Raw genomic sequence first — 371,771 nt, 5'->3', positions numbered from 1 at the left:
ATCGAAAACCCTGCTCTGCCCATCGAAGCATGATCACCGCAAAAACCCTGGTCACCACACCGACAGACCGGTCAGTGTCCGTGAGGTCCTGAAACATCAACTGTCCGACATGTCCTGAACTCAGACAGGTCGCTAGAACGACACTTATCACTCACGACCCACTCGATCGGCCCCGAATCATGTCACGTTCGGCTCACCCCTCAAGAGAACCGAAACGCCACTCGCGCCTACACGCCCGCGGGTGAAGCAGCCTGCGCGACCAGCTCGCGGGCCGCCCCGCTCCCGTCCGCCGGGACCGCCCAGATCGCCGAGTCCACGCCGTACGCCACGGTCCGGTCGTCGAGCCAGGTCGCCTGGTCGTCCACGCTGCGCGTCTCGGCCAGCATGGTCTCCTTCCCGGACGCCAGATCGAGGACGGCGAGCCGCCACGGCGCCGCGAGATCGGCGGAAACCTTCTTCTTGAAGGCGATCCGCTTCCCGTCCGGCGAGAGCGACGGGCATTCGACGTTCTCCCGGATCATCCTCGCGACGAGCTTCACGTAGTCCGCCTCGACCAGGTACGTCTTTCCCTTCGTCCCCACGGTCGCGTAGAACCGCTTGCCGTCGGGGGTGAAAGTGATGCCCCAGTAGTTCACGTCGGACGAGTAGTACGGCTTGCCGTCGAGCAGGAGCCCCATCTCCTCGATGCTCTTCATCAGCTTTCCGGTCTTCAGGTCGAAGATCCCCGCCCTGGTCGAAAACCCGGTCTCCGCATAGGAATCCCCGTTGACGAACAGCGTCCAGTAGGCGAGTTTCCCGTCCGGCGAGACCCGGCCGCGGCTGGGGGTGCCGGGCAGTTCGATCCGGCGGATCTCGGTGAGGTCCTCGGCCAGCACGATGACGTCGGTCATCGGCGGCAGCACCCCTGGCTGGGCGGCCAGGCACAGCGCGGTCCCCGCCGAGGCGGCGAAGCGGTCGCAGCTGAGGCCGGACACCTTCCTCGGCTCGCCGGGCCGGTCGGCCGGGACGGTCGCGAGATGGCCGAAGTCGGGGCCTTCGGCGGTGTTGCGGAACAGCAGCTGTCCCTTGGCCTGCACCGAAACCGGTTGCCCGGACACGACGGCGACGGAGTTGACGTCCGGCCCTCGGTCCCGGGAGACGACACCGTAGCCGACGGCCGCCGCGATCAGGACGACGACCGCCGCCACCACGCCGAGGATCCGCGTCCTCATGCGGAGGTCCGCAAAGGACGGAGGAAGGCCGCGGCGACGACCACCACGGCCAGCGCGCCCGCGGCGACCAGTACCGCGGCGTGCAGGTCCCACGTGGTCCAGGCGAGTCCGAAAAGGACGGACGCGAGCATCCGAGTGGTCGCCTGCCCGGTCTGCACCAGCGCCAGCCCGCTCGCCCGCTGGTGCTCGGGCAGCAGCGGTCCGGCGGCGGCCATCAGCACCCCGTCGGTGGCCGCGTAGAAGACACCGTGCAGCACGAGCGCCAGCACCGCGAGGATGCCGCCGTCCACCGGTCCGAGCAGTGCCAGCAGCGCGACGACCAGTGCGACGTGCCCGCCGAGGAACACCTTCCAGCGGCCGATCCGGTCCGAAAGCCTGCCGAACGGGACGGCCAGCAGCAGGTACACGCCGGCGGTTCCCAACGGCAGCAAGGGAAAGAAGACCGCGCCGAGTTCCCAGCGACGCTGCAGCACGAGGTAGAGGAACGAGTCGCTGAGGGTGACCAGGCCCAGCAGCGCCGCCCAGACGCAGATCCGGCGGAACGACGCCTGCCGGATCAGGCCCGCGGTCTCCCGCAAGGAGACCTTGGGGCGTTCGGCTCGCGGTTCGGGCTGGTGGTCCTTGACCAGCACCACCAGGATGATCACGCCGATCGCGGCGATACAGAAGCTCGTGAAGAACACCGAGTCGTAGCTGCCGAGGCTGAGCCACAGCACGGCCATCGCGACCAGCGGGCCGAGGAACGCGCCGAAGGTGTCCATCGCGCGGTGCACACCGAACGCGCGGCCGAGGTGTTCCGGTTCGCTGCTCAAGGTGATCAGCGCGTCTCGCGGCGCGGTCCGGACGCCTTTGCCGGTGCGGTCGGCCGCGAGTACCGCCCCGATCGCGACGGTGGACGAACCCGCCATCATCAGGCCGATCTTGCCCAGCGCCGAGAGGCCGTAGCCGAAGCAGGCGACCGCCTTGAGCCGCTGCCACCGGTCCGCGAGATGGCCGCCGACGAGCCGGACGACGGCGGTGACACCGGAGTAGAGGCCGTCGAGCACGCCGAACTGCAGCGGGCTGAGGCCGAGACCGAGGACCAGGTAGAGCGGCAGGACCGCGGTCACCATCTCCGACGAGATGTCGGTGACCAGGCTGACCAGGCCGAGCGCGACGACATTCCCGGTGACGGCCCGTTTCACGCCGCTGCTTTTGGGCACGTCTACAGCCGCCCTGCTGGTGGCTATGTACATGGGGACCTCCAGCGCCGGGTCGCGCGCGCACGGCCGCGACCCGGCACCCGAATCGCGAGGATCAGTGGCAGGTGTAGGTGGGAGAGGAGTCGATGGTCTTGCCGTCCAGGCCGATCAGCTGGGTCGAGAAGGCGTTGTCCGACATGTTCAGCTTGAGCACGCCGTAGGTCGAGATCGCCTTCGCCGTGGCCGGGTGCTCGGTCTTGACCGGGTACAGGCTCGCCCCGCCACCGCCGCCGATGATCTGCACCGGACCCGCGGGGTCCTTGTCGCCGTCGGCGTTCTGCGGATGGAACCGCTCGTAATGGTGGTCGTGCCCGTTGAGCACCAGGTCGACCTTGTTCTGGACCAGGGTCTCCCAGAGGGTGGCCATCTTGCTGTTGTCGCCGTGGTCACCCGAGGTGTAGCGCGGGTGGTGGTAGTACGCGGCGACGCAGGGTTTGGTGTTGTTCTTCAGGTCCTGCTTGATCCAGTTCAGCTGCTCGTCGCTGATCGCGTTCGCGGCCAGGCCGGGCGAGAACTCCGTGCTGTCGATGGCGACGAAGTGCCAGTTGCCCATTTCCCAGCTGTAGTAGGTCTTCCCGTTCGGCGTCGCGATCTTGCCGAAGTACTGCTTGTAGGCACCCAGCGGGGTGTGGTCGTAGGTCTCGTGGTTGCCGGGGACCGGGTGCATGATGTTCTTGTACTTGCCCCAGGTCTTGTCGAAGTACTTCGTGAAGTCCTCGATATGGGCGTCGTCGTACTGGTTGTCGCCCATGGTGATGACCGCGGCCGGGTTCATCTGGCCGACCAGCGCGGCCGTCTTCGGGTGGATGCACGAAGACGACGAGGCGGTGCACTGTTCGGCGATGTCACCGGAGGCGGCGAGGACGAACGAAGAACCGCCCGCCTGCGTGGTCGCCTGGATCTGATTGCTGGCCGCCGAGGTGTTGCCGGCGGCGTCCTTCGCGCGGACGGTATACGTGTACGCGGTCGAGGCACTCAGCCCGCTGTCGGTGTAGGAAGCGCTTTCACTGGTGCCGACGACCTGGCCGTTCCGCAGCACCTCGTAGCCGCTGACGCCGACATTGTCCGTCGAGCCGGTCCACGTCAGGTCCACAGTGGACGCGGTGACCGAACCGGCCTTGAGGTTCGTCGGCGCGGTGGGCGCCTGCGTGTCGCCGGAGGAGTCCGACGTCCCGTAAACCTGCATCTCCCAAAGGGAGTAGCCGTAGCCGGTGGCGCGTTTCGTGCCGACGAGGCGCAGGTACCGGCCGCGCGCGGCCAGCCCGGTGAGGTCGTCGGTCCCGCCGTTGCCGTTGGTGACAAACTTGATCGAGGTCCACGCCGAGCCGTCGTTGGAGACTTCCAGCCGGTACGCGCTGGCGTACGCCGCTTCCCAGTTCAGCTTGACCCGATTGATGGCCGAGGGGCCGCCGAGGTCGACGCGGATGAACTGCGGGTCGACGCCTTCCGTGCTCGCCCAGCGGGTGGTGCTCTTGCCGTCGACGGCGAGCGGACCGCCGTAGGAGGAGGACTCCACCGAGGAGACCAGGACGGCCTTGCCTTGGGACAAAAGGACATCAGCGGCTTGAGCATTACCGCTGAGCAGCGTCGGCAACAGGATGACGGCCGCGCCTAGTGGCAGTAGTCGGGTTCGGGCCTTCACATCGATCTCCCCGGGAATCCGTGGCGGCGGGTTGAGAGGGACGGGTGCGCGGCGTTCACTTCGAGTACACGTGTTCGTTTGGTAAGTTTCCTAACGAATGCGTACGGTAATCCGTACCACTCAGTGAGTCAAGACGTAGACTCGTCCCATGACCGGCGCATTGATCTTCGACTTCGACGGGACGCTGGTCGACACCGAGGCGGCCGTCCTCGTGGCCTGGCAGGAGACCTTCCGCGCTCGCGGCGGCGAACTCCCCCTCGACGTCTGGCACACCGTGATCGGCACGCAGAACACCGCCGTCGCGATGTTCGAACTGCTGGAGAAGAACGACGAGCACCTGGACCGGGTCGCGGTCCGCACCGGCGTCCGCGCCAGGGTCACCGAGCTGCTGGAATCGGTGGGGCCGCGTCCCGGCGTCCGGGAATACCTCGAAGACGCGAAGGAGCACGGCCTGCGGCTGGCCATCGCGTCCAGTTCGACCGGCGACTGGGTCACCACGCATCTGAACCGGCTCGGCCTCGCGGACGCGTTCGAGGCCGTCCTCACCGGCGACCTCCACGAGGCGAAGCCGAGCCCGGACCTCTATCTGGCCGCGCTCGCCGCGCTCGACCTGCCCGCGGCCGAGGCGATCGCCTTCGAGGACTCGCCGCACGGCGTCACCGCGGCGAAGGCCGCCGGGCTCGAGTGCGTCGCCGTGCCGAACGCGATCACGGCGGTGCTGAACTTCGACCACGCCGATCTCGTGCTCGGCTCGCTGGCCGACAAACCACTCGGCGAGCTACTCAGCCGTTGAGAGCGCCGGAGGCTCCGTGTCACCGGGGCCTTCGCGGCGCGGTTCCAGGTTGCCCCCAGGAGTGCCGCCGCTGACGTTGCGAAAGCACTTTCGCAACGTTGAAGGTTGCGAAAGTGGCTTTCGCAACACCACCGCGCCTTCCCCACCTCGGCCCCGAGCTACTCAGCCGTTGAGCAGTTCGCCCAGCCGGGCAAGGAACGGGCGCTGGCCTTTGAGCAACTTCTCCCCCGCTTCGGCCAGCGTGAACCAGGCGGCCCGGTCGACCTCCGGGAACTCCTGCGTCCGGCCCGACCGCGGCGGCCACTCCATCTCGAAGGTGCCCGGCACCACCTGAGCCGGGTCGAGGTCGCCCTCCACCGCCCAGACCGTCACGACCTTGCCGCCCGACTGCTTCACCACGCCGAGCGGGAAGTACTCCCCCTCCGGCGCCGGCAACCCCAGTTCCTCCAGGAACTCGCGCCGCGCCGCGGCCTCCGGAGCCTCGTCCGGCTCGTACTCGCCCTTGGGCACCGACCAGCCGCCCGCGTCCTTCTTCGCCCAGAACGGCCCGCCCATATGCCCGAGCAGCACCTCGGTCACCTCGCCCGACCTGCGGAAGAGCAAAATCCCGGCACTCGTCTTACCCGCCATGCCGTCCAGTCTGGCCTTGCGCCGATCGGGTGATGTGACCGGCCCGCGAAAAAAGTTCCGCCCGGATGTCGATCGGCGTCGTGCCCGTCCGACGCGTTGTCAGAAGCCGCCCGACAGACACTCCCGGAAGGACCGGAACCATGACGCAGACCACCGCCCCCGCCCAGACCACCACCACCCCGCGTGCCGCCAAGGCGCAGGGCGCGATCCAGTCCGCCGTCCGGATCGTCGTCTCGTTCCTCTTCCTCTGCCACGGTTTGCAGGGATTCGGATTCTTCGGTGGCGTCGACGGCGCGGGCGGCTCGGTCGAACTCGGTTCCTGGCCCGGCTGGTACGGCAGCGTGATCGAACTCGTCGGCGCCGCGTTCGTACTGGTCGGCCTGTTCACCCGGCCGGTCGCGGTGCTCCTCTCCGGCGTCATGGCCTACGCCTACTTCACCGTGCACGCGCCGGAAGGCCTGCTGCCGCTGCAGAACATGGGCGAACTGTCGACCCTCTACTGCTGGATCTTCCTGCTGATCGCCGCGATCGGCCCCGGCACCTTCGCCCTCGACACCCTGCGCCGCCGCCGCTGACCGAAAACGCGAGGCCCCTTTCCTGGAACCATTCCAGGGAAGGGGCCTTTTTATCGCGACCCTGTCGATTCGCTGTCAATAAACGAGGGCATACCATCGAATTACCCCCCGAAAGAAAGTTCCCTGCCGATGGGGGTGTCCGGCATCCTCTATCACATCAATGGTTTAGACCACCTTGAGCCGGAAGGATGCGTCATGACCCAGACAGCCGCCGCCACGACCACGGAGGTCGGCCCGGCCGCTCCCAAGTGGCAGGGACTGGCCCTCTCCCTCGTCCGCGTTGTGGTCTCGTTCCTCTTCCTCTGCCACGGTCTGCAGAAGATGGGCCTCTTCGACAAACCCGCCGTACCGTTCGCCACCTGGCCGGGCTGGTACGCCGGGGTGATCGAAACGGTCGGCTCGCTGCTGATCCTGGCGGGCCTGTTCACCCGCCCGGTCGCGGTGCTGCTCTCGGGCACGATGGCGTACGCGTACTTCGTCGTTCACCAGCCCGACGCGCTGCTGCCACTGCAGAACAAGGGCGAGACGGCCGCCCTGTACTCCTGGATCTTCCTGCTGTTCGCGGTGGTCGGCCCGGGCACCTACGCGCTCGACACCCTGCGCCGCCGTCGCAAGTCCTGAAGCTCCCTGGCGCCGCAAGTCCCCGACGCTATGAAGGACGCTTTCATTGCGAATTTTGCAATGAAAGCGTCCTTCATAGCGTTCGGGAGAGGCGTCAGCGGCCCTGTGGCAACCCAGCGGCCAGGTCCGACAGCGCCAGCACGTGCTCCATCAGCACGGTCAGCACCTGCTTCGTCGAGTCGCGTTCCCGCGCGTCGCACAGCAGCAGCGGGACGTCCATGCTGACGTCGAGTGCCTGCCGGACCTCCTCGGTGCCGTAGCGGTAGGCGTTGTCGAAGCAGTTGACGGCGACGACGAACGGCAGTCCGCGACGCTCGAAGAAGTCCACGGCCGCGAAACAGCTGTCGAGCCGCCGGGTGTCGGCCAGCACGACGGCGCCCAGCGCGCCTTCGGCCAGCTCGTCCCACATGAACCAGAACCGGTCCTGCCCGGGCGTGCCGAACAGGTACAGGATCAGCTCGGGGTTGATGGTGATGCGGCCGAAGTCCAGCGCCACCGTGGTGGTCGTCTTCTTCTCGACACCGGTGAGGTCGTCGACGCCCTCGGACGCCGCGGTGATGACCTCCTCGGTGCGCAGCGGGGGAACCTCGCTGACCGAACCGACCATCGTGGTCTTACCGACCCCGAACCCGCCGGCGATGAGGACCTTGACCGCGTTCGCGGTCAGGGATCGCCGGGGCTCAGAGTTTCCGGATGCCATCAAGAACCGCCTGGAGTACGTGTTTGTTGGGGGTGTCGGTGACCGGGGTCGCGGTGCGGAACAGCACGAGGTTCTGTTCGATGAGGTCGCTCAGCAGCACCTTCACCACCGGCAGCGGCAGGTCTATGCGCGCGGCGACCTCCGCGACGGAAGTCGGTCTCTGGCACAGGTTCAGGATCCGCCCGTACTCCGGCTCGAAACCTGCCACCTCCTGCGAGGAGCGCATGGCGACGACCAGGGTGATCAGGTCGAGGCCGAGCGTGTCCGAGCGGGTGCGCCCGCCCGTGACGGCGTACGACCGGACCAGCGGCCCGGCCTCCTCCTCGAACCACGACTCGTGCCGCCCGCTCATGGCGACGTGGGAGTCGCGGCGCGGGGCGCCGAAGTGAGTACCGCGCCGACCCGCTTGACCATCAGGTTCATCTCGTAGGCCACGAGGCCCATGTCCGCGTCCTCCTTCGCCAGCAGGGCGAGGCACGCACCGCGGCCCGCCGCGGTGACGAACAGGAAGGCGTGGTCCATCTCGACCATGGTCTGGCGGACGTTGCCGCCGCCGAAGTGCCGTCCCGTGCCCCGCGCGAGGCTCTGGAACGCCGACGCGACCGCGGACAGGTGCTCGCCATCCTGCTCCGACAGGTTCCCGGACCGTCCGATGAGCAGGCCGTCGGCGGACAGGACTACCGCCCTGTCGGCACCGCTGACGCGCTTGACCAGGTCATCCAGCAACCAGTCGAGTTCACTGACTCCCGCGTTGGCCATCTAGTCACGATCTCCGTACATGTCGAGGTCGGTGTAATCGTCGGTGGGTTCGGTGTCCCGCCCGCGGCGTGTGCCCTGCTGGAACGCGGCGAGCCGGTTCCTCGCCAGCTCGGGGGTGTCCTCGCGGACGTCCTCGCGCTGGGCGGCGGGCCGGTCCTCCATCAGCTGGGGAACCAGGTTCGCCTGACGGCGGCGCTGCGGCAGCGGTGGCCTGCCGGGCGCCTCGGGGCCGGGCCGCCGGGTCTGCGGCGGACGGCCGTCCTGCGGCCGGGTGTCGGCGGGCGGCCACGCCGGCGGCTGCACCGGCTGCGGGCGGCTTTCGGCGCGCGACGGCTCCGGACGGATCGGCTCGGGCCGCGGTGTCTCCGGGCGGGGCACCCGAGGCGGGCGCGGGGGCAACGGCGGCAACGCGGATCCGGGCTGTTCCGGGGCCTGCTGCTGGGGCGCGACCGGCATCGGCACGGGCAGTTCGGGCCGCTCCGCGGGGATCTCGGTGCGGTGGCGGGCACGACGGCCCGGAAGCAGCGGCGCGGCTTCCGGCACCTCGGTGCTCTCGGGGTCCACCTCGTCCTCCGGCTGATCAGACGGGACCGGCGCGAGCAGGTCGGTGCGGACGAGCACGATGGCCCTGGTGCCGCCGTACGCGGATTCGCGCAGGTGCACGGAGATCCCGTGCCGCGCGGCGAGGCGCGCGACCACGAACAGGCCCAGCCGTGGCTCGGCTGACAGGGCCATGATGCCGAAGTCCGGCGGATCGGCCAACATCGCGTTGAGCTCGGCGGCCTGTTCGGGCTCGATACCGAGGCCCTGGTCCTCGACCTCGATCACGACGCCCTTGCCGACCACGTTGCCCCGCAGCTCGACGCGCGATTGCGGCGGCGAGAACGACGTCGCGTTGTCGATCAGCTCGGCGAGCAGGTGCACGAGGTCGCCGACGACCGGGCCCTGCACCGCCATCGCGGGCATCTTCGCCGTCTTCACCCTGGCGAAGTCCTCGGTCTCGGCCGAGGCGCCGCGGGTCAGCTCGGCCAGCGTCACCGGCTTGCGCCACTGACGACCGGGCTGTCCGCCACCGAGGATGATCAGGTTCTCCGCGTTGCGGCGGGCGCGGGTGGAGAGGTGGTCCAGCTGGAAGAGCGTGTCCAGCTGCTCCGGGTCCTCCTGCTTGCGCTCGGCCTGGTCGAGCACCTTGAGCTGACGGTGCACGATGACCTGGCTGCGGTGCGCGATGTTGAGGAACACCGTCTTGGTGCCCTCACGGGTCCTGGCCTCTTCGACGGCGGCCGCGATGGCGGTCTGCTGCGCCTTGTTGAACGCCTCGGCGACCTGGCCGATCTCGTCGTCGCCGTGGTCGAGGAAGTGACCCTTGTCGTCGAGGTCCACGGGTTCACCCGCCCGCACGCGGTCCACCAGTTCGGGCAGCCGGATCTCGGCGACGTCGAGGGTGTCCTCGCGCAGCCGGGCCAGCCTGCCGATGAGCCGGTTGGACAGCCGCAGGGCGATGATGAACACGCCGATCGCCACCAGCAGCGCGATCGCCGCGGCGATGGCCGAGGTGATCAGCGTCCGGTCGGCGTCGTCGACCGCCTGCGTCGTGGCCGTGCCACTCTGCTCGACGAAGCCGCGCATCATCGCGTCGCTGACGCCGCGCGCGGCCTGCAGCCACGTCTGCTCGGGGATGGGGAGCGTGGCCTTGCTATTCTGCAGGAAGGTGTTCTCGACCGTGGTGACGGCCTTCCACGGATCACTCGCGACGAGCTGGTCGAACTTCGCCTTGACGTCCGGGATCATCCGCGAGACCGACGACTCCAGCTGCGAACGGTAGGAACCGACTTCGGTCACGTAGGCGCGATAGGCCTCGTCGGTGAAGCCGCCGCCCGCGACGGCCGCGGCGGCGAGGGCGTTCGCGCGCTGCATCTGGTCGATGGCGGTGAACAACGGGACCGCGGTGATCCGCTGGTAGGCGTTCTCGGCGCTCGGCGCGTCCTGGGCCAGCCCGGTGAGGCCCTCGACGAACTGGTCGAGGATCTGGTTGTAGAAGGTGAAGGCGTCCAGCAGCGGAAGCTGGCCGGAGTCGGCCGACTGCCGGATCTGCGGCGTCTTCTGGAGGAGCCCGTTCAGCGTGGCGATGTTGCGCTGCACGCTGTCGGGCGAGTCGCCGACGAACTTCTGCAGATGCGCGGCGACGCCCTGGGCGGCGGCGTCGGTCTTGGCGCGCTGCTCGACGAGCGCGGCGTGCTGCGACCGGTCGCCGGCGAGCTCGCGCAGCGTCAGGCGCCGCTCTTCCTGCACCTGGACGAAGAAGGGGAGAGCGGGGGCTTCCGAGTCACGGATTCGCTGCGCGTAGTCACGGCCGTTGACCGCGTCGAAGATCAGGTACCCGCCGATCGCCAGACCGACCAGCATCAGCGCGATGCTCGGAATGAGCGCGATCGTCAGAACGCGCGAACGAATCGAAGAGCCGCGGCCTCGTCGAAGGGAAATCTGCTTCACCGTGGTCCGTTTTCCTTCCGGCAGTTTTTGGTGTCGGGTCGCCGGGGATTCATACCCGCGGGATCCGATAGCCGGATCAACACAGCGTGGTCCGCTCCGCCCGCGAAGACGCTAGGAGACCCAAACGGGTGAGTCAAGTCCGGACGCGAAGGGTAGTCGCATATGGCCGTGACCAGCTGACGAGAGGCCGGTGGACCTCGAAAGTCCACCACGTGGACCAGCGGACCCCGCCAAGTGACTCACCAGTAGATCACCTGGTGATTTACCGCAGTCAGCGGCTTGATCGGCACACTTCGGACTCGATCAAGTCACCCCTCGGCGCGTTCGTGTCCGGGCCGAAAAGTCCACGAAAACTACGCGCCGTGACCTCGCTCACGCTTTCGGACCGGCGCTCCACATACCGTTCGGTTTGCGAACGACATCACCGCGGAGGAACGCCGTCGTCACGCCCTTCGCTCCCCGAAATGGAGAATTTCCGCCGCTATTCGCGGTCGATTCGGCGAAATGATCTTCGTCGAACCGGCCGAGCTCGTCGTCGAAGAGGGCCTCGACCCTCCCGGAGGCGTCGCGAAGGATCCGGCCGCCCGCCCAGCACAAGGTCGCCACCCCGCAGATCAGGATCACGACGAGAGCGGTCTCGACGGGATATCGGGCGCCGAATTCGTTGAGCAGAAAACCGGAGGCGGCGCCCGACACGGCGACGGCGACATAGGTGAACGACATGATCCCTCCTTGTCCCGGCGCCGTGGCCCGCGCCTCGCCGGTAAGCCGGGCGACGCGGGTTTCCTTACGCCACAGGGGAAGGATCTACGTCACACGCGCGGCGAGCGAACGTCGAGATTAACAGCGGATTCGCGAAAGATCGCGCGTTCTCCCCCACCGGGGCGAGGTGATCACCTATTTGCCATCGATTCCCGAATAACGTTCACCCTTTTCGCCACCTCGGTATCACTCCGGTGCTCAGCCCCGGAGGTCTCCAAGAGTCGTCACGGCGCGAAGCACCTCGCCGTAGGTCGTGTAGAGCGGCGCCAACCCGAACCTCAGCACGTTGGGCGGACGGAAGTCGCCGATCACGCCGCGCTCGATCAAGGCCGCCATCGTCTTGGCCGCGTCGTCGTCGACGACCGAGATCTGGTGGCCACGGTCCACACCGCGCGGGGTCCGGATCGTCGCGCCGTCGAGGAGTTCGTCCGCGCACCGGAAGAAGAACTCGCCGAGCGCGAGACCCTTCTCCCTGAGCAGCCCGCGGTCCACGCCGTCCCAGACGTCGAGGGCCGCGTCCAGTGCCAGCAGCGACAGGATGTCGGGCGTGCCCGCGCGGCCTCGCGCGATACCCGCGTCGGCCTCGTACGCGCCGCGCATCGCGAACGGGTCGCGGTCGCCGGTCCAGCCCGCCAGCGGCTGCTCGAACCGGTTCAGCCACTTCGTTGCCACGTAAAGAAAAGCGGGTGAGCCGGGACCGCCGTTGAGGAATTTGTAGGTGCAGCCGACCGCGAGATCCACCCCCGCCGCGTCGAGCTCGACCGGCAGCGCGCCGACGCTGTGGCAGAGGTCCCAGAGCGCCAATGCCCCGGCGCGGTGCAGCGCCTCGGTCAGCGAGGCCATGTCGTGGGCGCGTCCGGTGATGTAGTCGACGTGGTTGATCAGCGCGACGGCCGTCCGTGCACCGGCCTGGGACGGCATGTCCTCGGCGACCACCCGGCGCACCGTGCGCCCGGTCAGGCGGGCGACCTCGTCGGCGATGTAGCCGTCGGTCGGGAAGGTGTCCGCGTCGACGAGGATCTCGTCGCGGCCGGGGTTGAGGCGGGTCGCGGCGACCAGCGCCTTGAACAGGTTCACACTCGTCGAATCCGCCACGACGAGCTGCCCCGGCGCGGCGCCCACCAGCGGGGCGATCCGTTCGCCGACCCGCACCGGAGCCTCCCACCAGCCCTCCGACCAGGATCGGATGAGCCGCCCGCCCCACTGCTCGCGGACGACCGCGGCGACGCGTTCGGCCACGTGCTTCGGCGGGGCCCCCAGCGAGTTGCCGTCGAAATAGGCGACGTTCGCGTCGAGGTCGAATTCGTTTCGCTTGTGCGCCAAGGGATCGGCCGCGTCCAGTGCGACGGCTTCGGCAACGAGGTCAGTCACGGCGACCATCGTCGGCGCGAGCGTTCGAGAAGTCCACGCCTGACGCGATGAAACCGGAAAAGGTGGACATTTCGCGGCGCACGACCGTGGCCGCGATTCTCTATCCAGCACCGCCGACAGCCCTTACAGTGGGCCTGATCAGGCAGCATCGAGGAGGCCAGCGTTGACCACCCAGCCGACCGTCGCCGAGCAGATCGAAGGCCAGACCATCCCCGCCCTGCTTCACCGCAACGCTCAGGAGTTCGGTGAGCTGCCGGCGGTCACGTCACTCGACATCGAGGGCAAGCCGACCCTGAACTGGGCCGAGTTCCGCACCGCCGTCGCTGAGGTTTCCCGAGGACTCGCCGGACTCGGGCTCGGCGTCCGCGACCGGATGCTGATCATGGCGCCGAGCAGTCCGGACCACCTGATCGCCGATCTCGCCGCGGCCCACCTCGGCGCGATCCCCTGCACCGCGTACGCGACGCTCAGCCCGGAGCAGATCGGGTTCGTCGCCCGGCACAGCGCCGCCGGCGTCGTCGTCCTCGCCGGCTCCGACGAACTCGGCCGCTGGTCGCAGGTCCTCGACGACCTGCCCGCGCTGCGGCACATCGTCCTGCTCGACGCGTCCGTGGTCCCACCGGACGACAAGCGTTTCCTGTCGTTCGCCGCACTGCGCGCGGCGGGCGCGGAGGCACACGCGGCCGACTCACAGGCGTTCGAGACCGCATGGTCCTCGATCACCCCCGACGACCCGCTGTCGATGATCTACACCTCCGGCACCACCGGCGACCCCAAGGGTGTCGTGCTGTCGCACCGCAACGCGATCTACCAGGCCGTCGCCGTCCAGAAGCTGCACGACTCCCCGATGCACGCCACGAACATCGCGTACCTGCCGCTCGCGCATATCGCCGAACGCGAACTGTCGATCTACATGCCGATCGTGTGGGCCGGGCACGTGCACACCGTCGCCGACCCGACCGGCGTCGTCGGCGCTCTCGGCCAGGTGCACCCGAAGAGCTTCTTCGGGGTCCCGCGGGTGTGGGAAAAGATGGTGGCCGGCCTCAAGAACCTGCTCGGCTCACTGCCGGAGGAGAAGCGGAACGGCCTGATCGGCGCGAACGAACTGCTGCAGCAGGGCTACAAACTGCGCAGTGACGGCAAGGAAGTGCCGCCGGAGCTCGCGGAGAAGATCGCGCGGACCGACGCCGCCGCGCTCGCGCCGGTGCGGGCGATGCTGGGCCTCGACCAGATCGAGGTCGCCTCCAGCGGTGCCGCCGCGCTGCCGGTGGAGATCCTGTACTTCATCGCCGGGCTCGGTGTCGAAATCCAGGAGGTCTGGGGGCTGTCCGAGACCACCGGCGCGGTCACCGCGAACACGTCGTCGGCGTTCAAGGCCGGTTCGGTCGGACGCCCGCTGGAGGGCATCGAGGTGAAGGTCGCCGAAGACGGCGAACTCCTCGTCCGCGGCGCGATCGTGTTCCTCGGCTACCTGCAGGCGGACGGCACGATCGAACCCGACGTCGACGCCGACGGCTGGCTCGCCACCGGCGACATCGGGACCATCGACGAACGCGGTTTCGTCACGATCACCGACCGCAAGAAGGAACTGATCATCACTTCGAGCGGCAAGAACATCGCCCCGACGAAGATCGAAGGCCTCCTCAAGGAACACCCGCTGATCGGGCAGGCCGTCGCGATCGGCGAGAAACGGCCGTACGTCACGGCGCTGATCGTCGTCGACGACGAGATCGCGCCGGGCTGGGCGGCCGCGAACGGCATCCAGCTCGCGGAAGGCGAATCGCTCGCCGACAACGCGGAGGTCCGCGCGGAGATCGACAGGGCCGTCGAGGCGGCGAACGCTCGGCTGGCCAGGATCGAGCAGATCAAGCGGTACCACGTGATCCCCAAGGCGTGGACGCCGGAAAGCGGCGAGGTGACCCCGACCTTGAAGCTGAAGCGGCGGATCATCAACGACCGCTACGCGCCGACGATCGCGGATCTGTACGCGGCGGCTCCGGAACCCGCCCCCGCCGCCGGTTCCTGAGCCGTAACACTCGTGATCGGAGGCGTAACTCGCGAGTTACGCCTCCGATCACGCAAGTTACGCCTCCAATCACGCGAGTTACGTCTTCGAGCACGGGACGAAAGGAGTCGCGGCCGGTGAGCGACCGCTGCTAACTTGCCGCCGTGGATCTCTTCTCCCGCTCTTGGGCGGCGCTCCTCGCCGCCGTCGCCGAAACCCCCGACGAAGACTTCGCCAAGCCGTCCGGCTGCACCGGCTGGCTGGTTCGGGACCTGGTGTGTCACCTGGTGATCGACGCCCAGGACGTCCTGATCACCCTCGCCACTCCCGCCGAGACGGAACCGACGCGCGACGCGATCACCTACTGGGAGGTCGCCGAGAAGCCGCCGACCGGCGAGGACGACCTCGACGCGCTGATCGTGCGCCTCGCCGCCGCCTACCAGGAGCCGCGGCTGCTCAAGTTCCACCTCGACGACGTCGGCTCCGCCGCGGGCCGGGCCGCCGTCCTCGCCGACCCGGCGACGCGGGTCGCCACCCGCGACATCGTCCTGACCGCGGGCGACTTCCTCTCCGCGTACGTCCTGGAGTGGACGCTGCACCATCTCGACCTGGTCGCGCATCTCCCGCACCTCGACGGACCCGCCGCCGACAGCCTCGCCAGGACGCGGCAGATCGTGGAGCAGCGCACCGGGGAAACGTTCCCGGCCTCGTTCTCCGACACGGACGCGCTGCTGGTCGGTACCGGTCGCCGTCAACCGACGGACGCCGAGAAGACCGAACTCGGCGACTTGGCCGCGAAGCTGCCGTTCGTGATCGGCTAAGCCGGCCGACACGCGTGTCGTCCGTCTGATCACGCGTGTCGTCCACCTGATCACGCGTGTCGTCCGTCTGATCACACGCGGTCAAGCGGTCCGGGTCGACTCCGTCCACTTGCGCAGCCGGGGCGGGACCCGCTTTTCGAGGCCGTAGTTCTCCAAGTGCGCGCTGAAGACCTCGTCGAAGGCGCGCTGCACGGTCTCGGTGTCCCACACCGGCCGCTCGAGGATGGGCTGCTTCAGGTACGGCTGTCCCATGACGTGCAGCTGCGGCCCGTTGCAGCGGATCATCTGCCCGGTGATCCCGTCGGATCCGGAGCCGAGCAGGAACAGCACGACCGGCGCGATCCGCGACGGCGTCCGGTCCGGCGGGCAGGCCCGCAGTGACCGTTCGGACTTCCACACCATGCGGGTGTGCGCGAGCGGGCAGACCGCGTTCACCCGGATCCCGCTCTCCTCCAGGTCGAGCGCCCACGAATAGGTCAGCGAAGCGACCGCGCCCTTGCTGGCGGCGTACACGCCGAGCTTGCGCTGCCCGAGCGACGCTCCCGACGAGATGTTGACGATCGACCCCGGCTTGCCCCCCGCCACCATCGCCTTGATGGCGGCGAGCCCGGTGTACATGACGCCGAGGACGTTCACTTCGACCAGTTCGCGGGCCTGTTCGACGTCGTCCTCCCACGGCAGCGCCTCGTAGTTCAGGCCCGCGTTGTTGACCAGCCCGTCGATGGCGCCGAACTCGGCGAGGCACAGGTCGACGATCTCCTGTGCCTGCTTCGGATCCGCGACGCTGTGTCCGCTGGCGACCGCCCTGCCCCCGAACCGGCGGATGTTCTCCGTCGTCCGTTCGGCCAGTTCGGCGTCGATGTCGTTGACCACGACGGCCCCGCCCGCCCTCGCGACGTGCACCGCGAACGCCTCGCCGAGGCCTCGTCCCGCCCCGGTCACGACGACGGCCCTGTCGTCGAGCAAACCGTTCATCGCCTTCACCCCTTTGACCCAGCCGGCCTCCACCTCCAGGCCGGTCTCTACTCAGTGTTGGCCCATTCGGCCCAACCGGGGCCGCGGCGGCGGCGAACGGCGTCCCGGCTGCGCCGAGCGAGGGCGGGGCGATCGGCGCGCGGATACCCGCGCGCGAGTCAGGTCGACGTCACCCACCGGACAGACGGCGTAGCCCGATCAGCTCAACAGGGGAAGGTTTCATCCATCTTCTGTTCGTCTCCCTGTAGCCGGAGGCATACTGAACGTCGTCCGGCGGGACGGCAACTGTGACTCCCTCGTCGACCGCGTAACACGGCAGGCAAGAATGCGAGGGACGGAAGTTCACCCGATCGGGGGGAGGTGGTCACGCAGTGAAGACGAACGCGGCGCCGCGGATGACCGCCGCCCTGGCGAACCGCGAGTTCCGCGCACTCTGGCTCGCCGAGGTGCAGTCCCTCATCGGGGACCAGCTCACCATCGTCGCGCTGGCGATCCTCGTCTATGACCGGACAGGTTCCGCGTTGCTTTCCGCGGTGGTCTATTCCCTGACCTTCCTACCCGCGCTGGCGGGCGGGCTCGGCCTCTCCCAGCTGGCCGACCGGTACCCGAGGCGCACCGTCCTCGTCGTCTCCTCCCTGATCCAAGGCGTGCTGATCGCGATCATGGCGATCCCCGGCACCCCGCTCGCCCTGCTGTGCGGGCTGGTGGTGCTGGCCCGGCTCGTGAACGCTCCCGGCAACGCGGCACAGAACGCGCTGACCCGCGAGGTGTTCACCGACGACGACCTCTACCTCAAGAGCCAGGACATCAGGGGTATCTCGACCAACACCGCCATGCTGCTCGGCCTGGCGGGCGGCGGCCTGCTGGTGTCGCAGGTCGGGGTGAGCTGGGCGCTGGCACTGGACGCCGCGACGTTCCTGCTGAGCGCGGCCGTGGTCCGCTTCTCGGTCTCCCGGCGGGCGGCGGCGTCCGACGGGAACGGCAGCTGGTTCGGCGCGGTGAAAAAGGTTTTCGGCAACCGTCACCTGCGGGTGCTGGTCTGGTTCTCGTGGCTGGTGGGCCTGGCCGTCGTCCCCGAGGGGCTCGCCGCGCCGCTCGCCGCGGAGATGGGCGTGGGGAAACAGGCCGTCGGCTGGCTGCTGGCCGCCGATCCGCTGGGCTTCGTCATCGGGGCGTTCCTGCTGTCCCGCTTCGTCTCGGCGGAACAACGAAGGAAGCTGCTCGGCGTGCTGGCGGCACTACCGATGGTCGCCCTGATCGCCTTCGTGCTCGAACCCGGGCTCATCCCGGCGTTGCTCCTGCTGGCGGCGGCGGGTGCCGCGGGGGCGTACCTGATCACGGTGAGCGCCACGTTCATCACGTGGGTCCCGAACGAACTCAGGGGTGGTGCGGGTGGGGTGTACCGCACCGGGTTGCGGGTGGCTCAAGGAGTAGGGGCGGGACTCGGCGGGCTCGCCGCCGATCGGCTCGGAGCGGCGACCTCGGCCATCGCGCTGGCCGGCGTGGTCGGCCTGCTGCTGGCCGTACTGGTCGCACTCAGCTGGGGACAGCTCAACGGATCCAGCCCGGAACCGCTGCCGTCGTGAGGAATCCACACTGGACGGCCCCTGGGGCGGCACGGCCGCCCGGCGGGTTCGTACGCGGAAATCTCGACACGACACTGCTTCGGCACCTCAGTGAAAAGAAACGGCTTCGGATCAGAAGTCACGGCTCGACACGGTCACACACCTCCCGGCCACCTCGTTGCTGCGAACTAATACCTTGCCCGGGCTCAGAAGTCACGACTGGACACTATCCGTCACCCCTTCCGCGTCACGTCTCGAGAAACATTCAGTCACCAAGATCAGAAATCACGGGACACGATTGGCACCTCCGGTCCGTGTTCGCGGGCACCCTTGCCAGTGTCGGACAACCGATGCGATGGGATGATACCGGCCGTGGAATACGAACGGTGTATCAGTCGGTACCGGTGAGATTACTCAGCCGTGCCGTCCGCGCGGAAAAGAGGTAGCAATTGCCAGCCGAGACCGGCGACCGCCGCCAGCACGGTGACGGCACCGGCGACCTTGACGACGCGACGGCCACACCCGCCGTCCAGAGCGATGTACCGGTGACCGAACGCGGGCAGGCGAGCCCGGAAGGTGACCAGGCCGGACCGCCGGAACGCCATCCCTACGATCCCCGGGCGTGGGCGCTGTGGCAGCGGCCGAAGCGATTCATCGCGTTCCTTTTCGCGATGGAGGCCGTCGGAATCGCGATCATGGTCGTCGCGACGATGAATTCCACGAATCCGGGAAGGACGGACTGGGTTCGTTTCGCCATTCTCGCGGTCGGCGCAACGGCGCATATTCAGCTCACCCAGCGGCAAGAGGAAAGGCGGCGCGATCGAAGCCATACCGTCCTCATCGACCTCACCGCGGTATGGACATTTCCCGCCGCGGTGATCCTGCCGCTTTCGCTCACGCTTTCCATTATCGCGATCGTCCGGATCCAGCATTGGTTCATCGCTCGCCGTCCCGCGCACAACTTCGTGTTCTCGTCGGTCACCCACGGCGTTTCGGTGACCCTCGCGTCGCTCACCTTCGCCGCGTTCGGGCCGCATGAATGGGGACGGATCTCCGGCTGGGACACGCTCGGTGAGTTCGGTGTCCTGATCGTCGCCGGAATGGTCTTCGAAGCGGTGCAGATCGCCTACATCGGCGGCATCCTCGCGCTCGGCTCGCCCAAGCGGCCGTCGATCTCCACCGTGCTCGGCAATGCGGCGGACAACCTGCTGGAGGCCATCACGATCGGCCTCGGCGCGGTCACCGCGGTGCTCCTGTTGATCATGCCACCGATGGTGATCGTGATGGCCGTGGTGACGGTGGTGTTCAATCGCCTCGCCGAGATCGACCAACTGCAAAACGACGCGCGGACGGACCCGAAAACCGGTGTTCTCAACATGCGCGGATGGTCGGAGTCGGCCGATCGGGCGCTCGGCAGGACTGCCCGATCGGACGACGGCCTGGCCCTTCTGATGATTGATCTCGACCACTTCAAGTGGATTAACGACACATATGGACATCCGGCGGGCGACGACGTCCTCCGCGACGTGGCACGGAAATTGGACGAGGTCACCCGGCCCGCCGACGTCATCGGCCGGTTCGGCGGCGAGGAATTCCTCGTACTCCTGCCGGATATCGACGAAACGGCGGCCAAACTGGCCGCCGAGCGAGTGCGCACCGCTATCGCCGAACTGCATATAGTGACTACCGACAAAAGGGGCAGCCGGGTGACCATCTCGGGCCGCACCACCTCGATCGGGGCCGCATTGTTCCCTCGTCACGGTGATTCACTGGAGGAACTCCTGCACGCCTCCGACGCCGCCGTCTACGTGGCCAAGGAGAACGGCCGGAACCAGGTGCGCTTCGCCCAGGACGTGGACCGGCCTCCGCCCGCCGCCGACTCGCATTCAGCGGACTGAACGCGTCACACCATCAGGGGACGCCCACGGAAACCCCGGGGGTTATCCGGATGTCGGCCTTGATCGGCGGATGGCACCCTGGACGCCATGCCAGCGACAGCCGAAGCCGCCGCTCGTCCCGCCCGGATCCGGCGGCCGTGGTCGACTTCGGGCTGGTTACTGCTGGTCACGCTGCTGGTGTTCGGGTTCGGGCTGATCGCGTCACGGCCGGCCTCGCCGCCGGACCAGGGGCCACCGACGGGTGACCTCCTCGCCGCGCAGAACGCGGTCGACGCGCTGGTGCGACCGGGCCCGGTCGAGAACGCGATCGCCGCGCTGCCCGCCGACTTCACCGCGGTCAGCGGGATCACCCCTGGGGTGATGACGGCACGGGACGGCACCGTGCGCGCCGTCCACACCGACGGCGGCTGCTCGGCGCCCTGGGGCGACGACAACACCAAGTGGGACTACGCGGTCCCCTGCAAGGCGCACGACCTGGGTTACGACATCCTCCGCTACGCCGAACGCAAGGGGCACCCGCTCGGCCAGGAAGCCAGGGCCGCGCTCGACGACCGGCTCTCGGCCGACATGCACAACGCCTGCGTCCTCAATCCGATGGACTCACGCGGCACCTGCGACGTCGTCGCCTCCCTCTATACCGCCGGTCTCGTGCTCAACTCCTGGCATCAACGCTGGGGGCCACCGGTCGGCGACCCGCTCGGCCCGATGATCGTCGGCGTGCTGGTGATCGGCGCGCTGCTGGTGTTCCGGCTGCGCGGCTGGGCCCGCAACCGCCGGACCGCCGTCACACTCCCCCGCGAGCCGCGGTCCGTCGTCCCGGTCGGCCGGTGGGCGTTGCTCGGGGTCGCCGGTGTCGTCCTCATGCTGCTCGGTGAATCCGTCGTCGCGCTCGCGCACTGGGCAGGTGCCCCGGAGCGGTCGTTGTGGCCGCTCACCTGGCTCGCCCAGCTCTGCCCGCTCATCTTCTTCGCGGTCGGGCGGATCAACGAGGCGGGCTGGCGATCGATCCGCGCGACCGGCGGCCGCTACCCGCAGTACCTCGCCGACCGCGCGAGCCCGTTACTCCGCCCGGCGCTGATCTTCGCCGTCGTCGCGCTGGTCGTCCCCCTCGCGCTGGAGGTACTGGGGATCCCGACGGGCACGAACGCCACCGTCATGCGGATAGCGCTGCATCCGCTCTGGCTGCTCGGCGTCTTCCTGCTGACCGTCGTGCTCGCGCCGGCGCTGCTGACGCTGTATCGCCGGACGCGGACGGCTTCCGTCACCGGGCTGCTGGCCTTGACCCTGGCGAGCGAGGTCGCCGCGCAGTGGTCCGGATCGGCCGTCCCGCGCTACGCCGAGACGCTGTTCCTCGCCCTGTTCGTCCAGCAACTGGCGTTCGCCCACGCCGACGGCGTCCGCCTGCGGCGCGGCGCACTCGTGGCTACGGCGGTCACCGGCGTCACCGGGCTGGGTTTGGCGGTCGCCGTCCTCGGCGAAGGACCGATGCTGCTCGGCGGCCCCGGCGCCCCGGCCGCGCTCTCGGGTCCGCCGTGGGGCGTGCTCCTGCTCGGCCTGGTGCAGCTCGCGCTCCTCGGCCTGCTCACGCGGCCGCTGGCCCGGCTCGGCGAGCGTCCCGCGGTCGCCGCCGCCGCGCGCCTCGTCCTGCGCGCCCCGATGAGCCTGTACCTCGGCTTCCTGTCCGCGATGCTGCTGCTCGTGGCCGTCGTCTACCTGCCAGGGCCGTTCGTCGACGGGCTCAGCTGGCTGGCGCGCCCGAGGGTCCTGCTCGCGATGGCGCTGCTGGCCGTGCCCGCCGTCCTCGTCTTCTGGTGGTTCGAGCGGCACTGGAACACTCAACTGCGTGGACCGCAACAGCGGACGGCCGACGAGCCGGGCCTGCGGGCCATGGTCTTCTGCCGCGCGGCGGCGACGGTCGGCATGGCGTACGCGATGCTCGGCGTGTTCGGATTCGCCCTGACCCGCTTCGGCGGCGCGTCCGCCGACGCAGACCTCCTCGGTATCCGGGTCGGACCGGTCCAGAGCCTGGTCAACCTGCTGCTCGGGGTGTACCTGCTGCAGACGGTGCGGAACGGCACCAGCCGGATGACCGGGACCTGGCTCGTGTGTGCGGTCGCGTGCGCGCCGCCACTGATGACCGCCCTCGACGGCGAGCAGGTGAGCGTCGCGTCCGTCGCGCTGCCGGTCGCGACGATCGTCGTCGCGATGCTCGCGGCGGCCGCCACGCTGGTCCCGGCCCGCGCCGCCCGCCGTGTCCTGCCCTGACCCACACGGTGCTGACCAGGCATTATCCGTACCATTACGAAGAAACCGGTGGTGCGTGCCACATCTTCGGGGGGATGTGTAATCCTGCGACAACCCGCAACAGGCACCATGCGTCCCTTGAAGAGACCGTCGAACCGGTAACGACCAGAAGGAGCAGACCGCGTGGAGTACCCGCCTCGGAATGGGTATGGGGATCGACGTCCCGCCCGGCCTAGGCAGGACGCGCCCGGACGCGTTCCTTCCCGACCGGCCCCGCCCCGTGGAGACCGTCCGGCGCCCGCCCGCCAGGCCGCCGGCCTGCCGCCCCGGCGCCCGGCCCCGAGACGACGGTCGTTCCGCGGCCCCAAGATCGCTCTCGGCCTGGTCTCGCTGCTGGTGATGGGCCTGACCGGATACGCGTGGGCCGCGATGGACGGCCTGACCTTCGCGAACGTCGGCATCGGCGCGGACGAAGGCGAGAAGCCCGCCGACGGCGCCCGCGACATCCTGCTCGTCGGCCTCGACAGCCGCACGGACGCGCAGGGCAACCCGCTGTCGAAGGAAGTGCTGGCCCAGCTGCGCGCCGGGCAGGCGGACGGCGAGCTGAACACCGACTCGCTGATCTTCGTGCACATCCCGAACGACGGCTCCAAGGCCGTCGCGATCTCGCTGCCGCGCGACTCCTACGTCGACATCCCCGGCGGCTACGGGAAGCACAAGATCAACTCGGCCTACGCCCGCGCGATGCTCGACGAGCGCAAGAAGCAGCAGGAGAACGGCGTCTCCGACCCGAAGGAACTCGACCAGAAGGCCAACGAGGCCGGGGCGAAGACCCTGATCAAGACGGTCGAGCAGCTGACCGGCTCGACCATCGACAACTACGCCGCCATCAACCTGCTGGGCTTCAGCGAGATCACGCAGGCCATCGGCGGGGTCGACGTCTGCCTCAACGACGACGTCAACGACCAGTTCTCCGGCGCGAAGTTCACCAAGGGCCCGCACACCATCTCCGGTGTCGAGGCACTCGGCTTCGTCCGGCAGCGGCACGGGCTGCCGCGCGGCGACCTCGACCGCGTCGTCCGGCAGCAGGTGTTCATGGCCGGGATGGCACGGAAGGTGCTGTCCGCGGGCACGCTCGCGAACCCGGGCAAACTCAACGACCTGATCACGGCCATCAAGAAGTCGGTCGTGCTCAACCAGAACTGGGACGTCTTCGGTTTCGCGCAGCAGATGAAGAGCCTGACCGGCGGCCAGCTCGAGTTCCGGACGATCCCGATCGTCAACATCGAGTACAAGACCCCGAACGACGGCGTCGCCATCCAGGTCGACCCGAAGCAGGTGAAGAACTTCGTCCAGGGGCTTGCGGGCCCGCAGCCGGGCGAACAGCAGCAGGCGCCGCCCGCCGAGTCGCCCAACAAGGCGACCACGGTCGACGTCCGCAACTCGACGACCCGGGACGGGCTGGCCTCGTCGGTGCTGAAGCAGCTCGTCGACGAGGGCTTCACCGCGGGCGACACGGCCACCGCGAGCGCGCGCAAGAAGACGGTCATCTGGGTCGCCAAGGGCGAGAAGGCGAAGGGCCAGGCGGTCGCCGAAGCACTCGGCGGCAACCCGACCGTCCAAGAGGACAAGAGCGTCGAGGCCGGGCACGTGATGGTCTTCCTCGGCTCGGACTTCAAGGCGCCGAGCAGTGCCGAAGGCTCCGGCTCGTCGCAGAACGCCGCCGGCTCGTCGGCCGCCGCGCCCCCGCCCGAGCAGTCCGACGAGAAGCCGATCACCGCCGAAGGCGTGCCCTGCGTCAACTGACGCCGCGCCGCTCCTCCGGGCAGCCAGGCCCAGGTGTTGCGAAAGCCACTTTCCCAACGTTGAAGGTTGCGAAAGTGGCTTTCGCAACAGCCGGATGAGCCCGGACGGCCACCGAAACGGCCCCTGAGCCCACCTTTCCTTCACCCATTCGGCCCAGCAGGCCAAAATCGATGGCAAAAGCACCCCCGAAACCGCGTAAGAGCGGCGTCCCTGCCGACTTTCATACACGTGAGCGCGCTCGTCCCCGGTTTTGTCACACGGGGCGGGCGGTGGAGAAGGTTGGCAAGGCAGGGGATGGGGAGTGCTGATCGACGCTGAGAGCTATCAGCGGATACTCGGAGACGAGCTCCGCAAGCTCCGCCGTAAACGTGGCTGGACACGCAAGGAACTGAACCAGCATCTGCAGAGCGAGATCTCGCTCCAGACGCTGGCGACCTACGAGCTGGGCACCCGGCACTGTTCCGTGGTGCGACTGGTCGAACTATGCGTCGCGATGGACGAGCTGCCACAGGATCTGCTGGCCAAGGTGCATCGCCGGGTGTTCGTGGACGAACCGGGCCGGGTCAGGGTCGACCTGCGCCAGGTGATCAAGGACGAGCAGGAGGAACTGCTCCCCCTGCGGCGGTGGGCCGACGATCGGCTCAGACGGTCGAGTGACAACGGCTCCGCCGAGGTCCACCTCGATCTCGCGGCGCTGGAGCGGATGGCCGAACTCTGCGGCATCCCCACCGTCGATCTCATCGGAAGGCTTCGCCGGCTCAACCCCTCATGAGCGCGGCGTTCCCCGGTCCGTGAAGGCCATGCCCCCCCATCTTGGCTTTCACGGACCTCCCCCTCTTTCGCGTGATGGCCCCCTTCCCTCGGCTCAGCCGAGGGAAGGGGGCCATCACGCGCAATCTGGCTCAGCCGAGGAGTTCGTAGTCCTCGCGGCGCACCTTGCGGGTGTCGAGCCAGTACCGCCAGGTGAAGCCCGGCCAGATCGTGCGGTTGACGCCCTTCGCGTCGAGATACCAGCTCTTGCAGCCGCCCTGGGTCCAGATGCCCTTGGCGAGTTTGCGCTGGATCTCGCCGTTGAAGCGCTCCTGCGCCTCCGGCCGCGGGTCGAGCGCCTTGCCGCGGGCGAGGCGCAGCGCCTGCGCGACGTAGGAGATCTGCGCTTCGATCATGAACACCACGGAGTTGTGCCCCAGCCCGGTGTTCGGGCCGAGCAGGAAGAACAGGTTCGGGAACCCGGACACGGTGATGCCCTGGTACGTCCGCATCCCCTCGGTCGCCCACTCCTTGCCGAGGTTGCGCCCGTCCCGGCCGATGATCTCCAGGTCGTCGAAGGCGTCGGTGACGTGGAATCCGGTGCCGTAGATGATCGCGTCGACCTCGTGCTCGACGCCGGCGCCGTCGACGACGCTGTGCTCGCGGACCTCTTTCACGCCGTCGGTGACGACGTCGACGTTGTCCCGCGCGAGCGCCGGGTAATAGTCGTTGGAGACCAGGACCCGCTTGCAGCCCATGGTGTAGTCCGGCGTCAGCTTCCGGCGCAGTTCCGGGTCCTTGACACCCTTATGGATGTTGCGCTTCGCGATGCGCTGGCCGATCTTCATCACCCACGGCTGCCCGTTGAAGCCGATCGCGCGGGCTTCGAGACCCCAGTAGAGGGCGTTGCGGAAGGCACGCTGCAGCAGCGGCGCCGAGCTGAACGTCTTCCGGAGCGCTTCCGGCATCTCACGGTCCGGCTTCGGCATGATCCATGGCGGCGTCCGCTGGAAGAGCGTCAGTTCGGCGACGTCCTTCGCGATCCGCGGCACGAACTGGATCGCGCTCGCACCGGTGCCGACCACGGCGACGCGTTTGCCGGTGAGGTCGTAGTCGTGCTCCCACTGCGCCGAGTGGAACGCGCGGCCCTTGAAGCGCTCGATGCCGGGCAGCTTCGGGATCTGCGGCAGATGCAGCGCGCCGACCCCGGCGACCAGCGCGGGCGCGACGAACTCGTCACCCGACTTCGACGCGACATGCCAGCGGTTCTCGTCCGCGTCCCAGCGGGCGCCGGTCATCTCCTGGCCGAAGCGGATGAAGCGGTGCAGGTCGTACTTCGCGGCGACGTCGCGCATGTACTGCCAGATCTCCGGCTGCGGCGAGTACGCGCGGGACCAGCCGGGGTTCTGCTCGAACGAGAACGAGTACATATGCGAGGGGATGTCGCAGGCGCAGCCGGGGTAGGTGTTGTCCCGCCACGTGCCGCCCACGTCGTCGGCCTTCTCCAGGATGACGAAGTCCTCGCGGCCCTCTTTGCGCAGCTGAATGGCCATGCCCAGCCCGGAGAAGCCGGTTCCGACGATGACGACACCCGTCTCGGTGCGGTTGCCCATGACCCCGACCTCTCGTTCGTTTTACCTGTTACCGAGAGTTCACCTTACTCGAAGTAGGTTACCTTCGGTAGAGTGTTGTGGTGACGACGGCGAAGCGCAAACGCATGCCACGAGCAGAGCGGATGCGGCAGATGATCGAGATCGCTGAGGAAGTCTTCGCCGAACGCGGCTACAGCGCGGCGTCGATGGACGACATCGCGGAACGCGTCGGGGTCTCCAAGCCGATGCTGTACGAGTACTTCAACTCGAAAGAGGGACTGCTGCTGGCCTGCATCCAGCAGTCGAGGGCGGCGCTGCGCGAGGTCACCGAACGGGCGACCGTCGGCGCGACGTCCGCCGAGGACGCGCTACGGCGCGGACTGCTCGCCTTCTTCGTCTTCATCCGGGAACGGCGGCAGGCCTGGTCACTGCTCCGCCACGAGATGGCACTGATCGGGACCGGCGCCGCCGACGAGATCGAGCAGACCCGCCGCCAGCAGACCGACCTGATCGCCGCGCTGATGGGTGACTACTTCGACGCGGGGGACGATCTCCGCGCCGAGGCGTCCGCGGAGTTCGTCGTCGGCGCGTGCGAACGGCTCGCGATCTGGTGCGAACGACACGAGGGCGTCAGCCCCGAAACGGCGACCGGATACGCCATGGATGTCCTCTGGTCAGGCCTGTCCGCGCGGGCCCACTGAAACGACTGTGAAGATGCTCGTGCATTAGGCCATTCGGTCGTCACTCAGAGCACATTGCCACCAGTGTCTTGTGACACAGAGTTGTCCTACTGTATCGATGACACTGTAGAAAGTCTGATGGACAGTCGCGGCCTCCGTCAGGAGGGGGCGCCACCACCCGAAAGTGGCGTCATGACGGCGGCGTGACGAAGTCCATCAAGAGTGTCCGTTGAGTGACGCTTGCTCGCGAGGAGAGGGGTGAGGCGGATGACCGAACCGATCACCGCGTCGTACGTCCAGGAGGACGACGACTGGAAGATAACGGTCAGCGGCTCCGGCAAGGAACTGACCGGTCGCGCGCCGGGCATCATCGCGGCACGGGACCGCGCCGACCAGCTGGTCGAGAAACTGTCCCCGCCGGAACATTCGACGGTGGTACACCTGCTCAACGGCAGCGCCCTCGAGTTCACCGCCGCCTACATGACGGCGAGGCTCACGCTTCCGGAGATCGAACCGCTCGAGGTTCCTCCGCCGTCGAACGGCAAGGCCAAGGAGAAGCCCGGCGCCAAGCCCCCGGTACCCCAGGGCAAGGAGCTCCCGAAGGTCGTCGACGAGGCGAAGTCCAAGGAGAAGCCCGAGCCTGCCAAGACACCCGCCAAGGCGGCCCAGACCTCCTGAGACCTACTTCAGGAGTTTGCGGATCAGCAGCACGCCGATCAGCACCGCCCCGCCGATGAGCGGGTACTTCACCTTGGGCTCGTCCAGCTTCGCGCGCAGACCGGTCTTCGCGGAATCCACCAGCTTCGCGGGGTTCGCCTTCGTGCCCAGCTGGTCGAGCGTGGCGACCAGCGCGTTCCTGGCCTGCTCGATCTCACGCTCGATGGTCTCGGGATCGCGAGCCACGTGTCCTCCTCGCCGCGACGGACTTGCTGGAGGCCCACGTTAGAGGACGCCACCCCTCGCGGTGGCACCGGCCACGCCGAGAAACGCCGATCGTGTCGCACGCTACGATTTCGGGGCAGTACTGGGGGCCCGTAGCCCAATTGGCAGAGGCACACGGTTTAGGTCCGTGCCAGTGAGAGTTCGAGTCTCTCCGGGCCCACCCTGGTTCGCTGACCTGCGGCGGCGCATCCACCCCGGGTGCGCCGGCCTGAGGCTTTCGGCCAGCAGGCCGATCCCCAGTCAGCCCTTTCCCATCCGCAGATGACCGGCCAGCCAGGTGTGACTCCCCGCCACGGTCAGCCCGTCTCTTGCCACATCGCGCAAAACGGCTTCGTCGTACGCACGGGCGGCGAGTTCGGCCTCGGTGAATTCCACGGGGCGGGTGTCGTTGCCGACCCAGCGGGTCATCTCGACCATCAGCTCATCGACTTGCGCTTCCCACCGGCCGCCGTCGGCGTCGTCGGGCCGGATCAGCAGGAGGCCCACCTCGCTGCCCTCCGTCGTCCCGCCTCGCGCCGCCGCCTCGAACACCGCGGCATAGATCGGAGGGATCTCCCAGGACTCCAGCCGATGCTCGATACGTTCCAGAAGCACCTTCCTCAGCCGAGCAAGGCCGATGATGTGCCCCGCCGCGAGATGGTCACGGTTGAGCCGGTACGCGAAAGCGTTCCCGACCCGATCGGACAGCACGACTCCCTGCTTCGTCAGGCGCCGCAGCACCTTACGGATCCCTTCCTCCGAGTGCCTCGCCAAGAGGCGATGCAGCTGTCCGGTCGTGAAGATGCCGTCATGGTTGGCGAGCACGGTGAGGACGTCACCGTCGAGCGTGGGGGTGACCGTCATCAGCGGCCGGTTCAAGTCCACTTCCACGTCCTCCAGAATCCGCCCGTCGGAGCCGACGATCGGCAACTTTGATGAAGGTAGAGAATGGTACTCTGGTACCCGAGAGTTGATCAGACTACCGAAGGAGGGACTGCCATGGCCGCGGCTACCGCGCCCATCAAAATCGACGCCGCGACCGATGAACTCGTGTCCCACGTGGCTCACTTCATGTCGCGCTCGAAGAAGGACATCGTCGATGCCGCCGTACGTGAGTACATCGACGCACACCGCGACGAAATCAACGCCGGGATCAAAGCCGCCCTCGGACAGCTCAACGGCTCTGACTCTGCCGCCATCTCCCTGATGACCGGATTGAGCGGGGACGAACTCGATGAACTCGGCGGTATGCCGAAGTAGCTTGGGCCCATCGGCCGATCTCCACACAAGGCCGTTCACTAGTATTTGATCATGACCCAGGTCACAATCGGCGTCCGTCCGACCAAGAGATGCCTTGCCGATCTCAGTCTTTCCTTGCCAGATCTCGGCCATCCGCTCAATGAGATGGACGATTCGATCGTCGTCGCCGCCCAGACGGTCCCGGCGCTCCGGAACGCCGGTGGTGCCCAGCGGATCTTGTCCCTGAACGACCGCGTGTGGTTCAAGGTCAAGACCAGGGATCGCCGCGCGGTCGTAACCCGATTGCAGGACGATGACCTGCCGGACGAACTCCCGAGCGAGGTCGGAGGCTGGTGGATCGGCGCGGCCGGCCACCGCCAAGCCGACAGTCCGCAACGCGACTTCTACGAATCGATCAGGCGCGAGTGCACTGACGGCAAGACCGTTTCGACCACGCGTCTCCTCCCCGTCGAGTGGGACTGGAAGCGCCTCAGTGCGGAGCAAGCGGTCGCCTGGCGACGTGAGATGAAGCGGTTGGTGGTCCATCTCATCGCCATGTCACTCACCAGTGGAAAGCTCGCGGTGGCAGAGTTCCAGAACCATCGCATCAAGGCACTCGTCCGCGTCGATGACGCCCACGAGGCCTACTTGGCGATCATCGCCGAGGGAATCCCGGATCCCAAGATCTTCGCCCTGCTGCTCGACTGCGTTCCCGGCGTCACCAAGGACGATTGGCAACCTGAACCGTCCGATCTGGCGGCGATGGAACCGGCGCCCGGTGAGATCGTCTGGTCGACACTGTTCCCGTCAGAAGTCGCGAGCGCGATCCTCGAACTCGACACAGCTCAGCGCACCCGGTCGTAGACCAGCGCCATCTCCCCCAGTTCCCCGGCCTCCTGATACGCCAGCGCCCATTTCGACGCGGGCAGGCCGTCGGCGAACAGCCGTTGCCCGCCGCCGGTGATCTCGGGGCAGATCATCAGGTACAGCCGGTCGATCAGGTCGTCGGCGAGCAGGGCCTTGATGACGCTCGCGCTGCTGTTGACCAGGATGTCGCCTTCCCCGTTCGCCTTCAGGCCGGCGATGACGTCGGCGGCGGGCGCGTTCACGACGCGGGCGCGGCCCCATGGCACTTTGGCCAGGGTCGTGGAGAAGACGACTTTTTCGGCGTCCACCAGCCACTTCGCGTAGGCGCGATCGCGCGGGTCTGCGTTCTCGTCGGCGGCGACGGTGGGCCAGAAGCCCAGGAAGCCCTCGGCGTTCAGTCTGCCGAGCACCGCGGTGGTCGCCTTTTCGTGGATGCGGGCGAGGTGGGCGCGGGCGACGTCGGTGGTGGCGTACGAGACGATCGCGCCCATGTCGCCGGGTCCGCCGGGGCCGCTGTAGTGACCGTCGAGGGTGAGGCCGATGTTCGCGGTGACGCGGCGGCCGGTCGGGTTCGTCATGTCGTTCAGTCCTTTGCCTGGGTGAGCTGAGCTGCGAGGTTGTCGAGCACCTGACCCCAGCCGGTTTCGATGCCGGCGATGAAGGGGACCGCCTCGACGGTCGTTTCGGTGATGCGCAGGTCGAGCCGCAGCCGGGTCCCGCCCGGCGCCTCGGTGAACTTCAGGTCGTAGTGCCCGGTGAAGAAGGTGTCCCCCTTGGCATCCAGCACCGAGAGGTCGAATTCGAGATGTTCGGGTTCGGTCGCGGCACGAACCTCTCCCGCGGAGCGGTACCGCCCTTCCGCGGCGCGGTAATCGAGTACGGCTCGTCCCCCGGCCCACGGCTCGATGACGGAGTCGGTGACGGCCATCGAAGGCGGCGCCCACCAGGACGCGAGCAGCGCGGGCTCGGTCCAATGCCGCCAGACGTCGGCCGGGGACGCGGCGAGCAGACGGTCGAACGAGAACGCCCGCCCGTCCGCCCACCGGTCCCGGTTCGCCGATGCGGTGTCCGCCGAGATCGCGGCCTGATAGCGAGTGAGGACATCTCGCTCGCCCTCGTTCGCCTCGATGGTCGCGATGAGCGCCCGCAGCCGCCCTTCGAAGTCCTTCAGCGGGCCCGCTTCGACCGCGTAGACGCGGCGCTGCCCCAGCGGGAAGACCGTCACGAGACCGGCGCGGGCGAGGGTCTGCAGGTGCTTGGTGGTCTGCGGCTGCCGCAGGCCGGTCAGCTCGGCGAGCTCACCGACGGACCGGGGCCGCTCGGCGAGAAGCTCGACGATGCGCCGCCTCGCTCCGTCTCCCAGTGCCGCTGCGATCTGCTCCATGCCCGAAAGTATTCACTCACTAGAATATTCCTGTCAAGGAATATCTTTACGGTGGAACTCCAGGAGGCTTCGCTCCTCGGTCAGCGTGGTGACCGAGTCGAAGACCAGACCATGTGCGGCGGCGAGGTCACGGAGTTCGTCGAGGCGCCGCTCGCGGCCGCCGTAGAGCACGAGCATCACCAGGTCCCATTCGGTCTGCGCCCCGAGTCCGCCGACCGCCTCGATGACGAGGACCCGGTCGCCGGGCTCGGTCGCCTCGGCGCAGCGGGCCAGGATGCGATGCGCGTGCTCGTCGTCCCAGTCGTGGAGGATGTCGGAGAGCAGGTAGGCGTCCGCCCCGGCCGGGAGCGGGTCGAAGAAGCTGCCCGCGGTGACCTCGACGCGCTCTTCGAGGCCCTGCGCGCGTAGTTCCTGTTCGGCGGCCGCAGCAGTCGGCGCAAGGTCGACGAGACGGCCGCGCATCGCAGGGTTGGCCTTCAGGATCGCGGAGAGCAGGCTGCCGTGACCCCCGCCGACGTCGACGAGCGTGCCGAAGCGGGACCAGTCGAACCCGGAGACGAGCCGCGGCACCTGCGTCAGGAACCGTTGGGTCATTTGCCGGTCGAACGTCTCCCGGAGCCGGGGCTGTTCGGCGAGATCGGTCCAGAAGTCCTTGCCATAGCGGCGGACGTACCCCGCCTGGCCGGTGGCGACGCTGTGCGCGAGTTCGACGAACGCCAGCTCACCCCGCCCGCCGGCGGCGTTCATGTCCAGGAGCCCGGCCAGACCGTTTCCGGCGTCGGCACGCAGGTTCGCACCGTAGCCGGTGGTGCGGTAGCCGGTCGATGTCCGTTCGAGGACGCCGAGGGTGGTCAGATGCCCCAGCAGCAGATCGAGCGCGAGCGGCGATTGGCCGAGTTCCGCCGCCAAGGCACCGGCGGCCGCGCCATCGCCGGACAGCCGGTCCGGCAATCCGAGGGTGACGGCGACCCGCAGTGCCATCGGAGTCGCCAGCCCGGCCAGCCGGAGGAGATCGTTTCTGTCGTCTTGGTTCGTCACGAAAATCCACTGTGGCAGCGAGGTCAAGCGACTTACGGCGCCAGCGTGCGCCCGGTGAGGTCCGCGGTCTCCACGGCCTCGACGTAGCAACGCGCGACGTCGGCCGCCGGGGTGCCGCCTTCCGGTTCGCCGAGCGCCACGAGCGTCTCGCTCACCCAACCGGGGCTGACCGCGTTGACCCGGAGCCCGCGCGGCAGTTCGCGGGCCGCCGCGGCGACGAACGCTTCGAGACCCGCGTTGGTCAGGACACCGAAAGCGCTGCCGTGCAACGACTCCGGGATCCGGCCGGCGGTCAGGGTGACCGAGCCGCCGTCCGGCAGCTGCGGGATCGCGTGCCGCAGCAGGAACACCTGCCCGAGCAGTTTCCCTTGCAGGCCCTGGATGAACTCTTCGTCGGTACCGCCGTCGACCGGCACCAGCGAGCCACTGCCCGCGCAGCACACGACGTGCTCGATCCCCGGCTCGGCAGCGAAGAGCGCGTCGAACGTGGCGGGCTGCTCGACGTCTACTTTGAGTTCGCCGGAGCGGGACGCGGGCAGCACGGCGTGCCCGCGTGCGGTGAGCGCCTCGGAGACCGCGGTCCCGATCGTCCCGGTGGCCCCGATCACGAGGATCTTCATCGGTGTCTTCCCTTCAAGGTCGTGTGAGAAGTTCGGTTTCGTAAGCCTGGTGCAGCGCCGCGACGAACGACGGCGCGTCAGGCAGCGACGCCGGACCGATCCGGCGCACCGCGATCCCCGGCGTCCACGAATTCATGACCACCGCGCCGTCAAGCCCCGGCAGGTCGGCGAGCGTGACCTCCTGGACCCGTTGCGGCACACCGATCCCCTCAAGACGCCGCTGGACGATGCCCATCGTCGTCCCCCGCAGCAGACCGGCGTCGGGCCACACCACCGTATCGCGCTCCCAGAAGGCGAGGTTCCAGATCGTCGCCTCGCTCAGCCTGCCCCGGCGGTCGACGAACGCCGCGTCGTCGGCCCCTTCCCCGACGGCCTGTCGCCGGAAGTACGTCTTCGCCATCTCGCCGGTGTGCTTGACGGCCGGAAGGACCCGCTCGTGTTCCACGGCCGTCAGCGCCAGCGGCCCCGCCGGGCCGGACGACGGTGGCCGGGTGCGCACCAGGACTTCGAGGTCCCCCGGCAGGTGGATCGTCACGGTGAGGGAGACGTCGGCGGGACTGGCCTTCAGTGCCTCGCGCACGTACGAACGGATCCGGTCGTCGGGTAAGGCATCGCCGAACAGCTCCACCGAGGCGGTGCGGAGCCGGTCCAGATGCAGGTCGAGACCGCGCACGCGGCCGTCACGCACCTGCATCGCCGTGAAATGCGCGAAACCGGCGAAGGCGAGCGGCGCCAGCTCTTCGGCGGTCGCCGTCCGGCCGTTCAGCTGCGCGACATGAAGACTCATGCCCGCACCGTAATCCGGTTGCGGCCGCGCTGTTCCGGAGGAACGATCCCGCGGGTGTCCGCATCGCGTACCGAGCTGTCGCGCTGGCAGTTCGATCTGACCTGGTCGTTGTTCGACTACCACCTCGCCGACCTCGAACCGGCGGATTTCCGTTGGGAGCCGTCGGCTCTTTGCTGGACGATCCGGCCGGACGGCACACCCGACTGGGCCGACACCGAACCCGACCCCGTCCCGGTCCCCACGATCGCCTGGCTCACCTGGCATATCGGCTGGTGGTGGAGTGTCGCGCTGGATCACGCGAACGGGCGGGCTCCCCGCGAGCGAGAGGCGATCACCTGGCCCGGCGAAGAATCCGCCATCGAGTGGCTTCGTGGTCTTCGCGAGGAATGGCTGGCGGTGCTGGACCGGTTGACCGACGCCGCCCTGGACGCGCCCTCCGCCTATCCGTGGGGCGAGGACGCCGGGCTGACCTTCGCCCACACAGTCGCCTGGGTGAACTCCGAGCTGATGAAGAACGTGTCGGAGATCGGGCAGCTCAGGTTGTTGCGACGCAGCTCGGTGTGATGCCGGGGATGGACTTCAGCTCGCCGAGGAGCATCGAACTGACGGCGACCGGATAGTCGTTTTCAGTTCGAGGACCGCGTCCTCGGTCAGCCGCTCGGCGGTCGCGTGCAGGGTCAGCGGCTCGCCGTCGCCCGCCGTGGAAGATCGTGTAGCCGGCGAACGGCGGGATCGCGTCCCAGAGGGCCTGCACTGCCGCGTGTGAGAAGCCGTTGGCCGGTGGAAACGGGACTCCGGCGCGAGGTAGGCCTCGATGCCGATCATCGCGCCGTCGAGCATCGAGTACGCGGTATGAACGTGCAAGTGCACGAAGGAGTCCACCGGCCACTCCCCACGGTTGTACGATTTCGGTCTGATACGACGATTGGACCGTTGGCATGGCGTCGTTGTCCAACAAGCGACACGCGACCATCGACAACCACCAGTTGTAGGGAGTGCACAATGGAGCTGGACCTGGGCGCGGTGCGCGCGTTCGTCGCGGTGGCCGACGACCGGTACTTCAGCGAGGCGGCGATCCGGCTGGAGATCAGTCAGCAGGCGATCTCCAAACGCGTCGCGAAGCTCGAGTCGGACCTCGGGGTACGGCTGCTGTCGCGAACACGCGGTGGGGCTGAGCCGACCGAAGACGGCGAGGAGTTCCTCAGCCACGCTCGTGCGCTGATCAGCCTCGCGGACCAGGCCGTCGAACGCCTCCACGGCAGGCGACGGGCGCTGCGCGTCGACGTCCTCGGCACGCGACTGGCGACCATGGAGGTCATCCGGGCGTTCCACGCCGGACACGACGACGAACTGGAGCTCGTCACGCCCGGACTGGGCGCGGTACGCCGGCCCATGCTGCCCGAGTCCGTCGATGCCGCCTTCGCCAGGGTCAGCACCGTGCCGGATCCCGGGATCGGCCGCACGCCCGCCTATCTGGAACCGGCGAACCTGCTGGTCGGACGGCGGCATCCGCTCGCACGGCGGCGCCGGGTCGCGATGGCGGAGCTCGCCGGCCTGACGGCGTGGATGCCCTACAACGCGCGGGCCGGCGAATGGGCGGAGTTCTGGCAGGAACTGTGCCCGGAGTTCGGCATCCTGGTCGACACCGACGGCCCGAACTTCGGGCTCGAACACCACATCGAGGTGCTGAGCGAGTCGAAGGACAGGCTGGGTTTCGTCGGCGCGAAGATGCACGTGCCCTGGCATCCGGACGTCGTCCAGATCCCGCTCGTCGACCCGACGCCGGTGTACCCGTTCTCCCTGCTGTGGCGGCACGAGAACCGGCACCCCACCCTGCGGCTGCTGATCGAGCACGTCCGGTCCGCCTACCGGCCCTTCGATCCGGAACGGCAGTGGCTCCCGGTATCGGACCGCGAGGCCATGACCCATGTGCACGATGCGCGAAGGGCCGCCGATACGGAAAAGTGAGGCCATGGGCGAGGGGCTGATCGGCGCGAGGGTGAACCGGCAGGAGGACGTCCGCCTGCTCACCGGACGGGCGCGGTACATCGACGACATCCACTCACCCGGGATGCTGGAGGCCGCCATCCTCCGCAGTCCCCTGCCGCACGCGCGGATCGTGCGTGTCGACACCACGGCCGCGGAAGCCCATCCCGGCGTGTTCGCCGTGGTCACCGGCGAAGAGGTGCGGGCGGTCACGAAGACGCCGCAGCCGGTGGTCTGGTCGAACCTGCCGGACATGCGAACGCCCGAGGCCCACGCGCTGGCCATCGGCAAGGTGCGCTACCCCGGCCAAGGCGTCGCAGCGGTCGCGGCGAAGGACCGGGCGACCGCCGAGGACGCGCTGGAACTGATCGAAGTCGAGTACGAGGAGCTCCCGGCCGCCTGCACCCTCGAACAGGCGCTGGCCGATGACGCGCCGAAGCTCTACGAAGACTGGCCGGACAACGTCGTCGGCACCGGGACCATCCCGATGGGTGACGTGGCCACCGCGTTCGCCGAGGCCGACGTCGTGCTCACCGAGTCGTTCCGCTTCGCGCGCCAGATGGGCACGCCGATCGAAACGCGCGGTGTGGTGGCGGACTGGGATCCGTTCACCGACCGGCTCGACGTCTGGCTCGCGACGCAGGCGCCCAATCTCGCGCGCGAACTGTTCGGCGAGGTCTTCGGGCTCTCGATGGACCGGATCCGCGTGCGCACCCCCGACGTCGGCGGCGGCTTCGGGAACAAGTTCGATTTCTACGCCGAGGAGGTCGTCGCGGCGGTCCTCTCGCGGCGCACCGGGAAACCGGTCAAGCTCATCGAGGACCGGGCGGAGAGCTTCGTCGCCAACGCGCACTCGCGCGAGCAGAAGATCGACGTCGAACTCGCGGCCAAGGCCGACGGCACGATCACCGGTCTGCGCGCCACCGTGTACGGCGTCCTCGGCGGAGTACTCGGAACCGTCGGCGCCAGCCCGTGCTGGACGACGACCGCGCTGCTGACCGGGCCGTACGCCATCCCGAACGTGGAACTGAGCCTCGTCGCCGTGATGACGAACCGGTCGCCGTACGGCTCGTTCCGCGGTTACGGGCTGCCGAAGGCGAACTTCGTCCACGAACATCTGGTGGAGCAGCTGGCGAAACGTCTCGGCATGGACGCGCACGCGGTGCGGCGCAAGAACTTCATCCCGCCGGAGGCATTTCCTTACCAGGGTCCGGTGTTCGTCTACGACAGCGGCCGCTACGAGGACTGCCTCGACCTTTGCCTCAAGGCCGTCGAGGAAGCGGGCTGGGCCGAGCGCCGCGAAAACGGCGCCGGAATCGGATACGCGTTCCACAACGAACTGACCGGGTTCGGGCCGAGCCGGATCATCAACCTGGCGGGCCTGGGGCATTCCGGTTTCGACGAGGAGATCGTGCGGGTCGACTCGACCGGGCACGTGACCGTCCACACCGGACTGTCCGCGATCGGGCAGGGCATCCACACGACACTGGCGCAGGTGGCCGCGCACACGCTCGGTGTCCCGCTCGACCACGTCACCGTGCTTTCCGGCGACACCGACAGCTGCCCGTATACCGGCTACGGCACCGCGGCGAGCCGCGGGGCGGCCGTCGGCGGCGCGGCCGTGCTGAACGCGTCGACCCGGCTGCGGGCGAAGATCCTCAGGGTGGCCGGGCACATTCTGGAGGCGTCGCCCGACGATCTGTCCCTTGAGGACGGTGTCGTCTCGGTGAAAGGCGTACCGGGCAAGCAGGTCACCCTCGCCGCGATCGGCGACGCCGCGTACCGGCGGCTGAACGGCGTCTGGCCCGAGGACGAGACGCCGACGCTGGAGGAACGCGAGGTCTACGATCCGGTCAACGTCGCGACCTCCTTCGGCTGCACCGCCGTCCTCGCCGAGGTCGACAAGGAGACCGGCGTGGTGACACTGCTGGACTACCTGATCGCGCACGACTGCGGCACCGTCATCAATCCGACGATCGTGGACGGGCAGCTGCACGGCGGTGCGGCGCAGGCGATCGGGGGCGCGTTGTACGAAGAGCTGGTCTACGGCGCCGACGGGCGGATGGAGACCACGTCGTTCACCGGGTACCTGCTGCCGACCGCGACCGAGATCCCACCGTTCTCCGTGTCGCATATGACGACACCCGCCGAACACGTTCCCGGTGGCTTCAAGGGGATGGGGGAAGCGGGCGTGATCGGCGGTGGCGCGGCCATCGCGCACGCCGTCGAGGACGCGCTGCGCGAATACGACGTGGACATCACCTCACTGCCGATCACGCCGCCGCGGCTGCTGGCCGCGCTCAAGCGGGGAGCGTCCCGGTGAAGGCCGCGCCGTTCGACTACTTCCGGGCATCGTCGCTCGACGAGGCCATCGAAGCGCTGAGCACGCCGGACTCGCGGGTGCTGGCGGGCGGGCAGAGCCTGGTGCCGTTGCTGAACCTGCGTCAAGCACGGCCCGCACTGGTGGTCGACATCAATCGTCTCGACGAGCTTTCCTTCCTGCGCAAGGAGAACGGGCGGCTGGAGATCGGCGCGCTCACCCGGCACCGCTCGGTCGAGACGTCCGCCGTCGTCCGGTCCGAAGTCCCGCTGCTCGCCGACGCGCTCGGCTACGTCGGACACGTGGCAATCCGGAACCGGGGCACGATCGGCGGCAGTCTCGCGCACGCCGATCCGGCCGCGGAACTGCCCGCGGTGATGGTCGCGCTCGACGCCGACCTCGCCGTCCACGGGCCGGACGGCGAGCGGATCGTCGCCGCCCGGGACTTCTTTCTCGGCCCGCACCGGACGGCGCTGGGACCCGGCGAACTGCTGACGCGGATTTCGGTGCCGTCGCACCGAGGCGGCTGGGCGGTCGAGGAACTGAGCAGGCGGAGCCGCGATCTCGCCATCGTCGCCGTGTTCGCGGCCGTGACGATGTCCGGTGGCGTCTGCGAATCCGCGCGGATCGCCCTCGCGGGCGCGGGCCCGACGCCGATCCGGGCCGTCGCCGCCGAGGAGTCACTCACCGGCGACACCTTGACGGCCGACGCGATCGCACTCGCCGCGGAACTCGCCGCCGGGGCGACGGATCCAGCGGACGACCTCCACGCCCCCGCCGGCTACCGGCGCGAGATGGCCGCCGTCCTCACCCGGCGGGCACTCGCGCGAGCGAAGGATGGCGCATGATCACAGTCACCCTGACGGTGAACGGACGGACCTACCGCGCCGACTGCGAACCGCGACGCACGCTGGCCGACTTCCTGCGCCACGACCTGGGTTTCACCGGGGTGCACGTCGGCTGCGAGCACGGCGTCTGCGGCTCGTGCACGATCACCCTCGACGGCGCGAGCGCGCGATCGTGCTGCCTGCTGGCGGCGCAGGTGGACGGGTCGGAGATCGTCACGATCGAGGGGCTGGCCTCGGACGGCGAACTGCATCCGCTGCAGGAGTCGTTCCGGAAACACCACGGGCTGCAGTGCGGTTTCTGCACGCCCGGGATGCTGGCGACGGCGATGGAGTTGCTGAAGGAGAACCCGGATCCGACGGACGCCGAGATCCGGCAGGGGATCTCGGGGAACCTGTGCCGCTGCACGGGGTACCAGTTCATCGTGGACGCCATCCGGGACGCCGCTCCGTGAAGGCCTCGTTCTTCCCTGCCCCGAAGGTCAGTGCTCCGGCAAAGTCGTCTATCCGCTGGCCAGGGGGTGGCGGTGGGGCTCGTCACGGTGGCCAGACCTACGCGACCGTTGCCGGGACACTTTCGGGGCGACTGTGTCCGATTTAGGCGTTTTGCAAAGGGGTCGTGAGTGATAAAGAGCGTTAGAACGACCCTTACCACTCACGACCCCGACTCTAAACCGTACAGATAAGCATCAAACGGACATCAATCCGCCTTCTGGTGTCCTTTATGGACATTGTCCGTTCGGGCCCCTCTGGCATCTGCCCTGTCGGAGGTCCAGTTCGAATCATCAAGAGTGGCCCCGCCAGCGGATAGACGACTTTGCCGGGCCCCTGACCCTCAAAGGTGGTGAAGGAGGCTTCACGGACTTCCGGGCTCAGCCGACGACGTCGATCTCGAAGTCCACGGCCGAGCTGTACTCATAGTCGGCCCACACCGCGCCGGGCAGACGGTAACGCCGGTGCGAAACCGTCCTGGAGACGAACCCGGGCTGCTCCATGGGGTTGTAGCCAATGCCGACTTTGTCGCTTCCCCAAGCGTAGATGTTCCCCTGGAAGACGGGCGAGTCGGTGACACCGTCGCCGTCGATACGCGGCCGCACGATGATCGCGGCCGTCTCGCTGCCCGAAAGCAGCAGCCGCACCGACGTGGTGTCCATGCTGGCCGGAATGGTCCTGCGTTCCATGAGTTCTGTCGTCGCCTTCCGTTTCGGGGCGGCGCCGCCGCCGGTCAAGTGGGCGTTCGTATAGGACTCGTTGAGGTCGACGCTGCTCGCCCGGATACCGGGGATCTGGCCGGCGTCCGAGTATTGGTGCACGTCGTAGCGGCCCGCCGCGGCGTCGGGTCTGGCGCCGTAGCGCGCGATCCAGACGACGAGGTCCCGTACGCCGAACTGGTCGGGGCGCAGCATCTTGGCGAGTGAGTTGTTCATGTAGATACCGGGGCGGAACCCGTGTCCCGCCACGCGGTCGCAGAACCTGATCGAAAAGTCCCGCTTGCGCCCGTCGGGGATGTTCGGCGCTCCCGATCCCGGCGGGTTGTCCTCGAGGTCGAGCATCGGGACGCAGCCGGTCGCCGCGAGCCGCCGGACCTCCGCGATGAGCACGTCGGCCTGCGCCTCGGGCGAGGGGCTCGCTTGAGCGAAGTGATAGCCGCCCACCGGGATTCCCACGGATCTCGCGCCCGCCACCAGCGCGTCGCCTGTGTTGCGCCCGCCGTTCGGCAGGCCACCTCCGTCGGTGAGCTTGACGAAGACGAAGGTCACGCCGTGATCCTTGACGGCCTGCCAATTGGTAACGGATTGAAAGCGACTGTAGATATCTATTCCCAGCGCCATCTTCACAGCCTGACGGGTGAACCCGGTTGGACAAAAGGGCCTAGTGGGCGATAGCTGTTTCGTCCGATTCGCCCTTTTGGGCGGCCCCTCCGTGGCTGACGCGGCTCATCCGTACCCGTACTGTGACGACATGGCGTCTCGAAGCCCCTTTCGCTGGCTGACCCGATGGGCCGACTGGTTCGAAGAGCGTGGCGTCTATGTCCCGGGAGAGGAAAGCCGGGCGGTCGATCCGATGCGCGATTTCGGCTGGCTGATCGTGGCCTGGGTGTCCGGTTTGGCGATCTTCATCCTGTTCTTCGCCTTCGCCGTCTGACCCTCGCCGCTGTGTCACCGAGGTGACGACTGTCACTAGTCGTGTCCTTCCGATCACGGATCGGCCACGGCTGTACACCAGGTGCGCCTCAACCCGGCCTCGCGGCTCCTCTCGGCTGCGGAAGACCGTCAGTCTGGACTCTTCGGCACTAATACCTACCTCGAACGGCCCACCCGTACCGCCGACTGGAGTAACCCCACATGGCGCTTCCGCGCACCCCGAAGCTCTTGGTCGCCGCCTGCTCGTTGCTGCTGGCGGCCGCGTGCGGGGTTCCGGCACCGGAAAAAGGGGCCGCCGTGCTCGGCGCGGACGCTCCGGCGCAGGGCCTGGCCGCGACGCACGCGGAAGGCGACCTCGCCTTCGGCGCCCCGCACCGGTTCGCGACCGGGGTCACGATCTCGGTGTCCGCGCCGAAAGCGTTCCGCCCCAGCGCGTCGGCGTACCCGCAGAGCCCGCGCGCGGTGGCCTTCGGCATCGAGGTGACGAACGCGGGCGAGGGCACCTACCGGCTCTCCGGTCTGTCCGTGACGGGCGAGGTCGACGGAGAGACCTCCGCGGTCAAACAGGTCGTCGACCCGGTCCAGGGCTACAACGGCGTCGCGGACGCGGGCAAGGACGTGGCGCCCGGCCGCTCGGTCCAGCTGAACCTCGCCTTCGCCGTTCCGGACAGGCCGGTGCGGCTTCGCCTCCAGGTGCGGCCGAGCCCTTCGGAGCCTGTCGCCGCGAAGTACTGCGGAAAGGTCTGACGCCGCCGATTTCGCTACCGTGTGCGTCATGACCGAGCAGCGACTTTCCCCCGGCGACAAAGCGCCCGACTTCACCCTCCCCGACAGTGAGGGCAACGACGTCAAGCTCAGCGACTTCCGCGGCAAGTCGGTCGTCGTCTACTTCTACCCGAACGCCGGCACGCCGGGCTGCACGAAGCAGGCCTGCGACTTCCGGGACAGTCTCGCGCAGCTCAACGACGCCGGTTACCAGGTGCTCGGCGTCTCGCCCGACAAGCCCGCGAAGCTCGCGAAGTTCGTCGAGGCGGAAGGGCTGACCTTCCCGCTACTGTCCGACACGGAGAAGACCGTCCTCAAGGCGTACAGCGCCTTCGGCGAGAAGAAGAACTACGGCAAGGTCTACGAAGGCGTCATCCGCTCGACGTTCGTCGTCGACCCCGAAGGCAAGATCACCGTGGCGCAGTACAACGTGCGCGCCACCGGCCACGTCGCGAAGCTGTTGCGGGACCTCGCCATTTAGAGATGTCGTGAGTGTTTTGGGTCGTTGGAACGACCCAAAACACTCACGACCACCTCAACCGGCCAGCTTCCGCAGTTCCTCCACCAACGCCCGCAACGCCTTCCCCCGGTGCGAAGCTTCGTCCTTTTCGGACGGTTCCAGCTCGGCGGAAGTCCGCGTCCCACCTTCGGGCACGAAGATCGGGTCGTACCCGAATCCGTTGGCACCACGGCGTTCCCGGATCAGCGAACCGCGCCATTCCCCGCGCACCACGGTCTCGTCGCCACCGGGGACGACCAGCGCGGCCGCGCAGACGAAGGCGGCGCCCATCCGCTCGTCGGGGGTGTCCGACAGCTGCGCCAGCACGAGATCCAGGTTCGCCTCGTCGTCTCCGTGCCTTCCCGACCAGCGTGCCGAGAGCACGCCCGGCATACCGTTGAGCGCGTCGACGGCGATGCCGGAGTCGTCGGCGATGGCCGGGAGACCGGTCGCGGCGGCCGCGTCCTGGGCCTTCGCGAGCGCGTTGCCTTCGAAGTCCGGAGCGGTTTCGGGCGCTTCGGGGAACTCGGGAACGTCGGCGAGGCCGATCACCTCGACGCCCTCGATCCCTTCGGCGACCAGGATGCGCCGGAGCTCGCCGAGCTTCTTCGCGTTACGGGTGGCGAGGAGCAGCTTGGTCACTTCGCGCCCTTCTTCTTGTCCGGACGCGGCTCGGGCAGTTCGCCGGGATACGGCAACGCGAGCGCCTCGGTCTGCAACCGGGTCAGCTCCTCGCAGCCGGCGAGCGCCATGTCCAGCATGGTGTCCAAAGTGGACCGTGCGAAGGTGGCGCCCTCGCCGGTGCCCTGCACCTCGATCAGGGTGCCCGTGTCGGTGGCGACGACGTTCATGTCGACCTCCGCGCGCGAGTCCTCCTCGTAGGGCAGGTCGAGGCGCACCCGGCCGTCGACGACGCCGACGCTCACCGCGGCCACCGAAGACGAAAGCGGCTGCGGGTCGGCGAGGCGGCCCGCCGCGCCGAGCCAGGTGACGGCGTCGGCGAGCGCGACATAACCGCCGGTCACCGCGGCCGTGCGGGTGCCGCCGTCGGCCTGGATGACGTCACAGTCGATGACGATCGTGTTCTCCCCCAGCGCCGCCAGGTCGATGCAGGCGCGCAGGGACCGGCCGATCAGCCGGGAGATCTCGTGGGTGCGGCCGCCGACGCGGCCCTTGATGGATTCGCGGTCGCTGCGGGTGTTGGTCGCCGACGGCAGCATCGCGTACTCGGCGGTGACCCAGCCGAGGCCGGAACCGGCCCGCCAGCGGGGGACGCCTTCGGTGACGCTCGCCGCGCACAGCACCCGGGTGTCGCCGAACTCGATCAACACCGAGCCCGCGGGCCACCGCTGGAAGCCGCGGGTGATCTTGATGTCGCGAAGCTGGTCGTCGTTCCTGCCGTCTTTTCTCGCCACGGCCGCCACTCTAGAACCCCGCGTCAGAGGTCGTAGACGGCGCCCTGCTCGACCAGCTCGGCCGCGGGGAACGCGGCGGCCGCCTCGGCGAGGACCGCGTCGCGGTCGGTCCAGGGCGCGACGTGGGTGAGCAGCAGCCGCCCGACCCCGGCCTTGCGGCCCAGCTCCCCCGCTTCCTTGCCGGACAGGTGGACGCCGGCGGGCCGGTCGGGCGAGTCGGTCCACGACGCTTCGGACAGCAGGACGTCGACGCCGCCCGCGAGGTCGGTCAGGGTGTCGCAGACGCCGGTGTCCCCGGTGTAGGCGAGGGTCTTGCCGCCGTGCGCGAACCGCAGGCCGAACGCCGGGGTCGGATGGTCGACCGGGACCGCGGTGACCTCGAACGGCCCGATCTTCATGGGCTCGCACCGGAGGACTTCGAAGACGAAGACGTCCGTGAGATCGGTGGTCGCCCGCTCGTCCTCGTTGGCCGCGTACGCGTAGGTGAGCCGCTCCCGCACGTCCGACGGCCCGTAGACCGGAAGCCGCCGCGGCCTCGCCGGGTACGGCAGCGCGGGGTGATAGCGCCGCAGCACGGTGAGCGCGCTGACGTCGGCGCAGTGATCGGGGTGCAGGTGCGAAAGGATCAGCGCGTCCAGGTCGAACGGATCGCGCAGCGCCTGAAGCCTGGCGAGCGTCCCGTTGCCGAGTTCGAGCCCCAGGACGAACCCGTCCGCCTCGATCAGGTAGCCGGACGCGGCGGCGTTGGGCCCGGGGATGCTGCCGGAGCAGCCGAGGATCGTGAGACGCACTGTGACACCTTAAGCACGGAATCGGCGATTTTAGGCGCTGGTGGGAGCCAGCACACCCGGAGCGAAGCCCATGAACCGCTGAGCGAGTCTGGTGAACGGCTCGGCGGATCCGGTGGCGACGAACTCGTGCCGCGGCGGGGTGTCGCGCTCGGCGAGGAGGTCGGCCTCGGTGAGGACGCGCACGAGGTCACGCGCGGTCTCCTCGGCGCTGGACACCAGCGTGACGTCCTGGCCCATGACGATCTGCAGCACCCCGGACAGCAACGGGTAGTGCGTGCAGCCCATGACCAGCGTGTCGACCTGCGCGTCCAGCAGTGGTTCGAGATAGCCCTGTGCGAGCCCGAGCACCTGGCGCCCGGTGGTGATCCCGCGTTCGACGAAGTCCACGAACCGCGGGCACGCGACACTGGTGATCCGGACGTCCTGCGCGGCGTTGAAGGCGTCGTCGTAGGCGCGCGACCGCACGGTGCCTTCGGTGCCGATCACGCCGATACGCCCGGATCGCGTGGCGGAAACGGCCCGGCGCGCGGCCGGGAGGACGACCTCGATCACGGGGACGTCGTAGCGCTCCCTCGCGTCGCGAAGGCAGGCGGCGGAGGCGGTGTTGCAGGCGATGACCAGCGCCTTCACCCCGCCTTCGACGATGTCGTCCAGCGCTTCCAGCGCGTACTGCCGCGCGGTGGCGATGGGGAGGGGACCGTACGGGTTGCGGGCGGTGTCGCCGACGTAGCGCAACTGCTCACCGGGCAGCTGTTCCAGGATCGCCCTGGCGACGGTGAGCCCGCCCACTCCGGAATCGAAGACGCCGATGGGGGCGTCGGCGCTCGGCTTGGTCACACGGCGAGGCTACCGGGACCGGTCGCCTTCCTGGCCTGAGACCTGTCGGCGCGCGCCATCAGCCAGGCCGCGAAGACCCCGGACAGCGCGCCGAACAGGTGACCCTGCCACGAGACGTTCGGATCACCGGGCAGCAGACCCCAGAGCATCCCGCTCCAGATGCCCAGCAGCACCACGGCCACCAGGATCTGCCCGACAGCCCGGTTGAAAATGCCTCGGACCAGCAGGAACGCGAGCCAGCCGAAGGCGACGCCGGACGCTCCGACGGTCACCGTGCCGCCCGGCGCGATCAGCCAGACACCGACGCCGGAGAGCACCCAGATGATCGCGGTGACCAGCACCCACCGGCCGATACCCGCGGACATCGCGAGGAAGGCGAACACCAGCACCGGGACAGTGTTGGAGAACAGATGTCCCCAGCCCGCGTGCAGCAGCGGCGCCCAGAGCACACCGTCGAGATCGGAAAGCTCGCGAGCGACGATGCCACCGCTCTGATCGAGGTCGGCGGGCAATACGACGTCGACCAGCTCGACCAGGTAGAGCAGCGCGGTGAAGGCCAGCGCGACGATCGCGGCGGCCCTCGGGTTCGGCGGCAGGACGCGTTTGGCCGGATCGCTGCCGGGCTCGCTCGCCGGGACCGGCTGGGAAGGCAAAGTGGTCACCTCCACAGGCTACGGCGGCGAACGGCGAGATCGCCTCCGTGAGAACCCTGAATTGTCGGTGGGTGCCGCTACGGTCGAGCGCATGGGGTTCTCTTCTTCCGAGCACTCGGCCCACATCGACGTGCCCGCCTACCTCGCGCGACTCGGCCTCGAGCACGAGCCGCCGAGCCTCGACGCGCTCACCCGGCTGCACCAGGCCCATGTGGAGCGGGTGCCGTACGAGGATTTCGAAGTCCAGCTGGGCCGGGTGACCTCGCTGGACCCGGCGGTGTCGTTCGGCCGGATCGCCGCCGGCCGCGGTGGCTACTGCTATCACCTCAACGGCGCGTTCTCGGCACTTCTGCGGGCGCTCGGTTACCAGGTCACCCGGCATCCGAGCGGGGCACAGATGCCGGGCGGGCCGTCCGGGATCCACCTGAATCACCTGGCCCTGACCGTGTCCGGGCTGCCGGAGGAACCCGACGCCGGCTGGCTGGTCGACGTCGGGCTCGGGGACGGCCTCCACGAGCCGCTCCCGCTGCGTGAAGGCGAGTACAAGCAGGGGCCGCTGGTGTTCCGCATGCGGCGTTCCGAGGTCACGCCGGGCGGCTGGCGATTCGACCACGATCCGCAGGGCAGTTTCGTCGGAATGGATTTCGCGCCGGAGGCGGCCGTGATGGCCGACTTCGCCGAGAAGCACGCCGAGCTGTCGACGTCCGAGGATTCCGGCTTCGTCCGCACGCTGGTGGTGCAGCGGCGTGACGCTGAGGGAGTGGATTCGCTGCGCGCGCTGACGTTGAGCGGTCTGCCGGGCGGCAAGACAGTGCTGGAATCACCGGCCGAGTGGTGGACGGCGATCGAGGACGTCTTCGGCGTGGCTCGCGGCGGATTCACCGGTGAAGAACAGGACAGGCTGTGGCGGCAGGCCGTCGCCCAGCACGAACGTCACACCGCGGGAGGGAGTGAGGCCTTGCCCAGCGCGTAGTCCACGGCCGCTTCGGCGTGCAGCCTCGTCGTGGGGAAGGTCGGCACCTTGCTGTCCCCAGGGCCGACGAGCAGTTCGATCTCCGTGCACCCGTAGATGACGCCCTCCGCGCCCGCCTCGACGAGCCTCGCGATGACCTCGCGGTACCGGTCACGGGAGTCCTCGGTGACGACGCCGTGGACGAGCTCGTCGTAGATGACCCCGTGCACCGTCTCGCGGTCCTTCTCGTCCGGCACGAGCACGTCGAGGCCGTGCGCGGCGAGGCGTTCGCGGTAGAACGGCTGGGCCATGGTGAAACCGGTGCCCAGCAGGCCGACCCTGGTGATTTCGCGGGCCTTGATCGCGGCCGCCGTGGTGTCTGCGAGGTGCAGGAGCGGCACGCCGAGGCCGTCGGTGAGCTGATCGGCGACCTTGTGCATCGTGTTGGTGCAGAGGACGACGAAGTCCGCTCCGGCGGCTTCGAGAGCGAGGGCGGCACGGTTCAGTTCCCGCCCGGCGTCGTCCCAGCGTCCTTCGGCCTGCATCGCTTCGATTTCGGCGAAGTCCACGGAGTACAGCACGGTGCGCGCGGAGTGATACCCGCCGCGCAGCTCGCGGACGCGCTCATTGACCAGCCGGTAGTACTCGGCCGACGATTCCCAGCTCATCCCGCCCAGCAGGCCGATGGTCTTCATGTCGCCATCGTGCCAGCGCGAGCCATCCACCTGGGCGGCGCTCGATCCCAAGCCAGTCCGTGAAGGCCTCCTTGAGGGACTCTAGGTCCCTCAAGGAGGCCTTCACGGACTCGATGATCACCTGCACCAGCAGTCCCCAGCGGCTGCGCGTGAAGGACCCCTTCCTTGCGCCTGGCGCAAGGAAGGGGTCCTTCATGTACTTCAGGCAGGTCCAAGACACTGGAACCGAGCCCGTCAAGTCTCGTGAGTGTTCAGGCCCAGAGCTGCCCGTCGAGCCTTTCGGCCGCTTCGTCGAGCGAGCCGGAGTACGCACCCGTCGAGAGGTACTTCCACCCCGCGTCAGCGACCACGAAGGCCACATCGGCGGGCTTCCCCGCCGCGGCGGCCTTCTCGGCGACAGCCAGCGCCGCGTGCAGAACGGCACCTGTCGAGATCCCCGCGAAGATGCCTTCGTGCTCCAGCAGCTCGCGCGTCCGGCGAAGCGCGTCGTACGCGCCGACGGAGTACCGGCCGTTGAGCACGCTCGCGTCGTAGAGCTCCGGGACGAAGCCCTCGTCGAGGTTCCGCAGGCCGTACACCAGCTCGCCGTAGCGTGGTTCGGCCGCGATGATCTGCACGTCCGGCTTCGCCTCGTGCAGGTAGCGCCCGACACCGACCAGGGTGCCGGTGGTGCCGAGGCCGCCGACGAAATGCGTCAGGGTCGGCAGGTCCTTGAGCAGTTCGGGCCCGGTGCCGCGGTAGTGCGCGTCGGCGTTGGCCGGGTTGCCGTACTGGTAGAGCATCACCCATTCCGGGTTGGCCTCGGCCAGTTCCTTCGCCCGGCGGACGGCCTCGTTGGACCCGCCGGCGGCCGGGGAGAAGACGATCCGCGCGCCGTACGCCTGCAGCAGCTGCTTGCGCTCGGTCGAGGTGTTCTCCGGCATCACGCACACCAGGCCGTAGCCCTTGAGCTTCGCGGCCATGGCGAGCGAGATCCCGGTGTTGCCCGACGTCGGCTCCAGGATCGTGGAGCCACGCCGGAGGATGCCTTCACGCTCGGCGGCCTCGATCATCGCCAGTGCGGGGCGATCCTTGATCGAACCGGTCGGGTTGCGGTCCTCCAGTTTCGCCCACAACCGCACGTCATGGGTGGGCGAAAGCCGCGGAAGGCCGACCAGCGGCGTGCCGCCGAGCGCGTCGAGCAGCGACTCGAAGCGAGCCATCGATCAGCCACCGGCCACGGCGGGCAGGATGGTCAGGGTGTCGCCGTCCTTGACCTCGGCCTCGAGACCACCGGAGAAACGGACGTCCTCGTCGTTGACGTAGACGTTGACGAAGCGGTGCAGCTTCTCTTCCTTGACCAGGCGGGCCTTGAGGCCGCCGTGGCGGGACTCGATGTCGTCGATCACCTCGAGTACGGTCTTGCCGGTCGCCTCGACGGACTTCTCGCCGCCGGTGTGCGTACGCAGGATGGTCGGGATGGACACGGTCACGGCCATGGTTTTCTACCTCCGGTGGGTTCTCTGCTACGCAGACGTTCTGGTCGGGCCGGGTTATTCCCGGGGCCGGGTTCAGCCGATGATCTCGACGGGCTCCTCGGTGATCTCCCCGTCCACGATCCGGTACGACCGGAACTGGTGCGAATCGGGGTCCTTGGTGGAAACGAGCACGTAATGCGCGTCGGGTTCCGAGGCGTACGAGACATCGGTGCGGGACGGATAGGCGTCGGTCGCGGTGTGCGAGTGGTAGATGACCACCGGGACCTCGTCGTTGGCGTCCATCTCGCGGTAGAGCTTGAGCAGATCGCCCGAGTCGAATTCGTAGAACGTCGGCGAGCGCGCCGCGTTCAACATGGGGATGTACCGCTCGGGGCGGTCCGATCCCTCGGGACCGGCGATCACCCCGCACGCCTCATCGGGATGGTCACGACGGGCATGGGCGACGATCTCGTCGACGAGTTCACGGCGGATCCGGAGCACGTCGCCCATCTTAGGTGCTGGAAAGGGTCGGTCCACACTCTGAGATCGCCGCCACTCCGACCCGCATTCAGTCCTCTCGATGCGGTCCTTGCGCGTGCAACTACCGCATTCAGAGGACGAAACGCAGGGTCAGGAAAACGCTTCGGGCCAGACGTCGCGGTACGCGCGCATGTCCCCCGCCGACGTGGCCGAAAGCACACCGTGCACCATCGCCCGCCCGAAGACCCGCGCGGCCGCCGAGCACAGCGTGTCCAGCACCATCGCGCGCCGCGCCGCCGCGACGGGACCCGCGCCGCCGGGCAGTTCCCGGTCGCCGGTCGCCAGCGCGAACACCGTGTCGCCGTCGAACATCGTGTGCGCGGGCCGCACGGCCCTGGCGAGACCGTCTTGCGCGGCCACCGCGAGCCGCCGCGCCTCCGCCTTGGACAGCGCCGCGTCGACCGCGACCACACCGATGGTCGTGTTGAGGCCCGCCGCCTTCGCCTCGACGTCGCCCGGCCGATCGGGCCAGCGGACGCCGAACTCGCCGTCGACCTCGTGATCCGCCGCGAACGCGCGACCGGTCGAGAGATCCACGGCCTCGCCGGCGGCATTCACAGCGGCGACGACGCCGACCGTGAACTCCCCGACCTTCTCCGAGGCCGTCCCGATCCCGCCTTTGAGTGATCCCGCCTTCGCCCCGGCTCCCGCACCGACGGTCCCGAGCGCGACCGGACCCCCGACAGCCGCTTCGCAGGCCGCATAACCGAAGGCGGCGTCCGGACGGTTTCCCCACTCGCTGCGCGGCAGGTCGTACAACACCGCGGCGGGAACGATCGGCACCACCTCGTGCGGTTCGGTGCCGACCGGAATGCCCAGATTCCGCTCGGCGAGCCAGCGCATGACACCGTCCGCGGCGGCCAGGCCGTACGCGCTCCCGCCGGACAGGCAGATCGCGTTGACGTGCTGGACCAGGTTCTCCGGCTCCAGCAGGTTGGTCTCGCGCGTTCCGGGCGCACCACCACGCTGGTCGACGGCCCCGACCGCGCCGCCGGGGACCAGTACGACCGTCGTCCCGGTCGCCCAGCCGTCGCCGACCCGCTCGTGGTGCCCGACCAGTACCCCGGGGACGTCGGTGATCATGACGTCAGCGACTGGATGAGGGTCTCCTGCACCCAGGTCAGCCAGTGGTAGACGCCGAGATGCGGCGCGCGGGGATCGTCTTCGGGCAGCTCGTCGGGCATGTCCTCGGTGACGTCGAGCGCGGTGCCCAGCGCCAGCCGGACGTCGTTGAGCGCGCCGAGCCACGCGTCGGCCTGCTCGAAGGTCAGCCGCACGTTCCCGCCGTCACGCGGCAGGGTGTCCAGCACGATCTTCGCGACGCCGACCTTCTTGTCCAGCAGCTCGGGCTCGTGGATCGACCGCATCGCGGCGGCCGAGTCGATGTCCTCGCGGGTCGGGTTGTCCGGGTCCAGCTTGTGGAAGTCCGGCAGCAACCGCGAAAGCACCGGGTCGTCCGGCGATTCGGTCGGGCCCATCCGGATCCCGGTCAGCTCCGCCAGCTCGTCCTGAGGCGCCTCCTCGGCGCGCGCGGTGAGCATGTCCTCCAGCTGGCTGACCAGGCCGCGCAGGACCGCGGCCTCCTGCTGCTCGAATCCCGCGACGATGGTGTCGCCCTTGCGGCGCCATCCGTTCATGAAGGCTGCTCCATCGTCGCCCAGAGACCGGCGGCGTGGAGTTTCGCGACGTCGGCCTCCACCTTCTCCTTGGAACCGGAGGACACGATCGCCTTGCCCTTCTGGTGTACGTCGAGCATCAGCTTCGTCGCGTGGTCCCGGCTGTAGCCGAACAGCTTCTGGAACACGTACGTCACATACGACATGAGGTTCACCGGATCGTTCCAGACGACCGTCCGCCAGGGTTTGTCCTCAGAGACGACCTCTACTCCCTGTGGATCAACCTGCGTCTGCTCGGATGCGACAGGCGTGGACATGCACTCCATGGTGTCACGGGCCGGTTCCGGTATGGGCTGGCAGGTCCGGCCATGTGGGTGAATAGGCTGGTGCCATGGGTTTCCCCGAGGCGGCCACTGGCGCCAGCACCGCGCTGCTCACCGACCACTACGAGCTGACCATGCTGGCCAGCGCCCTGTCCGACGGGACGGCGGACCGGCCGTGCGTCTTCGAGGTCTTCGCACGTCGTCTGCCCGACGGCCGCCGCTACGGCGTCGTCGCGGGCACCGGGCGGGTCCTCGACGCGATCGCGGACTTCCGGTTCACCGACGCCGAGCTGAGCCAGCTGGAAGCGACGGCCGTCGTCGACGACGCCACCCTTTCGTGGCTCGCGGACTACTCCTTCTCGGGGAGCATCGACGGTTACGCCGAGGGCGAGCTCTACTTCCCCGGCTCCCCGATCCTGACCGTCACCGGCTCCTTCGGCGAGGCCGTCGTGCTGGAGACGCTGATTCTCTCGATCCTCAACCACGACAGCGCGATCGCGTCCGCCGCGGCGCGGATGTCGGGCGCCGCGCACGGCAGGCCGATCATCGAGATGGGCGGCCGCCGCACGCACGAGTACGCCGCCGTCTCCGCCGCGCGGGCCGCGTACCTCGCCGGGTTCGCCACGACCTCCAACCTCGAAGCCGGCCGCCGCTACGGCATCCCGACGCGGGGCACCGTCGCGCACGCGTTCATGTTGCTGCACGACAGCGAAGAGGCGGCGTTCCGCGCGCAAGTGGACAAGATGGGCACCGACACCACCCTCCTGGTGGACACCTACGACATCACCAAGGGCATCGAGACGGCCGTCCGGGTGGCCGGGACCGAACTCGGCGCGATCCGCATCGACTCCGGCGACGTGGGCCCGCTGGCGCGCAAGGCCCGCGAGCAACTGGACGCCCTCGGCGCCAAGGACACCCGCATCGTGGTGTCGGGAGACCTCGACGAGCACGCCATCGCGGCGTTGCGGGCGGAACCCGTCGACGCGTACGGCGTCGGGACCTCGGTCGTCACCGGTTCCGGCGCGCCGACCGCCGGGATGGTCTACAAACTCGTCGAGGTCGACGGCAGGCCGGTCGCCAAGCGCAGCGCGCACAAGGAATCGCGCGGCGGCAGGAAATCCGTGCTGCGGCGGCACCGGGAGACCGGCACCGCCGTCGAAGAGGTGATCTGGACCGCCGACTCAGCGGTACCGGAACGGGAACCGAACGACCACGAATTGCAGATTCCGCTGGTCCGGGACGGCCGGACGGTGGATGATCTGCCCACGCTGGACGACGCGCGCCAGCGGCTTCGGCGTGCGCTGGTGACCCTTCCGTGGGAAGGCCTCAAGCTCTCGCACGGGGAGCCCGCAATCCCGACCGTATTCGTCTGAAGAGAACTCAGGAGCAACACATGGGGACCGCCTTGATCGTGGTCGATGTGCAGAACGACTTCTGCGAAGGCGGGTCGCTCGGCCTGCCCGGTGGCGCCGCCGCCGCCGAAGCGATCTCCGAACGGGCCGTGGAAGGCGGCTACACGCACGTCGTCGCCACCCGTGACTACCACATCGACCCGGGCGATCACTTCAGCGAGACGCCGGACTTCAAGGACAGCTGGCCGCGTCACTGCGTCGCGGGCACTTCCGGGGCGTCGTTCCACCCCGCGCTCGACGTGGTCCCGATCCGCGAGGTCTTCTCCAAGGGCGAGTACACCGCCGCGTACTCCGGCTTCGAAGGCAACGCGCGCGACGGCAAGACGCTCGACGCGTGGCTGAAGGAGCACGACGTCACCGAGGTCGACGTCGTCGGCATCGCGACCGACTTCTGCGTCCGTGCGACGGCGCTCGACGCGGCGAAGGCGGGCTTCAAGGTCCGGGTGCTGCTGGACCTCACGGTCGGCGGCTCGCAGCCGACGGTCGACGCCGCGCTCAAGGATTTCGACGAGGCGGGTGTGACCTACACCGGGAAGGCGCCGGTCCCGACCGCATGATCCAGCACGACCTCCAGGACACCCTGATCGAAAACCGGCTCGTCGCGATCCTGCGGGCCGCGGACGCGAGCCGGTTCGCCGACGCCGCCACGGTGCTGCACGCGGCGGGCGTACGAGTGCTCGAAGCGGCGTTGACCACGCCGGGCGCCACGGACGCCATCTCGACCATCCGCAAGAAGCTCGGCGACGACGCGCACGTCGGCGCCGGGAGCGTGCGCGAGGTGTCCGATGTGGACATCTCGGCCGACGCGGGCGCGACGTTCCTGGTCACGCCGACGGTGAACCCGCTGGTCATGGAGCGCGCGCACGAACGCGGGCTGCCGGTGGTCTGCGGCGCGCTGACGCCGACCGAGATCGACCAGGCGTGGCGGCTCGGCGCGGCGGCGGTGAAGGTCTTCCCGATCGCGGCCGTCGGCGGGATCGCCTACCTGCGGGCGGTCCGGGCGCCGATGCCGGACATCCCGCTCGTCCCGACGGGCGGCGTCCATCTCGCCGACGTCGCGAAGTACCTCAAGTCGGGCTCGATCGCCGTCGCGGCCGCCACGCCGCTGCTCGGTGACGCGCTCACCTCCGGTGGTTCGCTGGCGGACCTCGCGACCCGCGCGAGTGAGTTCGTCGCCGCGGCCGCGAAGTATGTCTCGCGCACCTGACGCATTTCGCGGAACAGGATCAGGGCTTTTTCTTGCCGTACGGGTCGCAGCGCGCGGTCCCGAGGTAGATGTCGCCCTTCGCCGGTCCGCCGCCCTGCGGGAACAGCTTGATGTGCAGCATGTGCGTCACGAGGCTCCCGTCGGGCGGTGTCGGCGTGACGGTCTCGTTGACCGTGAGCAACGCCAGTGCCGTCCCGCCCTTGCCGCCCGCGATGGTCAGCCGGTAGTTCTGCGGGATGGTCTCCGGCAGCGTGAACCCGGTGACGTCGCCGAACTCGATGTAGCCGAGGCTGCCGTCCTTGGTGGTGCTGCATTTCGCCATGTACGTGCGGACCTTGATCACGGGCCCGCCGAAGCGTTTGAGCAGGGTGGTCTCGAATCGCCGCCCGGCCGCCTCGCCGATGGCCACGTCACCGTTCCGGCCGCAGCGCGACTCGCCCCCGCCGAAACGGGCGAAGTCACCGGTGACGCCGCCCTGGGTCTTCGCGGTCAAGTGACCGTCGACGTCGCACGGCGCGAGCTCGCCGGTGACGACGTGCTCGTCGCCGATCTCCACGTCGAGCGAACCGACCGACGCGGACGCCGTCGCGGGCGCGGGACCGGCCGACGCGACCGCCGGACCTCCCGTCACCAGCGCCCCGGTCAGCATCGTCACCGACAACAGCCTCGAAACGGGTTTCCTCATGTCCGGCAGCCTCCACCAACCGCCACGCCCGTGCAGGGTCACGCCACCCGGTCGAGTGGATCGTGAGGTGGCCGACATTCGGTCCACGCCCCGTCTTCTGACGTTAACCTCGGTTCACATTCGTGTACTCATAGGAGGTCTGAGTGTCTTCGCTGTCCGTGGCCGGCCCCCGTCCGGTCCTCGCCGACCTCGTTCCCGGCGCACTGGTCCGTGACGCGGTCCTGGTCGCCGGTGGTGCCGCCCTGACCGGTGCGGCCGCGCAGATCCTGATCCCGGTGCCCGGCTCCCCGGTGCCGATGACCGGCCAGACGTTCGCCGCCCTGCTGGTCGGCGCCGCGCTCGGCTGGAAGCGCGGCGCGCTGTCGATGGTGCTGTACCTCGCCGTCGGCGCTGCCGGCTTCGGCTGGTTCCAGAACGGTTCTTCGGGTCTGTTCGGCCCCAGCGCCGGCTACATCGTCGGTTTCGTGCTCGCGGGCGCGCTGGTCGGCGCGCTCGCCGGCCGCGGCGGTGACCGCACGCCCCTGCGCATGGCGGGGACGATGGTGCTGGGCAACCTCGCCATCTACTCGATCGGCGTGCCGTGGCTGATGGCGTCGACCGGCATGGGCCTGTCGACCGCGCTCGCGAAGGGTGTCGTGCCGTTCCTGATCGGCGACGCGCTGAAGATCGCCGTCGCGGCGGCGTTGCTTCCGGCCACCTGGGCGTTGGTTTCGCGCTTCCGCGAGGAGTCGTGACCGGTCCACTCGTAGCTCCATGAGCTGCAATGAAGGGGCCTTTCATAGCAAATTTTGCTATGAAAGGCCCCTTCATTGCACGGGGCGGACGATCTTGACGGTGCCCCCGGCTATCGTCTTGTCCCGTGCCCTCCCGTGCTGACTTCCCCGGTGTCCTCGAACTCCTGACCCACGCGGTCGAGTCCGTGGGCGGTGCCGAGCGCGAGGGCCAGGTGCAGATGGCGGACGCCGTCGGCCGCGCCATCCGCACCGGCGAGCACCTGGCCGTCCAGGCGGGCACGGGCACCGGGAAGTCGTTGGCCTACCTCGTTCCCGCGATCCGCCACGCGGTCGAGAAGGAGGCCACGGTCGTGGTCTCCACGGCCACCATCGCGCTGCAGCGTCAGCTCGTCGACCGGGACCTCCCCCGGCTGGCGAAGGCACTGAAGAAGCCCCTCGGCCGCGAGCCCACCTTCGCGATCCTCAAGGGCCGCCGTAACTACCTCTGCCTTCACCGGCTCGATTCCGGCGCCCCGGACGAGCCGGAAGACCAGCAGCTGTTCGACCCGTTCGCCGTCTCCCGGCTCGGCAAGGAGGTCACGCGGCTGCGGGAATGGTCTTCCGACACCGAAACCGGCGACCGCGACGAGCTGGTCCCCGGCGTGTCGGATCAGGCGTGGCGCCAGGTGTCCGTCACCGCCAAGGAGTGTCTGGGCGCTTCACGGTGCCCCATCGGCACGGACTGCTTCGCCGAGCGGTCCCGCGCCGAGGCGGGCAAGGCCGACGTCGTGGTCACCAACCACGCGCTGCTGGCGATCGACGCGTTGCAGGGTTACCAGGTGCTCCCCGAGCACGACCTGGTGATCATCGACGAGGCGCACGACCTCGTGGACCGCGTGACGTCCGTGGCGACCGGCGAGCTGACCAGCGGCATGGTCTCCGCCGCCGCCCGCCGCTGCGGGAAACTGGTCGACGACGAGGTGGCCGACCAGTTGCTGGAGGCGAGCGACGGGCTGGCCCTGATCCTCGACGACCTGCCGTCGGGCCGGATGGACTCTCTGCCGCAGGCCCTCACCGGCGCGATCCCCGCGGTCCGTGACGCCGCGCATCGCTGCCTCACCGCGCTCGGCAAGGACCGCAAGGAGGACGTCGACGAGGCCACGGCCCGCAAGCTGGCGCGGTCGCTGCTCGAAGAGGTCCACGACACCGCGGTCCGGCTGCTCGAGGCCTTCGACGACGACAAGGCGCATCAGCGCGACGTCGTCTGGCTGACCGGGGACCGCTTCTCCACGAACCCGCGTCCGCCCGCGTTGAAGGTCGCCCCGCTCGGTGTCGCCGGTCTGCTGCGCGAGCGGGTCTTCAACCAGCACACGACCGTCCTCACCTCGGCGACGCTGACCCTGGGCGGCACGTTCGACACCATGGCCCGGCAGTGGGGTCTCCCGCCCGGCGGCGCGAGGGTGGAGAAGGCGCCTGGCGCGGCGACGGACAAGGCGGTCCCGGCCGATAGCGACGGCAGTAACGACAGCGAAGGCCCGAAGTGGACCGGCCTCGACGTCGGCTCCCCGTTCGACCACAAACGCAACGGCATCCTCTATCTGGCCAAGCATCTGCCGCCGCCGGGCCGGGACGGGCTGCAGCCCTCGACCATGGACGAGCTGGCCGAGCTGATCGAGGCCGCGGGCGGGCGCACACTCGGCCTGTTCTCCTCGATGCGCGCGGCGAAGCAGGCCACCGAGGAGATGCGGGAGCGGCTCGACCTGCCGATCCTCTGCCAGGGTGACGACGCCACCGGCCTGCTGGTGCAGAAGTTCTCCGAGGACGCGCGCACCTGCCTGTTCGGCACGCTTTCGCTCTGGCAGGGCGTCGACGTGCCCGGCCCGTCGCTCCAGCTCGTGGTGGTCGACAGGATCCCGTTCCCCCGCCCGGACGACCCGGTCTCCTCGGCCCGGCAACGCGCCGTGGAAGCCAGGGGCGGGAACGGTTTCCTCACCGTCGCGGCCACGCACGCGGCGCTGCTGCTCGCACAGGGCACCGGACGGCTGCACCGTTCGGTCAGCGATCGCGGCGTCGTGGCGATCCTGGATTCGCGGCTGGCCACCGCCCGGTACGGCGGATTCCTGCGTGCCTCGCTGCCGCCGTTCTGGCCGACCATGGATCCGAAGGTCGCCCGCGACGCGCTGCGCCGCCTCGACGCCGCCGCCCCGGCCTGAGTGGCCTGGAACACGGCCGAGTACCGTTAACGGAACGCCGAAGACAGGGAGAACCGGTTGTCCCACGAGTCGCCCAACGCACAATCCCGGACCGTCAGCGTCGATGACACCGGAGTGCGGCGCCAGCTCGCGGACGGCAGCGAGGAAGCCGTCACGTGGTCCGAGCTGTCCGCGGTGGTGGTCAGAGTGATCCCTGAAGGCCCGTGGAAGGAAGACGTCTTCTTCATGCTCGCCGGTGCCGACGGGAAGGGCACGGCGATCCCCAGCGGTGACCCGGCCGCCGACGCGCTGATCGAGCGGTTGCAGACGCTGCCCGGCTTCGACAACGAGAAGTTCATCGAGGCCATGACCACCGACGCCGACGAGGCGTACGTGGTCTGGAGCGCCGAAGGTCACCCCGCCAAACACTGAGCCAAGCGCTATGAAAGGTCCTTTCCTTGCAAAATTTGCAAGGAAAGGACCTTTCATAGCATCCGGAAGACCTACTCGACCGGGAAGCTCTCCGTGACCGGGATGCCCTTCTTCAACGTCCGGCTCACCGTGCACAGCCGCTCGATGGCGCGGTCCACCGCTCCCGCGAGCGCCTCGCGCTCCTCAGGAGCGAGTGAGGACACGTCGACGTCGAAAGCCACGTGGACGGCGTCGAGCTCCGAAGCGCCTTCGCGCTGGTCCGCGGTCACGCCGACCCGGAACTTCGAGTCCTCCCCGATCCGGCGCGTGATGAGGTTCTCGGCGGTGACGGCCGAGCAGCCCGCCGCCGCGATCTGCAGCAGTTCGGCGGGTGAGAAGGCGCCCTCGGCGCCCTTGCGGCCGATCACGACCTCGGCACCGCGTTCGTTGCGGCCGATGAAGCGGTGCTCACCGTCGCGCTGGACTTCCAAAGACACGGTTTTCCCTTTCAGTGTCCGTACGCGAACCCGCGTCCGTCATCGACGTCGGCGGGACGCGGCCTGGTCTTTCTCTCACCACGGCGAGGGGGCGGTTTCACGCAGGTGTCACCGCCTCCCTTTCAGAGCGGCGGCAGCCTGGGGGCGATCTCGCCGGCCAGCCGTTCCGCGGCCGGGCACATCTCCTGCGGCTGCTTGACCTTGTCCCCGACGTAGATCTCCACCGTCTCGATCATGGCACGCCCGTTGCCGCCGAAGGTCCGGTGCGGGATCTCGGCCTGGCAAGCCTCCCACTCGGCCGAGACCTCGATGAAGGCTTCCCGCGATCCGAGAACGACCCGCCTGTCGTCGAGATCGTCGAACGGCACCGGCTCTCGCTCGAACCGGATCGTCACCTGGGTCTCGCGATAATCCCAGTAGCACTCCCAGTTGCCGAACACCGGATCCGGCGCGGCCGGGCCGCCGACGATCGCCTGCGGCAGCTCCCCGCCCAGCGCGCAGGCGTCGAGGGTCCCGAGCGAACCGGCGGGGAAGGGAGCGGGACGCCGTTCGACCGGTTCCCGGTTCAGCACGCTCACCGCGTGCGTGGCCACCGGATCGACGTAATCGCACAGATGCGCGTGCCAGTTCTTGATGTGCCGGGCGTGCACCCACACCTGGTTGCCGTCCGGCAGCGGGATACCCCGTGCGCACTTGTCTTCGGAGTCGCTCGGGATCTCACGCACGACCAGCTGCCCTGGCCTCGGTTTGTCCAGCAACGGTGACGTCGGCGTCGTCAGTTCGAGCCGGATGTCGACGATGTCCTCCTTGTCGGCGCTCAGCCGCAGGAGGACGCCGCAGGCGTTGAAGTTGCCGGTGGCGTCGTCCAGTTCAGGGGTGCCGAGATGGTTCAGCACGGACGGGTCCACGAGCGCGCAAGGGTCCGCCGTCCGCCGGTCACCGACCGGTTCGGACGGCGGGCCCGCCGCGATCGACGCGGGTTCCTTCGCGGCGTAGAGCAGGGCCCCGGTCAGCATCAGGACGGCCGCGACCGCCGCGATCGCGATGGCGCGCTTGGTCACCCGGAAACGTCGCGGCCGCGCGGGAACGACGACGTCCGCGACCTCGGACAGCAGTTCGGCGGCGCGGACGGCGTCCGGCCGCCCGGCGGGTTTGCGCCGCAGCAGTTCCATCAGCGCGGGCGCCAGCGGTCCCGCCCGGCGGATCGGTTCCAGCGTGTACGACGTCGCCCGCCGGAGCTGGACGAACGGCCCGACGCTCGCGTCTCCCCACACCGACGTGCCCTCGACGGCGGCGAACAGTGTCGCGCCCAGCGAGAACACGTCCGCCGCGGCACCCGCCTGCCGCCCTTCGGCCATCTCCGGCGCGACATAGCCGGGAGTCCCGGCGTCGAGGCCGCCACCGGTGCGGGTCACCTCCGCCCACTGCGCGATGCCGAGGTCGGTGAGTTTGGCCGTACCGTCGTCGGCCACCAGGACGTTGCCCGGTTTGAGGTCGCGGTGGACCATGCCCTTCTCGTGCATCGCCGCGAGCGCCGCGGCGAGCTGGACACCGATCTTGGCCACCCTGCCGGGTGGCAGCGGCCCGTCGGCGTCGATGACGTCGGCGAGGCTGCGCGAAGGCAGATACTCCATGACGAGCCACCGGTCGTCACCGTCGATGACGGCATCGAAAACGGTCACCACGTTCGGGTGATGCAGACCCGCGCCGATCCGCGCCTCGCGCCGGATCTGGCCGCTGTCCCCGGCCTGCGAGCGTTTGAGGGCGACGACCCGGCCGAGATCCAGATCCGTGGCACGCCAGACCACACCCATGCCCCCGGCGCCGATCCGCTCCTCCAAGCGATAGCGCCCGGCGATCAGCCGGTCACCCATGCGGGGAGTATAGGAGGTTAAGCCCTTTGGGCTATGACCGTGACTGTTCCGGGATCGACTTCGGTGAACCCGGCGTCCCGGACCGCGACGACGCCGTCACGGCGCCACGAACCTTCGGGATCCTCGACCGGGCAAAGCGCCTTCCAGGTGGCGACCGGGGGAGTCCGCACCGAGCACCGGAACCCGGCCTCGGCCCAGACCGCCCGCTCGGCGTCGTCCAGCAGCGAAGCGAGGATCATCGTCGCGTGCCCGACCTGGGCGGCGCCCTTGCCCACGGTCATCGAGACCTCGGGGTTCAGCAGCAGCCGCGGGACACCGTCCGGCGCGGGCCCCGGCTCGTCGGCCGGGAGTTCGCTCCCGGAGATCTGCAACCGCGAGACCTCCTTCGGCGTCTCGACGACGCGGCAGGGAAGCAAGGCCCGCGCCTCGGCGCCGTCGACCTCGACCGTGATCCCCGGCAGTTCCTGGACCGCCCGCCAGTGCGCGCCGCGCGCCCGCCGGGCGACCTTGCGGATCCGGCCGTCGACCCACGCCTTGAGCGGCTCGTGCCATTCGCCCTCGGGCTCGGCACGTTCGTCGAGGCAGACCGCGACCGCGGCCGCCGCGGCGGCCTCCAGCAACGCGGTCCGCGACGGCGGTTCGGCGCGTTCCATCCGCAGGATCACCGGCATCGCTCGGACTTCGGCGGGATCCTCGTCGGAGGTGTCTTCCGTGTCTTCGGCAGGCAGTCCCAGCCAGTACGCGTAACGCGCGGCCAGCGGCTCCAGCACGCTCATGGCCGGGAAAACTCGAGACCGTCGGCCGCGTCGGCCGCCTCGATCTCGGACCTGGTGACCCCGAGCAGGAACAGCACGGCGTCGAGATACGGGTGGGAAAGCGCGGTGTCGGCGACCTCGCGCAGCGCGGGCTTCGCGTTGAAAGCGACCCCCATCCCGGCGACCGAGAGCATGTCGATGTCGTTCGCCCCGTCACCGACGGCGACGCACTGCGCCAGCGAGATCTCGTACTCCTCGGCGAACCGGCGCAGCGCCGTCGCCTTGCCCGCGCGGTCGACGATGTCCCCGACCACCCGGCCGGTCAGCTTGCCGTCGACCACTTCGAGCTCGTTCGCGGCGGCGAAGTCGAGGCCGAGATCGTCCACAAGGGACTGGATGATCTTGGTGAAACCACCCGAAACGACCCCGCAGCGGAAGCCCATCCGCTTCAGCGTGCGGATGGTCGTGCGCGCACCCGGGGTGAGCTCGATGGCCGCGGCGACCTCGTCCAGCACCGTCTCCGGGAGCCCCTCCAGCAGCGCGACCCGGCGCTCCAGCGACTCGCCGAAGTTCAGCTCGCCGCGCATCGCGGCTTCGGTGATCTCGCGGACCTGCGGTTCGACGCCGGCGTGTGCGCCGAGCATCTCGATGACCTCGCCCTGGATGAGCGTGGAGTCGACGTCGAAGACGACCAGGCGCTTGGCGCGGCGCGCGAGCCCGGCCCGCTCGACCGAGATGTCGATCCCGGCCTCGACGGCGGCGTCCGCCAGCGCGGTGCGCAGCGCGGCGTCGGCCTCCAGAGTGTCCTGGGCGAGCGAGGCGTACAGCTCCAGCCCGGTGACCGGATAGTCGGCGACACTGCGGATCGAGTCGATGTTGACGTCCAGCGCGGCGAGACGGCGCGCGACGTCGGAGAACGCCCGCGCGGTCACCGGGCGGCCGAGCATCAGCAGGACATGTGTCGAGTCCTTCTGGCCGATGGCGAACGGGTCGGCGCCGATGGCCGAGCCGATCTTCACGTCGACCTGCATCCCGACCGACGCCATCGCCTGCTCGACGTACTCCTGCAACCCCTCGGGGTCGCGGTACACGCCGGCGAGCACGCCGAGCACCAGCTGGCCGCGGATGACGACCTGCTCGACGTCGAGGATGTCGACGTCGTGGCGCGACAGCACGGCGAACAGCACCGAGGACACACCCGGCTTGTCGGGACCGGTGGTGGTGATGAGAACTGGTGTCTGCGTCACGAAAGTCAGTCTCCTTCAGCCGAACGCGGCTGTGTCGAATCAAAGCAAAAAAATGGCGCGTGCCTTGCCCCTGTGTGAGGCAAGGCACGCGCCGATTCCGCTTATCGGGTCACTTCTCGCTGGAGTTGTCCTTGGAGTGATCACCCGGCATGGCCGCCTCGGTGAGCACCTGGGACGGCGCCCGGTGGGAGTTGACCTTCTGCTTCCCGAAGAAGCCGATCTCACCCTCCTTGTGGATGCGCTCGACCATATGCGGATAGTGCAGCTCGAACGCCGGCCGCTCGGACCGGATCCGCGGCAGCTCGGTGAAGTTGTGCCGCGGCGGCGGGCAGGACGTCGCCCATTCGAGCGAGTTGCCGTAGCCCCACGGGTCGTCCACCGTGACGATCTCGCCGTACCGGTAGCTCTTGAAGACGTTCCAGATGAACGGCAGCGTCGAGGCACCGAGGATGTACGCGCCGATCGTGGAGATCGTGTTCAGCGTGGTGAAGCCGTCGGACTGCAGGTAGTCCGCGTACCGGCGCGGCATGCCTTCGGCGCCGAGCCAGTGCTGCACCAGGAACGTGGCGTGGAAGCCGATGAACGTGGTCCAGAAGTGCCACTTGCCGAGCTTCTCGTCCATCATGCGGCCGGTGATCTTCGGGAACCAGAAGTAGATCCCGGCGAACGTGGCGAACACGATCGTGCCGTAGAGCACGTAGTGGAAGTGCGCGACGACGAAGTAGCTGTCGGACACGTGGAAGTCGATCGCCGGCGCGGCCAGCATGATGCCGGTCAGACCGCCGAAGAGGAACGTGACGATGAAGCCCATCGAGAAGATCATCGGCGTCTCGAAGGACAGCTGGCCCTTCCACATCGTGCCGATCCAGTTGAAGAACTTCACGCCGGTCGGGACCGCGATCAGGAAGGTCATGAAGGAGAAGAACGGCAGCAGCACGGCGCCGGTCGCGTACATGTGGTGCGCCCACACGGCCACCGACAGCGCGGCGATCGCCAGCGTCGCCCAGACCAGGCCCTTGTAACCGAAGATCGGCTTCCGGCTGAAGACCGGGAAGATCTCCGACACGATCCCGAAGAACGGTAGCGCGACGATATAGACCTCTGGATGGCCGAAGAACCAGAACAGGTGCTGCCAGAGGATCACGCCGCCGTTCGCGGGGTCGAAAACGTGCGCCCCGAGATGCCGGTCCGCCAGCAGGCCCATCAGCGCCGCGGTCAGGATCGGGAACGCCAGCAGGATCAGGATGCTGGTGACCAGGATGTTCCAGGTGAAGATCGGCATCCGGTACATCGTCATACCGGGGGCGCGCAGGCAGATCACCGTGGTGATCATGTTGACGCCACCGAGAATGGTGCCGAGACCGGAGACGACCAGACCGGAGATCCACAGGTCGGCACCCACGCCGGGCGAGTGGATGGCGTCCGACAGCGGGGTGTAGGCGAACCAGCCGAAGTCGGCGGCGCCGCCCGGGGTCAGGAAGCCGGACATCACGATCAGGCCGCCGAAGAGGTACAGCCAGTACGAGAACGCGTTCAGCCGCGGGAAGGCGACGTCGGGCGAACCGATCTGCAGCGGCAGGATGAAGTTCGCGAAACCGAAGAGGATCGGCGTCGCGTACAGCAGCAGCATGATCGTGCCGTGCATGGTGAACAGCTGGTTGTACTGCTCCTGCGAAAGGAACTGCTGCCCGGGACGCGCCAGCTCGGAGCGGATCAGCATCGCCATCGCGCCGCCCACCATGAAGAAGGCGAACGACGTGACCAGGTACATGATGCCGATTTGCTTGTGGTCCGTCGTGCGGAACAACCGCAGCAGGTACGAACCCTTAACCGACTCGCGCGCGGGGTACGGGCGCGTGGCGATCGGCTTGGGGGCTACGGCCGTCACTCCTGCCTCCAACACTCAAACCTTGTGGTGGTCAATTTGCGGTCGCCGGGCGGGTTCTCCGACCCACTCCGGCGGCTAGTGGGGATCGTAGCCCTCACTACCGACAGTCGCGCGCACCGGCTGGCAAGATCGGGCCGTGACCGACGAACACACGCGTGCGGGAGTGGCGGCGGCGGTCGCCGTCGGTGACCGGTTCGGCCTGCCGACCGGCAGTCCCGAGGTCCTGCATTTCAAGTCGAACGTGCTGGTGAGACTGGGTCCGGTGGTGGCGCGGGTGCCCGGCACGACCCGCTTCGCGCGGTCCTTGCCCGAAGACTGGCTCAGGCGTGACGTCGAGCTGTCGAGGTACCTCACGGAACGTGGTGTGCTCGTCGTCTCACCCACCACGGATCCCCCGGCAGGCCCGCATTTCGCCCACGGCCTCCCGGTCACTCTCTGGCACTACACGCCGCACGAGCCAGGGCACACGCTGCCGCCGCGCGAGGTAGCGCTTTCGCTCGCCCGGGTGCACGCCGCGCTCGCGGACTACCCCGGTGAACTGCCCGAACTCGGGCCCGTCCGTGAGCTCCGGACGTTGCTCGACCGGCACGGTGCGCTCATGGGCGGCATGGCACCCCGGTTGTACGAAGAACTCGAGCGGGTGGCGGCGGCCTTGCCGGATGACGAGCCGCGTCCGCTGCACGGTGACGCCCATCGGGGGAACGTCGTCGCCACAGCGGCCGGGCCGTGCTGGCTCGACTTCGAGGACACGTGGCGCGGGCCGCTCGGCTGGGACCTCGGCGTGCTCTTCGCGGAGGCCGGGCACGCGACTTTGGCCGCGTACCCGGCCGATGTGGCGCCCGCGGCGCTGGAGCCGTTCATCGCGTTGCGGCGGTTGTTCGAGGTCCCTTGGCGCTTCGTGATCGCGCGGCGGTTCCCGGAGCGGCTCCCTGAGGCCGAAGCCGCCCTGGAGCGCTACTTCTCCCGCTAGACGGCGTCCAGCAGGAGTTTCGCCGCCACGTCCACGCCGTCCGTCCGCACCTCACCGCCGACCTGACGCGCCCGCGAGGCGACATCGGGGCGGAGCACCTCGCCCAGAGCGAGCGTCAGCGCTTCAGCGGAGGGCTCCCCGACGATCGACGTCCCCACCCCGAGTTCCCTGACACGCCGCGCGAAGTAGGGCTGGTCGAACATCTGCGGAACGAGCACCTGCGGCACCCCGGCCCGCGTCGCCGCCGTCGTCGTACCGGCGCCGCCGTGGTGCACGACCGCCGCGACCCGCGGGAAGAGCGCCTGCTGGTTGACGTCTTCGATGGCGATGCAGTCGGGGTCGTCGTCGATCAGCGCCAGCTCGGTCCAGCCGCGGAACACGATCGCCCGCCGCCCGTGCTCCCTCGCCGACTCGACCATCGCCTTCGCGATCTCCTCCGGGGCGCGGCTGCTCCCGAATCCGAAGTAGACCGGCGGTTCCCCGTCGTCGAGGAACGCCTCCAGCTCCGGGGACAACGGACTGTGGTCCGGCAGGATCCAGGCGCCGGTCTGGTGCACGTCGAGCGCCGACGGCCCGCGCCACGGCGCCAGCACCGGATCGGCGGCGAGCCACGGGCTTTCGGTGAAGACATGCCCGCGGACGTCGTCGACCGGTGGCAGGCCGAGCAGTTTCCGTCGCGCGTCGAGCACGCCGCCCCATTGTTCGTTCCACCGTTGGGCGTCATCGGCCCACAAGACGGGGATGGCGGCATCAGGATTCTTCGGCGCCCAGCCCGGGAAAACGGGCGGACGATGGTGCAGTGATGGCAGCGTTAGCGGGCAGTAGGCGGTGAAGAAATAGGGAATCCCTTTTCGCTCGGCCACCGAATGGGCGGCAATGTTCAAGGCCATTCCCGCGACGACGGCGTCGCAGCCGTCGGCCATTTCCGGCATCGTCTCGAACTGGTCGACGACCATGGCCTCGGCCATTTTCCGGCGCCCCTCGGGTGTGGCCATCGCCTTGGTCATGGCCGAATCCGGCTTCGCGGCCGACCGGAGCTCCGGCCCCAGCGACGCGAAAGGGATCCCGAGCCCTTCGGCCCAGTCACGGAAATCGGGCGGTGCGCAAAGCCGGACCCCCTGGCCGAGTTCCCGCAACCGCACCGCCAAGGCCACCAGCGGCTGCACCTCACCCCTCGTCCCGATGGTGGACAGGAGTACACGCATGGAAATCCCCCTTCGGCAAAAACGTGAAGGCGGGAATTGTGGACCGGGAATGGGGGCTTGCCGCAAGCCCCGGGGTCCGCTATACCTTGGAAGGGGCGAGGGAAACGTTTCTCACACCGGGTACCAGCCCAAGATCGCTTCGACGATTCCGGCAGGATCCTCCAGCGGCGTCAGATGCCCGGCGTCCGGCAGCACGACCAAGGTCGCGTCCGGCAGCGTTTCCACCAGGGTGTTCGCCTCCTCCAGCGGAGTGAGGCCGTCCTCTTCGCCGACCACGACCAACGCCGGCACGTCCGCCGAACGCAGCGTTTCGAGTGAATCGGGCCGCGCCGCCATCGCGCGTGCCGCCCACGCCACGCCGGACGGCGGCTGCGACGTGATCAGTTCGCGAAGTCGTCCGGCCACTTCCGGACGGGCCTTTTCGGCGAGCAAGCCGGGCGTGAGGGCTTCGGGCATCCAGCCGGTGCCTTCCGCGTCCACCCTGGCCGCGACGTCATGCCGGGTCCGCACGGCTTCGGGGGCGTCGGCCGTCGCCTTCGTGTCGATGAACACGAGGCCGCCCACTCGTTCCGGTGCCAGGCGCAGCACCGCCATCGTCAGGTAGCCGCCCATCGAGCAGCCACCGAGGACGACCTTGTCGAGACCGAGCCGATCGAGCAGCGCCACGACGTCGCGGGCGGCGTCGTCCAGATCCGGTTCCCGGTCCGTTTCCGGCAGCGGGCTGCGGCCGAGGCCGCGCTGGTCGGGCGTGATCAGCCGCAGGCGTTCCGAGAGCGGCGCGCGGACCGCGTCCCACATGCGAGCGTCGACGGGGAAGGCGTGCAGCAGTACCAGCGGGAGATCCTTCATGACGTAATTCTGTCGCACCCTGGGGCTACCGTCGGATCCGTGCTGACAGAGATCAAGACGGAGAGGCTGCTGCTGCGGAGGCTGCGCGAGGCGGACCGCGAGAACATCGTCGCGCTGCAGGCCGATCCGGAGACGAACAAGTTCAACGTCGTACCGCATACCGTCGAGGGCGCGCGGGAACTGTACGACGCCTGGATGAAGCAATGGGCCGAGCACGGGTTCGGCTATCTCACGGTGTCCGCTTCGGCCGATCCCGAGGTGATCGTCGGCTTCGGCGGCGTCCGCTATCACGAATGGAACGGCGAGCGCGTGCTGAACCTCGCGTACCGCTTCTGGCCGTTCGCCTGGGGCAAGGGTTACGCGACGGAGATGGCGGCCGCCGTCGTCGAATGGGCCGAGCGGGAGATCCCCGAGGTCCCGGTGATCGCCAACATCATGGTGTCCAACGTGCCGTCGGTCCGGGTCGCGGAGCGGCTCGGTTTCAAGATCCACACGGAGGAGGAATTCGAAGGAGCGCCGTCACTGCACATGCGGCGCTGAGTCACCAGCGCCCGGGACGGCGCCGGGATCGCGCGCTCCAGCACGCCTTGTGCCAATGACGGCGGTCGGCGACCCCGCCGGTGTCGTCGGCGGGCCAGGCGACCACATGCGGGGTGCCCTGCCGGATCTCGTGGTCGCAGCCTGGGCAGCGGTAATCCTTGGTGGCCTGCGCGCCGGGCACGGTGCGCACCAGCCAGTCGCCGTCGGCGGCGGATTCGGAGCGCGCCCAGCCGGTCGACGCGCCGAGGTCTGGGCGTCCACCGCGTTCGGGCCGGTTACGTCGTGGCACGCCCGAAACGGTATATGGCCGGATGCCGGGTGATGCCGCTCGCTCGGTGTTCGGTCCCGCCTGTCGAACACGCGAGTTGCGCCTCCGATCACGCGAGTTACGCCTTCGATCACGCGAGTTGCGCCTCCAATCACGCGAGTTTCGCCTCCAAACACGCGAGTTCCGCCTCCAAACACGTGTGATCCGGTGGCCGACACGTGTGATCCGTTGGCCATCACATGTGATCCGGTGGCCATCACGTGTGATCCGTTGGCCATCACGTGTGATCGGGCGGCCGTCATGCGTGATCCGGTGGCCATCACGACCGGAGGGGCGGCACGTGGTGGAACCGGGCGCGGGTATGGGTCGTCCGATCACGCGCGTCGGCCATCCGATCTCGCGTGTTGGGCGCCGCGACTCGCGTGACGGACGACGGGAACTCGCGTGACGGAAGACGGAACTCGCGTGACGGAAGGCGTAACACGCGGCTAGCCACCGAAGTAGGCGCCCGGCGTCACACCGACCGAGCGGCGGAAGGCGGCGACGAACGCGCTCGGCGAGGAGTAACCGATCCGGCGGGAGACCGCGGTCAGCGGCATGCCCTCGGCCAGTAGCGGCAAGGAAGCCCGCAGCCGGGCCTGCACCCGCCACGCGCCGAACGTCGTGCGGCACTCGGTGAGGAACAGGCGGGCGAGGGTGCGTTCGCTCGCGCCCGCGTCGTGTGCGAGGTCCGCGAGGCCGCGGCGATCCGCCGGATCGGCGATCACCGCCCGCGCGACGGTCAGCGCACGTCCGTCCGACGGCATCGGCACGGTGATCGGCACGACGGCCACCGGTTCGAGCAGGTCGAAGGCGACGGCCTCGGCCCGGCGGCGCGCGTCGTCGCCGAGGTCGGCGGCGCCGAGATGCTCGAGCAGTTCCCGCAGCAGCGGACGGACGGCGACGAGCGTCGGTTCGGGCCAGTGCACCGGGCAACGGTCGTGGGCGGCGTAGATCCCCCGCAACACGGTTTGCGCGGTGGCGCCGGTCCGGTGGACGACGCCCGCCGGGATCCAGAGCGCCCGTGTCGGCGGCAGCACCCAGTACCGGTCGCCGATGTTCACGCTCAAAATCCCCCGGGCCGCCCACGCGAGCTGGTGGCCGTCATGCTCGTGCCACGGAAGCCAGGTGCCCGCGGCCAGATCCATCTCGCCGAGCACCATCGCCGTCGACATCGGCGGCAGGAGTCCGATTTGCGACATGACTTGGCAGCCTATCGCCTACCGGTCAAGCTAGCTTCGGATTCATGCCGATGAACCTGGTGCACCGCAAACTCTGCAGTTCCGCGCTGTGGGCGAAAGCCGTCGCTCACGAGATGCCGGGCAACGTCGCCGGCTTCGACCTGGGTGACTCCGTATTGGAGATCGGCCCTGGCTTCGGCGCGACCACGCGCGCGCTCGTCGGGCGCGTTCCACGGCTCACGGCCGTCGAGATCGACGAGGCGTCGGCGGACCTCCTGAAACGGAAGTTCGACGGCCGGGTGCGGATCGTCCAGGGGGACGGAGCGGCGCTGCCCTTCGAGGACGGCGAGTTCTCGGCGGTCGTCTGTTTCACGATGCTGCACCACGTGCCGACGACGGCGTTGCAGGACTCGATCTTCGCCGAGGCGTTCCGTGTGCTCCGCCCCGGCGGTGTCCTTCGCGCGATCGACAGCCTGGAGAGCCTGCCGTTCCGGCTGCTCCACATCGGCGACACGATGAACGCCCTCGACCCGGTTTCGCTCTGGCCCCGCCTCACCGACGCCGGTTTCACCGACATCCAGGTCGACCACGTGCCCAAGCGCTCCGTGAAGTTCTCGGCCAGGAAGCCCACCTGACGCATTTCGTCCTCTGAATGCGGCAGTTGCACGCGCAAGGACCGCATTCAGAGGACGAAATGCGGGGGTCAGCCGCGCGCGAGGACCAGCGGGACGAGTTGTTCGGCCGGGGTCAGCGAGCCGTGCTGGCCCACCAGGGAGGACTCGACGGCCTCGGCCAGCTCCCGCACGAGGCCGAACCGTCCCTTCGACGCCACGACCACGTCGCCGATACGCGGGCGCACCCGGTCCGAAACCGGCCCGAACCAGCCCGCCTCGATGGCCTCGTCGCGCGGGAGGGTCCACGCCCGGTCACCGATGACCTCGCGCCAGGCGGCCAGGACGTCGGCCTCCGCGCCCGGTTCGCTGTAGACGTGCCGTGCCCGGACCTCGCCCCCGATCGCCCGGACGCCGCCGAGCAGCGCGGGGGTCTCGTCGATGTCCAGCGCGCCCTCGACCGCCACCATGCCGTGGTCGGCCACGACCGCGAGGAGCGCGCCGGGCGACAATCCGTCCACAATGGACTCCACCAGCCGGTCGACCTGCCGCAGCTGCATCCGCCACGGCGCCGAACCGGGTCCGTAGGTGTGGCCGAGCGTGTCGAGTTCGCTGTGGTAGCCCCAGCAGAACGCGGGCCGCGCTTCGAGGCAGTGCAGGACGCAGGCGGCCAGGTCACCGAGCGCGTGGACGCCCACGTAACGCGCACCGGACTGCGTCGCGCGGGTGAGCGCGGTGTCGGCGAACTTCGCCGAAGACACCACGCTCGTCGTGATCCCGGCGGCCGCCGCGCGTTCGAACGTCGTCGGCAGCGGCTGCACCTCGCGCGGCGGCAGCGCGCCGCGGAGGTCGCCGCCGTCCACATGGCTGCTCCAGCGCAGCGCATTCAGCACGCCGGCGCCCGGCACCTCGAAGCTGTAGCCGACGAGGCCGTGCTCGCCCGACGCCAGCCCGGTGCCGATCGCGCCGAGACCGGCGGCCGTCGTCGCCGGGAATCCGACCCGCAGCGGCGACTTCGCCAGCTGGGTGAGCACGGGCGCGTCGGCGGCGTGCTCGGCCAGCAGTTCCCAGCCGAGACCGTCGATGAGCAGGACACAGGCGCTGGACGCCTCCGGCAGGCTGAGCGAGTTCGCGAACCCGTCGGCGCCGAGGGCGGAGAGCACGGACGGGACGACTTGGCCGAGATGCGGCACATCCGCCGCGACAGGCAGTTCCACCGTGCCAGCTTGCCATCCCGGCGGCCGGAAGGAGATGGGATAATGCCGGACATGCCGACTTACGCCTACCGCTGCCGCGAATGCGCCGGAACCTTCGAACTGCTGCGGCCGATGAGCGAGTCCGGTGCGCCCGCGCCGTGCCCGGAGGGCCACCAGGACACCGTCAAACTGCTGACGACCGTCGCACTGACCGGGTCGGCCTCCGGTCCCGCCCCTGTTCCCGCGGGCGGAGGCGGTTGCTGCGGAGGCGGCTGCTGCAGCTGACCCCACCCGTTCGGGTGGCCTAACGTGTGATCGCCCGAATGGCGGGCACCCTCTTCCCACCAGTCTGGAAGCTCCAGTGGTGGGAAGGGAGAAAGTCCAGTGGCCACATCAGCACTGGCGGCCGTCGACTTCGGTCAGGGCGTGTCGAGCGCCTGGAGTTCGGTCGCCACCTTCGTCCCCAAACTGCTCGCGTTCCTGGTCATCCTGTTCATCGGCTGGCTGATCGCCAAGGCGCTCTCGAAGGCCGTGAGCATGGTGCTCGAGAAGGTCGGGTTCAACCGGCTACTCGATCGCGGGGGCTTCAAACAGATGCTCGCGCGCAGCCAGTTCGACGCGTCGAACATCATCAGCAAGATCGTCTACTACGCGGTCCTCCTGATCGCCCTGCAGTTCGCGTTCGGCGTGTTCGGCCCGAACCCGGTGAGCGCGCTGCTCAACGACATCGTCGCCTGGCTGCCGCGCGCCATCGTCGCGATCATCATCGTGGTGATCGCCGGCGCCATCGCCAAGGCGGTCAAGGACCTGGTCGGCAACGCCCTCGGTGGTGTCTCCTACGGCAAGGTGCTCGCCAACATAGCCTCGGTGTTCATCTGGGGCCTCGGCGCGATCGCCGCGCTGAACCAGATCGGGGTCGCCACCGCGGTCACGCTGCCGGTGCTGATCACCGTGCTCGCCACGGTCGGCGGTATCGCCGTCGTCGGTGTCGGCGGTGGCCTCATCAAGCCGATGCAGCAGCGCTGGGAGACCTGGCTCGGCCGGGCCGAGGCGGAGATCCCCGCCGCGAAGGCGCAGGCCGAGGCCTACCAGCGCGGACGTGAGGACGCGGGCCGCTCGGGTGACGTGCCGACGGAGCGGACCACGGCCCACCAGCCGGTGTCCGCCGGGCACCACGCCGCGGAACCGGACATGCCGGCCCAGCACCAGCAGTTCCCGCCCAGCCAGGGCCCGGCGTCCCAGCACCAGGATCCCGGCCAGCGGCCCCCCGGTGGAAACATGCCCCCTCCGCCGGAGTACCGCTGACCTTCCCCGGGAGCGGGTGGGGCGTCCGGCCGCCCTACCCGTTCCCGGCCGGCTGGGTCCGCCGGTCGTCCATCGAGGCGGCCAGCGAACACACGCCGACCAGCCGCGCGGTCATCCAGTCGCTGGTGGTCCAAGCGGACAGATCGGCCGGAGCACGGAACGTCCACCCCTTGGTCTTCGCCTCGTCGAGCAGCCCTCGCGTGTAGCCGGCGAGGAGGACGACCCCGGCGACCGCCGCCGAGCCTTCGACCCCCGCCGCGAGGATGTCCCGCACCGCGGCGGAGTGCTGATCGAAGACGGCCGACAGCGCGGGCACGGCCGCCGCGGCGGCCAGCCCGGCGACACCGATCTGCTGGTGCAGCCGGGAAAGCGTGCTACGAGCCGAAGATTCCACCCAGGACGAGACCAGATCTTTCACCCGACCAGGTTAACCAGGCCAGACGATTTGTCGACATCCCGGTGACGACGATCGCAGAATTCAGCACGCCTTGAGTGCCTGATCCAGGTCGTGCCACAGGTCCTCGACGTCCTCCAGTCCCACCGACATGCGGATGAGCCGGTCGGTGACCCCCGCGCCGCGCCGGTCGTCCTCGGCGACGATCCGGTGGCTGATCGAGGCGGGGTGCTGGATGAGCGAGTCCACGCTGCCGAGGCTGACGGCCGGGGTGATCAGCCGGACCGCGCCGATGAGCGCGTGCGGATCACCCTCGACCTCGAACGCGATCAGCGGGCCGCCGACGGCCGGGTAGTGCACGGCGCTCACGTTCGCGTGACCGCGAAGCCGCTCGACGAGTTCGGCGGCCGTCGCGGACGCGGCGTTGACGCGCAGCGGAAGAGTCGAAAGGCCGCGAAGCAGCATGTATCCGGCGAGCGGGTGCAGCACCCCTCCGGTGGCGAAGCGGATCTGGCGCAGCATCCCCGCGTCTTCGGTGTTGCAAGCGACGACGCCGCCCATGACGTCGCCATGACCGCCGAGGAACTTGGTCGCGCTGTGCAGGACGAACCGGGCGCCGTGGCGTCCGGGCCGCTGGAGCACGGGAGTCGCGAAAGTGTTGTCCACCAGCACCGGGACCTCGCCCGCGGCGCGCACGATCTCGGCGATGTCGACCTCGCGCAGGGTCGGGTTCGCGGGTGTTTCGAGCAGCACCAGCCCCGTGTCGGGCCGCAGCGCCGACGCGACGCCTTCCGGATCGGCCCAGGTCACCTCGGTGCCGAGCAGACCGGACGTGAGCATGTGATCGGTGCAGCCATAGACCGGGCGGACGGCGACGACGTGCCGTTTGCCCTGCGCGACGGCGGCGAGCAGTGAGGCCGACACCGCGGCCATGCCGGTGGCGAACGCGACGGCGTCGTCGAACCCTTCGAGTTCGGCCAGCGCCTTCTCGAAGCGTTCGACGGTCGGGTTGCTCAGCCGCCCGTAGACCGGGAGCCCGGACAGCGAGCCCGAGGCGGCGAATTCGTCGATGCGGCCCGCTTCTTCGAGGCTGTCCCGCGACGGGTAGGTCGTGGACAGGTCGAGCGGAGCGGCGTGGACGCCGAGGTCCGTGAGATCGTCACGGCCGGCGTGGACGGCTCGGGTGCGCAGCGTTGCGGTCATACGCCAGATGGTGCGTTTTTCTCCGGATCTGGCGCAATATCCTCGGATATCATTCGGCGATGTCGGATTCCGTCGAACTGAGCACGGTTGATCTTCACATTCTGCGGCTTCTTCAGAACGACGCCCGGATCTCGAACAAGGATCTCGCGGCCGAGATCGGCGTCGCGCCCTCGACCTGTCTCGACCGGGTCAACCGGCTGCGCGAGCTCGGCGTGATCACCGGCCAGCGCGCGGAGGTGGACGCCGCCAAACTCGGCCGACCGCTCGAAGCGCTCCTGTTCGTCCAGGTCCGCCCGCACCGGCGGGCGCTGGTCGACTCGTTCGTCGAGCATCTGCTCGCCTTGCCCGAGGTCCGCGCCGTCTACCACCTGACCGGCCCGGACGACTTCCTCGCGCATGTCGCCACCGCTTCGGCGACCGAGCTGCAACGGCTGGTCCTCGACGAACTGACCGCCCGCGACGAGGTCGCCCGGGTGCACACGAACCTCGTCTTCCAGCACTGGAGCGGGGGACCTTTGCTACCGCCTACGCGATCCGGACCTTGAAGGGATGTGTGACGTCGGTGGGGCACGTGAAGACGTTCAGCACCCTCTGGCGGTGAAAGGACCAGCCCGCCGCCTCACCCTCGGCGACTTCGCATCCGCAGCCGACCTCGTGCTCCTCCGAGGCCAGCGCGATCGTCTGCCGCAGTTCGGCGCCGCATTCCCGGCAGCCCAGCTCGTGCCGATCGGTCGCGTCCCAGGCGGTCCAGCCGCCGATCTTCGAGTACTGGTCCAGCTCCGGCCAGCCCTCCGGGTCGTCGCCCGCGCCCTCGGGAATGCCGAGCGCGGCGCGGGTCTCCGCCGGGAAGTCGCAGAGCCGGGGCAACTCGTCGATCGAGCAAGGTTCGAAAACGCAGGGATCCGGCACGTAGGCGGCCTTGGCACCGTCAGGAGCGGGAGGCGGGACAGTGATGTCCTTGATGTCCGTGATGTCCCGCACCTCGCCCGAATCACGCCAGACCAGCCGCACCGCGGGACCCTGGTGATGCGGGCTGTCGTGCTCCATCGGGCAGAACAGGATCTGCAGGACGTCGGTGCCCTCCGGGAACGGCAGCTCCGGGAAGTCGTCGCGGAAGAACTGCGCCGCGACGACCATCACCGGGACCGGCTTGTCGAGCCGATGCCCGCCCGCCCACGCGTCGTCGGACGCGTCCGGGTCGGGCGGCCAGGTCACCGGGCACTCCGGCCACGGCTCGTCCGACGGCCAGAGCAGCGGGCCGCCGAAGTGGCTTTCGTCCGGACCGGGGATTCCGGGCGCGGGATGCAGCCGGATGGCCGTCCGGACCAGGTCGTTCAGGCCGGGGATGGGCACCCCGTCGTAGGTGAGCTGACGCACTCCCGGGAGCTTAGAGGTCCGGCAGCGGATCTTCAGGTTCAGCGCCGTCCCGCAGGATCTCCGCGTCGGCGGCGTGGACGACCGAGATGTACTCGTCGTCGATCTCGTAGTCGACGCCGTTGAACTTGAACCACGGGACGGTCGACGTGTCGACCGGTCCGATCCGGTGGTTCCGCAGGCTCGTCGCGACCACCCGTTTCGGGGTCTTCCGGCTCAGGTACCCGGTGGTGAGGACCGTGATCGTCTTGCGGGTCACCGCGAAGAACACGCTGGGATTGGTACTGCCCAGGATGTCGGCGGGGAACACGTAGTGGATCTCGTCGTCCGGATCGAGGAGTTCCTTGATCCGCTTCCTGACCCCCGAGGAAACCGGCATGGCACCCAAGTTACCGGGCCGAGTAGTCCTTGAATCCCTTTCCGGTCTTCCGGCCGAGCCGCCCGGCGGTCACGAGGTGTTCCAGCAGCGGAGCGGGCGCGAAGCCCTCTTCGCGGAACTCGTTGAACAGGGTCCGCTGGATCGCCAGCGAGACGTCCAGCCCGACGACGTCGAGCAGTTCGAACGGGCCCATCGGCAGCCCGCAGCCCACCTTCATCGCGGTGTCGATGTCGTCGGCCTCCGCGTAGTGCGCTTCGAGCATCTTCACCGCGTCGTTCAGGTACGGGAACAGCAGCGCGTTGACGATGAACCCGGCCCGGTCACCGCAGTGCACGGGATGCTTGCCCACGGCCGCGCAGACGGCGTCGACGGTCGCGATCACGTCGGGCGCGGTGGCGATGGTCGAGACGACCTCGACCAGTTTCATCACCGGCGCCGGATTGAAGAAGTGCACGCCGACCACGTCCGAAGGCCGCGAAGTGGCGGCCGCGCATTCGATGACCGGCAGGGACGACGTCGTCGTGGCCAGGACCGCGCCCGGCTTCACGACGTCGTCGAGCGCGGCGAAAACCGCCTGTTTGACGGCCAGGTCTTCGGCCACCGCCTCGACCACGAGGTCGACGTCGGTCAGTTCCTCGAACTCCACCGCCGGCGAGATCCGGCCGAGCGCGGCGGCGGCGTCCTCCTCGGACAGCCTGCCCTTGACGACGGCCTTGTCCAGCGACTTCTTCACCCTCGCGACCGACGCCGCGGCCTTCTCCGCGCTCCGCGCCCGCAGGATGACCTCGTAACCGCGTTTCGCGAACACCTCGACGATGCCCGTCGCCATGGTCCCGGTCCCGACGACGCCGACCTTGCGCACCTCACGAGGCACCACTGCGTCCACTGTGTTCACGGTGTCCACAACGGACTTCGTGACCGCGTCGGTCACCGTCGGCGAATCGGGTTCGTCATAGGTGTAGAAACCCCGGCCCGTCTTCCGGCCGAGCAGCCCGGCGGTGATCATCTGCTTCAGCAGCGGTGCCGGCGCGTGCAGCCGGTTACGCGACTGGTGGTACATCGTGTCGAGGATCTCGTACGCGGTGTCCAGCCCGATGAGGTCGAGCAAAGCCAAGGGCCCCATGGGATATCCGCAACCGAACCGCATCGCCGCGTCGAGGTCCTCACGCGTGGCGTAGCGCTGCTCGTACATCCGCACGGCGTGGTTGAGGTACCCGAAGAGCAGGGCATTGGCGATGAACCCGGCGCGGTCGCCGATCACCACCGGGGTCTTGCCGAGGCGTTCGGCGAACGCGACGACGTCGGTGACCACCTCGGGTTCGGTGACGACGGTACGGACGATCTCGACCAGCTTGAGAATCGGCGCCGGGTTGAAGAAATGCATCCCGACGACCTTGCCCGGCCGCGCGGTGTGCACACCGATCTCGGTGATCGACAGCGACGAGGTGTTCGAGACGAAGATCGTGTCCGGGCCGGTGATCTTGTCCAGCTGGGCGAATACGTCGGATTTCGCTTCGAGGTTCTCCGGGATCGCCTCGATGACCAGGTCCACATCGGACAGTTCGGTCAGCGACGTGGTGTAGCGGATCCGGTCCAGCAGCGCGCTCCGGCCGTCGGCGTCGAGTTTGCCGCCGGTCACCGCCCGTTCGGTCGAATGCTCCAGATGACCCCGGCCGCGGTGGACGCCGTCGTCGTCGATCTCCACCGCCACGACGGACACGCCGCTCCGCGCGAGCACCTCGGCGATCCCGGCACCCATGGTGCCGAGACCGATGACTCCCACACTCGAGATTTCCCGCGCCACAACCGGCCTCCGGAGGTTACTCGCTGGTAGTTTCTCCGATCGTGCCATGCCGGGGCGTGGAAAGCAGCGGCTGTCACCCTCCGAATCGAGTAAGTGTCACTCACGGACGAGAGCCGAAGGACGCTTTCCCCGTATGCGAGCCTTCACCGCGGGTCCGATGCAAGGAAAGGTCCTTTCCTGGCAAATTTTGCAAGGAAAGAGCCTTTCCTTGCATCAGGCGAGGGATCAAGGGACCTTTGCTACCGCCCGGCGGCCAGGGCCAAGTACATGAAGGCCCCCATCACGGCGCTAGACGCAATGAAGGGGGCCTTCATGTACTTGGGCTGCTGCGAAAGCCGGACCTCAGCTCACTCGCCGAAGTTCCGGTCGACGAGATCCTTGACCTTGGCGAGGGCTTCCTCGGCCTGCGCGCCCTTCGCGCGGACCTCGATCCGGTCACTCTGACGGGCACCGAGCGCCATCAGCGCGAGCACGCTGTTGGCGTCCGCGGTCTCGTCGCCGAGCCGCACGGTGACCTGCGCGTCCAGCCCCGCGATGCTCCGGACCAGTACGGCGGCGGGCCGCGCGTGCAACCCGACGTCGTTCCGCAGCGTGAGTTCGACACTGCTCTCGCCGTCCTGCGAGCCTTCGTCGAACGTCAGGTCCGGCGGCGCGCCCGCCGACGCGGCCGCTCCGGCGACGGCCTCGCGGTCCGCCCCGCCCTGCGCCGCGACGGCGGCGGCGATCGCGCCCTCGACCAGCGGCGCGTCCACGACGACCGCGGCCGACGGATCGGCGAGCGATTCGACGGCCAGTTCCGCGGTCATCTGCGCGCTGCCCAGGTCGTACAGCAGGACGACGCCCGCACCCGAATCGGCGCGCTGTGTCGCGGCGACGACCTCGTCGTAGTCCGTCCCGATCCCGCCGTCGGCCAGGCCGCCCGCCGCCGAGATGGTGACGTCCGGCGCCATCTGCGCGGCGAGTTCCGCGAGTCCTTCGGCGAGTTTGGCGCTGTGGGAGACGAGCACGATTCCGACGCTCACTTGGCGGCCTCCGCGAAGGCGCGCAGCAGCAACGCCGTCGAACGGGCGCCGGGGTCCATATGCCCCTTGGCCCGCTCGCCGAGGTACGAGGCCCGGCCCTTGCGGGGCACGAGTTCCACAGTGGACTCGGCGCCCTTGTCCGCGGCGTCCGCCGCCGCGGACAGGATCTCCGCGATGCCGGATCCGGAGGCTTCCTCGGCGGCGGAGACGGCGGGGATCAGGGCGTCGACCATGGTCGCGTCTCCCCCGACGGCCTTGCCTCGCGCCTGCACTCCTTCGAGTGCCGCGCGCAGGGCCTCGACGAGCAGCGGACCGTCCACTTCGGCCGCGTCGCCCAGCTTGACCGACGCGCGCAGGAAGGCCGTGCCGTACAACGGGCCCGCCGCGCCACCGACCTTCGAGATCAACGTCGTGGCGGCGAGCTTCGCGACCGCGGCGGGGGTTTCCGGGGTGGCGGTGTCCAAAGCGGACACGATGGCACCGAATCCGCGGTCCATGTTCTCGCCGTGGTCGGCGTCGCCGATCGCGCGGTCGAGGTCGACCAGTTCGGCTCGATGCTCGGCGATCACCGCGGCCGCCGCCCGCAAGGCGGCGGCGAGTGTCTCGGCGGTGCAGGCCATCAGACTCCCCACCTCAGGGCCGGGGTGTTCACCGGCGCGTCCCACAACTCGGTCAGCTCGTCGTCCAGTTTCAGCAACGTCAGGCTCATCCCCTGCATCTCGAGGCTGGTGATGTACGGCCCCACCAGGCGCCGTTCGACCACGATCCCACGCTCGGCCAGCAGCCGCTCGGCGATCCCGTGTGCCAGGTACAGCTCGACCAACGGGGTACCGCCCATCGAGTTCGTGAACAGCAGGACCTTGTCACCCTCCGCGAAGGGCAGGTCCGTGACCACCGCTTCCACCATGCGCGCGACCAGTTCGTCCGCCGTCACCACCGCGGTCCGCTCGATACCGGGCTCGCCGTGGATGCCGATGCCGAACTCGATCTCGTCGTCGGCGAGGTCGAAACTCGGCTCGCCCGCGTGGGGCACGGTCGGCGCGGTGAGCGCGACGCCGATCGACCGGACCTGGCCGATCACCTTGCGCGCCAACGCTTCCACCGAATCGAGCGGGGCGCCTCGTTCGGCGGCGGCACCGGTGATCTTTTCCAGCAGCACCGTGCCGCCGACCCCGCGACGGCCGGCGGTGTAGGTGGAGTCCTTGACCGCGACATCGTCGTCGATCACCACGCTGCGCACGTCCAGCCCTTCGGCGGCGGCGAGTTCCGCGGCGGTCTCGAAGTTGAGGACGTCGCCGGTGTAGTTCTTCACGATCAGCAACGCGCCCGCGTCCCCGGTGGTGGCCTTGACCGCGGCCTCCACGGCGTCCGGCGGCGGCGAGGTGAACACCGCGCCCGGGACGGCGGCCGCGAGCATGCCCCGCCCGACGAACCCACCGTGCAGCGGTTCGTGCCCGGAGCCGCCGCCGGAGATCACCGCGACCTTGCCCGCCACGGGCGCGTCCACCCGCACCACGAGCGCCGGGTCGTCCTCCACACGCAGGACGTCCGCGTGCGCCGCGGCGAGTCCGCGCAAGGATTCCGCGACCACCGTCTTCGGGTCGTTGATGATCTTCTTCAAGGTGGCCTCCGGCACGTCGGCGGGTGGGGTGTCCCCTTCCTACCTCGCGCGGCCGGATGCCGCCAGCGTCAGGGCTTCGGCAGCTTGGAGATCACCGATCCGGCGACCTTGGCCGCCTTGCCGCACGACGCCGCTTCGTCCTTCTTCTCGTCGTAGTTCTTGTAGTTGACGCTGACGATCTCGACCTCGTCGTCCGCCCACGGCTTGTGCTGCCACTCGATCTTGCACTCGGCGTCGCTGCCGGTGCCGACCTTCTGGTAGACGGCGACGCCGTCGATGTCGACCTTCTTGTTCCCGTCGCGTTCCGCCGGCGGAAGGCCGCGGCGGAAGCCGATCGAGATCCGCGGATTGGAGCCCGGTGTCCAGTCGCAGGAGTGGAAGGTGGTCAGCGTGGTCGCGCCGTGCGGCACCACCTCGCTGAGGACGGCGGGGTCGGCGGCGGTGCACGGATCGACACCGGTGAGCGTGCCCGCGACGGCCGGGTATTTCGCCGGTGACGCGTGCAGGCTCTTCACGGCCTTCGCGGCCACCGCACGGCCTGTCGCACACGGGTCACCGCCGTCGTAGGTGACCGAGAAGCTGATCCCGCGCTCGGGCTTGCGCAGGGTCATGATGCCGACGTCGCAGCTCTTCCCGTCCTTGTCCTTCCGCTCGATCTGCGGCAATCCCTCGACCGCCGAAACGGTGACGCCGTTGCTCGAGAGATAGGTGGACGCACCGATTTCGACCCGGACCGTGAGTTCCTTGCCTCCGGCGTCGACGGCCTTCGTGCGGCAGGTGCCGAACGAGCTGAGGTTCGCCGTCGGCTCCTCCGGCGTGCCGAGGCTGCTCAGCACCTCCTTGCTCACCAGCCCGCACGGGTCGACCGAGCGCAGCACCGCCGGGGTGACCGCGGGATCGTTGATCTCCCCGTCGGGCACCGAGCCGGAACCGGCTTCGGCGGCGACGGTGGTCCGGGCGAAGTTGGACTTGCCGAGGTTCTGACCGCAGGCCGACAGCGCGCCGAGCGCGGCCACCAGGGCCAGCACGGACGCGATCCGGCGACGTCGAGCGTTGAACAGCACGAAGTGCACGGTAGCCGGAGCTCCTCGCCGGTGTCCGGACAACCCGGCTATTCGCCACCCTCGCCGTCGGTGCTCGGCGGCACCACGATGGGGCGCAGCTTCGCCCACAGCATGAACAGCGCCGCGAACACCAGCATGCCGATACCCGCCCACAGATTGATGTTGACGTCGGCGGCCTTGGCCAGCTCCTCGTCGGTGGTGAACCAAAGCCCCATGATCGTGAGCACCAGCCCGTAGCCGCCGATGAGCAGCGCGATGATCAGCCGGATGTCGAAGACGCCGGCCTTCTTGGGAGCTTGCGACGCAGCCATCTCCGGCCTCCTAGAAGACGATGTTGAGCACGATGGTCAGGATCAGCACGATGCCCGCGAGCAGCCCCGGCTTGCGGTACCAGCCCGCGTCGTCGCCGGTCTCGTCGTGCTTCAGCGACTCCTTCGGGGTGAGGGAGTAGACGAGGCCGACCAGCTGGGCCTCCGGCTTCGGCGCGGTGGCGAGCGAGACCCCGACGCTGACCGCGATGTCGACGACGAACGCGGTACCGGCGGCCACGAAGCTGATGCCCTGCCCGGTGAGCCCGAGGACCCCGGCCTGCGACAGCAGCCACACGGTGATCGCGGAGGCGGTACCGGACACGAGGCCGACCCAGCCCGCCGTCGGCGTCATCCGCTTCCAGAACATGCCGAGGATGAAGGTGGCGAACAGCGGCGCGTTGAAGAAGGAGAACAGGTCCTGCAGATAGGTCAGGATGTTCCCGGAGTTCGACGCGATGAACGCGGTGCCGATCGCGAGCACGGTCCCGACCGCGGTGACCAGGCGGCCGAGCCGCAGGTAGTAGCCGTCCGACTCGTTCTTCTTCACGTACGACTGCCAGATGTCGTAGGTGAACACGGTGTTGAACGAGCTCAGGTTCGCGGCCATGCCCGCCATGAACGAGGCGAGCAGACCGGCGAGCGCCACCCCGAGCATGCCGTTGGGCAGCAGGTCGCGCATCAGCAGCAGGATCGCGTTGTTCGCGGTCACGCCACTGGGCGCCTCGCCGCCGTCGAGCAGGATCTGCTTGTCCTGGACGTACTCGGAAACGGTGACCGCGGCGATCATGCCGGGGATGATGACGATGAACGGGATCAGCATCTTCGGGAAGGCACCGATGATCGGCGTCCGCCGCGCGGCCGACATGCTCTTCGACGCCATCGCGCGCTGGACCTCGACGAAGTTCGTCGTCCAGTAGCCGAAGGACAGCACGAAACCGAGACCGAAGACGAGACCGAGGACCGAAAGGAAGCTGTTGCCGAAGCCGGTGAGGTTGTCACCCGGCCAGGAGGACAGCTGCGCGTCGCCGCCGGGGCTCGCGCTGACCTTGTCGACCAGGCCCTGCCAGCCGCCGACCTTCACCAGACCGACGATGGTCAGCGGCAGCAGCGCCGCGACGATCACGAAGAACTGCAGGACCTCGTTGTAGATCGCGGCGGAGAGGCCGCCGAGCGCGGTGTAGGAGAGCACGACCGCGGCCGCGACGATGATCGACACCCACAGCGGCCAGCCGAGCAGGAGGTTCACCACGCTGGCGAGCAGGAACAGGTTCGCGCCGGCGATGAGGATCTGCGCGCTCGCGAAGCTGATGCCGTTGACCAGGTGGGCGGGTTTGCCGAACCGGCGGAGCATGAACTCCGGGACACTGCGGACCTTCGAGCCGTAGTAGAACGGCATCATCACGATGCCGAGGAACAGCATCGCCGGGATCGCGCCGATCCAGAAGTAGTGGACGGTCGGCAGACCGTAGAGCACGCCGTTGGCCGACATGCCCATGATCTCGACCGCGCCGAGGTTCGCCGAAATGAAGGCGAGACCGGTGACCCAGGCGGGCAGGGAGCGGCCGGAGAGGAAGAAGTCGAGGCTGCTCGAAACCGACCTTCGCGCCATGTACCCGATGCCGAGCACCAGCGCGAAATAGAAGGCGAGCAGGACGTAGTCGATCGGACTTGCGTCGAGCCGCAGGTTCGCATCGGCCAGCACGTGCAACCGACTCACCTCCATAGTGAAAATGTCCACGAGAAACGCCTGGATCACGTCAATCGCGGACCATACTGCATGGATTCAGGAGCGGCAGTGCGGGTGGGCGGCGACCGCCCCGACGTGTCTGTTTCGGGACAATTCTTGACAATTCCTGTCCGGTCGCCGGAGGCTTCAAGACAACTGCAGGAAGCAACGGCACCGCCCCCGGGTGGGACGACCGGGTCGCCGGTGGGCGGGCGAGTTCCGCCCAGCGCAGCCGCCGCCATCCGGGACCGGGATACCCGGCGGTCCGCCATGCTCCCGGAAAAGGGCCGCTCCGTCGCCGGAACGGCCCCTTCCCGTGACCGGCGGGGGTCTACCGGTCCGTGGGCAGGCCCACTTCGCCGTCCTCCTGGATCAACCGGGCGAGGACGTCGTCCGGCAGGTACGTGCGGTGCGGGTAGCCCGAGCCCCACGAGTTGAGGAACGGCACGGCGCCGAGTTCGTCGGCACGCGGGTTGCCCAGCACCTCGTGCACCTCGTCGACCGACGTCGCCCAGCGATAGGCATGGAGGCCGTTTTTGACGTCGGGCGTGTAGGCGGCCCGCTCGACGTGGTCGTCGTCGGTGTAGGTCTCCGACCACGGGACGTGACCCAGTTCGAGCAGGACCTCGGCCGCCGCGCGGACGGACGTGCCGTTGTTGTCACCGGGGTTGGTCTCGCCCCATTCGTCACGCAGTTTCGACTGGTCCCACAGCCACCGCGCGGCGTACAGGTCGCCGTTGAACATCGTCATGCAGCGCGACCAGCCGAAGCCGACGCAGGCGCCTTCCTTGCCCTGGTCGTAGAAGGCGTACTGGGCGTCGCCGTCGGTCGATTCACCGGGTTCGAGGCAGACACAGTGCCCGCCGCGGATCCTGGTGAGCGATTTCGCGCCGCCTTTCGCGACGAAGAATTCGCCGGACTTCTCGTCCTTCTCGGGTACGTCGAATTCCTTGTACCAGTTGACACCGATGACGACCGGCGACCGGGTGGGCCGGTCCTCGGTGGCCAGCGCGGTCAACGGATAGCGCTCGACGTGGCGCCAGTCGTCCGGGACGAACCGGCCGAGACGGCCGTCCGCCGGGTCACTGCCGATCGGGCGATAACGCATGGGATCCTCCTATCCCTCATCCCACCGGAATACCGCCGGCGAGTTCATTGCGGCACGATCTTTTCCAGAAACTTCCGTGCGGCCTCGCGCCCGCTTTCGAAGAGGCGCTTCTTCTCCTCTTCGCCGAGCCCGAAGTCGACGGCGGAAACCCCGGTCGTGTCGACGTACACCGTCCGCCGGTTCACACCTTCCTCGTGCAACCGGTAACGATTCCAGTCCGACAGCAGGGTTTCGAGCGAACCGATGGCGATCCGCAACGCGCTCTTCACCGGTTCGTCCTTGCCGCCCGCGGGTTCCCCGGACAGCTTCACGCCCCAGGTCGGCCACCGCGGCTTCTTCGCGTCGGTCCGGTCGAAGACGGTGATCGGGAAGTTCGACAGCAGGCCGCCGTCGACCCACGTGACGGTGCCCTCGGGGTGGACGTCGAACTGCACCGGCCGGAAATAGAGCGGGATCGACATCGACGCGCGAACCGCGTCGACGATCTTCTCCGCACCGGGATCGCGGCCGTACTGGGAATAATCCCAAGGCAACCGGACGAGTACGCGGCGGGTCAGGTCACTGACGTGAACCACGAGCGAATACCGTTGGTATGGAAGCAAAGTACCTTCGGGATCCTCGATGGCGAGATCAGCGAAAGTGCGCACGCCGACCTCTTCCAGCAACGGGGTGAGCCATTCGGTGAGATAGTCACCGGAGTGCATCCCGTCGTGCAGGAGCAGATCGGCGCCGTCCCCGATCGGTCCGGCGACCTTGTCGAGCAGGGACTGGTCCTGGAAACGGCGGCAGTCCAAATCGTTCATCACCGCTTCCAGACCGCCGAGATCCTTCCCCGCCTTCTGATACGCCGCGACCAGTGTCGCGACGATCGCACCCGCGCTCGTGCCGGCGATCCGGGGGAACGCGTAACCGGCTTCGTGCAACTCCAGTACCGCGCCCAGCAGCCCGATGCCTTTGACGCCGCCGCCTTCCAGCACGAGATCGACGTTCTTCCGAGAATCAGCCATGGCCCATCACCCCTGCACCCGCGACCGCCGTATGTCGGCGGTACCCCTCGCGGAAATCGAGTGTGACACAGCGCGAGACCGGCCAATCCGGCGTTCACCCGAATGGCACGGAAATAGCTGGTTCTTTTGCCGGAGAACACGAGTTCGTTAATTTCTCGCGCCCTTTAGGGCATTCTGTGGCGCGGGAAAGAATGCAGATACCCGAATGATGGACTCGATTCGATATCGGCTGTTCACCGTGCCGCAGTGCAGCGACTGCCAGGGCCCGCGGTGTCCGTGAAGGACTCCTTGAGGGACCCAGGGTCCCTCAAAGTCCCCCTCACCCGTGATGGCTCCCCAGCTGCGTGAAGCCGAAGAAACTCGACCTTCATGTACTTGAGCTGCTCAGAAGAGGCGGAACTCGTCCGACTCGATGCCGCGCAGCGCGTCGTAGTCCAGCGTGAGGCACCGGATACCCCGGTCCTCGGCCAGCACCCGCGCCTGCGGTTTGATGATCTGCGCCGCGAAGACACCCTGCACCGGCGCCAGCAGCGGGTCGCGATTGAGCAGTTCGAGGTACCGCGTGAGCTGCTCGACGCCGTCGATCTCGCCGCGCCGTTTGATCTCGACGGCGACACTGGCCCCGTCGGCGTCGCGGGCCATGATGTCGACCGGCCCGATCGCGGTCGGGAACTCGCGCCGCACCAAGGTGTAGCCGTCGCCGAGAGTCTTGATGTGCTCGGCGAGCAGTTCCTGCAGGTGCGCCTCGACGCCGTCCTTCTGCAATCCCGGTTCCGCGCCGAGTTCCTGGGCGTGATCGTGGAAGATCTCGTCGATCGTGATGACGAGCTTCTCCCCCTGCTTGTTCTCGACGATCCACAGCTTGCCGTCCTCGATCAGCCAGCACGGCGGGCTCATCCAGTTCAGCGGCTTGTAGGCGCGGTCGTCCGAGTGCACGGACACCGAGCCGTCGGCCTTCACGAGCAGCAGCCGGGTGGCCATCGGCAGATGGGCGGTCAGACGGCCGGCGTAGTCGACCTGGCAGCGAGCGATCACAAGGCGCACCACGCGAGGGTAGGACAAGCACGGCGATACTGTGCGCATGGACCCCGTACAGCGTGTCAGCTCCCGTGAGGTGTACCGGAACAACTGGATGACCCTGCGCGAGGACACCGTCCGGCGGCTCGACGGTTCCGAGGGGATCTACGCCGTCGTCGACAAACCGACCTGCGCCGTGGTGATCCCGTTCGACGGCGCCGGGTTTCACCTGGTCGAGCAGTTCCGTTATCCGGTCGGGATGCGGCGCTGGGAGTTCCCGATGGGCACCGCGCCCGAGCCGGCCGATGTCCCGCCGCTCGAACTCGCCGCCCGCGAGCTACGGGAGGAGACCGGGCTCATCGCGAGCTCGATGACCGACCTCGGCAAGACCCATGTCGCGCCCGGGTTTTCCAGCCAGCGCGGGCACGTGTTCCTCGCCACCGATCTCACGCAGGGTGAAACCCAGCGCGAGGTCGAGGAGCAGGACATGCGGACGGCGTGGTTCGAGCGCGGCGAGTTCGAGAAGATGATCGCTTCGGGCGACATCACCGACGCACAGACGCTGGCCGCCTACACGTTGCTGCTCCTGCGCGAGCGCGTTCTCTGAACTCAGTCGGGCCAGACCGGCGAACGCTTCTCCAGGAAGGCCGCCATCCCCTCACGCGCCCCGGGCAGCTGCGAAGCCGAAGCCATCACTTCCAGTGCCAGCGCGTAGGCGTCGGCCTCGGGCCGGTCCAGCTGCGCGTAGAGGGTCTGCTTGCCCATCGCCTTGCTGGCCCGGCTCCCTCGCGTCGCCCGTCCGAGCAGCGAAGCGACGGCTTCGTCCAGCGAGTCGTCCGGTACGACGCGGTTCACCAGGCCCCAGTCCAGCGCGGTCGCGGCGTCGACGACGTCGCCGGTGAGCGCCAGTTCCATCAGGCGTTTCCGCCCGATCGCGCGCGCCACCGGCACCGCGGGCGTGTGGCAGAACCAGCCGCCCTTGCCACCGGGAAGGGCGAAGCCGGCGGACTCCGCGGCGACGGCGAGGTCGCACGAGGCCACCAGCTGGCAGCCCGCCGCGGTCGCGAGCCCGTGCACCCGCGCGACGACGACCTGCGGGACGGACTGCATCGTCCCCATCAGGTCCGTGCACAGCCGCAGCAGCTCGCGCACGCCCATCAGGTCGCGCGCGGCGACGTCGCCGAAGTCGTGTCCCGCCGAGAAAACCGGCCCGGCGCCTGCCAGGACGATCCCGGTGGCGTCGGTTTCCCCGGCCTCGCGGAACGCCGCGAGCAGCTCGGCGAGGTGGTCCGCCGACAGTGAGTTGCGCCGCGCGGCGCGGTTCATGGTGATCGTGACGGTGTCACCGTCCCGTTTCACGAGGATGTGCTCGTACTCGGCCATGCTTCGACGGTAACCGACCGGAACGTCCGGCGATACGAATCGGGCCCGACACCGACGTCGGCCCGGAGCCGTCGTCGCAGGTTGGCGGCGGTGCCGAGGCCGGATCGCTGCGCGACCCGCTCGACCGGGAGTTCGGTGGTCTCCAGCAGCCGCCGCGCGAGCCGCACCCGCTGCGCGCGGAGCCACCGGCCCGGTGTCACGCCGGTGGCGGCCGCGAACTCGCGGTGGAAGGTCCGCTCGCTCAGCCCGGCGTGCCCGACGAGGTCGTCGACGCCGATGTCGTCGGCGATCCGCTCCAGCGCCCAGTCCATTGTGGACGATACACTCGGCCGCGACGGCTTGGGCGGCAACGGGTTGTCGACGTACTGCCGCTGTCCTCCTTCCCTCGCGGGCGGCATCACCAGCCGCCGTGCCAGGGCCGCGGCGACCTCGGCGCCGTGATCGCGGCGCACCAGATGCAGGCAGAGATCCAGCCCGCCCACCACTCCGGCGGAGGTCAGGACGTCACCCTCGTCGGTGAACAGCACGTCCCGCTGTACGACGGCGTCGCGAGCGGCGGCTTCGAGGTCGTCCAGCAGCCGCCAGTGCGTGGTCACGGACCGGCCGTCGAGCAATCCGGCCGCGGCGAGCGTGAAGGCCCCGGAACACAGCGACGCCACGGTGATGCCCGCCCGGTGCGCCTTGCGCAGCGCGGCGACGGCGGCCGCGGGCACCTCGGCGTGCGGATCCACCCGGCCGGGCACGAGGACGAGATCGCAGCCCGCCAGCCCGCTCAACCCGTGCGTGGCCTCGATCCGGCCGAACGGATGGACGGCGATCGAGCCGCGGCCGGCCGCGCAGAGCCGGACTTTGAAGGGACCGATACCGCTGTCGGTCCGGTCGACACCCCAGACCTCACCGATCACGCCCAGGTCGAAGGCCCGGCTGCCCGGCAGCAGGAGCACACCCACGGTTCGCATGGCAGGAAAGTACCGCATCGCGCTTCTTCTGCCACTCCCCCTTCGATGACGATGCGCGTGAAGCTCGAAGCCATGACCACTGAGAACAAGGCCCTGCTCGTGATCGACGTCCAGCGCGGCTTCGACAAACCCGTCTGGGGTCCGCGCAACAACCCCGGCGCGGAGGCCAACATCAAGGCGCTCGTCGACGCCTACCAGGAGCGCGGGCTGCCGGTCGTGCTCGTGCACCACGACTCCGTGAAACCCGGCTCGTCGCTGCGACCGGGGCAGGAGGGCAACCACTTCAAACCCGAACTCGACGGCGTGCGCGCGGATCTGGTGTTCGGCAAGAAGGTCAACTCGGCCTTCCACGGCGACATCGATCTCGACGGGTGGCTGAAGACCCGCGGCATCACGTCGTTCGTGCTCGCCGGTATCCAGACGAATTTCTGCTGCGAGACCACCGCGCGCGTCGGCGGAAACCTCGGCTACGACGTGACTTTCGCGCTCGACGCCACCTTCACCTTCGACCTCGCCGGGCCGGACGGCAGCGTCCTGACCGCCGACGAACTGTCCAAGGCGACCGCGACGAACCTGCACGGCGGCGGGTTCGCCACGGTCACCTCGACGAAGGAGATCCTGACGAGCCTTTGAGAGCGGCGGGCCGGATGGGTCACCGTCGTCGTGAGTGATAAGTGTCGTTCTAACGACACTTACCACTCACGACCACCGGTACCGACATCTCTCCGCCGCGGCTCTCCTCACGCCCGGTCGATCACCGCCTTGAGGAACCGCCGCGTCCGGTCGTGATCCGGGTCGTTGAACAGCTTCTCGGGCGTCGCGTCCTCCAGCACCTGCCCCTGGTCGAACATCATCACCCGATCCGAAACATCGCGCGCGAACTGCATTTCGTGCGTGACACAGAGGATCGTGATGTCGGTGGACGCCGCGATCTCGCGCAGCACGCGCAGGACGTCGGCGACCAGTTCCGGGTCGAGCGCCGAGGTCACCTCGTCCAGCAGCAGCACGTCCGGCCGCATCGCGAGCGCGCGGGCGATCGCGACGCGCTGCTGCTGGCCGCCGGAAAGCTGCGTGGGGTGCGCGTCCTTCTTGTCCGTGAGCCCCACCATTTCCAGCAGTTCGGCGGCCCGCGCCTCGGCCTCGTCCTTGGCGACGCCGAGCGAATGGATCGGCGCCTCGGTGATGTTGCGCAGCACGTTCATGTTGGGGAACAGGTTGAACTGCTGGAACACCATGCCGATCCGCTTGCGCGCCTCCCGCAGGTGCTTCTCGTCCGCGGGGACCAGCTTTTCGTCGCGTTTCCGATGACTCAGGTAGTCGCCGCACACCTCGATCGTGCCGCCGTCGACCTTCTCCAGTGTCATCAGCAGCCGCAGGATCGTCGTCTTCCCGGACCCGCTCGGCCCGATCAGCGAAACGAACTCCCCCGGTGCGACGGTGAAATCGAGGTCCCGCAGCACGACGTGGTCCCCGTAGGACTTGACCACCTGCGAGAACCGGATCATCGGGGAATCAACTGTGGGCGGCACGTCGCTCCAACCTTCTCACCAGAATCGAAGCCGGCAGGCTCACCAGCAGGAACAGCACCCCGGCCAGGGTGTACGGCTCGACGACGCGGAACGTGTCGGCGCCGACCTCCTTCGCCCTCGCGAGGACGTCGACGACGCCGATCGCCAGCAGCAACGGGGTCTCCTTGAACATCGAGATCGTGTAGTTGCCGAGCGCGGGCAGCACCCGCGGCACCGCTTGCGGCAGGACGACCGCCGTCCACACCCGCGACCGCGGGAGGTTCAGCGCGGTCGCGGCCTCCCACTGTCCTTTCGGGACGGCCTCGATCCCGGCACGGTAGACCTCGGCCGCGTACGTCGCGTAGTGCACGCCGAGCGCGATGACACCGGTGGCGAACGGGGACAACGTCATGCCGCCCACCGGCTGGATCACGTAGTAGAGAACGAACACCTGGATCAGCAGCGGCGTGCTGCGGACGAACTCGATGAACAACCGGATCGCCTGGGACAGCACGGGAATCCCGGTGCGGTGGAGCAACGCGAACACCAGGCCGAGCACGTATCCGACCAGCGAGGCGAGCAGGGTGATCTCGACGGTGACGAGAAGCCCTTCCAGCAGAAGGGGAATCGAATCGAAGGCCGATTTCCAGCTCCAGTCCATCACACACCTCCCGCGGTGGCCGTCATCTTGGCCGGGGCCCGGCCGAGGCGCCGCGCGGCGAGCCGTTCCAGCAGCCGCATCCCGCTCGTGACCAGCAACGCGAGCAGGAGGTAGAGCACGAGTTCGGTACCGTAGATCCAGCCGATCTCGGCACTGAACACCGGCCGCAGCAGTTCACCTTGGCGGGCCATCTCCGGGACCCCGATGAACGACAGCAGGGCGGTGCTCTTCAGCAACTGGATGAAGAGATTGTTGAACGGTGGCAGCATTTCCGCGAACGCCTGCGGGAGGATCACCCGCCGCATCCGCTGGGCCGGGCTCAGGTTGAGCGCGATAGCGCCCTCGAACTGCGCGCGCGGGACCGAGTTCACCGCACCGCGGACGATCTCCGCGCCATAGGCGCCGTGGTTGAGGCCCAGCACCAGGATCCCGGCGAACATCGGCACCAGCTGGAGGCCGACCAGCACCGGAAGCACGAAGTAGAGCCAGAACAGCTGGACGACTTCCGAGGTGCCGCGGAAGATCTCTACGTAGAACCGGGAAATCCCCCGCACCGGCCGGGACGGGGATCTCAGCGCCAGCCCGGCGGCCAGCGAGAGCACCACGGTGAGCGCGATCCCGCCGAGCGCCGCGGTGACGGTCGCGGTCAGTCCACTGAGGACGGACGTGATGATATGCGATACCGACGAGGACATGTGGTTCGCCCGTCACACCGCGCAGAGTGTCTCGGTGGCGACGCCGGGTTTCGGCAGGTTGTCCGCCGAGAACCCGAACGGCGTCACGATCCTGGTCCATTCGCCGCTGTCCTGCAACTTCTTGAGTTCGGCGTTGAACGCCTCGCGCAACGGGTTGTCGTCCTTGCGGAAGACGAAGGCACCGGCGGACACGACCGGTTTGCCGTCCTTGATCGGATCGAAGCCCGGCGTGACTTCGGCCGCCGCACCGGGACTCTTCGCCAGGACGTCCTTGAGGGAGATGTCGGTGAGCGCGGCGCAGTAGACGCGGCCGTCGGTGACCGCGCGGAGCATGTTGTCCTGCGAATCGAGGGTGACGATCTGGTCCTCGGCGACGCCGGAATCGGTGGCGTACCCCTTCTCCACGGCCGCCGAAAGCACGGCGACCTTGACCTTCTTGGCCGCGATGTCCTCGAACTTCAGCACCTGCTGCGGGTTTCCCTTGGGGACCAGCAAAGCGGTCAGCGCCGAGTAGTCGGGGATCGAGAAGGCCGCGGCGTCACACCGTTCCTTCTTGATGTTCATGCCCGCCGCGACGACGTCGTACTTCCTGGCGTTGAGTGCGGGGATCAGCTGGTCGAAGGAGACCGCTTCGGCGTCCACGTTGTCGATGCCCATGGCCTTGAAGACGGCGCGGGCGACCTCGGGCGCCTCGCCGGTGACCCGGCCGCTCTGATCCGTGAAGCCGTACGGCGCTTCGTTCGCGATACCGATCTTGATCTTCTTCGCGTCCTTGGCCGCCTGCAACGCGTCCCCGGTAGACGTCGACGTGCACGCGGACAACAGCACCGGACCGCCGAGCGTCACCGCGCCCAGAACCGCGGACCGCCGGAAGAACTCCCGCCTCGACCATTCGCCGTGCACCATCGCGGCACCTCTTTTCGATTAATCGGTTTTAATCGAAACGTAGGTGGGCACCTTGGCACGGGCAGTGTGAGCGGGTGGCGAACCACCTGCCGTTACGGGACCGAGATTTACGGTGACTTTACGTGCTCAGGCCGTGGCGCTCCCGCACCAATCCGACAATTCCGTCCATGATGTCGGTGAGTTCGTAGTCCTTCGGCGTGAACACCTTCGCGATCCCCCGTTCCAGCAGGAGTTTCTCGTCGTCGGGCGGGATGATGCCGCCGACGATGACCGGGATGTCCCCCGCGCCCGCGGCCCGCAAACCGTCCACGACCTGCGGCACGACCTCGAGATGCGAACCCGAGAGCACCGAAAGCCCGACGACGTGCACGCCCTCCTGGACGGCGGCCGCGACGATCTGCTCCGGGGTGAGCCGGATGCCCTGGTACACCACCTCGAAACCGACGTCGCGCGCCCGCACGGCCACCTGCTCGGCACCGTTCGAGTGCCCGTCGAGACCGGGTTTTCCGACCAGGATCCGCAGCCGCTCGCCGATCTCGGTGTTCGTCACCTTGATCCGTTCGCGGACCCGGCGGATCTCCTCGTTGCCCTCGCCCGCGGCCGCCGACGCGGAAACCCCGGTGGGAGCACGGTATTCGCCGAACACCTCGCGTAGCGCGCCCGACCATTCGCCGGTGGTGACTCCGGCACGGGCGCAGTTGATCGTGGCCTCGAACAGGTTCTCCGATGTCTTCGCGATGGACTTCAGCTTCTCCAGCGCCGACTCGGCGGCCGCGTTGTCGCGCTGCGTCCGCCATTCCTCGATCGCGGTGACGGCCTGCTTTTCGACGGCGGGGTCGATCGTTTCGATCGCCTTGGCGCCCTCGGCCTGCAACGGGGACGGCTCGGTGGTCTCGAACTTGTTGACCCCCACCAGGATCCGCTCACCGTTCTCCATCCCGCGCCGGTACTCCGCGAGCGAGGCGACGAGCTGGGACTTCATGTAGCCGCTCTCGACGGCCGCGACCGCGCCGCCGAGATCCTGCACGCGCGCGATCTCCTCGCGCGCGCCGGCCATGATCTCGTCGACCTTGGCCTGGATGACGTGCGAGCCGTCGAAGATGTCCTCGTACTCCAGCAAGTCGGTCTCGAACGCGAGCACCTGCTGCATCCGCAGCGCCCATTGCTGGTCCCACGGCCGGGGCAGGCCGAGCGCCTCGTTCCACGCGGGCAGCTGAATCGCGCGAGCCCTGGCGCCACGGGAAAGCGAGACCGCGAGCATCTCCAGCACGATGCGCTGGACGTTGTTCTCGGGCTGCGCCTCGGTCAGGCCCAGCGAGTTGACCTGCACGCCGTAACGCAGCCGCCGTGCCTTGGGATCCGTTACGCCGTAACGATCCCTGGTGATCTCGTCCCAGAGCGCGGTGAACGCACGCATCTTCGACATCTCTTCGACGAACCGCACGCCGGCGTTGACGAAGAACGAGATCCGCGCGACCACCTTGGCCATGTCGGCCTGTTCGACCTGTCCGGAGTCGCGGACCGCGTCGAGGACGGCGATGGCGGTGCACAACGCGTACGCGACCTCCTGCGTCGGCGTCGCGCCCGCTTCCTGCAGGTGATAGCTGCAGATGTTGATCGGGTTCCACTTCGGCACGTGGTGCACCGTCCACGCGATCATGTCGGTGATCAGGCGGAGACTCGGGCCCGGCGGGAAGATGTAGGTGCCGCGGGAGAGGTATTCCTTGATGATGTCGTTCTGCGTGGTGCCGGTGAGTTTGGCCAGGACCTCGTCCACGTCACGGCCTTCGGCTTCGGCCTGCTCGCGCGCGACGGAGACGTAGAGCGCCAGCAGCCACATGGCGGGCGCGTTGATCGTCATCGACGTGTTGGCCTCGGCGAGCGGAATGCCGTCGAAGAGGCGCCGCATGTCACCGAGATGCGAAACCGGGACGCCGACCTTGCCGACCTCGCCCTTGGACAGCTGGTGATCCGGGTCGTAGCCGGTCTGCGTCGGCAGATCGAAGGCGACCGAAAGGCCGGTCTGCCCCTTCGCGAGGTTACGGCGGTACAGCTCGTTGGACGCCGCCGCGGACGAGTGGCCCGCGTAGGTCCGCATCACCCAGGGGCGGTCCCGTTCACGGTCCGTGGGATAGGGCACGGTGCACCTCCGGGTCGGGCACAGCTGGACGACCGTCTGAGTGTACCGGCCGGTAACATCGGCCGCGCAGTTGAATGGCACACAGTCGAGTCATTCTCGGTGGCTGAATGGCACACAGTCGGGTCATTCCTCGGCGATGGAACCCTGGCGCTCTCGTGCCTCATCCACGGCTTTCGCGAGTTTCTCCCGCACTTTCGACACGTCGCTGACACCCACGAGGATGACCGGCGGCTCGCGGTCCTTCCCGGTACCCGCGCCGAAGTTCGCCGACGCCCACGCCAGCACGCCGAGCCTGCCGAAGGTGATCGTCCCGGTCTTGCCGGGCCCAGGCGTGACAACGGGATCCGCCAGTCCGGCCAGCGCCGCGGACTCCTCCTTGCGGCGGACGAGCGAACTGGTCGCGATGACCCGGCCGTCCGTCACGGCGTACGTGGTCGAGGCGAGCCTGAGGTAGCGGATCAGCGGCCTGCCGGCGAGATGGAAGACGCCCGCGGCGGTGAGCACGACCCACGCGGTCAGGTGGAACGCCGTTTCGTGGTTGGCGGCGAAGAACAGCGTGACGCCACCGAGCCAGACCAGACCGACGGGGACGTTGAACCGGTCGCCGGGATTGAAGAGGGGCCTGCGCACCGGCTGCCCGGCCCAGATGACCCGTTCGCCCGGGAGGAGGTCGATCTGCCCCTCATGCATGCCACGGCACACTACCCGTCCGGGTGACGGGCGACAGTGTCCGTTCGTCGGTGAAATTCCGGGCCGAACGGACCTATCCGAGTCGTCGGCGCGGGTGGCGTTTCGGCGTCAAGGCCAAGAGCGTCTCAGGTACCGACTGGATTTGCCTGCGGCTGATCGTGGGTCAGGTAGTGAAGGCCTCCTTGCCTACCCTGAAGGTAAGGAACTCGACCTTCACACCTTGCCAAGTACAAGAAGGCCCCCGGGACTGTGACCGAAATCCGCGAGACTCACCCCGTGCCCGGCGTCTAGCGTGGGCGACCGTGACGTGGAGTTCGTACAGCAGCTATCTGGTCATCGTCGTCCTGATCGTCCTCGCGCCAGGGCCGGACACGATGGTGATGCTCAAGAACTCGCTCTCCGGCGGCACCCGCGGCGGTTTCCTCACCACGGCCGGGATCTTCGTGGCCAACGCCGTCCAGGGCACCGCCGCCGCGCTCGGCCTCGGCGTCGTCATCGCGCAGTCGCAGCCGGTGTTCGTGACGCTCAAATGGGTCGGCGCCGCGTACCTCGTCTTCCTCGGTTTCCAGGCGTTGCGTGGTGCGTGGCGAGGTGACTACTCCGGCGTCACAGCGGTGAAGCGGCAACGGTCGAGCGGGTTCCGCCGTTTCCGTGAGGGCTTCCTTTCCAACATCACCAACCCGAAGGTGCTCGTGCTGTACCTGTCGGTGCTGCCGCAGTTCCTCGACCCCGTGACGACGTCGGCCTGGCACGCGCTGCTGCTCGCCTACACCGTCGCGGTGCTGGGCGCGGTCTGGCTGCTGACGCTGTTGTTCTTCGTGCACCGCGTGCGGGCCTGGCTGGAACGCCGCAAGGTCCGGCGCGCGCTCGACGGCGTCACGGGGACCGCGCTGGTCGGCTTCGGCGCGGCTTTGGTGCTCGAGTAACCTCTTCGGTCGTTTACGCGATACTCCGAATGTCGCAATGGCGCGACCTTAGGAGGCTTCGATGACCAAGAAGACCTACGGCGTTATCGCCGGAGCCGCCTTCTCCCTCCTTCTCCTCGGCGCGGGCCCCGCCGACGCCGGCGAGCGCGGCAACGGAGGTGCTCCTCCTGGCCATGCCAAGGACACCACCAAACCGCAGCCTCCGTCCAAAGCGGACTTCTCCGGTCACGGTGCCAACAAGCACGGGCCCTACGACTCCACCCGGGACGGTTCGCCCTCGGCCAACGGCAACGGTGGTGGCGAAGCCGCCGGAAAGCCCTGCGCCGGTTGTGTCGGCAAGGCCGACAACAAGAACCCGCCCGGACAACTGCCCGGCGGCTCGGACGCCAACGCGGGTTACGAATGCGACCGCAACCACGGCGTCGGGCGCGGCAATCCCGCGCACACCGCCTGCGCGCCGGACCGGACACCGCCCGCCACGAACCCACCGGCCGAGACCCCTCCACCCGGGGGACCGCACGGCGATGTCGTACGCCCCGCCGTCGTTCCGGCAGCGGTCCAGGCCGCAGCCGTCGCGCCTCGCGCCGACAGCGCGGTCAGCGTCGTCGCGGGCCCGCCTTCGCTGGCCAAGACCGGTTTCGAGCTCGAACCCGTGCTGCTGACCGGGCTGGGTTCGCTGGCCGCGGGTGCCGCGCTGTACGCCGGGACCCGGCGGGCGCAAGGACGCGTGACTACTTTCGGCGGCTGACTTTCCGCTTTGAATCCCGTCTCCGGAAACACGAGACGAGGAGGCCGTCCTACAACGCCCGACCCTGATCACGCGTGAAGGCCCCCTTCCCTCGGCTGAGCCGAGGGAAGGGGGCCTTCACGCGCGTTTCGTCAGGTCCGGTCGGGTTCGCCCGCCACGCGTTCGATCCTGGCACCGAGCCGGTTCAGGTTCTCCACGAAGTGCGGGTAACCGCGGTCGATGTGGAAGACGTCCCAGACCTCGGTGACGCCGTCCGCGCAGAGGCCGGCCAGCACCAGCCCCGCACCGGCGCGGATGTCGGCGGCCCACACCGGGGCGCTCGAGAGCCTCTCCACGCCACGCACGACGGCGTGGTGGCCATCGGTACGCGCGTCGCCGGAAAGCCGCATCATCTCTTCGATGAACCGGAACCGGGCCTCGTAGATGTTCTCCGTGATCATCGACGTGCCTTCGGAGACCGCGGACAGCGCCACCGCGAACGGCTGCAGGTCGGTCGCGAAACCGGGATACGGCAGCGTCACCCAGTCGACGGCCTTCGGGCGCTCGTTCTGGACGATGCGGAAACCCTCGCCGTCGAACGTCTCGACCTCGGCACCCGCCAGCCGGAGCTTGTCGAGGACCAGGTCGAGGTAGTGCGGGTTGACGCCGCGGACGGTCAGGTCGCCCCTGGTCATCGCGGCGGCGAACGCCCAGGTCGCGCCGACGATCCGGTCGCCGATCACGCGGTGCTCGGTGGGGTTCAGCTTCTCGACGCCCTCGACGGTGAGCGTCGAGGTGCCGGCGCCTTCGACCTTCGCGCCCATCTCGATCAGCATCGTGCAGATGTCGACGATCTCGGGCTCACGCGCGGCGTTGTCGATGACCGTGGTGCCCTCGGCGAGCACGGCGGCCATCAGGATGTTCTCGGTGGCGCCGACGCTCGGGAAGTCCAGCCAGATCTGCGCGCCGCGCAGCCCGTCGGCCTTCGCCACCACACAACCGTGCTCGATGGTGCTGGTGGCACCCAGTTTGCGCAGGCCGTTCTGGTGCATGTCCAGCGGACGGGAACCGATGGCGTCGCCGCCCGGCAGCGCGACGACGGCCTGCTTGAGCCGTCCGACCAGCGGACCCAGGACGCACACCGACGCGCGCAGCTTGCCCATCGCGGCCGAATCGGCCCGGTGCGACAATTCGGCCGGGGTGGTGATCTTGGCGGTGTCGCCGTCGATGACGACGTCGCAGCCGACACTGCGCAGGACGTCGCCCATCAACGGGACGTCCAGGATTTGGGGGCAGTTCGTGATGGTCGTCGTACCCTCGGCCAGCAGGGCCGCGGCCATCAATTTCAGGACGCTGTTCTTGGCCCCGACCACGTCGACCTCGCCGACCAGCCGAGCTCCGCCGTGCACGTCGAAGTGCTCGCTCATGGGCGCCAATCATGCCCTCTCGCCCGGATTTGCCTTACGCCGGGCCGGTAGAGTCGGCTTCATGGTCGTTCGCATCAACCGCGTGTACACGAAGGTCGGCGACAACGGCACCACGGCGCTCGGCGACGGCTCCCGCGTGCCGAAGACCTCGCCACGGCTGGGTGCGTACGCCGACGTCGACGAAGCCAACTCCGTCATCGGGCTCGCGCTCGCGATGGGCGGTCTTCCCGAGGAGATCACGCAGGTGCTGCGTGCGGTACAGAACGATCTCTTCGACGTCGGCGCGGATCTGTGCGCGCCGATCGTGGAGAACCCGCCGTACGAGCCGCTGAGGATCACCGAGCGGTACATCGAGCGGCTCGAAGGCTGGTGCGATGAGTTCAACGAGCGCGTGCCGAAGCTGACGTCGTTCATTCTCCCGGGCGGCACCCCGGGTGCGGCGTTCCTGCATCAGGCCCGCACGGTCGCGCGGCGGGCGGAGCGGTCCGGCTGGGCGCTTTTCGAGGCCGAGCAGGCCGCCACGAACCAGCTGGCGATCAAGTACCTGAACCGGCTTTCGGACCTGCTGTTCATCCTGTCGCGGCTGGCGAATCCGGACGGCGACATCCTGTGGCAGCCCGGCGGCGCGAGCTGAAAGGAACTTTCCTTTCGTAAGAGCGATGAAGGACGCTTTCTCCGCATCGGATGCGGGGAAAGCGTCCTTCAGCTCACAATCGGCCCTGCTCCTGCGCTGCCCAATAGCGCTCGAGGTCGACTTCGGGCGTGCCGTCCTTGCCCGGGTCGATCGCCTTCATCGTGATCGTGTCCTCCAGGGACACGGGCTCGGGAAGGTGGCTCCAGCGGTTCGCGTCCTCGCTCTGAGTCATGGACCGAGAATAGACGTGGATCACGTCCGAAGCCCGGTAGAAATGCCGCATCCAGAGGACTAAATGCGTCAAAGGCCCCAAGAAGCCCGGAGTGAGGCGAGGGCGTCATGGAAGCCCGGGAACGTCTTCTTCACGCAACCCGGGTCGTCCAGCGTGATCCCCGGCGTCCGCAGCCCCGTGACGCTGAACGCCATCGCGATCCGGTGGTCCCGCCGGCACTTCACCAGGGTCCCCGTCGGCACGCCCGGCCGGATCTCGATCCAGTCCCGCCCCGTCTCGACCGAAACGCCCATCGCGCGCAGGTTCTCCTCGCAGGCCGCGAGCCGGTCGCATTCCTTGATCCGCGTGTTGTAGACGTCCTCGATCCGCACCGGCCCGTCCGCGAACGGCGCGATGGCCGCGAGCGTCGGCACGGTGTCGGAGATGTCGCGCATGTTCACGGTGACGCCGCGCAGCCCGCCTGTTCCGGTCACGGTCACGGCGTCCGGCCCCACCTCGACGTCCGCGCCCATCTGTCGCAGGACCTCGACGAAGGCCAGATCTCCTTGCAGGGCACCGTCACCCAAGCCCGGCACGGTCACCGAGTTGCCGGTCAGCGCGGCCGCCGCGAAGAAGTAGCTGGACGTCGAAGCGTCGGGCTCGATCTCGTAGCGGCATGCCCGGTACGGCGTGGGCGGCACGACGAACGTGTCGCCGTCCCGGACGACCTCGACGCCGAAGCGCCGCATCATCGCGATGGTGATCTCGACGTAGGGCACCGAAACGAGGTCCGTCACGGTGATCCGCAGCCCCTCGGACGTCAGCGGCCCGACCAGCAGGAGCGCGGTCAGGAACTGCGAGGACAGCCCCGCGTCCAGCGTCAGCTCCCCGCCCTTGATCCCGTCGGCCCGCACGAGCAGCGGATGGTGCCCCGGCGTGCCTTCGAAGGCCAAGTCGACCCCCAGCTCCTGCAACGCGTCGGTCAGCGGCCCCAGCGGCCGGGCGCGCATCTGCTCGGAGGCGTCGAAGCGGAAGGTGCCGTGCCCGGCGGCGGCCAGCGCGGGCAGGAAACGCGCGGTGGTGGCGCCGTCGCGGCAGAAGACGTCGGCGCTGTCGACGGCGGGACCCTCGGGCCTGCCGTCGATCGTCCACTCCCCGTCAGTGCGGGAGACCTGGTAGCCGAGCTTGAGGAGACCTTCGGCGAAGCCCTCGGAGTCATCCGAACGCAGCGGCCTGCCCAGCACGGTCGTCCCGTGGGCGGCGGCCGCGAGGAACAGGCCTCGGGCGGTGATCGACTTCGAACCGGGGATGTCGACGATGGTCACGGCGTGAGCATACGGCGTGCCGGAACGGCGAACTCGCGTGATTGAAGGCGCGACTCGCGTGATCGAAGGCGTAACTCAGGAAGCGCGTGGGAGGCGGCGGCCCGGCGGGGCCGACTCCAGCCAGGAGAGGAAGCCGGTGAGGGCACCGGGACCCATCGCGATCTCGATCGCCTCCTGCGTGGCGGACTCACATCGCAGGACGATCGAGCCTTCGGGGACGGCGTACGCCTCCGTGCCGGAGGGATCGCGCCGGTCCGCGATCTCCATACTCGCCCGCTGGAAGACCCGGTCCGGGCCGGTCCGCAGGCTCCACACCCGGAACCAGACGAACTCGTCGCCCTCGTAGCGGCCCAGCCCCAGATGCCAGCTGGACCGCGCCTCGTCCGGACGCCACCGCAGGGCGACACTCACGCCACCACCGCGGCGCATCCGGACCCACCGCAACGAATACCAGGCCACGACGACGGCCAGGATGGTCAGGGCCCCGAGAACACCCACGGCGATTTCCACGGCCCGGCCCCTGTCCTTCGCCCGGTCAGACTGACTGACCGGCCGCGCGGAGCTGGGCGGTCGCCCTAGCCCGCTCTTGCTCGTCTTCGCCGGTCAGCGCCTTCTTGGCCGCATCGACGTCGATCTCGTGCGAAAGCTCAGCGCTCTCCGCGAGGATGCTCACGCCGGTCGCGGTGACCGACAGGAAGCCGCCGTGCACCGCGGCGGTCACGGTCTCGCCGTCCGTGGTCGTCACCTTGACGACGCCACCCTCGACGAGCTGACCGAGTACAGGCTCGTGACCGGCCATGACGCCGATCTCGCCCTCGGTGGTCTGCGCCACCACGAACGTGGCGGTACCGGACCAGAGACGGCGCTCGACGGCTACCAGCTCGACAGAAATCTCAGCCACGTAGCTTCCCTTCACTTCAGGTGCTGGCACCGAGTGTAATAGTCAACGATCCCGGTATGCGAACGACGGGACCAGCGTCCACAGTAGACACTGATCCCGCCGCTCATCGGAACATCACTTCTTGGTGATTTCCTTGTACTTCTTCTCGAGGTCTTCGAGGCCACCGATACCCAGGAACGCCTGCTCCGGGTAGTGGTCGAAGTCGCCCTTGGTGATGCGGTCGAAGGACTCGATGGTCTCCGACAGCGGCACGGTCGAGCCCGGGATCTGCGTGAACGCCTCGGCGACCAGCATGTTCTGCGACAGGAACCGCTCGATGCGGCGCGCGCGCTGAACGGTGAGCTTGTCCTCTTCCGAGAGCTCGTCCATACCGAGGATCGCGATGATGTCCTGCAGCTCCTTGTACTTCTGCAGGATCCGGATGACCTCGGAGGCCACGCGGTAGTGGTCCTCACCGACGATGGCCGGGTCGAGGATCGTCGACGTCGACGCCAGCGGGTCCACCGCCGGGAAGATGCCCTTCTGGAACACGCCACGCGAAAGCTCCGTGGTGGCGTCCAGGTGGGCGAACGTCGTGGCCGGGGCCGGGTCGGTGTAGTCGTCCGCGGGGACGTAGATCGCCTGCATCGAGGTGATCGAACGACCACGGGTCGAGGTGATCCGCTCCTGGAGCTGACCCATCTCGTCGGCCAGCGTCGGCTGGTAACCCACGGCCGAAGGCATCCGGCCCAGCAGGGTCGACACCTCGGAACCGGCCTGGGTGAACCGGAAGATGTTGTCGATGAAGAGCAGCACGTCCTGGTTCTGCACATCGCGGAAGTACTCCGCCATGGTCAGCGCGGACAGCGCGACCCGCATACGGGTGCCCGGCGGCTCGTCCATCTGACCGAAGACGAGGGCGGTGTCGTTGATGACGCCGTCCTCGGACATCTCCAGGAAGAGGTCGTTGCCCTCACGGGTGCGCTCGCCGACACCGGCGAACACCGAGGTACCACCGAAGTTCCGGGCGACACGGGTGATCATCTCCTTGATGAGCACCGTCTTGCCGACGCCGGCACCGCCGAACAGGCCGATCTTGCCACCCTCGACGTACGGGGTCAGCAGGTCGACGACCTTGAGGCCGGTCTCCAGCATCTTCGTCTTGCCTTCGAGCTGGTCGAAGGAAGGCGGGTTGCGGTGGATGCCCCAGCGCTCGAGGTCGTCGCCGTAGCCGGGCTCGTCCAGGCACTCGCCGAGCGCGTTGTAGACGTGGCCCTTGACCTTGTCGCCGACCGGGACCGTGATGGGGCCGCCGGTGTCGGTGACCTCGGCACCACGCACCAGGCCGTCCTGCGGCTGGAGCGAGATGGTGCGGACGAGGTTGTCACCGAGGTGGCTGGCGACCTCGAGGGTCACCGTCTTGCGCAGCTGCTCGAACTCGATTTCGACCTTGAGCGCGTTGAACTGGTCGGGAACGGAACCGCGCGGGAATTCGACGTCGACGACCGGGCCGGTCACCGAGACGATGCGCCCCTTGGCACGCGGGGTTTCAGTACTGGTCATCAGTCATCACTTCCTGCTGCGGTCAGCGCGTTCGCGCCACCGACGATTTCGGAGATCTCCTGGGTGATCTGCGCCTGGCGGGCCTGGTTCGCCTCCCGCGTCAGCGTGTTCACCAGCTCGTTCGCGTTGTCCGACGCCGCCTTCATCGCGGTGCGGCGGGCCGCGAGTTCGGACGCGGCCGACTCGAGCATCGCCGCGAAGATCCGCGTGTTGATGTACTTCGGCAGCAACGCGGAGAGCAGCTTTTCGGCGCTGGGCTCGAACTCGTAGCTCGGGAGCAGGCCTTCGGGCTTCTCCTCGCCGTCCTCGGTGTACTCGACCTCGAGCGGCGCGACGCGCTTGGCGGTCGGACGCTGGGTGAGCATCGAGACGAACTCGGTGTAGACGACGTGGATCTCGTCGACACCAAGGACGCCGTCGGCGTTGCCGGCCTCGTCGTCGGCGCCGTTCAGGAACGACTCGACGATGAGTTCACCGGCGGTCGAGGCGTTGACGTAACCGGGCTGGTCGGAGAAGCCCGTCCAGCCTTCGGTCACCTCGCGGCCGCGGAACCGGTAGTAGCTCAGGCCCTTGGCGCCGGTCACGTACAGCACCGGCTCCTTGCCCTGCTCACGCAGCAGCGTGACGAGCTCCTCGGTCGCCTTCAGCACGTTGGAGTTGTACCCACCGCACTGGCCCTTGTCGCTGGTGATCACGAGGATCGCCGCGCGCTTCGGGTTGGGGCGCTCGACCAGCAACGGGTGGTCGAGGTTGGCCGAGGCGCCCGCCAGGGCCGAGAGCACGTTCGTGATCTCGTCCGAGTAGGGCCTCGACGCCGCGACCTTCGCCCGCGCCTTGGTGATGCGCGCGGTGGCGATGAGCTCCATCGCCTTGGTGATCTTGCCGATGGACTTGGTCGCCTTGATACGCGACCGGAGTTCTCGGAGTTGTGCGGCCATGAGCTATCAGCTCACTTCTTCGGGGCGGGCTTGTTGACCTTGACGGTCTCCTGCCCGACCTTCTCGGCGTCCATCGCGTCGGAGACCTCGACGAGGCTCTTGCCCTCGGCGGTGGTGAACTCCTTCTTGAACTCGTTCACCGCGTCGACCAGCCCGGAAGCGGTCTCGTCGGAGAACTTGCCCGACTCGCGGATGTCCTTGAGGAGCTCCCCGTGCTTGCGACGCGCGGAGTCGATGAACTCGTCACGGAAGCGGCGCACGTCCTCGGTCGGGACCGAGTCGAAGTGACCGTTCGTGCCGAGGTACACCGTGACGACCTGCTCCTCGACCGGGATCGGCGAGTACTGGGCCTGCTTGAGCACCTCGTACAGGCGGACACCGCGCTCGAGCTGCGCCTTCGACGCGTCGTCGAGGTCCGAGGCGAAGGCCGCGAAGGCCTCCAGCTCGCGGTACTGCGACAGGTCGATACGAAGCGAACCCGAAACCGACTTCATCGCCTTGACCTGCGCGGCACCACCCACGCGGGAAACCGAGATACCCACGTCGATGGCCGGGCGCTGACCGGCGTTGAACAGGTCCGACTGGAAGAAGCACTGACCGTCGGTGATCGAGATGACGTTGGTCGGGATGTAGGCCGACACGTCGTTCGCCTTGGTCTCGATGATCGGGAGACCGGTCAGCGAACCGGCGCCCAGCTCGTCCGAGAGCTTCGCGCACCGCTCGAGGAGACGGGAGTGCAAGTAGAAGACGTCGCCGGGGAAGGCTTCACGGCCCGGCGGGCGACGCAGCAGCAGCGAGATCGCGCGGTACGCGTCGGCCTGCTTGGTCAGGTCGTCGAACACGATGAGGACGTGCTTGCCCTCGTACATCCAGTGCTGGCCGATGGCCGAACCGGTGTACGGCGCGATCCACTTGAAGCCGGCGGAGTCCGACGCGGGGGCCGCGACGATGGTGGTGTACTCCATCGCGCCGGCGTCCTCGAGGGACTTCTTGACCGCGGCGATCGTGGAGCCCTTCTGGCCGACCGCGACGTAGATGCAGCGAACCTGCTTCTTCGGGTCGCCGGTCTCCCAGTTGGCCTTCTGGTTGATGATCGTGTCCACCGCGACGGCCGTCTTACCGGTCTTGCGGTCACCGATGATCAGCTGACGCTGGCCACGGCCGATCGGGGTCATCGCGTCGATCGCGGTGATACCGGTCTGCAGCGGCTCCGACACCGGCTGGCGCTCGACCACCGAAGCGGCCTTGACCTCCAGCGGGCGGCGGTCGGTGGTCTCGATCTCGCCGAGGCCGTCGATCGGGGCGCCCAGCGGGTTCACGACCCGGCCGAGGTAGCCCTCGCCGACCGGAACCGAGAGGACCTGACCGGTCCGCTTGACTTCCTGGCCTTCGACGACGGTCTCGAAGTCACCGAGGATCGCGGCACCGATGGAGCGCGCGTCCAGGTTCAGCGCCACGCCGAGGACCCCGCCGGGGAACTCGAGCAGTTCGTTGGCCATCGCCGAGGGAAGACCCTCGATGTGGGCGATACCGTCACCGGCGTCGATGACGACGCCGACTTCTTCCCGGCTCACGTCCGGGGCGTAACTCGAGACGTAGTTCTCGATCGCGCTACGGATCTCATCCGAGGAGATCGTCAGCTCCGCCATTTCAATCCCGCTCTCGCTTCGTTCGTGCCAGTGTGCAAAGTCGTTGTTGTGGGTCAGCCGGCCAACCGGCGACGCAGGGCATCGATGCGCCCCGCGGTGCTGCCGTCGATGACCTCGTCGCCGACGCGGACCACGAGTCCGCCGCCCAGTGACGGGTCGACCTCGACATGCAGCGCGAGCTGCCGCCCGTACAGGGCGTTGAGCTTCTCGCTCAGCCGAGCCTGCTGCTCGTCGGACAGCGCGCTCGCGCTGGTCACCTGGGCGACCGAGCGCTGACGGCGTTCCGCGGCCAGCTGGACCAGCCGCTCGAGGGCGTTGGCGACCCCGCGGCCCTTGGCGCGCAGGACGACCTGCTCGACGAGGGTCTTGGTGACCACGTCCACCTTGTCGGCGAACAGGGTGCGGACGAGGGTCCGCTTCGCCTCGACGGGAGCGGCCAGGTCGGCAAGGGCCTGTTCGAGCTCCGGCGCACCCGCAACGATACGAGTGACCCGGAACAGCTGGTCTTCGACAGCGTCGATGTTCCCGGACTTCTCCGCACTGGTGAGCAGCGCCGAGCGGCCGAGGGCCTCGAGCCCGTCGGTCAGTTCGCGCGGGCTCGACCAGCGGCTGCCCGCCACGGAGTCGAGCACCTGCAGGGCCGGCTCGGAAACCTTGCCCGCGAGAATCCCGCGAGCGAGGCCGATCCGGGCTTCGGGCGTGGCCGAACCGTCGGCGACGGCCCGGCGCAGGCCGATCTCCCGGTCCAGCAGGGCGACGACCGAAAGCAGCTCGTCGCCGACCGAGGAAGACACAGTCGGGTCCGTGCCTGCTTCGGCCAACACCTCGCCGAGACGATTCTCGGCGAGGTCGAGCGCTTCACGGCTCGCAGCATGCAGCGTCATTCTGGTCTACTTTCCCGCTCCGAGACCGGCACCGTTGGCACCGGTGGTCTCCAATTCGGCCAGGAACCGGTCCACGGTGCCGTGACGGCGCGCGTCGTCCGCGAGCGATTCGCCGACGATGCGGCTGGCCAGCTCGACGGAGTTACGGCCGAGTTCGGCGCGCAGCTCGGCGATGATCTGCGCCTTCTGGGCCTGCAGCTGAGCCTGGCCCTGGGCGACGATGCGCTGGGACTCGGACTCCGCCTCGGCCCGCAGCTCCGCCTTGATCTGCTCGGCTTCGAGCCGCGCGTCGTCGCGGATCTTCGCGGCCTCGGAACGGGCTTCCGCCAGCTGCGCCTTGTACTGCGCAAGGTTCTCTTCGGCTTCGGCCTGCGCCTTCTCGGCCCGCTCGATGCCACCCTCGATCAGCTTGGTGCGCTCCTCGTAGGCCGCCTCGAAACGAGGGACGACGTACTTCTTCAGAACGAACAGCAGCAGAAGGAAGGCGACGAACCCGAGGATGAGCTCGGGAATGTGCGGCAGGATCGGGTTGGGCGCTTCAGCCGCCAACACCAATTCGGTCTTCAGCACAACGTCTCCTTAAAGCGAGATGAGTCGAAAGAACTCAGGCGCCGGAGGCGAGGAAGTAGATGACGATACCGATCAGCGCGAGCACCTCGGTCAGCACGAAGGTCGAGAAGGCGATGCCCTGCAGCTTGCCCTGGGCCTCCGGCTGACGGGCGGTGCCGTTGATGACCGCGGCGAAGATCAGACCCACACCGATACCGGGGCCGATCGCGCCGAGGCCGTAGCCGATGGCGGCGAGACCCGGGTTGATGTTGGAAGCGGCCTCGGCAGCCTGCGCAAGAACGATGTTGCTCACGTGCGTTTCCCTTCAAACTCGGTCCGCGCGACTCACGCGGATCGGGGGCTTTTGGTGTTTCTCAGTGCTCCGACGCCAGCGCGGCGCCGATGTACCCTGCGGACAGCAGTGCGAAGATGTACGCCTGCAGGATCTGGATGAAGGCCTCCAGGAACGTCATCGCGATGGCGAAGAGGAACGCCACCGGCGACGCGACCTTCACGATGCCTTCGCCCTCGGTCAGCAGGAAACTCCCGCCGAGCGTGAAGACCATGATGATGAGGTGCCCGGCGAACATCGCCGCGAAGACTCGGATGGCCAGCGTGGCCGGTGCGATGAAGAACTTCTGCGCGAACTCGATGGTGGAGTACAGCGGCAGAACGAATCCGGGAATACCCGCCGGCGCCAGTTCCTTCTTCAGGTAACCCTTGAAGCCGTGGCGTTTGAACCCGACGTAGTGGTACACCGGGTAAACGACGAGGAACGCGAGAGCGACCGGGAAACCGATTCGCGCCATGGTCGGGAACTGGAAGAACGGGATGATCCCGAAGAGGTTGTTCACCAGCACGAAGCTGAACAGACCCAGGACCAGCGGAATGAACGGCTTGAAGTCGGCGGAGCCGATCTGTTCCCGCGCGATGTTGTTGCGGCCGAAGTTGTAAATCGACTCGGCCATGAACTGTCCCTTGCCCGGGACGACCTTCAACCGGCGCGACGTCACCATGAAGTAGGTGACGATGATGATCAGGGAGATGACCACCAGCAACATCGGCTTGGTGAAGCTCAACCAATAGCCGGAGCCGAACAACGGCGGTAGGTTGAAGTCTTTGACGCCAGGCGGCGTGAACTCCGCACCCTCGGCTAGTACCAGCGCGCCCACTGGGCTCCTTCCGGTTCTCCCGGCCGGCGTTCACTCCGCCGGGGGAATCGTCACGATCTGGACTTAACGTACCCGACACGTATCGGGCCGTCGGAGGCGGCCACCCCACGATGTGCTGAACACGGTTTCACGTTCCGCACACGAGGATTCTCGATGCAGCGCTCCCGGGAGACAGACGCCTACCAGCGGGTAAGAGGGGACGATTCAACGCCGCCGCCACACTGCTGTTCGGGGTTCGTCATCAGGAGCCGGCAGCCGAGGCCGCCGCCCATACGCGGACCATATCAGCAGGATCCGACAGGCCGTACAGGCGTACTACATTGCCCCCGATCGGCCGAGGACCTAGGTCCCGCCCCAGGTCAGGACCTCGGTCCCGGGGTCAGCGGGAAGCGGGGATGATCGTCGGGATCTTGGTCTTGCGGAAGGCGGCGAACTCCGCGGCGGCGGACACGAGAATGGCCGCGATCATCGTGATCCCCAGCGACATCGGGTGCAGGTCGGACCATCCGCGCAGCAGGGTCAGCGCCCCGAACAGCACGAGGATCTTGAGGACGTAACCACCGAGAGCGATCACCATCACGAACATCGGGTCCATGCCCGCGCTGAAGCGCATCATGCCCAGGGTCGCGAGGGACGACAGGATGGCGAGGACGCCGCCGATCACCGAGCCGTACAGGCCCGGGAGTCCATTGAGGATGGTGAACAGCGCGACGCAGGCCAGCACGACCGGCGGTGTCGCGATCAGGGAAGCCCTCGTCATCGCGTTGGCCGCCTGCAGGACCACCTTGGCGTGGGGGTTCTCCTCCGCCTCGACGGTCTTCTCGGTCTCGCTCACAGAAAACTCCCTGGTCGTCTCAGCCAGCCAGTGTAGGCCCGCGCCGATACGGGCGTTCAGACGGTCCGGTTCCGCGATCGCAGCCGCGGCACGATCGACACCAGGGTCGCCAGCAGGAACCCGAAGCCGACGATCCAGAAGACCGCGGCGCTGTCGAACAGCGTGACCGAAACGGCGCCGAACGCGAGCAGGCCGGCCCACAAGTAGATGAGCAGCACCGCGCGGCGCTGGGAATGGCCGATCTCCAGCAGGCGGTGGTGCAGATGCATCTTGTCCGCGGCGAACGGGCTCTCGCCGCGACGGGTGCGGCGGATGACCGCCATGATCAGGTCGAGCATGGGCACGAACAGCACCGCGGCGACCACGACGAGCGGCGAGAGCAGCGCGAGCGCGTCCTTGCCGCTGAACTGCGGGTACGGCACGCGGCCCGACGCGGACGTCGTCGCCCCCGCCAGCATGAGGCCGATCATCATCGAACCCGAGTCGCCCATGAAGATCTTCGCGGGCTGGAAGTTGTACGGCAGGAAGCCGAGACAGGCCCCGGCGAGCGTGGCGGCGATGAGGGCGGGCGGGTACGCGCCGACGTCGCCACCCGAGGAGTCGAGCAGGCCGAGGGAGAAGGAGCACGTCGCGGCGGCGGCGATGAAGCCGAGGCCGCCGGCGAGCCCGTCGAGGCCGTCGACGAAGTTCATCGCGTTGACCATGACGACCACCAGCACGACGGTCAGCAGCGCGCCCTGGTTCTTGTCCAGCACCAGCACCTGGCCGAAGGACTCGCCACCGCCGCCCCACGGCACCCAGAACGACACCCACTGCACACCGAAGATCACCAGGATCCCGGCGCACATGACCTGGCCGGCCAGTTTCGTCCAGGCGTCCAGCTCGAACCGGTCGTCGAGGGCGCCGATCAGGGAGATCACCCCCGCGGCGAGCAGGACGCCCAGCGAATCGAAGGAGAAGTCGAACCCGCGGCTCAGCGCGGGCAGCTGGTGCGCGAGCCCCATCGCGGCGGCGACGCCGAGGAAGATCCCGATGCCACCCATCCGCGGGATCGGGGTGACGTGGACGTCGCGGGCCCGCGGGTTGGCGATCGCGCCGATCCGGATCGCGACCCGGCGCACGACGCCGGTGAGCAGGAAGGTCACGGCCGCCGCGGTGAGGGCGACGAGGAGGTACTCCCGGATCGGGAGGCCTTGCGTAGGAGGCATGATGCGTTACGCCGCCGAGGTCCAAGTCACTCGAACACGCTACCGCGCTGGGGGGATACGCCCGGACACGGTCCTAGGCGAGTGACTCCGCGGGCACGCCCAGTACTTCCGCGACGGCGGCCCGGCTGACCGCGCCCTCCCGCAGGATGACCGGGTCGTCGCCGGTGAGATCGACCATCGTGGACGGAACGGGCTCTCCGGACGAGCCGCCGTCGAGGTAGACCGCGACGCTGTCACCGAGCTGATCGACCGCTTCCTGCGCGGTGGTGGCGGGCGGACGCCCGGACACGTTCGCGCTGGAGACCGCCATCGGGCCGACGTCACGCAGCAGTTCCAGCGCGACCGGATGCAGCGGCATCCGCAGCATCACCGTTCCGCGTGACTGGCCCAGATCCCACTGCAGGCTCGGGGCGTGCGGAAGAATGATCGAAAGGTCACCGGGCCAGAAGGCCTCGATGAGCGCGCGGGCCTGCGGCGGCGTGCCGAGCACGAGTCCGTCCACAGTGGACCAGGAGCCGACCAGCACGCCGACCGGCATGTCCGGGCCGCGGTTCTTGGCCCGGAGCAGGGACTGGACGGCGCCGCCGTCGAAGGCGTCCGCGCCGATGCCGTAGACCGTGTCCGTCGGGAGGACGACGAGACGGCTGGAACGCACGGCGCTCGCCGCCGCCGCGAGCCCGTCGGCCCGGGATTCATGCTTGCTGCAGTCGTACACCGCGCTCATGGCCCTTGAGGGTAGCCCTGTGCCGTTCTGGGGCTCGCCAAGGTGCCCCGTCCCGGCCGGCTCCGCCGCGTGTCGTCCATCTGATCACGCGTGTCGTCCATCTGATCACGCGTGTCGGCCATCTGATCACGCACGTCGTCCGTCTGATCACGCGTGTCGTCCATCTGATCACGCACCCCGCGCCATGAACGGGCCGTTCCTTGCGAAATTCGCCAGGAACGGCCCGTTCATAGCATCCGGAGCACCTGTCAGAAGGCGAAAGCCGTACAGAACGACGTCGCCGTCTTCGCCGGATCCGCGATCGACGTCGCGGTCAGCTTGATGTGCGCGACGTGGTCACCGCCCGCGGCCCGTTTGGCGTGCGCCGTCGCCGAAGACCGCCCGCCGAACGGAACGGTGGACAGCTCGTTCGGCAGCCGCACCTCCCAGCCCTTCGCGGTGGTGGACGCGCTCAGGCGGTAGGTGTCGGTGTTGTACGGCGCCGCCGCGCCCCGCGCGTCACCGGTGTTGAGCACCGGGAACGAGCAGCTCGCGAGGCCCTGCTTGGCGAACGCCGGAACCGACGGCCACAGCGAAACACCCCTGGCCCGCGAGCCCGCGCCGTCGAGCGAAGCCACCGTGACGACGTAGGACAGCACGCCCTTGCGGTCGCGCTCGACGTCCGAGACGAGGAACTTCAGCCTGTTCGCCTCGTCGGTGTACTCGTACTTGCTCGCGGAGCCGGTGCCCGCCTTGAACGCCGCGTCGTTGAGCTGGCGGTAGTCGCCGATCGTGATCGGCACCGCGGTGCCGTCCGGCTTCTTGTAGTCGGTCATGCCGATGTCGGCCGGATTCGCGTCGACGATCCATTCGAACGGCGCGTTGTCCTGGTTCTTCGTCTTCGCGATGATGACCCCGGAATCGGGAGCGAACGAATCGCTGCCCATCCGGTCGACGACCTCGACGGTGTAATTGTGGTATCCGCCGCCGTCGCAGAACGGATCCTTGGACCGATCGCATTTCGGCGAAAGGTCCCCGCCGGTCAGCGCGATGTTGATCCCGCTGTAGGCGCCCTGTCCAGGAAGGACCGAACGCGCCGTGACCCTTGCCGAAACCGGCCCGGTCTTGGCGAGCTGGTTCCGGTCGAGTTTGAGGACGTCTTCGGGGTCGATGATGTCGAGCTTCATCTTGGTGCGCAGCATGTGGTGCGAACCCATCGAGCCGCCCTGTGTCGCCGGGATCTGCCAGCGCGTGTGCGGTCCGCCGGGGCCGTTGAAGCTGCCGCGCGACATCATCTCCCACGGTCCGGTGTAGGTCCTGGACAGCGGCGTGCCGAACGGGTTGTTGTAATTGTCGCCGATACCGAGAATGTGACTCAATTCGTGCGCGTATACCGCCTGGCCCGAGCTTTCGGCCTGGGTCGAGGACCCGGTGACCGCGTTCGGCCAGATACTCGCCGCCGATTTCCACGACGTCCACGGAACGTACCGGGTGGGCGCGGCGTTCGGCATTCCCGCGACACCGGGGCCGAATTCGTCGGGCACGTTCCCCGGCTCACCGAACTTCATCACGCCGAATTCCTGCCAGGTCGCGCTCTCGTCCTGACCGGCGGAAAGATAGAAGATGAAGTCGAACTGCTTGGAGACGTCACCGACGTCCGCCCGCCAGGCGGCGCCCGCGTCCGCGCGCAGGTCACGCTTGCAGTTCGCGCCCGGCGGGCAGGCGTCGGGCTGGAACTCCATGCCGTATTCGAAGGACTTGCCGGGCAGCCGGTACGGCCCGAACGCGGTCAGTTCGACGCCCATCCTGCCGCCGGAGTCCTCCATCCAGTACTCGTTGATGGTGTGGCCCTGGTTCAGCGCCTGCGGTTTGTTGAGGAAGTCCTGGTAGAACTTCGCGACGTTCGCGCGAGGGATGTCGCTGGCGGCGGGCCCGGGGTTGCCGAACACCGTCGAACGCGCCGGCTGCGTGACAGCGAACTCCTGGTCCGGGTAGTCCGCGAGCACCACGGCGCCCTTGAACGTCCGCTTTGTCGGCTTCAGCGCGGGATCGGCCCAGTTGGTGCCGGGCGGCTTGCGGTAGTCGTCCCACGTCATGTGGTCCTGGTTCTCCCAGGTCGACCCGTCGATCGGGGCGGGCCAGCCTTTCACCGGCACCGCGGCGGACGCGGGCTGGGCCACCAGACCTGGCAGTAGCGCGACGGTGGCGAGGACGGCGAGTGTTCTGAGTGGGGCTCGTCGGAGAGACGATCGCATCGGGGTACACCTCCCAGTCGGACCGCCGATGAGGCGGCCGTGATCGACGTTAGGAGGTGGGCTTTGCCCTGGGCACCGCCGGAAGTCGTGAGTCCCGCTAACTATCGGCCCAACGCCCCTCCGCGTTTCGTCCTCTGAATGCGGTAGTTGCGCGTGCAAGTACCGCATTCAGAGGACGAAACGCGGGAGGAAGAGTCAGGAGACCCGCAGGGCGGTGACGAACCGCGGCCGCCCGGCGAGATCGAGGTGCCCTTGGACGTCGGTGAGCACCCGGCGCGCCCGCACGAGCGCCGGGACGGCGGAACCGTGCGTGTCGTCGTGCTCGATCGCCATCCCGCCGGTGGGCCGCAGCAGACGCGCGGCCGCGGCGATCGCGTGCCGGATCACCGCCAGCCCGCTCTCCTCCGCGAACACCGCCCGCGGCGGGTCGTGCTCCGCGACCTCCGTCGGCACAGGGGTGCCGTCGGGAACGTACGGCGGGTTGCACAGGACCAGGTCGACGAGCCCGTCGAGTTCGGCGAACATCGTGCTGTCCGCGACGTCGCCGGAGTACAGGCGGATGGGCGTGTCCCCCGCGTCGGCATGGACGTCCGCGTTGTGCCGGGCCCACGCGAGCGCCTGCGCGTCGATGTCGACCGCGTAGACGACGGCGTCCGGCCGCGCGTGCTGCACGGCCAGCGCCAGCGCGCCCGATCCCGTGCAGAGGTCGACCACCACCGGATACTCGCGCCCGTGCAGCAGTTTGAGGCCCCATTCCAGGAGCAGCTCGGTCTCCGGCCGCGGGACGAACACCCCGGCGCCGACGTTGACCGTGATGTCGCCGAGCGCGGCCCAGCCGGTGAGGTACTGCAGCGGGATCCGTTTGGCCCGCTGGTTCACGAGCTGGCCGATCGCGTCGATGACGGGCGGGTCCACCAGCGGCACCATCGGCAGGCGGCCGCGTTCGACGCCGAGGACATGGGAGGCGATCAGTTCCGCGTCCGAACGCGGTGACGCCACACCGGCCTCGGTGAGGATGCGGGTCGCTTCCATGATGGCGAGGCGCAACGGCTGCCGGTTCACTGGTGTTCCTTCACAGAGTCAAGCCTGACACACGAGGCACGCGTGCCGGGGTCGATACACGCGGGCCCAGGGTATCGATTCCTTTCACCTCACCCGCCACGAGAGCGACGACAACGTCAGTGCCGCTTCGGCCACACGGCGCGCTAGGTCGGTCTGCAGGCTCTTCGTCGCCGAAGCGATCCACTCGTCCACGTTCCGTACACCGACATCGCGGTATTCGACGGCCTGAAGCAACATCTCCAGCTTGTCCGCGTCGCGCGCGTAGAGCGCCTCCGGGCTCTCGGCGGACTCGTATTCGTCGACGGCGTCGCGCACCGAGTCACGCGCCGCGTCGGGAAGCGACGAGGTCTGCGCCGCGGTGATCGCCCTCGGGTCCGGCTTCTCGACGAAACCCTTGATCGTGTGCGGAAGGTCGCCGGTCCGCGTCTCCTGCGTGTCGTGCCAGAGCGCGAGGTACGCCGCCTTCGCCGGGTCGGCACCGCCCTCGGCCGCGAGCAGACCGGCCAGCTGCGCGACCCTGGCGGTGTGCTCGGCGACCGATTCCGGATCGCGGACGCCCGCCTGCCACCATCCGGCCCGCCGGATCCGCTTGAGCACACCCAGTTCGAACCCGAATCTGGCCAGGGCTTCCACAATTCTCCTACGCGTCGGCGGTGAGATATCCGGCCAGTGTCCCGCGCCGCTGCCGGAGGGTGTCGATGCGGTCGTCCATTTCGGCCAGTTCGCGCCGGATCTCCGTGACGACCGTGGGGCAGAGGTCGAGTTCCGGCAGTTCGCCGTTCGCGCACGGCAGCACCTTCGCGATGACCTGCGTGCTCAGCCCGGCCGCGAGAAGCGCGCGGATCTGCCGCACCGTGGTGACCGCGTCCTCGTCGAAGCTGCGATAGCAATTGGAGTCGCGCCGCGAGACCAGCAGCCCCTGTTCCTCGTAGTAACGCAGCAGCCGCTGGCTCACACCGGTCCGCCGGGACAGCTCGCCGATCAGCATGTGACCCCCGTCATCCGAGTTTGACCTTCACATCGATGTCAGTACCTAACGTCGCCGGCATGACGAATCATTTCGCGCACGTCGTCCGCGGTTCCGGCCCCGGCCTGCTGCTCGCCCACGGCGGTGGCGGCAGCGTCGAAGGCAACTTCGGGAGCATCCTCGACGATCTCGCCCGCACCCACACCGTCGTCGGCCCCGACTACCCCGGCTCCGGGGCCACGCCGCGCAGCACCGAGCCGCTGGACCTCGACGCCGTCGCGGACGAACTGGTCTCCATCGCCGTCGACGCCGGCCTCGAACGCTTCGCGATCCTCGGCTACTCGCTCGGCACCGGCGTCGCCGTCCGCGCCGCGACCCGGCACCCCGATCGGGTCACCGGGCTCATCCTGACCGCCGGATTCACGAAACCGGACAACCGGCTGCTGCTGGCCGTCGACATCTGGCGCGAACTGCTGGGCGGCGACCGGAAGCTGCTGGCGAAATTCCTCACTTTCGCCGCCACCGGCGAGAAGCATCTGAACGCGCTGACGCCCTCGGAGCTCGAAGCCGCCATCGAGGGACTCGCCGGGTTCATCCCGGAGGGCAGTCCCGAACACGTGGGCCTGGTGGCGAACGTCGACCCGCGCCGAACTGGCCGGGATCTCGGTCCCCACCCTCGTCGTCGCCACGACCCTCGACGGACTCGCGCCGCCCGCCCACTCCCGCGAACTCGCGGCCGGGATCCCCGGCGCCGAACTGGTCGAGATCGAGGCCGGGCACGGTATCGGCACCGAGGCCCGCGACGAATGGCTCGGCGTGATCGAAAAGTTCCTCGACCAGGCGTAGTCTTCGCATACAGAGGGTGCCGAGTCGATCACTGTGACGTATATTTCATGGTGGCCCGGGTGAGGTATCGGGAGATCGGGCTGCCCTTCGGCGTGTTTTCCGCGGCGCTGGGCGTGCTGCTCGTCCGATTCCTTGTTCCTCGCCCGATCGGCATAGCGACAGCGGTGACGGCTGGCGCATCCTGTGCCCGGCTCGGCGCCCGCGAGGTCGACAGGCCTTCGGAAGACTTCGTCCGCTTCTCCTACGCATCCGTGAAGACAGGACCGGCCTCGCCATTGACTTACCGAAGGGGTGGTCACCTCGTTGAGAATCCCGAATATCGAATGACAGGAGGCTCGACGCATCCCTGTCCATACAGATACTCCACTGATCAAAATCAGGACCCGACATCTACTACCGGTTGCGACGGAGCAGGGTGACCTGTTCGGCGAATATGGCGGCATGAGAAGTCTTGGTGATCCGATTAGACTTATCGGCGGAGCCGAAGCGGACGCTAGCCGCGTCCTGGGTGGAACCTACAGGTCAAGCTGCCCTGAGGAGCAGTTGCAGAGATTGCTCAACGCAGGCCGGTTCGACGATGGACCGACGCCACGCTCCTGGTTGTGAGGGGTCCCGAGCCCCGGCATCGGCCGAGGTCGGCCCGTGAGCGTCTGCAGCGATTCCACTGGCCGAAGTGTCTGCCATTCGCGAAGTTCCCTACGACGCGCGGTCCGCGTAAGCTGAGCGAATCCCGCACTCGCCGAAGGGCTCACGAAATAGTCATGGATCTCCGGGAAACTACTGTCGTCACGCGGATATCCGCGAATATCGAGACCGAGGATCTCGCCGCGGCCGCCGCGCTGGGCGAGCGCCTCATCGGCGAGTTCGACGCCACCGAGCTGGAGATCTGCCGGGCGGATCCCGAGAGCGGCTGGACGGGGTATCTGGTCTCAGTCGGCTATCGCACACCTCCGGCCGACGGCGAAGATCCCGCCGAAACACTGCATCGAGCCGCGGTACCCGCGCTTTTCCACTTCGGACTGAACGCGCTATCCTTCGAAATTCACGGCACGCCGGAGACCGGGCAATATGGAAGCTATGACGCCTACGACACCCGAGCGGACGGATTCACTCTCCATTCGCTGATGGCGTCCGTCGGCGGCACCGATCCACGTGAGCCCGCGCACGTCACCAGGCACGATTTCTCGCCGCGCGCCGAAACCGATGTGATTTCGCGGGTACATCTCTACGTCCCCACCGATGACTTGCGGCTGGCCGTGGACATGTGCGGCCGTCCCGCGGCGGACCTTTCGGCGTCACTGGTCCGGATCACCACGGCCGCGGGTCCTTGCGAGGCGGTACTGTTGTCGGCTTTCCCGGCCGTAGCCGGAGAAACCGAGGAAGAGGCACTCAGCCGGGTCACGAACGAGGTGAACGCCCACCTCTCCCACGTGAACATGTCCGTCCGGGCGGTCCATACCGCACTGGAGGACGATCCGTTCTACACCGAGCCCGGTTAGCCGGCCTCAGCCCGCGTGGGCGGCCAGCCGCTCTTCGCGGTCCGCGGTGATGAGCGCGTCCAGCACGCCGTCGAGGTCGCCGTCGAGGACCTGGTCCAGGTTGTACGCCTTGTAGTTCACCCGGTGGTCGGCGATGCGGTTCTCGGCGAAGTTGTAGGTGCGGACCCGTTCGGAGCGGTCGACGGTGCGGACCTGCGAGCGGCGCGCGTCCGACGCCTTCGCGGCGGCCTCCTCCTCGGCGATCGCCTGGAGGCGGGCCTGCAGCACCTGCAGAGCGCGGGCGCGGTTCTGGATCTGCGACTTCTCGTTCTGGCACGAGACGACCACACCGGTGGGGAGGTGGGTGATCCGCACCGCCGAGTCGGTCGTGTTCACGCTCTGGCCGCCGGGGCCGGACGAGCGGTAGACGTCGATCCGCAGGTCGTTCGGGTCGATCTCGACCTCGACGTCCTCGGGTTCGGGGTAGATGAGCACGCCGGACGCGGAGGTGTGGATGCGGCCCTGCGATTCGGTGGCGGGCACGCGCTGCACGCGGTGCACCCCGCCCTCGAACTTCAGCCGCGCCCAGACGCCGTCGGCGTCGGCGGAACGGCTCTTGATGGACACGGTGACGTCCTTGAAGCCACCGAGGTCCGAGTCGACAGAGTCGAGTACCTCGGCCTTCCAGCCGTGACGCTCGGCGTAGCGCAGGTACATGCGCAGCAGGTCGCCGGCGAACAGCGCCGACTCCTCGCCGCCTTCACCCGACTTGATCTCCATGACCACATCGGAGCCGTCGTACGGGTCGCGCGGCAGGAGCAGTTCGGTGAGCTTGGCCTCGAGTACGGGAATCTTCGCGGAGATCTCTTCGGCCTCGGCCGCGAAGGTCGAGTCCTCCGAAGACAGTTCCTTCGCCGTCTCAAGGTCGTCACGGGCGGTGTCGAGCTCACGGACCGTCTTGACGACGGGGCTCAGCTCCGCGTACCGGCGGCCGAGCTTGCGAGCGCGCGCCTGGTCGGCGTGCACGGACGGGTCGGCCAGCTGCTCTTCCAGCTGGGCGTGCTCTTCGAGCAGACCCTTCAGCGAACTCGAATCCACACTCCACCTCTCAACGACCCGGACAAAAACCATGAAAAACGGCGCCTACCCGGACATGCGGGTAGGCGCCGTCGTTCAAGCTACTTGGCGTCTTCGGCCTTCTTGCGCTTGCCGTAGCGAGCCTCGAAGCGCGCGACGCGGCCGCCGGTGTCCATGAGCTTCTGCTTGCCGGTGTAGAACGGGTGGCAGTTCGAGCAGATCTCGACGTGGAGGTTGCCGGAGGTCTTGGTGCTGCGCGTGGTGAATTCGTTGCCACAGTCACAGTTCACGTGCGTGACGACGTACTCGGGGTGAATACCGCTTTTCATGGTGTCCTCTCTCGTTGGCCCCGGGTCCCCGTGCGGGGTGAACCGGTGCCGGACTTCAGCGGATGATTTTGCCAGATGTGCTGGCAGTGGCGTCAACGCACCCCACCCTCGGCATATTCCGCCACGTTGAGTCATCGACCATCGGCGTCCGGTTGTACGAAATTTGTACTTGATCACGCGAAGCTCCTCCTGTTGGTGATTCCTCAACAGGAGGTACTGATCATGCGCACCATCCTCGCCAAGGTGGCGAAGCCGGCCTCCGTCGCCGCGCTGGCCATCGCGGCACTCGCCATGGCTCCGGTCGCGGGGGCCGCTCCGGCCGCCCCCGAAGCGGTCGCCACCATCACCGCCGCCGACGTCAACCCGGCCGCGGGGACGTTCACCACCCTGTCCGACGGTGACCTGGCCATCCAGGGCGCCGGCGACGGCACGCCCGCCGGCGCCGTCCAGTGGTTCAAGAACCGCATGGGCTCCACCGCGTACCAGGGCCTCTGCGAGAAGGCCGTCGAGAACGCGTACGGGACCACCGGCGTCTGGGCCTCGGCCAACGCGCACTGGAACGGCGCGAGCCCGAAGCACACGACCGGGACGCCGCCGAAGGGCTCCTTCGTCTACTGGAACATCAGCCAGTGGGGCCACGTCGGCATCGCCGACGGCTCCGGTGGGATCTACGCCTCCAGCATCGGCGGCAAGATCGGCCACGCGTCGAGCGTGCACTACTTCAACAACTACCGCGGTTGGACTCCTGCGGCGGTTCCGCACCGCTGAGCCCTCGGGTCGCGTGGTCCGTGAAGGCCTCCTTGAGGGACTCTGGGTCCCTCAAGGAGGCCTTCACGGAACTTCGGCCGACGCAAGCCAGCGCTTCGTCGCGCGCGGCGAGGTCAGGTGCACGACCGGCACCGTGGGATCCGTGACCCAAGCGCGGATCGTGCGCCGCTTGCGTGCGAACGAGCGGAAGTGCCAGTAAATGATCGAATCGCCGGAGACCATGCCCCGCAGCGTCTCGACGTTGCCGTTGCAGATCCGGCGACGGGTGACGCACCGCACCACGGTCCGGCGCACCAGGCGGCCCAGCGAAACCCAGCGCGGATAGTCCAGCGCGACGATCAGTTCGGCGCGGGCAACGCGATGTCGCGCCATTTGGCGAACATCCCGTCGATGATCCAGTGCTCCCCTGCGACCAGCGCGCTGATCCGGCGGCGTTGCTCGTCGTCGGGGACGGGTACCCAGCCCGGCTGCCAGGCCAGATCGTCGTCGACCGAATGGCACGGCAGCCCGGTCCGCTCGGCCAGGCTTCGCGCCAGCGTCGACTTACCCGAACCGGTGACCCCGTACACGACGATGCGCCCCGGCACCGAACCCACAGCTTCCTCCAGGCCGGGTCGTGCGAAACGGGATGCGAGCGACCGGATCCAGTCAGGGGGTTGCGAAAGCCACTTTCGCAACCTTCCACGTTGCGAAAGTGGCTTTCGCAACGTCGTCGGCCCAGCCGTCGCCCAAGTACATGAAGGCCCCCTTGCTTGCGCCTGGCGCAAGCAAGGGGGCCTTCATGTACTTACAGAACGAAACTCAGTCGTCGTCGTTCGAGCCGAGGGCCGTCTTCGAGACCTGCATGAGGAACTCGATGTTGGTCTTCGTCTTGCGCAGTCGCGAGATCAGCAGGTCGATGGCCTGCTGCGAGTCCAGCGCGTGCAGCACCCGGTGCAGCTTGTGGGTGACCGCGAGTTCGTCCGGCGAAAGCAGCAGGTCTTCCTTGCGGGTACCGGACGGGTTGATGTCTACCGCGGGGAAAACGCGCCGCTCGGCGATCTTCCGGTCGAGCTTGAGGTCCGCGTTCGCGGTGCCCTTGAACTCTTCGAAGATGACCGTGTCACCGGTGGACCCGGTTTCGACCATCGTCGTGGCGAAGATCGTCAGCGAACCGCCGTTCTCGATGTTGCGCGCCGCGCCGAGGAACCGCTTCGGCGGGAACAGCGCCGTCGAGTCGACACCACCGGAGAGGATCCGGCCGGACGCCGGGGCCGCCAGGTTGTAGGCACGGCCCAGACGGGTGATCGAGTCGAGCAGCACGACGACGTCGTGGCCCATCTCGACCAGGCGCTTCGCCCGCTCGATGGCCAGCTCGGCGACCGAGGTGTGGTCGGACGGCGGGCGGTCGAAGGTCGAGGCGATGACCTCACCCTTCACCGACCGCTGCATGTCGGTGACCTCTTCCGGACGCTCGTCCACGAGCACGACCATCAGGTGGCACTCGGGGTTGTTCGTCGAGATCGCGTTCGCGATGTCCTGCATGATCGTCGTCTTGCCGGCCTTCGGCGGCGACACGATCAGGGCACGCTGCCCCTTGCCGACCGGCATCACCAGGTCGATGACGCGGGTCGTGAGCTTGTGCGGCTCGGTTTCGAGGCGCAGCCGCTCGTTCGGGTACAGCGGCGTCAGCTTGGTGAACTCGGGACGGCGCTTGGACTCGTCCGGCTCCAGGCCGTTGATCGAGTCGACGCGCACCAGCGGGTTGAACTTCTGCCGCTGCTGCTCGCCGTCACGCGGCTGGCGCACGGCACCGGTGATGGCGTCACCGCGGCGCAGGCCGTACTTGCGGACCAGCGAAAGCGAGACGTACACGTCGTTCGGCCCGGCGAGGTAACCCGAGGTACGCACGAACGCGTAGTTGTCGAGCACGTCCAGGATGCCCGCGACGGGCAGCAGGACGTCGTCCTCGCGGATCTCGGTGTCGGGCGAACCGCCCTGTTCACGGCCACCGCCGGAACCACGGCGGCGACGGTCGCGGAAGCGACGGCCGCGACGGCCGCCTTCCTCGTCGTCGTCGCCCTGCGGGCCCTGGCCCTGACGCTGGCTGTTGTCCTGGCCGCCGCCCTGCTGGTTGCGCTGGCGGTTGTCCTGGCCACGGCCGTCGCGGTTGCCCTGACGGTTGCCGCCTTCGTTGCGGTCACCCCGGTCACCACGCTCGCCACGGTCACCACGCTCGCCGCGCTCACCACGGTCACGCTGTTCACCACGGTCACGCTGGTCACCGCGCTCACGCTGCTGACCGCCCTGCTCGGGCGAACCCGCGGCACGGTTGGAGCCGCGGCGACGACGGTTGCGGCCGCCCTCTTCCTGCTGCGGCTGGCCGTCCTGCGGGGTGTTCTCCTGCTGCGCGGGCCGCTCGGCGGCCGGCGCGGAGCCGTTCTCCGAGACCTTTTCGGTCTTCTCGGCCTTCTCGGCGCGAGGAGCCTCGGCCGGCGCGGCTTCGGCCTTCGGGGCCTCCTGCTTCGGGGCCTCCGTCTTGGGCGTTTCGGCCTTGGGGGCCTTACGCGGTGCATCGATCCCCTCGAGCGGAAGCGTTTCGCTCGCCGCGGCGGGGGTCTTGCGCTTGGTCTTGCCCTGGCGCTCGCGGATGGCCGCGATCAGATCGCCCTTGCGCATACCAGTGGTTTCGCCGATGCCAAGGTCCCCAGCGATCGAGCGCAGTTCGGCGACGGTCTTGCCGGTCAATCCGCCGACCGTGCGCTTGGGAGCCACGGCGCCGTTCGACTCGGCGGCGCCACCTTCGACGTCGCTCAAAAGATCGGTGTTGCTCACAAATGTCCTTCCTGACCGATCCACGCCTCCAGGTGGATCAGCGGACCGCCGCTCGCGTCCGATTGCGAAACGGCGTAATTGGCCCCCGATACGGGCGATCAGCTCCTCGGCCGTGTTGAACACAGCTAGAAGGCCTCCAGCACAGGGATTTGCGTCCTCCAAACGGAGGAAGCGGAATTCGGCACCGCCGGAACCGGTGAACCCGCCTGTGTCAATCTGCCAGCCCCCGCTTGCCAGGCTGTGCTAGTTGCCGGACGCTCTGCGGAACTGGCGGATCAACGAAGGATGCGGGCCAAGGATGACACTGGTCACCTGGACCGGCACCGGGTGCGGAAACGCACGGTGATCGAACGCCCCCGAGGGTAGACCGCACCACGGCCCGGTGCAACAACCACCCCCCGCGTGGCGGGGCGGGGCTCCGGCATGTGACCGAGGCTTTACTGAGCCGCAACCTGAACGCCGCCCGGATCGATCGGCAGCTCGGTGACGTCGAAAGACGTAACGTCGACGTCGGCCGGGAGTATTCCCCCGGTGGTCAGCGCGAGCACGGTCGGACCGGCTCCGGAGATGGCCGCGGCCACCCCTTCGGCCCTCAGCGCGCGCACCAGTTCGCTGCTCGCCGGGTACGCGGGCGCCCGGTAGTGCTGATGGAGCCGATCTTCGGTCGCGGAGAGCAACAGGTCCGGGCGCGAGGTGAGCGCGTGGACCGCGAGCGCCGCGCGGCCGGCCGTGAACGCCGCGTCGGCGTGCGGGACCTGGGCCGGAAGCAGCCCGCGGGTGGCGTCGGTCGAGGACCGCAGCGCCGGGACGGCGACCACGGGCCGGATGTCGTGATGCGGCTGGAGCCGTTCGGCGCGGAACCGCTCGCCCTCGTTCCAGGCCACCACGAAGCCGCCCAGCAGGCTCGCCGCGGCGTTGTCGGCGTGTCCCTCGAACTCCGCGGCCAGCTGCAGCGCGTCGTCGTCCAGGGCCTTCTCAGCCAGCGCGTACGCCGCCGCGACACCGGTCACGACGGCGGACGCGGACGACCCGAGGCCGCGAGCGTGCGGGATGGCGTTGAAGCAGCGAAGGTGCAGGCCGGGCGGCCGGAGGCCGAGGTGCTCGCAACCGCGCCGGAAAGCGCGGACGACCAGGTGCGACTCGTCGGTCGGGACGTCGCCGAGACCGCCCGCGCCGACGTCGATGACCTCGATCTTGAGCCCCGCGTCGGTGATCCGGAATTCGACCCGGTCGTACAACGCCAGCGCGAGGCCGAGGGTGTCGAATCCCGGGCCGAGGTTCGCCGACGACGCCGGGACCTTGACCTCGATCAGCGTCATCGCAGGTCCAGCGCGGCGGCGACGGCGGTCGGGTCGACGGCGAGCGGCTCGACCTCGACGTTGCCCTCCAACGCCGTGGCCGGGTCCTTCAAACCGTGTCCGGTGACGGTGCACACAACGGTCGAGCCCTTCGGCAGGCGCCCGTCGGCGGCCGTGGCGAGCAGGCCCGCGACGCTGGTCGCCGAAGCGGGCTCGACGAACACGCCTTCCTTGCGGGCGAGCAGCCGGTACGCCTCGAGGATCTTCTCGTCGGTGATCGCCTCGAACAGGCCCGCGGACGCGTTCTTCGCCTTCATCGCGCCGTCCCAGGACGCGGGGCTGCCGATGCGGATCGCGGTCGCGATGGTGTCCGGATCGGCCACCGGCTCGCCGTGCACGAGAGGCGCGGCACCGGCCGCCTGGAACCCGAACATCCGCGGGGTGTTCTTCACCACACCGTCGCCCGCGTACTCGGAATACCCGGCCCAGTAGGCGGTGATGTTGCCCGCGTTGCCCACGGGCAGGCAGTGGATGTCCGGCGCCCGGCCGAGGACGTCGCAGATCTCGAACGCGGCCGACTTCTGGCCGGCGATGCGCACCGGGTTCACCGAGTTGACCAAGGTCACCGGATAGTCGATGGCGGTCTTCTGCGCCAGTTCGAGGCAGTCGTCGAAGTTGCCGTCCACCTGCAGGATCCGCGCGCCGTGCAGGACGGCCTGGGCGAGTTTGCCCATCGCGATCTTGCCCTGCGGGACGAGCACCGCGCAGGTGAGCCCGGCGCGGGCGGCGTAGGCCGCGGCCGACGCGGAGGTGTTGCCGGTGGAGGCGCAGATGACGGCCTGGAGCCCGCTGGCGAGCGCGTGCGTGATGGCCACGGTCATCCCGCGGTCCTTGAACGACCCGGTCGGGTTCGCGCCTTCGACCTTGAGGTAGACCTCGCAGCCGGTCAGTTCCGAGAGGTGCGAGGCGGGCAGCAGCGGCGTGTTGCCTTCGCCGAGCGTGATCACCTTCGCGCCGGAGGGGACCGGGATCCGGTCCGGATAAGCCTGGATGATCCCCGGCCACGGTTGGGAAATCACTGGTCTTCGCCTTCCACCCGCATCACACTGACGACCTGGTTCACCACATCGAGTTCGGCAATGTCGTCCACAGTGGACCGCAGTGCCGCGTCCGGCGCCAGGTGGGTGACCACGACCAGGCTGGCCGTGTCGTTCGCGTCGCGCTGCCGCACGGCGGCGATGCTGACACCGTGCCCGGCGAACGCCTGGGCCACCTGGGCGAGGACGCCCGCTCGATCGGCCACGTCGAGACTGACGTGGTACCGCGTCGGCGTCTGGCCCATCGGCCTGACCGGGAGCGCGGCGTGCGCGGATTCGCGCGGGCCACGGCCGCCGACGACCCGGTTTCGAGCCACCGCGACGAGGTCGCCGAGCACGGCACTCGCGGTCGGCGCGCCACCGGCGCCCTGACCGTAGAACATGAGCTCACCGGCGGCGTCCGCCTCGACGTAGACGGCGTTGTACGCGCCGCCGACCCCGGCCAGCTGGTGGTTGCGCGGGATCATCACCGGATGCACGCGCGCCGAAACGGATTCGGTGCCGTCGTCGGCGGTGACGCGCTCGCAGATGGCGAGCAGTTTCACCGTGCGGCCCAGGACGTTCGCCGCGGCGAGATCCGACGCGGTGACGTCGGCGATGCCTTCGCGGTGCACGTCGGACGCGGTCACCCGGGTGTGGAACGCGAGCGAGGCGAGGATCGCGGCCTTGGACGCCGCGTCGTAACCGTCGACGTCGGCGGTCGGGTCGGCCTCCGCGTAACCGAGCCTGCTGGCCTCTTCCAGCGTTTCCGCGTACCCGGCGCCGGTGGAGTCCATCGCGGAGAGGATGTAGTTGGTGGTGCCGTTGACGATGCCCATCACCCGGGTGATGCGGTCACCGGCCAGCGATTCGCGCAGCGGGCGCAGCAACGGGATCGCCCCGGCCACGGCCGCCTCGAAGTACAGGTCGACGCCTGCCGCGTCGGCGGCCTCGAACAGCTCCGCCGAATGCTCGGCGAGCAGCGCCTTGTTCGCCGTGACAACGGATTTCCCGGCCTTGAGCGCGTCGAGCAGCCACTCCCGCACCGGCTCGACGCCACCGACCAGCTCGACGACGACGTCGACGTCCGGGGAGGTGACGAGCTTCGTCACGTCGGAGGTGACCAGTTCCGGCGGCAGCTCGGGGTGCTTGTCGGGGCGCCGCACCGCGATGCCCGCCAGTTCCACCCTGGCGCCCGCCCTGGCCGCGAGTTCCCCGGCCTGCTCGGTGAGCAGCCGGACCACCTCGCCGCCGACCGTCCCGCAGCCCAGCAGGGCGACCCTGATCACGCGTTCGTCCACAGTAGACACTTGCTAGACCTCCAGGCGCAGCATGTCGTCCGTCGTCTCCCGCCGCAGCAGCACGCGGGCGCTGCCGTTGCGCACGGCCACCACCGCGGGCCGCGGCTGCCGGTTGTACCCGCTGGCCATCGAGTAGCAGTACGCCCCGGTGGCCGCCACGGCGAGCAGGTCGCCGGGAGCAAGGGTGTCCGGGAGCCAGCAGTCACGGACGACGATGTCGCCGGACTCACAGTGTTTTCCCACGACCCGGGACAGCGCGGCGGCGACCTGGCCGTCCCCGTCGTCGTCGGAGGTCCGGGAAACGAGACGGCAGTCGTACACCGCGTCGTAGAGCGCGGTGCGGATGTTGTCGCTCATCCCGCCGTCGACGCTGACGTAGCGACGGGAGGCCTTGTCACCGAGCGAGACGTCCTTGATGGTGCCGACCTCGTACAGCGTGATCGTGCCGGGACCGGCGATGGCGCGGCCAGGCTCGCCGGCGATCTTCGGCACCGGAAGGCCCGCGTACTCGCATTCCTTGCGGACGATCTCGCGGATCTGCGTGATCATCTGCGCGGGCGGCGGCGGGTTGTCCTTGTCGGTGTAGGCGATACCGAAACCACCGCCGAGGTCGACGATCGACAGCTGGTCGAGCAGGTCGGTGCCGTGCTCCTTGGCGAGTTCGGCCAGCAGGCCGACCACGCGGCGGGCGGCGACCTCGAACCCGTCGGCGTCGAAGATCTGCGAACCGATGTGGCTGTGCAGGCCGATCAGCTTGAGGGACGGCGCGTTGAGCACGCGGCGCACGGCCTCGGCCGCGTCACCGGAAGCCAGCGAGAAACCGAACTTCTGATCCTCGTGCGCGGTCGCGATGAACTCGTGGGTGTGCGCCTCGACGCCGACGGTCACCCGGATGAGGACGTCCTGCACGATGTCGTGCCGGGCGGCGACGTCGGCCAGCCGCGCGACCTCGTAGTAGGAGTCGACCACGACCGTGCCGACACCCGCTTCGACGGCGGCTTCCAGCTCGGGCAGCGACTTGTTGTTGCCGTGGAAGGTGATCCGCTCCGCCGGGAAGTCCGCGCGCTGCGCGACGGCGAGCTCGCCGCCACTGCACACGTCCAGGCTCAGCCCCTGCTCGGCCACCCAGCGGGCGATCTCGATGGACAGGAACGCCTTGGACGCGTAGTGCACGAGCGCCGGGTCGTCGAACGCCTCGGCGTAGTCGGCGCAGCGGGACTTGAAGTCGGCCTCGTCGACGACGAACAGCGGCGTGCCGTATTTCTCGGCGAGTTCGCGGACGTCGACCCCGGCGATGCGGACGACGCCGTCACCGCCGCGGAAAGTGTTGCGGGGCCAGACTTTCGGATACAGCCTGTCGAGTTCTTCCGGACTCGACGGCGGGAAACCGGAGGCGTCGGCGTGGGGGTAGACGTCGGCGTGGCGGGGGCCCGCGGGGTGAGCCATTTGTTACTCCGCTCGATCAAGGCCGCGCGATCGCGAACGCGTAGCCAGGGCGTCAGGTAGGTCGGAAAGGACGCGTTGTGCTTGGAGGACGCCCTGCCTCCACGTTGGCGAGCCCTTCGGGCCGAGCGCGGCCGTCCTGCTCGGTCGGGTTCTGGGGGACACCTCGGCGCCGCCTCCCATCACATCCGCTCCGGAGCAGAGACACCGAGCACGTTGAGGCCGTTCGCCAGCACCTGGCGGGCGGCCTGGCACAGCGCGAGCCGGGCGAACGTGAGGGGGGTCGCCTCCTCGTCGCCCTGGGGAAGAACACGGCCCACGGTGTAGAACTTGTGGTACGCGCCGGCGAGTTCTTCGAGGTACCGGGCGACGCGGTGCGGTTCGCGCAGCAGTGCGGCCCGGCGGAGGACGGTCGGGAATTCGCCGATCGTGCGGATCAGATCGCCCTCGGCCGGCAGCGTAAGCAGGCCGAAGTCCACTTCGCCATCGGTTTTCAAGCCGAGGTCGGAAGCGTTGCGCTGCAACGAGGCCAGCCGCGCGTGGGCGTACTGGACGTAGTAGACCGGGTTGTCGTTGGAGTGCTTGCGAAGCAGATCGAGGTCGATGTCCAAAGTGGAATCGACCGAATAGCGGATCAGCTCGTAGCGGGCCGCGTCGACGCCGACGGTGCCGACGAGGTCCTCCATCGTGATCACGGTGCCGGCGCGTTTGCTCATCCGGACGGGTTTGCCCTCGGAGACCAGGTTGACCATCTGACCGATCAGCACCTCGACCACGGCCGGGTCGTCACCGAAGGCGGCCGCGGCGGCCTTCAGGCGGGCGATGTAGCCGTGGTGGTCCGCGCCGAGCATGTAGATGCAGAGGTCGAAGCCGCGTTTGCGCTTGTCCTGGAAGTAGGCGAGGTCACCGGCGATGTAGGCCGGGTTGCCGTCCTTCTTGATGACGACGCGGTCCTTGTCGTCGCCGTGCTCCTTGGACTTGAGCCACCAGGCGCCGTCCTCGAAGAACAGGTTCCCGGAGTCCTTCAGCTGCTGGACCGAGGACGCCACGGCGCCGGACTCGTGCAGCGAGTTCTCGTGGAAGTAGACGTCGAAGTCGGTGCCGAAATCGTGCAGGCTCTGCTTGATCTCGGTGAACATCAGCTCGATGCCGACCCGGCGGAAGGTCTCGGCCCGCTCGTCGTCGGGCAGCGAGAGCGCGCTCGGCTCCTGGCGGATGACCTCGGCGGCGATGTCGTTGATGTAGCCGCCGGCGTAGCCGTCCTCGGGGGCGGGCTCGCCCTTGGCGGCGGCGACCAGGGACCGGACGAAGCGGTCGATCTGCGCGCCGTGGTCGTTGAAGTAGTACTCCCGGGTGACCTGGCCACCCTGCGCGGACAGCACGCGGCCCAGCGCGTCACCGACCGCGGCCCAGCGGGTGCCGCCGAGGTGGATGGGGCCGGTCGGGTTCGCCGAGACGAACTCGAGGTTGATCTTGACGCCCGCCAGCGCGTCACCGAGACCGTAGGTCTCCCCGGCGTCGAGCACCTGCTGGACGATCTGACCCTGCGCGTCCGCGGCGAGCCGCAGGTTGAGGAAGCCCGGCCCGGCGACCTCGGCCGAGTCGATGCCGTCGGTCGCGGCGAGGGCCGCGGACAGCGCGTCGGCGAAGTCGCGGGGCTTCATCCCGGCCTTCTTGGCCACCTGCAACGCCAGGTTGGTCGCGTAATCGCCGTGCTCGGGGTTGCGGGGACGCTCGATCGTCACCTTCTCCGGCAGCACGGAATCGTCGAGGCCGCGCGCGGTGAGAACCTGCACGGCGGAGTTACGGACCAGGTCGGCGAGAGCTGCGGGAGTCACTCGCGGAATTCTAGGTGTGACCTGGTCCGGGCTTCGCAGCGACCGCCGGAAGGTGTGAGCCAAGCCGGTGATCTTCCGGCTGTTCACGGTGATCAGACGCGCGGTCTCTACACTGGCCCGCGCAGGGACCACCCCCTTTGGAGAACGCAGGAGCCATGGCTAACGGGACAACCAGAAAAAAGGGCGCGTCGTCGAAGAACGCCATGAAGGCCGCCCGTAGTTCCGTCGTGTCCAAGAAGGGCACGCCCTGGGGCACGATCATCGCCGTCGTCGCGATCGTCGTCCTGGCGGCCTCGGTGGTCACCTATTACATGGTCGCTTCCGCGCCGAAGCGTGATCAGAAGACCCGTGAAGAGGCCGCGGCCGCCTTCGCGCCTTCGCAGCAGGACCCGGATCCCTCGAAGCGCATCCCCGGGGTCGTGACCGCCGAGTACCCAGGCCAGGCGCACGTCTCGGCCGCCGAGCGGGTCGCGTACGACAAGATCCCACCCTTCGGCGGCCCGCACGACCAGGCCTGGGCCGCGTGCAACGGCGTCGTCTACGAACGGGCCGTCCGCAACGAGAACATGGTCCACGGTCTCGAGCACGGCGCGGTCTGGATCGCCTACAACCCGCAGCAGGTCACCGGCGAGGCACTGGACCTGCTGAAGGTGCGTGTCGAGGGCAAGCCGTACATGGTGATGTCGCCGTACCCGAACCTGGACAAGCCGATCTCCGTGCAGTCCTGGGGCCACCAGTTGAAGCTGGACTCCGCCTCCGACGAGCGGATCGACCAGTTCGTCGCCGCGCTGCGCACCAACCCGTTCGGCGCGTACCCCGAGCGTGACGCCACCTGCGACGCGCAGATCGAGCCGGGCGACTTCGACCCGACCCCGCCGGGGCCGGACGCGAAGCCGATGGACTACAAGGGCTCCGCGGGCACGCAGCCGGACCAGCCCGGCACCGGCCAGAGCGGCGTGCCGTCCATGCCCGCCACCCAGCCCTCGGCGCCCGCGAGCAAGTAGTGAGCCAAGTGGACCCCGATCTCCAGCACGTCGATGACACTTCGCGGTCGGCCAAGAGCCGATGGCTGGTGATCGGGGCCGCCCTGGTCGTCATGCTGATCCTCGGCTTCGGCCTCGGCGCGCTGACGACCAGGCTGATCGACTCCGAACCGGAGCAGAAGACGCCGGGCGCGGGCTCGATCGAGGTCGGCTTCGCGCAGGACATGTCGGTGCACCACCTCCAGGCCGTCACCATGGCGGGCTGGGCGCGGGACCACACGACCGATCAGGCGATCAAGACCCTCGCGTTCGACATCGAGCGCACGCAGACCGGCCAGGTCGGCCGGATGAAGGGCTGGCTGGGCCTGTGGGGCCAGCCCGAGCAGGCGACCGGCGCCTACATGACGTGGATGACCGAGCCGATGTCCGGACACGGGGGGCACGGTGGCGGCGACATGAAGCCGTCGAACGGCGCCCCGATGCCCGGAATGGCGACTTCGGCCGAACTGGCCAAACTGCGGTCGCTGACCGGCAAGGAGATGGACGTCTTCTTCCTCCAGCTCATGCTGCGGCACCACCAGGGCGGGACCGAGATGGCGCAGTACGGCCACGATCACACGTCGATCGCGGACGTGAAGTCGCTGACCCAGAGCATGCTCGTCTCGCAGGGCGCCGAGATCACCCTGATGAAGGGGCTCCTCCAGGAGCGCGGCGCGGCCCCCTTGCCCGCCTGACGCCTTTCCCTCTCACGCATTTCGTCCTCTGAATGCGGTGGTTCGCGTTGCCGACTACCGCATTCAGAGGACGAAATGCGTGAAAGGGGGTCACCAGGAGAGTTCCCGGCAGCGTTGCGCGCATTGGGGCACTTCTATCTGCAGGGTCGCGTGCTCGATCGAGTAGCGGTTCGCCAGGAGGTTCTGCGCCTCGGTCAGCACCTCGGCCTGCTCGACGGTCGGCGCGATGGTGAGGTGCGCCGAAGCGACCTCCATACCCGAAGTCAGCGTCCAGACGTGCAGGTCGTGGACGTCCTCGACGCCCTTCAGCCCACCGAGTTCGGCCTGGATCCCCGCGACGTCGACCCCCTTCGGCGCGTGTTGGAACAGGATCCGCAGCGCGCGGCGCGCGAGGGCATAGGTGCGGGGCAGGACGAACAGGCCGATCGCGACACCGATGATCGGGTCGGCGTAACGCCAGCCGGTCAGCAGCGTGATCGCGCCGCTCAGCAGCACACCGACGGATCCGATGAGGTCGGCGAGGACTTCGAGGTACGCGCCGCGGACGTTGATGCTCTCCTCGGCGCCCTTGCGCAGGACCATGAAGGAGACGATGTTCGCGACGAGGCCCGCGGCGGCGGCCAGCAGGACGGGCAGGCCGGGCACGACCGGCGGGTCGCTGATCCGGCCGATGGCCTCGACCAGGACGTAGCCCGCCACACCGAACAGCAGGATGGCGTTGGCCAGGGCCGCGAGCACTTCGGCGCGGTAGAACCCGAACGTCCGGGTCAGCGTCGGGCCGCTGCTCCGGGCGAGCAGGATGGCCGCCAGGGCCATGCCGACGCCGAGGACATCGGTGAACATGTGCGCGGCGTCGGAGATCAGCGCGAGCGAACCGGTGGCGAACCCGACGACAAACTCCATGACCATGAAGCCGGCGCCGATGACCAGCGCGATCGTCAGGCTCTTGAGGTAGCGGCCTGACGCGCTCGACGGCGAGGCCGTTCCATGCCCGTGCCCGTGACCCATTGCTCCGCCTCTCGTGAAGTCGACAGGCCGAATATATTGTCACATGCGCATATGTGCAATACAGGTGAGCCTAAGTTCACCATGGCTTAAGCCACACATGGAAGCCATCCCCCAGGAGGGCCTTCCCGAAACCTGGACTCGCCACGCACCGCTACCGGAGCGACCGGAAGAACCCCCGCAACTGGCCGACGAAGACGTCGGGCTGCTCGAAGGCGGCGAAGTGCCCGCCCGCCGGCAGCACCTCGTACCAGCGAAGATCGGTGTAGCGCAGCTCCGCCCAGCGCCGGGACGGCCGGATGATCTCGCGCGGGAAGATCGAGATACCCGAAGGAACTTCAACGGGCGAGACGTCCCGCTCCTTGCTCTCCCAGTAGATCCGCGCCGAAGAGACCGCCGTCGCGGTGAACCAGTAGACCGAGATCGCGTCGAGCATCTGCCGCCAGGACAGCGCGCTCTCCGGCGAGCCGTCGTTGTCGGTCCACTCCCAGAACTTCTCCGCGATCCACGCCGCCTGCGCCGCGGGCGAGTCGGTGAGCCCGTAACCGAGCGTCTGCGGGCGCGTGGCCTGCTGCTGCGCGTACGCGGACCCGACCTCGCGGAACCGCGCGAGATCGCTGATCGCCGCTTTCTCCTCCGCCGTCGGTTCGCCGAGGACGGCCTCGTCGTACAGGACGCCCGCCATGTTGACGTGGACACCGATCAGCCGTTCCGGCACGAGCTTGGCGAGCATGTTCGTCACCCCGGCGCCCCAGTCACCGCCCTGCGCGACATAGCGCTCGTAGCCGAGCCGCCCCATCAGTTCATCCCAGGCCCTCGCGATGCGCTCGACGTTCCACCCCGTCGACGCCGGTTTATCGCTCCAGCCGAATCCCGGCAGTGACGGCGCCACGACGTGGAACGCGTCCGCCGGATCACCCCCGTGCGCGGCGGGATCGGTCAGCGGCCCGAGCACGTCGAGGAACTCCACGACCGATCCCGGCCAGCCGTGCGTGAGCACCAGCGGCGTCGCGTCCGGCTCCGGCGAGCGAACGTGCAGGAAGTGGATCCCGAGACCGTCCACAGTGGTCTTGAAGCCCGGGAAGGCGTTGACGCGGCCGGCCAAACCGAAGTCGTAGTCCTCCGCCCAGTACCGGCACAGCTCCCGCGCGAACTCCAGCGGAACTCCCTGGCCCCAGTCGTCCACGGTGGCCGGCTCGGGCCAGCGCGTGGCGCGCAGACGGGCGCGCAGGTCGGCGATGGCGGATTCGGGAATCCGCACCTCGAACGGCTCGATCATCGAGTCCTCCCCTGGTCGTCGGCGACACCGACGCTACGCCTTTCCGGCCGACCCGGCAGACGGCGAGCGATCGCCCGAAAAGGCCAGGTCAGCGCCACCCAGGACGCCATTCTCGAGCACCACAACGCCTAATGGCCACCACTCGGAAGAGGCCGCGGCGACATGCGCTAAGCTTTCAACGTCGCCCAGGCGGCAACGCCCTCGTAGCTCAGGGGATAGAGCACTGCCCTCCGGAGGCAGGTGTCGCAGGTTCAAATCCTGCCGAGGGCACACAAGTCCGGGAGGCCTCTCAGCGCCTCCTGCCGGTCGGCCGCGCCGACCGCCTTCACGCCGACGAGGCCGAGTGCCACGGCACGGAAATGATCTTCGCGAATTCGGCGATCTGCCTTCCGAGAAGGTGCCAGGTACTCGACATCCACGACGACGGGAATTCACCGCGGTTTCCCGAGCGCCGAGGAACGGCGAGCGACGATCACCCGAAAACAGGTGCACCAATTGTCCTATGTGGACTTATTGAGGTTCGCCACCTCGCGGTAAACGGTACGCGCGTCCTCCATTTCCGGCCGATCGTGGCCAAACCCGCCCGGAAAACGAATCGCGGGACAGGGCACAATGCTTGGGCCGACCGAAAGAAGGCCCTATGTCGCAAAGCGCGAACTCACCGACCGGAGCCGGAATCACGCTGTCGACCTCCGATCCGGCGGAGATATCCGCACTCCACACCTGGCTTCGCGGGCATTCCGATATCGAGGCGACGCTGGTGGCCGGGCAACCGCGGGCCCAGGAACTCGGCGTGCTCGACGTCGTGACGGTAGTGGCGGGTAGCGCCGGACTGGCGACCCTGATCAAGATCATTCCCGACTTCATCCGGTCGCGGCGTTCGGATGTCCGGATCGAGATGACCGTCAACGACCGAAAGGTCTTGATCGACGCGAAGAACGTCGACGAGGTGATGCCGATCGTGGAGCGGTTCCTTGAGCGATAGAGCCTCACCCTGGCGCGACTACTCACGTTCACGCGCGGTTCTGATCGGCGCCTGGGATTACGTCCATCTACCGGTGGTGACACCGGCGCGCAACAGTCTGGAACGGATGGCGCGGCTGTTGACCGGCCCGCTGTGCGGCTGGCCCGAAGATCGCGTGCAGGTCGTCGGGGGAATGCCCCGACGCAATGATCTGCCGGACCGGCTCATGGAGTGGTACGACGGCGTCGAGGACATCGCCGTGTTCTACTTCGTCGGTCATGGCCAGCTGCACAACGACGAGCTTTGCCTGGCGTTGCCGGAATCACCGGCCGGTGGCCCGCGCCGCCTGACGACCGGGCTCCCGTTCGCGGATGTGCGCGCGGCACTGCGTGAGTGCGACGCGCAGACCAAGATCGTGATCCTCGACTGCTGTTTCGCGGGCAATCACCTGCTCCCACCGCACAGCCTGGCGGCACCACAAGCGATGGTCGACGCGCTCCTGCTGGGCACCGGCGCCTTCACCATGGCCGCGACGAAGGCTTACCGCACCGCGCAATACGAAACCGGCACCACGTCGGATCTGCCGCAGACCTGCTTCACCAAGTACCTGGTCGACGTGATCGAGCGGGGAATCCCCGGCCATCCGGCGGGCCTGCCACTGGGCACGATCTTCGCGCACACGGCCGACGCCCTGGTCCGCGACAAATGGCCGGAGCCGACCCGGTCTTCCCGCCACGATGCCGACCGGTTCGTCCTGTCCCGCAATGTCCTGGCGGCCGAAGCACCGGCTACCACGGTGGTCGATGTTCCCCGGCAGGTGCTTCAGCCGCCGTCTTCGAGCTTCGCCGTCGCGATGAACCAGGCGCTGGCCCGCAGCGTCCGGCTCGGGCGTAACCGGCACCTTCCCCATGAACTACCGGCGATCTGGGTCACGCTGGGCGAACTCGACCATGCGAACGAACTGGTCGAAGACATGTCGATGTACCGGACGCTCGCCCTCATCCGGATGGTGCAGGCGGCCGGACCCGTCGTCACCGCCGACCGATACCTCGATCTCGTCGGACGGGTGAAGGCCGCGGTAGCCGCCGAGTCGTCCCGCGACTACCGGCCCGCTCTGCAGGGGTACCTGGCGATGGCGTTCGCCGTCGCCGGGGACGGCGAGCGCGCCCGCAAGACCGTGGTCGCCGCCGAGGCAGGCGCCAGGGCCTTCATGGGTCATCCTCCGGCACGCGACGCCGTCTTCGCCGACCTCGCCGAGGCCGCGGCGGTTCTCGGGCAGTTCCACGAAGCGGCCCGGCTTGCCCGCGCCATCGACCTCACCGACAACCCGGGCGGGCGGGTCAGGGCGTTGTCCACTGTGGCGGCCAAGGTCGCGGCCGCGGGCGAACGTGACCTCGCGCTGGAAATCGGCAGGGAAGCCGTGGTCGCGATCCAGGCCGACGACCCGTTCTGCCGCGAACACGACCAAGCCAAGTTGCTCCAGGCGTTGGCACCACTCGGTGACCATGAGCTCTACGGTCTCCTGATCGACGATGCCGCCACACGGGCCCGGTCAGGTGAACGCAGTATCGACCGAGGGCCCGCGTTGGCCGCCGTGGCGTTGGCGGCCGCGATGCACGGCGACCATCGCCTCGCCGCCGAACTGGTCGCGGCCGCCGAGGACGCCGCGTACGCCGTTGTCCATGACGACGCCCGCGCGAGCGTGTTCGCCGACCTGATGGTCATCGCCACCACCATCGGCGACCGTCAGCACTACACCGAGTTCGCGAGCGAGGCGGAGGCAGCGACGCGAGCCATCGCCGATCCGTCGGCGAAGGCCTCCGCTCTGCTGGAGCTGATGCGCGCGACGGACGACGCGGACCGGAACCGGTATCGCGAGCTGGTCACCGAGGCGGAGAACGCCGCGCACGCCGTTCCCGAGCCGAGCCATCGGGGCATGATCCTGTGCCGGCTCGCCGGCGCCGTGGCCGAATCCGGTGACTCGCAGCGCGCGGTCGAGATCGCGACCGCGACGGAAGCCGGCGCCTGGGCCAGTACCGGTGAGCTTCCCGGCCTCGCGCTCCCCCACGTGGTCGAGGCCATCGGTCACGTCGGCGACCACGACCGGGCGCGGCAGCTCGCCAAGAGCATCGATCACTCCGGTGATCGAGTCCGCAGCCTCGCGAAGGTCGCGCGGGCCGCGGTGGCCGCCGGCTGCCGGGACATCGCCGTCGAGCTCGTGACCGAAGCCGAGGGGTTCGCCTGCGACCTTTCCTACACCTGGCCCCTTTCCGAGCTCATCGAAGCGGCCGCCGCCCTCGGTGCCCCGGCGCGAGCGGCCGGCCTGCTGGATCAGGCCGAAAGGATCGTCGGCACGGGTTCCCGCGATCAGCGCCGGGCGGAGGACACCGCTTGGGTGGCCGCCGCGGCCGCGGTGGCCGGTGACCACGAGCGGGCGGCTCGCCTCGTGGCCGCCACCCTCGACACCATCGACGGTGCCGACGACTACGTCCGATCCCGGGCACTGGTCTCGGTCGTTCGCGCGAAGGCGACGATGAACGACACAGACGACGCCGAAGCCCTGGCGCACACTTTCGGTCACCCGCATTTCCGCGGACAGGCGCTGGTCTCGGTCGTGGACCGGCTCCTCTCGAACGGACGGTACGAGCGGGCGGAACAACTCGCGAAGAGCATCGAAGACCCGAGCACGTCCGCCGAAGCCCTCGCCAGGGTGGGAGCCGCGATCGCGGCGACGGCGAACCGGGACCACGCCATCGAAATGGCCGTCGCGGCGGAAACCACCGCGCGCCGGATCGCCTACCACGAAAGCCGCAACCGGGCTCTCGGAGAAGTGATCTCCGTGCTGAGCACCGTCGCCGACCGATCGACGGCGCTCAGCACCTTCGTGCAACGGCTGGTCACCGAGATACTGAAGACGACGGAGTGGTACCACGGTTTGCCGGCGGTGGCCCACCTCGATCCGGCGGCGGTACGCGCGCTCTGTGACACCTTGTCGGCACGTATCGCGGGCCGTTGACCACGCCTCCGTTATTGAGAGGTAAGGCAAACGTGTCGGTATCGAAAGCCATCGGCACGGCCCGGTCGTCATAAGGGTCTGACGTGGCCCGCTCTGTCCACAAGGGACTGAAGTTCCGGCATCGACGCCCGGTTTGAATACTTTGCGTACTCAGGCGCCGGGGTCGTGAGTGATAAAGAGCGTCAGAGCGACCAAACCGGACACGCGGAGAGGCCTCGGAGTCCTTTATGAACAATCGGTGTCGACGGGAGCAGCCTGTCCGACAGCGCCGGCACCACGACACGTTTGACCACCCCTCCGTTAGAACCTCTCACTCTCACCCTTGACGCCCACAGCGTATCGCTATAGGTTCTAACTATCGCGACAAGCGCTAACCAAGGAGAGTCATGTTCCACACCGCACGCCGCCGGATCACACGCGCCGCCCTGCTCACGGTCCCGCTGGCCCTCGCCGGCGTCCTCGGCCCCACGGCGCCCGCCCAAGCGACTCCCGCCCACCACCCCAAGCCGACTTCACTTACCTGCCAAGGCAAAGGCATCGACCGGTCCGCCAAGGTGCACTACCGGACCGAGACCTTCGTCAAGGCGCCGCTGCGCACCATTTGGAACCTGCAGACCGACGTGGAGGCCTGGCCGTCCTGGCAGAACCCCGCGATCCCCGTCACCATGAAACGTCTGGACCATGGCCCGCTGCGCGAGCATTCCCGCTTCCAGTGGACCATTCCCGTCCCGCCCGGCATGCCCTACCCGCCCGGTGACGTGACCATCGTTTCCACCGTCCGGCAACTCCAGCCCGGCAAGTGCATCCGCTGGACCGGCCCGCTCGACGGTCCCGGCGGCATGCACATCGACGGCGTCCACGTCTGGAATTTCGTCAAGGTCCCCGGCGGCGTCATCGTCCGCACCGAGGAGAGCCACACCGGCCCGCAGGTCGACAAGGACGTGCCCGGCTCCACCGCGATGCTCGGGCAGGGCCTCGAAATCTGGTTGAAGGACCTGAAGAAGGCGGCCGAAAGCCGGGGACAATAAGCTCTTCCCATGGAGATCATCGGGCCCGCCGACGCGCTTCCCGCACACCGGATCCGGCGGGTCGCGGTGGCGGGCCCCGCGGGAGCCGGCAAGTCGACGCTGGCGCGAACCCTGTGTGAACGCATGGGGCTTCCGTTCGTGGAGTTCGAGTCCTTCTTCCACGCGCCGGGTTGGACGGTGCGGGAGACCTGGCAGGCCGACGTCCTGGAATTCATCAGCGGCGACGAGTGGGCCATCGAATGGCAGGGCGAGGAGGTCCGGGAGCGGATGACCGAGCGGCTGGACGTCCTGGTCTGGCTCGATCATCCGCGTGCGATGACGGTGGCACGCACGGTCGTCCGGACGCTCAAACGCCGGGTGGGGCGCGGCTCGAAGATCGCCGGTGGCAACGTCGAAGGCCCGCTGCGCACGTTCTTCACCGATCGCGACCACATCGTCAAGCTCGCCTGGCGCTACCACCCGATCATCCGGGCCCGCGTGCACAAGATCATCGCCGAGAACCGGTATCCGGACCTCGTCGTCGTCCGCCTGCGTGGTCAGCGCCAGGTCGATCGCTGGCTCGACGGGCCCCTCGCCCGCAACCTCCGCTAGCGGAGATCCCGCACGCGCCGCACCACGCCGCGTTCGATGCGCTCCACCGTGAAACCTTCGCGCTCGCAGAAGGCTCCCGCGCGTTCGTTCGCCCCGAAGTGCTCGGCGTACACCCGCTCGGCGTCCGCGGGCAACTGTCCGATGAGGACACCGAGCAGCCTCGCCCCCAGCCCGCCGCCGCGATGCCGGGGATGCACGTACAGCTTGCGGATCACGTACTCGTCACCGTCGCGGCCGCGCTGCCCGACACCGGCGAGGTGCCCGCCTTCGTCGGCGACCACGACCGAACCGCGGGCCACGGCGCCGGCGATGTCCGTGTCGTTCCAGCACATCCGCACCTGTCTGGCAGCGGCTTCTTCGCCGATCAACGGCGCGTAGTGGGCTCGGACATGTTCCTCGCCGAAGCGGCAGATGGCCATGACGTCGTCTCGGTCGGCTTTCCGCACGATCATCGTCCTGCCCCGATCTGCCACTCCCGAGGACCTTTCGGGCAGTTTCCGATCACCGGGGTTGTCCGGCCACGCGCCCGGTGGTAACGATACGGGCGAATCAGCTTGTGCCCTACCGGTCCACTGCGGAACCAGGACGGCCGGTCCAACCTCCGTGCTGGAAGCCGGGGGTGTTCCGCCTCGTCGACCTCTCGATCGTGATCCCATCCCAACCAGGCCAAGGCGACGCATGCAACCCAATTTCGACGCAGGTGAGGACTTCGCACTCCTTTTGGAGCGAGAGGCCAAGAAACTCGAGGAAAAAGCCAATGCCCTGACGGCCGCGTTCACCGCATCGGCCTCCACGGTGAGTTCTCCCGACGGTTCGGTGACGGTGACGGTCGAGGCCAACGGATCGCTGAGCGCGATCGAGTTCGGCAACCGGGCCACCGCGCTGGGACCGGCCCGGCTCTCCTCCCTGGTCATGCAGACGGTGCGCCAAGCCCAGCGCAGGACCGTCGAGAAGGTCACGGAGTCCTACACCGAGATCAACGGCGAAGACGAAGCCGCGCAGCTGGTCCGCACCTTCCTCCCGAAGGTGGAGGACGAGGAAAGCGCGCCGGACGACCCGCACCAGGACAAGTGGGCTCCGGAAGCGCACACCGAGCCTCCGCGTCCGCAGGCCGGGTTCCGCCCGCCGCCGCCGCAGACAGGCCCGCCGATGCCACCGCAGCCCGGCCGTCCCGTGCGGCCGCCGAACCCCCCGGCGCCGCGAACCCGGCGGCCCGCCAGCCCCGACGACGATGAAATGAGCCCGTGGTGAACGGATTCGGTGTCAAAACGGAACTCATGAACGAATTCGCCGGTCACCTCGGCGGACTCGAGGACGCGCTGCGGAAGAGCGCCGACATGGTGGGCAGCTGCGTGGCCGACCCCGGCATCTTCGGCATCTTCGGCGGCCAGATCTACGGCGCCGGCGCGAGCATGCACTGCGGGAAGGCGCGGGACCACCTGAACAAGTACTCCGAGAACGTGCAGGAGTTCGCGGACAGGGTGCGCGAGGCGGCGAAGATGTACGCCACCAACGAGCAGGAGGCGGAGAGGCTGATCACCGAGGCCGGTAAGGGTATCGACGAGGTGAAGGTCAAGTGAGCGACGAGTACCACCGGAACGACTTCGGGAACAACAGCGGCACCAAGGCCGACGACTTCAAGGACGAGAAGAACAACTTCCTCGCGGGCAGCGGCGACACCACGGGCGCGGGCTTCTTCGATTCCGCGTTCTCGCTGAAGAAGGCCGTCGACGAAGGGGACAGCCTCAGCATCGGGCTGGCCTCGGCGGGGATGGCGATCGAGATCCTCGGCATGGTCGCCGATCCGATCGGGTCGCTGCTCACCGCCGGGATCGGCTGGCTGATCGAGCACATCGTCATCTTCCGCTGGCCGCTGGACTTCCTGCTGGGCGACCCGAAGGGCATCGAGGCGGCCAAGACGGCGATCTATAAAGAGGCCGCCGAAGTGCGGGACTGGGCGAAGGACCACGGCGCCGCCACCAACAAGTTCATGGAGAAGTGGGAAGGCGAGGCCGCCGACACCTTCCGCGCCGACATGGAGGGCGTCGCCGCCCAGATCGACGCGCTCGCCGGGTACATCGAATTCGCCGGCAAGCAGATGGGGATCGCCGGTGCCGTCATCGGCGCGGTCCGCGGCATCGTCCGCGACATCATCGCCATGACGCTGGCAGGCATCCTCAAGGCCGCGATCGTGGCGGTGGCACTGGCGCCGGTCACCTTCGGCGGTTCGATCATCGCGGCGATCACCTCCATCATGACCACGGTCGGGGTGGCGATCGCCAAGATCGCCAAGCAGATCGCCGACGTCGCCAAGAAGCTCGCCGAGATGCTCAAGATCCTGGCGAAGACGCGCGGCGCGGCCGACGACGTCGTCAAGCTGACGCTCGGCGGCGGCAAGGTCACCCTGCCCAAGCCCAAACCCGCTGGTGGTACCCCGATGCCCGGCGGCAAGAAGCCGATCGAAGGCCCGCCCCCGAAGCCGGGCGACACCACGCCGGACGCGACGCCCGACGCTCCGAAGCCCAAACCGGAGAAGCTCGGCGACATACCCCCCAGGGTGGTGCGCGAGAAGCTGGCGAAGGAGTTGGATGGGCATCCCGACGCCGACAAGATCTTGAAACGGTACGACTACTGGACCAGCTTCCCGATCGGCGACCTGAAAACGAGGTTCCCCAAAGCGGCGGACGCGCTCGACAAGCTCGAGAAGGGGCTCAAAATCCTCAGTGACCCGACCTACGGCGCGTCGGGCATGGCCGGGAAGACCATCGTCGAGCTGACGAAGGCCATCCCGCCTGCCGCCAAGGAGGAGCCGCCGGAGGACGAGGAAGAGAAGTAAGGACAGGCGGCCCCGTATTTGTGTTTCGGTGCGGGGCCGCCTTGTGCTTTTGTTCGGTCATGACTGAACGGGTGAACATCTCTTCCGGCGGGGACTACGAGCCGGTCTTCGGCTACAGCCGGGCGGTGCGCGTCGGCGAGCACATCCACGTTTCCGGGACGACGGCGCGTGAGCCGGAACGCTCGGGTGACGCCTACGAGCAAGCCGCGGCCGTGCTTTCGCTCATCGAGACCGCGCTGCGCGAGGCCGGTTCCAGCCTGTCCGCCGTGGTGCGCACGGTCACCTACGTGACCGACATCAAGGACGCCGATCTGGTGGCGCGGGCGCACCGCGAAGCCTTCGCCGACGTGCTGCCCGCGGCCACCATGGTCGAGGTGTCGGCGTTGCTCGACCCGAAGATGAAGGTCGAGATCGAGGCCTACGCCGTCGAGAAGTAGCTCAGCCGCCGTGGTCGGGGCCCGGTATCGGAAGCCGCCGTGACACACGGTCTTCGGTGCCGGGCGCGACGACGGTCACCTCCCGAAGGACCCGACCAGCGCTTCCGGCGTTTCACGCGTCGCGTAGAGCTTCCAGAAGGCGTCGGCGAAGACGTCCGGGTGGACCACCTCGGGCTCGAAGTCCAAGGGGTTCGCGGTGAGCGCCCGATGCGGCACGCTGCCCTCGATCAGCGCGCCGACGTTGACGGCCCCGGCGTAGACCCCCTTCTCCGCGAGCACGGCGTTCAGGTTGTGGAAATAGTTCCGCAGCCCGGCCTGCGCCATCCCGACGTTGCCGAGGAAGGGCGCCGGATGCAGGCCGGATTGCCCGGCGGTGAACAGGATCGCGCCGTCGCCGCGTTCGGTCATATCCGGCAGTACGGCCCGCACGAGCGCCACCGCGGACACCAGGAAGCGGTCCAGGATGAGCCGGAGGTTCTCCGGATCCACGTCGAGCACCGGCACGATGCCTTCCCCCATGGTCCCGCCGCCGGGGTTGAACGCCACCGCGTCGATCCGGCCGATGGCGGCGACGGCGGCCGCGATCTGCGCCGGTTCGTAGACGTCGGCGACGAACCCGCTCGCTTCGATGCCATCGCCGTCGAGTTCGGCGACGAGCGCGTCGAGGTTTTCGGTGGTGCGCGAGACAAGGGCGATACGGAAGCCCTCGCGGCCGAAGCGACGCGCGAGCGAAAGCCCCAGCACCGGTCCGGCGCCGAAGATCGCGAGTGTCCTGGTCATATGTCCTCCCGAGACTTAAGTTGAGGGTCTCCTCAACTTATACCCTTAACTTGAGGACACCTTCAACTTGACTACGATGGCGTCATGACCAAACCCCTGCGGAAGGACGCCCAGCGCAACCGCGACCTGCTGGTCGAGGCCGCCAGGGGGCTCTACGCGGAACGCGGCCTCGACGTCGCGCTCGAAGAGATCGCCAAGACCGCGGGCGTCAGCATCGGCACGCTCTACAACCACTTCCCCCAGCGCGCGGATCTGGTGAACGCCGTGTTCGCCGACCGGACCGAGACCGTCGCGAAGCTGGCCGAACACGCGCTTTCCCTCGACGACGCCTGGCTCGGCTTGACCTCCTTCGTCGAACGGGTCTGCGAATTGCAGGCCGCGGATCGCGGCTACAACGAACTCGCCTCGGCACGTCCGCCGCAGACCGAAGACCTCGAACGCGGCTACGAACTCATGACCCGGATCGTCGAACGCGCGAAGGAGAGCGGCGACCTGCGCGCGGACTTCACCCTGGAGGACATGGCCTTCGTGACCTGGGGGATCGCGCGTACCGTGGAGGCGACCGCGGTCGTCCGGCCGGAGGTCTGGCGCCGCCATCTCGCGCTGCTGTTCGACGGAATGCGGGCGCAGGTCGCGAATCCGCTGCCGGAGCCGCCGCTGCGACCCGGGGAACTGGCCCGGATCATGGGCGGCTGCGGCTGAGGACGCGCCCACTTCCCCGACTCGTTTGCGGCGAGGACGGTTCACTTGCGGGCAGGGCAACCGTGTCGGGGTCGTGGGTGGCGATTCGGGTTCTATTGAGGGGTCGTGAGTGATAAGGCCTGCCACAGGCTGTTTTCGATCACGACGCCAACTGTCCATAAAGGACCCTGAGGCCTCTCCGCGTGTCCGGTTGGGCGTTTTGCGCGGGGGTCGTGAGTGGTAATGGTCGTTCTAACGCTCTTAATCACTCACGACCCCGCCGCCTGAATACGCAAAGCAGTCAAATCGGGCACCGATGCCGAACTCCAGTCCCTTGTGGACAGAGTTGACCGCGTCAGGCCTTATGACGCCCGGGCCGCTCCGACGGCTTCAAGACCCGACACGTTCGCCTTACCTCTCAATAAGCCTCATTGCCACTCACGCCCCCCCCCGCACAAAATACGCAAAGTAGTCAAATCGGGCACCAAAGATCACACTTCGGTCCCTTGTGGACAGCCATCGTCGTGTCGGGTCTTTGCGACGGCCGGGCCCCCCGAATGACGTCAGGCGGGCGGGGTGAACCCGGGCGGCATGGCCATCGGCCGCCCGGTGTTCAGGCCGCCGTCGACGAGCACGGAAGTCCCGGTCAGGTAGGCGAAATCCGGTGACGCCAAAGCGAGGACGGCCGCAGCGATCTCCGCGGGTTCCCCCATCCTGCGCAAGCCGTGGACGTTCAACGGCCCCCAAGCCTTTTTGAACTCCGCCCACAGGTCGTCCGGGATACCCGGCGGCCGCACCAACCGGGTGTCGACCGTTCCCGGATCGATCGAGAACACCCGGATTCCTTTAGCGCCGTAGTCCAGCGCGGCCGCGCGCACCAGGCCTTGCACGGCGCGTTTGCTCGCGGTGTAGGCGGCGTGTCCCGGTCTGGTCTGGTCGGCCTGCGCCGACGCGGTGCAGACGATCACCCCGCCGCCGGCCTTCAGCAGATGCGGCACCTCGTGCTTGATCGAGAGGAACACGCCGCGCGTGTTGGTGCGCTGCACGTCCTCCCACTCGTCGAGGGAGATCTCGTGCAGCGGCTTGCCGAGGTGGATCCCGGCGTTGTTGAACGCGATGTCGAGCCTGCCGTACCGCCGGACGACGCCGTCCACAAAGGACTGAACCTGTTCGGGGACCCGGACGTCCGCCCGGAGGTAGGTCGCTTCCCCGCCCGCGCGCCGGATCTCCCGCTCGACCTCACGGCCGAGCTGTTCCCGCCTGCCGCAGAAACCGACCTTCGCGCCGGCCGCGGCGAAGGCGATGGCCGCCGCACGGCCGATCCCCGACGTCGCCCCCGTGACGAGGACGACCTTGCCCGCGAACCGCCGCCGGTCTTCCCCCGCCGTGGCCGTGTTCGCCGCCAGCATCGTGACGCCGGCCGCCACCGCGCCACCGAGCACCGCACGCCTGCCCACTGTTCCGCCCACGATTCCCTCCAGATGGATAGTCATACTTTCCAAAACAGAAGGTAGGGCTATCCATCTGAGAGAACCCTCAAGAATCGATCTCCGGCGTGATCCCGCCCGCCGCGGCCAGCGCGCGATGCAGCGCCAGCTCCGCCGTCGGCCCTTCGGCGAGGACGATCCCGGTGCACGACCGCTGATCCGCGAGATACCGGATCTCGTCGCCGGGGCTCGCCGTCGGATACCACTCCGGCGAGCCGGGCAGGCCGGGCAGCCTGTCGAGCCCCGACCAGCCCTTCAGCACGCCTTCCTCGGCCGGGTACGCCAGGACGAACCCGACACCCGGGCCTCCGCTGAACTCTTGGGTGAGCAAGGCGGGTTCCTCGCCCAGCGCCATGGCGATCATCGCGGAATAGACGTTTGTGCCCAACGACCGGCACAACGCCTCGCCGAGCATCGCCCCGCCGATCCGGATGTTGATCTCGACGACCTCCGGGCCATCGGCGGTGAGCACGAATTCGGTGTGCGCGAAGCCCTGGTCGTGTCCGGCGACCTTGAGCACCCTGCCGATCCAGTCCGCCAAGCCCGCGTACTCGGCCGCGGGGAAGGCCACCGGGAACGCGGCGGCCTCCTCACGCCGCACCGGCTCGGGCGACAACTGGCGGGAGAGGATCCCGAGCAGTCGGGTCCTTCCTTGCCAGGTCACGGTTTCCGCGCTGTAGAGCGGACCGGCGAAATACGGCTCGGCGATCAGATGCCCCTTGAGCGGCGTGGTCTTCGCCTCCAGTCTGGCTCGTTCGAGTTCGGCCTGGTCACGAACGAGCCACACGCCCCGTGACGACGTTCCCGAAGAATCCTTGACCACCAAAGGAAAACCGAGTTCTTCGGCGACCATGACCGGTACCGGCCTGCCGCGCGTGAGCCCGTGTTCGTACAACCGGTCGCGCACCGCGCCCTTGTCCCGCAGCACCCGCACGGCGGCCGCGTCCGGCCCGGGCAGGCCGAGCCGGGCGGTGAGTTCCGCGCCGGGCAGCGCCCACGTGTCGGTCGAGTTGATGATCCCGGCGAGGTCCGGGATGGCGCGCAACACGGTTTCACAGGCCGCGATGTCGGTGGTGTCGATGTCGACGACCTCGACCCGGTCCGGCCCGAGCGTGCCGAGTTCGTAGCGGTAGATGTCGCGATTTCCGGTGAACAGCACCAGCTTCCGCCCGGCCTCCGCGGCCGCGTCGGCGAGCCTGCCCAGGCCGAAGGTGAGCGCTTCCAACAGGACGACGGTCACGACACCCGCTCCTTCCGGTACAACGGCTGTACGGGTATCCCGAATCGGCGGCGGCTCCAGTCCATCGCCGCCCACGGCAGGGCGAGTTCGTCCAGTGAGGCGATCTCGCGCGGCGCGAGGCCGGACGGATCGACGGCTTCCCGATGCCGGGCGAAAACCCTTGTCGTGTAGCGATGTCCGGTGTCCGCGCCGATCACGACATGGGTCCGATCCGGATTCCGCGCCGCCTCCCAGCCCGCGACGAGATACGCCGCACCGGTGGAAAGCCCGGCGAACACGGCGTGCTCGCGCATCAGGCCGATGGTGGCGGCCATCGCGTGCACGAAGTCCAGCCAGTGGATCCGGTCGTACAGCGCGTGATCCACGTTGCCGAACGGGATGGCGGAACCGATACCCGCGATGATCGCGTCCGGATCGGTGAACCGTTCGCTGCCGAAGGTGACACTGCCGAACGGCTGGACCCCGGTCAGGCGGACGTCCGGATCGCGTTCGCGCAGCGACCGCGCGATCCCGCCGGTCGACGCGCCGGTGCCCACACTGCCGACGACGGTGAGCGGCCCGGACGGCAGCGCGCGGGCGACCAGATCGGCGACCTCGGCGTAGCCAAGGTAGTGCACGGGGTCGTGGTACTGGCGCATCCAGTGCATGTCCGGATGACGTTCCAGCAGTTCGTGCACGCGGGCGACGCGGCGCCGCTGGTCGAGGCGGAGGTCGTCCGACGGCGGCATCTGGTCCACCGTCGCGCCCAGGATCTCCAGCTGCGACCGCATGGTGAGGTCGACGGTGGTGGACGCGACGATATGACAGCGCAGGCCGTAACGATGACAGGCCATCGCCAGCGCGAGCGCGTAGATCCCGCTGGAGCTGTCGATCAGCGTCTGTCCTTTTCGGACGGTACCGTCGGCGAGCAGCGACCGGACCGCGCCGAGCGCCGCGTAGACCTTCAGGGTCTCGAAGCGGATCAGCACGATGTTCGGTTCGAGCCGGATCAACGCGGGCGTCTTGATCGCGTCGGTGACGTGGTCGTGGACCAGCGCGGACATCGCGGTCACCGGCCGATCGAGCGCAGATACGCGGCCAGCGACTCGGCGCCCGCCGCGTTGCGCGGGCCGCTCACGAGGTCCCCGTAAGAGATGATGTGGAACCGGTTGTCGCGCACGGCGGGCGTGTTCTTCAGCTGCGGCGCCGATTTGATGAACGCGATCTTGTCCTGCGCGGGCTGGTCGGCGTAGTCCACCACGACGATCACCTCAGGTTCGGTCTTGACCACGGCTTCCCAGCCGACGCTCCCCCAGCCGTCCGGCAGGTCGCGGAAGACGTTCGTCCCGCCCGCGGCGTCGATGATGTCGTTGGGAGCGGCGTGTTTCCCGGACGTGAACGGCTGGTCGGTACCGGAGTCGTAGACGAACACCTTGACGGGCGGTGTCTTCGGCGCTCCGGCGCGGACCTTGTCGAAGCGTCCCTTGAGTTCCGTGACCAGTTCGTCGGCCCGCTGGCGGACGCCGAAGATGTCGCCGAGATTGCGCAGGTCGGTGTAGAGCGCCTCGAGTGGCGTCACTTCCTGTTTCGCGGTGGGGTACTCCCAGCAGGTCTCGGTGTGCAGGTAGCTCCGGATGCCGACCTGTTCCAGCAGTTTCGGGGTGATCCCGCGTTCCTCGCTGAACCCGGAGTTCCAGCCCGCGATCACCCAGTCCGCCTTGGCGTTGACCAGGATTTCGCGGGTGACCCGCGAGGTGCCGAGCCGCTCGACCTTGGCGTAGTCGTCCTTCCACGGCGAACCGGCGATCGACGGGTCGCCGAGCGAATTCATCACGTAGCCGCGCATCCGGCCGGCGAGCCCGAGCGCGAACATCTTCTCGGCACCCGAAACGTCGTAGGCGACGGGACGTTGCGGTGCCGGGAAGGCGACCTGCGCGCCGCAATTGCTCACCGTGGCCTGTGCCGGCGCGGTCGGTCCGGCCTCGACCTGGGCACCGCAGGCGCTCAGGAGCAGTGCCGCGGCGAAGAGCGCGGTCACCCTGGACGGCTTCATCGTGTGATCCCCTCGGTTTCATCGGCGGGAAGGTCGTAGAGCAGTTGGAGCGCCCCGGTCACGGGGTGGGTCACCTGGGTGACCTCGACGCCGAACACGGCGCGGACCGTTCCGGGGGTGAGCACTTCGGCCGGGGTCCCGCAGGCGGCGAGCGATCCGCCGCGCAGCAACGCGATCCGGTGGCAGACGGCGGCGGCGAGGTTGAGGTCGTGCAGCGCGACGAGCACGGTGAGCCCGCAGTCACGCAGGAATTTCAGCAGTTCCACCTGGTGGCGGACGTCGAGGTGATTGGTCGGCTCGTCGAGCACCAGCACCTCCGGTTCCTGCACGAGCGCCCTCGCCACCAGCACCCGCTGCCGTTCGCCGCCGGACAGCGTCAGCACACTGCGCTGGGCGAGATGGGTGATGTCCATGCGCCGCAACGCTTCCCGGCACAGCGCGCGTTCGCGGGCCGACAGCCGGAGATTGCCGCGCTGATGCGGCGACCGCCCGAGCGCGACGACCTCCTCGACGGTGAAGTCCAGATCCGCCCGGCTGTCCTGGGTGAGCGCGGCGATCCGGCGGGCGGTGTCGCGCAACCCCTGCTCGGTGAGGTCGGTCCCGTCGAGCAGGACCGCGCCGCCGGACGGCGACAGCGCCCGGTAGACACAGCGCAACGCCGTCGATTTGCCGCTCCCGTTGGGGCCGAGAAGGCCGACGACCTCGCCCGCGCCGACGTCCAGGCACAGCTCGCGGATCAGCGCCGTCCCGGCCACCTCGACGGAGAGTTCGCGCAGTGACAGCATCAGCGACCTCCGAACGCGTAGCCGCGGCGCCGCATCACGACGAGGAACACCGGAACGCCGATGAGCGCGGTGATCACGCCGAGCGGCAGTTCCTCGGGGGCGACGAGCGTGCGGGCGAGCAGGTCGACCCACACCAGGAAGACCGCGCCCACCAGCGGCGCGAGCGCCAGCACCCGGCGATGCCCCGAGCCGGCGATCATCCGCACCACATGCGGCAGGACCAGCCCGACGAATCCGATCGACCCGCTGACCGCCACCAGCAGACCGGTGACGACCGCGGTGAGCAGGAAGAGCCAGCGGCGCAACGCGGCCGCGTCGGTGCCGAGGCTCATCGCGGTCTCGTCGCCCATGGACAGGACGTCGAGCGCGGTGCCGTAACGCAGCAGGACCACGACGGCGACGGCCACCCCGAGCGCGGCCAGCGGCAGGGACGCCCACGTCGCCGCGCCGAGGCTGCCGAGCAGCCAGAACAGCACGGTCTGCGCGGCCTGGCCGTTCGGCGACAGGTAGACGAGCACGCTCATCACGGCCTGGAAGGCGTACGTGAGCGCGACCCCGGTGAGCACGAGACGCAACGGCGTCAGGCCGAATTTGCTGCGGGCGGCGAGATAGACGATCGCCGTCGCGCCGAGGGCGCCGAGGAAGGCGGCCGTCGACAGCGCCAGCACGCCGAGCCCGGCGAACAGGCCGAACACCACGACGGCGGCGGCGCCGACCGAGGCGCCCGACGAGATCCCGAGCACGAACGGATCGGCGAGGGCGTTGCGGACCAGGGCCTGCACCGCGACGCCGACCACCGCGAGCCCCGCCCCGACCACGGCCGCCAGCAGCACCCGCGGGGTGCGGACCTGCCAGACGATCGAGTACCCGGTGACCTCGTCGCCGGTGATGATGCCGCCGGTGATCGCCTTTCCCAGGTAGCGCAGGACATCCGTGAGCGCGACCGTGGTCGGGCCGAGCGCGATGCCCGCGATCAGCGAGATCAGGAGCGCGGCCGACAGCAGGATCACCGGGCCGGTGAGCCGGAGCGGACGCGCGGTGTCGTCGTCCGGTTCCGCGAAGAGGCGGAGAGGTTCAGCCGTCACGTTCACCACGCACGATCAGGCGGCGCGCGTGGTTGTCGTACGGCGAGCCGTCGAAGTCACCGAAGCACTCGACGCCGGTGAAGCCCGCCGTCTCGAACAGCCCCTTCAGTTCCGCGGCGCTGTACAAGAAGGACAGGATCGACGCCTGCTTCGCCTCGCCGTCGCGGACCAGGGTCCAGTCGGTCCTGAGCCGCGTCCAGTCGTCGAGAATGGTGTCGCGCATGAACACCGTCCCGCCGTCGACGTCGACCGCCTTCGGACGGCCGACCCAGCCGGCCAGCACCTCCTTGCCGAGTACGTCGACCAGCAGCCTGCCGCCGGGCGCGAGACTGGCGTAGGCGTTTCGCAGCACCGTGAGGTTGTCGCCGGGCTCGGTGAAGTAGCCGAACGACGTGTACATGTTGATGATGAGGTCGTATGCGGCGGGTTCGGTGTATTCGAGCATGTCGGCCTGGATCAGCTTCGCGACGACTCCCGCGTTTTCGCAGGCTTCGCGGGCGCGTTCGAGCATCGCCGGGCTGAGGTCGACGCCGGTCACGTCGGCGCCCCTCTTCGCCAGCGGCACGACGTGGATCGCCGGGCCGCACGCCAGATCGAGCACCTTCGCGCCGTCGGCGACTTCGAGCAGCGGTGACGTGGCCGTCAGGCGGTCGGCCTCCTCGGCACGGCTGGGCGGGAACATCACGTCCGCGAAGCCGACCCACAGGTCGTCGTCCTCGTACCAGTGCATCTTTCTCCGCTCGCCGGGCCACATGATTCAGCCCCACAAGTCGTCGAAAGGTCGTCTTCGGTTCCCGGATCCGCCACCTTTCTCGTGGAGTGATCACGGGCGGCGCTTTCGGGGCGGTCCGTGAAGGCCCCCTTCCTTGCGCTAGGCGCAAGGAAGGGGGCCTTCATGTACTTGCCAAGGTGTGAAGGTCGAGTTTCCTCGGCTGAGCCGAGGGAAGGGGTCCTTCACGCGCGGACGCTGGTGCCGGGGAGAGCGGCGCCCCTGAAGGTAGTGACCCGAACGCCACTCACGACCACCCCGCTCACGGCGGCGGGATCAGATCGATGAGGAACGTCTGGTCGGGCGCTCCGGAACAACGCTCCCGCACGACCTCCGTACCCGCGACGGTGTCCAGGTCGCGCAGGCCGAGGCACTGGCTGGTGCCGACGGGCCGGATGACGAACCGTCCCGGCTCCGCCGGGCCCACCGAGGCGATGGTGAACAACTGGTCCATACCATCGTCGTCGCAGTCGTCGCGGGACTCGATCAGGTCGTGCCCCAGCCCTTCGTTCACCACCGTGAGGCAGCCGACCCCGGTCTCCGGATGGTGCCACTGGAACTGCACGGCGTTCTCCTCCCCGACGGGATCGATGAACAGGCGCGGCGCCGCGTCACCACCGCAGATCTGCTGGGCCACGACGGCACCGGAATAGAGCCTGGTCCGGTCCCTCCCCTCGGCGAGACAGAAGCCGGGAGACCGGGCGGGCCGGATCTGCGCCCAGCTGCCCACTTCCCGCACGTCCAGCCCCGGCACCACGGCCGCGGTTTCCTTGGCCTTCGAGGACGCGCCGAACGACCGCGTCAGATAGCCCAAGGTCCCGACCAGGACGATGCTCACGATCGCGGCCACGATCAGCGGCCCGCGCCACCGCCGCCGGGGTCGCGATTGCGGCTCGGGCTCCGGCGGCGGGACGACTTCCATCTTCGTCTCGTCGGCGGACCGCGGTGGAGCCCCCATCGCGATCCGTGTCCGGGCGTCGAGCCACCGCCGTATCTCTTCGTCGTTCAGTCCGCACGCGCGCGTGAACGTCTCGACGAACGATTCGCGAGGCAGTGTGGTGCGGCCGAGAGTGGTCGCGACCGTACTCGCCGGAAGTGTTCCCCCCAGTTCTTTCGCCCGTCCGGCCAACTGCCGATAAGTCAATCCGGACCATGTTCTCAATACACGCAGTGCTGCTGTGAACTCAGCCGGTGAAGCCGTCGAGTCCGGCGGATGAACCGTCGCCGGCGACTCCCCGTCGTCGCCCCCCTCATCAACGATCATCGCTCTAGATTGACTGAGCGGATCTCAGCGGCGATACCGCCATTCAGTGGCGCCGGAAACCGCTGTTCGGACCACTCGAACAATTTCGAACAAGGCCGAACTGGCCGAAGGTTGCCCCTGCGCTGGTCAGGAAGTCAGGCTGACCCCAGTCGGCCTCACCACCGGCCGAACCTGGGGAGGCCCGGGAAAACCGGGCCGAAGAAAAATGAGCGAACCAGAGGCATCCGCACGATCATCGTCAAGGGCGACGGTGAACCCGGCGGAAACTCCTGGTTCATCTCGGAAGGCATCCACTGAAATCTCTGTCCTGAAAGACCGGATGACGCCGGCATCGCCCGTATGGGGCGGTCGATGCGCTGATTCCGACGAAAGACCCTCGTGCGCCGCACATCTGAGCACACGCGAGGCGTGAACGCTGCGATTCCCGCAGTGAACCGGCGGTTCGGCGCCCGTTCGAGGGCATCACCATTCGCCATGCCCGCAAGCGGCATGGCTCGGTCCGTTCGAACCCGGTCGTCCCTGAATGACGAACATCGGATTTGTGGAGCGTTGCTGATGGATAACGGGAAAAATGCCGTCGCCGAAAGGCAGGTAGTCATCGTCGGCGCCGGTAATGCGGGCCTCTGCGCGGGAATAGCCGCACTACAGGCGGGCGCGACGGCGGTCACCGTCCTCGAAGCCGCACCGAAACAATTACGCGGCGGGAACAGTTCCCTGACCAGGACCATGCGTTTCTCCTGGCCGGGAAGCCCATTCATCGCCACCCTGTTACGGGAGGCGGACAACGGCCGGGCCGACGAGATAGTGGACGGCCGGTCCGGGTACACCGACGAGCAGTACCTTTGCGATTGGCTGGCGGTGTCCGGCGACCAGGTGGACGTCGCCCTCATCGAATCGATCATCCGCCGTTCGACGGACACGATCACCTGGATGCGCGACTTCGGCCAGCGCTGGGCCCCGAGACCGACCCCGCTGCCCGGTGACGTGCCGATCGTCCTCGACGGCGGCGGTCAGAGCCTGCAGGACCGGAACTTCGACCGGTTCGAACAGCTCGGGGGAACGGTCTTCTACGACAGCGCGGTCACCGTCTTCGAGAAGACCGCCGACGACCGGTATCTGCTCCACGGTTCCGGCCCCGCGTTCCCGATGCTCGCCGACGCGCTGGTGCTGGCGTCGGCAGGCTTCGAGGCGAACACCCGGCTGCGTGAACGCCACCTCGGCGTGGAGTGGCGGGACGTGAAGCTGCGCGGCGTTCCGTTCAACGAAGGCGCCCCGCTGGCGGCGGCCATCGGCATCGGCGCCGACACCGCGGGCAACTGGGAGAAGTGCCACACCACGCCGCAGGGCGTCAACCTGCCCGACCACATGCTGCCGGGGCAGATGCACAAATCCCATGGCCTCGCCCGCTACGCCTTTCCGCTGGGCGTCGTGGTCAACCGGGAAGGGCGACGGTTCTTCGACGAATCAGGCGGCTACAGCAACCTCACCTACGTCACGCTGGGCCAGAAGATCCAGGAACAGCCCGGAAAGATCGCCTTCCAGATCTTCGACGACAAGGTCGTCTCGGCGGGCGCGCTCCCGAAGGGCTACGTCGGTGACCCGGCGTCGGTGTCCGTCTCCTCGCTCGAAGAAGGCGCCCGGCGGCTCGGCATCGACGCGGCGAACCTGACCGCCGAAGTCCAGCGGCTGCACGCCGGCCAGGCGGAGAAACGTCTCGACACGCCTCCGTTCCTGTTCGTTCCGGTGGTCTGCGGGCTGACCTTCACCTACGGCGGGTTGTCCGTGACCCCGGACGCCGAGGTGCGCGGCGGTGGCGAACCGATCAGCGGCCTCTACGCGGCTGGCGTGATCGTGGGCGGTCTTTACGACCAGGGCTATCCGGGCGGCACCGGCCTGATGGCGGGCGCCGTGCTGGGCCGGGCGGCGGGCACGTCCGCCGCCCGGCACGCCATCCGGTCACGGGAAGGGGAAGCCCGTGTCGGCACCGTCGCTGGTTGAGAAGACCATCGTGATCGTCGGGCTCGGCAAGATCGGCTCGCTGTACGCCGCGTGTTACGGACAGGCGGGGCACCGCGTCCGCACCGTGGACCTCGGCGACGGCGCCGACTGGGAGCGGGTGGCGCAGGTGCCGGATCCCTCGGCGGTCGACGCCTGGGTGGTCGCCACCCCGACGGCGACCCATCTCGCGGTCGTCGACGAGATCCTGCGGCGGCAGCCCGATGCCCGGATCCTGCTCGAGAAGCCGGCCTGCTACCCGGACGACCTCGCCGGTCTCGGCCACACGGCCCGGCGCCACCCCCGTGCCCGGATCGTCGTCAACGACGTGTATTCGCACAGCGAAGCCGTGCGGCGCTTCGCGGCGTCGGTGCGGGAACTCGCCGTCTTCGATCCGATCAGGAAGATCACCGTCGAATTCACCAAGAACCGGGAATTCGACGTCGCGAACGGCAGGTTCGTCGACACCCGGTACGGAGAGGCCGGTTACGAGGGCTTCCACATGTTGAGCATCCTGCGCGCGATCCTCCCGTCCGCGGCGTACCGGAGGTATCTGCGCACGGTGCCGTCTTCGGTGACGGCGGAGATGCGGGTGCGGACCATGGTGCCCGGCATCCCTGAGGTCGAGCTCTACACGTCGTCGATCGGTGCCATCGCCTTCCCCGAGCTGGCCGGATTCGCCTTCCCGGAACGGGTTTCCCAGGACTTCATCGCCCCTTCGGTGATCCCGTACGGGTCCGAGTTCCGGTACCGGTTCACGGACGTCGAACTCTTCTCCGGGAAGCACGTCACCCTGGTCTTCGAACCGTTCTTCGGCGCGGATCCCGATCACAAGAACATCCACGCCGTCCACATCCGGAACGCCGCCGCCCCGGCGCGCCATTTCCTGATCGCCGTCAACCATTTCAAGGAGGCACTTCTGACCCAGCTCGACCTTTTGCAGCACCTCGACGAGGGCACCACGGTGGTCCGCCCCGCCGAGCACCGGTTCCTCGCCGCGCTTGGCTCGGCGATGTTCACCGGAACCTTCCCGCAGACAACGGAAAACGAGAAGTTCGCACGGATTGGGAGCGAAGCATGACGCGAAGCATCGAGGATCTTTCGGCCCTGTTGCGGCCGGCCAAGGACATGCTGCCCGAGGTCTCGGACCGCGAGGTGGCGCTGGCCGAGGTCACCGGCCAGGTCAAGAACGACGACACCGCCCGCGCGCTGTTCGCGAAGGTGTGCCGGTTCGAGGCACCCTACACCGCGAGCTGGATCCACGGCCCCGGTGACGAATCCCCTTACCTGTCCTTGGAACTGGCCGCGTCGTCGCTGGACGACGACCGGTATCGCGCCCTGCTCGCCGACGTCGTGCTGTCGACGTCGACCTCCATCCCTTACGACTACCGGGCTTTGGCCGCGGAAAGGCTCGTCCAGGCCGGAACGGGCGAGTACGCCGGCGCCCTCCAGGAGGTCGTGGACTCCTACGAACCGTTGCCTGCCCGAGGGCTGCAGGCGAAGATCGCCGTCCCCACCGACGGCATCGACCACCTCTTCGACATCCCCGAAACGGTGACCGGCAGGCTCAACCTCCTGATCGCGGCCAGCCGGGCGAAAACGCTGGAGAGCAGGCACATGCTCGCCGTGCGGATCCTCGCGAACGGTGTCCTGCCCTCGGAACCGGCCGGCGAGCCGGAGCGGCTGATCCTCGAAGACGTCGGGACGAGCATGGTGGCGGCGTCGGACTACCTCGTGCCGTGGGACCAGGAATTCCCCGGTGAGCACGGATCCGGCCTCACGCTCGCGGAACTGGTGCGCATCACCTTGATGTGCGGGGAATTCTCGCTTCCGGACACGACCGTGCGGCCGATCCTGGTCGACTTCTACCGCTCGGTGCTGCGCACCTGCGGCCGCTCGATCATCGGCCTGGCGGCGGGTGTGTTCCATGTGGAGCACGGCACGCTCGCCACGCCTTCGTACTACTACCAGGGCCGTGACGCGATTCTCGGCAAGGGCTGCGTGATCGACTGCGTCGGCGGGGCCGTGCTGCAGGCGGGTTCGTTCCTCGGCGGCGGTTACATGCCGATCCTGATCCACACCCACAAGCACATCCGCAAGGGCGGCCAGGCCGCAGCCTCGGAGCGGAAGCAGATCCTCCCGTGCGTCTTCGCAGCGGAGGCCGGCGCCCGCTACCCGATGGACGCCATCGGCCTGTTCGAAACGGTGGACTACCTCGGCAAGGAGACCCCGTACGAGGGGATCAGGGCCATCCCGCACGCCGAGTGACACCAGGCTTTTCCGGCTGAAGATCCGTATCTCGCGATGTCGCCGGGCGGTGCGGCTCCGTGCCGCCCGGCGACATCGAGAACTGGAGGGTAAGGGAATGGATGCAACTATGGGGGCCGAGGTCGCCGTCATCGGCGCGGGCTACGTCGGGCTGACCACGGCCGCGTGCCTCTCGTCCTTGGGACACCACGTCGTCTGCGCGGACGTCGACCAGGAGAAGGTCGATGCGCTGCGGCGCGGTGAGGCGACCATCAGGGAACCGGGGATCTGCGAGCTCGTGGTGGACGGGCTGGCGTCCGGGCGGCTGCGGTTCGTCCTCGGCGCGAGCGCGGCGGCCGCCGGGGCGGAGATCGTGATCCTCTGCGTGCCGACCCCGATGGGCGCGAGCGGCGCGGCGGATCTGTCCACTTTGGAATCCGTGGTGGCCGAGGTGCGGGATCTGCTGCCGCCCGGCTGCGTCGTGGTGAACAAGTCGACCGTTCCCGTCGGCACGGCGGCCCGCGTCGCGGACCTGATCGATCGCCCCGACGTGGCGGTGGTGTCCAATCCCGAATTCCTGCGCGAAGGGTTCGCGGTCCACGACTTCCTGAACCCCGACCGGATCGTGGTCGGTTCGGCCGATCGCGACCCGGCCCCCGCCCGCCGGGTCGCCGAGTTGTACGAAAAGCTCGACACGTCCGTACTGGTGACCGATTCCGCGAGCGCGGAGATGATCAAGTACGCGTCCAACTGCTACCTCGCGACGCGTCTGTCCTTTGTGAACACCGTCGCGGAACTGTGCGAGTACCTCGACGCGAGTATCGACGACGTGACGACCGGGATGGGTTACGACGAGCGGATCGGCAAGTCGTTCCTGCGACCGGGCCCGGGCTGGGGCGGCTCCTGCCTGCCGAAGGACACTTTCGCGCTGCTGCGCATCGCGGAATCGGCGGGCAGCGATTTCGCCCTGCTGCGAGCGGCGATCGAAACCAACGTGAAGCAGCAGGAACTCGTGGTCGACAAGGTGCGCAAGGCCGTCGGCGGCGACCTCGCCGGTGTCCGGATCGGCCTGCTCGGCTTGACGTTCAAGGCCGGGACGGACGATCTGCGGGACTCCCCGTCGCTGGCGATCGCGGCGCTGCTCGCCGCTGAGGGCGCGGAACTGACCGGTTACGACCCCAGCGTCCACGCACCGGTGGCAGGCGTGACGGACGACGTCCGGATCGCCGGGACCGCCTATCACGCGGCGAACGGGGCGGCGGCGGTCGTGCTGCTGACCGAGTGGCCGGAGTTCCGCGCCCTCGACTGGGGACGGATCGCCGACCGGCTCCACGGCCGGTCCGTCATCGACACCCGGAACCTGCTCGACCCGCACACCGTGGCGCGGACCGGCCTCTCCTACCAGGGCATCGGCCGTCCGGACAGCGTCTGGGCCCCGGTGACGGACGTCGCCGAAATGGTCACGCAAGCAGGATGACCCCGGGGCGGACGGCGAGCGGTCCTGCTCGTCGTCCACCCTTCCAGCGCCGGAACAGGAGGACCGATGGCGAAGCGGACCCGGCCCTGGCCCGCGCTTTTCGCACTGTGCCTGGGTTTCTTCATGGTCATGCTCGACATCAGCATCGTGAACATCGCGGTGCCGTCGCTGGTGCGCGAACTCGGCACCGAGCTGACCGCGGTGATCTGGGTGACCAGCGTGTACCTGCTCGCCTACGCCGTCCCGATCCTGCCCGCCGGCAGGCTGGGTGACCGGTTCGGGCCGAAACGCGTCTTCGTCGCCGGACTGGTGGTGTTCACCGCGGCGTCGCTGTGGTGCGGCCTTTCCGGCGACGTGGAGACGCTGATCGTCGCCCGCGCGGTGCAGGGTTTCGGTGCCGCGTTGATGACCCCGCAGACCACGGCCTTCATCACGCATCTGTTCCCGCCGGACGAGCGCGGCCCGGCGATGGGCGCCTGGGGAAGCGTCGCGGGCCTCGCCATGATCGCCGGCCCGGTACTGGGCGGGGTGCTCGTCGACCAGCTCGGCTGGGAATGGATCTTCTTCGCGAACGTCCCGGTCGGGCTGATCGCGCTCGCGCTCACCGTCGTCCTCGTCCCCGACTGGCGGCCGGGGAATTCGCACCGCTTCGACGTTCCCGGGATCCTGCTCTTCGGCGCGGGTCTCGTCTGCGTCGTCTTCGGTATCCAAAATGGACAGACCTACGGCTGGGGTACCGCCTTCGAGGTCATCGGGGCAGGGGTGCTGCTGCTGGCCGGTTTCGTCCTGTGGCAGCGGGTCAACCGCCGCGAACCGCTGCTGCCGTTGCGGGTCTTCCGCAACCGTGACTTCTCGCTCGGTGCCGCGTCCGCGGTGACGGTCGGTTTCACGATGACCAGCATGCTTCTGCTGTTCGTCATCTACGTCCAGTCGGTACTCGGCCTGTCCCCGGCCGAGGCAGGGCTGCTCATCGCGCCGCTCGCCCTGGTGTCCGGCGGCGTCGCGCCGTTCGCGGGCAGGCTCTCGGACCGGGTGAATCCCAAGTACCTGCTGGCGTTCGGGATGCTCTCCTTGAGCGGCGGCCTGTGCCTCGTCTCACTGGTGCTCATCCCGGCGAGCTCGCCGCAGACCCTGCTCCCCGGGCTGCTGCTCTGCGGTCTCGGGGTCGGGTTCACCTTCTCCCCGATGAACAACGTGACGCTCAACTCCGTCGAGCGTTCGCTGGTCGGCAGCGCGTCGGGCATCTTCAACACCGCGCGCCAGGTCGGCGGGGTGCTCGGCGGCGCGGCCGTCGGAGTCCTGGTGCAGGCGCGGGCCGAGGCCTCGATGACGGCACTCGCGACCGAAGCGGCGGCAGCGTTGCCCGCCGAGTTCCGGCAGCGTTTCGTCGACGGTTTCACCGGGGAGGCCGGGGCCGCGGCCGCCGCGAGCGAGTTCGGCGGCACTCCCGAAGTCCCCTTGGATCTGCCGTCCGAGATCGCGGGCCAAGCACGGGAACTGGCCACACAGGTCACCGGCGCCGCGCTCACGGACGCGATCAAGGCCGCTTTCCTGCTTCCCGTCGGCGCGCTGATTCTCGGCCTTGTGTGCTCGGTGAACCTCCGCGGCACGATCGGGCAGCGCGGATCGCCCGATCGGATGACCGCGACCCGGTGATCACCGCCGCGGACCTGGCTACCGTCGCTCCATGACTCTCGTACCGACGGTCGATCTGAGCACCTGGCACGACGGTGACCGCACGCGGCTCGCACACGCCGTCGACGAGGCCTTGAAGCGCGTCGGGTTCCTGGTCCTGGTCGGGTACACGACCGTCGACTGCGCGAGCTACGACCGCGCGACCGAGATCGCGGCCCAGCTGGCGGCCACCCCGCATCCGGAAGGCAGCGACCTCGGCCGCGACTGGTACGTCGACATCCGGCCGTGCGCCGACAGCTTCGAAGAACTGGAGCTCTAGGTGCCGGACAGCGGCGTCGAAGACCTGCTGCGCGAGCTTTCGCCGCAGGTCCTCGGCGCCGTCGTCCGCCGCTACGGTCACTTCGACCTGGCGGAGGACGCGACGCAGGAGGCGTTGCTCGCGGCCGCGACGCAGTGGCCCGTCGAAGGACGGCCCGAAAATCCGCGCGCGTGGCTCATCACGGTCGCCTCACGGAGGCTGACCGACCTCCTCCGCGCCGAGCAGGCGCGACGCCGTCGCGAGGACAGCGTCGTCCAGCGGACCTTGCCGGAGGAACATCTCGCCCCCGCCGCGGACCGGCGTGCCGCCGACTCCGACGACACGCTCGTCCTGCTCTTCCTGTGCTGCCACCCGTCCCTGTCGCCCGCGTCGCAGATCGCGCTGACGCTGCGGGCGGTCGGCGGTCTCACCACGGCGGAGATCGCCCGCGCGTTCCTGGTGCCCGAAGCGACGATGACCCGGCGGATCAGCCGCGCGAAGGCCGGTATCAAGGCCGGTGGTGTCCCGTTCGGCATGCCGCCGGAAGCGGGACGGCTCGACGTGGTGCTCCACGTGCTGTACCTGATCTTCACCGAGGGATACGCCAGCACGTCCGGCCCCGAACTGGTGCGGAGCGATCTGTCCACCGAAGCCATCCGCCTGACCAGGATCGTCCACCGGCTGCTGCCGGACGACAGCGAGGTCACCGGGCTGCTCGCGCTGATGCTGCTCACCGACGCGCGTCGTCCGGCGAGGACGGGGCCGGACGGCGCGCCGATCCCGATGTCCGAACAGGACCGGGGCCGATGGAACACCGGGTACGTCACCGAGGGCATCGCGCTGCTGTCCGAAGCGCTGCCGCACGGGCCGACCGGGCAGTACCAGATCCAGGCGGCGATCGCCGCGCTCCACGACGAGGCGCCGAGCGCCGAGGAGACCGACTGGCCGCAGATCGAGGCGCTGTACGAACTTCTGCTGCGGCTCTCCGACAATCCGGTCGTGGCGCTGAACCACGCCGTCGCCGTCGGAATGGCCCGAGGGCCACGAAAAGGGTTGGCGGCCTTGGAAGAACTCGGTGACCGGATCTCCGGCGACCATCGATTCCACGCCGCCCGCGCGCATCTGCTGGAGATGGCCGGAGACACCGCCGAAGCGATCGAGTCCTATGTGGACGCCGCGCGACGGGCCACGAGTCTGCCGCACCAGCGCTATCTGCACTCCCGCGCCGAACGCCTGCGGGGGTCGTGAGTGGTAAGTGTCGTTCTAACGACACTTACCACTCACGACCACGCCGGCCCAGGCCTTACTTGACCGCGCCCATCGACAGCCCCCGTACCAGGTGGTTCTGCGCGATCCAGCCGACGATCATCACCGGCAGCGACGCGAGCAGCGCGGCCGCCGAGAGCTGCGCCCAGTACAGGCCCTCACTGGTGATGAACCCGACCAGGAACACCGGCACCGTCCCGGCCCGCGCGGCGGTGAGGTTGACCGAATAGAAGAACTCGGTCCACGAGAAGATCACGCAGATCAGCGCGGTCGCGGCCACCCCGGGCGCGACCACCGGCATGATGATCTTCCGCAGCAGCATCGGCAGGGTCGCCCCGTCGATCCGCCCCGCCTCGATCATTTCCTGCGGCACCTCCAGGAAGAACGACCGCATCATCCAGATGGCCAGCGGCAGGTTCATCGAGGTGTACAGGATGATCAGCGCCCACACGTTGTCCAGCAGCCGGGTGTTCTGCGAGATCACGTAAAGCGGGATGATCGCCGCCACGATCGGCAGCATCTTCGTCGACAGGAAGAACCCGAGCGCGTTGCTCGTCCCCTTCACCGGCGCGAGCGAGAGCGCGTACGCCGCCGGGATTCCCAGCAGCAGTACGAAAAGCGTCGAAACGACGGTCACGAACGCCGAGTTCGACAGGTACGGCAGGAAGCCGCGTTCGAGCACGCCCGCGAACTGGTCGAGGGTCGGGGTGAAGAACAGCCGCGGCGGGTCGGTATAAGCGTCGGCCTCCTGTTTGAAGGCCGTGAGGATCATCCACAGCAGCGGGAAGACGAACAGGATCGCGATCACCCAGGTCGCGACCGTCAGCGCGCCGGGACCGAAGCGGCTTTTCATTTCGCGCCTCCCTGGACCGAGAACGTGCGGAACATCAGCCGCAGCGCGAAGGTCGCGACGATCATCGTCAGGATCACGACGATCACGCCCATCGCGGACGACTGCCCGATGTCGAAACCTTGGAACGCCCGCTGGTAGATGTAGAACGGCAGGTTCGTGCTGGCCGTCCCCGGACCTCCTTGTGTCATCAGGAAGATCGCGTCGAAACTGTTCACGATGTAGATCGCGCCCAGCAGCGTCGCCAGCTGCAGGAACCGGCTCAGATGCGGCAGCGTGATCGCGGTGAACGTCCGCCAGCGGCCGGCGCCGTCGACCGACGCGGCTTCCAGCACGTCCTTCGGCTGACTCTGCAGCCCGGCCAGGATCAGCAGCATCATGAACGGCGTCCACTGCCAGACGACCTGGGCCATCACGGCGGCCAGCGGGAACTCCGAAAGCCAGTCGACGTCGGTGCCGAACACGAAGTGCAGCAACCCGTAGGTCGGGTCGAACATCGTCGTCTTCCACAGCAGCGCGCCCGCCGCGGGCAGGATCAGGAACGGCGTGATCAGCAGGGTGCGGACCACCCCGCGGCCGAGGAACTTGCGGTCCAGCAGGATCGCCAGTCCCAGGCCGAGCAACAGCGAGAAGAACACGCACACCACCGTCAGCACCACGGTGTTCAGCAGCGCGCCGAGGAACGTCGAGTCGGCGAAGACGTCGATGTAGTTCTGCAGCCCGACGAAGTGCCGCGAGCCAGGGCGCACCAGGTTCCACGACTGGAACGAGTAGATCACCGTCAGCACGAAGGGCAGCTGCGTCACGGCGACGACGAACAGCAGAGCGGGCAGGAGCGGCAGCCGTCGTTTGAACGGCGTATCGGTGCCACGTTGGGGCGTCGCCTTCTTCGCATGGGCCGGCTCCGGACGGGCAGGAGCGGAGATCGTGGCCATCACTGCACCTCCTGATACGACTTGCCGACGGTCTGCGCGTACTCCTGTGACTGCTCGAGTGCTTCGTCCACGGTGATCTGTCCCGCGATCGCCGCCGAAAGCTGCTGGCTCACCCGGGTGCCGAGATCCTGGAACTCGGGGATGCCGACGAACTGGATCCCGGGGTAGGGCACCGGATTCACCATCGCTTTGCGCTGGTCGGCGTCCGCGATCCCGTCCAGCGTCGGCTGTGCGTAGGCCTTGGCGGCCTCGCGGTACTGCGGGATGTCGTAGGTCGATTTCCGCACACCCGGCGGGACCCGGTTCCAGTCGCCGAATTCCTTGGCGACTCGCTGCACGTAGGCCTTGTCGGTCATCCACGCCATGAATTTCCAAGCGGCGGCCGTGTCCTTGGCGTCTTTGGCGACCTTCGGGATCGCCAGCGCCCACGTGTAGAGCCAGCCGCTGGACTGCGTCTTCTCCACCGGCGCCGGAGCGTAGCCGGACTTCCCGACGACCTTGCTGGCCGACGGGTCCTCGTTCGTGCCCGCCATGACCGTGGCGTCGTACCACATCGCGGCTTGGCCCTGCGTGTAGCGCGTTCCGCATTCGGAGAAGCCCGCGCTCGACGCGCCGACCTCGCCGTGGTTCCGCACGAGGTTCACGTAGAACTCGGCGGCGGCTTTGAACTCGGGGCTGGTCAGCTTCGCGTTCCAGTCCTTGTCGAACCACTGCGCGCCGAAGGTGTTGGCGACCGTCGTGAACGGCGCGAGGCTCTCGCCCCAGCCAGGCTTGCCACGCAGGCAGATCCCGGCGATGCCTTTGGCCTTGTCGTCGAGTTTCGCGGCGTACTCGGCGATCTGCGTCCACGTCGGCTTCGCGGGCATGCTAATTCCGGCCTGCTCGAACAGATCCTTCCGGTAGGCGAGGAACGACGACTCGCCGTAGAACGGCACCGCGTAGAGGGATCCGTTGTGCGACAGGGATTCCTTGATACTGGGGATGAAGTCGTCCGCGTTGTAGGACGGGTTCGCCGCGATATGCGGGCCGAGGTTCTCGAGCCAGCCGTTCGCGGCCCACTGCGGAGCCTCGTAGTTGCTGATCATGACGACGTCGAACTCGCCGCCTTCGGTGGCCGTCGACGCGGTGATCTTCGCGCGTGCCTGGTTTTCCGGCAGCGACACGAATTTGAGGGTGACGCCGGGATTCGCCTTCTCGAACTCGCCCGAAAGCTCGATGGCGTCCTTCATCTGCGGGTTCGCGACGATCGCGACGACGAGTGTCCGGTCACCGGTCCCCAGCGCGCCCGCACCGGCGCAACCGGTGAGGGTCAGCAGAAGGACCCCGAGCAGCGCGGCTGCTTTACGCACTTTCGCCTCCCGGTATGACCTGCACCTTCAGGCCGGCGCCGCTGCGCATGAGGGCGAGAGCGTCGGGGTACTGCTCCAACGGCAAGGTGTCGGTGAGCAGCGCGGCGGTGTCGACGGCACCGTCGGCGACCAGGTCGAGCGCGGTGCCGAAGCTGTTCATGACGGCCATCGAACCGACGACGGTGATTTCGTCGTTGTAGATCCGGAATGGCGAAAGCGCGACGCGTGCTTCGGCGGGCGCGACGCCGAAGACCAGCAGGCGGCCTCCACGCTGAAGCGAGTCGAAAGCGGCTTCGATGGCGGGCGCGGCGCCGGTGCAGTCCGCGGCGGCGTCGAACTTCTCGTCGTCGAGGTCCTTCACGTCACCCGCGACCGCGGCCGCGCCGAGGTCCATCGCTCGGCCGAGCCGCGAGGTGTTGCGGTCGACCACGGTGACGTGGGCGCCCGCGCGTTGCAGCAACTGCTGCATGATCAGCCCCATCGTGCCCGCGCCGACGACGAGGAACCGCTCCCCCGCCTCGACGCCGATCCGGCGCACGCCGTGGACCGCGCAGGAAACCGGCTCGACGAGGGCGCCCTGTTCCCAGGTCATCGTGTCCGGCATGCGGTAGCAGTTCGCCGACGGGACGGCGACGTACTCGGCGAAAGCGCCGTCGACGGTGTCGCCGGTCGCGTTCCAGTTCTCGCAGAGGTTGCCGCGGCCGGACCGGCAAGGTTTGCAGTAGCCGCAGAACAGCGACGGGTCGACGGCCACCCGGTCGCCGACCTTCCAGCCGCCCGGCACGTCCGCGCCGAGTTCGACGATCTCGCCGGCGAACTCATGGCCGGGGACGATCGGATACGGCGTCGGCGGGAAATGCCCGTCGGCGATGTGGAGGTCGGTCCCGCAGATCCCGCAGGCACCCACCTTGACGACGACCTGGCGATCCCCCGGTTCGGGGTCGGGTACCTCGCCGACCCTGATCTCCCCGGGCTTGTCCACGATCGCGGCACGCATGCCAGCTCCTCTTCTCTCCGCTCAAACGAGCGGGCTGGGCCTATGCTTCGGACTGCATGTGCAGGCATGGTGAACTTTTCCCTGGTGTTACGTCAACCTTTCGCGCCGATTTTGCGTTACTATGCTCATATGAGCGGTAGGAAGCAGGCTCTCGGCCTGATGGAGTCGCTGCGCCTGGCCGCGGTGGCCCGACGGTTCTACGAACAGGGCGCCTCGAAACTCGAGATCGCCGAAGAGTTCGGGATCAGCCGGTTCAAGGTCGCGCGGATGCTGGACGCGGCCAGGGAAAGCGGCATCGTCCGGGTCGAGTTCCGGCTGCCGGCGCCGGTCGATCTCGTGCTGTCCGAGGAGATCCGCGCGGCGTACCGGCTCGACCGGGTCCTCGTGCTCGAACGAGCACCGGAACCGGAATCCCGCGAAGTGGCGCGGCGCAAGATCGGCACGCTCGCCGCCCGCCTCCTGACCGAGATCGTCACTCCCGGCGACGTCCTCGGCCTGTCGTGGGCACGTTCGGTGAACGCGATGACCGAGGCGATCGAGTCACTGCCGAAATGCCCGATCGTGCAACTGTGCGGAGTGCAGGCGGGCATGGACATGCGTGACCGGTCGGTGGAGACGGTCAGCCGCGTCGCGTCGGTGTCCGGCGGCCAGTCGTACCCGATCTTCGGCCCGCTCGTCCTCCCCGACCGCCGCACCACCGAAACGCTGCGCAGGCAACCCGGGATCGCGGAGACCTTCGGGCAGTTCAAGAATCTGACCAAGGCCGTCGTCAGCATCGGCGCGTGGAAGCCCGAGGAGTCGACGGTCTACGACGCGCTCGACGAGGCCGAGCGGAGCGCGATCGCGAAACGCGGCGCCAAGGCCGAGGTCTCCGCGCGCCTGTTCGACGCCGACGGAAACCCGATGTCCACCGGCCTGGCCCACCACGTCCTGGCCATCAGCGCCGAAGAACTCCTAGCCGTCCCTGAGGTGATCGCGCTGGGCTACACGGAACCGAAGGCCGAAGCGATCGACGCCGTCTTGCGCTCGGGCATGGTCTCGACGCTGATCACCGACGCCGCCGCGGCCGTCCCGCTGCTCAAGCTCGCCGAGGCGCGCCCGTTCGCCTAGCCTCCACCGCGAGTTACGCCTCCAATCACGCGAGTTACGCCTCCGATCACGCGAGATCGCCCTTCAATCACGCGAGTTACGCCTCCGATCACGCGAGTTCGCGCGACCGGGTCGCCTCGTCCTGCGCCGCCATCACCTCGTCGCCATACCTGAACGCCCACTCCCCGAAGGCTTCGATGGGCGCCAGCAGGGTGGCCCCGAGGTCCGTCAGCGAGTACTCGACCTTCGCCGTCCGGCCACAGTCGCGCCTGCTGACCAGGCCGTAGAACTCCAGCCGCCGGACCGTCTCCGTCAGCACCTTCGTACTGATCCCGCCGAGCCGTCGCCGCAGTTCGGCCGGCCGCAGCGGTCCTTCGCGCAGGGCCCACAACACGACCGGGTTCCAGGTGTTCGCCATCAGGTCGAAGGCCAGCCGGGCCCGGCAATCGGCGAGGAAGACGTCGTTCATCGGACCTCCGGTAACCAATCGGTACCCGCACGGCTTTCTACGGTCATGGGGTAACTCGATCTTAGGGAGCAGCACATGCGTATCGGTATCTTCGGCGCGGGCGGGATGGCGGAGGCGCTCGGCGGCCAGTGGGCCGGGGCCGGGCACGAGGTGATGGTCGCCGCCCGCGACCGGGCCAAGGCCGCCAGGATCTCTCCGCGCGTGGGGACCTGGGAGGAGACCGCCCGCGCCAGCGACGTGATCCTGCTTGCCGTACCCGCCCCGTCGGTGCCGGAAATCCTTGCCGCCGCGGGGGATCTCGCCGGAAAGGTCCTGATCGACTGCACCAACGCGGTCGGCCCCGGTGTCGTGCTCACGGTGCCCGATCAGGCGGCGCGGATCGCCGCGGCCGCACCGGAAGCGCACGTGGTCAAGGCGTTCAACCTGTGCCACGTCGACGTCTGGCGGATGACCCCGCCGGTGTTCGGCGGCCGTCCGCTGGCGGTGCCGATCTGCGGCGACAGGGTCGGTGAGGTGAGCGAACTGGTCCGCGACATCGGATGCGTTCCGCTGGTCGCGGGTGGTCTCGACCGGGCCGCGCTCATGGAGGCGACGATGGCGTTCATGGTCGGGCTCTGGTTCGACGGCCACGACGCCCAGGCCTGCTTCCCACCCCTTCCGGTGTGATTGCAGGGTCTGGTTGCACGTCGTCACTTCGGTGGGCTGGATGGGGCAGGCGCTGGCGTTGCTCACCCTCCTGGCGATCGGCCGCGCGAGCGAGGACGGCGCGATCCGCGTCGCCGCGACGTCGATGGCGCACGAGATCGACACGTACCTGCTGGCGCATGGGGGTTCTCCCGGCACTGGTGGGTGCTGGCGAAGTTCGCGATCACGCTCGTCCAGCTCTACGCCGGGATCTTCCTGCTGTCGGGCGCTTTACGGGATTCCGTGGGCAGTGAACCACCGCCGGTGGCGCTGGTCGCCGGGACCGCGCTGACGGCGAGCGCGCTCGCGTTCCAGGCGTGGCTTTCGGTGGCGAAGCCGTGGGGCAAGGTCCGCTCCGGGCGCGAAGCCGCCGACCGCGCCGACGTGGGTGTTCGTCGCCGCGGTCCTGGCGCCGCTCGCGGACATCACGGCCGGCCTGCTCCTGGGTTATCCGCTGCCCGCGCTGTCCCTGGTGGTGCTGATCGTGCAGCTGGTGCGGCGGCGGCGACTGCTGCTCGTTACCCGGCCGAAAGTCCCAGCTGGTCCACCGCCGTGATCCGGATGACCGCCGACCCCGCCTCGTCCGAAGCCGCCAGGTCGACCTCGGCGCCGATCCCCCAGTCGTGGTCGCCCGCCGGATCGTCGAAGATCTGCCGCACCCGCCAGATCTCCTTCTCCTGCTCGATGATCAGCAGCTTCGGCCCGCGCGCGTCCGGCCCGATGCCGAGCGTTTCGTACTCGTCGAAGTAGTCCTCGATCGCGTCTTCCCACGCGTCCGCGTCCCAGCCCGACGCGGCGTCCAGTTCGCCGAGCGTCCCGTAGGCACGCCGCGACGCCAGCTCCACCCGGCGGAACAGTTCGTTGCGCACGAGCACCCGGAACGCCCGCTCGTTCCGCGTGACCGCGGGCGGCTCGGACGGCGGCCGCGTCGAAACCGGGCCTTCCTCTTCGGGATGCCGCAAGGCTTCCCACTCGTCGAGGAGGCTGGAGTCGACCTGGCGCACCAGTTCGCCGAGCCATTCGATGAGGTCCTGCAACCCCTCGGTCTTGGCCTCGTCCGGAACCGTGTGCCGCAGCGAGTCGTAGGTGTCGGTGAGGTACCGCAGCACCAGCCCTTCCGAACGCGCCAGCTGGTAGAAACCGATGTACTCCACGAAGTTCATCGCGCGCTCGTACATGTCGCGCACGACCGACTTCGGCTTGAGCTCGTAGTCCTCGACCCACGGATGTCCTTGCCGGTAGCGGGAATACGCCGCCTCCAGCAGTTCCTCCAGTGGCTTCGGGTACGTGACGTTTTCGAGCAGTTCCATCCGCTCGTCGTACTCGATGCCCTCGGCCTTCATCGCCTGCACGGCCTCGCCGCGCGCCTTGAACTGCTGCTGCGACAGCACCGGGCGCGGATTGTCCACAGTAGATTCCACAATGGACACGACATCGAGCGGATAGGACGGCGACTCGACGTCGAGGAGTTCGATCGCCGCCAGCGCGAACGGCGAAAGCGGCTGGTTGAGCGCGAAGTCGAACTGCAGGTCCACCGTCAGCCGGACGATGCGCCCCTGCTCGTCCGGCTCGTCGAGCCGTTCCACGACGCCGGCCGCGAGCAGCGCGCGGTAGATCGCGATCGCGCGCAGGATCAGTTTCCGCTGGGCGGGACGGTCGGAATGGTTGTCCTCCAGCAGATGCCGCATCGAGTCGAACGCGTTGCCCGGCCGGGAGACGACGTTCAGCAGCATCGAGTGGCTGACGTGGAAACTCGACGTCAGCGGCTCCGGCTCGGCCGCGATCAGCCGGTCGAAGGTGCTCTCCGTCCAGTTGACGAACCCTTCGGGCGCCTTCTTGCGGACGATCTTCTTTTTCTTCTTGGGGTCGTCGCCCGCCTTCTCCAGCGCCTTGGCGTTTTCGACGACGTGGTCCGGCGCCTGCACGACGACGTACCCGTCGGTGTCGTACCCGGCGCGGCCTGCGCGGCCGGCGATCTGATGGAACTCGCGCGCCTTGAGATGCCGTTGCCGCACGCCGTCGTACTTCGTCAGCGCGGAGAAGACCACCGTGCGGATCGGTACGTTGATGCCGACGCCGAGCGTGTCGGTCCCGCAGATCACCTTCAGCAGCCCGGCCTGCGCGAGCTGCTCGACCAGGCGCCGGTACTTCGGCAGCATGCCGGCGTGGTGCACGCCGATCCCGTGCCGGACCAGCCGCGACAGCGTCTTCCCGAACCCGGCCGCGAAGCGGAAGTCGCCGAGCATCTCGGCGATGGCCTCCTTCTCCGCCTTCGAGGTGACGTTGATGCTCATCAGCGTCTGCGCGCGCTCGATCGCCGCGGCCTGCGAGAAGTGCACGACGTAGACCGGCGACTGCCCGCCGTGGAGCAGCTCGGACATCGTCTCGTGCAAGGGCGTCAGCGCGTAGCGGAAGGTGAGCGGCACCGGCCGCTGCGCCGAGGTGACCACCGCGGTCGGACGGCCGGTGCGGCGGGTGAGATCTTTTTCGAAGAACGAGACGTCGCCCAGCGTCGCCGACATCAGCACGAACTGTGCGCCTCCCAGCTCCAGCAGCGGTACCTGCCACGCCCAGCCACGATCCGGCTCCGAATAGAAGTGGAACTCGTCCGCGACGACCTGGCCGACCGGCGCGTCGGCACCGAACCGCAACGCCATGTTCGCCAGGATCTCCGCCGTGCAGCAGATGATCGGCGCGTCGGCGTTCACCGCCGAGTCACCGGTCATCATGCCGACGTTCTCCGGCCCGAAGATCTCGATCAGCTGGAAGAACTTCTCCGAGACGAGCGCTTTGATCGGGGCCGTGTAGTAGCTGCGGCGGCCGTGCGCGAGCGCGGTGAAGTGCGCCCCGACGGCGACCAGGCTCTTTCCCGAGCCCGTCGGCGTCGACAGGATCAGGTTCGCTCCGGAGACCACCTCGATGATGGCCTCTTCCTGCGCGGGGTACAGCTCCAACCCGCGCTCGGCCGTCCACGTGGAGAAGGCTTCGAACAGCGAGTCGGGGTCGGGATGCGCAGGCAGGAGGTCTGTAAGTGTCATCAGAAGGCCTATCGTGCCATCCGTTGGTCGCTTCTTGCCCAGGGGTGATCGCGCCCTCCGCCGGAAACCCGTAGGCTTCGCGGTACCGCGCACCTATCGGGCAGCATCATCCGGTCGCGCGCACACAGGCGGTAATCCGAGAGGGCTTAGGAATGGCACAGGACATCATCCCGATCGAACTCGGCCTGCCTCAGGGTGACGTCGTCACCCTCTGGGCGCCGCGCTGGCGGGAAGACGGCGAGGAGTGGGAAGCCTTCCTCGGCGACGAGGAAGACCTGTACGCCTTCCCGGACGCCGCGCATCTCGCCGCTTTCGTACGGACCTCCGAGCAGCACGACCTGCTCGACCACCCCGCGTGGGAGGTCGTCCCGGCGCTGAACGTGCCCGAGCTCATCCCGGACGACGACCACACCTACGACCTGGTGGGCGTCCCCGAGCTGGTCGCCGAGAAGCCGGACCAGTGGACGCTCGGCGAGCTGGCCGAGATCATCGGCATCGTGCGTTCGCTCGCGGACGTGTGCGAGCTCGAAGAGGTCCACGAAGTCCTCGACGCGCACGAGAGCTTCTCGCTGCTGGACCAGGGCACGCTGCCCTTCTCCGGCCGCGACGGCGAGCGCCTCTGGGCGGACCTGACGCAGGCGGTCTCCGAGAAGTGGGACACCGTGCTCGACGCGATCGACGGTCTCGTGACAGTTCCCGACGTCGACGAGAAGGTCCTGGAGCAGACCGCGGAGGAGCTCGCGACCTTCCTCGCGGAGTCCGCCGAAGCCGAAGCGGCAGCCGTCGACGAGGACCTCGTGGACGATGACGACGAGGACGAGGAAGACGACGAGCCGGTCGGCTTCTGGGGCGAGGTCGGCATCGACCCGATCAAGATCATCACCTCCGGCGCCGAGTACTACACGCTGCGCTGCTACCTCGACGACAAGCCGATCTTCCTCGGCAGCGAAGGCGAGATCGACGTCTTCACCTCCGAGAAGGCCCTCATCCGCGCGATCGCGGACGGCAAGGACCTGGCGGGCAACGACCTCGCCCAAGTGTCCACTTGGGACGAAGTGACCACGAAGGCCACCGCGGGCGAACTCGAGATCGAGGTCGACATCGAGAACACCTACGTGCTGAACGGGATCGCCGACGACATCGCCGAAGGTCCCGAGTCGATCGACCCGACCCAGCTGGAGCTGGCCGTCGAGCTGATCACCGACGCCGCCGAGTGGGCCGACGACGACAGCGTCGAAACCGCGCTGGCCGCCAACGAAAGCCTCGGCTGGCTGGTGTCGTTCGTGCTGCGGCCGGACCCCTCGCGCCTCGAGCCGAGCGCTCCGTTCGACGCCGAGCAGTCGGCATGGCGCAAGCTCGTCGAGACCTTCGAGAACCGGCTCACGGTCGTCTGAACCACCCCGTGAAGGGCCCTTCAGGTTCGTCCTGAGGGGCCCTTTTCGTGCCGGACGGGCACGACCGCCACGGCGAGCATCGGGAAGACCGCGGCCACGCAGAACGCCAGCGCGTACCGCGAATCACCGATCACGAGACCCAGCATCGGCGGGGTCAGGGCGGCGGCGATGTTCTGGCCGGTGTTCTGCGTGCCCATCGCCCGTCCCGCCCACGCGAGCCCGGCCATCTCCGCCGACGCGGTGAACCCGAGCCCGTTGTCGGACACGGTGATCACCGCGGCCAGGACGAGCGCGAGCAGCACCAGCCAGGGCCACGTCGCGTCGCCGAGCGCGACCAGCAGCATCACCGCCGCGCTCGCGACCGCCAGCCGCCGCATCGGCCGCAGCCTGCTGCCGGCGCGGTCGGACCAGTAGCCCGACGCGATCCTGCCCAGCGCGCCGAGGATCTGGACGGCGCCGACGAACCAGCCCGCGGACGCCGCCGTCCAGCCGTGCACCGTCACCAGGTACACGGGGGTGAACGCGGAGACCGCGAACTGCGGGACCACGAGCAGCGCGCTCGCGCCGTGGACCCGCCACAACGCCGGGCTCCGGTACGGCGATGGCGGTTTCTCCGTCTTGCCCGCTTCGGCCTCCGGGCGTGGCGGATCGACCAGGAGCCAGGCGACCAGGAGCGCGACACCGATCGCGCACAGCGCGGGCAGCAGGAGCGAGACCTGGAAACCCCAGCGGTCCGCGAGCGGCGGGAGCCCGAAGGCCGCGACGCCCACCCCGAGCGGCTGGGCCATCTGGCGGATGCCCATCGCGAGGCCGCGTTCGGCCGGGCCGAACCAGCCGAGGACGGCCCGGCCGCTCGCGGCGTTCACTGACGCGGTGCTCGCACCGGCGAGCAGGAACACCCCAAAGAGGGTCACGAGCGAGTGGTCACCAGTGGCCGCGTACACGAGGAGTAACCCCGAGACGCCGAGACCGATGGCCATTACCAAACGCTCTCCGTAACGGTCCGCCGCCGCACCCCACAAGATCAAGGTGAACAACAGGCCAAGGCTCGGCGCCGCGACCACCGTCCCCGCTTCGGCGAGCGAGAGCCCTTCCGCGCGCTGCATCGACGGCACCAGGAACGGGATCCCGTAAAGGAACGAACAGCTCGCGGTCTGCGCGGCGAGGCCGAGCGCGAGGATGAGCCAGCGTCGTTTGCCGCCGATCCCCACGTCCACGACCTGCGCCATCTTCGCCACCGTTTCACTATATGGGAAACAACTCCTACATAGTGAACAATAGTTGGCTATGCTAACGAACGCAAGGACGCATACCCCGGCTTGATGACCGTGTTGATGATGTCGAGCCGCTGGTCGAAATCGAGGAAGGCGGATTTCATCGCATTGATCGTGAACCACTCGAGATCGGCCACCCCGAAGCCGAACGCGTTGCTCAGCGCCGCGAATTCGCTGGTCATCGAGCAGCCGCTCATCAGCCGGTTGTCGGTGTTGACGGTGACCCGGAACCGCAGCCTGGTGAGCAGGCCGATGGGATGTTCGCCGATCGAGCGCGCCGCTCCCGTCTGGACATTGGACGTGGGACAGATCTCGAGCGGGATCCGCCGGTCGCGGACGTAGGCGGCCAACCGTCCCAAATGGACCGTGCCGTCGCTGTCGGTCTTGATGTCGTCGACGATGCGCACGCCGTGGCCGAGCCGCTCGGCGCCACAATGCTGAATCGCCTCCCAAATGGACGCGAGCCCGAACGCCTCACCGGCATGAATCGTGAAATGCGCATTATTCGTCCGCAGGAACTCGAATGCGTCGAGATTTCTGGTAGGCGGAAATCCGTCTTCGGGCCCGGCGATGTCGAACCCGACCACACCGGCGTCGCGGTAGCGGACGGCGAGACCGGCGATCTCGAGCGCCCTGGCGTGCTGGCGCATCGCGCAGAGCAACGTCCCGACCCGGATCCGGCCGCCGTCGGCCGCCACTCTCCGTTCACCTTCGGCGAACCCTGCCTGAATCGCCTCGACCACCGCATCGAGTGACAGTCCGCGTTCGACGAAGAGTTCGGGGGCGTAGCGCACCTCGGCGTAGACGACGCCGTCGGCCGCGAGGTCTTCCACCGCCTCGGCGGCCACTCTGACCAGCGCTTCCTCGGTCTGCATGACGCCACAGGTATGCGCGAACGTCTCAAGGTACGAGACGAGGGAGCCGGAATCGGCCGCCTCGCGGAACCAGCGGCCGAGTTCGACGGGATCGCTGGTCGGCAAGGCCCGATACCCGGTCTGTTCGGCGAGTTCGGCGACCGTGGCGGGCCGCAATCCGCCGTCCAGGTGGTCGTGGAGGAGAACCTTGGGAGCGCGGGCCAGTACCGCCTCCGGGATGCTGGGTCTGCTGCTTTCAGAGGACATACGTAACGGTAACCAGCCTGTCATTCCCCTACATGGTGGTAACTCGTACGCTCTGGTTAACCCTCGGCTTTGTCGAGCAGGGGCTGAATCGGCCATCAGGGGCAGAGCTCGGCATTGTCCGATACCCGGGGGCCATACGCAGAGCAATTTCGCAATGGATAAGCTTCACGGCACGTCCCTCCCATTTCCCCGCCCACGAAGGACACCGCAGTGACCACTGACAACCACATTGCAGCCCCGTCCTTCGACCGGATGCGCAACATGCTGGTGCGCGCGGCCGAAGTGCGTGAGAGCGAACAGCAGCAGATCTTCGACGCGCTCGACGACATCTACGCACGTCTGGCCCCCGTCGACTCGCTCGGCGCGGTGCGCAAGCGGCTCTCGGAGATGCCCGACCGCACCGAGACGAGCGTGCTCGCCGAACGCCTCGACGAGACCATGTCGCGGCTCGAAGCGCAGGACACCGCGATCGCCGCGCTGACCCGCGCCGTCGAAAGCATCGTCGACAAGCTGGCCAAGCCGTTCGCTCAGCTCGACGGCCGCCTCGACGGCATGGCCGCGCGCCTGGAAGGCGTCGGGGGCCGGATGGACGGGCTCGAGGACAAGCTCCAGAACATCCACCGCCGTCTCGACGAGCTCGGCGCGCACCTCGACAAGCAGGACGTGAAGACCGACGCGCTGCCGCAGTCGGTGATCGGCCCGATGCGCGAGCGCGTCGAGCAGGCCGAGTCCACTCTGCGGGACCGCGTCGACACCGTCGACCGCGAGCTGCGCACCCGCGTCGAGAACCTCGACAAGGCCACCAAGGAAAGCCTCACCGCGAACACCGAGGCGCTGAAGACCGCGCTGACCGAGACCGGCGAGATGATCGACGCCTCGGAGCGCCTCGACGGCCTCGGCGACCGCCTCGAAAAGGTCACCTCGCGCCTCGACGACCTGGCCGAGCGGCTCGACAAGGTCGAGGACGGCTTCACCGGGCGCCTCGGCGACCTCGACGGCTCGATCCGCTCCGGCCTGTCGAAGGTCGAGAGCACGCTGTCGAAGCAGCCGGACACCGACTCGGTCGACTCGCTGGTGCGCAAGAGCAACGACGAGTCCGTGCGCCGCATCGGCGGCCAGCTGGACGAGGCCATGGCGACCTTCGCGGAGCTGATGCTCGGCGGTGGCCCGGCCGTGCAGCAGATCTCGCCGCCGCCGCCCGCCCCGCGTCAGCCGCGCCGCAGCTCGCGCAACGGCCGGGCGCCCAAGGCGGCCGATGCCAAGGCGAAGGCCGACGGCGTCGACGAGACCACCGACTGATCGGTTTGTAGCGCGTGAAGGCCCCCGTCCCACGGCTTCGCCTGGGACGGGGGTCTTCACGCTTCTCCGGCCCGGGCCTCCCGGACCCGACCTGCGTTTAGCCCCCTAAACGCGATCCGCCCGCCCCGCGCCGCTGACCTGCGTTTAGCGGGCTAAACGCGATCCGCCTGCCTCGCCGCCGCCGACCTGCGTTTAGCGGGCTAATCGCGATCCGCAGGGCCCTGACGTTGCGAAAGCCACTTTCGCAACGTTGAAGGTTGCGAAAGTGGCTTTCGCAACACTCCGGCCAGGCACGAGGCGTCAGAAGATGCGCCGCAGCGGGATCGGCCCCCGCGACCGCTTCCGCCACTCACGCGGATACCCGAGCGAAACCTCTTCGAAGCGCACTCCGTCCGCCTCCGTGGAGCGTGGGATGTGCAGGTGCCCGTAGACGGCGACCTCCGCCCGGAAGCGCTGGTGCCAGTCCTCGGTCTCCGTCGTCCCGCACCACAACGCGAACTCCGGGAAGTACAGCGGCTCGGTCGGGTGGCGGTGCAGCGGCCAGTGCGACATGAGGATCGTCCCGTGGTCCTCGGGGATCGCCTCCAGCCGTTCCGTGCTGACCTTCACCCGGTCGGCGCACCACGCCTGCCTGCTGGGATACGGGTCCGGATGCAGGAAGAACTCGTCCGTGCAGAGCACGCCGGCCTCCCGCGCCTGCTCGATGGCCGCCAGCATCGGCAGGCCGTCGGCCGCGGGGGTGCGCCAGCTGTAGTCGTACAGCACGAACAGCGGGGCGATCGTCAGCGGCTTCTCCTGGTGTTCCCACACCGGGTACGGATCCTCCGGGGTGAGGACGCCGATCTCGCGGCAGCGCTCGACCAGGTGCTCGTAGCGCGCCTGTCCCCGTAGCTGACATTCATCCTTCTGGGTGGTCCACAGCTCGTGGTTTCCGGGCACCCAGACGACCTTCGCGAAACGTTCACGCAAGGTCCTGAGCACCCCGATCACGGATTCGGCGCGTTCGGCGACGTCACCGGCCACGAGCAGCCAGTCGTCGGGGGTCCGGGGGACGACCTCGTCGACGAGCGGGGCGTTGCCCTCGTGGGTGACGTGGAGGTCGCTGGTGGCGAAGAGATGCGGCACTCCACCACCGTAGCTTCACCCGGACCGGGGAACCGCCGGAATCGGGTCACGGCGCAGCTTGCCCGACGCCGAGACACCCAGCACGACCAACGCCGAAACGGTGTGCAGACCCGCTTGGACGTTCAGCAGGACGCCGGTGCCCAGCACGTCGAGCAGGCCGCCCGTCAGCAACGCGCCCAACGCCGTGAACCCCGCCGTCCCGGCGAAGACGGTGCTCAGCACCCGGCCGGACCGCTCACGGGACGCGGCGGTCTGGACCAGCGAGAGCAGACCGGAGCCTGCGAGCACTCCGGGGGCGCCGACCAGGCCGAACAGTCCGATGAAGACACCCAGCGACACCGTGAACGCGGGCAGATTCCAGATCACGGCCGACAACAGCCCGAGCGCCAGACCGCCCCAGCCGAGCAGAGCGGCGGGCGCGACCTTGCGGGCGACGGTGGCGACGGCGAATCCCGCGGCCAGCCCGCCGAGGGCCTGCACTCCACGCAGCAACCCGACGTCGCCTTCGGTTCCGTCGAGGATGTCGAGCACGAACACCACGAACAGCACCAGGAACATCCCCTGCGCCAAGGACGTCAGCACGACGACGACACCGGCGAGGCGCAGGCGCCCTTCGCGACCGATCTCGCGAAGCCCGTCGATCCAGGCTCGCAACACCGGTTCGTGCGGTCCGGCAGGCTTCGGCGCGGCGACACGGGGAAACGGGCGCGCCAGCAAGGCCGAGCCGATCACGAGCACGCCGAGATAAGCCACCACGACCCAGCCCAGGCCGCCGAATCCGAGCAGGAGACCGCCCGCCCAGCCACCGGCGAGGCGAGCGACGCTGCCGTTGATGCTCATCAAGCCGTTGGCGCCGATCAGCTCGCCGGGGGCGACCAGTTCGGGTACGAGCGCGTTGCGGGCGGGTTCGAACAACGAGGCCAGACCCGCCTGCGCGGCCATCACCCCGTAGATCACGAACACCGGGCCGCCGGACGCGACGAACAGCAGCGGCAGCGCCACGAACGCCTGTCCCGCGCACACCACGCACAGCACCAGCCGCCGGTTCCAGCGGTCCGCGATCACGCCGGCGACCGGGCTCAGCAGCACCGCGGGCACCAGGCCGAGGACGATGCTCAACGCCGTGGTGGCCGCCGAACCGGTCGCCTGGAAGACGAACACCGGCAGCGCGATCTGCAGCATCCACTCGGCGGTTTCGGAGAAGAAGGCGGCGATCCACAACCGCGCGAAGGCGGGTTCTCTCAACGGTTTCATCTGCTCGGCTTCCCCTCGGCGTCGATGCGGAGGAACGCTCGCAGTCCCAAGTGGACCGGAAGGGCTTCCGCGGGAGCGTCCTCACGGATCGCCCCGACGTAGGGCCGCACGAGCGCGTCGATCCCCCGGACCAGTTCGTCCAGTTCGGCCGCGGTCACCCGAAGCGAGTAGTTGTTGATCCCCGACGCGTCCCGCCATTCCTTGGCGAGCCGGTCGGCGGCGTCGAGATAACGCTCGGTCAGCTCTTTTTCGCGCGCGAGGGTGGTGCCGACGACCGCGAGTTGCGCGCCATGCAGCTGCGGGTCGTCGCCGAACTCGATGCCGACCTGGCACGCCCGCCACGGCCGCTCGCGCCCGTCCTCCCCGTCGACCCGCTCCACGAGACCGTGCTGCGCCAGCTGACGGAGATGCCAGCTGCAGTTGGAGGCCGTCGAGCCGACGGCCGCCGCGCACTCGCTCGCGGTCCGCGGACCGACCGCCATGAGGTGATCCACCAGCGCCGAACGCAGCGGATGCGCCAGCGCCCGCATCAGCTCGACGTCTTCGATCCGCTTGCGCGGCGGCAATCCGGCCATCGACCGATCCAATCTGAAGGACTTCTTTCGAAAGTTCTCTTTCAGATTCACAGGTGGCCACACGGATGTCAAGCGAGCCCCATATCCTTGCCAGAGCAGTTGCTGCACACAACAGTGACTGCACAGTGCAACTACTGAACAAGGGAAACACATGCCTGACCAGCGCGAACTCGCCACCGCGGCGGCCTTGGAGATCCCCCAGTTCGTCAGCGCGACCGTCCTGTTCCAGACGGCCATGGCGGAGCGGCTCGGGATCAGCGCCACCGAACTGCACGGGCTCCAGCTGGTCATCAGCGGCGCCGCGACCTCGCCGACGGGGCTGGCGCGAGCACTCGGCATGACCACCGGCGCGGTGACCCGGTTGCTCGACCGCATGGAGGAACGACGCCTGGTCGAACGTGTTCCCGACCCAGCCGACCGGCGCCGTCTCGCGATCCGCCCGCTACCCGACCGGCTGGCCGAGGTCGCCGACCTCTACTCCCCCATGGCCCGCTTCTTCGGCGACCGCCTCGGCAGGCTCGACCGTCGCCAGTTGACCGCGCTTCTCGGTGTCATGACCGACGGGCGCACGTTCGCCGAACAGGAGGCCGCTCGCCTGCGATCCGAGAAGGGGGGTTGACTAACGCCACAGCGGTTGCGTTAGACTGCTCGCATCATGGACAACTGACATCGCACCTCCCCCGCTCCGAGGCGGCTTCGGTCGAGCACCGCTCCCGTAAGCCATGAGGCCCGGCGGGGATCCCTCATGTCCGAGAAGCACGGTGATGTCGTATGTCTCTTTCCCTGATCGCCAAGGACCTCGTCCACTCCTACGGTGCCCGCGTCGTCCTCGACGGCGTCAACCTGACCGCTTCGGCAGGACAGCGGGTCGGACTGGTCGGCGAGAACGGCGTCGGCAAGTCCACGCTCCTGCGCTTGCTGGCCGGGGTCGAAGAGCCACGGAGCGGTGAGGTGCTGCGCGGCGACGACCTCGGATTCCTCTTGCAGGAGCTGCCTTTCCCGCTCACCGCGCGGTTCTCCGACGTCATCGACGACGCGCTCGCCGAAATCCGGCAAGCGTCGGCGAGGCTCGACGAACTGACCGCGGCGCTCACCGACCGCCCGGACGACGCCGCCGTGCTCGACGAGTACGGCACCGTCCTCGAATGGGCTCAGGCGCACGACCTGTGGGACGCCGACCGGCGGGCCGAGGTCGTGTGCGCGGGTCTCGGGCTCGCCGGGATCGACCCGGCACGCGAACTGGGCACACTGTCGGGCGGGCAGCGGTCGAGGCTCGGCCTCGCGGCACTGCTGATCCGGCGGCCGGGCACCCTCGTCCTGGACGAGCCGACGAACCATCTCGACGACGCCGCGATGGAGTTCCTGGAGCAGCATCTCGCCTCGCTGACCGGTGTCCTCGTGCTGTCGTCGCACGATCGCGTGTTCCTCGACGCGGTGTGCACCGACATCGTCGACCTCGACCCGGCTTTGGGCGGCCCCACCCGGTACGGCGGCACGTATTCCGACTACCTGGACCAGAAACGGGCCGAACGGGCGCGTTGGGAACAACGCTACGCCGAGGAACAGGACGAGCTCAAGGAACTGCGCGAATCGGTGGCCGTCACCGCGCGCAACGTCGCGCACAACCGGCCACAGCGCGACAACGCCAAGATGCTCTACGACTTCAAGACCGGGAGGGTGCAGAAACAGATCTCACGCCGGGTCCGCAACGCGCAGCTGCGGCTGGCCGAACTGGAACGCGACCAGGTGCGGAAACCGCCCGCGCCGCTACGCTTCCAGGGCGAGCTGACGGGCGAGTCAGGAGACGTCAAGACGGCGATCTCCGTACGGGACATCGAGATCGCCGGACGGTTGCGGCTGGCGACCTTGGACGTCACCACGACGTCGAGGCTTCTGATCACCGGCGGGAACGGTGCCGGGAAGTCGACGCTGCTGTCCGTCCTCGCCGGCTCGCTGACGCCCGACTCCGGCACCGTCCTTTCCGGACGCGGCGTGCGGATCGGCATGCTGGCCCAGGACGTCGCGTTCGCCGAGCCGGAGAAGACCGCGCAGCGGACCTACGCCGAAGCCCTCGGCGAGGGCGCTCCCCCGTTGCGCGGCCTGGGTTTGCTGGCTCCGCGTGATCTCGGGACCCGGGTCGGCGCGTTGTCGGTCGGTCAGCGGCGTCGGCTCGCGCTGGCGTTGCTGATCGCCGACCCGCCGGACGTGCTCCTGCTGGACGAGCCGACGAACCACATCTCGCTCACCTTGGCCGAGGAGTTGTTCACCGCGCTCGATTCCGCGCCGGGTGCCGTCGTCATCGCGTCGCATGATCGGTGGCTGCGGCGCGATTGGACGGGTGACCACCTTCGGCTGGAAGCCGGACGCGTCGCCGTGTAGGGCGTTATACACAGTGGCCGGGGCGGGGAAGTTCCCGCCCCGGCCACTGTTAGTCAGAGCTGGATACCGAGCAGCGCGTCGACGGCGTTGCGGATCAGGCCGGGGGCCGCCGGGTCGGTGCCGGAGCGGGTCAGCGCCTGTTCCGCCCAGGCGTCCACGGCCGCGAGCGCCTTGGGCGTGTCGAGGTCGTCGGTGAGGTGGTCACGCAGGCGCGCCACCGTGTCCTCCGCCGCCGGGCCGGTCGCCAGGGAGACGGCTTCGCGCCAGCGCGCGAGGCGTGCTTCGGCGTCCGCCTGCAGCTGCGCGGTCCACGGCCGGTCCTCGCGGTAGTGGCCGGCGAACAGCGCGAGCCGGATCACGCCCGGGTCGACCTTGTCGGCACGCAGTCGCGAAACGAACACGAGGTTCCCACGCGACTTGGACATCTTCTCGCCGTCGAGGCCGATCATCCCGGCGTGCACGTAGTGCCGCGCGAACGGCCTGTCCCCCGCGACCGCTTCCGCGTGCGCGGCGCTGTACTCGTGGTGGGGGAAGATCAGATCCGAGCCTCCGCCCTGGACGTCGAAGCCGAGGCCGAGCCGGTTGACCGCGATCGCGCTGCACTCGATGTGCCACCCCGGCCGCCCCGCGCCCAGTTCGGACTCCCACGACGGCTCACCCGGCCGCGCCATCCGCCACAGCAACGCGTCGAGCGGGTGCCGCTTGCCGGGACGGTCCGGGTCGCCGCCGCGTTCGGCGAAGAACTTCGCCATGGTCTCGGCGTCGTAGTTCGACTCCGAACCGAAGTGCCCGGTCGCGTTGTGCTCGAAGTAGATGTCCGGGTACTCCGCGTCGTCCGCGCGGTACGCGCTGCCGTTCGCCACCAGCTTGGCGATGACCTCGACGATCTCCGGGATGCTCTCGACCGCCCCGACGAACTGCCGCGGCGGCAGCACCCGCAACGCGGCCATGTCCTCGCGGAACAGCGCGGTCTCGCGCATGCCGAGGACGACCCAGTCGTCCTTGTCCCGCTCGGCGCGCTCCAACAGGGGCTCGTCGATGTCCGTCACGTTCTGCACGTAGTGGACGTCGTGTCCGGCATCCCGCCACAGGCGGTTCACCAGGTCGAATGTCAGGTACGTGGCGGCGTGCCCCAGATGGGTGGCGTCGTACGGCGTGATGCCGCAGACGTACATCCGGGCGGTCGACCCGGGCGCCGTGGGGCGGATCTGCCCCGTCGCCGTGTCGTGGAGCCGCAGCGGACGGGGGGTGCCGGGGATACGGGGCACGTCGACCGATGACCAAGTCTGCATACCTCGACTGTAAGCGGAGCCGCCACGCCGTTCCCGTCCGGTGGGAGCCGGACACGGCCGGAGTAATCGATTCGCTATCCGGTGACCCGTCCGGCGTTGGCGTGGACGGCGTCGCGGATGTACTCGCCGAGGCCCGGTCGCTGGTCGGGCTCACGCACCAGGAAGCCGAGCTGGACCGGCTCGGTCGCGTACAGCCTGCCGAGCTCCCGGTGCGTCGCGACGTCGCAGTCCCCCATGAAGGCCGCGAGCATCCGCCGGTGCTCCTCGGCGAGGTCCATCGCCTCACGGCCGTCGGCGGGCGCTCCGGAGTCGAAGACGGCCAGCAACCGCCGGACCCAGTCCTCCCGGGCCTTCTCCGCTTCGATCCAGTCCTGCTTGGACCGCGGGACGGCGGCCGCCCGCCATTGCGGGGTGTCACCCCACCGGCGGACGGCCTCCTCCGCGTAGCCGTCCGGCTCACGGAATTCGCCGAAGACCTCGAACCGCTCCTCCGCGGTCAGCGCGGCACCGGCCTCCTTCGCCGCGATCACCTGCTCGATGGTTTCGGCCATCCTCGTCAGCTCGCCGATCCGCTCGGCGAGCAGCACCCGCTGGCGCCGCAGGTGTTCGGTCGCGTCGACCGCCGGGTCGTCGATCATCTTCGCGATCGTCTCCAGGCCGAACCCGAGTTCGCGGTAGAACAAGACACGCTGCAGGCGGTCGAGGTCGTCGTCGCTGTAGCTCCGGTACCCCGCCGCCGTCCGCCCGCTCGGGCTCAGCAGGCCGAGCTCGTCGTAGTGATGCAGCGTGCGCACGGTGACCCCTGACAGCGCCGCGACCTTTCCGACCGAGTACCCCATCGGGCCAGCGTAAGCGAGTTCAGCGCTTCCTGGTCCGCAGGTAGTCGCCGACCACGGCGGCGCCGAGCCCGTCCAGGTCCGGAGCGACGACGCGGCCGCCCGAGCGGCGCGCGATGACGTCGACGAACTCCGTCAGGCGCGGGTCGTCCCCGAGCCGGAACACCGTCACCGACGCGCCCAGCTTCGCCATCCTGTCCACTTCGGACAGGGTTTTGAGCAGGGTCCTCGGCTGGGGCGGGTAGTCGAAGTCCGCCGTGCCGTCGGGTTCCAGATGAGCCGTCGGTTCGCCGTCGGTGACCATCAGGACCACCGGCTGCGCGTCGGGGTGCCGCCGCAGATGCCGCCCGGCCAGGAGCAGCGCGTGGTGGGCGTTGGTGCCCTGTTCCCAAGCGCCTTCGAGGCCCACCAGCTCGGCCAGCTCGACCGACGTCGCGTAACGGCCGAAGGTGATCAGCTGGAGCGCGTCGTTGCGGAACCGGGTGCTGATCAGCTGGTGCAACGCGAGCGCCGTCCGCTTCATCGGCAGCCAGCGGCCCTCCTGCACCATCGACCACGACGTGTCCACGAGCAACGCCACCGCCGCGCGCGACCGATGTTCGGTCTCGACCACCTCGACGTCGGAGACGTCCATCCGGACCGACCGCTCACCCAACGAAACCGAGCGCAGGACCGAGTTGCGGACCGTCCTGGAGACGTCCCACGGCTGCATGTCCCCGAACCGCCAGGGCCTGGTGGCACCGGTCGGCTCGCCCGCGGCTCCGGCGGACTCCGTCTCCCGCCGGCCGGTCTTGCCGCGCAACGCGTTCACGACGTCGGCGAGCGCCGTCTCGCCGAGGCGCCGCAAAGCCTTGGGTGACAACCGGAGCGTGCCGTCGGGAGCACGTTCGAAGAGACCTTGGCGCCGGAGCTCGCGTTCCAGTTCGGAAAGCCGCCGCGCGTCCACACCGGCGTCCGGTCCGAGCTGGCGCTCGAGAGCCTCGACGTCGATGTCCTCCAGCCGCGCACCGGGATAGGACTGGCCGAGCTGCTCGGCCAGCGCGTCCAGTTCGGCGAGATCGGACATCGCCCTCGCGCCTTCGCCGAGGCCCAGCGGATCGTCGCCGCGGAACCGTTCCGACGACGTCCAGTCCTCGCCCGGCCGCAGCGCCCGCAATTGGGCGTCCAAAGTGGACAGCTGCTGCGCGAGCCGGGGGTCGCCGAACGCCTGCTGCGACAGTTCGGCCAGTTCGGCCCGCTGCTCGGGCGTCATCGAGTTGAGCATCCGCTGCGCGGCCGCGGCGCGAGCGGCGAGGACGTCGATCAGCTCCTCGACGTTCTTCGGGCTCTCCGGGAAGAACTCGCCGTGCTCGCGCATGAACTCCGCGAACCGCTCCGGCACGTCCTCCCGGCCCTGTGCGTGCGCGGCCAGGAGGTCGTTGAGGTCGGCGAGCATCCGGTTGGCCTGCTCGGCCTGTTCCGGCCCGGCGTTCCGCAGTGCCTCCTTCATCCCTTCGAAGCGGGAATCCAGCAGCTCACGGCCGAGCAGCTCGCGGATCTTCTCGTAGTTCTCCCGGCCCCGTGAAGAGCGCCAGTCGTACTCGGCGAGCTCGCGCACGGCCGCCGCCGTCCCCGGCGGCAACGCGTCCAGCTGTGCCTCACGGAAGCGGGCGTCGTCGTCCGGATCGGGGAACAGCTCGCGCCGCTCGGCCTCCAGTGCCTGGTCGAGCAGCCGCTGGACCTCCTGGAGTGTGCCGTCCAGCCGGTGCCGCCGCTGGATCTCCGACCGGCGCTGCCAGAGCCGCCTGGTCAGTTCGTCCAGGCCGGCGGTGCGCGGGGTGCCACGGCGTAGCAGCTCTTCAAGTGCCGACCGGGGCGAAGCACCCGCCATGACGTCGCGGCCGATCTCGTCGAGCGCGTCCCGCAGATCCGCCGGCGGTGCCAGCGGATCCGGGCCGTCGTCCCACGGCCCGTACGAATAGCCTTCCGGGAGGACGCTCATCGGCCGTAGACGGTCGTCGAGTCGTCCGAGTCCTTGGCGAGTTTCCTCGACAGGAACAGGGATTCCAGCGCCAGTTCGACCGCGGCCGCGATCCGCCCCGCCGGTTCGTCCGGGCCGACGCCCGCACGCGCGGCGACGTCGTGGAGCACGGGCAGCTCGGGCAGTGCGGCGAGGACGTCCTTGCCGGGAACGCGTTCCCCGGTGGCGACCAGATGCCCGGATTCGACGGCGTCCGCCAGCGGCAGCAGATCCAGTCCGGCGAACCGCGAACGGGCCGTCTCCGCGACCGCGCGACGCAGCAGGTGCACGAGGTGCTCGGTCTCGCGGCCCTCCTCCCCCGGCTCGAATTCGAGCTTGCCGCGCAGGACGCCGGGGACCGCGTCGAGGTCGACCGGACGCGCCACGGCGGGTTCCTCGCCGGTCAGCGCGGACCGGCGCAGCGCCGCGGCACCGACCGTCTCCGCCGCGGCGACGGCGAACCGGGCCGAGACACCCGAACGCTGGTCGATCACCGGCGATTCGCGCAGGTTGCGCACGAACCTGGCCAGCACCTCCAGCAGCGGCTCGCCGACCTCGGCGACCAGGTGTGCCTCCTGCCGGACGACGGCGATCTCCGACTCGACGTCGAGCGGGTAGTGCGTGCGGATCTCGGCGCCGAACCGGTCCTTGAGCGGGGTGATGATGCGGCCGCGGTTGGTGTAGTCCTCCGGGTTGGCCGTCGACACCAGCAGCACGTCCAGCGGCAGGCGTAACGTGTAGCCGCGCACCTGGATGTCGCGTTCTTCCATCACGTTCAGCAGCGCGACCTGGATGCGCTCGGCGAGGTCCGGCAGCTCGTTGATCGCCACGATGCCGCGGTGGGCGCGCGGGACGAGTCCGAAGTGGATGGTCTCGGGATCGCCGAGGCTGCGGCCCTCCGCGACCTTCACCGGGTCGACGTCGCCGATCAGGTCACCGACCGATGTGTCCGGTGTGGCCAGTTTTTCCGTGTACCGCTCGTCGCGGTGGCGCCAGGTCACCGGCAGGGCGTCGCCGAGTTCGGCGGCGCGGCGCCGCGATTCCGGGGTGATCGGGTCGAGCGGGTGCTCGGCCAGCTCGGCCCCCTCGATGACGGGCGTCCATTCGTCGAGCAGCCCCGCCAGGGTGCGCAACAGCCGGGTCTTGCCCTGGCCCCGTTCGCCGAGGAGGACGACGTCGTGCCCGGCCAGCAGCGCGCGTTCCAGTTGCGGCAGCACGGTGCGCGAGAACCCGACGATCCCCGGCCAGGCGTCTTCCCCCGCGCGGAGCTTGGCGAGCAGGTTATCGTGCAGTTCTTGTTTGATCGACCGCGGCAGGTGACCCGCCGCGCGAAGGTCCCCGGCGGTGCGGGGCAGATTTGCGGGAACATCGTTCACCCGTTCGACGCTACGTCGCGAGCGTGGCCCCTGTCGACGTGAAGCAACTCCAGCTTCGGAACGTTCACCCGCGCTCCCCCTCGACAACGCGCCCATTTCCGGGTTTCGCCGGAAGCACGACTAAAATCAGTCCGGTGTGCCGTCCTAGTGCGACCCTCGCGGTCTGGTCTTCGGCGTGGCTGAACGGAGCCGCCGCCTCCGACGACGTCCTTGACGCCCTGCAGGTCTGGGGCGAAGCCCACGACTTCGTCGCCGCCGACTCGGCGGCCGCCGAAGCGTTCGACCTGCCCCTCGCGTTCAACCGGGCGGCGACCCCGGTCCAGTTGCTGCTCGCCCTGCGCGCCCAGGGCGCCAAAAGCATGCAACTGCTGCTCCCGGTACCCGGCGACGTCCGGGGTCTGGGCGGCGGTGGGCCGTTCAGCGAGGCGGCGCTGCGCACCGGGGAGGCCGTCGTGCTGCCGGACCTCGGTTACGGAGTGGTCCCCGAGGCGATCGCCGAAGGACTCATGCGGTGGACGGTGTTCTCGGTACCCATGCTGGGTGTCCTCGAGTACCGCCCGCTGGGCGAGGCCGAGCACGGCCTGACCGACGCGATCCGCGCGAGCGCGGGGGCGCTGCAGACGCTGGACGTCGCCAGTGAGCGGCCGGGCGTGCGAGCGGAACTCTCGGCCCGGCTCCGGGCCGCCACCGACGCGCCCTGGCCCGCCGGGATGCCCAACCGGGCGCTGCGGGTGCTCCAACGTTCCCAGGAGATCGCGGCGATCCTCGCCATCGCCGAAGCCGACGATCCGGGCGGCGCGCTCTCCTCGTCGGCGGCGCTCCGGCGGGCGGAGGCACTGCGGCCGCTGACCGAAGCCGTCCGCAATGCCCGCTATGCGGCGATCAACGAGGCGGTGCGAGTGTTCGCCGAACAGGCGGACAGGCACCCGTAGGCCTTCACGGCGTCACCGCGTGCGCTTTCTGGACTTTCTCGGCATAGCGGACGGACCACAGCGAAAGTCCGCCGATGACGGCGAGCAGCAGGACCACGCTGAGCGCGTTCATCACGTCGGCCGACAAGGTGTAGACCAGCGGTACCCGGATCGCGGCCTCCAGCAACAGCGCGACTCCCCACACCGCCGACATCCGGGTGAACGCCCGGCGGAAAGCGGGCACCTCGTCGGTGAGGCGGTCGATCTCCGCGCGTTTGGCCGCGCTGGAACCGGCCCGCACGGCGACGAGCACCATGGGCGTACGGCTGAAGCAGCTGAGCAGCAGGACGATCGCGGCGGTCGCGGTGGCGAAGGATTCCTTCAGCAACAGGAATTTCGCGTCCCCGGTGACCAGCGAAAGCACCAGCCCGATCCCGAGTACACCGGCCAGCAACGCGGCGAAGCCGTCGAAGGACCGGTCCCGGACGGCGACCCACACGATCCGGGCGGCCGCCACCCCCGCCCCGGCCAGCAGCGAGATCTGTTCGCTCTGCCCGGCGAGCCGGAGCCCGTAGTAGGCGGCCAGCGGGAGCGCGACGTCCCAGAGCAGCAAGGACAGCGTGGGGTTCCTGCCGCGCGCGCTCACGAGTCCGTCTCCCGTTCGGCCAGGAACTTCAGGACGCGCGCGTTGACCTCGGCCGCCTCTTCCCCGGCGATGGCGTGGGTCGCCGACGGCCACAGTTCGACCTGTCCACGCGCCAGGAACTCACGGGCGCGGGCGGCCGCGCGCTCCGGGCGGTGGATGACGCTGCGCCCGGCGATGAGGGCCAGCACGGGCATCCGCAGGGAGCGCAACTGCTCGTCGGTGAACAACCTGGGCGACGGCAGGGCGATGCGGTAGGTCCGCATCCCCTCGTCGATCACTCGCGCGACCGGATCCGTGGCGTCGACTTCCGCGCCGCCGGAGATCCAGTCGAGGAACGACGGCCGGGCCCATCGATTGATCACGGGGATCGCGGTGAGCGTCGCGCGGACGACCAGTCCCGCGGTCAGCCCGCCGAAGGTCAGCACGGGGTCGATCACGGTGAGCGATTTCAGCCGTTCCGGCGCGCGCACCGCGAGGTTGGTCGCGAGCCAGCCACCGAACGAGTACCCGATCAGGTGCACGGATGGCAGGTCGAGTTCGGCGAGCACCGTGCATAGCCACGCGGCCTGGTCCGCGCCGTCGCGGATCGGGGCGGTCTGTTCGCTGCGGCCGGCTTCGCCGATGAGGTCCACCGCGAAGACCTCACCGTGCGCGAGCAGCGCGGCGAGGTTGGGTTCCCACATCACCGCGGTCCCCGCGCGGCCGGGCAGCAGCACGATCGGCGTCGCACCCGGCTGCCCGAACCGGTACACCCGCGCCACCCCGAACGCCGTCCGGACGTCGTGGATCCCGGCCGGTGCGGGCAAAGCCGCCATACCTCGCTCATAGACGGCCTCGTACTCGGCGCGCGCCTCCGGCGAGGCGAATCCGCCCAGCTTCATTCTCACCCCTCCTTTTTACGGTACGATCGGATTGTAAACAGTTGGTGAGAAGTTTGCAATCCGATCGGACTGCGAAAAGGAGCACGGTGCCCAAACGAGTCGATCACGAGGACCGGCGGCGGCAGATCGCCGCGGCCGTTCGCCGCATCGCGGCCGACCGGGGACTCGAAGGGGTCAGCCTGAACGAGGTCGCGGCCGAAGCCGGCATCTCGAAGGGGTCCGTCCAGCACTACTTCGCGTCGAGGGACGAGATGCTGCGCTACGCGACGACCACCCTGCGGGGCGGCATCGAGGAGCGCATCGCCGCCCCGTCGGAGCCGCGCGTCCGGGACCTGCTCGTCGCCTTGCTGCCGCTGGACGAGGGGGGCCGGGACCACGCGCTCGTCGCGAACGCCTTCGTGGTGCGCGCGCTCAAGGATCCGGAGATCGCCGGCCACTTCCGGACCGGCCACGGTCAGCTCCGCGACGCGGTGGCGGCTCTGCTCGCCGCCGGCCGCGACGATCTCCTGCCCACCGTCGACCCGGCCACCGAAGCCGACCTCCTGCTCGCGCTGGTGTCAGGCCTCGGCGACGCGGTGCTGCTCGGTTATCAGTCCGGCGACGAGGCCATCGCCCTCATCGACCTGCACCTGTCTCGGATCGCCAGCGTGAGCCGTAGGGACGGTCAGGCCCCTTAGCCGGCTGCGGTTGTTGTCAGGCTCCGGTCCGTGAAGGCCTCCTTGAGGGACTCTGGGTCCCTCAAGGAGGCCTTCACGGACTTGGGCACTTACGGGCGGGCGGGCCTCTTCGCGGGCTCGCAGCATCCGATCGCGCAAGGCGCCCCGTTGATCGTGCACCCGGCCGCCGGGAACGGCGACAGTTTCCGCGCCGGCACCCCCTCGGTGTGTTCCCGGATCAGCTCCACGACGAGTTCCGCGAAGCGCGGGTCCGTGTCCGGCGTCGCGGCACGCGCGAAGCCCATGCCGTGCTCGGCGGCCCGCTCCGCGGCCTCGTTGTCGAGGTCCCAGATCACCTCGAGGTGATCGGACACGAAACCCACCGGGCAGACGACCACCGAGGTGACGCCTTCCGCGTGCAGCGCGTCGATGTGGTCGACGATGTCCGGCTCCAGCCACGGCACCTGCGGCGGGCCGGAGCGCGACTGCCAGACGACGTCGTAGGTCTCGATCCCCGCTTCGGCCGCGACGAGGCGGGCGGCCTCGGCGATCTGGCGCGAGTAGCGCCGTCCGCCTTCCGACGGCGGACCGGACGCGGTGTCGGCGGACTCGGGCACCGAGTGGGCGCAGAACACCGTGCGCGTTCCGGGCCGGTTCCCCAGTTCCGCGTGCGCGGCCCGGACGGCGTCGGCGAAGGCGGCGATGAACAGAGGGTGGTCGAAGAACTGACGCAGCTTCACCAGTTCCGGCGCGCCGTCACCGACCGCCGCGCGGGCACGCTCGATGTCCTCGTCGTACTGACGGCAGGCGGAGTAGCCGCCGTACGCGCTCGTCGGGAAGACCAGGACGCGCCGGGCGCCCGCCTCGGTGATCTCGGCGAGGGTGTCCTCGACCATCGGCCGCCAGTTGCGGTTGCCGAAATGGACGGGCAGATCGATCCCGGCGGCCGCGAGTTGCTTCTCCACCGCGGAGATCGCCTCCCGGTTGAGCCGGTTGATCGGCGAGACCCCGCCGAAGTGCTGGTAGTGCTCCGAGACCTCGAGCAGTCGTTCCCGGGGGACCCCACGGCCCCGCGTGACGTTCTCCAGGAACGGCATCACCTCGTCGGGTCCCTCGGGACCACCGAACGAAAGCCAAAGCAGCGCGTCGTAACCCACCCTGCCATCTTGCCGCTGTGGCGCCCCGCACGCTGACCCGGCCCGTTTTGAACCGACCGATCCAAAACCTGGTACGGTCACTTCCATGGCCAGGCCGAAGGAATTCGACGAGCGCGCCGCGGTCGGGCACGCCATGGACGCGTTCTGGGTACGCGGCTACGAGGGCACGTCGACACAGGCCCTCTGCGAAGCCACCGGGTTGGGCCGCAGCAGCATCTACAACACCTTCACCAGCAAGCACGAACTGTTCATTCGCGCGCTCGATCACTACGCCGAACGCGGGATCATGGCCAGGACGGCCTTGCTGGAGGAATCCGGGACCGGCGTCGAGCGGTTCGGCGCGCTGTTCTCGTACACGATCGACGAGGAGGTCGCGCACCACGGCCGGGGCTGCCTCGTGGTCAACACGGTGGCCGAGTTCGGCGGGCGCGACCCCGAGGTCAAGGCACGGATCGAGGCCGACACCCGGCGTCATCTCGCCCTTCTTTCGGCCTGCGCCAAGGAAGGGCAACTCGACGGGACGATCGACGGCGATCGCGACCCCGGGGCGATCGCCGAGTTCGCGCACAGCACCGTCGCCGGTCTCCGGCTGATGTCCCGCCGAGGCGCCGGCCGGGCGGCCATGGAATCCGTCGCCGCCATCGCACTGGACGCGATAGCCGCGAAGTAATACCCCGAACAAGCCCCGTGCGCGATGCTGCCCACATTTTGGACTGATCGATACAAAACTGGAGGAACTTCCCGTGCCTTTGGCAGTCTGCGTACTCGGACTGAGCGTGTTCGCGCTCGGCACGTCCGAGTTCATGATCACCGGCCTCCTGCCGGGGATGGCGGCCGATCTGAACGTCGGCATCCCGGAGGCCGGGCTGCTCATCTCGGCCTTCGCGATCGGCATGGTCGTCGGCGCTCCCCTGCTCGCGATCGCGACCCTGCGGGTGCCCAGGCGCGCCACCCTGATGGCCCTGCTGGTCGTGTTCGGGCTCTCGCACGTCGTCGGCGCGCTGGGCTCGGGGTACGCCCTGCTCTTCGCGACCCGAGTCGTCAGCGCGGTCGCCTGCGCCGGATTCTGGGCGGTTGCGGCGGCCACCGCCGTCGCGCTGGTCCCGGTCGAGCGCCGTGGCCGCGCGCTGGCCATCCTGGTCGGCGGACTCACCGTCGCGAACATCGCCGGTGTTCCCGCCGGGACCTTCCTCGGCCAGCACGCGGGCTGGCGGGCGGCGTTCTGGGCGGTCACGGTACTGACCGTCATCGCGCTGATCGGCGTCTTCGCGCTGGTCCCGGAGACACAGAACGGCAAAGACAAGGCGGACGTCGCGACCGAACTGCGGCTCTACCGCGGCGGCCGGTTCTGGCTGGCGCTCGGCGTGATCGCGCTCGCCCAGGCGATGATCTTCGCGACCTTCAGCTATCTCGCGCCCTTGCTGACCGAAGTCGCCGGGCTGCCGGAGAGCTGGGTGCCGGGCGTCCTGTCACTGTTCGGGCTCGGCGCGCTGATCGGCATCACCGCAGGCGGCAGGCTCGCCGACGCGAGGCCCTTCGCGACCCTTTACGGCGGCCTCGCCGTCGCCCTGCTCGCCCTGGTCCTGCTCGCGATCTCCGGCCCGGCGACCCCGGTCGCGATCCTCGCCGTGTTCCTGTTCGGCGTCGCCGGATTCGGGGTCAATCCCGCCTTGAACGTCCGCGCCTTCGCCGTGGCGGGCAACGCTCCCACACTCGTCGGCGCGAGCACGACCGCCGCGTTCAACGTCGGCAACACCCTCGGCCCCTGGCTCGGCGGCGAGTCGATCGACGCCGGTCTCGGCTACCCCAGCGTCGCGTGGGTGAGCGTCGGGCTCGGGGTCGCCACCGTCGTCGCGCTGACTTTCGCCGCCGGTGTCCAGCGCACCGATGACACCCGCCTGCTCCGTGAACCCGTTGCCCATTAAGGAGAAAACATGTCCGAACGAACCCGATCCACCCTCGACGAGTTCTTCCGTCGAATGTCCACAGGGGACCGACGGAGCCACGGAACTGTTCGCCGACAGCGTCGAATGGGACATCCCTGGCGCGACCGAGCTGGTCCCGTGGATCGGCCCGCGCCGGAATCCGGCGGAGATCCGCGAGTTCCACGACCTGCTCGACAAGGGCCTCGTCAAGGACCGGTTCGACGTCGAACGCGTCCTCGTCGACGGGCCGCAAGCGGTCGCGATCGGCCGGCTCCGCTCGACGATCCGCAGTACCGGGAAGGTGATCGAGACGGCCTTCACCATCGAGTTCGAGGTGAACGACGACGGGCTGATCACCAAGTACCTGCTGCTCGAAGACTCCTGGCAGGTGGCCAACGCCGTCCTGCCCTGATGCTCGTGAAGGCCCCCTTCCCTCGGCTCAGCCGAGGGAAGGGGGCCTTCACGCGCGTCGAGACCTAGATGCCGAGGGCGTGCACTCCGCCATCGACCATGATCATCGAGCCGGTCGTGGCGGGCAGCCAGTCCGACAGCACGGCGCAGACGGACTTCGCCGTCGGGTCCGGGTCGGAACTGTCCCAGCCGAGCGGCGCGCGGTCTCCCCAGCCCTCCTCCAGCTCGGAGAAACCGGGGATCGACTTCGCCGCCATCGTCTTCATCGGACCGGCGCTGACCAAGTTGACCCGGATGCCCTTCGGGCCGAGGTCGCGCGCCAGGTACCGGTTCACCGACTCCAGCGCCGCCTTCGCCACACCCATCCAGTTGTAGACGGGCCACGCGACGCGCGCGTCGAAGTCCATGCCGACGATCGACGAACCGTGCGAGAGCAGCGGGAGCGTCGCGACGGCGAGCGCCTTGAAGGAGAACGCCGAAACGTCGACGGCCACCTTCACGTCCTCGCTCGGGGCGTCCAGGAACGGCGCGCCGAGGCAGGACTGCGGGGCGAACCCGATCGAGTGCAGCACGCCGTCGAGCCCGTCGACGTGCTCACGCACGCGGTCGGCGAGCGAGTCGAGGTGCTCCTGGTTGGTGACGTCCAGCTCCAGCACCGGCGCCTCCTCGGGGAGACGCTTGGCGATGCGCTCGACGAGCGACAGCCTGCCGAAGCCGGTGAGCACGACCTTCGCGCCCTCCTGCTGCGCGATCTTGGCCGCGTGGAACGCGAGCGAGGCGTCGGTGATGACGCCGGTGATCAGCAGGCGCTTGCCTTCGAGCAGTCCTGGCACGGGACCTCCAGTCCGGAATGATGTGGTCGATAAAGGAAAACGGGGGACGTCAGTGGCCCATGCCGAGGCCGCCGTCGACCGGCAGCACCGCGCCGTTGACGTAACCGGCCTCTTCGGAGGCGAGGTAGCGGACGGCGGCGGCGATCTCCGACGGCTCGGCGTACCGGCCGGAGGGAACCTGGGCGAGGATCTCCTTCTTGCGGTCCTCGCCGAGCTCGTCGGTCATGTCCGTGGCGACGAAGCCCGGCGCGATGACGTTCGAGGTGATGTTGCGCGAGCCCAGCTCACGCGCGAGCGAACGGGCGAGACCGACGAGACCGGCCTTGCTCGCCGCGTAGTTGACCTGACCGGCGGACCCGGTGAGCCCGACGACGGACGAGATGAAGATGTAGCGTCCCCACTTGCCGCGCAGCATGCCGCGGGAAGCGCGTTTGGCGACCCGGTACGCGCCGGTGAGGTTGGCGTCGACCACGCGGGTGAACTGCTCCTCGCTCATGCGCATGAGGAGGGTGTCGTCGGTCATGCCGGCGTTCGCGACGAGGACCTCGACCGGGCCCTGGTGCTCCTCGACGAGCTTGAAGGCGGCGTCGATCTGCTCGGCGTCGGTGACGTCGGCCTGCACCCCGAAGAGGCCTTCGGGCGCGCCGGAACCGCGGTGCGTGATCGCGACCTTGTGTCCCTGCGCCGCGAGGTCCTTCGCGATCGCCAAACCGATGCCGCGGTTGCCGCCGGTGACCAGTACCGACCGTCCCACTTCAGCTCTCCTCGCCTCGTCTTGTCGCGCTGACGGCACTGAGGTTATCGGCTCGCCAGGTTCACGCCCGAGCCGCGCCACCCCTACCTCCGGGTAACCGCGACCGTCCTAAGCGGATGTTAGGAACCGCGCCGAAACCTTGCCCGGCCGTCACGGATTGTTCACCGTGAGCCGGAACACAGGAGGTCAAAGATGACAACCCGGATCGGCGAATCCTCGCCGCCCGTGAGCGAACGTCGAGTCGTCGGCAACGTGCTGCGCGGCTCGATCGGCAACCTGGTCGAGTGGTACGACTGGTACGCCTACGCCGCTTTCACCACGTATTTCGCCAAGTCCTTCTTCCCCACCAAGGACACGACGGCGGCGTTCCTCGGCACGGCGGCGGTGTTCGCCGTCGGCTTCCTCATGCGGCCGCTCGGCGGCTGGATGCTGGGCCGGTTCGCCGACCGCTTCGGGCGGCGAAGCGCACTCGTGCTTTCCGTCACGTTGATGGCGGCGGGGTCGCTGATGATCGCGCTGACCCCGACCTACGCCACGATCGGGATCGCCGCGCCGATCCTGCTGCTGGTGGCCCGGCTCATCCAGGGGCTCTCGGTCGGCGGCGAGTATTCGACCTCCGCGACCTATCTGTCCGAAGTGGCCACTCCGGGCAAACGCGGCTTCTACTCCAGCTTTCAGTACGTGACGCTGTACGGCGGCCAGCTGCTGGCGCTCGGCCTCCAGCTGCTGCTGCAGGCCATCCTGACCGAACAGCAGCTGACCTCGTGGGGCTGGCGGATCGCCTTCGTCGTCGGTGCGCTCGCCGCGGTCGTGGTGATGGTCCTGCGCCGCGGGATGGACGAGTCGGCCAGCTTCGAGGAGACCAAGGCCTCCGGCACCGGCAAGGACGCGGGCGACAAGGGCACGCTGCGCGCGCTGATCAAGTATCCCAAGGAGATCGCGCTCGTCGTCGGCCTCACCCTCGGCGGCACGGTGTCGTTCTACACCTTCGCCACCTACAGCCAGAAGTTCATGGAGAACACCGCGGGCATCCCGCGCCGGACGGTCACGCTGATCCTGTTCTGCGCGATCCTCGTCGCCGCGATCCTGCAGCCGTTCGCGGGCAAGCTGTCCGACCGCATCGGCCGTCGTCCGCTGCTGATGTTCTTCGGGATCGCGGGCACCCTGCTGACCGTTCCGATCATGACGCTGATGGGCGGGACGAAGGAGCCGGTCCTCGCCTTCCTGCTGATGCTGGCCGGCCTGGTGATCGTCACCGGGTACACCTCGATCAACGCGATCGTGAAGGCCGAGCTGTTCCCGACGAAGATCCGCGCGATCGGCGTCGGTCTCCCCTACGCGCTCACCGTGGCGATCTTCGGCGGCACGGCCGAGCTCATCGCGCAGGCGCTCAAGGGGGCCGGCCACGAATCGGTGTTCTTCTACTACGTCGCGGGCTGTGTCCTGGTGTCGCTCATCGTGTACGGCACAATGCGGGAAACCTCGAAGACCTCGGAGCTGGACAAGAAGAAGCGGCCCGAGCCCGAGCTCGTGTCCGGCCGCGAAGGCTAGGCGGGAAGGTGTGGCCGTGCGGGTGCTGCTCGTCGAGGACGACGCCGGTGTCGCCGACGCGCTCGCCGAGGCGCTGCAGTCGCGCGGCCACACCGTCTCCCACGCGATCCGGGGCAGCGACGCGCTGCACCGGCATCGCGCGGCCGATGTGATCCTGCTGGATCTCAACCTGCCCGACATGCACGGGCTCGACGTGCTCAGGAAGGTCCGCCAGGTCTCGCCGGTGCCGGTGCTCGTGCTCACCGCGAGCGGGGACGAACGGTCCGTCGTGCGCGGGCTGCGGCTCGGCGCCGACGACTACCTGACCAAACCCATCCGCCTGGCCGAACTGCTGGCGAGGATGGACGCGGTCGTGCGCCGCGCGGCCGTCTCCGCCGCCCCGCAGGACGGCGTCGTCCGTGTCGAGGACGTCGAGATCGACCTCGGCGCGCGGCGCGTGCTGGTCGGCGGGAACGACATCGGGCTCACCGCCAAGGAGTTCGCCGTACTGGCTGTGCTCGCCGCCCGGCCGGGCACGGCGGTGAGCCGTCAGCAGCTGATGGACGAGGTCTGGGGCGACGCGTATCTCGCCGTCTCCCGCTCGCTCGACGTGCATCTGACCCAGTTGCGCGCGAAGCTCGACAGGCCGGGACTGCTGACCACGATCCGCGGTTTCGGCTACCGGCTGGGCCGGGACTGACCGGTGCGCACCCGGCTGCTGGTCGTCCTCGTCGCGCTCGCGCTGACCGTGGTCGCCGCGTTCGCGATCCCGCTGTTCGGGTCGACCGCCGCGCAGCGGACCCAGCAGCTGGTGATCGCCCGCAACGCCGACGTCGACCGGTTCGTCGTCCTGGCGCAGCAAGCCGTCGACGCCGCCGACCCGACCGCCCTGGCGGTCGACGCCGAGCGGTATTCGTCGTTATACAGCGAGGCCGTCGTGGTGGTCGACGCACGCGGGGTGCCGCTGGTGGAGACCGGCGGGATGGCGGCCGCGGAACCCGTGGTCCGCTCGCTCGTCGAGGCCGCGCTGCGCAACCAGCCGGCCAAAGGCCCCGAACAGCTGAACCCGTGGTCCGCTGATCCGGTCTACTTCGCCCGTCCGGTGGGCACGGGCACGCGGGTGGCCGGAGTGGTGGTGCTGCGCGCGTCGGTGACCACGGCGGCGGCCGACGTCGCCGCCCGCTGGGCCGCGATCGTCGCGGGCGCGGTGCTGGTCGCGGCGGTGTTCGTGCTGCTCGCGGTCCTGCTGGCCCGCTGGATGGTGCGGCCGTTGCACGAACTGGAGACCGGCGTGCAGGCGGTGACCGAAGGGCATCGCGCTCAGGTTCCCGACCGCGCCGGGCCCCGCGAGCTGCGTTCCCTCGCGACGTCGTTCAACCGGATGTCCGACGCCGTCGTCGAGGCGTCCGAACAGCAGCGGCGGCTCGTCGCGGACGCGTCGCACCAGCTGCGTAATCCCATGGCCGCCTTGCGGTTGCGCGTGGACTCGCTGGCCGCGCAGGTCGACGGGGACGGCCAGCGGGCCTACCGCGCGACCGTCGCGGAGGTCGAACGGCTGGAGTCCCTGCTCGACGGCCTGCTCGCGCTGGCGCTCGCCGAAAGCGCCGCGACCCGGCTCGCCGCGGGCGAGTCCGGCGACGAACCCTGCGACCTTCCGGCGGTCCTGGCCGAACGGGTCGACGCGTGGCGTCCTTCGGCCGAAGACGCGGGAGTCGGCCTCTCGGCGGTGGAAGGCCATGACGAGCCGGTGCCGGTGCGGTGTGAGGAAAGTGAGCTGGCCCAGGTCCTGGATGTCCTGCTGGACAACGCGGTGCACTACTCCGGACGCGGTGCGACGATCACCACCGGCTACGAAACCGGGGACACGACGGCCACGTTCTTCGTCTCCGACAACGGACCCGGACTGTCCACAAAGGACCGTGAACGCGCGACCGAACGGTTCTGGCGTGCCGGTGGTGACGGTGCGCCGCGCGGAACGGGCCTCGGGCTGGCGATCGCGAATCAGCACGTGCTCGCCAGGGGCGGGAAACTCGAACTGCGCGAAGCGAAACCGCGGGGGCTCGAAGTCCGCGTCGAACTGCCTCTCGCGACAGGGGAAAAGCCGTGACCGTCACCAGGCGCACCGCTCTTCTCGCCGGACTCGCGACGCTCGCGGGGTGTTCGACCGCGGGCTACCGGGGCCCGGAACGCGAGGTCGTCATCGCGGCGGGCGAGAGCGGCGGCTTCTATCTCGCCTTCGCCGAACTGCTGGCCCAGCGGCTGAACCTGGCGGAACCGCGGCTGCGCGCGACGGCCGTCGCCACCGAGGCCAGCGTGGAGAACCTGCGGCGGTTGCGGGACGGCCGGGCCGATCTCGGGCTCGTCCTCGGCGACGTCGCCGAGTCCGCGTTCGCCGGTGCGGAGCCGTTCTCCGTCCCGATCGCGTTCTCGGCGATCGGCCGCGTCTACGAGAACTACCACCAGCTCGTGGTCCGGGCGGACGGCGGGGTGCGCTCGGTCGCCGAGCTGACCGGGCGACCGGTGGCGATGGGCGCGAGCGGATCCGGCGTCGCGGTGTTCAGCACCCGTCTGTTCGCCCGCGCCGAAGTCCCGGTGAAGGCGAAGAACCTGCTTTTGGGTGAAGCGATCAACGCACTGGCGGCACACGAGGTCGACGCGCTGCTCTGGTCCGGCGGGATCCCGACCCCCGCGCTCACCGAACTGAACCGGGCCACTCCGATCACCCTCCTCCCGCTGGACGCCCATCTCCCCGCCCTGCGCGCGGGCTACGGCCCGGTGTACGACCAGGTCCACGTGCCGGCGCAGGCCTATCAGGGCGTCGGCGAGCTGCGGACGGTCGGTGTCGCGAACCTGCTGCTGGCGGCTCCGTCACTGCCCGACGACGTCGCGGCGGCGGTGACCCGGGTGCTGGCCGGGCACGCCGCCGATCTCGTCCCGGCGGCCGCGGTGGGAACGCAGTTCCTCGACGTCCGGACGCTGATCGGCACCGGCAAGGTCCCGCTGCATCCCGGAGCCGCCTCGGCCTACCGTGCCCTGCACGGGTGATCCGGGCTCCATCTTGAGAGGGATGCGCGTCGCACCGGGGCGCTGCCAGGGTCGGAACCAGGCGGCCATCGGGCCGCCCCGATCCGGAAGGACTCCAGCAGTGGGCGAATTCATGCGGTCGTCACGACATGGTCTACCAAGGACAGGGTCATCGAGACACCTCAGAGTGGCGCGGGGTTCGGCGCTGATCGCGGGCCTCGCGCTCGCGGGCGGACTCGCCACGGCGGCCCCCGCCGTCGCGGCCGACCAGGTCAAGCTCACCGCGCCCGCCCTCACCGGCCAGTACGAAGTCGGCACGACCGACCTGCACCTCGTCGACCCGTCCCGCCCCGACCCGTGGAAACCGGAGCGGCGCCGGGAACTCATGGTCACCGTCACCTATCCGGCGGACCGGTTCGCCGACGGACCGCGCGCGCCGTGGCTCACCCCGGGGATGAGCGCCGTCATCGACCAAGCGTTGTCCGGCGAGGACTACCTCGGCCTCCCGGTCGGCTCCATCGACTGGGCGGCGGCGAAGCGGCGAGCCGAGATCGGCGTCCCCGCGGCGCACGGCGCCCCGAAGCCGGTGGCGCTCTTCTCCCCCGGTTTCGGTGGGCCGAGGGAGACGTACACGGCGATCGTCGACGATCTGGCGAGCCGCGGCTACGTCGTCGTCTCGCTCTCGCACACCTACGAGAGCGCCGCGGTCGAGTTCCCCGGCGGGCGGCTCGAAACGGCCCTTCCGCCGGGCGAAGGACCCGAGTTCATGAAGAAGGCGCTCGACGCCCGGGTCGCCGACAGCCGGTTCGTCCTCGACCAGCTGGCGAAGATCACCCGCGGCCAGAACCCGGACGCGGAGAACCGGCCGCTCCCCCGCGGGCTCGGCTGGTCGCTCGACCTGTCCAGGGTCGGCGCCTACGGTCACTCCTACGGCGGATTCACCGCGGGCGAGACGATGGTCCACGACCGCCGTGTCGACGCGGGGATCAACCTCGACGGCGCGATGGCGACCGCGTTCGGCTACCCGCCCGGCAGCGCCTACGAACCCGGTGAGGTCACGAAACGCGGACTCGACCGGCCTTTCCTGCTGATGGGCGCCGAGGGCGTCGACGAGAACGGCAAGCCGCTGGAGCACACGCACCGGCAGCCCGGCTTCGACCGCAGCTGGGCCGACTTCTGGGCCAACCAGCGGGGCTGGAAGCGGGACCTGCTGCTGCGCGGTGGAAGCACACACATGGCGTACAGCGATCTCCAGGTCGTGGTGCCGCAGCTCGGCTCGCGAGTGGCGCCGGAGAAGCGGGAGGCGGTCATCGGCACCATCGATCCCCGCCGATCGGTGGCCGCGCAACGGGACTACATCGGCGCGTTCTTCGATCTGCACCTGAAGGGCCGTGACCGGCACCTGTTCGACGGCGAGTCGCCGCGCCACCCGAACATCGATTTCATCGACTAGCCCGGACGCGCGTGAAGGCCCCCTTCCCTCGGCTCAGCCGCGGGAAGGGGGCCTTCACGTAGGTTGGAACCGTGACAGAGCCACGGAAACCGATCGTCGAAATGCCGCTGCGCGTGCGCTACCACGAATGCGACGGGCAGGGCATCGTGTTCAACGCCCACTACCTCGCCTACGTCGACATGGCCATGTTCGAAGTGGAGAAAGCCCTCTTCGGCTCACACCAAGAAGCGCTGGCCCACGGTGTCGACGTCGTCGTCGCCGAATCCAACCTCCGCTACCGCGCGCCTTGCCGCTACGACGACGAACTGGTCGTGGCCGTGTACCTGAACCACCTCGGCACGACGTCGCTGATCATCGACTTCGAGATCACCCGCGGCGGCGACCTGTGCACCGAAGTGAAGACCCGGTACGTTTTCGTCGACCCGGCGACCCTCACTAAGGCGGCGCCGCCCGCGACGGTGCGCGAGGCGTACGCCGCCTTCCAACCCGCTCAGGCGGACTGAACGCCGGGCCGCCGGTCTTCGACGACGTAGCTGGCGCGCGTGCTGATCGGCGCGCCGGGGGTGTTGACGAACGGCACCACCCGGAAGTCGCTCCGCCAGCGCTGCCGGTTGACGTTGACCCGGACGTACCCGCGCTGGCTGTTGAAGAACTTCATGTGCGGGTTGGCCTTCAGCAGGGTCTCGCCGCCGGGCGTCATGTCGGCGCCGTTGCCGCCACTGGTGATCGACGTCCCGACGAATTCGCTCGCCACGGTGAGTGAATCGGGGTCCGCGAAGTCGCGCTTGAGGTCCCAGGCGTAGTTCTGGTGCCTGTCGCCGGTGATGACCACCAGGTTCCGCACCCCGCGGTCCTGCGCGGCGGCGAGCACGCGGTCGCGGTCGGCGACATAGCCGTCCCACGGGTCGAGGTGGACGTTCGTCGCCTCGCCCGCGTCGGTGTCGGTCTGACCCATCGGCGCCTGGTTGCCGAGGATCTGCCACCGCGCGCGGGACCGGGAGAAGCCGTCGAGCAGCCACTTCCGCTGCTCCGAACCGAGCAGGGTGCGGTTCTCGTCGAACCGCTCCGTGCAGTTGGCCGACTGGCCGTCGCCGCACGGCTGGTCGTCGCGGTACTGGCGGGTGTCGAGCATGGTGAAGTCGGCCAGCGTGCCGTAGCTCAGCCGCCGGTGAAGACGCGCGTCCGGTCCCTTCGGCAGCTGCGCGATGCGGTACGGCAGGTGCTCGTACATCGCCTGGAACGCCTCGGCCCGCCGCTGCCGGAACACCGCGCGGTCCTGGTCCGGTTCCTTGTCGATCTGCGAGGTGTCGCCGGCCCAGTTGTTCTCCACCTCGTGGTCGTCGTTGACGTGGATCCACGGGAAGGTGGCGTGCGCGGCCATCAGCGGCGCTTCGGACTTGTAGAGCGCGTACTGGAGCCGGTAGCGGGCAAGGTCGAAGGTCTCGCCCTTGAACTGCGGCCCCACCGGCGTTCCGCGGCCGACCCCGGTGACACCGCTTTCGTAGAGGTAGTCGCCGAGGTGCACGACCAGGTCGAGATCCTCCGCCGCCATGTGGTCGTAGGCGGTGAAGTGCCCGGCCTCCCAGTTCTGGCAGGACGCGAACGCGAAGTTCAGCTCGCGCGGCGACGACCACGCGACCGGTGCCGTCCGGGTACGGCCGACCGGAGAGATCTCACCGCCCGTGCGGAAGCGGTAGAAGTACTCGTGGTCCGGCGCGAGGCCGTGGACCTCCGGGTGCACGGAGTGCCCCAGTTCGGGCGTGGCGACCACGGATCCGCGGCGGATCACCGCGCGGAACCGCTCGTCGAGCGACACCTCGTACTCGACGCGGACCGGCGTCCGTGGCATACCGCCGAAGCCGTCGGCCTCGTAGGGCTTCGGCGCGAGCCTGGTCCAGAGCACGACACCGCCGGGCAACGGGTCACCCGACGCGACACCGAGGGTGAACGGGTTACCGGCACCGCTCGCGAGCGGCATCGCACCGGCGGCGTTCCAGGCACCGGTCCCCAGCAGGACCGCGGCCGCGCCGGCGGAGCCATATCCGAGGAAGCGACGCCGCGACAGGGGGTGAGGGAGCGAAGGCATGAAGCCCTCCTGTGGTGGGATGGTCACGGGCGGGCCTCATGCTCGTCCGGCTTGATGGCCGCCCGGCCGCGCTCAGGCGAAGCGCCCGTGAACGAAAGACGATCAACCCTCGTGTTCCGCATCCTGTTCTACCGCCCGGAAATCCCGCCCAACACGGGTAACGCGATCCGCTTGACCGCCAACACCGGCTGCGAGCTCCACCTGGTGGAGCCACTCGGTTTCACGCTGGAGGACAAGCAGTTGCGGCGAGCCGGGCTCGACTACCACGACCTCGCGCGCGTCCACGTGCACGCGGACCTCGACGCGGCTTGGGCGGCCTTGCTCCCCGCCCGCGTGTACGCGTTCAGCGCTTCGGCGACGCGGCTGCACACCGACGTCGCCTACGAGCCCGGGGACGTCCTGATGTTCGGGCCGGAGTCGGCGGGGCTGCCCGCCGAGATCCAGGGGTCCCCGCAGGTGACCGACCGGGTGCGGCTGCCGATGCTGCCGTCGAGCCGATCGCTGAACCTGTCCAACACCGCGGCGATCGCCGTCTACGAGGCTTGGCGGCAGAACGGCTTCGCGACCCCCTGAGTGCCCGGTCCCGGCCTGCTATGAAAGGTCCTTTCCTTGCAAAATTTGCAAGGAAAGGACCTTTCATAGCACTCTCGGGAGCCGAATCAGGCCCCGTCGGGGTCGTACCCGCCCGCCCGCGCTCGTCCGGCAGCCGACGTAGGTTCGTGGTGCGCCCATCGCCAGGACGCGCGTTGCGAAAGCCACTTTCGCAACCTTCAAGGTTGCGAAAGTGGCTTTCGCAACGCGGCCCCCGCCCACTCTCGGCCAAAAGGGCGCTACGGCAGTCGCTGCCCCAAGAAGAGCGAGGCCGCCGCCCCGATCATCAGCACCAAAGTACCGAGGATGACCCAAGGCCTGCTCGCGTCGGCGTCCTTGAGCTCGTACCCGATCTGCTCGCCGAGGTCGTCGTACACGCGTTTCAGTTCGTCCGCGCTCGCCGCCTTGTAGAAGTCGCCGCCCGAAAGCCGGGCGATCTCCTCGAGCGATTCGTCGTCGACCTTCACGTCCTGCGGTTTGCCGTCGATGTCGACCGAACCGTGCGTGGTGCCGAACGAGATCGACGAGATCGGCACCTGAGCCTGCTTCGCCGCTTGCGCCGCCGTGTAGCCGCCGCGCGGGGCGTACAAGTCGTCCGGAACGGTCTGCTTGCCGTCACTCATCAGGACGATCCGGGCGGGCGGTGGGCCTTCCGCCCCACCGACGATCGCCGAGAAGCTCTCGATCGACTGCAACGCGGCGAAAATCCCTTCACCGGTGGCCGTCGACTGCGCCAGCTTGAGATTGTCGATCGCCTTCACCACGCCGCCGCGGTCGGTGGTCGGCGCGACCAACACGGTCGCCGTCCCGGCGAAGGAGATCAGCCCGAGGTTCACGCCAGGGGTCATGTTCTGCGCGAACGACCGCGCCGACTCCTGTGCCGCCTTCAGCCGGGTCGGGGCGACGTCGGTCGCCTCCATCGACAATGAGGTGTCGATCACCAGCATCACGGTGGCCCGGTTGCGGGGCACCTTCTGTTCGGCCGTCGGCCCGGCGAGCGCGACGGTGAGCACCAGCAGCGACAGCACGATCAGGATGGCGGGAACGTGCCGCACCCATCCCTGGCTCTTCGGCGCGACCTTCTCCAGCAGTTCCAGGTTGGCGAACCGCAGGGTGCGCTTGCGCCGCGCGCGCTGGGAAAGCACGTAACCAACGGCCACCGCGGCGACCGCCAGCAGCAGCAGGAACCACCACGGCGAGGCGAATCCGGTGAGGCTCACGCGACACCACCGGACCAGCGGCGCTTGCGAGCCACCACGAACCGGACCATGTCCGCGATCCAGTCCGAATCGGTGCGCAGCACCAGATGCGCGGCACCGGCCCGGCGCAGCGCGGCCGCGACCTCCTGCCGGTGGGCATGCGCCGCGGCGCCGAATTCCTTGCGCAGCAAGGCCGAAGCGTGCACTTCGCGCTGTTTCCCTGTCTCCGGGTCGGCCAGCACGACGGTGCCCACGTCGGGCAGGTCGATGTCGCGCGGGTCGAGGACTTCGATGGCGATGAGGTCGTGGTGCCCGCCGAGCGCGCGCAACGGACGCTGCCATTCGGTGTCACCGAGGAAGTCGGAGATCACGACGGCGAGCCCGCGCCGCCGGGGCGGACGGCGCAGTTTCTCCAGCGCCGCGGCGAGGTCCCCGCGGACACCTTCCTCGGCACGCGGGGTCTCGGCGATCTTGCGGACCAGCCCCCGCGCGTGCGGGAGCCCACCGCGCGCCGGGATCCGCGTGATGCTGCCGGCCCCGTTGGAGACGAGCGCGCCGATCCGGTTGCCGCCACCGCCGGTCAGATGGGCGACCGCGGCCGTCGCGCAGACGACCAGGTCTCGCTTCTCGCACAGCGCGGTGCCGAAGTCGAGGCTCGCGGACACGTCCGCCACCAGCCACGTCTCCAGCTCGCGGTCGGCGACGGTCTCCCGGATATGCGGGCTCGTCGTCCGCGCGGTGACCGCCCAGTCCATCCTGCGGACGTCGTCACCGGGCTGGTACGGCCGCGCCTCCCCCGGTTCCGAACCCGGCCCCGGCACCAGGCCGAGGTGGTTTCCCTGCAGCAGACCGTCGAGGCGGCGGCGCACGTCGAGTTCGAGCGTGCGCAGGCCCGCCTCCATCCGCTCCCCGCGGAGTACCGGCGGAGCCCAGGAAGGACGTTCGCCCTTCTCGTTCTTCACGCTTCCCTACCTGACCGGTGCGCCGGCCGGGACCGGGCCGCCCTGCCCGGCGCCGCCCTGCGGACGGGCCGAGACCTGCGGCAACGGCACGGTCTGCAGCACCCGCGTGATGATGTGGTCGATGGGCACGCCGTCGGCGAGCGCGTCGTAGGACAGCACGAGCCGGTGACGCAGCACGTCGGGAACGACGTCGACGACGTCCTGCGGCAGCACGTAGTCCCGGCCGCGGACCAGTGCCAGCGCGCGGGCAGCGGCGATGATGCCGAGGCTGGCCCGTGGCGAGGCGCCGTAGGACACCCAGCCCGCGACGTCGGCGAGGCCGTGGTCGTTCGGAGTACGGGTGGTGAGCACGAGCCGGACGACGTAGTCGACCAGCGCGTGGTGCACGAAGACCTGCGCGGCGACGTTCTGCAGGCGGACCAGCTCGGCCGGGCTGAGCACCTCTTGCGGGGTGGGCGGGGTGACGCCCATGCGGTAGATGATCTCCCGCTCTTCCTCGGCCGTCGGGTACTCGACGACGATCTTGAAGAGGAAGCGGTCACGCTGCGCCTCGGGCAGCGGGTACACACCCTCGTTCTCGATCGGGTTCTGCGTGGCGAGCACGAGGAACGGGTCGGGCATCGGGAAGGTCTGGCCACCGATGGACACGTGCCGCTCGGCCATCACCTCGAGCATCGCCGACTGCACCTTCGCCGGCGCGCGGTTGATCTCGTCGGCGAGCACGAAGTTCGCCACCACCGGGCCGAGTTCGACGTCGAACCGCTCGGCGCCCTGGCGGTAGATCCGGGTGCCGAGGATGTCGGCGGGGACCAGGTCCGGAGTGAACTGCACCCGCGAGAACGAACCGCCGACCACTCGCGCGAAGGTCTCGACGGCCAGGGTCTTCGCGACACCGGGAACGCCTTCGAGCAGGAGGTGCCCCCTGGCGAGCAGGCCGACCAGCATCCGCTCGACCAGCCTGTCCTGGCCGACGATGATCCGCTTGACCTCGAACACGGTCCGCTCAAGCAACTGGGCGTCCCGCGCCGGCGTTCCGGGCTGCTGCTGCGCGCCGTCGGCGTAGCCGGGCTCGGTCACTGTGCCTCCTGTGTTCCCCGCTTGCGTACATGCGTCCGGATGTGACCGTAGTGGTCGGTGACACAGCCGTTCGTGACGGTAGCCAACCCGATCAGCGGTATGACGGCTGTGAAGCTCTAGGAGAGCCGGTCCAGATCCTCGGGCGTGTCGATGTCGTCGCTTTCGCCCGGCTCCTCGGGCACCTCGACGATCTCCAGCCCACCCAGTGTCCGTCGCAGCGACGCGTTCTCGACCGTCTCCGGCAAAGCGGCGCGCAGTGCCTCCGCACGCCAGGCGCCGAGCAGCCATTGCCGCTCCCCCGAAGCGTCGACCAGCACCGCACCCGATGCCCGGCCGAGTCCGGCCAGCAATCGATCCACAGTGGACTTCCGGACGCCCGCGAGATCGCCTGCCAGCACCACGACGAATTCGGTGCGCACCAACGCGAGCCCGGCGGCCAGCGCGGCCACCGGTCCCGTTCCCGGCGAGGACTCCCTGGTCCAGACGACGTCGCCGAAACCCGGCCGTTCCGGGCCGACGACGATCACCGGATCCGCGTCCGCGAGCGCGGCCAAAGCCCTGGCGAGCAACGGTTTCCCGCCGACAGGGAGCGCGGGTTTGTCCACACCGGACAGGCGACGCGCGGCGCCGCCTGCCAGCACGATCCCCGCGTACGCCATGTCTAGCCGATCAAGCGGGTCGCGTACGGCATGATGCCGCCGTAGCGCACCGGCGCGATGCGGACCCGCAGGCCCGACTGCGGCGCCTCGACCATCTGCCCGTTCCCGAGGTACATCGCGACGTGGTGGATGCCTCGCGCGCTGCCGCCCCAGAAGAGCATGTCGCCGCGCCGCATCTGCGAGAGCGGCACCTTCCGCCCGGCGTTGTACTGGTAGCCGCTGTAATGCGGGAGCGACCTCACCCCGGCGAAGGCGTAGATCATCAGGCCCGAGCAATCGAAGCCGATCTTGTTGTAGTCGCCGTAACGGTCTGCCGTGCCACCGTCGCGGATACCGCGCGTCGGTCCGGACGTGTTGCCACCGCCCCAGGCGTAGACCACGCCGAGCTGCGCCAGTGCCCGCCGGACGACGGCTTCGACGCTCGCCCCTGCGGGAGCCGACTGGACGGGCCTGCCCGTCGGAAGGCCACCTCCGCCTTGGCTGGGGCTGGGCCGCGACGCGGCGAGAGCGGCCTGACGGGCACGTTCCTCGTCCTCGCGTGCCTTCTGCGCCTTCCAGTCCTCGTAGCGCTGCCGCTGCCCCTGGAGGCCGCTGACCTTCTGCTGCGCTTCGAAGAGCTGCTTCTCTACGTTCGCCTTGTCGGCTTCGAGCCTCTCGTTCTGGTTGGCCTGGGTGTCCTGCGCGTGCTGCGCGGCGCTCTGCGCGTTGTCGGCCTCGCGCTTGGCCGCCTCCGCCGCACGCTTGCGCTCCTGCGCGATCTCCAGCTTCTTGCGCGCGGTCGCATCCTTGTTGGACTTGTCCGTCTGCGCGCGCTTCATCGTGTCGAGCGCGTTGAGCCTGCTGCCGCCGACCGCGTCGAGCATCTGGGCGCGGCCGAGCAGTTCCTTCGGGCTGTTGGCCGTCAGATACGCCGAAACCGAGCCGACCTTGCTGCCCTGCTGGAAGCTGGCGGCGGCGAACCGGTCGAGGTCGGCGCGAGCCTTGTCGATGGCGGCCTGCGCCGCGTCGGATTCGGCGCGGGCGGCCTGCGCGTCGCGATCGGCCTGCGCGGCTTCGTCCTGCGCGGTGCCGGCGTCGACCCTCGCCTTGTTGGCCTCTTCCATCTTCAGCTCGACGTCGTCGTTGAGCTGGGCGAGCTTCGACTCGGCCTGGGCCAGCTGGTTCGTGAGCCTGCCGACGTCGCCCGCCTTGGCGTTGGCCTCGGACTTGCTGGAGTTGATCTCGGAGTCGCTGGGGTTCGGCGGGGGCGGCGGTACCGCGATGGCGGTACCCGTCACCCCGAGCAACAGGGCGATTCCCAGCGCGCCGATGGTCGTGCCACGGCGGGCACCGGCCCCAGACCCCGTTTCACCACGCACGATCCACCCACCTCCTGATCTTGAACAATGAGCTCACTGTGCCACTGCCGTCACAGCATTACCAGAAGCACCACCAGGAACTTACACACCGTAGGCACCATTTCCCCTCAACGGGGGACGAACAGACGAACGTTTCGTCACTCGAACGGCCGCAGGTCGATGAGACGTTCCCTACGCGCGTGTCGGCTTGCTTCCCAAAAAGGACGGGCGTACTGTTTGAAGAGACGAACAGAGGTGTGCCATCCCGCGTCCGGACCTACGGTGGGGGTGCGCAAGACTCGCTCCCGGCCGACCCGAACGGCCTGGAGAACTCACCGAACTGACCCGCCACTGGAGTTAGAAGTGACCGCACCCGCCAGCAAGGACAGCTTCGGCGCCAAAGACACGCTGAAGGTGGGCGACGCCTCGTACGAGGTGTTCCGCCTGAACAAGGTCGAGGGCTCCCAGCGCCTTCCCTACAGCCTGAAGATCCTGCTCGAGAACCTGCTGCGGACCGAGGACGGCGCGAACATCACCGCCGACCACATCCGCGCGCTCGGCGACTGGGACGCTAAGGCCGACCCGTCGATCGAGATCCAGTTCACGCCCGCCCGCGTGATCATGCAGGACTTCACCGGCGTGCCCTGCGTCGTCGACCTCGCCACCATGCGCGAGGCCGTCACCGACCTCGGCGGCGACCCGGACAAGGTCAATCCGCTCGCCCCCGCCGAGCTGGTCATCGACCACTCGGTGATCATCGACGTCTTCGGCCGCGCCGACGCCTTCGAGCGCAACGTCGAGATCGAGTACGAGCGCAACCGCGAGCGCTACCAGTTCCTGCGCTGGGGCCAGGGCGCCTTCGACGAGTTCAAGGTCGTCCCGCCGGGCACCGGCATCGTGCACCAGGTCAACATCGAGCACCTCGCGCGCACGGTGATGGCCCGCAACGGCCAGGCGTACCCCGACTCCTGCGTCGGCACCGACTCGCACACCACCATGGTCAACGGCCTCGGCGTGCTGGGCTGGGGCGTCGGCGGCATCGAGGCCGAGGCCGCCATGCTGGGCCAGCCCGTCTCCATGCTCATCCCGCGCGTCGTGGGCTTCAAGCTCACCGGCGAGATCCCGACCGGCGTGACCGCCACCGACGTCGTGCTCACCATCACCGAGATGCTGCGCAAGCACGGTGTGGTCAGCAAGTTCGTCGAGTTCTACGGCGAGAGCGTCGGCGCGGTGCCGCTGGCCAACCGCGCCACCATCGGCAACATGAGCCCGGAGTTCGGCTCCACCGCGGCGATCTTCCCGATCGACGAGGAGACCGTCCGCTACCTCAAGCTCACCGGCCGCTCCGAGGAGCAGGTCGCGCTCGTCGAGGCCTACGCCAAGGAGCAGGGCCTCTGGCACGACCCGTCGCACGAGCCGGAGTACTCCGAGTACATCGAGCTGGACCTGTCGACGGTCGTCCCGTCGATCGCCGGCCCGAAGCGCCCGCAGGACCGCATCGAGCTCACCGACGCGAAGAACTCCTTCCGCAAGTCGATCCACGACTACGTCGGCGGCGAAGAGGTCCCGCACACCAACGTGGACGAAGCCGTCGAGGAGTCCTTCCCGGCCAGCGACCCGGCCGCCCTCTCGTTCAAGGACGAGGGCGCGGTCGACATCCAGTCGGCGGCGAACGGCCACACCGGCCGCCCGACCAATCCGGTCAAGGTGAGCACGTCGGACCGTGGCGACTTCATCCTCGACCACGGCGCCGTGGTGATCGCCTCGATCACCTCCTGCACCAACACCTCCAACCCGTCGGTCATGCTCGGCGCGGCACTGCTCGCCAGGAACGCGGTCGACAAGGGCCTCGCGGTCAAGCCGTGGGTCAAGACCTCGATGGCGCCGGGTTCGCAGGTCGTCACCGACTACTACGACAAGGCCGGCCTTTGGCCGTACTTGGAGAAGCTGGGCTACCACCTGGTCGGCTACGGCTGCACCACCTGCATCGGCAACTCCGGCCCGCTCTCGGACGAGATCTCCGCGGCGATCCAGGAGAACGACCTCACCGCGGTTTCGGTGCTCTCGGGCAACCGGAACTTCGAAGGCCGCATCAACCCCGACGTGAAGATGAACTACCTCGCGTCGCCGCCGCTGGTCATCGCCTACGCGCTCGCCGGCACGATGGACTTCGACTTCGAGAACCAGCCGCTCGGCCAGGACTCCGACGGCAACGACGTCTTCCTGAAGGACATCTGGCCGTCGGCCAAGGAGATCCAGGAGACCATCGACTACGCGATCACGCAGGAGATGTTCACCAAGGACTACGCCGACGTCTTCGACGGTGGCGAGCGGTGGAAGTCGCTGCCCACCCCCGAGGGCAAGACCTTCGACTGGGACGCCGAATCCACCTACGTCCGGAAGCCCCCGTACTTCGAGGGCATGCAGGCGAAGCCCGCCCCGGTCACCGACATCTCCGGCGCGCGCGTGCTGGCGAAGCTGGGCGACTCGGTCACCACCGACCACATCTCCCCCGCCGGCGCGATCAAGCCGGGCACCCCGGCCGCGCAGTACCTGACCGAGCACGGCGTGGAGAAGAAGGACTTCAACTCCTACGGCTCGCGTCGCGGTAACCACGAGGTCATGATCCGCGGCACCTTCGCGAACATCCGGCTGCGCAACCAGCTGCTGGACGACGTGCAGGGCGGCTACACCCGCGACTTCACCCAGGACGACGCCCCGCAGGCGTTCATCTACGACGCGGCGCAGAACTACGCGGCGCAGGACATCCCGCTGGTCGTCCTGGGCGGCAAGGAATACGGCTCCGGTTCGTCCCGTGACTGGGCGGCCAAGGGCACGCGCCTGCTGGGCGTGCGCGCGGTGATCACCGAGTCGTTCGAGCGCATCCACCGGTCGAACCTGATCGGCATGGGCGTCATCCCGCTGCAGTTCCCGGCGGGCGAGTCGGCCTCGTCGCTCGGCCTCGACGGCACCGAGACGTTCGACATCTCGGGCATCACGAAGCTGAACGACGGCGAGACCCCGCGCACGGTCCACGTCACCGCGACGAAGACCGACGGCACCAAGGTGGAGTTCGACGCGGACGTCCGCATCGACACCCCGGGTGAGGCGGACTACTACCGCAACGGCGGCATCCTGCAGTACGTCCTGCGGAAGATGACCCAGGCGTAAGCACGGCGCACGAAGGCCCCTTTCCCCGCACTTTGGGGAAAGGGGCCTTCCGCGCTTTTCGGTACCGTGCGGTATGACCACGGGGAGAGTTCAGGTCCGAAACGGCGAAGTGGCGTACGAGGTCCGGGGCGATGGCGACCCGGTGATCCTGCTGCACGGCGGGATGCTCGACTCCCGGATGTGGGACGCGGAGATGAGGGCGCTCGCACGTCACCACACCGCCATCCGGTACGACGCACGCGGGCACGGCGACTCGTCCACACCGACAGAGCGGTTCAAGCACTACGAGGATCTCCGAGAGCTGATGACCGCGCTGGGGCTTCCCCGCGCGTCGCTGGTCGGTTTGTCCGGTGGCGGCCGGATCGCGGCCGACTTCGCGCTGACCTATCCGGATCTGGTCGAGAACCTCGTGCTCGTGGCCACCGGTCTCAGCGCGATGGTGACGAAGGACCCTTTCGTCCTGGAGCAGAACAAGAACCTCGAAGAGGCGGGTGCCCGGGGTGATCTTCCCGCCGCCATCGAGTGCGTCCTGCGTATGTGGGTGGACGGGCCGCGGCGCGCGCCCGCGGACGTCGATCAGCGAGTCCGGCGACTGTGCCAGGAGATGTACACGCAGACGATCGTGCGGCACGGGCTCTCGGGCTTCACGCTGATGGACGAACTACGGGCCGTCGAACGCATCGGCGAGCTGACCCCGCGCACCTTGACCTTGGTGGGGGATCTGGATTCCTCGGATATCGCCGCCATTGCCGACCAGATCGAAAGCGAAGCACGCGACGCCCGGAAACTCGTCGTCCCCGGGGTCGCGCACATGATCAATCTGGAGGAACCCGCCGAGTTCTCCCGGATAGTGCTGGAGTTCCTGACCTGCTCGTAAGTGGTCAAGGGCTCCTTGCCTACCCTGAGAGCAGGCGAGGAGCCCTTCACCACCCCCCGATGTGGTGCCGCTGGGAGCCCGCGCACCAGACCACGGTCCCGACGTTGCGAAAGCCACTTTCGCAACCTTCAACGTTGCGAAAGTGGCTTTCGCAACTCCCGGCCGCGCTGCCGGACCCGCCGTCAAGCGGCCTCGCGGTCTTCCTGCTCCGAGCAGTCTTCCCGGTGCTCCGGACGGCGGTCGACGACGCGGCCGAGCGGGCGCAACAGCACGTTGACCCCGACGATCACCACGGTCCCGGCGAGCGCGACGACGTAAAGTCCCGCTCCCGCAAGGGATCCGACGGCCGCCGAGCACCACAGCGTGGCCGCGGTGTTGAGCCCGCGCACGTTCAGCCCGTCCCGCAGAATAACCCCGGCGCCGAGGAAACCGATACCGGAGACGATCTGGGCGGCAACGCGCGTCGGGTCGGCGTCACCGCTGGTGTTCAGCCCGCCGAAACCGTGGGCGGACAACAGGACGAAGAGGGTCGCTCCGACGGCGACGAGGGCGTTGGTGCGGAGTCCGGCCATCCGGGCGCGGTACTGACGCTCGATGCCGATGACGGCCCCGAGGCCGACGCCGGTGCCGACCCTGAGCAGCATTTCGAAGGTGTTCATGATTCCGGCTCTTTTCTGGCGTGCGTACACAAAGCCAGACAGGGAATGGAGACCGGAGAAGGTCAGCGCACCGCGCACACGGGTGAACGGCGACCACGTCCGGTCGGTCCAGAACTGTCTTCCGGCATGTGCCGCTCACCTCGCTTTCGTACTCGATCGGTGTTGATCAACCTTCGAGACTTTACCACCGGACGCCCCGAGCGCGGCGTGGATCGTGTCACGTAGCCAGCGCTGGACCGGATCGGCGTCGAGTCGCGCGTGCCAGAGCTGGCAGACCTCGATGGGCGGGAGATCCGCGGGGATCGGGAACCAGCGGATGCCGAGCGACCGGCCGTACTGCTCGGCGAGCCGTTGGGGCGCGAGCCCGATGTAGTCGCTCGACGCGACCAGGAACGCGGCGACGGCGGTAGTGGGGACGACCGCCGCGACCCGGCGTTGGAGGCCGTCCGCCTCGAGCACGTCGTCGAGCGGTCCCCTGCCCCGGCCGCGCCGTGAAGCGGAAACGTGCGGATACCGGCAAAGCTGCCTCAGCGTCGGGCGGCGCACAGCGCCCAGCGGGCCGTCCGCCCTGACGATCGCGACCACTCGTTCGTGGTACAGCAGCGTCGACCGGATATCGGGCGCGGCGATGTCGCCCGCGCCGATGTCCAGGTCCACCGAACCGTCTCGCAGGGCCTCGGTGGTTTCGCTGCCCTCGGCGACGAAACGCAGAACGACACCCGGCGCGACCGCGGCGGTCGCCTCGGCGGCGGCCGTCACCAGTGTCGCGGCGACACCGTCGTTGATGCGGATGGTGAAGGTGCGTTCGAGGTCGCCGATCGCCAGCTCGCGGTCGGCGCTGATCAGGGCCGACGCCTCGTCGAGCAGGGACCGCACCCGCGGGGCCGTCCGGAGCGCGAACGGCGTCGGCACCATCCCGCGGCCGGCGCGCACCAGGATCGGGTCGCCCATCGCCCGCCGCAACCGGCCCAGCGCCCGGCTGGCCGCGGGGATCGACAGGTGCAGCCGTTCGGCCGCCGCCGTCACGCTGCCCTCCCGCAGCAACGCGTCGAACACCCGCAAGAGGTTGAGATCCAGCTGATCGACCATTGTTGCATCGTACGCAACTCTAGGTTGCCAAAGTTGCGTGGCGCGAAGAACGCGCTGGCCCATAACGTCGTGGACATGCCACTCCGCCTTCAACTTCGCGAAGCCCCTGAAGCCGCAGCGGACCGACGCGGCCTGTTGACCGCGATGTGCGCCTGTGTCGTGCTCGTGGTCGGGATGGTCGCCGCGATCAACCTCGCCGTGCCGATGCTGGCGGCGAGCGAACTCCACCCGTCCGCGTCGGCCTTGATCTGGATCGTCGACACCTACGTCATTTTCTTCGCCTGTCTCGTGATTCCCGGCGGAGCGGCGGGCGACCGCTTCGGCCGCAAGGGCGTTCTGCTCGCCGGGCTGGCGCTGTTCGCGCTCGGCGCACTGCTGTCGGCGCTCGCGCCCGACGTGCCTTTCCTGCTGGCGGGCCGGGCGATCACGGGGATCGGGGCCGCCGCGGTGCTGCCCAACACGCTCGCCGTCCTGCTGCACGCCGTCCCCGCCGAGCGCAAGGGCGTGACCATCGCGATCTGGGCCTCGATGACCGGAATCGGCGGTGTACTGGGGAACGTCGGTGGCGGCGCGGTACTGGCAGGCGGATCGTGGCGCTGGCTGTTCGCGGCCGCCGTCCCGCTCTCTCTGGTGCTCCTCGCGCTGACCGCCCGAATCGCGCCCGTGTCCCCGAGGCACGACCGGCCGCTCAGCCCGCTCGGCGCCGTCCTGCTCGTCGGCGCGTCGGTCGCGCTGCTGCTCGGCATCGTCGAGGGCCCGGAAGCAGGCTGGGGCAGCCCGCTCGTCCTAGCCGGTTTCGCCGGCGCGGTCGTGCTTTTCGCCTTGTGGACGTTCGTGGAACTGAGGGCCGGGCACCCGCTGCTCGATCCCCGGCTGTTCCGCGTGCCCGCGCTGCGCAGTGCCTGCCTCGGCATGACCGCGATCTTCTTCGGGATGTTCGCGCTGTTCTACGTCAACGCGTCCTTTCTCCAGTACGGCAAGGGTTTCAGTGTGCTGCTGACCGGGCTCGGGATCATCCCGCTGACCGTCCCGGTCATTCTCGGGGCGCGGCACGTCGGCGGACTCGTCCGGCGCGTCGGCGTCGACGCCACTGTCGCCATCGCCTTCGTCTTCTGCGGCTGCGGCCTCCTCGGACTGTCCACAAGCGACTCTTCGACGCCGTACCCGGTCTACGCGGCCTGGCTCGTGGTGACCGGGATCGGTGTCACGCTGGCCCTTCCGACGCTGTCCGCCGCGATCTCCGGTGCGCTGCCTCCCGCACAGGCCGGTGTCGGCGCCGGGCTGCAGGCCACCACCCGGGAATTCGGCAGCGCGCTCGGCGTCGCGGTCATCGGCACCGTCCTCACCGGACGGTTCGTGGCCGCGCTGCCGCCCGACGTCCGCGCGGACCACGATCCGCACACCGTGGCGCAGGCGCTGGCGGCCGTTCCCGGCCGATCTCCCGAAGTGATCTCCGCTTTCGTCACCGGCGCGAGCACGGCGCTGCGGGTGATCGGCGTCAGCGTGCTCGTCCTCGGGGCGCTCGTCGTCCTGCAATCAAGGCTTTCCCGTAACCCCAAGTAGAAGGAGCTTTCCCATGCAGATATTCGTCACCGGGGCGACCGGCTGGATCGGCTCGGCCGTCGTGGACGAGTTGCTCGACGCCGGTCACGAGGTCACCGGCCTCGCCCGATCGGACGCCTCCGCCGCCGCGCTCGACCGGAAGGGCGCCCGGATCCGCCGTGGCGACCTGGACGATCTCGACGGCCTCCGCGCGGGCGCCGAAGAGGCCGACGCCGTCATCCATCTGGCGAACAAGCACGACTGGGGCAACCCCGCCGAATCCGACCGGGCCGAACGGGCGGCCGTCGAAACCTTCGCCGACACTTTGACCGGGACCGGCCGGGCCTTCGTTCTCGCCGCGGGTCTCTCGACCCTGGCCAAGGGACGTCCCGCCACCGAGACCGACCTCTCCCCCGCCGTCGGCCCCGATTCCCATCGAGGCGGCGCCGAGAACCTCGCCCTCGACTACGCCGAAAAGAGGATGCGGGTGATCAGTGCCCGTTTCGCGCCGTCGGTGCATGGCGTGGGCGACCAGGGATTTCTCGCCGCCATCGTCGCGGCCGCTCGCAAGCATGGCGTCTCCGCCTACGTCGGCGACGGCGCCGCGGCCTGGGCTGCCGTGCACCGCACCGACGCCGCCCGGCTCGTCCGGCTGGGGTTGGAAGGTGCGCCCACCGGCACGCTGCTCCACGCGGTCGCCGAGGAACGCGTCACTACTCGGGAGATCGCCGAAGCCGTCGGGCGGAAGCTCGGCCTTCCGGTGGTCTCCGTGACACCGGAGAACGCCTCCGAGCATTTCGGTTTCGTCGGCCGGTTCCTCGCGCTGGACATGTCCGCTTCCAGCGCGCGCACCCGAGAACTCCTCGAGTGGACCCCATACGGACCGAGCCTGGCCGAGGACATCGAAGCCGGCGCCTACGCCTGACCGAAAGGGGAACACCATGTCCGAAGTGACTGCGTTCATGCTGGTGAAGACCACGCCGGAATGGCTCGGCCTCACCGTCGAGCAGCGGGTGAAGGCCTTCAAAACCGAGATTCTCCCGGTGATCGAGAGCAAGGTGAAAGGCGTCCGGTCCCGGTTCTTCGACACGGAGTTCTACTCCGCGCGAGTGACCGACGTGTGGGTATGGGAAGCCGAGGACCACCACGCGTACCAGTTGCTCATCGAGGCGTTGCGTGAAACGCCCTTCTGGGACCGGTACTTCGAGATCGTCGACCTCCTGGTCGGGGTCGAGAACGCGTACGCGGCGAACTACGGTCTGGACGCCTACGCGAGCGTCGACGTCTGAGGCCGGCGGGTGAGCCAGGCGCACCGGCGGCCGCGACCACGCCGAAGCCGGTGCCCTGGTTACCCACCCGGATCGCCTGGACGAGCAGTCGTCCGGCCTATCCGGCCCTCCCCGTCCGGAACCCTAGGGCCGGGCGTCGGGGACCGGTCCCCGGACGCCACGAAGGCCACCGCCGAGACGGTGGCCTTCGTGGTCGTTCGCCTGGATCAGGCAGTGGTTTCGAACGGCTGGACGTTCGGCTGGAAGACCTGGCCGTTGGCCGGGACCTTCAGGTCGATCAGGTAGTCGGCCGTCACCTTGTCCACCCCGAGCGAGTCGCCAAGGATGCAGTGCCCGAAGGCGTCGACCGAGAGCAGGCGGGCGTTGCCCAGCTGGTCGGCCATCCGCTTGGAGAACAGGTACTGGGTCGCCGGGTCGTAGTAGTTCCCGACGACCAGCACCGGGGTTTCGGTCTTGGCCCGCCACGGGCCGCGGTAGACGTCCGGCTTCTTCGCCGGCCACACCGGGCAGCCCGCGATGTCCGAGAAAGCCTGGTAGCGACCGAAAGTGGGCGATTCCTTCTCCCACTTCGCGGCGATCTCGGGGACCTTCTCCTGCTTGATCGTGATCTTCTTGTCCGAGCAGTTCACGGCGAAGTAGGAGTCGTCGCCGGTGTAGGGGCTGTCCGGGTTCGCGTCCGCGCGCCCGTTCGCCCCCGACCGCAGCACCTTCAGCTCGACGGCCCGCGCCGTCTGCGTCTGCGCCGCGGGCGGGTGGAGGATGTTGTACAGCGCCTGCAGGTCGTCGGCCAGTGGCGGGAACGACGTCGGCGAGTACAGCACCCCGGCCACCGTGCTGGTGAACGCGTTGATGTCGTAGCTGCTCCCGTCCGGCAGCTTGATCGGCTGCCGGCGCAGGTAGGCGCGGATCTCGTCGAACTTCTCGCGCGGGGCGCCCTGGCTGAAGGAGCACTTCGGCCCGACCTGCGCGCACTTGCGCAGGAAGCCGTCCAGCGCGATCTCGAATCCGCGAGCACGCTCGCGGTCGTACTGCACGCCGTCGCTGGTGCGCAGCGCCGGGTCGACGTTGCCGTCGATGACGATCGCCCGGCTCTGCTTCGGGAACATGCCCGTGTACGTCGACCCGATCAAGGTGCCGTACGAGAAGCCGACGAAGGTCAGCTTCTGGTCGCCGACGGCCGCCCGCATCTTGTCGAGGTCACGCACGACGTCCTTGGTGGACATGTGGTTCAGCAGCGCGCCGGCGTTGTTCTTGCAGAACTGACCGTAGTCGCGGTACGACGCGAGCGTGCCGGAGATCTCCTGCCGCGACAACGGCACAGGTATCTGCGCGGCGAAGACGTCGTTCGCGTCCTCCTGCGTGGTGAAGCATTTGAGCGGGTTGCTGGCCCCGACGCCGCGCGGGTCGAACCCGATCAGGTCGAACCGGTCCAGCACCTGCGGCTGGAAGTAGTTGCCCGCGCCGATCGGCATCCGGAACCCGGAGCCGCCGGGACCGCCCGGGTTGAGGAACAGCGAGCCGACCTTCTTGCCGGGCGTCTTCGCCGCCCGCTTCAGCATCGCGATGTCGATGGTGCCGAGCGCCGCGTTGTCGTGGTCGATCGGCACGCGATACCGCGCGCAGCTGTAGAACTTGGCCTGGTCGGCCGGAACACCGCGGATCTGGTCCGCCGTGCAGGAACCCCAGTTCACCGGCGCCGTCGCCCCGACCTGGGCGGCGGGCGTCCCGCCATCCTGGGCGGCGACCGCCGTCCCGGACGCTCCGGTCAACGCGGCGCCGGCCACGAGTGCCCCTACCAGTGCGAAACCGCGCACCGGCCTCCTTGTGGATCTCGGCAAAACGACTCCTCCCTCGGCTGGCGACGTGATGTGCCACGTCGCTCGGCGCGCCGTCGACGTCACGGCGCGTAACACACCAAGCGAGCCTCGCACAAGCCGGTAACCCCAGTCACCGGCCGAAAGGATGGTACGAACCTATCGGGTAGTGGTCTTCAACTCGAAAATCGGTAACACACGGCGAGCGGCTTGCTCCTCCATGGAGTACCCGGGCCAGAACTCCAGCAGCAGCTTCCACATCGCTTCGTACTCGTCTCCGCGTAGTTCCCTGGCCCTGACCGGGATCTCCCTGCCCGCCAGCGCGACGACCGCGTCGCGATTCGACCGCAGGTTGTGTGTCCACGCGGGATCGTTGGGCCTCCCCCAATTGGAGCCGACGAGCACGAAGTCCTCACGGTGCGGGAAGTAGAGAAGATTGGTACTGCGAGGCAGTCCGCTCTTGCGGCCGGTCGTGGTCAGCCGCAGGGAAGGGAGCCCGGCCAGCGCGACCAGGCTCACCTTCCCCTTGCACAGCCGGTGGAGTCTCTTGTCCACCCAGATGATCCCGCCGGCGAGCCCCATCAGCCACGGTTTCGTGCCGAGCACGCGGGCGAGCGAGGTGAGAGGGTTAGTCACGGACAGATCTTGCCAGGCTCACCCCGAACCGCGATTCCGAGTCCGTCCACCATTTCTCCACCGAGAAACCGGCGGCGGCCAGTTCCGCGGCGATTCCCTCCCGCCGGAACTTCGCGGAGATCTCGGTGCGTATGTATTCGCCCTCGGCGAACTTCACCCGCAGGTCCGCTCCCGGGATGTCGACGGTCTGCGGTTCACGGGCGCGCAGGCGCATTTCGATCCATTCGTTCTCCTCGTCCCAATACGAGACGTGGTCGAAGGCGGCCGGGTCGAAGTTCGCGCCGAGACCGTTGTTGATCACGTGGAGCATGTTGCGGTTGAACTCGGCGGTGACCCCCGCCGCGTCGTCATACGCGCGTTCCAGGGTTTCCCGGTCCTTCACCAGGTCTGTCCCGAGAAGGAGCCACTCCCCCTCGTCGAGCACTTCGCGGACCGAGCGCAGGAAGGTGGCGCGGTCGGCGGGGAGGAAATTGCCGATCGTGCCGCCGAGGAAGACCACCAGCCGCGGACGGTCGCCCGGCAACAGATCGAGGTGCCGGGTGAAGTCGCCGACCACGCCCCGGACTTCGAGGGACGGGTAGTCGGCCGTGATGGCTTCCGCGGCTTCGGCGAGCGCGGTTTCGGAGACGTCGAGCGGGACGAACTCCTTCAACGTGCCGTGGCTCGTGAGCGCGTCGAGGAGAAGCCTGGTCTTTTCGCTCGATCCGGAACCGAGTTCGACGAGGGTGTGCGCGCCCGAACTCCCGGCTATCTCGCCACCGCGCGCGGCGAGCACTTCCCGTTCGCTCCGGGTCGGGTAGTACTCGGGGAGCGCGGTGATCTTTTCGAAGAGTTCGCTGCCGCGCGCGTCGTAGAACCATTTGGGCGACAACCACTTCTGGTCCGCCTCCAGGCCGGCGCGGACGTCGGTGCGCAGCTGCTCGGTGATATCCGATTCGCTGTGGTGTACGTCGAGGTCGACTTCGGTCATCGTGCCTCAGGGCTCCGATCGGCTTCGAGGGGAAGGATTTCCACGCCCGCGCCGGTGACCCGGACGGCGTGGCGGTCGGGAACGGGAGTCCAGCCTGGATCGTCGTCGCACGGTTCCGACGCGACGAGCACACCGCCTCCGGTGTCCCGGTAGGACAGGGAATGCGTCCACGCGGTACCGATGAGCGTCCGGCCGTCGGTCAGCAGGAGATTGAGCCGCGAACCCGGCCCCGCCTCCTCGACCACTCCGGTCAGCCACGTGACGGCCGCTCGCGGGTCTTCGCCCGCCTCCAGCCGCTCGCGCAGCAACGCCCACAGCAGTACCGAATCCGTGGTGGCCTCCAGCGTCAGCAGCCGGGTGATCGGCAGTTTCGCGGCGAGTTCGGCCATCGAGTCCGGCCAGCCCCGCACCAGCCCGTTGTGGCTGAAGAGGTATCCGGCGCCGGTGAACGGCGCGTTCGCCGCCTCGACCACGGGCATCCCCGTCGTCCCGTTCCGGACCGCCGCCACGAAGGCGTGCGACCGGACCGATCCGGCCAGCGACGGCAGATCCCCGTCCGTCCACAAGGGAGCGGACCGGCGCAGCCGCAGCGGTTCGGCGCCGTCGGCGTACCAGCCGAGGCCGTACCCGTCCGCGTTGACCGAACCGCCGCCCCGCATGTCGCGGGGGGCGTAGGACTGCACGAGCAGCGAATGAGGGGCGTGAAAAAGCGTCTCGGCGGGCGAACAGGGCTCGCCGAGATACGCGAGGTGACGGCACATGCCCCTCAGGCCACCTCGCTCGGCCGCGCGTCCCGGGCACAGCGGAACCCGGAGAAGATCTGCCGCCGGATGGGGTGGTCCCAGTTGCGGAACGTGCCGCGGATGGCCGCCGCGTCCGTCCCGAACGAGCCACCGCGCAGGATCCGGTAGTCCCCGCCGAAGAACACCTCCGAATACTCCGCGTAGGGGAACGCGGCGAATCCCGGATACGCTTCGAAGCCGCTGCTGGTCCACTCCCAGACGTCGCCGATCAGCTGATGCACGCCCAGCGGCGAGGCACCCGCCGGGTACGCGCCGACCTCCGCGGGCCGCAGATGCCGCTGCCCGAGGTTCGCGTGGTCGGGAGTGGGTTCCTCGTCGCCCCAAGGGAACCGGCGCGACCGGCCGGTGGCCGGGTCGAACCGGGCGGCTTTCTCCCACTCCGGTTCCGTCGGCAGGCGACGGCCGGCCCAGGCGGCGTACGCCTCGGCCTCGTGGAAGGAAACGTGGACGACGGGTTCCGCGGCGGGCACCTTCTCGTAGACGCCGAACCGCGTCCGCCACCAGCCGTCCTGCTCCCGTTTCCAGAACCGCGGCGCCTTGATGCCGTGCTCGCTCCGGTACGCCCAGCCACGCTCGCTCCACCACTTCGGGTCTTCGTAACCCCCGGAGTCGAGGAACCGCGCGTACGCCCCGCAGGTGACCGGTGCGGTGTCGATGAAGAACGCCTCCACCGCGACCTCGTGCGCCGGACGTTCGTTGTCCAGCGCCCACGGCTCGGCGGAGGTGCCCATGGTGAAGACACCGCCGGGTACGAACACCTCCGCGGGCAGCGGCCCGGACCGCGACGGCGGCGGCGCGGGCGCGTGCAGCACCGGATCGCCCTTGCGGAGCTGATGGGTGGCCAGCATCGTCTCGTCGTGCTGCTGCTCGTGCTGGGTGATCATGCCGAAGGCGAAGGCGTCCTCGGTGAGCCGCCTGCCTTGCAGCGGAACGCTTTCCAGGATGTCGAAGGATTTCTCCCTGACCTCGCGGACGTACTTGCGCGCCTCTTCCGGGCCCAGCAGCGGCAGCGCCGGACGATCCGCGCGGGCGTGCTGGAAGGCGTCGTAGATGTCGTCGATGTCGGGCCGGAGCGCCTCGCGGCCGCCCACGTCCCGCACCAGCCAGAGCTCTTCCTGGCTGCCGATGTGCGCGAGATCCCACACCAGCGGCGACATCAGTTTTGAATGCTGGCGGACCAGGTCTTCGTCGTCGACGTCCGTCAGCGCGACACTGCGCTCGCGGGCCCTGGTGAGCGCCTCGGCCGCGTGCGCCCGCAGATCTTGCGGGCTCAGCGCGCGAAGCGGGTTGGTCTCGGTGCTTTCCACGCTCATGACTGGTGGCTCCTCGAACCGCGCACGAGGGATTGCACGCCCTCGCTGATCTCCGTGATGGTCTCCGGCGGCAGCTCGGTGGTGCCGAGTTCGGCACAGCCGAGGTCCACCACCTTGCTCGCGACGGTGGCGATCGCCGGGTCGGCCAGGCCGTGCCGGGCCGCACGCTCCCAGCCACCCGTCACCGGTTCGCACAGTTCGAGCACCTTGTCCACTGTGGACGGTCGCGCGAGCAGTGCGGCCAGCAGGGCCACCGGATGCAGCCAGGTGGCGGCGGGCTGGGTGTCCAGGTACCGGATCTCCAGATACCCCTGTGGACGGACCGGGGTGAAGAAGGTCGTCAGGTGATAGGCCAGGTCTTCTTCGGTCGGCCTGCCGAGCCCGGCGCCCTCGCCCCGTCCGTCGATCCAGTCGGCGAAGGTCAGGGAATCGGGCGCGTCCCAGCGGCCGTCACGGCCGGGAAGGACCATCAACGGGGTGTCCAGGATCCTGCGTGCCCACTCCCCCGCCGGATCCTCGCCCGGTTCCGCCGACCGGGTGCGGACCCTTTCCGTCTCCATCACGGCCAGCCAGCGCGCGGACGCGTGGCCGGTGTCGCGTCCGGCGTGGACTCGGGAGTTGGCGAAAGTGGCCAGCAGCGGCGGACCGAGCGCGTGGACGGCGGCCCAGCGGTCGGCCAGGTCGCCCGCCTCGCCGGTGTCCACGCAGACCTGGAGACCCGCCGTACTGCACATCATGGTCGCGCCCCCGGCACCCATGGGGGCGAAGCGGCGTTCCATCGCGGCATACCGCGGTGTGCCCAGTTTCCGCGCGGGGGCGCGATACCTGTCTATCCCGGATTCCCCCAGGCACAGGCCTTGGGCGGCGAGAAGGTCTTCGAGGTGGGCCAGATCGGCCGAGACGACGGCGTCCAAGTGGCGCAGCGTGGTCTGTGGCCGGGCGGAGATCTCCACTTGACATCCGGGCTCGAGGCTCAGCGGCGAGCCTGCCGGAAGCGGGAGGGCGGGGCTGTCGGGGCGCAAGGTCCGCGGGGTATGCGGGCCGAGCGCGGTGGCGAGATCGTCGGGATCGAGAGGCCGGGCGGGCTCGTCGGCGTAGTGCACGGTGAATTCCAGCTCTACGCCGAGAAGTCTCGGTGGCCCGTGCTTGAAGCACACGGAAGCCACATACGCCTCGCCCTCGGCGCGGTCCGAGAGGACCTTCGCCGTCGCGTTCGACGCGCTCCCGGACTTCTCGGGGAAATCATGAACAGTGGTCATCTTTCCGCCGTCCAGTCGGTTGTCCGATAATTGAGAAACCTTGACTTCGGACGCTACACGCGGAGTCCGACAAATTCAGGGTGGTTCTTGCGGGACAGGATCCCCCGACCATCTCTTAGGACCGGACGATTCAGGGCAAAGCGGGCTCCGTGCCCAGTCCCAGCGCGGCGGCCGCGTCGCGGACCGCCCCGATCACCAGCTGCAACGCCGGTCGCCGTGACGAGGTCGTCCGATAGGCGATCGAAACCGTCCGGAGCAACGGCGTGGTCAACGCGACGACGTCGATCCCCGGTGGCCGGAGGCCGAGCCCGAGGTCTGACACGAGGGTCACCCCGAGCCCAGCCCGCACCATCGCCATCGCCGTCGATTGCTCCTCGACCTCGTGGTTGATCTTCGGCTCGAACCCGTGGCGGTGACACGCCGTGCGCATCGCGCGGCCGAAGTGACTCTTCGGGCTGGCGAGGATCCACGGATGCTCGGCCAGTTCGAGCAACGAGGCGCTCCCCGCGGGGACGGCGCCGGCGGGCACCGCGGCGTGCAGCCGCTCGACCGCGATCACCGCGCGTTCCAGACCGGCGTCCCACGGCATCGGGGCGTCGGAGTAGTCGATCACGAACGACAGATCCAGTTCGCCGTCCCGGACGGCGTCGGCGGTGTCCTCGGGGGCGAGCTCACGGGTCCGGACCTGGATCCCCGGATGTTCACCCGCGAGCGCGGCCAGCGCGTGCGGAAGCAACCCGGAAGCGACCGACGCCCACACCCCGGCCAGGAGCCGTACCGAAACGGTCTCCTGCGCCTCTTCCAAGGCCAGTGTCGCCCGCTCGACGGACCCCAGGATCTCTTCGGCGTGCTCGGTCAGCAAGAGCCCCAGCTCGGTCAGTTGTACCCGCCTGCCGAAGCGTTCGAACAGCTTCGCGCCCACGTCCCGCTCCAGCTGCGCCAGCTGCTGCGACACCGCCGAAGCGGTGTAATGCAGCGAAGCCGCGGCCGCCGTGACGGTGCCACGCCGGCTCAGCTCGCGGAGCATCCTCAGGCGGTGCAACGAAAGCTCCATGACCCCAACGTAATCGGGCGCGGTCACGGACGCCGGATGGCGCGTTACACCAGTTTCTCTGCACGACATCGTTCAGATTCGGTAAATGGACGCCCGTGCCCGGCAGGGCGCACGCTCGGAAGTGGCGCAGGAAGAACCCCGAATCCGAAGGAGGTGGCCGCATGGCCGCGAGGAACGCCGAACCGCTGATGAGGCTGATCTGGACCGACCCCGTCACCGGTGCCACCGGCTACCTCGTAGTGCACAGCCTGGTCTCCGGCATCGCGACCGGCGGGACCCGGATGCGCGCGGGCTGCACGATGTCGGAGGTCGAGGATCTGGCGAGGGGGATGGCGAACAAGACCGCGACCTTCGGCCTGCCGGTCGGCGGGGCCAAGGGCGGCATCGACTTCGACCCGAAGGACGAACGCGCTTTCGGTGTGCTGGAACGGTTCTGCGCGTTCCTGCGGCCGTGGATCGACAACCACTGGGTGACCGCCGAAGACCTCGGCGTGCCCCAGCACCTGATCGACGAGGTGTTCGCGAAGCTCGGGCTCGAGCAGTCGTACCACGCGGCGATCCGCCGTTCGGCCGACCCGGCGCACACCCTTCGCCGCGTGCAGGCCGGATTGAGCACACCGGTCCCCGGCGGCCTCCTGCTCGGTGACGTGATCGGCGGCTACGGCGTCGCGCAGGCCTGCCTCGGTGTCGCCGACGCTTGGGAATGGGCTGCCGAGAAGACCACGGTCGCCGTCCAGGGCATCGGCACCATGGGCGGCGGCGCCGCCTGGTACCTGCACGAAGCCGGGATAAAGGTGGTCGCGGTCGCCGACGCGGCCGGCACGCTGTACCGGCCCGAAGGTCTCGACATCCCGGGGCTGCTGGAGCTACGGGACGCCTATGGCGAGATCGACCGTAGCCGGCTTCCCGCCGATGTCCGGCTGCTGCCGCGCGACGAGATCGTGGCGACGGACGCCGACATCCTCGTCCCGGCGGCGATCTCCTACGCGCTGCGCGCCGGGAACCAGGGCGCGGTCAAGGCGAAGGTCGTCATCGAAGCCGCCAACGCGGCGACCACACCCGACGCCGAAGCAGCACTGGCGGCCCGTGGCATCCCGGTGATCCCGGACTTCGTCGCGAACGCGGGCGCGGCCGCCTGGGCCTGGTGGCTCCTGCTCGGCCAGGTCGGCGCCGATCCGGCCGATTCGTTCCTGCGCCTGCGGACCGAGATGCGGGCGAAGGTGGCGCTGCTGCTGAGTTCGTGGAACCTCGACCGGATCTCCCCGCGCACCACCGGCCTGCGGCTCGCCGAAACCACCCGTTCGGACGCCGCCGCTGTACCGGAAGCCGCCCCCGTCCTGGTCATCCCCTGACGTCATGCGCGTGAAGGCCCCCTTCCCTCGGCTGAGCCGAGGGAAGGGGGCCTTCACGCGCTTCGCTAGTTCTGGAGGGCGAAGCGGTCCGTCGCGCCGATGAGGACTTCGCGCATCGGCTCGTCCTGGGTGCTGTGGCCGACCTCGTCGATGAGCACCAGCTCGCTGCCGGGCCACGCGTGGGCCAGTTCCCACGGGGTGCCGATGAGGTTGCCGAGGTCGAGACTTCCTTCGGCGAGCACGGCCGGGATGTGGGCGAGCTTCCCGGCCTCCCGCAGGACCACGCCTTCGTCCAAAAAGGACCCCTGGCTCCAGTAGTGGGTGACCAGCCTGGCGAAGGCGAGCCGGAACTTCGCCGTCTCGAAACTCTTGTACGGCGGGGAAGTCGGGATGATCGCGTCCTCCCAGGCGCACCAGTCTGCCGCGGCCTTCTCGTGCACCGCCGGATCCGGGTTCATCAGCAACTTGAGGTAGGCCGCGGCCAGATCGCCGTCGCGATCCTCTTCGGGAACACCGTCGCGGAACTTGGCCCACGCCTCGGGGAAGACACCGCCGAGGCCACGGGTGAGCAGGTCGGTCTCGCTCCGGCGGCCGGTGGCCAAGCCCATCAGAACCATCTCCGAGACCCGGTCCGGATGCCGCTGGGCGTAGACCAGCGCGAGCACCGAACCCCAGGAACCGCCGAAGAGCAGCCACTTCTCGATGCCCAGATGCTCGCGAAGCCGCTCCATGTCGGCGATCAGATGGTCGGTGGTGTTGGCGGAGAGGTCGGCCTCGGGCTCGCCCGCGTGCGGTGTGCTCCGGCCGCAGCCGCGCTGGTCGAAGAGCACGACCCGGTATTTGGCCGGGTCGAAGTACCGGCGCAGGCCGGTGCCGCACCCCGTCCCCGGGCCGCCGTGCAGCGTGACGGCGGCTTTGCCGTCGGGGTTCCCGCAGACCTCCCAGTACACGAGGTGCCCGTCGCCGACGTCGAGCATCCCGTGGTCGTACGGTTCGATTTCCGGATACAGCCGTGTCACGTTCTCGTCCTCCCAGACCCGCGCGAAGTACAACAGCGCTGTCACAATAGCCGGGAGGCGTGCTTGGGCGCGCGTGCTTTTAAGTACGTGAAGGCCTCCTTCACTGCGTCTAGCGCAGTGAAGGGGGCCTTCACGTAGTTGCCTGTGCCTACCCTGCCAGGGTCCCGGCGACGTGCCGAAGCGCGTCGGCCAGCTCCGCCGGGCCGGCGGGCCCGATATGGACCACCGCGTCGTTGCCGTGGCCGGTCGTGTAGCTGAGGTACCGGCCCCAGTCCGTGTCGGCGAAGTGGAGCGGATCCTCGACGGCGACGTGCCTGCCGATTTCGTCCCGCTTGCCGACGTAGAGCTCACCACTTCCCTCGACCGGCCGCTGCACGAGGCTCACGATGTCCGCGATCACCGGCGGCAGCGAATGCGTGTCCGGGCCACGCCGGGCCGCCTCTTCGAGCTCGTACGCGCGGACCGTGCGAAGCCTGCCGCCGCCCGCCGGGACGGGCGGCAACTGTTCGATCAGCGTTTCCGGCAGCCGCCGCCGATCGATCTCCTGAAGCCCGACCCAATCACCGGACGCCACGGCCAACACCGCCTGCAATCCGAGCGACGCGGCCAGGACGCCGTAGGTCTCGCCCCCGGCGTTCACCCACCCGTAGTACTCGATGGCCGGTTTCGTGAGCACCGGAAGCCAGTCCAGGAAATCCACCGACGCTCGGCCGCTCGGGTCCAGCAGCCCGGCTTGCGCCAACGCCGCTTCCACTCGCTTGTCCGCCTCCGCGCGGGCCGTCCTGGACAGCCAGCGCGGTTCGGGTCGCAACGTGATGTGCAGGTCGCCGACGCGTTCGCGTTCGGCGAGTACCGCCAGGGCTTCGACCGGGACGTCCACCCGGCCCGTTCTCACGGTCATCCGCTACTCGCCGATGACCGGCGGACTGGTCCGCTGGTCGGTGCCGAAGATCGCGTCGGGGTCGGCCTCGATCAGGTAGTCGGGACGCTGGTGCTCGTCGTCCTCGTCACCGTCGGCACGCCTGCCGCCCGCCCCCATCGGGCCCATCGCACCGGCGCCACCGCGGCCGGCGGCGCCACCACGCCCACCGCCCAGGTCTCCGCCACCCAGGCCGCCGAGCCCGCCCATGCCGGAGCCCCTGCCCGCGCCCAGACCGCCGGAGCCGGGCCCACCGGGACCGCCCGCGCGGCCACCGGTGCCGCCCTCTCCGCCGAGAAGCCTGCCCGCCGCGCTGTTGGGCCCGGGAACGTTGCGTCCGCTGCCGCTCCCGGGCGGGTTCTGCCCGGTGCCACCGCTGGGGTTGTAGTTCTGCCCCGGCCCGTTCGGGAGGCCGATGACGTTGTCCGAGTCACCGGGTCCGCGTCCGGGAGTCCTGCCCGGGATCTCGGTCGTCGGTCCCGGCTTGCCCTTGCCGCCGCCGGTCGGGCGCGTGGTGTCGTCGTCCCCGGTGACCGGCGGCTTGCGCGTCGGCGTCGTGATGTTGCCGTCGGGCTTGTCCCGCGGGTTCACCGGACGGTCGTCGGTCGAGCCCGGCTTGGGCTGGTTCTGGTCGCCGCCCGGCTTGTTCTGGTTCTGGTTGGTGCCGTTGTCGTCCGTGCCGCTGGTGTCGGTGCCGTCATTGTCGCCATTGTCGTCACCGCCGCCGTTCTTGCCGGGCTTCACCGGGATGTACGGCGGGATCACGACCGGGGGCGTAACGCCGGGGGTCTTGACGCTGATGTTCGCGCCGTCGTTCTTCAGCACGCCGTAATCGGTCGGCAGGCTGGAGCTCGTGCTGCTGGTGACCGAGTCGTACTGGTCCATCACACGGACGTTGTTCTGGTTCGCCGCCTCGTGCTTCGCGACGCCCTCTTGATAGTTCTTGATGTCGTTGTTGACCATGAACGGGCCGGCGATCGGGATCGCGCCCTTCAGGCCGGTGGTCCAGGGGTTGGGCTTGTCCGGCTTCGGCGGCACGGGGACGACGGTCTGCCCGGAGTCGTCGAAGCTGTCGGCCTGCGTGGTGACCGAATCCCTGGTCTGGAACAGCGGATCGGCGGTCTCCTTGAAGGCCTGCTCGAGCGGGCCCGCGCCGGCGTTCGCCGCGTCCGCGGCGGACCCGGTCCAAGAGGACGCCATCCGCGACTGCAGGGATTTGATGCCCATGCCGCGCTCGACATAAGCGTCCGAGAGTTCGGCGATGCGATCGGCCGCCGAACGCAGGTTGCGGGTGTCGCCCTGGGTGAAGTTCTCGAAAATCTGCTTGCCGTCCACCCTCATGCCCCCTTGAGTGTCTTGATCATGGCCGACACGGCCTTCTGCGCGTTCCCGCAGGAATCCTGTTCGTTGTCATAGCCCCCGGCATGCGTACTGATCGCCAGGTCGTCGGCGACGCCGACCGCCAGGTCGCAGTTGCCACGCGCGCGCCGGTCCTGCAGTCCGTAGTAAACGGTCGGATAACCGTCGACTTCGGGGCCGGGCTCGAGGAACCTCAGTTGCCCCGCTTCCTTGGCCTTGTGCAGGCCGGCCAAGCCGCCCATGCCCTTTTCGCGGTTGCCGCTGCCGAGGATGATGAGCAGACTGTCCGCCTTGCCGCGAATCTGCCAGCTGCAGCCGGGATTGCTGCCTTCGCCCTTCGATTCGCCGGGCGCGGTGAACCCCAGGTCCGCGACCGTGGAGGCCGGGATCAGTTTGCACACGTCACCGACATACGCCGAGGCGTCCAACGGATCCGCCACCTTCGGGACGTTCGGGTCCTCCGGCGCGGCAGACGACTCGGACGACGGTGAGCTTCCCGGGGTCGGCGTAGCTGTACCAGGCGTCTCCCCGGTGCAGCCGGCGACCGCGACGGAAACGAGCACGAGCGCCGCCACCGCGGCGCGATTCCTCAACACGTTCGGCATCCTCAGGTCGTGCGCATGGTGTTGGCCTGATCGGTGGCCATGGTCTTCGTCCGGGCGATCTCGAGCTTCGCGATGTAGCCCTCGATGTAGGCCTTCATCGAGTCGTTCTGCTGTTGCAGGGACAACAGGGAGTCGACCCCGGAATTCACATAGCTGGCGCTCGCCTCGTCCTGCCCGGGCGGCATCAGGTCGTCGAGAATGAAACCGATCTTGTCGCCGTCCTTTACGACCTTCTCCAGCTCGTCTTCCCACAGCCCGATGACGGTCTTCAACTCCTCGGGGCTCATCTCGAACCCGCCGCCACCACCGCCGCCACCGCCGTAAACGGTCGGCTCCTTCGGCGTGGTCAGGTCACCCCAGACGGCCTTGATCGCGCTCGCGGCGTCGCCGATGATGTTCACGCCCGCACCTTCCCCTCAGCATTCACGCACCGTGACGGACAAAGCGTAGCCAAGCGGCGGACGGCGTGTCAGCCGATCCGGCCGAGTAGTCCGACGTGTCGCGAAGCCGTCCGGTTCCCCGAACGGCCGAACATCCCGCGAACTGATCACAGTACGTACGTACGGATTGCATTAACCGGGTTCCCGGTGACAGGATTCCAGGATGCCACGGGTCAGCCAGGATCACCTCGACGCACGCCGGCGCCAGATCCTCGATGGCTCCCGCGTGTGCTTCGCACGCTATGGCTACGAGGGTGCCACTGTCCGGCGGCTGGAAGAAGCCACCGGTCTTTCCCGTGGTGCGATCTTCCACCATTTCCGGGACAAGGAGTCCCTTTTCCTGGCCTTGGCCGAGGACGACGCGGTGCGCATGGCCGACGTCGTCGCCGAGCAGGGTCTCGTCCAGGTGATGCGCGAGCTGCTGACGAACCGCAGCGAGCACCCCGCCGACTGGCTCGGCACGCGGCTGGAGGTCTCCCGGCGGCTGCGCACCGATCCGGAGTTCCGCGCCCGCTGGGCCGAGCGGTCCCACCAGCTGACCGCCGCGACCCGCCGCCGTCTGCTGCGCCAGCGCGACGCCGGGATCCTGCGTGACGACGTCGACGTCGACGTCCTGACCGCGTACCTCGAGCTTGTTCTCGAAGGTCTCGTCTCGCACCTCGCGATGGGCCAGCCGGGCGACGATCTCGGCCCCGTGCTCGACCTGGTCGAGGAGAGCGTGCGGCGGCACCGGGCCCACGCGGCCGGGGGAACGCGTTAAGATTGTCCTATCGCCGCAGTACAGCGGCGGTGTCTGTTGGTTTCCGATCGAGGAGTGACTCTTTTCGTGCGCGACGCGCAGTCACCTGGTGACAGTATCGAGCCGGGTGGCACACCCGGCTGTTCCGTGGCTCTTCCCGCCGACCCCGCCGGCAGGGAATGATGGAAATCCTGCTCGCCGTTCTCGGCATTCTCCTGTTCCTCCTGCTGACCGTCGGCACCGGCCTCGCCGTCGCCGCCGAGTTCTCCCTCACCGCGCTCGAGCGCAGCACGGTCGACGCGAACGTCCGCCAGGTCGGCGACAAGCGGGCGCACACCGTGCAGAAGGCGCACCGCACGCTCTCGTTCCAGCTCTCCGGCGCGCAGGTGGCGATCACCATCACCACCCTGATCACCGGTTACCTCGCGGAACCGGTGATCGGTGACCTGCTCCATCCGCTGTTCACCGCCGTCGGGTTCTCCGAAGGCGTGGCGGACGGCGTGTCGCTCGCGGTCGCGCTGATCCTGGCCACGTCGCTCTCGATGATCCTCGGCGAGATGATGCCGAAGAACCTCGCGATCGCCCGGCCGCTGCAGACCGCGCGCGCCGTCGCGGGGTACCACTCGCGGTTCTCGTCGCTGTTCCGCTGGCTCATCACCTTGATGAACAACAGCGCCAACTTCCTGGTCCGTAAGTTCGGCGTCGAGCCGCAGGAGGAACTGCGGTCGGCCCGGTCGCCGCAGGAGCTCGGCTCGATCGTGCGGTCCAGCGCGGAAAGCGGCACGCTCGACACGTCGACGGCCGAACTGCTGGACAAGTCGCTGCGTTTCGGCGAGCGGACGGCCGACGAGCTGATGACGCCCCGTGTCCAGCTCGAATCGCTGACCGTGGACGACACCATCTCCGACCTCATCGAGATCTCGCGCCGCACCGGCTTTTCCCGCTTCCCGGTCTACACCGAGGATCTCGACGACGTGCAGGGCGCGGTGCACATCAAGCAGGCGTTCACCGTCCCGGCCGCCCGGCGCGCCACGGTACGGATCGGTTCGGTCATGCGGCCGATCCCGACGGTGCCCGAATCGCTGCCGGGCGACTCGCTGCTCAACCGGCTGCGTGATTCCCGGTTCCAGCTCGCGATCGTCGTCGACGAGTACGGCGGCACCGCGGGGCTGGTGACGCTGGAGGACGTGGTCGAGGAAATCATCGGCGACGTCCGCGACGAGCACGACGAGCGGGAAGCCCCGTCCTCTCAGCAGGTCGGCGCCGACAACTGGCTCGTCTCCGGGCAGCTTCGCGCCGACGAGGTCACCGACGAGACCGGGTTCCGGATGCCCGACGGCGACTACGAGACCATCGCCGGGCTGATCCTCGAACAGCTCGGCCGGATCCCCTCCCCCGGCGACGCCACCGAACTCGACGCCTGGCGGCTCACGGTGACCAAAATGGACCGTCTCCGCATCGCCGAGGTCGAAGTCCGCCGGGTCAGCGAGACCGCGACCTCCGCCGAGCAGGAGCCCGCCCGATGAACGACTGGTTCAACATCTTCCTCGTCGTGGTCCTGCTGCTGGCCAACGCGTTCTTCGTCGGTGCGGAGTTCGCGCTGATCTCTTCGCGGCGCGACCGGCTGGAAGCCTTGCTGGAGCAGGGAAAGACCCGCGCCCGGATCGTCATCAACGCGAGCAAGAACGTCTCGCTGATGCTCGCCGGCGCCCAGCTCGGCATCACCATCTGCTCGCTGCTGCTGGGACGGCTCGGTGAGCCCGCCGTCGCGCACCAGCTGGCCGGGTTCTTCAAGCTGTTCGGGATTCCCGAGGTCCTGCTGCACCCGATCTCGTTCGCGATCGCGCTGGCGTTCATCACCATCCTGCACGTCCTCATCGGCGAGATGGTGCCGAAGAACCTCGCGATCGCCGAGCCGGAGCGGCTGGCGCTGTGGCTGGTCCCGGTCCACGTGGCCTGGGTGAAGCTCGCCAACCCGTTCATCTGGCTGCTGAACTTCGTGGCGAACTCGCTGCTGCGGGTGTTCAAGGTGGAGCCGAAGGACGAGCTCGAAACCGCCTACACCTCCGACGAGCTCGCCGAACTGCTCAGTGAATCGCGGCGCGAGGGGCTGCTGGAGCACTCCGAGCACCAGCGGCTGAGCAAGACGCTGTCCTCGGTGGAGAAGACGGTGGCCGACGTGCTGGTCCCGACGGCTCAGCTGACCACGTTGCCCTGCTCGCCCACGTTGGGCGACGTCGAGCGCGCGGTGTCCTCGACCGGGTTCTCCCGCTTCCCGGTGTGCACCGACGACGGGACGCTGACCGGTTACATCCACGTCAAGGACATCCTCGACCTCGTGGGCGAGGACCCGACCACCGTGGTGCCGCCGGACAAGACGCGGACGCTCACCGAACTGCACGCCGACGCGCGGCTCGACGAAGCGTTGTCGGCAATGCGCAAGGAAGGCAGTCATCTGGCGCGGGCGCTGAGCCCGGCGGGGACCGCGGTCGGCGTCGTCGCGCTGGAGGACCTCGTCGAGGAATACGTGGGGACTGTGCGCGACGGTACCCACGTCATGTCATGACCGGCCCGATCGTCCTTCCCGAGTCCGCCTGGCGGGCTCGGGAAGACGAGCACGTGACGCGGATGCGGCGCTGGACGACACCACACCAGCGCCGTCGTTCGCGGGGCGAGAAACATCCGGTGCTCGACTTCCTCTTCACCTACTACTCGCACCGGCCCGGGCATCTCGAACGCTGGCAACCGGGCCCGGGGGTCGTGCTCGAAGGCGCGTCCGCCCGGCGGTTCCTGGAGCGGAAGGGCTACCTGGAGACACCGGACGGCGTCATGCTCGATCCGGCGGGCTTCACCGAGGGCCGGGCCAAGACCGCGGAATTCGTCCACGGACTGCTTTCCGCGACCGCGTCCCGCTCTCCGAGACTCAGCTGTTTCGGGTTGCACGAATGGGCAATGGTTTACCGGGAATCGGCGGATGAGGTTCGTCACTCACAACTTCCGCTCCGGCTCGGTTCGGCCGGAACCGACGACGTGGTCGAGTCGCTGGAGATCCGGTGCGGGCACTACGACGCGTTCCGGTTCTTCACCGAGCCCGCCCGGCCTCGCAACACGTTGCGGCCGGCGCGGGAGGACCAGGTCGATTTCGAGCAGCCGGGTTGCCTGCACGCCAATATGGATCTCTTCAAGTGGGCGTACAAACTCGATCCGTTCGTGCCCGCCGAGCTGGTCGGGGACTGCTTCGAGCTGGCGGCGGACATCCGGGAACTGGACATGCGGGCCAGCCCGTACGATCTGGCGGAGTTCGGATACTCGCCCGTGCGGATCGAGAGCCCGGAAGGCCGGGCCGAGTACGCCCGCGCGCAGGCCGCTTTCGCCCACCGGGCGGCGCCGCTGCGTGAGCACCTGATAGCGCATTGCCAACGGCTCCTCGCCGGGTTAAAGAAGGTGCCCACGACACGCGGAAAACAACTGTGAGTCGTCGCATTCCCCGTAACATCCTCCCCTGTTAGAGTGATAACGGTTTGATTGCATACGCAGCGCGAGCGCGCACGTTTCGAAAGGACAACGATGGGGCGACACAGCGTGGCCGAGGAGCCGGTGCCGCATCCCCTCGACCCGCCGAAGCGGCCTCAGGGTCGCGGTGAGGCGACCGGTTCACACCGGATCGTCGGGAAGAAGGCCCCGCGGCGCCGGATCGCCAAGTGGCCGATCGCCTGCCTGGTCCTCGTGGTCCTGGTCGCGATCGGCGTCTTCGGCTGGAACTGGGCCGACGGCGAGCTCAACACCCGCGCCGAAGCCCAGGCCAAGGCGTGCAGCGCCGGTGACACCCCGATGCGGATCATCGTCACCCCCAGCATCGAGAAGCCCGTGCGAGCGGCGGCCGAGCGGTGGAACAACGCCGCGACCGTGGTCCGCGACCACTGCGTGGTCATCCAGGTCGACGCGCTGTCCTCCGCTTCCGTGCTCGACGGCCTCGTCGGCCGGACCAACCTGGACTCCATCGGCGGTCTCCCCGCCGCCTGGATCCCCGAGTCCACCTACTGGGTGACGGAGCTGAACACCGCCAAACCCGAATTGGTCGGTTCGCCCGCCCAGTCGGTCGCGACGGCGCGTTCGGCCGACTACCCGCTCGTCGGGCTTGCCGGTAAGAGCATCGACGAGGTCCAGATGCGCGCCTCGCAGACGTTCCGGCAGTACCTGCAGCAGCCCGCCCAGCAGGCCGACTTCGCCGCCGCGGGTATCAAGGCCACCTGAGTCTCCGAACCACGGGAAAGGCCCCTTCGCCGCTCGGGAAGGGGCCTTTCCCGTACCTCGAGTGTCAGGCTTCCGGGGAGCGCCCTGGCGCCCTCACAGGCGTTGCGAAAGCCACTTTCGCAACGTTGAAGGTTGCAAAAGTGGCTTTCGCAACCTCTTGCCCGGGTCCGTGAAGTCCTAGACCAGGTCGAAGGTGTCCGGGTCCGGGCCGGTGCGCGTCCCGTCGTCGAACTCGGCGAGGGCCGCGAGATCGTCTTCGGCGAGTTCGAAGTCGAAGACGTCGAAGTTCTCGCGAATCCGGGACGGCGTCACGGATTTCGGGATCGCGACCGTGCCGAGCTGCAGATGCCAGCGCAGCACCAGCTGTGCCGGGCTCTTGCCGTATTTGGCCGCGAGGGCGGTCAGCGTCGGATCCGAGAGCAGCGATCCCTGCGCGAGCGGGCTCCACGCCTCGGTGACGATGCCGTGCTCCGCGTGGAACTCCCGCAGCTCCTTCTGCTGGAGCCGCGGGTGCAGCTCGACCTGGTTGACCGCGGGCACGATCCCGGTCTCGTCGAACAGCCGCCGCAGATGCGGGACGTGGAAGTTCGACACCCCGATGGCGCGCGCCCGGCCGTCCGCGTAGAGCTTTTCCAGCGCCCGCCAGGTTTCGACGTACTTCCCGCGGGTCGGCATCGGCCAGTGGATCAGGTACAGGTCGACGCGGTCGAGGCCGAGTTCCGCGAGGCTCGCGTCGAACGCACGGAGCGCCTCGTCGTAGCCGTGGCCCGGATTCGGCAGCTTCGTGGTGATGAACAGTTCGTCGCGGGGCACGTCCGATGAGCGGATCGCCTCGCCGACGCCGGCTTCGTTCCGGTACGACGCGGCGGTGTCGATGCTGCGGTACCCGGCCTCGATGGCGGTCCGGACGACCTTGGCCGTGTCGCCCGCGGGCACCTGCCAGACGCCGAAACCGAGTCGGGGGATGGCTACCTCGTTGTTCAGGACGACGGAAGGCACGGCCATGGAAGCGGAATCCTCACTGGGGTTTGTGGCAGGGCTTCTTGTCCCGCATCATTCCACCCCGCGTGCGGCGTACGCGCGAAGATATTCGGCCGTGTCCGCGTCGGCGGGGAAGAACGACTCGATCACCAGCTCGGCGACGGTGACGTCCAGCGGTGTCCCGAAGGTCGAGACCGTGCTGAAGAAGGTGAGTTCGGCGTCCTCGTGCCGCAGTTTCAACGGGACGAAGATGTCACCCGGACCGGGGACCTCCACCTCGGGGACGGGATCCGCGCACGGATAGGCGACCAGTTCCTCCAGGAGCGCGGTCAGCGCCGGGTCGGCCGTCTGGGTCACCTGCCGCCGCAGCCTGTCGAGCAGGTGAGCGCGCCACTCCCCCAGGTTCAGCACATGCGGCGCCATGCCGTCCGGATGCAGCGTCACCCGCAGGACGTTGACCGGTGGCGTCATCAAGGCGGGCGAGACCAGGCCGGTCATGATCGAGATGCTCGCGTTGGCGTCGACCAGGTTCCACCAGCGGTCGGCGACGGCGGCCGGGTACGGCTCGTGGCTGGTCATCAGCTGCCGGACCGCCTTGCGGACCGCCGCCATTTCCGGGGCACCGAGGCCGCTTTCGGCGTACGCGGGTGCGTAACCCGCGGCCAGCAGCAGCTGATTGCGTTCCCGCAAGGGCACCTCCAGATGTTCGCCGAGCCGCAGCACCATCTCGCGGCTGGGCTTGGACCGGCCGGTCTCCACGAAGCTCAGGTGCCGGGTGGAGATATCCGCCGAGATGGCGAGATCCAGCTGGCTGATCCGGCGGCGGTCACGCCATTCGCGCAGCAGTTCGCCGACGGGGCGGCCCGCGCGGCTCGCGGTCACTGTGGTCGTCACGATCACGAACCTACGGGCCCTCGCGCGGGGCCGCCATTACCTCCCGCGTAATCGACGAGACCCACCCTCGGCCGACAGAGTTGCGGCATCGGTTACCCCACAACAGAACGAGGAGACACCATGTCGGACATCCAGCGCGTCGCCGAGCAGTACATCGCCGTGTGGAACGAGACCGACGCGGACAAGCGCCGCGCGCTCGTCGCCGAAGTGTTCACCGAGGACGCCACCTACACCGATCCGCTCGGCGCGGTCACCGGTCATGACGGTGTCGACGGCTTCATCGCCGGCGCCCAGGCCCAGTTCGCGGGCCTGAAGTTCAGCCTGCCCGCGGCTCCCGACGCACACCACGACATCGCGCGTTTCCAGTGGTATCTCGGCCCGGAGGGCGCGGAAGAGCCGCTGGCGATCGGCTTCGACGTCATCACCGTCGAGGACGGGCGGATCAAGCAGGTGCTGGGCTTTCTCGACAAGATGCCCGGCTGATCCTCAGGCGAAGGCCTCCGGTGGTGGGCAGGAGCAGACGAGGTTGCGGTCCCCCGCGGCCCCGTCGATCCGCCGCACCGGAGGCCAGATCTTCGACGCGGTGAACCCGGCCGGGAAGACCGCGATCTCCCTGCTGTACGCCCGATCCCACTCTCCCGCGAGACAGCGCGCGGTGTGCGGGGCGTTGCGCAGCGGGCTTTCGGCCACCGGCCACTCCCCCGCGGCGACCTTCTCGATCTCGCCACGGATCGCGATCATCGCGTCGCAGAACCGGTCGAGTTCGCCGAGGTCCTCGCTCTCGGTGGGCTCGACCATGAGCGTCCCCGCGACCGGGAACGACATCGTCGGCGCGTGGAGGCCGTAGTCGGCCAGCCGCTTGGCGACGTCGTCGACCGTGACGCCGGTCCGTTTGGTGATCGCGCGGAGGTCGAGGATGCATTCGTGCGCCACGAGTCCCTCGTGCCCGGAGTACAGCACCGGATAATGCGCGCCGAGACGTTTGGCGACGTAGTTGGCGTTCGCGACCGCGGTCAGCGTCGCGCGCCGCAGGCCGTCCGCGCCCATCATCCGGACGTAGGCCCAGGAGATCGGCAGGATCGACGCGCTCCCCCACGGCGCGGCACTGATCGGGCCCACGCCGGTGGCCGGGCCGGCGTCCGGTTGCAGCGGGTGGTTCGGCAGGTACGGCGCCAGATGCGCGCGGACGCCGATCGGCCCGATGCCCGGACCGCCGCCACCGTGCGGGATGCAGAAGGTCTTGTGCAGGTTGAGATGGGAGACGTCGGCGCCGAACTTCCCGTACTGCGCCACTCCGATCAGCGCGTTGAGGTTCGCGCCGTCGACGTACACCTGACCGCCCGCGTCGTGCACCAGCGCGCAGACCTCGCGAACGGTGTCCTCGTAGACACCGTGCGTCGACGGATAGGTGATCATGATCGCGGCGAGGTCGTCCGCGTGCTCGTCCACAGTGGACCTGAGGTGGCCGAGGTCGATGTTGCCCTCGTCGTCGCATTTGACGACCACCACGCGCATCCCGGCCATGACCGCGCTGGCCGCGTTCGTCCCGTGCGCGCTCGACGGGATCAGGCAGACGTCGCGCGCGGTGTTCCCGCGTTCGCGATGATAGGCGCGGATCGCCAGCAGTCCGGCGAATTCGCCCTGGCTGCCGGCGTTCGGCTGCAGGGAAACCGCGTCGTACCCGGTGATCCCGGCGAGCCACCGTTCCAGGTCCTTCACGACGGTGAGCAGACCGGCCGCGTCCTCGGCGGGCGCGAACGGGTGCAGACCGGCGAACTCGGGCCAGGTGATCGGCTCCATCTCGGCCGTGGCGTTGAGCTTCATCGTGCAGGAGCCGAGCGGGATCATGCTCCGGTCGAGCGCGACGTCCTTGTCGGACAACGACCTCAGGTACCGGAGCAGCGCCGTCTCCGAGCGGTGCGCGTGGAAGACCGGATGCGTCAGGTAGTCGCTGGTACGGCGCAGATCCGGTGGGAAGCCGTCCGCGGTGTCCGCGTCGAGCGAGTCCACATCGGACACCGCGACCCCGAACGCCTTCCACACCAGGGATAGATGCTCTCGGGTCGTCGTCTCGTCGCAGGCGACGGCGACGTGGTCGGAGTCCACGAGCCGTAGGTTGACCCCGAGTTCCCGGGCGGTGGCGACGATCCCGGTCGCGCGGCCCGGGACGGCGACCATGACGGTGTCGAAGAACTCGCAGTGCACGACGTCGACACCGCTCTCGGCGAGCCCCGCCGCGAGCACGGTGGCCATCCGGTGCGCGCGGTTCGCGATGGTGCGCAGGCCTTCGGGACCGTGGTAGACCGCGTACATCGACGCGATCACCGCCAGGAGCACCTGGGCGGTGCAGATGTTGCTCGTCGCCTTCTCCCGGCGGATGTGCTGCTCGCGGGTCTGGAGCGCGAGCCGGTACGCGGGCGCGCCGTCGGCGTCCTTCGACACCCCGACCAGCCGTCCGGGCAACTGCCGTTCGAGTCCCTGCCGGACGGCGAGGTACGCCGCGTGCGGCCCGCCGAAGCCCATCGGGACCCCGAACCGCTGCGTGGAACCGATCGCGACGTCGGCGCCGAGCTCACCGGGCGACCGCAGCAGGGTCAGCGCCAGCGGATCCGCGGCCATCACCACCGCCGCGCCCAGCGCCTTGGCCTCGGCGATGGTGTGGTCCCATTCGCGGACGACGCCCGACGCGCCCGGATACGACAGCAGCACTCCGAAGAAGTCGCCGCCGAGCCCGAGCCCGGTGATGCCCTGGGACAGATCCGCGGTCACCAGCTCGATACCGAGCGGTTCGGCGCGGGTGCGCAGGACCTCGATCGTCTGCGGAAGGGTGTCCTCGTCGACCACGAACCGGTTCGACTTCGCCTTGCCCGCCCGGCGGACCAGCGTCATCGCCTCCGCCGCGGCGGTCGCCTCGTCCAACATCGAGGCGTTGGCGATCGGCAGGCCGGTCAGATCGGAGACCATGGTCTGGAAGTTCAGCAGCGCTTCGAGCCGGCCCTGCGAGATCTCCGGCTGATACGGCGTGTACGCGGTGTACCAGGCCGGGCTCTCCAGCACGTTCCGGCGGATCACCGGCGGGGTCACGGTGTCGTGGTAACCGAGGCCGATCATCTGGACCATCGGCCGGTTGCGCGCGGCCAGCGCGCGGAGTTCGGCGAGTGCGCCGGTCTCGGTGGCGGGCGGGGGCAGATCCGGCGGTGACGCGGACTCCCGCAGCGACGCCGGGACGGCCCGCTCGGCGAGTTCGTCCAGGGAGGCGACGCCGACGACGTCGAGGATACGCGCGAGTTCTTCGGGGCCGGGGCCGATGTGCCGGTCCGCGAACGGGGTTCCGGATTCCAGAGCGGCCAGTGAAACGGGCTCCATCGGGGACCTCCCAAGACGCGGGGGTGGGGCCGGGACGATTGTCCTGGCCCTCCCCACTCTGTCCGTACCCCCGAGGGGGCGCCTGAGAGTTTCGCCCGAGTGTTGAGCCGGGCTTGCACCGTCGGCGGGGCCGCCAGGCTGTGACCTGGCGAACCACTTTCCAGAGGCGTCTCTTCCGCGCGGTCCAGGGTGCCTGAGAGGTTCCGGGGAGGACTTGCTCCTTCGGCGCCGAGCTCAACGGTTATCGGCTCGGTCTCTCCCGCGCGGATTCGTCGACCGCGGAAGTGAGCCTACCCTGTCGCCCGCGCGGCCTCATGATCAGCCGGTGCGACGGGCGTTACGGCGCTGCGTGAGCTCGTCCGGCGTGACCGTTTCGATCACGCCGCCGTCGGCCCGCTCGGCCGGGAACTCGTGGATGGTGCCACTGATCTCCTGCATCGCTCCGCTGACCGCGATCCCGAAGACACCCTGGCCGCCCTGGAGTAAATCGACGATCTCCTCGGGTGAGGTGCACTCGTAGACGGTGGTGCCGTCGGAGAACAGGGTCACCTTGGCGAGGTCACGGACGCCGCGTAGGCGCAGGTGGTCGACGGCGACGCGGATGTTCTGCAGGGAAACACCGGTGTCCAGCAGCCGCTTGACGACCTTCAGGACGAGGATGTCCTTGAACGAGTAGAGCCGCTGCGAACCGGAGCCGTGCGCCGTGCGGATACTCGGCGCGACCAGCTTCGTGCGGGCCCAGTAGTCGAGCTGCCGGTAGGTGATCCCGGCGATCTGGCAGGCGGCGGGACCGCGGTAACCGACGAGTTCGTCCGGGAGGGAAGAGTCGGGGAACAGCTCGCCCTGCTCGCCGTCAGCGACCGGAACGAGCGGCTCTTGAGGGCTACCAGCCTCGACCACGCCATGCCTCCCCTCGCCCGACCTGGCGGCCGGCGAACAAAGCCGCGCGAACCCACGTGAGTCCGCACCGGAGTTCCTCGTCAAGACGAATGCCCCAGACATCCGAATCACACCTTGGCGATTCACCTTCATTGACGGTAAGCGCGTCCGGCAAAGCGGTCAACGCGACGCGCGGTCCACCTCAAGCTCTTCTTGAGGCTTGTCGAGCTCAGTCCCCCGATCGGCGGCACGGTTGCGGGTTTTACTCAACCGTGTTATTTTTTACTCATGCAAGTAACTCCCTCTACCCAGACCGCCATGCAAGAGGTCCAGGCGGAGCTGGGACTGTCGGTCACCGAGGCGGCCCGGCGGGCCCAGATCATCGGAGCCACGATCGCGACGATCTCCGACCTCGGCTACCACAAGACGTCGTTCGCGAAGATCAAGGAGCGGGCCGGCCTGTCCAGCACCCGGATCATCTCGTACCACTTCACCAACAAGGCGGGCCTGATGCAGGCCGTGGTCACCACCGCGACCGGCATGAAGGACAAGTTCCTCGAGGAGCGGATCCAGGGCACGACCGACCGGGCCGGGCTGCTGCGCGGCTACATCGAATCGGAGATCGCGTTCCTCGGTTCGTACCCGGAACTGGTGCGGGTCATGGTCGAGATGGGTTCGAGCGGCTCGGACGCCGAAGGCTGGTTCATGTCGGCGCCGCTGGTCGAGGAGTTCCGGACCGGCCGGCTCGAACGCCAGCTGCGACAGGGACAGCAGGAAGGCGCTTTCGGCGACTTCGCGGCCGACGTGATGGCGCTGTCGATCGCGCAGGCCATCGACGGTGTCGCGGCGAAGTTCGCGGGGGATCCGAAGCTGGACCTGGAGCGGTACGGGCGGGAACTGGCGGACCTGTTCGTCAAGGCGACCGCGGCCTGAGTCGTGAGTGGTCGTTCGCACGGGTGGCGGTTTCTCCCGGGTGCGCGTTCCGTGAAGGCCTCCTTGAGGGACTCTGGGTCCCTCAAGGAGGCCTTCACGGACTCGGCCATCGGCACGTGCGCCCCACCAGCGCCAGCGGGTGCGCGTGAACGACGCGATACACAGGCAGGGGGAGGGCGCTACTCACGACCCGCCCCACGCACCAGGAGTCACAGCGGCCGTGCGCGCCCGTCGCCAAGGACAATCGCCTTCGCGCCATGGCCGAAGTACATGAAGGCCCCCTTCCTTGCGCTAGACGCAAGGAAGGGGGCCTTCATGTACTTCAAGCGCGGCCGTCGCGGACGCATTCAGAGGACTAAACGCACGTACGGCGAAGTCTCAAGATCAGGTGTCCGCGCCGCGGAAGTCCTCCGGCGAGACCGAGTCGAGGAACTCGCGGAACTTCTCGACCTCGTCCTCCTGCTCGTCGGGGATGATGAGACCCGCTTCCTCCAGCACCGCGTCCACGGCGTGGATGGGCACCCCCACGCGCAGCGCCAGCGCCACCGAATCGCTCGGTCGCGCCGAAACCCGGATGTCCCCGTCGAAGACCAGCTCCGCGAAGAACGTGCCTTCCTTCAGATCGGTGATGACGACCTGCTCCAGCTCGCGGCCCAACGCTCCGATGACCTCCTTGAGCAGGTCATGGGTGAGCGGACGGGCCGGGCGGACTCCCTGCTGCTCCAAGGCGATGGCGGTGGCCTCGACCGAGCCGATCCAGATCGGCAGGTAACGCTCGCCTTCGGTTTCCCGCAGCAACAAGATCGGCTGATTCGCGGGTAGCTCCACCCGCACGCCGACGACGCGCATCTCGCTCATCGGGCTTCGCCTCCCTCTCGTGCGCACGGGCTGCAACGCTTGTCTCGACGACCAAGCGACGGCAGTCCCGACGCTACCCGTCTTCCGAGCGCTGTGCTCGCTGTCTCCGACATTCTCGGTTCGCCCGTGGCAAACCCGACTCTCACGGTACGGCATAGGGTGCCGAACATTCAGGCATTGACAAGTGGCCGCACAACGGCTCCCGGTCGCCCGAAGCCGGTCAACCGCCCGTGACAGCCCGTATTCCCGCCTTCACCAAGAGCGTGTGCAACGCCACGGTCAAGGCGGCCAGCTCCCGGACGACCTCGTCGCCCCTCGCCTGGGCGTCCTCGTCACGATGCCGATACACCGGGGTCACGATCTGCTCCAGCAGGCCGACCTCGCGATCCGCCGCGGCCCGGAAGGCACGCAGATGTCTCGGCTCGATACCGAATTCGGTCATCGCTTTCACGGTCTTCGCCACGAGGACCGCGTCCGAGTCGAAGAACCCCGCCGCTCCCGGGCGGACGAGACCGTATTGCCGCAGCTCAGCCAGGGTGGCGGCGTCGATTCCGGCCTGGCGGAGCAGATCTTCCTCGGTCAGCCTGATCTCACGATCGGTCTCGAAGTCCCCCGGGGACGGCAGTCCGCCGTTCTCTCCGGGGGCGTCGAGTGACACGAGTTTCCGCGGCAGCCGTGGCATCGCCGCGGTGTGCTCGGCGGGCGCGGCGCCCTGATCGGCCGCGTCCAGCTGTTCCTTGATGACCTTCAGCGGAAGGTAGTGATCCCGCTGGGCGGACAGGACGAATCGCAACCGCTCCACGTCCGCCGGAGCGAACTGCCGGTACCCCGACGGGGTCCGGCCCGGCTGGACCAGACCCTCCGCCTCGAGGAACCGGATCTTGGAGATGGTGACATCGGGGAAGTCGCCGCGCAGCTGTGCCAGCACGGCCCCGATGCTCAACCCATCGCGCTGCGACGCATCCCGATCAGGCCGCCCGGCCGCCGTCACCGTGCCCCCTGGCCCCCGTGACCCGGGCCGGTCAGGAAGACCAGGCGGAACTTGCCGATCTGCACCTCGTCGCCACCGGCGAGGACGGCCTGGTCGACCGGCTCGCGGTTGACGTAGGTGCCGTTGAGGCTGCCGACGTCGATGACGACGAACTCGCCGCCCTCACGGCGGAACTCGGCGTGCCGCCGGGAGACCGTGACGTCGTCGAGGAAGATGTCGCTGTCCGGGTGCCGTCCCGCGCTGGTGGTGTCGCGGTCCAGCAGGAAGCGCGAACCCGCGTTCGGGCCCCGCTTGACGACCAGCAGGGCGGAACCCGCGGGCAGCGCGTCCACACCCTGGACGGGGGCCTCGGCAGCCGGAGGAGCCTCAGTGCCTTCGACGTCGGCCAGGAAGTCGGCCCGGAAGACAGAAGTCCGCTCCGGAGACTGCTCCGGGGGAACGCCGGGCCCGTCGTTCGTGCTCACCTGAGCTCTCCTAACGCATGTGTGTTGCCACTACTCAAGAACGTGTGGAGGTCAAACGTACCGTGCCTGATCGAATCTCCGGCCCGCGGCTCCCCCTACTCTTCCCGAAGAGCCGCGGCCTGCGGCTATTCCTTGATCAGGGCCTGGTACGCCTCGGCCTCCAGCAGGGATTCCACCGAGCTCGCGTCGTCGAGCCGGAGTTCGATCAGCCAGCCCTCGCCGTAGGGGTCGCTGTTGATCAGCTCGGGAGACTCGGTCACCGCGTCGTTGACCGCGACCACCTCGCCGTCGAGCGGGGCGAACAGCTCCGAAACGCTCTTGGTCGACTCGACCTCGCCGAACGCGTCGCCGGCGCCGACCTGCTTGCCGACCTCGGGAAGCTCGACGAACACCACGTCACCGAGCTGGTCCTGGGCGTACTCCGTGATGCCCACGCGCACGAGCCCGCCGTCGCGCACGGAAACCCACTCGTGCTCCTCGGTGTACCGCAGTTCTTCTGGAGTGGACAACGCCGCTCCCCTTTCTCAGCCCTCACTCGAAACCGACGCGCGCAGTTTCGCATCCCGCCGGGTCACGCGCCCGCCGCCTCCCGCAACTCGCCGGGTTCGGCCGTTCGCAGCGCCCGCACCGTCTGGACGACGTACAACACGCCCGAATAGACGTACAGGACCGCGCCCCACGCCGTGAAGGCGTATCCGATCGGCCGGGCGATCGCGGCGATGTCGGATCCGCCCTGGGTGAGCAGCAGGAGCGGGAAGGCGTACATCAGCACGAAGGTGGCACCCTTGCCGATGTAGGTGACCTCCGGCGGGGCGAATCCGCGATGCCGCAGCAGCAGCACGCAGACGCCGAGGACGGCCTCGCGGACGACCAGCGGTACCACCAGCCACCACGGGATGATGTCGCGGATCAGGAACGCGATGAGGGTCGCGAGGATGTAGAGCCGGTCGGCGGCGGGGTCGAGCAGCTGGCCGAGCCGGGACATCTGGTTGAGCCAGCGGGCGAGTTTGCCGTCGAGCCAGTCGGTGAGTGCGCTGAACACGAGCAGCGCGAGCGCCCAGCCGTCCTCCTTCGGGCCGAGGAGCAGCCACAGGAAGACCGGCACCCCGGCGAGCCGGAGGATCGAAAGCATGTTGGGAACGTTCAGGGCCTGCCGCAGCAAGGAGGGTTCTTCGCTGGTCACGCTCGGTTCGGGGGGCGTACTCACCCGCTCAGCCTATCCAGCGGCGGCAGATCCTCCCCCGTCAGCTGGCCCGGGTGTGGGTCCAGCCGCGGCGTTGCAGGTCCGCGCTGGTCAGCGCCACGGGCCTGCCCCGGTGGTCGGTGCCCATCCAGCGGTTGTGGCCGGCGGAGGTCTCGAGGACGTACGGGCGGCCGCCACACCAGACGACGGTGCACGGTGCCGTCGGTGGCAGCTCCGTGCTCGCCGGTGCGGTGGCCTCGGGTGACGCGGGGTCGGTCTGTTCGTCGGTCTTCATCACTCTCACGGTTTCGTGACGGGGACTGGGACACGCCGGAGCGCTACCTTTGTTTTCGGCAGAACGGGGCCCCGCGTTAACGGATCCGGCGTGGATTCGTCCGATCGGTTCGCGACGACAGGAGGGTGTTGTCGCGCTGTGAACGGCATGTTAATCGTCCACAATGGACAGTGATCGGGCGGTCCTCGCGTATCGCGGTGGCGGGGGCGCGATAGCCTCCCGCGAATCGAACGTGGCTCAATGCCACGGCATCGGGCCCGGCCGGGTCAGAATGGGCCGGCCACGACCGGCCGACGAAAGGATCGCCTTGCCCGTCTCGACGACCACGGGAACGTGGCGGCGCCTGTTCGCGGCCTGTGCCGTTACCGGGACGCTCGCCGCCTGTTCGGGCGAAGATCCGCCACCGCCTGTCACCTCGATGTCGGTCTCGCCGCCCACACACCTCACCGCGGTGTCCAGCGTGCCGGTGCCGCCGATCCCGTCGCAAACCGCGCCGAGCCCGTCCGCCGCCCCGTCTCCCGCTTCCTCGCTGAGATCCGCTGAACCGGTACAGGGTTCGTGCGGCACGGTCACCGCGGCCAGCGGGCTGACCCTGCAGGTGCTCAACGGCCCCGGGGTCTCCTGCGCGGACGCGACCGGGATCGTCGGTTCGTTCCACAAGAGGATCGCCGGACGGCAGTCCGCGGGCTCGGACGAACCGGTCAGCGAGACCGTGGACGGCTGGCTGTGCGTCTCCGGCGCTCCCGCCGCACAGGGCGGAACCAGTTGCAGCAAGGGCGAACAGAACGTGTTCGCCGCCGTAGTCCCCGTCGAATGAACCATCCTCGAGAAGAAGGGCCCATGAAAAGCCTCGCCGTGCTCCCCGCCGCGTTCGCCGTCGTCCTGCTGAGCGGTTGCGGCGCCGATCCCGCTCCCGCGGCCGCGCCCGCGCCGTCCTCTCCCGCCGCGACCTCGGCGCCCGCCGGCACACCATGCGGAGAAGTCGCCGGGCTCCAGGGCGTGAAGAACAAGGTCGTCGCGCACGGAAAAACCGACTGCGCCGAAGCGACCCAGGTGCTCACGGACTACTTCACCAAGCTGACACCCGCCGAAGCCGCTTCGCCGCAGGGCCCCGGTCCGGTGGTGATCGGCGCCTGGACATGCGGGAGCGGGCCGAATGATCCGGTGACGAGTTGCTCGACCGAGGACGAGCGGCAAATCGAAGCGACGCGTTTCTGAGGCTCGGGCGGCGAACCGCGCCGTTTCAGTCCTCGCGACGCCGCTTGCCCACGTCCAGCCGGTACAGGACGGCGCCCACGATCACCATGCCGAGGAGAAGGAGACCCAGCGCCCCGCCCGCCGAGACCTTCCACACCAACGGCGATCTCGACGCGTAGGCGAATCCGTCACCGGCGAAGACCGTGTCTCCCGCCGCGATCTCCTCGCCCAGGATCCGGCCGCCCCCGGCACGGCCGTCGGCGAAGCGCCATTTCCCGGAGCAGTAGGGGGTTTGGCCGTTCACCGCGGATCCCTCCGAGGTGCATCCCGAGATCTCGGTGACCGTGACGTCCTCGCCGGCGCTCAGTTCACCGATGCTGGAACCGAGGAAGCCCCCGACGATTCCGAGGAACACCAGAAACGGGAGAACGATCGAAAGCGTCAGGGAACGACCGCCGGATTTCCTTTCGGCGGTCATCGGAGCCTCAGCAGGACTTCGCGGTCGAGTTCGCCGACGAGAAGGTACTCGGGCCGATATCCGGGCGGGACCACGAAACAGACGAGACCCGTGGTGCCGTCGAAAGCGCCGGGAGCACCCGCGCAGTCCTTGACCCGTTCCGGCTCACCGTGTTCGTCGGCCGACAGCGCCAGTGCCGTGCCACCGAGGCGGGACGCCTCGATCCGCAAGGTGAGGACGTGGAATCCGCTCAACCACGCTTCGGCTCCTTCGGGCGGCCCGGGCCTGCTGTCGAGCACACGCACGGCCGCCTCCCCGGAGACGGCGGTCTGTCCACGGGCGAACACCGGCGGCGGTCCCCATAGGTCGCGCCGGAGTTCCCAGAAATTCGGGACCGGGCCGGCCGCCTTGCCGTAGGCCGTCCCGCCGAACCCGACCGGCGTCAGCACGACGAACGCGGCGAAGGCCAGCCCGGCAAGAAAGGGCAGCGCCTTTCGCGCGATCCCTGGTCTCGCCACTTTGACCAGCACGATGGCCGCGAGCGCCAGCAGCGCCCAGCCAAGGGACATCGCCGTGATCTTCTCCCAGGGATGGTGGGCTTCCACGACGTCGGTGGCCCCGCGCACGGACAGAACCCGGTCCGTCACCGACGAAAGCCGGGCGACCACTGGATCAGCAAGGCCGAACACGTCTCGTGTCGGCACTTCGATCGCGCGGCCGTCTTCGGCGATCGCCAAGACCTCGTAGGTGGTGTGCGGGCCGTTCTGTCCTTCGGTGGTCTTGGAGTTCCACTCGGAGATCACGGCACGTACGTCGTAAGTGCCGGACAGCCCTTCTACTGACCATCGTCCGGCGAAGGCCGCGATGGCCCCCCAGACGATCCCGATCACGAACGCGATGATCACCGCGTTCGTCCGCTGCCCGTCTTTCCGATCCAGTTCCCGGAAGACCACCAACACCCCCTGCCCGGCTCGGCCAGCCTATGGGCCGAGGCCGCCGCGCGGCACGGGATTTGTACCCACCCCTTGCGATCCGAAGTAAGAGTCGTCTAGACTCAAACTATGCTCACCAGGGAAGACGCCGTGACGATGATCGAGAACACGGTCGACGCGGCCGCTCTGTTCGCCCGCCATCGCTACCGCGAGCTGGCGGCCGTGCTCCACCCCGACCGCAACCCCGGCGACGAGCGCGCCCACCGCGCCGCCGCCACCCTCAACCGCCTCCACGACGACTGGAAACGCGCCGGACGCCAGACCGTCACCACGGCGACGTCGGCGTACACCCTCACCTCGCCGTACGCGGTGGGCAGCGTCGCGACGACCTACCGGACCACCGGGCCCTATCTGGTGAAACTCGTCCGCGACCCGGTGCTCAACCCGCTGATCCACGCCGAGTGGGCGGCCCTGCGCACGCTCGACGGCTTCACCGAACGGCACCGATGGCTGCGGCCCTATTACCCGCGGCTGCTGGACACTTCGGGTCCGGTGGCCAGGGGCGACCGCGCGTTCAGCGTCCTCGATCCGCTCGTCGACGGGTTCGTCACCCTCGCCGACATCGGGAAAGCCTTTCCCGGCGGGCTCGACGGCCGCGACTACGCGTGGATGCACCGGCGCCTCCTGCGGGCCGTGGCGGGCGCCCATCGCGCGGGTGTCGTCCACGGCCACCTCACCGCGGACAACGTGCTCGTCCATCCCGGACAGCACGGCATCGTCGTCGTCGGCTGGTCCTTCGCCGTCGAAGACGGTGCGCTCCCGCTCGCGGCGGACAAGTCCGTCGACTATCCGCCGGAAGTCCACAAAGGACTACCGATGACCGCGGGCACCGACGTCCACATGCTTCACCACATGATGCTGAACCTCCTGGCACCGAACGAAGTTCGCCAACGCGAGTTCGCGATCTGGTGCACACAGGAGGCCCCGGCACAACGACCCGACGCCGCCGATCTCCTCGACGAGTACGACGCGCTGCTCGACGACCTGTACGGCCCCCGCACCTTCCGACCCTTCACCATCCCCGAGACAGGAGCCTGACCATGGGACACGGACACTGGGACGACAACGCCTACGCCGCCGCGAAGACTTTCCGGCGGGCCAAGGGCGAGGACGACTTCGGCTACACCGCCGATCTGCGCTCCAGACCCGCGAAAGACTGGAAGGTCGCACCCGCGCTCGACCCGCTGAACGCCGTCCGGGAATGCCGGGATTCGGCCGACCACAGCGATTCGACGCCGATCGCGGTGCTGTTCGACGTCACCGGCTCGATGCGCCGGGTGCCACGGGTCATGCAGGGCAAGCTCGGCAAACTGCACGGCCTGCTGAAGCGCCGGGGCTACTTGACCGACCCGCAGGTCCTGTTCGGCGCGATCGGCGACGCCGACAGCGACCGGGTTCCGTTGCAGGTCGGGCAGTTCGAATCGGACAACCGGATGGACGAGCAGCTGCGCACGATCTTCCTCGAAGGCGGTGGCGGCGGGCAGAAGAGCGAGTCCTACGAACTGGCCGCCTACTTCATGGCCCGGCACGTCGTGACCGACGCGTGGCAGAACCGTGGCCGCAAGGGGTATCTGTTCATCATCGGCGACGAGCTGAACAAGCCGGCGCTGGAAGCTCGCCACATCCGCCGGGTGATCGGGGACGACGTGCGGGAGGACATCGACCCGGCCTCGGTCTACCGGGAGCTGGCCCGCAAATGGCACGTCTACTTCGTGCTGCCGAACCAGTCGTCGTACTACAACGACCCGGAGATCGGCGAACACTGGAGCGGTCTGTTGGGCCAGAACTTCCTGAAGCTCGACGATCCCGGCGCGGTGTGCGAACTGATCGCGGCCACCATCGGGCTGGAAGAGCGGGTCGTCGACGTCGACCGGGCGCTCGCCGATCTCGCGGACGTCGGCTCGGTCGCCGAAAGCAAGGCGGTCGGCAAGGCGCTGGCGAAGCTGGGTACCAAATCGGTCGTCACCTCGGCGGTACCGGAGCCGGGCGGGCCGAGCGACGTGGTGCTGCGATGAATCTCCTGGACGGACACGTGGTGGTGGTCGGGCTCGGCTTCGGCGACGAAGGCAAGGGCGCGGTGGTCGACGCGCTCTGCGCCGCCCGGCCCACCACCGCCGTGGTCCGCTTCAACGGGGGCGCGCAGGCCGCGCACAACGTCGTCGTGGCCGGGCGGCACCACACGTTCAGCCAGTTCGGGGCGGGCACGTTCGCCGGCGTGCCCACCCATCTCTCGCGGTTCGTGCTGGTCGAGCCGTTCGCGCTGGCCGCGGAAGCGCGGCGGCTCGAAGCGGTGGGCGTCCGGAATCCGCTCTCGTTGCTGAGCGTGGACGGCCGCGCCCTGCTCACGACCCCGTTCCACATCCACGCCAACCGGGCAAGGGAGGAAGCCCGGGGCGCGAACCGGCATGGCTCGTGCGGGAAGGGCATCGGCGAGACCGTCTGGTACTCGCTGCTGCCCGGGGCCGCGCCGGGTGACGTGGTGGAGAGCCAGGAGGTGATCGGGACGCCGGGGGAAGCGCCCACGGTCGCCGACTGCGCTCGGCCGTCGGTGCTGCGGCGCAAGCTGGACGCGCTCGCGCGGTTCTACGCCCCGCTCGCCACGCCACCGCACAGCGTGGACGAACTGGTGGCGCTGTACCGCGATTTCGCGGACGCGGTGCGGATCACCGACGGGGGCGAAACGAGACGGCTGGCGAATTCCGGGCGGCTGGTCTTCGAGGGAGCGCAGGGGGCTCTCCTCGACCAGCACCACGGATTCCACCCGCATACGACCTGGTCCACCACCACCCCGCACAACGCCCGCGCACTGCTGGGCGGACGCCCGCACGCCGTCCTGGGGGTCACGCGGACGTACCTCACCCGGCACGGCGCGGGCCCGCTGCCGACCGAGTCCGCCGCCGTACTCGCCCGTTTTCCGGAGGCGCACAACGAAACCGGCGAGTTCCAGGGCGCGTGGCGGGCGGGCCATCTCGACGCGGCCCTGCTGGAGTACGCGATCGCGGCCTGCGACGGCGTGGACGCACTCGCGGTGACCCACCTCGACGCGACCGGGCTGAAGGTCGTACCCGAGGACGGCTCCCCCGCCGTCGACCTTCCGGATCCGCTGGCGTGGTTCGGCGAGCGGCTGCCGGTGGCCGTCGCCGGGTACGGCCCGGACAGGGCCGGTTACCGGGTGACGGAGGCAAGGTCGACAATCAACGCGTGATCGAGTCGACGCCGGTGTCCGTTGACGTGCTCGTGGTGCGGTTCGCGCCCGGCACCAGGAAAGTGCTGCTGGGAACCGCGCCGCGAGCCGCCGAGCCTTTCGCGGGGGAACTCGCCTTGCCCGGCGTGCTGCTCGGCCTCGGGGAACGGCTGAGGGAGGCGGCGCACCGGGCGGTGGTCGGCAAACTCGGCCTGCCGTCCGACGCGCTCTCGGCGACGGGACAGCTCGCCACCTTCGACGAGCCGAACCGTGACCCTCGCGGTCCCACCCTCTCCATCGCCTTGTGGGCCACGGTGGATCCCGCCCTCGACGTGCCGGGGAACGTGGTGTGGGCTCCGCTGGACGAGGTCCCGCCGCTGGCGTTCGACCACGACCGGATCGTGGCGGACTGCCGCCCGATGCTGGCCGAACGGCTGTGGCGGGACGTCGCCTTCACCGCCGGGCTGCTGGGCCCGATCTTCACCACGGCCCAGGCGCTGGACGCCACCGAAGCGCTCACCGGGGACCGCCCCTATCCGGCCAACCTCGGCCGGACGATGGAGCGGATCCCCGGTCTGCGGCGCACCACCGAACACGCGGCCGCCCTCCCCAAGGGAGGACGGCCGCCGTCGTTGTGGCGCTGGGAGTGACGAGGTCAGATCCCGCAGGAGGACGCCGACCAGAACCGGGTGGACCGGTGTGCCACGTGGGTGTGATCGTCGTGCCCGGGGTAGCCCGGGCCGAGGATCTCACTGAACCCGTGGTTGCGGGCCTGCTTGGCCAGCCCGCAGAAGCCCTGCGAGCCCGCGCCGAGGTCCACCGCGTCGCCGTAGAGGTGACGGCTGTTGGTCGCCCCGCCGACGGCGTTGTTGCAGGCGACACTGCGGAAGCCGCCGTTGACGTCGATCGGCCGGTCGCCCATGGCGTGCCGCATCGCCTGCAGCTTCCACATCGAGACCAGCGCGTTGGCCTTCGCCGTCGCCGCTGAGACGTTGCCGCCCGACCAGTCGGAGTTGCACCGGTTCAGTTCGGCGTAGGTGAAGTTGACCGGCGTGCAGTCGTCGTCCTGCAACGCGTAGAGCTTGGTGAACGTGGCCGATCCGGCGATGCCGTCCGCGCCCAGCCCGTACGCCTGCTGGAACCGGGTGACCGCGGCCTTGGTGCCCGCGCCGAACTGGCCGTCGATGGCGAGTACGCCCCCGTAGCCGGGGTATCCGGCGACGCGGATCTGGAGTTGTCGGACGTCTTCACCGGATGCTCCCTCGGACAACGTGCGTCCCCAGGAGTAACAGGCGTCGGCGACGGACACTTCGCCCGCCGTCACCGGGCCCGGATCGGCGGCGGCCGGGGTGGCCACCGCGGTACCGAGCCCGGCCACCAGGGCGAGCATCGGCAGGAGGATACGAATGCGCATGACAGGAACACCTTTCAAGCAGGGAAGGTGAGACCCGTGACCCCCACGGGTTGTCAACGATTCACTGCCGAGGATGCTAACCCGGTTCTGGTTACCGCGCTGTGGGTCGTTCGACCCACACGGGCCTTGGTGGGCCCGTCGAACGGCTGGTGCGAGGTAGGGCGTTCTGGCGTGTCGCGAAAGTGGCTTTCGCGACACGGCGTCGCTGGTCAGGCCTGCACGGGATCCGGGGCCGCCCGTGCGTCACCAGGGACCACATCGGAGAGTGGTGAAGGCTTCCTTCCCTACGCTGAGGGTCAGCGACCCGGCAAGATCGAGATGGTGGCTCAGCGGTCCCGAGCACTCTCGGGCGGCTGAATGTACGGTTCCGCGGAGAAGTCGTGAGTGGTAAAGGGCGTTAGAGCGACACAAAACACTCACGACCGCCTCGCAAGGGCGCGCAAACCGCACGAATCGGGCACCGTGCCTCGATTCGAGTCCCTTATGGACAGTCGAGATCCAGATCTCTTGGCTGAGACCGCTCCTGCGAACCCCACCACGATCCGCCTCCGCGGCGCAGACCAGCAGCTATGCGACTTGCCGAGACCCTGGCGCCTAGCGCAGTGAAGAAGTCCTTCACGGACCGGTGTGCGCGGTGACCCCACGCCCCTTGCTGGACGGCCACCGGAAGTACATGATGGCCCCCTTCCTCGCGCCTGGCGCAAGGAAGGGGGCCATCATGTACTTGACCATGGCAGCGAGCGGTCAGCCCTTCAACTCCGGGAAGTCCTCCTCGCGGAACTCCCCCGCCGGCCGTCCGTCGGCCTCGTTCTCCCGTCCGCGCAGTTCGACGCGCCGGATCTTGCCGGAGATCGTCTTCGGCAGTTCGGTGAACTCCAGCCGCCGGATTCGCTTGTACGGAGCCAAATGCTCCCGGCAGAAGGCCAGGATGGACACCGCGGTGCCGGCCGTCGGCTCGTGCCCGTTCGCCAGGACGACATACGCCTTCGGCACCGCGAGCCGGATCGGGTCGGGCGCAGGGACGACGGCCGCTTCGGCGACGGCTTCGTGTTCCAGCAGGACACTTTCCAGCTCGAACGGTGAGATCCGGTAGTCCGACGCCTTGAAGACGTCGTCCGTGCGGCCCACGTAGGTGATGTAGCCGCGTTCGTCGATCGAGCCGACGTCCCCGGTGTGGTAGAAGCCGTTCGCGAAGGCCGCGGCGGAACGCTCGTCGTCGTCCGCGTACCCGGCCATCAACCCGACCGGCCGCTTGTCGAGGTCGAGGCAGATCTCGCCCTCCTGCGCCCGTTCGCCGGTGACGGGGTCCACGAGCGCCACGGTGAAGCCGGGCAGCGGGCGGCCCATCGACCCCGGCACGACGTCCTGCCCCGGCGTGTTGGCGATCTGGACACTGCTCTCCGTCTGCCCGAAACCGTCGCGAATCGTGACGCCCCAGGCCTTTTCGACCTGGTCGATCACTTCGGGATTGAGTGGTTCGCCCGCGCCGACCACCTTGCGCGGCGGCGTCTTCAGCACGGTCAGATCCGCTTGGATGAGCATCCGCCACACCGTCGGCGGCGCGCAGAAACTGGTGATGCCGCACCGGTCCATCTGCGCCATCAAGGCGACCGCGTCGAACCGCGCGTAGTTGTGGAGGAACACCGTCGCCTCGGCGTTCCACGGCGCGAAAACGTTGCTCCACGCGTGTTTCGCCCAGCCGGGCGAGGAGATGTTGAGGTGGACGTCGCCGGGCTCGAGCCCGATCCAGTACATTGTGGACAGATGACCGACCGGATACGAGACCTGCGTGTGCTGCACCAGTTTCGGCTTCGCGGTGGTCCCTGACGTGAAGTACAGCAGGAGCGGGTCTTCCGCCGCCGTTGGGCCGTCGGGCGTGAAGGTTTCCGGTTCCTCGTAGGCGTCCGCGAAGGACCGCCAACCCTCGACCGGATCACCGACGGCGATGCGCGTGTAGTCGCCCTCTACGTTCTCGAACTTGTGCGCGTCGACGGACCGGATCACCACGTGTTTCGCCGCGCCCCGCTCGACCCGGTCGGTGAGGTCCGCCGGGCCGAGCAGGGTCGAGGCCGGGATGATGACGGCGCCCAGTTTGATCGCGGCGAGGATCGTCTGCCACAGCTCGCCCTGGTTGCCCAGCATCAGGATCAACCGGTCGCCCCTGGCCACGCCGAGCGAGCGCAGCCAGTTCGCGACCTGGTCGGACCGCCGCGCCATCTCCGGATAGGTCCAGCGGTTCTCGATGCCGTCCTCTTCGACGATCCACAGCGCGTACCGGTCCTGGTTGGCCGGGTCGGCCGCGACGACGTCGAACCAGTCCAGCGCCCAGTTGAACTCGGCGGGCCGGGGCCAGGTGAAGTCGCGATAGGCGGTTTCGTAGTCCTCGCGATGGGCTAGCAGGTAGTCCCGTGCCTCGCGGAACGTGCGGTATGCCTCCGAAGCGCTCACGATCGTCCTCCTGGTCCGCTGCTAGGGCCGCCGGTTCTTTCTACTCTCCCTTGAACTCGGGCGCGCGGCGCTCGAGGAAGGCCTGCACGGCCTCGCCGAGGTCCTTGCTGGGCAGGAACGCCGCGTTCCAGGCCGAGACGTAGCGCAGGCCGTCCGCGACCTGGCGTTCGGTGTTGGCCGAGAGCACGTTCTTGGTGCCCTGCACGACCAGCGGCGGATTCGTGGCGATCTCGGCCGCCAGCTTGCGGGCTTCGGCCAGCAGGGTGTCCTGATCCGCGTAGACGTCGTTGACCAGGCCGATCTTCTCCGCGCGGGCGGCGTCGATGTCCTTGCCGGTCAGGGCCAGTTCGCGCAGGTGTCCCTCGCCGATGATCGGCGCGAGCCGCTGCAGGCTGCCGAGGTCGGCCACGATCGCGACCTTGACCTCGCGCACGCTGAACTTCGCGTCGGCGCTCGCCAGGCGGATGTCCGCGGCCGCGATCACGTCGACACCGCCCCCGATGCACCAGCCGGAAATGGCCGCGATGACCGGTTTGCGGCATTCCGCGATCGAGGACACGCTCGCCTGAAGGGTCTTGACCTCGTCGAGGAACTTCGTCCTCGGGCCCGCCAGCGCGTCGCCCCCGAGCATTTCGCCCCAGCTCGGCATCATGGCGGGCAGGTCGAGCCCGTAGGAGAAGTGCTTGCCGCTTCCGGTCAGCACGACCGCCCTGACACGGGAGTCCGCGTCAAGCGCACGGAAGACGATCGGCAGCTCACGCCAGAAATCGGGGCCCATCGCGTTGCCCTTGGACGGACCGAGCAGCGTCACTTCGGCGACGTGCCCGTCGATGTCCACCTTGAGCGAAACGAGATCGGGGAGACTGTCAGCTGTAGCGGTCATGAGGTCATCTTGACTCATGAGATTGACCGGTTGCCAACGGCCACTGTGCCACGGTGGCCGCGAGATGCTTTCCTGATACCGACGAGTACTACCGGTGAGTACCGACGATCGACGAAGGACGGTGGGACATGAGCCCGGCCAGCAGCGCCACCGCGGTCGCCGACCTGCCCGCTCCGAGCACCACGCGCGGGCGCGAACGATCCTCGCGGCCGATCGAGCTGTCGGGATCCTTCACCCATGAGGGTCACCGACTCGCCTACACCGAGTTCGGCTCCGGCGACCGGGTGGTCGTCCTCACCCACGGCATCATGCTGACGAGGCGGATGCACGCCCCGCTCGCCCGCAGGCTGGCACGGGCCGGTTTCCGCGTGGTGACCCTCGACCTGCTCGGGCACGGCGATTCGGACCGGCCCACCGATTCGTGGCTGTATTCGATGCCCGCGTTCGCCGAGCAGACCGTCGCGCTGCTCGACCACCTGGAGATCGACGCCGCCGTCATCGGCGGGACGTCACTGGGTGCCAATGTCGCGCTCGAAGTGAGCGTCGCCGCCCCCGAGCGCGCGCTGGGCCTGGTCGTCGAGATGCCCGTGCTGGACAACGCCATCGTCGCGGGGCTGATCACGTTCGCGCCGCTGCTCATGGCGGCCCGGTTCCTGCCGGTGACCGTGCAGGGGGTGGCGCTGGCGGCGAAACTCGTGCCGCACGGCAACCAGTGGGTCGACGTCGTCACCGACACGCTGTCCCAAGAGCCCGCACCGATGGCGGCGCTCCTGCACGGCGTGCTGTTCGGACGGATCGCGCCGCCCAAGTCCATCCGGCGGAAGATCGAGACCCCGGCGCTGGTCATCGGGCACGAGCGCGACCCGATCCACCCCTTCGGCGACGCCGACACGCTGGCCGCGGACATGCCCGCGGCCGAGTTCGTCCAGGCCCGCAGCCCGGTCGAGTTGCGTTTCGACCCGACCCGCCTGACCGAAGCCATCGCGGACTTCTCCGCGCGTTGTCATGACCGTTGAGCCGGTCCCGACCCGCGACGCGGAGGAACTGCGGACCGGGCGGTTGCTCCTGCGCCGCCCGGGCCCCGAAGATCTCGATGCGATCTTCGCCCTCCACACCGATCCGGAGGCCTGCGCGCACAACCCTTCGGACCTGGTGGAGACGCGTAAAGAGGCGGAGTTGCTGCTGCTCCGCTGGTCACACCAATGGAACCGGTACGGCTTCGGGTACTGGACGGTCCGGCGGCACGATTCGGCGGAACCGCTGGGATTCTGCGGGGTCAAGATCGTCGGTTTCCGGCGGCACCCGGTGCTGAACCTCTTCTACCGCTTCTTTCCCTCGTCCTGGGGTGCCGGATACGCCAGTGAGGCCGCCGCCGCGGCGGTGGACTGGGCCCGCGTCCACCGGCCGGACGACCTCGTGATCGCCCGCGTCCGGCCGGAGAACGTCGCGTCGCAGCGGGTCGCGCTGCGGGCAGGGCTGGTCCGGGCGGACGAGTTCGACTCGTCCGGCGACGACGGGACCGACTGGTTCTACGTCTCGAACCCCGCCTGCGAGGGTTGAGCCAGCCCCGCCACCGGGCCGAAGACGATCACCGCGGGCGGCCGTACCCCGGTCGTGGCGGCGTCTTCGACCACCTTGTCCAAAGTGGAGCGGAGAACCCGCTGCGTGCGCATGGTGCCGTCCTCGACGATCGCCACCGGCGTGTCGCCGGGCCGCCCCGCCTGAAGCGCCTTCGCGAACAGCGGCAGCCGCTCGACGCCCATCATCAACACGATCGTGCCGCGCATCTTCGCCAGCAGATCCCAGTCCACCAGCGACTTCTCGTCGTCCGGCGCGACATGACCGGACACCACCACGACCTCGTGGGCGACGCCGCGGTGGGTCACCGGGACGTCCGCCGCGGCGGGGACGGAGAACGCGCTCGTGATCCCGGGGACCATCGTCACCGGGATGCCCGCTTCGGCGCAGGCGAGGACTTCTTCGAAACCGCGGCCGAACAGGTAGGGGTCGCCGCCCTTGAGCCGCACGACGAACTTGCCTGCCTTGGCCCGCTCGATCAGGGTGGAGTTGATCACTTCCTGGCTGGCGGCGCGGCCGTACGGGATCTTCGCGGCGTCGACGATCTCCACGTGGGGTGCGAGTTCGTCGAGCAGTTCGCGCGGGGCCAGCCGGTCGGCGACGACGACGTCGGCCCTGGCGAGGAGACGGCGACCGCGGACGGTGATCAGTTCCGGGTCTCCGGGGCCGCCGCCCACGAGGGCGACACCCGGGAGCTCGTCGTGCGGGTCCGGGACGCGGCCGTCGGCGACGGTTCCGGCGCGAAGGCCGTCGAGGATGCTGTCCCGGACGGTGGCGGACCGCAGCGGCTCGCCGCCGGAGAGCACGCCGACCAGCAGCCCGCCGTGCCTGCCCGAGGCCGGGGTGACCGCGCTGCCGAGGTCCCCGTCGTCGGCGCGGACGCAGAACACCCGCGCGCGTTCGGCTTCGGCGCAGACGGCGGCGTTGACGTCGGGATCGTCCGTGCACGCCAGCGCGTACCAGGCGTCGGCGAGGTCGCCCTCGGCGTAGCGGCGCTCGTGCCAGACGATCTCGCCAGCGTCGGCCATGGCGCTCACCGACGGCGTGGTGTGCGGCGAGACCAGTTCGACCCGCGCGCCGGCACCGATCAACCGCGGCAGGCGGCGCTGGGCGACCGTCCCGCCACCGATCATCACGACACGACGGCCGGCCAGGTCGAGGCCGGAGAGGTAATGCGGGTCATCCATGCGGGGCAGTGTAAGGATTCAGCGCCCCGGACCGCGATCCGAGTGAGAACCGCCTCAGCTCTCCAGCAGCGCCAGCAGCTCGGTGTTGCCGAACATCCTGGCCGCGTCGATCGCCGACGGCTCCCCCGCCGTCGCGTCCGCGCCGCCCTTCAGGAGGGCCTTCACGACCTCGGGCTCGTTCTTGAACACCGCGCCTGCCAGCGGGCTCTGCCCACGATCGTTCTCGCGGTTCGGATCGGCGCCGCGGTCGATCAGCGCCGCGACGGTCTCGGCGTGACCGTGGTAGGCGGCGAGCATGACCAGCGTGTCGCCCCGATCGTTGGTCAGGTTTGCCGGAATGCCGGCGTCGACGTACGCGACGATCTCGGCCGTCGCGCCCGAGCGGGCGAAGCCGAACACCTTCGCCCATAACTCCAGCAGTTCGGGATCGAATTCCTCGGCCTGTCCGGCGTTCTCCGTCATGCGGCCGATTCTTCCACGCCGGACCGCGGTCCGGGCGGCGTCTCGCACCGCCCGGACCGGCGGCGTCAGCGCCCCGCGTTGGGGTAGGGCAGCAACGCCATCTCGCGGGCGTTCTTGATCGCCGTGGCGACCTGTTTCTGCTGCTGGGGCGTCAGCCCGGTGACCCGGCGGGCGCGGATCTTGCCGCGGTCGGAGATGAACTTCCGCAGCAGATCGACGTCCTTCCAGTCGACCTGGGTGATCTTGTTGGCGTGCAACAGGTTCGTCTTGCGCTTGACGGGGCGGTCGCGGTTCGCCTTGCCCATGGCTCTCACCAGCTCGACTTCGTGACGCCGGGCAGTTCGCCGTTGTGCGCCATCTGCCGCATCCGGACCCTCGAGAGCCCGAACTTCCGCAGGTAGCCGCGTGGGCGGCCGTCGGCGGTGTCGCGGTTGCGGATGCGGGTCGCGCTGGCGTCGCGCGGCATCGCCTGCAGGGCCGACACGGCCGCCGCCTTCTCCTCGGGCGACGCCGACGGCGAGGCGATGGTGGCCTTCAGCTCGCGCCGTCGTTCGACGTGGCGGGCGGCGATGACCTTGCGCTGCTCGTTCTTGGCGATCTTGGACTTCTTGGCCATCAGCGCTCCTCCTTGAACTCGACGTGCTTGCGCGCGACCGGGTCGTACTTGCGCAGCACCATCCGGTCCGGGTCGTTCCGGCGGTTCTTCTTCGTGACGTAGGTGTAGCCGGTGCCGGCGGTCGAGCGGAGCTTGATGATCGGCCGGATGTCGGTGCTCTTGGCCATCAGAGCTTCACCCCTTTCGCGCGGAGCTCGGCCACGACGGCCTCGATCCCGCGCTTGTCGATCGTCTTCATGCCCTTCACCGAGACCCGCAGGCGGACCCAGCGTCCTTCACTCGGCACGAAGTACCGCTTGGCCTGCAGGTTCGGCTCCCAGCGCCGGGACGTGCGCCGATGCGAGTGCGACACCTGCTTCCCGTAGCCCGGTTTGCGGCCGGTGACCTGGCACACGGCGGACATATACCCTCCCGAGTTGATATCGGTTGTCATTTTCATTTACTCTACACAACCGAACCAGAACGCCCTCGACGCCCCGGAGCTTCAGTGACCGACAACCCCCGCGTGCCCCTCGTCCTGATCAGTGGCCTCGCACCGGGACCGAACGCCGACCTCGCCGAGCGGCTGCGCCTCGCCGAACCCGGCACCGCCGTCGTGCATCACGACCTGAGGCAGATTCACTCCGGAGTGGTCCGACGGCGGATCCGGCTCGGCGACCGCGACCAGCTGACCGTCCTCGAACTCGCGCACGGTTGCGTCTCGTGCACGTTGCGTGAGGACCTGTTGCCGTTGCTGCGCAAGCTCTCGCAGCTGCCGCAGGTGCGGCGGATCGTGGTGCGGCTCGACGAGGCCATGGAGCCCGAGCCGGTCAGCTGGGCGCTTCACAACGTCCTCGTCGGCGACCGGCCGGTCATCGAGGACGTCGACCTGCGGGCCGTGCTGACCGTCGTCGACTGCGCGGGCTGGTTGGGCGACAGCACCGGCGACGACACGCTGGCCGAACGGAGCCTGCGGGCCAGCCCCGAGGACGAACGCACGGTCGCCCAGGTCGCGTTGTCCCAGGTCGAGTTCGCCGACCTGCTCGTCCTCGCCGGCGCGGCGACCGACGCGTGGTCCGCGGCGAAGGCTTCGGCCGTGCTCGACCGCGTCGCGCCGTCGATCCCGCGCGTCGAACTGTCCTCTGTGGACGGCAAGACCGTGCTCGACGCCGTCCCGTCCGACGCCCGGCGCGGCGAGGTCACCGACATGCACGGACCGCTGCTGCGCGGCCAGCCGCCGGTGCACACCGACTGCGGCATCGGGCTGCTCACCTTCACCTCGCAGCGCCCGTTCCACCCGGAACGCCTCCACGACGCCATTGACGTCCTGCTCGACGGCGTCGTCCGCACCCGGGGACGGCTCTGGGTGGCGAGCCAGCCGGACATGGCGCTGTGGATCGAATCCGCGGGCGGCGGTCTCGGCGTCGGGCACGCCGGGCCGTGGCTCGCCGCACCGGACGGCCCGGTTTGGGCCGACGTCTCCCCCGAACGCCGCACCCTCGCCTCCCTGCGCTGGGACCCGCTGTTCGGCGACCGCGCGCAGGAACTGGTCGTCGTCACCGATCAGGCCACCCCGGAGGAGGTCGAAGCCGCGCTGAACGGGGCGCTGCTGACGGATGAAGAGCTCGCCGCCGGTGAGCAGGAGTGGCTCCGTTACCCGGATCCGTTCGGCGAGTGGCACGAAGAACCGTGTGAGGACACGGAAACCGACCCCGAGAAGCACGACGTGAACGCGTCGAAGCGAAAGGACGAAACGCAGTGAAACTCCGAATCCACCCCGACTACCACCCTGTGGTGTTCAAGGACCTCTCCACCGGCGACGCCTTCCTGACGCGCTCCACCGCCACCTCGGACCAGACCATCGAGTGGAGCGACGGCAACACCTATCCGGTGGTGAACGTCGAGATCAGCTCGTGGTCGCACCCGTTCTGGACCGGCAACCAGCGGATCATGGACAGCGCCGGCCAGGTGGAGAAGTTCCACCGCCGCTACGGACGTCGCGGAGGGGCGAAGTAATGGCCGTCCCGAAGCGGAAGATGTCACGCAGCAACACCCGGTCCCGGCGTTCGCAGTGGAAGGCGGCCGTGCCGGATCTGGTGCCGATCAAGGTGAACGGCGAGCCGAAACTCGTGCCGCGCAAGCTGATGAAGCATTTCCACCAGGGCGGGGAATGACGACGCCGGTCACGGTGCTGTCCGGCTTCCTCGGAGCGGGTAAGACGACCGTGCTCAACCACGTCCTCGCCAACCGCGACGGGCTGCGGGTGGCGGTGATCGTGAACGACATGAGCGAGGTCAACATCGACGCCGCGCTGGTGCGGGACGGAAACAGCCTGTCCCGCACCGAGGAACGGCTCGTCGAGATGACCAACGGCTGTATCTGCTGCACCTTGCGCGACGACCTGCTGGAGGAGGTCTCGCGGCTGGGTGAGGACGGCAGGTTCGATTACCTGCTCATCGAATCGAGCGGGATCTCCGAGCCGATGCCCGTGGCGGTGACGTTCTCATTCCTGGACTCGGCGCGGCTCGACACGATGGTGACCGTGGTCGACGCCGTGAACTTCGAGCGGGAACTGGCGGCCGGCGACGCGCTGACCGAACGCGGGCTGGACCAGTACGACGGGGACGAGCGGACGGTCAGCGACCTGTTGATGGACCAGATCGAGTTCGCGGACGTCCTCCTGCTGAACAAGGCGGACCTGGTCCCGGCCGTTTCCCTCGACCGGTTGACGGCGGTGCTGCGGCGGCTCAATCCGGCCGCCGACGTCGTCGTCTCGACACACGGCCGGATCCCGCTCGACCGGGTGCTCGGCACCGGGCGCTACGACGTCGAGCGGGCGCAGGAGGCACCCGGCTGGGTGGCGGAACTCAACGGTGCTCACGTTCCGGAGACGGAGGAGTACGGGATCTCCAGCGTGGTCTTCCGCGCCTCGCTCCCTTTCGACGCCGAACGGCTTTGGGACTTCGTCGGGCGGCTCGATACCGGGGAGTTCGGGACGGTCCTGCGTTCGAAGGGGTTCTTCTCGCTGGCGTCGCGGCCCGGGGTGACCGGGCTGTGGTCGCAGGCGGGTTCGGTCGCCCGGTTCGAACCGCAGGGCGTCGAGGAGGCGCCGCGGCAGGAACTCGTGTTCATCGGGGTGGGGCTGGAGAAGGACGCGCTGCTGGACTCGCTCCGGTCCTGTCTGGCCGCCGGTCCGGCCGGGGCGGATCCGTTCCCGGAGTGGGAAGCGGTGCACGTCCACTGAAGTAGCGACTGGGTGCCCTGCACGGGGTCGTGAGTGATAAGGAGGGTTAGAACGCTCATGAACACTCACGACCCCCTCCTAGATCCGCGCAAAGCGACCAAATCGGGCGCATCGATCGCGAGAAATGTCCCTTGTGGACGGTTCGGCCGGTGCGCGACTGGGGTCGTGTGGGGGATGGACGACTCACGAGGGAACAACGTGCCGTCCCGTCGTCAGGTGAGGCGTCGGCCGCTGCTTTCGCGACGTCAGTGGTCGTCGTAGTGATCCCCGTGCGCGGCGTGGCGGTGGCCGTCGTGCAGGTAGTCGACGTGGTCGCCGTGCGGCACCGCGACATGGCCGCAGCCCTCGCCGTGAGCGTGGTCGTGACCCTGGTGCGGGATGTGGCCGCCGCTCTCGCACTCGTCGAAATGCCCGTCGTGAGCGCGGTGCAGATGCCCGTCGTGCACGTAGTCGACGTGGTCTCCGTGGGGTACGGCGACGTGGCCGCAGCCCTCGCCGTGAGCGTGCGTATGGCCGGCGTGTTCAGTGTGCGCGGCGGTCATCACCGGGTCCCTCCTGATCGGAAATGCCTGATCAGGCGGACCGTAGCACCGGCCTACCGGCTCAGCAGCGCTCTCACCCGACCGAGTGCCCGCACCTGATCGGCCCAGCGCGGGCCCGCCAGCCCGACGACGATATGGGCCGCTCCCGCCTCCCGGTACGCCGCCAGCCGTTCGGCGACGGCTTCGACGGAACCGGTCAGCGGCAAGGAGAGCGCCTGGTCGAGCGGCATCCCGTAGGCGTCGTTGATCCCTGTCGCCAGCTCCGCCGCTGTCGGCAGGTCCGCGCCTTCGCCCAGCGCGCCGGTGGCGCCGACCGCGATCACCGGGTTCGCGACGCCGAGATCCGTCAGCCGTCGCCGTCCGTCGGCGACGGCGTCCGGCGGCAGGAGCGACGGGAACCACCCGGTGCCGTGCTCCGCGACGCGCTGGAGCACGAGCCTGCCCCGATTACCGACCCAGATCGGCGGGACGGCCACCGCCGGCGCCAATTCGACGACGGCGTCGCCGATCCGGACTTCTTTGCCCGCCAGCAGATCCGGCAGCGAGCGGAGCGTCTGGTCCGTGCGCGGGCCGCGTTCGCCATACGGCACCCCGGCCGCGGCGAACTGGGCTTCTCCCCCGCCCGAGCCGATGCCGAGGATCAGCCGTTCGCCCGACACCTGCTGCAGCGTGGCGATCTGCTTGGCCGCCCACGCCAACGGCCGCATCGCCGGGACGAACACGCTCAGCCCGATCCGGATCCGGGTCGTGACCGCGGCGGCGACCGCCAGCCCGACCGTGCTGTCGAGCGACGGACGGCCGGTCATCAGGTGGTCGCCGAGGAACACACTGTCGAGGCCCGCGTCCTCGGCCTGCCGGGCGGAGACGCGGAGGTCGCCGGACGGGAGGATCACACCCAGTTTCATGAGCCCATCGTGCGACCTCCACTTGACTGGAGGTCAAGGGCAGCACGATTCAGGCGATATGGCGACGGTGCCCGGCCCAGAACGGCTCGCGGAGCGCCCGCTTGTCGACCTTGCCGATCGCCGTCAGCGGCAGCGCGTCGGCGAAGTCCACATCGGACGGTACGAAATGCTCCCGCCCGAAGAACTCCCTCGCCTGTGCCCGGACTTCTTCGACCGACAACGCTCCCGAGGCGACCACCACGGCGTGGACCCGCTCACCTTCGCCGCCGTCGCCCGGCACACCGAACACGGCCACGGAACGGATCAGCGGATGCCGCGCGAGCGCGTTCTCGACCACGGTCGAGTACACCTTGGTGCCGTGCTCGCCGGTGATGATCACGTCGTTCGCGCGGTCCAGCAGGTAGAGGTAGCCCTCGTCGTCGAACCGGCCGAGATCACCGGTCCGCAGCCACCCGTCCCCGATCGGCGGCGACCCGTGGTAACCGACCATCATGGACAGTCCACGCACGAGGACCTCCCCGTCGTCGATCCTGGCCTCCATACCCGGCACGATCCGGCCCACGGACTCGAGCCGCTCCGGCCTCCCGCCGAGTTCCGCCGCGGAGATGCTCGCGATCATCGGCGCCTCGGTGAGCCCGTATCCCTGCCCGACCACGGGCCCGAACACTTCGAGCGCCCGAGCCAGCCGTCTCGGCGGGAGCGGGGCGGCCCCCAGCGAAAGCTGCCGCACACTGCTGACGTCGCTCGACGTCATGGCCGGATGGTCCAGTACCTCGGCCAGACGCGCGGGCGTGAGCGACAATGTGGTGATCCGGTGTTCCGCGATCGCGTCCAGTACCGCGCCCGCGTCGAAACCGCGCAGCAGGACGACGCTCTCCCGCCGCAGGATCGCCCCCAGCACGGCGGCGTTGCCGGTCATATGCGTCATCGGCGCGATCAGCAGCGTGCGGCCCGGCCCCGCCGGATCCGGCGCGAAGATATGCGCCATGCCGTCGTAGATCCCGCGGTGCCGGATGAGTTTCGGCGCCCCGGTGGTACCTCCGGTGGGAAAGATGACGGTGACCGACTCCGGCAGCCTCGCCGGGTCGGTCCCGTCGCGGTTCCTCAGTTCGTCGAGCGTGATCACCCGAGCGTCGCCGGCCGGCCAGTCCGACGGCTGCTCGGTCACCAGGGTCGTGACCCCGGCCGCCTCGACCGCGGCGAGGCGATCCGGCGAACTCGCCGACGCGGCGACGAGCAGCACCGTCGAACCCCGCAGCTGCGCGGCGATCTGCAGGAGGACGGTTTCCGGCCGGTTGCCGGCGTCGATGGCGACGACCCCGCGCTCCGGCAGTCCCGCGTACATCCGGCGCACCAGGTCGAGCGCCTGCCCGTAGCCGGTCTCCACGCCATCCTGGACGAACAGCACCTCGTCGCCACCCGAACGCAGCGCGTCCAGCACCCGGGTCAAGAACAGACTCTCCACCGGCCGGACCCTAACCCAGGGTCAAGACCCCGAGCAGCAGCCACCGCCGGACGAAGCGGCACCCTCGTAGGCGTCGTGCCAGTCCCACCACTCGTACGGAGGAGTCCGCGGATACCCCTCGGGCGAGTCCTCCCACTCCTCTTGCCGTCCCAGCGCGGTGATGTCGAGGTAGCTCCACGTGCTCCCCATCGCCTCGTCGCCGCGATCGTTGACGAAGTACGTCCGGAACACCTGGTCGCCTTCACGGATGAAGGCGTTGGTGCCGTGCCATTCCCCGACCCCGAAGTCGACGTCGAAGTCACCGGTGATCGTGTACCAAGGCATCGTCCAGCCCATCCGCGCCTTCATCCGCGCGAGATCCGCCTGCCCACCCCGGGAGACGAAGGCCAGCGTGGTGTCGCGGGCGTTCAGATGCGCGACGTGGGCGACCTGGTCGGCCACCAGCGAGCAGCCTTTGCAGGCGTGGTCGGGGAAACCCTCCACTCCGGGATCGAAGAAGGCCCGGTAGACGATCAGCTGACGGCGTCCCTCGAACAGGTCGAGCAGGCTCACCGCGCCGGACGGCCCTTCGAACTCGTACGGCTTCTCGACCGCGAGCCACGGCATCCGGCGTCGTTCGGCCGCGAGCGCGTCGCGGGCTCGGGTCAGTTCCTTTTCCTTCACCAGCAACCGAAGGCGCGCTTCTTCCCATTCGGCCGCGGACACCGTGTTCATCGCGCCAGCTCCGCGGGCAGGACGCTTCGCCGGTTCGGTCGTCCTTCGCCGGTCGTGATCAGTTCCCGCAGGCTGGTGCCGACGTAGAACGTCCACGCTTTGTGGCAGACGTCGAAGCATTCGTACTCCGGGACCAGACCGTGATGGGTGAAGCGCGCTTCGGTCTTGCCGTCCTTCTCGGCGATCTCGAACGTGATCGTGGTGCCGATCCATTCGGTCTCGTCACGGGTGAAGTCGAAGTGGTTTTCCAGCACCAGCCAGGAGACCTTGCGACGGGGCACGGATTCGGTGATCCGGATCCGACAGCGGTGCACCTCTTCGTAGTGGTACTCGAACTCGTCGCCGGAGTGCACGACCTCTTCCGACCACCACCGGCGGACGTCGGTGAAGGCGTCGAAGACCTCTTGTGGCGTCTGATCCACGGTGAAACTCGTCGTGAAGCTCATGATGAACCCTCCAGATGGTCTTTCAGAGCCGCGAGCGGCCCGTCCCAATCCCGGGCGAGCGCGGCGAGGAATTGCTGGGCGACCTGCATCGGGGCCGAGTGCAGCCGGTAGCGGACGCGGCGCCGCTCCCCCTGCTCCGGGATCACCAGCCCCGCGTCGGTGAGCAGGGCGAGGTGCTTGGCGATGGCCTGCCGCGTGATCGGCAGCCGGTCGGCGAGGTCGGTCGCCGTGGCCGGGCCGCCCGAGGCGAGGACGGCGAGAATGCTCCGCCTGCTCGGGTCGGCCAAGGCGACGAAGACCTGTTCGGCGATCGTTTCGTGGTCAGGCGGCATCGAGGTATTCGATCAGTTCGCCCAGCTCGGCCGCCCACCCCTTCGTGTTCCCGTCGAACGCGGCCTGGTGTGCGTCGTCCGGCAGCTGGGAGAAACCGGACTCGACGACGGTGAGCCGCGTGCCGCCGCCGTTCGGGACCAGGGTGAATTCGACGTAGGTGCGTCGAGGGTCTTCGTCGGGAAGCCCGTAGATGTGCCAGGTGAAGCCGAAGACCTCCGGCTCCTCGACGCGCTCGACGCGCATGTTCGCCTGGTGCCCCTCGTCCCATTTCATCTCGGCTTCACCGCCGGGCCGCAGGTCGATGCTCGCCTGGTTGCCGAACCAGGTGCCCAGGCCCTCGGCCGTGGTCAGCGCGGCCCAGACCTTCGCGGGCGGGTGGGCGATTTCCACGGTGCGTTCGATCCGGTCGGGGAATCCCACGACAGCCTCCTCAAGTAGCAATCAGTTGGTTGCTATAACTTTGTATAGCAACCAGTCGATTGCGTCAAGGGGCGTCCGGGCGTCCACCGATGCAGCGAAAGCCACTTTCACAACGTTGAAGGTTGCGAAAGTGGCTTTCGCAACCTGCCACCTGCGCCGTATGTCTTCAGGAAGCCGTGTACAGCGCGCCGAGGAATTCGAGCAGCAACCGCTCCCGTAGTGGACCGGGTGCCGTGGCCAGCAACGCGTTGATCTCCGCCATCCGGGTGGGCAGGCCCACGCCGCCGCCGAGACCCGCGGCCGCCAGCAACCCGGCGAACTGCTCCGGCGTCAGCGTCGCCGGGTCCAGCGCCGCGACGAACTCGGCCACCTGCGGGTCGACGACGACCGGCCCGGCTTCACGAGCGGCGACGACCGACGCGGCGAGACTTCCGAGGAACTCCTGTTCAAAACCCCGGTTCGCGGCCGTCATGGTCAGATGCAGGTTCGCGGGCGACGACTCGTGGGCGAACTGCGGCTGGACGTACCAGCCGCGCTCCCGCATCTCGTCCGCGACGGTGAACAGGTCGAAGCCGGCGTCGTCCGCGACGGTGAACGCGAGCAGGGTCGACACCGGATCACCGAGGACGCGCAAGCCATCCAGCGTCTCGATCCCTGCGCGGATCTCGACGGCCGCGTCACGGGCCGCCGAAGCCAGCTTCGCGTAACCCTCGTCGCCGACATGGCGCACAACGGCCCACGCCGCGGCGAGCGGGCCACCGGATCGCGTGCTCTGCAGTGTGGTGTTCAGCATCGTGTAGCCGGGCCAGTCCGCGCTGGCGAAGTACTGCGGCCGGCGCAGGTCCGCGTTGGCGTACAAGAGAACCGACACGCCTTTCGGGCAGTAGGCGTACTTGTGCAGATCGACCGAGACGCTGGTGACGCCGGGGACGTCGAAGCCGAACGGGCCGAGCCCCAGGTATGGCAGCACCCAGCCGCCGATGCAGGCGTCGACATGGAAACGGACGCCCTTCAGCAGCGCGGCGATCTCGGGGATCGGGTCGAGGACGCCGTGGGCGTAGGATGGCGCGCTCGCGACGACGAGCACCGTGCTGTCGTCGACCGCGGCGGTCATCGCCTCGGGAACGGCGCGGAAGGTCACCGGATCGACGGGCACCGGAACCACACGGACACCGAAGAAATGCGCCGCCTTGTGAAACGCCGCGTGCGCGGTCGTGGGCAGCACGACGTTCGGCGTGGCCACGTCGGGACGCGCGTCGCGGGCGGCCAGGACGGCGAGCATGCACGACTCCGTACCGCCCGAGGTCACCGAACCGACCGTCCCCGCCGTCCCGCCCAGCAGCCGCGCGGCGGTACCGACGAGGTCGTTCTCCATCCGCAGCAGGCTCGGGAACGCCGTCGGGTCGAGGCCGTTGGCCGACGACGCCAGCGCGTGCGCCGCCGCGCCGAGTTCGTCCACTTCGGACAGACCGCTGTCGTAGACGTACGCGAGCGTCCGGCCTCCGTGCGTCGGCAAGTCTCCCGCGCGCAGCTCCCGCAGTTCCTTCAGGACGTTCTCGGCGGTCACGCGCGGCGCTCCAGCACCGACCTGCGCAGCAACGGGATGCCCAGCACGATGAGCACGGCCGGGAGGATCGACGCGCCGAGCAGGATCGCCGTGAGCGCGCTGTCCGGCTGCGCGACCTTGGCGTCGAGGCTGGACTGGTAGCCGCCGAACTGCAGCACCAGCCCCCAGAGCCCCGGCCCGAGCGCGAGCCCCAGCGTCTCCGACGCCGTCCAGACCCCCGCCGCGACCCCGGCCCTGGTCTCGCCGGTCCGCTCCTCCTCGTCGCTGATCAGATCCGGCAGGATCGCCAGCGGGAACACCGAGATCCCCGCGTAGCCGACACCGCAGAAGGCGACGAACACCATGGTGACGGCGAACGGCAACACCTGGGCACCGAGCAGCCCCAGCAGGCCGACGCCGAACGCGGCGGTGGCGATCCGGAACCCGGCCAGCTTCCCGACGCTCGCCCCCAGCCGCGGCCACAGCGGCATGGTCAGCAGTGCCGGGCCGACGAAACCGACGAACAGGACCGTCGAGTAGCCGGAGCTGCCGAGGATCCGCTCGGCGAAGAACGGGATCGCGGCCAGCACCGTGCCGATGCCGAGCGCCTGGATGAAGTAAACGCCGAGCAGCCAGCGGAACGGCCGCCACTGCGCGAGCGTCCGGAGCAGTTCGCGCGGGCTCACCGTGTTCGGCCGCAGCGCGCCGACGGGAGCGCCCTTCAGCCCGAAGTACACGCCGAGTGTCGCGAGCAGGATGACCACGGCGATGAACAGGCCCATGACCCGGTAGCCGGCGACGCCGCCGATGAGATCGGTGATCGCGGGCGCCCCGCCGCCGGAGATCAGGATGGCGACCGCGAGGAAACCGATCCGGACGCTGGTCAGTTTCGTGCGTTCTTCCGCCGAGTCGGTCAGCTCGGCGGGCAGCGCGTTGAACGGCACCTGGAAGAAGGCGTACGCGGTGGCGCACAACAGGAACACGACGACGACGTAGATCGCGTCGGGCACCGGGCCACCGAAGCCGGGATGCGCGAACAGTGCCGCGAAAAGGACCGAAACACCGATTCCGCCGTAGAGCAGGAACCGGCGGCGGCTGCCGGTGCGGACCATGTCCGCGTCCGACAGCCGTCCCGCGATCGGGTTGAAGAGCACGTCCCACGCTTTGGGAACGAACACGATCAGCCCGGCGACGCCCGCCGCGACGCCCATCGTGTCGGTGAGGTACTTCAGGAGGAGCAGGCCGGGAACCGTGCCGAAGGCGCCGGTGACGAACGAGCCGAGCGAGTAGCGGTACCTCGTCCGTGCTGGCAGCGATGCCATGATCCTCCTCGAGGCGGTTCTCCCGATGAAGGCCTCAGTATTGGATCTTGGCCACCACCGGGTAGTGGTCGGAGGGAATCGTGCCACCGTCGTGATGCACGAGCTGTACCGGGCCGACCGCGGCGAGTGGACGGCCGCCCGCGCGCACGGCGCCGACGTAGTCCAGCGAGTCGCGGTAAGTCGCCGGAACGGACTTCGCCGCGTTCGGGTTCGTGGCCGCGTCGAAGGTGTACGCGCCTTCGCCCGTCGTGCGCAGAACGCCGCCGAGGAACGCTTCGCCCTGCTGGACCTGGGTCCGGCCGAGGGAGTCCTTGCGCGCTTGCCCGGCCCAGTACTCGATGTTCAGGTCACCCGCGATGACCACCGGCTCGCTCGCGGGGGCGTATTTCGTGACCAGGTCCCGGATCTCGCCGAGCTGCGCCATCCGGATCCCGTGCGCCTTCGGCAGCGTCTCCGGTCCCTCGTCCGCCTGCATGTGCGTACCCGCGATCCACACCGGTTTCCCGTTGACGACCAGGCGGGCGAGCGCGGCGCCCTTGTTGGACAGGTAGTCCGCGGTGCCGGAGTAGGAATTGCGGAAGACCAGCTGGTGCTGCTCGGTCACCGGCGCCTTGCTGAGCACGGTGACCCCGCCGTTGACCACGACGGGGGAATTCGAACAGTTCCCGTTCACCGTGGTCCAGCCGGGCGAGGTGCCGCAATGCTGCCCGACGAGCGGGGTCTGGTGTGGCCAGACGTCCTTCAGGCGGTTCCGCAGTTCCTCCGCCTGAGCGCTGAAAGCCTCGTCCAGGACGACGACGTCGGCGTCGTTCGCGCGGATGACGTCCTCCGCCGCGCGAGCCCTGACCTGTTTGTCCGAAGTGTTCGGGCCGGCGATCCAGGGCAGCTGCCAGATGTTGAACGCCATGACCTTCACCGAGACCGCCGCCTGGGCTGGCACGGCGGTTCCGGCGAACATCGCGGCGGCGATGGCGAGTACGGCGAGCTTCCGCACGAAAGACCCTTCCGGTGTCAGGAGACGACGAATGTCCGCGAAGTCCCGCTGAACGCGGAGATCGCCCCGTTCCAGCCGTTCTTCCAGTTGCCGAAGTGGAGCACGCGATATTTGCCGATCGGGGCGTTCGCGGGGATCTTCCAGTGGACGACGGCTTTCGATTCGGCGACGAACGTCCGCGCCCAGTGGTACTTCGTGTCCCAGTCGCCGTCGTCGGCGTGCCGGATCCACTTGCCGTCGACCAGCCGCTGGATCTCCAGGAACGTGCCGCCGCGCCGCAGGTCGTTCTTCGGATGCCCGGTGACGAACTCGACCGCGACCTGCTCGCCACGCGTGTAGGTACTCTTCGCGTCGACAAGGACGTCACCGAAGTTCTTGAACGCGGGCGGGCTGTCGAAGACGACCCCTGGTTGGAAGTTGATCAGCTTGCCTCGCAGATCCCGCGGCGTCGGCCCGTGTGGCACCGCCGACCCTGCCTTCATCGCGCTCGCGAGTTTGGCGAATTCCTGCTGGTACGCCGGAAGCGTGTAGCGGCCGTACAGCGTCGACGCGCCTTCGTACTGCTGCGAGTCGTACTCCTCGGGCGTGGTGACGTACTGGCTGTAGGCGTTGGAGTAGCCCTGGATGAGCACGTTCTCCAGCGGGACACCGAGTTCCGCGGCGACGGTCCGGCGCAGCCGCAGTCCGGCGACGATGGTCAGCTCGGCGGGCACGGCCACGAGATGCAGCTGCCCGATCCGGACGAGTTGCAGCGGCAGCACCTCCGGCGTCCACGGATACGGTTTCATCGCGCCGAACGGCACCGCGATCACCTTCGGCGCGTGCGCGTCGGCGAGCGCCTGCGGGATCGGCGCGTCGATACCGCCGAGCCAGTCGATGAACGGGTTCTTCACCCCTTCGGGGAGCGGCAGGCCAGGGCCGTCCTCGCGACTGCCGGCCAGCATCGACACCCCGATCGCGGCCGTGCAGGTGCGCTGTGGCCGCCCGTTCGGGGTGTACTTCGCGTCGACGGCCACGTCGGACATGTCCACGTAGCACATCCTGTGGTCGACGCCGCCCGTCACGGCCTCGGCGGCCGCGTCGAAGGCGCTCTTCGCCGCGCGGAACTGGAGGTCGCCGATGGTGCGGGTGTTCTCGAACTCGGTTTCGAGAGTGCCGGGTTCGAGGTTCAGGTTCGGGCTCATGTCGCCGGTGTTGGTCTGCGGGAAGGCGGCGACGAACCGCGGGTTCCCGTCGAGGTAGCGCACGCCGGCGTGGTCGTGCTCCCATTCGTAGGCCGCGTAACCCTTGTTGTCGCCGCTGATCAGGTGGTTGCCGTTGCTCATCGACGTACCGTGTGTGGCGAACCAGCTTATCGCGCCGACGTCGACGCCGTTCCGGCTGAACCGCAGCACCGTGACGGCCGGGTCGATGGCCTGCGGGAAGTGGTCCTTGTCCGCCTGCGGGTTCAGGTCGAAGGCCTTGCGTGAGCGGTTGACGCTGGCCTTGGTCAGCTCGGCGCGGCCGAGCCGGATCGACCCTGGCGCGAGGTTCGAGTGCGCCCGGCCGATCGCCTCGAAGATCCCGTCGACATGCGCGTCGTACACCTGTTGCTGGAAGCCGAGGATCGCCAGATCGTAGGCGGCGTAATGGGAATCCCCGCCGCACGCGGAGTGGGTGTGCGTGGCGTTGAGGAGGACGTTCTGCTCGGTGTAGAGGTCGCCGTACGCGGCTTGGAGCTTGCGCAGCACGCCCTGGTGGACGGACTGGAACAGCGCGCCGAGGTCGGCGGTGACGAAGGCGATCCGCTTCGCGCCGTCGTCGACCACGAAGGCGCGCGCCCGGGTGCGGAGGTGGATTCCGGCGGTCTGCTGCTGCGGCATCGAGTAACCCATCATGCCGTTCTCGGCGGCCGGGCCGGTGACGTCGGAGATCCCGACGCCGACGCGGAAACCCCGTGATGGCGCCGCTTGCGCTTGCTGGGCGCCGAGCACGCTCGCCGCGACGGGCAACGCCGCCGCGCCCGCGAGAACCCGCCTCCGGCTCACCGTCATGAGTCGCACCTCCCGGCCACGAACATGAACCGACTTCATGTTCGTGGCCGGGACGCTACGTGATGGGCCTCACTGTCGCAACCCACGAACGGCGCGGAACTGACGGGGAGCTTTGCCCCGCGTCTGATGCGGGGAAAGCGCCCTTCGGCAGCCGCCGAGGCGTGGTCGACCGCGAAGGCGGCGTTGCGAAAGCCACTTTCGCAACGTTGAAGGTTGCGAAAGTGGCTTTCGCAACCCTTCAACGGCGCCCTCGTTCTCAATGCTGAAGGCGAGTCCGCCTACGAAAGCACCTCCGCGACCTTCGTGAGCGTCGCGGCATCGCCCCGCAGCAGCAACGTGGTCACCACGGTCTCGTCCCACGCGGCGAGTTCGTCACGGATCTTTTCCGCCGGCCCGATCAGCGAGGTGTCCTCGACCAGCGACGTCGGGATCGCGGCGGTCGCCTCGTCCTTGCGGCCGGCCAGATACAGCTCCTGCACCCTGTCGGCCACGTCCTCGTACCCCATCCGGGCGAAGACGTCGTGGTGGAAGTTGACCGATTTCGCGCCCATGCCACCGATGTACAGCGCGAGCGACGGTTTGATCCAGCTCGCCGCCTCCTCGACGTCGTCGTGGACGAGCACCGGCACGGACGCGGCGACCTCGAAATCGTCGAAACCGTGCCGGGCGCTGGGACGCGAGAAGCCCTCCTGCAGCGCCGACCGGTAGAAGGCGTCGCTCTTGGGCGAGAAGAACAGCGGAAGCCAGCCGTCGCAGATCTCCGCCGACAGCGCCACGTTCTTCGGCCCCTCGGCGGCGAGGAAGATCGGGATCTCCTCGCGGAACGGGTGCACTGTGGACTTGAGCGGTTTGCCGAGCCCGGTCCCGCCTCGCAGGGGCAACTGGAAGTGCTGCCCGTCGTGGGTCACCGGCGCCTCGCGCGCGACGACCTTGCGCACGATCTCGACGTACTCGCGGGTGCGGGCGAGCGGCTTCGGATAGGGCTGCCCGTACCAGCCTTCGACCACCTGAGGCCCCGACGCGCCGAGCCCGAGCACGAACCGGCCGCCGGACAGGTGGTCCAGCGTCAGCGCGTGCATGGCCGTCGCGGTCGGGGTGCGCGCCGACATCTGGACGATGTTGGTGCCGAGCTTGATCCGGCTGGTCGACGCGCCCCACCAGGCGAGCGGGGTGAACGCGTCCGAGCCGTAACCCTCGGCGGTCCACACGGAATCGAAGCCGAGTTCTTCGGCGCGCAAGACCGCGTCCAGCGCGCCCTCCGGCGGGCCGGACGACCAGTAACCGAGGTGGTAACCCAGCTTCATCGAGGCTCCTAGTCAGACGTTCGGTGAGTAGTGCTCGGGTTTGCCCCGCTCCGGAAGCGGTGGAAGGTTCCGCGCGGGAGTCTCGACCAACGGCGCGTCCGGGGCCAGTTCGCCACGCTCCCGTCGCCAGCCGGCCCTGGCTCGCGGGTGGTAGCGGCGGTCTCGCGGGACCAGCTTGAACGCCGCGTTGATCAGTTTCCCCGCCCGGCGATGGCGTCGCTCGTCGCGTTCGGTCCAGGTATAGCCGAGCCGCTCGCGGATCGGCGGGTCGTACAGGCCGACCGTCAGCCAGACGAAGTGCCGCGCCACGTGCCCGCGGACGAGGTTCCACGCGAATTCCGGCAGCCAGGGCAGGAAATGCGGTTTGGCGATGCCCTGGATCTCGAGCACGTCGCGCGTGGCCTTGTTGTCCTCCAGCACGTCCTCGCACATGCGCTTCCAGTACAGCTGGAAGTCCTCCCACGACTCCGGCACCGGGCGCATGCTCATGCCGTACATCTCGTACCACTGGACGTGCTCGTCGAACAGCTTCCGCTTCTCGGCCTCGCCGATCCCGCCGCAGAAGTTGTCGGCGATGAGGATCGCGCTGACGAAGAACGTCGAATGCGCCCAATAGAACGTGTCCGGGTTGAGCGCGTGATAACGCCGCCCGTGTTTGTCGACGCCCTTGATCCGATCGTGGTAGCCGCGCACCTCCAACGCGGTCTGCCGGGCCCGCGGACCGTCGTAGATCACTCCCCCGATCGGGTACAGCGAGCGGAACAGCCGCTGCCAGCGCTCCTCGAAGAACCGCGAGTGCTCCTCGACGCCCGCGCCCAGCTCGGGATGCATGTTCTGCATGGATCCGGCCCAGAGCGCGATGAGCAGCCCACGCCAGTCGCCGAAGTACTTCCAGGTCAGCGAATCCGGTCCGAGCGGCCGCGGTTGTGTCATCCCCGGTCTCCTCACTGAGCTGGTTAAACTGACCACAACTGTTGTCAGGTTAAGGTTGACAACAGCCGTAGTCAACAAGAGGAGCCGATCATGGCCGGCCGCAGCTGGGCAGGCACGACCCTGGACGACCGCAAGGCCGCGCGGCGGGGGCAACTCGTCGACGCGGGCCTCGACCTGCTCGGGACCCAGGGCAGCGCGGGGGTGAGCGTCCGCGCGGTGTGCCGTCACGCCAAGCTCACGGAGCGGTATTTCTACGAGAGCTTCGCCGACCGCGAGGAACTCGTCGTCGCGGTCTACGAGCACATCGGCGAACAGGCACGGCAGGCCTTGGTCGACGCGGTCAGCGACACGGCCGAACCCGCCGAACGGGCGAAGGCCGCGGTCCGTGCCTTCGTCGAGTTGATGCTCGACGATCCGCGCAAGGGCCGCGTGCTCCTGCTCGCGCCGATCACCGATCCCGCGCTGACCACCCGCGGGATCGCGCTCCTCCCCTCGTTCGCCGAGCTGGTCAGCGGGCAGTTGTCCCACGGCGACGCGGCCGAGCGGCAGATGACGTCGATCGGGCTGGTCGGCGCGCTGAGCAACGTGTTCATCGCCTACCTCGACGGCTCGCTCAAGGTGAGCCGCGAGCGCCTGATCGACCACTGCGTCCGCCTCGTACTCGGCGCCGACCGCGAACCCGGCGGCGGAGCTGAGATGCCTCCACGAAAGCGGCCCAACGCGTGAACCCGCCCCTAGCACGGTGGCAGGGCGCCTTGCCCGCCCGACGTTCACCTTCGGACACTCAGCCCTGACCGCGTTCGGCGACCAGCTGCAGGGCGATGTCGATGATCATGTCCTCCTGTCCGCCCACGTATTTCGCGGCGCCGACGCGATACAGGATTTCGTGTGCCGGGACGTCGTACCGCTCGGCGGCGCGCTCCGCGTGCAGGAGGAAACTCGAGTACACCCCGGCGAAGCCCTGCACGATCGACGACCGGTCCATCACCGGCAGCCGCGTGATGTAGGGCTTCACGACGTTTTCGGCCGCGTCCATGAGCACGTCCTTGTCGACGCCCGTGCGGATCCCGAGCCGCTCGAACGTCGCCGCGAGAACCTCGGTCGGCGAGTTGCCCGCGCCCGCGCCGAGCGCCACGAGCGAACCGTCGATCTGCCGGGCGCCCGCCCGGTAGGCGAGCACCGAGTTCGCGACACCGAAGCTCAGGTTCTGGTGTCCGTGGTACCCGACCTGCGCCTCATCGCCGAATTCCGCCACCAGCGCGGCGACGCGTTCACCGGCGTCCTCCAGGATCAGCGCACCGGCGGAATCGACGACGTACACGCATTGGCAGCCGGCGTCGACCATGATCCGGCCCTGTTTCGCCAGTGCCTCGGGCGTGGACATATGGGACAGCATCAGGAAACCGACCGTCTCCAGCCCGAGCTCCCTTGCCGCGCCGAAATGCTGGACGGACACGTCGGCCTCGGTGCAATGGGTCGCGATCCGGACCGCGCCCGCGCCGAGGTCGGCCGCCACGCGCAGGTCGCCGACCGTGCCGAGGCCCGGCAGCAGCAGTACCGCGATCTTCGCGTGCCGCGCCTCGCCGACCGCCGCCTCGATCAGCTTCCGTTCGTCCACAAGGGAAAAACCGTAGTTGAACGTCGAGCCGCCGAGACCGTCGCCGTGGCTGACCTCGATCAACGAGACCCCGGCGTCGTCCAGTGCCCGGACGGTGTCGCGCACGTTCTTCTCGGTGAACTGATGCGCCATCGCGTGACTGCCGTCGCGCAGGCTCGTGTCGACGATCCGGACCTCACGGCTCACGTCGTCCCAGCTCATGCCGCCACCTCCTGAGTGGCCAGCAGATCGCCGACGCGGGCGGCCGCGGCCGTCATGATGTCCAGGTTCCCGGCGTATTTCGGCAGGAAGTCCCCGTTCCCGGCGACCTCCAGGAACACCGCGACTCGTGCTTGTCCGCTCCACCCCGGCCGGGGTGGGTCGTATTGCGGGTCCGCTTTGAGCGTGTAACCCGGCACGTAACCCTGGACCGTTTCGACCATCCGGTGGATGGATTCGCTCACCGCGTCGAAGTCCGCGTCCGGGTCGATCGCGCAGAACACCGTGTCGCGCATGATCATCGGCGGTTCGACCGGATTGATGATGATGATCGCCTTGCCGCGGCGCGCTCCCCCGACGAGTTCGATCCCGCGCGCCGTCGTCGCGGTGAACTCGTCGATGTTCGCCCGGGTACCCGGCCCGGCCGAGCGAGACGAGACCGACGCGACGATCTCCGCGTAGGGCACCGGGGTCACCCGCGACACCGCGTGCACGATCGGGATCGTGGCCTGGCCGCCGCAGGTGATCAAGTTGACGTTCGGCACGTCCAGCCGTTCCGGCAGCCCCACGGCGGGGCAGGTGAACGGGCCGACCGCGGCCGGGGTCAGATCGATCGCGCGGATCCCGGCGGTCGCGTACCGCGGCGCGTTCGCCAGATGTGCCTTCGCCGAGGTCGCTTCGAAGACCAGGTCCGGCAGATCGTCACGCGACAGCAGCCAGTCGACGCCGCCGGCGGAGGTCTCCAGTCCCAGTTCCGCGGCCTTGGCCAGCCCGTCCGAGTCCGGGTCCACGCCGACCATGTACCGCACCTCGACGTGCTCGCTGCGCCTCAGCTTCGCGAGCAGGTCGGTGCCGATGTTCCCGGGACCGACGATCGCGGCCACCGCTTTCCGTTGCGCCATGTCAGGTGACGCTCCCCGAGCGGGTAGGGCACACTCAACCCATGCGTGCCGCTGGGCGGAACGACGACCCGGAACGAACCGGAGCGGACGGCCTCGTCGCCGCCCGGATCTCCGCGCTGCTCTCGGCCTTCCGCCCCGGCGACGACGCGCTCGGCGTCTCCGAGCTGGCCCGGCGGACCGGCCTGGCGAAGTCCACCGTCCACCGGCTCACCGGGCATCTGGTCGCGACCGGCCTGCTCGAACGCGAGGGCGCGGCGTTGCGGCTCGGGCTGAAACTGTTCGAGATCGGCCAGCTGGCGGTACGGCGCCGGGGACTCGTCGAGGCGGCGCGGCCGTATCTGGCCGATCTCCGCGAAGCGACCCGCAACACCGTGCACCTGGCGGTTCTGGAAGGCACCGAGGTCGTCTACCTCGACATCCTGCGGGGCCCCGACGCGCCGTCCTTGCCGTCCCGGATCGGCGGCCGTTTTCCCGCGCACGCCACCGGTGTCGGCAAGGCGATCCTCGCGTTCTCGCCGGAATCCGTGGTGACGCAAGTGATCGACGCCGGGTTGCCCCGCGTCAGCGTGCGGACGATCACCGCCGCGGGCCTGCTGCGCCGTCAGCTGGCCAAGATCCACGGAGAGGGAATCGCGTTCGAACGGGAGGAATCCGGCGTCGGTGTCGTCTGCGCGGCGAGCCCGCTGCTCGACGCGCAAGGTGTCGCGGTGGCGGCGTTGTCGATCTCCGGCTGGGCGAATCGCATGCACACCAACCGGGTCGCGCCCGCCGTGCGGACCGCGGCCTTGGCTCTTTCCCGCACTCTGTAGGGGTTTTACGCGACCAGCCCGCGCCGGACCAGCTCCGGGCGCACACCCTCACCGAACCAGTACGCCTCCTCCGGATGCGGGTACCCGGAGAGGACGAACTCCTCGATGCCGTGCGCGTGATATTCCTCGATGAGGTCGGCCACCTCCTGGTGACTGCCGACGAGCGCCGTGCCCGCGCCACCGCGCACGAGGCCGATCCCGGCCCAGAGATTGGGGTACACCTCCAAACCGCGGACGCCGCCGCCGGTCTTCCCGCCGTGCAGGGCGGCCATCCGCTGCTGACCCACGGATTCACTGGCGGACAACTGTTTCTGGGTGTGGGCGATCCGCTCCGGGTCGATCGCGTCCAGCAGTTTGGCCGCCTCCGCCCAGGCTTCAGCCGACGTGTCACGCGAGAGGGTGTGCAGCCGGATCCCGAAGCGGAGCTTCCGTCCCTGCTCCTCCGCGAGCTCGCGGACCTTGGCGATCTTCTCGGCGACCTGCGCGGGCGGCTCGCCCCACGTGAGGTAGACGTCGGCGTGCTTCGCCGCGATCGGGAGCGCGGCCGCGGACGAACCACCGAAGTAGATCGGCGGTACCGGATCCGGTGCCGCGCGCGTGGTCGCGCCCTCGACCTTGAGGTGCTCGCCGTCGAAGTCGAACGGCTTGCCGCTCCACACCCCGCGCACGATCTCGAGGAACTCGCCGGTGCGGGCGTACCGCTGGTCGTGATCGTGCCAGTCGCCGAACCGGCGCTGCTCGACCGCGTCGCCACCGGTGACGACGTTGAGCAGCACACGCCCCCGCGAGATCCGCTGGAACGTCCCGGCCATCTGCGCGGCCAGCGTCGGCGAGATCGTCCCTGGCCGGAACGCGACCAGGAACTTGAGGGTTCTCGTCTCGCGGATCAGCGCGGCCGTCGTCAGCCACGCGTCCTCGCACCAGGTCCCGGTCGGCGTCAGCACGCCTTCGAAACCGTTGGCCTCGGCGGCGCGGGCGACCTGGGCGAGGTAGTCGAGGCTCGGCTCGCGGGCGGCGGACGCCCCGGCCGCGCGGCTGGCGTGGAAGTGCTCCACGATCGTCCGGCCGTCGCCGGTGGTGGGCAGGAACCAATGCAGCTTGAGCGTCACGGTTCCGAGCTTCGGCGCCCGCACCGGGCTGGTCAATCAGCGAGCCTCGCGTCCCGCGATCTGGACGCGTTTAGTCCTCTGAATGCGGATACGGGGCGCGGTGGGAAGGGCGTGTCGCGACACGCTGATCGAGAGCTCAGGCGAGCGGACGACGCTAAGCCCTTCCCCGCATTTATTGAGGGAGTGTCAAATATGGCGTGGCGGTCTCCCTGATCACGGTCGCGGCTGGCCGTGAAGGCCTCCTTCACTACCCTGACGGAAGGGAAGGGCCCTTCACTACCCGCCGATGCGATCCCTGGTGACGTCGCGTCCCGCTCTGATGTCCGTGAAGGCCTCCTTGAGGGACCCAGAGTCCCTCAAGGAGGCCTTCACGGACATGAGGACGACACGACGCGTTTAGTCCTCTGAATGCGGTCAGCCGCCGAACATCAGCCGCCATTCGTCCAGCGACTTCGGCCGGAACACGAAGTTCGTGTCCTTCACCCGCGACAGGTTCGCCGACGGCTCCGCCGAGTACTGGTGACCCGGATAGACGACCGGATCGCCGTCCAGCCCGGCCAGCCACTGCAGGCTCCGGTAGATCGCTTCCGCGTCACCGCCGGGGAAATCGGTCCGGCCGCAGCCTTCGAGGAACAGCGTGTCGCCGGAGACGAGCTTCCCGTCGATCAGGAAGCACTGGCTGCCCGGAGTGTGCCCTGGCGTGTGCAGCAGCCGGATCGGCACCGCACCGACCTCGACGACGTCGTCGTGTTCGTGCGCACGCAGATCGGTTCCGGAGACACCGGTGATCCGGCGGACCCACTCGGCCTCCGCGCCGTTGACGTGGATCGGCACCTGGACGCGTTCCAGCAGTTCCGCGATCCCCGGCAGCGAGAAGCCCATCATCTCGCCGCCGACGTGGTCGGGGTGGTGATGCGTGGCGAGGACACCGGTCAGCCGCATTCCGTCGGCTTCCAGCAGGTCGAGCAGATCGCCGACGGCGTACGCCGGGTCGACGACGATGGCCTCGTTCGTCTCCCGGTCGCCGATCAGATAGGCGAAGTTGACCATCTGCGTCGCGACGGGATCCCCCACCGCGAAGTCACGGCCCGCGAGCAATTGCCGGAAGTACAGCCTGTCAGCCATGCGGACACCTTACGGCGCTACTCCCCCGTGGTTCCGTCGGCCAGCTCCCGCAGGATGTCCAGATGCCCGACGTGCCGGGCGGTCTCCTGGACGACGTGCGCGAGCACCCAGCGGACGGTGAACTTCCCCGACCTGCGCGCGCGCTCGTCCGGCGAGACCCCGGCCAGCGACGACTCCGCCAAGGTCCACTCGGCGCGGTACGCCTCCACGACCGAACGCGGGTCGTCGTCCTCGGTCAGGTCCCAGCTCGGATCCGGGGAGCCTTCCCACAGCGAAGGCAGGTCGGCGCCGCCCGCTTCGATCGAGAGCCACCAGCGCTCGACGGCGGTCAGATGCTTGAGCAGCCCCAGCGCGCTCAGCCGCGGGGACGACGGCAGCGGTGTCGCGACCGCCTGTTCCCTGGTCAGCCCGGCGACCTTGTTCACCGCCGTCGCGCGGAGGAAACGCAGGAAGTCCCACTGGAGCCCGGCTTCGTCCTCGGCGATTCCGTCGGGCCAGGCGCGCTCCACCGGCTCGACCGCACTCGAACTCGTGTTCGACATGCCAGTCACCCTACACATACGTCGAACTCGCGTGATCGAAGGCGTAACTCGCGTGATCGAAGGCGTAACTCGTGAGTTACGCGCGCAATCACGTGAGTTACGCGCCCGATCACGTGAGATCTCCGTGTGGGCACCGCAGGGCTAGGCTCGTGATTCATGTGGTGGGGTCTGGTTTGCGCGTTCTTCGCGGCCTGTGCGTACGGCGTCGCTTCGGTGATGCAGGCGATCGCCGCGAAAGCGACGTCGGGCGCGGAAGATCGCGTCGATCCCCGCCTGCTCGTGCGGGTGCTGCGGCAGTGGAAGTTCGTCGCGGGTCTCGCGCTCGACGTCATCGGGTTCGTCGCCCAGGTCGCCGCGCTGCGGGTGCTGCCGCTGTTCGTGGTCCAGGCGGCGCTGGCGGGAAGCCTCGCCGTGACGGCGGTGGCCGCGCGGACGCTCGGGGTCCGGCTGGGCCGTCGCGAGTGGACGGCGATCGCGGTCGTCTGCGCCGGGCTCGGGTTGCTCGGGATGTCGGCGGAGAGCGAGGGCTCGGCGTCGACCGGGCTGGGTTTCCGGCTCGTGCTGATCGGCGCGGTCGTGGTACTCGGCACGGCCGGGATGTTCGCCGGGCGCGCGTCGCGCCGGATCCGGACGCCGGCGCTGGGCCTGATCGCCGGCCTGTGCTTCGGCGTGGTCGCCCTCTCCGGGCGCGCGCTCACCAGCCTCGCCCCGCTGGATCTGCTGACCGACCCGGCCACGTACACGCTGGGTGTGGCGGGTGCGCTGGCGATGCTGTTCTACGCCACCGCGTTGCAACGCGGCAGTGTCACGACTTCGACCGCGATGATGGTGATCGGCGAGACCGTCTTCCCGTCCCTGATCGGGGTGCTCGTACTGGGCGACACCACGCGACCCGGGTTCGCGGCCGTGGCGGCGGTCGGGTTCGTGTTCGCGGTTTCGGCGGCGCTCGCGCTGGCCCGCTTCGGCGAGCCCGCGCCGATCGAACCGGTCAACGCGCAGCTCGGCTGACCCCGCGCCGGGACACCAGCAGCCAAGCCAGGTACAACCCGCCAATTGCCCCGGTGACGAGGCCGACGGGCAGGCCCGCCAAGAACTGCTGGGTGATCAGATCGCTGGTCACCAGCAGGAGCATGCCCATCAGCGCGGCCGCGGCGAGCCCGGGCCCCGAAGACCGCGTGAGCCGCTTCGCCAGCTGAGGCGCGGCGAGCGCCAGGAACGCGATCGGGCCGGCGGCCGCCGTCGCGATCGAGCACAGCCCGACGCTGACCCCGAGGAGCACGACCCGGCTCCGCTGCACCGGCACGCCGAGCCCCTTGGCCGAGTCGTCCCCCATCTCCAGCAGGGAAAGCCTTCGGCCGTAGACCAAGGCGGGCGGGAGCAGGGCGACGATGGCAATGGCGACCGGGACGACGTGCTCCCAGCCGCGCCCGTTGAGCCCACCGACCAGCCATGCCTGCGCCGCCAGGCCGTCCTGCCAAGACGCCCTGGTGATCAGGTAGGAGTTGAACGCGAGCAGCATCGCGTTCACGCCGATACCGACGAGGATCAGCCGGAACGTGTGCACGCCGCCTTTCAACGCGAGCAACGCGATCAAGCCCGCGGTCACGACGCCGCCGACCAGCGCGCCCAGCGAAACCTGGAGCATGCCGCCGTGCACCACGATGATCGTCAGCAGCGCCCCGGCGGCCGCGCCTTCGGTGAAGCCGATGAAGTCCGGGCTGCCCAAGGGATTCCCGGACAGGCTCTGCAGGATCGCGCCGCTGACCGCGAGCGCGCCGCCGACCAGCAGCGCGGTCAGCAGCCGGGGCAGCCGCAGGGTGGTCACGATGAACTCGGTGCTCCGGTCGCCGAAACCGAACAGCGTCTGTATGACCTCGCCGACGGACAACGGGTAGTCGCCGGTGGTCATGCTGATCGCGCCGAGGAAGAACACGGCGATGGCCAGCAACGCGACGACGATCGCGGCCCGCGGGGTGACGCGAAGGGAAAGTCCGCCGCCCGGGGTGCGCAGGACGCGGGTGCTCATCCGTGGGTACTCCTTGATCGCGGTCACAGCCGGGCCAGCTTCCTGCGGCGGCAGAGCGCGATGAACACCGGCGCGCCGAGAAACGCGACGACGATGCCCGCCTGCAGTTCCTCCGGCGGGTTCAGCACGCGGCCGACGACGTCGGCACCGATCAGCGCGATCGGCGCGAGCAGCATCGAATACGGCAGGACCCAGCGCTGATCCGGGCCGACCAGCATGCGCGCGGCGTGCGGCACGGCTAGCCCGAGGAACAGGACCGGCCCGATCGCCGCGGTACCCGCGCCGCAGAGCAGGGTCACCACGATCGCGCCCAGCACCCGGGTGCGGCCGATGTGGGCGCCGAGCGCCTTGCCGGTCTGGTCGCCGAGCGCGAGGACGTTGAGGGGCCGGGCCAGCAGCAGCGCGATGACCGCGCCGACCGCCACGAACGGCGAGATCTGCCAGAACACGTCCCATTTGCGGCCGCTGAGCGAACCGACATTCCAGAAGCGGAACTGGTTGAACGTCTCGGGCATCAGCAGCAGGATCCCCACGATGTAGGCCTGGAGCACGGCCATGACGGCCGAACCGGCGAGCACGAGCCGATCCGGTGTGGCGCTGCGGCCCGCGGAGCCGAGGACGTACACCACGACCGAGGCGATCGCCGCCCCGGCGAAGGCGAACCAGATGTAGCCGAGCACGCCCGTGACCCCGACGAACGCGATCCCCGACACGACCGCGGCCGAGGCACCGGTGTTGACCCCGAGCAGGCCTGGGTCGGCGAGCGGGTTGCGGGTGAGCGCCTGCATCACCGCGCCCGCCAGGCCGAGCGCCACGCCGACGACCACACCGAGCAGGGTCCGCGGGATACGGAGGTCGTGGATGATCACCGCCTCGGTCGAGCCGTCGTTGTGCCACAGCACCGACCAGGTGGAGGTGAACGGGATGCTCTTCGACCCCACCCAGATACTGAGCAGGAACACCAGCGCCAGCAGGGCGAGCCCGACCACCAGACCGCCGGCGCGGAACGTCCGTGCCGCCGCGCTGGGCGGGGACGCCGCGACGGGTGGGCGTTCGGTGACGACCACGGAACCTCCTTCGAGTGAGCCTGTTGCCGGAGCGCGGCTCTGCCTCACGAAGTGACCGAACACGTGAACCCGCCACGGCCGACGGCTCCGCTATCGCGGTGGCAGGGCGCCTCTGCCACCGCGGCGTGGAAGACCAGGCAGCGCCTTGCCGACGTCGATCGTGGACGCGGGTTCACCAACAGACACTGAGGCGAGGCTAACCGAACGCCGGAGTTCACCTCAACGAGCTACCTACTTAGACTAGCCTTACCTTCCCCACCACGAACGGAGGCGCCGGTGACCGCAACGGCCACCACCAGCCGGAGTGTCCTGCGGCAGGCGATTTCCGGGCAGCGACGGCAGGTCACGCTCGCGTCCGTGCTGGCAGCCGGGCACCAGGGCGGTGAAGCGCTCGTCCCGGTGATCATCGGTGTGGTGATCGATCAGGCGGTCGACGGCGGTTCGGTGGGCACGCTCGTGTTCTGGCTCGCCGTGCTCGGCGTGATTTTCGCGGGACTCTCCTACAGCTACCGGTTCGCCGCGCGCGCCGCCGAAGGGGCGTCGCTGCGCGCGGCACACGAACTCCGCATCGCGATCAGCCGCCGGGTCCTGCATCCCGGTGGTGGCGCCGACAAGGGCAAACTGGCGGGCGAGCTGGTCAACATCGGCACCAGCGACGCACAACGCGTCGGGGTGGTGAACGCGGCACTGCCGTTCGGGATCGCCGCGCTCGCCGGGGTCCTGGTCAGCGCCGTCGCTCTCCTGCGCATCTCGCTCCCGCTGGGGCTCCTCGTGCTCCTGGGCACGCCGCCGCTGCTGTATCTGGCGCATCTCATCGGCAAGCCGCTGGAGCGCCGCAGCGAAGCCGAACAGGAACGGTCCGCGCACGCCTCGGGCGTCGCCACCGACCTGGTGTCGGGCCTGCGGGTACTCAAAGGCATCGGCGCCGAACCGGCCGCGGTCGCCCGCTACCGCGACACGAGCCAGAACTCGCTCAAGGCGACCTTGCGCGCCGCGCGGGCCAAGGCGTGGCACGACGGCGCGGTGCTCGCGCTGACCGGCGTCTTCATCGCGGTCGTCGCCCTCGTCGGCGGGAACCTCGCGTCGTCGGGGTCGATCAGCGTCGGTGACCTCGTCGCCGCGGTGGGGCTGGCCCAGTTCCTGCTCACCCCGTTCCTGATCTTCTCGTGGGTCAACGGCGAACTGGCGCAGGGCCGCGCGTCGGCGTCCCGGGTCGCCGACCTGCTGACCACACCGACCGCGGTCGAAGCCGGTGATGGCGAACTCCCGTCGCCCGCCACCGGGAACGTCCGGTTCACCGAGGTCTCCTACGGCAGCCTCCGCGGCGTCGACCTCGACATCCCGGCCGGACAGCTGATCGGCGTCGTCGCCGCCGATCCGGCCGCCGCGACCGATCTGCTCGACTGTCTCGGCCGCGCGGGAGATCCGGCCGAGGGCAAGGTCCACGTCGACGGCATCGATCTGTCCACTGTGGACCCGGAACGGGTGCGGGAGGTCGTCCTGGTCGCCGCGCACGACGCGGACCTGTTCGAAGGGACGCTGGCGGAAAACGTCCACGCGGACGGCCGGTCCGCCGACGAGGCCCTGGCCGCGTCGGCCGCGGACGAGGTCGCGGCGGCCTTGCCCGACGGCACCACCACCGCGGTTACCGAACGCGGGCGTTCCCTCTCCGGCGGCCAGCGGCAGCGTGTCGCACTCGCCCGAGCGCTCGCCGCGGACGCGCCGGTGCTCGTCGTCCACGACCCGACGACGGCGGTCGACACGGTGACCGAAGCGAAGATAGCCACCGGGCTCGCCCGGCTACGACGAGGACGGACCACGATCCTGGTGACCACGAGCCCCGCCCTGCTCGCCGTGGCGGACCGCGTCGTCGTCCTTGACGGCGGCCGGATCACCGGCGAGGGCGGCCACGCCGAACTCTCCCGCGATCGCGCCGACTACCGCGCGGCGGTGCTGTCATGACCCGTGAACTCCTCCCCACCGCCGACGGCAAGCGGATCCGCGCGGTCCTCGGCGAACTGCTGCGCACCTCGAAGGCCCGCGCCGCCGGCGCGCTGGCGATGCTCGTCGGCGCGACCGCGATCGGGCTGCTCACCGCCCGGCTGCTCGGCCACATCGTCGACCTGGTCATCGAGAAGCGGCCCGCGACCGAGCTGGCCACCCCCGTGGTGGCACTGGTCCTGGTCGCCGTCTCCCAGGCCATCGCGACGGCTTTGGGTGTCTCGCTCACCGCCAAGCTCGGCGAAACACTCCTCGCGGAACTCCGCGAACGGTTCGTCGACCGAGCTCTGGGGCTGCCGCTGGAACAGGTCGAACGCGCGGGTTCCGGCGACCTCACCGCCCGCGTCACCAACGACGTCACCGTGGTCGCGAGGGCGGTCCGCGAAGCCCTGCCGGAACTCGGCCGCTCGGTGCTGACGATCGTGCTGACCCTCGGCGCGCTCGCCGTCCTCGACTGGCGGTTCCTCCTGGCGGCACTGCTCGCGACACCGATCCAGCTGCACACCGTGCGCTGGTATGTCCGCAACGCCGTGCCGTTGTACGCGAAGCAGCGGATCGCGACCGGTTCGCAGCAGCAGCAACTACTCGACACGATCGGCGGCGCGAAGACCGTCCGCGCGTTCCGGCTCGCCGACGCCCACGTGGAGCGGGTCCGGCAGCGGTCCGAGGGCGCGATGGACCTGATGCTGCGCGGTGTCCGGCTGATGACGAAGTTCTTCGCCAGGCTCAATCTTGCCGAGTTCGTCGGTCTCTCGGCCGTGCTCGCGGCCGGGTTCCTGCTGGTGGGCGCCGACGCCGTGACCGTGGGCGCGGCGACCGCCGCGGCGTTGTACTTCCACAGCCTCTTCGGTCCGATCAACAGCGCGCTGGCGCTGGTGGACGACGCGCAGGCGGCCGCCGCGAGCCTCGCCCGGCTGATCGGTGTGGCCGACCTGCCCGCGCCGCGCGAACCCGAACGGCCCGCGAAACCCGTCGACGCCTCGGTGAAGGCGGCGGGCATCTCTCATTCCTATGTGGACGGTCATCCGGTGCTGCGGGACGTCGATCTCAGCCTCTCCCCCGGCGAGCGGGTCGCGCTGGTCGGCGCGAGCGGGGCGGGCAAGACGACGCTGGCCAAGCTGATCGCCGGGATCCACACCCCGGCTTCGGGGACGATCTCCGTCGGCGGGGTCCCGCTCGACGAGCTCGGGCCCTCCGCCACGCGGCAGGCGGTCGCGCTGATCAGCCAGGAGGTGCACGTCTTCGCCGGCTCGCTGGCGGACGACCTCCGGCTCGCCCGTCCCGGCGCGTCCGACGCGGAGTTGGTGGCGGCACTGGAAAAAGTCGGCGCGCGCGGCTGGGCGGAAGCGCTGGGCGAAGGTCTCGCGACCGTGGTGGGCGAGGGCGGGCATCGGCTGACCGTCACCCAGTCCCAACAGCTGGCGCTGGCGAGGCTGGTGCTCGCCGATCCGCCGATCGCGATCCTCGACGAGGCGACCGCCGAAGCCGGGAGCGCGGGCGCAAAGACCCTCGAGGCCGCCGCGGCCGCGGCACTGGAGGGCCGCACCGGTCTCGTCGTCGCGCACCGGCTGACGCAGGCCGCGGCGTCGGACCGTGTCGTCGTGCTCGACGCGGGCGTGATCGTCGAAAGCGGGACGCACGAAGAACTCGTGGCCTCCGGCGGTCAATACGCAACGCTTTGGGCGGCCTGGTCGGACAACCGTTCACGGACGTGATCCGGGACGCGCCGTCACCGGTTGCAATCGAGCGGTCGGCGTCTTAGGTTAGCCAAACCTGATCCTCGATTAATCCGGTATTCCGCCGGACAGCCGATCACGAAGGACGGATGATGGCCCGAATCCCCACCCTCTCCGCCGTGCGCGGGCGCCTGAAGACCGCCGGCCTGCTGGCGTCCACCCTGGTGCTGGCCGCCTCGCTCACCGCGTGCGGAGGAGGCGGCGAGTCGGCCACCCCTGCCGCGCAGAACTCCGCCGGATCCGCGGTCGACGCGAACGCGTTCCCGACCACGATCGAGCACAAGTACGGCAGCACCACCGTCACGCAGGAGCCCAAACGCGTCGTCACGGTCGGCCTGACCGAGCAGGACGCGCTGCTCGCGCTCGGCGTGGTCCCGGTCGGCGTCACCGAGTGGCTCGGCAAGTTCCCCGGCACCATCGGCCCGTGGGCGACCGGCAAACTCGGCGGCGCCGCACTGCCCGAGGTCCTCAAGGACGTGGACGGGCCGCAGTACGAGAAGATCGCCGCGCTCAAGCCGGATCTGATCATCGCGCTGTACTCCGGGCTCACCAAGGAGCAGTACGACAAGCTGAGCCAGATCGGCGTCCCGGTCGTCGCCCAGCCCAAGGAGTACAACGACTACGGCATCCCGTGGAACGAGGCGACCAAGAAGGTCGGCCAGGCCGTCGGCCGCTCCACCAAGGCGAACGAACTCGTCAAGGGTGTCGAGGACAAGTTCGCCCAGGTCCGCAAGGACCACCCGGAGTTCGCGGGCAAGTCGGCCCTGATGGCGTCGACCTACGAGGGTTACTTCGTCTACGGCAGCCAGGACGGGCGCTCGCATATCCTCGAATCGCTCGGTTTCAAACTACCCGCGGATCTCGATGCCGCCATCGGGGACAAGTTCGGCAAGAGCCTCAGCGCCGAGCGGACCGACCTGCTCGACCGCGACGCGCTCGTGTGGCTCATCGACACCCCGGCCAAGGCGCAGGAGATCCTCGGCAAGGACGTGCTCTACAGCGGCCTGAAGGTGGCGAAGGAGAAGCGCGAGGTGTTCATCGAGAACGAAGGCACCTATGGCAGCGCGGTCTCCTTCGTGACCGTGCTGAGCCTGCCGTACGTGATCGACCGGATCGTCCCGCAGCTCGCCGCCGCGGTCGACGGTGACCCGAAGACCGAGGTCAAACCGGCCAACTGAACCCGTTTGCAGTGCGCGTGAAGGCCTCCTTCCCTCGGCTGAGCCGAGGGAAGGAGGCCTTCATGTAGTTCGAGGTCCCTCTGGGAGGGCATGCCTGGCCGGACGTGATGCGAAGGCCACTTTCGCAACGTTGAAGGTTGCGAAAGCCACTTTCGCAACCCTGTCTCCCCAGACGCCAGGTGCGCCTCAGTGCGGGAATCCCCAGGAGTTGTGCAGCGGAACGGTGATCTGCTTCAGCCACGTCTTGGTGGTGAAGTCCCGGGCCTTGATGACCACCGAGCCGGGCGAGACCTCGACCTGCAGCCCCTGGTTGAACGCGCCGCCGAGGGACACTTCCCCGCCCTTGCCGTCGTCCGTCCAGCCGGTCTGCACGGCAGCGGTGTTGACGACGGTGAACCCTTCGAGGTTTCCGGTACCCGGCACCACGCGGCGGACCACCCAGTCCGACAGGTTCAGATCCCAGTGCGTGTGCCCGGAGAAGAGGAACACGTCCCGGTGCCGGCCGAGGATCGACAGCAGCCTGTCGGGCTGGAGATAGTCGGACCGGTAGAGCTTGTTGTGCGTGCCGGAAACGGTGTTGGGCAACGGATGATGCGTCAGCACCATCACCGGGCTGCGCCGGTTCGCCCAGTACCGGAGGCGTTGTTCGAGCCAGGTGAACTGGCGGTCGCTCATCCAGACCTCGTCCCACAGCTTGGGGTCGTGGTACTTCGCGTACTGCTCGGTTCCGAGGCAGAGCACCGGAACACCGCCGAACGACGACTCGGAGTAGACGGTGTTGCGGCCCGCGAACCGGTAGAAGCTGCGGAAAAGGGAATCCTCGGTCGTCCCGTTGGGCCAGGTCTCCTGAGCGAGCGTGTCGGGGTCCCGCCACTTCGGGACGTAGAACTCGTGGTTGCCGATCGCCCACGCGACCTCGCGCGGATGCGGGTGCTTGTCGAAGGTCGAGCGCAGCTGCGCGTACTCGAAGTCGTAACCGCGCGGGGTGAGATCGCCCGCGATACCGAGCCCGGCACTGCCCGGGTTGATCGCGTGCAGGTCGTCGAGCGCCTTGCCGAAGTCGGTGAGGTCGCCCTGGATGTCGCTGAGGACGTTGAAGCGGACGACCGGCCCGTGCGGGCCCCACTTCCCTTGTGTCTGGGGTTGCGCTTCCGCCTGACCCGGCAGCATCGCCGCCCCTGCCGCCGCACCGCCGGCGGTCACCATGAACGCTCTTCGATCCATAACCCGAACGCTACTCACGTTTTATGGCCGGATTCGGTCGCGCTTCTGAACAACGCAAGTCCGTGAAGGCCTCCTTGAGGGACTCTGGGTCCCTCAAGGAGGCCTTCACGGACTTGAGCGTCAGGACTCCATGGCCTTGACGAGCGAAGCGGGCCGCAGGTCCGTCCAGTTGGTTTCGACGTACTCGAGGCACTCCGGACGCGAAGCGGGGCCGAACTTCGTGGTCCAGCCCGCCGGGACCTCGACGAACTCGGGCCACAGGCTGTGCTGGCCTTCGTCGTTGACCAGCACCAAGTACGTGCCGTCGGGGTTCTCGAACGGGTTCGTCATTCCTTGTTCTCCTTCTTCGTGGCCGGTGAATCAGCCCGGCGGATGAGCGCGTCCAGCGCGAGGAACCAGCCTTCCGCGAGTTCCCGCACCGAGTCTTCGGTGAGCACGGCCTCCGGCCAGGACCAGTGTGCGCCCAGTTCGGGGCCGCCGGAAAGGTCCTCGGCCAGGACGTTGACCGTCAGCGCGTGCGAGACCGGCATCCCGTCGTCAGGGCCGAGTTCGGCTGCCTCGGCCTCCGCGGCGTACGACCAATCGGTCGCCTCGGGGACACCGATCCGGCCCAGGTAGTTGAACTCGATCTGCGGCTTCGCGTACTTCGCGAGCTCAGGACCGGTGCGCGGGTCGAGGTACCGAAGCAGACCGTGCCCGATACCGCCGTCCGGCAACCCGTCGAGGTGGGCCCGGACCCGTTCGAGCGCCTCACCGGCGGCGGCTCCACCGGCGAACGCGTCGTCCAGGTCGAGGTCACCCAGGTCCAGGCACACCGGGACGACGCTGGTGAACCAGCCGACCGTCCGCGAAAGATCCGCACCGGCGACCAGTTCCTCTTCGCGGCCGTGCCCCTCGACGTCGACGAGCACCGCCTGTCCCCCGTCCCGGCGCCACCGGGCGACCGCGAGGGCGAGACCGGTGAGCAGGACATCGTTGATCGTCGCCCGGAACGCCGCCGGGACGCGGGACAGCAGCGGAGCCGTCCGCTCGGCGGGCAGTGTCAGCGACACCTTCTTCACGGTCGCCGCCACGTCTCGCGCGGGGTCGAGCGGCCGGTCCAGCGGGATCGGATCCCCACCGGCCAGCACCGACTTCCACTGATCCAGCTCGCCGGCCCGATCCTGGGTGGACAGAGCACGCGACCACCGCCGGAACGACGTGTCCACAGAAGACAGCTCCGGCGCCCCGCCGTTCGCGACCGCGTCCCAGGCGGAAACGAGGTCCGGCAGCAGGATCCGCCACGACACACCGTCGACGGCGAGATGATGGATCATCAGCAGCAACCGCCCAGGAGCCGACGGCCCCGCGTCGAACCACGTCGCGCTCAGCATCACCCCGGCGTCCGGGTCCAGCCGGGCACGGGTCGGCTCCGCTTGTCGCTCGATCAGCGCGAACAGATCACCGTCCCCGACGTCGACGCGGTCGACGCGGTCGATGCGCACGTCGGCGGATTCGACCACCCGGAGTGCCCAGCCGTCCACCGACCGGTCGAGCCGCGCGCGCAGCATGTCGTGCCGCGCGACGACCGCGCCGAGCACGGTCTTCAGCTGGTCAACGGTCATCCCGGACGGCGTCCGCAGCAACGCCGCCTGGTGGTAACCGTCGATCGGGCCGCCGAGTTCGCGCAGCGCGTGCATGATCGGCGTGAGCGCGACCGTGCCGTCGTGCTCGATGCTCTCGGCGACCTCGGCCAGCGCCTCGACGGTCCGGCGTGCGAACACGTCGTGCGGGGTGATCTTCAGCTCGGCCGCGCGAGCCCGGCTGACCAGCCGCATCGCGACGATGCTGTCCCCGCCGAGCGCGAAGAAGTCGTCGTCAGCACCGAGTTCCGGCACATCGAGCACCTCCGCGAAGAGCGCGCACAGCGCCTTCTCCCGTTCGGTCTCGGGTGCCCGGCCGCCTGCCAGCTCCGTGTAGTCCGGCGCGGGCAGTGCCTTGCGGTCCAGCTTTCCGTTCGACAGCACGGGAAGCGTGTCGAGCGAGACGAACGCCGACGGCACCATGTAGTCCGGCAGCGCCTCGGCTGCGAACCGCCGCAGCTCCTCCCGGCCCACAGTGGACACCACGTACGCCACCAGTTGCCTGGCCCGTGGCCGGTCCTCACGGACCAGGACGACCGCCTGCGTGACGTCCTGGTGCCGTTCGAGCACGGCCTCGACCTCGCCGGGTTCGACCCGGAAGCCGCGGATCTTCGCCTGGTCGTCGGCGCGCCCGCCGAAGTCCAGCCGTCCGTCCGCGGTCCAGCGGGCGAGGTCGCCGGTCCGGTACATCCGGGCTCCCGCCGGGCCGAACGGATCCGCCACGAACCGCTCGGACGTCAGCGCCGCCCGCCCGAGGTACCCCCGGGCGAGACCGGAACCGGCGAGGTACAGCTCACCGGTGACGCCGGGCGGGACCGGCCGCAGTGCCGCGTCCAGCACGTAGGCGCGGGTGTTCGCGACCGGCCTGCCGACCAGCGGTTTCTCGCTGTCGCCGATTTTCGCGACGAGGGCGTCCACTGTGGACTCGGTGGGCCCGTACAGGTTGAAGGCCTCGGTACCGTCCAAAGTGGCCAGACGGTGCCACAGGCTCTCGGGCACCGCCTCACCGCCGACACCGATCACGGCGAGCGGGCACCGGTCGCCGTCGAGCAGCCCCGCGTCCGCCATCTGCGCGAAGAACGACGGGGTGACCTCGATGAAGTCGAAACCGTCGCGGTCGATCATCGCGGCGAGCAGTTCGGGGTCGCGCCGGGTCTCCTCGTCCACGATGTGCACGGCGTGCCCGTCGAGCAGCCACAGCTGTGGCTGCCAAGAGGCGTCGAAGGAGAACGACCACGCGTGTCCCACTCGCAGGTGTGGTTTGCCGGTGGCCTCGACCGCGGGCCGGTGCAGGGTGGCGCGGTGGCTGTGGAACAGGTTCACCACGCCGCGATGCGGGACGACGACCCCCTTGGGTGTCCCGGTCGAGCCGGACGTGTAGATCACGTACGCCGGATGCTCCGGGTCGAGCGGGCGGATCCGGTCACGGTCGGTCAGGTCGTGCGGCTGCCGGTCCTCGGTGACGAGCGCGCACAGCGCCAGCGTCTCGATTTCGTTCCGCGGCAACGACTCCAGCAGCTCGGGCTCGGTCAGGATCACCTTGGGCCGCGCGTCGGCGAGCATCGCGGCCAGCCGCTCGGCCGGGTAGTCCGGGTCGAGCGGCAGGTACGCCGCACCCGCCTTGTGGACCGCGAGGATCGCCGGCAGCACGTCCGCCGAACGCGGCAACGCCAAGGCGACGAAGTCCTCGGGTCCCACGCCGTGGGCGACCAAGGCCCTGGCGAGCCGGTTCGCGCGCTCGTTGAGTTCTGCGAAGGTCAAGGCGAACTCGCCCGACACCACCGCCGTCGCGTCGGGCGAGCGCCGCACCTGGTCCTCGAACAGACCGGCCACAGTGGACGGTTCGACGGCGAGCGCCGTGTCGTTCCACTCCCGCACGATCAGCTCTAGGTCAGCCTCGGCCAGGATGTCGATCCTGCCGACCGGAGCGTCCACATCGGACACCATCGCGGCGAGCACGCGTTCCATCGCGGGGAGAAGCCGTTCCGGCAGACCGGCTTCGAACAGGCCGGCGCGGTACTCGGCGGTGAGCTTCAGCCGCGTGCCGGGTTCCACCGCCCAGGTGAGCGGATAGTGCGTGGAGTCCTCGTGACGCACGATCTCCCCGCGCAACCCGGCACCGGTCTCGTCCTCGTCCGCGCCGGGATAGCTTTCGAACACCATCAGCGTGTCGAACAGCTCCCCCAGCCCGGCGACACGCTGGATGTCGGCGAGCCCGAAGTGCTGGTGCGCCAGCAAACCGGACTGCTCGTCCTGGACCCGGTCGAGTAGTTCACCCAGCTTTTCGGCGGGGTCGAGCGCGATCCGCACCGGGATCGTGGTGATGAACAAGCCGATCATCCGCTCCACGCCGGCCAGTTCGGGCGGACGCCCGGCGACCGTCGCGCCGAACACGACGTCCGACCGGCCGGTCAGCCTGCCGAGCACGATGCTCCACGCCGTCTGGACGAGCGTGTTCAGCGTCAGACCACGCGATCGGGCCACCGCGGACAGTGCCTCGGTCGCCTGCTCCGGCACTTCCAGCGACAACCGCTCCGGCAGGGCCGGGATCCGCTGCGGATCGTGGAGGACGAGATGCGTCGGCTCGGTCAGGCCGTCGAGCGCCTGCCGCCACACGACTTCCGCCGCCTCCCGGTCCTGCTCCCCGAGCCAGCCGAGATGGTCGCGGAACTGACGGGCGGGCGCCAGCTCGGCGCCGGCGTACAGCTGGGACAGCTCGGCGAACAGCTGCGGTACCGACCAGCCGTCGAGCAGCACGTGCTGGTGGGTGAACACCAGCCGGTGCCGGCCGTCCGGCAAGGCCAGAAGCAGGAACCGCAGCAGCGGCGCGGTGGCGGGGTCGAAGCGGCGCCGGTCGTGGGCCGGCTCTGTCTCGGCATCGTGCGCCGAAGCGACGAAACGCCACGGAACGGTGACCGAACGCGCCACCAGGGCGACAGGGCGGCCGGACGCGAGGTACCGGTAGCCGGTGCGCAGGATGGCGTGCCGGTCCACGAGCGCCTGCGCGGCGTCACGCAGCCGTGCCGGATCGAGCGGCCCATCGAGATCGAACGACACCTGGACGGTGTAGACGTCGGGTCCTTCGCCATCCATCGTCGCGTGGAAGAGCAGCCCGGCCTGCAACGGCGTCAGCGGCCACACCGCGGCCGTGTCCGGCGCGACGTCGAGGATCTCCGCGCGTTCGGCCGCGTCGAGCTCCACCAACGGCTTCCTGGTCGCGGGCGCGTCGAGCCGCACCGAGCTGACCTCGGCCAGGGCCGCGACGGTCCGGTGCCGGAAGACGTCACGCGGGCTCAGCAGCAGCCCGGCGTTCCGGACGCGGCCGACCAGTTGCATCGCGACGATGCTGTCCCCGCCGAGGCGGAAGAAGTCGTCGTGGACGCCCACCTTGTCCAGCCCGAGCACACCGGCGACGAGCGACGCGAGCAGTTCCTCGCGCGGTGTGCGCGGGGCGTCATCGGTCACCGCGTCGGCGAAGTCCGGCGCGGGCAGCGCCTTGCGGTCGAGCTTCCCGTTGGGCGTCAACGGGAACGCGTCCAGCACCACGAACGCGGACGGCACCATGTACTCCGGCAGAGTGGCCTCGGCCAGTCGCCGGGCTTCTTCGACGTCCGCCTCCCCCGCCAGGTAGGCGACGAGCCTGCCCTCTCGCAGGACCACCCGCGCGGAGAGCACGGACTCGATCTCGCCCAGCTCGATCCGGAAACCGCGCAACTTGACCTGGTCGTCGGCTCGGCCGAGATAGTCGAGCGCGCCGTCGGCCCGCCACCGCGCGAGATCGCCCGTGCGGTACATCCGCTCCCCTGGCGCGAACGGGTTCGCCACGAACCGCTCGGCGGTCAGCCCCGCCCGGCCGAGATAGCCGCGCGCGAGCTGCGCGCCCGCCAGGTACAACTCCCCCGCCACGCCCGGCGGCACCGGCCGGAGCCGGGCGTCGAACACGTGCACCTGGGTGTTCCACACCGGACGGCCAATGGGGACAGTGTCATCGACGACCTCCCACGAGGTCACGTCCACCGATGCCTCGGTCGGTCCGTAGAGGTTGTGCAGCGGGGCATCCACGCGAGCCGCCAGTTCCGGCGACAGCGCCTCGCCACTGCACAGGACTCGGCGGACGCCGTGCCACGACGGCTCTTCGGCGAGGAACGCCTCCAGCATCGACGGGACGAAGTGCAGCGTCGTGATCCGCTCGTCACGGATCAGCGCTTCGAGATACGCCGGATCGCGGTGGCCGTCCGGTTTGGCGAGCACCAGTGTCGCGCCGGTGATCAGCGGCCAGAAGAACTCCCAGACCGACACGTCGAAACTGGACGGCGTCTTCTGCAACACGCGGTCGTCCGCGGCGAGGCCGTACTCGTCCTGCATCCACAGCAATCGGTTCACGATGCCCTGGTGAGGCACCACGACACCCTTGGGCCGACCGGTCGAACCCGACGTGTAGATCACGTACGCCGGAGACGACGGATCCACGACCCGCCCCAGACTCTCACCGGAGTAGCCGTCCAAAGCAGGCAGCTCATCGAGAACGACCGCAGGCGCCGCGTCTTCGAGCATGAACGCGATGCGGTCGGCCGGATAGTCCGTGTCGAGTGGCAGATACGCCGCGCCCGCCTTGTGCACCGCGTACAGCGCGACCACGAGATCGAGCGACCGCGGCAACGACACCGCCACCACAGACTCCGTACCCGCACCTTGCTCGATCAGCCATCGCGCGAGCTGATTCGCCCGCGCGTCGAACTCCGCATACGACAGCTCGGCACCCTCGAACACCACAGCGGGAGCGTCCGGCGTCCGCGCCACCTGCGCCTCGAACAACTCGGGCAGCGTGGTCGCCGGGACGTCGTGCGCGGTGTCGTTCCAGCGCCCGAGCTGGGCACGCTCGTCCTCGCCGAGGACGTCGAGTGCACCGACCGGGATCGCGGGATCGGCGGCCACCTGGTCCAGAACGGCGACCAGCCGTCGCGCGAACGACTCGGCCGTGCCGTGGTCGAAAAGATCGGCGCTGTACTCGATGGCGCCCGAGATCCCGCCAGCGTCACTGCCGTTCTCCAGGAACCCGAACTCGAGATCGAACTTGGCGACGCCCTGCGTGCACTCCTCCTGCTCCGCGCGAAGACCGGGCAACTTCAGCCCGTCGCCCGATTCGGGCAGGTAGACCACCATCACCTGGAACAACGGGTGCCTGGCCAGCGAGCGTTCCGGGTTGACCGCGTCGACCAGGCGCTCGAACGGCAGGTCCTGGTGTTCGAAGGCGGCGAGATCCGTCGCGCGCACCCGCGAGAGCAGATCATCGAACGCCGGGTCGCCGGACAGGTCGGTACGCAGCACCAGCGAGTTCACGAAGAAGCCGATCAGCGGCTCCAGCCGTTCGTCGACGCGGCCGGAACTCGGTGCGCCGAGCGGGATGTCGTCCCCGGCGCCGAGCCGGTGCAGCAGCGCCGCGACCGCGGCCTGCGCCAGCATGAACATGCTGACGTCGTGCCGCCGGGCGACCGCGCGCAGGCGCTCGGTGAGCCCGCCGTCGATCGGGAAGGTGACGAGACCACCGCGGTGGCTTGACTCCGCCGGACGGGGACGGTCGACGGGCAGGTCCAGCTCGTCCGGCAGACCCGCCAGCGCTTCCCGCCAGAAACCGAGGTGCCCGTAAGCCGTCGAGTCGAGCAGTTCGCGTTGCCACAAGGCGTAATCCGCGTACTGGACTGGCAGGTCAGTCCACTGTGGAGCGATGCCCGCCGCACGAGCCTCGTATGCGGTGGCGAGGTCCGCCATCAGCGGCCCCTGTGACCACTCGTCCGTCGCCACGTGGTGGATCACCAGCAGCAGGACGTGTTCAGTCGGCGAGACGACAAAGACCATGGCCCGGATCGGCAGTTCCTCGTCGAGGGCGAATCCGTGACCGACCTCGGCCGCCAACTGCGTCGGAAGGTCTCCGGCCGCCTCGAAACGGACTTCCGGACGCGCGTCGGCCAGAATCCGCTGCGCCGCGACGCCACCTTCTTCGACGAACACGGTCCGGAGTGGTTCGTGCCGCTCGACGAGATCGCCGATAGCCGCGCGCAGCGCGTCCGTGTCCAGTTCGCCGTGCAGGCGCCAGGCGAGCGGGATGTTGTAGGTGGAGGTGACACCTTCGAGCCGGTACAGGAACCACAACCGTTGCTGCGCGGGCGAAAGCGGCAACACGTCCGGCCGGTTCCCGGCACGCAGGACAGGTTGCGAGGACGGGTCCGAGAGCCGTTCGGCCAGCGCGGCGACGGTGGGGGCGTCGAAGACGTCGCGGACCGAAACCATGGCGTCCATACTCGCCGAGATCCGGCTGACCAGGCGCATCACCAGCAGCGAATGCCCGCCGAGCGCGAAGAACCCGTCATCGATCCCGACTCGGTCCACGCCGAGCACGTCGGCGAACAGCGCGCACAGCGCCTCTTCCCGCGCGTTCCGCGGCTCGCGGCCTTCGGTGGTCGCGAATTCCGGCGCGGGCAGCGCCTTGCGGTCGAGTTTGCCGTTCGGGGTCAACGGGATCTCGTCGAGCACGACGAACGCCGACGGCACCATGTGCTCCGGCAGCTTCGCCGCCACCCTCTCCCGCAGGCCTTCGACCGAGCCGACGATGTAAGCCACCAGTCGGTCTTCGCGAGCGACCACCACGGCTCGCGAGACAGCCTCGGACGCGGTCAGGGCGGCCTCGACCTCGCCGAGTTCGACCCGGAAGCCGCGGATCTTGACCTGGTCGTCGACGCGGCCCAGGAACTCCAGCACGCCGTCGTCCGACCAGCGCGCGAGATCCCCGGTGCGGTACATGCGCTCACCCGGGCCGCCGAACGGGTCGGCGACGAACCGCTCGGCGGTCAGCCCCGGCCTGGCCAGATACCCGCGAGCGAGCTGCACGCCTGCGAGGCAGAGCTCACCGGGGACACCCGGCGGGACCGGGTTCAGCCGCGCGTCCAGCACGTAGGTCCGCGTGTTCCACACCGGACGCCCGATCGGGACCGACGGCGTCGTCTCGGCACCGGCCCGCCAGGCCGTCACGTCGACGGACGCCTCGGTCGGGCCATAGAGGTTGTACAGCGGGACATCCACGCGGGCCGCCAGCTCCGACGGCAACGCCTCACCACTGCAGATCACGCGCCGCAGGCCCGTACACACCGCTGTCTCCAGGAACAGTGCGAACATCGACGGGACGAAGTGGACGGTGGTGATCCCGGCGGTGCGGATCAGCTCCGCGAGGTACACCGGGTCCTTGTGGCCCTCGGGTTTGGCGACCACCAGTGTCGCGCCGGTGATCAGCGGCCAGAAGAACTCCCACACCGACACGTCGAAACTCGACGGCGTCTTCTGCAACACCCGGTCATCGGCCGTCAGGCCGTACTCGTCCTGCATCCACAACAACCGGTTCACGATGCCGGAATGCGGCACCACCACACCCTTCGGCCGTCCCGTCGAACCTGACGTGTAGATCACGTACGCCGGAGACGACGGATCGACGTCCAGCCCCAGACTCCCGCCGGAGTAGCCGTCCAACGCAGGCAGCTCATCGAGAACGACCGCCGGCGCCGCGTCTTCGAGCATGAACGCGATGCGATCAGCCGGATAGTCGCGGTCGACCGGCAGGTAAGCGCCACCGGCCTTGTGCACCGCGTACAGCGCGACGACCAGGTCGAGCGACCGCGGCAGCGACACCGCCACCACCGACTCCGCGCCCACCCCCTGCTCGACCAGCCACCGCGCTAACCGGTTGGCGCGGGCGTCGAACTCGGCATACGAGAGTCCCGCGCCTTCGAACACCACGGCGGGAGCGTCCGGAGTCCGCGCCACCTGCGCCTCGAACAACTCCGGCAACGTCGTGACGGGGACTTCACGAGCCGTGCGGTTCCACTCGGTCACCCGCGCGCGCTCGTCACCGATCAGCACGTCGAGCGTCGCGACGGGCCGCGCCGGTTCAGCGGTGACCTGCTTCAGCAGCGACGTGAGGCGGGTGAGCAAGCGTTCGGCCGTCGTCTCGTCGGCGAGGTCTTCGGCGTACTCCAGCATCAGCGTGGTGGTGCTGCCGTCGTCGACCATCGTGAAGTGCAGGTCGAACTTCGCCATGCCGGTGTCCATCTCGAACCACTCGGCGGGCAGGCCCAGCACGTCGTGCGCGTCGCTCTGCCGGTGGTAGCCCACCATCACCTGGAACAGCGGGTTGCGCCCCGGCACCCGCGGTGGGTTCAGCTCCTCGACCATGCGCTCGAACGGCAGATCGCCGTGCGAGAACGCGGCGAGATCCGCCTCGCGCACCCGGTCGAGCAGGGCGCCGAACGTCGGCTCGCCGGACAGATCGGTCCGCAGCACCAGCGTGTTCACGAAGAATCCGACGAGCTGCTCTAGTCGTTCGTCAGTTCGTCCCGCGATCGGGGCGCCCAGCGGGATGTCATCTCCGGCGCCGGTCCGGTGCAGCAGCGCGGCCACCGCCGCCTGGAGCACCATGAACGGGCTCGCACCCGCCTTCGCCGCCAGGTCGCGCACGGCGGCCGACAGTTCCTCCGACAGCGGGGACTTGACCTTTCCGCCCTTGCCCGTCGGCTGGAGCGGACGGGGGCGGTCCAGCGGCAAGGTCAGCTCGTCCGGCGCCCCGCGCAGGGAATCGGCCCAAAAGGCGACCTGTGCGGCTCCGCGCTGATCGAGGAAGTCCCTCTGCCACAACGCGAAGTCGGCGTACTGCACGGGGAGGTCCGTCCACACGGGAGCCTCACCCGCTTGACGGGCTCGATAGGCCGAGGTCAGGTCGTCCAGGAACGGCCGGTCGGACCATTCGTCGGTCGCGCTGTGGTGCAGGACCAGCGAGAGCACGTGGTCGCCGTCGCCGAGGCGCAGCACCCGCAGCCGGACCGGGATCTCCGTCGCCAGATCGAACGGCGTCCGAGACAGTTCGGCGATCCGCCCGGCCAGACCGTCCTCGTCACACTCCTCGACGGCGAACGGGATCCCAGGCGCGTCGAGAACGCGCTGGTAGGGCTCCCCGTCGTGCTCGACGAGCACGGTTCGCAGGACCTCGTGCCTGCCGAGCACGTCGCCGAGCGCCGCACGCAACGCGTCGAGGTTGAGGTCGCCGCGCAACCGGAAGGTCAGCGGGAAGTTGTACGCGACCGCGTTCGCTTTCATCCGGTCCACGAGCCAGAGGCTGCGCTGAGACGCCGACAGCGGGATCCGTCCGGGCCGCTCGGCGCGGACCACCGCCGGCCGCGCCGGTTCGCCACCACCGGCGCGAGCGGCCAGCTCGGCCACCGTCGGGGCCTCGAACAGGTCACGGATGGCCAGTTCGGCGCCGAGTTCGGTCCTGGCCCGGCTGATGAGCCGGGTGGCGAGCAGGGAATGGCCACCGAGATCGAAGAAGTTGTCCTCGACGCCGACCCCGTCCACACCGAGGACCTCGCCGAAGAGCGCGCATAGCGTCTCCTCTTCCACGGTCTCGGCCGGGCGGCTTTCGGCGAGCCGCACTGTCTGCTCGGCGTCCGGGAGCGCCCGCGTGTTGAGTTTGCCGTTGTCGGTCAGGGGCAGGGCGCCCAGCGTGACGAAGGCGGCCGGGACCATGTAGTCCGGCAGTTCCGTCTTGAGCCTGTCCCGCAGGCGCTGCACCAGTTCGCCGCCGCCGCGGGCGGCCGTCGGGCTCGTGGCGTACTTGGCCAGCTTCGTTCCGGCCGAGACCAGCTGATGCACACCGGTGACCAGCGCGTCCGTCTGTCCCTTGTGGACGAACACGGCCTCGAACGCGCCCTCGGCCGACCAGGTGCAGTACACCCGGAACCCGAGCCGGTCGCCGAGTTCGTGCACGTCTTCGGGCTCCACACCACGCGAGGCACGGAACACCGCGAGGACGTCGATGAGCGGCGCGCCGGTGTCCAGCGCATGCGTCGCCTCGACCTCCGGAGCCTGCCGGGCGTCCGGGATCCGGCTCACCCGCAGCGTTTCCACGCCGGTGAGGCGCTCCTCAAGCGCGGCTAGAGAACCGACCTCGTCCCAAGACAGTCGTGGCGCCTGCGCGACCGACACCGTTTCGGCCGGTTCCTTCACCAGGACCGCGTCGTAGCGGTACCGGCTCAGCTCGTTGTGCAGCCGGGCCCGTTTGATCCGGACCTGCGCGGCGACATCCGGAAGCCGCCGCGCGAGCGCGAGGAAGTAGTCCGGGTCGATCAGCAGTTCCTTCTCCAGCGCGGCACCGCGTTCGATCGCGCGCCGCACCTGGGCGACGTCGGAGGTCGCGTCGGCGCGGGTGAGCTGGATCGCGGTGTGGAAGGCGCGGGCGAGCCGCAGGTTACGCACGTCGCCGACGAACAGCGCGCCGCCGGGCGCGAGCAGGCCGATCGCCTTCGTGATGACGTCGGTCAGGTAGTCGACGCTCGGGAAGTACTGGATGACGGAGTTGATCACGATCGTGTCGAACCGGCCGCCGGGCAGGCCGTCGAACAGGTGCGCCGGCTGCGCACGCAGATTCACCTTGGCCGCCAGCGCAGGATCCTGTTCCAGCTCGCGGTTCAGCTTCGCGATCACCGGCGCGGCGAGGTCGGTACCCCAGTACTCCCGCGCGAGCGGCGCGATCTGCCCCATGAGCAGACCGGTGCCGACGCCGATCTCCAGCACCCGTTCCGGCTTCAGCTCGGCGATCCGGTCGACGGTCGCCCGCCGCCATTCCCGCATGTGCTCCAGCGGGATCGGCTCGCCGTCGTAGCTGGAATCCCAGCCCGCGAAGTCCTCGGTGAACAGGGCCGTCGGGATCTCGGTGTACTCGTCGGAGTAGATCTGCTGCCATTCGCCGACCTGGTCGGCTTCGGCCTCGGCGCGCGCGTCGCCGCTGAGTTCTGCCGGGACGACGTACCCGATGAGCCGCTGCAGACCGGGTGCCGACGGGTCCGGCCGCGCGAGGACGGCGGCCTGCGCGACCTCCGGGTACCGGCTGAGCGCGGTCTCGATCTCGCCGAGTTCGACGCGGTAGCCGCGGATCTTGACCTGGTCGTCGGTGCGGCCGAGGAAGTCGATGTTCCCGTCGGCGCGGCGCCGCACCAGATCTCCGGTGCGGTACATGCGCCCGCCACCGGGCACGAACGGGTCGGCGACGAACCGTTCCGCGGTCAGCGCCGGGCGACCGAGGTAGCCGCGGGCCAGGCCCTCGCCCGCGATGTAGAGCTCACCCGCGACACCATCACGCACCGGCCGGAGCCAGGCGTCGACGATGTAGGCGCGCGTGTTCCAGATCGGCTTGCCGACGGTCGGGGTGTCGCTGTCGGTCGTGCCGCCACCGAGCGTGTTGATCGTGTACTCGGTGGGGCCGTACAGGTTGTAGCCGTAGGTCCCGTCGGTGTCCCGCAGCCGGTTCCACACCGACTCGGACACCGCTTCGCCGCCGAGCAGGACGAGCGCCGGCCGGTGCCCTTCCAGCAGCCCTTCCTCGATCAGCAGGTGGGCGTACGTCGGCGTCACGTTGACGACGTCGACCTCGTGCTCGTCGCAGTAGGCCACGAGCGCCCGCGCGTCTCGGCGCAGTTCCTCGTCGCAGACGTGGACCTCGTGCCCTTCCACGAGCCACAGCAGTTCTTCCCAGGACATGTCGAAGGCGAACGACACGGTGTGGGCGATCCGCAGCCGCCGTCCGCCCGCCGACGCGATGGCCGGGGCGAAGATGGCGCCCTGGTGGTTGAGCTGCATGTTCGTCAGGCCGCGGTACGGCGTGACGACACCCTTGGGCTTTCCTGTCGAGCCCGACGTGTAGATGACGTACGCCGGGTGGTCCATCCGGTCCGCGCGGCCGCGCGCGAACAACGGGCGTTCGGCGTCGGAGATCGGGCCGTCGTCGAACGCCCTGTCTTCGTGGTCGTCGACGAGCACACGAAGGACGTCACCAGGCAGCGTCGCCGAGACATCCTTTGTGGACACCAGGCACAGCGGCCGGGCGTCCTCCAGCATCACCGTGAGCCGGTCGACCGGGTAGTCGAGTTCCAGCGGCAGGTACGCCGCGCCGGTCCGCAGCACGGCGAACAGCGCCACGACCATGTCGATCGACCTCGGCAGGCCGAGCGCGATCACCTCTTCCGGCGCGGCACCCTTCGCCAGCAGCAGGCGGGCCATCCGGTTGATGCGCGCGTCGAGTTCGGCGTAGGTCAGCTGCTCCTCGCCGGACACCAAAGCGGTCGCGTCCGGGGTCCGCTCGGCCTGGACGGCCAGCAGATCGGCGATCGTGTCCTCGACGACGGGATGCTCGGCCTCGGTCCAGCCCGCCTCCAGCGCGGCACGGTCCTCGGCGGACACCGTCGCGAGCGCGGCGGCCGGTTTCGCCGGGTCGTCGACGATCTGCGCGACCAGTGACGTGAACCGATCCAGCACCGACGCGGCCTCGGCGGCGTCGAGCACGTCGTCCCGATAGGACACCGTGACCCGGATTTCGTCGCCCGGCGTCACCACCAGCGTCAGCGGATAGTGCGTGGCGTCGATGTTCAGCAGGCCGGTGATGCCGTGCCGATGACGCAGGCCGTCGCGCCGCTCGTCGCCGTCGGCGTTGCGCAGCACGAAAAGCGTGTCGAACAGGACGCGGTGCCCGGCCTCTCGCTGCAGGACGCCGAGGCTCATGAACTCGTACGGTGTCAGGTCCATCCGCTCGGACTGCAAGCGCCGCACCAGGTCGAGGACGGATTCGCCCGCGTCGAGCCGCACCCTGGTGGGCACGGTGTTGAGGAACAGGCCGATGGTGTTCTCGATCTCGGGCACGGCGGCCGGCCTGCCCGCGACCGCGGCGCCGAAGACGACGTCGGTCCGCCCGGTCATGGTCGACAGGACCAGGCCCCAGGCGGCGTTGAGCACGGAGTTGACGGTCAGGCCGTGCCTTCTGGCCTGCTCACGCAACGCGCGGCCCAGTTCGGCCGGAAGCACGGTGTCCAGGTTGACCGGGGTCGCCGGAACCAGATCCCGGCCTTCCGGGCCGATGACCGTCGGCTCCACGAGACCGGACAGTGCCTCGCGCCACGCGTTCGTGGCCGCCTCGATGTCCTGCCGGTCCAGCCAGCGCAGGAAGTCCACATAGGACCCGGCGGCGGGCAGGGCGCGGTCGTCGCCGCCGAGGTCGTACAGCGCGAACAGCTGCTCGATGAACAGCCAGGCGGACCAGCCGTCCCAGAGCAGCAGGTGCCGGTTCAGCACGACACGGTCGCGTCCGTCGCCGAGCCGTACCAGTTTCAGCCGGAACAGCGGCGGGGCACCGAGGTCGAACCGCGTCGCGCGGTCCTCCGTCATCAGCTCGTCGAGGGTGGCCTGCTGTTCGTCGTCGGGCAGGGCCGAAAGGTCCACTTCGGACACCGGAGGTTCGACCTCGGCCGCCACGAACTGCACCGGCCCACGCAGCCCCTCGCTGGTGAACCCGGCGCCGAGACTCGGGATCCGGCGCAGCAACGCGGCCACCGCCGTCCGCAGCCGGTCGGCGTCCAGGCGGTGATCGAAGTCGATCGCCTCCTGGATCGTGTAGATGTCGACCCGGTCGGAGTTGTAGCTGGAGTGGAAGAACAGGCCTTCCTGCAGCGGCGACAACGGCCAGACGTCGGCGACCGGCACCGGGCTCACCCGCTCGACGCGGGCGATCTCCTCCTGCGTCAGCGAAACGAGTTCGAGGTCGGACGGCGTGAGGCCCACCGGCGCGTGCGTGTCCACGGCCGCCAGCTCGCGCAAGGCCGCGAGCCAGCGGTCGGCGAGCGCGTCGGCCGCACCCTCGAACGTCGCGGTCAGCCTCGGCCCGTCCGCGGTCTCCTCGCAGGCCACCCCGATCCGCAGGGCGTGGTCTCCGGACGGCGGCACGGCCGCGTGCCCGGCGACCTGCCACTCCCCCCGCCCCGCCGGGATCCGGCCGTCGTAGCGCAGCGCGATCCGCGGCTTCGGGAGCCCGGCGAGCAACGGGCCGGCCTGGACGTTGAGGTACCGCAGCGGGCCGTAGCCCTCGGGTGTCTCGCGGACGGTCTCCTTGACGGCCTTGAGCATCGCGAGCGGTTCGCCGGTGGCGGTGATCCGCACCGGGCGGGCCGACGTCAGCGCGCCGACCGTGTCCGACGTGTCGACCCTGCCGTGGAGGTCGACGAGGAGGTCGCCGCCGACAGCGACTTTCAGCGCCGTCAGAAGGACGTCGGTCACGTCGCCGTGCACGGCTGACGGGAGCGCGCCGACGAGCGTCCGGGTGTCCTCGATGGACAGGGTGATGCGACGTTCGGCGACGTCGCCGGGGATCTCGGCGGAGCCGGGCGCCAAGGTCTCGGCCCAGTGCTCGATCTCACCGAGCAGCGCGGGATCCTGCGCTTCACCGGTGATCCGGCGAGCGATCGTCCGCAGCGACGTCCGCACCGGGATGAACACCGGCGGGCGGCCGTCGGTCACGGCCTGCCAGGCGATCGCGAGGTCGGCGGCCAGCGTCGTCCAGCTCCGCGCGTCCAGCAGGACCGGATGGGCGACCAGGAGCAGTCTGCCCGGCTCGTCGAACCAGACGGCCTGCAGCAGAGTGTCCGGCAATCGGTCAACGGCGTCGCGGTATTCGTCCTCGACGGATCCGGTCGTGTGCCGGAGCAGATCCGCCGCCTGAACCGTCCCTTGTGGACGGACTTCGAGCGACCACAGCACCGAAGCGACCCGCGACAGTTCGAGCCGCAGGCCGTCGTGGTGGTCGAGCACGAGTTGCAGGGCGGCGGCCAGCGTCTCGACGTCGGCCCCGTCGGGTGCGGTCAGCAGCACGGACTCCGGCTGGATCGCGTCGCCGAGCTCGCGAAGCCTGAGCACTTCGGGAAGGAGAGGCACGGGACCGACACCGTCGGCGACGGCCACCGGCTCGGCAGGTGCGGCGGAGGCGGCGAGCGCGGCCGGGGTCCGGAGCTCGAAGACATCCTTGGGGCTCAGCTCGAACCCGGCCCGCCGGGCGCGGCTCGACACGGCGATCGACGAGATGCTGTCGCCGCCCAGCAGGAAGAAGTCCCCATCGGCACCGACGGAGTCCAGGCCGAGGACGTCCGCGAAGATCCGCGCGAGGGTGCGTTCCTGATCACTCTCCGGGACGCCGGCGGCTTTGCCGACCTCGGGCGCGGGCAGCGCGCGGACGTCGAGCTTTCCGCTGGGGGTCAAGGGGAATTCGTCGAGCACGACGAACGCCTGCGGCACCATCGGCGCCGGAAGTGCCTCGCTGACGGCGGCACGCAGCCGCTCCGGGTCCACACTGCCGACGACGTAACCGACGAGCGCGCCGTCCTTCGCGACGACCGTGGCGGCCGTGACCTCCGGCAGCGCGACGAGGACGGCTTCGATCTCGCCGAGTTCGATCCGGTTGCCGCGGATCTTCACCTGCCGGTCGGTGCGGCCGAGGTACTCGATCTCGCCGTCGGCGCGGCGCCGCACCAGGTCGCCGGTCCGGTACAGGCGCTGCCCCGGCTCGCCGAACGGGTCGGCGACGAAGCGTTCGGCGGTCAGGCCCGGCCGCCCGTGGTAGCCGCGGGCCAGCTGGACACCGGCGAGATACAGCTCGCCCGCCACGCCGTCGGGCACCGGGCGGAGACAGCCGTCGAGGACGTGCACCCGCGTGTTCCACACCGGCCGCCCGATGGGCACAAAGGCGCCCTCAGCCCCTGTGCTCGCGAAGAAGGTGACGTCCACGGCCGCCTCGGTGGGGCCGTAGAGGTTGTGCAGCGGGACACCGGTGAGCGAACGCCACCGCGCGGCGATCTCGCCGGTCAGCGCCTCGCCGCTGGAGAACACCCGGCGCAACGACCCGAACTCGCCGGTGACCTCGTCGCTGCCGAGGAACGCGGCGAGCATGGACGGGACGAAGTGCAGGGTGGTGATCTCCTGCTCCCGGATCACCCGGGCGAGATACGCGGGGTCGCGGTGGCCGTCCGGTTCGGCCAGGACCACCGCGGCGCCTTCGCACAACGCCCAGAAGAACTCCCATACCGACACGTCGAAACTCGACGGTGTTTTCTGCAGCACACGATCCGAGGCCGTGAGCCGGTATTCGTGCTGCATCCACGCGAGCCGGTTGACGATCGCGCGATGCGTGACGGCCACGCCCTTCGGCCGCCCGGTCGATCCGGAGGTGTAGATCAGATAGGCGGCGTTGTCCGGTCCGGCGGCCGCCCTTTGGACGTCGTCGACAGGCTCGCCGCTGACGGGAACACGCGTCAGCCCGTCGACGACCGGGATCCGCGCGGCCGTCCCGGGTTCGGAGAGCACGAGACGCGCACCGGAATCGGCCAGCATGTATTCGAGCCGGTCGGCCGGGTAGTCGAGGTCGATCGGCAGATAGGCGGCCCCGGCCTTGAGGACACCCAGCAGAGCCACCATCAGCTCGGCCGACCTCGGCACGGCGACGGCGACGACCTCTTCGGGACCGGCACCCAGCGCGCGCAGCCTGCGAGCCAGGTTCTCGGCGCGGGCGTCGAGGTCCGCATAGGACAGTTCGGTGTCCCTGAACACGACCGCCGTCGCGGACGGCGACTTCGCGACCTGCTCGGCGAAGGCCTCGGCCAGCGTTCGCTCGGGTACCGGATGCGAGGTCGCGTTGAGATCGGCCAGACGGCCGCGTTCGGCGGGCGAAAGCAGGTCGAGGGCGGCGACCGGCAATTCGGGGTTCGCGGTCAGCGTCTCCAGCCGCCGGGCGAACCGTTCGGCGAGCTGCCCGGCCGCGACCGCGTCGATCCGCGCGGCGTCGAACTTGAGGCTGAACTCGAGGTCTTCACCCGGTGTCACGATCACCGCGACCGGGAAGTGCACCGCGTCGGTGACCTCGACACCGGTGAGGCGGACGGTTCCGGACGCGCGTTCGTCGTCACGCGGGAAGTTCTCGACGACCACGAGGGTGTCGAACAGTTCTTCCTGCCCCGCACCGGCGATGCGCTGCAGTTCGCCGAGGCCGAGATGCTGGTGATCCAGCAACGCCGCCTGCTCGCCCTGCAGTCGCCGCAGCACGGCGGCGACGGTCTCGGCTCCCGACCAGCGCAGCCGCACCGGCACCGTGTTGATGTAGAGACCGACCGCCGACTCGATACCGGCGGCACCGCTGTCGCGGCCGGAAACCGTGCTGCCGAACAGCACGTCGTCCCGGCCGGTGAGCCCACCGAGCAGGAGTCCCCACGCGCCGTGCAGTACGGCGCCCAGGGTGATCCCGTGCGCGCGAGCCATGGCCGACAGCGCCTTCGTCGCGTGTACGCCGAGGCTCAGCTGCAACCGCGACGGCTGTCTCGCCGCACCGGCCCGTCCCTCGACCAGCCGGGTGGGTTCGTCCACTCCGGACAGTGCTTTGCCCCAGGCTTCGCGCGAAGCCTCGTGATCTCGTGACGCGAGCCGCCGCAGGTGCTCGGCGCGGGTGCCCGGCTCCGGGAGCATGGCGTCCGCGCCTCCGTATCCCGCCAGCAGTTCACGGAGCAGCACCACGACCGACCAGCCGTCGGCGATGATGTGGTGGAACGTCAGCGCCAGCTTGGCGTGACGCTCGTCGAGCCGGGTGAAGGTCGCCCGCAGCAGCGGCGGCCGGGCGAAGTCGAACCGGCGCGCGCGATCGGCCTCGAAGGCTCCCACGGCGTCTTCGGCGGCCACCTCACGCCAGGGCAGCTCGGCGTGCCGGGTCACCGTCTGGACGACCCGGCCGCCGTCGAGCTGTCGGAAACCGGACCGCAGGGACGAATACCGGTCCAGCAGCGCCTGCGCCGACCGGCGCAGCGCCTCGGTGTCGACGTCGCCTTCGAGGTCCAGCACCTCCTGCACCGTGTAGATGTCCGCGGCCTGGCCGCCCTCGAACTCCGCGTGGAAGAAGAACCCTTCCTGCAGCGGCGTCACGGGCAGGACTTCGGCGTACTCGGCGAGCGCCGCGCGTTCGGCGCCGGTCAGCTCCAGCAGCGGCCGCTCGTCCACAGTGGACTCGACAACGACGGTCTCCACGCAGGCGGCCAGCGCCTCGGGAGTCCGATGCTGGAACACCTGGCGCGGGGTGATGGCGAGGCCGTGTTCCGCCGCGCCCAGCACCAGCCGGATGGACAGGATGCTGTCGCCGCCGAGGGAGAAGAAGTCGTCATCGGCGCCGATCGAGGCCAGGCCGAGGACGCGCGCGGCGACGTCGCACAGGATCCGTTCCCGCTCGGTACGCGGCGCCCGGCCGGTGACGGCGGCGCCGAACTCCGGCCGCGGCAGCGCGGTGCGGTCGAGTTTGCCGTTCGGCATGATCGGCAGCCGGTCGAGGTCCACGAACGCCGACGGCACCATGTAGTGCGGCAACGCCGATTCCGCGTGCGCGCGCAGGTCCTTGAGCAGCGACGTCGATCCGTCCGCGGCCGGGACGACGTAGGCCACCAGCCGCCGGTCGCCCGGCTTGACCTCGCGTGGCACGACGGCGATCCGCTCGACGCCGGTGAACGCGGCGAGCGCGGATTCGATCTCCCCGGGCTCGATCCGGAACCCGCGGATCTTGACCTGATGATCGGTCCGGCCGAGGAAGTCGAGGCTGCCGTCCGCACGCCAGCGGACCCGGTCGCCCGTGCGGTACATCCGCGCGCCGCCATCGGCGAACGGGTCGGCGACGAAACGTTCGGCCGACAGCCCCGGACGTCCCGCGTAACCCCGCGCGAGACCACGTCCGCCGACGTACAACTCCCCTTCGACACCGACCGGGACCGGCCGCAGCGCGGTGTCGAGGACATAGCAGCGGGTGTTCGGATCCGGGACGCCGATCGGGATCGGGCCGGTCCAGCCGGGCTCAGCCGCCCACAGCGTCGAGTTCACCGTCGCCTCGGTCAGCCCGTACGCGGCGACGACCCGCAGGTCTTCGGCCCAGCGCGCGATCAGTTCCGGCGGGACGGTCTCCGTGCCGACGATCAGCACCGCGCCCTTCGGCAGTTCGCAGTCCGCCGGCAGCGCCGCGACCAGCGACGGCGGCAGGATCATGTGCGTCGCCGCGTTGCCGGCGATGTAGCCGGTCAGTTCGACGCCCGCGACCCGGCGATGCGACGGGACCACGATCAGTGTCCCGCCGACGCACAGCGACATGACCAGATCCCAGACCGTCACGTCGAAGCCGGTGGACGCGAACTGCACCACCCGGCTGTCCTCGCCGATGCCGATCCGTTCGGTCGCCGTGCTGATCAGGCTGCCGATCCCGTCGTGGGACAGGACCACGCCCTTCGGCTTGCCCGTCGAGCCCGAGGTGTAGATGACGTACGCGGCCTGGCTCAGCGCGATGCCGCTGAGGTCCACAGTGGACGAGTCGAGCGCCGCGAGTTCCGCGACGATCCCGGAATCGTCGAGAAGGACCCGTTCGACCTCCACACCGGACGGCAGCTGCGCGGATTCCTCCACAGTGGACACCACGAGGTCGGCCCCCGCGTGGAGGAGCATGTAAGCGAGGCGGTCTTCGGGGTGATCGAGGTCGAGCGGGAGGTACGCGGCCCCGGCCTTCATCACGCCGAGCAGGGCGACGACGAGATCGGCCGAACGCGGCATCGCCACGCCGACGACGTCCTCGTCACCGACGCCGCGTCGCCGCAGCAGCCGGGCGAGCCGGTTGGCGGCGGCGTCGACCTCCGCGTAGGTCATGCGGACGTCCTCGCAGACCACGGCCTCCGCGTCCGGCTTCCGCGCCACGACCCGGGCGAACGCCTCGGGCCACGAAACCTCCGGCGACTCCGCGGCCGCCGTCCCGAGCGCCAGGACCCGGTCCCGTTCCTCGGCGGAGAGCAGGTCGATCGCGGCAAGCGGCAAATCCGGTCCCGCCACCAGGGCGTCCAGCACCGCGGCGAACCGGCGGCCATGATCGGCGAGTTCGTCGTCGGAAGACACGGACTCGTCGGCGTCCAAGTCGAAGCGGAGCCCGCGGCCCTCACCGGCGTCGTACACGGCGATGGCGACGTCGCTGATCGGCCCGAGTTCGAGGTTGTGCACCGTCGCGCTCGCGTCGCCGAACGCGAGTTCGCCGTCCACGGCCATGTAGTTGACGCTCAACCCGACCAGCTCGTGCACCCCGCCGCTCGCGCCGAGCTCGCGCGCGAGGTCCTCCCCGCGGTACCGGCTGTGCTCCAGCAGCGCGGAGACCTTCTCCGCGACCTGGGCGACGAGCTGCGCGGGCGTCGTCTCCGGGCGCACCGTCAGCCGCAACGGCAAGACGTTGGAGACCATGCCCGGCTGCTCACGCAGGGCTCGAGTGGTCCGCGCGGTGACCGGCAGGCCGAGGACGAGGTCTTCGACGCCGGTCACCCGGTGGGCGTACGCCGCCACCGCGGCGATCGCGACACGGGACAGCCTCGTTCCGGCGTCGAGCGCGAACTTCCGCAGGCGACCGGCGTTCGCCGTGGCCAGCTCCCACGAGTGCCGCCGGAGCCGGACCTGACCGGACGACGCGCGGCCGAGCAGCCGCACCGGATTGGGCCTGCCCGCGAGTTCGCCCGACCAATAGTCGCGGTCGGCCTTCGCGTCGTAGCCCGCCTCGGCCAGCCCGGAGAGCGGCCAGGAGACCTCCTCGGCGGTGCCGGAATAAAGGGCCGCCGCACGACGGGTCAGGACGGCCTGCCCGTGCGCGTCCATCACCAGATGGTGGTAACGCTGGAACCAGCGGACCCGGTCCGCGGCCAGGACGAGCAGTGCGTGCGCGGTGAGCGGCCCCCGGCCGGGGTCGGTCACCACGGCGAGCTCGGCCCGCGCCCACTCGTCGGCGGCCCGCTCCGGATCCGGCTCACCGGTGAAGTCGAGGACCGCGACCTCACGGGGGGCGACCGGACGCTGGACCGGCGTGTCGCCGTCCAGCTCGACCGTGACGTGGAGGCATTCCGCCTCCGCGACCGCCCGCCGAACGGCTTCACCCAGCCGGGCGATGTCGACGTCGCCGCGAAGCTCGGCGACCCAGCCGATCGTGTAGACCGGGTCGGCCGGGTCGAGCTGCTGCGCGAGCCAGATCCCCTGCTGTGCCGGGGTCAGGGGAAAGCCGCGGTTCATCGGGTCGCCTCCACCGTTCAGAGCTTTCGGGATCGTCCGTGCCTCAGGCGGGCGCGGTCCCGCTCACCGCGTACTCGGGCCGGGACACGCCGGCGGCCCGCCGGTCCACAATGGACTGAAGGATCTCGCCGACGCGGACGGCGGTGTTGGACAGCAGCGACGACGTGATGCCGTGCGTGTGCTCGGTGCCGCCCTGCAGGTAGATCCCGCCGTCCAGCGGCGGCTCGGTGACGATCCGGTAGTCGCGTTCGACCCGGAGCCTGCCCCCGTCGTCACGCGTGCAGGCGGAGGCGAGTTCGCCGAGCAACGGCGTCGGGTCCGCGGGGCTGTACCCGGTGGCGTACACGACGAAGTCGGCGTCGAGCCGGGTCCGCTCCCCTGTCTCCAGCGCTTCGACGGTGACCCGCACTTCGGAGCCGGTGTCGATGACCTCGGTGGGGCGGGAGACGTTGATGAGCTTCAGCCGCTCGACCCCCTGCACCTTCTCGCGGTACACGCGCCGGTACAGCTCGTCGATAAGTTCGATGTCCACGGCCGAATAGTTGGTCGCGCCGTGGTAGCGCATCAGCCGGTCCTTGACCGCTTCCGGTGCTTCGTAGAACCGCCCGACCGCCTCGGGGTCGAAGATCCGGTTGGCGAACGCGCTGTCGTCGGCCGGGCTGTAGCCGTACCGCGCGAACACCGCGCACACCTCGGCCCGCGGGAAGCGGTCGTGCAGCAGCGCGCTCACCTCGGCCGCGCTCTGGCCGGCGCCGACGACGACGAACCGGCGCGGCTCCTCCGCGGCCATCCCCTCGAGCCGGTGCAGGAGTTCGCTGTTGTGCCAGATCCGTGTGCCCGGCGTCACACCTGCGGGGATATTCGGCCGCAGGCCGGTGCCCATCACCAGATTGCGGGCGCGCAGGTTCACCAGTTCACCGCCGGTGCGGGCGTGCACGTCGAAGAACACGATCTCGTCGCCGTCGAACACCGGAGTGACGGAGAGCACTTCCGTGCCGTAGGAAACCAGGTCGTCGACCCTTTCCGCCGCCCACTCGAAGTAGTCGTGGAACTCGATCCGCAACGGGAACAGGTTCTTGTGGTTGATGAAATCGACCAAGCGGTCCTTGCTGTGCAAATACGACAGGAAGCTGAACGAACTCGTCGGGTTCCGCATCGTCGCCAGGTCCTTGAGGAAGGAGACCTGCATGGTCGCGTTGTCGATCAACATGCCGCGGTGCCAGCCGAACCGCACCTGACGCTCGAGGAAGTGGGCGGTGACGGTCTTCGCCCCCGGCGCGGCGTTGTGCTCGGTGACGGCGATGGCGAGCGCGAGGTTCGAGGGACCGAACCCGACCCCGACCACGTCGTAGACCGGAACCCGTTCACCGACCACTGCTCGTGCCATCTTGAACCCCTAGCGCGGCTCGGCCGCATCTCGGTACTTCGTTACAAAGACCAGGGAACCCTAACCTAAGTTAGGTGAGGCTCAACTAGTACTTTCAGTGGTGATGTTCATCCCTCGACCAGGAGGAGGCCGGTCCCATGCGGGTCGCCATGTTCGGATACCAGACCTGGGGACACCGCACCCTGCGGGCGTTGATCGACGCGGGCCACGAGGTCGCCCTCGTCGTCACCCACCCGAAGAGTGACCACGCCTACGAGAAGATCTGGTCCGATTCCGTCGCGGACCTCGCCGAGGCCAACGGGATCCGCGCGCTGCTTCGGCAGCGTCCCGACGATGCGGAACTGCTGGCGGAGCTGAAGGAAGCCGATCTCGACCTGATCGTCGCCAACAACTGGCGAACCTGGCTGCCGCCCGAGATCTTCGAGATGCCGCGGTACGGCACGCTGAACGTCCACGACTCGCTGCTGCCCGCCTACGCCGGCTTCTCGCCGCTGATCTGGGCGCTCATCAACGGGGAGAAGGAAGTGGGCCTCACCGCCCACATGATGGACGCCGACCTCGACGCGGGCGACATCGTGCTCCAGCGGTCGGTGCCGGTCGGCCCCAAGGACACGACGACCGATCTGTTCCATCGGACGGTCGACCTCATCGCGCCGATCACCACCGAGGCCATCGAGCTGATCGCGAGCGGGGACTACACGCCGGTCAAACAGGACCGGTCGAAGGCCAGCTTCTTCCACAAGCGCGCCCTCGAAGACAGTCTCATCGACTGGTCCTGGCCCGCCGACGAGATCGAGCGGCTGGTGCGCGCGCAGTCCGACCCGTACCCCAACGCGTTCACCTACCACCGCGGGAAGCAGCTGCGTGTGATCCGCTCGTCGGTGTCGGTGGGTCACTACGGCGGCACCCCGGGGCGGATCTTCATCCGTGAGGGTGAAGGCGTCGTGATCGTCGCCGGGCCCCAGGCGCGCCGGGGCCGATCGCACGGTCTCGTCATCGAGCGGGTCCGGACCGAGGACGGCACCGAACTGGCCGCGAACGAGTATTTCCGGACGATGGGTGGCTATCTCACCTCGCGCCCCTAAGGTGTGCCCACGGTTCGACAGCCACCTGGAGGGAAATACATGCCGGAGAAGATGACCGACGACCAGCGCCGCGCCTTCCTCACCGAAGGCACCCGCACCGCCGTCTTCGCGACGGTCCGCCCGGACGGCAGGCCGCACGCGGTCCCGATCTGGTTCGCCCTCGACGGGGACGACATCCTGGTCAACCTGGGCGCGGACACCGTCAAAGGCAAGGCGCTCAAGGAGAATCCCCGCGTTTCGGTGGTCGTCGACGACCCGGTTCCGCCCTACTCGTTCGTGAGCGTCGAAGGGGTCGCGGAGATCGTGACGGATCCGGACGGCGTTCGCGCGGGTTCGGAGCCGATCGCCCGGCGGTACCTCGGTGAAGCCGGGCAGGAGGCCATCGACGGCTGGCTGGCGTACGCGACGTCTCCGGGGAAGGTGATCGTGCGGGTGCGGCCGGACCATTTCGTGGCGGTCGCGAAGGTCGGCGGCTGACGTCGCTTCGGTCCCGGCCCCTGTCCGTGAAGGCCTCCTTGAGGGACTCTGGGTCCCTCAAGGAGGCCTTCACGGCCTCGATCCCGTAAGCGCGCCAGCAGTCCCGCCGGTTTCGCGTGTCGTCCATCCAGACACGCGCGTCGTCCATCCAGACACGCGCGTCGTCCATCCAGTTACACGAAACCGCCATCCGCGAAACGTGATGTACCGCCGAGCGGGAACCCTCTGGCCGCCGCCACCGTCCGGCGCCAGGATGGCCCCGTGGCCGAGATCGTTTTCGACGAGAACACCCGCTCCTGGCTCATCAGCACGGTATCCACGAGTTACGCGCTCAGGCTGGCCGAGGACGACACGCCCTCCCACGTCTACTGGGGCCCGAAGCTGACCATGGCCCAGCTCGCCGACGTCCTCCCTCGGACGAAAGAACGCTGGGACGCCTTCAACGATCCCAACGAGGGTCTCGGCGAACTCGCCGCCGACGGGGGCACCCGGTACTGGACCCCCGCCCTCCAGGTCCGGTTCGCCGACGGGACCCGGGCCCTCGAATGGCGCTACCTCGACCACGACATCGACGGCGGGCAGCTGCGCGTCCGGTTCCGCGATCGCCACTACCCCCTCCGGATCACGCTCGGCTACCGCGTCCCGGAGGGCACCGACGTCATCGAGCGCTGGACCGAACTCGGCCACGACGGCACGGACGGCCCGATCGAGGTCATCCGGGCCGATTCGGCGACCTGGGTCGTGCCGGACCGGCCGGACTACCGGATCAGCCACGTCACCGGCCGTTGGGCGGCCGAGAGCCAGCTGCTCCGCGAGCCTGTCCCCCACGGCGAAACGACGTTCGGCAGCAGGCGCGGCATCACGAGCCATCACGCCAATCCGTGGGTGATGCTCGACGACGGCGACACGACCGAGCGGCACGGCGAGGTCTACAGCGCCGTGCTCGCGTGGAGCGGTTCGTGGCGGATCACCACCACCCGATCGTTCACCGGCCGCCTCACCGTGACCGGCGGTTTCGGCCAAGACGGCGTCGTCCCCCGGCTCGCCCCCGGTGACATGCTCACCACGCCGGTTTTCGCCGGGTTGTACACCGAGGGCGGATTCGGTGCCGCGAGCCGCGCCTGGCACGCGTACACGATCGGCCACGTCCTCCCGCATCCCGGCGAGCTCCGGCCGGTGCTCTACAACTCCTGGGAGGCAACGGGTTTCGCCGTCACCGACGCGGGACAACGCGCGCTCGCGAAGAAAGCGGCCGCGCTCGGCGTGGAACTGTTCGTGATGGACGACGGCTGGTTCGGCGCCCGGAACGGCGACCACGCCGGCCTCGGCGACTGGCAGGTCAACCGGGACAAGTTCCCCGACGGCCTCGAACCGCTCGTCGGCGAAGTGCACCGCCTCGGCATGAAGTTCGGGCTCTGGGTCGAACCCGAGATGGTCAATCCGGACAGCGACCTCTACCGTACCCACCCGGACTGGGTCCTCCACCATCCACATCGGACACGTTCGGAGCTGCGGCGGCAGCTGGTGCTCAACTTCGCGCGCCCGGACGTCGCCGGGTGGGCGTTCGGCACACTCGACTCCCTCGTCGGCACACACGGGATCGACTTCCTGAAATGGGACATGAACCGCCCGTTCAGCGAGGCGGGGTGGCCCGCCGACAGCGATCCGGACCGGCTGTGGGTGGAGCACACCCGCTCGGTCTACGCCATCATGGACCGCCTGCGCGCCCGCCATCCCGGGCTGCGGATCGAGGCGTGCGGCGGCGGTGGCGGCCGGATCGATCTCGGGATCCTGGCCAGGACGGACCAGGTCTGGACTTCCGACAACACCGACGCGCTCGACCGGCTCGTGATCCAGCACGGCTACGGCCAGGTGTATCCGGCGCGCGCGATGGCGGCGTGGGTCACCGACGATCCCAACTTCGTCACCCGCCGATCCACGCCGCTGCGCTTCCGGTTCCACGTCGCGATGGCGGGGGTGCTCGGCATCGGCGGCGACATCCTGCAGTGGTCCGAGGAGGATCTGGACCACGCGCGCGAACAGATCGCGCTGTACAAGGAGATCCGGCCGATCGTCCAGCACGGCAGGCTCCACCGTCTCATACCGCCTGTCGCGGACGGCGTCTCCGCGCTGCAGTACGTGGCGGCCGACGGCGGGCGGGCGGTGGTGTTCATGTTCCGGCAAGCGGCACATTTCCACACTCACGAACGACCGGTCCGGCTCGACGGTCTCGACCCCTCCGCCCGCTACCGCGACGAGGACACCGGCAAGGCGTGGCACGGTGCCTCGCTCCTGGCACACGGCCTGTTTCCGGGTTTGCCGGAGGGGGATTTCGCCAGCGTCGTGATCCGGTTGACGAAGCTCTGAACGCCAGGATAGATCAGATGTATCGCCCATTTCTGCCCACCGTAGACGACAGAAGCCGCTTGACATCGCCCTAGACATCCGATCGAATGCCGTCGTATATGAGACGCCGTGCATCGCCGCGAGAAGGGTGGCTGGGGCATGAGAAGGTCCTTCGCGTTGGGAGCCGCATTACTCCTCGCCGCGAGCCTCACCGGTTGCACCGTCGGTGGCGGGACGAATGCGTCCGGGAACGAGATCACCTTCCTGACGTTCGAGACGCCGAACCTCCCACCGTCCTACTGGGACTCCGCGATCAAACGCGTCGCCGACCGCGATCCCGGCCTGAGCGTGAAGAAACTGGTCGCCCCGTCGACCGACCGCACCGGCTACGCCAAGCAGTTGCTGCAGTCCGGCCAGTTCCCCGACGTCGCGATCGCCGTCGACTCCGCCGGGTTCGCCGAATCGGGCAACCTCTACGCCTGGACGCCCGAGGAGCTCAAGGACTTCCAGTTCCCCGCGGCCAACCCGATCAAGGGCGGCCACCACCAGCTGCCCGCCAACACCCAGACCATCCCGCCGATCTACTACAACAAGAAGCTGTTCGCCGACGCCGGGATCACCTCGACGCCGAAGACGTGGAACGAACTCCTCGCCGCGTCGGAGAAGCTGAAGGCGAAGGGCATCGCTCCGTTCACCATCGGCGGCGGCAAAGAAGGGTTCCCGTCCGCGATGCTGCTCGACGGCCTGGTCAGCGTCGACGTCTACGGCAGGACACCGGACTGGCTTTCCCAGCGGCGGGCCGACCAGGTCAAGTTCACCGATCCGGCCTTCCAGCAGGCGTTCGGCAAGTTCGCCGACCTGGTGGCCAAGGGCTACCTGGACAAGACCCAGATCTCGCGGGACTACTCGGCGACCGAGGCGGCCTTCCTCAACGGCGAGGGCGCGATGTACCCGATGGGCAACTGGTTCGCGGCCAGCGCCGACGCCAAGAAGCCGCCGTTCGAGATCGGCGTCTTCAACTTCCCTTCCGAGGACGGAAAACTCGTCGTGTCCGCCTACACCGGCGGCGGCATCGTCGTCAACGCGAAGTCGCGGAACCTCGACGCGGCAAGGAAGTTCGCGCTCGCGTTCCAGCTCGACAAGGAGCAGATCGACGCCTCGGTCAAGGCCGACGGCCTGTTTCCGGCGATCAAGGGTTACACGCCGCCCTCCGGCGTCGGCCCGGTTTTCCAGGCGGGCTACGACCTGTACCAGGAAGCCGTCGCGAAGAACGCGGTCGTGAATGCCTTCAGCTGGGAGACCGCGGACGACGGTCTTCTGCCGGGGATGAAGGACAAGGTCTACCAGGCCGCGCAGGACGTCATCACCGGCCGCAAAACGGTGGCCGACGCGTGCGCGTTCCTGGACACCGAATGGGCGAAGGCGCGCTGACGTCACGATGGGAAGAAAACCGATCTTGCCGCGGGTATGGCATTTCGCCTCGTTCGGCGCGCCCGGCGTCGTCATCTACCTCTGCTTCGTCATGGCGCCGATCCTCATCAGTTTCGGCTACAGCCTGACGAACCACAACCCGTTCAACCCGCCCGCGGAGTTCGTGGGGCTCGAGAACTACCGGCTGCTGTTCCAGGACGAGCAGTTCCTGACCGCGCTGCGGGTCACGACGATCCTGACCGTGATCGTCGTGGTCGTCCCGAACGTGCTCGGGCTCGGCGTCGCGGTACTGCTCGACCGGAAAGGCCGGCTGTACAACGCTTTGCGGAGCGTGTTCTTCACGCCCGTGATCCTCAGCTCGGTCGTGGTCAGCATCATCTGGACGAAACTGCTCGACGACCGGGGCCCGGTCAACGACGCGCTCCGCGCCCTCGGCGTCGAGCATCCGCCGGGCTGGCTTTCGGACCCCGATCTCGCGCTGTACTCGGTCGCCTCGATCGTGTGCTGGCAGATGCTGGGGTTCTGCGTGGTCGTGTACCTCGCCGGCCTGCAGGGTGTCCCGGCCGAACTGCTGGAGGCCGCGGAGATCGACGGCGCCGGACCGGTCCGGCGGTTCCGCGCGGTGACCTGGCCGCTGCTCGCGCCGTCGCTGACGATCAACACCGTCGTCCTGCTGATCTCGGCGTTCAAGACCTACGACTACGTCAAAGTGGTCACCAACGGCGGGCCGGGTTCGGGGACCACGGCCACCATCGCGTTCGCCGTCCTCGCCACCGGCCTCGACGCGAACCACGTCGGCTACGCGTCCGCGATGGCCGTGGTGATGCTGGTGATCGTGGCGACGCTGACCACGATCGTGCTCCGGTTCCTGCGGCGGCGGGAGGTGGACCTGTGACCACGAAACTCCGGGCCGTCGCGGCGATCCTGGCGAGCGCGCTCTTCGCCGTGCCGCTGTACTACGTCCTCGTCAACGTCTTCAAACCCGGCGATCGGATCGCCCAGGAGCCGGCGTCGGTCCCGCTGCCACCGACGCTGGCCAACCTCCACGCCGTCCTCACCCGGCCCGACGGCCTGTTCTGGGTGAGCCTGGCGAACAGCATGCTCGTCACCGTGCTGTCGATCATCGTGCTGACCGTGCTTTCGGCCATGCTCGGGCACTACCTCGCGCGGTCGGGCAGGCGATGGACCAAGGTGCTCACGCTGATCCTGTTGGCGGGCTTGATGATCCCGCCCCAGGTGATCCTGATCCCGGTCACCGAGGTGCTGCGGCTGACCGGGCTGATGGCGACGATCCAGGGCTTGGTGCTGTTCAACGTCGGCTACTACGTGCCGTTCGGCGTCTTCGTGTTCACCGGGTTCATCCGCGGGGTTCCGGTGGAACTCGAAGAGGCCGCGCTGCTCGACGGCGCGAGCCGGACACAGGTGTTCTGGCGGATCGTGTTCCCGCTGCTGCGCCCGGCCACGGCGAGTGTGCTGATCTTCCTCGGGGTGTGGATCTGGAACGACTTCATCGATCCGCTGATCATCCTCGGCCCCAGCCAGGGCACGACGATCACCACCGGGATCTACCGCTCGATCGGGCAGTACCAGGCGGATCTCGGCAGCGTGTTCGCGCTGATGTTCCTGGCGACCCTTCCGGTGCTGATCTTCTACCTGGCGTTGCAGAAGCAGTTCGTGAAGGGACTCACCGGCGGCGCGACCAAGGGCTGACCCCCTGCCGCATTCAGAGGACCGAATGCTCAGAGCTCCGTGACCTTGCCGTCGGCCACTTCCAGCCGGCGCGTCGTCGCCACCGCGTCCAGCATCCGGCGGTCGTGGGTCACCAGCAGCAGCGTCCCCGGATACTCCGCCAGCGCCGACTCCAGTTGCTCGATCGCGGGCAGGTCGAGGTGGTTCGTCGGCTCGTCGAGCACGAGCAGGTTCACCCCGCGTGCCTGCAGCAGTGCCAGCGCGGACCGGGTCCGCTCCCCCGGCGACAGCGTGGCCGCGGCCCGGAGGACGTGCGCGGCCTTGAGCCCGTACTTCGCCAGCAGCGTCCGCACATCGGCGTCGGCCAGTTCCGGGACCTCGCGGGCGAAGGCCTCGACCAGCGGAAGGTCACCGAGGAACAGCTTCCGCGCCTGGTCGACCTCACCGACCACGACACCCGAACCGAGTGACGCGGCGCCTTCGTCGACTGGGACACGGCCGAGCAGCGCGGCGAGCAGCGTCGACTTCCCGGCGCCGTTGGCCCCGGTGATCGCGACCTTGTCCGCCCAGTCGATCTGCAGGTCCACCGGGCCGAGGGTGAACTCGCCCCGCCGCACCACCGCGCCGCGCAGGGTCGCCACGACGGCGCCCGCCCGGGGCGCGGCGGCGATCTCCATCCGCAGTTCCCATTCCTTGCGCGGCTCCTCGACGACTTCGAGCCGCTCGATCATGCGATCGGTCTGCCGGGCCTTCGACGCCTGCTTCTCCGTCGCCTCGCTCCGGAACTTGCGGCCCACCTTGTCGTTGTCGGTGGCCTTGCGCCGGGCGTTCTTGACGCCCTTCTCCATCCACGAACGCTGCATCGCGCCACGGGCTTCGAGCGAGGCCTTGGTGTTCGCGAACTCCTCGAACTCCTCGCGAGCGTGCCGCCGTGCGACGGCGCGTTCCTCCAGGTACGACTCGTAACCGCCGCCGTAGGTCCGCACCTGCTGTTGCGCGTAGTCGAGTTCGACGACGCGATCCACGGTGCGGGCGAGGAATTCCCGGTCGTGGCTGACCAGGACGGTCCCGGCGCGCAACCCGGTCACGAACCGTTCGAGCCGCTCCAGCCCGTCGAGGTCGAGGTCGTTCGTCGGCTCGTCGAGCAGGAAGATGTCGTATCGGCTCAGCAGCAGCGACGCCATCCCCGCGCGGGCCGCCTGCCCGCCCGACAGCGACAGCATCGGCTGGTCGAGGTTCACGGTGAGCCCGAGATCCGCGACGACCTCGCCCGCCCGGTCGTCCAGGTCGGCCCCGCCGAGCGCGAGCCAGCGGTCGAGCGCGAGACCGTACGCGTCGTCCGCGCCGGGTTCGCCCGCGGTGAGCGCTTCGGTGGCGGCGTCGAGCGCGGCCTGCGCGGCGGTGACGCCGGTGCGCCGGGAGAGAAACGCGCGGACGGACTCACCCTCACGACGTTCCGGCTCCTGCGGGAGGTGACCGACGGTGGCCGTCGGCGGGTTCAGCCGGACGCTGCCCTCTTCCGGCGGGACGAGGCCGCCGAGGGTCTTCAGCAGGGTCGACTTGCCCGCGCCGTTGACCCCGACGAGACCGATCACTTCGCCGGGCGCGACGACCAGGTCGAGACCGGAGAACAGAACGCGGTCGCCGTGGCCGGCGGCGAGATTCTTGGCAACGAGTGTGGCGCTCATGAGATCGGTAAGTCTACGGGGGCCGATTGAACAGCTCGTGGTCCCTCGGAAGAGTGGCAAGTATCCAAGCGATCACGGAACGTGGGTAACCTGGTTGTTCTTCTGGACCCGAACGAACCCCCGAGCATTGAGGTCGGTGACAGCAAATGGCGGACTCCGCCACCCCGGTCCCCGTCGTCCACCAGCAGAAAGGCGGTACCCGTAGGCCGACGTTGAGCAGGCGGCGGGAAGTCGGTCATGCCAGCGCGCGGTCGCTGCTGATGACGATCCTCGGCGAGTACGTCCTGCCCCGTGACCAATCCATCTGGACCTCGACGCTGGTCGAGGCGCTGCGTGTGCTGGACATCGAGGAGAAGTCCGCACGGCAGGCGCTGGCCCGTTCCTCCGCCGAGGGCTGGGTCGTCTCCGAACGCGTCGGACGAAGAGTGCGCTGGTCGCTCACTCCACCAGGCAGACGGCTGCTGACCGAAGGCGCGGAACGGATCTACGCGTTCGGCAACGAGGAGAAGGCCTGGGACGATCGCTGGCTGATGCTGATCGTGTCGGTCCCCGAAGCGAAGCGGGATCTCCGGCACAGGCTGCGCACCCGCCTGACCTGGGCCGGCTTCGGTTCGCCGGTGGCCGGTGTCTGGGTCAGCCCGGATCTCAGCCGCCAGCGTGAGGCCCAGCAGATCGTCCAGGAACTCGGGCTCGACGCGCAGGCGATGTCGTTCACCGCCGCCTACGGTGACGTCGGCGATCAGGAGACGATGGTCGCGCGGTCCTGGGACCTGAGTGAGCTCAAGGACCGCTACGAGGACTTCATCGACCGATTCACCGGCCAGCACCCTTCCGGTGAACGCGGTGTCCTGCGCGCGCAGACCGAACTCGTCCACGAATGGCGCAGCTTTCCGTTCCTCGATCCAAGGCTTCCGCTGAAACTTCTTCCCGACGGTTGGAGCGGCGTGCGCGCGGCGGACCTGTTCCACCGCAAGCACGTCGAATGGCGACCAGAAGCACAGGCGCAATGGGACGAACTCGTGGCCGCGTCGGGCTAGGGTCACGGGAAAACGACCATCGGAGGGAACCCGCCTTGGCCGCCTCGATCCGCCTCGACCGTGAAGCCGACCTCGCCGTCCTGACCATCGCTTCGCCGCCACTGAACCTCTACACGGCGGAACTGCAGGCCGAACTGGGCGAGGCGATCGGCGAACTGGAGACCACGCCGCCGCGCGCGGCCCTGATCCGCGCCGAGGGGAAGATCGTCAGCGGTGGCGTGGACGTCTCCCTGTTCGACGCCCAGTCGAGCGCGGCCGAGGCGAAGGTGCTCTTCGACGAGATGCTGGCGATCCCCGACCGGATCGCCGCACTCCCGTTCCCCACCGTGTTCGCCGCCCACGGCCTGTGCCTGACGTGGGCGTTCGAAGTCGCGGTCGCCTGCGACATCATCCTCGCGAGCGAGAAGGCCAAGTTCGGCCTCGTCGAACGGGTCGTCGGCCTGACCCCGACCATGGGCGGCACCCAGCGGCTCGCCGCCCGCGCCGGCGTCGGCCGCGCCAAGGAGTTCGTGATGACCGGCGCGACCTACGACGCCGCGACGCTCGAACGCTGGAACGTGGTGAACCGGGTGCTCCCGATCGACGGCTTCGACGAGGCCGCACGCGCCTTCGCGACCGACCTCGCACAGGGGCCGACGAAGGCGCACGCGGCCACCAAGAAGGTCCTCGAGCACTACGAGCACGGCGGCGTCGCCGAGGCGAACGAGCACATCACGACGATCGCCGCCGGGCTCTTCGACACCGAGGACCTGCGCGCCGCGGTGAAGTCGTTCCTCGCCGACGGCCCCGGCAAGGCGACCTTCACCGGCCGCTGATCCGCTAAGGCCGCTGACCGACCGCGTCCACCACGCCGGACGCGGTCACCGCGGTCGAATTCGTGCCCAGATAAACGAAGGTGTCGGCGGCGAAGACGATCACCACCGGTTTCGCCACCTTGGCGTCGGCCCCCGGCCCCAGCGGCCAGGTGATGCCCACCCCCGGCCTGCCCGCCGCGTCCTGGGTGCGGTCGATGGCGCGCAGCCCTGGGACCTTCGCCGCCGCGCCGAACAGGGCCGCCCGGGTCGCGGGCGAAAGATAACTCTCGTTCGCCAGCGCGAGGACGTCCTTGCCCATCGCGTTGAAGTCGCCGTCGTGACCGCTGTGGTTGGCGTTGAGGTAGGCGAACATCGCGTCCGCGTCGGTGGGGAGATCCGCCCGGTAACCGGGCGACGGCGTGCACGGCTCCATGACCCCGTCGAGCGGCTCTTCGCCCTTATACGCTTGCGCCCGCCCGTTCCGGCAGCCCGGAAGCGGAAAGGAACTTCCGTTCGCGAGCTTGATCACGCCGTCCCGGGTGCCATCGGCCGAAAGCCACGATTCGCGCTCGCCGTTGGGCTCTTTGGTCTTGGTGTAGAGGAATTGGTCGGGCCTCGGCGGTGCGGCGGGAGACTTCAGCGCGGCCGCGGCGGCGTTCCGGAGCACTGTCACGGGATCCGCGGCAGCCGTGGGAGGTTGAAGACCGGCCTGTTCGACCGGGGCGAGCGCCACGACGGCGGTGACCGCCGCGGCGAGACCGACCGCACCGGCACCGACCCAGACTCCGCGTCGCCTTTTCCGCAGCGGCACCACGTTTTCCGTCTCGGCGGCCGCGATCTCGGCCATCAATCGCGCGCGGGCCGCGCCGAGCGCGCCGGATTCCGCGAGCGGTACCGATCCCGTCCGATCGGCGATCAGCTGCAGCTCATCCATGGGCGGAGATCTCCTTCGCGGTCGTGGTGTCCGGGCGCCCGAGCGCCTCGCGGACCTTTCGGCGGGCACGGTTGAGCCGAGAGCGGACGGTGCCGAGCGGGATTCCCAGCGCGGTGGCTATCTCCTCGTAGGAGAGGCCTTCTCCGGCGAACAGCGTGAGCGTGTCCCGGTCGCCGTCGGCCAGTTCCGCCAGCGCGGAGTCCAGCAGCTTCCCCATCGCCTCGGCGGTCACCTGATCGGCGACACGTTCGGCGTGTCCTTCTTCGTCGGGTGGCGGGCCGAGGGCCTTGCGGAGTTTCAACTCCCTGACTTCGTCACGGCGCCGCTGCGCCACCAGGTTGGTCGCGATGCCGTAGAGCCACGGCCGGGCGTCGCGGCGTTCGGTGTCGTATCCGTCGCGTTTGCGGAAGGCGATCAGGAACGCCTCACCCAGCATGTCCTCCGCGGCCGAGGGCCCGATCCGCCTGGTCAGGTAGCGGTGGATGTGCGCGGCATGCCGGTCGAAGATGACCGAGAACCAGTCCGGCCTGGTCACCGACCTCGCGATCAACTCCGCGTCTTCGAGATCGCCCGGATCCGCCCTTGATGAGCTCATGAACCGCCCTTCGCCGTTCGTCAGTGTCACCTGCTATCCGCGGCCAGGGCCGAACGGGTTCACGACCGACGAATCGGTCTAGACCTTTTATGCGCTCCGCGCTACATTCAAGTGTGGTCTAGACCACACGCGCCACTTTCCGAGCAGGTCAGTCTCGCCGCCTCTTTTGGAGAGAACCGCCATGAGACGCACTCGAAAACGACTACTCAGCGCATTCACCGTGACACTCCTCGCCGCCGGGCTCCTCGTGGCCGCGGGCACTCCGGCGCTGGCGGCGGGCCGCCTCCGCGCCGCCTTCACCTTGGCCGGAACCACCGGCGAGTACACCGTCACCAACCCCAGCAGCGAAACCGTCGCCGACTGGTCCATCACCTTCACCGTCCCCGCCGGTGTGACCGCCACCAGCGGCTCCAACGGCACGGTTTCCCAGACCGGCAACCAGGTCACCCTCACCCCGGCGTACTACATCAAATCCCTCGCGCCGGGCCGTTCGACCTATCCCTACAGCCCGTCGTTCCGGCTCAGTTCCGCGGTCAACCCGACCACATGCCGGATCGACGACGCCAACTGCGACGGTTCCGGCGACACGCCGCCGTCGACCCCGGCCAACCTGCGACTCGTGGCGAAGACGACCACGACCGCCGCGCTGGCCTGGAACCCCGCCGCCGCGGGCTCCCTGCCCGTCGTCGGCTACGACGTCTACCAGGGCACCACGCTGGCGGCGTCGGTCACCGGCACTGAAGCGAGGATCACCGGCCTGACGCCGAACACGGCGTACAGCTTCACCGTCGTCGCCAAGGACCGGAAGGACGCCAAGTCCCCACCCACAGCGGCGCTGGCAGTGACCACCAACAACCCGAGCGACGACACCCAGGCACCGACCGTACCGTCGAACCTCCGCTCGACCGCGGTCACCTCGGGCTCGATCTCGCTGGCGTGGAACGCGTCCACGGACAACACCGGCGTCGTCTCCTACGACGTCTACCGCGGCACGACCCTCGCCACCACGGTGACCGGGACGACCGCGACGGTGACCGGGCTTTCACCGTCCACTTCGTACTCTTTCACGGTCAAAGCCCGCGACGGGTACGACAACGTCTCCGCCGCGAGCGCAGCCGTCAGCGCTCGCACCGGCGACATCGTGAACGGGTACGCCCGGGTCGGCTACTTCGTCCAGTGGGGTATCTACGGCCGCCAATTCTTCATCAAGAACATGGTGACCAACGGATCCGCCGCCAAGCTGACCCATCTGCTGTACGCCTTCGGGAACATCGACCCGGTCAACCACACCTGTCTTTCGGGTGTCACCAAGGGAACGACGCCGAATCCGCAGGACCCGAACCAGGGTGACGGCGCCGGCGACGCGGAAGCCGATTACTCGCGGCCGATGTCCGCCGCCCAGTCCGTCGACGGCGTCGGCGACACCGGCTGGGAGACCCTGCGCGGCAACTTCAACCAGCTGAAGAAGCTCAAGGCCAAGTACCCCAACCTGAAGATCCTCATCTCCTTGGGCGGCTGGACCTACTCGAAGTACTTCTCCGACGTCGCGGCCACGCCCGCGTCACGGCAGAAGTTCGTCGCGTCGTGCATCGACACGTACCTCAAGGGGAACGTGAAGCCGTACGGCGGCGCCGGCGGTCCGGGCACCGCCGCGGGCATCTTCGACGGCATCGACATCGACTGGGAATGGCCGGGCAGCCCCGACGGGCACCCCGGGAACCACTGGAGCGCCAACGACAAGACGAACCTGACCGCCCTGCTGGCCGAGTTCCGCACGCAGATGGACGCCTACGGCGCGACCACCGGCAAACGGTACGAACTGCAGGCGTTCACCCCCGCCGACCCGGCGAAGGTGAAGGGCGGCTGGGAGATCCCGAAGATCTTCGACTACCTCGACGTCGCGAACGTGCAGGGCTACGACTTCCACGGCTCCGGCAGCGACAACTCGTGGGAGCCGAACCGCACCGGCCACCAGGGGAACCTTTACGCCGACGCGGACGATCCGTACAACTTCAAGTTCAGCGTCGAATCGGCGATCAACGCCTACACCGAGGCCGGGGCCAATCCACGGAAACTCACCCTCGGGCTCGCCTTCTACGGGAGAGGCTGGCAAGGGGTCGCGGACGGCGGCAAGAAGGGCGAATGGCAGAGCGCGACCGGAGCCGCGCCAGGCCAGTTCGCCGAGGAAGCAGGTACTCGTGGCTACGCGAATCTCTTGGCCAGTGTCCCCAACTGCGCCGTCCAGCACGACACCGCGGCCGTGGCCACGTCGTGTTACACGGGCAACGGAGGGCAATGGTGGACCTTCGACGACGCCTGGGCCATCCAGCAGAAGGTCGCCTGGCTCAAGACCCGAGGACTGCTCGGGGTCATGGCCTGGGAGATGTCCGGTGACACCGGATCCCTCATGACCACAGTGGACAACTCCTTGAAGTGACCTCAGGCGGCAAGTCCGTGAAGGCCTCCTTGAGGGACCCAGAGTCCCCCAAGGGGGCCTTCACGGCGTACGACCGCTGCACAGGGGCGCGATTCTTTCTTTTTGGGGTGAACAAAGGTCTTGACGCAACTGGTTCAGACCATGACACTGAATCGTGCGCCGCCGGTGACCTGGTTCACACCCACTCGAGGAGACCCATGTCCCTACCGAGGAAGCTGCTCGCCCTGGCCACGCTCGTCTCGTTGGCATCAGGCCTTTTCGGTGTCCCAGCGCAGGCCGCGCCCGCCACCTTCACCCATCCCGGCGTGCTGGTCAGCCGCCCGCAATTGGACTTCGTCCGCGCCAAGGTGCAGGCAGGGGCACAACCGTGGAAACAGGCCTACGACGCGATGATGTCGAGTTCGTACGCCTCGCTGTCCCGGTCACCGAAACCCCGCGCCGTCGTCGAATGCGGTTCCTATTCGAATCCGAACATCGGCTGTACCGATGAACGGCAAGACGCGATCGCCGCGTATTCCCTTTCGCTGGCGTGGTACATCACGCGCGACGCGAAATACGCGACCAAGGCGATCGAGATCATGGACGCCTGGTCCGCGGTGCTGAAAGATCACACGAACAGCAACGCTCCCCTGCAATCGGCGTGGTCGGCCTCCTCGTGGCCACGCGCGGCGGAGATCATCAAGCACACCTACCCGAGCTGGCCGAATTCCGGTCGCTTCGGCACCATGCTCCGGAACGTGTACCTGCCCGAGGTGATCAACGGCAGTCACAGCAACGGAAACTGGGAACTCAGCATGACCGAGGCCGCGATCGGCATCGCCGTCTTCCTCGACGACAAGACGGCCTACGACAAGGCCGTCGCGAAGTTCCGCACCCGCGTCCCCGCCTATCTCTACTTGACCGGCGACGGCGCGCTCCCGAAGACCGCGCCCGGCAGCGGCCTGGACACCCGCGACAAGATCGTCAAGTACTGGCAAGGCCAGACGACGTTCGTCAACGGCCTCTCCCAGGAGACCTGCCGCGACTTCACCCATACCGGCTACGGGCTTGCCGCCATCGCGAACTTCGCCGAGACCACCCGGATCCAGGGCCAGGACCTCTACCCCGAGATCGCCGACCGCCTCCGCGAAGGCCTCGGCTTCCACGCGAAGTACCAAATGGGCGCCGCTGTCCCCTCCTGGCTGTGCGGCGGCAACCTGAAACTCGGCCTCGGCCCGATCACCGAGGTCGGCTACAACCACCTCCACACCCGCCTCGGGCACACCATGAGCAACACCGAGGCGCTCACCCTGCGTCAGCGCCCGGCGGGCACCAACAACCTGTTCGTCTCCTGGCAGTCCCTCACCCACGCCGGCAACCCCCAGTGACCCCGTGGGGGCCGCCCGAATGCGGCAGGGCGGCCCTCACGGACCGTTTCCCCAGCTCAGACACACAGTGACCCCTGGTTGCAGGCCCCCGCTCGGGACCCGCTAAAGTACTCACATCGCACTCCACGGAGCGCGGGTCCGGGCTGTGGCGCAGTTTGGTAGCGCACTTGACTGGGGGTCAAGGGGTCGCAGGTTCGAATCCTGTCAGCCCGACGGACAAGAAGGCCGCTTGGCTTGAGTGAAAACTCAGGTCAGGCGGTTTTTCGTTTCACCGAAGACAATTTTTCGGCAAGCACCGAAGCATTCGCTTGGGGACCACGTGGGGACCAGACCGGTTTTCGGGCCCCGAAGCGCACTTGACCGGAGCGGAAGAGGACCAGCGACGCCCCGCCATTCGAGCTCCCTTTGCGGGCGAAACTCCTTCAACGCGCTGTCACAGCGTGCTGACGTACCGCCACTGACACGTGTCCTGGGAGCGCCTTCGCGACCTGGCCGAAAAATGCACGCAGGACGTCGAACCGGTCATGCCCGCCTGCCCACGTATGCCCAGATCTCCGGATAATCGGTGTCAGAACCGGGGATCCGGCGAAGGTCGGTCAACTCCACACCGGCGTCGGTGAATGCGCTCCGGTAGAGCTCCTCATCGAGTCGCAGCCGGCCAGGATGAACCGCCGACATCCAGTTCGCACCCGCGAGGAGACCGCCGGGGACCGTCTTCTCCGCCATCCACGCGACCCGTTCGGCGAAGTGCCGTTCGTCGTCACACAGGCCCAGGAGTCCGAACTGGGTTACGAGATCTGCTTGCGGCAGATCGCCGGCATCCCCGCCGAGGCAGTCGGCGACCCGGACGTCGGTCACCAGAGCGCACAGCGACCGCCAGTCCGCCTGCGTCCGGCCACCCAGCTGGAGTGCGGTGCGATAGGCACCCTGTGCTTCGGCGCTGGTCGCGTTGACTCGCAACAGTTCCAGGCGGGCCGGATCGAGGTCGACCGCGGTGAGCCCGGCGGCCCGAAGGGCACAGGCCCACAGCAGCGACTCGGATCCGCAGCCGAGGTCCAGCCATGAGCCGACCTGCGGCAACGTGCGAAGCATCGCGAGGATCTGTTCGGTCCCCATGCCGTAAACGAACTGTCGCGCGTAATAGGTGTCCCGGTACTCGTGAGCGTCCAACGTGGTCATGTACGAGTCTCCTTCCGGAGCGCGATTTCGGTCATTGCCGGTGATCGTGGTTCGACGACAGTCAGCTGCCAGGGGCCGTTCTCGAGCGAGCGGACGGTGAGCAGTCTCAGTCGGACGGTGGAGGGTTCGAGGTCGACGCCGTTGAGCACGCGCCGGAAACCTATGTGGAGGTCGTCGTTCTCCCGGCGCTGGAAACGAAGACGGGTCAGTGTCCCGCCCTCGCCGTCGGGCCTCGTCCACTCGTGAAGCCAGATGCCGTGGGCCGCGTGGGGTCGTAGCACGGTGCGGTGTCGGCTGAGCCATCGTCGTGCCGGAGCAGGACGTGGGCGATGAGCACGCCACCGGGCCGCTCCATCGCCAATGAGCCCGTCCAGCGCGACGCCGAGTCCGATGGACACAGCCAGCTGGTTGAGGGCACCGTTCGGGCAAACAACTACCGGGAACTGGCTCGTCGGCCGGTCAGTGCCGATCCGGTGCCGCGAAGCCCCACCGGACATCCCGGCGGAATCGAGATTCTGCAGAGCGGCGGTGATCATCGCGGGCTCGGCGTCGAGCAACGAAGGAACAGCGCCAAGACGCGCGTAGTCGGCGAGGTGATGCCCCGCCCCGGAGGGAACTTCGGCCACCTGGGTACCGAATCGGACATGGTTGTCCAGAAGACCGGGCGCGCGCAATCCCCGGGTCTCCACCGCGTAGAAGGCGGCTCGCTCAGCGTAGCCGGAGACCATCAGCCGGCGACGGAGTCGTAGTAACCGAGGTGCTCGGCCAAAACGGGATGCCGAACCTGCCCCTCCGACACGATCAGCGCCGTGTCGATCACGGGATCGGGATTGTCCCGGAGCACCCGCTCGGCCAGGCGAACGAGGTACGGCATCGCCGCGGCCGTGTACGCGCGGGAGGACGTGACCGGGACGACCGATGGGAGCACGTCGATCTTGACGTGCAGGACCCCGACCACTTCCCGGGGTGGTTCTCCCGGCTGCTGGACCGGGCCGGCGCTCGGAAGATATCCCGGGCCGTAGCCGGCGGTCGCGTCGACGACCACCGATCCTCGCCGCATCGTCCGCACCAGCTCGGGAGTGACCATCGCCGGGGTCGAGAACGTCGAGACCAGGATGGCTCCGATGAGTACGTCCGCGTCCGGCAGCTCCTGAGCCAGACGTTCCGGCGAGTTGATCTCCGCACGGCACTTGTTGCCCGTCCTGCACAGCACTTGATCACGCCCGTTCGCGGTTCGGCAAAGAACGAGCACATCTGCTCCGAGACCGGCGGCGGTGTCCGCCGCAGCCATACCGACGTTGCCGGAACCGATGACGACGACCTTGGGCGGCGGGCATCTTCGACGGCGGCCAGCAGCACACCTCGTCCGCGACAGTAGGTCTGCAAAAGGCATGGGCGGCATGGAACACCGCTTGGATGCCGGCGATCGTTCCGCCCGCCCGCATCAGGGGGAACCGGCCGTTCTCGACGAGGAACTCATAGCTGTAAGCACGCGCGCCACTCCGGAGCAACGGCCTGATCAGATCAGGTCGTCCCTCGGCATGGAAGACCGCGCCCAGTGTCTGCTCCGGTGAGCAAGCCGAGATCTCATCCGCGCTGAAGGGCTTGTACTTCAGGAGCAGCCGCGCGGAGTTCACATCCGCCTGCCGCCCGAAGCGGACGCCGGCACTTGCCAGCGACTCATCCGGTGCCCGATACGCGCACCGATACCCGGCTCGGCGACAGGCACGAACCCGGCCGCGCACAGCCCTCGAGCGAGCTCCGGTGTGAGGATGACGGGCCGATCGGAACCAGGCGGTTCGGAAGGGAACCCGATCACTGCCGTCTCGATTTCTTCAGCCATCTTCATCTCCCCCCACGAATATCGGGACTCAACTACAGGAAATACCACGCTTTTGTTCGACGATATGGATTCGTCCAGGAATGAACGCGTCTTGAAGGGCAGGTATCGCGTCGTACGGGTTGCATGAACCACAAGTGAAGACGTCGAGGGCGGCATAGCGAATCTCCGGCCACGCGTGGATGGAGATATGGGATTCACCGAGGACAGCCACCGCGGTGACCCCCTGCGGGCGGAACTCGTGGAGGAAGAAGTCGAGAAGTGTTGCGCCACAGTCCTTTGCCGACCGTCGCAGGGCCGACTCGACGACGGTCGCCTCATCAAGACGATCCGCCTCCCAGATATCGATGGTGATATACGTGCCGGCATAGCTGATGCCGTTGTCCTCGACGGTGAACGCCACGGGAGCAATAGATGCATCGGTCACGGAAACCCCACAGCAAGAAGAAATGGAAGACGCCATCAAACGGTTTCAATGGCGAGAACGATCACCATGAACGTAACACCCGTGTTCGATTAGACGCAACGAAGAGCGCAGCGCGACAAGCACTGCATCCATGCTGACATCCGAGTGAAGCACGCATCGAGACGTATTACTCTTTGTTCAACGACGCGCCGGTTTGGATTACCGTGCTGCGGGTATCGCGCGAGCCCACCCCGCCCCAAGGGTTACGCCAAGCAGGTGGGACACCTCGAGGGTTACCGTCGAAACCGGGTTTGCCGGTGCATCCAGACCCGACCAACGGGATACGCCAGGTCAAACGAGGGGAGTATTCCAGCAGGGGCATCATCTCCGGCCGCCGACGAGGTGTCCGCTACTCCGAACCGGTGAAACTTCGATAGCCGGTGTGTGAGCGAACGGACCGGGGGTAACCGGAGACATGCACACCGGAACAGCGGCTGCGACGACGCCGGAATCGGGCGGCGAATGGGCCACTCCGTGGCGCCTCGGTCTGTGCGGGTTGGCGACGCTCGCGGTCGCCTACGGATTCGGACGATACGGGTATGGCCTGTTCCTGCCGCGCTTTCAAGCCGAGTTCGGTGGCTCGGCCGGACTCCTCGGCGCCGTGACCAGCATTGGCTACCTCGGAGAACTGGTCGCTCTCAGTGTCGTCGCATGTTGGGCGGGCCGGAGGTCACCGCGGCTGCCGATCGGCGTCGGGCTGGGCTGCGCCGGGGCCGGGATGCTGCTGATCGCGGTGGCCCCGAACACGGGCGTCCTGGTCGCGGGAGTGGCCGTGTCCGGAATGGCTCCGGGATGGGTCTGGACGCCGTATTCCGACGTCGTGGAGGATACCGTCACCCCTGGTGCGCGCGCACATGCACTGTCGTTGATCAGCACCGGCACCACCTTCGGGGTCGTCCTCGCCGGCCCTGCCGCCTTGTTCGCGACCGACTCTCGGTGGAGGGTGGTCTGGCTCGGTGCGGCCGTGGCGGCGTTCCTCGTGATGGCGTGGAATCTCCGTACACTGCCGTCTGCGCCGGCGACGCGCGCGCGACCGCGTGAGCCGGTTCGGTGGCTCGAATTGACGCGCAGGCGAGGCACCTGGGCCCTGTTCGCCGCAGCGGCCTCGTCGGGGCTCGTCGGCGCCGTCTACTGGTCGTTCGCCGGGCTCGCCGTCGCGACGGCCAATGGCGAGGACCAGCGTGTGGCCCCGGCGCTGTGGACGGTCATCGGGATCGCGGGCGTGGCAGGGGTGTTCACAGGCCGTTTCGTACGACGTCACGGTCTTCGCTCGATCTTCGTGGTCGCCCAGCTCGTTCTTTCCTGCTCGACAGCCATTCTCTGGCTGGCGCCGCAGGGTTGGGGATTCGCCTTGACCTCCGCGGTTCTCTACGGCGGCGGGTTCATGGTCGGCGGCACTTTGCTGTCGGTCTGGAGTTCGATGGTGTTCCCGGACCACCCCACCCGCGGCTTCAGCGTCGTGGTCGTCTTCATCACGCTGGGCGCTGCCGCGGGGCCTGCAGCGCTCGGACTCGTCGTCGATCTCGCCGGTCTCACCACCGCCTTCGCCATCACCACGCTGCTCGCGCTGGCCACCCTGGTGGCCCTGCCTCGACACACACTCACACGATCGCGAGAGACACGGTGACCACAGCCCACGCACTGACCCGCAGCGACATTCTGGGCCGCCCCAGTTTTTGTAAGTTCTCCGAGCTGGGGATCCGGCAATTCGAACATGGTTACCCCGCGGACCTGCTGACGACCATCCTCACCAAAGCACTCCACCTCAGAGTGAACGCGGCGAAGACCAACCTAGACCTGCGTTACCTCCGCGACGCGCATCATCACATTCCCGAAGTCGCGCAACTGATGTACGACAAGGAAAGACTGCGGCGTCTCAGCGATCTTGCCGATGTCCCTCTCGAGCCCTATCCGGTGGACTTCCTCAGCTCCATGATCACTTTCATGAGCCCCGAGGACGGCACCGTCGATTGGCACGGCGACAGCGTGCCGGTCACGGAGCTCATCGCCTTGTCGGCGGACGACGTCTCCGGTGGAGAACTGGTGATATATCGCGGCGAGCTCGACGAAGGCCGCGCCCGACTGGCTTCGGAGGGGTTCCTGCCCGAAGACCGAACGACCCGGATCACCCACCGCGTCGGTCACAGCGTCTTCGGGCAGCTGATGGGTGTTCTGCACAGAACCGCTCCGATGACAGCCGGGACCCGGGTGACCCTGAACCTCAACCTCCGCTCGGCGGTGCAGCCGCACATCGACGATCAGCGGCTGAGTCACCTAGCGGCCGAGAGCCCGGAGTTCGACTGGCTCGACCACTACGTCAGCGATGTTCGGTCCCGCCAACTGCCCTCGCTGCGAACCAGCGCCGCGGCCGCCGGGAAGGATTCGGATGCCTGAACCACTGGAGCACATCGGCGGACTCGCCTGCCTGGACTTCGCCAATACCGTCGGCCCTCGCCGGGCGCGCGCAGACAAGGATCCCCACGACTATCTCGCCGACTTCACCAGCCTCGTCGAGTGGTCCGCGAACACCGGTACCATCGGGACGAACCGAGCGGGTTTGCTGCGCAAACGCGTCGATCGCGATCCCGACGCGGCACGCGACACACTGTCGCGGGCCAAAGAACTCCGCCAGTCCATCTACGTGGTCTTCGCCGCCATCGCCCAAGGCGATGAACCGCCGGGCTCAGCACTCGAACACCTTCAACAAGAGTTCACCGAGGCGATGCGACGCGCCAGCCTGGTCTCCACGCCGGCCGGTCTTAACTGGAGCTGGTCCCCCAGAGGCGAACTCGACTGCGTTCTCTGGCCGATCGCACAGTCCGCGGTGGAAGCCGCGATCAACGCCGACTTCAGCCGGATCAAGGAATGCCTCGGCCACAACGGCAGCTGCGGCTGGCTGTTCTACGACACCAGCAAGAACGGGGCCCGCCGGTGGTGCAGCATGAGCGCCTGCGGCACCTGGGCAAAGACCAGCCGTCGCCGGTCCTCCGGCAGGAAGGGGTGAACCATGTGCGGCATCGTCGCCATCCACGGTGAACCCGTTCCACTGCTCGGACGGCGCATGCTCGACCGCATCGCCCACCGCGGCCCGGACGATCACGGGAGCGTCGAACTACCGAACACCTGGTTGGGCCACCGACGATTATCCATTGTGGACACCAAGGGTGGACACCAGCCGCTCGTCGATCACGGGGCAATCGACTGATCGGCAACGGCGAAATCTACAACCACGCGACTCTGCGCTCACTGTTCCCCGACCATCACTGGTCGACCGGGTCCGACAACGAAGTCGCCCTGCGTATCGCCGTCCACGGCGGAGGGCCTGCGCTTTCGGCCTTGCGGGGCATGTTCGCGTTGACCGCCGCCGGCCCGGAACTGCCGTTCCTCGCGGCCCGCGACCCGGTGGGCATCAAGCCACTCTACTGGGCGCATATTCCTGGTTCGGTGCTGTTCGCTTCCGAGATGAAGGCCTTCGACCCTGAGCATCGCGGTCACGTAAGGCCCTTCCCGCCAGGATTCTTCTGGACCCCGCACACCGGCCTTCAGCGTTTCGCGAACGCGCTTCCTCCAGAGACCAGCACCGCATCGGGAGCTGTGGATCATGAAGCGGCGATCCGCGAGAGCCTGATGACCAGTGTGGAGCTTCAGATGATGGGCGACGAACCACCTGGCGTGTTGCTGTCCGGCGGTCTGGACTCCAGCGTCGTGGCAGCGATCGCCGCCCGCTGGTGTCGCGAGCGAGGTCGCCGGCTACGCACCTTTCCGTCGGCACAGCCGAATCAGCCGACCTGGAGGCGGCGCGGCGAGTCGCCGCCCATCTGGGCACCGAGCACTTCGAACGGACCTACACCGCCGAAGCCGCGATCGCCCGGGTGCCAGAGGTCGTCCGCGCTGTGGAGCACTACGACCCTGCGCTGCTCCAAAGCTCCGTCGCCAATCACTTCCTCGCGGAACTGGCGGCACAGCACACCAAGGCTGTACTCACCGGCGAAGGCGCGGACGAACTGTTCGCCGGATATCGCTATCTACGCGACTTCCGTGACGACGAAGCTCTCGAAGCCGAACTTCGCCGTACAGTGTCCACTTTGCACACCCTGAATCTGCAACGCTGCGATCGCACGACCATGGCCTTCGGCCTCGAAGCACGGGTGCCGTTCCTCGACACCGACTTCATCGCGACCGCGATGGCCATCCCGATTCGCCTGCGGCGCCCCGACCACGGCAGACGCGAAAAGCATCTCCTTCGCCGGGCATTCACCGGGTGGCTGCCCGAGGAACTGTTGTGGAGAAGCAAAGAGCAGTTCGGGGACGGCTCTGATATGTCCGGCGTCCTGCGCGACGCCATGAGCAGCGAGACGACCGACGCCGAACTTCAGGAAGCCAGAGCCGCCAGCGAACCGGCTCTGCGCAATCGCGAGGAACTCGCCTACCACCGGATCTGGCAGCACGAACTCGCCGGCATCAGCCCACGCACCCTCGATCTCTCCATGACCTTGTAACGGCCCACGAACGCAGGAGCCACGCCATGCCCTCGCCAACCCTCTACGCCGCGACCGCAGCCGCCCGGGACAACCTCCGCCGGGCCGCCGGTAGCACGTGGTCCCAGCCCTCCGACATCGGAACCACCCTGGCCAACCTCTCCGCCGCCACGAACGCCATGAACCGGATGTTGTCCGACTGGGGATCAAACTTCTCGCCTCCGACCCCACTACCGAGTTCGCCTCGGTCGACGGCCCCTTCACCGGCGACACCATCCAAGCCGTGCACACCGCCGGTCTGTGGCTCACCAGGGCCGTCGACACCTGCACCCACCTCAGCAATTACCTGGACAACGCCCACGTCGCGGTCGGGCGGTCTAGCCGCTCCCCGGTCTTCGCATCCGGACTCGTAGCGGATCATTCCGATGTCATGTCACGGGGCCGTCGGCACGTCACACGCGGATGCCGCCGCATCACGAGTCCTCCGGCTCGGATTACCTTGTCGGGGCCGACTCCAATCGGAGACGTCACAGGCCTCGAACCATAGTGTTGTCCCGGTGCTTTGATCGCGATGCGCCACCGACGCGCCATGCAACCACCTTGGCCGGGACCACACTCGTCGGCGCCTCGAAGGCGTAGCGGCGAACCGGTAGGTGAGTACGCGGTGTGTGCAACACATCCGATCCCGGCCGGCGCTGCTGGCTTCAAGTCCAGGCACTCGAAGCCAGCAGCGCGGACGCGTGTCCGATTAGCAGCCTTTAGGAGGGAGCTGATCGTTTTGTCCATGGGCGGTAGCACCGGCTCCGTCCAGTCGCCGATCCGCAACATTAGACCGCGATAGTACGGCTCACGGTGGGCTAAACGCGTGACATCGACTCCCCTGCTCAGCAGCCGCGCAGCGAGCTGATGCGGTCGTTCATGTGGGCGGGCACGTTTCCTCGCCAGCCGACGGAAACACGCCACGGGGTGCCGCCGTAGTCGGCGTCGGTGTAGGTGCACCAGATTCGGTTGGTGTGGTTGTAGACGGAGGAGATCTGGTCGTTGAAGTTCTGTCCCTGGAGATTGGCGGAGCCGGTCTGGAAACGAACCATTCGGCCCTGAGCGTTGGCGTGCTCCCACGCGCAGAACCAGCCGGACGGGCAGTCCGAGTAGGCGGTGATCGACACACCACCTTCTCGCGACGCTGGGGCGGACCCTGCCGTCGTTTCAGCGCTTGCCGTTCCGGCGAATGCCACCCCGGCGGACAAGGCCGCACCAGCGGCGATCGTGGCGAAAAGTTTCTTCATTTCATCTCCTGTTTGTTGTTGGTGCGCCGTCTGTGGCGGCGCGGTTTTTCCCAGCCATCAGCTCTTGACCGGGACGACGAACACATGGCTCATGCCAGCGTTGTGGGTCGTGGCCGAGCCGCGTGAGTCGGTCAGACCTACCGCGGTTCCCTGCACCCCGCCGTCCATGCCGTCCTGCCACTTCACCAGGACGTAGGCGTTGAACCGCTGTTCACAGTCGGCCCGGACAGGGAAGTCAGGCAGGTGCAGCGGCACGTAATGGTGGTGCACCGAGTAGGACATCCGGCGGGTCGTCGTGGTGGCGTTGCTGGTCTGGCAGAGTTTGTCGCCGTTCCACTGGTTGACGAAGAGCGTGAACGTGGCCGTCGAGGCCGGCGGTTTGGAGCAGTCCTTGTCCTTCACCGGGTAGCACGTCTTGTACTCGGTGTCGGCGAAGACACTGAGTTTCGTGAAGCCCGGCGCGAGAGTGAAGTACGGCAACGCGGGCTCGCGCGCCACGACCTCGGGGTCCGGCCCGACACGCACGAGGCCACGGGGCGTGGCGCGCTGGGCGGGCAGACCGTCCGCGGTGTTGGCCACGGACGTGTCCGCGAACTCGAGGAATCCGTCGTGCAACTGGAACCGGGCGTCGAGTTCCTTGCGTATCGTGGCGGCACGGACGTACGCGGTGCAGGTGACCGTGGTGGCGACACCGGGGTGCACCAGGAAGCGGGTGGTGAGCTGGACGTCCTCCTTCTCCGGCTCCAGGGACGCGCCCTTCTGCAGGATGTTCTGCCCCGTCACGTAGCTCTGTTCGCCCCCTGGCCAGGTACACCGCACCTCGTTGTCGAACAGCGAGCGGTAGGTGGCCGAGTTCGCGCGCATCACCGATCTGACGTAGGCGGTCTGCGTCGCCGACATCTTCAGATCCACGCTGCCCAACTCCTTGACCTCCTGGTCGAACTTCACCGGCTCACCCGGCTTTGTCTCGGGCACCTTCGGCGCAAGCACCTGTTGCGGCGTGAACTTGACATAGGTGACATCGCTCGCGATCGCCGCCGGCGCGAGCACGACCAGCACCACGGCACCGAGAATGAACGACAGGATTCGCTTCACCCGCGGTCTCCTTTCACCAGTGAGAATTTAGCGTGACGAACTATTCCGGCGATAACACATGGCCCCCTTCATAAGGGGCGAGGTGTCGAGTTCCGATGGGTACGGATGCTCCTGAAGTGAATTTGATTCACGGCCCACCAGGGGTACGGAACAACCATGTCGCGTAACAAGCAGTGGCGGCAAGGGTTGCCGGAACGTGTGTCGTCCCGGCATGCGTGAAACGGCCCTGATCAGGGGTCTCCCGGAGGGCGTGGGACGGTGCCATACTGGCTGCGGCACCGGAGACTTGGGGAGGGTCGATGGATGTGTCGAGCACGCGCAGCGAGCTTGCGCAACTTCTCGCTGCGCTCAAGGAGCGCAGCGGGCTGAGCTATTCAGAGCTTGGCCGGAAGTCGCATATCAGCAGTTCCACCCTGCATCGATACTGCTCTGGAGTAACAGTTCCACCCGATTACCGGACGATTGCCGCCATCGCCACCGCATGTGGAGCGACTGACCAAGACCTCGCCGATTTGCTACGGCACTGGCATGTGGCCAACGGCCAGATCACCGTGGCGACACCGGTTTCCTCAGTGGAAACTCCGGACCTGGCCTCCGGCTCTGGCCGGCGGCGCCCACGATCACTCGCGGCCGCCACTGCGGTCCTCGTGGCGATCGTGATCCCGTCCAGCACGGCCTTCGATGATGCGGGCCCCTCCACCCCCGTGCCCGCCGCCGCGCCCGCCGACGCCGTCGTCCGATACGACTTCGCGCCACGTCGCATACTCGCGCCGCGGACGCCCAAGGCAGTGCCTGGCGGATCCTGGAAGCCCGATCATGAGGTGGTGGCGCTGGGCAGCGTCGAGCTCGAGATGTCGACGAGGCAGACCGCGCACGTGGTGTCGGTGATGCGCGCGAGCTCGGCGACCTACCGCTCGCTGTTCGACAACGAGGTGCGGTGCCGGTGGCCCGGCGGCGAACAGAATTTCGTGACCGGACAGAACATTCTGCAGGAAGGGGCGTCGTCGGAGCGGGAGAAGGAAGAGGTCCAGCTGACCACACGCTTCCTGCTGCATCCCGGTGTCGCCACCACAGTCACCTGCACCGCCTACGTCCGCGCCGCCGCGCTCAGGGAAGACCTTGACGCGCAGTTCCGGCTGGACAGCGGGCGGATCGAGGTCGCCGACACGTCCGTGGACAACACGACCACAGGCGCGCCCGCGCAGAGTGCGGTGCCACGCGGCCTCCTGCACGTCGGACCGGCTCCCCGCATGATCGCCCGGGAGCCGGTACTCAGGTCCGTCACCTTCGCGCCCGGATTCACCCACCTCAGCATCGTCGCCGACACCCAATACCAGGCCTGCTATCCGCAGAAGGACAGGCACTGCGACGCGCCCGCGCCGACCGCGTCGACGGCCACCTTCACTCTGTACGTCACCCAGTGGAAGGGCAACGAGGTCTGCCACAAGGACCGGGCTACCGGGGAACTCCGCGAGATGTCCTACGCGGTGCACCGCCATCACGTACCACTCCACCTGCCCAACTTCACCATCCGCGCCGACTGCGACCCGCGGTTCAGCGCCTACGTCATGGTGAAGTGGGTAGACGGGATGGACGGCGGAGTACAGGGCGCCGTGGAAGACCTGACCGCCTCACGCGGATCCACCTCAACGCACAGCGCCGACATGAGCCACATCTTCATGATCCCCCACAAAGGCTGAACAGGCCATCGGCGGACCGGGACGTTGTTCAACGACCGCACAAACACTTCTCATAAATGGTGCCGCCAGCGAGTCCGGCGGTGGCCGGCCACCACAGCACCACCACCGTCGGGCCAAAGCTCCTCGACGGGTCGATCAATCGGGCTCAGTGGCGAACTGAAGGCGGCCTGGGGATCAGCCGTTCAACGTGGTTTCGTCGCCTGGACGCCTCTCGACGGCCACCAGCTAAGGCCCGCCTACCAGGTCGTAAGTCACGTAGCAGTCATTGGCAGCCTCGACGACCACACTCGTCGCTGTCTCCCTGGCGAGACGGCGCCAGCTGTGAAAGAGGGTGTGAAGATCCGAACAGGGTGAAGACGTCATCGACCTTCACCAGCTCTGCGCCACGTTCACTTAGGCCCAGTCCAGCAGCGGTAGCCGCCGACACTCCAGTCGGGTTAGCGTCTTGCGATGACCGCCCGGCGATGGGTGTTGCCTGCCCGGCAGGGTTGGCCGCTCGCTGTTTGCGAGGGGCCAACCTTTCGTGTGCTGGCTTAACCGCTGCTCGGTGCTTATCCCGGAAGCCCTCGGGTGTCGAAGAAGTACCACTTAGTGCCGGGGCCGGCCCTATGAGCCACGACGATTCTCATCGGGATCACGCAGTCAGCCCGCGGCCACTCCCCCGGCGCCGGACACCCACCTGGGCGCCCCGACTGCACCTAGGCCTCCGAAGACTTCAGGCTCGAAGATCACCGTGCATGGTCACCACGACACGATCACCTCCGGCGGAAGTGGTTCGAGTTCGGGCACGACCGGTGCCTGGTAGGTCCGGTACTCAGGCAGGATCGCCTGGTGGCCTAGTGCCCGCGCGATCGGCGCGAGGACGCCGAACAGCGCGCGCTGCACGGGCCACGGCGGGGCGGCGAACCGCACGATGTCGGAGAACTCCAGCAGGGTGACCGCGGACTGAAGCAGGCCCGGCTTGCCCTTCGCGTCGGTCCGGCCGTCCCTGGCCAGGCCGTACAGCTGCCGGAACACCACCTGCTCGAAGCGGTCGACACCGCCGCGCATCTGGATGAGTACGCGGGTCTCGCCGTCGGAGGCGTTCCAGAAGTAGTGCCGGGTACCCGCGGCGGCGAGGACACTGTGCCCGACCCGGTCCATCATCAGCGTGCTTCCCCCCGCCCGCAGGCCCAGCCTGCCGTCGACCAGGGTGAAGCGTTCGTCTGCGGAAGGGTGGTAGTGCTCGCCGACGACGGTTCCGCCCGGTGCCAGGTACAGGTCCCACACGATCTCGTCGCCGTCCTCGTCATTACCTCGCCGGATGACGACGCGCTCCCCGCAGACGGGATTCTCGTAGATTTCTCTCGACCGAACGACCATCGGACTCCTCCACCCCGTCGCTCAGTGCTTGAGCGCGAAAGTCAGGCCGTCGGCGAACGGGATGAGGCTGAGGTCGACCCGCTGGTCGTCGCGAATCCTGTCGTTGAACTTCCGCAGCGCGACGGTCTCCGAGTCACACTGGGACTCGTCCAGGAGGGCGCCGTGCCAGAGCACGTTGTCCACCACGATCAGCCCGCCGGAGCGCACCAGCTCCAGCGCGGCCTCGTAGTAGGTCTCGTACCCTTCCTTGTCCGCGTCGATGAAGACGAAGTCGAAGGAGCCACGGGCGTGTTCCTGAAGCGCGGCAAGGGTTTGTCGGGCATCCCCGACCCGGGCGTCCACCTTGTCCGCCACCCCGGCCCGCTTGCAGTACTCCACCGCGATGGCACTCCACTCCGCGTTGACATCGCAGGTGATCACCGTGCCGCCGGGAGGCAGGCCCATCGCGATGGAAACGAGGCTGTAGCCGGTGAACGTCCCGACCTCGATCGCCCGCTGGACACCCAGCGCCCGCACCAGCAGGCGTAGGAACTGCCCCTGCTCCGGGGAGACCTGCATGATCCTTTCGGTCGCCGCCGTCAGCTCGGTCGTCGTCTCCCGTAGCTCACGCAGCACCGCCGGCTCCCGCAGTGAGATATCCGCGATGTAGTTCTGCAAAGCATCTGTCACATCGACTTGAACCCGCATCCTAGTTCCCCTCAGATTCGACAGGCGGTGAACCCTCTCCCCAACCGGAATATCGTCCAATATGGACATCGGTGTGCGGCGCGTGGATATCGGGACAACGAGCCGCCGACACCAACATTAACACCGCCCGGCGCACGTCGTCAGCCGCCGGAAACGCGGGCAGCCCGGCTTGCGGAACAGCGCTGATCATCAATTCGATGACTCGCCGTCTTCCGGCAACGAAATAATCCAGGCGGATGTGCCATCCGGCCCGATTTCGCGGATCGACCGGCCCTTCGAGCCGACGACGATGTTCTGTGGATTCGTGGATTCGATGATCCAAAGCGTCAGTCGACTTTGATCGTTTACGAGTACACCGTTCGCCACCCTTGACAACCACCGCAAGCGTGGGCACTCTCGAAATAGAGGCCATACTTATCAGCAATCGCAAGCCTGGGGGTGACGCGCATGCTGGGGGTAGCTCATCCACCAGCGCGCATCTATACAACACTGTCATGACGGTATCGCAAACAGGAGTGAACTCCGGTGACAGCTGCGATATCTGCACATATTGAGCCAAATTCGGCCGGATGAACCCGAGTCCGGCCAGTAAGCGAATCTCGTCCGAGGCGCCGAATGAATATCGCGTTAAAATTCTACTGAGTGACGACCGAGCCGGCCAGCGGAAGCGCACGAGCGACGCGTACCGATCCTGGTCGACCCGCGCGTCACGGAAAGGTTTCCCGTTGGTTGACGCCGTGATCGTCGCCGATCTGAGCGAACCGTCCCAGGTTTACGGCATGCACGGGGGCGAGGGACTGGCCCAGTACAAGGTCCTCGCCCGTCGCGGAAGTCTGTTCGGGTTCTGGGAAGCAGTGGAGTGGTCGTGCCTGGCGCCCGGTGGCGTCAGCGGCGAACACATCCACACCCGTACCGAAGAACTCTATTTCATCGTGTCGGGCTCCGGGGAGATGACCCTCGACGGGCAAGCACACCAGGTCACGGCCGGAAACCTGATCATCAACGGCCTTGGCACGCGCCATGGGCTGCGCAACACGGGAACGGAAAACCTCGTGTGGCTGGTCATCGAGGTATCCGGTCCGCACACCACCGCCGTACTTTCCGAGAACGAACCTGACGCACCAGGGGGAGCGAAATGAGCAATGCCGTGGTCATCAGTCTCAGCGAGGTCCGGGAGGTCGACGCTCAGGCCTATCTCACCGGGCCATTGCGGCGCGTGCGGCTGCTCCGGCTGGAAGCCGGCGAATCCGAGCGACTGACGGCCGACACCGAAGAACACACCCTGTACACGCTCAATGGCCACGGAAGTGCGGTGACCGCGTCGGCGAACATTCCTCTCCGGCACGGCGTCGCATTGACCCTGCCGCTGGGCGGCGTTGTCTCCGTCGAAGCAGCATCGGAGTCGCTGGAGGTCTTCGTCGCCAGTCTCGCGGTCGAGGCGGACCTGGAGGCCGGACGTTGATCATCACCCATTCGCAGGGGCTGGTCCGGACCGTTGACGAGCGTGTCGGGGTGGTGCTTTCACGCTGTTTGGCGCGGCGCGGAATGCTGTACAGCGAATGCGAGTCCATTGACTACCTCCGGCTGGCACCCGGCACCACTACGGATACCCGGGGCCGCGCGGGGATCGAGCGGGCCTGGTTCGTCCTGCACGGTTCCGGCGAACTGCTTCCCGACGGGCCGAGAGCACCTGCCATATCGGTGCGAGAAAACGACTTCGTCCAGTGCCGATCGGGTTCCGCCGCGATTCTGCGGAACACCGGCGAAACCGCGCTCGAACTGCTTCTGCTGTCGGTGTTCCCGGCCTCGGTCACGAGCAAGCTGCCGGTTCGTAAACCGGTGGAATGACACGGGATCCGAATGAACAGCGGAATTCCGGGCACCCGTAACGTCGACCACGTCGCCTACACCGTGCCGGATCTCGATCAGGCGGTGGGGTTCTTTGTCGATGTGCTCGGTGCCGATCTGGTGTACCTGACCGGCCCGGTGTCGGACCCGGACGGGGATTGGATGGCCCGCAAGCTCAACGTTCACGCCCGAGCCTCGGCGCATATCGCGATGCTGCGGCTCGGGCCGACCATGAACGTGGAGCTGTTCGAATACGACACTCCGGGCCAAAACCGGGCGCTGCCGAGGAACAGTGACCACGGCGGGCATCATCTGGCGTTCTACGTGGACGACGTCGACGCGGCGGCCGACTATCTGCGGCGGCAGCAAGGCGTACGAATGCTGGGCGAGCCCGAAACGATCGAGCAGGGCCCGATCGCCGGTTCTCGCTGGGTCTACTTCCTCACGCCCTGGGGAATGCAGCTGGAGATCGTGCATGTACCGGCGGGCCGGCCCTACGAGAAGCTGACGACGACGCGTAAGTACGGCCCCGAAACACGCCCGCTGCTCGATCATCACCTCTCAAGGAGCACTACGTGAGCCTTACGCGCACCACGTCCGACACAAACAGGCAGCGGTGGTCCGGTGAGCCAGAGACCCGGTGGGTCGTCCGGGCGACGCAGCCGGTCAGCTACGAGATCCGCCTCTGTGAAGATGTGCTCGATCCCGCGAACCCGGCGTTGCTGGAGGCCGTGCCCGCGGCCGCGGCGCCGACCTCCCGCCGGTTCGTCGTCGTGGACTCCGTGGTCGATCGTCTCTACGGCGAAAGGATCCGCGGATACTTCGACCAGCACGGTGTCGAATACCAGATCTGCGTGCTCAAATGCGGCGAGCCGGCAAAGAACTGGAAGCACGTCCTCACCGTCGTCGAAGCACTGGACAGGTTCCGGATCGACCGCCGCAGGGAACCGATCGTCGCCATCGGCGGCGGGGTTCTCCTCGACCTCGTCGGTTTCGCCAGCAGCCTCTACCGGCGGGGCACCCCGCTCGTGCGAGTGCCCACCACCCTCATCGGCCTGGTCGACGCGGGAATAGGAGTCAAAACCGGGGTGAACTTCCATGAGCACAAGAACCGGCTCGGCACCTACTCCCCCGCGGACCGGGTACTGGCGGACCGCTTGTTCCTGCGCACCATCGGGCGCCGGCACATCAGCAACGGCCTCGCCGAGATCCTCAAGATGGCCTTGATCAAGGACAGCCGGCTCTTCGAACTTCTGGAGCGGTATGGGCCGTCCTTGCTGGAGAACGGGTTCCAGACGACGGGATCTTCCGTTCCCGGCCCGTCCTTCCATGATGCCGCCAACGAGATACTGAAGCGCTCCATCCACGGCATGCTCGAGGAGCTCCAGCCCAATCTCTGGGAGAAGTCCCTGGAGCGGGTGGTCGACTATGGCCACTCGTTCAGCCCGGTGCTGGAGATGCGCGCGCTGCCGGAACTGCTGCACGGCGAGGCGGTCAGCATCGACATGGCACTGAGCACCGTGGTCGCCGAACGCCGCGGGCTGGTCACCCCAGCGGAGAGACAGCGGATCTTCCAGGTCATGCGTGACCTGGATCTGCCTCAATGGCACCCGCTCTGCGAGGACGACCTGCTGATTTCGGCTCTGCATGACGTCACCCGTCACCGCAGCGGACGGCAACGGCTGCCGCTTCCCATCAGTATCGGGTCGGCCCTGTTCGTCAACGATCTGACCGAACAGGAACTGGGTGTGGCCAGCCGCAAACTGGCCGAGCTGGCGAAGAACCCGTGATCCCGAAAGACCCGTGATCCGCAGCCTCGCGGTGCCCGCGGCCTCCCTCCCCCGGGAGATGCCGGCACCGCGAGCCTACGGCTGTGCGGCCGATCAGCGCTCCGGGAGCCGCACCGACTGGGCGTGCCGGAAGACGTCCCTCGGATCCCATGTCTTCTTGACCTGCTGCAACCGCTCGTAGTTGTCCTTGTAGTACAACCGGTACCAGGGAACCTCGGACTGGTTGAACTCGGGCGAGCTCAGGTCGATGTCCGGGTAGTTGACGTAACATCCGTCGGTGACGTCATTCGGAACCGGAACTCCGCCGGTGTCCTGATAGAGGTCCCCATAGAAGTTCCGCAACCACGCCAGGTGCTTCGCGTCATCGTCGGCTTCGCTCCACAGCACCTGCCAGTAAAGCTTGAAAACCGAATTCCGGTGCGGAAAAGCGGTCGACGAAGAATCCACCGTGTTGACCCTGCCGCCGAAACCTTGAAGATGCATCGAAGCCGAGGGATTGTCGATCTCCGTGCTGGTCAGGCTGTCATACATCGTGGCGATGTGCTTGTCCGGGAAGTTCCGGCGCATGTAGCCCGACTTGTAGTCGGCGCGACGCGTCGGGTTGTTCAGCTCGGTGTTCGACGTCCCCAGGTAGCGCGTCGCCTGCAACCACGGCAGCCGCTGAGGCTCGAAACAGTCCGGCATGGCCGTGTACTCGCCCATCGACACGGTCATCGGCTCGACCGGTGAGTCCACACCCCGGAGCAGGAACGCGAGATACTCATCCAGAATCTCGCGCGCACGGGGCATCGTCGCATCGACCTGAGTGATCAGGCCGATCTGACCATTCGACCGGTGGTTCAGCACGAGCAGCCCGAACAACCCGGCCGCGCCGCTGTCCGGACGCGTGTTCGCCTCGTGCCAGTCCCCGTAGTTGCTCACCAGCCGGAAGAACTCCTTTTCGGAAATCTTGTTCCAGGGCAGTGATACCGCACTCAGCAGCACATGACTCGGAGGTTTCGGCAAGAGCGCATCCGGGGTGTCCCCTGCCGACCCCGGGCTCCGGAACCAATACCGCGTCACCACACCGAAGTTGCCGCCTCCGCCACCGGTGTGCGCCCACCAGAGTTCACGGTTCGGGTCCCCCTTCTCCCGGGTGGCCACCACCGAACGTGCCTTTCCCGACTTCTCCACGACCACCACCTCGACGGCGTAGAGATGGTCCACGACCAGGCCGTGCTTACGGCACAACGCACCCCAGCCGCCGCCGGAGACATGGCCGCCGACGCCGACCGAATAGCAGATTCCGCCGGGAATCGTCACCCCCCACGATTCGTACAGCTTTTCGTACACGTTGAGCAGGTTCGCGCCGGCCTCGACGGCGACCGCGTTCATCCTCGGGTCGAAGTAGACGCCGTCGAGGTTCTTCATGTTGACGACGACGTCGACATCGTCGTTGTACACGAAGTCCTCGAAGCAGTGCCCGGCGCCGTTCACCGAAATTCTCCTGCCGTCGCGCACCGCCTCCTGTACTACGTGCACGACCTGCTCAACCGACTCGATCATGGCCACCGACTCCGGCGTGCCGATCCATCGCTGGTTATAGCCACTGGTAAGGTCCGGATATTGCCGATCCGATCGCGCAACCGTAACCATCGCATTTACTCCCCTCAGAAATCACCTGTCGACCGGGCACAAGAACACTCCCCCGCCCGGTATCTTTCGCCATGACCCGGCAAAGCCCACGGCTATGGGCTTCACTTCCCCTGCCCGGCATGTCATTCAATCCCCAGAATGCCGTCCGTGACCACCGGACCGCATCCATTACCGGCAAGCTACCACGAAAGGACTAGTCCTTCAAGCATTCGGGGGCTTGCGAATCCCTTTACAATCACAGGGTAATCACCGCAGTGGCGAATAAATGCGCGGGCCGGCGGACAATGAGGTCACATTGTCTGCCGGCCAGGTTTTACTTGTGATCAGCGAACGGCGTCATCGTCAGGCGTGGCCGCGACGCGCGCTGATTTTTGTGTCGATCATCAATTGCTCAGACGGCCCAGCCTCCATCCACCGCAAGGGACTCCCCCGTGATGTACCGGCCGCCCTCACCGGAAAGGTGCGCGATACTGGCGGCGATATCACTCGCGGAGCCGTAGTGCCCCAAGGCGGTGATCTCGCGCTGCCCTTCGGCGTCAGGCCCGTCCGCCGGATTCATGTCGGTGTCAGTAGGGCCGGGGTGCACCAGGTTGACCGTGATCCCCCGCGGGCCGAGCTCGCGGGCCAGCGCCTTGGTGAAGCCGGTCAGCGCGGCCTTGCTCAGGCAGTACAGGCTGACACCGGGAAACGGCACACGCTCGACATACGCCGAGCCGATGTTGATCACCCGTCCACCGTCCGCCATATGCGGCACCGCGGCCTGCGCGGCGAGAAAAGCGGTGCGCACGTGGACGTTGATGGCCTCGTCGAACTGGTCCAGCGTGACGTCTTCGAGCAGCCCGTACGGGAAGAATCCGCCGCAGTTGACAAGGATGTCCACCTTGCCGAACCGGACCGCCACCTGCTCGACGGCGTCGGTTACGGAATTCGCGTCCGAACCGTCGAGCCAGACCGCCATGCCGTCGCGCCCCTGCCCTTCGATCACGTCGACCACTGCCCGCGCCTTGTCTTCGGCATGCGCGTAGCTCACTGCCACGTTCGCGCCATCGGCCGCGAGCCGGGTAGCCGTAGCCGCGCCGATCCCCCTGCTGCCGCCGACGACGAACGCGCTCTTACCAGCGAGATCCGACATGACTCCCTTTCTGTAGTGAACACTACAGAAAGCTTCCACGACGCGGTCCGCCCCGTCAAGTAACTTGGGTTTCCGACGCGACAGAGAAGGGAGCAGACCGGTGGCTGAGCGAGGACGACCGCGTGGTTTCGACCGGGACACCGCGCTTCGCCGCGCGATGGAACTCTTCTGGGAGCACGGTTACGAAGGTGCGTCGCTCGGTCAGCTCGCCGCCGCGATGGAGATCAACCCGCCGAGCCTCTACGCCGCGTACGGCAGCAAGGAACAGCTGTTTCGCGAAGCCGTGAACCTCTACAACTCCGTCGAGGGCTACGACGCGGACCAGGCACTGCGGAACGAGCCGACGGCCCGGCGGGCCATCGAGGTCATGTTGCGCGGCTACGCCAAGTCCTACGCCGATCCCGCCACCCCGCCCGGCTGCATGATCGTCCTGGCCGCCAACACCGGCACCCCGCAGCACCAGGCCGTCCGCGAGCTGCTCGCGGATCTGCGACGCGCGACCTCGGCGACCATGCGGAACCGGGTGTCGCGGGGAATCACCGACGGCGATGTGGCGCGGGATACGGATACGGCCAAGGTGGCCGCCTTCTACTCGGCCGTGCTGCAGGGCCTGTCCATCCAGGCCAGGGACGGCGCCACCCATGCGGATCTCGACGGCATCGTGGACGCCGCGATGGCCGCGTGGCCTGCCCTGGCCGGTAACGCCGGACGGGGATCGTCACCGGTGACCGCCTGAACGAGGCCCGCCGCGGCATCGCTGTCAACGCGCCGGGGTCGATCGCCATACTCGGCCTCTTCTGCCGCGCGGATACTCAGATCTTGACGGCACGCAGGATGTTCGTATGCGTTCCGGGCTGCTTTCCGCTGACCTCCGCCAGTTGCAGGCCGGCCTCGGCGAACAAGGCGCCGAACTCCTTCTCGGTGCGGATGGCGCCACCGCAGGCGAGCGTGCACAACCGGAAGACGAAGCCGCTCGGCTTGGGTGAAGACCCGAGCCGAGCGGCTTTTTCGTGGCACCCTGTGCTCGCACAGGCAGGCTCTCCGGCATTCCGGGCTAAAGGTCGAATTCCCCCGGCGCGAGGCTGCGTGCCAGGCAGAACTCGTTTCCTTCCGGGTCGGCCAGTACCACCCAGGACCGGCCGTCTCCCTGTCCCACATCGGTCTTGGACGCGCCGAGCGCGAGCAACCGCTCCAGTTCGGTCTGCTGGTCACTGTCGATCGGGGAGATCTCGAAGTGCAGCCGGTTCTTGGCGGGGGTCTTGGCCTCGGGAACACGGACGAAGACGATATTCGGCACAGCGGGCCCGCCACGCAGCGCGGCCAGCCGCTGTTCGTCCGGCTCCTCCGGATCGGGGCCGATCCCGACCGCGGCGCCGTTCTTGTCCTCATAGACGACATAACCCAGAACGCCGCACCAGAAATCCGCCAGCCGCCGCGGATCCACGCTGTCGATGGTCGCCCATTCGAACCGACTCGTCATGCACAACGCCTTTCCCTTTCGGATATCCGGTTCACTCTATTCCATGTCGACGGCGATGTGGAGGCGCTGAGGAACGCGGTGGCACCGACCGCGCCTTCGCAAAAACGGTCAGCGGACTCATCGTCTACAGCACTTCGCACGGCAGGAACCTCTACGTCCTCCGGTGCGGTGCCGGAAACAAAGCCGTGTACCTGGCGCGCTACTACAGCAAGGCCGCGGACAAGTCGAGGCACATCATCTCGAACCCTGCACACGTCTTTGGAGGCACTCGCATCCCGGTGAAGCGCAGGCAAACGGGCGAGGGCGGTCAAGTCACCGTCCTCGCCCGCTGCCGGAGCGCAAGAGCGTCAGTGGTGTCCGTGGATGGTGCGCTGGATCCAGCCCGTGTAAGCGGGCACGCTGGTGTAGAGGCCGGGTCCGTTGGCGCAGGGCACGTCGTTGTCACCGGGGCCGGAGGTGACGCCGATCAGCTCCCACCGGCCCCACTTCCCGCGCTGGATCTGCGGACCGCCGGAGTCCCCCATGCACGCCATCGCAGCGGGCTTGCGGCTGATCGTGCAGAGCCGGGTCGAGTCCGCGTAACCGGGCGAGCATTCCGACACCGCTCCGCGGCGGGTGTCCAGCTGCTGGAGCCGTTCGGGGAAGACCGCTTCGGTGATGTCGGCGGTGTCGACCGTGGTGCCGAAGCCCAGCAGACGGGTCGGCGTGCCGGGGCGGCCGGGACGGTCGGCGATGCGGATCGGCTGTTCGGGGACCGGGCGGTCCAGGCGCACCAGCGCGATGTCGTTCTTGTTCGGCTCACCCGGCTGGTAGCCGGGGTGGCGCACCCAGCGGTCGATCGTGCGCACGGTGCCACCGGAGGTCCGCCGCTCGCTGCCGATGCGCACCGTCCCCTCCGGCCGAGCCGGGTTGTTCCCCGGGTCGACACAGTGCGCCGCGGTCACCACCCACTGCGGGTGGATCAGCACCGCCCCGCAGACACCTTTGGCGTTGTTCAACTCCGGCACGATCTCCGGGATCGAGGCCATGAACTCGTACCGCTCGGTGGAGTTCTTCCCGTTCACCACGGCACCGGCGCTGCCGGGCACCGCGAGCGCGCAGGCGGCACCTGCCAGTGCGACCGCGGCGGCCCGAACCAGGTTGCGGCGCAAGGAACCTACTCTCGACATACATTTCCTTCGTTCGGGTACTTCGGATCGATGGGATCCAGCATCGCGGCTCGCCTCGTCCCGGACCATCGGGGCAGCTTGCGGACTCGTCGTCGCGGCTGCGCTACACCTGGTGGTAGGGCTCGCCCTACCACGCCCGCCGAGAAACAGGTGGTTTCGGCCGGCTCCCTCGGCCATCACCGCAGGAGCCGGCCGTCCGTCACTCCCGGCCGAGGGCCATCGTCGGATCTTCGAGCGCGGAGGTCATGGTTCTCGACTCCGTTGGTGTCGCATCCCGTGGGTCACCAGCTCACGCTGAACTCGGCCGCGGCCCCGCTGCCGGTTTTCGTCAGCTTCGCGATCCGGCTCCGCCGTTCCGGCGAAGGATCCTCATGCGGAAGCAAGCTCGCGTCGGTGATGTAGTTCCACGAAGCCCACCACGAACCGTCAGGCGCCTGGAAAGCGTTGAACGCGCCGGGACCCCGCTTGTTGCCCGGCAGGTTCTTCTTGCGGAACCGGTCCGGCAGGCCCGGCCGGAACCGCGGCTCGGCGTCCGGGTCCGGCTGGTAGGAGAAATACGCGCGCTGCCCGGCCATCGGAGTGCACCGGTTGTCGGTCAGCGCGGTGCCGCAGTAGGCGACGCCGGTCGAGTAGCGGTTCGCGTACCAGTTGTTTCCCGAGTAGAAGAGGTACCAGTCACCGTCGATGCGGACGGCGTTGGGATTCTCGATCGTGAGGACGTCGTCCGACGGGCTGTTGTGGTGTGTCCACTCGAGATTCGCGTTGTCGATGAGCTTCGTCGCGTCGGCTTCGGTTATCCGCCGCACGTGGCGGGGCCGATCGAACTCCAGCTTCGCCGCCCCCAGCGCGGTGACGCGGTCCTGCGTCCACGCACCGTTGCGCAGGGTCAGCCAGACCTCGCCCTGTCCCCTGCTCACGTCGGCGTCGATCGCCCATCCGCGCTCCGGGCAGAACAGCGGATCGGCGTTGGCGACGAACCCTCCCGTGGCCCGCAGCGAGGTGGCGTAACCGATGCAGTGCTTCGCCTGTCCGGCGGGTTCGGGGCCGGGAAGCGCAGCACTGTAGAAGACGTAGTAGACGACGCGGCCGTCCTCCTGATGCGCGAACAACGCCGGTGTCCACAGTGGAGAGTCGGGTCTCGCCCAGTAACCCGCGGGGAACGTGACGTCGTCCCAGGCGTCGCCGTCGACAGCGCCTCGGCGCTGGAACGATCCGCCGCTGAACTCGATTTCGGTGTACGGCAGTTTCTTGCCGGGGACACTCGCACCGACCGCGACGTAGGTGTTCGTCTCCGGTACCCGCATCAGATCCGCCGCCGGGAACCGGAAGTCAAGCGACTCGTCGCGGGGCCCGGTTTCGGCCGCCGCGGCAGGCACGGCCGTCAGGAGGCTGACGCCGCACAGGACGGCGATCAGGGTGCGCCGCATCATCGGGTCACCGTCACCCGGGCGCGCACCGGACGGTGGTCACTTCCGTAGCCGCCGAGGGCGGCCACCTCGGTCCCGGCCGAGTCCTTCTTCGCCCACACATGGTCGATGGACCTGTCGCCGTGGCTCGGCGCGCCGGAGGAATCGGCCACCCGCCGCAGACCGGTCATCAGGTCCGAACCCGGTTCGGCGTTGAAGTCTCCCATGACGATCGGTTCGGCCGCGCGTGACGAGAACCAGTCCGCGGTGTTGCGGACCTGCAGGTTGTGCAGTTCGCGGTTGAGGTCGAAGCGCTGCGCGGACGGGGTGAGGTGCACGACGCCCACGACCCACTCGAAGCCCGCGCCGCCCACCCGCACCCAGTTCACGTACTTCGGCGGCACCCAGCAACCGCAGTCACCTGCTTCCGCGGGGCCGGTACCGGGTGTGGACGGGTCCACTTTGGACGCGGGTGAGATCTCGCCGGCACCGTGGCCGGTGATGGTCATGTTGCCCCGCACCAGGATGGCGTTGTGCTTGACCGCGCGGCGGTCCGACTCGTAGAGGGGGACGTACCCGGTCGCGGCCGCGGCCTCCTTCACCACCTCCTCCCGGTCGGCGACCTCCTGCAGCCCGATGACGGCGGGGCGTTCGGTCTCGATGAGACGGACGAGGTCGGCCTTGAGACCGCCCGCGTCGCCCACGTTGTAGGTGACGACCTTGATCGTGCGTTCGGTCGCCGCCTCAGCGGCTTCCGCGCCGGGCACCGTGACGAGCGCGGCGAACGGCACCAGCAGCGCCAGCGCGAAGGTCTTGCGCCTCGAATGCTTCATGGGATTCCCTCCAGTGTCGATGACGGAGGGAATCGGACCATCGGCGGCCCGCCACGGGCAACGCTCCGCGCGATGCCGTCATTTTCCGGAAAGGATTGGCCCGCCTACTCCGGGCCGAAGTCGGGGTTCTCCCAGACGAAGGTGACCTTGTTGCCCGCCGGATCCACGATCTCGGTCAATTTGACGAAGCCGAAGTCCTGGATCGGACCGCAGTCCACCCCCGCTCGGCGAGGCTGCCGACGGTTTCGCCGATGTCCTCGACGACGAGGACCACGGTGCTCTTACCCGCGGTTTCCGGATCGTGTGCCACCTGGAGCCCGGCGTTACCGGTGATCCGCCATTCCGCGACGCCTTCCATGGGTTCGGTGTCGGGCCGCCGTCCGATCCACCGCTCGTACCAGGTGACGGCGGCGGCGTGGTCGGAGACCGGCAGGACCGCGTAGACATCCTTGAAGCTCGGCAAGGTCAGCCGTCCTTTCGCTCGGGGATCGCCGATCAGCCTAGGCCGGTTTGTCCGAGTTCGCCTTGGCTTTACAAGGTCACCTTTACCCTGCATCGCGTGACCGGCAGACGGACTGTGAGGCTGACCGCGCGGCTTTTCGCCGTGCTGGCCGTGCTCACCGCCGTCGCCCTTCTGCAGGGCGCCCTGTGCAGTGACGGCGCGGCGGCAGCCGGCTCGCCGTGCGCCCCGCTGTTCGCCGCCGAGGCCACTCACACCACGACCCCGGCCGACGAATGCGCGCCGGTGACGGCCCTGCTGAGCTCGGCGGACCGGTCTCTTCCGGACAACCACCTCGACGACGTCGCGGGCATCGGCATGGCACTGCTGGCCGCCCTCGTCCTGCTCGTCCGGCATCATCGCCCCGGTGGGACGGGAGTACCGCCGTCCTCCCCGCCGAAGCGTTCGACGGCCACTCCACCGCTCGTCCAGCTCTGCGTTTCCCGCACCTGATCCGGCACGCCCATGCCGCTTTCAGTTGCCGGAACCGAGCCAAGGACACAACAGAATGACCAAGAACACGAAGGTTTCCCTGACGGTCGTGGCCGTCGTCGTCGCGGTCGTGGCCGCGTTGCTCGTCTTCACCGATCTGGGTGAGGACGCCCCGACCGCGCAGGGGGACGCACCGCCGGTGGTGCCCGCGTCGATCCTCGTCCGGCCGGACAGCCATCGGCTCTCCGATCCGGCGGGCAGCAAGGTGACCGTCGTGGAGTTCCTCGACCTCGAATGCGAGGCGTGCGGCGCCGCGTTTCCCGGCGTCGAGCGTCTCCGCGCCGAGTACGGCGACAGGGTCACCTTCGTGATGCGCTACTTCCCCATCCCGAGCCATCAGAACGCCGAACTCGCCGCGCGGGCCGTGGAGGCGGCGGGTAAGCAGGGCAAGCTCGAACCGATGTACCGCCTGATGTTCGAGAAGCAGCCGGAGTGGGGCGACCAGCAGGTCTCCCACCGCGAGACCTTCCTCGGATTCGCCCGCGAACTGGGTCTCGACCTGCCTGCCTTCGAAACCGCGCTGGACGACCCGGTTACGCTCGGCCGGGTAGTGGCCGACCGCACCGACGGCGCGAACGCCGGCGTCGAGGGAACGCCGACTTTCTTCGTCAACGGCGTCAAGTTCTCGGGGTCGCCGTCCTATCAGGGGCTCAAGGCCGTCATCGACCGGGAGCTCGCGAAATGACACCGTTCGCCGTCCGGGCGACGCCGTGGGTGCTGCTGATCGGTGGCGCGCTCGGGTTGCTGGCTTCGTTCGTGCTCACCGTCGAGAAGATCGCGCTGCTCAAGGACTTCTCCTACATCCCGACCTGCAGTGTCGACCCGGTGCTCAGCTGCGGGTCGATCATGAAGACGCCGCAGGCCGAGCTGTTCGGTTTCCCCAATCCCTTGCTGGGGATCGCCGGGTTCGGTGTCGTCGTGACCACCGGGGTCGCGGTGCTCGGCGGCGCGAGGCTCCCCCGCTGGTACTGGCTGGGCCTGCAAGTGGGCGCCGCCCTCGGTGTCGTCTTCGTGCACTGGCTGATGCTGCAGAGCCTGTACGTCATCGGCGCGCTGTGCCCGTACTGCATGGTCGTCTGGGCGGTCACCATCGCCGTCTTCTGGTACACGACCCTGCACAACCTCCACAAAGGACCGGAGGTGAAGGCGGCGATCCGGTACCACAGCGTGGTTCTCGTGGTCTGGTACGCCGCTATCACCGTCGCGGTCCTGCAGGCCTTCTGGAGTTACTGGACGACGCTCGTCTGAAGGCGGCGGCTCCGGTCGAGAGCACGCAGCCCCCACGCACAGGCGGCGCCGATCACCGTCAGGGCGAGCCACGGGAATTCCGGGAAACCCGCCCGGCGCGCGAGGTCGAAGACGGTGCCGGTGAAGAGGTTGCCGAGGAGGATGCCCACGCCGACGATCGTGTTGTAGAAGCCGTAGTGCGTGGCGACCAGCCGGTCGCCCGAAAGCCGCACGACGGTGTCCATTTCGAACGGGAAGACGACGACCGTGCCGACGGCCAGCAACGCGGCGGAGAGCAGCAGTCCGGCGCCGGCCGCGGCCGGTCCGGCCCGGGCGACCGTCAGCGGTGCGACGAAGGCCACGGCCATGAACACCATCCCCGCGGCCAGGCAGGTGCCGGGCGGCCACCGGTCCTTGAACCAGGCCGTGATCTTGAGCTGCCCGGCGATGGCGAGGCCGCCCGAGATCACGAACAGCCCTGCGATGAGCACGGTCGCCGACGTTTCCGAGCCCGTGATCCGGCGTGCCTCCATCGGAAGCGCGAGGTAGGTCTGGAAGGACAGCACGTACGAGCCGATCATGACCAGCGCGAAGAGCAGGAAGGACCGGTTCGCCGCGACGATCCGCCAGTCCGACCGGATCGACGAGGTGCCCCCGCCGCTTTCGTGTGCGGGCAGCGCACGTATCTGCACCACGGTCAGGACACCGAAGACCGCGGCGGCGACCAGGCAGGTCAGCCGGAAGTCGACGGCCGTCAGCGCCAGCCCGACCACCGGCCCGGCGAGGATCCCGCCCTGGTAGAACACGTTGAACACGGAGAAGGCCTCCAGGCGCCGCTCCCCCGCGTCCGCCGCCAAGTACGCCCGGACCGCCGGGTTGAACAGCGCCCCGGCGAACCCGGTGGCCGCGGACGCGACGATCAGCGACGGCAACGACGACGTCACGCTCAACAGCGCGAATCCCGCCGTCCGCAGCACACATCCGGCGACGATGAGCGGTTTGTAGCCGAACCGGTCGGCCAGCGTGCCGCCGACCAGGAACATGCCCTGCTGCGAGAAGTTGCGGATCCCCAGCACCAGGCCGACCGCCCAGCCCGCCAGCCCCAGCGGACCCGAAAGGTAGCCGGCGAGGTACGGCATCAGCATGTAGAAGCCGACGTTGATGGTGAACTGGTTGACCATCAACACTTTGCTGGGCCGGTCGAAGGAGCGGAACCGCTCGGCGAACCCGGTCACAGCGCGGGGTCCACGACCGTGCGGCACCGGGTCCAGCGTTCCACCACGCGTTCGCCGGGATGCGCGATGACGTCCGGTTCCCGGGCCGGGACGACGTCGAGCAGGCCGTGTCCCGCGCAGTACTCGTCGTTGTAGACGGTGTCGAAGTACCGCTGGGGACCGTCCGGGAAGATCGCCGCGATCCGGACGTCCGGATCGTGCGTGCGGGCCAGCCAGGCGGCCACGAGGGCGACCGCGCCGACACTCCAGCCCCCTGTCGCGTACTGCGCGGCGGCGAGACGTCGGCAGGTCCACACCGCTTCGGCGGGCGCGACCCAGTGGACCTCCTCGAACGCGTCGTAGTCGACGTTGCGCGGATGGATGCTCGACCCGAGCCCGCGCATCAGCCGCGCGGTGGCGGGCTGCCCGAAGATCGTCGACCCGACGGTGTCCACGCCCACCAGGCGCAGCTGCGGGAAGTACCGCCGTAGCGCGCGGAAGGTCCCGGCCGAATGCCCGCCGGTGCCGACCGAGCACACCAGTACGTCGATCCGGCCCAGTTGCGCGGCCAGTTCGTCGGCCAAGGTCGCGTACGCGGTCACGTTGTCCGGGTTGTGGTACTGGTCGGGGCACCAGGAGCCGGGCTGCTCCGCCAGCACCCGCTGGACCCTGTCCCGGCGCGCCTGCTGCCAGCCGCCCACCGGATGCGGCTCGGTGACGAGGTCGACGCGGGTGCCGTGCGCGGTGAGCATCCGCCGGACGATCGGCTCCATGCCGGGATCGGTGACCAGGGTGACCGGGTGCCCGTGGACGATCCCGGCCAGCGCGAGCCCGAGCCCGAGCGTCCCGCTGGTCGACTCGACGATCAGCGCGCCGTCGGCGAGGTCGCCGCGGGCCTTGGCCGCTCCCACCATGTACAGCGCGGGGCGGTCCTTCATCCCGCCGGGGTTGAAGCCCTCCAGTTTGGCCCAGAAACCCTTACCGGAACCGGTGAGCTGTTCGTCGATCCAGAGCACGGGCGTGTTGCCGACGGCCGGCGCCGTGTGCCGGGGCAGGACTGCGTTCATCGAGGATTCGTCTTTCTATGCTGTGCGGACGGGACGGAACGGGACGGCGCGAGGCCGGTCAGGTCCGCGAGACGCACAGCTCGACAAGTATCCGGGGCCCGCTTCGGCCGATTGGGAGCAGCCGGGTGTTCCCACGCACCACAGGCGAAACGACGGGCGCCGACCGGGGCGGGAGATCCCGGATGGGCAGGGATTCCTCACCTCGGACCGCGACGGCGGTGAACGGGCGGGCGTGCACGTGACTTTCATGCGGCGGACACGACGAGTCGGGTGAGACCGACGTGACGGCAAGGGCATCGCCGTGCCCGTTCAGGCAGCCGACGGCCCCGGACCCCGCCACGACGAGCATCAGCAAGGCCGCGACGAGTCGACGAAGAGTAGCCGGAGAAACACTCACGGTTCCCACCGTAGCAAAGATCGGCTTCCTCTCCCATGCGACCTAGTACTAGCCGTCTTAGTAGTACTTCACCGGGCACTCACAGCCGTCCCCGTACTACTAAGCTCGATAGTTGAACCTGTGCGACAGGAGATTCGGCACCCGTGACCCCACACCGGCGTTCGCCGCGGCACCCCCTCGCCGCCACCGCCGCCCTCATGATCCTCGGCTTCGGCGCGCTCCCCGCGAGCGCGCAACCGGCGCCGGACGCCCCAGATCCGATGCGGCGTTACCAGGAACTCGGCGCTCAGGCGGCCAAGACCGACGAGGATCTCCAGGAATCCCAGGGACGGCTGAAGACCCGCGAGAGCGAACGCGACCAGGCCACGGCCGCCGTCGGCCGGGCCGACGGCGAACTCACGCAGGCGCGGTCGGCGATCGATCGTTTCCGGCCGCAGGTCGAGGCGATCGCGCGGTCCGCGATGAGCGGCGAGCGGCTCGGCAACGCCGTCCTGCTGCTCGACAGCGGCAGCAGGCAGGAGTTCCTCGACCGCTCCTCCGCGCTGTCGGTCTTGGCCGAGGAAAAGGCCAAGGCGTTGAACGGGCTGCGCGACGCGCTCGCCAAGGCACAGACAGCGCGTACGGCGGCCGAGGACGCGCGGGAAATGGCCCAGCTCGCCGCGAACGACGCGACCTTGGCGCTGGACCAGGTCCGCGACCGCAAGAAGGACCTCGACGACCAGATCGCCAAGGTGCGGCAGGCGCTCGGGCAGCTGCCCGCCGCCGACAAGGCGAAACTCGGCAAGGTCCAGGACAAGGGCAGCTACCTCGGCCCGCCCGGCGCCGCGAACGACGCGCTGCAGGCGGCATTGTCCAAACGGGGCTCGCGGTACGAATGGGGCGCCACCGGGCCGGGCGAGTTCGACTGCTCGGGCCTGACGTCGTGGGCGTACAAGCAGGCGGGGATCTCGCTACCGCGCACCAGCCGCCAGCAGTACACCGCGGGGAAGGCCGTCCCGTTGGACGCGCTCGTCCCTGGTGATCTCGTCTTCTACGACGACGGCACCGGCGACCCGGGAGCCATCCACCACGTCGGCATGTACGTCGGCGGCGGCAAGATGGTCGACGCGCCCACCGAAGGCCAGCTGGTCGACGTCCGATCGGTCAAGGGCGACGGTCATCTGATGGGCGCGCGGCGCATCGTCGGCTGAGCGGGAGCGGCACAGTATCGTTCCCGGCGGAGGTGTCATGCAACGGCTGGGCGAGCTCGAAGCGTCGGTGATGGACGTGCTCTGGGACGCGGCGGAACCCTTGCGGGTGCGCCAGGTCCTCGAGGCGATCAACCGGGATCGCGACCTCGCCTACACCACGGTGATGACGGTGCTCGACAATCTGCACCGCAAGGAATGGGTCGAGCGCGAAATGGAGAATCGCGCGTACCGCTATCGCGCCGTGGCGACCCGTGAGGAGGCCACCGCGCAAAGCCTGCGCGAACTTCTCGACGCCTCGGACGACCGGGAATCGGTGCTGCTGCATTTCGCGCGCTCGGTCACCGAAGAGGAGTCGGACATCCTGCGGCGGGCCCTGCGACGGAAGCCCGGCAAGCGATGATCCTGGCGGCGGTGCTCCTATTCGGCGTGGTGGTGATCGGCTGGTGTTCACCCCGGCTGCTGGGCAGGCTGACCGCCGGCGGGATCAGCCCCGCCACGGCGCTCGCGTGGTGGCTGCTGACCGCGCTCGGTGTCCTCGTCGGCGCCCTCGGCGCCGTCCTGCTCCTCGTCCTGCCGGACCACGGCCCCGCCGGGGCCATCACCCGGCTCCTCCACGAGTGCTGGGCGGCCGTCGGGCACAGCGGCCTTCCCGGTCTTGATCCGCTCGCCGGCGCCTTCGCCGGCGTCGCGGTCGCGATCGCGACGGCCCGGCTCGCCGTGTCCACCGCCCGGCGCCGGAAACGCAGCACGCTGCTGCACCGGCGCCATCTCGACGTGCTCTGGTTGTCCGGCGCCCGGCCGGGGCCGACGCTGTGGCTGCCCGACGACCGGCCGATCGCCTACAGCCTCGGCGGCCGCGGCGGCCTGATCGTCGCGAGCCAAGGCCTGGCAGGCAGGCTCTCGCCCCGCGAACTCGACGCGGTGCTGGCCCACGAACGCGCGCATCTGCGCGGCAGGCACCACTTTCTGGCCGGCTGCGCCGAAACCCTCGGCCGCGTACTGCGGTTCGTCCCGCTCATGCGCGAACTCCCCGGCGCGGTCCGGCTGCTCGTCGAGCTGGCCGCCGACCGGGCGGCCGCGGCCGGGCACGGACCGGAGACGGTGCGTTCGGCGCTGCTGTCGATCCACGCGGCAGGTGGCGGTGATACCGCGCTCCGGTTGCGCTGGCTGGCCCGGCACGCGGGCCGCCCGGCGCGATTCCCGGAACGGGTGCGGGCCGTCGCGGGCGGAACGCTGGCGTTGTTCGCCGCGCCCGTGCTCACCGTCGGCCTGATGTTCACGGCGGGCCTCGTTTCCTGCTGGTGAAAGAAACGCGTTCGTCACCGATGCGGACGAACGGGTTCAGCGCGGACACCATCAGGTGACGGGCCGTTTTCGGTCAGGAAAGTCCTTTTCCCGAACGGACGTACGAACATCGCTGACCGTCGTTCACCGGTCGGCGAATCGGGGACGGCAAATCGTGCAGTCTCCACTCACACGAGTGAGGACCCACGATTCCGCTGAGCCGGAAAGGCGAATTCCCGGCGCTACTCAAATGGCGGCATTCGGCCGGTGCCGCCCTGTCGTAACGTCGGTCAACGTACTCACCTCGCAACGAATTCCCTGCATCCCATGGAGGTTTTCGTGATCCGACGTCCTCTGCGCACCCTGACCGTCCTGGTCGGGGCCGCGACAGCTGTAACCGCCTTCGCGGCACCGGCTTCGGCGGCGCCATCGGTGCTGACCGAAACCGCGGGTCCGGCCACGGTGGCCGCCGCCCAGCAGAAAATCGGCACCTCGCTCGGCGCCACGTTCGCCGGCTCCTGGCTGGACACCACGACCGGCGAACTGGTCGTCGGTACCACCGACGCGAGCCGGTCGTCGCGGATCCGCGCCGCGGGCGCGATCCCGAAGGTACTCCGGCGCAGTGCCGCCGAACTGAAGCAGATCCAGTCCACATTGGACAACAAAACCGCGGGCCTGCCCGGTTCGGTCGCCGGCTGGTACGTGGACGTGCCGTCGAACGACGTCGTGGTCAGTGTGGTGGCCGGCGATCCCGCCGGTCTGGCGTGGGCCGCCTCCGCCGGGGTCCCGGTCCGGGTGGAACACGTGAAGAGCGCGCCGCGTCCGTTGTGGAGCGTGATCGGCGGGCAAGGGCTGTACTTCGACGGCGGTGCGTGTTCGGTCGGGTTCAACGCCTATGACGACGACGATCATTACGTGATCACCGCGGGCCACTGCACCGAACTCGGCGGCACCGTGCGCGGCGACGGCGGCACGATCGGCAAGGTCGCGAGATCTTCCTTCCCCGGCAACGACTACGGGACGGTCAAGGTGACGCACTCCGACGTCTCGACCCCGCCGCGGGTCGACCGGTACGAGGACGGGTCCGACGTGCGGATCGAAGGAGCCGACGTGGTCGGCGTCGGCGGCCGGATCTGCCGGTCCGGGATCACCACCCACTGGCACTGCGGGCGGGTCGAAGCGCTGGACCAGACGGTGAACTACGGCAACGGGAACATCGTGCGAGGCCTCACCCAGACCGACGCGTGCGCCGAACCCGGCGACTCCGGCGGCTCGTTCGTCAGCCGCCCCTCGTCGGGCTCCGGCACGAAACTCGTGCAGGCACAGGGAATGACCTCGGGTGGTTCCGGTGATTGCGACGAGGGCGGCACCACGTTCTTCCAGCCCGTCAAGGAGGTGCTCGACCGCTACGACCTGACGCTCGAAAAGGACTGATCTCCCGTGGCGAGGGGCGGCCGGCCCACCGGCCGCCCCTTGATCAGGCCGGCGAGCTCGACGGCCTCGGCGGCCAGCGTCTCGATCTCGGCCCAGCGGCGGCGGATCCGCTCGTGATCGGGCACCAGCGTGCCGGAAACCATGCCCAGGAACAGGTTCGCGTCCGTCCCGGCCTCCGCCAACCGCAGGAAGGGCCGACGGTCTTCTTCGGTTCCGGCGCCGTGCTCGGCGGCCCATTCACGGGCTCTCATCCCGGCGTCGTGGCAGGCGTCGACGAGAAGGGTCCGGATCTCCCCAGGCCGGTCCCCCGGGCGCGCGGGAGGTTTCCCCATCAGCGGAAAGATGTTCCAGGCCACCGACAGCAGGCAGTCGGCCACTTCGTCCATCGTCTCCACGTCCACCGGGCGAGTGTTCCGGCCCGTGCGCCCTGCCAGGCGCAATGACGCGCGGGACGGGCAGGGTCGACCCGATCGGGTGGTGCCCCAGGCCGGGTCTCGTGAGTGGTACGGACGAAGCGCCCGTGGCTCAAGACCGCACTCGCGTGATCAGAGACGTAACTCGCGTGTTTGGAGACGTAACTCGCGTGATCAGAGGCGGAACAACGAGTACGGGTCTGATCACGCGTCCGTGCCACTCGCGAGACTTGGCACCGCCTGGTCGTCGGGTTCGCGCGCGTCGGCCATCCGCAGGCCGGCGATCAGCCCGGACAGTCCCTGGTGACCTTCGGGCCGGAAGGCGAGGATCCCGCTCGCGAAGAACAAGAGGTTCGCCAGCGGTTCGAACCCGCCGTTGACCACCGACGCCAAGGTGAGCAGCGTGAAATAGCCGCCGGAACCGGCCAGGAACCGCACGACCATCCGCCACAGGGCGGGCTTCCCGCCATCCGGGCCGACGGGGCGCAGCAGCACGACCCGCTGGCCGAAGCTGGCGCCGTTGCCGACGACGGGAACGACGAACAGCAGGAGCAGAGCCGGCAGGAAGGTGCCGATCAGCGCGGTCACCACGGTGTTCGGCTCGCCGGCGAGCAGGGTCGTCACGATGCCAACGGTGGTACCGAGCAGGACGACCGACACGACGTCGACGGCCATCCCGAGCAGGCGGCGGCGCGCGGTGACCGGCCGCGGCGCCCCCGGCGGCGCGGACGGTTCGTTCCCCGGCAGCAGCCGCAACAACGGGGCGAGGCCGAAACCGACGGCCGCGCCGAGGGTGTTGGTCAGTAGGTCGTCGACGTCGGCCAGCCGGTACGGGCACTCGAACAGGAACCAGACGCCGGTCAGCTGCGTGCACTCGATGAACAGCGAGACCGCGAAGCCGATCGCGACGGTGGCCACGAATCCGCGCCGGAAGAGGTGCCGCACGAACATCCCCAGCGGCACGAACAAGGCGACGTTGAAAACCGCCTGCTGGACGGCGGGATTGCGCAGGAACGCCCGCAGTCCGGCTCCGGTCTGCTCGCGCCGGATGTCAGCGACGAACTGGAACGGGCGCAGCTGCAGGTGACCGGCCACGTGCTCGGCGCACGTCGTCGTCTCCGGGATGGGGAGCAACGTGTAGGTCCACAGGGACATGGCGTAGACCAGGAAACCGAACACCAGCAGGACCCGCCAGAGCCCGAGTTCCCCGCGGCGCCGGTAACTCGCGGCGACGTACGGGACGGCCAGGAGGCCCGCGAGCACGAAACCCGCGACCACCGCGATGACCGCGGAGACGGTCGGATCAGTCACTCGCGGAAGTTAACAACGCGCGCTCCGGCGCACCCGTCACGCCACCTGGCCGGGTGACGGCGAGGGCTCGCTGATGCGCGAGCGCGGCGATGGCGAAGGTCAGATGGACGACGACCCAGTTGCGGTCTTCGCGGTGGACCCGCTGCAGCAGGTCGAGAGTGGCGTCGCCAGGACTGCGGCCCTGACGACAGGCGTCGATGAACGCCTGGGTCAGGTCGTCGACGTTCCTCCGGAACTCCGCGAAGGCGTCGACGGGTTGAGAACTGGAGCAGAGATCCACGGTCACGTCACAGAGCGTTTCATATCGCGACACAAAGTTACGAATTGGCAGAGCCTGAATCACTCACATGAGGTAGGCGCCGCGCCGCTCTGTGCTCTGCGTCACGCCGAAGCGAGACCGGCAGGCATCCGGCGTTCCCGATCGGCCGCCTTCGCCCGGCGAGTGACCGGGAAGCGCTGATCGAGTTCCACCAGCAGCGGGGTCACCGCCATCAGCGCCAGCAGGGCGAGCCCGGCGTATGCGCCCAGAGTCGCGATGATCGTCATTTCGGCCTCCTCGGTCCCCGTGCCGCCTGGTCCGGCGGCCTGGAACCAGGATCGCCTCCCGCCAGGGGCCGGCGGATCGGTCATCCGGCGGAGACGCCTCGACCGGTCGGCCTTTTCGGTACTGTCCGATCGGCCGATCCCGGGCGGCGGTGCAGCAGGTCGAACCGCGACCACATGGCCTCGGCCGCCTCGATGGACTCGCCCGTGCGAACGGGGTCGACGGCGGCGAGCTGGGCGACGATCGCCTGCACCAGGCTCATCCCCGCGGTCAGCGACGGGAAGAAGGTCACACCCTCGGCGGGCACCATCAGCACCTGCTCGACCGCGCCCGCCAGCGCGGGACTGGCCGCGTCGGTGATGGCGAAGGCACGCGCCCCCCTGGCCTTGGCCTCGTTCGCGGCGAGCACCGTGCTTTCGTACAAGCGCCAGAAACTGATCGCGATGAGCACGTCTTCGGACGTCAGTTTCGCGGTGGCGTTGGCGAGTTCGGCGTCGCCCGCCGTGATCGCGTGGACGTCGTATCCGGCGAGCCGGGCGTTGTGCGCGAACGCGATCCCGACCGCGGCGTAGCTGCCGTCGGCGATCACGACCGTGCGGCGCGCCCCGGCGACGGCCTCCGCGACGTTGCGGATCTCGTCCTCGGCGACGCGCCGGTTGAGCAGGGCGAGGCTGTCGAGATCGCGGCGCAACGACGCCGAACCCGGCGAGTCGACGTCGCGATGTTCCTCGGCCACTTGCGGCGCGCTCAGTGACGACATGTACCGCGCCCGCAACTCCTGTTGCAGCGCTGGCCATCCGGCGAAACCCAGCGCCTGCGCCGTCCGGGTGACGGTGGCGACGTTGACCCCGGCGAGCTGGGCGAGCTCGGCCGTCGAGCCGAACGACGCGCGACGCGGCTGCGAGACCAGCACTTCGAGTACGGCGGCCGCCTTCGGCCGCAGGCCGCGCTCCGGTGTGCGATCCCGAAGCCATGCCTCGAAACCGTCGTCGGTTCCCGTCTCTGTCACGCGTACCCTCCCTCGACGGCGTCACGGTAACGCATCGTGCCCGGCGGACCACTTGCAACAACCATTGCAGTTCTGCCGAAACGCAGTATACGTTGTCCGCACTCTCGTGACTCCTCGTCGCCCGAACCACGGAAGGCGTTCCCCATGACGCTTCTGGCACGACTGGACCGGCTCCCGCTGAGCCGTCCCCATTACAAACTCCTGCTGATCGGCGGGCTCGGCTACACCTTCGACGGGATGGACTCCGCCGTCGTCGCCTTCCTCCTGCCGAGCGCGAAAGCCGTCTGGGGCCTCGACAACGGCCAGCTCGGGTTGATCGGTTCGGCGACGCCGTTCGGTTTCCTCTTCGGCGCGATCGCCGCCGGGCTGCTGGGCGACCGCATCGGCCGCAAGAAGGTCATGATGTACGCGCTGGCCTTCTACGCGGTGTTCTCGGTGGTCGCCGCCTTCTCCCCTAACTACGAGGTCTTCCTGGGCGCCCGGGTACTGGCCGGCGCCGGAGCCGGAGCCGAAAGCGCCATCATCGCGCCGTTCCTGTCGGAGTTCGTCCCCGCCAAACGCCGCGGGTGGTTCGTCGGCGCGCTGGCCGGGTTCTTCTCGTTCGGCTTCGTCATGGCCGCGCTGATCGGCCGGTTCGTCGTCCCGACGGTGCCGGAGGGCTGGCGGGTCGCGCAGCTGATCACCGCGCTGCCGATCGTCATGCTGCTGTGGTGGCGCCGTTCCCTGCCGGAATCACCGAGGTTCCTGGTCGCGAACGGGCGGCATACCGAGGCCGAGAAGATCGTCACGAAACTGGAGCGGGACGTCGAAAAGGCGACGGGGCAAGTGCTTCCCGCCGTCGCGGCGGCCGAGGCCCAGCCCGCGACGGAGACCCCCAAGGTCAATCTCCTCAGCGCGCTGAAGTTCTTGTGGAGTCCGGCGATGGCCCGCCGCACCGCGGTGATCTGG

The 371,771-nt window shown here is 68.7% G+C and carries 357 protein-coding genes, 3 tRNA genes, 6 pseudogenes and 1 riboswitch (1 of these 367 only partly in view); of the genes and pseudogenes, 147 read left to right on the top strand and 219 right to left on the bottom strand.

Annotation, left to right across the window (positions count from 1 at the left end):
• Window positions 1-227: 227 nt before the first annotated feature.
• From ACLJQ7_RS25480 to ACLJQ7_RS25470, 3 genes are all read right to left on the bottom strand, one after another.
• Window positions 228-1,211, bottom strand: a complete 984-nt coding sequence (locus ACLJQ7_RS25480; RefSeq protein WP_410650662.1) for a hypothetical protein — start codon at window positions 1,209-1,211, stop codon at window positions 228-230.
• Window positions 1,208-2,446, bottom strand: a complete 1,239-nt coding sequence (locus tag ACLJQ7_RS25475; RefSeq protein ID WP_410650661.1) for an MFS transporter — start codon at window positions 2,444-2,446, stop codon at window positions 1,208-1,210. Before ACLJQ7_RS25475 ends, ACLJQ7_RS25480 begins: the two co-directional genes overlap by 4 nt.
• Window positions 2,447-2,507: 61 nt before the next feature.
• Window positions 2,508-4,094: a discoidin domain-containing protein gene (locus ACLJQ7_RS25470; RefSeq protein ID WP_410650660.1), complete on the bottom strand. Its 1,587-nt coding sequence runs from the start codon at window positions 4,092-4,094 to the stop codon at window positions 2,508-2,510.
• A gap of 148 nt (window positions 4,095-4,242) precedes the next feature.
• Between ACLJQ7_RS25470 and ACLJQ7_RS25465 the strand changes: the two genes are divergently transcribed.
• Window positions 4,243-4,887 carry an HAD-IA family hydrolase gene (locus ACLJQ7_RS25465; RefSeq protein WP_410650659.1) on the top strand — a complete coding sequence of 215 codons (645 nt, stop codon included), beginning with the start codon at window positions 4,243-4,245 and terminating at the stop codon, window positions 4,885-4,887.
• A gap of 162 nt (window positions 4,888-5,049) precedes the next feature.
• On the opposite strand, the gene ACLJQ7_RS25460 is transcribed toward ACLJQ7_RS25465, so the two are convergent.
• Entirely contained in the window at window positions 5,050-5,517 is a 468-nt protein-coding gene (locus ACLJQ7_RS25460) for an NUDIX domain-containing protein (RefSeq protein WP_410650658.1), read from the bottom strand.
• Between the two features lie 140 nt (window positions 5,518-5,657).
• On the opposite strand from ACLJQ7_RS25460, the gene ACLJQ7_RS25455 reads away from it, so the two are divergent.
• Window positions 5,658-6,092 carry a DoxX family protein gene (locus ACLJQ7_RS25455; protein ID WP_410650657.1) on the top strand — a complete coding sequence of 145 codons (435 nt, stop codon included), beginning with the start codon at window positions 5,658-5,660 and terminating at the stop codon, window positions 6,090-6,092.
• Between the two features lie 195 nt (window positions 6,093-6,287).
• On the top strand, window positions 6,288-6,713 hold the full coding sequence (locus ACLJQ7_RS25450; RefSeq protein WP_410650656.1) for a DoxX family protein: 426 nt from the start codon (window positions 6,288-6,290) through the stop codon (window positions 6,711-6,713).
• 94 nt (window positions 6,714-6,807) lie between these two features.
• Here ACLJQ7_RS25450 and ACLJQ7_RS25445 read toward each other — a convergent pair whose 3' ends face one another.
• The 6 genes from ACLJQ7_RS25445 to ACLJQ7_RS25420 form a co-directional block, all read right to left on the bottom strand.
• The gene (locus ACLJQ7_RS25445) at window positions 6,808-7,413 is read right to left on the bottom strand and encodes a GTP-binding protein (protein WP_101610140.1); all 606 of its coding nucleotides are present in this window, start codon (window positions 7,411-7,413) and stop codon (window positions 6,808-6,810) included.
• Window positions 7,394-7,765: a DUF742 domain-containing protein gene (locus tag ACLJQ7_RS25440; RefSeq protein WP_378370172.1), complete on the bottom strand. Its 372-nt coding sequence runs from the start codon at window positions 7,763-7,765 to the stop codon at window positions 7,394-7,396. Before ACLJQ7_RS25440 ends, ACLJQ7_RS25445 begins: the two co-directional genes overlap by 20 nt.
• Entirely contained in the window at window positions 7,762-8,172 is a 411-nt protein-coding gene (locus ACLJQ7_RS25435) for a roadblock/LC7 domain-containing protein (RefSeq protein ID WP_037306800.1), read from the bottom strand. The genes ACLJQ7_RS25440 and ACLJQ7_RS25435 overlap by 4 nt, the downstream gene beginning before the upstream one ends.
• Entirely contained in the window at window positions 8,173-10,665 is a 2,493-nt protein-coding gene (locus tag ACLJQ7_RS25430; RefSeq protein WP_410650655.1) for a nitrate- and nitrite sensing domain-containing protein, read from the bottom strand.
• A 372-nt stretch (window positions 10,666-11,037) separates the two neighbouring features.
• The gene (locus ACLJQ7_RS25425) at window positions 11,038-11,388 is read right to left on the bottom strand and encodes a hypothetical protein (RefSeq protein WP_410650654.1); all 351 of its coding nucleotides are present in this window, start codon (window positions 11,386-11,388) and stop codon (window positions 11,038-11,040) included.
• Window positions 11,389-11,625: 237 nt separating this feature from the next.
• Window positions 11,626-12,807 carry a kynureninase gene (locus ACLJQ7_RS25420; protein ID WP_410650653.1) on the bottom strand — a complete coding sequence of 394 codons (1,182 nt, stop codon included), beginning with the start codon at window positions 12,805-12,807 and terminating at the stop codon, window positions 11,626-11,628.
• Between the two features lie 154 nt (window positions 12,808-12,961).
• On the opposite strand from ACLJQ7_RS25420, the gene ACLJQ7_RS25415 reads away from it, so the two are divergent.
• Window positions 12,962-14,824 carry an AMP-dependent synthetase/ligase gene (locus ACLJQ7_RS25415; RefSeq protein WP_410650652.1) on the top strand — a complete coding sequence of 621 codons (1,863 nt, stop codon included), beginning with the start codon at window positions 12,962-12,964 and terminating at the stop codon, window positions 14,822-14,824.
• 143 nt (window positions 14,825-14,967) lie between these two features.
• Window positions 14,968-15,624: a maleylpyruvate isomerase N-terminal domain-containing protein gene (locus ACLJQ7_RS25410; protein WP_410650651.1), complete on the top strand. Its 657-nt coding sequence runs from the start codon at window positions 14,968-14,970 to the stop codon at window positions 15,622-15,624.
• A gap of 81 nt (window positions 15,625-15,705) precedes the next feature.
• Here the strand turns inward: ACLJQ7_RS25410 and ACLJQ7_RS25405 are convergent, their stop codons facing one another.
• On the bottom strand, window positions 15,706-16,599 hold the full coding sequence (locus ACLJQ7_RS25405; RefSeq protein WP_410650650.1) for an SDR family NAD(P)-dependent oxidoreductase: 894 nt from the start codon (window positions 16,597-16,599) through the stop codon (window positions 15,706-15,708).
• A 371-nt stretch (window positions 16,600-16,970) separates the two neighbouring features.
• Between ACLJQ7_RS25405 and ACLJQ7_RS25400 the strand changes: the two genes are divergently transcribed.
• The 5 genes from ACLJQ7_RS25400 to ACLJQ7_RS25380 all read left to right on the top strand — a co-directional run bounded on the left by ACLJQ7_RS25400 (window position 16,971) and on the right by ACLJQ7_RS25380 (window position 24,884).
• A complete protein-coding gene (locus ACLJQ7_RS25400) occupies window positions 16,971-18,185 on the top strand; it encodes an MFS transporter (RefSeq protein ID WP_410650649.1) in 1,215 nt (404 codons plus the stop codon).
• A 428-nt stretch (window positions 18,186-18,613) separates the two neighbouring features.
• The gene (locus ACLJQ7_RS25395) at window positions 18,614-20,062 is read left to right on the top strand and encodes a GGDEF domain-containing protein (RefSeq protein ID WP_410650648.1); all 1,449 of its coding nucleotides are present in this window, start codon (window positions 18,614-18,616) and stop codon (window positions 20,060-20,062) included.
• Between the two features lie 87 nt (window positions 20,063-20,149).
• Window positions 20,150-22,327, top strand: coding sequence for a phospholipase A2 (locus tag ACLJQ7_RS25390; RefSeq protein WP_410650647.1), 2,178 nt, complete (start codon window positions 20,150-20,152; stop codon window positions 22,325-22,327).
• 378 nt (window positions 22,328-22,705) lie between these two features.
• Window positions 22,706-24,112 (top strand): LCP family protein, encoded by a 1,407-nt coding sequence (locus tag ACLJQ7_RS25385; RefSeq protein ID WP_410650646.1) that lies wholly within the window; start codon window positions 22,706-22,708, stop codon window positions 24,110-24,112.
• Between the two features lie 301 nt (window positions 24,113-24,413).
• On the top strand, window positions 24,414-24,884 hold the full coding sequence (locus ACLJQ7_RS25380) for a helix-turn-helix domain-containing protein (RefSeq protein WP_410650645.1): 471 nt from the start codon (window positions 24,414-24,416) through the stop codon (window positions 24,882-24,884).
• Window positions 24,885-25,014: 130 nt separating this feature from the next.
• Here the strand turns inward: ACLJQ7_RS25380 and ACLJQ7_RS25375 are convergent, their stop codons facing one another.
• Complete coding sequence (locus ACLJQ7_RS25375; RefSeq protein ID WP_410650644.1) at window positions 25,015-26,475, bottom strand: flavin-containing monooxygenase; 1,461 nt, start codon at window positions 26,473-26,475, stop codon at window positions 25,015-25,017.
• Between the two features lie 122 nt (window positions 26,476-26,597).
• Here ACLJQ7_RS25375 and ACLJQ7_RS25370 point away from each other — a divergent pair, with 122 nt between their 5' ends.
• Both ACLJQ7_RS25370 and ACLJQ7_RS25365 read left to right on the top strand, forming a co-directional pair.
• On the top strand, window positions 26,598-27,155 hold the full coding sequence (locus tag ACLJQ7_RS25370; protein WP_410650681.1) for a TetR/AcrR family transcriptional regulator: 558 nt from the start codon (window positions 26,598-26,600) through the stop codon (window positions 27,153-27,155).
• 246 nt (window positions 27,156-27,401) lie between these two features.
• Window positions 27,402-27,812 (top strand): hypothetical protein, encoded by a 411-nt coding sequence (locus ACLJQ7_RS25365; RefSeq protein ID WP_410650643.1) that lies wholly within the window; start codon window positions 27,402-27,404, stop codon window positions 27,810-27,812.
• A 3-nt stretch (window positions 27,813-27,815) separates the two neighbouring features.
• Here ACLJQ7_RS25365 and ACLJQ7_RS25360 read toward each other — a convergent pair whose 3' ends face one another.
• The gene (locus tag ACLJQ7_RS25360; RefSeq protein WP_005165704.1) at window positions 27,816-28,037 is read right to left on the bottom strand and encodes a DUF3618 domain-containing protein; all 222 of its coding nucleotides are present in this window, start codon (window positions 28,035-28,037) and stop codon (window positions 27,816-27,818) included.
• Window positions 28,038-28,162: 125 nt separating this feature from the next.
• Here ACLJQ7_RS25360 and ACLJQ7_RS25355 point away from each other — a divergent pair.
• Window positions 28,163-28,236, top strand: a tRNA-Leu gene (locus tag ACLJQ7_RS25355).
• An 80-nt stretch (window positions 28,237-28,316) separates the two neighbouring features.
• Here the strand turns inward: ACLJQ7_RS25355 and ACLJQ7_RS25350 are convergent.
• Entirely contained in the window at window positions 28,317-28,985 is a 669-nt protein-coding gene (locus tag ACLJQ7_RS25350; RefSeq protein WP_410650642.1) for a nucleotidyltransferase domain-containing protein, read from the bottom strand.
• Between the two features lie 69 nt (window positions 28,986-29,054).
• Between ACLJQ7_RS25350 and ACLJQ7_RS25345 the strand changes: the two genes are divergently transcribed.
• Together ACLJQ7_RS25345 and ACLJQ7_RS25340 are read left to right on the top strand one after the other, a co-directional pair.
• Window positions 29,055-29,315, top strand: a complete 261-nt coding sequence (locus ACLJQ7_RS25345) for a hypothetical protein (protein ID WP_410650641.1) — start codon at window positions 29,055-29,057, stop codon at window positions 29,313-29,315.
• Between the two features lie 51 nt (window positions 29,316-29,366).
• Entirely contained in the window at window positions 29,367-30,158 is a 792-nt protein-coding gene (locus tag ACLJQ7_RS25340) for a hypothetical protein (RefSeq protein ID WP_410650640.1), read from the top strand.
• Here the strand turns inward: ACLJQ7_RS25340 and ACLJQ7_RS25335 are convergent.
• From ACLJQ7_RS25335 to ACLJQ7_RS25315, 5 genes are all read right to left on the bottom strand, one after another.
• On the bottom strand, window positions 30,140-30,739 hold the full coding sequence (locus ACLJQ7_RS25335) for a dihydrofolate reductase family protein (protein WP_410650639.1): 600 nt from the start codon (window positions 30,737-30,739) through the stop codon (window positions 30,140-30,142). The two genes, ACLJQ7_RS25340 and ACLJQ7_RS25335, sit on opposite strands and share 19 nt — an antisense overlap.
• Window positions 30,740-30,744: 5 nt before the next feature.
• Window positions 30,745-31,545: a metalloregulator ArsR/SmtB family transcription factor gene (locus ACLJQ7_RS25330; protein ID WP_410650638.1), complete on the bottom strand. Its 801-nt coding sequence runs from the start codon at window positions 31,543-31,545 to the stop codon at window positions 30,745-30,747.
• A 33-nt stretch (window positions 31,546-31,578) separates the two neighbouring features.
• Window positions 31,579-32,526 carry a methyltransferase gene (locus ACLJQ7_RS25325; protein ID WP_410650680.1) on the bottom strand — a complete coding sequence of 316 codons (948 nt, stop codon included), beginning with the start codon at window positions 32,524-32,526 and terminating at the stop codon, window positions 31,579-31,581.
• Between the two features lie 89 nt (window positions 32,527-32,615).
• Entirely contained in the window at window positions 32,616-33,203 is a 588-nt protein-coding gene (locus tag ACLJQ7_RS25320; protein WP_410650637.1) for an SDR family oxidoreductase, read from the bottom strand.
• 13 nt (window positions 33,204-33,216) lie between these two features.
• On the bottom strand, window positions 33,217-33,990 hold the full coding sequence (locus ACLJQ7_RS25315) for an aminotransferase class IV family protein (protein ID WP_410650636.1): 774 nt from the start codon (window positions 33,988-33,990) through the stop codon (window positions 33,217-33,219).
• A 54-nt stretch (window positions 33,991-34,044) separates the two neighbouring features.
• On the opposite strand from ACLJQ7_RS25315, the gene ACLJQ7_RS25310 reads away from it, so the two are divergent.
• Window positions 34,045-34,554: a DinB family protein gene (locus ACLJQ7_RS25310; RefSeq protein WP_410650635.1), complete on the top strand. Its 510-nt coding sequence runs from the start codon at window positions 34,045-34,047 to the stop codon at window positions 34,552-34,554.
• 15 nt (window positions 34,555-34,569) lie between these two features.
• On the opposite strand, the gene ACLJQ7_RS25305 is transcribed toward ACLJQ7_RS25310, so the two are convergent.
• On the bottom strand, window positions 34,570-34,872 hold the full coding sequence (locus ACLJQ7_RS25305) for a hypothetical protein (RefSeq protein WP_410650683.1): 303 nt from the start codon (window positions 34,870-34,872) through the stop codon (window positions 34,570-34,572).
• 120 nt (window positions 34,873-34,992) lie between these two features.
• Between ACLJQ7_RS25305 and ACLJQ7_RS25300 the strand changes: the two genes are divergently transcribed.
• The 4 genes from ACLJQ7_RS25300 to ACLJQ7_RS25285 are packed head-to-tail and all read left to right on the top strand — an operon-like array spanning window position 34,993 to window position 39,596.
• Window positions 34,993-35,958, top strand: a complete 966-nt coding sequence (locus tag ACLJQ7_RS25300; RefSeq protein WP_410650634.1) for a LysR family transcriptional regulator — start codon at window positions 34,993-34,995, stop codon at window positions 35,956-35,958.
• Window positions 35,959-35,962: 4 nt separating this feature from the next.
• Window positions 35,963-38,299, top strand: a complete 2,337-nt coding sequence (locus ACLJQ7_RS25295) for a xanthine dehydrogenase family protein molybdopterin-binding subunit (protein ID WP_410650633.1) — start codon at window positions 35,963-35,965, stop codon at window positions 38,297-38,299.
• On the top strand, window positions 38,296-39,144 hold the full coding sequence (locus ACLJQ7_RS25290) for an FAD binding domain-containing protein (protein ID WP_410650632.1): 849 nt from the start codon (window positions 38,296-38,298) through the stop codon (window positions 39,142-39,144). Before ACLJQ7_RS25295 ends, ACLJQ7_RS25290 begins: the two co-directional genes overlap by 4 nt.
• The gene (locus tag ACLJQ7_RS25285) at window positions 39,141-39,596 is read left to right on the top strand and encodes a (2Fe-2S)-binding protein (RefSeq protein WP_410650631.1); all 456 of its coding nucleotides are present in this window, start codon (window positions 39,141-39,143) and stop codon (window positions 39,594-39,596) included. The genes ACLJQ7_RS25290 and ACLJQ7_RS25285 overlap by 4 nt, the downstream gene beginning before the upstream one ends.
• Window positions 39,597-40,013: 417 nt before the next feature.
• Here the strand turns inward: ACLJQ7_RS25285 and ACLJQ7_RS25280 are convergent, their stop codons facing one another.
• Window positions 40,014-40,973, bottom strand: coding sequence for a glycoside hydrolase family 25 protein (locus ACLJQ7_RS25280; RefSeq protein ID WP_410650630.1), 960 nt, complete (start codon window positions 40,971-40,973; stop codon window positions 40,014-40,016).
• Window positions 40,974-41,103: 130 nt separating this feature from the next.
• Here ACLJQ7_RS25280 and ACLJQ7_RS25275 point away from each other — a divergent pair, with 130 nt between their 5' ends.
• From ACLJQ7_RS25275 to bcp, 3 genes are all read left to right on the top strand, one after another.
• On the top strand, window positions 41,104-41,286 hold the full coding sequence (locus tag ACLJQ7_RS25275; RefSeq protein ID WP_007028251.1) for a hypothetical protein: 183 nt from the start codon (window positions 41,104-41,106) through the stop codon (window positions 41,284-41,286).
• 200 nt (window positions 41,287-41,486) lie between these two features.
• Entirely contained in the window at window positions 41,487-42,032 is a 546-nt protein-coding gene (locus ACLJQ7_RS25270) for a hypothetical protein (protein WP_410650629.1), read from the top strand.
• A 28-nt stretch (window positions 42,033-42,060) separates the two neighbouring features.
• Window positions 42,061-42,531, top strand: a complete 471-nt coding sequence (gene bcp, locus ACLJQ7_RS25265) for a thioredoxin-dependent thiol peroxidase (protein WP_410650628.1) — start codon at window positions 42,061-42,063, stop codon at window positions 42,529-42,531.
• Window positions 42,532-42,585: 54 nt separating this feature from the next.
• Here the strand turns inward: bcp and rdgB are convergent, their stop codons facing one another.
• Genes rdgB through ACLJQ7_RS25240 form a run of 5 tightly spaced genes read right to left on the bottom strand, consistent with a single transcriptional unit; the run spans window position 42,586 to window position 46,245 of the window.
• Window positions 42,586-43,191, bottom strand: coding sequence for an RdgB/HAM1 family non-canonical purine NTP pyrophosphatase (gene rdgB, locus ACLJQ7_RS25260; RefSeq protein ID WP_410650627.1), 606 nt, complete (start codon window positions 43,189-43,191; stop codon window positions 42,586-42,588).
• A complete protein-coding gene (gene rph, locus ACLJQ7_RS25255; RefSeq protein ID WP_034309252.1) occupies window positions 43,188-43,964 on the bottom strand; it encodes a ribonuclease PH in 777 nt (258 codons plus the stop codon). Before rph ends, rdgB begins: the two co-directional genes overlap by 4 nt.
• Window positions 43,965-43,987: 23 nt before the next feature.
• Entirely contained in the window at window positions 43,988-44,755 is a 768-nt protein-coding gene (locus ACLJQ7_RS25250) for an MBL fold metallo-hydrolase (RefSeq protein ID WP_410650626.1), read from the bottom strand.
• Window positions 44,756-44,785: 30 nt separating this feature from the next.
• Window positions 44,786-45,592 carry a glutamate racemase gene (gene murI / locus ACLJQ7_RS25245; protein ID WP_257484628.1) on the bottom strand — a complete coding sequence of 269 codons (807 nt, stop codon included), beginning with the start codon at window positions 45,590-45,592 and terminating at the stop codon, window positions 44,786-44,788.
• A complete protein-coding gene (locus tag ACLJQ7_RS25240) occupies window positions 45,589-46,245 on the bottom strand; it encodes a rhomboid family intramembrane serine protease (RefSeq protein WP_410650679.1) in 657 nt (218 codons plus the stop codon). The genes murI and ACLJQ7_RS25240 overlap by 4 nt, the downstream gene beginning before the upstream one ends.
• 91 nt (window positions 46,246-46,336) lie before the next feature.
• Here ACLJQ7_RS25240 and ACLJQ7_RS25235 point away from each other — a divergent pair, with 91 nt between their 5' ends.
• Window positions 46,337-47,218, top strand: a complete 882-nt coding sequence (locus tag ACLJQ7_RS25235) for an arylamine N-acetyltransferase family protein (protein WP_410650625.1) — start codon at window positions 46,337-46,339, stop codon at window positions 47,216-47,218.
• Here the strand turns inward: ACLJQ7_RS25235 and ACLJQ7_RS25230 are convergent.
• The 7 genes from ACLJQ7_RS25230 to clpS form a co-directional block, all read right to left on the bottom strand.
• Window positions 47,179-47,892, bottom strand: a complete 714-nt coding sequence (locus tag ACLJQ7_RS25230; RefSeq protein WP_410650624.1) for an aspartate/glutamate racemase family protein — start codon at window positions 47,890-47,892, stop codon at window positions 47,179-47,181. The two genes, ACLJQ7_RS25235 and ACLJQ7_RS25230, sit on opposite strands and share 40 nt — an antisense overlap.
• A 251-nt stretch (window positions 47,893-48,143) precedes the next feature.
• Window positions 48,144-49,094 carry a PLP-dependent cysteine synthase family protein gene (locus ACLJQ7_RS25225; protein ID WP_410650623.1) on the bottom strand — a complete coding sequence of 317 codons (951 nt, stop codon included), beginning with the start codon at window positions 49,092-49,094 and terminating at the stop codon, window positions 48,144-48,146.
• 3 nt (window positions 49,095-49,097) lie between these two features.
• Complete coding sequence (locus tag ACLJQ7_RS25220; protein ID WP_005165659.1) at window positions 49,098-49,370, bottom strand: MoaD/ThiS family protein; 273 nt, start codon at window positions 49,368-49,370, stop codon at window positions 49,098-49,100.
• Window positions 49,371-49,442: 72 nt separating this feature from the next.
• Window positions 49,443-49,859: a Mov34/MPN/PAD-1 family protein gene (locus ACLJQ7_RS25215; RefSeq protein ID WP_400944773.1), complete on the bottom strand. Its 417-nt coding sequence runs from the start codon at window positions 49,857-49,859 to the stop codon at window positions 49,443-49,445.
• 120 nt (window positions 49,860-49,979) lie between these two features.
• Window positions 49,980-50,972: a P1 family peptidase gene (locus ACLJQ7_RS25210; RefSeq protein ID WP_410650622.1), complete on the bottom strand. Its 993-nt coding sequence runs from the start codon at window positions 50,970-50,972 to the stop codon at window positions 49,980-49,982.
• Window positions 50,969-51,526 carry a DUF2017 domain-containing protein gene (locus tag ACLJQ7_RS25205; RefSeq protein ID WP_034308812.1) on the bottom strand — a complete coding sequence of 186 codons (558 nt, stop codon included), beginning with the start codon at window positions 51,524-51,526 and terminating at the stop codon, window positions 50,969-50,971. The genes ACLJQ7_RS25210 and ACLJQ7_RS25205 overlap by 4 nt, the downstream gene beginning before the upstream one ends.
• A complete protein-coding gene (gene clpS, locus ACLJQ7_RS25200; RefSeq protein ID WP_410650621.1) occupies window positions 51,523-51,822 on the bottom strand; it encodes an ATP-dependent Clp protease adapter ClpS in 300 nt (99 codons plus the stop codon). Before clpS ends, ACLJQ7_RS25205 begins: the two co-directional genes overlap by 4 nt.
• Window positions 51,823-51,896: 74 nt before the next feature.
• On the opposite strand from clpS, the gene ACLJQ7_RS25195 reads away from it, so the two are divergent.
• Genes ACLJQ7_RS25195 through ACLJQ7_RS25185 form a run of 3 tightly spaced genes read left to right on the top strand, consistent with a single transcriptional unit; the run spans window position 51,897 to window position 54,447 of the window.
• Window positions 51,897-53,201, top strand: coding sequence for a nicotinate phosphoribosyltransferase (locus ACLJQ7_RS25195; protein ID WP_410650620.1), 1,305 nt, complete (start codon window positions 51,897-51,899; stop codon window positions 53,199-53,201).
• A 20-nt stretch (window positions 53,202-53,221) separates the two neighbouring features.
• The gene (locus ACLJQ7_RS25190; RefSeq protein ID WP_410650619.1) at window positions 53,222-53,797 is read left to right on the top strand and encodes an isochorismatase family protein; all 576 of its coding nucleotides are present in this window, start codon (window positions 53,222-53,224) and stop codon (window positions 53,795-53,797) included.
• On the top strand, window positions 53,794-54,447 hold the full coding sequence (locus ACLJQ7_RS25185) for a bifunctional 4-hydroxy-2-oxoglutarate aldolase/2-dehydro-3-deoxy-phosphogluconate aldolase (RefSeq protein ID WP_410650618.1): 654 nt from the start codon (window positions 53,794-53,796) through the stop codon (window positions 54,445-54,447). Before ACLJQ7_RS25190 ends, ACLJQ7_RS25185 begins: the two co-directional genes overlap by 4 nt.
• A gap of 19 nt (window positions 54,448-54,466) precedes the next feature.
• Here the strand turns inward: ACLJQ7_RS25185 and ACLJQ7_RS25180 are convergent, their stop codons facing one another.
• Window positions 54,467-55,132: a hypothetical protein gene (locus tag ACLJQ7_RS25180; protein ID WP_410650617.1), complete on the bottom strand. Its 666-nt coding sequence runs from the start codon at window positions 55,130-55,132 to the stop codon at window positions 54,467-54,469.
• 143 nt (window positions 55,133-55,275) lie between these two features.
• Between ACLJQ7_RS25180 and ACLJQ7_RS25175 the strand changes: the two genes are divergently transcribed.
• From ACLJQ7_RS25175 to ACLJQ7_RS25165, 3 genes are all read left to right on the top strand, one after another.
• Window positions 55,276-55,866, top strand: a complete 591-nt coding sequence (locus ACLJQ7_RS25175; RefSeq protein ID WP_410650616.1) for a biotin transporter BioY — start codon at window positions 55,276-55,278, stop codon at window positions 55,864-55,866.
• Window positions 55,867-55,991: 125 nt separating this feature from the next.
• Entirely contained in the window at window positions 55,992-58,058 is a 2,067-nt protein-coding gene (locus ACLJQ7_RS25170) for an ATP-dependent DNA helicase (protein ID WP_410650615.1), read from the top strand.
• A 57-nt stretch (window positions 58,059-58,115) separates the two neighbouring features.
• On the top strand, window positions 58,116-58,469 hold the full coding sequence (locus ACLJQ7_RS25165) for a hypothetical protein (RefSeq protein WP_126732697.1): 354 nt from the start codon (window positions 58,116-58,118) through the stop codon (window positions 58,467-58,469).
• Window positions 58,470-58,540: 71 nt separating this feature from the next.
• Here ACLJQ7_RS25165 and ACLJQ7_RS25160 read toward each other — a convergent pair whose 3' ends face one another.
• The 5 genes from ACLJQ7_RS25160 to ctaD form a co-directional block, all read right to left on the bottom strand.
• The gene (locus ACLJQ7_RS25160; RefSeq protein WP_410650614.1) at window positions 58,541-58,945 is read right to left on the bottom strand and encodes an OsmC family protein; all 405 of its coding nucleotides are present in this window, start codon (window positions 58,943-58,945) and stop codon (window positions 58,541-58,543) included.
• 122 nt (window positions 58,946-59,067) lie between these two features.
• Window positions 59,068-60,819: a serine/threonine-protein kinase gene (locus tag ACLJQ7_RS25155; protein WP_410650613.1), complete on the bottom strand. Its 1,752-nt coding sequence runs from the start codon at window positions 60,817-60,819 to the stop codon at window positions 59,068-59,070.
• A gap of 17 nt (window positions 60,820-60,836) precedes the next feature.
• On the bottom strand, window positions 60,837-61,595 hold the full coding sequence (locus tag ACLJQ7_RS25150; protein WP_410650612.1) for a peptidyl-tRNA hydrolase: 759 nt from the start codon (window positions 61,593-61,595) through the stop codon (window positions 60,837-60,839).
• Complete coding sequence (serB, locus tag ACLJQ7_RS25145; RefSeq protein WP_410650611.1) at window positions 61,592-62,821, bottom strand: phosphoserine phosphatase SerB; 1,230 nt, start codon at window positions 62,819-62,821, stop codon at window positions 61,592-61,594. Before serB ends, ACLJQ7_RS25150 begins: the two co-directional genes overlap by 4 nt.
• A 109-nt stretch (window positions 62,822-62,930) precedes the next feature.
• The gene (gene ctaD, locus ACLJQ7_RS25140) at window positions 62,931-64,709 is read right to left on the bottom strand and encodes a cytochrome c oxidase subunit I (protein ID WP_410650610.1); all 1,779 of its coding nucleotides are present in this window, start codon (window positions 64,707-64,709) and stop codon (window positions 62,931-62,933) included.
• A 136-nt stretch (window positions 64,710-64,845) separates the two neighbouring features.
• On the opposite strand from ctaD, the gene ACLJQ7_RS25135 reads away from it, so the two are divergent.
• Entirely contained in the window at window positions 64,846-65,679 is an 834-nt protein-coding gene (locus ACLJQ7_RS25135) for a phosphotransferase (RefSeq protein WP_410650609.1), read from the top strand.
• Here the strand turns inward: ACLJQ7_RS25135 and ACLJQ7_RS25130 are convergent.
• On the bottom strand, window positions 65,676-66,884 hold the full coding sequence (locus ACLJQ7_RS25130) for a glycosyltransferase (RefSeq protein ID WP_410650608.1): 1,209 nt from the start codon (window positions 66,882-66,884) through the stop codon (window positions 65,676-65,678). The two genes, ACLJQ7_RS25135 and ACLJQ7_RS25130, sit on opposite strands and share 4 nt — an antisense overlap.
• Window positions 66,885-66,995: 111 nt before the next feature.
• Window positions 66,996-67,733, bottom strand: a complete 738-nt coding sequence (locus ACLJQ7_RS25125) for an alpha/beta fold hydrolase (protein ID WP_410650607.1) — start codon at window positions 67,731-67,733, stop codon at window positions 66,996-66,998.
• A gap of 39 nt (window positions 67,734-67,772) precedes the next feature.
• Between ACLJQ7_RS25125 and ACLJQ7_RS25120 the strand changes: the two genes are divergently transcribed.
• Window positions 67,773-68,273 carry a GNAT family N-acetyltransferase gene (locus tag ACLJQ7_RS25120; RefSeq protein WP_410650606.1) on the top strand — a complete coding sequence of 167 codons (501 nt, stop codon included), beginning with the start codon at window positions 67,773-67,775 and terminating at the stop codon, window positions 68,271-68,273.
• 1 nt (window position 68,274) lies between these two features.
• Here the strand turns inward: ACLJQ7_RS25120 and ACLJQ7_RS25115 are convergent, their stop codons facing one another.
• On the bottom strand, window positions 68,275-68,562 hold the full coding sequence (locus ACLJQ7_RS25115; RefSeq protein WP_125785093.1) for a hypothetical protein: 288 nt from the start codon (window positions 68,560-68,562) through the stop codon (window positions 68,275-68,277).
• Window positions 68,563-69,029: 467 nt separating this feature from the next.
• Window positions 69,030-69,782 (bottom strand): AraC family transcriptional regulator, encoded by a 753-nt coding sequence (locus ACLJQ7_RS25110; protein WP_410650605.1) that lies wholly within the window; start codon window positions 69,780-69,782, stop codon window positions 69,030-69,032.
• Between the two features lie 50 nt (window positions 69,783-69,832).
• Here ACLJQ7_RS25110 and ACLJQ7_RS25105 point away from each other — a divergent pair, with 50 nt between their 5' ends.
• Window positions 69,833-70,396, top strand: a complete 564-nt coding sequence (locus tag ACLJQ7_RS25105) for a class I SAM-dependent methyltransferase (protein WP_410650678.1) — start codon at window positions 69,833-69,835, stop codon at window positions 70,394-70,396.
• Between the two features lie 68 nt (window positions 70,397-70,464).
• Here ACLJQ7_RS25105 and ACLJQ7_RS25100 read toward each other — a convergent pair whose 3' ends face one another.
• Window positions 70,465-71,589: an alkaline phosphatase family protein gene (locus ACLJQ7_RS25100; RefSeq protein WP_410650604.1), complete on the bottom strand. Its 1,125-nt coding sequence runs from the start codon at window positions 71,587-71,589 to the stop codon at window positions 70,465-70,467.
• Between the two features lie 51 nt (window positions 71,590-71,640).
• Here ACLJQ7_RS25100 and ACLJQ7_RS25095 point away from each other — a divergent pair, with 51 nt between their 5' ends.
• Window positions 71,641-71,853, top strand: a complete 213-nt coding sequence (locus ACLJQ7_RS25095; RefSeq protein WP_038508997.1) for an FmdB family zinc ribbon protein — start codon at window positions 71,641-71,643, stop codon at window positions 71,851-71,853.
• Between the two features lie 99 nt (window positions 71,854-71,952).
• On the top strand, window positions 71,953-72,873 hold the full coding sequence (locus ACLJQ7_RS25090; RefSeq protein ID WP_410650603.1) for a mechanosensitive ion channel family protein: 921 nt from the start codon (window positions 71,953-71,955) through the stop codon (window positions 72,871-72,873).
• 34 nt (window positions 72,874-72,907) lie between these two features.
• Here the strand turns inward: ACLJQ7_RS25090 and ACLJQ7_RS25085 are convergent, their stop codons facing one another.
• The gene (locus tag ACLJQ7_RS25085; RefSeq protein ID WP_410650602.1) at window positions 72,908-73,291 is read right to left on the bottom strand and encodes a DUF6401 family natural product biosynthesis protein; all 384 of its coding nucleotides are present in this window, start codon (window positions 73,289-73,291) and stop codon (window positions 72,908-72,910) included.
• Between the two features lie 60 nt (window positions 73,292-73,351).
• A complete protein-coding gene (locus ACLJQ7_RS25080; protein WP_410650601.1) occupies window positions 73,352-74,470 on the bottom strand; it encodes a trans-sulfuration enzyme family protein in 1,119 nt (372 codons plus the stop codon).
• Window positions 74,471-74,529: 59 nt separating this feature from the next.
• Here ACLJQ7_RS25080 and ACLJQ7_RS25075 point away from each other — a divergent pair, with 59 nt between their 5' ends.
• Complete coding sequence (locus ACLJQ7_RS25075; RefSeq protein ID WP_410650600.1) at window positions 74,530-75,015, top strand: Lrp/AsnC family transcriptional regulator; 486 nt, start codon at window positions 74,530-74,532, stop codon at window positions 75,013-75,015.
• Here the strand turns inward: ACLJQ7_RS25075 and ACLJQ7_RS25070 are convergent.
• From ACLJQ7_RS25070 to nucS, 12 genes are all read right to left on the bottom strand, one after another.
• Window positions 74,996-75,847 (bottom strand): hypothetical protein, encoded by an 852-nt coding sequence (locus ACLJQ7_RS25070; RefSeq protein ID WP_410650599.1) that lies wholly within the window; start codon window positions 75,845-75,847, stop codon window positions 74,996-74,998. The two genes, ACLJQ7_RS25075 and ACLJQ7_RS25070, sit on opposite strands and share 20 nt — an antisense overlap.
• Before the next feature lie 10 nt (window positions 75,848-75,857).
• Window positions 75,858-76,223: a hypothetical protein gene (locus tag ACLJQ7_RS25065; protein ID WP_410650598.1), complete on the bottom strand. Its 366-nt coding sequence runs from the start codon at window positions 76,221-76,223 to the stop codon at window positions 75,858-75,860.
• A gap of 10 nt (window positions 76,224-76,233) precedes the next feature.
• Entirely contained in the window at window positions 76,234-78,027 is a 1,794-nt protein-coding gene (locus tag ACLJQ7_RS25060; protein WP_410650597.1) for a 3-hydroxyacyl-CoA dehydrogenase family protein, read from the bottom strand.
• A gap of 347 nt (window positions 78,028-78,374) precedes the next feature.
• Complete coding sequence (dhaM, locus tag ACLJQ7_RS25055) at window positions 78,375-79,049, bottom strand: dihydroxyacetone kinase phosphoryl donor subunit DhaM (RefSeq protein WP_410650596.1); 675 nt, start codon at window positions 79,047-79,049, stop codon at window positions 78,375-78,377.
• A complete protein-coding gene (gene dhaL / locus ACLJQ7_RS25050; protein ID WP_410650595.1) occupies window positions 79,046-79,669 on the bottom strand; it encodes a dihydroxyacetone kinase subunit DhaL in 624 nt (207 codons plus the stop codon). The genes dhaM and dhaL overlap by 4 nt, the downstream gene beginning before the upstream one ends.
• On the bottom strand, window positions 79,669-80,670 hold the full coding sequence (dhaK, locus tag ACLJQ7_RS25045) for a dihydroxyacetone kinase subunit DhaK (RefSeq protein WP_410650594.1): 1,002 nt from the start codon (window positions 80,668-80,670) through the stop codon (window positions 79,669-79,671). The genes dhaL and dhaK overlap by 1 nt, the downstream gene beginning before the upstream one ends.
• A 68-nt stretch (window positions 80,671-80,738) precedes the next feature.
• Entirely contained in the window at window positions 80,739-81,734 is a 996-nt protein-coding gene (locus ACLJQ7_RS25040; protein WP_410650593.1) for a DUF3558 domain-containing protein, read from the bottom strand.
• Between the two features lie 47 nt (window positions 81,735-81,781).
• On the bottom strand, window positions 81,782-82,045 hold the full coding sequence (locus ACLJQ7_RS25035; RefSeq protein WP_410650592.1) for a hypothetical protein: 264 nt from the start codon (window positions 82,043-82,045) through the stop codon (window positions 81,782-81,784).
• 10 nt (window positions 82,046-82,055) lie between these two features.
• Window positions 82,056-83,753, bottom strand: a complete 1,698-nt coding sequence (locus ACLJQ7_RS25030; protein WP_410650677.1) for a sodium:solute symporter family protein — start codon at window positions 83,751-83,753, stop codon at window positions 82,056-82,058.
• Window positions 83,754-84,102: 349 nt separating this feature from the next.
• Complete coding sequence (locus tag ACLJQ7_RS25025) at window positions 84,103-84,879, bottom strand: hypothetical protein (protein WP_410650591.1); 777 nt, start codon at window positions 84,877-84,879, stop codon at window positions 84,103-84,105.
• Between the two features lie 44 nt (window positions 84,880-84,923).
• Window positions 84,924-85,886 carry a patatin-like phospholipase family protein gene (locus ACLJQ7_RS25020; protein WP_410650590.1) on the bottom strand — a complete coding sequence of 321 codons (963 nt, stop codon included), beginning with the start codon at window positions 85,884-85,886 and terminating at the stop codon, window positions 84,924-84,926.
• 384 nt (window positions 85,887-86,270) lie between these two features.
• Entirely contained in the window at window positions 86,271-86,930 is a 660-nt protein-coding gene (nucS, locus tag ACLJQ7_RS25015) for an endonuclease NucS (protein WP_034308895.1), read from the bottom strand.
• A 37-nt stretch (window positions 86,931-86,967) separates the two neighbouring features.
• Here nucS and ACLJQ7_RS25010 point away from each other — a divergent pair, with 37 nt between their 5' ends.
• Complete coding sequence (locus ACLJQ7_RS25010; protein WP_410650589.1) at window positions 86,968-87,510, top strand: NUDIX domain-containing protein; 543 nt, start codon at window positions 86,968-86,970, stop codon at window positions 87,508-87,510.
• Window positions 87,511-87,512: 2 nt separating this feature from the next.
• On the opposite strand, the gene ACLJQ7_RS25005 is transcribed toward ACLJQ7_RS25010, so the two are convergent.
• Together ACLJQ7_RS25005 and ACLJQ7_RS25000 are read right to left on the bottom strand one after the other, a co-directional pair.
• Window positions 87,513-88,286, bottom strand: a complete 774-nt coding sequence (locus tag ACLJQ7_RS25005; RefSeq protein ID WP_126732670.1) for an enoyl-CoA hydratase-related protein — start codon at window positions 88,284-88,286, stop codon at window positions 87,513-87,515.
• Complete coding sequence (locus ACLJQ7_RS25000; RefSeq protein ID WP_410650588.1) at window positions 88,259-89,245, bottom strand: GlxA family transcriptional regulator; 987 nt, start codon at window positions 89,243-89,245, stop codon at window positions 88,259-88,261. The genes ACLJQ7_RS25005 and ACLJQ7_RS25000 overlap by 28 nt, the downstream gene beginning before the upstream one ends.
• 72 nt (window positions 89,246-89,317) lie before the next feature.
• Here ACLJQ7_RS25000 and ACLJQ7_RS24995 point away from each other — a divergent pair, with 72 nt between their 5' ends.
• Window positions 89,318-89,878, top strand: a complete 561-nt coding sequence (locus tag ACLJQ7_RS24995) for a cysteine hydrolase family protein (RefSeq protein ID WP_410650587.1) — start codon at window positions 89,318-89,320, stop codon at window positions 89,876-89,878.
• Between the two features lie 107 nt (window positions 89,879-89,985).
• Here ACLJQ7_RS24995 and ehuA read toward each other — a convergent pair whose 3' ends face one another.
• From ehuA to ACLJQ7_RS24965, 6 genes are all read right to left on the bottom strand, one after another.
• On the bottom strand, window positions 89,986-90,750 hold the full coding sequence (gene ehuA / locus ACLJQ7_RS24990) for an ectoine/hydroxyectoine ABC transporter ATP-binding protein EhuA (RefSeq protein ID WP_410650676.1): 765 nt from the start codon (window positions 90,748-90,750) through the stop codon (window positions 89,986-89,988).
• Between the two features lie 7 nt (window positions 90,751-90,757).
• The gene (gene ehuD / locus ACLJQ7_RS24985) at window positions 90,758-91,414 is read right to left on the bottom strand and encodes an ectoine/hydroxyectoine ABC transporter permease subunit EhuD (protein ID WP_410650586.1); all 657 of its coding nucleotides are present in this window, start codon (window positions 91,412-91,414) and stop codon (window positions 90,758-90,760) included.
• Window positions 91,414-92,109, bottom strand: a complete 696-nt coding sequence (gene ehuC, locus ACLJQ7_RS24980) for an ectoine/hydroxyectoine ABC transporter permease subunit EhuC (protein ID WP_410650585.1) — start codon at window positions 92,107-92,109, stop codon at window positions 91,414-91,416. The genes ehuD and ehuC overlap by 1 nt, the downstream gene beginning before the upstream one ends.
• A gap of 12 nt (window positions 92,110-92,121) precedes the next feature.
• Window positions 92,122-93,015 carry an ectoine/hydroxyectoine ABC transporter substrate-binding protein EhuB gene (gene ehuB, locus ACLJQ7_RS24975; protein ID WP_410650584.1) on the bottom strand — a complete coding sequence of 298 codons (894 nt, stop codon included), beginning with the start codon at window positions 93,013-93,015 and terminating at the stop codon, window positions 92,122-92,124.
• Window positions 93,016-93,133: 118 nt separating this feature from the next.
• Window positions 93,134-95,155 (bottom strand): protein meaA, encoded by a 2,022-nt coding sequence (locus ACLJQ7_RS24970; RefSeq protein ID WP_410650583.1) that lies wholly within the window; start codon window positions 95,153-95,155, stop codon window positions 93,134-93,136.
• 123 nt (window positions 95,156-95,278) lie between these two features.
• Window positions 95,279-95,845, bottom strand: a complete 567-nt coding sequence (locus tag ACLJQ7_RS24965) for a hypothetical protein (protein ID WP_410650582.1) — start codon at window positions 95,843-95,845, stop codon at window positions 95,279-95,281.
• Between the two features lie 302 nt (window positions 95,846-96,147).
• Here ACLJQ7_RS24965 and ACLJQ7_RS24960 point away from each other — a divergent pair, with 302 nt between their 5' ends.
• Entirely contained in the window at window positions 96,148-96,771 is a 624-nt protein-coding gene (locus tag ACLJQ7_RS24960) for a LysE family translocator (RefSeq protein ID WP_410650581.1), read from the top strand.
• A gap of 61 nt (window positions 96,772-96,832) precedes the next feature.
• A complete protein-coding gene (locus ACLJQ7_RS24955) occupies window positions 96,833-97,519 on the top strand; it encodes a hypothetical protein (protein ID WP_410650580.1) in 687 nt (228 codons plus the stop codon).
• 131 nt (window positions 97,520-97,650) lie between these two features.
• On the opposite strand, the gene murA is transcribed toward ACLJQ7_RS24955, so the two are convergent.
• The gene (murA, locus tag ACLJQ7_RS24950) at window positions 97,651-98,925 is read right to left on the bottom strand and encodes a UDP-N-acetylglucosamine 1-carboxyvinyltransferase (protein WP_410650579.1); all 1,275 of its coding nucleotides are present in this window, start codon (window positions 98,923-98,925) and stop codon (window positions 97,651-97,653) included.
• A 61-nt stretch (window positions 98,926-98,986) separates the two neighbouring features.
• Here murA and ACLJQ7_RS24945 point away from each other — a divergent pair, with 61 nt between their 5' ends.
• A complete protein-coding gene (locus tag ACLJQ7_RS24945) occupies window positions 98,987-99,559 on the top strand; it encodes a cob(I)yrinic acid a,c-diamide adenosyltransferase (protein ID WP_034308929.1) in 573 nt (190 codons plus the stop codon).
• Window positions 99,560-99,632: 73 nt separating this feature from the next.
• Here ACLJQ7_RS24945 and ACLJQ7_RS24940 read toward each other — a convergent pair whose 3' ends face one another.
• From ACLJQ7_RS24940 to ACLJQ7_RS24855, 18 genes are all read right to left on the bottom strand, one after another.
• The gene (locus ACLJQ7_RS24940) at window positions 99,633-99,791 is read right to left on the bottom strand and encodes a hypothetical protein (RefSeq protein ID WP_244162480.1); all 159 of its coding nucleotides are present in this window, start codon (window positions 99,789-99,791) and stop codon (window positions 99,633-99,635) included.
• Between the two features lie 68 nt (window positions 99,792-99,859).
• Window positions 99,860-101,095, bottom strand: coding sequence for a 3-phosphoshikimate 1-carboxyvinyltransferase (gene aroA, locus ACLJQ7_RS24935; protein WP_410650578.1), 1,236 nt, complete (start codon window positions 101,093-101,095; stop codon window positions 99,860-99,862).
• Between the two features lie 75 nt (window positions 101,096-101,170).
• Window positions 101,171-101,605 (bottom strand): DUF2550 domain-containing protein, encoded by a 435-nt coding sequence (locus tag ACLJQ7_RS24930; RefSeq protein ID WP_039915170.1) that lies wholly within the window; start codon window positions 101,603-101,605, stop codon window positions 101,171-101,173.
• Between the two features lie 25 nt (window positions 101,606-101,630).
• Window positions 101,631-101,996: a F0F1 ATP synthase subunit epsilon gene (locus tag ACLJQ7_RS24925; RefSeq protein WP_410650577.1), complete on the bottom strand. Its 366-nt coding sequence runs from the start codon at window positions 101,994-101,996 to the stop codon at window positions 101,631-101,633.
• 114 nt (window positions 101,997-102,110) lie between these two features.
• The gene (gene atpD, locus ACLJQ7_RS24920; protein WP_410650576.1) at window positions 102,111-103,538 is read right to left on the bottom strand and encodes a F0F1 ATP synthase subunit beta; all 1,428 of its coding nucleotides are present in this window, start codon (window positions 103,536-103,538) and stop codon (window positions 102,111-102,113) included.
• Entirely contained in the window at window positions 103,538-104,476 is a 939-nt protein-coding gene (locus tag ACLJQ7_RS24915; protein WP_410650575.1) for a F0F1 ATP synthase subunit gamma, read from the bottom strand. Before ACLJQ7_RS24915 ends, atpD begins: the two co-directional genes overlap by 1 nt.
• Window positions 104,477-104,487: 11 nt before the next feature.
• Window positions 104,488-106,125: a F0F1 ATP synthase subunit alpha gene (atpA, locus tag ACLJQ7_RS24910; protein ID WP_410650574.1), complete on the bottom strand. Its 1,638-nt coding sequence runs from the start codon at window positions 106,123-106,125 to the stop codon at window positions 104,488-104,490.
• A 53-nt stretch (window positions 106,126-106,178) separates the two neighbouring features.
• Complete coding sequence (locus tag ACLJQ7_RS24905; RefSeq protein WP_410650573.1) at window positions 106,179-107,009, bottom strand: F0F1 ATP synthase subunit delta; 831 nt, start codon at window positions 107,007-107,009, stop codon at window positions 106,179-106,181.
• A 6-nt stretch (window positions 107,010-107,015) separates the two neighbouring features.
• A complete protein-coding gene (locus ACLJQ7_RS24900) occupies window positions 107,016-107,579 on the bottom strand; it encodes a F0F1 ATP synthase subunit B (RefSeq protein WP_410650572.1) in 564 nt (187 codons plus the stop codon).
• A 34-nt stretch (window positions 107,580-107,613) separates the two neighbouring features.
• Window positions 107,614-107,871, bottom strand: a complete 258-nt coding sequence (locus ACLJQ7_RS24895) for an ATP F0F1 synthase subunit C (protein WP_125785136.1) — start codon at window positions 107,869-107,871, stop codon at window positions 107,614-107,616.
• 61 nt (window positions 107,872-107,932) lie between these two features.
• Window positions 107,933-108,730, bottom strand: a complete 798-nt coding sequence (atpB, locus tag ACLJQ7_RS24890; protein WP_410650571.1) for a F0F1 ATP synthase subunit A — start codon at window positions 108,728-108,730, stop codon at window positions 107,933-107,935.
• A gap of 379 nt (window positions 108,731-109,109) precedes the next feature.
• Complete coding sequence (locus ACLJQ7_RS24885; RefSeq protein ID WP_410650570.1) at window positions 109,110-109,565, bottom strand: hypothetical protein; 456 nt, start codon at window positions 109,563-109,565, stop codon at window positions 109,110-109,112.
• Between the two features lie 56 nt (window positions 109,566-109,621).
• Entirely contained in the window at window positions 109,622-110,773 is a 1,152-nt protein-coding gene (locus ACLJQ7_RS24880; protein WP_410650569.1) for a glycosyltransferase family 4 protein, read from the bottom strand.
• A gap of 73 nt (window positions 110,774-110,846) precedes the next feature.
• Complete coding sequence (locus ACLJQ7_RS24875; protein ID WP_410650568.1) at window positions 110,847-111,497, bottom strand: L-threonylcarbamoyladenylate synthase; 651 nt, start codon at window positions 111,495-111,497, stop codon at window positions 110,847-110,849.
• Window positions 111,498-111,745: 248 nt separating this feature from the next.
• Window positions 111,746-113,731 (bottom strand): M6 family metalloprotease domain-containing protein, encoded by a 1,986-nt coding sequence (locus ACLJQ7_RS24870; RefSeq protein ID WP_410650567.1) that lies wholly within the window; start codon window positions 113,729-113,731, stop codon window positions 111,746-111,748.
• A 195-nt stretch (window positions 113,732-113,926) separates the two neighbouring features.
• Window positions 113,927-114,793: a peptide chain release factor N(5)-glutamine methyltransferase gene (prmC, locus tag ACLJQ7_RS24865; RefSeq protein ID WP_410650566.1), complete on the bottom strand. Its 867-nt coding sequence runs from the start codon at window positions 114,791-114,793 to the stop codon at window positions 113,927-113,929.
• A gap of 84 nt (window positions 114,794-114,877) precedes the next feature.
• Window positions 114,878-115,426: an HD domain-containing protein gene (locus tag ACLJQ7_RS24860; protein WP_410650565.1), complete on the bottom strand. Its 549-nt coding sequence runs from the start codon at window positions 115,424-115,426 to the stop codon at window positions 114,878-114,880.
• Between the two features lie 7 nt (window positions 115,427-115,433).
• Complete coding sequence (locus tag ACLJQ7_RS24855) at window positions 115,434-115,781, bottom strand: MerR family transcriptional regulator (protein ID WP_410650564.1); 348 nt, start codon at window positions 115,779-115,781, stop codon at window positions 115,434-115,436.
• Window positions 115,782-115,816: 35 nt separating this feature from the next.
• Here ACLJQ7_RS24855 and ACLJQ7_RS24850 point away from each other — a divergent pair, with 35 nt between their 5' ends.
• Together ACLJQ7_RS24850 and ACLJQ7_RS24845 are read left to right on the top strand one after the other, a co-directional pair.
• A complete protein-coding gene (locus ACLJQ7_RS24850) occupies window positions 115,817-117,025 on the top strand; it encodes an alpha/beta fold hydrolase (RefSeq protein ID WP_410650563.1) in 1,209 nt (402 codons plus the stop codon).
• Between the two features lie 342 nt (window positions 117,026-117,367).
• A complete protein-coding gene (locus tag ACLJQ7_RS24845; RefSeq protein WP_410650562.1) occupies window positions 117,368-118,105 on the top strand; it encodes a hypothetical protein in 738 nt (245 codons plus the stop codon).
• 6 nt (window positions 118,106-118,111) lie between these two features.
• Here ACLJQ7_RS24845 and prfA read toward each other — a convergent pair whose 3' ends face one another.
• A complete protein-coding gene (gene prfA / locus ACLJQ7_RS24840) occupies window positions 118,112-119,182 on the bottom strand; it encodes a peptide chain release factor 1 (RefSeq protein ID WP_410650561.1) in 1,071 nt (356 codons plus the stop codon).
• Between the two features lie 80 nt (window positions 119,183-119,262).
• Window positions 119,263-119,490: a 50S ribosomal protein L31 gene (gene rpmE, locus ACLJQ7_RS24835; protein WP_007028345.1), complete on the bottom strand. Its 228-nt coding sequence runs from the start codon at window positions 119,488-119,490 to the stop codon at window positions 119,263-119,265.
• A 222-nt stretch (window positions 119,491-119,712) separates the two neighbouring features.
• On the opposite strand from rpmE, the gene ACLJQ7_RS24830 reads away from it, so the two are divergent.
• Window positions 119,713-120,258 (top strand): CHAP domain-containing protein, encoded by a 546-nt coding sequence (locus ACLJQ7_RS24830; RefSeq protein ID WP_410650560.1) that lies wholly within the window; start codon window positions 119,713-119,715, stop codon window positions 120,256-120,258.
• Window positions 120,259-120,321: 63 nt separating this feature from the next.
• Here the strand turns inward: ACLJQ7_RS24830 and ACLJQ7_RS24825 are convergent, their stop codons facing one another.
• From ACLJQ7_RS24825 to argS, 8 genes are all read right to left on the bottom strand, one after another.
• Window positions 120,322-120,630 carry a hypothetical protein gene (locus ACLJQ7_RS24825; protein ID WP_410650559.1) on the bottom strand — a complete coding sequence of 103 codons (309 nt, stop codon included), beginning with the start codon at window positions 120,628-120,630 and terminating at the stop codon, window positions 120,322-120,324.
• The gene (locus ACLJQ7_RS24820; protein ID WP_410650558.1) at window positions 120,597-120,854 is read right to left on the bottom strand and encodes an AAA family ATPase; all 258 of its coding nucleotides are present in this window, start codon (window positions 120,852-120,854) and stop codon (window positions 120,597-120,599) included. Before ACLJQ7_RS24820 ends, ACLJQ7_RS24825 begins: the two co-directional genes overlap by 34 nt.
• 205 nt (window positions 120,855-121,059) lie before the next feature.
• Complete coding sequence (rho, locus tag ACLJQ7_RS24815) at window positions 121,060-123,072, bottom strand: transcription termination factor Rho (RefSeq protein WP_410650557.1); 2,013 nt, start codon at window positions 123,070-123,072, stop codon at window positions 121,060-121,062.
• A 437-nt stretch (window positions 123,073-123,509) separates the two neighbouring features.
• Window positions 123,510-124,391, bottom strand: coding sequence for a homoserine kinase (gene thrB, locus ACLJQ7_RS24810; RefSeq protein ID WP_410650556.1), 882 nt, complete (start codon window positions 124,389-124,391; stop codon window positions 123,510-123,512).
• On the bottom strand, window positions 124,388-125,449 hold the full coding sequence (gene thrC / locus ACLJQ7_RS24805; protein WP_410650555.1) for a threonine synthase: 1,062 nt from the start codon (window positions 125,447-125,449) through the stop codon (window positions 124,388-124,390). The genes thrB and thrC overlap by 4 nt, the downstream gene beginning before the upstream one ends.
• Window positions 125,446-126,756 (bottom strand): homoserine dehydrogenase, encoded by a 1,311-nt coding sequence (locus ACLJQ7_RS24800; protein WP_410650554.1) that lies wholly within the window; start codon window positions 126,754-126,756, stop codon window positions 125,446-125,448. The genes thrC and ACLJQ7_RS24800 overlap by 4 nt, the downstream gene beginning before the upstream one ends.
• A gap of 3 nt (window positions 126,757-126,759) precedes the next feature.
• A complete protein-coding gene (gene lysA, locus ACLJQ7_RS24795) occupies window positions 126,760-128,193 on the bottom strand; it encodes a diaminopimelate decarboxylase (protein ID WP_410650553.1) in 1,434 nt (477 codons plus the stop codon).
• A 179-nt stretch (window positions 128,194-128,372) separates the two neighbouring features.
• Window positions 128,373-130,028: an arginine--tRNA ligase gene (argS, locus tag ACLJQ7_RS24790; protein ID WP_410650552.1), complete on the bottom strand. Its 1,656-nt coding sequence runs from the start codon at window positions 130,026-130,028 to the stop codon at window positions 128,373-128,375.
• 203 nt (window positions 130,029-130,231) lie between these two features.
• On the opposite strand from argS, the gene ACLJQ7_RS24785 reads away from it, so the two are divergent.
• Together ACLJQ7_RS24785 and ACLJQ7_RS24780 are read left to right on the top strand one after the other, a co-directional pair.
• The gene (locus ACLJQ7_RS24785) at window positions 130,232-131,032 is read left to right on the top strand and encodes a DUF3105 domain-containing protein (protein ID WP_410650675.1); all 801 of its coding nucleotides are present in this window, start codon (window positions 130,232-130,234) and stop codon (window positions 131,030-131,032) included.
• Window positions 131,033-131,040: 8 nt separating this feature from the next.
• Window positions 131,041-131,745, top strand: a complete 705-nt coding sequence (locus ACLJQ7_RS24780; protein ID WP_410650674.1) for a DUF305 domain-containing protein — start codon at window positions 131,041-131,043, stop codon at window positions 131,743-131,745.
• Between the two features lie 90 nt (window positions 131,746-131,835).
• Here the strand turns inward: ACLJQ7_RS24780 and ACLJQ7_RS24775 are convergent, their stop codons facing one another.
• Together ACLJQ7_RS24775 and ACLJQ7_RS24770 are read right to left on the bottom strand one after the other, a co-directional pair.
• Window positions 131,836-132,753 carry a cation diffusion facilitator family transporter gene (locus tag ACLJQ7_RS24775; protein WP_410650551.1) on the bottom strand — a complete coding sequence of 306 codons (918 nt, stop codon included), beginning with the start codon at window positions 132,751-132,753 and terminating at the stop codon, window positions 131,836-131,838.
• Window positions 132,754-132,904: 151 nt separating this feature from the next.
• On the bottom strand, window positions 132,905-134,029 hold the full coding sequence (locus ACLJQ7_RS24770; RefSeq protein WP_410650550.1) for an epoxide hydrolase family protein: 1,125 nt from the start codon (window positions 134,027-134,029) through the stop codon (window positions 132,905-132,907).
• A gap of 197 nt (window positions 134,030-134,226) precedes the next feature.
• On the opposite strand from ACLJQ7_RS24770, the gene ACLJQ7_RS24765 reads away from it, so the two are divergent.
• The 5 genes from ACLJQ7_RS24765 (at window position 134,227) to ACLJQ7_RS24745 (ending at window position 139,628) form a co-directional block, all read left to right on the top strand.
• A tRNA-Arg gene (locus ACLJQ7_RS24765) sits at window positions 134,227-134,299 on the top strand.
• Between the two features lie 370 nt (window positions 134,300-134,669).
• Window positions 134,670-135,014 (top strand): effector-associated constant component EACC1, encoded by a 345-nt coding sequence (locus ACLJQ7_RS24760; RefSeq protein ID WP_410650549.1) that lies wholly within the window; start codon window positions 134,670-134,672, stop codon window positions 135,012-135,014.
• A complete protein-coding gene (locus ACLJQ7_RS24755; protein WP_410650548.1) occupies window positions 135,004-138,009 on the top strand; it encodes a caspase, EACC1-associated type in 3,006 nt (1,001 codons plus the stop codon). Before ACLJQ7_RS24760 ends, ACLJQ7_RS24755 begins: the two co-directional genes overlap by 11 nt.
• A 386-nt stretch (window positions 138,010-138,395) precedes the next feature.
• A complete protein-coding gene (locus ACLJQ7_RS24750) occupies window positions 138,396-139,037 on the top strand; it encodes an SRPBCC family protein (protein WP_410650547.1) in 642 nt (213 codons plus the stop codon).
• A gap of 9 nt (window positions 139,038-139,046) precedes the next feature.
• Window positions 139,047-139,628, top strand: a complete 582-nt coding sequence (locus ACLJQ7_RS24745) for an adenylate kinase (protein ID WP_410650546.1) — start codon at window positions 139,047-139,049, stop codon at window positions 139,626-139,628.
• Here the strand turns inward: ACLJQ7_RS24745 and ACLJQ7_RS24740 are convergent.
• Window positions 139,625-140,080 (bottom strand): GNAT family N-acetyltransferase, encoded by a 456-nt coding sequence (locus tag ACLJQ7_RS24740; protein ID WP_410650673.1) that lies wholly within the window; start codon window positions 140,078-140,080, stop codon window positions 139,625-139,627. The two genes, ACLJQ7_RS24745 and ACLJQ7_RS24740, sit on opposite strands and share 4 nt — an antisense overlap.
• Before the next feature lie 226 nt (window positions 140,081-140,306).
• Between ACLJQ7_RS24740 and ACLJQ7_RS24735 the strand changes: the two genes are divergently transcribed.
• From ACLJQ7_RS24735 to ACLJQ7_RS24720, 4 genes are read left to right on the top strand one after another with little or no spacing between them, the layout of a single operon-like run.
• Window positions 140,307-140,879, top strand: coding sequence for a YbaB/EbfC family nucleoid-associated protein (locus ACLJQ7_RS24735; RefSeq protein WP_410650545.1), 573 nt, complete (start codon window positions 140,307-140,309; stop codon window positions 140,877-140,879).
• Window positions 140,876-141,208: a type VII secretion target gene (locus ACLJQ7_RS24730; protein ID WP_410650544.1), complete on the top strand. Its 333-nt coding sequence runs from the start codon at window positions 140,876-140,878 to the stop codon at window positions 141,206-141,208. The genes ACLJQ7_RS24735 and ACLJQ7_RS24730 overlap by 4 nt, the downstream gene beginning before the upstream one ends.
• A complete protein-coding gene (locus ACLJQ7_RS24725) occupies window positions 141,205-142,464 on the top strand; it encodes a hypothetical protein (protein ID WP_410650543.1) in 1,260 nt (419 codons plus the stop codon). Before ACLJQ7_RS24730 ends, ACLJQ7_RS24725 begins: the two co-directional genes overlap by 4 nt.
• Window positions 142,465-142,523: 59 nt before the next feature.
• On the top strand, window positions 142,524-142,901 hold the full coding sequence (locus ACLJQ7_RS24720) for a RidA family protein (protein ID WP_410650542.1): 378 nt from the start codon (window positions 142,524-142,526) through the stop codon (window positions 142,899-142,901).
• 75 nt (window positions 142,902-142,976) lie between these two features.
• On the opposite strand, the gene ACLJQ7_RS24715 is transcribed toward ACLJQ7_RS24720, so the two are convergent.
• Window positions 142,977-143,681, bottom strand: coding sequence for an SDR family NAD(P)-dependent oxidoreductase (locus tag ACLJQ7_RS24715; RefSeq protein ID WP_410650541.1), 705 nt, complete (start codon window positions 143,679-143,681; stop codon window positions 142,977-142,979).
• An 84-nt stretch (window positions 143,682-143,765) separates the two neighbouring features.
• Here ACLJQ7_RS24715 and ACLJQ7_RS24710 point away from each other — a divergent pair, with 84 nt between their 5' ends.
• The gene (locus tag ACLJQ7_RS24710) at window positions 143,766-144,383 is read left to right on the top strand and encodes a TetR/AcrR family transcriptional regulator (RefSeq protein ID WP_410650540.1); all 618 of its coding nucleotides are present in this window, start codon (window positions 143,766-143,768) and stop codon (window positions 144,381-144,383) included.
• 542 nt (window positions 144,384-144,925) lie between these two features.
• Here the strand turns inward: ACLJQ7_RS24710 and ACLJQ7_RS24705 are convergent.
• From ACLJQ7_RS24705 to ACLJQ7_RS24670, 8 genes are all read right to left on the bottom strand, one after another.
• Window positions 144,926-145,831, bottom strand: coding sequence for an SDR family NAD(P)-dependent oxidoreductase (locus ACLJQ7_RS24705; RefSeq protein WP_410650539.1), 906 nt, complete (start codon window positions 145,829-145,831; stop codon window positions 144,926-144,928).
• Between the two features lie 67 nt (window positions 145,832-145,898).
• On the bottom strand, window positions 145,899-147,089 hold the full coding sequence (locus ACLJQ7_RS24700; RefSeq protein WP_410650538.1) for an ATP-grasp domain-containing protein: 1,191 nt from the start codon (window positions 147,087-147,089) through the stop codon (window positions 145,899-145,901).
• Window positions 147,086-148,141 (bottom strand): cysteine synthase family protein, encoded by a 1,056-nt coding sequence (locus ACLJQ7_RS24695; RefSeq protein ID WP_410650537.1) that lies wholly within the window; start codon window positions 148,139-148,141, stop codon window positions 147,086-147,088. Before ACLJQ7_RS24695 ends, ACLJQ7_RS24700 begins: the two co-directional genes overlap by 4 nt.
• Window positions 148,138-149,121, bottom strand: a complete 984-nt coding sequence (locus ACLJQ7_RS24690; protein ID WP_410650536.1) for an ABC transporter substrate-binding protein — start codon at window positions 149,119-149,121, stop codon at window positions 148,138-148,140. The genes ACLJQ7_RS24695 and ACLJQ7_RS24690 overlap by 4 nt, the downstream gene beginning before the upstream one ends.
• The gene (locus ACLJQ7_RS24685; RefSeq protein ID WP_410650535.1) at window positions 149,118-149,906 is read right to left on the bottom strand and encodes an ABC transporter ATP-binding protein; all 789 of its coding nucleotides are present in this window, start codon (window positions 149,904-149,906) and stop codon (window positions 149,118-149,120) included. Before ACLJQ7_RS24685 ends, ACLJQ7_RS24690 begins: the two co-directional genes overlap by 4 nt.
• A complete protein-coding gene (locus tag ACLJQ7_RS24680; RefSeq protein ID WP_410650534.1) occupies window positions 149,906-151,000 on the bottom strand; it encodes a FecCD family ABC transporter permease in 1,095 nt (364 codons plus the stop codon). The genes ACLJQ7_RS24685 and ACLJQ7_RS24680 overlap by 1 nt, the downstream gene beginning before the upstream one ends.
• Complete coding sequence (locus tag ACLJQ7_RS24675) at window positions 150,981-151,721, bottom strand: class I SAM-dependent methyltransferase (RefSeq protein ID WP_410650533.1); 741 nt, start codon at window positions 151,719-151,721, stop codon at window positions 150,981-150,983. The genes ACLJQ7_RS24680 and ACLJQ7_RS24675 overlap by 20 nt, the downstream gene beginning before the upstream one ends.
• Before the next feature lie 301 nt (window positions 151,722-152,022).
• Entirely contained in the window at window positions 152,023-153,024 is a 1,002-nt protein-coding gene (locus ACLJQ7_RS24670; protein WP_410650532.1) for a helix-turn-helix domain-containing protein, read from the bottom strand.
• Window positions 153,025-153,579: 555 nt separating this feature from the next.
• Between ACLJQ7_RS24670 and ACLJQ7_RS24665 the strand changes: the two genes are divergently transcribed.
• The 7 genes from ACLJQ7_RS24665 to ACLJQ7_RS24635 all read left to right on the top strand — a co-directional run bounded on the left by ACLJQ7_RS24665 (window position 153,580) and on the right by ACLJQ7_RS24635 (window position 161,924).
• Window positions 153,580-155,022: an FAD-binding protein gene (locus ACLJQ7_RS24665; RefSeq protein WP_410650531.1), complete on the top strand. Its 1,443-nt coding sequence runs from the start codon at window positions 153,580-153,582 to the stop codon at window positions 155,020-155,022.
• Window positions 155,000-156,100: a Gfo/Idh/MocA family oxidoreductase gene (locus ACLJQ7_RS24660; RefSeq protein ID WP_410650530.1), complete on the top strand. Its 1,101-nt coding sequence runs from the start codon at window positions 155,000-155,002 to the stop codon at window positions 156,098-156,100. Before ACLJQ7_RS24665 ends, ACLJQ7_RS24660 begins: the two co-directional genes overlap by 23 nt.
• Window positions 156,097-157,287: a hypothetical protein gene (locus tag ACLJQ7_RS24655; RefSeq protein WP_410650529.1), complete on the top strand. Its 1,191-nt coding sequence runs from the start codon at window positions 156,097-156,099 to the stop codon at window positions 157,285-157,287. The genes ACLJQ7_RS24660 and ACLJQ7_RS24655 overlap by 4 nt, the downstream gene beginning before the upstream one ends.
• 97 nt (window positions 157,288-157,384) lie before the next feature.
• Window positions 157,385-158,743, top strand: coding sequence for a UDP-glucose dehydrogenase family protein (locus tag ACLJQ7_RS24650; protein WP_410650528.1), 1,359 nt, complete (start codon window positions 157,385-157,387; stop codon window positions 158,741-158,743).
• A gap of 66 nt (window positions 158,744-158,809) precedes the next feature.
• Complete coding sequence (locus ACLJQ7_RS24645) at window positions 158,810-160,399, top strand: DHA2 family efflux MFS transporter permease subunit (RefSeq protein WP_410650527.1); 1,590 nt, start codon at window positions 158,810-158,812, stop codon at window positions 160,397-160,399.
• A 31-nt stretch (window positions 160,400-160,430) separates the two neighbouring features.
• Complete coding sequence (locus ACLJQ7_RS24640) at window positions 160,431-160,697, top strand: hypothetical protein (RefSeq protein WP_410650526.1); 267 nt, start codon at window positions 160,431-160,433, stop codon at window positions 160,695-160,697.
• Window positions 160,698-161,924 carry an RNA polymerase sigma factor gene (locus tag ACLJQ7_RS24635; protein WP_410650525.1) on the top strand — a complete coding sequence of 409 codons (1,227 nt, stop codon included), beginning with the start codon at window positions 160,698-160,700 and terminating at the stop codon, window positions 161,922-161,924.
• Window positions 161,925-161,979: 55 nt separating this feature from the next.
• Here ACLJQ7_RS24635 and ACLJQ7_RS24630 read toward each other — a convergent pair whose 3' ends face one another.
• Genes ACLJQ7_RS24630 through ACLJQ7_RS24615 form a run of 4 tightly spaced genes read right to left on the bottom strand, consistent with a single transcriptional unit; the run spans window position 161,980 to window position 166,073 of the window.
• A complete protein-coding gene (locus tag ACLJQ7_RS24630; RefSeq protein ID WP_410650524.1) occupies window positions 161,980-162,795 on the bottom strand; it encodes a carbohydrate ABC transporter permease in 816 nt (271 codons plus the stop codon).
• Window positions 162,792-163,727, bottom strand: coding sequence for a carbohydrate ABC transporter permease (locus ACLJQ7_RS24625; RefSeq protein WP_410650523.1), 936 nt, complete (start codon window positions 163,725-163,727; stop codon window positions 162,792-162,794). Before ACLJQ7_RS24625 ends, ACLJQ7_RS24630 begins: the two co-directional genes overlap by 4 nt.
• A complete protein-coding gene (locus ACLJQ7_RS24620) occupies window positions 163,727-165,076 on the bottom strand; it encodes an ABC transporter substrate-binding protein (RefSeq protein ID WP_410650522.1) in 1,350 nt (449 codons plus the stop codon). Before ACLJQ7_RS24620 ends, ACLJQ7_RS24625 begins: the two co-directional genes overlap by 1 nt.
• Window positions 165,069-166,073 carry a zinc-dependent alcohol dehydrogenase family protein gene (locus tag ACLJQ7_RS24615; RefSeq protein ID WP_410650521.1) on the bottom strand — a complete coding sequence of 335 codons (1,005 nt, stop codon included), beginning with the start codon at window positions 166,071-166,073 and terminating at the stop codon, window positions 165,069-165,071. Before ACLJQ7_RS24615 ends, ACLJQ7_RS24620 begins: the two co-directional genes overlap by 8 nt.
• Window positions 166,074-166,202: 129 nt before the next feature.
• On the opposite strand from ACLJQ7_RS24615, the gene ACLJQ7_RS24610 reads away from it, so the two are divergent.
• Window positions 166,203-167,183, top strand: coding sequence for a sugar-binding transcriptional regulator (locus tag ACLJQ7_RS24610; RefSeq protein WP_410650520.1), 981 nt, complete (start codon window positions 166,203-166,205; stop codon window positions 167,181-167,183).
• 88 nt (window positions 167,184-167,271) lie between these two features.
• Here ACLJQ7_RS24610 and ACLJQ7_RS24605 read toward each other — a convergent pair whose 3' ends face one another.
• Window positions 167,272-167,631: a winged helix-turn-helix transcriptional regulator gene (locus ACLJQ7_RS24605; RefSeq protein ID WP_410650519.1), complete on the bottom strand. Its 360-nt coding sequence runs from the start codon at window positions 167,629-167,631 to the stop codon at window positions 167,272-167,274.
• A 69-nt stretch (window positions 167,632-167,700) separates the two neighbouring features.
• On the opposite strand from ACLJQ7_RS24605, the pseudogene ACLJQ7_RS24600 reads away from it, so the two are divergent.
• Window positions 167,701-168,297 (top strand): annotated as a pseudogene (locus tag ACLJQ7_RS24600) (NADPH-dependent F420 reductase); the annotation flags it as partial.
• A gap of 40 nt (window positions 168,298-168,337) precedes the next feature.
• Window positions 168,338-168,871, top strand: a pseudogene (locus ACLJQ7_RS24595) (hypothetical protein).
• Here ACLJQ7_RS24595 and ACLJQ7_RS24590 read toward each other — a convergent pair.
• Window positions 168,834-171,353: a DEAD/DEAH box helicase gene (locus tag ACLJQ7_RS24590; protein ID WP_410650518.1), complete on the bottom strand. Its 2,520-nt coding sequence runs from the start codon at window positions 171,351-171,353 to the stop codon at window positions 168,834-168,836. The pseudogene ACLJQ7_RS24595 and the gene ACLJQ7_RS24590 overlap by 38 nt on opposite strands.
• Window positions 171,354-171,505: 152 nt before the next feature.
• Here ACLJQ7_RS24590 and ACLJQ7_RS24585 point away from each other — a divergent pair, with 152 nt between their 5' ends.
• The gene (locus tag ACLJQ7_RS24585) at window positions 171,506-172,747 is read left to right on the top strand and encodes a primosomal protein (RefSeq protein WP_410650517.1); all 1,242 of its coding nucleotides are present in this window, start codon (window positions 171,506-171,508) and stop codon (window positions 172,745-172,747) included.
• Between the two features lie 20 nt (window positions 172,748-172,767).
• On the opposite strand, the gene ACLJQ7_RS24580 is transcribed toward ACLJQ7_RS24585, so the two are convergent.
• Both ACLJQ7_RS24580 and ACLJQ7_RS24575 read right to left on the bottom strand, forming a co-directional pair.
• Complete coding sequence (locus ACLJQ7_RS24580; RefSeq protein ID WP_410650672.1) at window positions 172,768-173,976, bottom strand: MFS transporter; 1,209 nt, start codon at window positions 173,974-173,976, stop codon at window positions 172,768-172,770.
• A gap of 56 nt (window positions 173,977-174,032) precedes the next feature.
• Entirely contained in the window at window positions 174,033-175,142 is a 1,110-nt protein-coding gene (locus tag ACLJQ7_RS24575; protein ID WP_410650516.1) for an adenosine deaminase, read from the bottom strand.
• 210 nt (window positions 175,143-175,352) lie between these two features.
• Between ACLJQ7_RS24575 and ACLJQ7_RS24570 the strand changes: the two genes are divergently transcribed.
• Window positions 175,353-176,441, top strand: coding sequence for a PA containing protein (locus ACLJQ7_RS24570; RefSeq protein ID WP_410650515.1), 1,089 nt, complete (start codon window positions 175,353-175,355; stop codon window positions 176,439-176,441).
• A 300-nt stretch (window positions 176,442-176,741) separates the two neighbouring features.
• Here the strand turns inward: ACLJQ7_RS24570 and ACLJQ7_RS24565 are convergent, their stop codons facing one another.
• From ACLJQ7_RS24565 to ACLJQ7_RS24555, 3 genes are read right to left on the bottom strand one after another with little or no spacing between them, the layout of a single operon-like run.
• Window positions 176,742-177,566: a metallophosphoesterase family protein gene (locus ACLJQ7_RS24565; RefSeq protein WP_410650514.1), complete on the bottom strand. Its 825-nt coding sequence runs from the start codon at window positions 177,564-177,566 to the stop codon at window positions 176,742-176,744.
• A 15-nt stretch (window positions 177,567-177,581) separates the two neighbouring features.
• Entirely contained in the window at window positions 177,582-178,820 is a 1,239-nt protein-coding gene (locus tag ACLJQ7_RS24560; RefSeq protein WP_410650513.1) for an MFS transporter, read from the bottom strand.
• Window positions 178,817-179,395, bottom strand: a complete 579-nt coding sequence (locus tag ACLJQ7_RS24555; protein WP_410650512.1) for an ArsR/SmtB family transcription factor — start codon at window positions 179,393-179,395, stop codon at window positions 178,817-178,819. The genes ACLJQ7_RS24560 and ACLJQ7_RS24555 overlap by 4 nt, the downstream gene beginning before the upstream one ends.
• A 151-nt stretch (window positions 179,396-179,546) precedes the next feature.
• Between ACLJQ7_RS24555 and ACLJQ7_RS24550 the strand changes: the two genes are divergently transcribed.
• Both ACLJQ7_RS24550 and ACLJQ7_RS24545 read left to right on the top strand, forming a co-directional pair.
• On the top strand, window positions 179,547-180,014 hold the full coding sequence (locus ACLJQ7_RS24550) for a MarR family winged helix-turn-helix transcriptional regulator (RefSeq protein ID WP_410650511.1): 468 nt from the start codon (window positions 179,547-179,549) through the stop codon (window positions 180,012-180,014).
• A gap of 152 nt (window positions 180,015-180,166) precedes the next feature.
• On the top strand, window positions 180,167-181,774 hold the full coding sequence (locus ACLJQ7_RS24545; RefSeq protein ID WP_410650510.1) for an ABC-F family ATP-binding cassette domain-containing protein: 1,608 nt from the start codon (window positions 180,167-180,169) through the stop codon (window positions 181,772-181,774).
• Between the two features lie 53 nt (window positions 181,775-181,827).
• Here ACLJQ7_RS24545 and mshC read toward each other — a convergent pair whose 3' ends face one another.
• From mshC to ACLJQ7_RS24525, 4 genes are all read right to left on the bottom strand, one after another.
• Entirely contained in the window at window positions 181,828-183,066 is a 1,239-nt protein-coding gene (gene mshC, locus ACLJQ7_RS24540) for a cysteine--1-D-myo-inosityl 2-amino-2-deoxy-alpha-D-glucopyranoside ligase (RefSeq protein WP_410650509.1), read from the bottom strand.
• Window positions 183,067-183,140: 74 nt separating this feature from the next.
• Window positions 183,141-183,905, bottom strand: a complete 765-nt coding sequence (locus tag ACLJQ7_RS24535) for a MerR family transcriptional regulator (RefSeq protein ID WP_410650508.1) — start codon at window positions 183,903-183,905, stop codon at window positions 183,141-183,143.
• A gap of 19 nt (window positions 183,906-183,924) precedes the next feature.
• Window positions 183,925-185,883, bottom strand: coding sequence for a hypothetical protein (locus tag ACLJQ7_RS24530; RefSeq protein ID WP_410650507.1), 1,959 nt, complete (start codon window positions 185,881-185,883; stop codon window positions 183,925-183,927).
• Entirely contained in the window at window positions 185,880-187,277 is a 1,398-nt protein-coding gene (locus tag ACLJQ7_RS24525; RefSeq protein ID WP_378444128.1) for a sigma 54-interacting transcriptional regulator, read from the bottom strand. Before ACLJQ7_RS24525 ends, ACLJQ7_RS24530 begins: the two co-directional genes overlap by 4 nt.
• 134 nt (window positions 187,278-187,411) lie before the next feature.
• Between ACLJQ7_RS24525 and ACLJQ7_RS24520 the strand changes: the two genes are divergently transcribed.
• Window positions 187,412-188,209 carry a hypothetical protein gene (locus tag ACLJQ7_RS24520; RefSeq protein ID WP_410650506.1) on the top strand — a complete coding sequence of 266 codons (798 nt, stop codon included), beginning with the start codon at window positions 187,412-187,414 and terminating at the stop codon, window positions 188,207-188,209.
• 4 nt (window positions 188,210-188,213) lie between these two features.
• Here ACLJQ7_RS24520 and ACLJQ7_RS24515 read toward each other — a convergent pair whose 3' ends face one another.
• Both ACLJQ7_RS24515 and ACLJQ7_RS24510 read right to left on the bottom strand, forming a co-directional pair.
• Window positions 188,214-188,834: a VC0807 family protein gene (locus ACLJQ7_RS24515; protein WP_410650505.1), complete on the bottom strand. Its 621-nt coding sequence runs from the start codon at window positions 188,832-188,834 to the stop codon at window positions 188,214-188,216.
• Complete coding sequence (locus ACLJQ7_RS24510; RefSeq protein WP_410650504.1) at window positions 188,831-189,715, bottom strand: alpha/beta fold hydrolase; 885 nt, start codon at window positions 189,713-189,715, stop codon at window positions 188,831-188,833. Before ACLJQ7_RS24510 ends, ACLJQ7_RS24515 begins: the two co-directional genes overlap by 4 nt.
• 86 nt (window positions 189,716-189,801) lie before the next feature.
• On the opposite strand from ACLJQ7_RS24510, the gene ACLJQ7_RS24505 reads away from it, so the two are divergent.
• Entirely contained in the window at window positions 189,802-190,392 is a 591-nt protein-coding gene (locus ACLJQ7_RS24505) for a TetR/AcrR family transcriptional regulator (RefSeq protein WP_410650503.1), read from the top strand.
• Window positions 190,393-190,481: 89 nt separating this feature from the next.
• Here ACLJQ7_RS24505 and ACLJQ7_RS24500 read toward each other — a convergent pair whose 3' ends face one another.
• Complete coding sequence (locus tag ACLJQ7_RS24500; protein WP_410650502.1) at window positions 190,482-191,528, bottom strand: ferrochelatase; 1,047 nt, start codon at window positions 191,526-191,528, stop codon at window positions 190,482-190,484.
• Between the two features lie 85 nt (window positions 191,529-191,613).
• On the opposite strand from ACLJQ7_RS24500, the gene ACLJQ7_RS24495 reads away from it, so the two are divergent.
• The 3 genes from ACLJQ7_RS24495 to ACLJQ7_RS24485 all read left to right on the top strand — a co-directional run bounded on the left by ACLJQ7_RS24495 (window position 191,614) and on the right by ACLJQ7_RS24485 (window position 193,865).
• Window positions 191,614-192,198, top strand: coding sequence for a TetR/AcrR family transcriptional regulator (locus tag ACLJQ7_RS24495; RefSeq protein ID WP_410650501.1), 585 nt, complete (start codon window positions 191,614-191,616; stop codon window positions 192,196-192,198).
• A 73-nt stretch (window positions 192,199-192,271) separates the two neighbouring features.
• A complete protein-coding gene (locus tag ACLJQ7_RS24490) occupies window positions 192,272-193,453 on the top strand; it encodes a Cmx/CmrA family chloramphenicol efflux MFS transporter (RefSeq protein ID WP_410650500.1) in 1,182 nt (393 codons plus the stop codon).
• Window positions 193,443-193,865 carry a nuclear transport factor 2 family protein gene (locus tag ACLJQ7_RS24485; protein ID WP_410650499.1) on the top strand — a complete coding sequence of 141 codons (423 nt, stop codon included), beginning with the start codon at window positions 193,443-193,445 and terminating at the stop codon, window positions 193,863-193,865. The genes ACLJQ7_RS24490 and ACLJQ7_RS24485 overlap by 11 nt, the downstream gene beginning before the upstream one ends.
• A gap of 64 nt (window positions 193,866-193,929) precedes the next feature.
• Here ACLJQ7_RS24485 and fabI read toward each other — a convergent pair whose 3' ends face one another.
• Window positions 193,930-194,697, bottom strand: coding sequence for an enoyl-ACP reductase FabI (gene fabI, locus ACLJQ7_RS24480; RefSeq protein ID WP_410650498.1), 768 nt, complete (start codon window positions 194,695-194,697; stop codon window positions 193,930-193,932).
• A 49-nt stretch (window positions 194,698-194,746) separates the two neighbouring features.
• Window positions 194,747-195,451: a beta-ketoacyl-ACP reductase gene (gene fabG / locus ACLJQ7_RS24475; RefSeq protein ID WP_016334125.1), complete on the bottom strand. Its 705-nt coding sequence runs from the start codon at window positions 195,449-195,451 to the stop codon at window positions 194,747-194,749.
• 192 nt (window positions 195,452-195,643) lie between these two features.
• Here fabG and ACLJQ7_RS24470 point away from each other — a divergent pair, with 192 nt between their 5' ends.
• From ACLJQ7_RS24470 to ACLJQ7_RS24445, 6 genes are all read left to right on the top strand, one after another.
• On the top strand, window positions 195,644-197,002 hold the full coding sequence (locus tag ACLJQ7_RS24470) for an MFS transporter (RefSeq protein WP_410650497.1): 1,359 nt from the start codon (window positions 195,644-195,646) through the stop codon (window positions 197,000-197,002).
• 16 nt (window positions 197,003-197,018) lie between these two features.
• Window positions 197,019-197,681 (top strand): response regulator transcription factor, encoded by a 663-nt coding sequence (locus tag ACLJQ7_RS24465; RefSeq protein WP_410650496.1) that lies wholly within the window; start codon window positions 197,019-197,021, stop codon window positions 197,679-197,681.
• Between the two features lie 3 nt (window positions 197,682-197,684).
• The gene (locus ACLJQ7_RS24460; RefSeq protein WP_410650495.1) at window positions 197,685-199,088 is read left to right on the top strand and encodes a sensor histidine kinase; all 1,404 of its coding nucleotides are present in this window, start codon (window positions 197,685-197,687) and stop codon (window positions 199,086-199,088) included.
• Window positions 199,085-200,026 carry a TAXI family TRAP transporter solute-binding subunit gene (locus ACLJQ7_RS24455; protein ID WP_410650494.1) on the top strand — a complete coding sequence of 314 codons (942 nt, stop codon included), beginning with the start codon at window positions 199,085-199,087 and terminating at the stop codon, window positions 200,024-200,026. The genes ACLJQ7_RS24460 and ACLJQ7_RS24455 overlap by 4 nt, the downstream gene beginning before the upstream one ends.
• 166 nt (window positions 200,027-200,192) lie before the next feature.
• Entirely contained in the window at window positions 200,193-201,458 is a 1,266-nt protein-coding gene (locus tag ACLJQ7_RS24450; protein ID WP_410650493.1) for an alpha/beta hydrolase family protein, read from the top strand.
• 71 nt (window positions 201,459-201,529) lie between these two features.
• Window positions 201,530-201,961 carry an acyl-CoA thioesterase gene (locus ACLJQ7_RS24445; RefSeq protein ID WP_410650492.1) on the top strand — a complete coding sequence of 144 codons (432 nt, stop codon included), beginning with the start codon at window positions 201,530-201,532 and terminating at the stop codon, window positions 201,959-201,961.
• On the opposite strand, the gene ACLJQ7_RS24440 is transcribed toward ACLJQ7_RS24445, so the two are convergent.
• Entirely contained in the window at window positions 201,949-203,544 is a 1,596-nt protein-coding gene (locus ACLJQ7_RS24440) for an alkaline phosphatase D family protein (protein ID WP_410650491.1), read from the bottom strand. The two genes, ACLJQ7_RS24445 and ACLJQ7_RS24440, sit on opposite strands and share 13 nt — an antisense overlap.
• Before the next feature lie 111 nt (window positions 203,545-203,655).
• On the opposite strand from ACLJQ7_RS24440, the gene ACLJQ7_RS24435 reads away from it, so the two are divergent.
• Entirely contained in the window at window positions 203,656-204,117 is a 462-nt protein-coding gene (locus ACLJQ7_RS24435; RefSeq protein ID WP_410650490.1) for a tRNA (cytidine(34)-2'-O)-methyltransferase, read from the top strand.
• A gap of 257 nt (window positions 204,118-204,374) precedes the next feature.
• On the opposite strand, the gene ACLJQ7_RS24430 is transcribed toward ACLJQ7_RS24435, so the two are convergent.
• The 5 genes from ACLJQ7_RS24430 to ACLJQ7_RS24410 form a co-directional block, all read right to left on the bottom strand.
• The gene (locus ACLJQ7_RS24430; RefSeq protein ID WP_410650489.1) at window positions 204,375-205,355 is read right to left on the bottom strand and encodes a VWA domain-containing protein; all 981 of its coding nucleotides are present in this window, start codon (window positions 205,353-205,355) and stop codon (window positions 204,375-204,377) included.
• Window positions 205,352-206,236: a DUF58 domain-containing protein gene (locus tag ACLJQ7_RS24425; RefSeq protein WP_225950060.1), complete on the bottom strand. Its 885-nt coding sequence runs from the start codon at window positions 206,234-206,236 to the stop codon at window positions 205,352-205,354. Before ACLJQ7_RS24425 ends, ACLJQ7_RS24430 begins: the two co-directional genes overlap by 4 nt.
• A gap of 66 nt (window positions 206,237-206,302) precedes the next feature.
• Window positions 206,303-207,373, bottom strand: coding sequence for an AAA family ATPase (locus tag ACLJQ7_RS24420; protein ID WP_410650488.1), 1,071 nt, complete (start codon window positions 207,371-207,373; stop codon window positions 206,303-206,305).
• 116 nt (window positions 207,374-207,489) lie between these two features.
• Window positions 207,490-208,032, bottom strand: a complete 543-nt coding sequence (locus ACLJQ7_RS24415; RefSeq protein WP_410650487.1) for a molybdenum cofactor guanylyltransferase — start codon at window positions 208,030-208,032, stop codon at window positions 207,490-207,492.
• A 2-nt stretch (window positions 208,033-208,034) separates the two neighbouring features.
• Window positions 208,035-209,390 carry an NlpC/P60 family protein gene (locus ACLJQ7_RS24410; protein ID WP_410650486.1) on the bottom strand — a complete coding sequence of 452 codons (1,356 nt, stop codon included), beginning with the start codon at window positions 209,388-209,390 and terminating at the stop codon, window positions 208,035-208,037.
• 342 nt (window positions 209,391-209,732) lie between these two features.
• On the opposite strand from ACLJQ7_RS24410, the gene ACLJQ7_RS24405 reads away from it, so the two are divergent.
• Together ACLJQ7_RS24405 and ACLJQ7_RS24400 are read left to right on the top strand one after the other, a co-directional pair.
• Window positions 209,733-212,540, top strand: a complete 2,808-nt coding sequence (locus tag ACLJQ7_RS24405) for an aconitate hydratase (RefSeq protein ID WP_410650485.1) — start codon at window positions 209,733-209,735, stop codon at window positions 212,538-212,540.
• A gap of 73 nt (window positions 212,541-212,613) precedes the next feature.
• Window positions 212,614-213,417, top strand: coding sequence for an alpha/beta fold hydrolase (locus ACLJQ7_RS24400; protein ID WP_410650484.1), 804 nt, complete (start codon window positions 212,614-212,616; stop codon window positions 213,415-213,417).
• Between the two features lie 227 nt (window positions 213,418-213,644).
• Here ACLJQ7_RS24400 and ACLJQ7_RS24395 read toward each other — a convergent pair.
• Together ACLJQ7_RS24395 and ACLJQ7_RS24390 are read right to left on the bottom strand one after the other, a co-directional pair.
• Window positions 213,645-214,076: pseudogene (locus ACLJQ7_RS24395) on the bottom strand (MgtC/SapB family protein); the annotation flags it as partial.
• A 135-nt stretch (window positions 214,077-214,211) separates the two neighbouring features.
• A complete protein-coding gene (locus ACLJQ7_RS24390) occupies window positions 214,212-215,165 on the bottom strand; it encodes a LysR family transcriptional regulator (protein ID WP_410650483.1) in 954 nt (317 codons plus the stop codon).
• A gap of 144 nt (window positions 215,166-215,309) precedes the next feature.
• Between ACLJQ7_RS24390 and ACLJQ7_RS24385 the strand changes: the two genes are divergently transcribed.
• From ACLJQ7_RS24385 to ACLJQ7_RS24375, 3 genes are read left to right on the top strand one after another with little or no spacing between them, the layout of a single operon-like run.
• The gene (locus ACLJQ7_RS24385) at window positions 215,310-216,728 is read left to right on the top strand and encodes an MFS transporter (protein ID WP_410650671.1); all 1,419 of its coding nucleotides are present in this window, start codon (window positions 215,310-215,312) and stop codon (window positions 216,726-216,728) included.
• 13 nt (window positions 216,729-216,741) lie between these two features.
• On the top strand, window positions 216,742-217,632 hold the full coding sequence (locus tag ACLJQ7_RS24380) for an SDR family oxidoreductase (protein ID WP_410650482.1): 891 nt from the start codon (window positions 216,742-216,744) through the stop codon (window positions 217,630-217,632).
• Window positions 217,633-217,648: 16 nt separating this feature from the next.
• Window positions 217,649-217,996, top strand: coding sequence for a darcynin family protein (locus ACLJQ7_RS24375; protein ID WP_410650481.1), 348 nt, complete (start codon window positions 217,649-217,651; stop codon window positions 217,994-217,996).
• A gap of 206 nt (window positions 217,997-218,202) precedes the next feature.
• On the opposite strand, the gene ACLJQ7_RS24370 is transcribed toward ACLJQ7_RS24375, so the two are convergent.
• The 7 genes from ACLJQ7_RS24370 to ACLJQ7_RS24340 form a co-directional block, all read right to left on the bottom strand.
• On the bottom strand, window positions 218,203-219,810 hold the full coding sequence (locus tag ACLJQ7_RS24370; RefSeq protein WP_410650480.1) for an alpha/beta hydrolase: 1,608 nt from the start codon (window positions 219,808-219,810) through the stop codon (window positions 218,203-218,205).
• A 159-nt stretch (window positions 219,811-219,969) separates the two neighbouring features.
• Window positions 219,970-220,392, bottom strand: coding sequence for a nitroreductase family deazaflavin-dependent oxidoreductase (locus ACLJQ7_RS24365; RefSeq protein ID WP_410650670.1), 423 nt, complete (start codon window positions 220,390-220,392; stop codon window positions 219,970-219,972).
• A 46-nt stretch (window positions 220,393-220,438) separates the two neighbouring features.
• Window positions 220,439-221,416 (bottom strand): L-histidine N(alpha)-methyltransferase, encoded by a 978-nt coding sequence (gene egtD / locus ACLJQ7_RS24360; protein ID WP_410650479.1) that lies wholly within the window; start codon window positions 221,414-221,416, stop codon window positions 220,439-220,441.
• Window positions 221,413-222,177, bottom strand: a complete 765-nt coding sequence (gene egtC, locus ACLJQ7_RS24355) for an ergothioneine biosynthesis protein EgtC (RefSeq protein WP_410650478.1) — start codon at window positions 222,175-222,177, stop codon at window positions 221,413-221,415. The genes egtD and egtC overlap by 4 nt, the downstream gene beginning before the upstream one ends.
• 5 nt (window positions 222,178-222,182) lie before the next feature.
• Window positions 222,183-223,532, bottom strand: coding sequence for an ergothioneine biosynthesis protein EgtB (gene egtB / locus ACLJQ7_RS24350; protein WP_410650477.1), 1,350 nt, complete (start codon window positions 223,530-223,532; stop codon window positions 222,183-222,185).
• Entirely contained in the window at window positions 223,529-224,791 is a 1,263-nt protein-coding gene (locus tag ACLJQ7_RS24345) for a glutamate-cysteine ligase family protein (protein ID WP_410650476.1), read from the bottom strand. Before ACLJQ7_RS24345 ends, egtB begins: the two co-directional genes overlap by 4 nt.
• 130 nt (window positions 224,792-224,921) lie before the next feature.
• Window positions 224,922-225,845 carry a LysR family transcriptional regulator gene (locus ACLJQ7_RS24340; RefSeq protein WP_410650475.1) on the bottom strand — a complete coding sequence of 308 codons (924 nt, stop codon included), beginning with the start codon at window positions 225,843-225,845 and terminating at the stop codon, window positions 224,922-224,924.
• A 161-nt stretch (window positions 225,846-226,006) separates the two neighbouring features.
• Here ACLJQ7_RS24340 and ACLJQ7_RS24335 point away from each other — a divergent pair, with 161 nt between their 5' ends.
• Window positions 226,007-227,197, top strand: a complete 1,191-nt coding sequence (locus tag ACLJQ7_RS24335) for a Glu/Leu/Phe/Val dehydrogenase dimerization domain-containing protein (RefSeq protein WP_410650474.1) — start codon at window positions 226,007-226,009, stop codon at window positions 227,195-227,197.
• 65 nt (window positions 227,198-227,262) lie between these two features.
• Here ACLJQ7_RS24335 and pip read toward each other — a convergent pair whose 3' ends face one another.
• From pip to ACLJQ7_RS24310, 5 genes are all read right to left on the bottom strand, one after another.
• Window positions 227,263-228,216 (bottom strand): prolyl aminopeptidase, encoded by a 954-nt coding sequence (pip, locus tag ACLJQ7_RS24330; RefSeq protein WP_410650473.1) that lies wholly within the window; start codon window positions 228,214-228,216, stop codon window positions 227,263-227,265.
• Window positions 228,217-228,364: 148 nt separating this feature from the next.
• Window positions 228,365-229,096, bottom strand: coding sequence for an ESX secretion-associated protein EspG (locus ACLJQ7_RS24325; protein WP_410650669.1), 732 nt, complete (start codon window positions 229,094-229,096; stop codon window positions 228,365-228,367).
• 24 nt (window positions 229,097-229,120) lie between these two features.
• Window positions 229,121-230,476, bottom strand: coding sequence for a hypothetical protein (locus ACLJQ7_RS24320; protein WP_410650472.1), 1,356 nt, complete (start codon window positions 230,474-230,476; stop codon window positions 229,121-229,123).
• Entirely contained in the window at window positions 230,473-231,099 is a 627-nt protein-coding gene (locus tag ACLJQ7_RS24315; protein ID WP_410650471.1) for a DUF3558 domain-containing protein, read from the bottom strand. The genes ACLJQ7_RS24320 and ACLJQ7_RS24315 overlap by 4 nt, the downstream gene beginning before the upstream one ends.
• A 2-nt stretch (window positions 231,100-231,101) precedes the next feature.
• On the bottom strand, window positions 231,102-231,500 hold the full coding sequence (locus ACLJQ7_RS24310; RefSeq protein ID WP_410650470.1) for a hypothetical protein: 399 nt from the start codon (window positions 231,498-231,500) through the stop codon (window positions 231,102-231,104).
• Window positions 231,501-231,702: 202 nt separating this feature from the next.
• On the opposite strand from ACLJQ7_RS24310, the gene ACLJQ7_RS24305 reads away from it, so the two are divergent.
• The 5 genes from ACLJQ7_RS24305 (at window position 231,703) to ACLJQ7_RS24285 (ending at window position 236,532) form a co-directional block, all read left to right on the top strand.
• Window positions 231,703-232,299 (top strand): TetR/AcrR family transcriptional regulator, encoded by a 597-nt coding sequence (locus ACLJQ7_RS24305; RefSeq protein WP_219152136.1) that lies wholly within the window; start codon window positions 231,703-231,705, stop codon window positions 232,297-232,299.
• Window positions 232,300-232,457: 158 nt separating this feature from the next.
• Window positions 232,458-233,804: a hemolysin family protein gene (locus tag ACLJQ7_RS24300; protein WP_410650469.1), complete on the top strand. Its 1,347-nt coding sequence runs from the start codon at window positions 232,458-232,460 to the stop codon at window positions 233,802-233,804.
• Complete coding sequence (locus tag ACLJQ7_RS24295) at window positions 233,801-234,844, top strand: hemolysin family protein (RefSeq protein WP_410650468.1); 1,044 nt, start codon at window positions 233,801-233,803, stop codon at window positions 234,842-234,844. The genes ACLJQ7_RS24300 and ACLJQ7_RS24295 overlap by 4 nt, the downstream gene beginning before the upstream one ends.
• Window positions 234,841-235,752, top strand: a complete 912-nt coding sequence (locus ACLJQ7_RS24290) for a 3-methyladenine DNA glycosylase (RefSeq protein WP_410650467.1) — start codon at window positions 234,841-234,843, stop codon at window positions 235,750-235,752. The genes ACLJQ7_RS24295 and ACLJQ7_RS24290 overlap by 4 nt, the downstream gene beginning before the upstream one ends.
• Before the next feature lie 93 nt (window positions 235,753-235,845).
• Window positions 235,846-236,532 carry a hypothetical protein gene (locus ACLJQ7_RS24285; RefSeq protein WP_340682151.1) on the top strand — a complete coding sequence of 229 codons (687 nt, stop codon included), beginning with the start codon at window positions 235,846-235,848 and terminating at the stop codon, window positions 236,530-236,532.
• A gap of 177 nt (window positions 236,533-236,709) precedes the next feature.
• Here the strand turns inward: ACLJQ7_RS24285 and ACLJQ7_RS24280 are convergent, their stop codons facing one another.
• Window positions 236,710-237,537: an aldo/keto reductase gene (locus ACLJQ7_RS24280; protein WP_410650466.1), complete on the bottom strand. Its 828-nt coding sequence runs from the start codon at window positions 237,535-237,537 to the stop codon at window positions 236,710-236,712.
• A gap of 48 nt (window positions 237,538-237,585) precedes the next feature.
• Window positions 237,586-238,413, bottom strand: a complete 828-nt coding sequence (locus ACLJQ7_RS24275; protein ID WP_410650465.1) for a helix-turn-helix domain-containing protein — start codon at window positions 238,411-238,413, stop codon at window positions 237,586-237,588.
• Window positions 238,414-238,527: 114 nt separating this feature from the next.
• On the opposite strand from ACLJQ7_RS24275, the gene ACLJQ7_RS24270 reads away from it, so the two are divergent.
• A complete protein-coding gene (locus ACLJQ7_RS24270) occupies window positions 238,528-238,890 on the top strand; it encodes a nuclear transport factor 2 family protein (RefSeq protein ID WP_410650464.1) in 363 nt (120 codons plus the stop codon).
• Window positions 238,891-238,893: 3 nt separating this feature from the next.
• On the opposite strand, the gene gcvP is transcribed toward ACLJQ7_RS24270, so the two are convergent.
• Window positions 238,894-241,773, bottom strand: coding sequence for an aminomethyl-transferring glycine dehydrogenase (gene gcvP / locus ACLJQ7_RS24265; RefSeq protein WP_410650463.1), 2,880 nt, complete (start codon window positions 241,771-241,773; stop codon window positions 238,894-238,896).
• Between the two features lie 170 nt (window positions 241,774-241,943).
• Window positions 241,944-242,045, bottom strand: a riboswitch (glycine riboswitch).
• A 46-nt stretch (window positions 242,046-242,091) separates the two neighbouring features.
• Window positions 242,092-242,673, bottom strand: a complete 582-nt coding sequence (locus ACLJQ7_RS24260) for a MerR family transcriptional regulator (protein ID WP_005150040.1) — start codon at window positions 242,671-242,673, stop codon at window positions 242,092-242,094.
• Window positions 242,674-242,970: 297 nt separating this feature from the next.
• Here ACLJQ7_RS24260 and ACLJQ7_RS24255 point away from each other — a divergent pair, with 297 nt between their 5' ends.
• Window positions 242,971-243,585 (top strand): TetR/AcrR family transcriptional regulator, encoded by a 615-nt coding sequence (locus ACLJQ7_RS24255; protein WP_410650462.1) that lies wholly within the window; start codon window positions 242,971-242,973, stop codon window positions 243,583-243,585.
• Between the two features lie 384 nt (window positions 243,586-243,969).
• Here the strand turns inward: ACLJQ7_RS24255 and ACLJQ7_RS24250 are convergent, their stop codons facing one another.
• The 6 genes from ACLJQ7_RS24250 to ACLJQ7_RS24225 form a co-directional block, all read right to left on the bottom strand.
• Window positions 243,970-244,443, bottom strand: a complete 474-nt coding sequence (locus tag ACLJQ7_RS24250; protein ID WP_005150031.1) for a bifunctional nuclease family protein — start codon at window positions 244,441-244,443, stop codon at window positions 243,970-243,972.
• A gap of 220 nt (window positions 244,444-244,663) precedes the next feature.
• Window positions 244,664-245,434, bottom strand: a complete 771-nt coding sequence (locus tag ACLJQ7_RS24245) for a MerR family transcriptional regulator (protein ID WP_410650461.1) — start codon at window positions 245,432-245,434, stop codon at window positions 244,664-244,666.
• The gene (gene garA, locus ACLJQ7_RS24240; RefSeq protein ID WP_005150023.1) at window positions 245,431-245,898 is read right to left on the bottom strand and encodes a glycogen accumulation regulator GarA; all 468 of its coding nucleotides are present in this window, start codon (window positions 245,896-245,898) and stop codon (window positions 245,431-245,433) included. The genes ACLJQ7_RS24245 and garA overlap by 4 nt, the downstream gene beginning before the upstream one ends.
• 125 nt (window positions 245,899-246,023) lie before the next feature.
• Window positions 246,024-246,407 carry a glycine cleavage system protein GcvH gene (gcvH, locus tag ACLJQ7_RS24235; RefSeq protein ID WP_192744476.1) on the bottom strand — a complete coding sequence of 128 codons (384 nt, stop codon included), beginning with the start codon at window positions 246,405-246,407 and terminating at the stop codon, window positions 246,024-246,026.
• A gap of 62 nt (window positions 246,408-246,469) precedes the next feature.
• Window positions 246,470-247,105: a CDP-alcohol phosphatidyltransferase family protein gene (locus ACLJQ7_RS24230; protein WP_410650460.1), complete on the bottom strand. Its 636-nt coding sequence runs from the start codon at window positions 247,103-247,105 to the stop codon at window positions 246,470-246,472.
• Between the two features lie 37 nt (window positions 247,106-247,142).
• Complete coding sequence (locus ACLJQ7_RS24225) at window positions 247,143-247,376, bottom strand: hypothetical protein (RefSeq protein ID WP_410650459.1); 234 nt, start codon at window positions 247,374-247,376, stop codon at window positions 247,143-247,145.
• 307 nt (window positions 247,377-247,683) lie between these two features.
• Here ACLJQ7_RS24225 and ACLJQ7_RS24220 point away from each other — a divergent pair, with 307 nt between their 5' ends.
• Together ACLJQ7_RS24220 and ACLJQ7_RS24215 are read left to right on the top strand one after the other, a co-directional pair.
• Window positions 247,684-248,193 carry a hypothetical protein gene (locus tag ACLJQ7_RS24220; RefSeq protein WP_410650458.1) on the top strand — a complete coding sequence of 170 codons (510 nt, stop codon included), beginning with the start codon at window positions 247,684-247,686 and terminating at the stop codon, window positions 248,191-248,193.
• Between the two features lie 23 nt (window positions 248,194-248,216).
• Window positions 248,217-248,594: a hypothetical protein gene (locus tag ACLJQ7_RS24215; RefSeq protein WP_410650457.1), complete on the top strand. Its 378-nt coding sequence runs from the start codon at window positions 248,217-248,219 to the stop codon at window positions 248,592-248,594.
• Window positions 248,595-248,619: 25 nt separating this feature from the next.
• On the opposite strand, the gene ACLJQ7_RS24210 is transcribed toward ACLJQ7_RS24215, so the two are convergent.
• Together ACLJQ7_RS24210 and ACLJQ7_RS24205 are read right to left on the bottom strand one after the other, a co-directional pair.
• Window positions 248,620-249,051: a hypothetical protein gene (locus tag ACLJQ7_RS24210; RefSeq protein WP_410650456.1), complete on the bottom strand. Its 432-nt coding sequence runs from the start codon at window positions 249,049-249,051 to the stop codon at window positions 248,620-248,622.
• Window positions 249,048-249,983 carry a hypothetical protein gene (locus tag ACLJQ7_RS24205; protein WP_410650455.1) on the bottom strand — a complete coding sequence of 312 codons (936 nt, stop codon included), beginning with the start codon at window positions 249,981-249,983 and terminating at the stop codon, window positions 249,048-249,050. Before ACLJQ7_RS24205 ends, ACLJQ7_RS24210 begins: the two co-directional genes overlap by 4 nt.
• A 108-nt stretch (window positions 249,984-250,091) precedes the next feature.
• Here ACLJQ7_RS24205 and ACLJQ7_RS24200 point away from each other — a divergent pair, with 108 nt between their 5' ends.
• From ACLJQ7_RS24200 to ACLJQ7_RS24185, 4 genes are read left to right on the top strand one after another with little or no spacing between them, the layout of a single operon-like run.
• Window positions 250,092-251,060: an adenylate cyclase gene (locus ACLJQ7_RS24200; RefSeq protein WP_410650454.1), complete on the top strand. Its 969-nt coding sequence runs from the start codon at window positions 250,092-250,094 to the stop codon at window positions 251,058-251,060.
• A 2-nt stretch (window positions 251,061-251,062) separates the two neighbouring features.
• The gene (locus ACLJQ7_RS24195; RefSeq protein ID WP_410650453.1) at window positions 251,063-252,037 is read left to right on the top strand and encodes a hypothetical protein; all 975 of its coding nucleotides are present in this window, start codon (window positions 251,063-251,065) and stop codon (window positions 252,035-252,037) included.
• Entirely contained in the window at window positions 252,034-253,227 is a 1,194-nt protein-coding gene (locus ACLJQ7_RS24190) for an adenylosuccinate synthetase (RefSeq protein WP_410650452.1), read from the top strand. Before ACLJQ7_RS24195 ends, ACLJQ7_RS24190 begins: the two co-directional genes overlap by 4 nt.
• Window positions 253,224-253,856 (top strand): NUDIX domain-containing protein, encoded by a 633-nt coding sequence (locus ACLJQ7_RS24185; RefSeq protein ID WP_410650451.1) that lies wholly within the window; start codon window positions 253,224-253,226, stop codon window positions 253,854-253,856. The genes ACLJQ7_RS24190 and ACLJQ7_RS24185 overlap by 4 nt, the downstream gene beginning before the upstream one ends.
• A gap of 5 nt (window positions 253,857-253,861) precedes the next feature.
• Here ACLJQ7_RS24185 and ACLJQ7_RS24180 read toward each other — a convergent pair whose 3' ends face one another.
• The 3 genes from ACLJQ7_RS24180 to ACLJQ7_RS24170 form a co-directional block, all read right to left on the bottom strand.
• A complete protein-coding gene (locus ACLJQ7_RS24180) occupies window positions 253,862-254,620 on the bottom strand; it encodes a D-Ala-D-Ala carboxypeptidase family metallohydrolase (RefSeq protein ID WP_410650450.1) in 759 nt (252 codons plus the stop codon).
• Window positions 254,621-255,364: 744 nt separating this feature from the next.
• The gene (locus ACLJQ7_RS24175; RefSeq protein ID WP_410650449.1) at window positions 255,365-257,068 is read right to left on the bottom strand and encodes an AMP-binding protein; all 1,704 of its coding nucleotides are present in this window, start codon (window positions 257,066-257,068) and stop codon (window positions 255,365-255,367) included.
• Between the two features lie 40 nt (window positions 257,069-257,108).
• Complete coding sequence (locus ACLJQ7_RS24170; protein WP_410650448.1) at window positions 257,109-257,951, bottom strand: crotonase/enoyl-CoA hydratase family protein; 843 nt, start codon at window positions 257,949-257,951, stop codon at window positions 257,109-257,111.
• 128 nt (window positions 257,952-258,079) lie between these two features.
• On the opposite strand from ACLJQ7_RS24170, the gene ACLJQ7_RS24165 reads away from it, so the two are divergent.
• Complete coding sequence (locus ACLJQ7_RS24165; protein WP_410650447.1) at window positions 258,080-258,967, top strand: alpha/beta fold hydrolase; 888 nt, start codon at window positions 258,080-258,082, stop codon at window positions 258,965-258,967.
• Entirely contained in the window at window positions 258,957-259,511 is a 555-nt protein-coding gene (locus ACLJQ7_RS24160) for a GNAT family N-acetyltransferase (RefSeq protein ID WP_410650446.1), read from the top strand. The genes ACLJQ7_RS24165 and ACLJQ7_RS24160 overlap by 11 nt, the downstream gene beginning before the upstream one ends.
• Here ACLJQ7_RS24160 and cobA read toward each other — a convergent pair.
• The 6 genes from cobA to rpmB all read right to left on the bottom strand — a co-directional run bounded on the left by cobA (window position 259,481) and on the right by rpmB (window position 262,197).
• The gene (gene cobA, locus ACLJQ7_RS24155; protein WP_410650445.1) at window positions 259,481-260,716 is read right to left on the bottom strand and encodes a uroporphyrinogen-III C-methyltransferase; all 1,236 of its coding nucleotides are present in this window, start codon (window positions 260,714-260,716) and stop codon (window positions 259,481-259,483) included. The two genes, ACLJQ7_RS24160 and cobA, sit on opposite strands and share 31 nt — an antisense overlap.
• Window positions 260,717-260,770: 54 nt before the next feature.
• Window positions 260,771-261,178 (bottom strand): ankyrin repeat domain-containing protein, encoded by a 408-nt coding sequence (locus ACLJQ7_RS24150; RefSeq protein ID WP_410650444.1) that lies wholly within the window; start codon window positions 261,176-261,178, stop codon window positions 260,771-260,773.
• A gap of 65 nt (window positions 261,179-261,243) precedes the next feature.
• Window positions 261,244-261,492 carry a 30S ribosomal protein S18 gene (gene rpsR, locus ACLJQ7_RS24145; RefSeq protein WP_410650443.1) on the bottom strand — a complete coding sequence of 83 codons (249 nt, stop codon included), beginning with the start codon at window positions 261,490-261,492 and terminating at the stop codon, window positions 261,244-261,246.
• Window positions 261,489-261,794, bottom strand: coding sequence for a 30S ribosomal protein S14 (gene rpsN, locus ACLJQ7_RS24140; protein WP_378344113.1), 306 nt, complete (start codon window positions 261,792-261,794; stop codon window positions 261,489-261,491). Before rpsN ends, rpsR begins: the two co-directional genes overlap by 4 nt.
• On the bottom strand, window positions 261,794-261,961 hold the full coding sequence (rpmG, locus tag ACLJQ7_RS24135) for a 50S ribosomal protein L33 (RefSeq protein WP_005149953.1): 168 nt from the start codon (window positions 261,959-261,961) through the stop codon (window positions 261,794-261,796). The genes rpsN and rpmG overlap by 1 nt, the downstream gene beginning before the upstream one ends.
• Window positions 261,961-262,197, bottom strand: coding sequence for a 50S ribosomal protein L28 (gene rpmB / locus ACLJQ7_RS24130; protein ID WP_005149951.1), 237 nt, complete (start codon window positions 262,195-262,197; stop codon window positions 261,961-261,963). Before rpmB ends, rpmG begins: the two co-directional genes overlap by 1 nt.
• An 84-nt stretch (window positions 262,198-262,281) precedes the next feature.
• Between rpmB and mrf the strand changes: the two genes are divergently transcribed.
• Genes mrf through ACLJQ7_RS24110 form a run of 4 tightly spaced genes read left to right on the top strand, consistent with a single transcriptional unit; the run spans window position 262,282 to window position 265,017 of the window.
• Complete coding sequence (gene mrf / locus ACLJQ7_RS24125) at window positions 262,282-263,535, top strand: ribosome hibernation factor-recruiting GTPase MRF (RefSeq protein ID WP_410650442.1); 1,254 nt, start codon at window positions 262,282-262,284, stop codon at window positions 263,533-263,535.
• Window positions 263,532-263,789 carry a type B 50S ribosomal protein L31 gene (locus tag ACLJQ7_RS24120; RefSeq protein ID WP_410650441.1) on the top strand — a complete coding sequence of 86 codons (258 nt, stop codon included), beginning with the start codon at window positions 263,532-263,534 and terminating at the stop codon, window positions 263,787-263,789. Before mrf ends, ACLJQ7_RS24120 begins: the two co-directional genes overlap by 4 nt.
• Entirely contained in the window at window positions 263,789-263,947 is a 159-nt protein-coding gene (gene rpmF / locus ACLJQ7_RS24115) for a 50S ribosomal protein L32 (RefSeq protein ID WP_410650440.1), read from the top strand. Before ACLJQ7_RS24120 ends, rpmF begins: the two co-directional genes overlap by 1 nt.
• Window positions 263,944-265,017, top strand: coding sequence for a GTP-binding protein (locus tag ACLJQ7_RS24110; protein ID WP_410650439.1), 1,074 nt, complete (start codon window positions 263,944-263,946; stop codon window positions 265,015-265,017). The genes rpmF and ACLJQ7_RS24110 overlap by 4 nt, the downstream gene beginning before the upstream one ends.
• Window positions 265,018-265,262: 245 nt before the next feature.
• On the opposite strand, the gene ACLJQ7_RS24105 is transcribed toward ACLJQ7_RS24110, so the two are convergent.
• The 13 genes from ACLJQ7_RS24105 to ACLJQ7_RS24045 all read right to left on the bottom strand — a co-directional run bounded on the left by ACLJQ7_RS24105 (window position 265,263) and on the right by ACLJQ7_RS24045 (window position 277,974).
• Window positions 265,263-265,559 carry a hypothetical protein gene (locus ACLJQ7_RS24105; RefSeq protein WP_410650438.1) on the bottom strand — a complete coding sequence of 99 codons (297 nt, stop codon included), beginning with the start codon at window positions 265,557-265,559 and terminating at the stop codon, window positions 265,263-265,265.
• A 53-nt stretch (window positions 265,560-265,612) separates the two neighbouring features.
• Window positions 265,613-266,464 carry an LLM class flavin-dependent oxidoreductase gene (locus tag ACLJQ7_RS24100; RefSeq protein ID WP_410650437.1) on the bottom strand — a complete coding sequence of 284 codons (852 nt, stop codon included), beginning with the start codon at window positions 266,462-266,464 and terminating at the stop codon, window positions 265,613-265,615.
• Window positions 266,465-266,513: 49 nt separating this feature from the next.
• The gene (locus ACLJQ7_RS24095) at window positions 266,514-267,929 is read right to left on the bottom strand and encodes a class I adenylate-forming enzyme family protein (protein ID WP_410650436.1); all 1,416 of its coding nucleotides are present in this window, start codon (window positions 267,927-267,929) and stop codon (window positions 266,514-266,516) included.
• A gap of 21 nt (window positions 267,930-267,950) precedes the next feature.
• Window positions 267,951-268,643, bottom strand: coding sequence for a DUF899 domain-containing protein (locus ACLJQ7_RS24090; protein WP_410650435.1), 693 nt, complete (start codon window positions 268,641-268,643; stop codon window positions 267,951-267,953).
• Window positions 268,640-269,089 carry an SRPBCC family protein gene (locus tag ACLJQ7_RS24085; RefSeq protein WP_410650434.1) on the bottom strand — a complete coding sequence of 150 codons (450 nt, stop codon included), beginning with the start codon at window positions 269,087-269,089 and terminating at the stop codon, window positions 268,640-268,642. The genes ACLJQ7_RS24090 and ACLJQ7_RS24085 overlap by 4 nt, the downstream gene beginning before the upstream one ends.
• On the bottom strand, window positions 269,086-269,421 hold the full coding sequence (locus tag ACLJQ7_RS24080) for an ArsR/SmtB family transcription factor (RefSeq protein ID WP_410650433.1): 336 nt from the start codon (window positions 269,419-269,421) through the stop codon (window positions 269,086-269,088). The genes ACLJQ7_RS24085 and ACLJQ7_RS24080 overlap by 4 nt, the downstream gene beginning before the upstream one ends.
• Window positions 269,411-269,842, bottom strand: coding sequence for an SRPBCC family protein (locus tag ACLJQ7_RS24075; RefSeq protein WP_410650432.1), 432 nt, complete (start codon window positions 269,840-269,842; stop codon window positions 269,411-269,413). The genes ACLJQ7_RS24080 and ACLJQ7_RS24075 overlap by 11 nt, the downstream gene beginning before the upstream one ends.
• A gap of 166 nt (window positions 269,843-270,008) precedes the next feature.
• Entirely contained in the window at window positions 270,009-271,409 is a 1,401-nt protein-coding gene (locus ACLJQ7_RS24070) for a pyridoxal phosphate-dependent decarboxylase family protein (protein ID WP_410650431.1), read from the bottom strand.
• Window positions 271,406-272,710 (bottom strand): MFS transporter, encoded by a 1,305-nt coding sequence (locus tag ACLJQ7_RS24065; protein WP_410650430.1) that lies wholly within the window; start codon window positions 272,708-272,710, stop codon window positions 271,406-271,408. The genes ACLJQ7_RS24070 and ACLJQ7_RS24065 overlap by 4 nt, the downstream gene beginning before the upstream one ends.
• A 34-nt stretch (window positions 272,711-272,744) precedes the next feature.
• Window positions 272,745-273,704, bottom strand: coding sequence for a sphingomyelin phosphodiesterase (locus ACLJQ7_RS24060; protein WP_410650429.1), 960 nt, complete (start codon window positions 273,702-273,704; stop codon window positions 272,745-272,747).
• Window positions 273,705-273,721: 17 nt separating this feature from the next.
• Window positions 273,722-275,737, bottom strand: coding sequence for a neutral/alkaline ceramidase (locus ACLJQ7_RS24055; protein ID WP_410650428.1), 2,016 nt, complete (start codon window positions 275,735-275,737; stop codon window positions 273,722-273,724).
• A 278-nt stretch (window positions 275,738-276,015) separates the two neighbouring features.
• Complete coding sequence (locus ACLJQ7_RS24050) at window positions 276,016-277,041, bottom strand: LLM class F420-dependent oxidoreductase (protein ID WP_410650427.1); 1,026 nt, start codon at window positions 277,039-277,041, stop codon at window positions 276,016-276,018.
• A gap of 12 nt (window positions 277,042-277,053) precedes the next feature.
• Window positions 277,054-277,974: an oxygenase MpaB family protein gene (locus ACLJQ7_RS24045; protein ID WP_410650426.1), complete on the bottom strand. Its 921-nt coding sequence runs from the start codon at window positions 277,972-277,974 to the stop codon at window positions 277,054-277,056.
• A gap of 90 nt (window positions 277,975-278,064) precedes the next feature.
• On the opposite strand from ACLJQ7_RS24045, the gene ACLJQ7_RS24040 reads away from it, so the two are divergent.
• Window positions 278,065-278,700 (top strand): TetR/AcrR family transcriptional regulator, encoded by a 636-nt coding sequence (locus ACLJQ7_RS24040; RefSeq protein WP_410650425.1) that lies wholly within the window; start codon window positions 278,065-278,067, stop codon window positions 278,698-278,700.
• A 58-nt stretch (window positions 278,701-278,758) separates the two neighbouring features.
• Here the strand turns inward: ACLJQ7_RS24040 and dmpG are convergent, their stop codons facing one another.
• Together dmpG and ACLJQ7_RS24030 are read right to left on the bottom strand one after the other, a co-directional pair.
• Window positions 278,759-279,793, bottom strand: a complete 1,035-nt coding sequence (gene dmpG, locus ACLJQ7_RS24035) for a 4-hydroxy-2-oxovalerate aldolase (protein WP_410650424.1) — start codon at window positions 279,791-279,793, stop codon at window positions 278,759-278,761.
• Complete coding sequence (locus ACLJQ7_RS24030) at window positions 279,790-280,692, bottom strand: acetaldehyde dehydrogenase (acetylating) (RefSeq protein WP_410650423.1); 903 nt, start codon at window positions 280,690-280,692, stop codon at window positions 279,790-279,792. The genes dmpG and ACLJQ7_RS24030 overlap by 4 nt, the downstream gene beginning before the upstream one ends.
• A 41-nt stretch (window positions 280,693-280,733) precedes the next feature.
• Here ACLJQ7_RS24030 and ACLJQ7_RS24025 point away from each other — a divergent pair, with 41 nt between their 5' ends.
• Window positions 280,734-281,501 (top strand): IclR family transcriptional regulator, encoded by a 768-nt coding sequence (locus tag ACLJQ7_RS24025; RefSeq protein ID WP_007029414.1) that lies wholly within the window; start codon window positions 280,734-280,736, stop codon window positions 281,499-281,501.
• A gap of 5 nt (window positions 281,502-281,506) precedes the next feature.
• Here the strand turns inward: ACLJQ7_RS24025 and ACLJQ7_RS24020 are convergent, their stop codons facing one another.
• The 3 genes from ACLJQ7_RS24020 to ACLJQ7_RS24010 all read right to left on the bottom strand — a co-directional run bounded on the left by ACLJQ7_RS24020 (window position 281,507) and on the right by ACLJQ7_RS24010 (window position 284,277).
• Window positions 281,507-282,610 (bottom strand): LLM class flavin-dependent oxidoreductase, encoded by a 1,104-nt coding sequence (locus ACLJQ7_RS24020; protein WP_410650668.1) that lies wholly within the window; start codon window positions 282,608-282,610, stop codon window positions 281,507-281,509.
• A 414-nt stretch (window positions 282,611-283,024) separates the two neighbouring features.
• Window positions 283,025-283,735, bottom strand: a complete 711-nt coding sequence (locus ACLJQ7_RS24015; protein WP_410650422.1) for an MBL fold metallo-hydrolase — start codon at window positions 283,733-283,735, stop codon at window positions 283,025-283,027.
• Between the two features lie 17 nt (window positions 283,736-283,752).
• The gene (locus tag ACLJQ7_RS24010; RefSeq protein ID WP_410650421.1) at window positions 283,753-284,277 is read right to left on the bottom strand and encodes a DinB family protein; all 525 of its coding nucleotides are present in this window, start codon (window positions 284,275-284,277) and stop codon (window positions 283,753-283,755) included.
• 156 nt (window positions 284,278-284,433) lie between these two features.
• Here ACLJQ7_RS24010 and ACLJQ7_RS24005 point away from each other — a divergent pair, with 156 nt between their 5' ends.
• Window positions 284,434-285,285, top strand: a complete 852-nt coding sequence (locus tag ACLJQ7_RS24005) for a hypothetical protein (protein ID WP_410650420.1) — start codon at window positions 284,434-284,436, stop codon at window positions 285,283-285,285.
• On the opposite strand, the gene ACLJQ7_RS24000 is transcribed toward ACLJQ7_RS24005, so the two are convergent.
• Together ACLJQ7_RS24000 and ACLJQ7_RS23995 are read right to left on the bottom strand one after the other, a co-directional pair.
• Entirely contained in the window at window positions 285,266-286,303 is a 1,038-nt protein-coding gene (locus ACLJQ7_RS24000; protein WP_410650419.1) for a FecCD family ABC transporter permease, read from the bottom strand. The genes ACLJQ7_RS24005 and ACLJQ7_RS24000 overlap by 20 nt on opposite strands.
• Window positions 286,304-286,326: 23 nt before the next feature.
• A complete protein-coding gene (locus ACLJQ7_RS23995) occupies window positions 286,327-287,370 on the bottom strand; it encodes a FecCD family ABC transporter permease (protein WP_410650418.1) in 1,044 nt (347 codons plus the stop codon).
• Window positions 287,371-287,646: 276 nt separating this feature from the next.
• Between ACLJQ7_RS23995 and ACLJQ7_RS23990 the strand changes: the two genes are divergently transcribed.
• From ACLJQ7_RS23990 to ACLJQ7_RS23980, 3 genes are all read left to right on the top strand, one after another.
• Window positions 287,647-289,332, top strand: coding sequence for an ABC transporter ATP-binding protein (locus ACLJQ7_RS23990; RefSeq protein WP_410650417.1), 1,686 nt, complete (start codon window positions 287,647-287,649; stop codon window positions 289,330-289,332).
• The gene (locus ACLJQ7_RS23985; RefSeq protein ID WP_410650416.1) at window positions 289,329-291,086 is read left to right on the top strand and encodes an ABC transporter ATP-binding protein; all 1,758 of its coding nucleotides are present in this window, start codon (window positions 289,329-289,331) and stop codon (window positions 291,084-291,086) included. Before ACLJQ7_RS23990 ends, ACLJQ7_RS23985 begins: the two co-directional genes overlap by 4 nt.
• Window positions 291,087-291,199: 113 nt before the next feature.
• The gene (locus ACLJQ7_RS23980; RefSeq protein WP_410650415.1) at window positions 291,200-292,285 is read left to right on the top strand and encodes an iron-siderophore ABC transporter substrate-binding protein; all 1,086 of its coding nucleotides are present in this window, start codon (window positions 291,200-291,202) and stop codon (window positions 292,283-292,285) included.
• Between the two features lie 186 nt (window positions 292,286-292,471).
• Here the strand turns inward: ACLJQ7_RS23980 and ACLJQ7_RS23975 are convergent, their stop codons facing one another.
• The 4 genes from ACLJQ7_RS23975 to ACLJQ7_RS23960 all read right to left on the bottom strand — a co-directional run bounded on the left by ACLJQ7_RS23975 (window position 292,472) and on the right by ACLJQ7_RS23960 (window position 317,476).
• Complete coding sequence (locus ACLJQ7_RS23975) at window positions 292,472-293,509, bottom strand: metallophosphoesterase family protein (protein WP_410650414.1); 1,038 nt, start codon at window positions 293,507-293,509, stop codon at window positions 292,472-292,474.
• Between the two features lie 120 nt (window positions 293,510-293,629).
• A complete protein-coding gene (locus ACLJQ7_RS23970) occupies window positions 293,630-293,839 on the bottom strand; it encodes an MbtH family protein (RefSeq protein WP_007029404.1) in 210 nt (69 codons plus the stop codon).
• Window positions 293,836-316,089: a non-ribosomal peptide synthase/polyketide synthase gene (locus ACLJQ7_RS23965; RefSeq protein ID WP_410650413.1), complete on the bottom strand. Its 22,254-nt coding sequence runs from the start codon at window positions 316,087-316,089 to the stop codon at window positions 293,836-293,838. Before ACLJQ7_RS23965 ends, ACLJQ7_RS23970 begins: the two co-directional genes overlap by 4 nt.
• A 43-nt stretch (window positions 316,090-316,132) precedes the next feature.
• Window positions 316,133-317,476: a lysine N(6)-hydroxylase/L-ornithine N(5)-oxygenase family protein gene (locus ACLJQ7_RS23960; protein WP_410650412.1), complete on the bottom strand. Its 1,344-nt coding sequence runs from the start codon at window positions 317,474-317,476 to the stop codon at window positions 316,133-316,135.
• A gap of 137 nt (window positions 317,477-317,613) precedes the next feature.
• Here ACLJQ7_RS23960 and ACLJQ7_RS23955 point away from each other — a divergent pair, with 137 nt between their 5' ends.
• The 6 genes from ACLJQ7_RS23955 to ACLJQ7_RS23930 all read left to right on the top strand — a co-directional run bounded on the left by ACLJQ7_RS23955 (window position 317,614) and on the right by ACLJQ7_RS23930 (window position 324,525).
• Window positions 317,614-318,561: a methionyl-tRNA formyltransferase gene (locus ACLJQ7_RS23955; protein WP_410650411.1), complete on the top strand. Its 948-nt coding sequence runs from the start codon at window positions 317,614-317,616 to the stop codon at window positions 318,559-318,561.
• A 39-nt stretch (window positions 318,562-318,600) separates the two neighbouring features.
• Window positions 318,601-319,038: a PPOX class F420-dependent oxidoreductase gene (locus ACLJQ7_RS23950; protein WP_410650410.1), complete on the top strand. Its 438-nt coding sequence runs from the start codon at window positions 318,601-318,603 to the stop codon at window positions 319,036-319,038.
• A 261-nt stretch (window positions 319,039-319,299) separates the two neighbouring features.
• Complete coding sequence (locus ACLJQ7_RS23945; protein WP_410650409.1) at window positions 319,300-321,405, top strand: alpha-galactosidase; 2,106 nt, start codon at window positions 319,300-319,302, stop codon at window positions 321,403-321,405.
• Window positions 321,406-321,543: 138 nt separating this feature from the next.
• Window positions 321,544-322,815 (top strand): extracellular solute-binding protein, encoded by a 1,272-nt coding sequence (locus ACLJQ7_RS23940; protein ID WP_410650408.1) that lies wholly within the window; start codon window positions 321,544-321,546, stop codon window positions 322,813-322,815.
• A gap of 7 nt (window positions 322,816-322,822) precedes the next feature.
• Window positions 322,823-323,710 carry a carbohydrate ABC transporter permease gene (locus tag ACLJQ7_RS23935; protein ID WP_410650407.1) on the top strand — a complete coding sequence of 296 codons (888 nt, stop codon included), beginning with the start codon at window positions 322,823-322,825 and terminating at the stop codon, window positions 323,708-323,710.
• Window positions 323,707-324,525 (top strand): carbohydrate ABC transporter permease, encoded by an 819-nt coding sequence (locus ACLJQ7_RS23930; protein WP_410650406.1) that lies wholly within the window; start codon window positions 323,707-323,709, stop codon window positions 324,523-324,525. Before ACLJQ7_RS23935 ends, ACLJQ7_RS23930 begins: the two co-directional genes overlap by 4 nt.
• A 29-nt stretch (window positions 324,526-324,554) precedes the next feature.
• On the opposite strand, the gene ACLJQ7_RS23925 is transcribed toward ACLJQ7_RS23930, so the two are convergent.
• Window positions 324,555-326,192: an ABC-F family ATP-binding cassette domain-containing protein gene (locus ACLJQ7_RS23925; RefSeq protein ID WP_410650405.1), complete on the bottom strand. Its 1,638-nt coding sequence runs from the start codon at window positions 326,190-326,192 to the stop codon at window positions 324,555-324,557.
• A 146-nt stretch (window positions 326,193-326,338) separates the two neighbouring features.
• On the opposite strand from ACLJQ7_RS23925, the gene ACLJQ7_RS23920 reads away from it, so the two are divergent.
• Both ACLJQ7_RS23920 and ACLJQ7_RS23915 read left to right on the top strand, forming a co-directional pair.
• Window positions 326,339-327,229 (top strand): PaaX family transcriptional regulator C-terminal domain-containing protein, encoded by an 891-nt coding sequence (locus tag ACLJQ7_RS23920; RefSeq protein WP_410650404.1) that lies wholly within the window; start codon window positions 326,339-326,341, stop codon window positions 327,227-327,229.
• A gap of 35 nt (window positions 327,230-327,264) precedes the next feature.
• Window positions 327,265-328,044, top strand: coding sequence for an enoyl-CoA hydratase/isomerase family protein (locus ACLJQ7_RS23915; RefSeq protein WP_410650403.1), 780 nt, complete (start codon window positions 327,265-327,267; stop codon window positions 328,042-328,044).
• Between the two features lie 4 nt (window positions 328,045-328,048).
• Here ACLJQ7_RS23915 and ACLJQ7_RS23910 read toward each other — a convergent pair whose 3' ends face one another.
• Together ACLJQ7_RS23910 and ACLJQ7_RS23905 are read right to left on the bottom strand one after the other, a co-directional pair.
• Complete coding sequence (locus tag ACLJQ7_RS23910; RefSeq protein ID WP_410650402.1) at window positions 328,049-328,957, bottom strand: CU044_5270 family protein; 909 nt, start codon at window positions 328,955-328,957, stop codon at window positions 328,049-328,051.
• The gene (locus ACLJQ7_RS23905; protein ID WP_410650401.1) at window positions 328,950-329,552 is read right to left on the bottom strand and encodes an RNA polymerase sigma factor; all 603 of its coding nucleotides are present in this window, start codon (window positions 329,550-329,552) and stop codon (window positions 328,950-328,952) included. Before ACLJQ7_RS23905 ends, ACLJQ7_RS23910 begins: the two co-directional genes overlap by 8 nt.
• 220 nt (window positions 329,553-329,772) lie before the next feature.
• Here ACLJQ7_RS23905 and ACLJQ7_RS23900 point away from each other — a divergent pair, with 220 nt between their 5' ends.
• The 3 genes from ACLJQ7_RS23900 (at window position 329,773) to ACLJQ7_RS23890 (ending at window position 333,569) form a co-directional block, all read left to right on the top strand.
• Window positions 329,773-331,989, top strand: coding sequence for a glycosyl hydrolase family 18 protein (locus ACLJQ7_RS23900; RefSeq protein ID WP_410650667.1), 2,217 nt, complete (start codon window positions 329,773-329,775; stop codon window positions 331,987-331,989).
• 197 nt (window positions 331,990-332,186) lie between these two features.
• Window positions 332,187-333,356 carry an alginate lyase family protein gene (locus ACLJQ7_RS23895; protein WP_410650400.1) on the top strand — a complete coding sequence of 390 codons (1,170 nt, stop codon included), beginning with the start codon at window positions 332,187-332,189 and terminating at the stop codon, window positions 333,354-333,356.
• Window positions 333,357-333,495: 139 nt separating this feature from the next.
• Window positions 333,496-333,569 (top strand) — tRNA-Pro (locus ACLJQ7_RS23890).
• A 309-nt stretch (window positions 333,570-333,878) separates the two neighbouring features.
• On the opposite strand, the gene ACLJQ7_RS23885 is transcribed toward ACLJQ7_RS23890, so the two are convergent.
• The gene (locus ACLJQ7_RS23885; RefSeq protein WP_410650399.1) at window positions 333,879-334,535 is read right to left on the bottom strand and encodes a class I SAM-dependent methyltransferase; all 657 of its coding nucleotides are present in this window, start codon (window positions 334,533-334,535) and stop codon (window positions 333,879-333,881) included.
• Window positions 334,536-334,864: 329 nt separating this feature from the next.
• Between ACLJQ7_RS23885 and ACLJQ7_RS23880 the strand changes: the two genes are divergently transcribed.
• Entirely contained in the window at window positions 334,865-335,284 is a 420-nt protein-coding gene (locus tag ACLJQ7_RS23880; protein ID WP_410650398.1) for a hypothetical protein, read from the top strand.
• Here the strand turns inward: ACLJQ7_RS23880 and ACLJQ7_RS23875 are convergent.
• From ACLJQ7_RS23875 to speD, 3 genes and pseudogenes are all read right to left on the bottom strand, one after another.
• Window positions 335,263-335,928: a hypothetical protein gene (locus ACLJQ7_RS23875; protein WP_410650397.1), complete on the bottom strand. Its 666-nt coding sequence runs from the start codon at window positions 335,926-335,928 to the stop codon at window positions 335,263-335,265. The two genes, ACLJQ7_RS23880 and ACLJQ7_RS23875, sit on opposite strands and share 22 nt — an antisense overlap.
• A gap of 106 nt (window positions 335,929-336,034) precedes the next feature.
• A pseudogene (locus tag ACLJQ7_RS23870) lies at window positions 336,035-336,172 on the bottom strand (hypothetical protein); the annotation flags it as partial.
• 234 nt (window positions 336,173-336,406) lie between these two features.
• Window positions 336,407-336,802, bottom strand: coding sequence for an adenosylmethionine decarboxylase (gene speD, locus ACLJQ7_RS23865; protein WP_410650396.1), 396 nt, complete (start codon window positions 336,800-336,802; stop codon window positions 336,407-336,409).
• Between the two features lie 454 nt (window positions 336,803-337,256).
• On the opposite strand from speD, the gene ACLJQ7_RS23860 reads away from it, so the two are divergent.
• The 6 genes and pseudogenes from ACLJQ7_RS23860 (at window position 337,257) to ACLJQ7_RS23835 (ending at window position 341,340) form a co-directional block, all read left to right on the top strand.
• On the top strand, window positions 337,257-338,468 hold the full coding sequence (locus tag ACLJQ7_RS23860) for an MFS transporter (protein ID WP_410650395.1): 1,212 nt from the start codon (window positions 337,257-337,259) through the stop codon (window positions 338,466-338,468).
• The gene (locus ACLJQ7_RS23855) at window positions 338,465-339,235 is read left to right on the top strand and encodes a hypothetical protein (RefSeq protein WP_410650394.1); all 771 of its coding nucleotides are present in this window, start codon (window positions 338,465-338,467) and stop codon (window positions 339,233-339,235) included. The genes ACLJQ7_RS23860 and ACLJQ7_RS23855 overlap by 4 nt, the downstream gene beginning before the upstream one ends.
• Window positions 339,228-339,845: a CGNR zinc finger domain-containing protein gene (locus ACLJQ7_RS23850; protein ID WP_410650393.1), complete on the top strand. Its 618-nt coding sequence runs from the start codon at window positions 339,228-339,230 to the stop codon at window positions 339,843-339,845. The genes ACLJQ7_RS23855 and ACLJQ7_RS23850 overlap by 8 nt, the downstream gene beginning before the upstream one ends.
• Before the next feature lie 3 nt (window positions 339,846-339,848).
• Window positions 339,849-340,046, top strand: coding sequence for a hypothetical protein (locus tag ACLJQ7_RS23845; RefSeq protein WP_410650392.1), 198 nt, complete (start codon window positions 339,849-339,851; stop codon window positions 340,044-340,046).
• Window positions 339,965-340,809, top strand: a pseudogene (locus ACLJQ7_RS23840) (asparagine synthase-related protein); the annotation flags it as partial. The gene ACLJQ7_RS23845 and the pseudogene ACLJQ7_RS23840, both read left to right, overlap by 82 nt.
• A gap of 108 nt (window positions 340,810-340,917) precedes the next feature.
• Window positions 340,918-341,340 (top strand): asparagine synthase-related protein, encoded by a 423-nt coding sequence (locus tag ACLJQ7_RS23835; protein ID WP_410650666.1) that lies wholly within the window; start codon window positions 340,918-340,920, stop codon window positions 341,338-341,340.
• 43 nt (window positions 341,341-341,383) lie between these two features.
• Here ACLJQ7_RS23835 and ACLJQ7_RS23830 read toward each other — a convergent pair whose 3' ends face one another.
• The 3 genes from ACLJQ7_RS23830 to ACLJQ7_RS23820 form a co-directional block, all read right to left on the bottom strand.
• Complete coding sequence (locus tag ACLJQ7_RS23830; protein ID WP_410650391.1) at window positions 341,384-341,740, bottom strand: hypothetical protein; 357 nt, start codon at window positions 341,738-341,740, stop codon at window positions 341,384-341,386.
• Window positions 341,741-342,203: 463 nt separating this feature from the next.
• Window positions 342,204-342,485 (bottom strand): peptidase inhibitor family I36 protein, encoded by a 282-nt coding sequence (locus ACLJQ7_RS23825; protein WP_410650390.1) that lies wholly within the window; start codon window positions 342,483-342,485, stop codon window positions 342,204-342,206.
• A gap of 177 nt (window positions 342,486-342,662) precedes the next feature.
• On the bottom strand, window positions 342,663-343,700 hold the full coding sequence (locus tag ACLJQ7_RS23820) for a hypothetical protein (protein WP_410650389.1): 1,038 nt from the start codon (window positions 343,698-343,700) through the stop codon (window positions 342,663-342,665).
• Window positions 343,701-343,999: 299 nt separating this feature from the next.
• Here ACLJQ7_RS23820 and ACLJQ7_RS23815 point away from each other — a divergent pair.
• Together ACLJQ7_RS23815 and ACLJQ7_RS23810 are read left to right on the top strand one after the other, a co-directional pair.
• Window positions 344,000-344,203: pseudogene (locus ACLJQ7_RS23815) on the top strand (helix-turn-helix domain-containing protein); the annotation flags it as partial.
• A gap of 144 nt (window positions 344,204-344,347) precedes the next feature.
• Window positions 344,348-345,400, top strand: coding sequence for a hypothetical protein (locus tag ACLJQ7_RS23810; protein WP_410650682.1), 1,053 nt, complete (start codon window positions 344,348-344,350; stop codon window positions 345,398-345,400).
• A gap of 741 nt (window positions 345,401-346,141) precedes the next feature.
• Here the strand turns inward: ACLJQ7_RS23810 and ACLJQ7_RS23805 are convergent.
• Window positions 346,142-346,762: a cupin domain-containing protein gene (locus ACLJQ7_RS23805; protein ID WP_410650388.1), complete on the bottom strand. Its 621-nt coding sequence runs from the start codon at window positions 346,760-346,762 to the stop codon at window positions 346,142-346,144.
• A 21-nt stretch (window positions 346,763-346,783) separates the two neighbouring features.
• Window positions 346,784-347,431 carry an O-methyltransferase gene (locus tag ACLJQ7_RS23800; protein WP_410650387.1) on the bottom strand — a complete coding sequence of 216 codons (648 nt, stop codon included), beginning with the start codon at window positions 347,429-347,431 and terminating at the stop codon, window positions 346,784-346,786.
• A 743-nt stretch (window positions 347,432-348,174) separates the two neighbouring features.
• On the opposite strand from ACLJQ7_RS23800, the gene ACLJQ7_RS23795 reads away from it, so the two are divergent.
• Genes ACLJQ7_RS23795 through ACLJQ7_RS23775 form a run of 5 tightly spaced genes read left to right on the top strand, consistent with a single transcriptional unit; the run spans window position 348,175 to window position 351,087 of the window.
• The gene (locus ACLJQ7_RS23795; protein ID WP_410650386.1) at window positions 348,175-348,588 is read left to right on the top strand and encodes a cupin domain-containing protein; all 414 of its coding nucleotides are present in this window, start codon (window positions 348,175-348,177) and stop codon (window positions 348,586-348,588) included.
• On the top strand, window positions 348,585-348,911 hold the full coding sequence (locus tag ACLJQ7_RS23790; protein WP_410650385.1) for a hypothetical protein: 327 nt from the start codon (window positions 348,585-348,587) through the stop codon (window positions 348,909-348,911). The genes ACLJQ7_RS23795 and ACLJQ7_RS23790 overlap by 4 nt, the downstream gene beginning before the upstream one ends.
• Entirely contained in the window at window positions 348,908-349,297 is a 390-nt protein-coding gene (locus tag ACLJQ7_RS23785; RefSeq protein WP_410650384.1) for a cupin domain-containing protein, read from the top strand. Before ACLJQ7_RS23790 ends, ACLJQ7_RS23785 begins: the two co-directional genes overlap by 4 nt.
• 12 nt (window positions 349,298-349,309) lie before the next feature.
• Window positions 349,310-349,876, top strand: a complete 567-nt coding sequence (locus tag ACLJQ7_RS23780; protein ID WP_410650383.1) for a VOC family protein — start codon at window positions 349,310-349,312, stop codon at window positions 349,874-349,876.
• Window positions 349,873-351,087, top strand: a complete 1,215-nt coding sequence (locus ACLJQ7_RS23775; RefSeq protein WP_410650382.1) for a sedoheptulose 7-phosphate cyclase — start codon at window positions 349,873-349,875, stop codon at window positions 351,085-351,087. The genes ACLJQ7_RS23780 and ACLJQ7_RS23775 overlap by 4 nt, the downstream gene beginning before the upstream one ends.
• A 93-nt stretch (window positions 351,088-351,180) precedes the next feature.
• Here the strand turns inward: ACLJQ7_RS23775 and ACLJQ7_RS23770 are convergent, their stop codons facing one another.
• A complete protein-coding gene (locus ACLJQ7_RS23770; RefSeq protein WP_410650381.1) occupies window positions 351,181-352,722 on the bottom strand; it encodes an FAD-binding protein in 1,542 nt (513 codons plus the stop codon).
• Between the two features lie 391 nt (window positions 352,723-353,113).
• Window positions 353,114-353,854 carry an SDR family NAD(P)-dependent oxidoreductase gene (locus tag ACLJQ7_RS23765; protein WP_410650380.1) on the bottom strand — a complete coding sequence of 247 codons (741 nt, stop codon included), beginning with the start codon at window positions 353,852-353,854 and terminating at the stop codon, window positions 353,114-353,116.
• Between the two features lie 100 nt (window positions 353,855-353,954).
• Here ACLJQ7_RS23765 and ACLJQ7_RS23760 point away from each other — a divergent pair, with 100 nt between their 5' ends.
• Complete coding sequence (locus tag ACLJQ7_RS23760) at window positions 353,955-354,590, top strand: TetR/AcrR family transcriptional regulator (RefSeq protein ID WP_410650379.1); 636 nt, start codon at window positions 353,955-353,957, stop codon at window positions 354,588-354,590.
• 76 nt (window positions 354,591-354,666) lie between these two features.
• Here the strand turns inward: ACLJQ7_RS23760 and ACLJQ7_RS23755 are convergent, their stop codons facing one another.
• The 6 genes from ACLJQ7_RS23755 to ACLJQ7_RS23730 all read right to left on the bottom strand — a co-directional run bounded on the left by ACLJQ7_RS23755 (window position 354,667) and on the right by ACLJQ7_RS23730 (window position 359,205).
• Window positions 354,667-354,810, bottom strand: coding sequence for a hypothetical protein (locus ACLJQ7_RS23755; protein ID WP_410650378.1), 144 nt, complete (start codon window positions 354,808-354,810; stop codon window positions 354,667-354,669).
• Between the two features lie 98 nt (window positions 354,811-354,908).
• Window positions 354,909-355,334, bottom strand: a complete 426-nt coding sequence (locus ACLJQ7_RS23750) for a VOC family protein (RefSeq protein WP_410650377.1) — start codon at window positions 355,332-355,334, stop codon at window positions 354,909-354,911.
• A gap of 347 nt (window positions 355,335-355,681) precedes the next feature.
• Window positions 355,682-356,503: a S1 family peptidase gene (locus tag ACLJQ7_RS23745; protein WP_410650376.1), complete on the bottom strand. Its 822-nt coding sequence runs from the start codon at window positions 356,501-356,503 to the stop codon at window positions 355,682-355,684.
• Between the two features lie 281 nt (window positions 356,504-356,784).
• A complete protein-coding gene (locus ACLJQ7_RS23740) occupies window positions 356,785-357,933 on the bottom strand; it encodes a family 43 glycosylhydrolase (RefSeq protein ID WP_410650375.1) in 1,149 nt (382 codons plus the stop codon).
• Window positions 357,930-358,742 carry an endonuclease/exonuclease/phosphatase family protein gene (locus tag ACLJQ7_RS23735; protein ID WP_410650374.1) on the bottom strand — a complete coding sequence of 271 codons (813 nt, stop codon included), beginning with the start codon at window positions 358,740-358,742 and terminating at the stop codon, window positions 357,930-357,932. Before ACLJQ7_RS23735 ends, ACLJQ7_RS23740 begins: the two co-directional genes overlap by 4 nt.
• A gap of 175 nt (window positions 358,743-358,917) precedes the next feature.
• The gene (locus ACLJQ7_RS23730) at window positions 358,918-359,205 is read right to left on the bottom strand and encodes a VOC family protein (RefSeq protein ID WP_410650373.1); all 288 of its coding nucleotides are present in this window, start codon (window positions 359,203-359,205) and stop codon (window positions 358,918-358,920) included.
• Between the two features lie 96 nt (window positions 359,206-359,301).
• Between ACLJQ7_RS23730 and ACLJQ7_RS23725 the strand changes: the two genes are divergently transcribed.
• Genes ACLJQ7_RS23725 through ACLJQ7_RS23715 form a run of 3 tightly spaced genes read left to right on the top strand, consistent with a single transcriptional unit; the run spans window position 359,302 to window position 360,981 of the window.
• Window positions 359,302-359,694: a hypothetical protein gene (locus tag ACLJQ7_RS23725; protein ID WP_410650372.1), complete on the top strand. Its 393-nt coding sequence runs from the start codon at window positions 359,302-359,304 to the stop codon at window positions 359,692-359,694.
• A gap of 55 nt (window positions 359,695-359,749) precedes the next feature.
• Window positions 359,750-360,418: a DsbA family protein gene (locus tag ACLJQ7_RS23720; RefSeq protein WP_410650371.1), complete on the top strand. Its 669-nt coding sequence runs from the start codon at window positions 359,750-359,752 to the stop codon at window positions 360,416-360,418.
• Entirely contained in the window at window positions 360,415-360,981 is a 567-nt protein-coding gene (locus ACLJQ7_RS23715) for a vitamin K epoxide reductase family protein (protein WP_410650370.1), read from the top strand. The genes ACLJQ7_RS23720 and ACLJQ7_RS23715 overlap by 4 nt, the downstream gene beginning before the upstream one ends.
• On the opposite strand, the gene ACLJQ7_RS23710 is transcribed toward ACLJQ7_RS23715, so the two are convergent.
• Together ACLJQ7_RS23710 and ACLJQ7_RS23705 are read right to left on the bottom strand one after the other, a co-directional pair.
• On the bottom strand, window positions 360,960-362,195 hold the full coding sequence (locus ACLJQ7_RS23710) for an MFS transporter (protein ID WP_410650369.1): 1,236 nt from the start codon (window positions 362,193-362,195) through the stop codon (window positions 360,960-360,962). The two genes, ACLJQ7_RS23715 and ACLJQ7_RS23710, sit on opposite strands and share 22 nt — an antisense overlap.
• Window positions 362,192-363,241 (bottom strand): PLP-dependent cysteine synthase family protein, encoded by a 1,050-nt coding sequence (locus ACLJQ7_RS23705; protein WP_410650368.1) that lies wholly within the window; start codon window positions 363,239-363,241, stop codon window positions 362,192-362,194. The genes ACLJQ7_RS23710 and ACLJQ7_RS23705 overlap by 4 nt, the downstream gene beginning before the upstream one ends.
• 540 nt (window positions 363,242-363,781) lie before the next feature.
• Here ACLJQ7_RS23705 and ACLJQ7_RS23700 point away from each other — a divergent pair.
• From ACLJQ7_RS23700 to ACLJQ7_RS23685, 4 genes are all read left to right on the top strand, one after another.
• Window positions 363,782-364,828 carry an NlpC/P60 family protein gene (locus tag ACLJQ7_RS23700; RefSeq protein WP_410650367.1) on the top strand — a complete coding sequence of 349 codons (1,047 nt, stop codon included), beginning with the start codon at window positions 363,782-363,784 and terminating at the stop codon, window positions 364,826-364,828.
• 37 nt (window positions 364,829-364,865) lie between these two features.
• The gene (locus ACLJQ7_RS23695; RefSeq protein WP_410650366.1) at window positions 364,866-365,228 is read left to right on the top strand and encodes a BlaI/MecI/CopY family transcriptional regulator; all 363 of its coding nucleotides are present in this window, start codon (window positions 364,866-364,868) and stop codon (window positions 365,226-365,228) included.
• Window positions 365,225-366,133: a M56 family metallopeptidase gene (locus tag ACLJQ7_RS23690; protein WP_410650365.1), complete on the top strand. Its 909-nt coding sequence runs from the start codon at window positions 365,225-365,227 to the stop codon at window positions 366,131-366,133. Before ACLJQ7_RS23695 ends, ACLJQ7_RS23690 begins: the two co-directional genes overlap by 4 nt.
• A 318-nt stretch (window positions 366,134-366,451) precedes the next feature.
• Window positions 366,452-367,546, top strand: a complete 1,095-nt coding sequence (locus ACLJQ7_RS23685; RefSeq protein ID WP_410650364.1) for a S1 family peptidase — start codon at window positions 366,452-366,454, stop codon at window positions 367,544-367,546.
• Here ACLJQ7_RS23685 and ACLJQ7_RS23680 read toward each other — a convergent pair.
• The 5 genes from ACLJQ7_RS23680 to ACLJQ7_RS23660 all read right to left on the bottom strand — a co-directional run bounded on the left by ACLJQ7_RS23680 (window position 367,519) and on the right by ACLJQ7_RS23660 (window position 370,823).
• A complete protein-coding gene (locus ACLJQ7_RS23680) occupies window positions 367,519-367,947 on the bottom strand; it encodes a hypothetical protein (RefSeq protein ID WP_410650363.1) in 429 nt (142 codons plus the stop codon). The two genes, ACLJQ7_RS23685 and ACLJQ7_RS23680, sit on opposite strands and share 28 nt — an antisense overlap.
• A gap of 216 nt (window positions 367,948-368,163) precedes the next feature.
• Window positions 368,164-369,270 (bottom strand): VanZ family protein, encoded by a 1,107-nt coding sequence (locus tag ACLJQ7_RS23675; RefSeq protein ID WP_410650362.1) that lies wholly within the window; start codon window positions 369,268-369,270, stop codon window positions 368,164-368,166.
• On the bottom strand, window positions 369,263-369,556 hold the full coding sequence (locus ACLJQ7_RS23670) for a hypothetical protein (RefSeq protein WP_410650361.1): 294 nt from the start codon (window positions 369,554-369,556) through the stop codon (window positions 369,263-369,265). Before ACLJQ7_RS23670 ends, ACLJQ7_RS23675 begins: the two co-directional genes overlap by 8 nt.
• Window positions 369,557-369,651: 95 nt before the next feature.
• Entirely contained in the window at window positions 369,652-369,816 is a 165-nt protein-coding gene (locus tag ACLJQ7_RS23665) for a hypothetical protein (protein WP_410650360.1), read from the bottom strand.
• Between the two features lie 80 nt (window positions 369,817-369,896).
• Entirely contained in the window at window positions 369,897-370,823 is a 927-nt protein-coding gene (locus ACLJQ7_RS23660) for a MurR/RpiR family transcriptional regulator (protein WP_410650359.1), read from the bottom strand.
• Window positions 370,824-370,967: 144 nt separating this feature from the next.
• On the opposite strand from ACLJQ7_RS23660, the gene ACLJQ7_RS23655 reads away from it, so the two are divergent.
• Window positions 370,968-371,771, top strand: partial view of an MFS transporter gene (locus ACLJQ7_RS23655; RefSeq protein WP_410650358.1) — the 5' portion only. 588 nt of this gene lie beyond the right edge of the window; only the first 804 of its 1,392 coding nucleotides appear in the window; it begins with the start codon at window positions 370,968-370,970; its stop codon lies off the right edge, out of view.

Origin of the sequence: Amycolatopsis sp. cmx-4-54 (assembly GCF_046548895.1) — a bacterium.
Lineage (GTDB): Bacteria > Actinomycetota > Actinomycetes > Mycobacteriales > Pseudonocardiaceae > Amycolatopsis.
Note: the sequence above shows the minus strand (reverse complement) of the source record. Positions and strands in the feature narration are given on the sequence as shown.

Bases quoted from the DNA above. Each gene is read 5' to 3' on its own strand.
- ACLJQ7_RS24495 (WP_410650501.1), top strand. From the start codon at position 191,614: ATGGCCAGGCCGAAGGAATTCGACGAGCGCGCCGCGGTCGGGCACGCC.
- ACLJQ7_RS25000 (WP_410650588.1), bottom strand. From the start codon at position 89,245: ATGCGAACCGTGGGTGTGCTCCTGCTGCCGGGCAGCCGGGCCTTCGAC.
- ACLJQ7_RS23905 (WP_410650401.1), bottom strand. From the start codon at position 329,552: ATGAGCTCATCAAGGGCGGATCCGGGCGATCTCGAAGACGCGGAGTTG.
- ACLJQ7_RS24105 (WP_410650438.1), bottom strand. From the start codon at position 265,559: ATGACCGCCGCGCACACTGAACACGCCGGCCATACGCACGCTCACGGC.
- ACLJQ7_RS24915 (WP_410650575.1), bottom strand. From the start codon at position 104,476: ATGGCCGCACAACTCCGAGAACTCCGGTCGCGTATCAAGGCGACCAAG.
- ACLJQ7_RS25370 (WP_410650681.1), top strand. From the start codon at position 26,598: ATGCGGCAGATGATCGAGATCGCTGAGGAAGTCTTCGCCGAACGCGGC.
- ACLJQ7_RS24590 (WP_410650518.1), bottom strand. From the start codon at position 171,353: ATGACACTTACAGACCTCCTGCCTGCGCATCCCGACCCCGACTCGCTG.
- ACLJQ7_RS23940 (WP_410650408.1), top strand. From the start codon at position 321,544: ATGAGAAGGTCCTTCGCGTTGGGAGCCGCATTACTCCTCGCCGCGAGC.
- ACLJQ7_RS23695 (WP_410650366.1), top strand. From the start codon at position 364,866: ATGCAACGGCTGGGCGAGCTCGAAGCGTCGGTGATGGACGTGCTCTGG.
- ACLJQ7_RS24090 (WP_410650435.1), bottom strand. From the start codon at position 268,643: ATGAACACGGTGTCCGCGGCCGAATGGGAAGAAGCGCGCCTTCGGTTG.
- ACLJQ7_RS24655 (WP_410650529.1), top strand. From the start codon at position 156,097: ATGACGCGAAGCATCGAGGATCTTTCGGCCCTGTTGCGGCCGGCCAAG.
- ACLJQ7_RS25105 (WP_410650678.1), top strand. From the start codon at position 69,833: ATGAACCTGGTGCACCGCAAACTCTGCAGTTCCGCGCTGTGGGCGAAA.
- ACLJQ7_RS25285 (WP_410650631.1), top strand. From the start codon at position 39,141: ATGATCACAGTCACCCTGACGGTGAACGGACGGACCTACCGCGCCGAC.
- ACLJQ7_RS23790 (WP_410650385.1), top strand. From the start codon at position 348,585: ATGAGCAATGCCGTGGTCATCAGTCTCAGCGAGGTCCGGGAGGTCGAC.
- ACLJQ7_RS24225 (WP_410650459.1), bottom strand. From the start codon at position 247,376: ATGAAGACCGACGAACAGACCGACCCCGCGTCACCCGAGGCCACCGCA.
- ACLJQ7_RS24250 (WP_005150031.1), bottom strand. From the start codon at position 244,443: ATGAGCGAGATGCGCGTCGTCGGCGTGCGGGTGGAGCTACCCGCGAAT.
- lysA (WP_410650553.1), bottom strand. From the start codon at position 128,193: ATGGCTCACCCCGCGGGCCCCCGCCACGCCGACGTCTACCCCCACGCC.
- ACLJQ7_RS24100 (WP_410650437.1), bottom strand. From the start codon at position 266,464: ATGAAACTGGGTGTGATCCTCCCGTCCGGCGACCTCCGCGTCTCCGCC.
- ACLJQ7_RS25150 (WP_410650612.1), bottom strand. From the start codon at position 61,595: ATGAGCGTGCTGGAGCCGCTGGCCGCGCGTTACGCGTACTGGCTGGGA.
- ACLJQ7_RS25475 (WP_410650661.1), bottom strand. From the start codon at position 2,446: ATGTACATAGCCACCAGCAGGGCGGCTGTAGACGTGCCCAAAAGCAGC.
- ACLJQ7_RS25465 (WP_410650659.1), top strand. From the start codon at position 4,243: ATGACCGGCGCATTGATCTTCGACTTCGACGGGACGCTGGTCGACACC.
- egtB (WP_410650477.1), bottom strand. From the start codon at position 223,532: ATGAGCGTGGAAAGCACCGAGACCAACCCGCTTCGCGCGCTGAGCCCG.
- ACLJQ7_RS24670 (WP_410650532.1), bottom strand. From the start codon at position 153,024: ATGATCGTTGATGAGGGGGGCGACGACGGGGAGTCGCCGGCGACGGTT.
- ACLJQ7_RS25095 (WP_038508997.1), top strand. From the start codon at position 71,641: ATGCCGACTTACGCCTACCGCTGCCGCGAATGCGCCGGAACCTTCGAA.
- ACLJQ7_RS23880 (WP_410650398.1), top strand. From the start codon at position 334,865: ATGAGCACGCCACCGGGCCGCTCCATCGCCAATGAGCCCGTCCAGCGC.
- ACLJQ7_RS24045 (WP_410650426.1), bottom strand. From the start codon at position 277,974: ATGACACAACCGCGGCCGCTCGGACCGGATTCGCTGACCTGGAAGTAC.
- ACLJQ7_RS24000 (WP_410650419.1), bottom strand. From the start codon at position 286,303: ATGAGCACCCGCGTCCTGCGCACCCCGGGCGGCGGACTTTCCCTTCGC.
- ACLJQ7_RS25025 (WP_410650591.1), bottom strand. From the start codon at position 84,879: ATGCGTTATCGCCCGATCGGCAGTGACCCGGCGGACGGCCGTCTCGGC.
- ACLJQ7_RS25420 (WP_410650653.1), bottom strand. From the start codon at position 12,807: ATGGTCGCCGTGACTGACCTCGTTGCCGAAGCCGTCGCACTGGACGCG.
- ACLJQ7_RS24545 (WP_410650510.1), top strand. From the start codon at position 180,167: ATGTCTCTTTCCCTGATCGCCAAGGACCTCGTCCACTCCTACGGTGCC.
- ACLJQ7_RS24870 (WP_410650567.1), bottom strand. From the start codon at position 113,731: ATGCGATCGTCTCTCCGACGAGCCCCACTCAGAACACTCGCCGTCCTC.
- ACLJQ7_RS24085 (WP_410650434.1), bottom strand. From the start codon at position 269,089: ATGAGCTTCACGACGAGTTTCACCGTGGATCAGACGCCACAAGAGGTC.
- ACLJQ7_RS25035 (WP_410650592.1), bottom strand. From the start codon at position 82,045: ATGGCTGCGTCGCAAGCTCCCAAGAAGGCCGGCGTCTTCGACATCCGG.
- ACLJQ7_RS24295 (WP_410650468.1), top strand. From the start codon at position 233,801: ATGAACGACTGGTTCAACATCTTCCTCGTCGTGGTCCTGCTGCTGGCC.
- cobA (WP_410650445.1), bottom strand. From the start codon at position 260,716: ATGGATGACCCGCATTACCTCTCCGGCCTCGACCTGGCCGGCCGTCGT.
- ACLJQ7_RS24640 (WP_410650526.1), top strand. From the start codon at position 160,431: ATGACTCTCGTACCGACGGTCGATCTGAGCACCTGGCACGACGGTGAC.
- ACLJQ7_RS25230 (WP_410650624.1), bottom strand. From the start codon at position 47,892: ATGAAGACCATCGGCCTGCTGGGCGGGATGAGCTGGGAATCGTCGGCC.
- ACLJQ7_RS24315 (WP_410650471.1), bottom strand. From the start codon at position 231,099: ATGCCGAACGTGTTGAGGAATCGCGCCGCGGTGGCGGCGCTCGTGCTC.
- ACLJQ7_RS23950 (WP_410650410.1), top strand. From the start codon at position 318,601: ATGCCGGAGAAGATGACCGACGACCAGCGCCGCGCCTTCCTCACCGAA.
- ehuD (WP_410650586.1), bottom strand. From the start codon at position 91,414: ATGGACTGGAGCTGGAAATCGGCCTTCGATTCGATTCCCCTTCTGCTG.
- ACLJQ7_RS24290 (WP_410650467.1), top strand. From the start codon at position 234,841: ATGACCGGCCCGATCGTCCTTCCCGAGTCCGCCTGGCGGGCTCGGGAA.
- ACLJQ7_RS23770 (WP_410650381.1), bottom strand. From the start codon at position 352,722: ATGGTTACGGTTGCGCGATCGGATCGGCAATATCCGGACCTTACCAGT.
- ACLJQ7_RS23765 (WP_410650380.1), bottom strand. From the start codon at position 353,854: ATGTCGGATCTCGCTGGTAAGAGCGCGTTCGTCGTCGGCGGCAGCAGG.
- egtC (WP_410650478.1), bottom strand. From the start codon at position 222,177: ATGTGCCGTCACCTCGCGTATCTCGGCGAGCCCTGTTCGCCCGCCGAG.
- ACLJQ7_RS24200 (WP_410650454.1), top strand. From the start codon at position 250,092: ATGCTCACCAGGGAAGACGCCGTGACGATGATCGAGAACACGGTCGAC.
- ACLJQ7_RS25405 (WP_410650650.1), bottom strand. From the start codon at position 16,599: ATGAACGGTTTGCTCGACGACAGGGCCGTCGTCGTGACCGGGGCGGGA.
- ACLJQ7_RS24690 (WP_410650536.1), bottom strand. From the start codon at position 149,121: ATGAAGCCGTCCAGGGTGACCGCGCTCTTCGCCGCGGCACTGCTCCTG.
- ACLJQ7_RS25365 (WP_410650643.1), top strand. From the start codon at position 27,402: ATGACCGAACCGATCACCGCGTCGTACGTCCAGGAGGACGACGACTGG.
- ACLJQ7_RS24615 (WP_410650521.1), bottom strand. From the start codon at position 166,073: ATGCGTGCCGCGATCGTGGACAAGCCCGGGGAGATCAGGGTCGGCGAG.
- ACLJQ7_RS24610 (WP_410650520.1), top strand. From the start codon at position 166,203: ATGAGCGGTAGGAAGCAGGCTCTCGGCCTGATGGAGTCGCTGCGCCTG.
- ACLJQ7_RS24770 (WP_410650550.1), bottom strand. From the start codon at position 134,029: ATGATCGAGCCGTTCGAGGTGCGGATTCCCGAATCCGCCATCGCCGAC.
- ACLJQ7_RS24425 (WP_225950060.1), bottom strand. From the start codon at position 206,236: ATGGAGGCGGGCCTGCGCACGCTCGAACTCGACGTGCGCCGCCGCCTC.
- bcp (WP_410650628.1), top strand. From the start codon at position 42,061: ATGACCGAGCAGCGACTTTCCCCCGGCGACAAAGCGCCCGACTTCACC.
- ACLJQ7_RS23925 (WP_410650405.1), bottom strand. From the start codon at position 326,192: ATGAGCGCCACACTCGTTGCCAAGAATCTCGCCGCCGGCCACGGCGAC.
- ACLJQ7_RS24255 (WP_410650462.1), top strand. From the start codon at position 242,971: ATGCAAGAGGTCCAGGCGGAGCTGGGACTGTCGGTCACCGAGGCGGCC.
- ACLJQ7_RS25320 (WP_410650637.1), bottom strand. From the start codon at position 33,203: ATGAAGATCCTCGTGATCGGGGCCACCGGGACGATCGGGACCGCGGTC.
- ACLJQ7_RS24335 (WP_410650474.1), top strand. From the start codon at position 226,007: ATGGCCGCGAGGAACGCCGAACCGCTGATGAGGCTGATCTGGACCGAC.
- ACLJQ7_RS23830 (WP_410650391.1), bottom strand. From the start codon at position 341,740: ATGATCCGCTACGAGTCCGGATGCGAAGACCGGGGAGCGGCTAGACCG.
- ACLJQ7_RS24585 (WP_410650517.1), top strand. From the start codon at position 171,506: ATGGCACAGGACATCATCCCGATCGAACTCGGCCTGCCTCAGGGTGAC.
- ACLJQ7_RS24270 (WP_410650464.1), top strand. From the start codon at position 238,528: ATGTCGGACATCCAGCGCGTCGCCGAGCAGTACATCGCCGTGTGGAAC.
- rpsN (WP_378344113.1), bottom strand. From the start codon at position 261,794: ATGGCCAAGAAGTCCAAGATCGCCAAGAACGAGCAGCGCAAGGTCATC.
- ACLJQ7_RS24365 (WP_410650670.1), bottom strand. From the start codon at position 220,392: ATGGGGCTCGCCGGCGGGATCATCTGGGTGGACAAGAGACTCCACCGG.
- ACLJQ7_RS25385 (WP_410650646.1), top strand. From the start codon at position 22,706: ATGGGCCTGACCGGATACGCGTGGGCCGCGATGGACGGCCTGACCTTC.
- ehuA (WP_410650676.1), bottom strand. From the start codon at position 90,750: ATGATCCGGTTCTCGCAGGTGGTCAAGTCCTACGGGGACCACGTCGTG.
- ACLJQ7_RS24785 (WP_410650675.1), top strand. From the start codon at position 130,232: ATGAAGGCCGCCCGTAGTTCCGTCGTGTCCAAGAAGGGCACGCCCTGG.
- ACLJQ7_RS24875 (WP_410650568.1), bottom strand. From the start codon at position 111,497: ATGAGCGCGGTGTACGACTGCAGCAAGCATGAATCCCGGGCCGACGGG.
- ACLJQ7_RS25425 (WP_410650654.1), bottom strand. From the start codon at position 11,388: ATGTCGTTCACCTATGTCGCCGTCGCCGTGTCGGGCGCCGCCTCCGGT.
- ACLJQ7_RS25480 (WP_410650662.1), bottom strand. From the start codon at position 1,211: ATGAGGACGCGGATCCTCGGCGTGGTGGCGGCGGTCGTCGTCCTGATC.
- ACLJQ7_RS24630 (WP_410650524.1), bottom strand. From the start codon at position 162,795: ATGAAAAGCCGCTTCGGTCCCGGCGCGCTGACGGTCGCGACCTGGGTG.
- dhaL (WP_410650595.1), bottom strand. From the start codon at position 79,669: ATGGCCTGCACCGCCGAGACACTCGCCGCCGCCTTGCGGGCGGCGGCC.
- ACLJQ7_RS23780 (WP_410650383.1), top strand. From the start codon at position 349,310: ATGAACAGCGGAATTCCGGGCACCCGTAACGTCGACCACGTCGCCTAC.
- ACLJQ7_RS25340 (WP_410650640.1), top strand. From the start codon at position 29,367: ATGACCCAGGTCACAATCGGCGTCCGTCCGACCAAGAGATGCCTTGCC.
- ACLJQ7_RS25220 (WP_005165659.1), bottom strand. From the start codon at position 49,370: ATGGCCGTGACCGTGTCCATCCCGACCATCCTGCGTACGCACACCGGC.
- ACLJQ7_RS24180 (WP_410650450.1), bottom strand. From the start codon at position 254,620: ATGCGCATTCGTATCCTCCTGCCGATGCTCGCCCTGGTGGCCGGGCTC.
- ACLJQ7_RS23965 (WP_410650413.1), bottom strand. From the start codon at position 316,089: ATGAACCGCGGCTTTCCCCTGACCCCGGCACAGCAGGGGATCTGGCTC.
- atpD (WP_410650576.1), bottom strand. From the start codon at position 103,538: ATGACCAGTACTGAAACCCCGCGTGCCAAGGGGCGCATCGTCTCGGTG.
- ACLJQ7_RS24760 (WP_410650549.1), top strand. From the start codon at position 134,670: ATGTCGCAAAGCGCGAACTCACCGACCGGAGCCGGAATCACGCTGTCG.
- ACLJQ7_RS24555 (WP_410650512.1), bottom strand. From the start codon at position 179,395: ATGGCCGGATTGCCGCCGCGCAAGCGGATCGAAGACGTCGAGCTGATG.
- ACLJQ7_RS23845 (WP_410650392.1), top strand. From the start codon at position 339,849: ATGTGCGGCATCGTCGCCATCCACGGTGAACCCGTTCCACTGCTCGGA.
- ACLJQ7_RS24575 (WP_410650516.1), bottom strand. From the start codon at position 175,142: ATGTCCTCTGAAAGCAGCAGACCCAGCATCCCGGAGGCGGTACTGGCC.
- ACLJQ7_RS24320 (WP_410650472.1), bottom strand. From the start codon at position 230,476: ATGAGGGTGGACGGCAAGCAGATTTTCGAGAACTTCACCCAGGGCGAC.
- ACLJQ7_RS24055 (WP_410650428.1), bottom strand. From the start codon at position 275,737: ATGACGGTGAGCCGGAGGCGGGTTCTCGCGGGCGCGGCGGCGTTGCCC.
- ACLJQ7_RS25235 (WP_410650625.1), top strand. From the start codon at position 46,337: ATGGGGTTCTCTTCTTCCGAGCACTCGGCCCACATCGACGTGCCCGCC.
- ACLJQ7_RS24945 (WP_034308929.1), top strand. From the start codon at position 98,987: ATGGTCGTTCGCATCAACCGCGTGTACACGAAGGTCGGCGACAACGGC.
- ACLJQ7_RS23920 (WP_410650404.1), top strand. From the start codon at position 326,339: ATGGCGGACTCCGCCACCCCGGTCCCCGTCGTCCACCAGCAGAAAGGC.
- ehuB (WP_410650584.1), bottom strand. From the start codon at position 93,015: ATGGTGCACGGCGAATGGTCGAGGCGGGAGTTCTTCCGGCGGTCCGCG.
- ACLJQ7_RS23805 (WP_410650388.1), bottom strand. From the start codon at position 346,762: ATGGTCGTTCGGTCGAGAGAAATCTACGAGAATCCCGTCTGCGGGGAG.
- ACLJQ7_RS24305 (WP_219152136.1), top strand. From the start codon at position 231,703: ATGCCACGGGTCAGCCAGGATCACCTCGACGCACGCCGGCGCCAGATC.
- ACLJQ7_RS24830 (WP_410650560.1), top strand. From the start codon at position 119,713: ATGCGCACCATCCTCGCCAAGGTGGCGAAGCCGGCCTCCGTCGCCGCG.
- rpmG (WP_005149953.1), bottom strand. From the start codon at position 261,961: ATGGCCAAGAGCACCGACATCCGGCCGATCATCAAGCTCCGCTCGACC.
- ACLJQ7_RS25155 (WP_410650613.1), bottom strand. From the start codon at position 60,819: ATGGGTGACCGGCTGATCGCCGGGCGCTATCGCTTGGAGGAGCGGATC.
- ACLJQ7_RS25390 (WP_410650647.1), top strand. From the start codon at position 20,150: ATGCCAGCGACAGCCGAAGCCGCCGCTCGTCCCGCCCGGATCCGGCGG.
- ACLJQ7_RS24165 (WP_410650447.1), top strand. From the start codon at position 258,080: ATGAGCCCGGCCAGCAGCGCCACCGCGGTCGCCGACCTGCCCGCTCCG.
- ACLJQ7_RS23970 (WP_007029404.1), bottom strand. From the start codon at position 293,839: ATGACGAACCCGTTCGAGAACCCCGACGGCACGTACTTGGTGCTGGTC.
- ACLJQ7_RS24415 (WP_410650487.1), bottom strand. From the start codon at position 208,032: ATGGCGTACGCGGGGATCGTGCTGGCAGGCGGCGCCGCGCGTCGCCTG.
- ACLJQ7_RS23885 (WP_410650399.1), bottom strand. From the start codon at position 334,535: ATGACCACGTTGGACGCTCACGAGTACCGGGACACCTATTACGCGCGA.
- ACLJQ7_RS24855 (WP_410650564.1), bottom strand. From the start codon at position 115,781: ATGCTGATCGGCGAGCTGTCCCGGCGGACCGGTGTGAGCCAGCGGCTG.
- ACLJQ7_RS23910 (WP_410650402.1), bottom strand. From the start codon at position 328,957: ATGGATGAGCTGCAGCTGATCGCCGATCGGACGGGATCGGTACCGCTC.
- clpS (WP_410650621.1), bottom strand. From the start codon at position 51,822: ATGTCCACGCCTGTCGCATCCGAGCAGACGCAGGTTGATCCACAGGGA.
- ACLJQ7_RS24775 (WP_410650551.1), bottom strand. From the start codon at position 132,753: ATGGGTCACGGGCACGGGCATGGAACGGCCTCGCCGTCGAGCGCGTCA.
- ACLJQ7_RS25325 (WP_410650680.1), bottom strand. From the start codon at position 32,526: ATGGCACTGCGGGTCGCCGTCACCCTCGGATTGCCGGACCGGCTGTCC.
- ACLJQ7_RS24160 (WP_410650446.1), top strand. From the start codon at position 258,957: ATGACCGTTGAGCCGGTCCCGACCCGCGACGCGGAGGAACTGCGGACC.
- ACLJQ7_RS24625 (WP_410650523.1), bottom strand. From the start codon at position 163,727: ATGGCCACGATCTCCGCTCCTGCCCGTCCGGAGCCGGCCCATGCGAAG.
- ACLJQ7_RS24025 (WP_007029414.1), top strand. From the start codon at position 280,734: ATGCGTGCCGCTGGGCGGAACGACGACCCGGAACGAACCGGAGCGGAC.
- gcvP (WP_410650463.1), bottom strand. From the start codon at position 241,773: ATGGAGCCCGTTTCACTGGCCGCTCTGGAATCCGGAACCCCGTTCGCG.
- ACLJQ7_RS23720 (WP_410650371.1), top strand. From the start codon at position 359,750: ATGACCAAGAACACGAAGGTTTCCCTGACGGTCGTGGCCGTCGTCGTC.
- ACLJQ7_RS25335 (WP_410650639.1), bottom strand. From the start codon at position 30,739: ATGACGAACCCGACCGGCCGCCGCGTCACCGCGAACATCGGCCTCACC.
- ACLJQ7_RS24440 (WP_410650491.1), bottom strand. From the start codon at position 203,544: ATGCCTTCGCTCCCTCACCCCCTGTCGCGGCGTCGCTTCCTCGGATAT.
- ACLJQ7_RS24850 (WP_410650563.1), top strand. From the start codon at position 115,817: ATGTCAGTACCTAACGTCGCCGGCATGACGAATCATTTCGCGCACGTC.
- ACLJQ7_RS24955 (WP_410650580.1), top strand. From the start codon at position 96,833: ATGACCAAGAAGACCTACGGCGTTATCGCCGGAGCCGCCTTCTCCCTC.
- ACLJQ7_RS24685 (WP_410650535.1), bottom strand. From the start codon at position 149,906: ATGCTGTCACTGCGCGAACTCTCCGTCGAGGTGGCCGGGACGGCGCTG.
- ACLJQ7_RS25005 (WP_126732670.1), bottom strand. From the start codon at position 88,286: ATGGCCGAGTACGAGCACATCCTCGTGAAACGGGACGGTGACACCGTC.
- ACLJQ7_RS25300 (WP_410650634.1), top strand. From the start codon at position 34,993: ATGGAGCTGGACCTGGGCGCGGTGCGCGCGTTCGTCGCGGTGGCCGAC.
- ACLJQ7_RS23740 (WP_410650375.1), bottom strand. From the start codon at position 357,933: ATGATGCGGCGCACCCTGATCGCCGTCCTGTGCGGCGTCAGCCTCCTG.
- ACLJQ7_RS24390 (WP_410650483.1), bottom strand. From the start codon at position 215,165: ATGGTCGATCAGCTGGATCTCAACCTCTTGCGGGTGTTCGACGCGTTG.
- ACLJQ7_RS24665 (WP_410650531.1), top strand. From the start codon at position 153,580: ATGGATAACGGGAAAAATGCCGTCGCCGAAAGGCAGGTAGTCATCGTC.
- ACLJQ7_RS25180 (WP_410650617.1), bottom strand. From the start codon at position 55,132: ATGAGGAAACCCGTTTCGAGGCTGTTGTCGGTGACGATGCTGACCGGG.
- ACLJQ7_RS24530 (WP_410650507.1), bottom strand. From the start codon at position 185,883: ATGAGCGTCCTCCCGGAAGGCTATTCGTACGGGCCGTGGGACGACGGC.
- ACLJQ7_RS24535 (WP_410650508.1), bottom strand. From the start codon at position 183,905: ATGGGGTACTCGGTCGGAAAGGTCGCGGCGCTGTCAGGGGTCACCGTG.
- ACLJQ7_RS24470 (WP_410650497.1), top strand. From the start codon at position 195,644: ATGACAACCCGGATCGGCGAATCCTCGCCGCCCGTGAGCGAACGTCGA.
- ACLJQ7_RS24740 (WP_410650673.1), bottom strand. From the start codon at position 140,080: ATGATCGTGCGGAAAGCCGACCGAGACGACGTCATGGCCATCTGCCGC.
- ACLJQ7_RS25075 (WP_410650600.1), top strand. From the start codon at position 74,530: ATGTCGGATTCCGTCGAACTGAGCACGGTTGATCTTCACATTCTGCGG.
- ACLJQ7_RS24170 (WP_410650448.1), bottom strand. From the start codon at position 257,951: ATGACCGCTACAGCTGACAGTCTCCCCGATCTCGTTTCGCTCAAGGTG.
- ACLJQ7_RS24375 (WP_410650481.1), top strand. From the start codon at position 217,649: ATGTCCGAAGTGACTGCGTTCATGCTGGTGAAGACCACGCCGGAATGG.
- ACLJQ7_RS23690 (WP_410650365.1), top strand. From the start codon at position 365,225: ATGATCCTGGCGGCGGTGCTCCTATTCGGCGTGGTGGTGATCGGCTGG.
- ACLJQ7_RS25445 (WP_101610140.1), bottom strand. From the start codon at position 7,413: ATGGCATCCGGAAACTCTGAGCCCCGGCGATCCCTGACCGCGAACGCG.
- ACLJQ7_RS25225 (WP_410650623.1), bottom strand. From the start codon at position 49,094: ATGGCTCGCTTCGAGTCGCTGCTCGACGCGCTCGGCGGCACGCCGCTG.
- ACLJQ7_RS23750 (WP_410650377.1), bottom strand. From the start codon at position 355,334: ATGACGAGTCGGTTCGAATGGGCGACCATCGACAGCGTGGATCCGCGG.
- ACLJQ7_RS24385 (WP_410650671.1), top strand. From the start codon at position 215,310: ATGTGCGCCTGTGTCGTGCTCGTGGTCGGGATGGTCGCCGCGATCAAC.
- mshC (WP_410650509.1), bottom strand. From the start codon at position 183,066: ATGCAGACTTGGTCATCGGTCGACGTGCCCCGTATCCCCGGCACCCCC.
- ACLJQ7_RS24715 (WP_410650541.1), bottom strand. From the start codon at position 143,681: ATGACCAGGACACTCGCGATCTTCGGCGCCGGACCGGTGCTGGGGCTT.
- ACLJQ7_RS25295 (WP_410650633.1), top strand. From the start codon at position 35,963: ATGGGCGAGGGGCTGATCGGCGCGAGGGTGAACCGGCAGGAGGACGTC.
- ACLJQ7_RS25275 (WP_007028251.1), top strand. From the start codon at position 41,104: ATGGCGTCTCGAAGCCCCTTTCGCTGGCTGACCCGATGGGCCGACTGG.
- ACLJQ7_RS24150 (WP_410650444.1), bottom strand. From the start codon at position 261,178: ATGACGGAGAACGCCGGACAGGCCGAGGAATTCGATCCCGAACTGCTG.
- ACLJQ7_RS24845 (WP_410650562.1), top strand. From the start codon at position 117,368: ATGGATCTCCGGGAAACTACTGTCGTCACGCGGATATCCGCGAATATC.
- ACLJQ7_RS25455 (WP_410650657.1), top strand. From the start codon at position 5,658: ATGACGCAGACCACCGCCCCCGCCCAGACCACCACCACCCCGCGTGCC.
- ACLJQ7_RS24340 (WP_410650475.1), bottom strand. From the start codon at position 225,845: ATGGAGCTTTCGTTGCACCGCCTGAGGATGCTCCGCGAGCTGAGCCGG.
- ACLJQ7_RS23975 (WP_410650414.1), bottom strand. From the start codon at position 293,509: ATGGATCGAAGAGCGTTCATGGTGACCGCCGGCGGTGCGGCGGCAGGG.
- rpmF (WP_410650440.1), top strand. From the start codon at position 263,789: ATGGCCGTCCCGAAGCGGAAGATGTCACGCAGCAACACCCGGTCCCGG.
- ACLJQ7_RS25440 (WP_378370172.1), bottom strand. From the start codon at position 7,765: ATGAGCGGGCGGCACGAGTCGTGGTTCGAGGAGGAGGCCGGGCCGCTG.
- ACLJQ7_RS24190 (WP_410650452.1), top strand. From the start codon at position 252,034: ATGAATCTCCTGGACGGACACGTGGTGGTGGTCGGGCTCGGCTTCGGC.
- ACLJQ7_RS23955 (WP_410650411.1), top strand. From the start codon at position 317,614: ATGCGGGTCGCCATGTTCGGATACCAGACCTGGGGACACCGCACCCTG.
- ACLJQ7_RS24560 (WP_410650513.1), bottom strand. From the start codon at position 178,820: ATGAAACCGTTGAGAGAACCCGCCTTCGCGCGGTTGTGGATCGCCGCC.
- ACLJQ7_RS24080 (WP_410650433.1), bottom strand. From the start codon at position 269,421: ATGCCGCCTGACCACGAAACGATCGCCGAACAGGTCTTCGTCGCCTTG.
- ACLJQ7_RS25280 (WP_410650630.1), bottom strand. From the start codon at position 40,973: ATGGCGCTGGGAATAGATATCTACAGTCGCTTTCAATCCGTTACCAAT.
- ACLJQ7_RS25270 (WP_410650629.1), top strand. From the start codon at position 41,487: ATGGCGCTTCCGCGCACCCCGAAGCTCTTGGTCGCCGCCTGCTCGTTG.
- ACLJQ7_RS23745 (WP_410650376.1), bottom strand. From the start codon at position 356,503: ATGTCGAGAGTAGGTTCCTTGCGCCGCAACCTGGTTCGGGCCGCCGCG.
- ACLJQ7_RS25190 (WP_410650619.1), top strand. From the start codon at position 53,222: ATGGGGACCGCCTTGATCGTGGTCGATGTGCAGAACGACTTCTGCGAA.
- ACLJQ7_RS23980 (WP_410650415.1), top strand. From the start codon at position 291,200: ATGGCCCGAATCCCCACCCTCTCCGCCGTGCGCGGGCGCCTGAAGACC.
- ACLJQ7_RS24735 (WP_410650545.1), top strand. From the start codon at position 140,307: ATGCAACCCAATTTCGACGCAGGTGAGGACTTCGCACTCCTTTTGGAG.
- ACLJQ7_RS25330 (WP_410650638.1), bottom strand. From the start codon at position 31,545: ATGGAGCAGATCGCAGCGGCACTGGGAGACGGAGCGAGGCGGCGCATC.
- ehuC (WP_410650585.1), bottom strand. From the start codon at position 92,109: ATGTCCTCGTCGGTATCGCATATCATCACGTCCGTCCTCAGTGGACTG.
- ACLJQ7_RS24015 (WP_410650422.1), bottom strand. From the start codon at position 283,735: ATGGCTGACAGGCTGTACTTCCGGCAATTGCTCGCGGGCCGTGACTTC.
- ACLJQ7_RS23875 (WP_410650397.1), bottom strand. From the start codon at position 335,928: ATGCCTTTTGCAGACCTACTGTCGCGGACGAGGTGTGCTGCTGGCCGC.
- dmpG (WP_410650424.1), bottom strand. From the start codon at position 279,793: ATGAGCTGGGACGACGTGAGCCGTGAGGTCCGGATCGTCGACACGAGC.
- ACLJQ7_RS25110 (WP_410650605.1), bottom strand. From the start codon at position 69,782: ATGTCGCAAATCGGACTCCTGCCGCCGATGTCGACGGCGATGGTGCTC.
- ACLJQ7_RS25125 (WP_410650607.1), bottom strand. From the start codon at position 67,733: ATGAAGGATCTCCCGCTGGTACTGCTGCACGCCTTCCCCGTCGACGCT.
- ACLJQ7_RS25345 (WP_410650641.1), top strand. From the start codon at position 29,055: ATGGCCGCGGCTACCGCGCCCATCAAAATCGACGCCGCGACCGATGAA.
- ACLJQ7_RS24110 (WP_410650439.1), top strand. From the start codon at position 263,944: ATGACGACGCCGGTCACGGTGCTGTCCGGCTTCCTCGGAGCGGGTAAG.
- ACLJQ7_RS25215 (WP_400944773.1), bottom strand. From the start codon at position 49,859: ATGGGCGACGTGCTCCGGATCCGCCGTGAACTCGTCGACGAGATCGTC.
- ACLJQ7_RS24645 (WP_410650527.1), top strand. From the start codon at position 158,810: ATGGCGAAGCGGACCCGGCCCTGGCCCGCGCTTTTCGCACTGTGCCTG.
- ACLJQ7_RS23715 (WP_410650370.1), top strand. From the start codon at position 360,415: ATGACACCGTTCGCCGTCCGGGCGACGCCGTGGGTGCTGCTGATCGGT.
- ACLJQ7_RS24605 (WP_410650519.1), bottom strand. From the start codon at position 167,631: ATGAACGACGTCTTCCTCGCCGATTGCCGGGCCCGGCTGGCCTTCGAC.
- ACLJQ7_RS25065 (WP_410650598.1), bottom strand. From the start codon at position 76,223: ATGCCGGTTTCCTCGGGGGTCAGGAAGCGGATCAAGGAACTCCTCGAT.
- ACLJQ7_RS25130 (WP_410650608.1), bottom strand. From the start codon at position 66,884: ATGCGTGTACTCCTGTCCACCATCGGGACGAGGGGTGAGGTGCAGCCG.
- ACLJQ7_RS24345 (WP_410650476.1), bottom strand. From the start codon at position 224,791: ATGACCACTGTTCATGATTTCCCCGAGAAGTCCGGGAGCGCGTCGAAC.
- ACLJQ7_RS25210 (WP_410650622.1), bottom strand. From the start codon at position 50,972: ATGATCACCGACGTCCCCGGGGTACTGGTCGGGCACCACGAGCGGGTC.
- ACLJQ7_RS25020 (WP_410650590.1), bottom strand. From the start codon at position 85,886: ATGGCTGATTCTCGGAAGAACGTCGATCTCGTGCTGGAAGGCGGCGGC.
- ACLJQ7_RS24010 (WP_410650421.1), bottom strand. From the start codon at position 284,277: ATGTCGAACACGAGTTCGAGTGCGGTCGAGCCGGTGGAGCGCGCCTGG.
- ACLJQ7_RS24750 (WP_410650547.1), top strand. From the start codon at position 138,396: ATGTTCCACACCGCACGCCGCCGGATCACACGCGCCGCCCTGCTCACG.
- thrB (WP_410650556.1), bottom strand. From the start codon at position 124,391: ATGACGCTGATCGAGGTCAAGGTCCCGGCGTCGTCGGCGAACCTCGGC.
- ACLJQ7_RS24550 (WP_410650511.1), top strand. From the start codon at position 179,547: ATGCCTGACCAGCGCGAACTCGCCACCGCGGCGGCCTTGGAGATCCCC.
- ACLJQ7_RS23935 (WP_410650407.1), top strand. From the start codon at position 322,823: ATGGGAAGAAAACCGATCTTGCCGCGGGTATGGCATTTCGCCTCGTTC.
- ACLJQ7_RS24650 (WP_410650528.1), top strand. From the start codon at position 157,385: ATGGATGCAACTATGGGGGCCGAGGTCGCCGTCATCGGCGCGGGCTAC.
- ACLJQ7_RS24720 (WP_410650542.1), top strand. From the start codon at position 142,524: ATGACTGAACGGGTGAACATCTCTTCCGGCGGGGACTACGAGCCGGTC.
- ACLJQ7_RS24210 (WP_410650456.1), bottom strand. From the start codon at position 249,051: ATGACCGCCGAAAGGAAATCCGGCGGTCGTTCCCTGACGCTTTCGATC.
- ACLJQ7_RS24905 (WP_410650573.1), bottom strand. From the start codon at position 107,009: ATGACGCTGCATGCTGCGAGCCGTGAAGCGCTCGACCTCGCCGAGAAT.
- ACLJQ7_RS24380 (WP_410650482.1), top strand. From the start codon at position 216,742: ATGCAGATATTCGTCACCGGGGCGACCGGCTGGATCGGCTCGGCCGTC.
- ACLJQ7_RS25185 (WP_410650618.1), top strand. From the start codon at position 53,794: ATGATCCAGCACGACCTCCAGGACACCCTGATCGAAAACCGGCTCGTC.
- rpmE (WP_007028345.1), bottom strand. From the start codon at position 119,490: ATGAAAAGCGGTATTCACCCCGAGTACGTCGTCACGCACGTGAACTGT.
- ACLJQ7_RS23850 (WP_410650393.1), top strand. From the start codon at position 339,228: ATGCCTGAACCACTGGAGCACATCGGCGGACTCGCCTGCCTGGACTTC.
- ACLJQ7_RS24065 (WP_410650430.1), bottom strand. From the start codon at position 272,710: ATGGCATCGCTGCCAGCACGGACGAGGTACCGCTACTCGCTCGGCTCG.
- ACLJQ7_RS23735 (WP_410650374.1), bottom strand. From the start codon at position 358,742: ATGAAGCATTCGAGGCGCAAGACCTTCGCGCTGGCGCTGCTGGTGCCG.
- ACLJQ7_RS23960 (WP_410650412.1), bottom strand. From the start codon at position 317,476: ATGGCACGAGCAGTGGTCGGTGAACGGGTTCCGGTCTACGACGTGGTC.
- ACLJQ7_RS24995 (WP_410650587.1), top strand. From the start codon at position 89,318: ATGACCACTGAGAACAAGGCCCTGCTCGTGATCGACGTCCAGCGCGGC.
- ACLJQ7_RS24195 (WP_410650453.1), top strand. From the start codon at position 251,063: ATGGGACACGGACACTGGGACGACAACGCCTACGCCGCCGCGAAGACT.
- ACLJQ7_RS25460 (WP_410650658.1), bottom strand. From the start codon at position 5,517: ATGGCGGGTAAGACGAGTGCCGGGATTTTGCTCTTCCGCAGGTCGGGC.
- ACLJQ7_RS24675 (WP_410650533.1), bottom strand. From the start codon at position 151,721: ATGCACTGGTACGAGGACGACGACCTGTGGGTCGGCTTCGCGGACGTG.
- rpmB (WP_005149951.1), bottom strand. From the start codon at position 262,197: ATGTCCGCCGTGTGCCAGGTCACCGGCCGCAAACCGGGCTACGGGAAG.
- egtD (WP_410650479.1), bottom strand. From the start codon at position 221,416: ATGACCGAAGTCGACCTCGACGTACACCACAGCGAATCGGATATCACC.
- ACLJQ7_RS24030 (WP_410650423.1), bottom strand. From the start codon at position 280,692: ATGGCGCAACGGAAAGCGGTGGCCGCGATCGTCGGTCCCGGGAACATC.
- ACLJQ7_RS23985 (WP_410650416.1), top strand. From the start codon at position 289,329: ATGACCCGTGAACTCCTCCCCACCGCCGACGGCAAGCGGATCCGCGCG.
- ACLJQ7_RS24040 (WP_410650425.1), top strand. From the start codon at position 278,065: ATGGCCGGCCGCAGCTGGGCAGGCACGACCCTGGACGACCGCAAGGCC.
- ACLJQ7_RS24580 (WP_410650672.1), bottom strand. From the start codon at position 173,976: ATGGCGCAGGTCGTGGACGTGGGGATCGGCGGCAAACGACGCTGGCTC.
- murA (WP_410650579.1), bottom strand. From the start codon at position 98,925: ATGAGCGAGCACTTCGACGTGCACGGCGGAGCTCGGCTGGTCGGCGAG.
- ACLJQ7_RS24745 (WP_410650546.1), top strand. From the start codon at position 139,047: ATGGAGATCATCGGGCCCGCCGACGCGCTTCCCGCACACCGGATCCGG.
- ACLJQ7_RS25080 (WP_410650601.1), bottom strand. From the start codon at position 74,470: ATGACCGCAACGCTGCGCACCCGAGCCGTCCACGCCGGCCGTGACGAT.
- ACLJQ7_RS25315 (WP_410650636.1), bottom strand. From the start codon at position 33,990: ATGAGTCTTCATGTCGCGCAGCTGAACGGCCGGACGGCGACCGCCGAA.
- ACLJQ7_RS25205 (WP_034308812.1), bottom strand. From the start codon at position 51,526: ATGAACGGATGGCGCCGCAAGGGCGACACCATCGTCGCGGGATTCGAG.
- ACLJQ7_RS24285 (WP_340682151.1), top strand. From the start codon at position 235,846: ATGGGGCGACACAGCGTGGCCGAGGAGCCGGTGCCGCATCCCCTCGAC.
- ACLJQ7_RS25450 (WP_410650656.1), top strand. From the start codon at position 6,288: ATGACCCAGACAGCCGCCGCCACGACCACGGAGGTCGGCCCGGCCGCT.
- ACLJQ7_RS24880 (WP_410650569.1), bottom strand. From the start codon at position 110,773: ATGCCTCCTACGCAAGGCCTCCCGATCCGGGAGTACCTCCTCGTCGCC.
- ACLJQ7_RS25435 (WP_037306800.1), bottom strand. From the start codon at position 8,172: ATGGCCAACGCGGGAGTCAGTGAACTCGACTGGTTGCTGGATGACCTG.
- ACLJQ7_RS23665 (WP_410650360.1), bottom strand. From the start codon at position 369,816: ATGACGATCATCGCGACTCTGGGCGCATACGCCGGGCTCGCCCTGCTG.
- ACLJQ7_RS24215 (WP_410650457.1), top strand. From the start codon at position 248,217: ATGAAAAGCCTCGCCGTGCTCCCCGCCGCGTTCGCCGTCGTCCTGCTG.
- ACLJQ7_RS25375 (WP_410650644.1), bottom strand. From the start codon at position 26,475: ATGGGCAACCGCACCGAGACGGGTGTCGTCATCGTCGGAACCGGCTTC.
- atpA (WP_410650574.1), bottom strand. From the start codon at position 106,125: ATGGCGGAGCTGACGATCTCCTCGGATGAGATCCGTAGCGCGATCGAG.
- ACLJQ7_RS24510 (WP_410650504.1), bottom strand. From the start codon at position 189,715: ATGAAGCTGGGCGGATTCGCCTCGCCGGAGGCGCGCGCCGAGTACGAG.
- ACLJQ7_RS25010 (WP_410650589.1), top strand. From the start codon at position 86,968: ATGGACCCCGTACAGCGTGTCAGCTCCCGTGAGGTGTACCGGAACAAC.
- ACLJQ7_RS23895 (WP_410650400.1), top strand. From the start codon at position 332,187: ATGTCCCTACCGAGGAAGCTGCTCGCCCTGGCCACGCTCGTCTCGTTG.
- ACLJQ7_RS24005 (WP_410650420.1), top strand. From the start codon at position 284,434: ATGTGGTGGGGTCTGGTTTGCGCGTTCTTCGCGGCCTGTGCGTACGGC.
- ACLJQ7_RS23860 (WP_410650395.1), top strand. From the start codon at position 337,257: ATGCACACCGGAACAGCGGCTGCGACGACGCCGGAATCGGGCGGCGAA.
- ACLJQ7_RS23705 (WP_410650368.1), bottom strand. From the start codon at position 363,241: ATGAACGCAGTCCTGCCCCGGCACACGGCGCCGGCCGTCGGCAACACG.
- ACLJQ7_RS24940 (WP_244162480.1), bottom strand. From the start codon at position 99,791: ATGACTCAGAGCGAGGACGCGAACCGCTGGAGCCACCTTCCCGAGCCC.
- ACLJQ7_RS24965 (WP_410650582.1), bottom strand. From the start codon at position 95,845: ATGCATGAGGGGCAGATCGACCTCCTCCCGGGCGAACGGGTCATCTGG.
- ACLJQ7_RS24710 (WP_410650540.1), top strand. From the start codon at position 143,766: ATGACCAAACCCCTGCGGAAGGACGCCCAGCGCAACCGCGACCTGCTG.
- ACLJQ7_RS24280 (WP_410650466.1), bottom strand. From the start codon at position 237,537: ATGGCCGTGCCTTCCGTCGTCCTGAACAACGAGGTAGCCATCCCCCGA.
- ACLJQ7_RS24825 (WP_410650559.1), bottom strand. From the start codon at position 120,630: ATGGCGCGACATCGCGTTGCCCGCGCCGAACTGATCGTCGCGCTGGAC.
- ACLJQ7_RS24400 (WP_410650484.1), top strand. From the start codon at position 212,614: ATGACCACGGGGAGAGTTCAGGTCCGAAACGGCGAAGTGGCGTACGAG.
- ACLJQ7_RS24300 (WP_410650469.1), top strand. From the start codon at position 232,458: ATGATGGAAATCCTGCTCGCCGTTCTCGGCATTCTCCTGTTCCTCCTG.
- ACLJQ7_RS25195 (WP_410650620.1), top strand. From the start codon at position 51,897: ATGGGTTTCCCCGAGGCGGCCACTGGCGCCAGCACCGCGCTGCTCACC.
- ACLJQ7_RS24050 (WP_410650427.1), bottom strand. From the start codon at position 277,041: ATGAAGCTGGGTTACCACCTCGGTTACTGGTCGTCCGGCCCGCCGGAG.